General features: G+C 67.0%; 413 protein-coding genes, 15 tRNA genes, 2 pseudogenes and 2 riboswitches (1 of these 432 running past the window's edge). Of the genes and pseudogenes, 274 read left to right on the forward strand and 156 right to left on the reverse strand.

The window, feature by feature from the left end; all coding sequences use genetic code 11:
* The 3 genes from ACWIDZ_RS11300 to ACWIDZ_RS11310 all read left to right on the forward strand — a co-directional run.
* A protein-coding gene (locus tag ACWIDZ_RS11300) for a flagellar biosynthetic protein FliO (RefSeq protein ID WP_453989199.1) crosses the window boundary here: on the forward strand, positions 1 to 291 show its 3' portion. 108 nt of this gene lie to the left of the window's left edge; the window shows 291 of its 399 coding nt (coding positions 109-399); its start codon lies off the left edge, out of view; its stop codon occupies positions 289 to 291.
* 88 nt (positions 292 to 379) lie between these two features.
* Positions 380 to 1,042: a hypothetical protein gene (locus ACWIDZ_RS11305; protein ID WP_200166505.1), complete on the forward strand. Its 663-nt coding sequence runs from the start codon at positions 380 to 382 to the stop codon at positions 1,040 to 1,042.
* 97 nt (positions 1,043 to 1,139) lie between these two features.
* The gene (locus ACWIDZ_RS11310; protein ID WP_343831435.1) at positions 1,140 to 1,898 is read left to right on the forward strand and encodes a DUF6683 family protein; all 759 of its coding nucleotides are present in this window, start codon (positions 1,140 to 1,142) and stop codon (positions 1,896 to 1,898) included.
* Positions 1,899 to 2,087: 189 nt separating this feature from the next.
* On the opposite strand, the gene ACWIDZ_RS11315 is transcribed toward ACWIDZ_RS11310, so the two are convergent.
* A complete protein-coding gene (locus tag ACWIDZ_RS11315; RefSeq protein WP_343831437.1) occupies positions 2,088 to 2,609 on the reverse strand; it encodes a hypothetical protein in 522 nt (173 codons plus the stop codon).
* A 165-nt stretch (positions 2,610 to 2,774) separates the two neighbouring features.
* On the opposite strand from ACWIDZ_RS11315, the gene ACWIDZ_RS11320 reads away from it, so the two are divergent.
* From ACWIDZ_RS11320 to ACWIDZ_RS11360, 9 genes are all read left to right on the forward strand, one after another.
* On the forward strand, positions 2,775 to 3,515 hold the full coding sequence (locus ACWIDZ_RS11320) for a FadR/GntR family transcriptional regulator (protein ID WP_343831439.1): 741 nt from the start codon (positions 2,775 to 2,777) through the stop codon (positions 3,513 to 3,515).
* 135 nt (positions 3,516 to 3,650) lie between these two features.
* The gene (locus ACWIDZ_RS11325) at positions 3,651 to 5,816 is read left to right on the forward strand and encodes a polysaccharide lyase 6 family protein (protein WP_453989202.1); all 2,166 of its coding nucleotides are present in this window, start codon (positions 3,651 to 3,653) and stop codon (positions 5,814 to 5,816) included.
* Positions 5,816 to 8,029 carry an alginate lyase family protein gene (locus tag ACWIDZ_RS11330; RefSeq protein WP_453989203.1) on the forward strand — a complete coding sequence of 738 codons (2,214 nt, stop codon included), beginning with the start codon at positions 5,816 to 5,818 and terminating at the stop codon, positions 8,027 to 8,029. The genes ACWIDZ_RS11325 and ACWIDZ_RS11330 overlap by 1 nt, the downstream gene beginning before the upstream one ends.
* A gap of 46 nt (positions 8,030 to 8,075) precedes the next feature.
* Positions 8,076 to 9,362, forward strand: a complete 1,287-nt coding sequence (locus tag ACWIDZ_RS11335; RefSeq protein WP_453989204.1) for an MFS transporter — start codon at positions 8,076 to 8,078, stop codon at positions 9,360 to 9,362.
* Between the two features lie 43 nt (positions 9,363 to 9,405).
* Complete coding sequence (locus ACWIDZ_RS11340; RefSeq protein WP_453989205.1) at positions 9,406 to 10,158, forward strand: SDR family NAD(P)-dependent oxidoreductase; 753 nt, start codon at positions 9,406 to 9,408, stop codon at positions 10,156 to 10,158.
* A 15-nt stretch (positions 10,159 to 10,173) separates the two neighbouring features.
* Entirely contained in the window at positions 10,174 to 11,418 is a 1,245-nt protein-coding gene (locus tag ACWIDZ_RS11345; protein WP_453989206.1) for a GDSL-type esterase/lipase family protein, read from the forward strand.
* Positions 11,419 to 11,440: 22 nt separating this feature from the next.
* Positions 11,441 to 12,634, forward strand: a complete 1,194-nt coding sequence (locus ACWIDZ_RS11350; RefSeq protein ID WP_454077659.1) for a GDSL-type esterase/lipase family protein — start codon at positions 11,441 to 11,443, stop codon at positions 12,632 to 12,634.
* Positions 12,631 to 13,740 carry a sugar kinase gene (locus ACWIDZ_RS11355; RefSeq protein WP_453989209.1) on the forward strand — a complete coding sequence of 370 codons (1,110 nt, stop codon included), beginning with the start codon at positions 12,631 to 12,633 and terminating at the stop codon, positions 13,738 to 13,740. Before ACWIDZ_RS11350 ends, ACWIDZ_RS11355 begins: the two co-directional genes overlap by 4 nt.
* Positions 13,741 to 13,955: 215 nt before the next feature.
* Positions 13,956 to 16,919 (forward strand): TonB-dependent receptor, encoded by a 2,964-nt coding sequence (locus ACWIDZ_RS11360; RefSeq protein WP_453989210.1) that lies wholly within the window; start codon positions 13,956 to 13,958, stop codon positions 16,917 to 16,919.
* A gap of 374 nt (positions 16,920 to 17,293) precedes the next feature.
* Here ACWIDZ_RS11360 and ACWIDZ_RS11365 read toward each other — a convergent pair whose 3' ends face one another.
* Both ACWIDZ_RS11365 and ACWIDZ_RS11370 read right to left on the reverse strand, forming a co-directional pair.
* The gene (locus ACWIDZ_RS11365) at positions 17,294 to 18,655 is read right to left on the reverse strand and encodes a sensor histidine kinase N-terminal domain-containing protein (protein ID WP_453989212.1); all 1,362 of its coding nucleotides are present in this window, start codon (positions 18,653 to 18,655) and stop codon (positions 17,294 to 17,296) included.
* Positions 18,655 to 19,374 carry a response regulator gene (locus tag ACWIDZ_RS11370; protein WP_453989213.1) on the reverse strand — a complete coding sequence of 240 codons (720 nt, stop codon included), beginning with the start codon at positions 19,372 to 19,374 and terminating at the stop codon, positions 18,655 to 18,657. The genes ACWIDZ_RS11365 and ACWIDZ_RS11370 overlap by 1 nt, the downstream gene beginning before the upstream one ends.
* Before the next feature lie 20 nt (positions 19,375 to 19,394).
* On the opposite strand from ACWIDZ_RS11370, the gene ACWIDZ_RS11375 reads away from it, so the two are divergent.
* The 5 genes from ACWIDZ_RS11375 (at position 19,395) to ACWIDZ_RS11395 (ending at position 30,638) form a co-directional block, all read left to right on the forward strand.
* Positions 19,395 to 20,468, forward strand: a complete 1,074-nt coding sequence (locus ACWIDZ_RS11375; protein ID WP_453989214.1) for an ABC transporter substrate-binding protein — start codon at positions 19,395 to 19,397, stop codon at positions 20,466 to 20,468.
* A gap of 219 nt (positions 20,469 to 20,687) precedes the next feature.
* Positions 20,688 to 20,772, forward strand: a riboswitch (glycine riboswitch).
* Between the two features lie 4 nt (positions 20,773 to 20,776).
* Positions 20,777 to 20,857: riboswitch (glycine riboswitch) on the forward strand.
* A gap of 151 nt (positions 20,858 to 21,008) precedes the next feature.
* Positions 21,009 to 23,639: a TonB-dependent receptor domain-containing protein gene (locus tag ACWIDZ_RS11380; RefSeq protein ID WP_453989215.1), complete on the forward strand. Its 2,631-nt coding sequence runs from the start codon at positions 21,009 to 21,011 to the stop codon at positions 23,637 to 23,639.
* Between the two features lie 87 nt (positions 23,640 to 23,726).
* The gene (locus ACWIDZ_RS11385) at positions 23,727 to 25,679 is read left to right on the forward strand and encodes a prolyl oligopeptidase family serine peptidase (protein WP_453989216.1); all 1,953 of its coding nucleotides are present in this window, start codon (positions 23,727 to 23,729) and stop codon (positions 25,677 to 25,679) included.
* A 59-nt stretch (positions 25,680 to 25,738) separates the two neighbouring features.
* Positions 25,739 to 26,782: an amidohydrolase family protein gene (locus ACWIDZ_RS11390; RefSeq protein WP_453989217.1), complete on the forward strand. Its 1,044-nt coding sequence runs from the start codon at positions 25,739 to 25,741 to the stop codon at positions 26,780 to 26,782.
* Between the two features lie 151 nt (positions 26,783 to 26,933).
* The gene (locus tag ACWIDZ_RS11395; RefSeq protein WP_453989218.1) at positions 26,934 to 30,638 is read left to right on the forward strand and encodes an autotransporter outer membrane beta-barrel domain-containing protein; all 3,705 of its coding nucleotides are present in this window, start codon (positions 26,934 to 26,936) and stop codon (positions 30,636 to 30,638) included.
* 17 nt (positions 30,639 to 30,655) lie between these two features.
* Here ACWIDZ_RS11395 and ACWIDZ_RS11400 read toward each other — a convergent pair whose 3' ends face one another.
* Positions 30,656 to 31,687 carry a DUF6607 family protein gene (locus ACWIDZ_RS11400; protein ID WP_453989219.1) on the reverse strand — a complete coding sequence of 344 codons (1,032 nt, stop codon included), beginning with the start codon at positions 31,685 to 31,687 and terminating at the stop codon, positions 30,656 to 30,658.
* A gap of 8 nt (positions 31,688 to 31,695) precedes the next feature.
* Positions 31,696 to 33,909 (reverse strand): TonB-dependent hemoglobin/transferrin/lactoferrin family receptor, encoded by a 2,214-nt coding sequence (locus ACWIDZ_RS11405; protein ID WP_453989220.1) that lies wholly within the window; start codon positions 33,907 to 33,909, stop codon positions 31,696 to 31,698.
* Positions 33,910 to 34,208: 299 nt separating this feature from the next.
* On the opposite strand from ACWIDZ_RS11405, the gene ACWIDZ_RS11410 reads away from it, so the two are divergent.
* Positions 34,209 to 36,767, forward strand: coding sequence for a TonB-dependent receptor (locus ACWIDZ_RS11410; protein ID WP_453989221.1), 2,559 nt, complete (start codon positions 34,209 to 34,211; stop codon positions 36,765 to 36,767).
* Between the two features lie 11 nt (positions 36,768 to 36,778).
* Positions 36,779 to 38,458 carry an alkaline phosphatase D family protein gene (locus ACWIDZ_RS11415; RefSeq protein ID WP_453989222.1) on the forward strand — a complete coding sequence of 560 codons (1,680 nt, stop codon included), beginning with the start codon at positions 36,779 to 36,781 and terminating at the stop codon, positions 38,456 to 38,458.
* 10 nt (positions 38,459 to 38,468) lie between these two features.
* Here the strand turns inward: ACWIDZ_RS11415 and ACWIDZ_RS11420 are convergent, their stop codons facing one another.
* The 6 genes from ACWIDZ_RS11420 to ACWIDZ_RS11445 form a co-directional block, all read right to left on the reverse strand.
* Positions 38,469 to 38,933: a MarR family winged helix-turn-helix transcriptional regulator gene (locus tag ACWIDZ_RS11420; protein ID WP_291783208.1), complete on the reverse strand. Its 465-nt coding sequence runs from the start codon at positions 38,931 to 38,933 to the stop codon at positions 38,469 to 38,471.
* A 19-nt stretch (positions 38,934 to 38,952) separates the two neighbouring features.
* Positions 38,953 to 39,099, reverse strand: coding sequence for a hypothetical protein (locus ACWIDZ_RS11425; RefSeq protein WP_343831467.1), 147 nt, complete (start codon positions 39,097 to 39,099; stop codon positions 38,953 to 38,955).
* A 29-nt stretch (positions 39,100 to 39,128) separates the two neighbouring features.
* Positions 39,129 to 39,410, reverse strand: coding sequence for a hypothetical protein (locus tag ACWIDZ_RS11430; protein WP_312218397.1), 282 nt, complete (start codon positions 39,408 to 39,410; stop codon positions 39,129 to 39,131).
* Between the two features lie 135 nt (positions 39,411 to 39,545).
* Positions 39,546 to 40,028, reverse strand: coding sequence for a hypothetical protein (locus ACWIDZ_RS11435; protein WP_453989223.1), 483 nt, complete (start codon positions 40,026 to 40,028; stop codon positions 39,546 to 39,548).
* A gap of 27 nt (positions 40,029 to 40,055) precedes the next feature.
* Positions 40,056 to 41,258 (reverse strand): NO-inducible flavohemoprotein, encoded by a 1,203-nt coding sequence (gene hmpA / locus ACWIDZ_RS11440; RefSeq protein WP_453989224.1) that lies wholly within the window; start codon positions 41,256 to 41,258, stop codon positions 40,056 to 40,058.
* A gap of 56 nt (positions 41,259 to 41,314) precedes the next feature.
* Entirely contained in the window at positions 41,315 to 41,644 is a 330-nt protein-coding gene (locus ACWIDZ_RS11445) for a DUF1971 domain-containing protein (protein ID WP_453989225.1), read from the reverse strand.
* 137 nt (positions 41,645 to 41,781) lie between these two features.
* Here ACWIDZ_RS11445 and ACWIDZ_RS11450 point away from each other — a divergent pair, with 137 nt between their 5' ends.
* Positions 41,782 to 42,207 carry an RrF2 family transcriptional regulator gene (locus ACWIDZ_RS11450; RefSeq protein ID WP_453989226.1) on the forward strand — a complete coding sequence of 142 codons (426 nt, stop codon included), beginning with the start codon at positions 41,782 to 41,784 and terminating at the stop codon, positions 42,205 to 42,207.
* A 175-nt stretch (positions 42,208 to 42,382) separates the two neighbouring features.
* On the opposite strand, the gene ACWIDZ_RS11455 is transcribed toward ACWIDZ_RS11450, so the two are convergent.
* The 7 genes from ACWIDZ_RS11455 to ACWIDZ_RS11485 all read right to left on the reverse strand — a co-directional run bounded on the left by ACWIDZ_RS11455 (position 42,383) and on the right by ACWIDZ_RS11485 (position 46,880).
* Positions 42,383 to 42,472, reverse strand: a tRNA-Ser gene (locus ACWIDZ_RS11455).
* Positions 42,473 to 42,570: 98 nt separating this feature from the next.
* Positions 42,571 to 43,563, reverse strand: a complete 993-nt coding sequence (locus ACWIDZ_RS11460) for an NUDIX hydrolase (RefSeq protein ID WP_453989228.1) — start codon at positions 43,561 to 43,563, stop codon at positions 42,571 to 42,573.
* 22 nt (positions 43,564 to 43,585) lie between these two features.
* Positions 43,586 to 44,179, reverse strand: a complete 594-nt coding sequence (locus ACWIDZ_RS11465) for an HD family hydrolase (RefSeq protein ID WP_312219911.1) — start codon at positions 44,177 to 44,179, stop codon at positions 43,586 to 43,588.
* Positions 44,180 to 44,332: 153 nt separating this feature from the next.
* Positions 44,333 to 45,214, reverse strand: coding sequence for a methyltransferase type 11 (locus tag ACWIDZ_RS11470; protein WP_343831480.1), 882 nt, complete (start codon positions 45,212 to 45,214; stop codon positions 44,333 to 44,335).
* Between the two features lie 94 nt (positions 45,215 to 45,308).
* Positions 45,309 to 46,169: an AAA family ATPase gene (locus ACWIDZ_RS11475; protein WP_291783137.1), complete on the reverse strand. Its 861-nt coding sequence runs from the start codon at positions 46,167 to 46,169 to the stop codon at positions 45,309 to 45,311.
* Between the two features lie 70 nt (positions 46,170 to 46,239).
* Positions 46,240 to 46,446, reverse strand: coding sequence for a hypothetical protein (locus ACWIDZ_RS11480; protein ID WP_291783135.1), 207 nt, complete (start codon positions 46,444 to 46,446; stop codon positions 46,240 to 46,242).
* Between the two features lie 8 nt (positions 46,447 to 46,454).
* The gene (locus tag ACWIDZ_RS11485; protein WP_346522622.1) at positions 46,455 to 46,880 is read right to left on the reverse strand and encodes a hypothetical protein; all 426 of its coding nucleotides are present in this window, start codon (positions 46,878 to 46,880) and stop codon (positions 46,455 to 46,457) included.
* 154 nt (positions 46,881 to 47,034) lie between these two features.
* Here ACWIDZ_RS11485 and flbT point away from each other — a divergent pair, with 154 nt between their 5' ends.
* Together flbT and flaF are read left to right on the forward strand one after the other, a co-directional pair.
* Positions 47,035 to 47,460 carry a flagellar biosynthesis repressor FlbT gene (gene flbT, locus ACWIDZ_RS11490; RefSeq protein ID WP_046653004.1) on the forward strand — a complete coding sequence of 142 codons (426 nt, stop codon included), beginning with the start codon at positions 47,035 to 47,037 and terminating at the stop codon, positions 47,458 to 47,460.
* Positions 47,420 to 47,782 (forward strand): flagellar biosynthesis regulator FlaF, encoded by a 363-nt coding sequence (flaF, locus tag ACWIDZ_RS11495; protein ID WP_453989230.1) that lies wholly within the window; start codon positions 47,420 to 47,422, stop codon positions 47,780 to 47,782. Before flbT ends, flaF begins: the two co-directional genes overlap by 41 nt.
* Before the next feature lie 16 nt (positions 47,783 to 47,798).
* Here the strand turns inward: flaF and ACWIDZ_RS11500 are convergent, their stop codons facing one another.
* From ACWIDZ_RS11500 to ACWIDZ_RS11530, 7 genes are all read right to left on the reverse strand, one after another.
* Positions 47,799 to 48,452: an exopolysaccharide biosynthesis protein gene (locus ACWIDZ_RS11500; protein WP_453989232.1), complete on the reverse strand. Its 654-nt coding sequence runs from the start codon at positions 48,450 to 48,452 to the stop codon at positions 47,799 to 47,801.
* A gap of 92 nt (positions 48,453 to 48,544) precedes the next feature.
* A complete protein-coding gene (locus ACWIDZ_RS11505) occupies positions 48,545 to 48,733 on the reverse strand; it encodes a DUF3008 family protein (RefSeq protein ID WP_024353207.1) in 189 nt (62 codons plus the stop codon).
* Between the two features lie 51 nt (positions 48,734 to 48,784).
* The gene (locus ACWIDZ_RS11510) at positions 48,785 to 49,948 is read right to left on the reverse strand and encodes an isovaleryl-CoA dehydrogenase (RefSeq protein ID WP_453989233.1); all 1,164 of its coding nucleotides are present in this window, start codon (positions 49,946 to 49,948) and stop codon (positions 48,785 to 48,787) included.
* Between the two features lie 44 nt (positions 49,949 to 49,992).
* Positions 49,993 to 50,865 carry a lysozyme gene (locus tag ACWIDZ_RS11515; RefSeq protein ID WP_453989234.1) on the reverse strand — a complete coding sequence of 291 codons (873 nt, stop codon included), beginning with the start codon at positions 50,863 to 50,865 and terminating at the stop codon, positions 49,993 to 49,995.
* Between the two features lie 39 nt (positions 50,866 to 50,904).
* Complete coding sequence (gene mgtE, locus ACWIDZ_RS11520) at positions 50,905 to 52,323, reverse strand: magnesium transporter (RefSeq protein WP_338576161.1); 1,419 nt, start codon at positions 52,321 to 52,323, stop codon at positions 50,905 to 50,907.
* A 65-nt stretch (positions 52,324 to 52,388) separates the two neighbouring features.
* Positions 52,389 to 52,473 (reverse strand) — tRNA-Leu (locus ACWIDZ_RS11525).
* 147 nt (positions 52,474 to 52,620) lie between these two features.
* Positions 52,621 to 52,872 carry a FliM/FliN family flagellar motor switch protein gene (locus ACWIDZ_RS11530; RefSeq protein ID WP_003164329.1) on the reverse strand — a complete coding sequence of 84 codons (252 nt, stop codon included), beginning with the start codon at positions 52,870 to 52,872 and terminating at the stop codon, positions 52,621 to 52,623.
* Between the two features lie 66 nt (positions 52,873 to 52,938).
* Between ACWIDZ_RS11530 and lipB the strand changes: the two genes are divergently transcribed.
* Positions 52,939 to 53,655 (forward strand): lipoyl(octanoyl) transferase LipB, encoded by a 717-nt coding sequence (lipB, locus tag ACWIDZ_RS11535; protein WP_453989235.1) that lies wholly within the window; start codon positions 52,939 to 52,941, stop codon positions 53,653 to 53,655.
* Here lipB and ACWIDZ_RS11540 read toward each other — a convergent pair.
* Positions 53,631 to 54,050, reverse strand: coding sequence for a DUF805 domain-containing protein (locus tag ACWIDZ_RS11540; RefSeq protein ID WP_453989236.1), 420 nt, complete (start codon positions 54,048 to 54,050; stop codon positions 53,631 to 53,633). The genes lipB and ACWIDZ_RS11540 overlap by 25 nt on opposite strands.
* Positions 54,051 to 54,234: 184 nt before the next feature.
* Here ACWIDZ_RS11540 and ACWIDZ_RS11545 point away from each other — a divergent pair, with 184 nt between their 5' ends.
* From ACWIDZ_RS11545 to ACWIDZ_RS11560, 4 genes are all read left to right on the forward strand, one after another.
* Complete coding sequence (locus ACWIDZ_RS11545; RefSeq protein WP_453989237.1) at positions 54,235 to 55,719, forward strand: hypothetical protein; 1,485 nt, start codon at positions 54,235 to 54,237, stop codon at positions 55,717 to 55,719.
* A 72-nt stretch (positions 55,720 to 55,791) separates the two neighbouring features.
* The gene (gene msrB / locus ACWIDZ_RS11550) at positions 55,792 to 56,298 is read left to right on the forward strand and encodes a peptide-methionine (R)-S-oxide reductase MsrB (RefSeq protein ID WP_291783096.1); all 507 of its coding nucleotides are present in this window, start codon (positions 55,792 to 55,794) and stop codon (positions 56,296 to 56,298) included.
* A gap of 43 nt (positions 56,299 to 56,341) precedes the next feature.
* Entirely contained in the window at positions 56,342 to 56,971 is a 630-nt protein-coding gene (locus ACWIDZ_RS11555; RefSeq protein WP_453989239.1) for a hypothetical protein, read from the forward strand.
* 121 nt (positions 56,972 to 57,092) lie between these two features.
* Positions 57,093 to 57,761 carry a DedA family protein gene (locus ACWIDZ_RS11560; RefSeq protein ID WP_291783090.1) on the forward strand — a complete coding sequence of 223 codons (669 nt, stop codon included), beginning with the start codon at positions 57,093 to 57,095 and terminating at the stop codon, positions 57,759 to 57,761.
* A gap of 236 nt (positions 57,762 to 57,997) precedes the next feature.
* On the opposite strand, the gene ACWIDZ_RS11565 is transcribed toward ACWIDZ_RS11560, so the two are convergent.
* Positions 57,998 to 61,264, reverse strand: a complete 3,267-nt coding sequence (locus ACWIDZ_RS11565; protein WP_453989240.1) for an amidohydrolase family protein — start codon at positions 61,262 to 61,264, stop codon at positions 57,998 to 58,000.
* Between the two features lie 249 nt (positions 61,265 to 61,513).
* Positions 61,514 to 61,588, reverse strand: a tRNA-Thr gene (locus tag ACWIDZ_RS11570).
* Between the two features lie 98 nt (positions 61,589 to 61,686).
* Here ACWIDZ_RS11570 and ACWIDZ_RS11575 point away from each other — a divergent pair.
* The 15 genes and pseudogenes from ACWIDZ_RS11575 to ACWIDZ_RS11645 all read left to right on the forward strand — a co-directional run.
* A complete protein-coding gene (locus ACWIDZ_RS11575; RefSeq protein WP_291783083.1) occupies positions 61,687 to 61,884 on the forward strand; it encodes a hypothetical protein in 198 nt (65 codons plus the stop codon).
* 109 nt (positions 61,885 to 61,993) lie between these two features.
* Positions 61,994 to 63,283, forward strand: coding sequence for a UDP-N-acetylglucosamine 1-carboxyvinyltransferase (murA, locus tag ACWIDZ_RS11580; protein WP_453989241.1), 1,290 nt, complete (start codon positions 61,994 to 61,996; stop codon positions 63,281 to 63,283).
* Complete coding sequence (locus ACWIDZ_RS11585; RefSeq protein ID WP_346522582.1) at positions 63,273 to 63,773, forward strand: DUF2948 family protein; 501 nt, start codon at positions 63,273 to 63,275, stop codon at positions 63,771 to 63,773. Before murA ends, ACWIDZ_RS11585 begins: the two co-directional genes overlap by 11 nt.
* Positions 63,770 to 64,237 carry a UPF0262 family protein gene (locus ACWIDZ_RS11590; RefSeq protein ID WP_312219579.1) on the forward strand — a complete coding sequence of 156 codons (468 nt, stop codon included), beginning with the start codon at positions 63,770 to 63,772 and terminating at the stop codon, positions 64,235 to 64,237. The genes ACWIDZ_RS11585 and ACWIDZ_RS11590 overlap by 4 nt, the downstream gene beginning before the upstream one ends.
* 107 nt (positions 64,238 to 64,344) lie before the next feature.
* Positions 64,345 to 64,563, forward strand: coding sequence for a translation initiation factor IF-1 (gene infA, locus ACWIDZ_RS11595; protein ID WP_003164348.1), 219 nt, complete (start codon positions 64,345 to 64,347; stop codon positions 64,561 to 64,563).
* Between the two features lie 8 nt (positions 64,564 to 64,571).
* Positions 64,572 to 65,171 (forward strand): Maf family protein, encoded by a 600-nt coding sequence (locus ACWIDZ_RS11600; protein WP_312219580.1) that lies wholly within the window; start codon positions 64,572 to 64,574, stop codon positions 65,169 to 65,171.
* Complete coding sequence (locus ACWIDZ_RS11605) at positions 65,171 to 66,181, forward strand: ribonuclease E/G (RefSeq protein WP_453989242.1); 1,011 nt, start codon at positions 65,171 to 65,173, stop codon at positions 66,179 to 66,181. The genes ACWIDZ_RS11600 and ACWIDZ_RS11605 overlap by 1 nt, the downstream gene beginning before the upstream one ends.
* 3 nt (positions 66,182 to 66,184) lie before the next feature.
* A complete protein-coding gene (locus ACWIDZ_RS11610; protein WP_291783050.1) occupies positions 66,185 to 66,349 on the forward strand; it encodes a DNA gyrase inhibitor YacG in 165 nt (54 codons plus the stop codon).
* Between the two features lie 63 nt (positions 66,350 to 66,412).
* A tRNA-Phe gene (locus ACWIDZ_RS11615) sits at positions 66,413 to 66,488 on the forward strand.
* A 430-nt stretch (positions 66,489 to 66,918) separates the two neighbouring features.
* Complete coding sequence (locus ACWIDZ_RS11620; protein ID WP_291783047.1) at positions 66,919 to 67,836, forward strand: MotA/TolQ/ExbB proton channel family protein; 918 nt, start codon at positions 66,919 to 66,921, stop codon at positions 67,834 to 67,836.
* Between the two features lie 5 nt (positions 67,837 to 67,841).
* Entirely contained in the window at positions 67,842 to 68,273 is a 432-nt protein-coding gene (locus ACWIDZ_RS11625; protein WP_291783045.1) for an ExbD/TolR family protein, read from the forward strand.
* A gap of 19 nt (positions 68,274 to 68,292) precedes the next feature.
* Entirely contained in the window at positions 68,293 to 69,006 is a 714-nt protein-coding gene (locus tag ACWIDZ_RS11630) for an energy transducer TonB (RefSeq protein ID WP_312219321.1), read from the forward strand.
* A gap of 240 nt (positions 69,007 to 69,246) precedes the next feature.
* Complete coding sequence (locus ACWIDZ_RS11635; protein WP_453989244.1) at positions 69,247 to 70,005, forward strand: M48 family metallopeptidase; 759 nt, start codon at positions 69,247 to 69,249, stop codon at positions 70,003 to 70,005.
* A 93-nt stretch (positions 70,006 to 70,098) separates the two neighbouring features.
* Positions 70,099 to 70,175: transfer RNA gene (locus ACWIDZ_RS11640), tRNA-His, on the forward strand.
* A 46-nt stretch (positions 70,176 to 70,221) separates the two neighbouring features.
* A pseudogene (locus tag ACWIDZ_RS11645) lies at positions 70,222 to 70,620 on the forward strand (methyltransferase domain-containing protein); the annotation flags it as partial.
* Between the two features lie 229 nt (positions 70,621 to 70,849).
* On the opposite strand, the gene ACWIDZ_RS11650 reads toward ACWIDZ_RS11645, so the two are convergent.
* On the reverse strand, positions 70,850 to 72,721 hold the full coding sequence (locus ACWIDZ_RS11650) for a patatin-like phospholipase family protein (RefSeq protein WP_453989245.1): 1,872 nt from the start codon (positions 72,719 to 72,721) through the stop codon (positions 70,850 to 70,852).
* Between the two features lie 80 nt (positions 72,722 to 72,801).
* On the opposite strand from ACWIDZ_RS11650, the gene ACWIDZ_RS11655 reads away from it, so the two are divergent.
* The 3 genes from ACWIDZ_RS11655 to ACWIDZ_RS11665 all read left to right on the forward strand — a co-directional run bounded on the left by ACWIDZ_RS11655 (position 72,802) and on the right by ACWIDZ_RS11665 (position 77,505).
* Entirely contained in the window at positions 72,802 to 74,394 is a 1,593-nt protein-coding gene (locus ACWIDZ_RS11655; protein WP_453989246.1) for a carboxyl transferase domain-containing protein, read from the forward strand.
* Between the two features lie 198 nt (positions 74,395 to 74,592).
* Complete coding sequence (locus tag ACWIDZ_RS11660) at positions 74,593 to 75,495, forward strand: enoyl-CoA hydratase-related protein (RefSeq protein WP_453989247.1); 903 nt, start codon at positions 74,593 to 74,595, stop codon at positions 75,493 to 75,495.
* Positions 75,496 to 75,504: 9 nt separating this feature from the next.
* Positions 75,505 to 77,505 (forward strand): acetyl/propionyl/methylcrotonyl-CoA carboxylase subunit alpha, encoded by a 2,001-nt coding sequence (locus tag ACWIDZ_RS11665; protein WP_453989248.1) that lies wholly within the window; start codon positions 75,505 to 75,507, stop codon positions 77,503 to 77,505.
* A gap of 36 nt (positions 77,506 to 77,541) precedes the next feature.
* Here the strand turns inward: ACWIDZ_RS11665 and ACWIDZ_RS11670 are convergent, their stop codons facing one another.
* Positions 77,542 to 77,838, reverse strand: coding sequence for a putative quinol monooxygenase (locus tag ACWIDZ_RS11670; protein WP_453989249.1), 297 nt, complete (start codon positions 77,836 to 77,838; stop codon positions 77,542 to 77,544).
* Positions 77,839 to 77,999: 161 nt separating this feature from the next.
* Between ACWIDZ_RS11670 and ACWIDZ_RS11675 the strand changes: the two genes are divergently transcribed.
* The 3 genes from ACWIDZ_RS11675 (at position 78,000) to metG (ending at position 81,614) form a co-directional block, all read left to right on the forward strand.
* Positions 78,000 to 78,395: a DUF1489 family protein gene (locus tag ACWIDZ_RS11675; RefSeq protein ID WP_312219314.1), complete on the forward strand. Its 396-nt coding sequence runs from the start codon at positions 78,000 to 78,002 to the stop codon at positions 78,393 to 78,395.
* A gap of 63 nt (positions 78,396 to 78,458) precedes the next feature.
* Positions 78,459 to 79,826: an MATE family efflux transporter gene (locus ACWIDZ_RS11680; RefSeq protein ID WP_453989250.1), complete on the forward strand. Its 1,368-nt coding sequence runs from the start codon at positions 78,459 to 78,461 to the stop codon at positions 79,824 to 79,826.
* 78 nt (positions 79,827 to 79,904) lie between these two features.
* Positions 79,905 to 81,614: a methionine--tRNA ligase gene (gene metG / locus ACWIDZ_RS11685; RefSeq protein ID WP_453989251.1), complete on the forward strand. Its 1,710-nt coding sequence runs from the start codon at positions 79,905 to 79,907 to the stop codon at positions 81,612 to 81,614.
* 57 nt (positions 81,615 to 81,671) lie between these two features.
* Here the strand turns inward: metG and ACWIDZ_RS11690 are convergent, their stop codons facing one another.
* Together ACWIDZ_RS11690 and rlmB are read right to left on the reverse strand one after the other, a co-directional pair.
* Entirely contained in the window at positions 81,672 to 82,526 is an 855-nt protein-coding gene (locus tag ACWIDZ_RS11690) for a TerC family protein (protein WP_453989252.1), read from the reverse strand.
* Positions 82,527 to 82,597: 71 nt separating this feature from the next.
* On the reverse strand, positions 82,598 to 83,476 hold the full coding sequence (gene rlmB, locus ACWIDZ_RS11695; protein WP_291783005.1) for a 23S rRNA (guanosine(2251)-2'-O)-methyltransferase RlmB: 879 nt from the start codon (positions 83,474 to 83,476) through the stop codon (positions 82,598 to 82,600).
* Between the two features lie 147 nt (positions 83,477 to 83,623).
* On the opposite strand from rlmB, the gene ACWIDZ_RS11700 reads away from it, so the two are divergent.
* The 3 genes from ACWIDZ_RS11700 to tuf all read left to right on the forward strand — a co-directional run bounded on the left by ACWIDZ_RS11700 (position 83,624) and on the right by tuf (position 85,128).
* Positions 83,624 to 83,707 (forward strand) — tRNA-Tyr (locus ACWIDZ_RS11700).
* Between the two features lie 96 nt (positions 83,708 to 83,803).
* Positions 83,804 to 83,877: transfer RNA gene (locus tag ACWIDZ_RS11705), tRNA-Gly, on the forward strand.
* A gap of 60 nt (positions 83,878 to 83,937) precedes the next feature.
* Positions 83,938 to 85,128, forward strand: a complete 1,191-nt coding sequence (gene tuf, locus ACWIDZ_RS11710) for an elongation factor Tu (protein ID WP_338578415.1) — start codon at positions 83,938 to 83,940, stop codon at positions 85,126 to 85,128.
* A gap of 86 nt (positions 85,129 to 85,214) precedes the next feature.
* On the opposite strand, the gene ACWIDZ_RS11715 is transcribed toward tuf, so the two are convergent.
* Entirely contained in the window at positions 85,215 to 85,379 is a 165-nt protein-coding gene (locus ACWIDZ_RS11715) for a hypothetical protein (protein ID WP_453989253.1), read from the reverse strand.
* A gap of 147 nt (positions 85,380 to 85,526) precedes the next feature.
* Between ACWIDZ_RS11715 and ACWIDZ_RS11720 the strand changes: the two genes are divergently transcribed.
* The 3 genes from ACWIDZ_RS11720 (at position 85,527) to ACWIDZ_RS11730 (ending at position 88,624) form a co-directional block, all read left to right on the forward strand.
* Entirely contained in the window at positions 85,527 to 86,684 is a 1,158-nt protein-coding gene (locus ACWIDZ_RS11720; RefSeq protein ID WP_453989254.1) for a GNAT family N-acetyltransferase, read from the forward strand.
* 13 nt (positions 86,685 to 86,697) lie between these two features.
* Positions 86,698 to 87,624 (forward strand): transcriptional regulator, encoded by a 927-nt coding sequence (locus tag ACWIDZ_RS11725; protein ID WP_453989255.1) that lies wholly within the window; start codon positions 86,698 to 86,700, stop codon positions 87,622 to 87,624.
* A gap of 103 nt (positions 87,625 to 87,727) precedes the next feature.
* Positions 87,728 to 88,624: a GIN domain-containing protein gene (locus ACWIDZ_RS11730; protein ID WP_453989256.1), complete on the forward strand. Its 897-nt coding sequence runs from the start codon at positions 87,728 to 87,730 to the stop codon at positions 88,622 to 88,624.
* 157 nt (positions 88,625 to 88,781) lie between these two features.
* On the opposite strand, the gene ACWIDZ_RS11735 is transcribed toward ACWIDZ_RS11730, so the two are convergent.
* The gene (locus ACWIDZ_RS11735) at positions 88,782 to 89,531 is read right to left on the reverse strand and encodes a hypothetical protein (RefSeq protein ID WP_453989257.1); all 750 of its coding nucleotides are present in this window, start codon (positions 89,529 to 89,531) and stop codon (positions 88,782 to 88,784) included.
* A gap of 586 nt (positions 89,532 to 90,117) precedes the next feature.
* Here ACWIDZ_RS11735 and rpsJ point away from each other — a divergent pair.
* The 30 genes from rpsJ to ACWIDZ_RS11885 all read left to right on the forward strand — a co-directional run bounded on the left by rpsJ (position 90,118) and on the right by ACWIDZ_RS11885 (position 106,136).
* Complete coding sequence (rpsJ, locus tag ACWIDZ_RS11740) at positions 90,118 to 90,423, forward strand: 30S ribosomal protein S10 (protein WP_003164367.1); 306 nt, start codon at positions 90,118 to 90,120, stop codon at positions 90,421 to 90,423.
* Between the two features lie 23 nt (positions 90,424 to 90,446).
* Complete coding sequence (rplC, locus tag ACWIDZ_RS11745) at positions 90,447 to 91,193, forward strand: 50S ribosomal protein L3 (protein ID WP_453989259.1); 747 nt, start codon at positions 90,447 to 90,449, stop codon at positions 91,191 to 91,193.
* Complete coding sequence (gene rplD / locus ACWIDZ_RS11750) at positions 91,193 to 91,831, forward strand: 50S ribosomal protein L4 (protein WP_338576111.1); 639 nt, start codon at positions 91,193 to 91,195, stop codon at positions 91,829 to 91,831. Before rplC ends, rplD begins: the two co-directional genes overlap by 1 nt.
* Positions 91,831 to 92,136 (forward strand): 50S ribosomal protein L23, encoded by a 306-nt coding sequence (locus tag ACWIDZ_RS11755; RefSeq protein WP_003170030.1) that lies wholly within the window; start codon positions 91,831 to 91,833, stop codon positions 92,134 to 92,136. The genes rplD and ACWIDZ_RS11755 overlap by 1 nt, the downstream gene beginning before the upstream one ends.
* Before the next feature lie 4 nt (positions 92,137 to 92,140).
* Positions 92,141 to 92,977, forward strand: coding sequence for a 50S ribosomal protein L2 (gene rplB, locus ACWIDZ_RS11760; protein WP_291781273.1), 837 nt, complete (start codon positions 92,141 to 92,143; stop codon positions 92,975 to 92,977).
* Positions 92,978 to 92,979: 2 nt separating this feature from the next.
* On the forward strand, positions 92,980 to 93,258 hold the full coding sequence (rpsS, locus tag ACWIDZ_RS11765) for a 30S ribosomal protein S19 (protein ID WP_003164372.1): 279 nt from the start codon (positions 92,980 to 92,982) through the stop codon (positions 93,256 to 93,258).
* Between the two features lie 3 nt (positions 93,259 to 93,261).
* The gene (gene rplV, locus ACWIDZ_RS11770; protein ID WP_291781280.1) at positions 93,262 to 93,642 is read left to right on the forward strand and encodes a 50S ribosomal protein L22; all 381 of its coding nucleotides are present in this window, start codon (positions 93,262 to 93,264) and stop codon (positions 93,640 to 93,642) included.
* Positions 93,642 to 94,388 (forward strand): 30S ribosomal protein S3, encoded by a 747-nt coding sequence (gene rpsC, locus ACWIDZ_RS11775; RefSeq protein WP_003164374.1) that lies wholly within the window; start codon positions 93,642 to 93,644, stop codon positions 94,386 to 94,388. The genes rplV and rpsC overlap by 1 nt, the downstream gene beginning before the upstream one ends.
* A 6-nt stretch (positions 94,389 to 94,394) precedes the next feature.
* On the forward strand, positions 94,395 to 94,832 hold the full coding sequence (rplP, locus tag ACWIDZ_RS11780) for a 50S ribosomal protein L16 (RefSeq protein ID WP_003164375.1): 438 nt from the start codon (positions 94,395 to 94,397) through the stop codon (positions 94,830 to 94,832).
* Positions 94,832 to 95,029, forward strand: a complete 198-nt coding sequence (rpmC, locus tag ACWIDZ_RS11785) for a 50S ribosomal protein L29 (RefSeq protein WP_003164376.1) — start codon at positions 94,832 to 94,834, stop codon at positions 95,027 to 95,029. Before rplP ends, rpmC begins: the two co-directional genes overlap by 1 nt.
* Before the next feature lie 10 nt (positions 95,030 to 95,039).
* Positions 95,040 to 95,282, forward strand: a complete 243-nt coding sequence (gene rpsQ, locus ACWIDZ_RS11790) for a 30S ribosomal protein S17 (RefSeq protein ID WP_003164377.1) — start codon at positions 95,040 to 95,042, stop codon at positions 95,280 to 95,282.
* Between the two features lie 18 nt (positions 95,283 to 95,300).
* Entirely contained in the window at positions 95,301 to 95,669 is a 369-nt protein-coding gene (rplN, locus tag ACWIDZ_RS11795; RefSeq protein ID WP_003164378.1) for a 50S ribosomal protein L14, read from the forward strand.
* Positions 95,670 to 95,671: 2 nt separating this feature from the next.
* On the forward strand, positions 95,672 to 95,980 hold the full coding sequence (gene rplX, locus ACWIDZ_RS11800; protein ID WP_291781289.1) for a 50S ribosomal protein L24: 309 nt from the start codon (positions 95,672 to 95,674) through the stop codon (positions 95,978 to 95,980).
* Positions 95,980 to 96,537 (forward strand): 50S ribosomal protein L5, encoded by a 558-nt coding sequence (gene rplE, locus ACWIDZ_RS11805; protein ID WP_453989260.1) that lies wholly within the window; start codon positions 95,980 to 95,982, stop codon positions 96,535 to 96,537. Before rplX ends, rplE begins: the two co-directional genes overlap by 1 nt.
* A 19-nt stretch (positions 96,538 to 96,556) precedes the next feature.
* Positions 96,557 to 96,862 carry a 30S ribosomal protein S14 gene (gene rpsN, locus ACWIDZ_RS11810; protein ID WP_003170022.1) on the forward strand — a complete coding sequence of 102 codons (306 nt, stop codon included), beginning with the start codon at positions 96,557 to 96,559 and terminating at the stop codon, positions 96,860 to 96,862.
* Positions 96,863 to 96,877: 15 nt separating this feature from the next.
* A complete protein-coding gene (gene rpsH / locus ACWIDZ_RS11815; RefSeq protein WP_003170021.1) occupies positions 96,878 to 97,276 on the forward strand; it encodes a 30S ribosomal protein S8 in 399 nt (132 codons plus the stop codon).
* 1 nt (position 97,277) lies between these two features.
* Positions 97,278 to 97,811 carry a 50S ribosomal protein L6 gene (gene rplF, locus ACWIDZ_RS11820; RefSeq protein WP_291781295.1) on the forward strand — a complete coding sequence of 178 codons (534 nt, stop codon included), beginning with the start codon at positions 97,278 to 97,280 and terminating at the stop codon, positions 97,809 to 97,811.
* A 3-nt stretch (positions 97,812 to 97,814) separates the two neighbouring features.
* Positions 97,815 to 98,171 carry a 50S ribosomal protein L18 gene (gene rplR, locus ACWIDZ_RS11825; RefSeq protein ID WP_291781298.1) on the forward strand — a complete coding sequence of 119 codons (357 nt, stop codon included), beginning with the start codon at positions 97,815 to 97,817 and terminating at the stop codon, positions 98,169 to 98,171.
* A 13-nt stretch (positions 98,172 to 98,184) separates the two neighbouring features.
* Positions 98,185 to 98,784, forward strand: a complete 600-nt coding sequence (rpsE, locus tag ACWIDZ_RS11830; protein WP_343828948.1) for a 30S ribosomal protein S5 — start codon at positions 98,185 to 98,187, stop codon at positions 98,782 to 98,784.
* 3 nt (positions 98,785 to 98,787) lie between these two features.
* Positions 98,788 to 98,982, forward strand: coding sequence for a 50S ribosomal protein L30 (gene rpmD, locus ACWIDZ_RS11835; protein WP_291781306.1), 195 nt, complete (start codon positions 98,788 to 98,790; stop codon positions 98,980 to 98,982).
* A 162-nt stretch (positions 98,983 to 99,144) separates the two neighbouring features.
* The gene (gene rplO / locus ACWIDZ_RS11840; RefSeq protein WP_452111130.1) at positions 99,145 to 99,738 is read left to right on the forward strand and encodes a 50S ribosomal protein L15; all 594 of its coding nucleotides are present in this window, start codon (positions 99,145 to 99,147) and stop codon (positions 99,736 to 99,738) included.
* A gap of 159 nt (positions 99,739 to 99,897) precedes the next feature.
* Positions 99,898 to 101,274 carry a preprotein translocase subunit SecY gene (gene secY / locus ACWIDZ_RS11845; RefSeq protein WP_291781310.1) on the forward strand — a complete coding sequence of 459 codons (1,377 nt, stop codon included), beginning with the start codon at positions 99,898 to 99,900 and terminating at the stop codon, positions 101,272 to 101,274.
* A 24-nt stretch (positions 101,275 to 101,298) separates the two neighbouring features.
* Positions 101,299 to 101,862 carry an adenylate kinase gene (locus ACWIDZ_RS11850; protein WP_312219354.1) on the forward strand — a complete coding sequence of 188 codons (564 nt, stop codon included), beginning with the start codon at positions 101,299 to 101,301 and terminating at the stop codon, positions 101,860 to 101,862.
* A gap of 69 nt (positions 101,863 to 101,931) precedes the next feature.
* Positions 101,932 to 102,639: an energy transducer TonB gene (locus tag ACWIDZ_RS11855; RefSeq protein WP_453989262.1), complete on the forward strand. Its 708-nt coding sequence runs from the start codon at positions 101,932 to 101,934 to the stop codon at positions 102,637 to 102,639.
* 141 nt (positions 102,640 to 102,780) lie between these two features.
* Positions 102,781 to 103,149 (forward strand): 30S ribosomal protein S13, encoded by a 369-nt coding sequence (rpsM, locus tag ACWIDZ_RS11860; RefSeq protein WP_003164389.1) that lies wholly within the window; start codon positions 102,781 to 102,783, stop codon positions 103,147 to 103,149.
* A gap of 16 nt (positions 103,150 to 103,165) precedes the next feature.
* The gene (gene rpsK / locus ACWIDZ_RS11865) at positions 103,166 to 103,555 is read left to right on the forward strand and encodes a 30S ribosomal protein S11 (RefSeq protein WP_003164390.1); all 390 of its coding nucleotides are present in this window, start codon (positions 103,166 to 103,168) and stop codon (positions 103,553 to 103,555) included.
* Positions 103,556 to 103,643: 88 nt separating this feature from the next.
* Positions 103,644 to 104,663, forward strand: a complete 1,020-nt coding sequence (locus ACWIDZ_RS11870) for a DNA-directed RNA polymerase subunit alpha (protein ID WP_291781324.1) — start codon at positions 103,644 to 103,646, stop codon at positions 104,661 to 104,663.
* A 117-nt stretch (positions 104,664 to 104,780) separates the two neighbouring features.
* Positions 104,781 to 105,200: a 50S ribosomal protein L17 gene (rplQ, locus tag ACWIDZ_RS11875; protein WP_003164392.1), complete on the forward strand. Its 420-nt coding sequence runs from the start codon at positions 104,781 to 104,783 to the stop codon at positions 105,198 to 105,200.
* A gap of 85 nt (positions 105,201 to 105,285) precedes the next feature.
* Positions 105,286 to 105,663: a DUF4180 domain-containing protein gene (locus ACWIDZ_RS11880; RefSeq protein WP_453989263.1), complete on the forward strand. Its 378-nt coding sequence runs from the start codon at positions 105,286 to 105,288 to the stop codon at positions 105,661 to 105,663.
* Positions 105,660 to 106,136 carry a GNAT family N-acetyltransferase gene (locus ACWIDZ_RS11885; RefSeq protein ID WP_346487465.1) on the forward strand — a complete coding sequence of 159 codons (477 nt, stop codon included), beginning with the start codon at positions 105,660 to 105,662 and terminating at the stop codon, positions 106,134 to 106,136. Before ACWIDZ_RS11880 ends, ACWIDZ_RS11885 begins: the two co-directional genes overlap by 4 nt.
* Before the next feature lie 6 nt (positions 106,137 to 106,142).
* Here the strand turns inward: ACWIDZ_RS11885 and ACWIDZ_RS11890 are convergent, their stop codons facing one another.
* Together ACWIDZ_RS11890 and ACWIDZ_RS11895 are read right to left on the reverse strand one after the other, a co-directional pair.
* Positions 106,143 to 107,006 carry a hypothetical protein gene (locus ACWIDZ_RS11890; RefSeq protein ID WP_453989264.1) on the reverse strand — a complete coding sequence of 288 codons (864 nt, stop codon included), beginning with the start codon at positions 107,004 to 107,006 and terminating at the stop codon, positions 106,143 to 106,145.
* On the reverse strand, positions 107,003 to 107,902 hold the full coding sequence (locus ACWIDZ_RS11895) for an ABC transporter ATP-binding protein (RefSeq protein WP_453989266.1): 900 nt from the start codon (positions 107,900 to 107,902) through the stop codon (positions 107,003 to 107,005). The genes ACWIDZ_RS11890 and ACWIDZ_RS11895 overlap by 4 nt, the downstream gene beginning before the upstream one ends.
* Positions 107,903 to 108,005: 103 nt before the next feature.
* On the opposite strand from ACWIDZ_RS11895, the gene ACWIDZ_RS11900 reads away from it, so the two are divergent.
* A complete protein-coding gene (locus tag ACWIDZ_RS11900) occupies positions 108,006 to 109,241 on the forward strand; it encodes an alkaline phosphatase family protein (protein ID WP_453989267.1) in 1,236 nt (411 codons plus the stop codon).
* Positions 109,242 to 109,305: 64 nt separating this feature from the next.
* Here the strand turns inward: ACWIDZ_RS11900 and ACWIDZ_RS11905 are convergent, their stop codons facing one another.
* Positions 109,306 to 109,632: a GIY-YIG nuclease family protein gene (locus tag ACWIDZ_RS11905; protein WP_453989268.1), complete on the reverse strand. Its 327-nt coding sequence runs from the start codon at positions 109,630 to 109,632 to the stop codon at positions 109,306 to 109,308.
* A gap of 120 nt (positions 109,633 to 109,752) precedes the next feature.
* Between ACWIDZ_RS11905 and ACWIDZ_RS11910 the strand changes: the two genes are divergently transcribed.
* Together ACWIDZ_RS11910 and ACWIDZ_RS11915 are read left to right on the forward strand one after the other, a co-directional pair.
* Positions 109,753 to 111,057, forward strand: a complete 1,305-nt coding sequence (locus ACWIDZ_RS11910; protein ID WP_453989269.1) for a TCR/Tet family MFS transporter — start codon at positions 109,753 to 109,755, stop codon at positions 111,055 to 111,057.
* Between the two features lie 95 nt (positions 111,058 to 111,152).
* Positions 111,153 to 112,541, forward strand: a complete 1,389-nt coding sequence (locus ACWIDZ_RS11915) for a Do family serine endopeptidase (protein ID WP_291781348.1) — start codon at positions 111,153 to 111,155, stop codon at positions 112,539 to 112,541.
* A 228-nt stretch (positions 112,542 to 112,769) separates the two neighbouring features.
* Here ACWIDZ_RS11915 and ACWIDZ_RS11920 read toward each other — a convergent pair whose 3' ends face one another.
* Complete coding sequence (locus ACWIDZ_RS11920; protein ID WP_343828957.1) at positions 112,770 to 113,189, reverse strand: VOC family protein; 420 nt, start codon at positions 113,187 to 113,189, stop codon at positions 112,770 to 112,772.
* Positions 113,190 to 113,256: 67 nt separating this feature from the next.
* On the opposite strand from ACWIDZ_RS11920, the gene ACWIDZ_RS11925 reads away from it, so the two are divergent.
* From ACWIDZ_RS11925 to ACWIDZ_RS11950, 6 genes are all read left to right on the forward strand, one after another.
* The gene (locus ACWIDZ_RS11925) at positions 113,257 to 114,567 is read left to right on the forward strand and encodes a replication-associated recombination protein A (protein ID WP_312218867.1); all 1,311 of its coding nucleotides are present in this window, start codon (positions 113,257 to 113,259) and stop codon (positions 114,565 to 114,567) included.
* 238 nt (positions 114,568 to 114,805) lie between these two features.
* A complete protein-coding gene (locus ACWIDZ_RS11930) occupies positions 114,806 to 115,246 on the forward strand; it encodes a hypothetical protein (protein WP_453989270.1) in 441 nt (146 codons plus the stop codon).
* 75 nt (positions 115,247 to 115,321) lie between these two features.
* On the forward strand, positions 115,322 to 115,762 hold the full coding sequence (locus tag ACWIDZ_RS11935; RefSeq protein ID WP_453989272.1) for a hypothetical protein: 441 nt from the start codon (positions 115,322 to 115,324) through the stop codon (positions 115,760 to 115,762).
* A gap of 91 nt (positions 115,763 to 115,853) precedes the next feature.
* Positions 115,854 to 116,306: a hypothetical protein gene (locus ACWIDZ_RS11940; protein WP_453989274.1), complete on the forward strand. Its 453-nt coding sequence runs from the start codon at positions 115,854 to 115,856 to the stop codon at positions 116,304 to 116,306.
* 11 nt (positions 116,307 to 116,317) lie between these two features.
* Entirely contained in the window at positions 116,318 to 117,043 is a 726-nt protein-coding gene (locus ACWIDZ_RS11945) for an RluA family pseudouridine synthase (protein WP_453989276.1), read from the forward strand.
* Between the two features lie 78 nt (positions 117,044 to 117,121).
* Positions 117,122 to 117,616, forward strand: coding sequence for a CC0125/CC1285 family lipoprotein (locus ACWIDZ_RS11950; protein WP_291781367.1), 495 nt, complete (start codon positions 117,122 to 117,124; stop codon positions 117,614 to 117,616).
* A gap of 3 nt (positions 117,617 to 117,619) precedes the next feature.
* On the opposite strand, the gene ACWIDZ_RS11955 is transcribed toward ACWIDZ_RS11950, so the two are convergent.
* Positions 117,620 to 118,057 carry a DUF2214 family protein gene (locus ACWIDZ_RS11955; protein ID WP_291781370.1) on the reverse strand — a complete coding sequence of 146 codons (438 nt, stop codon included), beginning with the start codon at positions 118,055 to 118,057 and terminating at the stop codon, positions 117,620 to 117,622.
* Positions 118,058 to 118,100: 43 nt separating this feature from the next.
* On the opposite strand from ACWIDZ_RS11955, the gene crcB reads away from it, so the two are divergent.
* The 7 genes from crcB (at position 118,101) to ACWIDZ_RS11990 (ending at position 123,269) form a co-directional block, all read left to right on the forward strand.
* The gene (crcB, locus tag ACWIDZ_RS11960) at positions 118,101 to 118,487 is read left to right on the forward strand and encodes a fluoride efflux transporter CrcB (RefSeq protein ID WP_291781374.1); all 387 of its coding nucleotides are present in this window, start codon (positions 118,101 to 118,103) and stop codon (positions 118,485 to 118,487) included.
* Positions 118,484 to 119,479 carry an RluA family pseudouridine synthase gene (locus ACWIDZ_RS11965; RefSeq protein ID WP_453989277.1) on the forward strand — a complete coding sequence of 332 codons (996 nt, stop codon included), beginning with the start codon at positions 118,484 to 118,486 and terminating at the stop codon, positions 119,477 to 119,479. Before crcB ends, ACWIDZ_RS11965 begins: the two co-directional genes overlap by 4 nt.
* 20 nt (positions 119,480 to 119,499) lie before the next feature.
* Positions 119,500 to 120,981: a putative 2OG-Fe(II) oxygenase gene (locus ACWIDZ_RS11970; RefSeq protein ID WP_454071137.1), complete on the forward strand. Its 1,482-nt coding sequence runs from the start codon at positions 119,500 to 119,502 to the stop codon at positions 120,979 to 120,981.
* 2 nt (positions 120,982 to 120,983) lie between these two features.
* Positions 120,984 to 121,670, forward strand: a complete 687-nt coding sequence (locus ACWIDZ_RS11975; RefSeq protein WP_453989279.1) for an HAD-IA family hydrolase — start codon at positions 120,984 to 120,986, stop codon at positions 121,668 to 121,670.
* Positions 121,671 to 121,679: 9 nt separating this feature from the next.
* Positions 121,680 to 122,441 carry an ATP12 family chaperone protein gene (locus tag ACWIDZ_RS11980; RefSeq protein WP_453989281.1) on the forward strand — a complete coding sequence of 254 codons (762 nt, stop codon included), beginning with the start codon at positions 121,680 to 121,682 and terminating at the stop codon, positions 122,439 to 122,441.
* 79 nt (positions 122,442 to 122,520) lie between these two features.
* Positions 122,521 to 122,970 carry a hypothetical protein gene (locus ACWIDZ_RS11985; RefSeq protein ID WP_453989282.1) on the forward strand — a complete coding sequence of 150 codons (450 nt, stop codon included), beginning with the start codon at positions 122,521 to 122,523 and terminating at the stop codon, positions 122,968 to 122,970.
* Positions 122,967 to 123,269 carry a winged helix-turn-helix domain-containing protein gene (locus ACWIDZ_RS11990; protein WP_453989283.1) on the forward strand — a complete coding sequence of 101 codons (303 nt, stop codon included), beginning with the start codon at positions 122,967 to 122,969 and terminating at the stop codon, positions 123,267 to 123,269. The genes ACWIDZ_RS11985 and ACWIDZ_RS11990 overlap by 4 nt, the downstream gene beginning before the upstream one ends.
* Here the strand turns inward: ACWIDZ_RS11990 and ACWIDZ_RS11995 are convergent.
* Positions 123,259 to 124,017 carry a pseudouridine synthase gene (locus ACWIDZ_RS11995; protein WP_453989284.1) on the reverse strand — a complete coding sequence of 253 codons (759 nt, stop codon included), beginning with the start codon at positions 124,015 to 124,017 and terminating at the stop codon, positions 123,259 to 123,261. The two genes, ACWIDZ_RS11990 and ACWIDZ_RS11995, sit on opposite strands and share 11 nt — an antisense overlap.
* Positions 124,018 to 124,321: 304 nt before the next feature.
* Here ACWIDZ_RS11995 and ACWIDZ_RS12000 point away from each other — a divergent pair, with 304 nt between their 5' ends.
* The gene (locus tag ACWIDZ_RS12000) at positions 124,322 to 124,813 is read left to right on the forward strand and encodes a hypothetical protein (protein ID WP_312218855.1); all 492 of its coding nucleotides are present in this window, start codon (positions 124,322 to 124,324) and stop codon (positions 124,811 to 124,813) included.
* On the opposite strand, the gene ACWIDZ_RS12005 is transcribed toward ACWIDZ_RS12000, so the two are convergent.
* The gene (locus tag ACWIDZ_RS12005) at positions 124,810 to 125,457 is read right to left on the reverse strand and encodes a DUF938 domain-containing protein (protein ID WP_453989285.1); all 648 of its coding nucleotides are present in this window, start codon (positions 125,455 to 125,457) and stop codon (positions 124,810 to 124,812) included. The genes ACWIDZ_RS12000 and ACWIDZ_RS12005 overlap by 4 nt on opposite strands.
* A 209-nt stretch (positions 125,458 to 125,666) precedes the next feature.
* Between ACWIDZ_RS12005 and ACWIDZ_RS12010 the strand changes: the two genes are divergently transcribed.
* Both ACWIDZ_RS12010 and ACWIDZ_RS12015 read left to right on the forward strand, forming a co-directional pair.
* On the forward strand, positions 125,667 to 127,511 hold the full coding sequence (locus ACWIDZ_RS12010) for a phosphoenolpyruvate carboxykinase (GTP) (protein ID WP_453989287.1): 1,845 nt from the start codon (positions 125,667 to 125,669) through the stop codon (positions 127,509 to 127,511).
* Positions 127,512 to 127,563: 52 nt separating this feature from the next.
* Positions 127,564 to 128,586: an NAD(P)/FAD-dependent oxidoreductase gene (locus ACWIDZ_RS12015; RefSeq protein WP_453989289.1), complete on the forward strand. Its 1,023-nt coding sequence runs from the start codon at positions 127,564 to 127,566 to the stop codon at positions 128,584 to 128,586.
* Here the strand turns inward: ACWIDZ_RS12015 and ACWIDZ_RS12020 are convergent.
* Complete coding sequence (locus tag ACWIDZ_RS12020; protein ID WP_453989291.1) at positions 128,583 to 129,323, reverse strand: TonB family protein; 741 nt, start codon at positions 129,321 to 129,323, stop codon at positions 128,583 to 128,585. The two genes, ACWIDZ_RS12015 and ACWIDZ_RS12020, sit on opposite strands and share 4 nt — an antisense overlap.
* Before the next feature lie 149 nt (positions 129,324 to 129,472).
* Between ACWIDZ_RS12020 and ACWIDZ_RS12025 the strand changes: the two genes are divergently transcribed.
* A complete protein-coding gene (locus ACWIDZ_RS12025) occupies positions 129,473 to 130,270 on the forward strand; it encodes a transglycosylase SLT domain-containing protein (protein ID WP_453989292.1) in 798 nt (265 codons plus the stop codon).
* A gap of 89 nt (positions 130,271 to 130,359) precedes the next feature.
* Positions 130,360 to 131,502: a DUF2336 domain-containing protein gene (locus ACWIDZ_RS12030; RefSeq protein ID WP_343828976.1), complete on the forward strand. Its 1,143-nt coding sequence runs from the start codon at positions 130,360 to 130,362 to the stop codon at positions 131,500 to 131,502.
* A gap of 21 nt (positions 131,503 to 131,523) precedes the next feature.
* On the opposite strand, the gene ACWIDZ_RS12035 is transcribed toward ACWIDZ_RS12030, so the two are convergent.
* The 3 genes from ACWIDZ_RS12035 to ACWIDZ_RS12045 all read right to left on the reverse strand — a co-directional run bounded on the left by ACWIDZ_RS12035 (position 131,524) and on the right by ACWIDZ_RS12045 (position 133,977).
* Entirely contained in the window at positions 131,524 to 131,994 is a 471-nt protein-coding gene (locus tag ACWIDZ_RS12035) for an Hpt domain-containing protein (protein ID WP_453989293.1), read from the reverse strand.
* A gap of 77 nt (positions 131,995 to 132,071) precedes the next feature.
* Positions 132,072 to 132,851: an NAD kinase gene (locus ACWIDZ_RS12040; RefSeq protein ID WP_291781419.1), complete on the reverse strand. Its 780-nt coding sequence runs from the start codon at positions 132,849 to 132,851 to the stop codon at positions 132,072 to 132,074.
* Positions 132,852 to 132,882: 31 nt separating this feature from the next.
* Positions 132,883 to 133,977: a DUF2336 domain-containing protein gene (locus ACWIDZ_RS12045; protein WP_453989295.1), complete on the reverse strand. Its 1,095-nt coding sequence runs from the start codon at positions 133,975 to 133,977 to the stop codon at positions 132,883 to 132,885.
* A 187-nt stretch (positions 133,978 to 134,164) separates the two neighbouring features.
* Between ACWIDZ_RS12045 and ACWIDZ_RS12050 the strand changes: the two genes are divergently transcribed.
* The 4 genes from ACWIDZ_RS12050 (at position 134,165) to ACWIDZ_RS12065 (ending at position 140,189) form a co-directional block, all read left to right on the forward strand.
* Positions 134,165 to 134,923: a class II aldolase/adducin family protein gene (locus ACWIDZ_RS12050; RefSeq protein ID WP_453989296.1), complete on the forward strand. Its 759-nt coding sequence runs from the start codon at positions 134,165 to 134,167 to the stop codon at positions 134,921 to 134,923.
* A 12-nt stretch (positions 134,924 to 134,935) separates the two neighbouring features.
* Positions 134,936 to 135,697 (forward strand): hypothetical protein, encoded by a 762-nt coding sequence (locus ACWIDZ_RS12055; RefSeq protein ID WP_453989297.1) that lies wholly within the window; start codon positions 134,936 to 134,938, stop codon positions 135,695 to 135,697.
* Positions 135,698 to 135,807: 110 nt separating this feature from the next.
* Positions 135,808 to 136,953 (forward strand): efflux RND transporter periplasmic adaptor subunit, encoded by a 1,146-nt coding sequence (locus tag ACWIDZ_RS12060; RefSeq protein WP_291781432.1) that lies wholly within the window; start codon positions 135,808 to 135,810, stop codon positions 136,951 to 136,953.
* Positions 136,953 to 140,189, forward strand: a complete 3,237-nt coding sequence (locus ACWIDZ_RS12065) for an efflux RND transporter permease subunit (protein ID WP_343829463.1) — start codon at positions 136,953 to 136,955, stop codon at positions 140,187 to 140,189. The genes ACWIDZ_RS12060 and ACWIDZ_RS12065 overlap by 1 nt, the downstream gene beginning before the upstream one ends.
* Before the next feature lie 73 nt (positions 140,190 to 140,262).
* Here the strand turns inward: ACWIDZ_RS12065 and ACWIDZ_RS12070 are convergent, their stop codons facing one another.
* From ACWIDZ_RS12070 to ACWIDZ_RS12080, 3 genes are all read right to left on the reverse strand, one after another.
* Positions 140,263 to 140,790 carry a c-type cytochrome gene (locus ACWIDZ_RS12070; RefSeq protein WP_453989299.1) on the reverse strand — a complete coding sequence of 176 codons (528 nt, stop codon included), beginning with the start codon at positions 140,788 to 140,790 and terminating at the stop codon, positions 140,263 to 140,265.
* Between the two features lie 85 nt (positions 140,791 to 140,875).
* On the reverse strand, positions 140,876 to 141,502 hold the full coding sequence (locus ACWIDZ_RS12075) for a TetR/AcrR family transcriptional regulator (protein ID WP_312220255.1): 627 nt from the start codon (positions 141,500 to 141,502) through the stop codon (positions 140,876 to 140,878).
* A gap of 20 nt (positions 141,503 to 141,522) precedes the next feature.
* Positions 141,523 to 141,598 (reverse strand) — tRNA-Thr (locus ACWIDZ_RS12080).
* A 51-nt stretch (positions 141,599 to 141,649) separates the two neighbouring features.
* Between ACWIDZ_RS12080 and ACWIDZ_RS12085 the strand changes: the two genes are divergently transcribed.
* Positions 141,650 to 142,000, forward strand: coding sequence for a DMT family protein (locus ACWIDZ_RS12085; protein WP_453989300.1), 351 nt, complete (start codon positions 141,650 to 141,652; stop codon positions 141,998 to 142,000).
* Positions 142,001 to 142,004: 4 nt separating this feature from the next.
* On the opposite strand, the gene ACWIDZ_RS12090 is transcribed toward ACWIDZ_RS12085, so the two are convergent.
* Positions 142,005 to 142,442 carry an HIT family protein gene (locus ACWIDZ_RS12090; RefSeq protein ID WP_291781445.1) on the reverse strand — a complete coding sequence of 146 codons (438 nt, stop codon included), beginning with the start codon at positions 142,440 to 142,442 and terminating at the stop codon, positions 142,005 to 142,007.
* A gap of 113 nt (positions 142,443 to 142,555) precedes the next feature.
* Here ACWIDZ_RS12090 and ACWIDZ_RS12095 point away from each other — a divergent pair, with 113 nt between their 5' ends.
* Positions 142,556 to 142,912, forward strand: a complete 357-nt coding sequence (locus ACWIDZ_RS12095; protein WP_338576031.1) for a phage holin family protein — start codon at positions 142,556 to 142,558, stop codon at positions 142,910 to 142,912.
* 72 nt (positions 142,913 to 142,984) lie between these two features.
* On the forward strand, positions 142,985 to 143,557 hold the full coding sequence (locus ACWIDZ_RS12100; RefSeq protein ID WP_453989473.1) for a DUF2239 family protein: 573 nt from the start codon (positions 142,985 to 142,987) through the stop codon (positions 143,555 to 143,557).
* 19 nt (positions 143,558 to 143,576) lie between these two features.
* On the opposite strand, the gene ACWIDZ_RS12105 is transcribed toward ACWIDZ_RS12100, so the two are convergent.
* Positions 143,577 to 144,983, reverse strand: a complete 1,407-nt coding sequence (locus ACWIDZ_RS12105) for a D-alanyl-D-alanine carboxypeptidase (protein ID WP_453989301.1) — start codon at positions 144,981 to 144,983, stop codon at positions 143,577 to 143,579.
* A gap of 264 nt (positions 144,984 to 145,247) precedes the next feature.
* On the opposite strand from ACWIDZ_RS12105, the gene ACWIDZ_RS12110 reads away from it, so the two are divergent.
* Entirely contained in the window at positions 145,248 to 145,718 is a 471-nt protein-coding gene (locus tag ACWIDZ_RS12110; protein ID WP_291781458.1) for a phasin family protein, read from the forward strand.
* Between the two features lie 56 nt (positions 145,719 to 145,774).
* Here the strand turns inward: ACWIDZ_RS12110 and ACWIDZ_RS12115 are convergent, their stop codons facing one another.
* Positions 145,775 to 146,314, reverse strand: a complete 540-nt coding sequence (locus tag ACWIDZ_RS12115) for a nuclear transport factor 2 family protein (RefSeq protein ID WP_453989302.1) — start codon at positions 146,312 to 146,314, stop codon at positions 145,775 to 145,777.
* Between the two features lie 139 nt (positions 146,315 to 146,453).
* Between ACWIDZ_RS12115 and clpS the strand changes: the two genes are divergently transcribed.
* Positions 146,454 to 146,783 (forward strand): ATP-dependent Clp protease adapter ClpS, encoded by a 330-nt coding sequence (gene clpS / locus ACWIDZ_RS12120; protein ID WP_003164443.1) that lies wholly within the window; start codon positions 146,454 to 146,456, stop codon positions 146,781 to 146,783.
* Positions 146,784 to 146,795: 12 nt separating this feature from the next.
* Positions 146,796 to 149,099, forward strand: coding sequence for an ATP-dependent Clp protease ATP-binding subunit ClpA (gene clpA, locus ACWIDZ_RS12125; RefSeq protein WP_343828992.1), 2,304 nt, complete (start codon positions 146,796 to 146,798; stop codon positions 149,097 to 149,099).
* A 79-nt stretch (positions 149,100 to 149,178) separates the two neighbouring features.
* Here clpA and ACWIDZ_RS12130 read toward each other — a convergent pair whose 3' ends face one another.
* From ACWIDZ_RS12130 to ACWIDZ_RS12145, 4 genes are all read right to left on the reverse strand, one after another.
* Entirely contained in the window at positions 149,179 to 149,484 is a 306-nt protein-coding gene (locus tag ACWIDZ_RS12130; RefSeq protein ID WP_343828993.1) for a CsbD family protein, read from the reverse strand.
* A 101-nt stretch (positions 149,485 to 149,585) separates the two neighbouring features.
* A complete protein-coding gene (locus tag ACWIDZ_RS12135; protein WP_453989303.1) occupies positions 149,586 to 150,734 on the reverse strand; it encodes a GNAT family N-acetyltransferase in 1,149 nt (382 codons plus the stop codon).
* Between the two features lie 172 nt (positions 150,735 to 150,906).
* Positions 150,907 to 151,365, reverse strand: a complete 459-nt coding sequence (locus ACWIDZ_RS12140) for a RidA family protein (protein WP_191742395.1) — start codon at positions 151,363 to 151,365, stop codon at positions 150,907 to 150,909.
* 54 nt (positions 151,366 to 151,419) lie between these two features.
* On the reverse strand, positions 151,420 to 152,694 hold the full coding sequence (locus tag ACWIDZ_RS12145) for a DNA polymerase IV (protein ID WP_453989304.1): 1,275 nt from the start codon (positions 152,692 to 152,694) through the stop codon (positions 151,420 to 151,422).
* A gap of 123 nt (positions 152,695 to 152,817) precedes the next feature.
* Here ACWIDZ_RS12145 and ACWIDZ_RS12150 point away from each other — a divergent pair, with 123 nt between their 5' ends.
* Positions 152,818 to 153,195 (forward strand): response regulator, encoded by a 378-nt coding sequence (locus tag ACWIDZ_RS12150; protein ID WP_003164449.1) that lies wholly within the window; start codon positions 152,818 to 152,820, stop codon positions 153,193 to 153,195.
* On the forward strand, positions 153,192 to 154,553 hold the full coding sequence (locus ACWIDZ_RS12155; protein ID WP_346487499.1) for a PleD family two-component system response regulator: 1,362 nt from the start codon (positions 153,192 to 153,194) through the stop codon (positions 154,551 to 154,553). Before ACWIDZ_RS12150 ends, ACWIDZ_RS12155 begins: the two co-directional genes overlap by 4 nt.
* A gap of 92 nt (positions 154,554 to 154,645) precedes the next feature.
* Here the strand turns inward: ACWIDZ_RS12155 and rpmG are convergent, their stop codons facing one another.
* Positions 154,646 to 154,813, reverse strand: a complete 168-nt coding sequence (gene rpmG / locus ACWIDZ_RS12160; protein WP_003164451.1) for a 50S ribosomal protein L33 — start codon at positions 154,811 to 154,813, stop codon at positions 154,646 to 154,648.
* A 126-nt stretch (positions 154,814 to 154,939) separates the two neighbouring features.
* Between rpmG and ACWIDZ_RS12165 the strand changes: the two genes are divergently transcribed.
* Positions 154,940 to 155,554: a hypothetical protein gene (locus tag ACWIDZ_RS12165; RefSeq protein ID WP_453989305.1), complete on the forward strand. Its 615-nt coding sequence runs from the start codon at positions 154,940 to 154,942 to the stop codon at positions 155,552 to 155,554.
* Positions 155,555 to 155,572: 18 nt separating this feature from the next.
* Here ACWIDZ_RS12165 and ACWIDZ_RS12170 read toward each other — a convergent pair whose 3' ends face one another.
* Both ACWIDZ_RS12170 and rnr read right to left on the reverse strand, forming a co-directional pair.
* The gene (locus tag ACWIDZ_RS12170) at positions 155,573 to 156,280 is read right to left on the reverse strand and encodes an NUDIX hydrolase (RefSeq protein WP_453989306.1); all 708 of its coding nucleotides are present in this window, start codon (positions 156,278 to 156,280) and stop codon (positions 155,573 to 155,575) included.
* Between the two features lie 178 nt (positions 156,281 to 156,458).
* The gene (gene rnr / locus ACWIDZ_RS12175) at positions 156,459 to 158,774 is read right to left on the reverse strand and encodes a ribonuclease R (RefSeq protein WP_453989307.1); all 2,316 of its coding nucleotides are present in this window, start codon (positions 158,772 to 158,774) and stop codon (positions 156,459 to 156,461) included.
* A 110-nt stretch (positions 158,775 to 158,884) separates the two neighbouring features.
* On the opposite strand from rnr, the gene ACWIDZ_RS12180 reads away from it, so the two are divergent.
* Genes ACWIDZ_RS12180 through ACWIDZ_RS12190 form a run of 3 tightly spaced genes read left to right on the forward strand, consistent with a single transcriptional unit; the run spans position 158,885 to position 162,756 of the window.
* Complete coding sequence (locus ACWIDZ_RS12180) at positions 158,885 to 160,288, forward strand: pyridoxal-phosphate dependent enzyme (protein WP_453989308.1); 1,404 nt, start codon at positions 158,885 to 158,887, stop codon at positions 160,286 to 160,288.
* 4 nt (positions 160,289 to 160,292) lie between these two features.
* Entirely contained in the window at positions 160,293 to 161,456 is a 1,164-nt protein-coding gene (locus ACWIDZ_RS12185) for a cystathionine gamma-synthase (protein WP_453989309.1), read from the forward strand.
* 55 nt (positions 161,457 to 161,511) lie between these two features.
* The gene (locus ACWIDZ_RS12190) at positions 161,512 to 162,756 is read left to right on the forward strand and encodes a mechanosensitive ion channel family protein (RefSeq protein WP_453989310.1); all 1,245 of its coding nucleotides are present in this window, start codon (positions 161,512 to 161,514) and stop codon (positions 162,754 to 162,756) included.
* A gap of 84 nt (positions 162,757 to 162,840) precedes the next feature.
* On the opposite strand, the gene ACWIDZ_RS12195 is transcribed toward ACWIDZ_RS12190, so the two are convergent.
* From ACWIDZ_RS12195 to ACWIDZ_RS12215, 5 genes are all read right to left on the reverse strand, one after another.
* The gene (locus ACWIDZ_RS12195) at positions 162,841 to 163,053 is read right to left on the reverse strand and encodes a cold-shock protein (protein WP_003167329.1); all 213 of its coding nucleotides are present in this window, start codon (positions 163,051 to 163,053) and stop codon (positions 162,841 to 162,843) included.
* A gap of 175 nt (positions 163,054 to 163,228) precedes the next feature.
* On the reverse strand, positions 163,229 to 163,435 hold the full coding sequence (locus tag ACWIDZ_RS12200) for a hypothetical protein (protein ID WP_291781507.1): 207 nt from the start codon (positions 163,433 to 163,435) through the stop codon (positions 163,229 to 163,231).
* A 54-nt stretch (positions 163,436 to 163,489) separates the two neighbouring features.
* Complete coding sequence (locus ACWIDZ_RS12205) at positions 163,490 to 164,182, reverse strand: TorF family putative porin (protein WP_453989311.1); 693 nt, start codon at positions 164,180 to 164,182, stop codon at positions 163,490 to 163,492.
* 38 nt (positions 164,183 to 164,220) lie between these two features.
* On the reverse strand, positions 164,221 to 165,147 hold the full coding sequence (locus ACWIDZ_RS12210; protein ID WP_453989312.1) for an NAD(P)H-dependent flavin oxidoreductase: 927 nt from the start codon (positions 165,145 to 165,147) through the stop codon (positions 164,221 to 164,223).
* Positions 165,148 to 165,426: 279 nt separating this feature from the next.
* On the reverse strand, positions 165,427 to 166,026 hold the full coding sequence (locus ACWIDZ_RS12215; RefSeq protein WP_453989313.1) for a TonB family protein: 600 nt from the start codon (positions 166,024 to 166,026) through the stop codon (positions 165,427 to 165,429).
* Positions 166,027 to 166,317: 291 nt separating this feature from the next.
* Here ACWIDZ_RS12215 and queF point away from each other — a divergent pair, with 291 nt between their 5' ends.
* A complete protein-coding gene (queF, locus tag ACWIDZ_RS12220; RefSeq protein ID WP_453989314.1) occupies positions 166,318 to 166,779 on the forward strand; it encodes a preQ(1) synthase in 462 nt (153 codons plus the stop codon).
* 47 nt (positions 166,780 to 166,826) lie between these two features.
* On the opposite strand, the gene ACWIDZ_RS12225 is transcribed toward queF, so the two are convergent.
* Positions 166,827 to 167,612, reverse strand: coding sequence for a hypothetical protein (locus ACWIDZ_RS12225; protein ID WP_453989315.1), 786 nt, complete (start codon positions 167,610 to 167,612; stop codon positions 166,827 to 166,829).
* A 210-nt stretch (positions 167,613 to 167,822) separates the two neighbouring features.
* On the opposite strand from ACWIDZ_RS12225, the gene ACWIDZ_RS12230 reads away from it, so the two are divergent.
* Positions 167,823 to 168,632 carry a DUF817 domain-containing protein gene (locus ACWIDZ_RS12230; RefSeq protein WP_453989316.1) on the forward strand — a complete coding sequence of 270 codons (810 nt, stop codon included), beginning with the start codon at positions 167,823 to 167,825 and terminating at the stop codon, positions 168,630 to 168,632.
* Between the two features lie 150 nt (positions 168,633 to 168,782).
* On the opposite strand, the gene ACWIDZ_RS12235 is transcribed toward ACWIDZ_RS12230, so the two are convergent.
* Complete coding sequence (locus tag ACWIDZ_RS12235; RefSeq protein WP_453989317.1) at positions 168,783 to 169,385, reverse strand: nitroreductase family protein; 603 nt, start codon at positions 169,383 to 169,385, stop codon at positions 168,783 to 168,785.
* Between the two features lie 45 nt (positions 169,386 to 169,430).
* On the opposite strand from ACWIDZ_RS12235, the gene ACWIDZ_RS12240 reads away from it, so the two are divergent.
* The 3 genes from ACWIDZ_RS12240 (at position 169,431) to ACWIDZ_RS12250 (ending at position 171,225) form a co-directional block, all read left to right on the forward strand.
* Positions 169,431 to 170,060 (forward strand): NUDIX domain-containing protein, encoded by a 630-nt coding sequence (locus tag ACWIDZ_RS12240; protein WP_453989318.1) that lies wholly within the window; start codon positions 169,431 to 169,433, stop codon positions 170,058 to 170,060.
* A gap of 27 nt (positions 170,061 to 170,087) precedes the next feature.
* Positions 170,088 to 170,909, forward strand: a complete 822-nt coding sequence (cysE, locus tag ACWIDZ_RS12245) for a serine O-acetyltransferase (RefSeq protein WP_088411443.1) — start codon at positions 170,088 to 170,090, stop codon at positions 170,907 to 170,909.
* 109 nt (positions 170,910 to 171,018) lie between these two features.
* Positions 171,019 to 171,225: a DUF3126 family protein gene (locus tag ACWIDZ_RS12250; RefSeq protein WP_291781529.1), complete on the forward strand. Its 207-nt coding sequence runs from the start codon at positions 171,019 to 171,021 to the stop codon at positions 171,223 to 171,225.
* 80 nt (positions 171,226 to 171,305) lie between these two features.
* Here ACWIDZ_RS12250 and ACWIDZ_RS12255 read toward each other — a convergent pair whose 3' ends face one another.
* Complete coding sequence (locus tag ACWIDZ_RS12255) at positions 171,306 to 171,923, reverse strand: hypothetical protein (protein ID WP_453989319.1); 618 nt, start codon at positions 171,921 to 171,923, stop codon at positions 171,306 to 171,308.
* 81 nt (positions 171,924 to 172,004) lie between these two features.
* On the opposite strand from ACWIDZ_RS12255, the gene ACWIDZ_RS12260 reads away from it, so the two are divergent.
* The 3 genes from ACWIDZ_RS12260 (at position 172,005) to ACWIDZ_RS12270 (ending at position 175,922) form a co-directional block, all read left to right on the forward strand.
* The gene (locus tag ACWIDZ_RS12260; RefSeq protein ID WP_343829020.1) at positions 172,005 to 172,871 is read left to right on the forward strand and encodes a 50S ribosomal protein L11 methyltransferase; all 867 of its coding nucleotides are present in this window, start codon (positions 172,005 to 172,007) and stop codon (positions 172,869 to 172,871) included.
* A gap of 167 nt (positions 172,872 to 173,038) precedes the next feature.
* Complete coding sequence (locus ACWIDZ_RS12265; RefSeq protein ID WP_453989320.1) at positions 173,039 to 174,865, forward strand: aminopeptidase P family protein; 1,827 nt, start codon at positions 173,039 to 173,041, stop codon at positions 174,863 to 174,865.
* A 73-nt stretch (positions 174,866 to 174,938) separates the two neighbouring features.
* Positions 174,939 to 175,922, forward strand: coding sequence for an aldo/keto reductase (locus ACWIDZ_RS12270; protein WP_453989321.1), 984 nt, complete (start codon positions 174,939 to 174,941; stop codon positions 175,920 to 175,922).
* 63 nt (positions 175,923 to 175,985) lie between these two features.
* On the opposite strand, the gene ACWIDZ_RS12275 is transcribed toward ACWIDZ_RS12270, so the two are convergent.
* The 3 genes from ACWIDZ_RS12275 to ligA form a co-directional block, all read right to left on the reverse strand.
* The gene (locus ACWIDZ_RS12275; protein WP_453989322.1) at positions 175,986 to 176,408 is read right to left on the reverse strand and encodes a DUF2147 domain-containing protein; all 423 of its coding nucleotides are present in this window, start codon (positions 176,406 to 176,408) and stop codon (positions 175,986 to 175,988) included.
* A 180-nt stretch (positions 176,409 to 176,588) separates the two neighbouring features.
* Positions 176,589 to 177,203: a 3'-5' exonuclease gene (locus ACWIDZ_RS12280; RefSeq protein ID WP_453989323.1), complete on the reverse strand. Its 615-nt coding sequence runs from the start codon at positions 177,201 to 177,203 to the stop codon at positions 176,589 to 176,591.
* A 14-nt stretch (positions 177,204 to 177,217) separates the two neighbouring features.
* Positions 177,218 to 179,542 carry an NAD-dependent DNA ligase LigA gene (gene ligA / locus ACWIDZ_RS12285; RefSeq protein ID WP_453989324.1) on the reverse strand — a complete coding sequence of 775 codons (2,325 nt, stop codon included), beginning with the start codon at positions 179,540 to 179,542 and terminating at the stop codon, positions 177,218 to 177,220.
* Positions 179,543 to 179,689: 147 nt separating this feature from the next.
* Here ligA and ACWIDZ_RS12290 point away from each other — a divergent pair, with 147 nt between their 5' ends.
* The 3 genes from ACWIDZ_RS12290 to ACWIDZ_RS12300 all read left to right on the forward strand — a co-directional run bounded on the left by ACWIDZ_RS12290 (position 179,690) and on the right by ACWIDZ_RS12300 (position 181,881).
* Positions 179,690 to 180,655, forward strand: a complete 966-nt coding sequence (locus ACWIDZ_RS12290; RefSeq protein WP_453989325.1) for a M28 family peptidase — start codon at positions 179,690 to 179,692, stop codon at positions 180,653 to 180,655.
* A 90-nt stretch (positions 180,656 to 180,745) separates the two neighbouring features.
* Positions 180,746 to 181,369, forward strand: a complete 624-nt coding sequence (locus ACWIDZ_RS12295; protein ID WP_453989327.1) for a methyltransferase family protein — start codon at positions 180,746 to 180,748, stop codon at positions 181,367 to 181,369.
* Positions 181,366 to 181,881: a hypothetical protein gene (locus ACWIDZ_RS12300; protein WP_453989329.1), complete on the forward strand. Its 516-nt coding sequence runs from the start codon at positions 181,366 to 181,368 to the stop codon at positions 181,879 to 181,881. The genes ACWIDZ_RS12295 and ACWIDZ_RS12300 overlap by 4 nt, the downstream gene beginning before the upstream one ends.
* A 24-nt stretch (positions 181,882 to 181,905) precedes the next feature.
* Here ACWIDZ_RS12300 and ACWIDZ_RS12305 read toward each other — a convergent pair whose 3' ends face one another.
* Entirely contained in the window at positions 181,906 to 182,370 is a 465-nt protein-coding gene (locus ACWIDZ_RS12305) for a peptidylprolyl isomerase (protein ID WP_291781567.1), read from the reverse strand.
* An 80-nt stretch (positions 182,371 to 182,450) separates the two neighbouring features.
* On the opposite strand from ACWIDZ_RS12305, the gene ACWIDZ_RS12310 reads away from it, so the two are divergent.
* Entirely contained in the window at positions 182,451 to 183,173 is a 723-nt protein-coding gene (locus ACWIDZ_RS12310; RefSeq protein WP_291781570.1) for an RlmE family RNA methyltransferase, read from the forward strand.
* A 185-nt stretch (positions 183,174 to 183,358) separates the two neighbouring features.
* Here ACWIDZ_RS12310 and ACWIDZ_RS12315 read toward each other — a convergent pair whose 3' ends face one another.
* Entirely contained in the window at positions 183,359 to 183,919 is a 561-nt protein-coding gene (locus ACWIDZ_RS12315; RefSeq protein ID WP_338575954.1) for a DUF2061 domain-containing protein, read from the reverse strand.
* A gap of 128 nt (positions 183,920 to 184,047) precedes the next feature.
* Between ACWIDZ_RS12315 and guaB the strand changes: the two genes are divergently transcribed.
* From guaB to ACWIDZ_RS12345, 6 genes are all read left to right on the forward strand, one after another.
* On the forward strand, positions 184,048 to 185,508 hold the full coding sequence (guaB, locus tag ACWIDZ_RS12320) for an IMP dehydrogenase (protein WP_003164492.1): 1,461 nt from the start codon (positions 184,048 to 184,050) through the stop codon (positions 185,506 to 185,508).
* A gap of 65 nt (positions 185,509 to 185,573) precedes the next feature.
* The gene (locus tag ACWIDZ_RS12325; protein ID WP_453989330.1) at positions 185,574 to 185,972 is read left to right on the forward strand and encodes an MAPEG family protein; all 399 of its coding nucleotides are present in this window, start codon (positions 185,574 to 185,576) and stop codon (positions 185,970 to 185,972) included.
* Position 185,973: 1 nt separating this feature from the next.
* Complete coding sequence (locus ACWIDZ_RS12330; protein WP_453989331.1) at positions 185,974 to 187,269, forward strand: RsmB/NOP family class I SAM-dependent RNA methyltransferase; 1,296 nt, start codon at positions 185,974 to 185,976, stop codon at positions 187,267 to 187,269.
* On the forward strand, positions 187,266 to 187,961 hold the full coding sequence (locus tag ACWIDZ_RS12335; protein WP_453989332.1) for a 5'-methylthioadenosine/S-adenosylhomocysteine nucleosidase: 696 nt from the start codon (positions 187,266 to 187,268) through the stop codon (positions 187,959 to 187,961). Before ACWIDZ_RS12330 ends, ACWIDZ_RS12335 begins: the two co-directional genes overlap by 4 nt.
* Positions 187,958 to 189,520, forward strand: coding sequence for a glutamine-hydrolyzing GMP synthase (gene guaA / locus ACWIDZ_RS12340; protein ID WP_453989333.1), 1,563 nt, complete (start codon positions 187,958 to 187,960; stop codon positions 189,518 to 189,520). Before ACWIDZ_RS12335 ends, guaA begins: the two co-directional genes overlap by 4 nt.
* 290 nt (positions 189,521 to 189,810) lie before the next feature.
* Entirely contained in the window at positions 189,811 to 191,076 is a 1,266-nt protein-coding gene (locus ACWIDZ_RS12345; protein ID WP_453989334.1) for a tyrosine-type recombinase/integrase, read from the forward strand.
* Here ACWIDZ_RS12345 and ACWIDZ_RS12350 read toward each other — a convergent pair.
* Positions 191,048 to 191,455, reverse strand: a complete 408-nt coding sequence (locus ACWIDZ_RS12350; protein ID WP_453989335.1) for a TonB-dependent receptor plug domain-containing protein — start codon at positions 191,453 to 191,455, stop codon at positions 191,048 to 191,050. The genes ACWIDZ_RS12345 and ACWIDZ_RS12350 overlap by 29 nt on opposite strands.
* A gap of 188 nt (positions 191,456 to 191,643) precedes the next feature.
* Between ACWIDZ_RS12350 and ACWIDZ_RS12355 the strand changes: the two genes are divergently transcribed.
* Positions 191,644 to 192,288 (forward strand): TetR/AcrR family transcriptional regulator, encoded by a 645-nt coding sequence (locus tag ACWIDZ_RS12355; protein ID WP_269300236.1) that lies wholly within the window; start codon positions 191,644 to 191,646, stop codon positions 192,286 to 192,288.
* Between the two features lie 15 nt (positions 192,289 to 192,303).
* Here the strand turns inward: ACWIDZ_RS12355 and ACWIDZ_RS12360 are convergent, their stop codons facing one another.
* The 3 genes from ACWIDZ_RS12360 to ACWIDZ_RS12370 are packed head-to-tail and all read right to left on the reverse strand — an operon-like array spanning position 192,304 to position 196,084.
* Positions 192,304 to 193,701 carry an aldehyde dehydrogenase family protein gene (locus ACWIDZ_RS12360; protein WP_453989336.1) on the reverse strand — a complete coding sequence of 466 codons (1,398 nt, stop codon included), beginning with the start codon at positions 193,699 to 193,701 and terminating at the stop codon, positions 192,304 to 192,306.
* Complete coding sequence (locus ACWIDZ_RS12365) at positions 193,692 to 194,837, reverse strand: SO2930 family diheme c-type cytochrome (RefSeq protein WP_453989337.1); 1,146 nt, start codon at positions 194,835 to 194,837, stop codon at positions 193,692 to 193,694. The genes ACWIDZ_RS12360 and ACWIDZ_RS12365 overlap by 10 nt, the downstream gene beginning before the upstream one ends.
* 8 nt (positions 194,838 to 194,845) lie before the next feature.
* A complete protein-coding gene (locus ACWIDZ_RS12370) occupies positions 194,846 to 196,084 on the reverse strand; it encodes a parallel beta-helix domain-containing protein (RefSeq protein WP_338575886.1) in 1,239 nt (412 codons plus the stop codon).
* Positions 196,085 to 196,413: 329 nt separating this feature from the next.
* On the opposite strand from ACWIDZ_RS12370, the gene ACWIDZ_RS12375 reads away from it, so the two are divergent.
* From ACWIDZ_RS12375 to ACWIDZ_RS12405, 7 genes are all read left to right on the forward strand, one after another.
* The gene (locus tag ACWIDZ_RS12375; RefSeq protein WP_453989338.1) at positions 196,414 to 197,637 is read left to right on the forward strand and encodes a hypothetical protein; all 1,224 of its coding nucleotides are present in this window, start codon (positions 196,414 to 196,416) and stop codon (positions 197,635 to 197,637) included.
* A gap of 100 nt (positions 197,638 to 197,737) precedes the next feature.
* Entirely contained in the window at positions 197,738 to 200,791 is a 3,054-nt protein-coding gene (locus tag ACWIDZ_RS12380; RefSeq protein WP_453989339.1) for a TonB-dependent receptor, read from the forward strand.
* Between the two features lie 84 nt (positions 200,792 to 200,875).
* The gene (locus ACWIDZ_RS12385; RefSeq protein ID WP_453989340.1) at positions 200,876 to 202,510 is read left to right on the forward strand and encodes an alkaline phosphatase D family protein; all 1,635 of its coding nucleotides are present in this window, start codon (positions 200,876 to 200,878) and stop codon (positions 202,508 to 202,510) included.
* A gap of 69 nt (positions 202,511 to 202,579) precedes the next feature.
* Positions 202,580 to 203,608 carry an Ldh family oxidoreductase gene (locus ACWIDZ_RS12390; RefSeq protein WP_453989341.1) on the forward strand — a complete coding sequence of 343 codons (1,029 nt, stop codon included), beginning with the start codon at positions 202,580 to 202,582 and terminating at the stop codon, positions 203,606 to 203,608.
* 102 nt (positions 203,609 to 203,710) lie between these two features.
* The gene (locus ACWIDZ_RS12395; protein WP_453989342.1) at positions 203,711 to 204,640 is read left to right on the forward strand and encodes a dihydrodipicolinate synthase family protein; all 930 of its coding nucleotides are present in this window, start codon (positions 203,711 to 203,713) and stop codon (positions 204,638 to 204,640) included.
* Positions 204,641 to 204,652: 12 nt separating this feature from the next.
* Positions 204,653 to 205,651, forward strand: a complete 999-nt coding sequence (locus ACWIDZ_RS12400; protein WP_346487563.1) for a 4-hydroxyproline epimerase — start codon at positions 204,653 to 204,655, stop codon at positions 205,649 to 205,651.
* 87 nt (positions 205,652 to 205,738) lie between these two features.
* Positions 205,739 to 206,407 carry a GntR family transcriptional regulator gene (locus ACWIDZ_RS12405; protein ID WP_312218784.1) on the forward strand — a complete coding sequence of 223 codons (669 nt, stop codon included), beginning with the start codon at positions 205,739 to 205,741 and terminating at the stop codon, positions 206,405 to 206,407.
* A gap of 9 nt (positions 206,408 to 206,416) precedes the next feature.
* Here the strand turns inward: ACWIDZ_RS12405 and ACWIDZ_RS12410 are convergent, their stop codons facing one another.
* Positions 206,417 to 207,295: a TSUP family transporter gene (locus ACWIDZ_RS12410; RefSeq protein WP_453989343.1), complete on the reverse strand. Its 879-nt coding sequence runs from the start codon at positions 207,293 to 207,295 to the stop codon at positions 206,417 to 206,419.
* 100 nt (positions 207,296 to 207,395) lie between these two features.
* Positions 207,396 to 208,205 (reverse strand): AraC family transcriptional regulator, encoded by an 810-nt coding sequence (locus ACWIDZ_RS12415; RefSeq protein WP_453989344.1) that lies wholly within the window; start codon positions 208,203 to 208,205, stop codon positions 207,396 to 207,398.
* 114 nt (positions 208,206 to 208,319) lie between these two features.
* Here ACWIDZ_RS12415 and ACWIDZ_RS12420 point away from each other — a divergent pair, with 114 nt between their 5' ends.
* Entirely contained in the window at positions 208,320 to 209,489 is a 1,170-nt protein-coding gene (locus tag ACWIDZ_RS12420) for an MFS transporter (protein WP_453989345.1), read from the forward strand.
* Between the two features lie 6 nt (positions 209,490 to 209,495).
* Here ACWIDZ_RS12420 and ACWIDZ_RS12425 read toward each other — a convergent pair whose 3' ends face one another.
* Positions 209,496 to 210,134: an HAD-IB family hydrolase gene (locus tag ACWIDZ_RS12425; RefSeq protein WP_338575870.1), complete on the reverse strand. Its 639-nt coding sequence runs from the start codon at positions 210,132 to 210,134 to the stop codon at positions 209,496 to 209,498.
* 205 nt (positions 210,135 to 210,339) lie between these two features.
* On the opposite strand from ACWIDZ_RS12425, the gene clpX reads away from it, so the two are divergent.
* From clpX to ACWIDZ_RS12445, 4 genes are all read left to right on the forward strand, one after another.
* Positions 210,340 to 211,608 carry an ATP-dependent Clp protease ATP-binding subunit ClpX gene (clpX, locus tag ACWIDZ_RS12430; RefSeq protein WP_291781745.1) on the forward strand — a complete coding sequence of 423 codons (1,269 nt, stop codon included), beginning with the start codon at positions 210,340 to 210,342 and terminating at the stop codon, positions 211,606 to 211,608.
* Positions 211,609 to 211,882: 274 nt separating this feature from the next.
* Positions 211,883 to 214,282, forward strand: a complete 2,400-nt coding sequence (gene lon / locus ACWIDZ_RS12435; protein WP_453989346.1) for an endopeptidase La — start codon at positions 211,883 to 211,885, stop codon at positions 214,280 to 214,282.
* Positions 214,283 to 214,401: 119 nt separating this feature from the next.
* Positions 214,402 to 214,677: an HU family DNA-binding protein gene (locus ACWIDZ_RS12440; protein ID WP_291781749.1), complete on the forward strand. Its 276-nt coding sequence runs from the start codon at positions 214,402 to 214,404 to the stop codon at positions 214,675 to 214,677.
* A gap of 47 nt (positions 214,678 to 214,724) precedes the next feature.
* Positions 214,725 to 214,801, forward strand: a tRNA-Val gene (locus ACWIDZ_RS12445).
* 22 nt (positions 214,802 to 214,823) lie between these two features.
* Here ACWIDZ_RS12445 and ACWIDZ_RS12450 read toward each other — a convergent pair.
* From ACWIDZ_RS12450 to ACWIDZ_RS12485, 8 genes and pseudogenes are all read right to left on the reverse strand, one after another.
* A complete protein-coding gene (locus tag ACWIDZ_RS12450; RefSeq protein WP_453989347.1) occupies positions 214,824 to 215,834 on the reverse strand; it encodes a DUF2891 domain-containing protein in 1,011 nt (336 codons plus the stop codon).
* Positions 215,831 to 216,802 (reverse strand): DUF979 domain-containing protein, encoded by a 972-nt coding sequence (locus ACWIDZ_RS12455; RefSeq protein WP_453989348.1) that lies wholly within the window; start codon positions 216,800 to 216,802, stop codon positions 215,831 to 215,833. The genes ACWIDZ_RS12450 and ACWIDZ_RS12455 overlap by 4 nt, the downstream gene beginning before the upstream one ends.
* Positions 216,799 to 217,533: a DUF969 domain-containing protein gene (locus ACWIDZ_RS12460; RefSeq protein ID WP_453989349.1), complete on the reverse strand. Its 735-nt coding sequence runs from the start codon at positions 217,531 to 217,533 to the stop codon at positions 216,799 to 216,801. The genes ACWIDZ_RS12455 and ACWIDZ_RS12460 overlap by 4 nt, the downstream gene beginning before the upstream one ends.
* A 56-nt stretch (positions 217,534 to 217,589) precedes the next feature.
* Complete coding sequence (locus ACWIDZ_RS12465; RefSeq protein ID WP_453989350.1) at positions 217,590 to 221,222, reverse strand: hydantoinase B/oxoprolinase family protein; 3,633 nt, start codon at positions 221,220 to 221,222, stop codon at positions 217,590 to 217,592.
* A gap of 33 nt (positions 221,223 to 221,255) precedes the next feature.
* Positions 221,256 to 221,705, reverse strand: a complete 450-nt coding sequence (locus ACWIDZ_RS12470) for a hypothetical protein (RefSeq protein WP_453989351.1) — start codon at positions 221,703 to 221,705, stop codon at positions 221,256 to 221,258.
* Positions 221,706 to 221,720: 15 nt separating this feature from the next.
* A complete protein-coding gene (locus ACWIDZ_RS12475; RefSeq protein ID WP_291781796.1) occupies positions 221,721 to 222,077 on the reverse strand; it encodes a hypothetical protein in 357 nt (118 codons plus the stop codon).
* A 93-nt stretch (positions 222,078 to 222,170) separates the two neighbouring features.
* A complete protein-coding gene (locus ACWIDZ_RS12480; RefSeq protein WP_291781798.1) occupies positions 222,171 to 222,455 on the reverse strand; it encodes a hypothetical protein in 285 nt (94 codons plus the stop codon).
* Between the two features lie 124 nt (positions 222,456 to 222,579).
* Positions 222,580 to 222,747: pseudogene (locus tag ACWIDZ_RS12485) on the reverse strand (LuxR C-terminal-related transcriptional regulator); the annotation flags it as partial.
* Between the two features lie 125 nt (positions 222,748 to 222,872).
* Here ACWIDZ_RS12485 and ACWIDZ_RS12490 point away from each other — a divergent pair.
* The gene (locus tag ACWIDZ_RS12490; RefSeq protein WP_453989352.1) at positions 222,873 to 223,328 is read left to right on the forward strand and encodes a nuclear transport factor 2 family protein; all 456 of its coding nucleotides are present in this window, start codon (positions 222,873 to 222,875) and stop codon (positions 223,326 to 223,328) included.
* Positions 223,328 to 224,059, forward strand: coding sequence for a DNA repair protein RecO (gene recO / locus ACWIDZ_RS12495; RefSeq protein WP_453989353.1), 732 nt, complete (start codon positions 223,328 to 223,330; stop codon positions 224,057 to 224,059). Before ACWIDZ_RS12490 ends, recO begins: the two co-directional genes overlap by 1 nt.
* A 31-nt stretch (positions 224,060 to 224,090) precedes the next feature.
* Here recO and ACWIDZ_RS12500 read toward each other — a convergent pair whose 3' ends face one another.
* Positions 224,091 to 225,164 (reverse strand): NAD(P)H-dependent flavin oxidoreductase, encoded by a 1,074-nt coding sequence (locus ACWIDZ_RS12500; protein ID WP_453989354.1) that lies wholly within the window; start codon positions 225,162 to 225,164, stop codon positions 224,091 to 224,093.
* Between the two features lie 103 nt (positions 225,165 to 225,267).
* Between ACWIDZ_RS12500 and parC the strand changes: the two genes are divergently transcribed.
* The 3 genes from parC to ACWIDZ_RS12515 all read left to right on the forward strand — a co-directional run bounded on the left by parC (position 225,268) and on the right by ACWIDZ_RS12515 (position 229,385).
* The gene (gene parC, locus ACWIDZ_RS12505; RefSeq protein WP_453989355.1) at positions 225,268 to 227,481 is read left to right on the forward strand and encodes a DNA topoisomerase IV subunit A; all 2,214 of its coding nucleotides are present in this window, start codon (positions 225,268 to 225,270) and stop codon (positions 227,479 to 227,481) included.
* A 299-nt stretch (positions 227,482 to 227,780) separates the two neighbouring features.
* Complete coding sequence (locus ACWIDZ_RS12510) at positions 227,781 to 228,350, forward strand: LemA family protein (RefSeq protein ID WP_453989357.1); 570 nt, start codon at positions 227,781 to 227,783, stop codon at positions 228,348 to 228,350.
* 6 nt (positions 228,351 to 228,356) lie between these two features.
* On the forward strand, positions 228,357 to 229,385 hold the full coding sequence (locus ACWIDZ_RS12515) for a M48 family metallopeptidase (protein ID WP_453989358.1): 1,029 nt from the start codon (positions 228,357 to 228,359) through the stop codon (positions 229,383 to 229,385).
* 148 nt (positions 229,386 to 229,533) lie between these two features.
* On the opposite strand, the gene ACWIDZ_RS12520 is transcribed toward ACWIDZ_RS12515, so the two are convergent.
* The gene (locus ACWIDZ_RS12520; protein ID WP_453989360.1) at positions 229,534 to 230,040 is read right to left on the reverse strand and encodes a flavin reductase family protein; all 507 of its coding nucleotides are present in this window, start codon (positions 230,038 to 230,040) and stop codon (positions 229,534 to 229,536) included.
* Between the two features lie 128 nt (positions 230,041 to 230,168).
* Here ACWIDZ_RS12520 and ACWIDZ_RS12525 point away from each other — a divergent pair, with 128 nt between their 5' ends.
* Both ACWIDZ_RS12525 and ACWIDZ_RS12530 read left to right on the forward strand, forming a co-directional pair.
* Entirely contained in the window at positions 230,169 to 231,071 is a 903-nt protein-coding gene (locus tag ACWIDZ_RS12525; RefSeq protein ID WP_291781821.1) for a flagellar motor protein MotB, read from the forward strand.
* Between the two features lie 133 nt (positions 231,072 to 231,204).
* The gene (locus ACWIDZ_RS12530; RefSeq protein WP_453989362.1) at positions 231,205 to 231,936 is read left to right on the forward strand and encodes an arginyltransferase; all 732 of its coding nucleotides are present in this window, start codon (positions 231,205 to 231,207) and stop codon (positions 231,934 to 231,936) included.
* A 163-nt stretch (positions 231,937 to 232,099) separates the two neighbouring features.
* On the opposite strand, the gene hemB is transcribed toward ACWIDZ_RS12530, so the two are convergent.
* Positions 232,100 to 233,101: a porphobilinogen synthase gene (hemB, locus tag ACWIDZ_RS12535; protein ID WP_453989363.1), complete on the reverse strand. Its 1,002-nt coding sequence runs from the start codon at positions 233,099 to 233,101 to the stop codon at positions 232,100 to 232,102.
* A gap of 311 nt (positions 233,102 to 233,412) precedes the next feature.
* Here hemB and ACWIDZ_RS12540 point away from each other — a divergent pair, with 311 nt between their 5' ends.
* Positions 233,413 to 234,549, forward strand: coding sequence for an isobutyryl-CoA dehydrogenase (locus tag ACWIDZ_RS12540; RefSeq protein ID WP_453989364.1), 1,137 nt, complete (start codon positions 233,413 to 233,415; stop codon positions 234,547 to 234,549).
* 3 nt (positions 234,550 to 234,552) lie between these two features.
* Here ACWIDZ_RS12540 and ACWIDZ_RS12545 read toward each other — a convergent pair whose 3' ends face one another.
* Complete coding sequence (locus tag ACWIDZ_RS12545) at positions 234,553 to 234,984, reverse strand: hypothetical protein (RefSeq protein ID WP_453989365.1); 432 nt, start codon at positions 234,982 to 234,984, stop codon at positions 234,553 to 234,555.
* 108 nt (positions 234,985 to 235,092) lie between these two features.
* Between ACWIDZ_RS12545 and ACWIDZ_RS12550 the strand changes: the two genes are divergently transcribed.
* The 10 genes from ACWIDZ_RS12550 to argC all read left to right on the forward strand — a co-directional run bounded on the left by ACWIDZ_RS12550 (position 235,093) and on the right by argC (position 243,474).
* A complete protein-coding gene (locus tag ACWIDZ_RS12550) occupies positions 235,093 to 236,148 on the forward strand; it encodes an enoyl-CoA hydratase/isomerase family protein (RefSeq protein WP_453989367.1) in 1,056 nt (351 codons plus the stop codon).
* Positions 236,149 to 236,199: 51 nt separating this feature from the next.
* Positions 236,200 to 237,570: a class II 3-deoxy-7-phosphoheptulonate synthase gene (locus ACWIDZ_RS12555; RefSeq protein WP_312218684.1), complete on the forward strand. Its 1,371-nt coding sequence runs from the start codon at positions 236,200 to 236,202 to the stop codon at positions 237,568 to 237,570.
* The gene (locus ACWIDZ_RS12560; RefSeq protein ID WP_453989368.1) at positions 237,567 to 238,133 is read left to right on the forward strand and encodes a prephenate dehydratase domain-containing protein; all 567 of its coding nucleotides are present in this window, start codon (positions 237,567 to 237,569) and stop codon (positions 238,131 to 238,133) included. The genes ACWIDZ_RS12555 and ACWIDZ_RS12560 overlap by 4 nt, the downstream gene beginning before the upstream one ends.
* A 312-nt stretch (positions 238,134 to 238,445) precedes the next feature.
* Positions 238,446 to 239,207, forward strand: coding sequence for a chorismate mutase (locus ACWIDZ_RS12565; RefSeq protein ID WP_453989369.1), 762 nt, complete (start codon positions 238,446 to 238,448; stop codon positions 239,205 to 239,207).
* 49 nt (positions 239,208 to 239,256) lie between these two features.
* A complete protein-coding gene (locus tag ACWIDZ_RS12570) occupies positions 239,257 to 239,868 on the forward strand; it encodes an SPOR domain-containing protein (RefSeq protein WP_453989370.1) in 612 nt (203 codons plus the stop codon).
* Positions 239,869 to 239,988: 120 nt separating this feature from the next.
* Positions 239,989 to 240,822, forward strand: a complete 834-nt coding sequence (locus ACWIDZ_RS12575) for a division plane positioning ATPase MipZ (RefSeq protein WP_346487588.1) — start codon at positions 239,989 to 239,991, stop codon at positions 240,820 to 240,822.
* Positions 240,823 to 240,829: 7 nt separating this feature from the next.
* Entirely contained in the window at positions 240,830 to 241,261 is a 432-nt protein-coding gene (locus ACWIDZ_RS12580; RefSeq protein WP_453989371.1) for a molecular chaperone DnaJ, read from the forward strand.
* A gap of 207 nt (positions 241,262 to 241,468) precedes the next feature.
* Complete coding sequence (gene rplM, locus ACWIDZ_RS12585; RefSeq protein ID WP_172575532.1) at positions 241,469 to 241,942, forward strand: 50S ribosomal protein L13; 474 nt, start codon at positions 241,469 to 241,471, stop codon at positions 241,940 to 241,942.
* Positions 241,943 to 241,944: 2 nt separating this feature from the next.
* Positions 241,945 to 242,433, forward strand: coding sequence for a 30S ribosomal protein S9 (gene rpsI, locus ACWIDZ_RS12590; protein ID WP_003165345.1), 489 nt, complete (start codon positions 241,945 to 241,947; stop codon positions 242,431 to 242,433).
* A 105-nt stretch (positions 242,434 to 242,538) separates the two neighbouring features.
* Entirely contained in the window at positions 242,539 to 243,474 is a 936-nt protein-coding gene (gene argC / locus ACWIDZ_RS12595; protein WP_453989372.1) for an N-acetyl-gamma-glutamyl-phosphate reductase, read from the forward strand.
* A 6-nt stretch (positions 243,475 to 243,480) separates the two neighbouring features.
* Here argC and ACWIDZ_RS12600 read toward each other — a convergent pair whose 3' ends face one another.
* Genes ACWIDZ_RS12600 through phaC form a run of 3 tightly spaced genes read right to left on the reverse strand, consistent with a single transcriptional unit; the run spans position 243,481 to position 246,631 of the window.
* Positions 243,481 to 244,293 carry a rhamnogalacturonan acetylesterase gene (locus ACWIDZ_RS12600; protein ID WP_453989374.1) on the reverse strand — a complete coding sequence of 271 codons (813 nt, stop codon included), beginning with the start codon at positions 244,291 to 244,293 and terminating at the stop codon, positions 243,481 to 243,483.
* Positions 244,293 to 244,667, reverse strand: coding sequence for a hypothetical protein (locus ACWIDZ_RS12605; protein ID WP_452111235.1), 375 nt, complete (start codon positions 244,665 to 244,667; stop codon positions 244,293 to 244,295). Before ACWIDZ_RS12605 ends, ACWIDZ_RS12600 begins: the two co-directional genes overlap by 1 nt.
* Positions 244,664 to 246,631: a class I poly(R)-hydroxyalkanoic acid synthase gene (gene phaC, locus ACWIDZ_RS12610; protein WP_453989375.1), complete on the reverse strand. Its 1,968-nt coding sequence runs from the start codon at positions 246,629 to 246,631 to the stop codon at positions 244,664 to 244,666. Before phaC ends, ACWIDZ_RS12605 begins: the two co-directional genes overlap by 4 nt.
* A 124-nt stretch (positions 246,632 to 246,755) precedes the next feature.
* Between phaC and ACWIDZ_RS12615 the strand changes: the two genes are divergently transcribed.
* The 7 genes from ACWIDZ_RS12615 (at position 246,756) to ACWIDZ_RS12645 (ending at position 250,965) form a co-directional block, all read left to right on the forward strand.
* On the forward strand, positions 246,756 to 247,169 hold the full coding sequence (locus ACWIDZ_RS12615) for a hypothetical protein (protein WP_454077660.1): 414 nt from the start codon (positions 246,756 to 246,758) through the stop codon (positions 247,167 to 247,169).
* Positions 247,170 to 247,348: 179 nt separating this feature from the next.
* Entirely contained in the window at positions 247,349 to 249,151 is a 1,803-nt protein-coding gene (gene recJ, locus ACWIDZ_RS12620) for a single-stranded-DNA-specific exonuclease RecJ (RefSeq protein ID WP_453989377.1), read from the forward strand.
* A gap of 116 nt (positions 249,152 to 249,267) precedes the next feature.
* Positions 249,268 to 249,342, forward strand: a tRNA-Glu gene (locus ACWIDZ_RS12625).
* 182 nt (positions 249,343 to 249,524) lie between these two features.
* Positions 249,525 to 249,599, forward strand: a tRNA-Glu gene (locus ACWIDZ_RS12630).
* Positions 249,600 to 249,800: 201 nt separating this feature from the next.
* Positions 249,801 to 250,322, forward strand: coding sequence for a cold-shock protein (locus tag ACWIDZ_RS12635; protein ID WP_343829464.1), 522 nt, complete (start codon positions 249,801 to 249,803; stop codon positions 250,320 to 250,322).
* A gap of 25 nt (positions 250,323 to 250,347) precedes the next feature.
* Positions 250,348 to 250,821: a DUF192 domain-containing protein gene (locus ACWIDZ_RS12640; protein WP_312218670.1), complete on the forward strand. Its 474-nt coding sequence runs from the start codon at positions 250,348 to 250,350 to the stop codon at positions 250,819 to 250,821.
* A 67-nt stretch (positions 250,822 to 250,888) separates the two neighbouring features.
* Positions 250,889 to 250,965: transfer RNA gene (locus ACWIDZ_RS12645), tRNA-Pro, on the forward strand.
* A 1,121-nt stretch (positions 250,966 to 252,086) separates the two neighbouring features.
* Here the strand turns inward: ACWIDZ_RS12645 and ACWIDZ_RS12650 are convergent.
* On the reverse strand, positions 252,087 to 252,809 hold the full coding sequence (locus ACWIDZ_RS12650) for a polysaccharide biosynthesis/export family protein (RefSeq protein ID WP_291781880.1): 723 nt from the start codon (positions 252,807 to 252,809) through the stop codon (positions 252,087 to 252,089).
* 126 nt (positions 252,810 to 252,935) lie between these two features.
* Between ACWIDZ_RS12650 and ACWIDZ_RS12655 the strand changes: the two genes are divergently transcribed.
* Positions 252,936 to 254,378, forward strand: coding sequence for a GumC family protein (locus ACWIDZ_RS12655; RefSeq protein WP_453989378.1), 1,443 nt, complete (start codon positions 252,936 to 252,938; stop codon positions 254,376 to 254,378).
* Between the two features lie 47 nt (positions 254,379 to 254,425).
* The gene (locus ACWIDZ_RS12660) at positions 254,426 to 255,127 is read left to right on the forward strand and encodes a P-loop NTPase family protein (RefSeq protein ID WP_346487600.1); all 702 of its coding nucleotides are present in this window, start codon (positions 254,426 to 254,428) and stop codon (positions 255,125 to 255,127) included.
* 6 nt (positions 255,128 to 255,133) lie between these two features.
* On the opposite strand, the gene ACWIDZ_RS12665 is transcribed toward ACWIDZ_RS12660, so the two are convergent.
* Genes ACWIDZ_RS12665 through ACWIDZ_RS12680 form a run of 4 tightly spaced genes read right to left on the reverse strand, consistent with a single transcriptional unit; the run spans position 255,134 to position 259,960 of the window.
* The gene (locus ACWIDZ_RS12665) at positions 255,134 to 256,087 is read right to left on the reverse strand and encodes a glycosyltransferase family 2 protein (RefSeq protein ID WP_453989379.1); all 954 of its coding nucleotides are present in this window, start codon (positions 256,085 to 256,087) and stop codon (positions 255,134 to 255,136) included.
* A complete protein-coding gene (locus tag ACWIDZ_RS12670; RefSeq protein WP_291781890.1) occupies positions 256,084 to 257,019 on the reverse strand; it encodes a glycosyltransferase family 2 protein in 936 nt (311 codons plus the stop codon). Before ACWIDZ_RS12670 ends, ACWIDZ_RS12665 begins: the two co-directional genes overlap by 4 nt.
* Positions 257,016 to 258,467: a lipopolysaccharide biosynthesis protein gene (locus ACWIDZ_RS12675; protein WP_453989381.1), complete on the reverse strand. Its 1,452-nt coding sequence runs from the start codon at positions 258,465 to 258,467 to the stop codon at positions 257,016 to 257,018. Before ACWIDZ_RS12675 ends, ACWIDZ_RS12670 begins: the two co-directional genes overlap by 4 nt.
* Positions 258,467 to 259,960: an exopolysaccharide biosynthesis polyprenyl glycosylphosphotransferase gene (locus ACWIDZ_RS12680; protein WP_453989383.1), complete on the reverse strand. Its 1,494-nt coding sequence runs from the start codon at positions 259,958 to 259,960 to the stop codon at positions 258,467 to 258,469. The genes ACWIDZ_RS12675 and ACWIDZ_RS12680 overlap by 1 nt, the downstream gene beginning before the upstream one ends.
* Positions 259,961 to 260,158: 198 nt before the next feature.
* Between ACWIDZ_RS12680 and ACWIDZ_RS12685 the strand changes: the two genes are divergently transcribed.
* Positions 260,159 to 260,250, forward strand: a tRNA-Ser gene (locus ACWIDZ_RS12685).
* Positions 260,251 to 260,277: 27 nt separating this feature from the next.
* Here ACWIDZ_RS12685 and ACWIDZ_RS12690 read toward each other — a convergent pair.
* Entirely contained in the window at positions 260,278 to 260,460 is a 183-nt protein-coding gene (locus ACWIDZ_RS12690; RefSeq protein WP_291781900.1) for a hypothetical protein, read from the reverse strand.
* Between the two features lie 200 nt (positions 260,461 to 260,660).
* On the opposite strand from ACWIDZ_RS12690, the gene ACWIDZ_RS12695 reads away from it, so the two are divergent.
* Together ACWIDZ_RS12695 and ACWIDZ_RS12700 are read left to right on the forward strand one after the other, a co-directional pair.
* Entirely contained in the window at positions 260,661 to 260,966 is a 306-nt protein-coding gene (locus ACWIDZ_RS12695; RefSeq protein WP_024354161.1) for an SCP2 sterol-binding domain-containing protein, read from the forward strand.
* A 75-nt stretch (positions 260,967 to 261,041) separates the two neighbouring features.
* Positions 261,042 to 262,244, forward strand: coding sequence for an acyl-CoA dehydrogenase family protein (locus tag ACWIDZ_RS12700; RefSeq protein ID WP_453989384.1), 1,203 nt, complete (start codon positions 261,042 to 261,044; stop codon positions 262,242 to 262,244).
* Between the two features lie 13 nt (positions 262,245 to 262,257).
* Here ACWIDZ_RS12700 and ACWIDZ_RS12705 read toward each other — a convergent pair whose 3' ends face one another.
* Positions 262,258 to 262,458, reverse strand: a complete 201-nt coding sequence (locus tag ACWIDZ_RS12705) for a hypothetical protein (protein WP_291781908.1) — start codon at positions 262,456 to 262,458, stop codon at positions 262,258 to 262,260.
* 58 nt (positions 262,459 to 262,516) lie between these two features.
* The gene (locus tag ACWIDZ_RS12710; protein ID WP_312217780.1) at positions 262,517 to 263,128 is read right to left on the reverse strand and encodes a sigma-70 family RNA polymerase sigma factor; all 612 of its coding nucleotides are present in this window, start codon (positions 263,126 to 263,128) and stop codon (positions 262,517 to 262,519) included.
* Positions 263,129 to 263,333: 205 nt separating this feature from the next.
* Here ACWIDZ_RS12710 and egtB point away from each other — a divergent pair, with 205 nt between their 5' ends.
* Positions 263,334 to 265,490, forward strand: a complete 2,157-nt coding sequence (egtB, locus tag ACWIDZ_RS12715; protein WP_453989385.1) for an ergothioneine biosynthesis protein EgtB — start codon at positions 263,334 to 263,336, stop codon at positions 265,488 to 265,490.
* 79 nt (positions 265,491 to 265,569) lie between these two features.
* On the opposite strand, the gene ACWIDZ_RS12720 is transcribed toward egtB, so the two are convergent.
* Entirely contained in the window at positions 265,570 to 265,803 is a 234-nt protein-coding gene (locus ACWIDZ_RS12720) for a con-10 family general stress protein (RefSeq protein WP_291781918.1), read from the reverse strand.
* Between the two features lie 185 nt (positions 265,804 to 265,988).
* On the opposite strand from ACWIDZ_RS12720, the gene ACWIDZ_RS12725 reads away from it, so the two are divergent.
* Entirely contained in the window at positions 265,989 to 266,285 is a 297-nt protein-coding gene (locus ACWIDZ_RS12725; protein ID WP_291781921.1) for a hypothetical protein, read from the forward strand.
* Positions 266,286 to 266,346: 61 nt separating this feature from the next.
* On the opposite strand, the gene ACWIDZ_RS12730 is transcribed toward ACWIDZ_RS12725, so the two are convergent.
* Positions 266,347 to 267,048, reverse strand: coding sequence for an MBL fold metallo-hydrolase (locus ACWIDZ_RS12730; protein ID WP_312217776.1), 702 nt, complete (start codon positions 267,046 to 267,048; stop codon positions 266,347 to 266,349).
* Positions 267,049 to 267,220: 172 nt separating this feature from the next.
* Between ACWIDZ_RS12730 and tig the strand changes: the two genes are divergently transcribed.
* The 4 genes from tig (at position 267,221) to ACWIDZ_RS12750 (ending at position 270,990) form a co-directional block, all read left to right on the forward strand.
* Positions 267,221 to 268,564 (forward strand): trigger factor, encoded by a 1,344-nt coding sequence (gene tig, locus ACWIDZ_RS12735; RefSeq protein ID WP_453989386.1) that lies wholly within the window; start codon positions 267,221 to 267,223, stop codon positions 268,562 to 268,564.
* Between the two features lie 101 nt (positions 268,565 to 268,665).
* Positions 268,666 to 269,595: a hypothetical protein gene (locus ACWIDZ_RS12740; RefSeq protein ID WP_453989387.1), complete on the forward strand. Its 930-nt coding sequence runs from the start codon at positions 268,666 to 268,668 to the stop codon at positions 269,593 to 269,595.
* Positions 269,596 to 269,702: 107 nt separating this feature from the next.
* Positions 269,703 to 270,344 (forward strand): ATP-dependent Clp protease proteolytic subunit, encoded by a 642-nt coding sequence (locus ACWIDZ_RS12745; protein WP_003165321.1) that lies wholly within the window; start codon positions 269,703 to 269,705, stop codon positions 270,342 to 270,344.
* Positions 270,345 to 270,411: 67 nt separating this feature from the next.
* Complete coding sequence (locus ACWIDZ_RS12750) at positions 270,412 to 270,990, forward strand: cytochrome b (protein WP_346522007.1); 579 nt, start codon at positions 270,412 to 270,414, stop codon at positions 270,988 to 270,990.
* Positions 270,991 to 271,037: 47 nt separating this feature from the next.
* Here ACWIDZ_RS12750 and ACWIDZ_RS12755 read toward each other — a convergent pair whose 3' ends face one another.
* The 3 genes from ACWIDZ_RS12755 to ACWIDZ_RS12765 form a co-directional block, all read right to left on the reverse strand.
* Complete coding sequence (locus ACWIDZ_RS12755; protein WP_453989388.1) at positions 271,038 to 273,134, reverse strand: DNA topoisomerase IV subunit B; 2,097 nt, start codon at positions 273,132 to 273,134, stop codon at positions 271,038 to 271,040.
* 68 nt (positions 273,135 to 273,202) lie between these two features.
* Positions 273,203 to 274,450: an O-antigen ligase family protein gene (locus ACWIDZ_RS12760; RefSeq protein WP_453989389.1), complete on the reverse strand. Its 1,248-nt coding sequence runs from the start codon at positions 274,448 to 274,450 to the stop codon at positions 273,203 to 273,205.
* Positions 274,447 to 276,795 (reverse strand): ATP-dependent helicase, encoded by a 2,349-nt coding sequence (locus tag ACWIDZ_RS12765; RefSeq protein WP_453989390.1) that lies wholly within the window; start codon positions 276,793 to 276,795, stop codon positions 274,447 to 274,449. The genes ACWIDZ_RS12760 and ACWIDZ_RS12765 overlap by 4 nt, the downstream gene beginning before the upstream one ends.
* 160 nt (positions 276,796 to 276,955) lie before the next feature.
* Between ACWIDZ_RS12765 and ACWIDZ_RS12770 the strand changes: the two genes are divergently transcribed.
* From ACWIDZ_RS12770 to ACWIDZ_RS12780, 3 genes are read left to right on the forward strand one after another with little or no spacing between them, the layout of a single operon-like run.
* Positions 276,956 to 277,141, forward strand: a complete 186-nt coding sequence (locus ACWIDZ_RS12770; protein ID WP_291781946.1) for a hypothetical protein — start codon at positions 276,956 to 276,958, stop codon at positions 277,139 to 277,141.
* Positions 277,142 to 277,150: 9 nt separating this feature from the next.
* Positions 277,151 to 277,462: a hypothetical protein gene (locus tag ACWIDZ_RS12775; protein WP_346522003.1), complete on the forward strand. Its 312-nt coding sequence runs from the start codon at positions 277,151 to 277,153 to the stop codon at positions 277,460 to 277,462.
* Positions 277,463 to 277,466: 4 nt separating this feature from the next.
* On the forward strand, positions 277,467 to 277,814 hold the full coding sequence (locus tag ACWIDZ_RS12780; protein ID WP_453989391.1) for a DUF488 domain-containing protein: 348 nt from the start codon (positions 277,467 to 277,469) through the stop codon (positions 277,812 to 277,814).
* A gap of 24 nt (positions 277,815 to 277,838) precedes the next feature.
* On the opposite strand, the gene ACWIDZ_RS12785 is transcribed toward ACWIDZ_RS12780, so the two are convergent.
* Genes ACWIDZ_RS12785 through ACWIDZ_RS12795 form a run of 3 tightly spaced genes read right to left on the reverse strand, consistent with a single transcriptional unit; the run spans position 277,839 to position 279,223 of the window.
* Complete coding sequence (locus ACWIDZ_RS12785; RefSeq protein WP_291781955.1) at positions 277,839 to 278,567, reverse strand: SIMPL domain-containing protein; 729 nt, start codon at positions 278,565 to 278,567, stop codon at positions 277,839 to 277,841.
* Positions 278,564 to 278,803: a ribbon-helix-helix domain-containing protein gene (locus ACWIDZ_RS12790; RefSeq protein ID WP_312217769.1), complete on the reverse strand. Its 240-nt coding sequence runs from the start codon at positions 278,801 to 278,803 to the stop codon at positions 278,564 to 278,566. Before ACWIDZ_RS12790 ends, ACWIDZ_RS12785 begins: the two co-directional genes overlap by 4 nt.
* Before the next feature lie 3 nt (positions 278,804 to 278,806).
* Positions 278,807 to 279,223, reverse strand: a complete 417-nt coding sequence (locus ACWIDZ_RS12795; protein ID WP_291781961.1) for a YbaY family lipoprotein — start codon at positions 279,221 to 279,223, stop codon at positions 278,807 to 278,809.
* Positions 279,224 to 279,352: 129 nt separating this feature from the next.
* On the opposite strand from ACWIDZ_RS12795, the gene ACWIDZ_RS12800 reads away from it, so the two are divergent.
* Positions 279,353 to 280,297: a DMT family transporter gene (locus ACWIDZ_RS12800; RefSeq protein ID WP_452111259.1), complete on the forward strand. Its 945-nt coding sequence runs from the start codon at positions 279,353 to 279,355 to the stop codon at positions 280,295 to 280,297.
* Here ACWIDZ_RS12800 and sseA read toward each other — a convergent pair whose 3' ends face one another.
* Complete coding sequence (gene sseA / locus ACWIDZ_RS12805; protein WP_453989392.1) at positions 280,298 to 281,143, reverse strand: 3-mercaptopyruvate sulfurtransferase; 846 nt, start codon at positions 281,141 to 281,143, stop codon at positions 280,298 to 280,300.
* A gap of 124 nt (positions 281,144 to 281,267) precedes the next feature.
* Here sseA and kdsA point away from each other — a divergent pair, with 124 nt between their 5' ends.
* The 4 genes from kdsA to ACWIDZ_RS12825 are packed head-to-tail and all read left to right on the forward strand — an operon-like array spanning position 281,268 to position 285,744.
* Entirely contained in the window at positions 281,268 to 282,170 is a 903-nt protein-coding gene (kdsA, locus tag ACWIDZ_RS12810) for a 3-deoxy-8-phosphooctulonate synthase (RefSeq protein WP_409450005.1), read from the forward strand.
* 18 nt (positions 282,171 to 282,188) lie between these two features.
* On the forward strand, positions 282,189 to 283,649 hold the full coding sequence (gene rfaE2, locus ACWIDZ_RS12815) for a D-glycero-beta-D-manno-heptose 1-phosphate adenylyltransferase (RefSeq protein ID WP_453989393.1): 1,461 nt from the start codon (positions 282,189 to 282,191) through the stop codon (positions 283,647 to 283,649).
* A complete protein-coding gene (gene rfaD, locus ACWIDZ_RS12820; RefSeq protein ID WP_343829230.1) occupies positions 283,646 to 284,647 on the forward strand; it encodes an ADP-glyceromanno-heptose 6-epimerase in 1,002 nt (333 codons plus the stop codon). The genes rfaE2 and rfaD overlap by 4 nt, the downstream gene beginning before the upstream one ends.
* Positions 284,647 to 285,744: a DUF3089 domain-containing protein gene (locus ACWIDZ_RS12825; RefSeq protein ID WP_453989394.1), complete on the forward strand. Its 1,098-nt coding sequence runs from the start codon at positions 284,647 to 284,649 to the stop codon at positions 285,742 to 285,744. The genes rfaD and ACWIDZ_RS12825 overlap by 1 nt, the downstream gene beginning before the upstream one ends.
* 12 nt (positions 285,745 to 285,756) lie before the next feature.
* Here the strand turns inward: ACWIDZ_RS12825 and ACWIDZ_RS12830 are convergent, their stop codons facing one another.
* From ACWIDZ_RS12830 to ACWIDZ_RS12875, 10 genes are all read right to left on the reverse strand, one after another.
* On the reverse strand, positions 285,757 to 286,134 hold the full coding sequence (locus ACWIDZ_RS12830; RefSeq protein WP_291781981.1) for a response regulator: 378 nt from the start codon (positions 286,132 to 286,134) through the stop codon (positions 285,757 to 285,759).
* Positions 286,131 to 287,633, reverse strand: coding sequence for a sensor histidine kinase (locus tag ACWIDZ_RS12835; protein WP_453989395.1), 1,503 nt, complete (start codon positions 287,631 to 287,633; stop codon positions 286,131 to 286,133). The genes ACWIDZ_RS12830 and ACWIDZ_RS12835 overlap by 4 nt, the downstream gene beginning before the upstream one ends.
* 94 nt (positions 287,634 to 287,727) lie before the next feature.
* Positions 287,728 to 288,855: an endo-1,4-beta-xylanase gene (locus ACWIDZ_RS12840; RefSeq protein WP_453989396.1), complete on the reverse strand. Its 1,128-nt coding sequence runs from the start codon at positions 288,853 to 288,855 to the stop codon at positions 287,728 to 287,730.
* Positions 288,856 to 289,014: 159 nt separating this feature from the next.
* A complete protein-coding gene (gene bcsS / locus ACWIDZ_RS12845; protein WP_453989397.1) occupies positions 289,015 to 289,740 on the reverse strand; it encodes a cellulose biosynthesis protein BcsS in 726 nt (241 codons plus the stop codon).
* A 92-nt stretch (positions 289,741 to 289,832) separates the two neighbouring features.
* On the reverse strand, positions 289,833 to 290,969 hold the full coding sequence (locus tag ACWIDZ_RS12850; protein WP_453989398.1) for an NAD-dependent epimerase/dehydratase family protein: 1,137 nt from the start codon (positions 290,967 to 290,969) through the stop codon (positions 289,833 to 289,835).
* Positions 290,970 to 290,979: 10 nt separating this feature from the next.
* Positions 290,980 to 292,425, reverse strand: a complete 1,446-nt coding sequence (locus tag ACWIDZ_RS12855; RefSeq protein WP_453989474.1) for a glycosyltransferase family 2 protein — start codon at positions 292,423 to 292,425, stop codon at positions 290,980 to 290,982.
* 78 nt (positions 292,426 to 292,503) lie between these two features.
* Positions 292,504 to 293,532, reverse strand: coding sequence for a UDP-glucuronic acid decarboxylase family protein (locus tag ACWIDZ_RS12860; RefSeq protein ID WP_453989399.1), 1,029 nt, complete (start codon positions 293,530 to 293,532; stop codon positions 292,504 to 292,506).
* Positions 293,533 to 294,089: 557 nt separating this feature from the next.
* Positions 294,090 to 294,164 (reverse strand) — tRNA-Val (locus ACWIDZ_RS12865).
* A 104-nt stretch (positions 294,165 to 294,268) separates the two neighbouring features.
* Positions 294,269 to 295,558 (reverse strand): dicarboxylate/amino acid:cation symporter, encoded by a 1,290-nt coding sequence (locus tag ACWIDZ_RS12870; protein WP_453989400.1) that lies wholly within the window; start codon positions 295,556 to 295,558, stop codon positions 294,269 to 294,271.
* 256 nt (positions 295,559 to 295,814) lie between these two features.
* Positions 295,815 to 296,501 (reverse strand): HAD-IA family hydrolase, encoded by a 687-nt coding sequence (locus tag ACWIDZ_RS12875; RefSeq protein ID WP_119411973.1) that lies wholly within the window; start codon positions 296,499 to 296,501, stop codon positions 295,815 to 295,817.
* A 75-nt stretch (positions 296,502 to 296,576) separates the two neighbouring features.
* On the opposite strand from ACWIDZ_RS12875, the gene glmU reads away from it, so the two are divergent.
* The 18 genes from glmU to ACWIDZ_RS12965 all read left to right on the forward strand — a co-directional run bounded on the left by glmU (position 296,577) and on the right by ACWIDZ_RS12965 (position 314,058).
* Entirely contained in the window at positions 296,577 to 297,929 is a 1,353-nt protein-coding gene (glmU, locus tag ACWIDZ_RS12880) for a bifunctional UDP-N-acetylglucosamine diphosphorylase/glucosamine-1-phosphate N-acetyltransferase GlmU (protein WP_453989402.1), read from the forward strand.
* The gene (rpiA, locus tag ACWIDZ_RS12885; protein WP_312217751.1) at positions 297,926 to 298,609 is read left to right on the forward strand and encodes a ribose-5-phosphate isomerase RpiA; all 684 of its coding nucleotides are present in this window, start codon (positions 297,926 to 297,928) and stop codon (positions 298,607 to 298,609) included. The genes glmU and rpiA overlap by 4 nt, the downstream gene beginning before the upstream one ends.
* A gap of 323 nt (positions 298,610 to 298,932) precedes the next feature.
* Positions 298,933 to 300,321 carry a glutathione-disulfide reductase gene (gene gor / locus ACWIDZ_RS12890; RefSeq protein WP_312217750.1) on the forward strand — a complete coding sequence of 463 codons (1,389 nt, stop codon included), beginning with the start codon at positions 298,933 to 298,935 and terminating at the stop codon, positions 300,319 to 300,321.
* A 92-nt stretch (positions 300,322 to 300,413) separates the two neighbouring features.
* Positions 300,414 to 301,160 carry a class I SAM-dependent methyltransferase gene (locus ACWIDZ_RS12895; protein WP_453989403.1) on the forward strand — a complete coding sequence of 249 codons (747 nt, stop codon included), beginning with the start codon at positions 300,414 to 300,416 and terminating at the stop codon, positions 301,158 to 301,160.
* Positions 301,161 to 301,243: 83 nt separating this feature from the next.
* Positions 301,244 to 302,143, forward strand: coding sequence for a 3-hydroxyisobutyrate dehydrogenase (gene mmsB, locus ACWIDZ_RS12900; RefSeq protein WP_338575633.1), 900 nt, complete (start codon positions 301,244 to 301,246; stop codon positions 302,141 to 302,143).
* Positions 302,144 to 302,172: 29 nt separating this feature from the next.
* Positions 302,173 to 303,363, forward strand: coding sequence for a sialidase family protein (locus ACWIDZ_RS12905; protein ID WP_453989405.1), 1,191 nt, complete (start codon positions 302,173 to 302,175; stop codon positions 303,361 to 303,363).
* 122 nt (positions 303,364 to 303,485) lie between these two features.
* A complete protein-coding gene (gene hemA, locus ACWIDZ_RS12910) occupies positions 303,486 to 304,712 on the forward strand; it encodes a 5-aminolevulinate synthase (RefSeq protein ID WP_452111270.1) in 1,227 nt (408 codons plus the stop codon).
* Positions 304,709 to 304,894 (forward strand): DUF6898 family protein, encoded by a 186-nt coding sequence (locus tag ACWIDZ_RS12915; RefSeq protein WP_312217745.1) that lies wholly within the window; start codon positions 304,709 to 304,711, stop codon positions 304,892 to 304,894. The genes hemA and ACWIDZ_RS12915 overlap by 4 nt, the downstream gene beginning before the upstream one ends.
* Positions 304,895 to 304,974: 80 nt before the next feature.
* On the forward strand, positions 304,975 to 306,258 hold the full coding sequence (glyA, locus tag ACWIDZ_RS12920) for a serine hydroxymethyltransferase (protein WP_046653460.1): 1,284 nt from the start codon (positions 304,975 to 304,977) through the stop codon (positions 306,256 to 306,258).
* A 12-nt stretch (positions 306,259 to 306,270) separates the two neighbouring features.
* Positions 306,271 to 306,744: a transcriptional regulator NrdR gene (nrdR, locus tag ACWIDZ_RS12925; protein WP_024352817.1), complete on the forward strand. Its 474-nt coding sequence runs from the start codon at positions 306,271 to 306,273 to the stop codon at positions 306,742 to 306,744.
* Positions 306,744 to 307,502: a RibD family protein gene (locus ACWIDZ_RS12930; RefSeq protein WP_453989407.1), complete on the forward strand. Its 759-nt coding sequence runs from the start codon at positions 306,744 to 306,746 to the stop codon at positions 307,500 to 307,502. The genes nrdR and ACWIDZ_RS12930 overlap by 1 nt, the downstream gene beginning before the upstream one ends.
* Before the next feature lie 77 nt (positions 307,503 to 307,579).
* Entirely contained in the window at positions 307,580 to 308,170 is a 591-nt protein-coding gene (locus ACWIDZ_RS12935) for a riboflavin synthase (RefSeq protein ID WP_453989408.1), read from the forward strand.
* On the forward strand, positions 308,167 to 309,303 hold the full coding sequence (gene ribB / locus ACWIDZ_RS12940) for a 3,4-dihydroxy-2-butanone-4-phosphate synthase (RefSeq protein ID WP_291782345.1): 1,137 nt from the start codon (positions 308,167 to 308,169) through the stop codon (positions 309,301 to 309,303). The genes ACWIDZ_RS12935 and ribB overlap by 4 nt, the downstream gene beginning before the upstream one ends.
* A complete protein-coding gene (gene ribH, locus ACWIDZ_RS12945) occupies positions 309,300 to 309,761 on the forward strand; it encodes a 6,7-dimethyl-8-ribityllumazine synthase (protein WP_003169442.1) in 462 nt (153 codons plus the stop codon). Before ribB ends, ribH begins: the two co-directional genes overlap by 4 nt.
* Entirely contained in the window at positions 309,758 to 310,294 is a 537-nt protein-coding gene (gene nusB, locus ACWIDZ_RS12950; RefSeq protein ID WP_422388293.1) for a transcription antitermination factor NusB, read from the forward strand. The genes ribH and nusB overlap by 4 nt, the downstream gene beginning before the upstream one ends.
* On the forward strand, positions 310,281 to 311,270 hold the full coding sequence (gene thiL / locus ACWIDZ_RS12955; RefSeq protein WP_346521975.1) for a thiamine-phosphate kinase: 990 nt from the start codon (positions 310,281 to 310,283) through the stop codon (positions 311,268 to 311,270). The genes nusB and thiL overlap by 14 nt, the downstream gene beginning before the upstream one ends.
* A gap of 40 nt (positions 311,271 to 311,310) precedes the next feature.
* Entirely contained in the window at positions 311,311 to 311,733 is a 423-nt protein-coding gene (locus ACWIDZ_RS12960; RefSeq protein WP_453989409.1) for a hypothetical protein, read from the forward strand.
* A gap of 174 nt (positions 311,734 to 311,907) precedes the next feature.
* On the forward strand, positions 311,908 to 314,058 hold the full coding sequence (locus tag ACWIDZ_RS12965; RefSeq protein ID WP_453989410.1) for a sodium-translocating pyrophosphatase: 2,151 nt from the start codon (positions 311,908 to 311,910) through the stop codon (positions 314,056 to 314,058).
* Positions 314,059 to 314,175: 117 nt separating this feature from the next.
* Here ACWIDZ_RS12965 and ACWIDZ_RS12970 read toward each other — a convergent pair whose 3' ends face one another.
* Positions 314,176 to 314,655, reverse strand: coding sequence for an outer membrane protein assembly factor BamE (locus ACWIDZ_RS12970; RefSeq protein ID WP_291782332.1), 480 nt, complete (start codon positions 314,653 to 314,655; stop codon positions 314,176 to 314,178).
* Positions 314,656 to 314,745: 90 nt separating this feature from the next.
* On the opposite strand from ACWIDZ_RS12970, the gene ACWIDZ_RS12975 reads away from it, so the two are divergent.
* The 7 genes from ACWIDZ_RS12975 to ACWIDZ_RS13005 all read left to right on the forward strand — a co-directional run bounded on the left by ACWIDZ_RS12975 (position 314,746) and on the right by ACWIDZ_RS13005 (position 318,896).
* Positions 314,746 to 315,273, forward strand: coding sequence for a ubiquinol-cytochrome C chaperone family protein (locus ACWIDZ_RS12975; protein ID WP_453989411.1), 528 nt, complete (start codon positions 314,746 to 314,748; stop codon positions 315,271 to 315,273).
* Complete coding sequence (locus tag ACWIDZ_RS12980) at positions 315,270 to 315,797, forward strand: YceD family protein (protein WP_453989412.1); 528 nt, start codon at positions 315,270 to 315,272, stop codon at positions 315,795 to 315,797. Before ACWIDZ_RS12975 ends, ACWIDZ_RS12980 begins: the two co-directional genes overlap by 4 nt.
* 100 nt (positions 315,798 to 315,897) lie before the next feature.
* Complete coding sequence (plsX, locus tag ACWIDZ_RS12985; protein ID WP_343829255.1) at positions 315,898 to 316,968, forward strand: phosphate acyltransferase PlsX; 1,071 nt, start codon at positions 315,898 to 315,900, stop codon at positions 316,966 to 316,968.
* Positions 316,965 to 317,942 (forward strand): beta-ketoacyl-ACP synthase III, encoded by a 978-nt coding sequence (locus ACWIDZ_RS12990; RefSeq protein ID WP_291782320.1) that lies wholly within the window; start codon positions 316,965 to 316,967, stop codon positions 317,940 to 317,942. Before plsX ends, ACWIDZ_RS12990 begins: the two co-directional genes overlap by 4 nt.
* Positions 317,943 to 318,016: 74 nt before the next feature.
* Positions 318,017 to 318,325 (forward strand): integration host factor subunit alpha, encoded by a 309-nt coding sequence (locus tag ACWIDZ_RS12995; RefSeq protein WP_409450003.1) that lies wholly within the window; start codon positions 318,017 to 318,019, stop codon positions 318,323 to 318,325.
* Between the two features lie 5 nt (positions 318,326 to 318,330).
* Positions 318,331 to 318,747 carry a MerR family transcriptional regulator gene (locus tag ACWIDZ_RS13000; RefSeq protein WP_291782314.1) on the forward strand — a complete coding sequence of 139 codons (417 nt, stop codon included), beginning with the start codon at positions 318,331 to 318,333 and terminating at the stop codon, positions 318,745 to 318,747.
* 72 nt (positions 318,748 to 318,819) lie between these two features.
* Positions 318,820 to 318,896: transfer RNA gene (locus ACWIDZ_RS13005), tRNA-Pro, on the forward strand.
* 65 nt (positions 318,897 to 318,961) lie between these two features.
* Here the strand turns inward: ACWIDZ_RS13005 and ACWIDZ_RS13010 are convergent.
* Both ACWIDZ_RS13010 and ACWIDZ_RS13015 read right to left on the reverse strand, forming a co-directional pair.
* Positions 318,962 to 319,177 carry a DUF2842 domain-containing protein gene (locus tag ACWIDZ_RS13010; protein ID WP_312218349.1) on the reverse strand — a complete coding sequence of 72 codons (216 nt, stop codon included), beginning with the start codon at positions 319,175 to 319,177 and terminating at the stop codon, positions 318,962 to 318,964.
* Positions 319,177 to 319,428, reverse strand: coding sequence for a transglycosylase (locus ACWIDZ_RS13015; RefSeq protein ID WP_312218347.1), 252 nt, complete (start codon positions 319,426 to 319,428; stop codon positions 319,177 to 319,179). Before ACWIDZ_RS13015 ends, ACWIDZ_RS13010 begins: the two co-directional genes overlap by 1 nt.
* 140 nt (positions 319,429 to 319,568) lie before the next feature.
* On the opposite strand from ACWIDZ_RS13015, the gene ACWIDZ_RS13020 reads away from it, so the two are divergent.
* Positions 319,569 to 320,624 (forward strand): COX15/CtaA family protein, encoded by a 1,056-nt coding sequence (locus ACWIDZ_RS13020; RefSeq protein WP_453989413.1) that lies wholly within the window; start codon positions 319,569 to 319,571, stop codon positions 320,622 to 320,624.
* Between the two features lie 60 nt (positions 320,625 to 320,684).
* Here ACWIDZ_RS13020 and cobS read toward each other — a convergent pair whose 3' ends face one another.
* Positions 320,685 to 321,695 carry a cobaltochelatase subunit CobS gene (gene cobS, locus ACWIDZ_RS13025; protein ID WP_453989414.1) on the reverse strand — a complete coding sequence of 337 codons (1,011 nt, stop codon included), beginning with the start codon at positions 321,693 to 321,695 and terminating at the stop codon, positions 320,685 to 320,687.
* Positions 321,696 to 321,769: 74 nt separating this feature from the next.
* Positions 321,770 to 322,198, reverse strand: coding sequence for an organic hydroperoxide resistance protein (locus ACWIDZ_RS13030; RefSeq protein ID WP_291782299.1), 429 nt, complete (start codon positions 322,196 to 322,198; stop codon positions 321,770 to 321,772).
* A 203-nt stretch (positions 322,199 to 322,401) separates the two neighbouring features.
* On the opposite strand from ACWIDZ_RS13030, the gene ACWIDZ_RS13035 reads away from it, so the two are divergent.
* On the forward strand, positions 322,402 to 322,614 hold the full coding sequence (locus tag ACWIDZ_RS13035; RefSeq protein ID WP_291782296.1) for a hypothetical protein: 213 nt from the start codon (positions 322,402 to 322,404) through the stop codon (positions 322,612 to 322,614).
* Here ACWIDZ_RS13035 and ACWIDZ_RS13040 read toward each other — a convergent pair.
* Entirely contained in the window at positions 322,574 to 323,248 is a 675-nt protein-coding gene (locus tag ACWIDZ_RS13040; protein WP_291782292.1) for a J domain-containing protein, read from the reverse strand. The genes ACWIDZ_RS13035 and ACWIDZ_RS13040 overlap by 41 nt on opposite strands.
* A gap of 44 nt (positions 323,249 to 323,292) precedes the next feature.
* On the opposite strand from ACWIDZ_RS13040, the gene ACWIDZ_RS13045 reads away from it, so the two are divergent.
* From ACWIDZ_RS13045 to ACWIDZ_RS13070, 6 genes are all read left to right on the forward strand, one after another.
* On the forward strand, positions 323,293 to 323,592 hold the full coding sequence (locus tag ACWIDZ_RS13045; RefSeq protein ID WP_338575616.1) for a BolA family protein: 300 nt from the start codon (positions 323,293 to 323,295) through the stop codon (positions 323,590 to 323,592).
* Between the two features lie 117 nt (positions 323,593 to 323,709).
* Positions 323,710 to 325,521 (forward strand): ATP-binding protein, encoded by a 1,812-nt coding sequence (locus ACWIDZ_RS13050; protein ID WP_338575614.1) that lies wholly within the window; start codon positions 323,710 to 323,712, stop codon positions 325,519 to 325,521.
* An 87-nt stretch (positions 325,522 to 325,608) separates the two neighbouring features.
* Positions 325,609 to 327,306 (forward strand): cisplatin damage response ATP-dependent DNA ligase, encoded by a 1,698-nt coding sequence (locus ACWIDZ_RS13055; protein WP_453989415.1) that lies wholly within the window; start codon positions 325,609 to 325,611, stop codon positions 327,304 to 327,306.
* A 44-nt stretch (positions 327,307 to 327,350) separates the two neighbouring features.
* Positions 327,351 to 328,331, forward strand: coding sequence for a mechanosensitive ion channel family protein (locus ACWIDZ_RS13060; protein WP_343829263.1), 981 nt, complete (start codon positions 327,351 to 327,353; stop codon positions 328,329 to 328,331).
* A gap of 3 nt (positions 328,332 to 328,334) precedes the next feature.
* Positions 328,335 to 329,351 carry a threonine aldolase family protein gene (locus tag ACWIDZ_RS13065; protein ID WP_312218341.1) on the forward strand — a complete coding sequence of 339 codons (1,017 nt, stop codon included), beginning with the start codon at positions 328,335 to 328,337 and terminating at the stop codon, positions 329,349 to 329,351.
* A 50-nt stretch (positions 329,352 to 329,401) separates the two neighbouring features.
* Positions 329,402 to 331,282 carry an ABCB family ABC transporter ATP-binding protein/permease gene (locus ACWIDZ_RS13070; RefSeq protein ID WP_453989475.1) on the forward strand — a complete coding sequence of 627 codons (1,881 nt, stop codon included), beginning with the start codon at positions 329,402 to 329,404 and terminating at the stop codon, positions 331,280 to 331,282.
* On the opposite strand, the gene ACWIDZ_RS13075 is transcribed toward ACWIDZ_RS13070, so the two are convergent.
* The 4 genes from ACWIDZ_RS13075 to ACWIDZ_RS13090 all read right to left on the reverse strand — a co-directional run bounded on the left by ACWIDZ_RS13075 (position 331,279) and on the right by ACWIDZ_RS13090 (position 334,366).
* Entirely contained in the window at positions 331,279 to 331,758 is a 480-nt protein-coding gene (locus ACWIDZ_RS13075; RefSeq protein WP_452111286.1) for a chemotaxis protein CheE, read from the reverse strand. The two genes, ACWIDZ_RS13070 and ACWIDZ_RS13075, sit on opposite strands and share 4 nt — an antisense overlap.
* Entirely contained in the window at positions 331,755 to 332,330 is a 576-nt protein-coding gene (locus ACWIDZ_RS13080) for a response regulator (RefSeq protein WP_291782271.1), read from the reverse strand. Before ACWIDZ_RS13080 ends, ACWIDZ_RS13075 begins: the two co-directional genes overlap by 4 nt.
* 96 nt (positions 332,331 to 332,426) lie before the next feature.
* Complete coding sequence (locus ACWIDZ_RS13085; protein WP_312218340.1) at positions 332,427 to 333,377, reverse strand: acetyl-CoA carboxylase carboxyltransferase subunit alpha; 951 nt, start codon at positions 333,375 to 333,377, stop codon at positions 332,427 to 332,429.
* A gap of 86 nt (positions 333,378 to 333,463) precedes the next feature.
* A complete protein-coding gene (locus ACWIDZ_RS13090) occupies positions 333,464 to 334,366 on the reverse strand; it encodes a site-specific tyrosine recombinase XerD (RefSeq protein ID WP_453989416.1) in 903 nt (300 codons plus the stop codon).
* An 84-nt stretch (positions 334,367 to 334,450) separates the two neighbouring features.
* Between ACWIDZ_RS13090 and ACWIDZ_RS13095 the strand changes: the two genes are divergently transcribed.
* Genes ACWIDZ_RS13095 through ACWIDZ_RS13105 form a run of 3 tightly spaced genes read left to right on the forward strand, consistent with a single transcriptional unit; the run spans position 334,451 to position 336,707 of the window.
* Positions 334,451 to 335,020, forward strand: a complete 570-nt coding sequence (locus ACWIDZ_RS13095) for a shikimate kinase (protein ID WP_291782263.1) — start codon at positions 334,451 to 334,453, stop codon at positions 335,018 to 335,020.
* Positions 335,017 to 336,123: a 3-dehydroquinate synthase gene (aroB, locus tag ACWIDZ_RS13100; protein WP_453989417.1), complete on the forward strand. Its 1,107-nt coding sequence runs from the start codon at positions 335,017 to 335,019 to the stop codon at positions 336,121 to 336,123. The genes ACWIDZ_RS13095 and aroB overlap by 4 nt, the downstream gene beginning before the upstream one ends.
* On the forward strand, positions 336,120 to 336,707 hold the full coding sequence (locus ACWIDZ_RS13105; protein WP_453989418.1) for a GNAT family N-acetyltransferase: 588 nt from the start codon (positions 336,120 to 336,122) through the stop codon (positions 336,705 to 336,707). The genes aroB and ACWIDZ_RS13105 overlap by 4 nt, the downstream gene beginning before the upstream one ends.
* Here the strand turns inward: ACWIDZ_RS13105 and ACWIDZ_RS13110 are convergent.
* Positions 336,704 to 337,114 carry an MliC family protein gene (locus ACWIDZ_RS13110; protein ID WP_291782254.1) on the reverse strand — a complete coding sequence of 137 codons (411 nt, stop codon included), beginning with the start codon at positions 337,112 to 337,114 and terminating at the stop codon, positions 336,704 to 336,706. The genes ACWIDZ_RS13105 and ACWIDZ_RS13110 overlap by 4 nt on opposite strands.
* A 32-nt stretch (positions 337,115 to 337,146) precedes the next feature.
* Positions 337,147 to 337,641, reverse strand: a complete 495-nt coding sequence (gene tadA / locus ACWIDZ_RS13115) for a tRNA adenosine(34) deaminase TadA (RefSeq protein ID WP_346487656.1) — start codon at positions 337,639 to 337,641, stop codon at positions 337,147 to 337,149.
* On the opposite strand from tadA, the gene ACWIDZ_RS13120 reads away from it, so the two are divergent.
* Together ACWIDZ_RS13120 and rsmD are read left to right on the forward strand one after the other, a co-directional pair.
* On the forward strand, positions 337,630 to 339,138 hold the full coding sequence (locus tag ACWIDZ_RS13120; RefSeq protein ID WP_453989419.1) for a pseudouridine synthase: 1,509 nt from the start codon (positions 337,630 to 337,632) through the stop codon (positions 339,136 to 339,138). The two genes, tadA and ACWIDZ_RS13120, sit on opposite strands and share 12 nt — an antisense overlap.
* A 3-nt stretch (positions 339,139 to 339,141) precedes the next feature.
* Positions 339,142 to 339,717, forward strand: a complete 576-nt coding sequence (gene rsmD / locus ACWIDZ_RS13125; protein WP_453989420.1) for a 16S rRNA (guanine(966)-N(2))-methyltransferase RsmD — start codon at positions 339,142 to 339,144, stop codon at positions 339,715 to 339,717.
* Here rsmD and ACWIDZ_RS13130 read toward each other — a convergent pair.
* On the reverse strand, positions 339,700 to 339,975 hold the full coding sequence (locus ACWIDZ_RS13130; protein WP_291782242.1) for a YjhX family toxin: 276 nt from the start codon (positions 339,973 to 339,975) through the stop codon (positions 339,700 to 339,702). The two genes, rsmD and ACWIDZ_RS13130, sit on opposite strands and share 18 nt — an antisense overlap.
* A gap of 189 nt (positions 339,976 to 340,164) precedes the next feature.
* On the opposite strand from ACWIDZ_RS13130, the gene ACWIDZ_RS13135 reads away from it, so the two are divergent.
* A complete protein-coding gene (locus ACWIDZ_RS13135; RefSeq protein WP_453989421.1) occupies positions 340,165 to 341,181 on the forward strand; it encodes a Kelch repeat-containing protein in 1,017 nt (338 codons plus the stop codon).
* Here the strand turns inward: ACWIDZ_RS13135 and ACWIDZ_RS13140 are convergent.
* Complete coding sequence (locus ACWIDZ_RS13140) at positions 341,171 to 341,641, reverse strand: low molecular weight protein-tyrosine-phosphatase (RefSeq protein WP_453989423.1); 471 nt, start codon at positions 341,639 to 341,641, stop codon at positions 341,171 to 341,173. The two genes, ACWIDZ_RS13135 and ACWIDZ_RS13140, sit on opposite strands and share 11 nt — an antisense overlap.
* Before the next feature lie 36 nt (positions 341,642 to 341,677).
* Entirely contained in the window at positions 341,678 to 343,600 is a 1,923-nt protein-coding gene (mutL, locus tag ACWIDZ_RS13145) for a DNA mismatch repair endonuclease MutL (protein WP_453989424.1), read from the reverse strand.
* Positions 343,601 to 343,811: 211 nt separating this feature from the next.
* Between mutL and ACWIDZ_RS13150 the strand changes: the two genes are divergently transcribed.
* The 10 genes from ACWIDZ_RS13150 to ACWIDZ_RS13195 all read left to right on the forward strand — a co-directional run bounded on the left by ACWIDZ_RS13150 (position 343,812) and on the right by ACWIDZ_RS13195 (position 353,922).
* A complete protein-coding gene (locus ACWIDZ_RS13150) occupies positions 343,812 to 344,516 on the forward strand; it encodes a YceI family protein (RefSeq protein ID WP_346487661.1) in 705 nt (234 codons plus the stop codon).
* Between the two features lie 68 nt (positions 344,517 to 344,584).
* A complete protein-coding gene (locus ACWIDZ_RS13155; RefSeq protein WP_453989426.1) occupies positions 344,585 to 345,889 on the forward strand; it encodes a YceI family protein in 1,305 nt (434 codons plus the stop codon).
* A gap of 85 nt (positions 345,890 to 345,974) precedes the next feature.
* The gene (gene serS, locus ACWIDZ_RS13160) at positions 345,975 to 347,258 is read left to right on the forward strand and encodes a serine--tRNA ligase (RefSeq protein WP_453989427.1); all 1,284 of its coding nucleotides are present in this window, start codon (positions 345,975 to 345,977) and stop codon (positions 347,256 to 347,258) included.
* A gap of 171 nt (positions 347,259 to 347,429) precedes the next feature.
* A complete protein-coding gene (surE, locus tag ACWIDZ_RS13165) occupies positions 347,430 to 348,221 on the forward strand; it encodes a 5'/3'-nucleotidase SurE (RefSeq protein ID WP_291782223.1) in 792 nt (263 codons plus the stop codon).
* Entirely contained in the window at positions 348,218 to 348,862 is a 645-nt protein-coding gene (locus ACWIDZ_RS13170; RefSeq protein ID WP_128115360.1) for a protein-L-isoaspartate(D-aspartate) O-methyltransferase, read from the forward strand. Before surE ends, ACWIDZ_RS13170 begins: the two co-directional genes overlap by 4 nt.
* Positions 348,863 to 348,989: 127 nt before the next feature.
* Positions 348,990 to 350,078 carry a peptidoglycan DD-metalloendopeptidase family protein gene (locus ACWIDZ_RS13175; RefSeq protein WP_453989428.1) on the forward strand — a complete coding sequence of 363 codons (1,089 nt, stop codon included), beginning with the start codon at positions 348,990 to 348,992 and terminating at the stop codon, positions 350,076 to 350,078.
* 158 nt (positions 350,079 to 350,236) lie between these two features.
* Complete coding sequence (gene yajC, locus ACWIDZ_RS13180) at positions 350,237 to 350,551, forward strand: preprotein translocase subunit YajC (protein ID WP_003165259.1); 315 nt, start codon at positions 350,237 to 350,239, stop codon at positions 350,549 to 350,551.
* A gap of 48 nt (positions 350,552 to 350,599) precedes the next feature.
* On the forward strand, positions 350,600 to 352,198 hold the full coding sequence (secD, locus tag ACWIDZ_RS13185; RefSeq protein ID WP_343829279.1) for a protein translocase subunit SecD: 1,599 nt from the start codon (positions 350,600 to 350,602) through the stop codon (positions 352,196 to 352,198).
* On the forward strand, positions 352,198 to 353,190 hold the full coding sequence (gene secF / locus ACWIDZ_RS13190) for a protein translocase subunit SecF (RefSeq protein ID WP_291782212.1): 993 nt from the start codon (positions 352,198 to 352,200) through the stop codon (positions 353,188 to 353,190). The genes secD and secF overlap by 1 nt, the downstream gene beginning before the upstream one ends.
* A gap of 105 nt (positions 353,191 to 353,295) precedes the next feature.
* Complete coding sequence (locus ACWIDZ_RS13195) at positions 353,296 to 353,922, forward strand: squalene/phytoene synthase family protein (RefSeq protein WP_452111300.1); 627 nt, start codon at positions 353,296 to 353,298, stop codon at positions 353,920 to 353,922.
* On the opposite strand, the gene ACWIDZ_RS13200 is transcribed toward ACWIDZ_RS13195, so the two are convergent.
* On the reverse strand, positions 353,919 to 354,794 hold the full coding sequence (locus ACWIDZ_RS13200; RefSeq protein ID WP_453989430.1) for an MBL fold metallo-hydrolase: 876 nt from the start codon (positions 354,792 to 354,794) through the stop codon (positions 353,919 to 353,921). The genes ACWIDZ_RS13195 and ACWIDZ_RS13200 overlap by 4 nt on opposite strands.
* 68 nt (positions 354,795 to 354,862) lie before the next feature.
* On the opposite strand from ACWIDZ_RS13200, the gene ACWIDZ_RS13205 reads away from it, so the two are divergent.
* Genes ACWIDZ_RS13205 through ACWIDZ_RS13215 form a run of 3 tightly spaced genes read left to right on the forward strand, consistent with a single transcriptional unit; the run spans position 354,863 to position 356,522 of the window.
* Positions 354,863 to 355,180, forward strand: a complete 318-nt coding sequence (locus tag ACWIDZ_RS13205) for an ArsR/SmtB family transcription factor (RefSeq protein ID WP_312220165.1) — start codon at positions 354,863 to 354,865, stop codon at positions 355,178 to 355,180.
* 27 nt (positions 355,181 to 355,207) lie between these two features.
* The gene (locus ACWIDZ_RS13210; RefSeq protein WP_453989431.1) at positions 355,208 to 355,741 is read left to right on the forward strand and encodes a rhodanese family protein; all 534 of its coding nucleotides are present in this window, start codon (positions 355,208 to 355,210) and stop codon (positions 355,739 to 355,741) included.
* A 4-nt stretch (positions 355,742 to 355,745) separates the two neighbouring features.
* A complete protein-coding gene (locus ACWIDZ_RS13215; protein ID WP_346487668.1) occupies positions 355,746 to 356,522 on the forward strand; it encodes a sulfite exporter TauE/SafE family protein in 777 nt (258 codons plus the stop codon).
* Positions 356,523 to 356,525: 3 nt separating this feature from the next.
* Here ACWIDZ_RS13215 and ACWIDZ_RS13220 read toward each other — a convergent pair whose 3' ends face one another.
* A complete protein-coding gene (locus ACWIDZ_RS13220; protein ID WP_453989432.1) occupies positions 356,526 to 357,017 on the reverse strand; it encodes a MarR family winged helix-turn-helix transcriptional regulator in 492 nt (163 codons plus the stop codon).
* Positions 357,018 to 357,081: 64 nt separating this feature from the next.
* Here ACWIDZ_RS13220 and ACWIDZ_RS13225 point away from each other — a divergent pair, with 64 nt between their 5' ends.
* Positions 357,082 to 358,287 carry an MFS transporter gene (locus ACWIDZ_RS13225; RefSeq protein ID WP_453989433.1) on the forward strand — a complete coding sequence of 402 codons (1,206 nt, stop codon included), beginning with the start codon at positions 357,082 to 357,084 and terminating at the stop codon, positions 358,285 to 358,287.
* On the opposite strand, the gene trmFO is transcribed toward ACWIDZ_RS13225, so the two are convergent.
* Positions 358,284 to 359,690 carry a methylenetetrahydrofolate--tRNA-(uracil(54)-C(5))-methyltransferase (FADH(2)-oxidizing) TrmFO gene (trmFO, locus tag ACWIDZ_RS13230; protein ID WP_453989435.1) on the reverse strand — a complete coding sequence of 469 codons (1,407 nt, stop codon included), beginning with the start codon at positions 359,688 to 359,690 and terminating at the stop codon, positions 358,284 to 358,286. The genes ACWIDZ_RS13225 and trmFO overlap by 4 nt on opposite strands.
* A gap of 102 nt (positions 359,691 to 359,792) precedes the next feature.
* Here trmFO and ACWIDZ_RS13235 point away from each other — a divergent pair, with 102 nt between their 5' ends.
* A complete protein-coding gene (locus ACWIDZ_RS13235; RefSeq protein WP_453989437.1) occupies positions 359,793 to 360,731 on the forward strand; it encodes a hypothetical protein in 939 nt (312 codons plus the stop codon).
* A 20-nt stretch (positions 360,732 to 360,751) separates the two neighbouring features.
* Positions 360,752 to 361,642 carry a hypothetical protein gene (locus ACWIDZ_RS13240; protein ID WP_453989438.1) on the forward strand — a complete coding sequence of 297 codons (891 nt, stop codon included), beginning with the start codon at positions 360,752 to 360,754 and terminating at the stop codon, positions 361,640 to 361,642.
* Between the two features lie 199 nt (positions 361,643 to 361,841).
* Here ACWIDZ_RS13240 and uvrA read toward each other — a convergent pair whose 3' ends face one another.
* Positions 361,842 to 364,781 (reverse strand): excinuclease ABC subunit UvrA, encoded by a 2,940-nt coding sequence (gene uvrA, locus ACWIDZ_RS13245; RefSeq protein WP_453989439.1) that lies wholly within the window; start codon positions 364,779 to 364,781, stop codon positions 361,842 to 361,844.
* Between the two features lie 161 nt (positions 364,782 to 364,942).
* Between uvrA and ACWIDZ_RS13250 the strand changes: the two genes are divergently transcribed.
* On the forward strand, positions 364,943 to 365,395 hold the full coding sequence (locus ACWIDZ_RS13250; RefSeq protein ID WP_338575559.1) for a hypothetical protein: 453 nt from the start codon (positions 364,943 to 364,945) through the stop codon (positions 365,393 to 365,395).
* Here ACWIDZ_RS13250 and ACWIDZ_RS13255 read toward each other — a convergent pair.
* Positions 365,392 to 365,916 carry a group III truncated hemoglobin gene (locus ACWIDZ_RS13255; protein WP_453989440.1) on the reverse strand — a complete coding sequence of 175 codons (525 nt, stop codon included), beginning with the start codon at positions 365,914 to 365,916 and terminating at the stop codon, positions 365,392 to 365,394. The two genes, ACWIDZ_RS13250 and ACWIDZ_RS13255, sit on opposite strands and share 4 nt — an antisense overlap.
* A 166-nt stretch (positions 365,917 to 366,082) precedes the next feature.
* On the opposite strand from ACWIDZ_RS13255, the gene ACWIDZ_RS13260 reads away from it, so the two are divergent.
* On the forward strand, positions 366,083 to 366,220 hold the full coding sequence (locus tag ACWIDZ_RS13260; protein WP_453989442.1) for a hypothetical protein: 138 nt from the start codon (positions 366,083 to 366,085) through the stop codon (positions 366,218 to 366,220).
* The gene (locus ACWIDZ_RS13265; RefSeq protein WP_453989443.1) at positions 366,186 to 367,787 is read left to right on the forward strand and encodes an ABC-F family ATP-binding cassette domain-containing protein; all 1,602 of its coding nucleotides are present in this window, start codon (positions 366,186 to 366,188) and stop codon (positions 367,785 to 367,787) included. Before ACWIDZ_RS13260 ends, ACWIDZ_RS13265 begins: the two co-directional genes overlap by 35 nt.
* Here ACWIDZ_RS13265 and ACWIDZ_RS13270 read toward each other — a convergent pair.
* From ACWIDZ_RS13270 to ACWIDZ_RS13285, 4 genes are read right to left on the reverse strand one after another with little or no spacing between them, the layout of a single operon-like run.
* On the reverse strand, positions 367,760 to 369,361 hold the full coding sequence (locus ACWIDZ_RS13270) for an EAL domain-containing protein (protein WP_453989444.1): 1,602 nt from the start codon (positions 369,359 to 369,361) through the stop codon (positions 367,760 to 367,762). The genes ACWIDZ_RS13265 and ACWIDZ_RS13270 overlap by 28 nt on opposite strands.
* A 53-nt stretch (positions 369,362 to 369,414) precedes the next feature.
* Positions 369,415 to 369,855: a flagellar basal-body protein FlbY gene (locus ACWIDZ_RS13275; RefSeq protein ID WP_453989445.1), complete on the reverse strand. Its 441-nt coding sequence runs from the start codon at positions 369,853 to 369,855 to the stop codon at positions 369,415 to 369,417.
* Entirely contained in the window at positions 369,852 to 370,160 is a 309-nt protein-coding gene (locus tag ACWIDZ_RS13280; RefSeq protein ID WP_453989446.1) for a rod-binding protein, read from the reverse strand. The genes ACWIDZ_RS13275 and ACWIDZ_RS13280 overlap by 4 nt, the downstream gene beginning before the upstream one ends.
* Positions 370,160 to 371,278, reverse strand: coding sequence for a flagellar basal body P-ring protein FlgI (locus tag ACWIDZ_RS13285; protein WP_338575548.1), 1,119 nt, complete (start codon positions 371,276 to 371,278; stop codon positions 370,160 to 370,162). Before ACWIDZ_RS13285 ends, ACWIDZ_RS13280 begins: the two co-directional genes overlap by 1 nt.
* 184 nt (positions 371,279 to 371,462) lie before the next feature.
* Here ACWIDZ_RS13285 and ACWIDZ_RS13290 point away from each other — a divergent pair, with 184 nt between their 5' ends.
* From ACWIDZ_RS13290 to gltX, 3 genes are all read left to right on the forward strand, one after another.
* Positions 371,463 to 371,891 (forward strand): flagellar assembly protein FliX, encoded by a 429-nt coding sequence (locus tag ACWIDZ_RS13290; protein ID WP_453989447.1) that lies wholly within the window; start codon positions 371,463 to 371,465, stop codon positions 371,889 to 371,891.
* 207 nt (positions 371,892 to 372,098) lie between these two features.
* A complete protein-coding gene (dksA, locus tag ACWIDZ_RS13295) occupies positions 372,099 to 372,512 on the forward strand; it encodes an RNA polymerase-binding protein DksA (RefSeq protein WP_291782169.1) in 414 nt (137 codons plus the stop codon).
* A gap of 93 nt (positions 372,513 to 372,605) precedes the next feature.
* Entirely contained in the window at positions 372,606 to 373,940 is a 1,335-nt protein-coding gene (gltX, locus tag ACWIDZ_RS13300; protein ID WP_453989448.1) for a glutamate--tRNA ligase, read from the forward strand.
* Positions 373,941 to 374,017: 77 nt separating this feature from the next.
* Here the strand turns inward: gltX and ACWIDZ_RS13305 are convergent, their stop codons facing one another.
* Both ACWIDZ_RS13305 and ACWIDZ_RS13310 read right to left on the reverse strand, forming a co-directional pair.
* Positions 374,018 to 374,311 (reverse strand): CC_3452 family protein, encoded by a 294-nt coding sequence (locus ACWIDZ_RS13305; protein WP_291782163.1) that lies wholly within the window; start codon positions 374,309 to 374,311, stop codon positions 374,018 to 374,020.
* 115 nt (positions 374,312 to 374,426) lie between these two features.
* Complete coding sequence (locus tag ACWIDZ_RS13310; RefSeq protein ID WP_453989449.1) at positions 374,427 to 375,032, reverse strand: LOG family protein; 606 nt, start codon at positions 375,030 to 375,032, stop codon at positions 374,427 to 374,429.
* Between the two features lie 132 nt (positions 375,033 to 375,164).
* On the opposite strand from ACWIDZ_RS13310, the gene ACWIDZ_RS13315 reads away from it, so the two are divergent.
* Complete coding sequence (locus ACWIDZ_RS13315; protein ID WP_453989450.1) at positions 375,165 to 375,908, forward strand: hypothetical protein; 744 nt, start codon at positions 375,165 to 375,167, stop codon at positions 375,906 to 375,908.
* Between the two features lie 127 nt (positions 375,909 to 376,035).
* On the opposite strand, the gene ACWIDZ_RS13320 is transcribed toward ACWIDZ_RS13315, so the two are convergent.
* Positions 376,036 to 376,656: a TetR family transcriptional regulator gene (locus ACWIDZ_RS13320; protein ID WP_453989451.1), complete on the reverse strand. Its 621-nt coding sequence runs from the start codon at positions 376,654 to 376,656 to the stop codon at positions 376,036 to 376,038.
* Positions 376,657 to 376,718: 62 nt separating this feature from the next.
* Here ACWIDZ_RS13320 and ACWIDZ_RS13325 point away from each other — a divergent pair, with 62 nt between their 5' ends.
* The 6 genes from ACWIDZ_RS13325 to ACWIDZ_RS13350 all read left to right on the forward strand — a co-directional run bounded on the left by ACWIDZ_RS13325 (position 376,719) and on the right by ACWIDZ_RS13350 (position 385,165).
* Positions 376,719 to 377,504: a Coq4 family protein gene (locus tag ACWIDZ_RS13325; RefSeq protein WP_338575540.1), complete on the forward strand. Its 786-nt coding sequence runs from the start codon at positions 376,719 to 376,721 to the stop codon at positions 377,502 to 377,504.
* Positions 377,505 to 377,611: 107 nt separating this feature from the next.
* Positions 377,612 to 379,969, forward strand: a complete 2,358-nt coding sequence (locus ACWIDZ_RS13330) for an acyl-CoA dehydrogenase (protein ID WP_453989452.1) — start codon at positions 377,612 to 377,614, stop codon at positions 379,967 to 379,969.
* Positions 379,969 to 381,276, forward strand: a complete 1,308-nt coding sequence (locus ACWIDZ_RS13335) for a 3-oxoacyl-ACP reductase (protein ID WP_453989453.1) — start codon at positions 379,969 to 379,971, stop codon at positions 381,274 to 381,276. Before ACWIDZ_RS13330 ends, ACWIDZ_RS13335 begins: the two co-directional genes overlap by 1 nt.
* Before the next feature lie 3 nt (positions 381,277 to 381,279).
* Complete coding sequence (locus ACWIDZ_RS13340; RefSeq protein ID WP_453989454.1) at positions 381,280 to 382,152, forward strand: MaoC family dehydratase; 873 nt, start codon at positions 381,280 to 381,282, stop codon at positions 382,150 to 382,152.
* The gene (locus ACWIDZ_RS13345) at positions 382,152 to 383,438 is read left to right on the forward strand and encodes an acetyl-CoA C-acetyltransferase (RefSeq protein WP_453989455.1); all 1,287 of its coding nucleotides are present in this window, start codon (positions 382,152 to 382,154) and stop codon (positions 383,436 to 383,438) included. Before ACWIDZ_RS13340 ends, ACWIDZ_RS13345 begins: the two co-directional genes overlap by 1 nt.
* On the forward strand, positions 383,435 to 385,165 hold the full coding sequence (locus ACWIDZ_RS13350) for an AMP-binding protein (RefSeq protein WP_453989456.1): 1,731 nt from the start codon (positions 383,435 to 383,437) through the stop codon (positions 385,163 to 385,165). The genes ACWIDZ_RS13345 and ACWIDZ_RS13350 overlap by 4 nt, the downstream gene beginning before the upstream one ends.
* On the opposite strand, the gene ACWIDZ_RS13355 is transcribed toward ACWIDZ_RS13350, so the two are convergent.
* Positions 385,162 to 386,025, reverse strand: coding sequence for a bile acid:sodium symporter family protein (locus ACWIDZ_RS13355; RefSeq protein ID WP_453989457.1), 864 nt, complete (start codon positions 386,023 to 386,025; stop codon positions 385,162 to 385,164). The genes ACWIDZ_RS13350 and ACWIDZ_RS13355 overlap by 4 nt on opposite strands.
* A gap of 45 nt (positions 386,026 to 386,070) precedes the next feature.
* Positions 386,071 to 387,750, reverse strand: coding sequence for an FAD-binding dehydrogenase (locus tag ACWIDZ_RS13360; RefSeq protein WP_453989458.1), 1,680 nt, complete (start codon positions 387,748 to 387,750; stop codon positions 386,071 to 386,073).
* A gap of 318 nt (positions 387,751 to 388,068) precedes the next feature.
* On the opposite strand from ACWIDZ_RS13360, the gene ACWIDZ_RS13365 reads away from it, so the two are divergent.
* The 6 genes from ACWIDZ_RS13365 to ACWIDZ_RS13390 all read left to right on the forward strand — a co-directional run bounded on the left by ACWIDZ_RS13365 (position 388,069) and on the right by ACWIDZ_RS13390 (position 396,435).
* Positions 388,069 to 391,035: a TonB-dependent receptor gene (locus ACWIDZ_RS13365; RefSeq protein WP_453989459.1), complete on the forward strand. Its 2,967-nt coding sequence runs from the start codon at positions 388,069 to 388,071 to the stop codon at positions 391,033 to 391,035.
* Between the two features lie 165 nt (positions 391,036 to 391,200).
* A complete protein-coding gene (locus ACWIDZ_RS13370) occupies positions 391,201 to 391,695 on the forward strand; it encodes a hypothetical protein (protein WP_343829306.1) in 495 nt (164 codons plus the stop codon).
* A 187-nt stretch (positions 391,696 to 391,882) separates the two neighbouring features.
* A complete protein-coding gene (locus ACWIDZ_RS13375; RefSeq protein WP_453989460.1) occupies positions 391,883 to 392,551 on the forward strand; it encodes an ABC transporter ATP-binding protein in 669 nt (222 codons plus the stop codon).
* 41 nt (positions 392,552 to 392,592) lie between these two features.
* A complete protein-coding gene (locus tag ACWIDZ_RS13380; protein WP_453989461.1) occupies positions 392,593 to 393,723 on the forward strand; it encodes an ABC transporter permease in 1,131 nt (376 codons plus the stop codon).
* A gap of 136 nt (positions 393,724 to 393,859) precedes the next feature.
* On the forward strand, positions 393,860 to 395,179 hold the full coding sequence (locus ACWIDZ_RS13385) for a TolC family protein (RefSeq protein ID WP_454071132.1): 1,320 nt from the start codon (positions 393,860 to 393,862) through the stop codon (positions 395,177 to 395,179).
* Positions 395,155 to 396,435 (forward strand): efflux RND transporter periplasmic adaptor subunit, encoded by a 1,281-nt coding sequence (locus ACWIDZ_RS13390; RefSeq protein ID WP_453989462.1) that lies wholly within the window; start codon positions 395,155 to 395,157, stop codon positions 396,433 to 396,435. Before ACWIDZ_RS13385 ends, ACWIDZ_RS13390 begins: the two co-directional genes overlap by 25 nt.
* Here ACWIDZ_RS13390 and ACWIDZ_RS13395 read toward each other — a convergent pair.
* From ACWIDZ_RS13395 to dsbD, 3 genes are read right to left on the reverse strand one after another with little or no spacing between them, the layout of a single operon-like run.
* On the reverse strand, positions 396,432 to 397,094 hold the full coding sequence (locus ACWIDZ_RS13395; RefSeq protein WP_453989463.1) for a DsbA family protein: 663 nt from the start codon (positions 397,092 to 397,094) through the stop codon (positions 396,432 to 396,434). The genes ACWIDZ_RS13390 and ACWIDZ_RS13395 overlap by 4 nt on opposite strands.
* Positions 397,095 to 397,117: 23 nt before the next feature.
* Positions 397,118 to 397,912, reverse strand: a complete 795-nt coding sequence (locus ACWIDZ_RS13400) for a prolipoprotein diacylglyceryl transferase family protein (RefSeq protein WP_453989464.1) — start codon at positions 397,910 to 397,912, stop codon at positions 397,118 to 397,120.
* Positions 397,909 to 399,801, reverse strand: coding sequence for a protein-disulfide reductase DsbD (dsbD, locus tag ACWIDZ_RS13405; RefSeq protein ID WP_453989465.1), 1,893 nt, complete (start codon positions 399,799 to 399,801; stop codon positions 397,909 to 397,911). The genes ACWIDZ_RS13400 and dsbD overlap by 4 nt, the downstream gene beginning before the upstream one ends.
* Before the next feature lie 63 nt (positions 399,802 to 399,864).
* Between dsbD and ACWIDZ_RS13410 the strand changes: the two genes are divergently transcribed.
* From ACWIDZ_RS13410 to ACWIDZ_RS13420, 3 genes are read left to right on the forward strand one after another with little or no spacing between them, the layout of a single operon-like run.
* Positions 399,865 to 400,518 carry a response regulator transcription factor gene (locus ACWIDZ_RS13410; protein WP_343829313.1) on the forward strand — a complete coding sequence of 218 codons (654 nt, stop codon included), beginning with the start codon at positions 399,865 to 399,867 and terminating at the stop codon, positions 400,516 to 400,518.
* On the forward strand, positions 400,515 to 401,858 hold the full coding sequence (locus tag ACWIDZ_RS13415) for an ATP-binding protein (RefSeq protein WP_453989466.1): 1,344 nt from the start codon (positions 400,515 to 400,517) through the stop codon (positions 401,856 to 401,858). The genes ACWIDZ_RS13410 and ACWIDZ_RS13415 overlap by 4 nt, the downstream gene beginning before the upstream one ends.
* Positions 401,859 to 401,863: 5 nt before the next feature.
* Positions 401,864 to 402,379, forward strand: coding sequence for a disulfide bond formation protein B (locus tag ACWIDZ_RS13420; RefSeq protein ID WP_453989467.1), 516 nt, complete (start codon positions 401,864 to 401,866; stop codon positions 402,377 to 402,379).
* Positions 402,380 to 403,112: 733 nt separating this feature from the next.
* Here the strand turns inward: ACWIDZ_RS13420 and ACWIDZ_RS13425 are convergent.
* The 4 genes from ACWIDZ_RS13425 to ACWIDZ_RS13440 all read right to left on the reverse strand — a co-directional run bounded on the left by ACWIDZ_RS13425 (position 403,113) and on the right by ACWIDZ_RS13440 (position 407,591).
* Positions 403,113 to 403,949 (reverse strand): alpha/beta fold hydrolase, encoded by an 837-nt coding sequence (locus ACWIDZ_RS13425; RefSeq protein WP_453989468.1) that lies wholly within the window; start codon positions 403,947 to 403,949, stop codon positions 403,113 to 403,115.
* Positions 403,950 to 404,102: 153 nt separating this feature from the next.
* Positions 404,103 to 404,606, reverse strand: coding sequence for a hypothetical protein (locus ACWIDZ_RS13430; RefSeq protein WP_453989469.1), 504 nt, complete (start codon positions 404,604 to 404,606; stop codon positions 404,103 to 404,105).
* 87 nt (positions 404,607 to 404,693) lie between these two features.
* Positions 404,694 to 406,019 (reverse strand): ammonium transporter, encoded by a 1,326-nt coding sequence (locus ACWIDZ_RS13435; RefSeq protein WP_453989470.1) that lies wholly within the window; start codon positions 406,017 to 406,019, stop codon positions 404,694 to 404,696.
* 537 nt (positions 406,020 to 406,556) lie between these two features.
* Positions 406,557 to 407,591, reverse strand: a complete 1,035-nt coding sequence (locus ACWIDZ_RS13440; protein ID WP_453989471.1) for a S41 family peptidase — start codon at positions 407,589 to 407,591, stop codon at positions 406,557 to 406,559.
* A 417-nt stretch (positions 407,592 to 408,008) separates the two neighbouring features.
* Between ACWIDZ_RS13440 and ACWIDZ_RS13445 the strand changes: the two genes are divergently transcribed.
* Positions 408,009 to 408,136 (forward strand): DUF2391 family protein (locus ACWIDZ_RS13445; RefSeq protein WP_453989477.1); only part of this gene is annotated, 128 nt, incomplete at its 3' end.

Consider the following 408,136-nt stretch of genomic DNA (forward strand, 5'->3'; position numbering starts at 1 on the left):
GGGGCCCCCAGCGGCGATGAGATCCGCTTCATCCGTTCCCTGCCGTTGGGCACGCGCGAACGGGCGACCGTGGTGATCTGGCGCGACGAGGTGCTGTTGCTGGGCGTGACGGCGGGCGGGATCACCGTTCTGGACCGCCGCGCCCGCACAGTCGAAGAGACCGCCGAGGATGCGGCCCGCGCCGAGGCCGCGAGCGTCCAGACAGCGGCGGTCGCCGCCCGCGTCCCGTCGCGTCTGCGTCGTTGGCTAGGGAAGTCCCTAGCTGGGGAACGGCCTGACTACCGACGATAAGGGACGGGTGGTTTCGTGAGGTCGTCGGGTTTCCGGGCGAGGCGCCTGGCCGGCGAACCGGAAACGCACACCATTCGGAGAAAAGATCATGTTCGGCATCGGCGGCGGCGGCTTCAATATCGGCAGCCTTATCAGCCAGGCGGCCCTGGCGGTCGCGACGGGCGGCACCTCGGCTCTGGTTCAGGCGGCTCTGACCCAGGTCGTGTCGTCGATCGGCCAGCAGGTCCTGCAACAGGTCGGTCAGGCTCTGGGCCTTCCGCAGTCGGTGATCGATCTGTCGATCGGCGCTTTCGCAGCCGCGACGGGCAATACGGGCGGCGCCTTCCAGAGCATCGGTGAATCCGCGGCGGGCCTGGCGCAGGCTACCGGAGGCGGCGCCTTCGAAGCCGGCGGCATCGAACGTCAGATGAACGACATCGTTCAGGATCTGGTCGACAAGACCCTGGAGAAGGCCCGCACCGGCGGCCGCGATGAAGAAGGCAACGCCATCCCCGGCGGACTGAACGGCAAGAGCTTCATGCTGCGCCTGGCGCTGGCGCTGGGCAGCGTCCTGGACGCCAAGATGGAGCGCATGGCCGAGATCGGCGAGAAGATCGACGCCGAAAGCCAGAAGAAGAAGCCGAAGATGGGCAGCCTGTCCGCCGAGATGACGGCCGTCGGCAAGGAGTTGGATTTCGTGTCCCAAGCGCTGAACAACGCCCTGAAGTCGATCGGCGAATCCGCTTCGACCCTGGCTCGCAAGCAGGGATAAGGCCGAAAAGGCCGATTTGTGGAACGGCGGGCGAAACCTTCGCCCGCCGTTGTGCTTTTGAGGAATGAGCGTTTTTCAGAGTGATGGAGAGGCGGAGATGAGCGGCAAGCAGGTGTTTCTGGCGGGAGCGGTCGCAGCGGTTCTGCTCTGCGCGTCCCAGACTCAGGCTCAGGACTACGCCTTCCAGGGCTTCGCGACGGCGGACGCGATGAACCAGATGCACGCCGCCATGCGCGACAACATGATGGAGCCGTCCTCTCAGGCGCGTGCTCCCGCGCGAGGCGGAGTGGCGGCTGGAGCGGCGGCGTCGGGCCGTCGCGCCGCCGCCTCTGCCCGCACCACATATCAGTCGTCGCCGGCCATCACGCAGCGCGTCAAACGCCAATTCGCGGACTTTGTCCGCTCGACAGGCGGCGACGGGGCGGGAATCGCGGCGGCGATGGATCAGCAGGACTTCTTCGCCCGCTGGGGACAGCACGTTTCACAATACGGCTTGCGTCGCGGCGATGTGGCGGACGCCATGACGGCCTACTGGATGCTGAACTGGCAGATCGCCAACGATGTGAGATCCGTCAGCAGGGCTCAGGTCCAGAGCGTTCAGTCGCAAGTTCGCGCCATGATGGGCGACAATCGTTCCTTTACAGGCCTGAATGACGCGCAGAAGCAGGAGATGGCGGAGGTTCTCATCCTCAACTTCATCGCCCAGAGCGTCGCCTATGAAGACGCCATGCGGGACAATGACGCGACGATGCAGCGTCGCCTGCAGAACGCGGCGACGACACGGTTCCAGAATGAGATGAACGTCGACCTGCGCCAATTGCGACTGACCGGAAACGGGTTCGTAGCCGCTTCTTGAAAGGGGCAGGGCGGGAGCCCGGAGGCCAAACCCTCGTCTGAGAATATGCGGAGCGGTCTCTCTCCGGGCCTTATGGTCTATGGGGCGGCTGGATTGGCGACCGTAGCCCTCGCCGTTGCGGCGATTGGCGCGGCCTTGCTTCGGCGACGGTAGGGTGAGGCGGGGACGCCCGGAGGACGGGCCCGGCGCTCACTCGGGAGATCCGGTCCTGCGGTAGAAGCCGTCGATATCGGATCCCATGCCGCAGAAACGGGCTGCGGCTCCGCCATCCTGAACGAACGCGCCCTCCGGCCCCATGCGGACTTGAATAACCGGTGCGTCCGCCCCGATGTCGGCGGCGGTGATCACGTTCAGTTCGCCCTCGAACGGAACCACGCGCGCAGCGATGACGTCCTCTCGGTTCTGCAGCCCGACCGCCTGAAGTTCACAGTCGGCGGCGGTCGCGGGGCCATTCGGCACGCCTCCGGCCCGGAAGGCGACGCGCCAGCCGGCGCTCTCGCGATTCAGGGTCATGGTCGCGTCCGCCGGTTCGTCGCGCTTAAACAAGGCGTCGTCGGCGGCGACGCCAGCCGGTGCTGTATCCGTCATGACTCGAGGCGCGGCTTGCGAAGCTTCAACTACAGGCTTCTCGTTGGGAGCGCTGTCGGGCGACGGGCTGCAGGCCGTCAAACCGAGGAGACCGATGGCGGCGGCGGCGGACAGGATGTGCATGAAATCCTCGCAAAATCGACGCGTTAGGCAAGGAAGCATATCCAGATATGAGCAACGGACAACATATGGACGAACAGTATCCCGGCCTTCTTCCGCTCTCACGGCTGGCGAACTCGGGCACCAGACCGATTGGCCTGACGCTTCGGTTCCTCTAGACTGGCCATCATGAGCCAAAAACGTCTCTTCCACGCGGTCGCCGACCAGATTCTCCAGCTCATCGCCGATGGAGGCTACGGACCTGGCGCTAAACTACCCGGTGAGCGGGAGTTGGCCGAACGCTTCGGTGTCAGTCGCGTCACTGTGCGTGAGGCGGAGGTGGCGCTGCAAGCTCAAGGCAAGCTGGCGATCAAGACAGGGTCGGGCGTCTTTGTCTGTTCGGCGCCGCAACCGGCCGGCGCCCTGCCGGCGGTCAGTCCTTTCGAAGTCACCGAGGCGCGCTCTCTTTTCGAGTCGGAGGCCGCGGCCTTGGCCGCGTCGGTCATTACGGATGAGGCGCTGACGCGGCTGGACGAACTTGTCACGGCCATGGGCGGGACTAACCCCGATCTGGACCCTGACGCGGCCGATCGTGAGTTTCATCGCGTGATTGCGGCTTCGGCCAATAACGCCGCTGTGCTGCACACCATTGAGACGCTGTGGCGGATGCGGACGGAGGTTCCGGAGGTTAGCGCTGCGCATCAGGCGGTGTGCGAGATCGACGATTCGTCGCGTGTGGATGAGCATGCGGCCATCCTCAACGCCTTGAAGGCGCGTGATCCGGCGGGAGCGCGGCGCGCCATGCGGACCCACTTCAACCGCCTGCTGGCGGCTATGCTGGACGCCAGCGCCGCCTCGGCGCTCGAGGCGCTGGAGCGCCAGATGGCGGCCAGCCGAGAGCGTTTCCTGATTAGCACGCATTCGGTTTAGACCAATTGGTCTAGTTTTTAGTTCATTTTCTTATGACCAAGAGGTTGCCTTTGGTGGCCTGACTGATAGCTTTCTCCAGCGGATGCGAAACCGCGAACAGGTCCGTACCAAAGCGGGCCGGAGGGGGAGGCGATCATGTTGTCGAGATTGGCGCTTGCGGCCGCCTTGCTGTGGGCTGGGGCGGCGACCGGCCAGACCACGACCTTGGTGGCGACGCCGGCGGAGTATCAGCGGGTTCTGCGCGACGTTAAGCCTGGCGACGTCATTGTCCTGAAGGACGGGGTGTGGCGCGACTTCCAGATCCTGTTCGAGGCTGAGGGCCGGGCTGGCCAACCGATCACCCTGACGGCCCAGACCCCGGGCGGAGTGGTGCTGTCGGGCCAGTCCAACCTCAGGCTGGCGGGACGTCAACTGGTGGTGTCCAACCTGATCTTCCGCGACGGCTGGTCGCCGACGGGGGAGGTTGTGTCCTTCCGCCGCTCCAAGGAGCATCGGGCCGTGGATAGCCGCGTCACGGGCCTGGTGATTGATGGCTACAACAAGCCCGACCGGGCCACGTCCGACAATTGGGTGGCGCTGTACGGCCACGACAACCGGTTCGATCACAACCATCTGACCGGCAAGAACAACGTCGGGACCACGCTGGTCGTCGTTCGCGACGAACAGCAGGGGCTCGATAACCGCCACCTTATCGACCACAACTACTTCGGCCCGCGCCCCAACCTCGGTTCCAATGGCGGCGAGACCTTGCGCGTGGGAACCAGCGCCGACTCCCTATCGGCGTCTAACACCGTGGTTGAGAACAACTGGTTCGAGGGCGCCGACGGCGAGGTCGAGATCGTCTCGAACAAGTCGGGCGGCAACACCTATCGCGGCAACGTCTTCTTCCATTCGCGCGGGTCCATGGTCCTGCGCCACGGCGACGGAAACCTGGTCGAGAACAATGTGTTTCTCGGCGGCGGCAAGCCTCACACCGGGGGCATCCGCGTCATCAACCGCCACCAGACTGTGCGGAACAACTATATGGAGGGGATCACCGGCGATGGGTTCACCGCTGCGCTGAGCGTGATGCACGGCGTGCCCGATTCCCCTATCAACCGCTACCACCAGGTCGTCGGCGCGGTGATCGAGAACAACACCATCATCGACGCGCGTAGTCTTTTCCTGGGGGCGGGCATGGACGCCGAGCGTTCGGCGCCGCCCATCGACAGCCGGTTCGCGCGCAACCTGATCGTCAGTTCGGACGGCCACGATCCGATGCGGAGGCTGGGCGACCTGTCGGGCGTCATTTTTGCGGACAATGTCCAGACGGCGCAGCGGGATATCGCCTTGGTGCGCGGCGCGAACGGGTTGCTGGTTCCAGAAACGTTGCAAGGCGCAGGCGTCTCGCCCGATCTGACCATGATCCCGCGCGAGGCGACGGGAGTGGCCTGGTATCCCAAGGATGTTCAGGTCGTTCGCCTGGATCAGGGCGTCGGGATCGCCGTCGGGCCGTCCGAGGGTGCGCTCGAGGCCGCTGTCGCTGCCGCCCGTCCGGGCGACGTGCTGGTGCTGGCGCCAGGCCGGTATTTAGTCGACCGGACCCTGACCGTCGGCGCGCCGCTGACGGTGCGGGGCTCGGACCAGGGTGGGGTCGAGATCGTCTTCTCGCGACCTTCTCTGTTCGAGGTGGCCAAGGGCGGCTCGCTGAAGCTGGCGAGCCTGTTGGTGACGGGCGTTGACGCCCCTGACGAGACCGGCAACGCCGTGATCCGGGTGGCGCCCGGTTCCAGCGCGGCGAACTTCGACCTGGTGCTGGAAAGCGTCGAGGTCCGCGACCTGACGGTCAATCGCGGCTTCGGCGTGATCGCCCTGGGCAAGGGCGTCATGGCCGACCGGGTGCTGCTGCGCGACGTGCGGGTGGACAACATCACCGGCTCGGTGATCTCGGCCGCCGCCGAGACGGACAACCGGGGCACCTACAACGCCGAACTGGTTCAGATCGAGGGCGGCGCCTTCAGCCGCATCGGCGGGGCGGTCGTCGACCTCTATCGCGGCGGCACGGACGAGAGCACCTTCGGACCGCGCCTGGTGGTCAAGGGGGCGAGCTTCGAGCGTGTCGGCTCGGCCGAGCGGCCGTCGATCCTGATGCGCGGCGTCCAGCACGCCGAACTAGTCGGCAACACCCTGACCGACAGCGGCGCGATCAGCTTCTCCCACCGCGTCGGCGAGCCCGTGCTGGCGGTGGCCGGGAACCGCCTGGTCCGCACGCCCGAGATGCAAACCGACATCGCGCCCGTCGCGGCGACGGAGGATTTCTGATGCTGCGCGCCCTGCCCCTGACGGCTCTTCTTCTCGCCAGCAGCGCGCTGAGCGCCCAGACGGCGACCGCCCTCGTCGCGCAGGCCTCCGCCCCGGCCACGGCCGAGACCGCGTCCGTTCTGACCACGCCCCAGGAGTGGCGGCGGATGGCAGAGGCGGGCTCCGCCTATCCTCTGTTCGCCGTCGAGCGCGAGCGGGTCGAGGCGCTGGTCCGCGCGGCCATGGCGGATGGCGTCAATGTCCCGATCCCGCGCGATCCTGGCGGCGGTTACACCCACGAGCAGCACAAGCGGAATTATCAGGCCATCTACAACGCCGGGGCCCTGTATCGCCTGACCGGCGACAAGGCCTACGCCGACTTCGCTCGCGATCTGCTTCTGGAATACGCCAAGCTCTATCCGACGCTGGGCGCGCATCCGGCAGGCCGTGGGCAGATCCCGGGCCGCCTGTTCTGGCAGACGCTGAACGACTCGGTCTGGCTCGTCTATTCGATCCAGGGTTATGACGCGATCCGCGAGACCCTGACCGCCGAGGAGCGTCGCCGCATCGACGGTGACGTCTTCCGTCGCATGGCCAGCTTCCTGTCGGCGGAGACGCCTGAGAATTTCGAGCGCATCCATAACCACGCCACCTGGGCCGTCGCCGGCGTCGGCATGACCGGCTATGTGCTGCGCGACCGCGACCTGTCCGACAAGGCCCTGACCGGGCTGAAAAAGGACGGCTCGGCCGGCTTCCTGACCCAGATCGATCAGCTCTTCTCGCCCGACGGCTATTACGAAGAGGGGCCCTATTATCAGCGCTACGCCTTGGCGCCCTTCATCATCTTCGCGGGGGCCATCGATCGGAACGAGCCGGGACGCGGCATCTTCCAGCGTCGCGACGGGGTGCTGCTCAAGGCCGTGGATACGCTGATCCAGTCCAGCTACGGCGGCTATTTCATCCCGATCAATGACGCCATCCTCGACAAGGGACTGGACACCGAGGAACTGGTGACGGGAGTCGCCTCCGTCTACGCGCGCACCCAGGACGCGGGGCTGCTGTCCATCGCGCAACGGCAGGGGCGGACCCTCCTGTCGCCGGAGGGTCTGAAGGTGGCCGAGGCGGCGGCTTCGGGCGCGGCGCAACCCTACGCCTTCCGTTCGGTGTTGCTGAGCGACGGTCCGGACGGGACGCGAGGCGCGTTGGCGATTTTGCGTGCGGGCGGCGAGGACGGTCAGGCCCTGGTCCAGAAGGCGACCGCCATGGGCATGGGGCATGGCCATTTCGACAAGCTGAACTGGCTCTTCTACGACAACGGCCAGACGGTGGTGACCGACTACGGCGCCGCGCGCTTCCTCAACATCGAGGCCAAGGCCGGCGGCATCTACCTGCCCGAGAACACCAGCTGGGCCAAGGCGACGGTCGCCCATAACACCCTGGTGGTGAACGAACGCAACCAGTTCGGCGGCCACTGGCAGACGGGCGAGGATCACCCGCCTCAGGTGCTCTTCTTCGACACGCCCGAGGGAACGCAGATCGTCTCGGCGCGCCAGGCGGGAGCCTATGACGGGGTGACGTTCACGCGCACCCAGGCTCTGGTCGAACACCCCGAACTGGAGCAGCCGGTTGTCATCGACCTGCTGCGCGTCACCGGCGAGCGCCCGGCGCGCTATGATCTGCCGCTGCACTACAACGGCCACATCATGAAGTTGGGCTTCGAGGCCGAGCGCATGGTGACGGACCGCCCGGTCCTCGGCGCAGCCGACGGCTATCAGCACCTGTGGGTCGATGCCGTCTCCCAGCCGTCGCAGGACAGCCGCAGCCTGACCTGGCTGCTGGATGGCCGCTTTTATACCTGGCGTTTCGCCTCGAGCGTTCCCGCCCAGGCCATCCTGGCCGAGAGCGGCGCCAACGACCCGGACTTCAACCTGCGCCGCGAGCCGGCTCTGATCCTGCGGGCGGACGGCCAGAAGGACGCGACCTTCGTCGGCGTGCTGGAGCCGCACGGCCGCTACGACGGCCGGGCCGAAACCGTGGTCGGGGCCGACAGCGGCATTCGCGACTTGCACAGCGTGCGGGGCGCCGACGCCGAGGTGGTCGTCGTGACGCTCGCTTCCGGCAAGACGGTGGTCCTGGGCGTCGCCGACGATCCGTCGCCTCGCGCCGCTCACGCCGTCACGGCGAACGGCCGAACCTGGCGTTGGACCGGACCCTGGGCGCGACTGGATCAATAGAGAGGCCGGCGCCGCGCGCAACCGGCCCGACAAGGGAGGACCAGACATGCAAAAGAGATCCGCCGTCCGGTGGGCCATCATCGCCATGATCGCCGTGGCCACGGTGATCAACTACATCGACCGCAACGCCCTGGCGGTGATGTGGCCGGAGATCGCCGGCGAGATCGGCGCGACCAAGGAAGATTACGCTCTTCTGGTCACCATCTTCATGCTCTTCTACGCGGCGGGCCAGTTCGTTTTCGGACGGCTGTTTGACCGTATCGGCACGCGCCTGGGCTTCGCCTGGTCGATCGGCCTGTGGTCGATCTCGATCGCCCTGCACGCCACGGCCAGCAGCATCGCCTCCTTCGGCATCTTCCGCGCCATGCTGGGCGTCAGCGAGGCGGGCGCCTGGCCGGGCGCGGTCAAGGCTAACGCCGAGTGGTTCCCGCCCAAGGAGCGCGCCTTCGCCCAGGGCATCTTCAACGCCGGGGCCTCGATCGGGGCCATCGTCTCGGCTCCCTTGATCGCCTTGCTCTTCCTGTCGCTGGGCTGGAAGGGCACCTTCCTGCTGGTCGGCGCCCTGGGCTTCATCTGGGTGCTGCCGTGGCTGGTGATCTATCGCGCCGGGCCGGACAAGCACCCTTGGGTCAACGCCGCCGAGCGCGCGCTGATCCTGGACGCCCCGGCCGAGACGACCGTCGCGACCGAGGCCGAACCGGCCAAGGCGCCCAGCCTGAAGCAGATGATGTCGCACCGGCAGAGCTGGGGCATCGTCCTGGCTCGCTTCTTCCTCGACCCGATCTGGTGGCTGTTCGTCTCCTGGCTGCCCATCTACCTGGCCGAGACCTTCTCCTTCGACATCAAGCAGATCGGCATATTCGCCTGGGTGCCCTTCGTCGGGGCCATGCTGGGCAGCCTGTTCGGGGGCTGGCTGTCGGGACGTCTGATCGCCTCGGGTCGCTCGGTCGACCGGGCCCGCAAATGGGTTATCACCCTGGGCTGCCTGATCATGGCGCCCGCCCTGCTGGGCGCGGTGCTGGCTAATGATCCCACCGTGGCCGTGCTGACCATCGCCGCCGTCCTGTTCGGCTTCCAAGTCGCCATCGGCAACATCCAGACGCTGCCTGGCGACGTCTTCCACGGCAAATCGGTGGGCTCCCTGGCGGGCGTCGGCGGCATGGCCGCCGTAGCCGGAACCTTGATCACGACTTGGCTTGTGCCGGTCATGACCAAGGCCTCCTACGCCCCGATCTTCATCCTCGTGGCCGCGCTCGTGCCGCTCTGTCTGGTCGCGATCTGGGTCGTGACCGGTCGCATCGAAAAGGTCGATGTTCCGTCGGCGCGCGGTTGATCCCTTCCCAATCATCACTTTGCTTTCAAGGACTAAGAGCGAAATGAAACTCAACAACAAGGTGGCCATCGTCACGGGTGGCGGACGCGACATCGGACGCCAAGTGTCGCTGAAGCTGGCCGCCGAAGGCGCTAAGGTCGTGGTCAACTACGCCAACGACGCCGCCAGCGCCGAAGAGACGCTGCGCCTGATCGAGGCGGCGGGCGGGACTGCCGTGCTGCATCGCGCCGACGTCACCACGCCCGAAGGCGTCGATGGCCTGGTGTTGGCCGCTCATGCGGCGTTCGGCCCCGGCGTCGATATCCTGGTCAACACAGCCGGGGGCATGGTGGCTCGCAAGCCGCTGCTGGAGATCGACGACGCCTTCTACGACAGCGTCATGGACTTGAACTTCCGTTCGACCTTCCTGACGACGCGAGCGGTCGTGCCGCACATGTCTTCGGGCGCGGCCATCGTGAACTTCGCCTCCCAGGCGGGGCGTGACGGCGGCGGCCCCGGCGCCTCCCTCTATGCGGTGTCCAAGGCGGCGGTGATGACCTTCACCCGCGCCATGGCCAAGGAACTCGGTCCCAAGGGGATCCGCGTCAACGCCCTGTGCTGCGGCATGATCTCGACCCGTTTCCACGACGATTTCACCAAACCCGAGGTGCGCCAGGCCGTGGCCAACGGCACGCCGCTGCGTCGGGAAGGTCGTCCCGAAGAGGCCGCTGATGTCGCGGTCTTCCTGGCGTCGGACGCCGCCGGCTTCATGACCGGCGCCAACGTCGACGTGAACGGCGGCACCTACTTCTCCTAAGGCATAAGGCGAGCGATGGCGGGCGAACCCATTTCACAACGCAGAGCGGCGAGGCGGACCCTGGCGGGCCTGGCTGCCGGTCTGTGCGTGACGCTGGCGGCGCCCGCCATCGCAAGCGCCCAGGTCTGGGTTCCGGCGTGGCTCGCCTCGCCCATGCCGTGGCGGAACGAGTCCGCCGCCAACGGCGCGCCGCCGCTGCTGCAAAACGTCACCCTGCGGCAGGACTTGCTGATGGCTTCGGCGGCGACGGCGGTGCGCGTCCGTTTCAGCAATGAACTGGGCGAAGGGCCGCTGGTCATCGGCCGGGCCGAGGCGGGGGTGAAGGGCGAGGCGGCGCAGCCCCTACGGTTCGACGGCGCGACCCATGTGATCATTCCTCTGGGCGGCTTTGCGCTCAGCGATCCACTGGTTGTGGCCGTTCCTGCCTATGGGGAACTGACGGTCAGCGCCTACCTGCCCGGAGAGACCCGACCCGCTGTTCGGCTCGGCCCGGTGAGGATCGCCTCGGGCGACGCAACGCCCGGTGACGCGGCCCCGCTTCTGCGCGGCCAGGGTGTCGTCTCGGCCGTGCTGGCCGAGCGGCCGACGGCGCCCGTCGCGGTCATCGTCGCCATCGGCGATTCCATCACCGAAGGCGGATCGACGACCCTCGGCGCCCACCGCGCCTGGCCGCACCAGTTGGGGCGCCGTCTGGAGGGCGCCTGCCCGGGCGCCTTCGTGGTGGTGAATGCTGGGATCGGCGGCAATATGGTGGCCTCGGACGGACGCTCTCCCTCTCTCGTTTCGCGGCTGGAGCGTGACGTTCTGACCATGCCCGGTATTACTCATGTGGTGCTGATGGCCGGCCTCAACGACGTGCGCCAGAAAGGCCCTGCGCGCGATCGTCCGGGCGCGGGGGTGGACGATGTCGCAACCGGATACCGGCAGGCCGTTGGGGCGCTTCAGGCCCAGCGCATCAAGGTCATCGGCGGGGTGCTGACGCCTATCCTGGCCTCGCCTGTGGCAGAGCCTGCCATTCCCGGTCCGACCACCGACGACAAACGCCGTGCGCTCAACACCCTGATCCGCCAGGGCGCGATTTTCGACGGCGTCATCGATTTCGAGGCCGCACTCGATGATGTCGCCCGTCCCGGTCGCATCCGTCCCGGCGCGCATCGTGAAGACGGCTACCACCCCAATGACGAAGGCCATCTTCTGATGGCCGAGGCGATTGACCCCGACATCTTCGCTCTCAGTCCCTGTTCACCGCCGAGGCCCTGACATGATCCGTCCGTTTTCTGTCTTGCCTTGCAAAGCCGGTCGCCGTCGCACGGCCCTCCTGGCCCTGACCCTGGCCGGCGTCGCCTGGGGCGCGGCGGGCGCGGCCTCGGCTCAGGTGTGGAGCCCGGTCTGGACCGCCTCGCCCGCGCCTGATCGCAAGGACGGCACGCCTGAGGCGCCCGTGCAGTTTGCGGGACAGACGGTCCGCCAGGATATGCGTCTGGGCGCGTCGGTGCGTGCGCTTCGGTTGCGCGTCAGCAACGAACTGGGCGATGCGCCGCTGCGCGTGGCCGACATGCGCCTGGGCCTGGCGGGCGAGGGCGGTACGGCGCCGGTTCTCTTCGACGGGCGCAGCGAGGTGACGATCCCGGTCGGTTCCGTCCTGATCAGCGATCCTGTGGCCCTAGATGCGCCGGCCTTCGCACAGGTTTCGGTCAGCCTGCGCTTTCCCGACCCGACCCGTCCTGCCGTGCGCCGCACCGTCGTCCGGATAGGGCAGGGAGAGGCGACGCCCGGCGATGACGTCGCCCTGGACTACCGCCAGAACGTGATCTCCGCCGTCTATGGCGAGCGTGAGACGGCGCCGATCGTGGTGGCGGCCTTTGGAGACTCCATCACTGAGGGCGCGACGGCCACTCTGGGCGCCGAGCGCGACTGGCCCAGCATGCTGGCGCGTCGTTTCGAGGCGACCTGTCCTGGCCGATTCGTGGTGCTGAATCAGGGCATCAGCGGGAACAAGCTGCTGGACCACGGCCGGTCCCATTCGGGCTTGGCGCGGCTGGATCGGGACATCCTGGCCCTGCCGCAGATCGACTACGTCATCCTGCTGGAAGGCATCAACGACATCCGCCACGGGGGCGACCCCGCCAAGCCGGGCCGCAATGCAGCGGACATGGTTCAGGGCTATCGCCAGTTGGTCGCCCGCCTGCGCGACCACGGGGTGAAGGCGGTCGCCGGAACCCTGACGCCGTTCAAGGGATCGGAGCGCTATGACGCTCCGTCGTCAGAGGCGCGTCGGGTCCTTAACGCCTTCATCCGCGACGAAGGCGCGTTTGACGGCGTCGTGGACTTCGATGCGGCCGTGCGGAATCCGGCGGATCCAGAAAGCTTCCGCGCGGGCGCGGCTCGTCCCGATATGCTTCACCCCAATGATGAGGGGTATCGATTGATGGCTGAGGCGGTCGATCTGTCGCTGTTCGGGTGCGACGCGCGATGAGCGAGGCGAAGCATTCGTGGGCGCTGTCCGACGGCGGCTCCAGACGGTGGGATCTGGCCGCCCTCGGCGAGGTGATGCTGCGCCTGGATCCGGGCGAAGGACGGATTCGCAGCGCCCGCGCTTTCAACGTTTGGGAGGGCGGCGGCGAGTACAATGTCGCGCGGGGGCTCAGCCGGACCTTCCGGCGGCCGACGGCGGTGCTGACGGCCCTGCCGCGCAACCCCCTGGGCGCCCTGGCCGAAAGCTTGATCGCCGAGGCGCGGGTGGACGTCGACGCCATCGTCTGGCGCGACTACGACGGCGTCGGGCGCGAGGCGCGAATGGGCCTCAACTTCACCGAGCGCGGCTTCGGCGTCCGGCCGCCGCAGGGGGTGTCCGACCGAGCGTACTCGGCAGCGTCGGCGCTCGACCCGCAGGCGTTCGACTGGGACGATGTTCTGGGCGCGCGCGGCGCGCATTGGCTGCATACCGGCGGGGTCTTCGCGGCATTGTCGGCTGAAACGGCGCAGACCGCCCTGGCGGCTGTGCGTGCGGCGAGGCGCCTCGGCGTCACCGTGTCCTACGATCTCAATTATCGCGAGAGCTTATGGCGCAGTCATCCGGACCCCGAGGCCCTGCGCGCGATTAACCGGGCTATCGTGGCTGAGTGCGATCTGGTTTTTGCGGATGATCGGGGACTGGCCGCCTGCCTGGGTCTGGTCAGCGAAGAGGTCGGGCGGCGCGCCTGGCCGACCGATCCGGGGCCGCCGTCCAACGCCGCGCAGATGGCTTTCGACGCCTTCCCTCAGCTTCGGGGCGTAGCCTACACCCTGCGTGACTCGAAGAGCGCCACGGTCAACGGCTGGCAGGGCGTGTTCCATGAGCGGGACGAGCGATACGTCTCCATGGCTCGACCGGATCTGGAGATTCTGGACCGCGTCGGCGGGGGCGACGCCTTCGCCTCGGGCCTTATCCACGGGCTCATGGCGGGAGAGCGTCCCCAACAGGCGGTGGAACTGGCGGCCGCCCACGGAGCCTTGGCGATGACAACGCCCGGCGACAACGCCGAGACGGATCTGACTGAAATCGAGGCGCTTATTCGGGGCGAGCGCGGCGGCAGCCGCTGAGGAAACGAGTGTTCGACCCAAGAATAGACCAATTGGTCTATTAAATTAATCCATTGTGGTCCGAAAAGAGGTTGACAGACAGGTAAGGCCAATCCAGCGTTCGGATAATAAAAAAACGCACTGGGAGGCACGCGATGAGGCAAATGGGGGATGCTGGCGTTCGAGCGAATTCCGGCAAACGATTTACGGCGATACTGCTGACGACGACGGCGCTGATGGCGGCCGCTCCGGCGTTCGCCCAAAGCGTTGAGCCGGATCAGGACGAGGCGGGGAACGTCGACGTCACTCAGGTCGATGAGATCGTCGTCACCGGCATTCGCGCGTCGTTGCAGAACGCCCTGTCGCAGAAGCGCAACGCCGCCAACCTGGTCGAGGTCATCGAGGCCGAGGACATCGGCAAGCTGCCGGACCAGAATCTCGCCGAAGTGCTTGAGAACGTCACCGGCATCCAGATCACCCGCGAGGCGGGCGTCGGGCGCGGCGTGCAGATTCGCGGCACGGACGCCAACCGGGTCGAAATCAACGGCGTCTCGACGGTGGGGTCGGGCTCGGGCCGGTCGGGCATCAGCTTCGACGATCTGGCGGCCTCGATGATCAGCTCCGTGCAGGTCATCAAGGTGCCGGAAGCCAAGACGATCGAAGGTTCGGTGGGCGGCACCATCAATCTGCGGACCATCCGCCCGCTGGACTTGAAGGATCCCCTGTTCGCCTTCCGCGCCCAGACTGAATACAGCGACCTGTCGGATACCCTGACGCCGCGCTATTCGGGCACGATTGGCAAGCGCTGGGACACGGACTTCGGTCAGTTCGGCCTGGTCGGCAGCTTCAGCTACGCCGAGCAGGACGTCGCCGCCTTCCGCCCGCGCGTCGACCGCGATGCGGTCGTCACTCCGGACTCGGGCCGTCTGAGCGCCGAGGCCTTCCCCTTCATGCGCATCCAGTTCTTCAATCAGGATCTGGATAATTTCGAGTATGAGACCAAGAATTTCTCGGGTTCGGCGGAGTGGAAGCCGAAAGACAATCTGAAATTCTACTTCGACATGACGCTGAACGATCAGCAGCGCGCCGAACAGAGCTCGACCGTCCAGATCTCGACCATTTCGGACAACGGCGTGGTCGACAACACGACGAACACCGCCTTCGAAACCGTCAACCTGGGCAAGGTGCAGGGTCCGAACGGGACGATGGATCTAGGCTCCGTCCAGGCGGCGCTGAAGGGGCTCATCCTGCCTCGGACGGACGGCAATCTTGCGCCCTATCTGCGCACGACCAGCGATACGGGCTCGCGCGTAACCGAAAGCCGCGTGTTCGCCTTGGGCGGCGAGTGGGATCTGGAGCGTTTGTCGCTCAGCGCCCAGGCGTCCTTGTCGACCTCGGACTCGGTCTTGCCCAGCTTCAATACGACGCTCGAATTCGTCAATCCCAACGGTCCCCAGCCGGTCCGGGGCGTGTCGCTGGCCAACGGCGTGCCGATCGAGTTCGACCTGAGCGGCGGCACGCTGCAATTCGGCATCGCCCAGGGGCAGCTCTCGACGCCCAGCACGGCCCAGTTGCTGGACCCCGCCAACTATCGCCTGCATCAGGTGTCGCAGGGTCGTAGCGTTCGCGAGAATGAAGAGAAGGCGTTCCGCCTCGACGCCTCCTACGCCATGGACGGCATTGTGCCCTTCATCAGCTCGATCGACGCGGGGCTGCGCTGGAACGAGACCAGCGCGCTCAATGACAACGTCACGGGCAGCACCAACTTCACCAACATCGACTCGTCCTTCTTCCGTCCCAGTGGCGACCGCTTCTCCAACCTGCTGATCGCCGGCCCGAACAACTTCAACGCGGCCGATGATCGTCGTCTGTATTTCTCGGACTTTCTGATCCTGGACGGCGCCAAGGCCTTCGGCGATCCGGCCGGAACTCTGGCCGACATCAACGCCGCCATCGCGGCCAGCAACGCCGCCAACGGCTCCAATATTCCGCTGATCGGTCAGCCGACGTCGCAAGCGAGCGCCTTCTTCGAGATCACCGAAAAGACCAGTACAGCCTATCTGCAGGCCAATTTCGACACTGAAGCGTTCGGCATGCCTGTGCGCGGCAACGCCGGCGTCCGTTATGTCAGCACCGACCTCAGCTCGGTCGGCAATACGGTCGCCAGCGGCACGGACGCGAGCCGGTCGGTGCACAACACCTCCTATGAATTCTGGCTGCCGCGCTTCAACCTCGTGGCCGAGCCGCGGGAGGACGTGATCATCCGCGCCGGCGTCGCCCGTGATATTCGCCGACCGGACTTCAACCGGCTGTCGTCCTCGGTGACCTTCGCCACCAGCGAGAACACGGCGGTAAACCGCGGCAATCCGAACCTGGAGCCGGAAACCGTCCTGTCGTTCGACCTGTCGGCCGAATACTATTTCGCTCCTTCCAGCCTGATCAGCCTCGGCGTCTTCCACAAGGTGCGCGACAATCTATTCGCCAGCGTCACCGAAAGCCCGCCGGACAACGCCGTGAACGGCGTGGTGAACCGAAGCCGTGATCCGTCCTGCCCCGGCGGCGGCATCTACAACCCGATCGCCGTCATCAACGTCAATCACCCGGACAAGGGGCAGACCGGCATCTGCGTTCCGCTGACGTCGATGTTCAACGTGGATGGCGAGACGACCCAGACGGGAGTCGAAGCGGCCTTCCAGTACGACCTGTCGCAATGGGAGGATCGCCTCGGCTGGATGTCCGGCTTCGGCTTTATCGGCAACTTCACCTATCAGAAGACCGGCGGAAACGTTGACAGCTACCGGACCATCGGCCTGACGCGGAACACGACCCGCGACCTGGGCTTCGATCCTCTGCCGCAGGATCGCGTCGAGCTGGAGAACCTCTCGAAGTACTCCTACAATGCGACGCTGTTCTACGAGCGGGGCGGGCTGAGCGCCCGGATGCGCTACACGTGGCGTTCCGACTTCATCAACACGGAAGCCTTCACCTCAGCCTTTGACGTTCCGCGTGTCAGCGACGACCGCGGACAACTGAACGCCAGCGTCAACTATGAGATCAACAGCTGGGCCACCGTGGGTCTGGAGGCGATCAATCTGACGCGTGAAGACGCCAATGAATACTGCATCAACGACGATGCTCTGCTGTGCTACAACGGTCTGACGGACCGCCGCATTGTCGCGGGGCTGAGCTTGCGCTTCTGAGGGACGCTAGGCCTTCCGCTCCGTAACGAGATGGAGCGGAAGTCTCGCGCCAATCTAAGTATGCGTCGAGCCATGGCTTTCAGCCGACTGTTAGGGGCAAGGGCGGGGCTGAGAACCGCAGGTGCTGATCGAGTCGGCTATAGCTGCCTTGCTCTGACGCCATGGTTTGCTTGCTCCGGCGGCTTTCGAAGCAGCCGAAGCCAGAGGCTGATGTCGACGTCTCGGTTCATCCACACTGCAGGCTGGCCAAGAAAGCTGGCCGGGACAAACATGTCGTGGATGTAACCGTGCCAAGGGCGACGCACCTTAACCGAGGAAGCGTCAGCATTCTCGACACAACCGACGCAGCGGCAGCTCTCAGCGAGGCTGTTAGATCACGAAATGTCGAAGCTTAGCGTGACGATCAAGCCCTTCTTTGTCGATCGGTTTCGGATGGAGAAGCCGCCGCCTTGGGCTTGCGCAAGGGATTCGACAATGGACAAGCCCGGACCCGCCCCACAGGGTTTTCGCGTTGCGCTAGGCCGATAGAAGCGCTGTGACAGGCGCTGCAGATCCTGAGGGGCTACTCCAGGGCCATGGTCCCATAGAGTCAACTGGGCGATATCGCCCTGGACATTGACCTGAAGCATGATCGGCGGGAGGCCGTAACGGCGGGCGTTATCGAGCAGATTGGTCAATTGCTCGACGATCAGATCCTCGTTTCCGCGAACCAAAACCGTTTCCAGGGGAAGTCGAAGCCGAAGGTCGTCGCCAGAATGGCTGCGGCAGGCGGTGCGGACGGCGCGGCCGAGATCGGCTTCGCCCGCGAAACGCACGCCGTCGGCGCGAGCGACGGCCAGCAACTGATGAACGAGGCGGGTCATGTAGCCCGCGCTCTGCCGCGAGTCCTCCAACAGGCGCAGCTCCGTTGCGCTCCAACTGCGGTCCGAGTTCGCCAACAAGTCCAGATTGGCGGCGATCACTGTCAGCGGGGTGCGAATCTGATGCGAGGCGTCGGCTGCAAAGCGCTGGATCCCGGATGTGGAGCGTTCCAGTCGCGCCAGAAGATCGTTGTAGGCTGAGATCACGGCCAGCAGTTCACGCGGCGCCAAGTCGGTCGGCGTTGGAGCGAAATCATGAGGCGTCGCCGTGGGGCGCGCGGCGAGATGATCGGCCAGACGTCGCAAGGCGCTTAGCCCCCAAGTGAGACTCGGCCAGATGAGCAGGGCGGCAAGCCCGACGAGCATGGCGAGAAACAACAAGAGGTTGCGGTGCAGTTCCGCCATGTCCGCCCGACGTGAATCCAGACTTTGAGCGACCGAGACGGAGACGACGCCCTCGCGCCCCGGAATGGCGACAGATTGCTGAGCCATACGCAACGGAACATTGTGCGCGGTCAGATAGGCGAAGCGCGGATGGTCGGTCGACAGCCCTGACAATAGGGGCAGCTCTTCATAGCCGGTGATCAGCTTGCCGCTGTCCCGCACGTTGTAGAAGACCGCGTCCCGTTCGGGGTTGTCCAGCAAGGCCAACGACCACGGCTCGACTTCCGCGATCACCTCGCCGTTCTCAAGCGTGACGCTTTCGAGGATGGTCTGCATGGCGCCTGCGAGCAGGCGGTCCGCAGTTCGTTCGACCACGCGATGGGTCGTCCACATGCCAATGGCGAGAAATAGAACCGCAAAGGCCGTCAGGGGGGCGATCTGCGCCAGGAACAGACGACTGATCAGGCTGTGATGCTTGAGAGATCTGGCCATCAGAGATCGAGGCGATACCCGCGACCGCGGATATTGACCACGGCGGGTCCGTCGGGCTGCAATTTGCGGCGCAGACGTCCGATATGCACTTCTAAAGCATTGGGCGAGGGCGCCTCGTCCTGGGGAAAGACCTCCGCCGCAAGCATGTCCCTGTCCACGACCTGGCCGACGCGGGAAGCCAATACCCGCAACGCCGCCCATTCGCGGGGACGCAAGGCCAGGTCGCGGTCGCCGACCATGACGCGTCCGGCTTCCCAGTCACAGGTCATGGCGCCGATCATGACGGTCTCTGCGGTTCGTCCTTGGCGACGGCGTGCGATGGCCCGCAGCCGCGCCGCCAATTCGGCGGGGGCGAAGGGTTTCACCAGATAGTCGTCAGCCCCCAGATCCAATCCCGCCACCCTCTCGGTCAGCCCGTCGCGCGCCGTTAACATCAGCACGGGCGTGGTCGAGCCCCGGCGTCGGAGCGCGCTCAAGACCTCGAAGCCGTCGATATCGGGCAGGCCGATGTCCAGAACGGCCGCGTCGAAACCCCCGTTCGCCTCCAGGGTCAGGGCTTCAGCGCCATACTCGGTGCAGCAGGCGGTGAAGCCGGCGGCTTCCAGACTGGCCTTGAGAGAATGCCTGAGCGCCTTGTCATCTTCGACGACCAGTATTTTCATGGCGACCGGCTGGGTGGGAGGGAGTGACTTTGCGGAACCTAAAGCGGCGCGCCGCAAAGTGGAACTGGCCGGCGAGCTTGATACGACTTCTCGTCGTGCTGGCGGTCGCGGCGACCGCGACCTGCGTTCGCGAACCGAACGGGCCTGCCACAGATCCGCTGACCCGCTGGAGGGCGCAGCGCGAAGGGTGCCTGGTCGTCTATACGAACACCAGCATGATGCAGCCGGTCATCGACGCTTTTCAGGACCGATGGCCGATGATCAAGGTGCAGGTCGTGGATCGCAACTCGTCCCTGATCGCTGAGGAGGTGAAGGCGACGGCGGATGCAGGGCGACCGGGGGTCGATCTCGTTTGGTCCTCGGCGATGGATCAGCAGATCAAGCTGGTCAATGACGGCTACGCCCAGACCTATCGCTCACCGCATCGTCGCAGTCTTCCCGACGGCGCCATATGGCGGAGTCAGGGCTTTGGCCTGACCGCCGACCCGATCGTTTTCGTCTACAACCGTCGATTGTTGCCTGCGGACGCGGCGCCACGTAGTCACGCGGAGCTTCTGCGTCTTCTGAGCACGAAGCCCGAGGTGTTCGCCGGGCGGACCACCCTATATGACGTCGAGCGCAGCGCTGTCGGCATGATGTTGTTGTCTGCGGATATCCAGGCCTATCCAGACGCTTGGCGGTTGATGGAGGCCTTGGGCCGTACGGCGCCTCGCCTTGATACATCGGGGCATAGAATGCTGGGCCAGATCGCCGACGGCCGGAAGGTGTTCGCTTATAACGTCAATCGCTCCTTCGCGGTCGGCTTTGCTGCGGATCATGACGAGGTGGCGGTGATCGTGCCGTCGGACTATCGACTGTCTGTGTCGCGCGTCGCCTTTATTCCGCGCAACGCCAGCCACCCGGCGGCGGCGCGGCTGTTTCTGGACTTCCTTCTGTCGCGTGAAGGCCAGGAACTCATCAGCCGGACCGGCGCGGGCCCCGTTCGTGTGGATATGGCGGATGTCGCCGCTTCTCACGGGCTGAGGTCCATCCGTGTCGGTCCTGGTCTTCTGGCCAACCTCGATCAGTTACGACGTCGGCGCTTGATCGCCCAGTGGCGGACAGCGATGGTCGGAGCGGAACAGGCGCCAGACGATCCCTTCGCGCCATGATGGGCGATCGCGCAATCCTGTGGATAACTCTCGCGCGCGGTTGCTGACATCTTCCTGTCACCTTTCTGACACCGCGCCGCTAGGCGGCCCGCGCCTCGCCGCACGATTAGGTCGAGCAAGGACAATCTTAGCGTATGCTTGCGTAGTATATGCAAACTAAGCAATAAAATTGCCAAAAATGTCGATTTGACAGGCTTTGTGAGGCGGTTTCCTACTGGTTTTTGCAGCGCGGGAGAGATCGAACTCCGACGCCGAAGGCGCAACCGCCCCGGAAACGCTCAGGCAAAAGGACCGTGCTGCGCGGGAAACGCTGGAGAGAAGGCGGCCTTCGGGTGCGCCTCGCCGAAGGAGCAAGGGGCGACCCGAAACTCTCAGGCCCGATGACAGCGGGGGCGGTCAAAAGGCGCGTCAGTCGCCGCTGGTCTCTTGTCCTTGGGAGGGGACGCCGTCGCCATGAGGAACTTCGACTTGTCCAAATTCAATACTCGTTTGACCGGATGCAGCAGCGTCCTGGCGCTTCTCGCGTGCGCCGGCGGCGCCATGGCCCAGGATGTCCCTGTGGACGAAGGGCCCTCGGCGGTCGATGAGATCGTCGTCACCGCCTCGCGGATTGATCGCGCCGGGTTCGAGGCGCCGACGCCGACCGTGCGTCTGACGGCCGAAGATCTGTCGGTCGGCGCACGTCCGAACATTGCAGCGGCCCTTAACGACATGCCGCAGTTTCGCGCGACTTCGTCGCCGCAGACCACCGGCACCAACACGGGCGCAGGCAACGCGCCGGTCGATCTGCGCGGCCTGGGCATCAGCCGCACCCTGGTGCTGATCGACGGCCGCCGTGTGTCGAGCGAGAATGACCTGAACAGCATTCCGTCGATTCTGGTGCGCAGCGCGGATGTGGTCACTGGCGGCGCTTCAGCGGCTTGGGGCTCGGGCGCCGTCGCGGGCGTGGTCAACATCGGTATCGATCGTCGGTTCACCGGCGCCAAGATCGGCGCGGAATACGGCATCTCCTCCTTCGACGACGCGGAGCAGAAGCGTTTTGAGGCGGCCTGGGGGACGGATTTCCTGGAGGGCCGGGGCCACTTCGTCATCGGCGCAGAATACCTCGACAATGAAGGCGTGGTGCCGAAGACCTCACGCCCGCGCATCGGTCGCTGGGGGCAGGTGTCGACCAATGACGGCACCGGTCGTTTCGTCACCGTGCCGGACGTCGGCTTCGCCAACGCCGCCTATGGGGGGCTGATCATGTCGGGCGTGCTGTCGGGCAAGGCCTTCAATCCTGACGGTTCGTTGCGCGACTTCGATTTCGGCCAGCAGGTCGGGACGTCGACCGTGGGCGGCGAAGGGCCGTCCAACGACGATCTCAGCCCTCTGGTCACGCCCCAGCAGCGCTTCGTCGCCATGGCCAGCGCCACCTATGACGTGACGGACACCCTGCGTTTCACCGCCGATATTCGTCACGCCAAGATGTGGAACGACTACATCTGGTTCGGCGACCATAACCGCGGCGATCTGCAGATCAGCATCGACAACGCCTTTCTGCCGACGGCGGTGCGTGACGCCATGACGGCGGCGGGTGAGACCAGCTTCACGATGGGCCGCTTCAACGCCGAGACCTATCCGCGGATCGACTTCGAACGCGTCACGACGCAGGCCACCCTGGCGCTGGATGGTGAACTGGGCGGCGGCGCCTGGCGCTGGGGCGCCTACTACAGCCATGGAGAGTTCGAGAACAACATCGACACTCCCGGCTTCCTGCTGAGGACGGAATACGCCCAGGCGGTGGACTCGGTGCTGGATCCGGCGACGGGGCAGGCGATCTGCCGCGTCTCCCTGACCAACGCCAACTCGGGCTGCGTGCCGATAAACCTGTTCGGTCTGGGCGCGCCCAGCCAGGCGGCCATGGACTATGTGACCGGCACGCCGCAGCAGCGTTCGACCACCAAGCTGGATGTCGGGGGGATCAGTCTGCGCGGCGAGCCCTTCACCCTGCCGGCCGGTGATGTCTCGGTCGCCTTCGGCGTCGAGGCGCGCAAGGAGTCGATCGACCAGACCGTCGGCGAACTGGACGCGGCCAAGGCTTTCCGGACCTTCAGCTTCTCGGCCATGTCGGGCGAGTTCTCGGTCAAGGAAGCCTTCGCCGAAGTTCTGGTCCCGGTCGTTCGTGACCTGCCCGTTCTGAACAATCTGGAGTTCAACGCGGCGGCGCGCATTTCCGATTACGACACGACCGGCTCGATCTGGTCCTGGAAGGTGGGGGCGACCAATGAGTTCTTCCCCGGTTTCCGAGGCCGCATCACCCAGTCGCGCGACATCCGTTCGGCGAATCTGTCGGAGCTCTACACCCAGACGACGACCGGCTATAACAACATCAACGATCCGGCCAAGAACCAGACCGTCTATGTGCTGAACAACGGCGGCGGCAATCCGGATCTGACGCCAGAGACGGCCGACACCCTGACGATCGGCGTCACCTATGCGCCGCCGTCGATCCCCGGCCTGAACATGTCGCTCGACTACTACAACATCAAGATCGACGACGTGATCACCACCATCGCGCCGCAGGACCTCGTGAACCGCTGCTTCAACGGCAACACCGCCCTGTGCAGCAAGATCGAACGCAACGCCCAGGGCGACCTGGTCCGCACCATGTCCACCTATGTGAACCTGGCCGAGTACCAGACCGACGGCGTGGACGCCGAGATCTCCTACGCGGCGCCGCTGGACCGCTTCTTCCCTGAAGCGTCGGGTCGGGTGACGGCGCGTCTGGTCGGAACCTGGGTGAACAGCCTGACCACCAACGACGGCGTCAGCGAGATCCAGTACGTCAAGTCTCAGGGCTACTCCTTCGGCCTGGGCGTGCCGGAATGGCGTCTGAACGGCTCGCTGGGCTGGAAGGGGGATGTGTTCGGGGCGAACCTGCGCGCCCGCTACATCTCGGCCGGCGACTACAACAGCACGATCAAGATCGTGAACAACCACATCGGCAGCTATACCTACTTCGACCTGGGCGCGACGGCGGACCTGACCCGCTTCGGGGCGCAGGGGGTGGAGCTCTACGCCAACGCCACCAACCTGTTCGATCGCCAGCCGCCGGTGGGGTCGCTGTTCTCTCCCTACTACGACGTCATTGGCCGTTACGTCACGATCGGCGCGCGGGCTCGCTTCTAGGTCTGAGCCTTCGTGTCCTTGTCGCCGGCTCCCCAACCCTGACCAGGGAGCCGGCGCCTCCTTCCCTTGCCGAGAGGGCCTGATTTCATGATTTCCCGACTTCCCCTGGTGTTGGCCGCCGCCGTGGCCGCCAGCGCCTTCGCCGCACCTGTGCTCGCCGAAGCGCCCAAGCCGGCCGCCATTGTCGCGGACGGGCTGCCGCCGGTGCCGGACGCCCTGGTTGCGGCGACTCAGCCCTATCTGGAGGCGCGCCGTGCGGCCTTCCTAGGATGGAGCGCTGTAGATCGCTCCATGCTGGTCAAGACGCGCTTCGGCGCCAGCGACCAGCTGCACCGTGTCGCCGCGCCCGGCGCGGCCCGCACCCAGATCAGCTTTGAGGCCGAACCGGTGATGTTCGGCGCGCCGTCGCCCGCCGATGGGACGCTGTTGGTCCAGAAGGACAACGGCGGCGACGAATTCTATCAGCTTTACACTCTCCATGACGGGCGGCTGAGCCTGCTGACCGACGGCCGCAGCCGTAACTGGTTCGGCGCCTGGAGCCCGGACGGCCGCAAGGTCGGCTACGCTTCGTCCCGTCGCAACGGCGCGGACATGGACCTCTATGTCGTCGAGCCGGGCGTCGCCGGATCGGATCGCCTGGTGGCTCAGGTCTCGGGCGGCGGGTGGAATATCGCCGACTTCTCCCATGACGGTCGCAAGGCCCTGGTCCTGAACCGCAAGTCCATCAATGACGCCGCAGTCTATGAACTGGACCTGGCGTCAGGCCAGATGACCGCTCTGACTGATCCGGAGGCGCAGGTCTCCTATGTCGATCCGCGCTACGGCGCTGACGGCGGCGTTTACGCCACCTCGAACCGCGACTCCGACTTCCTGCGCCTGGGCCGTATCCAGGGCGGCGCCTTCGTTCCGATCAGCCGTGAGGCGAAATGGGATGTGACCGACTACGCCCTGGCGCCGGACGGCTCCTTCGCAGCCTATGCGATCAATGAGGCCGGCGTCACCCGTCTGCGGGTGCTGGATCTGAAGAGCGGAGAGGCGAGGGCGGTCGACGGCCTGCCGGCCGGCGTGCTGCACTGGAGCTTCGGCGACACCATTCAGATCGCGCCCTGGGGCGAGATCGGTCTCAGCCTGTCTTCGGCTCAGGTGCCGGGCGACGCCTTCTCCATCGATCCCAAGACGCTGGCCGTGCGCCAGTGGACGTTCAGCGAGACGGGCGGGCTGGACCCCAAAGCCAATGTCGAACCGACGTTGGTGGAGATCCAGAGCTTCGACGGCGAGACGGTCTCGGGCTTCCTTTATCAGCCGGACGCGGCAAAATTTCCCGGCCAGCGGCCGCTGATCATCGACATCCACGGCGGCCCCGAGGGTCAGACGCGACCCGAGTTCCTGGGCCCGCAGAACTATCTGCTCAACGAACTGGGGGTGGCGCTGTTCTTCCCCAATGTGCGGGGGTCGAGCGGCTATGGCTCGCGCTTCGTCAACCTGGACAATGGGCCTTGGCGTCGTGAGGATTCGGTCAAGGACATCGGCGCCCTGCTGAGCGCCCTCCAGCAGAATCCGTCGCTCGACGCCTCGCGCTTTGCTGTGACCGGCATCTCCTATGGCGGCTACATGTGCTACGCCACGGCGGTTCACTACAGCGATCAGTTGAAGGGGGCGAACTGCTATGTCGCCATCTCCAACTTCGTCACCTTCCTGGAGAACACCCAGTCCTATCGCCGCGACCTGCGGCGGGTGGAGTATGGCGACGAGCGCGACCCGAAACAGCGCGCCCAGCTTCAGGCCATCTCGCCGCTGACCAACGTGGATCGGATCAGCATTCCCCTGCTGGTGTCGACGGGCGGCAACGATCCGCGCGTGCCGGCTTCCGAAGCCGATCAGATCGTCAAGGCGGTCCGCAGCAACGGCGGCACGGCCTGGCATCTGCTGGCCGAGAACGAAGGCCACGGATTCCACAAGAAGGAGAACGTGGACTACTACTTCTGGACCAGTCTGCAGTTCTGGCAGGAAACCCTGCTCAGCGGCGCGGCTTCGCGCTGAGTATTCCGCGATGGGGCGCCGGTAATGGCGTCTCATCGCGCCCTCTTTCCGAGTCCTTCATGTTTCTGAAAAAGGTCGCTCTGGCGACGGCTTTGTCATGCCTGTTCGCCGGTTCGGCGGCTGCGTCCCCGATCGCTGTGGATCATCATGTCCATGTCCACTCGCCGGCGATCCTCTCCTTCCTGCCGGGCTATTGCCGCAGCCCTGGGCGGATCGGCGCTTGCCCGGATATCTTCGTCCAGCCGCTGACGGCTGATGATCTGCTGGCGACAATGGACCGGGCCGCGGTGAGGCAGGCCTGGCTGATGTCCACCGCCTATCTGGCGGAAAGCCCCATGATGGTTCCGCCTGCGCCGGACGCGGCTGAGCTCGTGCGGTCGGCAAACGCCTTCACCGTCGGCCTGGCGCGAGAACGCCCGGACCGCTTCGTCGCATTCATCGGGATCAATCCGCTGACCTCGACGGCCTTGCCCGAGCTGGCGTTCTGGGCCGACGAGCCGGCGGCGGCGGGCGTGAAGCTGCACCTTACCAACTCAGGCCTCGACCTCAGGGACAAGGTACATGTCGCCCGCCTGGCGCGGGTGTTCGAGGCGGCGGGGCGTCACCGCAAGACGATCATGATCCACATGCGCACCCGCGCCGAGGACTATGGCGCGCAGGACGTGGAGATCTTCCTGAAGGAGGTGCTGCCGCACGCTGGCGGAAGTCCTGTCTTCATCGCGCATTCGGGTGGGTGGGGCGGCCTGGACGCCAACACCTGGTCGGCCATCGACGCCTTCGCGGAGGCGTTGGAGCGTGAGCCGGGCCTGGGCGCCTCGCTTCATTTCGACCTGGCCCAGACTTTCGACGCCGAGACGCCCGATGAAGATTTGGCTCGCCTTGCGGCTGTGATGCGGCGGATCGGTCTGGAGCGTTTTGCGCTTGGTTCGGATTGGCCGTTCTCTGGCGAGTTGGCAGGCTATTTCGGCTCTGCGTTCGAGCGCTTGCCGCTCACTTCCGCTGAGCGCGGCCAACTGACCCCAGCTCACGCAGGCGGGAGCGTGCGGGGGCATGATCACCAGGGAATTCGCCTTGTTTCGACGTGGTCTGCACCCACGCCCTGACTCGGAACACCCTTTTGTCCGAACCCCGGCCAGGGCCAGGAATAGGCCTACCCAAGTTGCGCTGAAGCTTAACTAATTACTCTCGTCGTATCTTAACTCTTTCCGCAGCACGTATCGGCCTCAGTTTAGATATCGTCTGCGGAGTTCGCGATTGCCTGTAGCCCGTGTGGAGACGCCGGTTTCGATTGTCGGCCTTGGTTTCGGCGATTCGCGGAAGAAGGCGCTTTTGAACTCAGCCTGTCGCCATCGCGCCATCTGGGCGGCGGCGGCGGCGGTGTTGCTGCCCTCCACGCACGCGTTCGCTCAATGCGCCGCTGCGCCGGCGGCGCTCAATCTCTCCTCCGGCAGCTGCGCCGATCCGGCGTTCACCGCGAGGCAAAGCGCAGACGCCGCGCCCGTGGTCGATGTCTCTGGATCGGGAAGCTATAGCGGCGTTTCTGTCGATCTTTCCGCGTTCGGCAGCGGCCACGGCGTGCGCGCCAGCGATGACGGTACGATTTCGTTGACCGGCACGCCGTCGGACGGGGCCATGGTCACCACCTATGGCGACGACGGCCACGGCCTCTACGCCGATGGCGGGGGGCAGATCACCGGCAGCTATACCTCGGTCTATACGAACGGCGCCGGCGCTCACGGCGTCGAGGCGATCGGGACAGGCAGCAGCGTCACGCTGACCGACAGCGGGGTGAACACGGCGCTCGACAACGCGCACGGCGCCTATGCGTCGGGGGGCGGGACGATCACCCTGACCCGCACCAACGTCACGACTAGCGGCGCGGGGGCCTCTGCTGTTTTTGCGGACGCGGGCGGATCGATCGCCCTCAACGACCTGAGTACGTACAGCGATGGCCATAACGTCGCCGGCGCGGTCGCGGCGGGCGCTGACAGCAGCCTGACCCTCAACAACGCCTACGTAAACGTCTCCGGAAACGGCGGCGCCGGGCTGCTCGCGGCCGATGGCGGACTGATCACCATGAGCGGCGGCGCGATCGCGACCGGCGACTACTACGGCGGCGCCGTCACCACCGGCTCTCCGGGCATGCTGGCCCGTGGCGTCGGCAGCCGGATTCTTGTCGTCAATGGCGCGACGTCCGCCACCTACGGCGCCGACAGTCAGGGCCTGTGGGCCGACGCCGGCGGCAGGATCGACTTCGTCGGCTACGGCGTCTTCACCTATCAGCCCAATTCCTCAGGCGCAGCGGCGAGCGGGTCGGGCAGCACGGTCACCCTGACCGATACCATAGTCCGCACTTCCGGCCCTTCCAGCGCCGGCCTGCTCGTCATCGCCGGGGGCGCCGTCACCGCGAGCAACACGGAGATCACGACCGGTTATGGAAGAGGCGGGAGCAACCTTCCGGTCCTTCAGTTTCCGAGCGCCGACATAGGCCTGGAGGCCCATGGCGCGGATGTGCTCGGGGTCGGCAGCAGGCTGCAGACGCAGAACGCCCGCATCACCACGCACGGCGACGGCGCCGTCGGCGTCAGGGTCAGCCAGGGCGCCTCGGCCTCGATCGTCGGCGGCTCTATCACGACCAACGGAGCCGACACAGCCGCGATCGGCGGCGCCGACGCCGTCCGGGCGACCGACGACGACAGCAGCATCACCCTGTCCGGAACCTCGGTCAAAACGACGAACATCAACGCCGCGGGCCTGCATGCGATGGCAGGCGGCGCGATCGCCGCCACCGACGCCACGGTCGCTACGCAGGGAGCGAACGCCTTCGGCGTATCCGCGCGGGACGCTGACAGCAGCATCACCCTGACCAACACGAACGTCGCCACCTCAGGCGACGCCGCGTTCGGAGTCCGGGCCGGCGATGCAGGGACGGTGCAGATCGCGGGCGGTTCGGTCGAAACCGCCGGCGCCGCTGCGCACGGCGTCGCCGCCGTCAACGGCGGGGACCTCACGATTTCGGGCGCGGCCGTCGCGGCGAACGGAGCCGGATCGTCGGCGATCTACCTCGCGGGCAGCGCGGCGAACACCGTGTCGATCACCGGCGGCAGCCTGAGCGCCGCTGACGGCGCGATCGTCCTTTCCGAAGGCGGGACGGGCGTGGTCTCGATCGGCGGCGGCGCCGTGCTCAACCCCGCCGTCGTCAACGGCCGGCCCCTGCTGGCGCAGGTGAGCGACGACGCCACAGGTGTGGCCAGCGACCTGACGCTGAACATCGCCGACATGCCGTCCCTGACGGGCGACATCGTCGTCGACGCATCGACCCTCGCCTATAATCTGAGCAACAGCAGCTGGACGGGCGATCACCGTCTGATCGGCTCCGGAAGCGCGACCAGCGCCAGCCTGACCGCTTCGCAATGGACGGGCGACCTGCTCGCCGACCCCGGCAACACCGCCGACGTGTCCCTGGCGCAGGGCAGTCTCTGGACCGGCTTGGCGCGAAATGCGGCCGATATCACGATCGACGCCGACAGCGCCTGGAACCTGACCGGTGTTTCCAGCGCGACCGGCGCATTGACCAACGCCGGCGTGATCCAGTTCCTGGCGAGACAGGACGGCTACAGTACGCTGACGGTCGGCGGCTATACGGGCGGCGCAGGGAGCCGCATCGGCTTCAACACCTATCTCGGCGGCGACGCCTCGCCCACCAACCTGCTGGTGATCAATGGCGGTCAGGCCGGCGGCACGACCACCATCCTGGTCAACAATACCGGCGGCCCCGGCGCGCTGACCGTGGACGACGGCATTCGGCTGGTCCAGGTGACCGGCGGCGGCGCGACGACGGCCGAGGCCTTCACGCTGGGCCAGCGCGTCGTGGCGGGCGCCTATGAGTATCAGCTCTTCCGGGGCGGCGACTCCGATCCGGGCGACTGGTTCCTTCGGTCTCATCTCAAGAGCGAGGATCCGAACGGGCCCGACATTCCGATCTATCGTCCCGAGACGTCGCTCTACGCGCCTATTCCTGCGATCGCGCGGCAGATGGCCCTTTCAACCCTGGGGACGTTGCACCAGCGCGTCGGCGATCAGGAAAACCTGCGAGGCTCGGGGGAGCGGCGAACCTATGTGAACGGCGCCTGGGGGCGACTGTTCGGGGCGCGGCTGGACAACCGATGGGGCGGACCGGCCGAGGCTCGGGCCGAAGGCGATCTGGTCGGGTTCCAGACCGGGCTCGACCTCTTCCGGCGGACGACGGACAGCGGCCGTCGCGATCACGTCGGCCTGTATGTGGCCTATACCGACCACGACGCGTCGATGAGCGGCCTTGCACGCGGGATGCGGGATCTGGAGGTGGGTCGCCTGCAAACGGACGGCTCGTCTGTCGGGGCTTACTGGACGCATTTCGGCCCGACGGGCTGGTATGTCGATACGGTCCTGCAGCAGAGCTGGTACGACATGGAGGCGACGTCCCTTTACGGCTCCGAAGCCTCGACCGAGACGACCGGATACACGGCGTCGCTCGAGACCGGCTATCCCATCACCCTGCGAGAGAACTGGCTGGTCGAGCCGCAGGCGCAGATCGTCTACCAGGATGTGCGGGTGGACGGGACGCAGGACCAGTATTCGAGCGTCGACTGGGATGAAGGGTCGGCCTGGACCGGGCGGATCGGGGCGCGTTTGCAATACACCCGCCGCGACGCGCGCGGGACGCTTTGGCAGCCGTATGGACGGATCAATCTCTGGCGCGCCTTCTCCGGCCAGGACGGCGTGATCCTGGGGCAATCCTCCCCCGCGATCGAGAACCGGTTCGGCCACACGGCGCTGGAAGTCGGCGGCGGCCTCACCGCTCGCGTGAGCACGAACGTGAGCCTCTACGGTCAGGCCAGCCATCGGTGGACGATCGACGGCGACCAGAGCCGCCAGACCGCCACCGAGGCCGCCTTGGGTCTTCGTATAAACTGGTAGGGCGGAGGGAACCGCCCTCAGGGGCGGGTCGCCTCGTTGATCAGGGCGCGAGCCCGTTCCGCCGCCGCCTCGGTGGTCAGTTCGCCGGCGTTGATCTTGTCCGCCATCTCCATCAGAGCGGCGCTGGTGACGGCGCCGGTGTCGGCGACTTCCTGCACATGGACGCCGCCGTCGCGGGTGATGACGGCGTCCCAGGCGGCGCGGACCTCGGCCCAATAGGCCTTCGTCGCGGCCCAATAGTCGTCGCCGGGCTTGGGTTCGAAGGCGGCGGACGCGTCATAGGTGTTGACCACGTCCTCCTGCACCATGGCGCGAGGCTCGCCGCCGTCGCGGCCGGTCATCTTGACGTTGTCCTGGATATGGACCCAGCCGCCGGGACGGATGACGTGGCGATTGGTCCCGAGATAGCGATCGTAGACCGGGTTCCGCACGGCGTCGCGGCGAGCCAGGGGGCGCCAGGTCGGGCCCGAGGTCCAGACCGTCATGCCGTTGTCGTAGCTCCAGCGCCCCACGCCGCCGTAACGGGGCGAATCGTCTGTCTGCCAGACCGTCTGGGACCAGGCGCCCCGACGGTCCTCTGCGGACACAGGCGTCAGGGTCCACTGGTCGGGGCCGGCGTAGATCAGGACGGTCTCGGGCTGATAGGTCCAATCCTGGCGCCAGTGCTTGACGAGGATGGTCTGACCCTCGTGATACATGACCAGGATGTGCTGCAGGCTGATGCGGTCGCCCGTGTCATGGACGACGCGCACGATCTCCGTTCCGCCGGACGTCTTGGGTTCAAGCGGCTGATAGTCGGCTTGCAGGCCGACGGTTTCACGCATGTTGAAACGCACGCGATAGTCGCCGACCTGGGCCAGGATGGCCTGGCGGTCGCGTTCAAAGGCGCTGGTCGGCGCCGGTGACGACGCCTGGGCCTGGGGCGAGGTCGAGGCGAGGGGCAGGGCCTGGGCGGCGGAGGCGCCGGTCAGCAGGGCCGCAGCGATCAGGATGGCGCGCATCGGTTGTCCGTTCTTGTGCAGGAGAAGAGCTTCGCGTTTGTGGGTCATGAGGTGGTTCACAGGCGGATGTTCAGCGAGACGCCGACGTTGCGGCCCGGCTGGGTGAAGGCGTCGAGCGTGGCCGGACGGGCGCCGACGGCGGGGCGGTTCAGGCCGCGCACGTCGCTCCACCAGGCGTATTTCTCGTCGAAGACATTGAAGACGCCGGCGCGCAGGGTGGCCCGCTCTGTCACGTTCCAGAAGGCGGTGACGTCCAGCAGGGTGAAGCGCTCGCCCGGCCAGCACAGGCCGCCGCCGCATTCGTGGTTGGACTTGCGGTCCGACCAGGTGACGGTGGCGCTTCCGCCCCAGACGCCTGAGGGGGCGGCGTAGTTCAGCCCGCCGACCAGCTTGATCGGATCGACGCTGGTCAGGGCGCCGCGTTCGCCGTCCGTCTCCTGCTCGCCGTCTGCGAAGGAGGCGGTGACGATGGCCGAGAGGCCGTTGTCCCAGTGGATGTCGCCGCGCGCTTCCAGGCCCCAGATCTCGACCTTGGTCAGGTTGACGTACTGATAGATCAGCGGATCGACGCCCGGCACGCCGGTTCCGCGCACCACCACCTGATTGATGAAGTCGTCGTATTCCGTGCGGAAAGCCGTGGCCTGCAGCGAAAGGACGCCGCCGAAGACATCCAGATTGCGGAAGCGGAAGCCGCCCTCGATGCTCTCGCTGGTCTCGGGCTTCAGGTCTGGATTGGGGATGGACTCATAGCCGAACACCGGGTTGGCGAAGAAGTTGTTCACCTGCATGGGCGAGGGCGCCTTGAAGCCCTGGGCGTAGTTGGCGAAGACGCCGAAGTGATCGTCCGCCCAGTAGATGGCGCCGATCTTGGGCGACAGATGGCTGTCGCTCTGCCCCTCGGCCGGGGCCGGGAACAGGGCGTCGGCCTTGGGCGTCAGCTCATACCAGTCGTAGCGCAGGGCCGGAATGATGCTGAGGCGGCCGCCCAGCAGATCGATCTCGTCCTGTATGAACAGGCCGGCCAGGTCATACTCGGTCTTGGGGAAAGGACGGGCGGGGAAGGGTTCGCCCATCGGGGGAAGCGTGCCGTCGCGGACGCCTTCCTGGGTCGTCCGCGACCCGTCGACGCCGAAGGTGACCCGGTGGCGAACAGCCTCGCCGCCGAAGCTCTTGGAACCCTGCGCCGCCAGGCCCCAGACGGCGTTGTCGAAGGTCACGTCGCGGGTGCGATCGCCCAGCGTCGGACGCTGCTCAAAGGTGAACTGACGCGTCGTCGCATCCTGCCAGAAGACGGCGGCGGAGCCGGACTCGAGGCCCAGGAAGTCGTCGAAACGCCAGTCAAGGCTGACGCGGTCCCGCTGCGTCTCGTCCTGGGCGCTCAGGCCGGTGACGGAGGCGGAATAGCTGCTGAGCGCCTCGCCCTCCATGTCCTGGTCAAAGTGGTCGTAGGTCAGGCGCAGAGTGTGATTGGGCGCTGCGTCCCAGACCAGCTTGGCCAGCACGGCGTTGGAGGCGAAGTCCTGAGGGTTGGGCTGGGTGCGGGCCGCGCCGACGCCGCCCGTTTCGGCCATGTTCTCGGTCTCCTGGGAGTCGCGACGGGTGTAGGCCAGCAGGCCTGACAGGGGCCCGCTGCGCCCGGCCAAAGCCAGGCCTTCGGTCCAGCCCTCGTCGGCGGAGTTGTAGCCGACCCGCGCACGGGCGCCGAAGCTGCGGCCCGCCTCGATGAAGTCGGTCGGGTCCTTCGAGGTGAAGCTGACCGCCCCGGCGATGCCGTCCGAGCCGTAGAGGGCCGAGGCCGGACCGCGCAAAATCTCGACCGACTTGACCAGATCCAGATCGTTGTAGCCGCCGCGCCCCACAGCTTGCGCCCCGAAGGCGAAGCCGTCCGGCACCCGCACCCCGTCCTGCACGATCAGCACCCGGTTGCCGCCCATGCCGCGGATGGTGAAGCCCGAATTGCCGTCGCGTCCGGCGCCCGACAGGGCGGCCGAGAAGCGGGCGGGGCTGGTCGGAACGCTGACGCCCGGTTCGAACCGGATCAGGTCCTTGATGTCGGTGACCAGATTGGTCTCGATCGCCTCGGCGGTGATGACGCTGACGCTGGCCGGAACTTCATCGACGCGGCGTTCGGTGCGGGTGCCGACGACGGTGACGGGCGCCACCCGCACCGGCTGGTTCAGATCGATCGCGGAGGCAGCCTCCTCGGCGATGGCCGGGAAGGCGGCGGCGAGGGCTGAGAGCCCGGCGGAAATCATCAATAGCGAACGCATCGGCGGCACCCCGTTGGAAACAGGCTCTGCCTTTAATGCGAACGATTATCAGAATCAATCTAAGTTTGGTTCGAGACCCGGATTCATCACTTGCCGTTCGATCATCTGCGCGTTGGCGATGCCGAACTTGCGGCCAGGCGCCCTTGCTTCAAGGATGAGGCTGCGGCCGGAAAAATAGGGTGTGGTGCGAGGAAGTTTCGCCTGTTCGCCGCCGCAGCTTCATTCGGCTGTGGCCGGCTCGTCGCGCACGCGACATTCAGCATCTCTAGGTCTGTCCTGCTTTCTCAGGGGGTAAGACCATGAAGCCGATCAGCCTCAAGCGTGGATTTCTGGCGGGCACCGCTGTTGCGGGCCTGATGGCGGCGGGCACCGCCCATGCCCAGAGCGTTTCGCCGGGCGAGGCGACGACCGCCGTGGACGACATCGTGGTGACGGCCCAGCTGCGCGCTCAGGACCCGATCGAGGTGCCGTTCGCCCTGACGGCCTACAGCGGCGACTTTCTGGAAAACCTGGGCGTGCAGGAGTTCGACCAGCTGTCGGCCTTCGTGCCGGGCTTCCTGGTGCAGAACCAGTCGCCGAACAATCCGGGCTTCGTGATGCGCGGCATCACCTCGGACTCCGGCGCCGCCACCGCCGAGCCGCGCGTGTCGGTGTTTCAGGATGGGGTGTCGATCTCCAAGTCGCGCGGCTCCTATGTCGAATTGTTCGACATGGAGCGGGTCGAGGTGGCCAAGGGGCCGCAGTCGACCCTCTATGGCCGCGGCGCCCTGATCGGCGCGGTCAACCTGGTGCAGAATCGCGCCCGTCCGGGCCGGTTCGACGCCGGCGCCCGTATCGAGGCGGGCGATCTGGACTATCGCGCGGTCGAGGGCTTCGTGAATGCGCCGGTAGGCGAAACCGGCGCCTTGCGCCTGGCGGCGCGGATGAAGACGCGCGGCGGCACGGTCGAGAACCTGCTGGGCGGCGAGGACTATAATTCGATCGAGACCAAGGCGCTGCGCCTGTCGGGCGCCTGGGCGCCGACCGACAATCTGCGCGCCGATCTGATCGCCAACTATCAGAAGGACTCGGCCAGCGGCACCTCGTTCAAGTCGATCGCCTATGACCCCTTCGACCCGACGACGGGCGCGTCCCTGGGCGGTCGTGCGCCGTGGGACGGCGCGGCCCTGACGCCGGGCGCGGACTTCGACGGCGGCGTCGGCCTGGGCCTGGATCGCGAGGTCTGGGGCGTGACGGGCCTTGTGAAGTGGGACCTGTCGCCGTCGCTGACGCTGAACTCGACCACGGCCTATCGCCAGTTTGACTCGACCGAGGTGTTCGACCCGGACGGCACGTCGCTGCCGCTGCTGACGGCGGCCGAGCACGCTTATGGCGAGCAGTGGAGCCAGGAGTTCCGCCTGAACTTCGACAACGGCGGCCGCTTCTCTGGCTTCGTCGGCGCAGGCTATTTCAACGAGGAAGGCTTCCAGCGGATGCCGACCCAGTTCGACGAGCGGCTGGCCCTGCTGCAACTGGCGACGCCGCTGGGTGACCAGCGGTTGAAGATGGTCTACGCCGCGCCGACGCCGTTGCTGATGGGCGGCATTCTCCAGTCCATGCTGCCCGCCGCAGCGCATCCGCTGATCCCAGGCATCGTCGGCAATCTGAAGCCCGCCCATATCGAGACGGCGACGAACCGGGCTGATCTGACCTCCTATGATCTGTTCGGCGATCTGACCTTCAAGGCGACCGATCGGTTGGAGTTCTCGGGCGGGGTGCGCTGGACGCGCGACGACAAGACTACGGGCTATTCGGCGGCGGTGCTGAACGGCCGTTCCATCGCCGGCGGCCTGGTGGCGGTGCAGACCCTCGGCGTTCAGGCCCAGCAACTGGCACAGGCCGGAGACTTGGCCGGCGCTCAGCGGCTGCAACAGCAGATCACGGCCATCCTGACGGGGCTGGCGACGCCGGGAGCGGCCGACCTGCCGCTGGCCTCGGGCTTGCCTCTGTTCGCGCTGACGGCTCAGCCGACCGCCAATAACGGCGACCTGATCCAGGCGGATCACGAGGACGACGGCTTCACCTGGCGTCTGACGGCGCGCTACGCCGTGTCGGACGACGCCAGCCTCTACGCCAACTATGCGCGCGGCCGTCGCCCCGAGGTGCTGGAGGTGCGCGGCCCGTCCGTGCCGCTGGGCGCCCCGACCTTTGAAGTCATCCCCGCCGAGACCGTCGACAGCTTCGAGGTCGGCTACAAGGCGGCGCTGATGGATCGCCGCCTGCGCCTGGACGGGGCGGTGTTCCACTACGCCTACGACAACTTCCAGACGACCGAGCAGGACGGCACCCGCTTCGTCACCGTCAATGCGGGCAAGGCCAACGCCTATGGGTTTGAAGGCCAGGTCGCCTTTGCTGCGACGCCGACCTTCGATCTGTTCGGCACCTACGGCTACAACCACTCGCGCTTCGACGGCGGCGCGCGCGACGGCAATCGCTTCCGCCTGTCGCCGGATCACATGGCCTCGATCGGCGCGACCTGGCGCCTGCCGGTCGAGACCGGGACCATCGAGATCCAGCCGACCTACACCTGGCAGTCCAAGGTCTTCTTCGATGACGACAACGACCGCCCGGAGCTACAGACCGGCAACTTCGTCGCCGACACCGCGCAGGACGAATACCAGGACGGCTACGGCCTGCTGAACCTGCGGGTGCGCTACGCCCCGTTGTCGGGGAACTGGGGCGTCGAGGCCTTCGGCGACAACATCCTGGACGAGGAATACATCAAGGACGCGGGCAACACCGGCGATGCGCTGGGCCTGCCGACCTTCATCGCCGGACGGGGCGCCAGCTACGGCGTCGCCTTCACCCTGCGCTACTGAGGACCAGAGCCATGACCATGAACCGTCGCGGCCTTCTGGGCCTGTTCGGCGCGGGCGCGGCGGCGGGCTGCGCCACGGTCCCGACGGGCGAAGGCGTCGCTGTCGCCTTCGTCCACGGCGTGGCCTCGGGCGATCCGGCGACCGACCGGGTGATCCTGTGGACGCGCGTGACTCCGGCGGACGACCAGGCCGGGCCGGTCTCGGTCGTCTGGCGCGTGCTGGACCGGGAGGGCGACCGCGTCGTCGCCTCGGGCCGGTTCGAGACGGGGCCTGAGCGCGACTATACGGTCAAGGTCGACGCGGCGGGCCTGCGCCCCGGCCGCGACTATCGCTACGACTTCGCTGTGGGCGACACACGCTCGCCTGTGGGCCGCACCCGCACCCTGGCGGCGGAGGGCGTCACGCCGGTCAATCTGGCGGTGGTGTCGTGCCAACTGCACCCCGGCGGTCTGTTCAACGCCTATGAGGCGATCGCCGCCCTGCCGACCCTCGACGTCGTGGTTCATCTGGGCGACTACATCTACGAATACGGGGCGGATTCCGACGCCTACGGCATGGCGACCGGGCCGACGCTGGGCCGCGTGCCCGAGCCGGCGCACGAGATCGTCTCCCTGGCCGACTATCGGCTGCGCCACGCCCAGTACAAGCGCGACGCCGACCTCCAGGCCGCCCACGCCCGCGCGCCCTTCATCTGCGTCTGGGACGACCATGAGACGGCCAACGACGCCTGGCTGCACGGCGCTGAGAACCACCAGCCCGAGACCGAAGGCGACTTCGCCCAGCGCAAGGCGGCGGCGCTGAAGGCCTATTATGAGTGGATGCCGATCCGCGAAGCCGCGCCCGGCGCGTTGAAGGAGGCGATCCATCGCAGCTTCCACTTCGGCGACCTGGCCAGTCTGATGATGGTCGAGACCCGCCTGACCGGCCGCACCGAACCGTTGGCCTATGACAGGGATCTGACCGCCAAGGAGGGACCGGACGGCGAGGCGGTGCTGGACCTGGACGCCTTCCGCGCCAAGTTGAACGACCCGGCTCGCGACCTGATGGGGGCGCAGCAGCGCGACTGGCTGAAGCGCGAACTGACCGCCTCCAAGGCCAAGGGCCGTCCGTGGCAGGTGCTGGGCAATCAGGTCGTCATGGCGCGCGTGGCCGGTCCCGACGTGTCTCGCACCCTGACCGAGGCTCAGGTTCAGGGCCTGATGGCCCAGATCCCCGAGGCCTATCGCGACCAGTTCGAACAGGCCCTGTTCCTGTTCAAGATGGGCCTGCCGTTCAACCTCGACGCTTGGGACGGCTATCCGGCCGGGCGCGAACGGCTCTACGCCGCCTTCGCCGAGGCGGGGGTGCAGCCCATCGTCCTGGCCGGCGACAGCCACGCCTTCTGGGTCAACGAGCTGAAGGACGCGAACGGCGCGCGCCGGGCGGTCGAATTCGGGACCAGCGCGGTCTCCAGCCCCTCGATCGGCGACGCCATCGGCGGCTTCCCTCTCGGTGCGGCGCTGATGCAGGCCAATGACGAGGTGCGCTTCTGCGACCAGTCGGCCAAGGGCTTCATCCTGCTGACCCTGACCGAAGACCGGGCCGAGGCGGCCCTGATGCAGGTCTCGACCATCTTCGCCAAGCCGTTCGAGGTGACGACGTTGAAGCGCGTCGGCGTCAGCCGCGCCGATGGGGCGATCACCGGCGTCTGAGCCGAGCCGTCTAGGCGCCGGTGTCGCAATCGTTTGGGCCGACAAAGTCCTCCACCAGGTCGGACAACTGCAGGAGCAGCGCCTCGAACGCCGGTGTCACGGTTTGGAGTTCACGCAGGTTGCGCGCCGAAAGCGTCGCCAGAACGGCCTCGCCCCTGGCCGTCAGGCGCACATGAACCTTGCGCCGGTCATGGACGGCGATGTCGCGTGTGATCAGGTCTGCCGCGACCAGGCGGTTGACCAGTTCGGCCGTGCTGTGGGGGCGTAGCAGCAAGCGGTTGGCCAGGTCACCGACCGTCATCTCACTGGTGAAACTCTGCGCCTTGATCGCCAGCAAGGCCTGATGTTGCTGGGATGTCAGGCCTGCCGCCTTGGCTCCCTGTTCGGCGAAGGCCAGGTACCGCCTGATGGTGAAACGGAACCGGGCTAGGGATTCGAAATCCGCCTGGGTCAGTTCGGTGGAGGGATGCGACATCAGGCGACGACCATACAGGCTACAGGTTCTTGTTTCTCTTGATGACGGACCAGCCGATCGCCGACAGGCCGGACAGGATGAAGGCCACGCCAATGAGGGCCTTGACCATATTCGCCGTCAGACTGCCGCTTACCATCAGAAAGATGCCGATCAGCAGCGCCAGCATGCCTGACGCCGCGAACACGAGCACGGATCTCATAACAGACCTCCTCGAGCGGTCGGCGCGGCGTTCAGGGTGTCGGGGACCGGTAAGGGGAAGAAGGTGGTGGTCCCCAGAATGGCGTGACCTTGATCCTCTACGGCCATCTGAACCCCGAGGCCGGACAGGGCGAAGCGTGCAGCGATCGAACGCGCCGCAGCCTCGGCCGCCCGCCCGGAACGGAACATCTGAGCCTCGAAGCGGGGGCGACATTCCAGACGCCAGCCGGCGCCTTCATTGATCACTCGGATGGTTACGTCGTCAGGCGGTGCGGACATCGTCGTTCTCCTATGGGATCAAATATGTCGTAATACGATATAATTGCAAGCGAGCAGCCCCTGGCGGTTCCGTCGCGCCTCGAACGGCGACGTCTTACAGGCCGAGCACTCGCTGTTCGGCGGGAACCTGGACGATCAGGCCATGGCGCGCACGGGTGACGCGCGCCATTGCATTGAGCCCACCCCTACAAGGATCAGAAGCTTGCCTGTCTCCAACGCCACGTAGAGCCAGTGGTGCTCAGAGGGCGGCGGTGTTTCGCCGGCGGTGATGAAGGCGATCCGAGCGTCGAGTATCGGCAGAAGCCATAGAGACTGCGCTGCAAGGACAAGCGCCAGCACGCCCACGCAGATCCAGAGGCCAAGCGGGACGCTCGTTCGCCCGACCCATGCGACAGCCAGGGCCAGCAGAACGACCAGGCCCCATTCCACACGTGTGAACAGGGCGAAGGTCGCCTGGCCGACCTCCAGCGCCGTCGCCAGGGTCAGCGACGGCGCCTGGAACTTCACCGGCGTGGCCAGGAATGAAACGCCGATCAGCAGGCCCAGCCACAAGGTCGCAACGAAGGCGACGCTGGCGTAACGTGCTGTTGCATCTGTCGACGATCTGTAGCGGGCCATGCCGGCTCCATTCAGGTTCTGCGACGGCTAGGCCGCGAGGATTTCGTCCGCAGGGCCGAAGAATTCATAGTGGATGCGATCTGCCGGAACGCCGGCCTCCCGAAGGTCCGACACCAGGGCGCGCAGGAAGGGGCGGGGGCCGCACAGATAGTAGTCGGCCTCTTGAATCGGTGTTTGCTGGCTCAGCCAGGCCCCGGAGATGCGCCCTGCATGGTCATGGCCGTCGGCGTCATTGGCGGGCGCCTCATAGAAGACGGTGCTGCGCGCGCGCGGATGGGCCGCCGTCAGGGCGCGGATGTGCGGCCCCATGGCGTGGACCCCGGCGTCATAGGCGCCGTGGACATAGTGGACCTCCGTATCCGGCTTCTCGGCGACCAGGGTCTCCAGCATCGACACCATGGGCGTCAGGCCGACCCCGCCGGACAGCAGCACGACCGGGCGCTGCGGCGTCTCGGGCAGGAAGAAGTCGCCCGCCGGAGCCCCGACCTTCAGCACCATGCCGACGCGGGCGTTGTCGTGCAGCCAACCCGAGGCCAGGCCCTTGTCCTCGCGCTTGACCGAGATGCGATAGGTCTCGTCGTTGGGGGCGCAGGAGATGGAGTAGTTGCGCTTGATCGGCGCATGACCGGGGATGTCGAACCAGAAGGTCAGATACTGGCCCGGTCGGTGACGCAGGATCGGGCCGCCGTCCTTGGGCTTCAGCACGAAGGAGGTGATGACCGAGCTTTCGGGGCGCACCTCGACCACCTCGAAGGCGCGCCAGCCGTTCCAGCCGCCCTTGGCCGCCGCCAGGTCCTCGTAGATGGCCGCTTCGCGGGTGATCAGGATGTTGGCCAGGAACCAGTAGGCCTCGCCCCAGGCGGTCATGATCTCTTCTGTCGCGGCTTCGCCCAGAACATGGGCGATGGCGCCCAGCAGGGCCGCGCCGACGTGAGGGTAGTGATCGGGCAGGATCTGCAGGCCGACGTGCTTCTGTGCGATGCGCTCGACCGCCGCGGCCAGGGCGCCCAGGTTATCGATGTTGGCGGCGTAGGCCAGGATGGCCCCGGTCAGGGCGCGCGGTTGGGAACCGGCGTCGCCGTGGTGCGAATGGTTGAACAGGTCGCGGATCTCGGGGTTCTGGAACATCCGCGAATACATTTCGTGGACGATGTCGAGACCATGCGCCTCAAGCGCGGGAACAGTGGCTTTGACAAGCGCAATCGTGCGCTCGCTGAGGGCTTGAGCCATCAGGAAACTCCTAGGCGATACTAAGTGGGGGAAGGAAAGGGGGGGGCTGCCGGCGTCTAATCGCCGGGCGGCTCGTTGTAGAAATCGACGCGCATCCTCATCGGCCCCAGCGGTTCGACGAAATGGACCTGTTGCGGTTCGATACGGCCCGGCGTTCCCGGACGGAGCACAGTGGTCATGTGCGGGTCGCGATAGGTCAGGCTGACCTCGCCCTCCAGCACCTGGATCAGACCCCAGGTTCCCGCCTTGAGGCTGTGATCGGCCCGCAGGGCGGCGGGCAGGGACGAGGCGTCAAACACCGACGTCGAGCGATAGGGGATCGGCGCTGAAGCGGCTCGGGCGGCCGGGGCCGGCGGTTGTTCCAGACTATGCGAGCGGCCGTTCATCGCCCTTGCTCCATTGATGCATTGCTAATGCATCTATAGCGCGCATTTGAAACATGCAATGAGGATGCATATAATTTGCTGCGGCGCGATGACGCGCTTATCGAGAGCCTCGCCGTAAGCGGCTCCAGAGAGGTTGAATGCGCCTGACGCGCTATACGGATTACGCCATGCGGGTGCTGCTCTACCTGGGCGCACGCGAGGATCGGCTGTGCTCGATCGCCGAGATCGCCCAGGCCTACGACATCTCCCAGAACCACCTGATGAAGGTGGTCAGCGACCTGGTGAACGGGGGCTATCTGGTCAGCGTGCGCGGTCGATTCGGCGGAGTGAGGCTGGCGCGCCCGCCGGCCGAGATCAACGTCGGGGCCGTGGTACGCCACACCGAGGACGGCTTCGATCTGGTCGATTGCGGAAACTGCATCATCGCGCCCGCCTGCGGCCTGACAGGCGCGCTGCATCAGGCCCTGGCCGCCTTCATGAAGGTGCTGGACGGCTATACGTTGGAAAACCTGCTGGCTCGCCGGGTCGACCTGGCGCGTTTGTTCGAACCGTCGGACGCTTAGTCTGTAGCCGCCTGAAGCTATCGCTCGCGCCAGATGGCGACGGGGCGCTGCTGCGGCCCAGTTTGCAGTGAGCGGCGTCGCGGCGGCGCCAAAGGTCTGCCGAAGGGCGCCGGCGCAGCGTGCCGCCAATTATCCCCAGGGTGTTGAGGTAAGTCGTTGATTTATAGGTAATTAATGGCGGAGAGGGGGGGATTCGAACCCCCGGTACGCTTCCACGTACGCCGCATTTCGAGTGCGGTACATTCAACCACTCTGCCACCTCTCCGCGGGTCGGTAGTCCCTAATGGGGCTGAGCGAGCGGCTTCTCTAATCAAAGGCTGCGATGGCTGCAAGCCATGACGGCGAAGAAATTTGAACGGCGGTTCAACGCTGTCCGGGAAGCGACAGGCCGAAGGCGCCGCCATCGCCGGGTTCGGGTCGGACATGGCGGAACAGTTCGGCGGGACGGCCGCCGGTGTCGCTGGTGAAGACGCCCGTGGGCTGGACCAGGCCGGTGCGCTCGACGCCGCGGCGGAAGTTCTGCTTGTGCAGCGACAGGCCCGCCACGGCCTCGGCCGCCGCCTGCAACGCGGACAGGGTGAAGGTCGCGGGCGTGAGGTCGAACAGGACGGGCCGGTATTTCAGCTTGCTGCGCAGGCGGGCGACGCCGGTCGCCAGGATGCGGCGGTGGTCGGACGTCATGGACAGGTCGCCGAGCGGAGCGGGGGCTGGGCGACCGTTGTCGCGAGCGGATTCCTCGACCAGATCCGCCTCATAGAGGAGTTCATAGCGATCCAGCACGCGCTCCTCGTTCCAGCGGGCACCGGGCGTGAGGGCGAACAGGGCGTCGATGCGGCCCTTGCGCGCGGCGTCGTCGACGGCCCAGGCGCTCAGGGCGGGGATCAGGCGTTCCATGACGGGCGGGCGGCCCCGACGCCAGTCCTCCCACGGGAAGACGTGGAAGATGGGCGTCCATGCCGCGTCGCGGCCCGAAGCGTCGAAGCTGGCGGAAGCGCCGAAACTGGCGCCCTCGGCGGCGTCGGCGGTCAGGGCCAGGTAGCCGACCGAGATCTCGCGCGCGCGATCCGGGCCGGGCGTGGCGCGCGGGGCGTCGCGGCCCAGGTCGCCGAAGGTGTAGAGCTGTTCGACGAAGCCCAGGGGGAAGCCTGTCTGAGCCGCCACGAAGTCGCGGAGCGCCAACTCGAAGGTCCGGTCGCGCGCCGGATCGAAGGGGCCGAAGGGCAGGGCGGGGGCGCCGTCGGGAGCGTGGGTGGTCAGGACGACGGCCTCGCGGTCCCGCAGGGCGATGATCACCGCCGACAGGCCGATCCTTATGCCGGTGTGGGAGGATGACGCCTCCGTCCGCCCCTGGTCCATGCGTCTCCCTTGCGCCCGCTTTCTATTCCGTGTGCCAGGCGTCGGCGCCGGGCAGGATGCCGACAGCTTCGGCCAGAACGCGATAGCGGTCCAGATAGCGCTCCTGGGCCACGGCGGCGGGCAGGGGTTCGATCACCAGATCATAGCCGGGGGGCGGAGCGCCGAAGATCTGCAGGGATTCGCGGCGGGTGAATCCGGCCAGTTGCGTCGCCTCATAGAAGGCGCAGGCCTTGTCGGCCTTCTTGATCAGCGATTTGATCGTCTGCGGGGTCTTGGGCGGCAATTGGAAGCGGACGTGGATCGCCGCCTCCAGCCGGGCCTCGAAGTCCTTGTAGCTGGCGCCCAGGGCCGATTTGAACGGCGAGATCATGTCGCCGATGACGTATTCCGAGGCGTCGTGAAGCAGGGCGGCCAGGCGCCATTTCGGCTCAAGCCCCGGACGAATGTGGGCGGCGATCTCCTCGACCACCAGCGAGTGCTGGGCCACCGAGAAGGCGTGCTCGCCGATCGTCTGGCCGTTCCAGCGGGCGACGCGGGCCAGGCCGTGGGCGATGTCCTCGATCTCGATGTCGAACGGCGAGGGGTCCAGCAGATCCAGGCGGCGGCCGGACAACATGCGTTGCCAGGCGCGCGGCGGCTTGGGTTTGCGGACTCGAGGCGCGGGGCCGGCGTCTTCGATTTCTTCGGCCAAGGTCTTGATGCTGCGCATGCTCAGCTGGTGACTCAGACCGAACGCGCGATCAAGGGCGGCCGTTGCGATAGATGGGGGTTAATCGCCGACGTTGAGCGTCACCAGGGCCTTGGCGGCGTCGAACAGGCGGTCCGGGTCGCGGTCCTTGCTGCGGACGGTGGCGACGACGATGGGGCCGCCGACCGGGCCGCGCGCTTCATAGCCCACGGTGCGCCAGCCGCTGGCGGACGGCTCGTTCGCGGCCATCAGGAAGGTCGAACGCACGGATTCGCCCGAGGCGGCGCTGGTGCGGATGCGTGCGGCGCTGTCGGTCGCGTCGATGTTCACGGCGTCGTCTCCGGACGAGACGTTGACGCGGCTGCTCTTGTCGTCGGCGCGGATGGTCAGGCCGCCGATGCGGATATTGGCGCGGTCGCCGTCAGCCTCGATCTTCATGCCGGGCAGGCGGACGGTGGCCTTGTCGCCCTGGGCGTCGACGCGCAGGCCCGGCATTCTGACCTGGGCGGAATCGCCTGCGACCTCATCGGCGACCCTGGACGCCTCGGCGGCGGCTCGGTCGGCGTCAGCCTCGGCGCGGGCGGCGTCCGCTTCGGCCTTGGCGGCGGCGGCCTCCGCTCGAGCGTTCTCGGCCTCCACCTGGGCCATGGCTTCGGGCAGGTCGGCGGTCAGACGGGTCTCGAAGGGTTTCAGCGCCGTCTGGGCCGAGCGGCCGTCCAACTGGACCAGTTGCAGGATGACTTCCGAACCCCGCGGGCCGCCGTAGACGCAGGACCCGTCGGCCCGGGCCGACCCCTTGCGTGTCAGCACGCCCTGGGTCTGGGGGCATTGCAGGGCGTCGACCACCTTCAGCACGCCGGACGAATCCGAGGTCGTGGAGGTGGTGATGCGCACCGAGCCGCCGTTGTCGCAGGCGGCGGTCATCAGCGCCAGGGCGATAACGGGCCAGGTGATGTGTTGCATGGTCGGCTCCACTCCAGGCCCCGATTGTGCGCCATAAGCGCGGCAGGGCCAGTGAAATCGCGGTAATCGAAAGACGACGGGAAAGCGGCTGAAATCAGCCGCCGGGGCGGGCGCCTTCGCGACGGCTCATGAAGGCCAGGCGCTCGAACAGATGCACGTCCTGCTCGTTCTTCAGCAGGGCGCCGTGCAGCGGCGGGATCAGCTTGCCCGGCGTCTTTTCGCGCAAGGTCTCCGGCGAGACGTCGTCGACCAGCAGCAGCTTCAGCCAGTCCAGAAGCTCCGAGGTCGAAGGCTTCTTCTTCAGGCCCGGCGTGTCGCGGATTTCATAGAAGGTCTTCAGCGCCTCGGCGACCAGGCGCGGCTTGATGCCGGGGAAGTGGACCTCGACGATGTCCTGCATCGTCTCGGCGTCCGGGAAACGGATGTAGTGGAAGAAGCAGCGGCGCAGGAAGGCGTCCGGCAGTTCCTTCTCATTGTTCGAGGTGATGACGACCACGGGGCGGACCTCGGCGCGGATCGTCTCGTCCGTCTCCTGGACGTAGAACTCCATGCGGTCGAGTTCCTGCAGCAGGTCGTTGGGGAACTCGATGTCGGCCTTGTCGATCTCGTCGATCAGAAGGACGGGGCGGGCCGGGGCGGTGAAGGCCTCCCACAGCTTGCCCTTCTTGAGGTAGTTGCGGACGTCGTGGACGCGTTCGTCGCCCAGCTGGCTGTCGCGCAGGCGGCTGACGGCGTCGTATTCATACAGGCCGTTGTGCGCCTTGGTCGTCGATTTGACGTGCCAGGTGATCAGCGGCGCGTTCAGCGCCCGCGCCAGTTCATAGGCCAGGACCGTCTTGCCGGTGCCCGGCTCGCCCTTGATCAGCAGCGGCCGTTCCAGCGCCACGGCGGCGTTGACGGCGACCTTCAGGTCGTCGGTGGCGATGTAGTTGGACGTGCCTTCGAACCGGCTCATGCGAAACCTGCTCCATTCCGGGGGAAGGGAGCAGGTAGCTTAAAGAAATCCGTGTGAACAGGCGGCAGGGTCAGGTGATGCGCTTGGCGGACACCGGGTCGCTGGCGGGGAAGGTCTCCTCGACGCCCTCGTCGATCAGGGCTTCCTGACGGTTCTCGGCGTCCTTCTCCTTGTCCTTCAGCTGGTCGGGCTTGCCGCTTTCGTGCGGTGCGCGCTTGGCCGGAGGGGTGTTCGGGTCGGCGTCTTCCTGGGCCTTGGTCGGATGATGGTCGGTCATGAATTCCCTCACTGTTCAGGGCCGTAGCCCAGGTCCTCTATGTCGTCGTCGGAGAGGCGCCTGGCCTCCCAGTGGGCGGCGCTGGCCTGGGCGCCGCGCTGATTGCGCATCAAGCCGGCATAGACCAGCTCGACCTCGTCGGCCCCCGACGCCGGGGCGCCGTCGCCGTCGGTTTCGCTCAGGCGCACGCTGTCGACGCCCAGCAGGGCGTCAGCCTCGGCCTCCATCCCGTCCAGGGCCAGGTCGCCGTCCAGATCGGCGTCGTCTTCATCAAAGGGTTCGGGGTCGGCGTCGCCGTCCAATTGGGTGACGTCCAGAACGTCGTCGGCTTCGTCGAACGACAGGTCGCCGTCGCCTTCATCGTCCAGATGGGTCTCGTCATAGACCTCGGCCTGGTCCTGGCCGTCGGCGTCAAAGTCGGGGGCTGGCATCATCGTCTCCCTTCGAAAAGCTCAACGGCTCGGCTCGTCAGGGCGTTCCCATCAGCCGGAACGCGACGCGCCAAATGAAGAGATGGTTAACCACGTCGCTTTACAGTTCCTCAGCGGCCGGCCGTCACGGTGAGGGCGGCGCCACGGAGACCTTCCCTTGCCTCTGAAACTGTCGCTGAAGCCCGGCGAAAAATTCGTGCTGAACGGGGCCGTCGTGCAGAACGGCGACCGTCGCGGCGTCCTGGTCCTGCAGAACAAGGCCAGCGTCCTGCGCGAGAAGGACATCATGCAGCCCGAGGACGTGACCACGCCCGCGCGCCGCATCTACTTCCCCGTCATGATGATGTATCTGGACGAGGCGGAGGCGCCGAAATTCTATGATGAATTCGCCCTGCGCCTGACCGAATTCATGGGGGCGGTCCGCAATCCGGACGTCCTGACGGAATGCGTCGCCTGCTCCAAGCATGTGCTGGCGCGTCAGTATTACAAGGCCCTGATGGGCGCTCGCAAAATCGTCGATTACGAAGACCAAAGGCTCGGCAATGTCGCTTCAGGCGTACAAGACGGCGGCGACGCGGGCTGAATCACCGCGTGAGATGGAGTACCGGCTGTTCGGCCAGGTGACGCGCGCCCTGATGCACGCCGCCACCCTGGACAAGTCGGATGTCGCCGGGCGGATGGACGCCCTGGACTGGAACCGCCGCCTGTGGTCCACGCTGGCGACCGCCTGCTCGGATTCGAGCAACGCCATGCCTCAGGCGATGCGGGCGCAGTTCATCTCGCTGAGCCTGTTCGTCAACCGCAACACGTCCGAGGTCATGCGGGGCGAGGACGACTTCTCGACCCTGATCGACATCAACCGCATGATCATGCAGGGACTCAGCGGCCAGACCGACGCGGGCTGACGCGGCTCCGGATTTCCTAGAAGAGGTTTGCGGCCCAGCTGGCGATGTTGCCGACGACCGCGACCACTGTGGTCCAAACCAGGGCCAGATAGACGCCGCACACGGCCGTGCCGAAGAAACCGGCCAGGATGAAGGCGCCGTCCCGCTGGATGATGCCCAGGCCGAACAGGGCCAGGGTCAGGCCGGGCAGGGCGTCGCCGAACGGCACCGGCAGGGCCATCATCATGGCCAGCAGGATGCAGATCACGCCGATCGCCACATCCGCGGCTTCGCCGGTCAGAACGGGCCAGCGCGGCTTGGTCAGCCGCTCGACCCGGCGCAGGCGGGGCAGAATCTTCTCCGCCGCCGTCCGATAGGAGGCGCGGCTTACCGACAGATCCAGCAGCCAGCGCGGCAACCACACCTTCTCGCGCTGCAGCGCCAGCTCGGCGGCGATCAGGATGATCGGCACGGAAAAGACCGCCTTGCCGCCCGGCGGCCAGGGGAAGAGCGCCATCAGGGCCAGCATCAGGATGACGGCGCCGAAGCCGCGCTCGCCGAAGGCCTCGACCATTTCGCGAAGGGACAGTTTGTCGGACTCGCCCTGATCCGGCCGGTCCTGGCCCAGGCGCTCCAGCACGTCGGAGAAGGTCCGCCCCTCATCGGGCGGCGGCGTGGAAACGAGCGTCATCAAGCGAGACTCAGAGCGATATCATGCACGACGTTAGGGGCGCGCCGCGACTTGCGCCATCCCCGCCGCGAGGGTTGTGACGAAATAGGCGTCTAGTGCTTTGAGACGTGTTCGGGTTTGCCCTTGCGCTTGGTGTGGGCGAACTCTTCAAGCTGCTTCTCGCTCATCGATTCCATCATGGATTTCGACGCGCCCTTCAGCTTGGATTTGGGCGTGTCGCCGCGCTTGGCCGACAGGGCGGCTCCGGCGGCTTTCTGCTGGGCGGCGGACTTGGCGGGCATGACGATCTCCTTCCGAGTGAAAGGCAACCGCCCGCCCGCCTTAGGGTTCCGTCAGCTTCCCAGAAGCTCGCGGCCGATGAGGAAGCGGCGGATTTCGTTGGTGCCGGCCCCGATGTCGTAGAGCTTGGCGTCGCGGACCAGGCGTTCGACCGGCCATTCCTTGGTGTAGCCGGCTCCGCCCAGGGCCTGGACGGCTTCCAGCGTGACCTTCACCGCGTTCTCCGAGGCCAGCAGGATGGCGCCCGCCGCATCGTAGCGGGTGGTCTTGCCCTGATCGCACGCGCGGGCGACCGAATAGACATAGGCGCGGGCGCTGTTCAGGGCGACGTACATGTCGGCCACCTTGCCCTGCATCAGCTGGAAGGAGCCGATGGCCTTGCCGAACTGCTTGCGGTCGCGGACGTAGGGCAGGACCACGTCCAGCGCGGCCTGCATGATGCCCAGGGGACCGGCGGACAGCACGGCGCGCTCATAATCGAGGCCGCTCATCAGCACGGCCGCGCCGCGCCCTTCGCCGCCCATGATGTTCTCTTCGGGGACTTCGCAGTCCTCGAACACCAGTTCGGCCGTGTCCGAGCCGCGCATGCCCATCTTGTCCAGCTTCTTGGAGACGCTGAAGCCCTTCATGCCCTTTTCGATCAGGAAGGCGGTGACGCCGCCGTTGCCGTCGCCGGTACGGGCATAGACCACCAGGGTCTCGGCCTGGGGGGCGTTGGTGATCCAGAACTTGGTCCCGTTCAGGACGTAGCGGTCGCCCTTCTTCTCGGCGCGGGTGCGCATGGACATGACGTCCGAACCCGAGCCGGCCTCGGACATGGCCAGGGAGCCGACATGTTCGCCCGAGATCAGCTTGGGCAGGTATTTCGCCTTCTGCTCGGGCGTGCCCCAGCGGCGGATCTGGTTGACGCACAGGTTGGAGTGGGCGCCGTAGCTGAGGCCGATCGAGGCCGAGGCGCGCGACACCTCCTCCATCGCCACCACGTGTTCGAGGTAGCCGAGGCCGAGGCCGCCGAACTCTTCCTCGACCGTAATGCCGTGCAAGCCCAACTCGCCCATTTCGGGCCACAGGTCGCGGGCGAACTCATTCTTCTCGTCGATTTCGGCGGCGCGGGGGGCCAGCCGTTCGGCGGCCCAGCGGGCGGTCGTGTCGCGGATGGCGTCAGCGGTCTCGCCGAGGCCGAATTCCATGGATTGGGGCGCGAAGGGTATGCTCATGCCCAAAGGCGTAGCATTGCGCGCGGGCTTCGCAAAGACGCCTGTTAGCGGGACTGTTTGTGCTGTGGGTCGGTCGCCGTCGGCGCCTTGGCGCGCAGGGCGCTCCAGGCGGCCATGCCGATGAAGACGAGGCCGGCGATCGCCAGGCCGGCGCCGATCAGGACGGTCGCGTCGCTCGTGTCCGGGGCGCGCCAGGCGCGCTGGAAGGCGGCGATTCCGGCGAGGAAGGCGAGGACGCCGACGCCGCCGATGAACAGGACGGCGCCCTTGTCGCCCGGCGTCGCGTCGGGGGCCGTGCGCGCTTCGTGGCGCAGGACGGGCGCCGTGGGCGGCGGGGCGTCGGCCGGCGGCTCGGCGGCGCCCGGACCGCGCACCGGGGCGGTCAGCAAGGCGTCCAGCGAGGCAGGCTGATCGGGGGCCGTGTCGAACAGGGCGCGTTCGGCCGAGCGGCGGCGATAAAGGGCGTCGACCGGCGGCGAGGCGCGCTCGGGCCAGGCGGACAGGGCGACGGCGGCTTCGGACGGGGCGCCGGCGTCCAGACTGGCTTGGACGTCCGATCCCTGGAACCGCTCCAGGCCGATGGAGAAGATGAAGCTGGCCAGGGCGTCGAACTGATGCTGGTTCAGGGGCAGGCGCACCCGGTCGTTCAACAGGGCGACGATGGGCATCAGGTCGTACTGCAGCAGCAGTTCGGCCTCGGTCTCGCTGACCGCGGCGCCGGGGCGGGCCGAGCGGGCGTGGCCGTAGCCGATGACAGGCGTCCCGTCGCGGCGCAGCACGGTGCGCGGGCGGAAGCCCTCGAAGCTCTTGATCAGCAGAAGGCCTTCTCGAGAGACCTTGCGGCGTTGCGGCGCGGCTGCGGACACGGATTGACCCAATTCGAAACGGGCGTTCTCGCCCCGACGGGGGCGGAGCAAGCCTCATTCCGAAACAGGCGAGGCCGTTTCAGGTCAGGTTCAGAGCAGGACGATGGTCGCCAGGCCGAGGAAGATCAGGAAACCGAAGAAGTCGGTCGTCGCCGTCACGAACACGGCCGAGGACACAGCCGGGTCGAATTTGAGCTTGGACAGGGTCAGCGGGGTCAGCACGCCCACGCTGGCCGCCACAAGCAGGTTCAGGATCATCGCGGCGGCGATGACCGCGCCGATGCGCCAGTCGTGGAACCAGAAGCCCGCCGCCAGGCCGATCAGCGGCGCGAGGACAAAGCCGTTGGCCAGGCCGACCGCCATCTCGCGCCAGAAGGTCCGCAGGGCGTTGGAGGCGTTCAGTTCGCGCGTCGCCAGGGCCCGCACGGTGACGGTCAGGGCCTGCGTCCCCGCATTGCCGCCGATGGCCGAGACGATGGGCATCAGCACGGCAAGCGCCACGATCTGCTGGATGGTGCCCTCGAACAAGGCGATCACGCTGGCGCCCAGGACGGCGGTGAACAGGTTGATGCCCAGCCAGGGCACGCGGCCGCGCACGATCTCCATCACGCTGGACGAGCGGTCCTCGTCGGCGACCCCGGCCAGACGCAGGATGTCCTCGCGGTTCTCTTCCTGGATGATGTTGACCACGTCGTCGACGGTCAGCTGGCCGACCAGTCGCCCGCCGACGTCGACCACAGGGGCCGAGATCAGGTGGTATTTCTCGAAGATGTAGGCGACCTCTTCCTGGTCGACGTCCACCTCGATGGGGTTCACCGGCTCCATCAGCTCGGTCAGGGGCGTGCCGCGCGGACTGCGCAGCATCCGGCTGATGGCCACCCCGCCGACCGGCCGGTTCATGGGATCGACCACATAGATGTCGAAGAAGAGCTCGGGCAGATGATCGCCCTGGGCGCGGACATGGTCGATGGTGTCGCCGACGTTCCAGAACTGCGGCGCGGCCATGAATTCGCGCTGCATCAGGCGGCCGGCCGAATCCTCTTCATAGCCGAGCGAGGATTCGATGGCGGCGCGTTCGACCTCGGGCATGGCGGCCAGGACGCGTTCGCGCTGGTCCTCCTCCAGGTCTTCAACGACCGAGGCGGCGTCGTCCGAATCCAGTTCCTGAAGCGCTTCGGCCAGGGTGGCGGAGGGGACGCGCTCCAGCACCTTTTCACGGATGCCGTCGTCCATTTCCGGCAGGGCTTCGGCCAGCAGGTCCGGCGGCAGCCACTGGACCACGACCGAGCGGTGCTCGGCGGTCAGGAAGCCCATCAGGTCGGCGACGTCGGCGGGGTGCAGGTCTTCCAGCAGGCCGCGCAGCCGCATGCCGTCGCCGTCATCGGCCGCGTCCACCACCTTTTCGACGAAGGCCGCCGTCAGGGCGTAGTCTTCGCCGAGGGCGGCGTGATCATCGTTCTCGAGAGGGGAGTCTTCGGGGCGCAGAGGGGCAAAGTCCGTGTGGGTCACGTATCTGCCTCCTCTGGAGATTGATGTCAGCCGTATCTAGCCGAGATTCGCCCTGTCAGATCAGATGGTGCGGTCGAGAAGACTCGAACTTCCACGGGTTGCCCCACAGCGACCTCAACGCTGCGCGTCTACCAATTCCGCCACGACCGCTCGCATCGGAGGGCGGGCAATAGCGGAGAGCCGCCGGAAAGAAAAGAGCGTTTTGCGAAATCCGTCGCCGCCGAGCGATTTTCCTTCAAACCGATCTTCAGGCCGCGTCGGGTCGAGTAGGCGGGGCCTTCTGACCGCGGCCCAGCATCAAGCCGCGCCCGCCATGAAATCATACACATCCGCCGGCCGAGTCACCGTGATGGCGATGCGGTCGTCGCGAATCTCGATCTCGCCGCGCGCGACCGGGTGGTTGTTGGCCAGAATCCAGACCTCGTCCTTTTCCGAGGCGTCCAGCGGGATCACCGCGCCGCGGCCCATGCGCAGCAGTTGCTGCATCGGCAGGACCGAACGGCCCAGCACGACCGAAATCTCGACATCGACGGCTTCGATCTGGCTCAAAGAGGATACTCGCAAATCAACGGGCGGCCCTTGCGCCGCCGCGTTCGGCCCCACATTGAGGGCATCATGCTTGCCGACCCGTTAAACTCTTCCCAACGCAGCCTGCTTCGCGAGGACGGCCGTCCGGTCGAATGGGCCCTGTCGTCCGGCTATGTCGACTACCCCGCCGCCGAGGCCGCCATGGAGGCGCGCGTCGCCGCCATCGCCGCCGGCGAGGCCGAGGAGCTGGTCTGGCTGCTGGAACACCCGCCGCTCTATACCGCCGGGGTCTCGGCCAAGGACGACGACCTGCTGGCGCCCGACCGCTTTCCGGTTCACCGGACGGGGCGGGGCGGGCAGTTCACGTATCACGGGCCGGGCCAGCGCGTGGCCTATGTGATGCTGGACCTGAACCGGCGCGGCAAGGACGTGCGCGGCTTTGTTCACGGGCTGGAGGACTGGATCATCGGCGCCCTGGACCGTTTCGGCGTCGAAGCCGGAATGCGCGAGGGCCGCGTCGGCGTCTGGGTCGAGCGCAAGGGCGCCGGCTGGAGCCGCGAGGACAAGATCGCCGCCATCGGCGTCAAGGTCCGCAAATGGGTCAGCTTCCACGGCATCAGCCTGAACGTGGAGCCGGACCTGGATCATTTCGGCGGCATCGTGCCCTGCGGCATCACCGAACACGGGGTGACCAGCCTGGTCGATCTGGGCGTGCTGGCGACGATGGACGAGGCGGACGACGCGCTGAGGTCGTCCTTCCAGCGGGTGTTCGGCCCGGTTCAGCCGGGTCTCGCGCCGCTCTGACGCCGGACGCCCGGCGCGGCCCCATAGCGATTGAAGGCTTTCTGGCCGGGCAGGACGGCCAGGTCGAACGCGATGAGCGCAAGGGCGGCGGTCGCGGCCCCCGCCAGCGGCGTCAACGGCAGGGGCGTCAGCAACGGGGGCCATGCCAGGACGAAGGCGGCCAGGATCAGCCCGCTCCACCAGCCTGAACGTCCCCGATCATGCAGACGCTGCGACAGGACGCAGAACCCGCAGTAGACTAGGGCGGCGGCGACGAGGGCGTGAATCCAGGCGGGGATCGGCAGAAGAAGATCAGTCACGGCCCAGGCGCCGATCAGGCACGCTGCGCCCAGTACAAAGCGGAACCGGCCGACGCGCCCCGTGGAGTTCAGAAAAAGATCAACCAGGGCGGTCATTTCGCAAGCACGCAGCGTTTCGGCGCATTTTACGCCTGCAGAACCCACGGCCTAGTCGGGAAACAGGCGCGCGTAAACGTCGCGACCGGGAAAGCGGTGCAATTTCGTCACAGGGGTGGCGACGGCGCCGTTATTGAGTCTAAAACACGCCCAACCCGCACTCTGACGGACTGGGAGAACCCCCATGAAAAGCCTGCTTTCCGCTTCGGCGGCCGTACTGGCCCTGACTTTCGCCGCCTCGGCCGCCTCGGCCCAGAACTTCAGCGATCTGGCCCGTCAGGACCTTCAGGCCATGCACGCGGCGCTGCGCGACAACCACCCGGCCGCTGTGGTGCCCGGCGAGGCCAGCGCACCGTTCCGCGCCTGGCTGGACTCGGGTCTGGAGCAGGCCCAGGCCAAGGCCGGTCAGGTCAACAGCGGCGACAGCCACGCCTATCTGCTGCGCTGGTACGCCAACGGTTTCCGCGACTCCAACATTGCCGCCCGCCCGACCTACGAGGGTCTGGGTCCGTTCTTCGCCACCAGCTGGCCGGGCGTGGCCACAGCCTGGCGCAACGGCCAGTATGTCGTCTCCTATGTTCAGGAAGGCGTGCGCGGCGCGCCGCCGCTGGGCGCTGTCCTCAAGAGCTGCAACGCCGAGCCGATCGAGGACCTGGCCAAGGCCAAGCTGGATCAGTTCGAAGGCGATCTGACGACCGAGGCCGGGCGTGTCCGCAGCGCCCCCTATCTGCTGTGGAACCGCAACAACCCCATGACCACGGGCGTGCCGGGAACCTGTGAGTTCCAGGTCGGTCGCCGCACCCGCGACTACACCTTGTCGCCGCAGCCGGCGACGGCCCAGAACCTGGAAGCCGCCTATCGCGCCTCGGTCTATGTCCCGTCGGGCGCGCCCCTGTCGGTCGAGACGGTGAACGGCCGCCCGTGGGTCAACGTCCACTCCCTGGCGGACAATGCGGGGTGGGACGCCTTCTTCGCCCAGATCGAAGCCCAGTCCGCCGCGATCCGCGGACCGCAGGGCTTCGTGCTCGACCTGCGCGGCGCCAATGGGTCGTCGATCAACGCCACCACGCGCGGCTATGGCCTGGCCAACCGCATCTGGTCGCCGGAATTCACCGTCAGTCGCCAGCCTGAAGCCGGCCAGATCACCTATCGCGCCACTGCGGCCAACCGCCAGTGGTTCGCCGACACCCTGAACCGGATGGTGTCCGACCCGCGCTTCGTCCAGGAATCAGGCGCGGTGATCGAACAGACCCAGGCCATCGTCGCGGCCTTCGACAGCGCCATCGCCGCCGGTCAGCCGACCTTCGTCATGCCCGGCCGTCCGGCGACCCCGGACACCGGCGCCGCCAACCCGGTGCAGGGCCAGGTGGTCGTCCTGGTCGACGCCGGCTGCTCGGGCGGCTGCCTGGACACCCTGGATCTGCTGAGCCGCCTGCCGAACGTGCGCATCGCCGGGTCGACCACGGCCGAGGACACCATCTTCATCGAGCAGACCGTCCTTCGCCTGCCGTCCAACTACGCCGACCTGAGCTATGGCCATAAGGCCTGGACGACGCGCCAGCGCGGCAATAATGCGCCCTACGCCCCCTCGGGCGCGCTGGCCTACACCGGCGACGCGACGGACGAAGCGGCCGTGCGGACGTGGGTGAACGGGCTGTTCGGAGCCTGATCCCAACGATCATCTCGGGCTATTGAGGGCCGGACGGTGGAACGACCGTCCGGCCCTTCCTATTTGAGAACCATGACCCAGACCGAATCTCCCGCCGCCATGCGTTCCGCCTCCGGCTATGACCTGACGCCGCCGACCGACAGCCAGCGTGCGGTGCTGGAGGCTGACCTGTCGCCGGAGGAGAAGCGCGTGCTTCTGGCCCACGGCACCGAGGCGCCCTTCTGCGGGACCCTGCTGGGAGAAAAGCGGGCAGGGGTCTTCTGCTGCCGCGAGTGCGGCCTGCCGCTGTTCCGGTCGGTGACCAAGTTCGAGAGCGGCACGGGCTGGCCCAGCTTCACCGAGCCCGTCGACCCGGCTCACGTCCGCGCCGTGCGCGACGACAGCCATGGCATGGTGCGGGTCGAGACGCGCTGCGCCCGTTGCGACAGCCATCAGGGCCACGTCTTCCCCGACGGCCCGCCGCCGACGGGCCTGCGTTACTGCATCAACTCGGTCGCGCTCAGTTTCGTGGCCGACGGCGAACCCTTGCCTGACCCCCTGGGACGCGGGGATGGAGGGCGCGACGAAGGGACGGCCTGACCTTGGCCGCATTTGAGGGTAGGGTGATCGTGAACGGGAGTAGATGCGTATGCTGATCGAACTCATGGCCGCCTCCCTCTTGCTGGCGAGCAGCGACCCCGAGGGCGTGGTTTCGACCGCGCCGCGCGCGGGTTCGGGCGCCGTGCCGACGGCGAGCGCCGCCGCCCTGGCCGAGACGGTCAGCGACGCCTCGCCTGCCGTGACCCTTCAGACTGCGGCGCCCCACGGCCTGACGACCGAAGAGCAGATTTCCCGCTGGATCGGCGAGCGCAAGGCGGATGCGCCGCCCGTGGAAACCTGGGCTGACGCCTGGGAGGAGGCCGCTCCCCGCAAGATGCACGGCATGGTCAGCGCAGGAATCGGCACGGGCGGCTACAAGGACTTCGGCGCGGCGGTGTCCCTGCCCCTGGGCGAGAACGGCACGCTGAACCTCAGCTTCAGTCAGACCAAGAACGCGCCCTGGAGCTACGGCTACGGTTACGGCCCTTACGGGTTCGATCCCTATGGCTTCGGGGCGGGCCGATATGGACTGGGCGGCTATGGCTGGCGTGACGCCTACGGCGCCGTGCCGGGCCCCTTGGGCGTGCGTAGTCCGCGCGAGCGTTCCAGTCGGATCCGTCCGTTTGATCTCGACGATGAGCGCCGCGACACGCCCGACGACGCCTCGCGGTAGGATATAGAGCCGCCGAAGTGCGGCCTGAGGGTCACGCCGTGCGCTTTTTCCCTCCAGGCGTCGCATCGCCGCATTCCCTTTCCATGGTCTGATCCCATATGCCCTCGGGCAAAGGATCAGTATGGACAGTTTGCTTACCTCGGCCGCCGACTTCATCGCCCGCAACGCCATGTGGGCCGGCGTGATCCTCGGCGTCGTGACCTTTTTCGAGTCCCTGGTCGTCATCGGCGCCTTCGTGCCGGCGACGGGGCTTCTGGTCGCGGCGGGCGGTCTGGTGGCGGCAGGCGTACTGGATCCCTTCACCGTCATCGGCGGATGCGTCATCGGCGCCGTGATGGGCGACGCCATCTCCTACTGGATCGGACGCCGTCTGGGCACGCGGGTGCTGCGCCACCATATGCTGGTCCCGCATCGTCGCAAGCTGGCGTGGACGCGGCTCTACTGCCGCCGTTACGGCGTGGCCTCCATCTTCATCGGCCGTTTCTTCGGCCCCTTGCGCGCCTTCGTGCCGGTGATGGTCGGGGTGCTGCAGATGCGACAGCGCGTCTTCCAGATCGCCAACGTCAGCTCGGCCTTCGTCTGGGTTCTGGCCATGTTGGCGCCGGGCTATCTGGCGGCCAAGGGCCTGGCCAGGCTGGAGATGATGAGCGAGGCCCACAATCCGACCCTGTGGCTGCTGGCCTTCGGCGCGGTGGTGGTGGCGCTGGTCGTCGCCATGCGTTGGCTCAAGGGTCGCGCGGCGCGGCGGAACGCCCTGCTGGAAGCCTCGGTGCGCGGGCTGGGAGAGTAACCTCCTCACCCCCGTTCGCGTTTCAAGGCGCAAGCGGGAGATGCTCAACCTCCGTCACTCTCGGGCTTGTACTGAGCAATTCCCCTCAAGTGCTGATCGTGCCTTTTCATCCCCGCTCATCCCGGCGGACGCCGGGACGAGCGGAGGCAGGCAGTGACCAACGCTCAAACTGAACTGCTCACGAAAAAGGGCCCGGCGGATGCCGGGCCCTTTCGCGTTCCTGCCTTGCGGCGGGATCAGTTGTGCGTGTGGCTGTGCGACTCGGCGGTCGTGACCGTGCCCGAGGCGCTCCAAGCCTGACCGTCTTCGCTCTCGAACCAGAACGGCTTGCGCTCAGGCCCGCCGACCTCGTTCATGTGGTTATCGAACAGGCGGCCGTTGATCATGGTGTAGCCGATCTTGGTCGAGTCCCGCAGGTTCTCGAGCGGATTGGCGTCCAGCACGACCAGATCGGCTAGCTTGCCGACTTCCAGCGAGCCGATGTCCTTGTCCATGCCCAGGGCGCGGGCGCCGTTGATGGTGCCGACGCGCAGGGATTCGTGGGCGCTCATGCCGCCCTGTTCGAACATCCACAGCTCCCAGTGGGCGCCGAGGCCTTCACGCTGGCCGTGGGCGCCGATCTGGACCGAGACGCCCTGATCCATCAGCCGCTTCGATTCGCGGGCGATGGAGATGTGGTTCAGCTCCTCCGGCGGGGTCTTCACCGGACGGCGCGAGCGCGAATCGAGGATGCGGCGCGGGACGTACTGGCTCAGGATCGGGTCCTTCCAGACATCCGTGACCTCGTACCAGTGATTCTCGCCCCAGGCGCCGCCGAAGCCGACGATCAGGGTCGGCGTATAGGCCGTGCCCGTCTGCGACCACAGTTGCACCGCATCGTCGTACATGCGCTCCACCGGCACCGAGTGTTCGATGGTGGTGTGGCCGTCGACCAGCATGCTCATGTTCTGGTGGTAGAGCGAGCCGCCTTCTGGGACGACCATCATGCCCAGTTCGCGGGCGGCCTGCATGATCTGCTGACGCTGCTCGCGGCGGGGCTGGTTGTAGCTCTTCACGCTCCAGGCGCCAATCGCCTGCATGCGGCGCAGGTGGGAACGGGCGTCATCCAGGTCGTTGATGACCGCCGTGGTCGGCGTGGCCGCGCCATACAAGACCGTGCCGGTCGAGAAGATGCGCGGCGCGACGACGCGTCCGGCCTTGGCCAGTTCGCTGTGGGCGAAGATCTCGCTGTTGTCGTTGGACGGATCGTGCAGCGTCGTCACCCCGAAGGCCAGGGCGGCGTAGTTCATCCAGCTCTGCTGCGGGATGATTTCGTCCGAGCCCATGCGGCCGTGCCAGTGGGCGTCCACCAGGCCGGGGATGATGGTCTTGCCGGCCATGTCCATGACGCGGGCGCCGGTCGGAATCGTGACCGAGCCGCGCGGGCCGATGGCCTCGATGCGGTTGCCGTTGACGACCACCACGCCGTCCTCGATGACTTCCTCGCCCTTCATGGTGATCAGGCGGGCGCCGGACAGGACCGTCACGCCGCTGGGGCGGGCGTAGTCGGCGGTGAAGCCGATCTTGATCCCATGCTCGGCCGGCCTGGGCAGGTCGGCGGGGGCGCCGTCCATGAAGGCGAAGCTTTCGCTCAGCGGACGCGAGAACAGCTCCGGACCCATCGACCACTGCAGGCGGCTGGAATCGCCTGACCAGTGCAGCCATTCGCCCGCGTCACGGGTGACGCGCGTCTGCGGCAGGGCCTTGCTGTCGGCGCCGACCGTGATGGCGCGGCCCGTCGAGGCGAAGGGCGCGATATAGGCGTTGAAGCGCTCGGTCCAGGCGATCCACTGCTCATCAGGGGAGACCGAGAACTCGGCCGCCCATTCGCTGCTGATGTGGTCGCGGACATCCTCGCCCGACAGGTTCATCGAGCGCAGAACGCGCTTGTCGCCGTCACGGGCGCTGACGAAGATGCGGTCATTGCGCGCGCCGAACTGCGGGTTGGCGCCGGAATCGGTGATCTTCACCGGCTCGCCGCCGCGCGCGGAGATGCGGTAGACGCCCGGCTCGCGGCTCCAAAGGGCCGAGCGCAGATAGCCGTCGCTGGAGGTGCGGTAGACGATCGTCTGGCCGTCCGGCGAGAAGCGCGGCTCCAGATAGTGGCCGGGGTTGGTCGTGATGGTCCGGCCTTCGCCGCCCGCGACCGGAACGACGCGGATGGAGCCCAGCTTGTCGTCGCTCCAGGTCGTGTAGACGATGGACCGGCCGTCGCGCGACCAGGACGGATAGAGTTCGAAATGGTCGCTCTGGCGCGTCAGGCGGCGGGGCGCGCCGGCGGCGCCGTCGCGCAGGTCGCGGATCCACAGATTGCCCAGGGCCTCGAACACCACCTTGGAGCCGTCGGGCGAGGTCTGGGCCCAGCGGACCATCTTCACTTCGAACTGGTCCGGCGCCACTTCGACGGGGAAGCGGGCGGTCTCCTGCACTCGGCGGGTGTCGGTAACGCGGAAGGGGATGTCGCTGACGGCCTTGGACGCCACGTCGATGCGGCGGATCTTGCCGCCGGCCCAGATGACGATGGAGCCGTTGTCCGGGGTCCAGCTGAAGCCCGGATAGACGCCGTGAATGGCCCAGGTCTCCTGCATGTCGCGGTCCAGGGCGTCGTAGATCGGCGTCTCACGCCCGGACTCCAGGTCCATGACGTAGAGCGTCGACTGGTAGCGATCGCGGCGCACGAAGGCCAGGGACTTGCCGTCCGGCGAGGGGGTGGGGCGCACCGAGCCGCCCGGACCGGTGACGAAGGGCTTGATCTCGCCCGTCTCGCGATCCAGGCGACGGATCACATAGAGCTGGGTGTTGGGGTCCTTGGAGTAGTCGAAGACGCCGCCCGGCGTGGCGTCGTCGCTGAAGTACATATAGCGGCCGTCGGGCGAGAAGGCGGGCTCGCCCGTGTCCTTCTGCTGGGTGCGGCGCTCGGTCAGTTGCACGCCGCTGCCGCCGCCTGCGCGGTGGTACATCCACATTTCGCCTGCGCCCAGCGAGCGCGAGGAGGTGAAGTGCTTGCGGCCGACGACGAACTGGCTGTCGGGCGTCCAGGTCGGGGAGTTCAGCAGGCGGAAGGTCTCGTTCGACACCTGACGCGGGTTGGAGCCGTCGCGGTCCATGACCCACAGGTTGTCGCCGCCCGCGCGGTCCGAGGTGAAGGCGATGAAGCGGCCGTCCGGCGAATAGCGCGGCTGCATGTCCCAGGCGACGCCCGAGGCGATGGGGCGCGCCTCGCCGCCGGTGATCGGCATCACATAGATGTCGCCCAACAGGTCGAAGACGATCTCGCGGCCGTCAGGGCTGACGTCCACCGCCATCCAGGTGCCTTCGTCGACGTTGATGTTCACGTCGCGCTGGGCGCCGCCCGTCGGGTTCTGCACATCCCATTTCGGCGTGGCGGCCGAGGTCGTGTCCTGGGCGAACGCCGGAAAGGCTACGGTCAGAACCGCAGCCGTAGTCAATAGAACGCGCTTCATGGAAGCCCCCTCGGCTCTCAAACGTATACAGATACGTCGAAGCTAGCGGTGGGGGCTGGGGCTTGGCTAGTCGGTATAAGGCGCTGCGGCCCGAATAATCTTCGGCGAACCGGCGGGCATTCCTGAGGTTGTACGCGGATAGGCCGATCGGCCGTGCTGTCGCCTTCGCCCAAGGCGATGAAGACGCATTGTTCTGTCGGGAGGGGCCTGAAATGGTCGAGGCCCAAACCGTTCAGGTTTGGGCCTCGATGGTGCCGCCGGGCAGGATTGAACTGCCGACCTCAGCCTTACCAAGGATGCGCTCTACCACTGAGCTACGGCGGCGGGTCACTGAGGAAGCGGCCGTATAGCCAAAGGCTTCGGCCGGGCCAAGCCCAAAATGCATGCTTGATCAAAATCTTTGGGCGCGGTCTGCTGTGTTCATGAACAAGCCGACCAAAGACGCAGACGAGACGCGCCTCGACGCCGACTCGTCTCCTTCCGCCAGCGTAAACGCCGCTCCGGCCGCCTCGGCCAAGGCCGAACGCGCGGCGCGTCTGGCCGCCGCCTTGAGGGCCAATCTGCGCCGTCGCAAGGCGCCGGGCGCGGGCGGGGCGAGGTCGCCCAAGGAAAGCAACTGAAAGTCATCCGTCCTGCGACGTTCCGGCCTTTCGCGGCCGCCGTCAGCCTTGCTAGATAACCGGTTTGCCGGGCCGTAGGGGTCCGAGCCCCAGGATCATCCCGATACCCATGGACAGCATCGTCATCCACGGCGGCCATCGCCTCAACGGCTCCATTCCGGTCAGCGGAGCCAAGAACTCGGCGATCAAGCTGATGGCGGCGTCGATCCTGACCGATCAGCCCCTGCTGCTGACCAACATGCCGCGTCTGGCGGACACGCGCTTCCTCGGCCAACTGCTGCGTCAGTTTGGCGTGGAGGTGACCGAACGCGAGGGGGCGGACGGGCAGGAGACGCTGTTCCACGCGCCCGAGTTGACCTCGACCTTCGCCCCCTATGATCTGGTGCGTCAGATGCGGGCTTCGTTCAACGTTCTGGGGCCGTTGCTGGCGCGCACGGGAAACGCCAAGGTCTCCTTGCCGGGCGGCTGCACCATCGGCGCGCGGCCGGTCGATCTGCACCTTCAGGCCCTGACGGCCATGGGCGCGGCGATCGAACTGGAAGAGGGTTATGTCACCGCCACGGCGCCCGGAGGGCTGCGGGGGGCCGAGATCGAGTTTCCCTTTGTCTCCGTAGGCGCGACCGAACACGCCCTTCTGGCCGCCGTGCTGGCGAACGGGACGACGGTGCTGAAGCGCGCCGCGCGCGAGCCGGAGATCGGCGACCTGGCCCGCTGCCTGATCGCCATGGGCGCGAAGATCGAAGGCCTGGACACGGATGTGCTGACCATCACCGGCGTCTCGTCCCTGTCGGGCGCGACCTGGTCGGTGATTCCCGATCGAATCGAGATGGGCTCCTATGCACTGGCTGCGGCGATGGCCGGTGGCGAGGTGCGCCTGACCAAGGGGCGCGCCGATCTGATCACCGCCCTGACCGACAAGATGATCGAGGCCGGCGTCGAGATCGAACCGACCGAGGACGGGCTGATCGTCCGCCGCGACCCGACCCAGCGGCTGAAGGCGGTGGACGTCACGACCGAAATCTATCCGGGCTTCGCCACCGACCTGCAGGCGCAGTTCATGGCCCTGATGACGACGGCCGAGGGCGAAAGCGTCATCCGCGAGAACATTTTCGAGAACCGCTTCATGCATGCGCCGGAACTGGCGCGTCTGGGCGCCGATATCACGGTTCATGCGGGCGAGGCCGTGGTGCGGGGCGTCGACGGGCTGAAGGGGGCGCCGGTCATGGCGACGGATCTTCGCGCCTCCATGTCTCTGGTCATCGCCGGACTTGTGGCCGAAGGTGAGACGACGGTCGGCCGCGTCTATCACCTGGATCGCGGCTTCGAGCGGATGGAAGAGAAGCTGGGCGCCTGCGGCGCCGACGTCCGCAGGATAAAGGGGGAGGGCGATGAGCACTGACGGCGAACCGATCTCGGCCCCCGAACAGGCGGCCCTGAACGAGGCTGAGGGCGAAAGCCTGGCGCCGATCGCGCCCCTGCGCCTGCTGGCCGAGGATGCGGACGATCTGCAGATCATCTCGGCCGCGCTTCAGGACGCCATCATGCGCCCGGTCGACATCCGCTGGGAGAAGGAGGCGCGTCGCTTGACGGTCGTCCTGTCGCGATTCTGCTGGGAATGCGGCGGTACGCGCGTCATGGCCGCCATGCAGTTCGGCGACGTTCAGGCGGTCAAGAGCCGTCGTCTGCCACGCCTGCCGGATCAGGCGCTGGAGCTTCTGGCGATGGACTTCCATCCGACCGAGGCGCCGGGCGGCAAGGTGCTGATGATGTTCGCCGGCGGCGGAGACCTGCGGATCGACGTGGAGTGTCTGGACGCGGTGCTGACCGATCTGTCGGAACGATGGCCTGCGCGCATCGCCCCGACCCATCTGGACGAGACGAGCGCATGAGCGGCCCTCATCAACTGAAGGCGATCGAGATCGACAACGCCTCCCTGCCGGCGGCCACGGCCGAGATCGAGCATCAGCGCCGGGTGGCCGTCTTCGACCTGGTCGAGCAGAACAGCTTCATCCCGGACGGGGCCGAAGGCGGACCCTACACCCTGACGCTGTCGTCGCAGGACAATCGCCTGGCCTTCGATATCGCCGGACCGGATTTCAGCCGCACCCACGTCCTGTCGCTGACGCCGATGAAGACGGTGATCCGCGACTACGGCCTGATCTGCGAAAGCTATTATGAGGCCCTGCGCGGCTCCTCGCCCAGTCAGATCGAGTCGGTCGATATGGGGCGCAGGGGCCTTCACAATGAAGGCGCCGCCCTGCTGAAAGCCAGGCTGGAAGGCAAGGTGGAGGTGGACCAGGAAACGGCCCGTCGCCTCTTTACGCTGGTATGCGCCCTCTACCGTCGGGGCTGAACTCGACTATCTAAGCGTTTTGGTGCATTAGGCGCCCTCACTTTCACGGCTCGCGCTCACGCCCGGCGCGGGCCCGCAGTCGTATTCACACGGGCGAGAGAGGCCGCATGGCTAAGGAAGAACTGCTGGAGTTCCCCGGCGTGGTCAGCGAATTGCTGCCGAACGCGACGTTTCGCGTGACGCTGGAAAACGATCACGAGATCATCGCCCACACTGCGGGTAAGATGCGCAAGAACCGCATCCGGGTGCTGGCCGGCGACAAGGTGCTGGTCGAGATGACGCCCTATGACCTGACCAAGGGTCGCATCACCTATCGCTTCAAGTAAGGACGCGCGTGTCGCGTCCTGACGCTTCGGCTCCGAGGCTGATTCTGGCCTCGTCGAGCCCGCGCCGCATCGAATTGCTGGCGCAGATCGGCATCGCGCCCGATCTGGTGGATCCCGCCGATATCGACGAAACGCCGCTGAAGGCCGAGGCGCCCGCGCGCCTGGCCCAGCGCCTGGCCTGTTCCAAGGCTGCGGTCGTGGCCGAGCGCCATCCCGATGATGTCGTCTTGGCCGCCGATACGGTGGTGGCCGTGGGCCGTCGCCTGCTGGAGAAGCCGGCCGATGAGGCCGAGGCGATCCGCTTTCTGGAACTGCTGTCCGGGCGCAATCATCGCGTCTTCACCGGCGTGGCCGTGATCCGCAGCGGACGCGTCTCCTGGCGCGTGGTCGAGACCCGCGTCAGCTTCAAGCCCCTCTCCCGGGACGAGATCGCCGCCTATGTCGCCTCGGGCGAATGGCGGGGCAAGGCCGGAGGCTATGGCATCCAGGGGCGGGCCGCCGCCTTTGTCAGCCGAATCGTCGGCAGCCATCCCGCGGTCATGGGCCTGCCGCTCTATGAGGCGGCGAATCTTCTGCGCGGCTCCGGCTGGCGGGCCGAGGCGGCCTGATGGCCGATGTCGAGGTCTTCCTGGACGCGGCTCCGGGCGAGACTCGGGGCATGGTCTTCCGCGATGGGCGCGCCTGCGCCCTCATTATACATAGAGACGACGACCGGCCCGAACATCGCCTGGGCGCGCGCGTCGTCGGCCGGGCGGCGCGTCTGGCGCCGGGGCTGCGCGGCGCCTTCATCGACCTGGGCGGCGGCGAGCCGCTCGGCTTCCTGCCGCTGGGCAAGGCGGATCGCCTGTCCGAAGGCGCCAAGCTCGAGCTTGAGGTCACGGCCGAGCCGCGCGAGCGCAAGGGGCCGGTTCTGCGCCGCCTGGGCGAGGCGAGCGGCGAGCCGCGCCTGCTGGAGGCTGGTCCCGACGTCGCCGCCGTCCTCAACATGCTGGCGCCGGGCGTGACGCCCGTGACGGGCGCCGAGGCCATCCGGGCGGCGCTGCAGGCCGAAGAAGAGGCTCTGGCCGCCGGAATGACCGTGCCCGAACTCGGCCTGGACCTGGCGGTGGAGCGGACCCGCGCCCTGATCGCGGTCGACATCGATTACGCCCCGGTCGCCGGCCGTGACTCCCGCAAGGGGCGAGAGGCGGTCAATCGCGAGGGGCTGCGTCAGGCGGCGCGGCTGCTGGCGCTGAAAGGGTGGGGCGGCTTGATCGCGATCGATCTGGTCGGCGTCGGCCTGCACCCGGAGACCACCTTGTCCATGGCGCGTCAGGCGTTCGCGCACCGTCACGGCGCGGCGATCGGGCCTCTCAGCCGGTTCGGCCTGCTGCAGCTGTCCTTGCCGTGGGAGCATACGCCCGCGGATGAACGACTCGCTGCGTCGGGAGCGCGGGAAATCGGCGCCCTGCGTCGCCTGCGTCTCGCCCTGCTGACGGATCGGGCGACGCCGCGTCTGGCCTTGCGTTGCAGTCCGGTGTCAGCGGCGATCCTGTCGCCGTGGGTGGCGGACCTGGGTCCGCGCGCCCACATCATCCCCGACGCCGCGCCGGGCGTGTTTGAGATCGAGGAGGGCTGACGCATGGCCCAGTGCCCCATTTGCCGTCGCGCCGAAGCGGTCGCCGCCTACAAGCCCTTCTGCTCCAAGCGTTGCGCCGACGTTGATCTGCAGCGCTGGTTCAGCGGCGGCTACGCCATTCCGGCTGAAGAGGCGCACGATGATGAAAAAGATCGTGGAATTGAGTGAATTGGCGTCTGGACAGCCCGTCCGGGCTCGCCTATAGAGCCGCCTCTCGCGACGCAAAGCGACGCCTGGATAGCTCAGTTGGTAGAGCAGCGGATTGAAAATCCGCGTGTCGGTGGTTCGAATCCGCCTCCAGGCACCACTTTCCCCTTGAATGATGATTATTCGCCTCGGCCTTGAAAAAGCCGAAAAATCGTCATGGGCCTAAACTTTCCTTAACATTCTGGCGCGCGGCACTGATGTTGCCGTTTTATGGCATACTCATGCAATATTTGTGCGCGCATGACGTCGAGGCGCGAGTCCGGGGGTGAAAAGCTATTTTCCGCCCTTGACGCTCCGATAGGCGTTCGTCAAAGGGACTTAACCGCATTCTTGCTTGCAGGCTGTGGACGGGGGGGTATGGTTCCATCGCTCCAGTCTGCAAGGCATCCCCGGATGTTTCGCAAGAATGAGGCGCCGACCGGCGGGGGAGAAATTCCGGCGGGAGGAAAATTTCACGGTAAAGGCCCAGCCGACTGACGCGGTTGGGACTTGGGTTCCACGAGTCAGACCAAAGCAGGAACTGGCGAAACATGCTCGATAGCAAGAAGACGAATATCCTCCTCGCAATGGCCGGCGCCGCCGTCCTGATGGCGAGCTCGCCGGTTCTGGCGCAGGACGCGGCCGCACCGGCCGCCCCGGCCGCCGCTTCGGCCCCCGCTGCTGACGCCGCCGCTCCGGCCGCCGACGCTGCTGCACCGGCGGCTGACGCCGCTGCTGAAGAAGCCGCTCCCGCTGAAGAGGCCGCTGCCGGCCACGGCGGCGCGGGCCTCACCCCGATCGCCATGTTTATGATGGCGCACCCGGTGGTTAAGGTCGTGATGGCCGGTCTGGTCCTCGCCTCGATCTTCTCCTGGACGCTGCTGCTCATCAAACTGGTTGAGTTCAGCTCGCTGAACAAGAAGACCAACCGCTTCCTGGAAGAGTACCGCGGCGCTCGCAACCTGGCTGACATCCGTCGCCTGGCCACCTCGGAAGAGTTCGACGGCAACCCGCTGGCCGACATGGCTGCTGCGGCGACCGGCGAAATCGAACTGTCGCGTCAAGCCGGCCTGGACGTCACCGGCGTTCACCGCGACTCCACCGTCGCCCGCGCGGGCAACGCCATCGGCGCCGTCCAAGGCGGCCTGGGCATCCGCCTCTCGGGCGGTCAGCAGTTCCTGGCTTCGGTCGGTTCGTCGGGTCCGTTCATCGGTCTGTTCGGCACCGTGTACGGCATCATGAACTCGTTCATCGGCATCGCCGAGTCGAACACCACCAACCTGGCCGTCGTGGCTCCGGGTATCGCTGAAGCCCTGCTGGCTACCGGCATCGGTCTGTTCGCGGCTATCCCGGCGGTTATCTTCTATAACTACTTCAACACCCGCATCGCTTCGTACGGCGCTCGCGCTGACGGCTTCAACGCCGAGCTGATGAACTCGATCTCGCGTCAACTCGACAAGGGAGCGTAAGACGGATGGCCGCCAAACTTTCCGGTTCCGGCGGCGGCAAGTACACCGTCGAGGCGAACAGCGATATCAATGTCACGCCTTTCGTGGACATTATGCTTGTTCTCCTCATCATCTTCATGGTGGCGGCTCCGCTCGCCACCGTGTCGGTGCCGGTGACACTTCCACGCGCCGTCGCTCCGCCGGCTCCTAATCCGCCCAAGCCTGTCTTCATCTCCATCCAGAATGGCGGCGAAGTTTGGATTGGCGACTTCAGGAGCTCTGTGGGCTCGTTAGGCGATGATCTGAAGATCCAGATCGGAACGCGTGACCCTGAGCAGGAGCGGATCTTCATCCGCGCTGACCAGCAGACGCGTTACGGGGACTTCATGCAGGTCATGAACGCCTTGCAGGATAATGGTTTCTACAGTGTCGCCCTGGTTGGCGAAGATCATTCGTAAGGGGGCGTGACTCAAAAGCATGACTGCTGAACCTCACGAGCACCGCGACCCTCTGCTCGATGCGCCCAGAAAGAAGAAACTTTCTACGGGTGCAATGGTCGGGATCGCCATCTCGGTGATCGTCCACGTCCTGGCGGGTGTCTACCTGTACAAGAGCAAGTTTGAGCTCCAAGAGTTCGACTATGTGGATGAGGCCGTGGATGTGGAGCTGATGGCTCCGCCTCCGCCTCCGCCTCCTCCGCCGCCTCCGCCACCTCCGCCGGACACGCCTCCGCCGCCGAAGCTTCAGGTGCGCGAGCCGGTCGTCAACACCCAGGCGCCTCCGCCTCCGGTGACCTTGCCGATCGAGCCGACGAAGAAGGAAGACCGCGTCGAATACACGGGCCCGCCCGTGATCGTCCCGGGTCCTCCGCCTCCGCCGGCGCCGCCCGCGCCGCCGCGTCCTTCGGTGATCACCAACCCGCAGTGGGCTCGCCCGCCGCGCCCGACCGAACGGGACTTCCCGCAACGCGCTCTTGATCGCGGCGTGGGCGGATCCGCCACCATCGAGTGCACGGTGACCCCGAATGGTCGTCCTGAAGGTTGCCGCGTCGTCTCGGAAGAGCCGTCCGGCATGGGCTTCGGCGCCGCAGCCATCCGTATCGTCCAGCGTGGGCAGCTTTCGCCCCGTACGGTCGACGGCGCTGCAACGAACGCCAAGTTCGTGGTCCGGGTGCCGTTCAACCTGGACTAAGCGAGCGATCGCACTGAACGAAAAGAAGCGCCTCGAGGTTTCACCTCGGGGCGCTTTTTTCATGGGCTATAGGTTCAAGCGTGCGCGGTCTCGGACGCGCAGCCGGGCGCACGATTTACGGTGAGGGTTCCCTTCGTGCGGGATCCGACCAGGGACCAGGCGCAGCCCTTTGCTCACTGAGGCATGGAGCCAGTCGAGCCAGCCGTGCATTATGGCGGTGAAGTCATTTCCGGAGGTCCGATGTCTCGTAAACCGCTCTTGCTCGCCCTCGCGATCACCACCACCGTTCTTGGCGCGGGCGTCGGGGCCTGCGCCTATAATGAGGCCCTGGGCCGAAGCCAGTTCGTCTTCGTTGACGACAATGCGCTGATCCAGCAATCGCAGGCCGCCTGGGCCGAGACGCTGCGGACGCAGAAGGTGTCGAACAACGCGACGCAGAACGCGCGAGTGCGCCGCGTCGGCGACCGCATCGTTCAGGCGGCCAATCTGACCAATCGCCCCTGGGATTATGCGGTGTTCGAGGATTCGACGCCCAACGCCTTCGTTCTGCCGTCGGGCCACATCGGGGTGACGACGGGCCTGCTGGGCATGGCCAGTAACGATGACCAACTGGCCGCCGTGATCGGCCATGAGGTCGGTCACGTCGTCGCAAGGCACGCGGCCGAGCGCGCATCGACGACGCAGACGGCGGGCCTCGTGCTGGGCGCGGTGCAGAGCCAGGCGGGCGACTACGGCCAGGCCGTGCAGGCGTTCGGCGGCCTCGGCGCGCAACTGGGCGTGCTGCTGCCCTTCTCGCGCAGCCATGAGCTCGAGGCGGATCGGCTGGGCGTCGATTACATGGCGGCGGCCGGCTACAAGCCGTCCGAGTCGCTGGCCCTGTGGCGCGCCATGGCGGCGGGTCGACAGTCGGGAACGCCGGAGTTCGCCTCGACCCACCCCTCGGATCAGACCCGGATCGCCCAGTTGCAGCAGTACATCGCCAGCCGCGGCTGGAACTGACGGGGATAAAACGCAAAATCCTGCGCGAGGGCGAAAAGGCCGCTTGCCCCCGGCGGCGAGGCCCGCTAGAGAACCGCCCTCGCGCAGAGATGTGCAGCCTTAGCTCAGCTGGTTAGAGCGCCGGTTTGTGGAGCCGGAGGTCCTCAGTTCGATCCTGAGAGGCTGTACCATTCTCCCTCGAATCGCTTCGGCGATCAGACAGGGAGAATATCGACGATGACGTCGCCGGCGTGGGACCCCCAGCAATACAATCGCTTCGAACGCCAGCGCGATCGCGCGGCCATCGACCTGCTGTCGCATCTGCCGGATGACCTGACGCCGCGAGAGGTCTGGGACATCGGTTGCGGCGCGGGACAGCATGCGGCTCTGCTGAAGCGGCGCTGGCCTGAGGCGCGGGTCCATGGGCTGGATTCCAGCGCGGCCATGCTGGAGCAGGCGCGCGGCCTGCCGGATGACGTGGATTGGGTGCTGGGCGATCTCAAGACCTGGGCGCCGGACGCGCCCGTCGATCTGATCCTGGCCAACGCCTCCCTGCAGTGGGCGCCCGACCATGAGAAGCTGTTCCGACGGCTGGCTGAGGCCCTGGCGCCGGGCGGCGTGCTGGCGGTGCAGATGCCCATGGCCTGGGAGACGCGGCATCATACCCTGATGCGCCAGACGGCGGCGGACGGGCCGTGGAGCGCGAGGTTGAAGGGCGTCGACACCATTCAACCGCTGCTGGCGGCGGAGGCCTATTATGACGCGGTGGCGGATCGGTGCGAGGAGGTCGACATCTGGTCGACGACCTATCTGCATGTTCTGGATGGCGAGAACGCCGTGCTGGAATGGATGAAGGGCACAGCCCTCAGGCCTTATCTGACCGCGCTTTCCGAAGACCCAGCCAACCGCGACGCCTTCCTGGCGCGCCTGGGCCAGGGTCTTGAAGAGGCGTTTCCACGACGTCCTGAGGGAAGGACTCTTCTGCCATTTCCTCGACTATTTCTCCTGGCGCGCCGGAGCGGCGCCGCCGGTGCAGGGTCTCGACCGGGCCGTTGAGGCTGTCCAGAGCCGCCTGGGCGGCCTCGTAGCCGGCGGCGACGGCGGGCGCATAGGCCTTCCAGTCGCGGATATCGACGCCGTCGGGCGTGGGCAGGATCAGCAGGTCCGTCTCGGCGCGAGCCTGCATCCGCTCGGCCTCGCTGGACAGGGTGGCAGAGCGCATCAGGATGGAGACGATCGGCGGGCCGTGCTTCCAGGCTCCGGACAGAATCCAGCGCCACCAGGAGGGAGGATTCTCCAGCGTCTCGGGATCGACCCCGCGCGTCGTGGACACGTCGACGCCGACGACCGGACCGCTGTTCAGCCGCCGCATGACGTCGCTGGGGAAGTTGCGCAGCACGGCGCCGTCGACCAGCACCTGGCCGTTCATCACCACGGGCGGCATGACGCCGGGAATGGAGATGGAGGCGCGCAGGGCGTGACGCAGCGTGCCCTCGCGATGCACCTCCAGCTTGCCCGAGGTCAGATTGGTCGAGACGGCGAAGAAGGGCAGCAGCATGTCCTCCATCTGCACGTCGCCGAAGGCCTCCTTCATCAGCGCCTTGACCTTGCGGGCGTGGGTCATGGCGATGATGGGCGGAGCGATGTCGGCCAAGGGATCGGACAGGACGAAGGCCTGGCGGATGTGGTGCTCCAGCTCCTCGTCGGACCAGCCTAGCGCCGGGCCCGCGCCGATGACGGCCCCCATGGAGGCGCCGCCGATGAAGTCTATGGGCGTGCCCGCTTCGCGCAGGGCCTTCAGCGCGCCGATGTGGGCGTAGGCGCGCGCACCGCCGCCCGACAGCACCACCCCGACGGAGGAGCCGGTGATCAGGCGGGCGATCCGCGCCGTATCGTCGAACAGGCCCTCAACCGCGTGGAACCAGCGACCGGGCTTCAGCACATCCAGCCAGGCGCGGGTGTTGCTGGGCCGCGGCATCCTTGGATCGCGCAGCAGGATAAGGTCGGTGCGTTGCCCGGCGTCGTCCCAGTCGTCGGCAACGGGCGGGGCAGGGGGCGGCGAATGGTCGGCGGCGCCGACCAGGAACAACCGATCCACCTGGCGCGCGCACAGGGCGGCCCAGTTCGGCTCATCCGCCTCGGCGACATAGAGGACGTAGTCGTGGGCGTCCTCGACGCGCGAGAACCATTCGGCGGCGGACGCCAGGGCCGAACTGTCGATGACGTGGCAGGTGGCGCCCTGGGCCTCGACCGCGCGCGCGACGCGTTCGACGAAGGCGCGGATGGGCTTTTCGCGCGCGGAAACGAAGCCGAAGACGTTTGGTTCGGTCCCGCCGCCGCGCTCGCGGGCGCGGGTCAGCATGATCTGGCCCAGTTCGGACATCAGTAGGGGATCATTGCGTGCGGCGTCGAAGAAGGCGTCGCGCGGCAGCGCCAACACGTCGCTGTCGCGCAGGGCGACGACGTCCGACATGTGCGAGGTGCCCGCCAGCATGGCCAGTTCGCCGACCGGCTCGCCCGGCTTGATGACGGCCGTCATCTGGGGAACGCGGCCGTCGTCTCGACGGAAGACGCCCAGACGCCCGGCGCGCAGCAGATACAGGGTGTCGGCCCGGTCGCCGGCCGAGAACAGCCGCTCGCCTCGCGTCAGGGCGAACCAACTGGCGCGGCTGTCGCGCGCGTCCTCGAAGGCGCGGGACAGGGCGACGGCGAGCGTGTCCGGTCGAAGCGGGGCCATGACAGGCAGATATAGCCGATTTCGTCGCGGGGGAACCGAACCGGCTTCCCCCCGGCGCGGAAGCCTCCTAAACCTTGGGCATGCCCAAGCTGATTTCCGCCGTCGATCGCAACAGTCCTGCTTTCAAAACGCTGGATGCGCACAATCGCGCCCTGCGGGACGCGCTTTATGAAAAGGTCGCCAAGGCGGCGCGGGGCGGCTCGGACGCCAGCCGCGAGCGCCATGTGGCGCGCGGAAAGCTGTTGCCGCGCGAGCGGGTCGAGCGCCTGCTGGACCCCGGTTCGCCCTTCCTGGAGGTCGGCCAACTGGCCGCTAACGGCATGTATCGGGACGAGGCGCCGGGCGCGGGCATGATCTGCGGCGTCGGCCGAGTGTCGGGCCGCGAGGTCATGATCGTCGCCAACGACCCGACGGTGAAGGGCGGCGCCTACTTCCCGATGACGGTGAAGAAGCACCTGCGGGCGCAGGAGATCGCCGAGCAGAACAATCTGCCGTGCGTCTATCTGGTCGATTCCGGCGGGGCCAACCTGCCGCACCAGGCCGAGGTCTTTCCGGATCGCGACCATTTCGGCCGCATCTTCTTCAACCAGGCGCGGATGAGCGCCAAGGCCATCCCGCAGATCGCCTGCGTCATGGGCAGTTGCACGGCGGGCGGCGCCTATGTGCCGGCCATGTCGGACGAGACGGTGATCGTGCGCAATCAGGGCACCATCTTCCTGGCCGGGCCGCCGCTGGTGAAGGCTGCAACCGGCGAGGTCATCTCGGCCGAGGAGCTGGGCGGGGCCGAGACCCACGGCCGCAAGTCCGGCGTCGTCGACCATGTGGCTGAGAACGACGAGCACGCGCTGGAGATCGTTCGGTCCATCGTCGCCCATCTGAACACCACCAAGCCCCAGCCGCTGGACGTGCGCGAGCCGCGCGCCCCGGCCTACGATCCGGCCGAGCTGTACGGCATCATCCCCGAGGACGTCCGCGCTCCCTATGACGTGCGCGAGGTCATCGCCCGCATTGTCGACGGCTCGGAGATGGACGAGTTCAAGGCGCTGTACGGCACGTCGCTGGTCTGCGGCTTCGCCCGCATCTGGGGCATGCCGGTCGCCATCCTGGCCAACAACGGCGTGCTGTTCTCCGAGAGCGCCCAGAAGGGCGCGCACTTCGTCGAACTGGCCTGCAAGCGCAAGATCCCGCTGCTGTTCCTGCAGAACATCTCGGGCTTCATGGTCGGCGGCAAATACGAAGCCGAGGGCATCGCCAAGCACGGCGCCAAGCTGGTCACGGCGGTCGCCTCGGCTGAGGTTCCCAAGTTCACCGTCCTGATCGGCGGGTCGTTCGGGGCCGGCAACTACGGCATGTGCGGACGCGCCTACAGCCCGCGCTTCCTGTTCACCTGGCCGAACAGCCGCATCAGCGTGATGGGCGGCGAGCAGGCCGCAAGCGTCCTGGCCACCGTCCACCGCGACGCGGATACGTGGACGCCGGAAGAGGCCGAGGCCTTCAAGGCGCCGATCCGTCAGAAGTACGAGGACGAGGGCAACCCCTATTACGCCACGGCCCGTCTGTGGGACGACGGCGTCATCGACCCGGCCCAGACCCGCGACGTGCTGGGCCTGGCCATCAGCGCCAGCCTGAACGCTCCGATCCCCGAAACGACTTTCGGCGTGTTCAGGATGTAGTTTTTCCTTCTCCCCTTGTGGGAGAAGGTGTCATGCGGAGCATGACGGATGAGGGGTTGAACGCCCTGTCCGTCACGCTCCTGGAGCTCGCGATTTCAGTGTTGCGAGACCCCTCATCCGACCCGCTGCGCGGGCCACCTTCTCCCACAGGGGGAGAAGGAAGACGTTTCAGGCGTTCAAAGCTTGAAGGAGCCCCTCATGACTGACCAGAAGCCGACCGAAGAAGAGCTGAACGCTCTGGACATCACTGACGCAGAGGCGGCGGAGATGAACGCCATCGCCCATCCCTTCGTCGCCGATCCGGCGCCGGATGCGAACGACGACCTGGTGCAGATCGACGCCACGGCCGACGGGGTGGTCTTCGTCACCATCAATCGGCCGCAGAAGAAGAACGCCTTCGACGCGGCCACCATCGCCGCCCTGTATGAGGCGTTCGAGACCCTGCACGGCGCCGACAAGGTGCGCGTGGTCTTCATTCGCGGCGCGGGCGGGACGTTCAGCGCGGGCGCCGACCTGAACTGGATGCGTGACGCCGCCGACTGGTCCGAAAGCGACAACCGCGACGACGCCATGGGGCTGGCGAAGATGCTGAAGGCCCTGCACGACGTGCCGGCGCTGACGGTGGCTCTGGTCGAGGGCGCCGCCATGGGCGGCGGGGCGGGCATCGTCGCCGCCTGCGACATGGCCGTGGCTGTCGAGGGGGCGCGCTTCGCCTTTTCCGAGGTCAAGCTGGGCCTGATCCCGGCGACCATCGCACCCTATGTCATCGAGGCGGTCGGCGCGCGGCGCGCGCGCCAGCTGTTCCTGACGGCCAACATCTTCGACGCCGACTACGCCGCCCATGCGGGGCTGATCGACATGGTCCTGCCCGAAGGCTCGGTGGACGAGTTCATCTCCATGCTGACGGACAGCCTGTCGGCCAATGCGCCGGGCGCCATGGGCGACGCCAAGCGTCTGGTGAACGATGTGGCGGGAGAGGAGATCGACAATCGCCTGCTGGAGGAGACCGCCAAGCGCATTGCCCGTGCTCGCGTCTCGGCCGAGGGCCAGGAAGGCGTCCGGGCGTTTCTGGACAAGCGCGCGCCGAGCTGGGCGCAATAAGGTAGTCTGATGTTCAAGTCCGTCCTGGTCGCCAATCGCGGCGAGATCGCCTGCCGCGTCTTCCGCACCGCCCGCCGCATGGGCCTGCGCACCATCGCCGTCTATTCCGAGGCCGATGCCAACGCCCTGCACGTGCGCGAGGCGGACGAGGCGGTGCTGATCGGTCCGGCGGCGGCGCGCGACTCCTATCTGGATGCGGCCAAGGTGCTGGCGGCGGCCAAGGCGACGGGGGCGGAGGCTATCCACCCTGGCTATGGCTTCCTGTCCGAGAACGCCGACTTCGCCGAGGCCGTGGCGGCGGCGGGCATCGTCTGGATCGGCCCCAAGCCGTCCTCGATCCGCGCCATGGGTCTGAAGGACGCGGCGAAGAAGCTGATGATCGAGGCGGGCGTGCCCGTCACCCCCGGCTATCAGGGCGAGGACCAGTCGCTGGAGACGCTGAGCGCCGAAGCGAACCGCATCGGCTTCCCGGTCCTGATCAAGGCGGTCGCGGGCGGCGGCGGCAAGGGGATGCGCAAGGTCGACCGCGCCGAGGACTTCGCTGAAAATCTGGCCTCGGCGCAGCGCGAGGGGCAGTCGTCCTTCGGCGACCCGCGCGTCCTGATCGAGAGCTACATCACCCGCCCGCGCCACATCGAGGTGCAGGTCTTCGGCGACAGTCACGGCGAGGTCGTCCACCTGCATGAACGCGACTGCTCGCTGCAACGCCGCCACCAGAAGGTGATCGAAGAGGCCCCGGCGCCGGGCATGGATCAGGCCACGCGCGACGCCGTCACCGCCGCCGCCGTGCGCGCCGCCAGGGCCGTCAACTATCAGGGCGCAGGCACCATCGAGTTCATCGCCGACGCCTCCGACGGGCTGAAGGCTGACCGCATCTGGTTCATGGAAATGAACACCCGACTGCAGGTTGAACATCCGGTGACCGAGGCCATCACCGGCGTCGATCTGGTTGAATGGCAACTGCGCGTCGCGGCGGGGCAGCCGATCCCGCTGGCGCAGGAAGACATCCCGATGAAGGGCTGGGCGATGGAGGCCCGCCTCTACGCCGAAGACCCGGCCAACGGCTTCCTGCCGTCCATCGGGCGGCTGGATCACCTCGTCATGCCCGACGACATCCGCGTCGACACCGGCGTGATGCAGGGCGGCGAGGTCAGCCAGTTCTACGACCCGATGATCGCCAAGCTGATCGTTCACGAAGACAGCCGCGAAGCCGCCGCCGCCCGCCTGGCCGACGCCTGCCGCGAGGTCGAGGTCTGGCCGGTCCGCACCAACGCGGGCTTCATGGCGCGCTGTCTGGATCACCCGCGCTTTGTCGAAGGCGACGTGGACACGGGCTTCATCGCGGCCGAAGAGGGGACGCTGATCGCCTCGGCTCAGGTTTCCGCCCGCGCCCTGGCCGCTGCGGCCGGACAAATCGGGCTGGAAGCGGACGCCGCCGCCTTCGACGCGCCGGACAATGTGCTGGCCCCGGCCCGCGCGGGGCTGTTCGGTTTCCGCCTGAACGCGGCGCCCCAGGCGCATACGGCGGTTCATCATGACGGCGCGGCCCACGCCCTGACCCTGACCGGCGAGCCGGGCTGGTACGGCCGTTCGTCCAGCTTCACCGTGAGCGGCGAACTCGGCTCGGCCCAGATCTATGGCGAGCCGGGCGTGGTTGTGGTCGACGGCGAGGTGGTCAGCACCCTGTCGCCTGACGCCGGGCGGGTTCTGGTGTTCGACGACGGCGACGTGGTCGAGTTCCACCGCCGCAAATCCAGCGGACCGGCGGGCGGCGCCGCCTCCGACGGAGCCTTGCGCGCGCCCATGCCCGGCAAGATCGTCGCCGCGCCCGCCAAGGCCGGGGACAAGGTAGCCAAGGGCCAGCCGGTCGTGGTGCTGGAGGCCATGAAGATGGAGCACGCCCTGACCGCGCCCTTCGACGGCGTGGTGGCTGAGTTCAACGTCGCCGTCGGCGATCAGGTCACGGACGGCGCGGTTCTGGCCGTGGTCAAGGCGGCGGAGGCTGCCTGAACGCGCTCATCCGTGGAGCTGAGCGGGCTGCACGGGTCAGCGAGGGAGGCCCGCTCCGCCCAGCGGCTCTGTTTCGGTCCGGCTGCCGAAACCGGCGATCAGCGGGCGGCCCTTGGCGATGGCGGCCTGCACCGCGGGCAGTTGCAACGAGGCGCTGTGGCTGTCTCGACTGTCCCACACTTCGGTGATCCACAGGGTGTCGGCGTCCGTCGAATCGCGCGCCACCACATAGTTTAAGCAGCCCGGCATTTCGGCGGTCCCTTCCAGAAGAATGGCGGCCAGGGCGTCGCGCTGGCCGGGCTGGGCCTTTATCTGGCCGATGAGTCCGTACATTGGGGGGTCTCCAAATGTTGGCTGGGCTGCCGTCATGGCGGCGAGGCCCAGGCCTGCGGCGATGATTTGACGGCGGTCGAGGCTCATGAAGCGCAGCATGGCGCCGTTCGAGCGGAATGTCCGCCATGACGTCGCCGGTCATCTGATGCTAGAGGCCCCTCATGTCCCTGCACATGATCAAGCTCTGCGTCGGCGTGTCGGAAGTCGAGACGCTGGAGGCGAACGCCGCCCGGTCCGACTGGCGCATCGTCCACACCCGCATGACGCCCAAACGCGCGGCCGAGATCGAGGACGGCGGTTCGCTGTACTGGGTGATGAAGGGCGTGGTGACTTGCCGTCAGCGCATCCTCGACATCACCACCATCGGCGAGGGCAAGGCCAGTCGCTGCGAGATCAAGCTGGACAGCCAGGTCATCCGCACGGCGCCTCTGGCCCGGCGCCCCTTCCAGGGCTGGCGTTATTTCGAGAAGGACGTGCCGCCCGACCTGTCGATCGCCGAGCCGACGGATCTGCCGCCGGACCTGGCGCGCGAACTGCGCGAGCTGGGCGCCTGGTAGGCGCCTGAAACGGCCGGAAAATCATTTGACCCGCGCCCGCGCGCGTGGCTGTTGCGGCCTCCGATGGTCCAGTCCCTGTTCAGCTTCCATAATCGCGCCACCCTGTCCGAGCTGCTGAAGCTGGCATGGCCGGTCGTGCTGGCGCGTCTGGGCATCATGACCATGGGGCTGACCGACGCCATCGTCGTCGGCCACTACGCCAGCCGCGAGCTGGCCTATCACTCCCTGGCCTGGGCGCCGTCTTCGGTCATGCTGACGACTGCGGTCGGTCTGATGATGGGGGTGCAGGTCATGACCGCCCGGCTGCTGGGCGAGGGACGAGGCGACGAGGTGGGGGCGGTGCTGCGGCGCGGCATGACCTACGCCCTGCAGATCGGCTTCATCGCCATGATCGGCCTGTTGTTGCTGGGGCCCTTCGGCCTGGTGCACATGGGGCTGGAGGACGGCCTGGGCGAGGGCGCGACGCCCGCCCTGATGGTCTTCGCCCTGTCGATGCCGGCCTATCTGATCTCGGTGTGCGCCCAGTTCTTCCTTGAAGGCCTGCACCGGCCCAAGGCGGGCATGGTCGCCATGTGGGTGGCCAATGCGGTCAATCTGGCGCTGAACCTCCTGCTGGTGCCGGACCTGCTGGGCATCGGTCTGCACGGCGCCGTGGCCTCGGCCTGGGCGACGTTCGGCGCGCGCACGGCGCTGGCGCTCTTTCTGGTGATCTTCATCCTGCGCCTGCCCGAGGCGCGGGCCTGGGGCGTGTTCAACAAGCCCAGGCGCGACAAGGCGGTCGAGAGGCAGCAGATGCGCGTCGGTCTGGGCGCGGGCGCGTCCAACTTCATCGAGGTGGGCGCCTTCGCGGCCATGACCCTGTTCGCCGGTCAGCTGGGCGCGGCGGAAACCGCCAGTTGGGCCGTGGTCATCAACGTTTCCGCCATCGTCTTCATGGTGCCCATGGGCCTGTCGTCCGCGACGGCGGTCCTGGTCGGCCGCAGCTATGGCGGCGGCGACAAGGCGGGGGTCATGCGAGGCGGGCTGGCGGGCGTCGGCGTGGTGACGGTGCTGGCCTTCATCATCGCCGTCGGTCTGTGGCTGACCGCGCCGATGGTGGTCAGCGCCTATACGACCGACCCAGCGATTCTGGCCATCGCGGCGCCGGCGCTGGTGCTGGCGACCCTGTTCTTCGTCGCGGACGCCCAGCAGGTGGTCGCAGCTCAGGCCAATCGCGCGGCGGGAGACGTGGTGTGGCCGACGCTGATGCACCTGCTGTCCTATGGCCTGATCATGATCCCGCTGGGCTGGTTCCTGGCGCACAGGATCGGCGTGGACGGCCTGGTCTGGGCCGTGATCGTCGCCAGCCTGATCTCGGGCGCTCTTCTGACCGGGCGGTTTGTGCGGATCGCGCGGCGATTGCCCCCGGCAAAGGCGACGTCTGTCTTATAAGACACTTGGCCCATAAAAGGTGACGTTCGGGTCTGCGCCCTCTATATCCGACGCCTCCCTGTCAGACGTTGGAAGACCATGGCCCGCATCCTCATCACCTCGGCGCTGCCCTATATCAACGGCATCAAGCACCTTGGGAATCTGGCCGGGTCGATGCTGCCCGCCGATGTGTGGGCGCGCTTCATGCGGGCGAGAGGCCATGACGTCCTCTATGTGTGCGCCACCGACGAGCACGGCACCCCAGCCGAACTGGCCGCCGCCGCCGCCGGTCAGGACGTCCGCACCTATTGCGACGAACAGCATGAGGTTCAGAAGAAGGCCGCTGACGCCTTCAGCCTGTCGTTCGACATATTCGGCCGCAGTTCCAACGCCCCGAACACCCGCCTGACCCAGCACTTCGCCAAGGTTCTGGAGGAGCGCGGCCTGATCGAGGAGCGCGTCGACCGGATGATCTATTCGATCGACGACGCCCGCTTCCTGCCCGACCGCTACGTCGAGGGCACCTGCCCGCACTGCGGCTATGAGAAGGCGCGGGGCGACCAGTGCGACAACTGCGGCCGCCTGCTGGATCCGACCGATCTGATCAATCCCTATTCGGCGGTGTCGGGCAGCCGCAACCTGGAGGTCCGCGACACGCGCCACCTCTATCTGCTGCAGACCAAGATCGCCGATGAAGTGCGGGGTTGGGTCGACGCCCGCTCGCCCCAGTGGCAGCCGCTGGCCCGCTCCATCGCCTACAAGCATCTTGACGAGGGCCTGATCGATCGCGGCATCACCCGCGACCTGAAATGGGGCGTGCCGGTCGTCGGTCCCGACGGCGGTCCGCGTCCGGGCATGGAGGGCAAGGTCTTCTACGTCTGGTTCGACGCCCCCATCGAATACATCGGCGCGACCGAGGAATGGGCCGAGAAGACGGGCGGGAACTGGCGTTCCTGGTGGCGTCTGGACGAGGGGGCGGACGATGTTCGCTACGTCCAGTTCATGGGCAAGGATAACGTCGCCTTCCACACGGTCAGCTTCCCTTCGACCCTCCTGGGCTCGGGCGAACCGTGGAAGACGGTCGATCAGCTGAAAGCCTTCAACTGGCTGAACTGGTACGGCGGCAAGTTCTCAACCAGCATGGGCCGAGGCGTCTTCATGGACCAGGCGCTGGAGTTGCTGCCCGCTGACTACTGGCGCTGGCACCTGACGGCCTATGGTCCGGAACATTCCGACGCGGCCTTCACCTGGGAGCAGTTCCAGTCGACGACGAACAAGGATCTGGCCGACGTGCTGGGCAACTTCGTCAACCGCATCGTCAAGTTCACGGAATCCAAGTTCGACGGCGTCGTGCCCGAGGGCGGCGAACCGGGCGCGCTGGAAGAAAAACTGGCGGCCGACGTCAAGGCCGCGCTGGCGACCCTGACCTATGAGTTCGAGGCCATGGAGTTCCGCAAGGCGGCTCAGGCGGCCCGCGCCCTGTGGGTGCTGGGCAATGAGTATCTGCAGGAAGCCGCTCCCTGGACGGCGCTGAAGACGGACCGCGAGCGCGCCGCCGTCGTGGTGCGCACGGCCCTCGGCCTGGTGGCTCTGTTCGCCCGCGTCACGGCGCCCTTTATGCCTGAAGCGGCCGGACGTATCGCGGCCACGGTCGGCGCGACGGATCTGTCCTGGCCGGACGTGGAAGGCGATCTGCTGAACACGCTGCCGGTCGGCCAGGCCGTGGCTTCGGCCCATGTGCTGTTCGCCAAGATCGAGGACGCCCAGGTCGCCGAATGGACCGAGCGCTTCGGCGGCGCCGAAAGCTAGGGTCGCGCCAGGCGTAGAAGTGGAGAAGGCCCGGAGTGATCCGGGCCTTTCGTGTTGCTAGGAGGCGGGTGTCGAAGGTTCGACCGTTTGCGGCGGCGGATCGCGTCGCTCGCGACCGCCGGGCAAGGCGTGGGGCGTGTGGGAATCGGCGCCCTTGCCGGTATGCTTCATATGCTTGGCCTGTTCTTCGGCGCTGATGGCGAGGAAGGCGGGGGCCGAGGCGTTGAAGGCGTCGGCATGGCCGGTGCGCACGATGACCGAGCGCCCGCCGTCCCAGATCATGTGCAGGGCGACGTACAGGACGATGGCCAGACCCACATAGGCGATCCAGCGGTAGCGGTTCAGCAGCTTGGCGATGAAGGTGGCGGCCAGGCCCATCAGGGCGATGGACAGGATCAGGCCAAACACCATGATCCACGGGTGTTCGTGACTGGCGCCGGCCACGGCCAGGACATTGTCCAGGCTCATGGTCAGGTCGGCGATCATGATCTGTATCAGGGCGGCGCCGAAGGTCTTGCGCTTCAGGCCCAGCTCTTCGGGAGAGGGGCCGCCGCCATTCTCCATGGCCATGGCGCGCTCGATTTCGGCTTCGGCTTCGGCCTGGTCGTGCGTGGCCTGCTCACGCAGTTCGCGCCACATCTTCCAGCACACCCACAGAAGCAGGAAGCCGCCCGCCAGAAGCAAGCCGACGATGGCCAGAAGCTGAACGGTGATCAGCGCCAGGCCGATGCGCAGGACCACGGCGACGGCCAGGCCGACCAGGATGGCCTTGCGGCGTTGCTCCTGGGGCAGTGCGGCGGCGGCCAGGCCCACGGCCACGGCGTTGTCGCCCGCCAGGACGAGGTCGATCATCAGCACCTTGCCGAGGGCGGAGGCCTGACTGATCAGTTCGGGATTGGAGAGGAAGTCCATGCCGGACTCATAAGGCCCGACCGGACCCGCGCCAAGTCGCCGCAGGGCGAGTTGACGCGGGGGCCCGATTCCTAGGCTGCGCGTCCCTGGGCGCGGGCCGCTTCATACAGGGCGATGGCGGCGGCGTTGGAGACGTTCAGGCTCTCGAAGCCGCCGGGCATGGGGATACGGGCCATCGCTTCGCAGTGCTCGGCCACCAGGCGACGCACCCCGTCGCCTTCGGAGCCCATGACGATGACGGTCGGGCGGGCGTCCAGCGCCTGCTCCAGCGTCAGGTCCGAACCGCCGTCCATGCCGATGGCGCGCCAGCCGTGGTCGGCCAGCTTCTCAAGGGCGCGGCTGAGATTCGTCACGCGGGCGCACGGCAGGCGCTCGGTCGCGCCGGCGGAGGCCTTGGCCAGGGCGCCGGCCAGGGCGGGGGAGTGACGGTCCTGCACGACGATGCCGCGCGCGCCGAAGGCCAGGGCCGACCGGAAGATGGCGCCGACGTTCTGAGGGTCGGTCAGCTGATCCAGCATGACGATGACGCCTTGCGCCGGTTCGGCCAGGTCTTCCAGAGCGACGCCTTCCAGCGGCTGGACCTTGAAGGCCATGCCCTGGTGCACGGCACCGGCCGGCAGCATCCGGCCCAGGGCGAGCGAATCGACAACCTCGATTCGGTGCCCGTTGGCCAGATTCTCGCGCTGGATCTCCTCGGCCCGGTCTTCCGTGACCATCAGACGGCCGGTTCCACGGCGCGCGGGATTCGCCAAAGCGGCCAGAACCGGATGGCGTCCCCAAAGAAAATTATCGGCGTCCGGGCGCGAACGGGCCGGCCGTCGCTCTGCATCGCCTGCGCCGCGTCCTTGCGGGGCGGGTGTTTGAGCCCGATTTGGGCGTGCTTCGTCCCTCTTGTGGAAAGATTGTTTTTTACCGGTTTTCCGGTCGTTGCGTTCTCGAAATGACGACACTATAAGACGGCCTCCGATTTGGGCCCCAGGGCTTTCGGTTCAGGCGCTTCCTCTACTGCAGGCGTCGCCCGACAGCGAAGGCTTTCGTCGCGAATGATCGAAAGATTGTTCACGGCGTTTCCAGACCGGCATTGACATAGGCGCGCTGGGGGAATGTCCCGAGCGGCAAAGGGGGCGGACTGTAAATCCGCTGCGTAAGCTTCGCAGGTTCGAGTCCTGCTTCCCCCACCACGCGCCTCCAATGCCCGACGGGCCGGGAGTCCAGATAGGAATCGGGTGCGGAACCGTCGCTCTTCATTTGAAGGGCGGTGCAACCGCATTCTTCGTGCGGGTATAGCACAATGGTAGTGCAGCAGCCTTCCAAGCTGAATACGCGGGTTCGATTCCCGCTACCCGCTCCAGGTTTTATGAACTGAGCACAGCGCCCCTCCGTTCCGGACCCGGGCCACAGGAGTTTGGCCATGGCCAAGGAAAAGTTCGAACGCACGAAGCCGCACGTGAACATCGGCACGATCGGTCACGTTGACCACGGCAAGACGACGCTGACGGCGGCGATCTCGATGACGCTGTCGAAGGCCGGCGGCGGCAAGGCGATGAACTACGCCGACATCGACAACGCGCCGGAAGAGAAGGCGCGCGGGATCACGATCAACACGTCGCACGTGGAATATGAGACGGCGAACCGTCACTACGCGCACGTGGACTGCCCGGGCCACGCCGACTACGTGAAGAACATGATCACGGGCGCGGCTCAGATGGACGGCGCGATCCTGGTTTGCTCGGCCGCCGACGGCCCGATGCCGCAGACGCGCGAGCACATCCTGCTGTCGCGTCAGGTCGGCGTTCCGGCGCTGGTGGTGTTCCTGAACAAGGTCGACATGGTCGACGACGAGGAACTGCTGGAGCTGGTCGAGATGGAAGTGCGCGAGCTGCTGAGCTCGTACCAGTTCCCGGGCGACGACATTCCGGTGATCAAGGGCTCGGCCCTGGCCGCGGTGGAAGACCGCGACCCGCAGATCGGCGCCGAGCGCGTTCTGGAGCTGATGGCGGCGGTCGACAGCTACATCCCGCAGCCGGAACGTCCGATCGACATGCCGTTCCTGATGCCGGTGGAAGACGTGTTCTCGATCTCGGGCCGCGGCACCGTGGTGACGGGTCGTGTCGAGCGCGGCATCGTCAAGGTCGGTGAGGAAGTCGAAATCGTCGGCATCCGTCCGGTCCAGAAGACGACCTGCACGGGCGTGGAAATGTTCCGCAAGCTGCTGGACCAGGGCCAGGCCGGCGACAACGTGGGCGTGCTGCTGCGCGGCACCAAGCGTGAAGACGTCGAGCGCGGCCAGGTGCTGTGCAAGCCGGGTTCGATCACCCCGCACACGAAGTTCGTGGCCGAGGCCTACATCCTGAACAAGGAAGAAGGCGGCCGTCACACGCCGTTCTTCACGAACTACCGCCCGCAGTTCTACTTCCGCACGACGGACGTGACCGGCATCGTGCGCCTGAAGGAAGGCGTCGAGATGATCATGCCGGGCGACAACGCCGAGCTGGACGTCGAGCTGATCACGCCGATCGCGATGGAAGAGAAGCTGCGCTTCGCCATCCGTGAAGGCGGCCGCACCGTCGGCGCCGGCGTCGTGGCCAAGATCGTCGAGTAATCGATGAGCGGCCCCTGAGGCCGCACAGTAAGAGTAGCGTAAGCGTACAGAGCGGCCCTCGGAGCGATCCGGGGGCCGTTTTGCATTCAGTCGTTCGGCGCGCCGGTCGCGGGATCGGTGTCGGTGCGGCCTGAGTTGCTGCTGCCCTTGGCGTCCTTGGGCTCGGTGGCGGGGCGCGGCGGACTGCCGGGCTTGTCGGGGCGCTGGTTCTCGTTCTCGGTTTCGCGGGATTTGGGGCGTGGCGTCGTCATGGGGACCTCCTGAGGAAGACAATGCGGCGGGCGCCGTGAGGCTCCGATCTTTCGCAAAGAGGCCGGACGCTAACCCGGCCTCAAGGGCTTGGCTCTATCAGGCCCGACTGGAACGGGACTTGCTGTGATCGTTCTGAAGGGAGCGTCATGTCGGGACCATTATCAGTTGAAATCCGCAGCCTGGCCGACCTGTCGGCTGAGGAGGGCGCGCAATGGAACGATTGGGCGCGGGCAGATGCTGATCTGAGCAGCCCCTATTTCCGCTGGGAGTTCTCGCGCACGGCCGGGGCGATCTGTCCCGGCGCCGCGCTGGCTGTCTTCAAACGGGACGGTCGGGTGGTCGGCTACTATCCGCATCAGCGCCGGGGCGGGACGGTCCAGCCCCTGGCCGCGCCGATGAACGACTATCACGGGGTCATCGGCCCGCGCGACGACAAGCCTTCGATGCAGGAAGCGGCCGTCCTGATCGGCGCTCCGCGTTTCGCCGCCGCCGCGTGGATCGGCGAGGCTCCGCAAGCGATGCCGCGCAACCACAGCGTGGTCTCCATCGTGCCTGACGAAGGCGGCTTCGACGCCTGGTACGCTCGGCGACGGAAGGCCTTTCCGAAATACTTCAAGGACAAGGAGCGGTCGCGGCGAGGGCTGAACGGCGCCTTCAAGACGGTTGAGATCGAAATCGGCCTGCATGATCACGCCCTGCTGGAACGCCTGATCATCGAAAAGAGCGAACAGTATCGCCGCACCGGCCATCACGACATCTTCGCCTGCGGCTGGACGGGCCAGGTGCTGCACGCCCTGATGGACAGCGAGGGCGAAGACGGCTTCGGCGCCTCGATGGCGGTGCTGCGTGTCGATGGACGGGTCGTGGCGATGGAGTATTCCATGCACGCGGGGCGTCATTTCCACCTGTGGTTCCCAGTCTACAACCAGGAGGTCGCGCGCTGGTCGCCGGGCATCGTGCTGACCCAGGAGACGATCCGGCTGGGCGCCGAGCGCGGCTACCGAGTCTTCGACTACGGCGTGGGCGTGGGCGGCAACTACAAGAAATACTATGATGACGGCGGCCTGGCGACCGTCGAGGGCGTTGTGGCGCGGCCGGGGCCAGGCAGGGCGCTGTGCGCGACGACGAGCGCCGCCCTGGGCGTGCTGGGCTCCGCGCGGGCGGAGCGTTTGCGCACGAGTACGCGGCGTCGCTGGTCCGTGGTCGAGGCCTGTGAGACGAGCTTGGCCGGTCGGGCCTCGGGCGCGCTGCGCGCCGCCGCCGACATGGTGCGGAAACAGAAGGCGGCCGGCGGGGCCGATTGAGGAGGAAAGCGGAATGACGGCTTCCATGACGCGCTATGCGGGCCCGATCACCCAGGCGGAGGTGCATCCTCACGCCCTGGTCGCCGACGGTTTCGCCGAGGATCAGGCTCTGGCCGAGGTGCTGGACCGCTATCCGGCCGACCTGTTCGACATCAACCTGTACGACTACGACGACGAGGGACAGGTCAGCCTGCGCACCGGCGCGCGGGGCCGGTTGAACGGGGCCGAACTGCTGGAGGCGATCCAGCAGGGCCGCCTGTGGGTCAACATGCGCAAGGTCGAGCAGGGCTGGCCCGAACTGTGGCGCGCGGCCATGGTCGACTTCGAGCGCATCCTGGGCGGCTATGGGTTGAAGGCGGCCAGCGCCAGCGGTCAGCTCATCCTGTCCTCGCCCAAGGCGCGGGTGCCCTATCACTTCGACGCGGGCGGCGTGGTGCTGTTGCACATGCGCGGTCGCAAGCGCCTGTTCGTCTATCCGGGCGACGAGGCCCACCTGCCCGAGCGCAGCATGGAGCAGGTCGTCACCCGCCAGACCACCGAGGAGATTCCCTATCGCCGCGCCTTCGAGGACGACGCCCGCATCGTCGATCTGGAGCCGGGGCAGGCGCTGACCTGGCCCTTCTACGCCCCGCACCGGGTGGAGAACCTGGACCGTTTCTGCGTCTCCCTGTCGGTGGAGTTCCAGAGCTGGCCTTCGCGCATCCGCAACGGGGCGCTCTACACCAACGCCTTCCTGCGCAGCCGGGGAGGGGAGCCGCGCACGACGGACCGCATGAGCCAGCCGGAATTGGCCGCGCGCTGGGCGGCTTCGGTGGCGCTGAAGCGGGCCGGGCTGATGAAGAGCCGCATCGCCGCCTTTGAGCGAGATTTCGAGCCCGCCGTCGGGGCGACGGACGGGGCGGCGGCCCTGCCGAACCGCGTCGACACCCCTGCAGGCTGAACCGGGCCTTAGGTTAAAAGGGGTTCATGACCTCGATTTAAACTGACTTTGCGGCGGGCGGCCCTCAGTCTTCCCTGGACACAGAGACAGGGAGAGCTCGCTGATGAAACCCGCTGCAATCGCCGCCGCCATGGGATCCGCATTGGCCGCGTCCGCCGTTCTGGCGGCGCCGGCCCTGGCCGACGAAGTGACCATCCGCAACGCCGTGGCGCGCGTCATCGTCATTCCGGAAGACCGTGCAGACGTCGGCGTCGAGATCACGCCGGGCTCGGCCGGCCTGCCGGAGCTGCGCCTCGAGCGTCGGGGCGGCCAGGTCCGCATCGACGGCGGTCTGGGACGCGGTCGGGGCATGAGCTTCGGCGGCGGCCAGATCGGTTCCTGCAACAGCGGTCCGGCGGACGCCCGTCAGCCGGGCGACGGGGCCACGGTCGAGGTGCGCGGCAAGGGCCGCATCCGGATGGAGGACGCGCCGCTGATCGTCCTGCGCACGCCGCGAGACGTCGACGTCAATGGGGGCGGGGCGGTGTTCGGCGCCGTCGGACGCGGCGCACGCTCGGTCGATCTGGGCACAGGCGGCTGCGGCTCCTGGACGGTCGCCAATGTCGATGGAGATGTGGAGTTGTCGGTCGGCGGCTCGGGCAGCATCCGGGCCGGCATGTCCCGCAACCTGGAAGCGGCCGTCGGCGGCTCGGGCTCCATCTACGCGGGGGCGACCGGCGCGCTGGAGGCCAATGTGGGCGGCTCGGGCAGCATTGATGTGGCCCGTGTGGACGGCGAGACCGAAATCGCCATCGGCGGGTCCGGCGGCGTGAAGGTGCGCGGCGGCAGCGCCTCGAATCTGAAGGTCTCCATCGGCGGCTCGGGCGATGTGCGCTTCGATGGGACGGCGGGCGACGTCTCGGCGGCCATCGCCGGGTCGGGCGACGTGCGCGTGGCCGAGGCGACCGGTCGGGTGTCGCGCTCGATCGTGGGATCGGGGGACCTTCGTATCGGTCGCTGACGCCGCGAAGCCCCTGAAGAAGAAGGCCCGGGAGCGTGGAACCCCCCGGGCCTTTTTCGTGCCCGGAATCCGGCAGGCCGCGCTCAAACAAAAACCCCGGCGGATCGCTCCGCCGGGGTTTCGTTGATCCGTGCGGTCCGAAGACCGCGAAGATCGCTTAGTTGCCGAACAGGGCGGCGACGCCGTTGGCCGTGCGGCCCAGGTTGGCGCCGGCTTGGTCGCGGGCTTGCAGACCGCCGCCGAAGCTGTAGCGCATGCCGATCTTGAAGACGTTGGCGTCGACGTCCAGGTCCGAGGACTTGGCGTAGTCGTAGCCGCCGAAGACCGAGTACGGCGTGTCGGCGAACTGGTACTCGGCGCCGACGCCGACCGACCAGCCGTCGACCGAGCCGCCGACGAACAGGTTGTCAGCGTTGGCGTAGGCGGCGCCGGCGTTCAGGCGCAGTTGCGGCGTGGCGTAGAAGGCGGCGTCGGCGGCCACGTTCCAGATGTCGGCGTCGTGCAGGTTGCTGTACGAAGCCACGCCCGTCAGGGTGGCGCGGTCCAGGTACTTCTGACCTTCCAGGCCGAAGGTGGTCATGGTGCCGCCCAGGGCTTCCGAAGCGCCGTAGAAGCCGCCGAAGCGCATGTCTTCGATCTTCTTCGACAGGTGCACGGCGCCGGCCAGGGTGGTTTCGTCGCCAGCGTGCTGGACGTCCGTGTAGGCGGCTTCAGCATTGAAGGTGACGGTCCAGTCGCCGAACACCGGCGAAGCGACGGTGCCGTCGATGACGCCGCGGTTCACGTCGGTGCCTTCGACGTCAGCGTAGTTGTAGGCGACGCCGACCGAGCCGATGGCGTCTTGAGCGAAGGCGGGAGCGGCGATCAGGGTCGCGGCGGCGACCGAAGCGAGAAAGACGGTTTTCATTTTCTTGTCCTTATGTACTGCCGCCGAACAAGCTCAGCCGGTCCGGCGATGGGCGAGACATAGGTCGCTGTTTGGCGCTTTGCCGTAACAAACATGTCATGTGGCAGTCACATCCGGGGCGATGTTGCCCAAAAGAGACGCATTGCGGCATAACTGCGTCAGTATGGGGCGGGTATTGCGGCGGCGCCTTTCCGTGGCGTTCATCTGGCCGCTTTCCTGCCTCAGTTCCTAACGATCAGCCCGTGTTATGCTGCGGCGAAGCGTCCGAGAGACGGCGAGAGGGCGATGAGTCGCAAACCCCGACGGGGCGGGGATTTCCGCGCTTGACGGAAACGGAATCGGAGGGCATAAGCGCCCCTCTTGTTGGACCGGCTGTGCACTTTCGGGTGCAGACGCGGTCCGCAGGAACGACCTAAGTTACTGTTCTTTGCAGCTTCTTGGGAACTTACGGCCTTCGCGGGGGACTGCGTGGGCCGCTCGTTTTTGCGGATTTGCGTTTCCTGGGGGTGAGTTTTCGTCCCGAGGCTTCGGTCTTTGAAATGGTTCACAGGGACGCGGCTCCGGCCGCATGGGAATAACAACCGATATGGATCAAAGCATCCGCATCAGGCTCAAGGCCTTCGATCATCGCGTCCTCGACTTTTCGACGCGCGAAATCGTCAACACCGCCAAGCGCACGGGCGCGACCGTTCGCGGTCCGATCCCGCTGCCGACCCTGATCGAAAAGTTCACCGTGAACCGCTCGCCGCACGTCGACAAGAAGTCGCGCGAGCAGTTTGAAATCCGCACGCACAAGCGCGTGCTCGACATTGTCGACCCCACTCCGCAGACCGTGGACGCGCTCATGAAGCTCGACCTGTCCGCCGGCGTGGACGTCGAGATCAAGATCTAAGAAAGAAAGAGGCGGGATCCGACATGCGCACGGGCGTGATCGCCAAGAAGCTGGGGATGACCCGCGTGTTCGCCGATGACGGCGCACACGTTCCGGTCACTGTGCTCCAGCTCGACGGCTGCCAAGTCGTCGGCCAACGTACCAAGGAGCGCGACGGCTACGTCGCCCTTCAGCTGGGCGCTGGCGTTAAGAAGGCCAAGAACACGGCCAAGGCTCAACGCGAAGCTTTCGCGAAGGCCGAGGTCGAGCCGAAGGCCTATGTGACCGAGTTCCGCGTGGGCGAAGACGCCCTGCTGGACGTGGGCGCCGAACTGACGGCCGACCACTTCCTCGCGGGTCAGAAGGTCGACATCCAGGGCCATACCATCGGTAAGGGCTTTGCGGGCGCCATGAAGCGCTGGAACTTTGGCGGTCTGCGCGCGTCGCACGGCGTGTCGATCTCGCACCGTTCGCACGGTTCGACCGGCCAGCGTCAGGACCCGGGCAAGGTCTTCAAGGGCAAGAAGATGGCCGGCCATCTGGGCCAGGAAGTCGTCACGACCCAGAACCTGACCGTCGTCCGCGTCGACGCCGAGCGTGGCCTGATCCTGATCAAGGGCGCTGTCCCGGGTCACGACGGCGCCTACGTCAAGATCAGCGACGCCATCAAGAAGGCCCGTCCTTCGGACGCCCCGTTCCCGGGCGCCGTGAAGTCGGTCGCTGCTCAACCCGCTTCCACGCCGGCTGAAGAAGCTCCGGCCGTTGAAGCGACCGAAGGCGGTGAAGCGTAATGAAACTCTCGGTCATCAAACTCGACGGCAAGGCTGCTGGCGACGTTGAGCTGTCGGACGCCGTCTTCGGCATCTCCGACATCCGCGGCGACCTGCTGGCCCGTTACGTCAACTGGCAGCTGGCCAAGCGCCGCGCCGGCACCCACAAGGTTCAAACCCGCAACGAGAACTCTCGTACGGGCAAGAAGATGTACAAGCAGAAGGGCACGGGCGGCGCCCGTCACGGCTCGCGTCGTGCGCCCCAGTTCGTCGGCGGTTCGCCGGCGTTCGGCCCGGTCGTTCGCGACCACGGCTTCTCGCTGCCGAAAAAGGTCCGCGCCCTGGCGCTGAAGCACGCCCTGTCGTCCAAGGTTAAGGCCGGCGACCTGGTCGTCGTCGACAGCGTCTCGGTCAAGGAAGCCAAGACGGCCTCGCTGCGCGAGACCTTCGGCAAGCTGGGCTGGACCAAGGCTCTGATCATCGCGGGTCCGGAAGTCGAAGCCAACTTCGGCCTGGCCGCGCGCAACATCCCGCACATCGACGTGCTGCCGAACGCCGGCCTGAACGTCTATGACATCCTGCGGGCGGACAAACTGGTGCTGACCAAGGCCGCCGTCGAGGCGATCGAGGCGCGCTTCGCTGAGAAGGAAGCCGCATAATGGCCGCCGCTCAACCCACCGCCAAGCACTACGACACCATCCTGGCTCCGGTGATCACCGAGAAGGCCACGATCCTGTCGGAGCAGAACAAGGTCGTCTTCCGCGTCGCCGGCACGGCGACCAAGGACGAGATCGCCGCGGCGGTCGAAAGCCTGTTCAAAGTCAACGTCCTCAAGGTCAACACCCTGGTTCAAAAGGGCAAGACCAAGCGCTTCCGGGGCATCCTCGGTCGCCGCGTGGACATCAAGAAAGCGATCGTGACGCTGGCCGACGGCCAGTCGATCGACGTCACGACGGGGCTCTAAGACCATGGCTCTGAAGCATTACAATCCGACGTCGCCGGGCCGCCGCGCCCTGGTGCTGGTCGACCGCTCCGAGCTGCACAAGGGCCGCCCGGAGAAGTCGCTGACCCAAGGCCTGACCAAGTCGGGCGGTCGTGGTCAGGGCGGTCGCATCGCTGTCCGCTTCCGCGGCGGCGGCGCCAAGACCCTGTACCGCAAGATCGACTTCAAGCGTCGCAAGTTCGACGTGGTCGGCACGGTCGAGCGTCTGGAGTACGACCCGAACCGCACCGCCTTCATCGCCCTGGTGACCTACGCCGACGGCGAGAAGACCTACATCATCGCGCCTCAGCGCCTGCACGCCGGCGACACCATCGTCGCCGGTGAAAAGGTCGACGTGAAGCCGGGCAACGCCATGCCGCTGCGCTCCATGCCGGTCGGCACCATCATCCACAACGTGGAGATGAAGCCGGGCAAGGGCGCTCAGCTGGCCCGTTCGGCCGGCGCTTACGCTCAACTGGTCGGTCGCGACCAGGGCTATGCTCAGATCCGTCTGGGCTCGGGCGAGCTTCGCATGGTTCTGGACGGCTGCATGGCCGTTGTCGGCGCCGTGTCGAACCCCGAGCACATGAACCAGAACCTGGGCAAGGCCGGCCGCAAGCGTCACATGGGCTGGCGTCCGCACGTCCGCGGCGTCGCCATGAACCCGATCGACCACCCGCACGGTGGTGGTGAAGGCCGGACCTCGGGCGGTCGTACCCCGGTTACGCCGTGGGGTAAGGACACCAAGGGTTCTCGTACCCGCAAGAACAAGGCCACGGACAAGTTCATCATCCGTAGCCGTCACGTGAAGAAGGCTCGCTAAGAATGGCCCGCTCCTCCTGGAAAGGCCCGTTTGTCGACGGGTATCTGCTCAAGAAGGCCGACGCCGCTCAATCGTCGGGCCGCAAGGACGTGATCAAGACCTGGTCGCGCCGCTCCACCATCCTGCCGCAGTTCGTCGGTCTGACGTTCGGCGTCCACAACGGCCAGAAGCATGTGCCGGTGTCGGTCTCCGAAGAAATGGTCGGCATGAAGTTCGGCGAGTTCGCCCCGACCCGGAACTTCCCGGGCCACGCGGCGGACAAGAAGGCCAAGAGGAAGTAATCCATGGCCCAGACCAAGAACCCCCGTCGCGTTGCGGCGACCGAGGCCCGCGCCAAGCTGGTCAACGTCCGCATCAGCCCGCAGAAGCTGAACCTGGTGGCCGCCTCGATCCGCGGCCTGCCGGTCCAGAAGGCTCTCAACGAGCTGGAATTCAGCCGCAAGCGCATCGCCGGCGACGTCCGCAAGGTCCTGTACTCGGCCGTCTCGAACGCCGAGAACAACCACAACCTCGACATCGACAACCTGGTCGTCGCCGAGGCCTTCGTGGGCAAGAACCTGGTGATGAAGCGTTTCGCGAGCCGTGCTCGCGGTCGTTCGTCGCGCATCCTGAAACCGTTCAGCGAAATCACCATCGTGGTTCGCGAAGCAGGTGAGGCCGCCTGATGGGTCAGAAAATCAATCCGATCGGTCTGCGTCTCGGCGTGAACCGCACGTGGGACAGCCGCTGGTTCGCTGGCGGCGCTGACTACGCCAAACTGCTCCACCAGGACCTGAAGCTGCGCACGTGGCTGAAGGAACGTCTGTCGGCTGCCGGCGTGTCGCGCATCATCATCGAGCGCCCCCACAAGAAGTGCCGCGTGACGATCTACGCCGCCCGTCCGGGTGTCGTGATCGGCAAGAAGGGCGCTGACATCGAGAAGCTCCGCAAGGACATCTCGGCCCGCACCGAAGGCGAAGTTCACCTGAACATCGTCGAGGTCCGTAAGCCGGAGACCGACGCTCAGCTGATCGCCGAGAACATCGCTCAGCAACTGGAGCGCCGTATCGCGTTCCGTCGCGCCATGAAGCGTTCGATGCAGTCGGCCATGCGCCTGGGCGCCAAGGGCGTCCGCATCAACGTCTCGGGCCGTCTGGGCGGCGCCGAAATCGCTCGTATGGAGTGGTACCGCGAAGGTCGCGTGCCGCTGCACACCCTGCGCGCCGACATCGACTACGGCTTCTACGAAGCCAAGACGACCTACGGCATCATTGGCGTGAAGGTCTGGGTGTTTAAGGGTGAAGTGCTCGAGCACGACCCGATGGCTCAGGACAAGCGCTGGGCCCAGGAAGCCTCGGGTCCGTCGTCCAACGAAGGCCGTGAGCGCGGCCCCCGCGGTGATCGCGGTCCGCGCCGTGGTCGTGAGGGCTGATAGGCCATGTTGCAACCGAAAAAGACCAAGTACCGTAAGGCCTTCAAGGGCCGCATCCACGGCTCGTCCAAGGGTGGTTTCTCGCTGAACTTCGGCTCCTACGGTCTGAAGGCCGTCGAGCCGGAGCGCATCACGGCGCGTCAGATCGAGGCGGCTCGCCGCGCGATCACCCGTCAGATGAAGCGTCAGGGCCGCGTCTGGATCCGTATCTTCCCCGACGTGCCGGTTTCCGGCAAGCCGGCCGAAGTGCGGATGGGTAAGGGCAAGGGCGCGGTGGACCATTGGGCCGCTCGCGTGGCCCCGGGCCGCATCATGTTCGAAATCGACGGCGTGCCGGACGACGTGGCTCGTGAAGCGCTGCGCCTCGGCGCCGCCAAGCTGCCGATCCGCACCAAGGTGGTCACCCGCCTGGACGCCGGCATCGTTACGGAGCAAGCCGCCTAATGACCAAGATCGCCGATCTCCGGTCGCAAACCGTCGACCAACTGTCCGACGAGCTGCTGAAGCTCAAGAAGGAACAGTTCAACCTGCGCTTCCAGGCCGCCACCGGCCAGATGGAAAAGACCCACCGGGTCTCGGAAGTGCGCAAGGACATCGCTCGCATCTCGACGCTTCTGCGCGAGAAGCGTGCGGCCTCGTAAGGAAACACCGATGCCCAAACGCATTCTTGAAGGCGTGGTCGTCTCCGACAAGGGCGACAAGACCGTCGTCGTGAAGGTCGAGCGCACCCTGCTGCACCCGCTGCTCCGCAAGACGGTTCGTAAGTCCAAGAACTACCACGCTCACGATGAGGCCAACGCCCTCAAAGTCGGCGACATCGCGCGCATCATCGAATGCGCCCCCAAGTCCAAGCTGAAGCGCTGGGAAATCATTTCCCCGTCTTCGGCTTCGTAAGAAGAAGGATCGGATCCCATGATCCAGATGCAAACTAACCTGGAGGTCGCCGATAACTCGGGCGCTCGCCGGGTCATGTGCATCAAGGTGTTGGGCGGCTCCAAGCGCCGCTACGCCTCGATCGGCGACACCATCGTCGCCTCGGTGAAGGAAGCGATTCCGCGCGGCCGCGTGAAGAAGGGCGACGTCGTTCGCGCCATCGTCGTGCGCACCGCCAAGGACATCCAGCGCAAGGACGGCTCTGTCATCCGTTTCGACAAGTCGGCCGCCGTCATCGTCAACAAGCAGAACGAGCCTGTCGGCACCCGTATCTTCGGCCCGGTTCCGCGCGAGCTGCGCGCCAAGAACCACATGAAGATCATCTCGCTGGCTCCGGAGGTTCTGTAACCATGGCCGCCAAGATCAAGAAGGGCGACAACGTCGTCGTCCTGACCGGCAAGGACAAGGGCCGCACCGGCCAGGTGCTGCAGGTCCTGCCGACCGAGAACCGCGTCGTCGTGCAAGGCGTCAACATGGTCCAGCGCCACACGCGCCCGACCCAGGCTGACCCGCAAGGCGGCATCAAGCACAAGGAAGCCTCGCTTCACCTGTCGAACGTCGCCATCGTCGACGCCAACGGCAAGGCGACCCGCGTGGGCTTCAAGGTCGAGGGGGACAAGAAGGTCCGCTTCGCCAAGTCGACGGGAGACGTCATCTGATGGCCGACACCAAGTATACGCCGCGTCTCAAGACCGACTATCAGGACCGCATCCGTAGCGTCCTGAAGGAAAAGTTCGGCTACACGAACGAGATGCAGATCCCCAAGCTGGACAAGATCGTCCTGAACATGGGCATCGGCGAAGCTGTGGCGGACTCCAAGAAGGCCAACGCGGCCCTCAAGGACCTGACGGCCATCGCCGGCCAGAAGGCCGTGCCGACCAAGGCTCGTAACTCCATCGCCGGCTTCAAGCTGCGCGAAGGCATGGTCATCGGCGGCAAGGTCACGCTGCGCGGCGCCCAGATGTACGAGTTCCTGGACCGTTTCATCACGATCGCTCTGCCGCGCGTGAAGGACTTCCGGGGCCTGAAGGGCACTTCGTTCGACGGTCGCGGCAACTACGCCACGGGTCTGAAGGAGCACATCGTGTTCCCGGAGATCAACTACGACCAGATCGACCAGATGTGGGGCATGGACATCGTTGTCTGCACCACGGCCAAGACCGATGAGGAAGCCAAGGCTCTCCTCACCGAGTTCAAGTTCCCGTTCGTGAACTGAGCGGGAAGGGAAGAGAACAATGGCTAAGAAAAGCGCCGTAAACCGCAACGAAGCCGTCAAGGCCCTGGTTGCGAAGTATGCCGCGAAGCGGGACGCCCTGAAGGCTATCGCCAACGACGAGAGCCTGCCGCTTGAGGAGCGCTTCGATGCGCGCCTGAAGCTGGCGGCCCTGCCGCGCAACTCGGCTCCGAGCCGTATTCGCAACCGTTGCGAAGTGACGGGTCGTCCGCGGGCTTATTACCGCAAGCTCAAGATGAGCCGTGTCGCCCTGCGCGAGCTGGGCAACATGGGTCAGATCCCCGGCCTGACGAAGTCGAGCTGGTAAGGGGAGCGAACAGACATGATGATCAACGATCCCCTGAGCGACATGATCGCTCGCATCAAGAACGCGGCCACCCGCAAGCGTTCTTCGGTGCTCACCCCGGCTTCCCGCCTGCGTCAGCGCGTCCTGGACGTGCTGCAGGACGAGGGCTACATCCGCGGCTACTCGCTGGTTCAAAACCCCGGTGAGTTCCCGCAGTTCGAGATCGAGCTGAAGTACTTCGACGGCCAGCCGGTGATCGCCGAGATCGCCCGCGTGTCGAAGCCCGGCCGCCGCGTCTATTCGGCCATCGGCGATCTGAAGCCGGTCAAGAACGGCCTCGGCATCTCGATCCTTTCGACTTCGAAGGGCGTCATGTCCGACGCCGCCGCCCGCGACGCTAACGTCGGCGGCGAAGTCCTCTGCAGGGTCTACTGATATGTCTCGTATCGGCAAGAAAACCATCGCCGTGCCGAAAGGCGTGACTGTCACGCTCAACGGCCAGGCCATCACCGTGAAGGGTCCGAAGGGCGAACGCTCCTGGACCGTCGCCGACGAGATCGAAGTCACGCAGGAAGGCGACGAACTGTCGCTGACCCCGCGTTCGGACTCGCAGCGCGCCAAGGCCATGTGGGGCCTGTCGCGCACCCTGGTCGCCAACATGGTGACCGGCGTGACCGAAGGCTTCGAGAAGACCCTGGAACTGGTCGGCGTCGGCTACCGCGCCGCCCTGAAGGGCAAGGATCTCTCGCTGCAGCTCGGCTTCTCGCACGACGTGGACATCGTTCCGCCCGAAGGCATCACCTTCGCCGTGCCGAAGCAGACCGAGATCAAGATCTCGGGCAACGACAAGCAGGTTGTGGGCGAAATCGCCGCCGTCATCCGCAAGATGCGTCCGCCGGAACCCTATAAGGGCAAGGGCGTGCGCTATCAGGGCGAATTCGTCCGGCGCAAGGAAGGCAAGAAGAAGTAAGTCATGGCTCTCTCTCTTCAACAACAAGCCAAGCGCCGCGCCGAGCGCACTCGCCGTCGCCTGAAGGCTGTCGCCAACGGTCGTCTGCGTCTGTCGGTCTTCCGTTCGGACAAGAACATCTCGGCTCAGATCATCGACGATGCCCAGGGCATCACGGTGGCCGCCGCCTCGTCGCTGGAAGGCGGCAAGGGTTCCAAGGGTTCGGACGTCGCAGCCGCCGCCAAGATCGGCAAGCTGATCGCCGAGCGCGCCATCGAGAAGGGCGTCACCGACGTCGTCTTCGACCGTGGCGGCTACATCTATCACGGCCGGGTCAAGGCGCTGGCGGAAGCCGCGCGCGAAGCCGGCCTGAACTTCTAAGGGAACGGCAAGCATGGCTCGTGAACCCCAACGCGGCGGCGGCGACCGCAACCGTCGCGACAACCGCAACGCTCCCGTTGAAGGTCCGGATTCGGACATCATCGAGAAGCTGGTGCACATCAACCGCGTCGCCGCCACCGTCAAAGGCGGCCGCCGGTTCTCGTTCGCGGCCCTGATGGTCGTCGGCGACGGCAAGGGCCGCGTCGGCTTCGGTCATGGCAAGGCGCGCGAAGTGCCGGAAGCCATCCGCAAGGCGACCGAAGAAGCCAAGAAGACCATGATCAAGGTTCCGCTGCGCGAGAACCGCACCCTGCATCACGACGGCGCCGGCCGTTGGGGCGCCGGCAAGATCATGATGCGTGCGGCGCCTCCGGGCACCGGCGTCATCGCGGGCGGTCCGATGCGTGCGGTCCTCGAAACCCTCGGCGTCCAGGACGTCGTGGGCAAGTCGACCGGCTCGTCGAACCCCTACAACATGATCCGCGCCACCTTCGAAGCTCTGAAGGTCCAGTCGTCGCCGCGCCAGATCGCCTCCAAGCGGGGCAAGAAGGTGTCCGACCTGATGGGCCGCCGCAATGACGGCGCTTCGGCGCCGGAAGCCGTGGAGGGCTGATAGATGGCCAAGACCGAAAAGAAGACCGTGACCGTCCGTCAGACGGCGAGCCCGATCCGCCGCAAGTCGGATCAGCGCGCCACCCTGGTGGGCCTGGGTCTCAACCAGATCGGCCGTGAGTCGACCCTGGAAGACACCCCCTCCGTCCGTGGGATGATCGCCAAGGTCGCCCACATGGTGGAAGTGGTCGAGAAGTAAGACGGTTCGCCCTCTCCCGTTCGCGGGGGAGGGCGTTTCGCTTTATGAAGAAGCATCTTGCGATGCTGACGCGGGTCGCTTAATCAGCGGCCCTTCAATTTTTCCAACGCCGAGTCAGGTCCGCCTGTCGAACCTGGCGCTAGAACCCGAAAGGATCAGGCAATGAAGCTGAACGAAATCCGTGACAACGAAGGCGCCTCCAAGAAGCGTATGCGCGTCGGCCGCGGCCCAGGCTCGGGCAAGGGCAAGACCGCCGGTCGCGGCGTCAAGGGTCAGAAGTCGCGTTCGGGCGTCGCCATCGGCGGCTTCGAAGGCGGCCAGATGCCGCTGTACATGCGTATGCCGAAGCGCGGCTTCAACGTGCCGAACGCGCCGAAGCTGGCTGAAGTCAACCTGTGGCGCCTGCAAGAGGCCATCGACGCCGGCAAGCTGGACGCCAAGGCCGAGATCAACGGCGCGGCCCTGGTCGCCGCCGGCGTGATCCGTCGCGTCAAGGACGGCGTGCGCGTCCTGGGCGAAGGCGAACTGAAGGCCAAGCTGAACCTGGTCGTGTGGTCGGCCTCGTCGGGCGCCATCAAGGCGGTCGAAGCCGCCGGCGGTTCGGTGACGCAACAGCGCATCGAAGCCGAAGCCAAGGCTGCGGCTCGCCTCGAGAAGCGCAACGCCGCTCGCGGCAAGGCGCCGGCTCCGAAGGCTCCGCTGGGCGACGCCAACAAGATCTCGGCTCGCGCCAAGCGCACCGCCGCCAAGGCCTAAAATCCGATATCGTCATCCCGTCGGGGGCGTGGTTTCACGTCTCCGCCGGGATCGTCCGGACCGGGATGACGATTTTCCGAAAGCGGCCCTCGCAAGAGCGCCGCTTTCCGCCTATCTGACGACGGGCATGAAAATGGTGACCGTCTGGGGGACCGCCTGATGGCTTCGGCCGCTGAACAACTTGCTGCCAATATGAACATAGGCTCGTTCGCCAAGGCGACCGAGCTGCACAAACGCCTGCTGTTCACGCTCGGCGCGCTGCTGGTCTACCGGATCGGCACCTATGTTCCGATCCCCGGGATCAACGGCGAGGCCTTCCTGGCCTTCTTCCAGAATCCGGACGGCCAACGCGGCATCCTGGACATGTTCAACATGTTCTCGGGCGGCGCCGTCGAGCGCATGGCCGTGTTCGCGCTGAACGTCATGCCCTACATCTCGGCCTCGATCATCGTCCAGCTGATGGGCGCGGTGTATCCGCCGTGGGAGAAACTGAAGAAGGAAGGCGGCGAGTCGGGCCGCAAGCAGCTGAACCAGTACACCCGCTATCTGACGGTGTTCCTGGCCCTGGCGCAGTCCTTCGGCATCGCGGTGGGCCTGAACGCCCAGCCGGGTCTGATCGACCAGCCCGGTCTGTTCTTCATCATTTCGACGGTCACCGTCCTGACCGGCGGCACCATGTTCCTGATGTGGCTGGGCGAGCAGGTGACGGCGCGCGGTGTCGGCAACGGCATCTCCCTGATCATCTTCGCGGGCATCGTGGCGGTCCTGCCGTCGACGGTGGCGCGTATGCTGGGCCTGGCCCAGCAGGGTCAGATGTCGGCCTTCACCCTGTTCGGCATCGCCATCATGGCGGTGGCGGTCATCGTCTTCATCGTCTTCATGGAGCGCGCCCAGCGCCGCCTTCTGATCCAGTATCCGAAGCGCCAGGAAGGCAACCGCATGACCGGCGGCGAGCGCAGCTTCCTGCCGCTGAAGGTCAACACCGCGGGCGTGATCCCGGCCATCTTCGCCTCGTCGCTGCTAATGCTGCCGACGACGGTGGCCCAGTTCACCGCCAATGCGAACCTGCCGGACTGGATGAGCTGGCTGCCCTTGGTGACTGCTCAGCTGACCCACGGCCAGCCGGTGTTCATGATCTTGTACGCCGTCCTGATCGTCTTCTTCTGCTTCTTCTACACCTCGATCACCTTCAACCCCGAGGATACGGCCGAGAACCTGCGCAAATACGGCGGCTTCCTGCCGGGCATCCGCCCGGGCAAGCGGACGGCCGAGTATCTGGACTATGTCCTGACGCGCCTGACGGTGATCGGCGCCGCCTACATCACCGCCGTCTGCCTGCTGCCGGAGTTCCTGGTCAGCAGCCTGGGCAACAGCCTGTACTTTGGCGGAACGTCTATCTTGATCGTGGTCTCGGTGACGATGGACACTGTCGCCCAGATCCAGTCGCACCTGCTGGCGCACCAGTACGAGGGGCTGATCAAGAAGGCCAAGTTGCGCGGTCGTGGCCGGGGCGGTTCCGCTCCTGTCCGTCGCTGATCGGGTAGGGGGCCCGAAGACATAATGAACCTGATCCTGTTCGGGCCGCCTGCGGCCGGCAAGGGCACCCAGGCCAAGCGGCTGGTCGAGGAGCGGGGCATGGTCCAGCTCTCGACCGGCGACATGCTGCGCGCGGCGATCGCTTCGGGCTCCGAGCTGGGGCTGAAGGTCAAGGACGTGCTGGCGCGCGGCGACCTCGTCACCGACGAGATCGTCATCGCCCTGATCGAAGCTCGTCTGCCGGAGGCCGAGGCCGCCGGCGGGGCCATCTTCGACGGCTTCCCCCGCACGGTGGCCCAGGCCGAGGCCCTGGACGCCATGCTGGCCAAGCGCGGCGCCAAGATCGACAGTGTCATCCGCCTGAAGGTGGACGACGCGGCCCTGACCGATCGGATCGGCAAGCGCTTCGCCGAGCAGGGGCGGCCTGACGACAACCCCGAGACCTTCAAGGACCGGCTGGCCGTCTACAATCGCCAGACCGCGCCGCTGCTTCCCTATTATGAAGGGCAGGGCAAGCTGACCGAGGTCGACGGCATGGGCGATATCGCCGCCGTGGCCGCCGCGATCGACACGGCGCTGGACGCCTGATCCGGCGCGCGGTCTGATCCCCTCGCCTTCTGAAGCGTTAGCGTTCGGGAGCCTGTGCGGGAGAGACGGTTGCGGCCGACACGTATGAAGCAATGGCGCTGGGGCGCGGGGGGGCTGGTGGTCCTTCTGCACCTCGGCGCCTTTGTGCTTTTGGGCGTGGGTCGTCCGGAGCCGCCCCTGGTCACGGCTCTGCCGCCGATACTGGTCGATCTGGTTCCCCCGCCGCCGATCCCGCCGCCGCCCCCGCCGCCCAGCGCGCCGGCGGCGTCGCAGGGCGGGGGGGCGCCCGCCGCGCCGTCCGTCGTTCGGCCGCCACCCCCGCGTCCGGCGCCGCCGAGGCCGGAAATCGTCGCGCCCGCGCGGCCCGCGCCCGAACAGCCCCTGATCATCGGCGTCGCGCCGGAGCCTGGTCCGACGCCAGGCCCTGGTCAGGGCGGGCAGGGGACGGGCAGCGGCGGGGGCAGCGGTTCCGGCGTCGGTCCTGGCGTCGGCGACGGCCCTCCGCGCATCATCCGGGGGCCTACGGTCGGCGAACTGCGGACCCTGCACCCGCGCGAGGCCTTCCGTCGGCGCATGGGCGGGCGGGCGACCCTGGCCTGCCGCGTGCGGCTGGACACCACTCTGAGCGATTGCCGCCTGGTGGACGAAACGCCGCCCGGGATGGGATTCGGCGAGGCGGCTCTTGCGGCCGCTCGATATTTCCGCTTTCGTCCTCCGACGCAGAACGGAGCGCCGATTGATGGTCGAGAGGTCCGGGTGGGGGTCGAATGGCCCTGAGCCAGCCTGCTCACGGCGCTTGCCCGTTGACGCATCGGGAATCCCCTGTATAAGGGCGGCCTTCCGCGAAGGGCGTACACGCTCCTGGTCTGTTGACCGGAGCGATTTCTGCGTCTGATTAACGCGTACTTGGAGAATTTCGTGGCCCGTATCGCAGGCGTCAACATTCCGACCAACAAGCGCGTTGAAATCGCGCTTCAGTACATCCACGGCATTGGCGCGCACAACGCCAAGGAGATCACGGCCAAGATCGGCATCGAGCCGGCTCGCCGCGTGAACCAGCTGACCGACGCGGAGATCCTGCAGATCCGCGAAACCATCGACCGCGACTACACCGTCGAAGGCGACCTGCGCCGCGAGACGTCGATGAACATCAAGCGTCTGATGGACCTGGCCTGCTACCGCGGCCTGCGTCACCGCAAGGGCCTGCCGGTCCGCGGCCAGCGCACCCACACCAACGCTCGCACCCGCAAGGGTCCGGCCAAGCCGATCGCCGGCAAGAAGAAGTAAGAGAGAGGCCTGACCGATGGCTAAGGAACCGGGTCGCGTTAAGCGCCGCGAACGCAAGAACATCACCTCGGGCGTGGCCCACGTGAATGCTTCGTTCAACAACACCATGGTGACCATCACCGACGCTCAAGGGAACGCGATTTCCTGGTCGTCGGCCGGCCACATGGGCTTCAAGGGCTCGCGCAAGTCGACGCCGTACGCCGCTCAGATGGCTGCGGAAGACGCCGGCAAGAAGGCCGCCGAGCACGGCGTCAAGACGCTGGAAGTGAACGTCTCGGGTCCGGGTTCGGGCCGTGAGTCGGCCCTGCGCGCCCTGCAGGCTGTCGGCATGACGATCACGACCATCCGCGACGTGACGCCGATGCCGCACAACGGCTGCCGTCCGCCGAAGCGCCGTCGCGTCTAAGGTTCACGCCGCCTACCCCTTCTCCCGACGGCTCCTGTTGTTCTGAACGTGAGAACACGGAGTCGTCGAAACCCGTTCGAGGGACTTTATGATCGAAAGAAACTGGCAAGAGCTGATCCGTCCCGAGAAACCGCAAGTCGAGGGCGGGTCTGACCCGCAGCACAAGGCGCGTCTGATCGCCGAGCCTCTCGAGCGCGGTTTCGGTGTGACGCTCGGCAACGCGCTTCGTCGCGTTCTGCTGTCTTCGCTTCAAGGCGCGGCGGTCACGGCCATTCAGATCGACGGCGTGGTGCACGAGTTCTCGTCGCTGGAAGGCGTTCGCGAGGACGTCGTCGACATCGTTCTGAACATCAAGCAACTGGCCCTGCGCATGCACGCGGAAGGTCCGAAGCGGATGACCCTGCGCGCCACGGGCCCCGGCCCGGTGACCGCAGCCCAGATCGACCTGCCGGCCGACATCGAGGTGCTGAATCCGGATCACGTGATCTGCACCCTGGATGACGGCGCTTCGGTTCGCATGGAGCTGACGGTGCAGAACGGCAAGGGCTACGTCGCCGCCGAACTGAACCGCCCGGAAGACGCCCCGATCGGCCTGATCGCCGTCGACGCCCTGTATTCGCCGGTGAAGCGCGTCGCCTATCGCGTCGAGCCGACCCGTCAGGGCCAGTCGCTGGACTACGACAAGCTGATCCTGGAAGTCGAAACCAACGGCGCGGTCTCGCCGGTTGACGCCGTGGCCTACGCCGCGCGCATCCTGCAAGACCAGCTGCAGATCTTCATCACCTTCGATGAGCCGACCAAGGCTGTCGAGCAGTCGGACGGCAAGCCCGAACTGCCCTTCAACCCGGCCCTGCTGAAGAAGGTGGACGAGCTGGAGCTGTCGGTCCGTTCGGCCAACTGCCTGAAGAACGACAACATCGTCTACATCGGCGACCTGATCCAGAAGACCGAGGGCGAAATGCTTCGCACCCCGAACTTCGGCCGCAAGTCGCTGAACGAAATCAAGGAAGTTCTGGCGTCCATGGGACTGAGCCTCGGCATGGATGTGCCGAACTGGCCGCCGGAGAACATCGAAGATCTGGCCAAGAAGTTCGACGACCAGATCTGATCATCAACCCCTCCGCCCAGGTCCCGCGTGGATCGGTTGGGGCGGTAAGAATGAGAGGCCCCAGGTCTCGTCCGCCAAGTAGGGACGAGAAACCAGGGTCGAGTAGGAGAGACCCCGATGCGCCACGGCGCCGCCTATCGTAAGCTCGGCCGTACGGTCAGCCACCGCCAGGCCATGTTCGCCAACATGGCCGCCTCGCTGATCAAGCACGAGCAGATCACGACCACCCTGCCGAAGGCGAAGGAACTGCGTCCCTTCGTCGAGAAGCTGGTCACCCTCGCCAAGAAGGGCGACCTGCACGCTCGTCGTCAGGCCATCAGCGCCGTTCGCGACGTGCCGCAAGTCGGCAAGCTGTTCGACACGCTGGCTCCGCGTTACGCCGAGCGTAACGGCGGCTACATCCGCATCATGAAGGCGGGCTTCCGTCACGGCGACAACGCCGCGATGGCCGTCATCGAGTTCGTCGATCGCGACGTGGCCGCCAAGGGCCAGGACTCCGGTCCGGTCTTCGCCATCGAGGGCGACGACGAAGCCTGATTTCGGCTTCACCGACTGTATTGAGAGGGCGGCTGGAGCAATCCCGCCGCCCTTTTTCTTCGCAAGCCGCTGAAGGGAGGGCTCGATGACCCGCGTGGAGACCTGGAACGGGCTCGTCGTGGCCGTGTGTGAGCCGGACGGCGCCCTGCTGGCGGGCCTGGCCGACATCAATGACTTCCTGTCGCTGGCTTTCGAAGCGAACGCCGATTGGCTGGCCATGCCGGTAACGCGTCTGGGCGAGGACTTCCTGCGTCTTCGCAGCCGGTTGGCGGGCGAGACCACGCAGAAGTTTGTCAACTACCGGGTCGGCCTGGCGATTATCGGCGATATCAGCGCCGAGGCGGCCGGATCCGAGGCGCTGACGGACTATGTGAGGGAGTGCAACCGAGGCCGATCCGTATGGTTTCTGCCCGATCTGACGGCCTTGAAGTTGAAGCTCGAAACGGGACGGAGCGAGGCATGAGCACCCACGGGATACGGGCTTTCGATCCGTCGGCGGCGGCGGACAGCGCAGCCTGGCGGTCGCTTAACGAAGCCTGGCTGGCCGAGGGCGGCTTCGCTATCGAGGCCAAGGACCGCAAGGTGCTGGACGACCCGCAGGGGCAGATCCTGGCGCAGGGCGGCCGCATCTTCTTCATTCAGCGCGGCGACGATGTCGTGGGCTGTTGCGCCCTGATGGCCATGGACGACGGCGGCTTCGAGGTCGCCAAGATGACGATTGCGCCGACTGCGCGCGGCCAAGGGCTGTCGCGGCGGCTGCTGGAGGTCTGTGAGGCCGCCGCGCGCGAGGCGGGCGCGCCGCGTCTCTATCTGGAGACCAGTTCGACGCTAGGGCCGGCGCTGGCGCTTTATGACAGCTTCGGCTTCGTGCGCCTGCCGCCGCGCGAGACGCCCTATGTCCGGGCCGATGTCTTCATGGAGAAGGCGCTGGTCTGATCCGGCCTATTCCTTCGACAGGTCCTGCCGTCGAAACCACCACAGGGCCAGGAAGAAGGGCGCGAAGCTCCACAGCGCCAGTCCCGCCACGGCGCGCCAGCCGGCGCCGTCGGGCAGGACAGCGGCCATCATCCCGCCCTGGATCAAGGCCTTGAGCACCTCATAGGCGTCGCCGGGGAACAGCAGCATGGTGGGCCAGTCGCCCATCCGCCAGCCGAGGAGGGGGGCGCCCTTGGCGAGGAAGGCCTGCGCCACGCCGATGACCAGCGGAACGAAGAGGGCGGCCAGCATGGACCGCGTAACCGTCGCCGCCAGCAGGGCCAGCAGCAGGAATTGTACGACGCGAACAAAGGCCAGCAGGAACATCAGGCCGAAGCTCTGCGCCGTCTCCGCGCCGAAGTGGAAGACGAAGCTGTTGCCAAAGATCAGGCCCTTGGCGACGGCGCCGATCACGGCGGCGGCCAGCATCAGCAGCAGCCCGGCCAGAACCATCAGCTTCACCGCGCCGGCCTTGCCCATGATGAGGTTCGGGCGGCTGTTGCGCGCCGTGATCAATCGCCAGGTCTCCCAGCGATAGTCGCCTGCGAAGACGCTCGCCGCGCCGATCAGCAGGAAGGCCAGGAGCGCCGGGTTGGCCAGATTGCCGGCCGCCTCGAGCAGGGCCTGGCCCAGATCGAGGGTTCCTCGCTCCAGGCGCAGCTGGGACGGCAGGCGATCGCGGACGGCGGAGATCTTGTCGTCGATGAACAGATTGCCCGCGATGCTCGCCGCCAGCCCGACCGCAGGCACGAAGACGATGCTCCACAACAGGGCCGTGCGATTCTGCAGCAGGCGCCAGGTTTCTGCGCGGATGGCGTCGGCCAGCATCATGGGCGGTCTCCCTCGACGGAAGAGGTTTCGGTCATGAAGACGCTTTCCAGATCGGCGCCGACCCAGCGGGCCTCGTCGATGTCCACGCCCTGTCCGATCAGGGCGCGCAGCAGGGCGGGGGCCTCGGCGCGCGGAATGGAGGCCATGACGGCGTCGTCCTGAACGCTGCCGCGCTCGCCCAGCACGGCCATGACTTTGGCCAGAGGCGTGGCCGACAGGCGCAGGCGTTCGCCCGAGGCGGTCAGGTCGCTGACCTTGCCCTCGGCCGCCAGCTTGCCTCGGTTCAGGATGGCGACGCGGTCGCAGACGCGCTGGACCTCCAGAAGCTGGTGGCTGGCCAGCACGACGGTCACGCCGTCGTCGTCGGCCAGGCTGCGGATCAGGCTGCGCATCTCCTGGATGCCGGGCGGGTCCATGCCGCTGGTCGGTTCATCAAGGATGACGAGGTCGGGCCGGGTCATCAGGGCGGCGGCGACGCCCAGCCGCTGCATCATGCCGACCGAAAAGCCGCGCACCTTGCGGTCCGCCGCCTCGGTCAGGCCCACCCGCGCCAGCCAGCGGTCGGTTTCGGCCTCTGCGCCCATGCCGTGCGCCAGCGCCAGCCAGCGCAGCGCCTGACGCGCGGTCAGATAGGGCGGGTAGCGCGGCGTCTCGATCATCGAGCCCATGCGCCGGGTGACGGCTGGATCGCCGGCGGGCTGGCCCATCACCCGCACCTCGCCCGCGGTGGGTCGGATCAGGCCCAGAAGGATGCGGAACAGCGTCGACTTGCCCGCGCCGTTCGGCCCCAGCACCCCATAGACCCCGCCGCGCGGGATGCTGAGGCTGAGGCCGTCCAGGGCGCGCACCGCGCCATAGGTCTTGGTCAGGCCGCTTGTCTCGATAACGCTGGTCATGAGTCGCAGCGTGACCCGACAGTGGAAAACCGGCAAGCCGTCTTCTGTCTGTCGCGGATTGGGCTTAGGCAGCGTCCCCGAAAGCCGCTTTCGGGAGCACCTCATGTTTGATCGTCTGTTCGGGCTGGCGCGCGCCGCCGTCCTGACCCTGGCTGTCGCCGCCTGCGCCACCACGCCGCCCGCGCCGCCGGTCGAGACGGCCCAGGCGCCGAACGTCATCCTGATCTCCATCGACGGCTTCCGCGCGGACTATCTGCAACGCGGGGCGACGCCGGTGCTGGCGCAATTGGCGGCCGAGGGGGCGTCGGGCCCGATGAAGCCGTCCTTCCCCAGCGTGACCTTCCCCAACCACTACACCCTGGTCACGGGGCTGCATCCCGATCACCACGGCATCGTCGGCAACAACATGGTCGACGCCGAACTGGGCCGCTTCTCGCTCGGCAACAAGCAGGCCGTCACCGATCGCCGCTGGTGGGACCAGGGCGAGCCGATCTGGGTCTCGGCCGAGCGGCAGGGCGTGAAGACCGCCACCATGTTCTGGCCGGGGTCCGAGGCCGACATCCGCGGCGTGCGGCCCAGCTACTGGGCGCCCTTCGATCAGTCGATGCCGGGCGATGCCCGCGTGGATCAGGTGCTGACCTGGCTGGACCTGCCCGCCGCCCAGCGCCCGGCCCTGACCACCCTCTATTTCGATATCGTCGACACCATGGGCCACCACCACGGGCCAGACGCACCCCAGACGCTGGAGGCCACGCGATCGGTCGACGCTTCCATCGGCCGCCTGGTCGAGGGGCTGAAGGCGCGGGGCCTGTATGAGAACACCATCCTGGTCGTGGTGTCCGATCACGGCATGGCGGCGACCTCGCCCGACCGCGTGACGGTGCTGGACGACATCGTGGACCCCGAGGCGGTCCAGATCGTCTATGGCGGCGCCGTCACCTTCCTGAACCCCGTTGCGGGGCGCGAGGCCGAGGTGGAGCAGGCCCTGTTGGGCTCGCGACCGCACCTGGACTGCTGGCGCAAGAGCGAGATCCCGGCGCGCTTCATCCTGGGCTCCAACCCGCGCGTGCCGGCCATCGTCTGCGCTTCGGAGCCCGGCTGGCTGTTGGCGACCAGGGCGCGCCCGGTGACCAAACCCGGCGGGGCCCACGGCTATGACAACGCCGCGCCCGAGATGCAGGCGATCTTCATCGCCCACGGACCCGGCGTCATCGCCGGACGGCGGCTGGAGAACCTGGACAGCGTCGACGTCCAGCCTTTCTTGGCTCGCCTTCTGGGCGTCTCCGCACCGCACGGCGACGGTGACCCGAACGACACGCTTCCGGTGACGCAGCGCTGAGCAGCCCTAATTTCGTCACCCTCGGGCTTGTCCCGAGGGCCCATCGGGGCTTCACACGCGCCGCTTAAGGGTCATGCCGCCAGGTTGACGGCGCGAACCACGCTTTCGCCAGGTCTTCCCAGTGCGGGTTCTCCCGCTTGATCAGATTGATCTTCCAGTCGCGCAAATAGCGTTTCAACGCCTTCTCCCGGCGGATCGCGTCCGTGATCGCTTCGAAGGGTTCATACCAGACGAGTCGCTTCAGTCCGTGTTCTCTGGTGAAGCCAGGGAAGCTCCCGTCTCGATGTTGCTGCACGCGTTGAACCAGATTGCTGGTTACGCCGACATACAATGTCTCCTGGGGCCGGTTGGCCATCATGTAGGCGGCGATGAAGGGTCGCTCGTTCGACATTAAGGCAGAGCTTGCAGAAAGATGGGCCCTCGGGACAAGCCCGAGGGTGACGAGTTAAGGAAAATTATCGCGTGGGCGGCCGGCGGCGTCTAGAACGTCGCTCCACCTCCGCGAGCCCTCATGTCCCTGCACCAGCCCAAGGTCCGCCGCTCGGCGATCGCCTTCATCCTCGTGACTGCGGTGTTGGACATCGTGGCCATGGGGATCGTCATTCCGGTCCTGCCCCATCTGATCGAGGAGTTCGTCGGGTCGAACGCGCGCGCGGGCCTGCTGAACGGGGTGTTCGTGGCCCTTTGGGCGGGGATGCAGTTCCTGGCCTCGCCGGTGATCGGCTCGCTGTCGGACCAGTACGGGCGCCGCCCCGTCATCCTGCTGAGCTGCGCCGGGCTGGCGGCCGACTATGTGCTGATGGCGCTGGCGCCGAACCTGTGGTGGCTGGCGGTCGGGCGGCTGGTGGCGGGCGTCACCTCGTCCAGCTTCACAACCATCTACGCCTATATGGCCGACATCACCGAGCCGGAGAAACGCGCTCGCGCCTATGGTCTGATCGGCGCGGCCTTCTCGGGCGGATTCGTGCTGGGGCCGGTTCTGGGCGGCTTCCTGGGCGAGTTCGGACCGCGCGTGCCCTTCTGGGTGGCGGGCGCCCTGTCCGGCGTGGCCTTCCTGTACGGCCTGTTCATCCTGCCGGAGAGCCTGCCGCTGGAGAAGCGGATGCCCTTCAGCTGGCGTCGCGCCAACCCGGTCGGCGCCATGATCCTGCTGAAGCGTCACGCCGAGCTGGCGGGCCTCGCGGTCGTGAACTTCCTGCTCTACTTCGCCCACCACGTCTTTTCAGCGGTCTTCGTCCTCTACGCCGGGCTCCGTTACGGCTGGGGGCCGTGGCAGGTCGGGGCCTTGCTGGCCATGGTCGGGGTGCTGGACATGATCGTTCAGGGCGTGCTGGTCGGCCCGGCGTCCAAACGGTTCGGGGACCGAGCGACCATGATCTTCGGCCTGTGCGGCGGGGCTGTGGGCATCGCACTGATGGGCTGGGCGCCGACGGGCGTCGCCTTCATCGTCGCCATGTTCCCCAACGCCCTGTGGGGTCTGGCCATGCCGACGCTTCAGTCCCTGATGACCCGCCGCGTCGGCGAGAGCGAGCAGGGCCAGCTTCAGGGCGCGAACATGAGCGTCGCCTCCATCGCCGGGGTGGCCTCGCCCCTGTTCTTCGGCTGGATCTACTCGGTTTCGGTGGGTGAGGGCGGCGGGCGGCCTGCGGCCTGGTTGTCGGAGCGGGGGCTGCCCGCGGTGTCCGCGGCGGCCGACGCCTTGCTGTCCGAGCCGGGGCTGGCCTTCTATCTGGCCTCCGCCGTGCTGGCTCTGGGCGCCCTGATCGGATTCCTGACCGCGCGCCGGGCGGAACGGGACGAGGTCACATCCGTTTGATCGCCGCCGCGCCTTGGACTGAAAGACGGCCTTGATCCTGTCGAAAAGCCGAGGCGGAATGGATGCAACGCCCAAGCTTGTAGAACCGGGACGAGATGAAGACTTCCAGACTGGCCATCGCCGCCGCCCTGATCCTGTCCGCCTGCGGCCAGCCGCAGCCCTCCAAGGCGCAGGAAGGCGTCTTCGCCGAACAGCCCCGCGTCGCCCCGCGCGACGCCGGTTCGCTGAAGACCAGCTTTGCTCCCGTGGTGCGCGAAGCCGCGCCCGCCGTGGTGAACATCTCCGCGCGCGGCGTCCAGCGCGTGCGCGACCCCTTCTTCGAACTGTTCGGCGGCGGACCGCAGTCGCGCGTGACCGGCTCCATCGGTTCGGGCGTGATCGTGCGTCCGGACGGGATCGTCGTGACCAACAACCACGTCATCCAGAACATGCAGGAGATCCGCGTCACTCTGAACGACCGGCGCGAGTATCCGGCCAAGGTGCTGCTGGCGGACGAGCGGTCCGACATCGCGGTGCTGCAACTCGAAAACCTGGACGGCGACCTGCCGGTCCTGCGCATCGACGATCAGGAGCAGCAGCAGGTCGGTGATCTGGTCCTGGCCATCGGCAATCCGTTCGGCGTCGGTCAGACCGTGACCAACGGCATCATCTCGGCCCTGAACCGGACCGAGACGGGCATCAGCGATTCCGGTTCCTTCATTCAGACCGACGCGCCGATCAATCCCGGCAACTCCGGCGGCGCCCTGGTCGACATGGACGGCGATCTGATCGGCATCAACACGGCCATCTTCTCGCGCACAGGATCCTCGACGGGCGTCGGCTTCGCCGTGCCGGCCACCATGGTCAAGCGGGTCGTGGATTCCGCTGTCGGCGGCGCCAAGTCGGTCGAGCGCGCCTGGCTGGGCGTCAAGGGCGACTCGGTCAGCTCCGACATGGCCCGCAGTCTGGGGCTTGAGCGGCCGCAAGGCCTGATGGTGACCGACGTCTACGCCGGCGGCCCGGCCGCGCGCGCAGGCATCGAGCAGGGCGACGTCATCACCGCCATCGACGGCGCCGAGGTCAACGACCAGGGAGGGCTGAACTTCCGCGTCGGCACCCGTTCGCCGAACGACACGGTCGCCGTCAGCGTCCTGCGCGACGGCCGGACCCAGACCTTGAACGCTCGCGTCTCGACCCTGCCGGGCGACGCCGATCCGGGGCAGGGCACGGTCGTGGGGCAGGGCGCCCTGGCCGGGCTTCAGGGCGTGGCGCTGAACCCGGCGCTGGCGGACCGCCTGGGCGGCGATCCCTTCACCAGCGGCGTGGTGGTCACGGGACTGCAGCGCAACAGCGTCCCGGCCCGCATCGGACTGCGTCCCAACGACCTGGTGGTGCAGATCGACGGCCGCGCCGTCACGACGGTCGCCGCCCTGGGACGTGCGCAACGCGGCTCGGAGTTGACCATCGTCCGCAACGGCCGTCGTCTGACCGGCCGCTTGCCGTAGAGCTTTCCGGCCCGGTAGGAAGTCAAAGGGAAGCAGGCGCTGTGTTTCTCCCTCCCCTTCATGGGGAGGGTGGTCGCGAAGCGACCGGGTGGGGAGGGCTAGGTGATCCGAGCGCGGCGATTGTTTGGCTTGCCGTCCCCACCCGTCTTCGGTCTTCGGCCTCAGCCAACCTCCCCATGAAGGGGAGGGAGAGGGTTGCGCTTTTCTATGGCTTACGGCGGCGGGGTCTTACCCCTTCTGCGGTCCGCCGATGCTCCACAGGTGGCCGAACGGATCGCGCACCTGGCCGTAGCGGTCGCCCCAGAACTGGTCCTCCAGCGGCATGACCGGAATCGCGCCGTTGACCAGGGCGCGGCCCCACCATTCGTCGGCGTCGTCGACCTGAAGATGCAGGCTGACCCCGACCGGCTTGATGTCGGCTTCGCCGGTCCATTCGGGGAATTCATCGGCCAGCATGATGCTGCCGCCGTTGATGCGCAGATGGGCGTGCATCAGGCGCTCGCCGTCCTCGGCGGGCATCCGCATGACTTCCTCGGCCCCGAAGGCGCGGGCGTAGAATTCGATCGCCGCGGCCGCGCCGCGCGAGGGAATGGTCAGATGGGGCGTCACCCCGCCGCTCGGTCCCTGTTCAGGCTTGGGTTTAGTCATGCGATTCCTCCTTGGAGGCGTTGTAGCGGGTGCAGTCGCCCGAACGAACGCCTATCTAGAGCGTTCCATGACTGATTTGTTCGAAGCCTCCGGCATCCATCCTCCCGACGCACCTCTGGCCGACCGTCTGCGCCCGCAGGCGCTGGACCAGGTGGTGGGCCAGGACCACCTGCTGGGCGAAGGCGGGCCGATCCGCCGCATGATCGAGGCCGGGCGCCTCGGCTCCATGATCCTGTGGGGGCCGCCGGGCACGGGCAAGACGACGATAGCCCGCCTGTTGGCGAAGGCGGCGGGCTATGAATACCAGTCGATCAGCGCCGTCTTCTCGGGCGTCGCGGACCTGAAAAAGGCGTTCGAGGCCGCGCGGATGCGCCGGGCGGCGGGTCAGCAGACCCTGCTGTTCGTCGACGAGATTCACCGCTTCAACCGCGCCCAGCAGGACGGTTTCCTGCCCTTCGTGGAGGAGGGGATCGTCACCCTGGTCGGCGCGACCACGGAGAACCCCAGTTTCGAGCTGAACGGCGCCCTGCTGTCGCGATCGCAGGTCTATGTGCTGAAACGGCTGGACGACGCCTCGCTGGATCTGCTGCTGGACCGGGCCGAGGCGCTGATGGACATGCGCCTGCCGCTGACGCCTGAGGCGCGCCAGGCCATGCTGGCCCTGGCGGACGGCGACGGTCGCTATCTGCTGACCATGTCCGAGGTGCTGTTCGACCTGCAGGATGTCGAACCGCTGGACGTGCAGGCCCTGGCGGGCGTGCTGCAGAAGCGAGCGCCCGCCTACGACAAGTCGCGCGAGGAGCACTACAACCTCATCTCGGCCCTGCATAAGTCGGTGCGCGGATCGGACCCGGACGCGGCGCTCTACTGGCTGGCGCGGATGCTGAACGGGGGCGAAGACCCCCTCTATCTGGCGCGCCGCATCGTGCGCATGGCGGTCGAGGACATCGGTCAGGCCGACCCCCTGTCCATCCTGGTCGCCAATGCGGCCAAGGACACCTACGACTTCCTCGGCTCGCCTGAGGGGGAGCTGGCGCTGGCCCAGGCCGTGGTCCATCTGGCCACAGCGCCCAAATCGGTCGGGGTCTACGAAGCCTTCAAGGCGGCGAAGAAGGCGGCGCACGAGACCGGCTCCCTGATGCCGCCCGCCCATATCCGCAACGCCCCCACCAAGCTGATGAAGTCGTTGGGCTACGGCAAGGGCTATCAATATGACCCCGACACGCCCGAGGGTTTCTCCGGCGCCGACTTCTTCCCCGACGAAATGGAGCGCCGCACCTTCTACAAGCCCAAGGGCGAGGGCCATGAGGAGAAGGTCAAGGCGCGCCTGGAACGGTGGGCGGCGATGCGGGCGCGGATGCAGGCGGATAAGGCGTAGCGCGTACCGCTCGCACACTGCCTTCTAGCCATCATCCTCACCCTCTAGCCGTCATCCTCGGGCTTGACCCGAGGATCCAGTCGTCCGCCTGCGCGACGTTAATGTGCCTAGCGCGGGCTGAACTCGATCCTCGGGTCAAGCCCGAGGATGACGGAGGAAAGAAATGGTCGGTGAACGATGTTCATTGTGGCGCGCGTCCTAGAAGGGTAGGCTGAACCTTCCAACTGCGGAGGCGGCTATGGTCGATGTTCTGCGGCGTATGTCGACGCCCTGGCATGTGTGGCTGGTCGGCGTGCTGTCCTTCCTGTGGAATGCGCTTTTCGTCTGGCAGTGGATGCTGCAGGTGACGGGAGATCCTGCTTACTGGAACAGCCTGACGCCGGCCGAAGCCGCCTACCTTCGCGCCGTGCCGTTATGGACCGATGTTGCGGTCGGGGTCGCCTTCTGGGGCGGGCTGCTGGCGGCGGTGCTGCTGCTGTTCCGGCGACGCCAGGCGACTATGCTGTTCGCCATCGCCCTGATCGCCATGCTGGCGGACACAGCCTACATCCACTTCATGAGCAATGGGCGCGAGATCATGGGGCCCGTCGGCTTGGCGTTCGGCCTGGTCATCATCGCCGTCCTGATTGCCCAGACCGCCTATTGCGCCTGGATGGACCGACGCGGCGTGATCGTCTGAAGCAAGGCCGAAGCCCTTGTTGCGGCGGCCTATTTCGGCGTAGTTTTCGACGCTCAAGGCTCTGGGGGAAGAATGATGGTCGATATTTCGAAGCGCCCGGCGACGCCGTGGCATCTGTGGGCCATCGGTGCGGCGTCAGTGCTCTGGAACGGCGTCGGCGTCTGGCAGTGGTATCAGAAGGTGACGGGCGCGCAGGCCTATTGGAGCGCGCTGACGATGGAGCAGGTCTTCTACCTGCGCTCGGCGCCGTTGTGGACCGACGTGGCCTACGGCGTGGCGGTGTGGTGCGGCCTGCTGGGGGCGTTGATGCTGTTGCTGCGACGGAAGCTGGCGTTCAACGCCTTCGTCGCGGGCCTGATCGCCATGCTGGCGCACGCCGTCTATGTGCTGGCGCTGAGCAACGGGCGCGAGGTGTTGGGCGCGGGCGGGACGGCCTTCACCCTGGTCGTCGCCCTGATCTTCGCGGTGCAGATCGCCTATTCGCACTGGGCGCGACGCAAGGGCCTGATCCGCTAGGCGGGCGCTTCAGGCGGGGTTGTAGCGAATATTGTTAACGCCTCGATTTCAGGCGTAATCTCCTCTCCATCGACAACCTGGGGAGGGAACAATGGTCGATATTTCAAGGCGTGCTTCGACGCCGTGGCATCTGTGGCTGGTCGGCGTTCTGTCGCTGCTGTGGAACGGCTTCGGCGGCTATGACTTCGTGCAGACCACCACGCGCGGCGAAGCCTATATGCGCGAGTCCGGCTTCGGCGAGGAGATGATCGCCTATTACAACGCCATGCCCGCCTGGATGTATGGTCCATGGGCGCTGGGCGTCTGGGGCGCGGTGATCGGGTCGCTGCTGCTGCTGACGCGCAGCCGCTGGGCCGTTCATGCCTACGCCCTGTCGCTGCTTGGGGCGGTGGTCAGTCTGATCTACTCCAAATTCATCAACCCGCCGCCCGCGCTGCCGCCGGAATTGGCGATGATGGAGTGGATGCCCTACGTCATCGTCGTCATCGCCGCCTTCCTGGCCTGGTACGCCTGGGCCATGGCGAAGAAGGGCGTGCTCCGCTAAAGGCTCGGCGGGTGAAAACCCGCCAGCCTGTTTCCCTGACCGAAGAAGAGATCGCCGCCGTCCGTTCGTGGGTGGTGCATGAAGACGCGCATCTGATCGCCTTCAACAAGCCGTCGGGCCTGTCCAGCCAGGGCGGCCGCATCCAGGCGCATACGCTGGACGACCTGTTGTGGGCCTTCGCCCGCTCGAACGGCAAGCGGCCGGAACTGGTGCATCGACTGGATCGCGACACCTCTGGCGTCATCCTGGCCGCCAAGACCAAGCCCGCCGCCGGCTTCTTCGGCAAGGCGCTGCAGGCCCGCAAATTCCACAAGACCTATCGCGCCCTGATCGCCGCTGCGCCCGAGCCGCGCGCGGGTCAGATCGACGCCCCCCTGCGCCGTCAAGAGATCGGCCGGGAATCCTATATGCGCGTGGTCGAGGTCGGAGCCGAGGGGGCTCAGGCCTCGCAGAGCCGCTATCGCACCCTGGCCGCCAACGAAGAGGGGGCGGTGGTCGAGCTGGAGCCGTTGACCGGGCGGATGCACCAGCTGCGCGTCCACATGGCCCACATCGGTCGGCCCCTGGTCGGCGATGTGCGCTACGGCGGCGTCCTGACCTTCGCCGGGCGCCCGGCGTCGCGCCTGATGCTGCACGCGGCGAAGCTGAGCTTTCCCCACCCGGACGGCGGCCGCCTGACGGTTGAGGCGACCGAGCCTCCGGATTTCCAGGCGCTGCGTGAGGCGGCGGGGCTTTAGGCGCTTCATCCCCTGTTCAGCTTCACAGCGGAACAATCCGGCTCGCCCGTACGCTGTTCGGGCGTGGGAGACACGCGCATGAAACGCCTCGCCATCGTCACGATCGCAGCCTCGGCCCTGGCTCTGACGGCCTGCGCCAGCCTTGCGCCCTATGGCCGGCAGATGGGGCCGAACGGGCAGGGTTATTCCGAACAACAGATCGAACGCGACCGTTTCCGCGTGACCTATAAGGGCGTCGGCGCGCCCGGTCCGGTGGCGGATATGGCGCTGTTCCGCGCGGCCCAGCTGACAACCGAGCAGGGCTACGACTGGTTCGAGGTGACGCAGCGCTGGATCGATGGCCGTCCCGACAGCGCGGGCGGCGTGCGGCCCAGCGTGTCGGTCGGCGCCGGCACGGGCCGTTACGGCGGCTGGTCCACTTCGGGCGTCGGCGTCGGCCTGGGCTTCGACCTCAGCGGGCCGCAGCCGACCTCGACCACGCTGGAGATCGTCATGGGCCGCGGCCAGCGCCCAGATCGCCCGGAAGCCTATGACGCGCGCGGCGTGCAGGACGCCATCCGTCCGCGCCTTTAAGTTCTAGAACGGCCAGCGCGCCATGGCGGCGGCGAAGGCCAGCAACGGGATCAACAGCAGAATCTCCAGCCCGATCGCGCGTCTCGCGGCGGTCAGTTCGGCCTGTGGCGGGACGTAGTCGGGCGCCGTCCGCGCCGCCTTGCGCCATCTCAGGATCGCCAGCGTCGGCCGGATCGAGATCAGGCCGATCAGGGCGAAGGTTGCGATCTTGGCCCAGAAGAAGGGATTGGCTTCATAGAAGGCCCAGCCCTTGCCGCCCATCACCCGTCCGACCCCGACCAGCACGATCAGCAGGGCCGTGACGCCATAGCCTGCATCCAGCCCGGCCAGACGTTTCACCGGCGGTTCCGGCGTCCGCAGCAGCGCCAGCTCCGACGCCAGCATGACGATCAGGCCCAGGAACAGCAGGTGGTGCAGGATGGCGAGGACAAGGTCGTGCATGGCGGCCTTCGCAAATGACGTCGGAACAGTATATGCCGCCAGCATGACACGTTTTCTGCTGGTTGCGAGCGGCGGCGCTCTGGGGGCGATGGCGCGCTACGCCCTGGGCCTGACGGTCGGCCGTCTGGCGCCGGGCGCGGCTTGGCCTTGGGGCACCTTCGGCGCCAATCTGATCGGCGGCCTGTTGATGGGCTTGCTGGCCGGGTGGCTGGCGCTGAAGGCGGGCGCGCACCAGGAGAGCATCCGCCTCTTCGCTGCGGTCGGCGTTCTGGGCGGCTTCACCACCTTCTCGGCCTTCTCGCTGGAGACGGCGCTGATGATCGAACGCCGCGAGATGGCCACGGCCGCCCTCTATGTCGCCGCCTCGGTCGTCCTGGCCGTCGCTGCCCTGTTCCTGGGGCTTCTTATCGCCCGAAAGGCTTTTGCATGACCCGCGAGGTCAAGACTCTCTTTGTCGCCGAGGCCGAGGACGGCATCCGTCTGGACCGCTGGTTCAAGCGTCGCTGGCCGCACCTGTCGCACATTCAGGTGCAGAAGATGGCCCGCAGCGGCCAGATCCGCGTCGACGGCTCGCGCGTGAAGCCCGAGGACCGCCTGACCGCCGGCGCCGCCGTGCGCGTGCCGCCGATTCCCGATCCGGTCGAGCGCGTCCCCGGCGAGAAGCCCAAGATCAGCGACCGCGACGCCGCCTACGCCAAATCACTCGTCCTGTATGAAGACGACATGGTCCTCGCCCTGAACAAGCCGCACGGGCTGGCGGTGCAGGGCGGCACCAAGACGACCAAGCACGTCGACCGCCTGCTGTCGGCCTGGGGCGAGGGGATGGAGCGCCCGCGCCTGGTCCACCGTCTGGACCGCGACACCTCGGGCGTGCTGCTGCTGGGCAAGGGGCCGGAGGCGGCCAAGCGACTGGCCGGGGCCTTCGCCCGTCGTCAGGCCAAGAAGACCTACTGGGCCATCGTCATCGGCAATCCCAAACCCTCGGCGGGCCAGATCGACCTGGCGCTGAAGAAGTCAGGCATCAACGACTTCGAGATTATGCGCCCCGCCGATCCCAAGGAGCACGGCGCCGAAACGGCCGAGACGGCCTACGCCACCGTCAGCCGCGCCGCACACCGCGCCGCCTGGATGGCCCTGCGCCCCTTCACCGGACGAACGCACCAACTGCGCGCTCACATGAGCGCCATCGGCCACCCCATCCTGGGCGACCCAAAATACGGCAACGACCAGTCGAACGAACTGTCCGGCCCGCTGAAGCTGCAGCTTCACGCCCGCCGCATCGAACTGGACCATCCCGGCGGCGGCAAGCTGATCGTCGAAGCTCCCCTCAGTCCCGAGATGAAGGCCGGCTTCAACCACTTCGGCTTCTCCGAGGACGAGGCCGACGAAGACCCCTTCGCGGGCGTGCGGCGGATGCGATGAATACGGGGCCGGCCGTCCAGATGCGTCTTCAGCGCGCCGAGGCGCTGGCTCATCAAGGCGACTTGACGGGCGCGCTGGCGGTGTTGGAACAGGCGCCGCCAAACGAACGGATCGCCGTTCAGACCTTGCAGGTCGATCTTCTAAAGGCGCTGGACCGCAAGGAAGAGGCCCTGGCGATTCGTCGCGAGCAAGCCGCGCTCGCGCCCCGCAGCGTCGTCGCCCAGCACAATCTGGCGAGCTTGCTCGGCGACACCGGCCGCAACGCCGAGGCTGTCGAGGCGGCGCGCCGGGCCATGGGCAATGGCGGAGACGCGCCGGAAACATGGTTGGTCCTGGCCCGCGCCCTGTCCGCCTGCTCCCGACATGACGAGGCGGTCGACGCCTATGGTCAGGCCATCAAGCGGCGCCCGGCCTACAGCGATGCGGTGCGGGAACTGGCGCAACTGATCTGGATGCGCGGCGGGACGCGTGAAGCGGCGACGGCTCCGGTGCTGAAGGCGCTGAAAGACGCCCCAGGCGATGCCGAACTGCTGACCTGTCTGGCGGTGGTCCTGTTATACGGCGGGGCCGATCCGCGCGAGGCTTGGGACGAACTGACCCGCCGAGCCAGGGAGGGGGGCGTGCGGGCGGCGACGGTCGAGGTGGCGGCGAGCAAATTTGCGTTGAAGTTCGATATGGGTCTGGCCCTGGATCACGCGCGCGCCGCAACGCAGCTGGAGCCGGGCGTGATCGAATCCTGGGCCAATCTGGCGGAAGTCTTGATCGCATCGGGCGCTGCCGATGAAGCCCTGGAGATTCTACGCCAGCTGCTGGCGGCTCCGGGCGCGGATCAGAAGGTTCTGGCCCTCCACGCGACGGCGAGCCGGGTGAAGGGAGGGGGCGACCCTCTGGGCCTCGATGACATCAGCGGCTTGGTGGGCGCCCTGACCATTGATGCGCCGCCGGGATGGAAGAATCTGCCTGCCTATCTGGCCGACCTGAAGACGGCTCTTTTGGCGCAGCACGCCTATGAGAATCACCCGCTCGGTCAGAGCCTGCGGCACGGGACGCAGACGCCCGTGGACCTGACCTTGGTCGACGATCCGGTCATCCGCGCCTTCTTCGTCGCCATTGACGGGCCGATCCGTCGCCATCTGGCACAGTTGGGGCAGGGGGCGGACCCTGTCCGCAGCCGCAATACAGGAGACTACAGGCTGAACGGCTGCTGGTCCGTGCGGTTGGCGCCGGGCGGGTTCCACGAGCATCACATCCATCCCAAGGGGTGGTATTCCTCGGCCTGCTATATCGAGACACCGCCGGTGGTTGACGCGGGCGGGCGCGAGGGTTGGCTGGCCCTGGCCCAGCCGCCGTTCCCGACTTCGCCGTCGCTGGAGCCGCTACGCTATGAAAAACCTGAGCCGGGCAAGCTGGTGCTGTTCCCGTCCTGCCTGTGGCACGGCACCGTGCCCTTCGGCGGCGACCAGCCGCGCCTGACCGTGGCCTTCGACATCGTGCCGGTCTGAATATGATCGCTTCCGATGCTCCGCTCGCCGTCTTCGACATCGACGGCACCCTGGTCGACAGCCGCGCCTCGATCCATCGCGCGGCCTGCGAGGCGGCGCAGGTTCTGGGCCTGCCTGAACCGGAATACGATCGGGTGCGCCAGATCGTGGGGTTGAGCCTGCATCACGCTTTGCACGTGCTGGAGCCGTCCTTGACCGACGCCGAACTGGCCGATTTCGTCGCCGCCTTCCAGGCCAGCTTCCGCGCCATGTATGAGGCCGGGCATGAGGAGCCACTCTATCCCGGCGTGATGGACACCCTGCGGCGCCTGAAGCGCGACGGCTGGCGGCTGTCGCTGGCGACGGGCCAGAATCGGCGCGGCGTGGCCCGCAATCTGGCGCGGCCCGAGTGGGCCGATCTCTTCCTGTCCAGCCATTGCGCCGAGGACGGGCCGGGCAAGCCGGATCCGGCCATGCTGCGCGCCGCCATGAGGACCTGCGGAGCCGACGCCGCCTCGACCGCCATGATCGGCGACACCAGCCACGACATCGCTATGGCGCTGGCGGCGGGCGTGCATCCGCTGGGCGTCGGCTGGGGCTTTCATACGGTGGAGGAGCAGGCGGCTGCGGGCGCGCTTCACATCGCCGCCGATTTTCCCGATCTGGAGGCGGCGCTTGATCGGTTCGCCTCGACCAAGCTGTTCGCCTAGAAGTCCGTCATGACCCATATTCCCCCGCTGGACCCCAACGTCGCCGCCCAGAAGGGCTTTCGTGAATCCGAGGAGCGCATCAAGCGCTTCTGGAAGAGCGCTGGGGTCGAGGCCCGCGACGGAGGCTGGATCGTCCTGCTGGACGGCCGCGCGCCCAAGACGCCGGCCGGAAACGCCATCGTCCTGCCGACCGAGGTGGCGGCTCGCCTCGTGGCCGACGAGTGGGACGCTCAGGGCGAGCATCTGACGCCCGCGACCATGCCCGCCACCCGCCTGGCCTCGACCGCCATCGACCGGGTCAGCCAGACGCGTGGTCCCGTGGCCGAGGAAATCGCCCGCTACGCCGGGTCGGACGTGCTCTGCTATCTGGCCGAGACGCCGTCGGGCCTGATCCAACGTCAGCAGGCGGAATGGGGGCCATGGCGCGACTGGGCCGCGCGCGAGCTGGGCGTCGAACTGCATCCGGTCGAGGGGATCATCCATCGGCCCCAGGCGCCCGAGGCTCTGGCGCGGGTCGAGGCGCTGGCGCTGGAGATGGACGACTTCGCCCTGACCGGGCTGGCGACGGCGGTTCCGCTGTTCGGCTCGGCGGTGCTGGGGCTGGCGGTGCAACGCGGGGCGCTGGCGGGCGAGGCGGCGCTGGACCTGTCGCGTCTGGACGAAGCCTTCACTGACGAGCGCTGGGGCGTGGACGAGGAAGCCGCCGCCCGCACCAATGCGCACCGCGCCGAAGCGACCCTGCTGCAACGGTGGTTCAAGGCGCTCAAATAACTTTCTGTTCTGGAAAGTCATGACTTGAAGAAGTGGAAAGTCATCGTCATTTTCCTTTCTGGAAAGTGAGGGATGTCTCATGTCAGATACGCATGACGCGAAGGCCGCTCTTGAGCAGATACGCCAGACCCGCGAGCAGGCCTTCTCGAAGATGAACTACTGGCCCTGGTGGTACGACGCCGGTTACGCCTTGGCGTGCGCTCTTCTGGTTGCGGGGCAGGGCTTCTCGACCGCTATCGGCATGGCCTGCGTGGCTGTGGCCATCGCCATCCTGGTGACGATCATGCGGGTCTGGCAGGATCGTACGGGGGTCTGGGTGAACGGCTACAGCCCGCGTCGCGCTCGCTGGGCCGCCATCGTTCTCGCGGCGCTCCTGATAGGATTGATGGGTGTCAGCATCTGGCTCGGGCGGGTGCAGGGCGTGGTCTGGGTTCCCTTCGCCAACGGTTTGGCGGCGGCGGTTCTGGGCGTCATCGGGATGAGGGTCTGGATGCGTCTGTATCGTATCGACGTGCGGAGCGTCTCGTGAAGCCGCCGGTCTTCGATACCGTGATCCATGCGCCGGGAAGGCTGCAGATATGCGCCATCCTGTCGGCTGCAGAAGCCGAGTTCGCAATAGTGCGCGACGCGATTCAAGTCTCCGACTCGGTTCTGTCGAAACACGTCAAGACCTTGGAGGAGGCGGGCTACGTCGCTGTCCGCAAGGCGGCGCAAGGCGGGCGGCAGCGCACCTGGCTCAGCCTTACGTCAGCAGGAAGGACGGCCTTCGCATCCCACGTCGCCGAACTGAATCGTCTGGCGGCCATGACGACGTTGGTCAGCCCTTGATCAGAGCCGCGCGTTCGTCCGCCGTCAGCATCCGCCATTTACCTTGCGGCAGGTCGCCCAGCTTCACCGGACCGATGCGGATGCGGTAGAGGTCGACCACCTCCAGCCCGACCAGTTCGCACATGCGGCGGATCTGGCGGTTGCGGCCCTCGCGCAGGATAAAGCGCAGGCGTTGCGGCTCCATCTGGGTGACGCGGGCGGGCTTCAACTGGCGGCCGTCCAACTCCAGCCCGTGACGAAGTTTCGTCAGTTTGGCCTCGGTCACGGCGCCGGCGACGCGGACCAGATACTCCTTGTCCAGGTCCGACTGGGGGCCGATCACGGCCTTGGCCACCACGCCGTCCGACGATAGCAGCAGCAGGCCCCGTGAATCCTCGTCCAGCCGCCCGACCGGGGGCAGGGAGGCGTCGCGCGCCGGGGCTTCGCCTTCGCCGACCTTGTTCGCGGCGGTCAGCAGGCGCACCGCCGGGACCTTGCCCGGCTCGGGCTGGCCCGAGACATAGCCGACCGGCTTGTGCAGCAAGATGGCGACCCCCGCCGCCAGCGCCGCCTCGCCCTTGTCGTTCAGGGACAGGGTCTGGCCCGGTTCGATCTTGCGGCCCGCGTCGCGCACGACCTCCCCGTCGATGCTGACCAGGCCATCGGCGATCAGCCCCTCGGCTTCGCGGCGCGAGCAGACGCCGGTCTGGCCCAGCCACTTGTTGATGCGGACGGGCTCTGCGCCCTCATAGGTGCGGGTGAAGGCCATGGCCTGACTGACTCTCCGATGCGATGGGCTGTGTAGGGCGGCGTTGCGGGCGGAGGCAAGGCTGCGGTCGTGGCGACGCGATTCAGATTTTCCGTCTCGGCGATGAGTTCACGTTTTCGTCGCCAAGTTGACCTTGAGCATCATAAGCCTATATCAGCAGTCACCCTGATGACTTTGCCGCGTTCGCTTCCGCCCGTTTCGGATTGCGACGTTTGCCGTGTTTGATCCGGTTGCGGCGTACGGGGCGCGACGTTTTCTCAAGATCGTCCGCGAATATTGATCGATAACCTTCGAAGGAGACATTTTGTACGCTCAACGCAAGACCGCGACCGCCCCTCGTTCCCGCCAATACGGCAACCGCCCCGCGCCCGCTCGCCTGCGCTTCGGCCTGATCATGCGCAAGGGCATGGATTTCGGCGAACTCGGCGACATCGAGACCGCCCTTCGCTTTGAAGGCGTGTCTCTGGCTCCGATCTCGACCGGCGAGGGCAGTCTGGTTTCGGGCGGACTGACGGTTCTGGCCACGGCGACGGCTGACGACATCAGCGGCGGTCGGGTTCAAGGCGTGGTGATTCCCGGCGGCATGGCGGACGAGGCCGGTCTGGCCCAGGTCAAGGCGCTGGTGAACCTCGCCAAGACGCAAGGCTTGCCGGTTCTCGCTTTCGCCGACGGGGTGGCCCTGGCGGCCGACGCCTTTGGTCAGGCCGCCGACGCGCCGGGCGCCGTGTTCCGCGACGGCAAGGTCGCCCTGCTGAACGATCGCGCCGAACTGACGGCGGTGGTCGCCGCCATCTAAACGCGGCGGAAGATCAGGCTCAGGTTGTTGGCGGGCATGGCCCGCCGCAGCGTCAGGGCCAGACCATGCGACCGGGCGAGCGTCTCGACCTCGCCCCGGTCGCGCAGGCCCCAGGCCGGATCACGCGCCTTCAGACTGTCGTCGAAGGCGGCGTTGGATGGGGCCAGCGGGGCCTCGGCCTCGCGATAGGGGCCGTACAGATACAAAACGCCGCCGGGGCGCGTCAGCGACCGTTCCGCCAGCCGCATCAGGCCCTCGGTCGCCGCCCACGGGCTGATGTGGATCATGTTGATGCAGACGATGGCGTCCAAGGGGGCGTTCAACGCCTCGCCCGACCAACTCGCCTCATCCAGCATGTCGATCGTCTGTGCGGGCCGCAGGTCCCCTGCGTCTGCCGTCGACCGCCAGGCTTCGATGCTGGCGCGGGCCTCCGGACTGGGGTCGCTGGGCGTCCAACTCAGGCCGGGCAGGGCGGCGGCGAAGGCGGCTGCGTGCTGTCCCGATCCGGCGGCGATCTCCAGCACCCGCCCCTGATTGGGCAGATGGGCGCGCAGCACCTCCAGTATGGCCGCGCGGTTGCGCTCGGCCGCGGGCGAGGTCAGGGCGCCGGAAGAACCGCCCGGCGTCGACTTTACAGAATCCATGGTCTTCACGCCGAAGGAGATAACTGTCTGCGACCCTTCTGGCGATTTAAATGTGCTCGTCGGCGGCCTTCCCCGGATAACGGGAGAATGAAACGTGCAGCGGTTGACCTTACGTCCCGTCGGGTTCATTGCCCCCGTAACACAGCGTGATCAGCTTATTGCGTGACGGCGACGACAGATCGCCGCGCGCAGGTTCAGGAGAGCAAGACGTGACTCAATCGATTCTCGGACTCCATCCGGCGCCGACCGAACACAAGGGCCTTGTCGCCTGGGTGGAGCAGATCGCCGCCCTGACCAAGCCGGACCGTGTTCACTGGTGCGACGGATCGGACGCCGAGAAGTCGGCCATCGTCGCCGATCTGATCGCCAAGGGCACGCTGAAGGAACTGGATCAGACCAAGCGCCCCGGCTGCTACTACGCCGCCTCGGACCCCAAGGACGTGGCCCGCGTCGAGAGCCGCACCTTCATCTGCTCGCAGGACCAGGCTGACGCCGGCCCGACCAACAACTGGTCCGATCCGGTCGAGATGCGCGCCCGCCTGAACGGCCTGTTCGACGGCTGCATGAAGGGCCGCACCATGTATGTGGTGCCGTTCTGCATGGGGCCGCTCGGCTCCAAGATCTCCGCCCTGGGCGTCGAGATCACCGACAGCGGCTATGTCGCCGTGTCGATGGGCGTCATGACCCGCATGGGCAAGGCGGCGCTGGACCTGATGGGCGCTGACGGCGAGTTCGTCCCGGCGGTCCACACCGTGGGCGCCCCGCTGGCGGAAGGCCAGGCCGACGTTCCGTGGCCCTGCAACGACGACAAGTGGATCGTCCAGTTCCCGGAAACGCGCGAAATCTGGTCCTATGGCTCGGGCTATGGCGGCAACGCCCTGCTGGGCAAGAAGTGCTACGCCCTGCGCATCGCCTCGGTCATGGCCCGCGACGAAGGATGGCTGGCCGAGCACATGCTGATCCTCAAGCTGACCAGCCCCGAAGGCGTGGTGAAATATGTCGCCGCCGCCTTCCCGAGCGCCTGCGGCAAGACCAACCTGGCCATGCTGCAACCGGCGCTGGACGGCTGGAAGGCCGAGACGGTCGGCGACGACATCGCCTGGATGCGTTTCGGCGAAGACGGCCGCCTGTACGCCGTGAACCCGGAAGCGGGCTTCTTCGGCGTGGCTCCGGGCACCAGCCGCAACACCAACAAGAACGCGCTCGAGACCCTGACGCGCGACACCATCTTCACCAACGTCGCCCTGACCGCCGACGGCGACGTCTGGTGGGAAGGCCTGACCAAGGACGCGCCGGAAGGCCTGACCAACTGGAAGGGTCAGCCGCACGATCCAGCCTCGGGCGAGCCTGCCGCGCACCCGAACTCGCGCTTCGCCGTGTGGGCCGGTCAGTGCCCGTCGATCGCGCCTGAGTGGGAAGACCCGGCGGGCGTGCCGATCGACGCCATCCTGTTCGGCGGTCGCCGCGCCTCGGCCGTGCCGCTGGTGACGGAAGCCTATGACTGGGAGCACGGCGTCTTCATGGGCTCGACCGTGGCCTCCGAAGGCACCGCCGCCGCCGAGAACAAGGTCGGCGAACTGCGCCGCGATCCCTTCGCCATGCTGCCGTTCTGCGGCTACAACATGGGCGACTATTTCGGCCACTGGCTGAAGATGGGCGAGAAGGCCGACGCGTCCAAGCTGCCGCGCCTGTTCTTCGTCAACTGGTTCCGCAAGAACGAGGACGGCAAGTTCGTCTGGCCGGGCTTCGGCGACAACGCCCGCGTGCTGAAGTGGATCGTCGAGCGTCTGGAAGGTCAGGCCGAGGCTGTCGACACCCCGGTCGGCCGCGTGCCGTCAAAGGCTGCGCTGGACCTGTCGGGCCTGACTCTGACCGACGCCGATCTGCAGATCCTGCTGGACGTCGACGCCGACGTCTGGACCGAGGAAGCCGCCCTGATCCCCGCCTTCTACGAGAAGTTCGGCGATCGCCTGCCCAAGGCCCTGTGGAACCAGCACGCCGCCCTGACCAAGCGTCTGGAAGAGGCGCGGGCGGCCAAGCTGGCGGCTGAATAAAAGACCGTCCTCAACGGTTGAAATCGGGGCGCGGGAGGTCGAAGGACATCCCGTGCCCCTTTTCAATTCTCCCGAACCTTTCTTCGACGCCGTGGTCATCGGCGCGGGCGCTCTGGGCCTGTGCGCTGCGGCGGAGCTGAGGCGGCGCGGACGCCGCGTGGCGGCGGTCGATCCCGGCGGCGTCAACGCCTCGGCCGTGGCGGCGGGCATGGTCGCGCCCGCCATGGAGTGCGCCATCGACGATCTGTCGCTCGAAGCGGCGCAGGCGTTGCGTCGCGCGCGCGACCTGTGGCCCGCCTTCGCAGAGGCGACGGGCGTGCGCCTGTATGGCGATCTGGCTGAATGGCGCGGCGGAAACGTCGCCGAACTGGCGGCGCGGATGGCGGCTCTGGGCTTTCAGCATCAGTATGACGCCGCCTCCGCGCGCCTGACGACGCCTGAGGACGCCAAGGTCGATCCGCCTCAGGCGCTGGCGGCGCTGGCGCAGGGACTGACGGTGATCGAAGCGCGGGCGCAGAGCGTGTCACGCGATGGGCAGGGCTGGCGGGTCGAGACGACGGCGGGCGCCGTGCGTGCGGAGCATCTGATTCTGGCTACCGGCGCTGATCCGGCGCTGGAGGGCCTGCCGCCTGAAGCGCGCGCGGCGGTCGCCTGCATCACGCCCATTCGCGGCCAGATCGGTCTGGTGAAGGAGAGGCTGGTCGATCACGTGGTGCGCGGACCGGGCGCCTATGTCGCGCCGATGGGCGAGGGCAGCGTGATCGGGGCGACGATGGAGCCGGGCGAGCGCTCCCTGATCCCCGACGCTGCGCGTTGCGCGGCCATGCTGGCCGCTGCATGGACGGTGCTGGACCAGTCGCCGCGTTCTCTGACGATCGACTGGCGGGCTGGGGTGCGAGGAACGACGCCGGACGGCCTTCCCATGGCGGGGCAGGTCGCGCCGGGTCTCTATGTCGCGCTGGGCCCGCGCCGCAACGGCTGGCTTTTGGGGCCGCTGATCGGCGCTGGCGTCGCCGATGCGACAGAGGGCCGACCCGTCCCCGAGCCGACCCTCCATCCCTCGCGGTTCCTTTAATCCTTGGGCAGGTCGAAGCGGATGGCCATGGTGACGCGGGCGCCGTCGACCGCCTGACCGTCCACCGTGCGCGGCCTGAGACGGAAGTAGCGGCTCAGGCTCACCGCCGCTCGGCCGAAGCCCTGATTGCCCGGCGTCTCGGACGTGACCGAGCAACCCGTCAGGCTGCCGTCCATACGCACCAGACAGGACAGTTCAGCCACGCCGCCGATGCCGCGCGCTTCGGCGGCGGACGGATAGGCCCGCATCAGTTGAGCCGCCGTCGGCTTCCGAACCCAGTCGGGCTGGGTGATGACGGGGACGGGCTTGGGCGGTTCCGGCGTGACCGCTGTTCCTGTCGAAGGCTCGGCTGCCGGTTCGGTCAGATTGATGACCGGTCCGGCGTCATGGCTGACCACGGGAGCCAGCGGAACCTCCAGCGGGGCGACGTTGCTGGGCATGACCTGTGTCGGCCGGTGGATCGGCGGCGTCGGCGCGGGCGAAGCCTTTGGCGGCGTCTCAGGCTTCGGCGGCAGCGGCGGACGGATCAGCTCGATGACGGTAGGCGGCGGCTCGCTGACCGAGGGCGGGACATCCGCCAGCTCGAACCGCTGCTGATACAGCCAGACGCCGGCGCCGACGTGGACCAGGGCCGAAGCGGTGATCATCGCCCACACCCACCGGGGCAGGGGCTTCTTGCGTTGTTGGAAGTCGAGGGGGGTGACCACGCCGTGGCCCCCGGCGATACGCATCATCATGACTTACGCGCCTCCTGTCGCAGGCCCTCCCCAGCGCCCACATGACGATGTTCGCGCTTTGCTTGCGGCCTTATTGTGGCGCTTCGAATTGTTAACGGCGAAGCTGCGATGTTAAGGTTTGGTTTACCTAGGTTAGCGACCGTTCACACATGACCGTGAAAGCGATTCCATCATCCGGCGGCGTGGAGGCGGCCATTCGGCGCGCCTCGACCTCGACCGGCGTGGATTTCGACTTTCTGATGAAGACCGCGCGCCGCGAAAGCGCGATGAACCCCAATGCGCGCGCGCCGACCTCCTCGGCCTCGGGCCTGTTCCAGTTCATCGAACAGACCTGGCTGGGCACGGTGAAGCGGCATGGCGCCAAGCACGGCTACGGCCAGTATGCGGACCTGATCTACCAGGGCGGGGACGGACGCTGGCAGGTGCGGGGCTCGGCGCGCAATGTGGTGCTGGACCTGCGTTTCGACCCCCATGCGGCCTCGACCATGGCGGCCGAGCTGACGGCCTCCAACGCCGCCTATCTGCGCGGCCGCACGGGGCGCGAGCCGGGGGCGGGCGACCTTTACGCCGCCCACTTCCTGGGCCCGGCGGGCGCGGCCAAGCTGCTGGAGGCGGTGCAGTCGCGACCCCATTCAAGCGCGGCGGCTCTATTCCCCGAAGCGGCCTCGGCTAACCGATCCATTTTCTACCGCAACGGTCGACCGGCGACGGCGGCCGAGGTTCACGCCAACCTGCAGCGCACGGCGGGCGAGGCCTTCCCGGCGTCCGGCGTCGGGGCGGGCAAGGCGGTTCCGGAATTCAGCGAGAAGGATCGGATGCTGGCCGCGCGTCTGGACCGGCTGAAGCAGGATCAGAGTCTTCTGGCGCTTCTGCTGGGCCAGGACGGGCAGGGGGCGGGCGGCGGATTCGGCGGGGCCTTCGCTCCGCCTGCGGACAAGGTGGCGTAACCACGCTTCCGCCTTATTCCTAAGAGAGCGTTAACTATGTAACGCTAGGGGTGACGATTGATTCCTCGCTGACCCTGAGCCTCCGAGCCATGACCGCCTACCGCGCCAGACTGACGGAAAGCGACATCCGGCGCCTGATCAAGTCTGATCTGGAGGACGAGCGTGCGGCCGCCGCTCACAAGCTGTGCCGCAGCATCGACCGGATGCCGCTGGACGATGCGGGGCGCGAGGCGGCGCAGAAGATCCTGGGCGTGCTGACGGCGGATGCGGCGGAACTGGTGCGTCGGGCCGTGGCGGTGACGCTCAAGGCTTCGGACATCATGCCGCGCGAGGCGGCGCGCCGGCTGGCGGGCGACGTGGACAGCGTGGCCCTGCCCATCATCAACAGCTGCCCGGCCTTCACGGACGACGACCTGATCGAGATCGTGCGCGCCGGGACGGCGCTGCGCCAGGTGGCGGTGGCGTCCCGCCCGCGCGTGCCGCGTGACGTGGCGACGGTCCTGGCTGCGGAAGGCAAGCAGGAGGCGGTCGCCGCCCTGGCCGCCAATGACAACGCCGACCTGTCCGAAGCCGCTCTGGGTGTCGCCCTGGATCGATTCAGTGACGCCCCCGAGGTGATATCGGCCCTGGCCTATCGTCAGGTCCTGCCGCTGTCGGTGACCGAGCGGCTGGTGGTCCTGGCCAGCGAGGCGGTGCGCGAGCATCTGATCACCCGCCACGCCCTGGCGCCCGAGACCGCCATACAGTTCGCCGATTTCGCGCGGGAGCGGGCGACGATCGACCTGGTGGATCAGGCGCGGACGACCGAGGATCTGCCCGCCTTCGTGGCCGGGCTGAACAGTCGTCGGGTGTTGACGCCGTCGCTGCTGCTGCGGGCGCTGGCGCGCGGCCAGATCGGTCTGTTCGAACACGCCCTGGCCGAACTGGCGGGCACGCCGCACCATCGCGCCTGGCTGATGGTGCACGACGCCGGGCCTCTGGGGCTGAAGGCCATCTATGACCGCGCGGGAATGCCGCCGCGCCTGTTCCAGGCGTTTCGCGCCGGGGTCGACACCTGGCGGACGCTGCAGGCCGAGGGCGGCGACACCGGCAGCGCCGCCTTCCGCCAGCGGATGCTGGAGCGCTTCCTCAGCCAGCGTCCGGACGCGGCGCGCGAAGACTTGGCCTATCTGCTGGAACGGCTGGACCGCCCGGCCGGCGACGATTGGCGTGGTGCCGTCAGCGCGGCCTGAGCCGCGCCCCCAGCCATCATCTTAGCCCAGGTGTTCCGCCGCGCGGGCTTCCAGGGTCTCGGCCAGGTCGCGGCCGACCGGATGGTCGTCGGTCTGGATCTTGTCGCGCACCACGGCCTTGATGGCGTCGATATGGGCGTCGACCACGGCCAGCGGGGCCTGCATCCGCTTGTCGGCGTCGTCGAGCATCCGGCACAGGGAGGCGGCGATGCGCGTGACCAGCGGATATTCGTAGGTGGTTCCCAGCCCCTTGAGATCATGAGCGCGGAAATACAGGGCCTCGGCCGTTTCGGGGCTGTAGCCCTGGCTGCGGATGTCGGCCTGGGCCTTGTCGAGCTTGGCCACCTCATCGTTCAGCCACTGGCCGAACTGGGCCGACATGGCCTTCAGGGCCTCTTCGGCCCTGGCGATCGCGCTGGCGTCAATGCCGCCGAATCCGCCGCCGACCTTGGCGCGCAGGGGGTTGGGCGGGCGGATGACTTGGTTGGTCACGAGATGACTCCTCAACAGCAAACGCCAGTCTGTCGCACAGAGGCTTAAAATCCGGTGACAACGCTCATCGGCGCGGCTCAGGCCGCGAACTGTTCGGCCATGACCCGTTCTTCATAGGAGCGGCCCGCATCGAACAGCATGGTCAGGGTGATGTCGCGCCGCTCGCGCACTTCCACGCGCGAGACGCGGCGCACCTCGAAATTGTCGGCGGTGGCGCTGACCGGCCGCTTGTCCGGCTCCAGCACGTCGAACCGCACCCGCGCCGTGTGCGACAGCAGGGCGCCGCGCCAGCGCCGGGGCCGGAAGGCGCTGATCGGCGTCAGCGCCAGGCTGGGCGCGTCCAGGGGAATGATCGGCCCGTGCGCCGACAGGTTGTAGGCGGTCGAACCCGCCGGCGTCGCCACCAGGCAGCCGTCGCAGGTCAGTTCCTCCAGCCGCACCTTGTCATTGATGCTGATGCGCAGCTTTGCGCTCTGGCGCGTCTGGCGCAGCAGGGAGACCTCATTGATCGCCAGGCCGCTGTGGACCTGGCCGCTCTCGACCCAGGCGTCCATCTGCAGGGGGTGCAGCACGGTGCGATCGGCCTGGGCCAGCCGATCCAGCAGGTCGTCTTCCTCATAGTCGTTCATCAGGAAACCGACCGAGCCGCGATTCATCCCATAGACGGGGGTGCGCAGCTGCAGGTTGTTGTGCAGCGTCTCCAGCATGAAGCCGTCGCCGCCCAGGGCGACGATCACCTCAGCCTCGGCGGCTGGAACAGAACCATAGCGTTCGCTCAACCGTTTGCGGGCGGCCTCGGCCTCGGGCCGGTCGCTGGCGACAAAGGTGATGGCGGTGGGCTGGAAGGACTGAGTCACGGCGCTACGCAAGCGGAGCGGAGGCCCGCTGTCAAACCGACGGCCCGTCTTCGGGCGCGGTCAGCAGGCGAAATTCATAGGCGGCCTGGGTCGCCGAGCGTTCGGCCGGACGCCAGGCTTCGCCGTCGGGGTCATGCGGCAGGCCATGGTTCAGCTGGCGAACCTCGCGCAGCAGGGCGGGGAAGGCGGCGCGGTCCAGGCCCGCCGCGGCGCAGGCCAGGAACAGGGGGCGGGCGCTGTCGCCGCGCAGGGCGCGCCGCAGGGCCTCTGTTTCCAGGCGGCTCAGCCGGGCCAGGGCGTGGATGAACAGGTCCAGCTTCTCCTCCCTCAGCGCCCGCATCAGGGTGGAGGGACGCAACTGTCCCGCCGCATGCAGCTTGGCGGCCAAACGGGCGGCCGCCTCGTCCGGGGTGATCCCGGCCGCTTCCTGGGCGGCGGCGGCGACCGCCGTCGCGAGAGCCGAGGCGTCCAGGCTGAAGCGTTGGGATATGGCCTGTCTCAAGGCGTCGCCGACCCAGGCGTAGAGCCGCAGGGCCTGATCCTCGCTCAACTGAGGATGGCGCGTCAGCGGCGCGCGCAGGGCGGCGATGGAGCGCGCCTTGTCCACCAGGCGGGTCATGTCCCGCGCCTCCAGCCGCGCGGTCCGGTTGACGGCAAGAGCGGTCATGACGGCGGGTTCGCCGCGATCCAGGATGACGCGCGCCGGTCCGGGCCCCAGGTCCGGCCGCAAAGCCACCTGAACCTGATGCTCCAGCGAGGCGTCCTGCAGCAAGGTCAGAAGATCCGCGTCCAGCAGCAGGGGGCTGGCGGCGATCACCGGGCGGGCGATTTCGATTGCGTCGGCGGCGAGCAGGCGCATCAGATCCGCCGGCGCCCAGGCGGCGTCGGCCAGCCTCTCGGCCAGGACGCGCCGAATGTCCTGTTCAGCTGCGCGGACCATGGCGATGAACACCTCGGTCAGGGCTGGCGGCGCGTCCGCCTGGCCGCCGACCGAATGATAGAGATCAGCCACGCCCAGCAGCAGGCGCTGTCGCTCCTGTGGCGGGCGTCCGGCGGCCAGGTCGATCAGTTGATGAAGGCTGGCCAGCGGCAGAGGATCGCCGGATCGGGACGATGCGAACGCCACGATTGAGTCCACGGAACATCCCCCGATGATGCGGCCGCGCCGCGCAGCAGCGCAGTGTTCGCTCGCGTCGATGAAAACAGGGTTAACCAAGTCTTCCGTTTTCGGTCCCCTCACGGCGTTCGGCGACTTGACGCGGGGCGGAGGCGGAGAGAGGTTTCACCTGAACGCTGATAAGGGGAGAAGGCCGATGACGGACGCAACCTCGCTGAAGTCCCAGGTGTCCGAGGCGGAGTGGAAGGCGCGGGTCGAACTGGCGGCTCTCTATCGTCTGGTGGCGCTCCACGGGTGGGACGACATGATCTTCACCCATGTCTCGGCCCGCGTGCCGGGACCGGAGCATCACTTTCTGATTAATCCCTACGGCTGGTATTTCGATGAAATTACAGCATCTTCCCTGGTAAAGGTCGATCTGGACGGCAATGTCGTTCAGGACACGACCAGCTTCATCAATCCGGCGGGTTTCACCATCCATTCGGCGGTCCATGCGGCCCGCGAAGAGGCGCATTTCGTCATCCATCTGCACACGGTGAACGGCGTCGGCGTCGCGGCCCAGAAGGAGGGCCTTCTGCCGATCAGCCAGAACGCCTGCCTGTTGCAGCACCAGGTCGCTTATCACGGCTATGAGGGGCTGGCGCTGAATCATGACGAGCGCGAGCGCCTGGTGGCGGATCTGGGCGACAAGCCGTTGATGCTGCTGCGCAATCACGGAACGCTGGCGGTCGGAAGCACGGCGGCCGAGGCCTGGATCGGCATCTTCTTCCTGGAGCGCGCCTGCGCCCAGCAGGTCGCGGCCCTGTCTGCGGGGCGCGACAATGTCCTGATCGCGCCCGACCCGGCGCAGGCCGAGACCAGGGAGCAGGGCAGGGGCATCGGCTTCGTCTCGTCCCTGGCATGGCCCGGCGCCCTTCGCCAGTTGCAGCGAAGATCGCCCGGCTACGACGTCTAGGAAGGACGGGCCGTGCGGGGGAGAGGAAGCATCGGCCTTCTGGCCGGCCTGGCGGCGCTGGCCTCGACTCACGCGGCGCAGGCCGGCGCCTGGAACCCGCCGAAGGGGCAGGGCGAGGTCATCGTCAAATACGAGAACATCCGCGCGGAAGAGTTCTACGCCGCCGACGGGGGCCGGGTCGACCTGCCCGGCGGCCGCCGGGATATCGTGGCCAGCGTGTTTGTCGAATATGGACTGACGGATCGTCTCACCCTGCAGGCCAAGGGCGAATGGCAGGACGGTCGCGATGAGTTCCTCGATTATCAGGGGCTGGGTCCGATCGAACTGGGCGTGCGCTGGCAGGCTTACCGTGATGATCGCAACGTCGCCGCCGTCTATGTGGGCTATGCGGAGGGCGGAGCGGGACGCAACGCCGGCTACGCCCCGCCCGGCGCGGGCGACAGCGATTGGGAGGTCCGGTTGCTGGCGGGGCGGTCCTTCGAGCGCGCCTTCGTCGACCTCCAGGCGGCGCGCCGCTGGCGCGACGGCTTGCCGGACGAGGTTCGCGCGGACGCGACGGCCGGGGTGCACATCAATCGCGACTGGATGGTGATGGTCCAGGCCTTCGGCGGGGCGGCGGACGGCGACGACGGGGCGCGCTGGCTGTCGCTGGAGGGCTCGGTGGTGCGCCAATTCGGGGACTGGCGGCTGCAGGCGGGATGGCGCCACGCGGCGGCCGGGCGTGAAATTCCTGCGGGCAGAGGGCCCGTCATCGGAATCTGGCGTCGATTTTAATCCGGAATTCCGCGACGGAATCCGAGGTTCCTCACGTTACAGATACGTTATTTGCGTAATGGCGGTGAGCCGTTAAGCGGGGGCGCTTGTTGTCGGGGAGACTGCGTCGCGTGTTCAAACGCCATTTTTTCATTATCGGCGCGGCCTGCTTATTGGGGCTGATGGTCGTGGCGGCGGTCGTCAGGATCGCTTTCAGCGGCGGCGACGCAGCCCATCAGCGCGGTCCGGGGGGACCCGGCGCCGGGCGCGGCCAGTTGGTGGCCGAGGTCGTGGCGCAGCGGCGAGAGTTCGCTGATCAGATTCGCGTGCTGGGCGTCGCCCGCAGCCGTCGTTCGGTCAACATCACCTCCAACACGACCGAACTGGTGACCCAGGTCATGTTCACCGACGGTCAGTCGGTGGCGGCGGGGGCGCCCCTGGTCGAACTGCAGGCGCGCGAGGAAGACGCCGACCTGATCCGGGCGCGCGCCCAGCTGGAGAACGCTCAGCGCGAGTACGACCGTTATCGCATCCTGGCCGAGCGCGGCGTGGCGCCGCGCGTCATGGCCGAGACGGCCGAGACGGCGCTGAAGACCGCCCAGGCCGCCCTGGCGGCGTCGGAGGCCCGTCGCGGCGACCGCATCTTGCGCGCGCCCTTCGCCGGCGTTCTGGGCCTGACCTCGGTCACGCCGGGGACGCTGATCTCGCCGGGTTCGGTCATCACCACCCTGGACGACATGAGCGGCGTGCGCGTCGATTTCCCGCTGCCTGAGCGTTATCTCGGGGTCCTGCCGGTCGGCGCGCCGCTCACGGCGACCACGGACGCCTTCCCCGGTGAAGAGGTCAACGGCCGCATCTCCCTGTTGGATACGCGGGTCAACGAACAGACCCGCGCCGTCATCGCCCGCGCCGAGTTTCCAAACCCCGGCAATCGCATCCGCCCCGGCATGATGATGCGCGTCGCCGTGCACCAGGGCCGTCGCCAGAGCCTGGCCGTGCCCGAAGCGGCCGTTCAGTATGAAGGCCAGGGCGCCTTCGTCTATCGCATCGCGCGCGGCGAGACGGGCGCGACCGCCCAGCGGGTCGAGGTTCAGACGGGCGCCGTTGAAAGCGGCTATGTCGAGATCGTCTCGGGCCTGGCCAACAACGATCGGATCGTCGCTTCGGGTCTGAACCGCATCCAGCCCGGCGCGCCCATCAGCGTCGAGGGTGAAAACGCCCAAGGCCGTGCTCAAACGAAGGGCGGCGCCCGCGCGACGCAGGCGGCCCGCCCATGATGCTGTCTGATGTTTCGGTCCGGCGCCCCGTCTTCGCGGCGGTGGCGGCGATCGTCCTGTGCGTCATCGGCCTGGCGGCCTTCTTCTTCCTGCCCGTGCGCGAATTGCCGGACGTGGATCCGCCGATCGTCTCGGTCAGCACCAGCTACGCGGGCGCCTCCGCCGAGGTGATCGAGAGCCGGATCACCGAGCCGATCGAGCAGCAGATCGCCGGCATCCAGGGTGTCCAGCGCATCAACTCGACCAGCCGCGACGGCCGGTCCAACGTCAACATCGAGTTCTCGCTGGACCGCAACATCGACGATGCGGCCAACGACGTGCGCGACCGCATCTCGCGCGTGCTGGGCCGCCTGCCGGATCAGGCCGATCCGCCGGAAGTGGCCAAGGCTGATTCCGACAGCCAGCCCATCCTCATCATGTTCCTGCGCTCCACCACCATGGACCGGCTGGAGCTGACCGATTACGCCCGTCGGTATCTGGTCGACCGCTTCGCCACCGTGCCGGGCGTGGCCCAGGTCAACATCTTCGGCGAGCAACGCTACGCCATGCGGATCTGGCTGGACGCCGGCGCCATGGCGGCGCGGGGCCTGACCGTCACGGACGTCGAGAGCGCCCTCAACAACCAGAACGTCGAACTGCCCGCCGGCTCGCTGGAGTCGGCCCAGAAGGACTATACGGTCCGGGTCGCCCGAAACTACGCCGATCCGGCGGACTTCGCCCAACTGCCGATCGGCACGCGCGGTTCGGCCTCGACGGCCACGGGAGCCCAGGCGTCGGGCACCCTGGGCGCGGCGTCGGCGGCCATGACCAACGGGGTCACCGGCGCCCTGATCGGCAACGCCGCCTATGTCACCCGGCTGGGCGACATCGCCCGGATCGAGGAGGCGCCCGCTGAGGCGCGTCGCCTGTTCCGCGGCAACGGCATCGACCAGATCGGCCTGGCCATCACCCGCCAGGCCCAGTCGAACGACCTGCAGATATCCGAAGGCGCGCGCGCCCTGATCGAAGAGGTCCGCCACAGCCTGCCGCCCGGCACGACGCTGGAAGTCGGCTCGGACAACTCTGTCTTCACCTCTCACGCCATCGATGAGGTGTGGATCACCATCGGCATCTCGATGGCGCTGGTGGCCCTGGTCAACTTCATCTTCCTGGGCAGCCTGAGGGCGGCGATCATCCCCTCGGTGGTGGCGCCCATCTGCCTGCTGGCGACCTTCATCGTTCTGGCTCCGCTGGGTTTCTCGCTGAACCTGCTGACCCTGTTGGCCCTGGTTCTGGCCATCGGCCTGGTCGTCGATGACGCCATCGTCGTCGTCGAGAACATCCAGCGCCGTCTGGACCACGGAGAGCCGCCGCTGGTGGCGGCCGAGCGTGGGGCGCGCCAGGTCTTCTTCGCCGTTGTGGCCACGACCATCGTCCTGCTGTCGGTGTTCGCGCCCCTGCTGTTCCTGCCGGGCTACGTCGGCCGTCTGTTCGTCGAACTGGCGGCGGCCATTGCGGCGGCCGTGGCCTTCTCCGCCTTCCTGGCGCTGAGCCTGTCGCCCATGCTGGCGTCCAAGATCCTGAAGCCGGCCCAGACCGGCGGCTGGCTGGCCCGTCGCGTCGATGCGGCCATGGAGACGCTGAAGCGGTCCTACGCCGCATCGCTGGACGCCCTGCTGGGACGGCGCATCGCCATTGTCGGCGTCGGCGCCCTGATCGTGCTGGTGGCGGCCGGGGCCGGGGGGATCTTCCTGCACCTGCCCAATGAACTGGTGCCGAGCGAGGACCGGGGCCGTGTCGGCATCCGGGTCAGCGGGCCTGAGGGCACGGGCTTCGACTACACGCGTCAGATCATGTTGGGCCTGGAGCCGATCCTGGCGGAGTACCGCGAAAACGGCGAGGTCGATTCCTTCCTGATCTCGGCGCCGGGTTTCGGCGGCGGCAGCTTCAACTCGGGCAACGCCAGCCTGACCCTGGTCGACTGGTCCAAGCGCGAACGCTCGGCCGATCAGATCGCCCAGGAGATCAACGTCAAGCTGCGCAATCAGACCGGCGCTCAGGTCAACGCCTCGACACCCGGCGCCTTCCAGCGCGGCGGCGGCAACTCCAACTCGATCGACATGATCGTCACGGGGTCGGAGTACGCCGCCATCTACAACTGGCTGCAGCCGATCCTGGCGGCGGCGCAGGAGAATCCAGGCTTCTCGCGTCCGCGCCTGAACTATGAACCGAACGCCCCGCGCCTGCTGGTCGACGTCGATCCGCAGAAGGCGGCGGCCCTGGGCGTCTCGACCCAACAGATCGGTCGTACGCTGGAGACCATGTTCGGCTCGCGCCGCGCCACGACCTACATCAAGGGCGGCCAGGAGTATGACGTCATCCTGCAGACCGACCGCGACAACCGGCGCGAGGTCACCGACCTGGAGGCGCTCTACGTCTCGACCGGCACGGCCCAACTGGTGCCGCTGTCGGCGGTGGTCACGACCAAGACCTCGGGCGACACGCCCGACCGTCGCCGTCTGGATCGCCAGCGGGCCATCACCCTTCAGGCCGACCTGAACCCCGGCACCACCATCGACGACGCCGTTCAGTTTCTGATGGCCGAGGTCGCCAAACAGCCCCAGGGCGTGACCAACATCCGCTGGGGCGGCGCCGCCCGCGATCAGCAGGAGGCGGGCAGCGCCGTGGGCTGGGCCTTCGCCTTGGCCCTGCTGCTGGTCTTCCTGGTGCTGGCGGCCCAGTTCGAGAGCTGGATCACGCCGGCGGTCATCATGCTGACCGTGCCTCTGGCGGCGGCGGGGGGGCTGTTCGGCCTGCTGATGGCGGGCTCCAGCCTGAACATCTACAGCCAGATCGGCCTGATCATCCTGATCGGGGTCGCGGCCAAGAACGGCATCCTGATCGTGGAGTTCGCCAACCAGCTGCGCGACCAGGGGCGGACCATCCGCGAGGCCATCATCGAGTCCTCGTCGCTGCGTCTACGCCCGATCATCATGACCTCGATCGCCACCGCCTTCGGCGCCCTGCCGCTGGTGCTGTGGCAAGGCGCGGGCGCGGGCAGCCGTCAGACCATCGGCGTGGTGATCTTCACCGGCGCCATGTTCGCGACGGTGCTGACCCTGTTCGTGGTGCCGGTGATCTACGGCGTGCTGGCGCGCTTCACCAAGTCGCCCGAATACACCGCCCGCAAGATCGAGGAGTGGGAGGCCCAGGAGAAACGCGACGGCCTGGAGCCGGATATGAGCCCGGCGGAGTAGACTTCTGGCGGACGTTGAAATGCGAAGGGCGGCGGATCCTGATCCGCCGCCCTTTTGCTTTGTTCTTCGTGCGTTATTCGCCCGTCGGCTTGAACCCCGTCTCGACCTTCAGGAAGGCGATGACGTCGCGGCGGTCCGTGGCGTCGGGCAGGCCGGCGAAGCTCATCTTGTTGCCGGGCAGGAAGGTACGCGGGTTCTGCAGCCAGTGATCCAGGGTTTCGGCGTCCCAGGTGAAGTCCGCCGTCCGCATGGCGTGGGAATAGCTGTATTTCTCCCGCGCTCCGGCCTTGCTGCCGAAGACGCCATAGAGGTTCGGTCCCGTCATGTTCGGCCCGCCGGGCGTGATCGTGTGGCATGAGCGGCAGCGAGCGAAGGCGCGGCGGCCGTTCTCAAGGTCGCCTTCATTATAGGGGGCGGGCAGGGCGGCCAGCATGGCGAGCTTCTCGGCCTCGGTGGGCGCCGGGGCATTGGGCGCTTCCGGCGCGCTGTCGCCTGCGGGACTGGCGCTCTGGCCGCAGGCGGCCAGGCCAAGGGCGCCGGCCATCACGATAGCCGGGCCGGCGGCGCGGCGGGTCGAGGGGAAGGACGAAAGACGGGACATGACGCACTCCTTGGCCGAGGGGCATGCTTTAGCCCATGGGGGCGTCGCCGCAATGGACAGCTTGTCCAAGCGCAGGCGGGCGGCCTCAGCGGCCGGTGGTGAGCTTCACCACGATATGGGCGGTGGTGTCGATGATGGCCTCGGGCGTGTCGGCGCGTCGCATCAGTTCGAAGCCGGCGGCCACGGATTCCACCAGGTTCGCCGTTTCATAGGACGCCAGGCGGGGATTGAGGCCCTCGGGGTGCAGGCCGCTGGCGTGGGCCTGGGCGATGCGGCGTTCCAGCGCCAGGTGTAGGCGGCGCAGGCGGCGGATGCGGCTCTCTGCGAAGGCGGGTTCGCCCATGTCGGCCAGCATGTGCTCGATCCGCAGCACCGGCCCGTGGTCGCTCCACAGACCCAGCACCTCCAGCACATAGGCGCGCGCCGATTCGAAGGCGCGTTCGCCCGACCAGTCGGCGTGGATGTGAGCGCCCAGTCGCTGGAAGTCCTCCCCGGCCTCCTCGCACAGCAGCAGCAGGCCTTCCTCGACCGAGGCGAAGTAGGTGTAGAAGGTCGGCGCCGAAACCCCGGCCGTCATCGCCACGTCCGCCGGGCGGATTTCGCCCAGATGCTTGGTGTTCAGCAGGGCGCGCAGGGCGTCCAGCAGGGCGCGGCGGGTGCGGGCTCCCCGCGTTCGGATCCTGTGACCCAGCTTGTTGGTCGTCTCGGACATGAAGGAGGCGGCCGCGAGAGTGGTGCCGGTTGCAGGAATCGAACCCGCGACCTTCGGTTTACAAAACCGCTGCTCTACCAGCTGAGCTAAACCGGCGTGGCCCGCCTTATGCTGGCGGAATCTGTTTGACGCAAGCACACTGATCGAATGCCGTCGCTGCCTTACCTCGCGCCCATCGTCATGCTGGCGCTGTCCAACGTCTTCATGACCTTCGCCTGGTACGGCCACCTGAAATTCGGGGCCAAGCCGCTGTGGATCGTGGTCCTGATCAGCTGGGGCGTCGCCTTCTTCGAATACTGGCTGGCCGTGCCCGCAAACCGCATCGGCTATCAGGTCTATTCGGCGGCCGAACTGAAGACCATGCAGGAGGTGATCACCCTGCTGGTCTTCGCGATCTTCTCGGTGATGTACCTGGGCGAGAAGCTGACGGTGAACCACCTGATCGGCTTCGCCCTGATCGCCGGCGGCGCCTTCTTCATCTTCAGGGGGCCGCTGTAGGCCGTTAGTCCAGCTCGGCTGCGATCCGCTGGGCCAGGACTTTCAGTTGTTCGGCGTCGGCCATGGGGGCGTGGCCGTGGCCCTTCATCGGACGGTCGGCCCAGCGCGGCACGATGTGGAAATGCAGGTGGAAGACCGTCTGGCCGCCTGCATCGCCGTTGAACTGCATCAGGCTGAGGCCCTCGGGCTTCAGCGCCTTCTCGACCGCGCGGGCGGTGCGCTGGACGGCGGCGGTCAGCCTGGCCAGGGCCTCGGGCTCGATCTCCAGGATGTTGCGAGCGGTCGAGGTCTTGGACACGACCAGGACGTGACCCTCCGACTGGGGAAACACGTCCATGAAGGCCAGGACGTCGTCGTCCTCCCACACCTTCACGCTGGGCATGTCGCCACGCAGAATCTTGGCGAAGATGTTGTCCGGATCGTAGGCGCCGTGAAGGCTCATGGGGGTCTCCTTCGGGGTAGGGCGGCCAGCCTAGCAGGCGATCTCGCCCGGCGCACGGAGCGGAACGCCGCCCCATGCGCTTATATGGTCAAGGTTCTACACACGGAGGCGTCATGTTGGGTTTCATCGTTCAGGCCGTGGTCACGGCGATCGGCCTTTGGGCCTCGGCCAAACTGGTGCCGGGGGTGGAGTTCACCTCGACCGGCTCGCTGATCGCGGCGGCGGTCATCCTGGGCGTGGTCAACGCCTTCGTGCGGCCGCTGATGGTGATCCTGACGCTGCCTCTGACCATCGTCACCTTCGGCCTGTTCCTGCTGGTGGTGAACGCCGCCATGATCGGGCTGACGGCCATGTTCCTGGGCGGCTTCGTCGTCGACGGCCTGTGGGCCGGGATCGGCGCGGCCATCGTCACCGGCGTCGTCAGCTGGATCGCCGGCGCCCTGTTCGGGGGCGTGGACGAGCGGGGCTAATAAATTACCCGGGTAATATTGACGCGATAATATCATCCGGGTAATTCCGTCTTCAACAAGCGAGGACGGATGATGACCCTATGCACGGCCTTCGACGGCCACACGATGATCGCGGCCGGACCGCTGGTTCAGGTCGCCGCAGCGACGAAAGCCGCGCACGACGCCGGACGAGCGGTCCTGGTCTTTCGCGACGAGGATGCGCGACCGATCGATCTGGATCTGCGCGGCGATCTGGAGGCGGTGCTGGCGTGCCTGCCGCAGGAGCAGCCGCAGCCTGAGCCGGAGAAGCGCGGACCGGGGCGGCCGAAGCTGGGCGTGACCGCGCGGGAGGTGACCCTGCTGCCGCGTCACTGGGACTGGCTGGCGTCACAGCCGGGCGGGGCCTCGGTGGCTCTGCGCAAGCTGGTCGAAGCCGCCCTGCGCGAGGCGGAGGGGCCGGACCGGATGCGTCGCAGCCGCGAGGCGGCCTATCGCTTCATGACGGCCGTGGCGGGCGACCTGCCGGACTATGAAGAGGCCGTGCGGATGCTGTTCGCGGGCGACTGGACGGCGTTTGACGCCCGCACGGAGGCCTGGCCGGCGGACGTGCGTGATTACGCCCGTCGCCTGGCCGAGCCGGGATGGCGTAACGGCCAGGGACGCTGAGAAATCAGGGACGCTGAGATCAGCTGGGGCGGATCACCATGCAGGTGACGCGACGCTCGGACAGGGCCTCACATGCCGCCTCGGCGGACTGCTGGGTCATGCCGGTGAAGCGCGAGCGATACCAGCCGTTCGCCGTCTGCACGTCGCGCTGGGCGCTGGAGAACTGGGTGCGGAAGCGGCGGCTGACGTCGTTCAGCCAGTCGCGAGCCACGGCCTCCTCGCGGAAGGCGCCGACCTGGACCGTCCAGCGACCGGCCGGGGCAGGGGCGGCGGCGCGCGCAGGCGGGTTGCGGGTCGCGCGGGCCGGCGCCGCCGGCGCGGCGGCCGAACCGCCGTTCAGGGCGGCGGTCAGGTTTTCGGGCGGACGGTTCTCGGCGCGGCGCGCCGACGGCGGCGGCGTCACTTCGGTCGGCAGGTTGCGCGGCGGCGGACCGGCCACATAGGCCACCTCGGTCGAGGAGCCGACGCCTTCGCCGTCCTCGTCGGACAGGGAGGCGTAGGCGATGGGCGGCGAGGGATCGGCGCTGATCCCGTAGCCGCGCTGTTCGAAGAAGGCCTGGGCCACCTGGATCCGCTCGCCCTGGCCGCGGCGTCGCTGGACCTCGAAGCCGGTATCCATCAGTTCGGCGACGTGGTCGTTGCGGCTCTTGGTCGAGCGGCCGCCCATGACGATGGTGATGATCCGCTTGCCGTCGCGCACCGAGGAGGCTGCGAGATTGTAGCCCGAGGCGTTGGTGAAGCCGGTCTTGATGCCGTCATAGCCGCGTCCGGTGGCCAGCAGGCCGTTGGTGTTGCGGTAGTCGCGGCCCTTGTAGAACCAGTCGTGCAGGCCGAGGTAGCGATAGTATTGCGGATAGTCGCGCATGACCGCGCGGCTCAGGATCGACAGATCGCGCGCCGTGGTCGCCTGTCGCGTGTCGGGCAGGCCGTTGGCGGTGGTGAAGCGGGTATGCTCCATCCCCAGCTCGCGCGCCTTTTCCGTCATCATCTGGGTGAAGCGGCCTTCGGAGCCGCCGATGTGTTCGGCGATGACCACGGCCATGTCGTTGGCGCTGCGGACGGCCGTGGCGCGCATGGCGTCGTCCAGGCTGATCGTCTGACCGGCCGCCAGACCCAGCTTGGACGGCGGCTGCGACGCGGCGCGCGGGGAGACGGTCAGGTTGTCGTCCAGCTTGACCTTGCCGGACTCCAGCGCCTCGAACGTCAGGTACAGGGTCATGACCTTGGTGATGGAGGCCGGATAGCGCCGGGCGTCGGCGAAGCGCGAGAACAGCACCTCGCCCGAGGCGGCGTCGACCACGATGGCGGCGTAGCGAGCGTTGTCTGACGACTGGGCTTCCGGCGGCGCGACGCCGATCGTCGGCGTCAGGACGATGCCTCCCAGGACCAGGGCGGCTAGGAAACGACGGCGAAACAGGGCGTTCATGGGCAAGCTACTAGCCTCGTCACTGTGGCGCGAAGACGGCTGCGATCACGCACGTTACAAAGGCTAACATCGGCCCTGCCGGTTTCGAGAGGGTTAACGGGCCGTCAACGGAGTTGTGATCGCCCCAGACGGTCGCTTGGTTATCAGCGATCATATTGTGCGTCGCACAAATTTCACTTGAAGTCTCTTCGCAGGTGCACCATATCGCCGTTGTCGCGGTGGGTTCGCCCGTCGCAAGAACCCTTTCGCTTCAGGAGACTCCCCATGGCTGACGCCGCTGAGACCGTGAAGAAGACCGTCGAACAGACCACCGCCAAGGCCAAGGCCCAGGCTGAATCGATCCAGGCGGCCGGCGCCAAGGCGTTCCGCGAAGGCGTCGACAAGTCCGTCGCCTCGCTGAGCGAGTTGAACGCCCACGGCAAGAAGAACCTGGAAGCCGTGGTCGAATCCGCCGCCGCCGCCCAGAAGGGCGCCGAGGCCCTGTCGCAACAGGCCGTGGCCTACGGCAAGAAGTCCTGGGAAGACGGCGTCGCCGCCGCCCAGTCCTTCTCGCAGGCTCGCTCGGTGCAGGAACTGTTCGAACTGCAGACCAACTGGGCCAAGTCGGCCGCCGAGGCCTATCTGGCCGAGTTCGGCAAGGCGACCGAGACCATGACCGCCTCGGTCAAGGACAGCTTCAAGCCGATCAACGAGCGCGTTTCGGCCGCTGTCGAGCAGTTCCAGGCCGCCCGCTAAGGCGCGACTGCACGCTCAATGTGAATAGGGCCCTGGCGGAAACGCCGGGGCCTTTTTCATGGTGTCGGTTCGGCGCTCATGGGAGCGTGGTCGATGCTGAAGGCGCGCGCCAGCCGCCAGCGCCCGTCCGGCTCCAACCGCCACAGGATGGAAAAGCGGGCGCGCCCGACCAGGGTTTCCGGCCCCTCGCCCTGCCGTTCGTAGAACAGATGGCTGCCCTCCTCGACGGCGCCGACGCCGGGGATGGCGTAGACCCGCATCGTGCCGGGCATGAGTTCGCGCCGTGAGCGCCAGGCGTCGGGGGCGGCCCGCGCCGTGCAGCCCTGGCGATAATCGTCGATGAAGCGCGTCCGCGTCGCCGTCAGTCCGCCCCGGTCGTGATAGAATTCCAGGTCGTCCGTCACCAGATCGGCCAGGGCCTCGGGATCGCACCGGTCGAACATGACCGAGAACAGGGCCGCGTCCCGTTCGGCGATTATGGGGGCGAGGACGGCGTCATCGTGAGGGGCGGCGGGCGTCTGGGCCAGCATCAGGGCGGCGAACAGTCCGGCGATCAGGGGCATGGCGGCGATCCGGGGCAGGGAACGGAAGCGCATTGGTGCGGTTCCTGAGCCGAGATGTCCCGTGAATCTTTGGTCAGGCGACGGGGTCACGCAGGCTGTGACTGGACGCATCTACAAATCAGGCCATCATTCCCTATCTGATCTTTTGACACTCCCCGATTACGGACCACGAATGCCTAACAGACGGCCAGGTGAACAGGGCGGAGGCGCAGGCGCCGCCGTCGTCACCGAGACAAAGCCGAAACTTCAGCGGCCCTCGCTCTATCGGGTGCTGATCCTGAATGACGACTACACCCCCATGGAGTTCGTCATCTACGTGCTGGAGCGGTTCTTCCAGAAGAGCCGCGAGGACGCGACCCGCATCATGCTGCACGTGCACCAGCATGGCGTCGGGGTCTGCGGCGTCTTCACCTACGAAGTGGCCGAAACCAAGGTCGCCCAGGTGGTCGAGACGGCGCGACGCCACCAGCACCCCCTGCAATGCACGATGGAAAAGGACTGAGAGGAACCTGCCATGCCTTCGTTTTCCCGTCCTCTCGAAGAGACCCTGCACCGCGCGGTCCACTACGCCAATGAGCGCCGGCATGAATACGCCACGCTCGAACACCTGCTGCTGGCCCTGATCGACGATCCGGACGCCTCGGCCGTGATGACGGCCTGCAACGTCGATCTGGGCGCGCTGAAGGCGGCGCTCGGCTCCTATGTCGACACGGACCTGGCCGCCCTGGCCACGGCCGACGGCGACGACGCCAAGCCGACGGCGGGCTTCCAGCGCGTGATCCAGCGTGCGGTCATCCATGTCCAGTCGTCCGGCCGCGAGGAAGTGACCGGCGCCAACGTCCTGGTCGCCATCTTCTCCGAACGCGAAAGCCACGCCGCCTATTTCCTGCAGGAGCAGGACATGACGCGCTATGACGCGGTCAACTTCATCGCCCACGGCATCGCCAAGAAGGCCGGGGCCAACGAAGCCCGCTCGGTGCGCGGCGCCAGCCCCGAAGAGGCCGAGGACGGCTCGGTCGTCAAACAGGGCGGCGAGGCGCTGGAGGCCTATTGCATCGATCTGAACGAGAAGGCCCGCAACGGCAAGATCGACCCCCTGATCGGGCGTCAGGCCGAGGTCGAGCGCTCGATCCAGATCTTGTGCCGCCGCACCAAGAACAACCCGCTGCTGGTCGGCGACCCCGGGGTCGGCAAGACCGCCATCGCCGAGGGTCTGGCGCGCAAGATCGTCAACGGCGAGGTGCCGGAAGTCCTGAAGGACGCGACCATCTATTCGCTCGACATGGGCGCGCTTCTGGCGGGCACCCGCTATCGCGGCGACTTCGAGGAGCGGCTCAAGCAGGTCGTCAAGGAACTGGAGAGCCACGACAACGCGGTCCTGTTCATCGACGAGATCCACACGGTGATCGGCGCCGGCGCGACCAGCGGCGGGGCGATGGATGCGTCGAACCTGCTGAAGCCTGCGCTGGCGTCCGGCAGCCTGCGCTGCATGGGCTCGACCACCTACAAGGAATACCGCCAGCACTTCGAGAAGGACCGCGCCCTGGTCCGCCGCTTCCAGAAGATCGACGTCAATGAGCCGACGATCGAGGACACGGTGAAGATCCTCAAGGGTCTGAAGACGACCTATGAGACGCACCACAAGCTGCGTTTCACCGACTCGGCTATCCGCACGGCGGTCGATCTGTCGGCGCGCTACATCACCGACCGCAAGCTGCCGGACAAGGCCATCGACGTGATCGACGAGGCGGGGGCGTCGCAGATGCTGCTGCCGGAATCGAAGCGCAAGAAGGTCATCGGCCAGAAGGAGGTCGAGGCCGTCATCGCCAAGATGGCCCGCATCCCGCCCAAGTCGGTGTCGAAGTCGGACACGGAATCCCTGCGCGAGCTGGAGACCGATCTCAAGCGCGTCGTCTTCGGCCAGGAACAGGCGATCGATCAGGTGTCGGCGGCGATGAAGCTGGCGCGGGCGGGTCTGCGCGACCCGAACAAGCCGATCGGCGCCTTCCTGTTCAGCGGTCCGACCGGCGTCGGCAAGACCGAGGTGGCCAAGCAACTGGCCGCCACCCTCGGCATCGAGATGCAGCGCTTCGACATGTCCGAATACATGGAGCGCCACACGGTCAGCCGCCTGATCGGCGCGCCTCCGGGCTATGTCGGCCATGATCAGGGCGGCTTGCTGACCGACGCCGTGGACCAGCACCCGCACTCCGTCGTGCTGTTGGACGAGATCGAGAAGGCGCACCCCGACGTCTACAACATCCTGCTGCAGGTGATGGACAACGGGACGCTGACCGACGCCGTGGGCAAGAAGGTCGATTTCAGGAACGTCATCCTGATCATGACCACCAACGCCGGGGCCGCCGACAATGCGCGCGCGGCCATCGGCTTCGGTCGGGGCAAGGTCGAGGGCGAGGACGAAAAGGCCATCCAGCGCCTGTTCGCGCCCGAGTTCCGCAACCGTCTGGACGCCATCGTGGCCTTCAAGCCGCTGGGCGCCGAGACGATCCGCTCGGTGGTGACCAAGTTCGTGCTGCAGCTGGAAGCCCAGCTGGCGGACCGCAACATCACCATCGAACTGACGGATGAAGCGACCGACTGGCTGGCCAAGAACGGCTTTGATGAACTGTATGGCGCCCGGCCTCTGGCCCGCGTCATTCAGGAGCACATCAAGAAGCCGCTGGCCGACGACATCCTGTTCGGCCGCCTGACCCGCGGCGGACACGTCAAGGTCGAGCTGAAGGACGGCAAGATCGCCTTCGACATCACCCCGGCCAAGGGCGCGGCGGTGAAGGAAGAGGAAGAAGAGACGGCCTGATCATTCATCAGGCTCAAAGAGAAAGGCCCGGACGTCGCCGTCCGGGCCTTTTTTCTCCCTCGAGGGGATAAGGGCTTTGTCAGCGCTTGCGGCCCAGGGCGCCGAGCAGCACCGCCGCGCCAGCGATGATGCCTGTGGTCAGCAGTGGCTTGCGGCGAGCGAAATCCAGCCCCTTTCGAGCCGGATCGCGCAGGTCGGCGGGGGCCTTGTCCACCATGCCGTCCAGGCCGTCGATAACGCGGCCATAGGCGTCCAGCGCCTTGCCCTTCACTTCGTTCAGCTTGCCGTCGACCTGAAGCTTGCTGTCGCCGGTCAACCGGCCCAGGCCGTTCTGGGCCTTGCCCTTCAGCTCAGTCGCGACGCCTTCGATACGTTGGTCAGTCATGATGATCCCTGTGTTGAGGAGGAGACTTCCACCCCAAGCGCATCCGGCCGCCGACGGTTCCTGGCTCGGTGCGCCTCGCGACGAATTGTCAGCCCTGAAGATCAGCCCTTGCGGTAGGGCGACAGCTCCGCCGTCATGGCGTGCATCTCGGCCTCCACCGCCGGGCGCTCCTGCTCGAGGTAGCGGGCGACCGGATCGCGCAGGGCGGGATCGGCGATGAAATGGGCCGAATAGACGGGGGAGGGCAGGTAGCCGCGCGCGATCTTGTGATCCCCCTGTGCCCCCGCCTCGACCCGCGACAGGCCGCGCGCGATGGCGAACTCGATGGCCTGGTAGTAGCACAGCTCGAAATGCAGGAAGGGCCGGTCGACCAGCGTCCCCCACTGGCGGCCATACAGCGCCTCGCGGCCGATGAAGTTCAGGGCGCCGGCCACCGGCGTATCACCCTCGAACGCCATGACCAGGGCGATGCGGTCGGCCATGGTCGCGCCGACGCGGGCGAAGAAGTCGCGCGTCAGATAGGGCCGCCCCCATTTGCGATCCCCGGTGTCCATGTAGAAGGCGAAGAAGGCGTCCCAATGCGCCTGCGTGATCTCCGCGCCGGTCAGGATGCGGATGTCGAGGCCGGCCTGCGCTTCGCGTCGCTCGCGCCGGATGGTCTTGCGCCGATTGGATGACAGGGCGCCCAGGAAGTCGTCGAAGCTCTGATAGTCGTCGTTGCGCCAGATGAACTGGATGTCCCGACGCGGCAGCAGGCCCGCCTCGGCCATGGCGCGCCACTCGTCCTCAAGCGGGAAGTTGACGTGAAGGGACGACACGCCCAGCCGCTCGGTCAGCGTCAACGCGCCTTGCAGCAGGGCCTCGCGCACCGTGGCGGCGTCCGTTCCCGGCGCGTTCAGGAAGCGCGGGCCCGTCGCGGGGGTGAAAGGCACAGCCCCCAGCAGCTTGGGGTAATAGCGCCCGCCCGCGCGCTGATAGGCGTCGGCCCAGCTGTGGTCGAAGACGTATTCGCCCTGGCTGTGGCCCTTCAGATAGAGAGGCATGACGCCGATCACGACGCCGTCTTCATCGTGCAGGGACAGGTGGCGCGCCGCCCAGCCCTCGGACGGGACGGCGCTGCCGGACGCCTCGCAGGCGTCGAGGAAGTCGTAGGAAACGAAAGGGTCGCCGCTTGGGACCGCACAGGCGTCCCATGCGGCCCGGCCGATAGCGGCGATGCTGTCGTGCACCTGAAGCGTGAAACCCGACACCTCTATCCTTCTCCCCTCGGGGGAGAAGGTGGGCGCCGGAGGCGCTCGGATGAGGGGGCTGTGTCCACGTGCGAGACGGCTGGCGACGAGGAGACGGCAGGCGTCCCCCTCATCCGTCTCGCTGCGCGAGCCACCTTCTCCCCCGAGGGGAGAAGGCAGGTTTTGAGAGGTGTCACTTCACCTCGATGACAGCGTCGATCTCGACGGCGAAGCCGAGCGGCAGCTTGTAGACGCCGACGGCCGAGCGCGAGTGCTTGCCCGCGTCGCCGAAGACCTGGACCATCAGGTCCGAGCAGCCGTTGATGACAGCGGGAATGGCCTCGAAGTCAGGCCCGGCCTGGACGAAGCCGCCCAGCTTGACGATGCGGACCACGCGATCCAGATCGCCGTCGACGGCGGCGTTGATCTGGGCCAGCAGGTTGACGCCGCACAGGCGGGCGGCCTCGGCGGCCTGCTCCGGCGTCACGTCCACGCCGACGGTGCCCTTGATGCCGCCGCTGGCGTCGTTCGACAACTGGCCCGAGATGAAGATCTGCTCGCCCGAGCGGACGTAGGAGACATAGCTGGCGACCGGCTTGGCGGGCTCGGGCAGGGTGATGCCGAGTTCAGCGATGCGGGCGTGGATGCTCATGGGGCGACTCCGTATGAAAGGGTTGAGGGGGTTTAGCGCGGCGCGGCGGCCGCGTCATCCGGGGCGTTCACCGGGGCGCTTCAGCGCGCGCCCGGCGACGACGGCGGCGGCCCCGAACTTGTCGCGCAGGGCGTCGATGGCCGTCTCGGTCTTCAGGGCGCGGGTTTCGGTCGTGGCGAACAGGCCGGCCGGGGCGTCCTGGGCGTCGGCGATATCGGCCATGCCGATGCCGATCAGCCTGTAGGGCACGCCGATTTCGGGTTTCAGCAGGTCGCGACCGGCGGCGAACAGGGCGCGCGCCGTCTGCACCGGCTCGGCCAGGGTGACGCGGCGGGTGACGATCTTGAAGTCGGTCTTGCGCAGCTTCAGCACCACGACGCGGCTGGCGACGCCGTCGCGCCGCGCCTTGGACGCCAGCTTTTCGCACAGGGGCCACAGCTCGGCCTCCAGCGCTTCGGCCGTGGTCAGGTCGTCGTTGAAGGTGTTCTCGGCGCTCATGCCGCGCCGGTCGTGGTCCGGGTTCACCGGGCGGCTGTCGCGGGCGTGGCTGAGGTCATGCAAGCGCAGGCCCGTCTCGCCATAGCGCCGGATCAGGTCCTTGACCTCTGCCGCAGCCAGATCGCCGATGGTGGCGAAGCCGTCCGAGCGCAGGGTGCGGCCGAACACCGGCCCGACGCCGGGCAGGGCGGTCACGGGGCGCGGCGCCAGCAGGCTTTGGGCTTCTGTCGCGCCGATGACAGAAAAGCCGCGCGGCTTGTCCAGTTCGGAGGCGATCTTGGCCAGGAAGCGATTGGGCGCCAGGCCGATGGAGACGGTCAGCCCGGTCTCGTCCTCGATCCATTTCTGCAGGCGCGCCAGTTGGAAGGCGGGCGGCCCGCCGTTCAGCCTCTCGGTGCCCTTCAGGTCGATCCAGGCCTCGTCCAGCGACAGGGTCTGAACCAGCGGCGTCAGCTGTTCCAGCGCGCCGAAGATACGACGGCTCTCGGCTCTGTATTTGCTGAAGTCCGGCTTGATGACGACCGCGTCGGGGCAGGCCTTCAGCGCCTTGAACATCGGCATGGCCGAGCCGACGCCGTACAGCCGCGCCACATAGCAGGCGGTGGAGACGACGCCGCGCTTGCCGCCGCCGACGATCACGGGCTTGTCGCGCAGTTCGGGTCGGTCGCGCTTCTCGACCGAGGCGTAGAAGGCGTCGCAGTCCAGGTGGGCGATGTGCAGGTCGCTCAGTTCGTCATGGACGATCACCCGGCGCGAGGCGCACGACGGGCACCGCGCGACCATGCGGTCGCCGGTCCACAGGCAGTCGCGACAGAGGGCCGTAAGGGCCACGCAGGAACTCCGTTTCCTCAGCTTCACGTCAACTTAAGACTGACGCGGCCACAGTGCACCCAAGAAGGCGTAACAGCCCGACGCGAAAGCGGATGAACAAGAGGCGCAACGGCCGGGTGGCGGATGTCCAAGAAGGTCCTCATCGTCGAGGATAACGAGCTGAACATGAAGCTTTTTCATGATCTGCTCGATTCCCAGGGGTATGAAGTGCTGCAGACCCGCGAAGGGCTGCAGGCGCTGGCGATTGCGCGCGAACACCGCCCCGACCTGATCCTGATGGATATCCAGTTGCCGGAGATCTCGGGCCTTGAAGTCACCAAATGGCTCAAGGACGACGAAGAGCTGAACCATATCCCCGTCATCGCCGTTACAGCCTTCGCCATGAAGGGTGATGAGGAGCGGATTCGCCAGGGGGGCTGCGAAGCCTACATCTCCAAGCCGATCTCGGTCATCTCCTTCCTGGAGACGGTGCGCAGGCACCTTGGTCAGGGGGCGGCATGAGTGCGCGGATCCTGGTGGTCGATGACGTCGAGGCGAACGTCCGACTGCTCGAAGCCAAGCTGACTCTCGAATACTACGACGTCCTGACCTGCCATGACGGCGCGACGGCCATCACCCTGGCGGGCGCCGAACAGCCGGACCTGATCCTGCTGGACGTGATGATGCCCGGCATGGACGGCTTCGAGGCCTGTCGTCGGATCAAGGCCGAAGCGGAGACGCGCCACATTCCGGTGGTGCTGGTGACGGCGCTGGACGGCCGGCATGATCGCATCAAGGGGCTGGACGCCGGCGCCGACGACTTCCTGTCAAAACCGCTGGACGATGTGATCCTCATGGCGCGGGTCCGCAGCCTGACCCGCCTGAAGATGGTCATGGACGAACTGCGCGAGCGCGAGGAAAGCGGTCGCCGGGTCGGCGTCGACACCGGCGGCGTGGCGCGGCTCAAGGGGTCGGGCGGGCGCGTTCTGATCGTCGATGACAATACGCTTCAGGCTCAGGTGATGGCGCAGGAGCTGTCGCTGGAGCATCGCCCCATGATCGAGCCGTCGCTCGAGGCGGCGCTGGAGACGGCGCGGGGCCCGGTCGATCTGGTGATCGTCAATGTGACGTCCGAACGGTTCGACGGCCTGCGGCTGATCGCCCAGCTTCGGTCCAAAGAGCCGACGCGCCGACTGCCCATCCTGGCCTTGGTGGACACCCAGGACCGGGCGCGTCTGCTCAAGGCGCTGGAGCTGGGCGCGCATGACATCCTGACCCGCCCCGTCGATCCCGAGGAATTGGCCGCGAGAGTGCGCACCCAGGTGCGGCGCAAACGCTATGGCGACTTTCTGCGCCAGAAGCTGGACCACAGCCTGGAGATGGCGGTCACCGACCCTCTGACGGGCCTGCACAACCGACGCTACATGAACGGTCAGCTGGACGCCCTGGTGGCGCGCGCCAATCGCGGCGGCGATCCGGTGGCTGTCCTTGTGCTGGACATCGATCACTTCAAGGCGGTCAACGACAGCCTGGGCCACGACGCGGGCGACGAGGTGCTGCGCGAATTCTCGGTGCGGCTGGCGACCAATGTGCGGGCTGTGGACCTGCCGTGCCGGTTCGGCGGCGAGGAGTTCGTCGTGGTCATGCCCGGCACGACGCTGGAGGACGCCCATCGCATCGCCGAGCGAATCCGTCGCGACGTGGGCGCCTCGCCCTTCCGAATCCTGGGCGGCGAGCCGTTGAGCATCACCGTTTCGGTCGGCGTGGCGGCGACCAGGGGCGCGGACGACACGCCGGCCTCCCTGCTGAAGCGCGCCGACGAGGGGGTCTATGAGGCCAAGAAGGCCGGCCGCAATCGGGTGGTGGCGCGCGCGGCCTGACGGCCTCGGCCTTATATGGCGGACAACGAAAAACGCCCGGTCCTGCGACCGGGCGTTTCGAGTCTTGCAGATTCAAGCGGGGGGCTGAGCCCTTACTTGATCTTGCCTTCCTTGAACTCGACGTGCTTGCGGACGACCGGGTCGTACTTCTTGACGACCATCTTTTCGGTCATCGTACGGGCGTTCTTCTTGGTGACGTAGAAGAAGCCGGTGTCGGCGGTGGAGTTCAGGCGGATCTTGATGGAAGCCGGTTTGGCCATCGGAATTACCTCTGCGACGGCGAAAGCCGCTTGAAATAAGAGGCGCGGAACATACTCAGGACAGGCTCAAAGTCAACGGTTTCGATGTCGCGTTGAGCGAGGCCCCGAGAGCGGTAGTATTTCGCCATGAAAACGCCCCACTTCAAGCCCGCCCACGCCCTGTCCGCCGCTATCATCGCCGCCGGACTGGCGCTTTCCGCCTGCTCCTCCGAGCCCGCCGCGCCGGCTGCGGCGCCGGCCGAAGCTCCCGCCACGGCCCAGGACGCCTTCTTCGCCAATCTGACCGAACTGTGCGGCCAGCGATTCGAGGGCAAGGTCGTCACGACCGAGGCCGCCGACTCGGATTTCGCCGGCAAGCGCCTGCTGATGCATGTCCGTGACTGCTCGGCGGACGAGATTCGCATTCCCTTCTGGGTCGGCGAGGACCGTTCGCGCACCTGGGTCGTGACCCGCACCGAGTCGGGCCTGCGCCTGAAGCACGATCACCGCCAGCCGGACGGCAAGACGGACCCGCTGCACTGGTACGGCGGCGATACGGCGAACGAAGGCACGGCCGAGCGTCAGGCATTCCCGGTCGATCAGGAATCCATCGACCTGTTCAACGCCAACGACGCCTCGGTCTCGACGACCAACGTCTGGGCCATGGAGATCCATCCCCAAAAGACCTTCAGCTATGAGCTGCGTCGGCCGAACCGCCATTTCCAGGTCGATTTCGATCTGACCAAGCCGGTCGCCGAATAAGACGGCGAGGCCGCCGCGTCAGTCCTGATGGTCGATGACGTGGCGGCCGCGTACCATGTGCACGAAGGGCAGGGGGCGCTGGGGCGTCTCCAGCCGCTCGGCGACCTCGCCCAGCACGAAGCGGGTGATGGCGGGCAGATCCAGCCCTTGCGCCTCTTCCAGCGGAATCCAGGCGATCTCGTCCAGTTCGCCTGAGCCTTCGATTCGGTCGGGATCGCGCAGGGCCTCGACCGGAGCCATGAAGAAGCGGGCGTCGAAACGGCGCGTGCGGCCCGGGGGCGTGATGGCGCGCGCCACATAGGACAGGACCGACAGATCGGGCAGGGCGCCCGCCTGACGATATTCCCGCCACGGTCCGGCGACCGAGGCGGTCGGCGCGGCGCGGCCCAGGATCAGCCCGGTCTCCTCAAAGGTCTCGCGTACGGCGGCCAGGGCCAGGGCGCGGGCGCGGCGGGCGGGCATCTCCGCCTCCAGCCGCCGCGCGACGTCAGGCGACAGGGCGCCGTTCGAGGCGGCGGTGAAGTCGCTGCGTTCGATACGGCCGCCGGGGAACACCCATTTCGAGGCCATGAAGACATGGCCGGGCGCGCGGCGGCCCATCAGCACCTCGGGACGTTTTTCGCCGCGGGTCAGGATCAGGGTGGCGGCGTCCTTGGGGCGCTGGGCTCCGCCTACACGCGGCGCGTCGGCCAGATCCTGGGCGGCGTCGAAGGGGCGGGGGTTCATCGCAAAAACTCCTGCCTTCTCCCCACCGGGGGAGAAGGTGGCTCGCGGAGCGAGACGGATGAGGGGGACGCTTGCTGCGTCCTCAACGTCTGTCGTCCCGCCTGCGGATACAGCCCCCTCATCCGAGCGCCTCCGGCGCCCACCTTCTCCCTCGAGGGGAGAAGGGACGTGATATTCCTCACCGTCGCTTGCCCTTTCTGACGCCCTTCAGGCCGCCGGAAGGCTTGGCGCCGTTGCGGGGCTTGGGACCGCCGGGGCGGCCTTTTCCACGCTTGGGCGGGCCGTCGCCGCCACGTCCGCGCATGCCATAGCGCGGAGCCGGGGCGTTCGGATCGCGCGGGTCCGGCTCGGACAGCATTTCCAGCACCAGACCGCCGGTGACGGGCGTGGCCTCCATCAGGCGGACCTCGACCCGGCGGCCCAGCGGGAAGCGCTTGCCGGTGCGCTCCCCCACTAGGGCGTGGGCGCGGTCGTCGTGGGTGAAATATTCGTCGCCCAGGGTCGAGACGGGGACCAGGCCGTCGGCGCCCGTCTCGTCCAGCCGGATGAACAGGCCGAAGCGGGTGACGCCGGTGATCCGTCCGCTGAAGGTCGCCCCGACGTGCTCCTCAAGGAAGGCGGCGATGTAGCGGTCCATCGCGTCGCGCTCGGCGGCCATGGAACGGCGCTCGGTCTCGGTGACGTGTTCGGCGATGCCGCCCAGCTCGGCGATCTCGCGGTCGGTCAGGCCGTCCGATCCCAGCTTTAGGCCCCGGATCAGCCCGCGGTGGACGATCAGGTCCGAATAGCGCCGGATCGGCGAGGTGAAGTGGGCGTAGCGGTCCAGGTGCAGACCGAAGTGGCCGACGTTCTCAGGAGAGTAGAAGGCCTGCATCTGGGTGCGCAGGACGACTTCGTTGACCACCTCGGCGTGCGGGGTGTCGCGGGTCTCTTCCAGCAGCTTGTTGAAGCGTTTGGTGTTCGGCGCCTCGCCCTTGTTCCAGGGCTTGCCGATGGTGTGCAGGAAGTCGGCCAGGTTGAAGATCTTCTCCTGGCTGGGCGTGTCGTGAACGCGATAGATCAGCGGCGTGTGCGTCTTCTCCAGCGTCTCGGCGGCGCAGACGTTGGCCTGGATCATCATCTCTTCGATCAGGCGGTGGGCCTCCAACGACTTGCGCGGCTCGATGCCGGCGATGCCGCCGTCGGGCGACATGATGATGCGGCGCTCGGGGCTTTCGATGGCCAGCGGGCTGCGGCGCTCGCGGCCCTTCAGCATGGTGCGATAGGCGTTCCACAGCGGATAGAGGATGGCCTCCATGATCGGCCCGGTGGCGTCGTCCAGCAGGCCGTCGATGGCGGACTGCGCCTGTTCATAGGACAGCTTGGCGTGGCTGCGCATCAGGCCGCGCGTGAACTTGTGCCCGGTCTTCCTGCCGTCCTTGTCGAAGACCATGCGCACGGCCATGCAGGCGCGGTTCTCGCCCTGCTTCAGGCTGCACAGGCCGTTGGACAGCACCTCGGGCAGCATCGGCTCGACCCGGTCGGGGAAGTAGGTCGAGTTGCCCTTGGCTCGCGCCTCGCGGTCCAGCGCCGTGTTCGGGCGCACATAGGCGGCGACGTCGGCGATGGCGACCCAGACGATCCAGCCGCCCGCATTGGCCGGGTCTTCGTCGCGCTCGGCATAGACGGCGTCGTCATGGTCGCGCGCGTCGGCCGGGTCGATGGTGATGAAGGGGACGTGGCGCAGGTCTTCGCGCCCCTTCAGCGTCGGGATGTCCTGTTCTTCGGCCTCGCGCTCCACGGCCTCGGAGAAGCCGGTCGGCACGCCGTGGGCGTGGATGGCGATGATGGAGGCCGCGCGCGGGTCGTCCTCGCGCCCGATGTTCTCGAGAATCTTGCCGCGCTTGGGCCCGTAGCGATGCTCGCCCTTCTCGACGGCGGCCAGCACCAGGTCGCCGTCGCGCAGGTCCGTCGCCTGGGCGGCGGGCACCAGCAGCACATCCTTGGAGCGTTTGTCGACCGGCTCAACCCGCGTCTCGCGCCCGCCCTTGCGGATGACGCCCAGCACGCGGTTGGTTCCGACGTCCAGCCGCTTGACCAGGCGCGCCTCCCAGCCGTTGACGCCCCGGCTGAACTTGACCAGCAGGCGGTCGCCCATGCCGGGCGCCGGGCCGCGACCCTCGCGATCGGGCATCAGGACCGCGCGCGGCGCATCCTCGCTGCTCTTGACCAACTCGACGTAGAGCTCGCCGTCGGCGTCGCGATCCACGACATCGACCACCCCGACCGGGGGCAGGGCGCCGGCTTCGGAAAAGCCCTTGCGGCCGCGCTTGCCCAGGCGGCCCTCGGCCTCCAGCTCCTTCAGCATGTCGCGCAAGTGCCGACGCTCGGCGCCTTTCAGGCCGAAGGCGCGGGCGATGTCGGCCTTTTCGGCTTCTCCGGCCTCGCGCAGGAAGGCCATCAGGGATTCTTTGTCGGGCAGGCCCGCAGCGGGGCGTTTCGGTGTCTTGACCATTGCGCCCTTTCTAACGCGCTTCGCGGCGAAAGGGTGAAAACTTGCATGAGTTGACCGCGACGGTGCGGACGCCCAGCTTCATTCGAAACCGTGCAACGGAGCCTGCCTTCATGTCGATGACCGACGCCCCTGTTCTCAGCCGTCCGGCGAAGAGCCTGCTGGACCTGATCGGCAAGACGCCGATGGTCGAGGTGACGCGGATCGACACCGGCCCCTGCCGCCTGTTCCTGAAACTGGAGAGCCAGAATCCGGGCGGCTCCATCAAGGACCGCATCGCCCTGTCGATGATCGAGGCGGCCGAGAAGGCGGGCTGGCTGAAGCCGGGCGGCACCATCGTGGAAGCTACAGCGGGCAACACCGGTCTGGCCCTGACCCTGGTCGGCAAGCAGAAGGGCTACAACGTCCTGCTGGTCATCCCCGACAAGATGTCGAAGGAGAAAATCCAGCACCTGCGGGCCATGGGCGCCGACGTGCGCCTGACCCGCTCGGACGTGCCGCACGGCCACCCCGAATACTACACCGACATGGCCGAGCGCCTGGCCCAGCAGATTCCGGGCGGCTATTTCGTCAACCAGTTCGCCAACGACGCCAACTCCGAGGCCCACTTCAGGACGACCGGTCCCGAGGTCTTCGAGCAGATGGACGGCGACATCGACGCCTTCGTCGCCGGCATCGGCTCGGGCGGGACGATCACGGGCAACGCCCGCTATTTCAAATCGCAGGGCTCCAAGGCCACGATCATCCTCGCCGACCCGGTCGGCTCGGCGCTGGCGGGCCTGATCAACGAGGGCGTGCCGGGGCCGGACGGCAGCTATACGGTCGAAGGCATCGGCCAGAACTTCATGCCTGAAACGACCGATCCCGACCTGATCGACGTCGCCTATTCCATCCCCGACGCCGAGGCGATCGCCACGGTACGCGAGCTGCTGCTGAAGGAAGGCATTCTGGCGGGATCGTCGTCGGGCACCCTGATCGCTACGGCCCTGCGCTGGTGCCGCGAGCAGACCGAGCCGAAGCGGGTCGTGACCTTCGTCTGCGACACCGGCGCCAAATACCTGTCCAAGGTCTACAACGACGCCTGGCTGGCCGATCAGGGCCTGGCCGAGCGCGAGCTGCACGGCGACCTGTCGGATCTGATCAACCGCAAATACGCCGCCGGCGATGTGGTGGTGATCGGGCCGGAAGATACCCTGGATACCGCCTTCAAGCGGATGCGCGGCGACGGCCTGTCGCAACTGCCGGTCATTCAGGACGGCCGTCTGGTCGGCATTCTGGACGAGAGCGACATCGTCCACATCATGAACACCGACGACATCACCCGTCAGGAGCGCTTCGCCAAGCCGGTCGCCTCGGCCATGACGCGCGATCTGGACACGCTTCAGGTGACGGAGTCGCTGGACGCCCTGATCCCGGTCTTCGACCGCGACCGCGTCGCTATCGTGCTGGACGGCGAGATCTTCGTCGGCCTGATCACCCGCACCGACCTGATCAACCACCTCAGCCTGAACCGGTAAGAGCATGGCAGACCTGAAGAACAGCCAGGGTTTCTCGACCCGCGCCATCCATGCGGGCCAGCAGCCGGACCCGACGACGGGTGCGGTGATGACGCCGATCTACGCCACCTCGACCTACGCTCAGGAAAGCCCGGGCGTGAACAAGGGCTATGAATACGCGCGCGGCAAGAACCCGACGCGCGAGGCGTTCGAGGGCTGCATCGCTGATCTGGAGGGCGGGGTTCAGGCCTTCGGCTTCGGCTCGGGCATGGCGGCGACTTCGACGGCGCTGGAACTGCTGGACGCCGGGTCGCACATCATCACCGGCGACGACCTCTATGGCGGATCGTGGCGGCTGTTCGAGCGGGTGCGCCGTCGCTCGATGGGGCTGGACTTCAGCTACATCGACCTGACCGACCTCGCGGCTGTCGAGGCGGCCATCACTGAAAAGACGCGGATGCTTTGGGTCGAGACCCCGACCAATCCGCTGATGAAGCTGGCCGACATCGAGGCCCTGTCCAAGATCGCCAAGGCGCACAAGCTGATCCTGGTGGTCGACAACACCTTCGCCACGCCGTGGAGCCAGCAGCCGCTGGCCCTGGGCGCCGACGTGGTCATGCATTCGGCGACCAAATATCTGAACGGCCACTCCGACATCGTCGGCGGGGTGCTGGTCGCCAAGGACGCCGAGATGGCGGCCCAGCTGAAGTTCCTGCAGAACTCCATCGGCGGCGTCATGGGGCCGTTCGACGCCTTCCTGGCCAATCGGGGTCTGAAGACGCTGGGCCTGCGCATGAAGGCGCACAATGAGAACGCCCTGGCCGTGGCGCGCTGGCTGGAAGATCGAAAGGGCGTCGCCAAGGTGCTCTATCCGGGTCTGGTCAGCCACCCGCAGCACGAACTGGCCGCGCGGCAGATGAACGGCCGCTTCGGCGGCATGGTCACCCTGCTGATCGACGGCGATCTGGAGCGCACGAAACGGGTGCTGGAGCGGGTGCAGGTCTTCACCCTGGCGGAATCGCTGGGCGGCGTGGAAAGCCTGGTCAATCACCCGGCCATCATGACCCACGCCAGCGTGCCCAAGGAGGTCCGCGAGGCCGGCGGCGTCACCGACAACCTGATCCGCCTGTCGGTCGGGGTCGAGGACATCGACGACCTGATCGCCGACCTGGACCAGGCCATCGCCTGACGCCGATTGACGCGCCGGGGTTCAAAACCCCGGCCGTCCTGCCTAGGCTGGGCCCATGTTTGATTTCATCGCCATGCGTGATCGCCTGGCGGAGTTCCCGACAGCGGAGATGCTGATCGGGCTCTGTCTCCTCGTTCTTCTTGCCTTCGTCGCGGACTTTGTGGTCCGCCGCATCCTGACCCGGCTGATCCTGCGCATCGTCGGGCGCGCGGTGCATGATCTCGACGCCCTGTTGCAGCCGGTGGTGCGCAGCTTCACACGCGTCGTCCCGGCCATCATCATCCATCAGGGCATAGGCGGCGTGCCGCACCTGTCGACGGGCGCCGTCACCCTGATCCAGAACGTGGCCGGGGCCTTCATGATCGTGGCCGTGGCCATCGGCATCGGCGCGGGTCTGGATATGGCCAACGCCCTCTACGTTCGCTCGCCGCGCGCCCACCGCCGCAGCATCAAGGGCTATCTGCAGGTCCTGAAGATCGTCATCTACGCCATCGCCACCATCCTGGTGATCGCAGCCCTGATCGACCGTTCGCCGCTGCTGCTGCTGTCGGGTCTGGGCGCGCTGGCCGCGGTGCTGATGCTGGTGTTCAAGGACACGATCCTGTCGCTGGTGGCGTCGGTTCAGCTGAACTCCAACGACATGCTGCGCGTCGGCGACTGGATCGAGATGCCCCAGTTGAACGCCGACGGCGACGTCATCGACATCGCCCTGCATACGGTGAAGGTGCAGAACTGGGACAAGACCATCACCACCATCCCCACCTGGCGGATGATCAACGAGTCCTACAAGAACTGGCGCGGGATGCAGGAGAGCGGCGGGCGCCGCATCAAGCGCGCCCTGCTGATCGACCAGACCAGCGCGCGCTTCCTGACCGAGGCCGAACGCGACCGGATGCGGCGCTTCCTCCTGATCGACGACTATCTGGCCGACAAGGCCGCCGAGATGGCCGACTGGAACGCCAAGCTGGTCGAGGCCGGGCGCGATCCGGTCAATATGCGGCGCTCGACCAACATCGGCGCCTTCCGCGCCTATGTGCAGAACTATCTCGAGAACCATCCGCGCATCCGTCAGGACATGACCCTGCTGGTGCGTCAGTTGCAGCCGACGGAGACGGGACTGCCGCTGGAGATCTACGCCTTCACCGCCACGGTGGCCTGGGCGGAGTATGAGGCGATCCAGGGCGATATCTTCGACCACCTGCTGGCGATCCTGCCCGAGTTCGGCCTGCGCCTGTTCCAGTCGCCCAGCGGGGCGGACTTCGGCCAACTGCGCTCGCCGCCGGCCATGGAGCGGGCATAGAAAAAGCGCGCAGGGTCGCCCCTGCGCGCTCTGTCCTTTTCCTGGCCGCCCGTCATCGCTGACAGGGGCGGCGAGGGGGCTGGATCAGCCTTCGGTCTTCAGTTGACCGGCCGATTCCTTGCCCGAGCGACGGTCGCGCTCGATTTCGTAGGAAACCTTTTGGTTTTCATCCAGGCCGCGCAGGCCAGCCGCTTCCACGGCCGAGATGTGGACGAAGACGTCCTTGCCGCCGTCATCCGGCTGGATGAAGCCGTAGCCCTTGGTGGAGTTGAACCATTTCACAGTGCCGGTAGCCATTTTCAGGACCTCCGCTAGAAGTTGGCCTCAGAGAACGTCCCTGAAGACCTGTCGGGTCTGTATGGATCGGCTTAGACCTCGGTGCGCGGGGCAGAAGGCAGAGCGTTACGCAGAGAGATCGACCGTCACAGGGTGAACGGTCCCGGCGGCTAAAGCAAGGCGTACGAAAAGATCGTCAGCTTTCAACGGCCTGCGTCGGCGCGGACCAGTTTTCCTGGCACAGTTTGCGCAGGGCGTTGGTGATGGTGGAGCCGTACAGGGCGTCCTGAATGCGGTCGTAGCCTTCGCTCTTCAGGGCCTGCTTGACCTCTCCCACCGTGCGGCAGGCGCCGCTTTCAGCCAGCTGGTACGCACGTTCGAGGGTCGTCGGGCGGAATGTCATGCGCCAAGCTTAGGCCCATTGGTCGGAAAAGGCCAAAGCCTCTGTCCGCCTCGGTCAGAAGTAGACGCTGATCCCGGCGACCAGGGCGTCGGCGTACTGCTCGCCCGGCGCCTTGGCGTTGGTGCCGTGCCAGCGCAGTTCGGCTTCCAGGTTGGAGGTGAGGGCGTAGGTCGCCCCGATGTTGTAGCCGGTGTAGTCGACGCTATTGTCCTGCTCGCGACGTCCGACCTCGGCCGAGACGTTCAGCTTGTCCGTGAAGTCCCAGCCGCCGCGCAGGGCGACCCAGGTCCAAGCCTTCACCGAACCGGCGCCGTCGGGCGAGTGCTGCAGCCGCAGGCGCGCGCTGGCCGGGCCGATCGAGCGCTTCATGTCGGCCGTGAACTCCCAGGCGTTGGCGTCATAGCCGGGGTCGGCGTCCACCCGCCACTTGTGCGCGACGTTCAGGTCGAAATCGAAGCCGCCCCACTGCGGACGCACGCCGCCGGTCAGCTCCAGCTCCAGGTCCGAGCCGCCGCTCTTGATCGTTTCGGCGGCGGGGCTGACGTAGAAGAGGCCGCTTTCGCTTTCCCATTCCGCCGCGCCCCAGACGAAGGGATCGCCGTCCGACTTGGAGGCGTCCTTGGAGCGGTTGTCGCTGCCGGCGCCGGCGCTGAAGCTCCAGCGGCCGGGCATGTCCTGCGCCTGGGCCGTCGAGGCCAGGATCAGGAGCGGGGCGGTCGCCAGAAGGGCGGTCGTCAGGATGCGCATGAATCGGCCTCGAAAGGGGTGAGCTTCGAGGCCGCTTCCTAGAGACGCTTCTTGTCGAATTTATCACAGGCTTGCGAAAACTCGTCCGTCAGCCGAGCGACAAGCTGGGCCGTTGTGGGCACGTCGTGGATGGCGCCCGAACCCTGGCCCGCCGACCAGACGGTCTTCCACGCCTTGGCCTCCTCGCCCATGTCCAGCTTGTGCTCGGGCAGGGACTTGGGGTCGATCCTGTTCTCAAGAAGCGACGGGGTCAGGAAGTTGGCCGGAATGCCGGACACCGCCGGGGTGTAGGTGATGTCCGCCGAACCCGACTGGACGATCAGCTCCTTGTAGTGCGGCTGGGCCGCGCTTTCGGTCGTGGCGATGAAGCGGGTGCCCATATAGGCGAAGTCGGCGCCCATCATCAGCGCCGCCGCCACGTCCTGACCGGTCGACAGGGCGCCGGCCAGGATGATGGTCCCGTCATAGAAGCCGCGCACCTCGTTGATCAGGGCGAAGGGGTTCACCACGCCCGCGTGTCCGCCTGCGCCGTTGGCGACCAGGATCAGGCCGTCGACGCCCGCCTCGGCCGCCTTGCGCGCATGACGCACATTGGCGATGTCGTGGAAGACCACGCCGCCGTAACCGTGCACCGCGTCCACCATGTCGCGCACGGCGCCCAGGGAGGTGATGATCAGCGGCACCTTCTCCTCGACCGAGACCATCATGTCGGCCATCAGGCGCGGGTTGGTCGGGTGAACGATGTGGTTGACGCCGAAGGGGGCGGCGTCGGGCGTCAGGCGCGACTTGATCTCGTGCAGCCACTCCCGATAGCCCTCGGTCGTGCGCTGGTTCAGCGAGGGGAAGGTCCCGATCACGCCCGCATTGCAGGCCTCGACCACCAGATCCGGCCCGGACACCAGGAACATGGGCGAGGCGATCACCGGCAGCTTGAGGCCGGACTGCAGGGAAGCGGGAATGGCCACGGGTCGTCTCTCCTGAGTTGCTTTTGGCTACGCTAACCGGCTGTCGTCAGGGAAGGCAATGCATTCGGCTCCCTTCTCCCCTTGTGGGAGAAGGTGGCAGGCGAAGCCTGACGGATGAGGGGTGTGAGCGCCTCCGCATCCGATGATCGCACGGTTGAGGCGCAGAACAGCGAAACTTGCGCCGACACCCCTCATCCGAGCGCCTCCGGCGCCCACCTTCTCCCACAGGGGGAGAAGGAAAAAACAGAGTCCAATTCGCCTGAATCGTCTGAAATCGCATCAGTGGATGCTGAAGGGCACGGTGACGACGAAGGCGGACCCGACCTCTTCCGGCCGGATCGTCGCGGGGTTCAGCCGTCCCCGACGGACGATTTTGACGGCCGCTTCTCCGAACCCGCTGCCGGGAGGAACCTCGGCGACAACGGCGCAGTTGGTCGGCTTGCCTGACAGCGTCACTTCACAACGAACGGCGGCGCCGCCCGAGAGGCCGCGATCGACCGCCCTTTGCGGATAATCAGACGCTGTGGGGCGAGGCGGCGTCAGCCACCGGGCTTCCACATTGGCGAACGTCGCCGCCAGGTCCGTCGGAGGCGGCTCGGGGCCGAGATTGAACGGCACGCGAACGGCGAAGCGGCGAGGGGCCGCGACAGCGCCGTCATCGCTGGCGATCACGCGTCCGCGTTGCACGATGCCGAGGGCGGCCTGACCGAAACCCATGCCCGGAGGCGTTTCAGAACGGACTTCGCAGTTGACGGGGCTGCCGTCCGGCGTGGCGTCGCAGGCGATCACGGCGGCTCCGCTGGCGTCTGCCTGCAGGGCCGCTTCAGGGAAGTCATCGACAGAGGCCTGCGGCGGCACGCTCCAGCGCGGGGGCGGCAAGGCTTGATCGGCGTCTTGGGCTAGAGTCGCTGAGGGCAGGGCGACACCCCTGAAACGATCATGAGGGCGCCCAAGGCAAAGCTAAACCTGGCAGATAGGATCATGGATGCTCCTGAAACAGGCGACTGAAGAAGGCTCGGAAAAAGAGAGTCCAATTCGTCTGAATCGTCTGAAATCGCCCTTCGCCGTCCCCCTCGGCCGGGCGCAGTCTAGCACAGGCGAAACGGGGGGATGGCCGATTGCGGAGGGGGCGGCGTTTTCTTTGGCGGGGCGAACGCCTAAATGGCGGGCATGACCCACTATACCGACAGCCTCAGCCAGCTCGGCGTCCAGACCGCCGCCCCGACCAACCCGGAAGAGGCGGTTCTGGAGCGCGTGCCCAATCCGCACGCCGACACGCTCTATGTGGCGCGCTTCACCGCGCCGGAGTTCACCAGCCTGTGTCCGGTGACGGGCCAGCCCGACTTCGCCCACATCGTCATCGACTATGTGCCGGGCGACTGGCTGGTCGAGAGCAAGAGCCTGAAGCTGTACCTGACCAGCTTCCGCAACCACGGCGCCTTCCACGAGGACTGCACCGTCGCCATCGGCAAGCGCCTGGCCGAGCTGCTGCAACCGAAATGGCTGCGCATCGGCGGCTATTGGTATCCGCGCGGCGGCATCCCCATCGACGTCTTCTGGCAGACGGGCGCGCTGCTGGAGGGCGTGTGGCTGCCGGATCAGGGCGTGGCGGGGTATCGCGGGCGGGGGTGAGGGGGCGGCGAGGCCGCCTCGTGCGCAGTTAGGTTCCTAGTAACGTTTCAGTACATTCTCTGATCTGTAATCTGTTGCTCGGTTGGTATTCCTGCAGCTTCTAGGAAGTCCTTTAAATCCTGATATTTGGATCGATATCCTGAAACCCGAATTATCTTTGGGCTAAAGATAAGGCCAAGTTCCGATACGGCACCTCCTGCATTGTTTCTTACGAAAAGAGGAGATATCGCTTGAAGAATGTTGTTTGCAGATTGGCGATGCTGCTGAACATTCCGGCAATGTGCGTTGATGGCGAAGCGAAATGAACCAACGATCACATCAATGAGAGAGGTGAAGTGCGATTGACCGATTGCTGAATAATGGTAGCCGACGATGCGCCGCATCGGAACCTCAGCCGCATACGGTATGCCTACCAATCCGATGCTGAATTTTTCGGCTAAGTGAGCTTCAATCTGGTTTCCAGCATCATTAAATCTATCAATCAACACTAAGCCAGTCTCATTCAATCGATTGAGCAGGCAGTCGAAGTGAAAACAAACCGTATTGATGCCGTTACGGCGGGCTTCATCAGGATTGGTCGCGATGTCGTGTAGAACTAAGTAGCCTAGCAATTTAACTCCATGTCTTACTGTTGCATCAATGACTTGGCGTTTTAGTTCGATAAATTGTTCGTGTGAAAATCCCTCTGGGCCAGGGTTAAACTTAAGTCTGTATTCACGGGGGACGTTTAGGTTGGCGCGAATAGCGTCGATTTCACGTGAAAGATCCATTGCGCGCGTGCCGTCAATGGCGATGCCTGCGTAGATTAGAAAGTCGCCGGGGCGATCTTCCATATTCGATTCGTCGCAATACAGAAGGTGCATTGCCATGCCTTTCCTCGGATGCTTGCAGGTTGAAAAGCGCTATTACGATGATAGAGGCAGATTTCCGATAAATGGCAATCGCTTCGGCAATCCAATGTGTCCTCACCTCTAGCTATCGCTGAATCTCCGCCCATGACCCCATCCCCCCGTCTCCCGCTCGAAGCTTGGGGCCGTCGGCTGATGACCCGCGCGGAGGCGTGGGCCGACCGCTCGCGGCTTCGCCGTTACGCCTATGAGTTCCTGTGGTTCGGGCTGAAGCAGGGGTGGGCGTGTCTGTTCGGCGGGGCGATGCTGGCGCTGATCCTGGGGACGTTCCTGTTCTGGCCCGATCAGGCGCCGCTGGCGCGTTATGACTTTCTGGTGCTGGGGGCGCTGGGGATACAGGCGCTGATGCTGGCCTTTCGGCTGGAGAGCTGGGAGGAGGCGCGGGTCATCTTCCTGTTCCATGTCGCCGGGACGGTCATGGAGCTGTTCAAGACCTATCACGGGTCGTGGATCTATCCGGAAGAGTCGGTGCTGAGGATCGGCGCCGTGCCGCTGTTCTCGGGCTTCATGTATGCGGCGGTGGGCAGCTACATCGCGCGGGTGCAGCGCATCTTCCATATCCGGGTGAGGCGCTATCCGCCGCTGTGGACCACGTGGGTGCTGGCGGCGGCGATCTACGTCAACTTCTTTGCGCACCACTGGCTGCCGGACGTGCGGCTGGCGCTGTTCGCGGCGACGGGGCTGCTGTTCGCGCGGGGGTGGTTCTACTTCACCGCCGACCGGACGCGGCGGTCGATGCCTCTGCTGCTGGGCTATGGGCTGGTGGCGCTGTTCATCTGGTTCGCGGAGAACCTGGGGACGTTCGCGCGGGCCTGGGTCTATCCGGGGCAGGAGGGCGGATGGGAGATGGTCAGCCTGAACAAGCTGGGGGCGTGGTTCCTGCTGATGATCATCTCGGTGGTGCTGGTGTCGATCGTGCACCGGCCGGAGGAGGAGGGGCGCTGATGCGTCCTTCTCCCCTTGTGGGAGAAGGTGGCCGAGCACAGCGAGGTCGGATGAGGGGGCTCTCCGTCGTTGCAAAACCCCTCATCCGTCAGCCCTCGGGGCAAGCCCGAGGACTGCCACCTTCTCCCACAAGGGGAGAAGGGAAAGGCGCTACGGCCGGGCCGTCACCTTGTGCTCCAGGTTCGGGCGGGGGCGCTCCAGCGGGGGCTCGGACAGGGAGCCGACGTGGATGAAGCCGGCGATGCTCTCGCCGTCCTCGACGCCGAACAGGGCGACGGCGGCCGGGTCGTAGGCGTACCAGTCGGTGATCCAACTGGCCGAATAGCCCAGGGCGTTCGCCGCGTGCTCAAGGTTCATGCAGGCGGCGCCGGCGGACAACTGCTGCTCCCACACCGGAACCTTGTGGCCTTGAATGGGGGTCGAGACGACCAGGATGGTCCGCGGCGGGTTGGCCAGCTTGGCCAGGGAGGCGATCTCCTTGCCGGTGCGGTTCTGGGTTTCGCCCAGGGCGGCGAGGGCCTCGGACAGGTCGGCGCGGCTTTGCGGGCCCAGCACGACGAAGCGCCAGGGGAAGAGCTTGCCGTGGTCCGGCGTGCGGGCGCCCAGCAGAAGAATCTGCTCGATCTCGGCGTCCGAGGGGCCGGGCAGGGTCAGCGACTGGGCCGGGGCCGAGCGGCGCACGGCCAGGCGCGACAGCAGTTCTTCCGAACGGACGGGCAGGGGCAGGGGGGAAGCGAGGTCTGACGGGCTCATGGCGGATAGCTAGGCTTTCGGGACGGGCTGCGCCATAGCAGGGGCATGAGTCAGATTCGCGACATCAAGCCTCGCTGGGCCGAGGGCCTGCCTGATACGCCGCCGTGGCGCAGCCTGGGCGACAGCGTTCTGGTCGACACGCCCTGGATGCGGGTGACGCGCCACCCGGCCGTCGCGCCGACGGGGGCCGACGCCGACTATGTGGTCGTGCGGCCCCGGAACGTGGGGACGGGCGTGCTGCCGCTGCATGACGACGGGACGGTCAGCCTGGTGGGCCAGCACCGCTTCGCCCTGATGCGCTATTCCTGGGAGATGCCCGAGGGCGGGGCGCCGGAGGGGGAAGACCCCTTTGAAGCGGTGAAGCGCGAACTGGCCGAGGAGGCGGGGCTGACGGCGCAGCACTGGCGCGCGGCGCTGGACGTGGACCTGTCCAACTCCATCACCGACGAGCGGGCGATGACCTGGGTGGCCTGGGGGCTGGAGGCGACCGGGACGGCGCCGGACGAGACGGAGGTCTTCCTGTCCGCGCGCGTCCCCTTTGGCGAACTGATGGCCGAGATCGCGCGTGGGGCGGTGCGCGACGGGCTGACGGTAGCGACGGCCTATCGCGCCTACCATATGGCGCGGGAGGGCGAACTGCCCGCCGCGCTGGCGCGTTCCATGCTGGGCGCGTAGGGTCGAGCTGAAGTTTAAGGAAGCCTGATGGCCAAGCTGGAAGTCGTGCCGAAGCAGCCGGACCTGTGGGCGCAGTTGCGCGCCGCCGCCGAGGACGCCGCGCGCGAGGAGCCGCGTCTGGCGTCGCAGCTGAACGCCGTGGTGCTGGCGCACGATGATTTCGCCGGGGCGCTGAGCTTCCAGATCGCGCGCAAGCTGGGCGATGCGGAGCTGGGGGCCATGACGGTGCGCGAGGTGGCCCTGTCGGCCTTCGCCGCCGATCCGGGCATCGTCGCCGCCGCCGAGGCGGACCTGAAGGCGGTGCAGGAGCGTGATCCGGCGATCCGCTCGCTGTTGCAGCCCTTCATGTATTTCAAGGGGTTCCAGGCGTTGCAGGCCTGGCGCGTGGCGCACTGGCTGTGGGAGCAGGACCGCGACACCCTGGCCTTCCATTTCCAGAGCCGGATTTCGGAGCTGTTCCAGCTGGACATCCATCCGGCGGCGCGGATCGGCTCGGGCGTCTTTCTGGATCACGGCACGGGCATCGTCATCGGCGAGACGGCGGTGGTGGGCGACGAGGTGTCCATGCTGCACGCCGTGACCCTGGGCGGGACCGGGGCCGAGCGCGGCGACCGTCACCCGAAGATCGGTCGCGGCGTCCTGCTGGGCGCCGGGGCCAAGGTGCTGGGCAACATCACGGTCGGCGACTACGCCAAGGTGGCGTCCGGCTCGGTGGTGCTGAAGCCGGTGCCGGCGGGCTGCACCGTGGCGGGGGTGCCTGCAAGGCTGGTCAACTGTCCGACCGACGCCACGCCCGCGCGGACCATGGACCATACGCTGTCCGACATCGTCTATGACTTCGTGATCTGAGAGGGCGCGTCTGTGGACGCCTGACGCGCGGGCTTCCCAAGGCGGGGCGGCTTCTCTAGGGTCCGCGGCCAACGACATGCGCCCCCGGCGCCAAAGCGAGGCTACCCCCGTGAAAGAATCCGATCTGAAGCGCGTCGAGACGCACCTGAAGCGCACCTTCAACCACGGCGGCGTCAAGGTGAAGGCCCGCAAGGTCGCCGACTCCGCCGAAGTCTATGTCGACGACGAGTTCATCGGCGTGGTGTTCGAAGATGAGGACGAGGCCGGCTCCTTCATGTTCGAAATGGCCATCCTGGCGGAAGACCTGCCGGAATAGGCCCTACGACAGTCGAGAATTGAAGAAGGCCGGAGAGGGCGTCCTCTCCGGCCTTCCTTGCATTTGCGATCAGTCTTCGATCACCAGCCGAACAGACGGGCGAAGAAGCCCTTCTTCTTTTCGGGGGCGGGCGTGTCGACGGGCTTCACCGGCTCGACCGCCGCAGCGGCGGCGGCGGGCGCCGTGGCCTGAACGGGCGGCTCGACCGGCTCGGGCTTCGGCGCGGGCTTGGTCTCGACGGGCGCCGGAGCCAGGGAGGCGGCGACCGGCGTCTCGGCCGGGGCCGGAGCGGCTGCCTTGGAAGCGGCGGGTTTCTTGGGCGCCGCAGCCTTCTTGGGCGCAGCGGCCTTGGCCGTTGCCGCCTTGGCTGTCGTCGTCCTGGCGGCGGCCGGCTTCTTGGCCGGGGCGGCCTTTGCGGCGGCCGGAGCCTTTGCGGCTGCAGGCTTCTTGGCGGCGGTCGCCTTGGCCGGAGCCTTCGTCGCGGCGGTCTTGGCGGTCGTGGCCTTGGCCGTAGCGGGCTTGGCGGCCTTGGGCGCAGCCGCCTTGGCGGGGGCCTTCGCCGCAGCGGCGGCCTTTACGGTCTTGGGCTTGGCGTCAGCTTTTGTCGCTGTCGCGCTCGACTTTGCCGCCGGTTTCGGCTTGGAAGCGGCGGAGGCCGCTTTCGCGGCAGGTTTCGTTTCAGACGGTGCTTTGGCCATAAAATCCCCGACCCCTCGTTGGACGCGGACGTGAGAACCAAGCCCGCACTGGCGATTCGTTATTATAACGGTGTTTAAGAAATGTCCGAATCCGCAGTTCAGGTGATCGCGCGCGGCGATCGCGCCCCCGCCGAGGCCGCCGCCGCCGCCATCGACGCCAATCCCCTGTTGGAAGGCGCCACCTATTCCATCCTGGAAGAGGACGAGGACCGCAATATCTGGCGCATCGACGCCTTCCCCACGACGGATGAAGAGGCCGAGGGGATCGCCGAAATCCTGCGCGCCACGCCGGGGCTGGAGGTGATCGTCGAGAAGCTGGCTGACGCCGACTGGCTGGCCATGAGCCTGTCGGGCCTGCCGCCGGTCGAGGCCGGGCGCTTCTTCGTCTACGGCGCGCACGATCAGGGCAAGGTGCCTGAGGGCCGGGTCAACCTGAAGATCGACGCGGGCGCCGCCTTCGGCACCGGCCACCACGGCACGACGGTCGGCTGCCTGGAGGCGTTCGACAATCTGCTGAAGACCGAGACGTTCGAGAAGGTTCTGGACGTGGGCTGCGGCACAGGCGTGCTGGCGATTGCGGCGGCGAAGACGGGTTCGCCCATCGCGGTCGGCACGGATATCGACGAACCCTCGGCTCGCATCGCCAATGAGAATGCGGCGATCAACGACGCCAAGTGCGACTTCTACTTCGCCGATGGTCTGAGCGATGCGCGGATTGCGCAGCACGCCCCGTATGATCTGGTGTTCGCCAACATCCTGGCGGCGCCGCTGGTGTTCCTGGCGCCCGAGATCGGCGCGGCGCTGAAGACGGGCGGGGTCGCGATCCTGTCGGGCCTGCTGCGGACGCAGGAGGAGCGGGTGCTGGAGGCTTACCTGCCGCTGGGCTTCGTGGTGGAGCAGACGATCCATCATGATGCGTGGAGCGCGCTGCAGTTGCGGAAGAAATAGGGCGCTATTTTCCTTCTCCCCTTGTGGGAGAAGGTGGCTCGCGAAGCGAGACGGATGAGGGGTTTCTCGCCGTTTGCCGAGCCCCTTCATCCGCAGTCGCGAGACCCCTCATCCGGCCCTACCGGGCCACCTTCTCCCGCAAGGGGAGAAGGGTGTAAGGACCCCTCATGCGCCAGACATTCGACGAAACCACCGATCCGTCCTTCGGGGCCAAGCACCTGCCTCTGCTCCGCGCCGAGATGGCGAAGCAGGGGCTCGACGGCCTGCTGGTCCCGCACGAGGACGAGCATCAGAACGAATACCTGCCCGACGCCAATGAGCGGCTGGCGTGGGTCAGCGGCTTCACCGGCTCGGCCGGGGCGGGCGTGGTGCTGAAGGACCGGGCGGCGGTCTTCGTCGACGGCCGCTATACGGTGCAGGCCAAGGCCCAGACGGACGAGACCCTGTTCGAGCGCCAGCCGCTGAACACGCTGGCCGACTGGCTGGCGGCCGTGCCGTCGGGTTCGGTGCTCGGCTATGATCCGCGCCTGCATAGCCCCGATGCGCTGGCGACCCTGCGCGCGGCGGTCGAGAAGGCCGGGGCGACGCTGAAGGCGGTCGAGGCCAATCCGATCGATCTGGCCTGGGGCGACGCTCGCCCGGCCCAGCCGCAGGCGTCGGTGGTCCCGCACGAAGACCGCTATTCCGGCGAGGGCGCCGCATCCAAGCGCGCCCGCATCGGCAAGGCCATCGCTGAGGCCGGAGCCGAGGCCGCCGTGCTGACGGCGCCGTCGTCGCTGGCCTGGCTGTTCAACATTCGCGGCGGCGATGTGATCCGCACGCCGCTGCCGCTGGGACAGGCGGTGGTGAAGGCCGACGGGACGGCCAGCGTCTTCCTCGACCCGGCCAAGGTGACGAACGAACTGCCCGGCTGGCTGGGCGATGCCGTGACGCTGGAGGCGCCCGAAGCGCTTCCGGGCGCGCTCGACGCCCTGTCGGGGCGCAAGGTGATGATCGACCCGGCCGTGTCCTCGGCCTGGTATTTCGACCGGCTGGAAGCGGCGGGCGCGACCATCGTGCGCGGCATGGACCCCTGCGCCCTGCCGCGCGCCCAGAAGAACGCCGTCGAGATCGAGGGCAGCCGTCAGGCCCATATCCGCGACGGCGCGGCCCTGACGCGGTTCCTGCACTGGGTCGATACGGTCGCGCAGAAGACGCTGCCGGACGAGCGGGCGGTGGTCGAGGCGCTGGAAGGCTTCCGCGAGGCGACCGGGATGCTGAAGGATCTGTCCTTCGACACCATCGCCGGGGTCGGGCCGAACGGCGCCCTGCCGCACTACAAGCCGGTGGGGGCCAAGATCCGCCAGATGGAGGCGGGTAGCCTGCTGCTGGTCGACGGCGGCGGTCAGTATCTGGACGGGACCACGGACGTGACCCGCACCATGGCCATCGGCGAGGGCACGGCCGATCAGCGCAGGATGTTCACCCTGGTCCTGAAGGGTCACATCGCCATGGCGGTGATCCGCTTCCCGGCCGGGACCAGCGGGCGCCAGCTGGACGCCATCGCGCGCCAGCCGCTGTGGAACGCAGGCTTCGACTTTGACCACGGCACGGGCCACGGCGTGGGGTCGTATCTGGGCGTGCACGAGGGGCCGCAGCGCATCGCCGGTTGGGGCACGGACCAGCCGCTGCTGACCGGCATGATCCTGTCGAACGAGCCGGGCTATTACCGCGAAGGCGAGTGGGGCATCCGCATCGAGACGCTGCAGGTCGTCACGGCCCCGGCCCAGGTTCCGGGCGGCGAGCGGCCGATGCACGGGTTTGAGCAACTGACGCTGGCGCCGCTGGACCGCCGCCTGATCGACACGGCCCTGCTGACGGCGGACGAGCGGGCCTATGTCGACGCCTACCACGCCGAGGTTCTGGCCAAGGTCGGGCCTCTGCTGGCCGACGGCGTTCAGAAGGACGAGGCGGCGCTGGACTGGCTGAAGGCGCAGACGGCCCCCTTGAAATAAGGCCATACGGCGCCCATCTGAAGAGGGTCGGCGGATGCGCCGCCGACCCCCTCACATCAGAAGGAATGCGCGGATGAAGATGCGCAAGCTGGGCCGTAACGGCCCTGAGGTCTCGGCCGTCGGTCTGGGCTGCATGGGCATGAGCGCCTTTTACGGCGGCGCCGACGAGGCCCAATCCATCGCGGTGATCCACCGCGCGCTCGACCTGGGCGTCACCCTGTTCGACACGGCCGAGATGTACGGCCCCCACACCAATGAAGTCCTGGTAGGCAAAGCGCTGAAGGGGCGCCGGGACGAAGCCTTCATCGCCACCAAGTTCGGCATCAATCGCCAGCCGGACGGTTCGGCCATTACCGACGGCTCGCCCGCAAACGTGCGCCGCGCGGTCGAGGGCAGCCTGAGCCGCCTCGGCGTCGATCACATCGACCTCTATTACCAGCACCGCATCGACCCCAATACGCCGATCGAGGAGACGGTCGGGGCCATGGCCGAGCTGGTGAAGGAGGGCAAGGTCCGCTTCATCGGCCTGTCCGAGGCGGCGCCGGCCACCCTGCGCCGCGCCCACGCCGAGCATCCGATCACGGCGCTTCAGACCGAATATTCGCTGTGGAGCCGCGATCCGGAGGACGAGCTTCTGGGCGTGGTGCGCGAACTGGGCATCGGCTTCGTGCCCTACAGTCCGCTCGGCCGGGGCTTCCTGTCGGGCGAGATCAAGTCGATCGACGACCTGGCGCCCGACGACTTCCGCCGGACCAATCCGCGCTTTGCGGGCGACAACTTCCAGAAGAACCTCGATCTGGTCGATGCGGTCGGGGCCATCGCGGCGGACAAGGGGGTGACGGCGGCGCAACTGGCCCTGGCCTGGGTGCTGGCGCAGGGAGAGGATCTGGTCCCCATCCCCGGCACGCGCCGCATCGCCACGCTGGAGCAGAACGCGGCGGCGGCGGACATCGTGCTGACGTCCGATGATCTGGCGCGGATCGAGGCCGTCTTCCCGCGCGGGGCGGCGGCGGGCGAGCGCTATGCGCCCGGCGGCATGAGCTCGCTGAACCGCTGATATGAAAACGCCTCCCTCGCGATCGCGGGGGAGGCGTTTTTCGTTTGGGCTTGTGAGGAGGGACTACTGGACGCGGGTCCAGGTCTGAGTCTTGCACAGGGGGGCGACGATGCAGCCGCGCAGGCGCAGCGTATTGTTGTTGGTCAGGGTGATGGTGCCGCGATAGGTGCCGCCGTCCTCGGGGTTGTAGACCGAGCCGCCGCGCCATTCGGTCGGGCCGCCGGTGAAGCCCGACAGCATCCGCAGGCCGCGCAGGGGACGGTCGCGCAGGGACTCGTCCTTGTTGCGCTGATCCTTCACCTCGGGGTTGGCGCGGATGTGGCTGGAGGTGACGAGGACGCCGCACAGGGCCTGGCCGCAGCGTTCGATGCGGACCTGGCCGCCGTTGGTCGGGGTCTGCCACAGACCGGTGGGGTCGCTGGCGAGGGCCGGAGAAGCGAGGGCGGCGGCTGCGACGGCGAGCGCCGTCAGGACGGAGGTCTTCATCGGCGTTTTCCTTCTGACGGATCGTCGAGGCGATCCCTTGGTCGAAGGGTGGGCCGGGTTTCGGTCTGAAACAAGGCCGAAATTGTGAACTTCACTCAATGATTACATGACCTTAGGTCAAGTTGGACGCGCTGCGAACGCCTAAGGCGATGGATTCGGGCGGCTTTTGCCGAGGGCCCGTCAGCCGCCGCGCGGGCGGCGTGGACGGGTTCCGGCGTTGGAGCAGGGCGAATAGCCGTCGCGCCAGACGCGGCCCATGGTCAGGCGGCTGGCGTCGGCCAGGGCGCGGCAGTCGGCGGCCTGATGCATCTGAGCCGCCGCCAAGGCCACGGAGGCGCAGGCGAAGGCGTCTTCAGCAGCGTCGTGGTGGCGGAAGGCGACGCCCAGTTCGGCGCAGACGTTGTTCAGCTTGTGCGAGGTGAAGTCCGGCCAGCTGATCTGGGCCAGCTTGACCGTGCAGAGGTAGTCGAATTCGGGATAGGTCAGGCCATAGTGGTCACAGGTGTTGCGGATGACGCTGACGTCGAAGGCGGCGTTGTGGGCCAGCACCGTGCGGCCTTCGAGGCGCGGGGCGATGGCGGCCAGGACAGCGGGAAACTCCTCGGCGTCCTCGACCTGTTTGGGGCCGATGCCGTGGAAGGCGATGTTGAACCCGGCGAACCGCATCCCCGGCGGGCGGATGTAGTGGTGCTCGACGGATTCGATGACGCCGTCGTTGATCCAGGCCAGGCCGATGGAGCAGGGGCTGGCCCGCTGCTCATTGGCGGTTTCGAAGTCGATGGCGACGGCGTGCATCAGGCGATCATATTTCAGGCGATGAGGGCCAGCCACTCGTCCTCGGTCAGGACGGTCACGCCGTGTTTTTCGGCGTCCTTCAGCTTGGACCCGGCGCCGGGGCCGGCGACGACATAGTCGGTCTTTTTCGACACGGAGCCGCTGACCTTGGCGCCCAGGCTTTCGGCGCGGGCCTTGGCTTCGTCGCGGGTGAAGCGTTCCAGCGAGCCGGTGAAGACCACGGTCTTGCCCGCCACGGGGCTGTCGGTCACGGGGGCGGCCACGTCCTCGACGCGCTCCAACTCGGCCAGCAGGGCGTCGACGACCTGAAGGTTGTGCGGTTCGTGGAAGAAGTGGGCCAGCGCTTCGGCGGCGACCGGGCCGACGCCGGAGACGCCCGCGATCTGGTTCAGGATGTCGGAGGGGCCCTCATCACGCGCGACGGCGGCCCAGCGGGTCAGGTCGCTCCAGCCCTCGGAGATTTCCGCCAGCGAGCGGCGGGCGGGCGCGGCCATGCCGGGGAAGGCGAGGGCGATCTTCTGATCCATGGGCGCTTCCGGCCAGGGATCGTCGGCGGGCGGGTGAGCCTCGGCCATCAGGCCCAGTACGCGGGTGGAGATGGCGTGGGTCGCGGCCAGCGTCTTCCAGTCGTCGCTGGCGAGGCCGTTCGCGGCGGCCATGCAGGCGTCGCGGAAGGCGGTCCAGCTGCCGAAGGCGCGCGACAGGACCAGAGAGGTCTGCTCGCCGATTTCCCGCACGCCCAGACCGAAGATCAGGCGGTCGAGGCTGATGAGGCGGCGGGCGTCGATCCCGGCGATCAGGTTGCGGACGCTGGTCTCGCCATAGCCGTCCTCGGCGCGCAGCAGGGCCAGCTTCTCCTCGTCCCGGGCGAGGCGGAAGATGTCGGCGGGCTCCTTGATCCAGCCGCGCGCGTGGAAGGCGATCAGCTGCTTTTCGCCAAGCCCTTCAATGTCGAAGGCGCGGCGGCTGACGAAATGCTTGAGGCGTTCGACGATCTGGGCGTCGCAGATCAGGCCGCCGGTGCAGCGGCGCTTGACCTCGTCTCCCTCGCGCACGGCTTCGGAGCCGCAGACGGGGCAGACGGTGGGGAAGACGTAGGGGACGGCGTCGTCGGGACGCAGGGTTTCGACCACGCCGACGATCTGGGGGATGACGTCGCCGGCGCGTTGCAGGACGACGGTGTCGCCGATGCGGACGTCCTTGCGGGCGATCTCGTCCTCGTTGTGCAGGGTGGCGTTGCGGACCACGACGCCGCCGACGGTGACGGGATGCAGGCGGGCGACGGGGGTCAGGGAGCCGGTGCGGCCGACCTGAATGTCGATGCCTTCCAGCACGGTCGTCGCCTGTTGCGCCGGGAATTTGTGGGCGATGGCCCAGCGGGGGCTTCTGGCGATGAAGCCGAGACGCTGCTGCCAGTCCAGCCGGTCGACCTTATAGACCACGCCGTCGATGTCGTAGCCGAGGCGGCTGCGGTCGGCCTCAAGCGCCTGATAGACGCCGATCAGGCCGTCGGCGCCCTCGACGCGGGCCGAGCGGTCGTTGACCTGAAAGCCCCAGCTGCGGAAGGCCTCCAGCGCGCCTGCCTGCGTCTCGGCGAAGGGGGCGGAGGTCTCGCCCCAGGCGTAGGCGAAGAAGGTCAGGGGGCGCAGGGCCGTGATCTTCGGGTCTTTCTGGCGCAGCGACCCGGCGGCGAAGTTGCGCGGGTTGGCGTAGGTGCGCTTGCCTTCGGCCTCGGCCGCCGCATTGAAGGCGTCGAAGGCGGCATTGGGGGCGTAGACCTCGCCCCGGATCTCGATGACGTCTGGCCAGCCCGAACCCGCCAACGTCTGGGGGATGCTGTCCAGCGTGCGCAGGTTGGCGGTCACGTCCTCGCCCGTCTTGCCGTCGCCGCGCGTGGCGCCCTGAACCAGGACGCCCTTCTCGTAGCGCAGGCTGGCCGAGAGGCCGTCGATCTTGGGCTCGGCGACGAAGGCGATCGGCTCATCGCCCGGCAGCTTCAGGAAGCGGGCGATGCGGGCCACGAAGTCGCGCACCTCGCCGTCGTCGAAGGCGTTGTCCAGCGACAGCATGGGTACGCCGTGGCGGACCTCGGCGAACTGGGTCGAGACGGGGGCGCCGACGCGCTGGGACGGGGAGACGGGGCTGGAGAGCGCCGGGAAGGCGGCTTCGATAGCCAGGGCGCGGCGTTTCAGGTCGTCGTAGTCGGCGTCGGAAATCTCGGGCGCGGCGTCGGCGTAGTAGAGGGCGTCGTGACGCGTCAGTTCGGCCGACAGGCGCTCCAGCTCTTCGCGCGCCTGGGCTTCGGTCAGGGTTTCGACAGGCGTGAAGAGATCGGACATGAGAATCGCAGGAAGTCGGCAAAGGCGGAACGGTTCCTTATCATCCCCCGACCTTGATGGCAGACGCGCCATGACAGAAACGTAATCTGACGCGGCGGCCGGGGGCCGCTAGCGTCGCGCCTCAAAGATTCCTGCCGGAGCCCCTCCATGCGTCCTGTCCTCGTCAGCCTGTCCGTGATCGCCGCCGCCCTGACGCTGGCCGCCTGTGAGACGACGACCGCGCCTGTGGTCGAGACGCCCGCTGTCGAGGCGCCGCCGTCGGGCGATTACGCCCAGTTGATGGACGACCTGCGCATCCTGTCGGCGGACGACATGCAGGGGCGCGACACCGGCTCGGAGGGCGGAGCCAAGGCTCGCGACTACATCGTCGGGCGGCTGGAGGCGTTGGGCGTGCAGCCTTCGCCCATGGGGCGTCTTCAGCCGTGGGAGATGCTGGGCCGCACGCGCGAGGGGACAAAGACCTATAACGGGACCAACATCATCGGCGTGATCCCCGGCACGCGCGTCGCCGACAAATACATCGTGGTGACGGCCCACTATGACCACGTCGGGGTCAACGACGGCCAGGTCTTCAACGGCGCGGACGACAACGCCTCGGGCGTGGCGACCATGCTGGAGCTGGCCAGGCGGCTGAAGGCCAACCCGCCCGAGCACAGCGTGCTGATCGTGGCGCTGGACGGCGAGGAGCGCGGCCTGCTGGGCGCCAAGCATTTCGTCGAGGCGCCGCCGGTGCCGCTGCACGCGATTTCGATGAACCTGAACTTCGACATGACGGCGCGCGCCGACAGCGACGGCAAGCTGTGGGTGACGGGGACGTATCAGCATCCCTATTTCCGCCCGGTGCTGGATCAGGTTCCGGCGCGCCGGAACGTCGCCTTCGCCTTCGGCAAGGACACGCCCGAGGACAAGGGCGCCGACAACTGGGTCGAGGCGTCGGACCACGCCGCCTTCCACCGCGCGGGCCTGCCGTTCCTCTATTTCGGGGTGAATTATCACCCGGACTATCACCGCCCCAGCGACGACTTCGAGAAGGTCAATCCGGCGGTGTTCCAGGACTCGACGGAATTGGCGATCGGCGGCTTCCGGGCGCTGGACCGGTGGCTGGACCAGTGACGACTGTCGCAAAACGCTTGCAAAGATAGGCCTTGAAAGCGCCGTCAGAGCGGCGTTCTGTCGCACCCCTCACCAGTCGAGGAAATTTAGATGTCGGCGACGCAAGGGTTTGACCTCCAACGGGTGCAGAAGCTGCGCAAGGCGGCGCTGCTGGTCGGATTGATCGGCGTGGTCGGACTGGCCTTCGTCAGCCGATCGATCGGCGGCGAAACGGTGCTGCACGAAGGACTGGAGGCGTTCGGCCTGGGCCTGATCGTCGTCTGCATCGTCGGGCGGGCCTGGTGCTCCCTCTATATCGGCGGGCGCAAGAAGGCCGAGATCGTGGATCGCGGACCCTATTCGATCAGCCGTAACCCGCTGTATATCTTCAGCTTCATGGGGGCGTTCGGCGTGGGGGCGCAGACGGGCAGCGTGACTCTGGCGACCATCTTCCTGTTGCTGACGGTGGCGGTCTTCTACGCTACGGTGAAGCGCGAGGAGGTCTGGCTGGCGGGCGCCTTCGGCCAGACCTATGCGGACTATTGCGCGCGGACGCCGCGCTTCGGGCCGGACTTCTCCAAATGGCGCGACGCCGACAGCCTGGAGGTGCGTCCGCAGTTCTTCCTGACGACGCTGCGCGACGGCCTGGTCTTCCTGCTGGCCGTGCCGCTGTTCGAGTCGGTCGAGCGGTTGCAGGATTTGGGTTGGCTGTCGGCCCTGGTGCGCCTGCCTTGAGGGCATTGCCGATCCTGCTGGCGGGGGCGCTGGCCCTGACGGCCGCTTCCTGCGAACGCGGCGCGGCACCCGACAAGGCCACGCAGGCGGCCGTCTTCAAGCACGACCTGCCGGAGGACGTGTCCGGCTATTACATCCCCACGACGGCGGTGCAGGTCGGCGACTGGCGGCTGCATCACCTGTTCATGGGCCAGGTGCCCGACTTCATGGCCTGGCGCGACGGGCAGCGGGCGGCGGGCTTTGCGCCGATCATGATGGAGTTCGAGGCTGGCGATAAGACGCGGCGCACGCGGCTGATTCCGACGGCCTATGACGTCACCGAGACGCGTGTGCGCTTCCAGGCGACGTCGCGGGAGCTGGGGGCGGTGTCGTTCGAGGGAAGGCTCGACCAGGATGCGCTGGCGAAGGCGCGGCGCAATCTGGGAGATCAGGGCGTGGTCCTGAAAGGGAGGCTGAAGGTCGGGGGCCGGACCTTCGACGGGGTGTCGATGCGGTGGTGGGCGGGGGACTGATCCCCCGCCGCTGATACCTGATCCTTAGGCGACGGTCGCCTTGACGATCTTGCCCGGAGCGCGGGGCGGTTCGCCCTTCGGCAGGGCGTCGACGTGATCCATGCCTTCGATCACTTCGCCCCAGACGGTGTACTGGCCGTCCAGGAAGCGGGCATCGTCGAAGCAGATGAAGAACTGCGAGTTGGCGCTGTCCGGGTTGGCGGTGCGGGCCATGGAGCAGACGCCGCGGACGTGCGGCTCCTTCGAGAATTCCTGCTTCAGGTTCGGCTTGGACGAGCCCGAGGTGCCGGTGCCCGTCGGGTCGCCGCCCTGGGCCATGAAGCCCGGAATCACGCGGTGGAAGACCACGCCGTCGTAGAAGCCTTCCTTGGCCAGGTCGGTGATCTGCTTGACGTGGTTGGGCGCCAGGTCGTCGCGCAGCTTGATCACGACGTTGCGTTCGGCGCCGTCGCCGGTGTCCAGGGTGAAGGTCAGGGTTTGGTCGGCCATCGTGCGCTCCTTGAGGTTATGCGAGCCGGAATTGTGCGCGGGTCATAGCGGCTCAACGCCGTCAGGGCTATGTGGGAAGCATGAGTGAAGACGAAAAGCCCGCCGACAAGCCTCAGGAACGCCGCCGCATGGTGCGTCTGCCCTCGGGCGGCACGGCGGCCGGGCGCAAGGTCGGCCAGAAGATCAAGACGGCCGACAAGAAGACCCTGTCCAGCCAGGCCTGGATCAAGCGTCAGCTGTCGGACGAATGGTCCGACCGTGCGCGGGCCGAGGGCTGGCGCAGCCGCGCGGCTTTCAAGCTGATGGAGATCGACGACAAGTTCCGCCTGATCAAGCGCGGCTCGCGGGTCATCGACCTGGGCGCGGCGCCGGGCGGTTGGGTGCAGGTGGCGCTGGATCGCGGCGCGGCGGCGGTGGCGGGCGTGGACCTGCTGATGATCGAGCCGATTCCGGGCGCGACGCTGATTCAGGCGGACTTCACCGATCCGGGCGTGGATCAGCAGATGCTGGACGCCATCGGCGGACCGCCGGACCTGGTGCTGTCGGACATGGCGCACAACACCATCGGCCATCGCCAAACCGACCACTTGAAGATCATCGCCCTGATCGAGATCGCGGCCGACTTCGCCATCCGCACCCTGAGGCCAGGGGGGAATTTCGTGTCGAAGAACTTCCAGGGCGGCGACGCCGGCGGCGTGCTGAAACGCCTGCGCGAGGAGTTCGAGACGGTGAAGTATGTGAAGCCCGAATCGAGCCGCAAGGGCAGCGCCGAGGTCTTCCTGGTGGCGCTGAACAAGCGTTAGGCCTTTCCCTTTTCCGCTCCCGTTTCCGTCTTCATCCTCAATATCCGCCGTCATCCTCGGGCTTGACCCGAGGATCCAGCCAGCCGCCTGCGTGACGTCGGCAAGGATGAGCGCGCCGCCGCACTGGATCCTCGGGTCAAGCCCGAGGATGACGGCGTGATTGTGGAACGCGACAGAGTATGCCGTTACGCCGACGCGCGCTCGGGTGCATTCGCCGCGCGGCGGGCGGCTTTCCTGGCCTCGATCCGCGTCCAGATGCGGTCGTGCAGGGTGAAGAAGATCGTCTGCACCAGCGGCTCGATGGTGCCGATGGCCAGGGCGATGCGGATGTCGCGCGTCAGGGCGAAGGCCACCAGAACCGCCACGGTGAAGTGCATGACGCCGTAGGTGACGGTCTTCAGCGCGATCTGCTTCAGGTTGCGGGGCAGGGCGTGGCTGTGGCCATGGTGGTTGTGGGCGCGGTTCTGCTCATGCGCGTCCATGACCTCCAGACGGGCGGTGAAGGCCTCGGCCGTCTCCTCGACGCCGGACAGCATCTTGCGGCGCTCGACCCGGTGCCAGACACGGTCGTGGACGGAATAGGCGATGGTCTGGAAGATCGGCTCGACCACCCCGACCGCCAGGGCCAGCCGCCAGTCGCGGGTCAGGGCGAAGGCCACCAGGATCGCCACGATCAGGTGCATGGCGCCGTAGCTCGCGATCTTGAGCGCCAGCCGTCTCGCCGTGTTGATCAAGATGCGAACCATTATCGGGAAATGCGGCCTCTCGCCGTCCGTTTCAAGGCAATTTCTCTTATATGCACGATAGCGCGGGCTTGGGGTTGCGGTTCCCCGCAAACGGGGGCTATACGCGGCCCGCAAAATGGAGGCTCCAAATGGAGATACGCGAAGGCCTAACCTTCGATGACGTTTTGCTCGAACCCGGTCCGTCCGAGGTCATGCCGGCTGATGTTGATGTCTCGACCCAGCTGACACGCGAAATCAAACTGAACATCCCGCTGCTGTCGTCCGCCATGGACACGGTGACGGAAAGTCGCCTGGCCATCGCCATGGCGCAGGCGGGCGGCATGGGCGTGCTGCACCGGAACATGACCATCGACGAGCAGGCCGAAGAGGTCCGCGCCGTCAAACGCTATGAAAGCGGCATGGTGGTGAACCCGGTCACGGTCGCCCCCGACACGACGCTGGGCGAAGTCCTCCAGATCGTCGAGCGCAAGAAGATCACCGGCTTCCCCGTGGTCGATCCCAAGAGCGGCAAGCTGGTCGGCATGCTGACCAACCGCGACATGCGCTTCGAGACGGACCTGAACCTCAAGGCCGCCGATCTGATGACGACCGGCGAGCTGATCACCCTGCGCGAAGGTTCGGCCGGGCGCGAGGCGGCGCGCGAACTGCTGCGCACCCGCAAGATCGAGCGGGTCATCGTGGTGGACGACGCCTATCGCGCCGTCGGCCTGATCACCATGAAGGACATCCAGAAGGCCCAGGCCTTCCCCAACGCCTGCAAGGACGAGCAGGGCCGTCTGCGCGTCGGCGCCGCCTCGACCGTCGGCGACGCCGGGTTCGAGCGGGCGATGGCGCTGGCCGATGCGGGCGCGGACGTGGTGGTGATCGACACCGCCCACGGCCACTCGGCCTCGGTCGCCCAGGTGGTCGAGCGCATCAAGCGCGAGAACAACCGCGTCCAGATCATCGCCGGCAACGTCGCCACCTATGACGCCACCCGCGCCCTGATCGACGCGGGCGCCGATGCGGTGAAGGTCGGCATCGGACCGGGCTCCATCTGCACCACCCGCATCGTCGCGGGCGTGGGCGTGCCGCAACTGACGGCCATCGTCGACGCCGCCCGCGCGGCGGAAGGCACGGGCGCCTCGGTCATCGCCGACGGCGGCATCAAGTTCTCGGGCGATCTGGCCAAGGCCATCGCGGCGGGCGCCAACGTCGCCATGATGGGCTCGATGTTCGCGGGCACGGACGAAAGCCCCGGCGAGGTCTTCCTGTATCAAGGCCGGTCCTACAAGTCGTATCGCGGCATGGGCTCGGTGGGCGCCATGGCGCGCGGCTCGGCCGACCGCTACTTCCAGAAGGAAGTCTCGTCCGAGAAGCTGGTCCCCGAAGGCATCGAGGGCCAGACGGCCTACAAGGGGCCGATCGCCCCGGTGGTGCATCAGCTGGTCGGGGGGCTGCGCGCCTCGATGGGCTATGTCGGCGGTGCCACCATCCCGGACTTCCAGGAACGCGCGCGCTTCGTCCGCATCACCAATGCGGGCCTTCGTGAGAGCCACGTCCACGACGTGATGATCACGCGCGAGGCGCCCAACTATCGTCAGGGCTGACCTGATCCGCTCCCGGCCCCGGTCGGGAGCGGTTTTGTTTTGGGCTAGCGGAACAGGAGACGGGCGTGACGACTGAACTCACCTATCTGGCGGCGACGCTGGCGCTCGCCCTGATCCAGATTCTGCTGCCCGCCTTCGCCCGGACGCGCGAGTTCGGCCTGTCGTGGAACGCCGGGGCGCGGGACACGACGCCCGAGGCGCACAGCCCCGTCGTCGGTCGTCTGGAGCGGGCGCAGGCCAATCTGTTCGAGACCCTGCCGCTGTTCATCGGCGCCGTGCTGATCGCCCAGGTCGCCGATCGGACCGGCGCGCTGACGGCGTGGGGCGCAGGCCTCTACTTCTGGGCGCGCGTCGCCTATATCCCGCTCTACGCCCTGGGCGTTCCCTATATCCGGTCGCTGGTTTGGCTGGTCTCGCTCGCGGGACTGGCGCTGTGCCTTCTGGCCCTTTTCATCCGAGTCTGATTTGACCCCAGCCGCCCGTCTGGCCGCCGCCGCCGCCATCCTCGACAGCATCGCCCAGGGCCGCCAGCCCGCCGACGCCGTGCTCAAGGCCTGGAGCCAGCAGAACCGCTACGCCGGATCGCGCGACCGCCGCGCCATCGCCGAGCGCGTCTATCAGGTGCTGCGCGCACGCGGCCGCCTGTCGGCCTTCATGGGCGGACGTCAGGACGGGCGCGCCCTGGTGATCGGCGCCCTGTCGCTGCTGGACGGCGAGACGCTGGAGGAGATCGACGGCCTCTATAACGGCGAAGGCTATGGCCCGCGCCCCCTGTCCAAGCATGAGCGTGGCCGCATCGCGGCGCATGAGGACGCAGCCGATCTGGCCGAGGTCGCCCTGCCGGACTTCGTGACGGCGGACCTGAAGACGGTTCACGGCGACCGTTGGCGCGAAGAGGTCGAGGCCCTGAGCGGTCGCGCGCCGGTCGACCTGCGGGTCAATGGCTTGCGCGCCACGATGGAAGAGGTCGAGGCCGAACTGCGCGATGCCGGCCTGTCGCCCCAGCGCACGGAGTTGTCCGCCTGGGGCCTGCGTCTGGACGCCGAGCTCGCGCCGAACGTGCAGCCGCTGGACGGCTTCCAGAACGGTCATTTCGAGATTCAGGACGAGGCCAGTCAGGTCGTCGGCTGGCTGTCGGGCGCCTTCCCCGGCGCGACGGTGGTGGACTACTGCGCGGGCGGCGGCGGCAAGACGCTGGGTCTGGTGCAGGCCATGCAGGGGCAGGGGGCGCTGATCGCCTGCGACGTCTCGGCCAAGCGTCTGGACAATGTGAAGCCGCGCCTGGCGCGCGCGGGCGTGGAGGCCGACCTGCGCCTGCTGGGCACGAACGGCGGCGGCGTCGAGGATTTGAACGGCCAGGCCGATATGGTGTTGGTCGACGCGCCGTGCTCGGGCTCGGGCGCCTGGCGGCGTCGGCCGGAGGACATCTGGCGCCTGACGCCCGAAGAGGTCGCGCGCCTGCACGCGTTGCAGGTCCGTATTCTGGGGCAGGCGACCAAGCTGGTGCGGCCGGGCGGCCGTCTGGCCTATGTCACCTGCTCGGTGCTGGGCGCGGAGAATGAGGCCACGGCCGCTGCCTTCGAAGCCGCGCACGCGGACTTCAAGCCCGTCCCCGTCGGCGATGCGGCGCACAGCGCGGACCTGACCGAGGCGGGGCGCGAGCGCCTGACTGCGCTGGCGCAAGGAAATCGCCTGCGCCTGTCGCCCGCCGCCACCGGCACGGACGGCTTCTTCATCGCCCTGTATGAGCGCATCTCATGAGGCTGGAGCGCTACGGCGCCGTCACGGTCCTGCCGGTGATGGCGGCGCCGGCCGAGTATGGCGAATACCTGCGCGCCCGCATCGACCCGTTGATGACCGGCATCGGGCCGGTCGAGGGAGCGGTGGCGCTGACGACGGCCCTGGCGCGGCTGGAGGCGAGGGGAGAGGCGCCGGATCTGATCCTGTCGCTGGGCTCGTGCGGGTCGCGCGTGCTGGATCATGCGGCGGTCTATCAGGCGTCGTCCGTGGCCTATCGCGACATGGACGCCAGCGCCCTGGGGTTCGAGAAGGGGGTGACGCCGCTGCTGGACATGCCCGCCGTCCTGCCGCTGCCGTGCCCCACCCCTGACGTGCCGACCGCGCGCCTGTCGACCGGCGGAAACGTCGTCTCGGGCGCCGCCTATGACGCCATCGACGCCGAGATGGTGGACATGGAGACCTGGGCGCTGGTGCGGGCCGCCCAGACCTTCGGCCTGCCGCTGGTCGCGCTGCGCGGGGTGTCCGACGGCAAGGCCGAGCTGACGGGCCTGCACGACTGGACCTCGACCCTGCATCTGGTGGACGAGAACCTGGCGCGCGCCGTCGACGGCCTGATCGCGGTGCTGACGGATCACGGCCTCTCCGCCCTTGAAATTCCGGCCCTTCAGGGCCAAACCCTCGCCCAATCGCTCGCCCCGGATTCGACCTCATGACCCAGCCGACCCAACACCAGAAGGTGCTCATCGTCGATTTCGGCAGCCAGGTGACGCAGTTGATCGCGCGCCGTCTGCGGGAAGCCGGCGTCTATTGCGAAATCCACCCGTTCAACAAGGCGGGTGAAGCCCTGAAGGCGATGCAGCCGCAGGCCATCATCCTGTCGGGCGGCCCGAACTCGACGACCGAGGCGGACAGCCCGCGCGTCGACCGTTCCGTCTTCGACTATGGCGCGCCGATCCTCGGCATCTGCTACGGCGAGCAACTGATCTGCGCCGAGTTGGGCGGCAAGGTCGAGAGCGGCCACCACGCCGAGTTCGGCCGCGCCGAGATCGTCATCACCAAGGACAGCCCCCTGTTCGCGGGCATCGGCGCCCTCGACCATCGCGAGCCGGTGTGGATGAGCCACGGCGACCGCGTGACCGCCCTGCCGGAAGGCTTCCACGTCATCGCCACCTCGGAAGGCGCGCCCTTCGCCGCCATCGCCGATGAGACGCGCAAGATCTACGGCGTGCAGTTCCACCCCGAGGTGGTGCACACGCCGCGCGGCGCCCAACTGCTGAAGAACTTCACCCACGGCGTCGCGGGCCTGACCGGCGACTGGACCATGGCCGCCTATCGCGACGAGCAGATCGCCAAGATCCGCGAACAGGTCGGCGACGCCAAGGTCATCTGCGGCCTGTCGGGCGGGGTCGACTCATCGGTCGCCGCCGTGCTGATCCACGAAGCGATCGGCGACCAGCTGACCTGCGTCTTCGTCGACACCGGCCTGATGCGCAAGGGCGAGGCCGATCAGGTCACGACCCTGTTCCGCGAGCACTACAATATCCCGCTGGTGCACGTTGATGCGTCTAAGGAATTTCTCGGCGAGCTGGCCGGGATTTCCGACCCGGAAACCAAGCGCAAGACCATCGGCCGCGTCTTCATCGAGGTGTTCGACCGCGAGGCGAACAAGATCGAAGGCGCCGCCTTCCTGGCCCAGGGCACCCTCTATCCCGACGTGATCGAGAGCGTGTCCCCGACCGGCGGCCCCTCGCACGTGATCAAGAGCCACCACAACGTCGGCGGCCTGCCGGACTTCATGAAGCTGAAGCTGGTCGAACCCCTGCGTGAACTGTTCAAGGACGAAGTCCGCGCCCTGGGTCGCGAACTGGGCCTGACCGACGCCTTCGTCGGCCGCCACCCCTTCCCCGGACCGGGCCTGGCCATCCGCATCCCCGGCGAGATCACGCCCGACGCCGTCGCCACGCTGCAGGACGCGGACGCCATCTATCTGGACGAGATCCGCAAGGCGGGCCTGTACGACGACATCTGGCAGGCCTTCGCCGTGCTGCTGCCGGTCAAGACGGTCGGCGTCCAGGGCGACGCCCGCACCTATGAGAAGGTGCTGGCCCTGCGCGCCGTCACCTCGACCGACGGCATGACGGCCGACTTCTACCAGTTCCCCTGGGACGTCCTGGCCAAGACCGCCACGCGCATCATCAACGAAGTCCGCGGCGTCAACCGCGTCGTCTATGACGTGACGTCCAAGCCGCCCGGCACGATCGAGTGGGAATAATTCAGGCCTTTTGGGAGCTTTCGATATCGCTTCCGAAATGGCAGGTAAGTCGCTGACTAAAAAGTGAATTTTAACGAGACCCTTCGAAGCCTTTCGGAGGGTCTCGCTTTTGTGATGCCGACCCTTTTGACGGTATCACACGCCGTTGCCCGCGCGGCTTTGGGCTCATACCGTCAGGTCCCTGGCGACCTGCTGACGGTATTTTTCTCGACCAAGATACGGAAAGACAAGGAAAATACTCGCTCGAAAGCGCCCGATTTCAGCTCGCTCCAGCGTGAGGGGATTTTACCGTGCTTACCGATGCCGCGCTCAAGAATTTGAAGCCAAAATCAAAAGCTTACAAGAGTACCGACAGGGACGGTTTGTACGCCTATGTTTCGCCCGGCGGGGCGATCTCGTTCCGGTACGACTACCGCTTCAACGGCCGGCGCGAGACGCTCACCCTTGGACGTTACGGACGCGGCGGGTTGAGCCTCGCCCAGGCCCGCGAACGACTGTTCGAGATCAAGCGGACGATCGCGGACGGCGTCTCGCCGGCGCTGGAGAAGCAGCGGGCCAAACGTCGCCTGAAGGAGGCTCACAGCTTCGAGCATGTCGCCCAGCGCTGGATGGACACTGCACCCATGGCGGACAGCACCCGAAATATGCGCCGGTCGATTTTCAATCGGGAAGTCCTGCCGCAATGGCGGACCCGGCTGCTCAGCGAGATCACGCCCGACGATCTCAGGGCGCATTGCAAGTCGATCGTCGATCGCGGGGCGCCCGCCACCGCCATCCACGTGCGGGACATCGTCAAGCAAATCTACGGCTGGGCCATCTTACATGGCGAGAAGATCGACAATCCGGCGGACGGCGTCGGCCCCGCGTCCATCGCCACCTTCCGGCCCCGGGATCGTAGTCTTTCGCCCAGCGAGATCCGGATCATGCTCAGCTTGCTGGGCGACATCGCCACCTTGCCGACCATCCGGCTCGGCCTGAAGTTCATCCTGCTCAGCATGGTGCGCAAGAGCGAGCTGCAGGACGGGACCTGGGACGAGGTGGATTTTGAGAACGCCGTCTGGTCCATTCCCAAGGCGCGCATGAAGCGGTCGCGACCCCACAACGTCTACCTCTCGGCTCAGATGGTGGACATCCTGATTGCCCTGAAGACCTGCGCCGGGAATTCGAAATACCTCCTGCCGTCGCGCTACGACGCCGATGCGCCCATGTCGCGGGCGACGTTCAACCGGGTGACGACCGCCATAGCGGACCGCGCCAAGGCGCAGGGACTGCCGCTGGAGCCCTTCACCGTCCATGACCTGCGGCGGACGGCTTCAACCCTGCTGCACGAGATGGGCTTCAACTCGGATTGGATCGAGAAATGCCTCGCCCACGAGGAGCGCTCGTCGCGCGGGGTCTACAACAAGGCGGAGTTCGAGATGCAGCGCCGTCACATGGCGCAGCAGTGGTCGGACGCCGTCGAGGCGTGGGAGCAGGGGCGTTCGTTCTCGCCTGTCCTGGCGCCGCCGGAGACGGGCGCTCCACGCTTCAGCCCGGCCTTCTCGGCGTTAACTTGAAGGTGTCAGAAAATGAACTATGTTTCTGACAGGAACAAACCGATGCAGACCCTCGCCGAACAGCCGGGTCGGTGCCGACGCCGAAGTCCGACGTCGAGACCCCGCGAATGCTGTAGTTCGCCTGCGTCGGGCTGGTGTTCGATACGGACAGGCCGGGCACGAAGGCCGAGATGTCGCCCATATCGTCCGCCGCCAGCGACTCCAGGGTCCTGGCCGTGACCACGCTGACGGTGATCGGGACTTCCTGCAGGCTTTGTTCGCGCCGTTGTGCGGTGACGACGACGTCATCGAGCGTCGTGGCCTCCTGCGCCCCGACCTCCTGCGCTCTGGCCTCCTGCGCTCTGGCCAGACCCGACGTCGCCAGGGCGGCGAGCGCCACGCTCCCCGCAAGCGTCGCCTTCAGACAGTGCTCCATCCTGATCATCGCAGCCCCTCCCAAAGCCCCGTTTTCTCAAACTTTACGAAACAGAATAATATTCCGTTTGACAAGGGGCTGCGCGCCGATGTGGCTTACAGAAAGGCGTCCAGTCGTGTTAGACGGCCTGCGGATTGGAATGGAGGGCGGCAGTGACCTCGCGCGCGTCGCAAGAAATCATCACCACGCTGGAACGGCGCACCGCGCCGATGCAGCAACGTGCGCGCGATCGGATCACTCGCGTGTTGGCGGCGACCGAGAAGCTCCTGGCCTCGACCTCCGTCGATACGATCACCACCAGCGCCATTGCGGCTGAAGCCAATGTGCCGGTCAGTTCGATCTATCGCTATTTCCCGAACGTCTTCGCCATCTACAAGGAGTTGTTCGAGACTCTGGTGGCGCAACTGCACGCTCGCATCGCCGAGATCATGGAGAACCCTCGGTTCACGTCGTGGCGCGAGCGCCATCTGCAGGTCATGCTGGCCCTGCGCAAGACGTTGGACGAGGACCCCGCCTATCGCCCCCTGTTCCATCTGATGCTGACGACGCGCGAACTGCGCATCGTCAAGGAACAGGCCAACGCCCAGATCGCGGCCTATCTGGCGGCGCGGTGGGAGCAGGGGCTGGACGGCTTCCATGACGGCGCGCCCCTGGCCGTCGCCCGCATGGCCACCGAGATTTTCACCTCATTCGAAACCCTGACCAGCGGCGAGGCCCAGTCGGAATGGACCGACCGTCTGTTCGCGGAGGCGACCGTGGCGCTGGAGCGTTATCTCTCGGCCTATCTGCAGGACTGATCCGGCGCAGACGGCTCAGGCCATGCGCCGGAAAAGCGCCAGCTTGCCCTTGGTGAAGGGCGGATAGCGGATGCTGGCGTCCAGGGCGAAGCCGCGCTTCAGCACGGCGCGCCGGTGGCTGAAGGCCTCGAAGCTGTAGCGTCCGTGGTAGGCGCCCATGCCGCTGGCCCCCACGCCTCCGAACGGCAGGTTCGGATTGGCCATGAAGATCACGGCGTCGTTGATGGTCGCCGAGCCGGATCGCGTCGAGGCGATGATCCGGTCCGCCGTCGTCTTGTTCCGGGTGAAAGCGTAGAGCGCCAGCGCGGGCGCGCGGGCGTTGATGGCCGCCAGGGGTTCGTCCAGCGTCTGATAGGGCAGGACCGGCAGGATCGGGCCGAAGATCTCCTCGGCCATCACCGGCGCATCGGCCGCGACATCCGTCAGGATGGTGGGCGCGACATAGCAGCCGTCGACATCGGCCTGGCCGCCCGTGACGGCGCGGCCGTCGGCCAGCAGCTTTTGCAGGCGCGCGGCGTGGCGCGCATTGATGATGCGGCCGTAGTCGGGGCTTTGCCGAGGGTCGGCGCCGAACATGGTCGTGACGGCGCGCTTCAACTCGTCCAGGAGCCGAGCCTCGACCGAGGCGGCGACATAGACGTGATCCGGCGCCACGCAGATCTGGCCCGCGTTCAGGAAGCGGCCCCAGACGATGCGCCGGGCGGCTACCGTCAGGTCGGCGGTCTCATCGACGATGCAGGGGTTCTGACCGCCCAGCTCCAGCACGACCGGGGTCAGGTGACGAGCCGCCGCCGCCATGACGATCCGGCCGACCCGTTCGCCGCCGGTGTAGAAGATCAGGTCGAACTGCTGATCCAGCAGGGCCTTGGAGACGGCGGCGTCCCCTTCGACCACGGCGAAGGCGCGCGGGTCCAGATAGCGTTCGACCAGTCGTTTCAGCAGGGCCGAGGACTGGACCGCCATCTCCGAAGGCTTGATGATGGCGCAATTGCCCGCCGCGATGGCGCCGACCAGGGGGGCCAGAACCAGCTGGAAGGGATAGTTCCACGCCCCGATGATCAGGGTCACGCCGTAGGGCGCCGCCTCGATGAAGCTCTTTCCGGGCTGGATCGCCAGGGGGGTGCCGGTCCGCTGGGGGCGGCTCCAGCGGGCGACCTGTTTGCGCGCGAGCGCCGCCTCGCTGGAGACCAGATCGATCTCGGCGGTGCAGGCCTCGGCGAACGGCTTGCCCAGATCAGCTTTCAGCGCAGCGGCGATCTCCGCCTCGTTCTCGACCATCATCCGTTCGAGAGCGGCGAGCTGGGCGCGACGCCAGGCCAGGTCGCGCGTCAGGCCGCTGTCGAAGGCGGCGCGCTGGCGCTCCATGATCGCGGCGATCTGAGGGTCAGGGGTCTGGGCCGCGTCTAACGACATGATCCCTCCAATGAATCGATCCAGGACCGGATCAGGGCCACGCCTTCGTCATGGCGGGTCGAGCGGCCGATCTCGGGCATCATGACGGCCGGATGGGTCGAGCCCATGCGGTAGGCGATGATGGATTCGTCCGCCTTGCCCGGCACGATGTCGAAGCGCAGGTTCCCCGTGCCCGCGCCCGCCGCGACGGGCAGTTTGCACAGGCCGGCGGACCCTGACAGCGGCGAGGCCGCGTCCAGGTAGAGCCCTGAGGTGGCGGCGGCCCCCTTGGGGTTGTGGCAATGGCCGCAGTTGACGTCGAGATAGGCCCTGGCGCGCGCCTCGGTCGGCGCGGCGGCGTCCGTCCAGGACACCTGAAGCGGCGCCTGACCCGGATCGGCGACGCCCTTCAGATAGCCCATGGCGGTGAGACGGCTCAGCTGGTTCTCCGACCCGTCCGAATAGGCGAAATCGCGGTTCAGCAGACGCGCCTTGGGGCCGATCGGCTGGATTTCGCGGGTGGCGACGTTGGTCGCATGGCAGGCGGAGCACTGGGTGGCGTTGGGAACGATGTAGGAGAAGGCTTCGTCCTTGCCGTCCTGACGGACCATCGTCAGGGGCACGACGGCGCCGATGCGATGCAGCACGGCGTCGGTCTGGGCGTCGTTCCACAGATAGGTCAGGGCGGTCCAACCCTCGGCCCTGCGGATCAGCAGGCGGGTCTCGATCATGCGGACCTGATTGAGCTTCAGGCCGTCGCCGGCATGGAATTGCGCCGGGTCGGCCTGTTGCAGCACCCGGCCCTTGGCGCCGGTCTGGTAGAAGAAGGTCTTGGTGATGACCGTGCCGACCGGGAAGGCCAGAGGGCCGTCCGCCGTATAGTCGGCCGCGACGCCGGGCGGCATCCAGATGGTCCGCAGCTTCTGCGCATAGTCGGTGAACAGCGGCGTGGTCAGGTCATAGGGCGTCACGCGCGCGCCCAGGATCAGAGCGCCGTCCGATACCTGGACCATGCCCCATTCCCGGAGCGACTTGGGGTTTTCGCTGTCGAAGTAGGTCGGTTCGGCCAGAGGCTGGGCCGGGGCGGAAGGCTTGGAGCAGCCTGCCGCTCCGATCAGGAGCAGCAGGCCGAGCGCGAGCAGACGAAGCGGGGTCATGGGCCGTGTCAGGCTGCGGGCAGGACGACGGGCGAGAGGCGGGGCAGGGTGCACCGGTGCGGCGTCATGTCGGTGTTCGGATTGGCGTATTTGTTCGGCCCGTCGACGTTCAGGATTCCGGCGTCGCCGTTGTCGATGCAGATGCGCAGCTCCGCCGGCAACTGGCCGTTCACCAGCCGCTTGGGATTGACGTAGCCGTCCCACAGGATGTCGGGGAAACGGCCGGTCGGACCGAATTTGGCGATGCGCAGGGCCTGGAATTCCATGCCGTCGGGCGCATTGCCGCCGCCGCTGAAGCGGTTGTCCTTGATCAGGATGGCCTCGGGATAGGGGTCGAAGTCGCCGCTCATGGCGCTGTCGGAATAGCCGGCGGAGAACAGGGCCGAGATGATGATGTTGGCCGTCTTGTTGTCGGCGATGTCGTTGTCGAAGATCTCGACCTGATCGTTGGAGTTGACGATCACGCCCGTGCCCGCAGGCACGCTGGCGACCGGGGTGCCCGCGTGGCCGAAGTTGCGCGTGTTGTTGGCGACGGCGCGGTTGTTGTAGACGCGCGTCCGATAGCCGGCCTGCTGAAGCTGGGGCATGTTGAAGACAAGGATGCCGCCGGTGTTGTTGGTGGCCAGGTTTTCATAGACGTCGGCGTCGATGCAGTTCTCGATCTCGATGCCGGCGACGTTGAACTCGGCCCGGTTGCGGCGGACCACCACATTCTGCGACTGGCCGACATAGATGCCGGCGTCGGAGGCGCCGATCGCCACGCTGTCTTCGATCAGGACGTTCTTGGTCTGGACGGGGTAGATGCCGTAGGCGCCGTTTTCCGTCTTGGGTCCCTGGGTCCATTCCGTGCGGACCTTGCGGACGATGATGTTCTCGCCCTTGTTGATCTTGATGGCGTCGCCCTTGGTGTCCTCGATCGCCAGGTTTTCAATGGTGAAATTACTGGCGGTGACCAGCAGGCCCTGAGCGCCGGCCGCCTGGTTGCGGAAGTTCAGGATGGTCTTGTCCATCCCCTGGCCGCGAATGGTCACCCCGTCGACCACCAGGCTCAACTCGGTGTCGATGGCGAAGACGCCGGCGGGGATTTCGATCACCGCGCCCGGCTTGGCGTCCATCAACAGCTCCATCAGTTCGTTCTGATAGGTTGTGTTCGCCTTCGCGAGGTCCGTGCCCTTCTCGGTCGGTTTCGACCCGCAGGCGCTCAGAAACAGTATCGCCGCGACCGGCAGCCAGATGCGCATTTTCATGATGTCCCCTCCAGAACGCTCGTGAGTGTTCACCCAGCCGGAGGTTTTCATAAGGTTCCTCTTGCCGCAAGAAGAAAATGAAACTGTTTCCGTTTTGAGCCCGTCAAACGAGTCATCGGGGTGATGTCGACCGCCTTCGACGCAAGGACCTTCACTCGCGCGTCGTGTGGATACGCGCCGGTCGCCGCCGCCGTCGTTGAATGTTCCGCATGGAGAGGGATGGGCGCCGGATCGTCGCCTAAGCTTGGCATGGCTGTAGTCGAAGCGTGAGCCGAACATCATGAATTCGCCCTAGAGCCCCTCTCCGTCGGAGGCGGGGATTCAAAGGCATGAAGTTCAGTGTTTCGCCGCGCGCCATAGCGCCTGTGACCATTGCAGCGTTGGCCTTGGCCACGGCCATGCTGGTCGCTATCGCGCCGGGTTGGGCGCAGGCCGCCGATACGTCCCCGACCGACCGCCGCGCCGTGGAGCGCCTGCCGTTGAACCAGAACGGCGGGACCTGGGATGCCGGCCATGTGCAGGGGGTCGCCGTCGATGTCGAAGGCGGCTTCATCTATTATTCCTTCACCAACCTGCTGGCCAAGTATGACCTGGAGGGGCGGCTGGTCGGGACGCTGGTCGGCTGGACCGGCCATCTGGGCGATTTGGCGCTCAACCCGGTCGACGGCAGGCTGTACGGCTCGCTGGAGTACAAGACGGACGAGGCCTTCTACATCGCGGTGATCGATGTCGCGGGCCTGAATGAGGTCGGGGTCGAGGCCAGTCGCAGCGATCTGTTCAGGACGGTCCATCTGGCCGAGGTCGGACGCGATTACGCCGCCGACATGGATGGCGACGGGCGGTTTGACGGCGATACGGCGGACACGCGCGATCATCGCTACGGCGCCTCGGGCATCGACGGCGTGGCGTTCGGCCCGCGCTTCGGGCGCAGGGACGGACCGGTGCTGCTGACCGTCGCCTATGGCGTCTATGGCGATGTGACGCGGGCCGACAACGATCATCAGGTCCTGCTGCAATACGACATCGCCGCCTGGGACCGTTACGCCCGGCCGTTGTCAGAGGCCGCGCCGCACCGCGAAGGCCCCGCCGCCCTCGACGGCAAGTATTTCGTCCGCACCGGCAATACGACCTATGGGGTGCAGAACCTCGCCTATGACGCCGACGCGGGCCGCTGGTTCATGGGCGTCTATCAGGGGCGCAAGCCCGCGTTTCCCAACTATCTGCTGTTTGCGGTCGAGGCCGAGGCCCGGCCAGCGCGCGGCGATTTGATCGGCGTGCCCGCCGCGTCGGGCCAGGGCTGGGAGCAGGGGCTGCTGCTGCCTCTGGCGCCGGACGGTCTGGAAGACCCGGCCACCGGCCTGCGTGGCTGGCGTTGGAAAGCGGATGTCGGGTTCCAGCCGCTAGGGCGCGGCCTCTTCTATGTGGCGGCGAACTCCGGCGGCAAGGGCGCCCAGACGGCCGACATCGCCCTGATGCGTTGGACCGGCGACCCGCAGGCGCCGTTCGCCCCTGTCGACGCTGAAGAGCGCCTGCGACGACTCTCCGCCCCCTGAGCCGCGCCTGACGGCTGCGTCCGTTCCATCGGGCCGCTGTCACGGCGGCCTGCATCCTTTCGCTTTTTCCCCTCCTCCCCAATCCTCCGAGTAGATTTCCATGAGAGTTCGTTCACGCCATCTCGCCAGCGCCAGCCCGCGAGCCCTGTTGCTGTATCCGCTGATGGCGGCGGCCTTTGCAGCCGTCGCGCCGCAGGCCGCAGTCGCGCAGACTGCAGGCGAGGCGGCGGCCCAGTCGCAGGCGGCGTCCGGCGCACTGCGCGGGCGAGTGTTCGACACCGCCAGCGGCGAGTTTATCCGCAATGCCGAGGTGCGCATCGAGGGGACCAGTCTGGTCGCCTATTCCGGCGACGGCGGCGTCTTCCGCCTGAGCGGGGTGCCGAGCGGCGAGGTCGTGGTGATCGTGCGTTATGCGGGTCTGCAGGACGCGCGCGTGGTCGCCAGCGTCAGCGCGGGCCAGACGGCGGCGGTCGATGTCGAGCTGCAGGCGCCGTCCTATGGCGTCGCGGCCGATGTGGCCTCGGTCTCGGACATCGTGGTCACCGCCGCGCGCGGCGGTCAGGCCAAGGCGCTGATGGAGCGCCGCGTGGCGATGAACGCCAAGAACGTGGTCCCGGCCGACAACTTCGGCGCCCTGACCATGGGCGACGTCGGCGAGTTCATGAAGTCCATGCCGGGCCTGTCGATCGACTATACGGAAGTCGATGCGACGGCGGTGCGGATCGGCGGCCTGCCGCCCAAATACTCGACCTTCACCATGGACGGGGCCCGCATGGCCACGGCCACCTCGAACAACAATTCGGGCCGTCAGAACTCGTTCGAGCAGATGTCGATCACCGGCATTGAGACGATCGAGCTGAACCACACCCTGCTGGCCAGCATGGACGCCGACTCGCCGGGCGGCAGCATCAACCTGCGCAGCAAATACGCCTTCCAGCTGCCTGAGCGTCAGCTGCGCTTCCAGTTGGGCGGGGTGGCGACCTCGGACTCGGCCCTGTCGCGCCACTACATGCCCGACGACAAGAAGCACGCCAGCCTCTACCCCTCGGCCCAGTTCTCCTACGCCGACGTCTTCATGGACGGCCGTCTGGGCGTGGCCTTCAGCGCCAGCCACAACGCCAACTATGTGCAGCAGGATCGCATCCAGACCGACTGGTCCTATCTGGCCGACGGTCGGGTGCTGCCCTATCAGGTCATGTGGCGTCCGGGTCCGAAGCTGACCAGCCGCACGGCCGCCAACCTGGCGCTGGACTACAAGTTCACCGAAGACCTGATCTTCTCGCTGCGCAGCAACTACTCCTTCTATGACGTGGAGTATTTCAACCAGTACACCTACCTGACCTTCGGCACGACGACGACGTCCTACGCCACGCCGGAGTCGACGGGCACGCACATCGTGGTCAATCCGGATGGCCGGAACACTCGTCTGCACACCGGCTATTCGCACCGCTACGCCGGGACGCCGACCTATCTGATCGCGCCCAAGCTGGAATATAAGGGCGAGACCTGGGAAGCGGCGCTGCGCGCCAGCTATTCCTCGGCGGAGTTCAACTTCCGCGACACCAGCAAGGGCTTCTTCCAGCGCACCGACAACCACCTGACGGGGATCGGTTTCGAGATGGAGCGCGACTCCACGGAGTCCAACGCCTGGTATCTGCGCCAGACGGCGGGCCGTTCGTGGAGCGACCCGATGAACTTCAACCGCGACATCTCCATCGGCAACAACATCCGCACGGCGGAGTCGGACGCCATCAACGACATGTATTCGTTGAACCTGGACGTGAAGAAGCGGCTGAGCCTGGGGGACGTCCACTTCACCCTGATGGGCGGGCTGGGCGCGCGCAGCAATGACTGGCGCACCGATGAGGGCTCGTTCCAGCAGTTCAAATATGTCGGCTCGACCGGCGACCTGACGCAGACGTCGGCTGAGGCGGTCATCCCCTGGACCCAGAAGTACCGCTTCGAGATGATCGGCTTCGATGCGGGGAACATGAACGCACAGGGCTGGCGCGCCGACAGCCACTACGGGATGTACGACATCTATCGCGAGCACCCCGAGTATTTCGTGGCGGACGAGGTCGGCAACCTGAAGCGCCGTCTCGACAACAACAAGCGCGTCAAGGAAGACATCACCTCCGCCTATGTCGAGGCGCAGGCCGACGCCGGTCGCGCCCGCTTCGACCTGGGTCTGCGCTATGAGAAGACCGAGACGGCCTCGCGCGTGGCGATGATCCGCCCGCTCAAGGAGGTCACTGACGCCGGCTATTCGGTGAACACCATCGAAGGCCTGCTCTATCAGTACAACGACGGGACCTATCAGGACCGCAAGGGCGACTACGACGACTGGTTCTGGAGCGGCGGGGTCAAATACGACTTCACCGACAAGCTGGTCGGCCAGCTGTCCTTCAGCCAGGCGATCCTGCGTCCCGACTACGGCAATCTGGGCGGCGTGGTGTCGATCAACGACGACACCATGATCGTGACCGTTCCGAACCCGGAACTGAAGCCGGAGCGTTCGACCAAGTATTACGCCAGCCTGCAGTATTATCTGGCGCCGGCGGGCATCATCGGCCTGTCCGCCTATCAGCTGGACATGAACGACATGCAGGTCACCGGCATGACGGTGAACCCTGAGGATGTCGGCTTCGATCCGGCCGAATATGCGGGCTACACCTTCCGCAGCGCCCAGAACCTGGACGGAACCAGCACCAATCGCGGCGTGGTGCTGGAGTACAACCAGCAGCTGACCTTCCTGCCGGGCGCCTGGCGCGGTCTGGGTCTGCACGGCTCGGTGACCTATCTGGACCCGGATGGCGAGCGTCAGGGCACGCCGAAACTGGCGGCCAACTGGGGTGTCCGCTACAATATCGGCCGCTTCGACTTCCAGCTGAACGGTAACTGGCAGTCGAAATACCGGATCAGCGGTCTGAACAACACGTCGACCACACCGAATAACGGCATCCTGTACCACTCGCCGCGCGAGCTGTGGAACGTCAGCGTCAACTACAAGATCAACGACCGCTTCGATCTGATGCTGGCAGGGCGCAACATCTTCAACGCGCCGGACATCATCTATTCCAACGAGCGTGATCGGGTGCAGCAGTACACGGTCTACGGCTCAATGTGGAACATCGGCATCAAGGGCGTCTTCTGATCCGCCTGAACGCATGAAGACCCGGCGGCCGCGTCGTCCTGCGACGGCGGGGCCGCTCGGACCTTTCTCTTCAAAGGACATCCCATGGCCTTGAGGCTTGATCGACGGCGGCTGGTGATGGGCGGCGGCCTGGGCCTGGCGGCCCTGGCGCTGCCGGGCGGCGCGGCGCTGGCGAAGACCCTGTTGAGCGCGTCGGGCTTCACCCACGGCGTGGCCAGCGGCGAACCGGGGCCGGACTCCTTGCTGTTGTGGAGCCGCTACGTCCCCGCCGGGGAAGCGGGTGAAACGCGGCTCGACGCCGAGATCGCGCTGGACCCCGACTTCCGCCAGGTGGCGGCGCGCGGAGTCGCGCGCACGGGCGCCTATCGCGACTGGACCGTCAAGATCACTCTGGACGGGCTGGAGCCCGGCCAGACCTATTGGTACCGCTTCATCGGCCCGGATGGATCGCGCTCGCAGACGGGCAGGGCGCGGACCCTGCCGGTCGGCCGGGCCGAGCGGTTCCGCATCGGCCTGTTCTCCTGCTCGAACCTGCCCATGGGATGGTTCAACGCCTATGCCCATGCGGCGGCGCGCGACGATGTCGACCTGTGGCTGCACGTCGGCGACTATGTCTATGAATACGGCATCGGCTCCTACGCCGCAGACGATCGCATCGCCGAACGCGTGGTCCTGCCGGCCCATGATCATGAGATGGTGGCGCTGGCCGATTATCGTCTGCGCTTCGCCTGCTACCGCGCTGATCCCGACCTGCAGGCCCTGCATGCGGCGGCGCCGATGGTCTGCGTCTGGGACGATCATGAATCGACCAACGACAGTTGGGAGGGCGGCGCCCAGAACCACCAACCGGCGACCGAAGGCGACTGGAGCACGCGCCGCGCCGCCGCCGTCCAGGCCTATCTGGAATGGATGCCGATTTCCGAAGAGCCGTGGAAATCCTATCCGATCGGCGATCTGGCGACCCTCTACCGCACGGAATCGCGTCTGATCGGCCGCACGCGTCAGGCCGATATCGGCGCCGCCTATCGCGAGGGGACCGAAGCCGCCCTGACCGCCTTCCGCGACGGCGTGTGGCAGGACGTCTCGGCCACCATGCTGGGCTCGACCCAGGAGGCCTGGCTGGCGCGCGAACTGCGCGCCAACGCCCGCACCACGGCCTGGCAGGTGGTGGGCATGGGCACCATCATGGGCCGCACCGTCATGCCTGGGGATGCGCTGGACTTGCTGCGGCCGGATCTGAGCGAGGGGGCCGTTCGGTCCTTCGCCAACGCCGCGCGGGCAGGGCGGATCGGCTTGCCCATGTGGATGGACCGCTGGGACGGCTATCCGGCGGCGCGCTCGCGCTTCCTCAAGGCGGCGCAGGCCGCCGACGCCGATCTGGTCATGCTGTCCGGCGACAGCCACAACGCCTGGGCCTTTTCTCTGTCGGAAGACGGTCGTCCGGCGGGCGTGGAGTTCGCAGGTCAGGCCGTGACCTCCAACGGGATGGAGAAGCAGTTGGGCGTCGCGCCGTCGGTCGCCGCTCGATCCTTCGTCGCCGCCAATCCGGAAATGGCCTGGGCCCAGCCCAGCGGGCGCGGATACATGATGATCGACATCACGCCAGAGCGCGTCGGCGGCGAGTGGATCTTCATGGAGACCGTCAAGGCGCGCACTTCGGCCGTCGCAGGCGCGCATCGGATGACGGTCGAGAAGGGCCGACGACGCTTCACGGCCTGAGCCCGTCGGACTTGATGTTTCCGGCGCGTCCCAGCAGTATCGTATACGATTCAGGCGCGGGAGAGCGATGTGAGCGTGTTCGAGGCCCAGGAGACGGTCGCCCTGTCGATCGAAGAGGTGTTCGCCCTGTCGCGGCGGGTGCTGACGGGGGCCGGTCTGTCGGCCCCGCACGCCGAGGCGGTGGCCCGCGTCATCACGGCCGGCGAGCGGGACGAGTGTGCGTCCCACGGACTCTATCGCCTGCCGGGCTGCGTCATGACGATCCGTTCGGGCAAGCTGTCGCTGGATGCGGAGCCCGTCATCACGGACGCCTCGCCGGCCCTGGTGCGGGCCGATGCGGGCCATGGCTATTCCTTGCTGGCGTTCGAGCGGGCCGCGCCTCTGCTGGCGGAAAAGGCCAGGGCGGTCGGGGTGGCGGCCTTGGTCATTAACAACTGCTTCCATTTTTCGGCCCTGTGGCCCGAAATCGAGCAGTTGACGGGCATGGGCGTGGCGGCCCTGGCCATGACGCCCAGCCATTCCTGGGTGGCGCCCGCCGGAGGAAGGCGCGGCCTTCTGGGCACCAATCCGATCGCCTTCGGCTGGCCGCGTCCGGGGCCGCACCCCTATGTCTTCGACTTCGCCACGAGCGCTATCGCACGCGGGGATATGGCGCTGCACGACATCGCCGGGAAGCCGATCCCCGAGGGCTGGGGCGTTGACGCCGAAGGACGTTCGACCACGAACGCCCGCGAGGCCCTGGACGGCGCCATGCTGACCTTCGGCGGACACAAGGGCTCGGCCCTGTCGACCATGATCGAGCTGATGGCCGGGCCGCTGATCGGGGATCTGACCAGCCGGGAGTCCATGGCTTTCGACGACGGCGCCAAGGCGGCGCCGATGCACGGCGAACTGATCCTGGCGTTTGATCCCGCCGTCATGGGCGGCGGAGACGCCGAGGCGAACGCCGCCCGCGCCGAGGCCCTGTTCGCCGCCTTCGCCGATCAGGGCGCGCGCCTGCCGTCGCAGCGCCGCTATGAGGCCCGCGCCCGCAGCCTGGCGCGCGGCGTGCGCACGCCCAAGGTGCTCTACGACCAGATCCTGGCTCTCGGGTTCTGATCCCGGTCGGAAGCGATCGACCGCGCCGCAGAGGCTGTAGGTCGCTTGACTTAATCTGCAATCAGATATCGTATACGATCGTTGTTTGAGGAGGAGTTGTTCATGGCTGGGGCGAAGTTGGACTGGACCGGGGTGATCCCGGCGGCGACCACGCAATTTGACGAAGGACTGGGGGTCGATCTGGACGCCACCCAGACGGTGCTGGACGGTCTGATCAAGGACGGCGTCGACGGCATCATCGTCATGGGCACGGTCGGCGAGAACAACTCGCTGGAGCCGGAAGAGAAGCGCGCCGTCCTGAAGGCGGCGGTCGAGGTCGCCGCAGGACGCGTGCCGATCATCACCGGGGTCAGCGAACTGACCACGGCGCGGGCCGAACGTTACGCCAGGGACGCCGAGGATATCGGCGTGGACGCCCTGATGGTGCTGCCGGCCATGGTCTATGTGCCGACCCAGGCGGAGTTGGAGGCGCACTTCCGCGCCGTGGCGGCGGCCAGCGGCCTGCCCAACATGCTCTACAACAACCCGCTGATGTATCGGCAGACGCTGAACAACGACGACCTGCGTCGTCTGTCGGACGTGCCCAACATCGTGGCCCTGAAGGAAAGCGCTCCGGACTCGCGGCGCATCACCGACATCGTCAACGAGTTGGGCGACCGCTATGCGCTGATGGTCGGTCTGGACGATGTGGCGCTGGAGGGTCTGATTCTGGGCGCCAAGGGCTGGGTCTCGGGTCTGACCAACGCCTTCCCCGAAGAGTCGGTGGCCCTGGTCAAGGCGGTTAAGGACGGCGACATCGCCCGCGCGCTGGAGATCTATCGCTGGTTCATGCCGCTGTTGCACCTGGATTCGGTGTCGGACCTGGTGCAGTCGATCAAGCTGTCCGAGACCATCATGGGTCGGGGGACCGAGCGGGTCCGCATGCCGCGCATGCCGCTGGCGGGCGCGCGCCGGGCCGAGGTCATCGCCATGGTCGAGAAGGCGGCGGAGACTCGCCCCATCGGTTCGGGCAAGGCTGTGAAGATCGTCTGATCCGGAGTCCCGATGCGCGACGTCTTCTTCTGCATTGACGGTCATACCGCCGGCAACCCGGTCCGCCTGGTCGCCGGCGGCGCGCCCCTGCTGTCAGGGGCCAGCATGGCCGAGCGGCGGCTCGACTTCCTTAGCCGCTATGACTGGATCCGCACCTCGCTGTGCTTCGAGCCGCGCGGCCACGACATGATGAGCGGCGGCTTCCTGTATCCGCCGACCCTGCCGGACGCGGACGCGGGCATATTGTTCATCGAGACCAGCGGCTGCCTGCCCATGTGCGGCCACGGGACCATCGGCATGATCACCTTCGGTCTGGAGCACGGTCTGATCCGGCCGCGCACGCCGGGGCGGCTGAAGGTCGAGGTTCCGGCGGGCCTGCTCGACATCGCCTATGAGACCGAGGGCGATCGCGTGACCTCGGTGCGCATCCGCAACGTCCCGGCCTATCTGGCGGCGGAGGGGATCGAGATCGAGGTCCCGGGCCTGGGTCCGCTGACGGTCGATGTCTCCTACGGCGGCAACTACTACGCCATTGTCGAGCCGCAGGGCGCCTACGCCGGGCTGGATGATCTGGGCGCCAGCCGCATCATCGAACTGAGCGGTCTGGTGCGTGAGCGGGTGCGGGCGGCCTTCCATCCGGTGCATCCGGACGAGCCCTCGATCAACGGCGTCAGCCATGTCCTGTGGGCCGACAGGCCCAAGAGGGAGGGCGCCGACGGCCGCAACGCCGTCTTCTATGGCGACAAGGCCATCGACCGCAGTCCGTGCGGCACCGGCACCTCGGCGCGACTGGCGCATCTGCACGCCACGGGGCGGCTGAAGGTCGGCGACGCCTTCGTCCATGAAAGCTATATCGGCAGCCGTTTCATCGGCCGCGTCGAGGCCGAAACGACGGTGGGCGACCACAAGGCGATCGTGCCTTCGATCGAGGGCTCGGCCGTCGCCACGGGTTTCAACACCATCTGGGTGGATCGTCGCGATCCCTTCTGGGCGGGCTTCCAGGTCGTCTGAGGGAGTTCCGCATCGTAATTACGGCCGTCGCGCGGTATGGCTGGGCCGGGCGACCAGCCCAGCCTTTTCGACTCGATGAACTCCCGCATGGCCGCATCCCCGCTTGAAGTCCGCACCCTGTCCGATCGCCTGATGGAGGTGGTGCGCGACATGATCGTGTCCGGGGCGATCGCGCCCGACGTGCCCATTCGCCAGGATGGTCTGGCGGCCGATCTGAACGTCTCCAAGATTCCCCTGCGCGAAGCGCTGGTGCGGCTGGAGCAGGACGGTCTGGTGGTGTCGCACCCCAACCGCGGCTTCTTCGTGCGCGGCATGAGCGCCGCCGAGGCTGAGGAAATCTATGAGCTGCGCCTGAAGCTGGAGCCCGAAGCGGCGGCTGAGGCCTGCCTCAGCGCCGACGAGACCCGGCAGGAGACCGCCCGGCGGGTGCTGGCCGAACTCAACGCGGCGGCGGCGGCCGGTCTGCCGACGGTCGGAGCGCTGAATCGCGCCTTCCACATGGCCCTGGTGCAGCCGGGCCGACGCGCCCTGACCACGGAAATCACCGCCCGCCTTCACGTCATGGCCGACCGCTATGTCCGCAAGCACCTGGAGCACAAGGGCCGTCACCTGACGGCCGAGGCGGAACATCATGAGATCCTGCAGGCGTGGCTGAACCGGGACGCCGCAGCGGTCCGCCGCCTGGTGGCCGAGCACCTGCAACATACTCTGTCCGACCTTCGCCAGGAGTTCGGACAGGAAGATCGGCAAGACTGATCGAAGGCCTCACCCCTGTTCGGCGGCGGCAGCCTCCGGGCGAGCCTTCAGGGCGGTCGTCAACAGGCTGACAGCCGCATAGAGGACCACGGCCACCACGCCCCAGCGCAGCACGGTCAGCGGCAGGGAGGTGATGACGAAGGCGGCCAGCAGCACCGCCGGTATGCCCCCGATCGCCATGCCCAGCACCAGACGCAGGTCGATGCGCTCGCTCCTGATGAATCGCAGGCTCGACACCGGCATCAGGAAGGCGCAGGCGCCCATCATGATGGGGAAGGCCGCCGTGGGGTTCATCCCCATCAGGCTGAGCATGATCAGGGACGGCGCATAAAGGCCGATCCCGAAGCTCATCAGCGCGCCCATGATCAGGTGGGCGACGACGGCGACGACGAACAGGCCGCCGCCCAGCGATACGGCCTCGCCGCCCGCCGGCATCAGGTTCAGATTGGTCATGGCGTACAGGGCGGCGGCGATCAGCAAGGCCGCGCCCACCACCATCTGCACCGCCCGCACCGGCAGACGCAGCACGATCGGCGCGCCGATGACCGCGCCGAGGATGGAGGCGCCGATACAGGCGATCAGCAGCACCGGGTCGACCTGGATCAGCTTCATGAAGACCAGCCCCTGCATCACTGTCGGCAGACAGTGGCCGGCGTTCAGCACGGCGGGCAGGAAGCTGTCGGGGACCAGTTTGCGGAACCGCAGCCAGGCCGTCGTCGGCGCGAAGGACCCGATGCCCAGGGCGTCGAAGAAGTTGGCGACAGCGCTGATGGCCACGCCCTCGGCCCTGGGTCTCAAGGCGCCGCGCGCCTTGGCCGTGCGCACCAGTTGGACGGCGTAGCACGCGGCCAGCAGCGCCAGCGCCGTCAATAGAACGGCTACGATCATGTTTCCCTCCCCCGAGGTTTCGCCGCCCTTGCCGGGCGGTTCGAGCCGAAGGAAAACATGAGCTTAAATCAGATACAATATACGTTGGGTGCTTTGGCGTTCAGGCTTGTTCGAGGGCGCGGGGGGCGGCCCCCGCGATGTACTTGGCGGGGGGCTTGCCCAGGGCGGCCTTGAACATGGTGATGAAGGCGCTGGCGGACTCATAGCCCAGGTCATAGGCGACGCTCTGGACCGAGGCGCCGGACGACAGGCGTTGCAAGGCCAGGACGATCTGCAGCTGCTGGCGCCAGCGGCTGAAATTCATGGCTGTTTCACGCACGACCAGCCGAGTCAGAGTGCGTTCGCTCATGGCGACGCGGCGCGCCCACTCGCCCACGGTGGATCGGTCGCCGGGGTTGTCGATCAAGGCCTCGGCGATGCGGCGCAGGGCGGGGGAGGCCGGGATCGGCAGGTGCAGGGCCGCGATCTCGGTCCGCCGCAGTTCTTCCAGGATGACCTGGGCGATCCGGTCCAGATGGCCGCCGGACGCATAGTCGGGCGTGGGCTGGCGGGCCAGATGGCGGATCATCTCGATCAGCATGGGGCTGAGCGACAGGGTGCAGCAGCGGTCGGGCAGGCCGGGCACGTCCGGCTCGACGAACAGCATGCAGACGCGGCCGTTTGCGGTGACGCGGTTGCTGTGCGGCGTGCCGCCGGGCGCCCAGACGCCGCCGCCGAGGGGCGCCATCCACAGGCCGTCCTGCGTCCGGCACATGACCCCGCCCTGCAGCGCGACGACCAGTTGGGCCTTGCGATGGGTGTGCAGGGGCAATTCGACGTCATGCGCCGATCCGCCCAGGCTGACGGCGATGGCGGCCTGCGGAAAGGCGTCGGGGTCGAAGCTCTGGAAGCAGGCGTGCAGGGAGGTCATGGCGATGTGACCGATTATCGAAACTTCATGCCTGAATAGCCGAAGTTCGCCGATTGCTCCATCGCTAGTGTGGGCGGGCCTTCCTCCTGAGGCGTCTCTCCCCGGCGGCTTGTCATGACTTCGCGTGCTTCCCTGCATCCATTCTGGATCATCGCCGGCGTTCTGCTGGTGGCCAGCACCCTGCGCGGGACGTTCACGGGGGCGGGGCCGCTGCTCGGCGACATCGGCCAGGCGTTCGGCCTGGGAGCGGGCCAGGCGGGCTTCCTAATCACCCTGCCGCTGCTGGCCTTCTTCGTCGTCTCGCCGTTCGCGGCGCGACTGGCCAGGGCGGCGGGCCTGGAGCGGGCGATCTTCCTGGCGCTGATCGCCATGATCGGGGGCGTAGCGATCCGGTCCGCCGGGCCGTTGTGGGCGCTTTATCTGGGGTCGACGGTGCTCGGCGCCGGCATCGCCATCGGCAACACCCTGCTGCCCAGTCTGTTGAAGCGGGATTTTCCCGATCAGATCACCAAGCTGACCACCCTTTACGCCGTCACCATGGGCGTGGCCTCGGCCGGGGCGTCGGCGGTGATGGTTCCCCTGGCGCAGGCGTTCGACTGGCGGTGGGCGCTGGCGGCGCTGATCGTATTGCCGCTGACGGCGGCTCTGGTCTGGGCGCCGCAGTTGCGACGCCGTTCCACGCCGGGGGCCGAGGCGACGACGGGCCTGAGCGGAATCTCTGTGTGGCGGTCGGGCCTGGCGTGGCAGGTGACGCTCTTCTTCGGGGTGAACTCCTTCGTCTACTACGCGGTGGCGGCTTGGCTGCCGTCGATCCTGACGAGCGCCGGCATGTCGCCGGAGGTCGCAGGCGGCCTGCACGGCGTGATGCAACTGGCCACGGCGGCGCCGGGTCTGGTTCTGGTTCCTCTGCTGCGCCGGATGAAGGATCAGCGGGCGTTGGCGACGGGCTTCGCCCTGCTGGGCCTCGTATCGTTGGCGGGTCTGTACGCCGCGCCGGGACTGGCGATGATCTGGGTCGCCCTGTTCGGATTCGCCATCGGCGGGGCCTTCATCCTGGCCCTGGCTTTCATCGGCCTGCGAAGCCGTTCGGCCGAACAGACCGCGCAACTTTCAGGGATGACCCAATCGGTAGGCTATCTGATGTCCGCCTGCGGCCCGATTGCGATTGGCGCCCTGCACGACGCCGTCGACGCATGGGCGCCGGCCTTGGCGGCGTGTGGCGCCTTGTGCATCCTGTTGGTCGTGCTGGGGCTGGGCGCGGGGCGTGACCGCCAGGTCGCCTAGGCGTGCTTACGGACGAGCGGTGAACACGCGATAGCCCTTCTCCTCGGCCGCCGCGATCATCTGGGCGTCGCCGGAGGTGTCGCCATAGGCGGCCGTCAGCACCATGTCGTCGCCATAGACGGCGCGCAGGCGGTGCATCTTCTCCTCGCCCCGGCAGTTGCCGCCGACGAAGGCGCCCAGCACCTGATCCTGGTCGTCGAAGGCCAGGCGGGTGCCGATCAGGTTCTCGGCGCCCAGCCTGCGGGCGAAGGGGGCGACGGTGGTTTCGGGCGAGGCGGTGACGATGACGCGATGGGCGCCGCGACGGCCCCAGTCCTCCCAGGTCGCCAGGGCGTCGGGACGCATGAAGCGCGGCCAGATGATCTGGGCGAAGCGTTCGGCCTCGGCCTCCAGCGCCGTGCGGTCGACGCCGGTCAGGAATTCGCGCACCGAGGCGACCTTGATCCGGCCGCGATCCTTGTCGCTCAGATAGGCGAAGACGGCCGGGATCAGGCGCGCCAGGCCCTGAAGCCAGCGCAGGGGGCCCGCCCGCCACTTCAGGAAGGTGGTGAAGCTGTCGCGAATCGTCAGGGTGCCGTCGAAATCGAAGGCGACGATGGCCTGGCCGGGGGCGGGGGACTGGTGAAAGGCTTTTTCGCTTCCCATGTCAGACATTAGCCGTGATCCCCATATTATCTGTCCTGTCCGTTCCCCGAAGCGCGTTGCAGCGCCGCAACGGGGTTGTGGCGGAACGTGTGATGGGTGATTGTCATTTTTTGAAGACCTTCGATGATAGATTCCCTGGATCGATCGTGAAGGAAGCGCCTTTCGTCCCAATGTCGGGGCGGATTGCGGATAGTGAGAAGGGTCTATGACCAAAGCCGCCGGCACAGACGCCAAAAGCACGCTCTACTGCTCGTTCTGCGGCAAGAGCCAGCACGAAGTCCGCAAGCTGATCGCCGGACCGACCGTCTTCATCTGCGATGAATGCGTCGAACTGTGCATGGACATCATCCGCGAAGAGCACAAGATCGCGTTCAAGACCTCCAAGGACGGCGTGCCTACGCCCAAGGAGATCCGCGACGTCCTCGACGATTATGTGATCGGCCAGGCCCACGCCAAGAAGGTGCTGAGCGTCGCCGTCCACAACCACTACAAGCGCCTGAACCACGCGACGAAGAACAACGACGTCGAACTGGCCAAGTCGAACATCATGCTGATCGGGCCGACCGGCTCGGGCAAGACGCTGCTGGCCCAGACGCTGGCGCGCATCATCGACGTGCCGTTCACCATGGCCGACGCCACCACCCTGACCGAAGCCGGTTATGTGGGCGAGGACGTCGAGAACATCATCCTGAAGCTGCTCCAGGCGTCGGACTACAACGTCGAGCGGGCCCAGCGCGGCATCGTCTACATCGACGAAATCGACAAGATCTCGCGCAAGTCGGACAACCCGTCGATCACCCGCGACGTGTCGGGCGAGGGCGTGCAGCAGGCCCTGCTGAAGATCATGGAAGGCACCGTCGCCTCCGTGCCGCCGCAGGGCGGCCGCAAGCATCCGCAGCAGGAGTTCCTGCAGGTCGACACCGCCAACATCCTGTTCATCGTCGGCGGCGCCTTCGCCGGCCTGGAGAAGGTGATCTCGGCGCGGGGCGAGGGGGCCTCGATCGGCTTCGGCGCCAAGGTCAAGGAGATCGACGAGCGTCGCACCGGCGAAATCCTCAAGCAGGTCGAGCCTGACGACCTGATGCGCTTCGGCCTGATCCCCGAGTTCATCGGCCGTCTGCCGGTTCTAGCGACGCTGGAGGATCTGGACGAGACGGCGCTGATCAAGATCCTGACCGAGCCGAAGAACGCTCTGGTCAAGCAGTACAAGCGCCTGTTCGAGATGGAGAACGTGACGCTGACCTTCACCGACGACGCTCTGTCGGCGGTGGCCAAGAAGGCGATCACCCGCAAGACGGGCGCGCGCGGCCTGCGCTCCATCCTGGAGGGCGTGCTGCTGGAGACCATGTTCGAACTGCCCACCTACGAGGGCGTCGAGGAAGTCGTGGTCAACGCCGAGGTGATCGAGGGCAAGGCCCAGCCGTTGCTGATCTATTCGGAAACCAAGAAGAAGACGGCCGACGGCGCCGCCTGACGCTGCGGTCCGATCCAAGAGACAAGGGGCGGCTCGCCACGGGCCGCCCCTTCATCGTTTCAGGGACTATTCAGGCGGTCGGCTGAAATCACACGCTTTTTCACGCTTCTGTGGGCCGCGCGCCCGCCACGCTTGAACCGCGTCCAGACAGAACCACATACTCACACGAAAGCCGCTGAAAACAGCGGGTCGAGTCGAGACGAGGCGGCAGTCGCGCCAAGTCGGATCGGATCGGCGGGCCGGAGATTCACGAAGGCCCCGGAAAGTACGCATCATGACCGAGAGCAAAATCCTCCCTGTCCTGCCGCTGAGAGACATCGTCGTCTTTCCGCACATGGTCGTGCCCCTGTTCGTCGGGCGCGAGAAGTCTGTGCGCGCCCTCGACGAGATCATGAAGGGCGAGAAGCAGATCCTGCTCGCCACCCAGAAGAACTCTGTCGACGACGATCCGGCGACGGACGCCATCTATCCGACCGGCGTGCTGGCGACGGTGCTGCAACTGCTGAAGCTGCCCGACGGCACCGTGAAGGTGCTGGTCGAGGGCAAGTCGCGCGCGCGCCTGACCCGCTTCACCGACCGTGAGGACTACTACGAAGCCGAAGCCGTCGAGATCGAGGACGAGGCCGGCGACCCGTCGCAGAGCGAAGCCCTGCTGCGCGCCGTGATCGAGCAGTTCGAAAACTATGTGAAGCTGAACAAGAAGGTCCCGCCCGAGGCCCTCAGCGCCATCCCCCAGATCACCGATCCGTCCAAGCTGGCGGACTCGGTCGCCGCCCATCTGTCGGTCAAGATCGCCGACAAGCAGGCCCTGCTCGAAACCGTCGTCATCCCGACGCGGCTGGAGAAGGTCTATGGCCTGATGGAAGGCGAGATCAGCGTCCTGCAGGTCGAGAAGAAGATCCGAAGCCGCGTGAAGCGGCAGATGGAGAAGACCCAGCGCGAATATTATCTGAACGAGCAGATGAAGGCGATCCAGAGAGAGCTGGGCGAGACCGACGACGCGCGTGACGAACTGCTGGAGCTGGAAAAGCGCATCAAGAAGACGCGCCTGTCCAAGGAGGCCCGCATCAAGGCCGAGGCGGAGCTGAAGAAGCTGCGCAACATGTCGCCGATGTCGGCGGAATCGACCGTGGTGCGCAACTATCTCGACTGGCTGCTGTCGATCCCGTGGTCCAAGACCCGGCCCAAGCCCATCGACCTGCAGAAGGCCGAGGACATCCTCGAAGAGGATCACTACGGCCTGGAGAAGGTCAAGGAACGGATCATCGAGTATCTGGCCGTTCAGGCGCGCACTGGCAGCCTGAAGGGGCCGATCCTGTGCCTGGTCGGTCCTCCGGGCGTCGGCAAGACCTCGCTGGCCCAGTCCATCGCCAAGGCGACGGGGCGTGAATACGTCCGCATGTCGCTGGGCGGCGTGCGCGACGAGGCCGAGATCCGGGGCCACCGCCGGACCTACATCGGCTCCATGCCCGGCAAGATCATCCAGTCGATGAAGAAGGCCAAGACCACCAACGCCTTCGTCCTGCTGGACGAGATCGACAAGCTGGGCGCCGACTGGCGCGGCGACCCGTCCTCGGCCCTGCTGGAGGTGCTGGACCCGGCCCAGAACTCGACCTTTGGCGACCACTATCTGGAGGTCGACTACGACCTGTCGCCGGTGATGTTCGTCACCACGGCCAACAGCCTGAACATGCCCCAGCCCCTGCTGGACCGCATGGAGATCATTCGCGTCTCGGGTTACACCGAGGACGAGAAGGTCGAGATCGCCAAGCGCCACGTCCTGCCCAAGCAACTCAAGGACCACGGCCTGAAGGACGGCGAACTGATCGTCCCCGATGAGACGATCCGCGACCTGATCCGCTACTACACGCGTGAAGCGGGTGTGCGTTCGCTGGAACGCGCCCTGGGCGGTCTGGCCCGCAAGGCGGTGCGCGAGATGGCCAAGACCAAGGCCGCCTCGATCACCGTGGATGCGGCCAAGCTGGCCGAATACGCGGGCGTGCGGAAATTCCGCTATGGCGAGACGGATGCGGAAGATCAGGTCGGCATCGTCACCGGCCTGGCCTGGACCGAGTTCGGCGGCGACATCCTGACCATCGAGGCCCTGAAGATGCCGGGCCGCGGCCGCATGACCGTGACCGGCAACCTGAAGGACGTCATGAAGGAGTCGATCTCGGCGGCGGCGTCCTACGTCCGCAGCCGCGCCCTCAGCATCGGCGTCAAGCCGCCGGTGTTCGAGAAGACCGACATCCACGTCCACGTTCCCGACGGCGCCACGCCCAAGGACGGCCCCTCGGCCGGCGTGGCCATGACGGTGGCCATGGTCTCGGTCCTGACCGGCATCCCGATCCGCAAGGACATCGCCATGACCGGCGAGATCACCCTGCGCGGCCGGGTGACGGCCATCGGCGGCCTGAAGGAGAAGCTGCTGGCGGCCCTGCGCTCGGGCGTGAAGACCGTCCTGATCCCGCAGGAGAACGAGAAGGACCTCGAGGAGGTGCCGGAAAACGTGAAGGCAGCCCTCGAGATCGTGCCGATCTCCACGGCTGACGAGGCGCTGAAGTGGGCCCTGACCGGCACGCCGACTCCCGTCGAATGGGACGAGGCGGCCGAGCCCATGACCCCGACGCCGCCGGCGCCGACGGCGGGCGAGGGGGCCAGCGTCAGCCACTGACGCCGGGTCTCTGATCCGATGAAGGAAGGCGGTTCGGGGCGACCCGGACCGCCTCTTTTTTGACCTGCGCGCCGACAGCCGTTTAAGTGCGCCCTTCGTTCGAGAGGGGAGCCGCAGACATGACCAAGACGGAACTGATCGGCCGCATGGCCGAGGCGGCGGGCATCAGCCGCGACCAGGCCAAGCTGGCCCTGGAAGCCTTCACCGATCAGGTGACCGGTTCGCTGGTTCAGGGGCGCGACGTGCGGCTGGTCGGCTTCGGCAGTTTCGTCGCCGTTGATCGCAAGGCGGGCGTGGCTCGCAACCCGCAGACCGGCCAGGAAATCGCCCGCCCCGCCTCGCGCACCGCGCGCTTTCGCCCCGGCGAGGGCTTGAAAAGCGCCTTGAACGGCTGACCGCCGCAGGGCATGAAGCCTGTCCCCGACATTGAGTCGGGTGATGTGGGCGGCTAGCTCAGCTGGTCAGAGCATCTCGTTTACACCGAGAGGGTCGGCGGTTCGAACCCGTCGCCGCCTACCATTCCCCTTTTCGTGGAAGCCTTTCAGTCCGCCAGCAGGGCCAATAGGGCGAAGCTCGCCAGCCAGTGCTCGCCCATGTAGTCGCCCGTGACATGGGGCAGGGCGGCGTCCAGGTGAACCGCCGTCGCTGCGGCTCCGATGGCGCGGCGCGGGTCTTCGGCGGGTAGCCCGGCGACGATCTCGCGCCAGCACCAGCCCCGGCTCAAATTCAGCCCGTCCAGATGGGCGATCTTGCCGTCGGTGCGGTCGCTGACGCGGGCGGGGTTCAGCAAGGTCGCGGGCTGGCCGTCGCCAAGGCGGGGCAGGAAGGCGTCGAACCAGGCGCGGAAGGCCTCAGGCGACAGGACGCGCCGCATCAGGGCGGCCTCCATCAGGGCGGGCGACAGGAACTCGTCCTGCGACGGCTCCCACGCCTGACAGTCGCGGTCCTCGCCGTGCCAGCGCAGGGCGGCGGCGCGGCACAGGGCGGCCAGGTCGGCGTCGTGGGCGTCCGCATAGTCCAGCGTCAGCCGCAGGGCGAAGGCGGTGTTGTAGTGGGTTCCGGTCCGCACCGGGTAGTCGGCCAGCGGCAGGAAGGCCCTGAAGCGCTCGGCGAAGACCTGGGCCAGCGGGCGCAGGGTCTTGGCCCAGCGGCGGGCTTCGTCCGTCTCGTGCCGCTCCAGCTCCGCCGCCAGCATCAGCAGCCAGGCCCAGCCGTAGGGGCGTTCGAAGCCGCGCGCTTCGGGCCGGGCCAGATAGGCGGCTTCTCCGGCGACGTTCTGCGGCGTGAACAGCTCGTCGGCCAGGGCGTGGATGGCGGGCGCTTCGGCCATGTCGGGGTGCAGGCGAAAGAGGGTGAACAGGGTCCACCAGCCATGCACGCAGGAGTGCCAGTCGAAGCTGCCGAAGAAGATCGGGTGCATGTCGCGCGGCGTGCGGGCGTCCTGAGGCCCGGTCAGCACATGCATGATGTGGTTGGGATACTCGCGCGTCACATGGCCCAGGGCCGTGGCGGCGAAGCGGGAGGCGAGCGCGGGGTCGAGGCTTTGCGTCATGATCCGAACCGGAAAGCGAGGAAATACATCAGCAGCATGTTGGCGAACAGCATGACGACCGCCGTTGGAAGCTGGGCGCGGATCACCCCGTTCAGGGGCGAGTTGCGGTCCGGCAGCTCCAGCAGATTGGCGGGCACCACGTTGAAGTTGGCGGCCATGGGCGTCATCAACGTTCCGCAGAATCCGGCCAGCATGCCGATGGCGCAGACGATGGCGGGATCGCCGCCGAACTGATGCACGACGATGGGCAGGCCGATGGCGGCGGTCATGACTGGGAAGGCGGCGAAGGCGTTGCCCATGATGATGGTGAACAGGGCCATCCCTGCGCAGTAGGCGAATACCGCCATGAAGGCCGAGGTCATGGGGATGACCCGCGCGATCAGGTCGCCGACCACCTGACCCACATCGGCGGCCAGGAACACCGCGCCCAGAGACGCCAGCATCTGCGGCAGCAGCGCCGCCCAGCCGATGGAGTCCATCAGGCGCCGGCCTTCCTGCACCGGGGCCATGACCGGCGGCCGGAACCAGGCCATGGCGGCGACCAGGGCGATGACGCAGCCCAGCCCCAGCGAGATCAGCGTGGTCTGCACCGGCGAGATCAGCCAGGCGCCGGCCGCCGTGTGCTTGGCCATCAGGGTGCCGCCGACGGCGACCAGCGGCACCATCAGGGCGGGCGCGAACAGGGCGTTCTTCCAGCGGGCGGCGCTGGCCTGGCGTTGCTCCGGCGTCGTGGTGGCGGGCTTGCCGACGCCCAGCTTGCCCGAGGCGCCGATGACGACCAGGGCGATGACCAGGAATCCGTTGCCCAGACCGCCCAGCCAGGAGCCGAACAGCATGGACAGGGCGATCAGCCCCCAGAACAGGGCGCTGCGGAAGCGCGTCGGATTGTGCGGATCGCGAAGGCTCAGGATGGAGAAGGCCGCGAACGTCAGCCCGGTCGCGACATAGGCGTGCTCCAGCGTGATCATCGGCCGCCCTCCGCGTCTGCGGATGCGCCGGGCGCGGCCATGTCCTTCTTCACCTGACGATCGAACATCAGCAGGCGCGCGCCGTGGACCAGGAAGGCGACGATGGCCGTGGGGATGGCCCACAGGGAGACGTGCAGAGCCTCGACCCGGATGCCGGCCTGCTCCAGAAAGCCGACGATCAGGACGATGGAGCCGATGGCGATGAAGATGTCCTCGCCGAAGAACAGGCCGATGTTGTCCGTGCCCGCCGCCATGCCGCGAATGCGGAAGCGCGCCTTGTCGGTCAGGGCGCCGTGGGCGCTCTCGGCCGCGCCTTCGGCCATCGGCGCGATCAGCGGGCGCACCATCTGGGGGTGGCCGCCGAGTGAGGTCAGGCCCAACGCCGAGGTCGCCTGACGCACCAGCAGATAGATCAGCATCAGCCGTCCGGCCGTGGCCGCCTTGACCTTGGTCACCAGATCGCGCGCCCGTTCCTGCAGGCCTGCGCGTTCCAGCAGGCCGATCACCGGCAGCACCAGCCAGGTGATGTGGAAATAGCGGTTGTCGTTAAAGGCCTGACCAAAGCGCGCAATGGTGTCGATCCCGGCCTGCAGGAGCGCGCGTGCGTCCACGCCCGGCCCGACCGCCGCCAGCACCCCGGTGGCGATGGCCGCGACCAGAATGACGATCAGCGGATTGATCCGGGCGACGAAGCCCGCGACCACGATCAGTATCCCTAGCAGCACCAGCATCGGATCACGCCCTCCCCAGACGGACTTCTAGCGAATGGTTACGCGGTTCGGGCGTCTCAGGAAGCGTCTTTCGCGCCGAAGCCGCCGCCGCCGGGCGTCTCGATGACGAAGACGTCGCCGGGGGCCATGGCGACCTCGGCCGTAGCGCCCAGCGGCTCGACCCGACCGTCGGCCCGCTCGACCCGATTGATCCCGACTGCGCCGGGTTCGCCGCCGTCCGCGCCGAAGGGCGGCACGCGGCGATGGTTGGACAGGATGGCCGCCGTCATCGGCTCCAGGAAACGCATCCGCCGCACGGCCCCGTCGCCGCCGCGATGCAGGCCCTCGCCGCCCGAGCCGCGCCGGATGGAGAATGCCTCCAGCAGCACGGGGAAGCGCGTCTCCAGCACCTCGGGGTCGGTCAGGCGGCTGTTGGTCATATGGGTCTGGACGGCGGCGGTTCCATCGAAGTCAGGCCCGGCGCCCGATCCCCCGGCGATGGTCTCGTAATACTGTCGCGTGTCGTCGCCGAAGGTGAAGTTGTTCATCGTCCCCTGGCTGGAGGCCAGAACGCCCAGCGCGCCGTAAAGCGCATCGACCACGGCCTGGCTGGTCTCGACGTTGCCCGCCACCACGGCGGCGGGATAGCGCGGGTTCAGCATCGAGCCTTCCGGCACGATCAGTTCGATCGGCTTCAGACAGCCCTCGTTCAGCGGAATGGCGTCGTCCACCAGGGTGCGGAAGACATAGAGGGTCGCCGCCCGCGCGATCGACAGCGGGGCGTTGAAGTTGGTCGGCAACTGGTCGCTGGTCCCGGTGAAGTCGACGACCGCGCTGCGGGCCTCGGCGTCTACGTCGATGCGGACGCGGATGACGGCGCCGTCGTCCATCTCATAGGCGAAGACGCCGGGCTTCAGGGCGGCGACGGCACGGCGAACGGCCTCTTCGGCGTTGTCCTGGACGTGGCCCATATAGGCGGTGACGACCTCGCGGCCGAACTCGCCGGTCATGCGGATCAGCTCCTGGGCGCCGCGCGTGCAGGCGGCGACCTGGGCCTTCAGGTCCGACAGGTTCTGATCGACATTGCGCGACGGCCAGGGACCGGAGGCGAACAGGACCCGCGTCTCGGCCTCGCAGAGCTTTCCGGCGTCGACCAGCAGGAAGTCGTCGATCAGTACGCCCTCGTCGTCCACGGCGCGCGAGTTGGCGGGCATGGAGCCGGGCGTGATCCCGCCGACATCGGCGTGGTGGCCGCGCGCCGCGACGAAGAAGGCCGGGGCGTCATCGCTGTCCAGAAACACCGGCATGATGACCGTGATGTCGGGCAGGTGGGTGCCGCCGTTGTAAGGCGCGTTCAGCATGTAGACGTCGCCCGCCTTCATGCCTCGACTGTCTCGCTGATCGCCGCGCGAGGCGATGACGGTGCGGATGCTTTCGCCCATCGAGCCCAGATGCACCGGGATGTGCGGGGCGTTGGCGATCAGCGACCCGCCCGCATCGAAGACGGCGCAGGAGAAGTCCAGACGCTCCTTGATGTTCACCGAATAGGCGGTGGCGCGCAGGGCTTCGCCCATCTGTTCGGCGCAGGCCATGAAGCGGCTGTTGAACACCTCCAGCATGATCGGATCGACGTCTGTGCCGATGGCGGTGCGGGCGGGCAGGGCGACGACGCGCTTCAGCAGCAGGTTGGACGCGGCATCGACCGAGGCGCGCCAACCGGGTTCGACGACGGTGGTGCCGGTGTCTTCCAGAAGGATGGCGGGGCCGTCGACATGGGCGCCGGGCTTCAGCGCCTCACGACGGTAGACGGGCGTCTGGCGATCCTCTCCCGCCATGCGGACGGCCAGGGCGGCGACCGGTTCGGGCGCCGAGGCCCCGCCATCAGGCGCCGGGGGCGCGTCCGGCGTCTGGTCCGAGCGGCCGACGGCTTCGACCTCCAGAGTCTCGACCACCAGGGCCTTGTCCTCGGCGAAGAAGCCGAAGCGGCGACGGTGCGTCTGCTCGAAGGCGGCGGCCATGTCGGCGGCCGGACCGAATGGCACGGTCAAGGGGGTGTCGGACCCGGCGAACTTGATCTCGGCGCGGGCGATGGTCGAGACGGCTGCTTCGTCGAAGTCCTGGGCCGTCAGATCGCCGCGCGCGGCTTTTGTCAGCGTTTCGACCTGCTCGGCCAGGGCGGCGTCGGCGTTGGGCGAGAGGGGCAGGGCCACGGTGGTCTGACGGATGGCCCGCACCTCGGCCAGGCCCATGCCGTAGGCCGACAGGACGCCCGCGAATGGGTGCAGCAGCACCTGGGTCATGCCCAGGGCGTCGGCCACCAGGCAGGCGTGCTGGCCCCCTGCGCCGCCGAAGCAGTTCAGCACATATTTGGTGACGTCATAGCCGCGCTGGATCGAGATGGAGCGGATCGCCTCGGCCATGTTCTGCACGGCGATGGTGACGAAGCCCTCGGCCAGTTCGCCGGGCGTGACGGGGCGGCCGGTCGCGGCCTCGACCTCGGCCGCCATGGCCTCGAACTTCGCGCGCACCGCCTCGGCGTCCAGCGGCTGGTCGGCGGTCGGGCCGAAGACGGCGGGGAAGAAGTCGGCGCTGAGCTTGCCCATCATGACGTTGCAGTCGGTCACCGTCAGCGGCCCGCCGCGCCGATAGGCCGCCGGTCCCGGCGAGGCGCCCGCCGATTCCGGACCGACTCGCAATCGCCCGCCGTCGAAGCGGCAGATCGAGCCGCCGCCCGCCGCCACGGTGTGGATGCTCAGCATCGGCGCCCGCAGGCGCACCCCGGCCACCACGGCGTCGGAGGTCCGCTCATAGTCCCCGGCGAAATGGGACACGTCGGTCGAGGTGCCGCCCATGTCGAAGCCGATGACGCGGTCGAAGCCGGCGGCCCTGGCCGTCTCGGCCATCGCCACCACGCCGCCTCCGGGCCCCGACAGGATGGCGTCCTTGCCCCGGAAGGCGTCGGCCGCCGTCAGCCCGCCTGAGGACTGCATGAACTGCAGCGGCGTCGCCGCGCCCAGATCGGCGCCGACCCGCTCCACATAGGCGCGCAGGATCGGCGACAGATAGGCGTCCGCCACCGTGGTGTCGCCGCGTCCGATCAGCTTGATCAGCGCCCCGACCTCATGGCTGACCGAGATCTGGCTGAAGCCGACCTCGCGCGCGATCTCGGCCAGGCGTCGCTCGTGATCGATGAAGCGCCAGCCGTGGACCAGGACGATGGCCACGGCGCGGAAGCCCGCCGCATGGGCCGCTTTCAGATCCGCCCGCGCCTTCGCTTCATCCAGAGGACGATCGACGGCGCCGTCGGCGGTCAGGCGCTCGTCGATCTCGACCACGCGGTCGTAAAGCTGATCGTTCAGGCGGATGTGGCGCGCGAAAAGGTCGGGCCGGGCCTGCCAGCCGATCCGCAGGGCGTCGCCGAAACCGGCGGTGATCGCCAGCACGGTCGGCTCGCCCTTGCGCTCGAGCAGGGCGTTGGTGGCGACGGTGGTGCCCATGCGCACCTCGTCGACCAGACCCGCCGCCAGCGGGCCGGGCGCGGCGCCCAGCATCCGCCGGACGCCCTCGACGGCGGCGTCGGCGTACTGCTCGGGATTGACCGACAGCAGCTTGCCGGTCCTGAGCGCGCCGTCGGGCGCGCGGGCGACGATGTCGGTGAAGGTGCCGCCGCGATCGATCCAGAAACGCCAATTCGCATTCATCTTGCTCATGGGTCTGGTTTACGGCCCGGAAGCGGGATCGCGCTAGTCGGCTTGCGTTTTTCCGTGGCCTGCAGGATGCGGCGCCCGCGCTTTGCGCCGGTACAGCAGGCAGGAGACGAACAGCGTCGCGATCAGTCCGATGTTCCAGACGTAGTAGGCCGAGACATAGGCCCATTGCTCCAGCCTGATGTCGGTGATGAAGACATAGTGGGTGGCGAGCACCAGGAACTGGAAGGCCGCGGCAATCGGCATCCACCAGGTTCCGCTTCGCGCAGAGCCGTAAAGCAGGAGCAGGAAGACCAGGCCGTCGGCCGACACGGCCGCCCACGGGGGCGTGCGGTAGTCAAACGGAACGATCTGGGAAATCAGCCAGGCGACCCCCAGGGCGATGGAGAGGACGCGTTGCCATGGCCCGCCGCGCCACAGGGCGAGGAGCGCGGTCAGAACCAGAAAGACGAGGGTGAAGAGGTAGATGGGTGACATGGCCGCCATGTCACCCTCATCGATTCAGGCCGCCCGATCAACCAGGGCCAGACGAGTTTCGCGCGGCACCGGGTCGTCCGCCTTGTCCAGACCGCCCAGACGTATGCTGCGGAAACGCGTCTGGCCTTTCACCTCGGCGAGCGCGCCGTGAAGTTCGACCATGGCCTTCTGGGCCTCGACCTGGGCCGCCATGGCGCGCGCCAGGGCGTCGAAGGCCGGCTGGCCGACGGTGGTCGAGAGGCCGGCGGCGCGACGCCCGCGCGTCAGGGCCTGGGCCAGTTGGCCCAATCGGTCGATGGACTGGTCCTGCCCCTGTTCGGCGCGGCACAGGGCGCGTTGGATTCTCGTGGCGATGAGCGTCGCCTCTTCGCTTCTTTTCATATCACTCGTTCCGTATTGAACGGGCGCCGGGTCAACCCCCATACCGCAGGTGCTGCAGCACGAAGGCGAACCTCTGAGCGCCGGCTGCAGCTGTCAGGATCCAGGCCGCTGCGGCGGCGACGCCGAAGACGACCAGAAGGCTTCCGAGGCGCCCGCTTCCTGCTCCGAGGGACAGAAGTTGGAGTCCAGCATCGCTGCGGCGATGTAGGCCAGCTCCGTCATCACGGCCGTCGGCGTAAGGAACGCCGCTTGTTTGCGGGTCCCCTCGATCAGATGACGGACCATCCGCTTCTTCGTTTCGGTCGGAGCCAGTTGGTGAAACACGGCTTCCAACTCGCGCCATTTCAGCGGCGGCATCATGTCTTCGGGATCGGTCATCGGGCGCCCTTTCAGCGACCCGATCCAGCGCAAAATCGACCGTCTCGAACATTGGCGCCGATCCGTCTTGGGAAGCGTTCCCAATGCGCGACCGGCTTTCCGAAGCCAGCGCCAGGGCGGCGGCCACGCGGCTGTCGACCTGCAGCTTTCTCACGGCGTTTTCGCAGTGGCGGTCGACCGTTCCGGGCTTGATGCCGAGCTGGCGTGCGATCTGCTTGGAATTGAAGTGGGCATGGACGAGCTGCAGGCATTGCCGTTCCCGCTCCGTCAGCCGCTCCACCAGACTCGTCACTGGTCAGATTCCTTAACCCAACACGCGATGTTACCTTTCGCCCAGTCGGAGGGCAGGGGCAAGGGCTGGCCTGACTCCGGACGGATGCGCTTCCCCCAGCGTTGGAACAGGACTAGAACATCTCCATGATCGCCGCCGCTCTGATGATGCTCCAGCTATCCGCCGCTCCGGCCGAGACCGCCTCGGTCGAACGCACCCTGGACGCCATGCACGCCGCCGCCTCGGTCGCGGACGGCGAGGCCTATTTCGCGACCTTTACCCCGGACGCCCGCTTCATCGGCACCGATGCGGGCGAGCGGTGGAGCCTGCCGGAGTTCCGCGCCTACGCCACGCCATACTTCTCGCAAGGCAAGGGCTGGACCTATCGGCCGACGGCGCGGACCGTGACCGTCGCCCCGATCGACTGCCGCTGCATCGCCTGGTTCGACGAGGTGCTGGACAATGACGCCTATGGAACGACGCGCGGCTCGGGCGTGCTGCGCCTGACCGACGACGGCTGGAAGATCGAGCAATACGTCCTCAGCTTCGTCGTGCCGAATGACAAGGCGCGCGCTGTCGTTGACGCCATCAAGGCCGACTGATGGAGGTTCAGGACGACGCCTTCGTGCTGTCGGCGCGGGCGCATGGCGATACGGGGGCGGTGGTCGATCTGTTGACCGAGCATCACGGCCGTCGCGCCGCCTATGTCGCGGGCGGGGCGTCGCGCCGGATGCGGCCTTTCCTTCAGCCCGGTGCGCGGGTCGTGGCCGATCTGCGGTCGCGGACGTCGGATCAGCTGGGATCGGCGCGGCTGGAGCCGGTGGGCGAAGGCCCAGCCGCCCTGTTCGACGACCCGCTGGCCCTGACCGGACTGAGCGCCGCCGCTGCGGTGGCGCAGGGCGCCCTGCCGGAGCGCGAGCCGCACCCCGGCGCCTTCTACGCCTTCGAAGCGCTGATGGGCGCGTTCGCCGTGCCTGATGTCTGGCCCGCCATCTTCGTGCGGTTCGAGGCGGGACTGCTGGAGGATCTGGGTTTCGGTCTCGACCTGTCGCGCTGCGCCTCAACAGGGTCGATGGATGATCTGGTCTGGGTCAGCCCCCGCACCGGCCGCGCCGTCAGTCGCGAGGCGGGCGCCCCCTATGCCGATAAGCTGCTGGCCCTGCCGCCCTTCATGCTGGGCGCGCAGGCAGGCCTGGGGGAGGGCGACGTGAAGGCGGGGCTGGAGCTGACCGGGCATTTCCTTGAGCAGTTCGTCTTCCACGCCCTGAACCGGCCCCTGCCGCCCGCGCGCGTCTGGATGATCGACAAGCTGGGCGAGGCGGGGCGGCTGTAGTTCCGGGGAGACGGGATTTGAGCGTGTGAGCTTACCGGCTCAGCGCCGACAACCCCGCAATCGCCTCACGCATTTCCCTTTGCAGCGTCGCGACCAGTTCGGCGGCGGGCAGGGCGCGGCCCAGCGGTGCGCCTTGCCCGGCCCAGTGCGGCGCGTAGCCGTTGTCGCCCTTCGCCCTGGCCGCCGCGTTCAGCGCCTTGCCGAGATCGTAGGCGTAGGGATAGGCGGCGATCTTCATCTCATCGGAGCGGCGCATGAAGGCGTTCTCGACCCCGCGCGCCGGGCGGCCGGAGATGGCCGCGCTGACCCGCGTGCGCCCAGCCTCCGCCCCCGACAAGGCCGTCCGATAGGCCGCATCCGCCGCCGATTCCGGGCAGGCGGCGAAGGCTGTGCCCATCTGCGCCCCGGCCGCGCCCAGCGCCAGCGCCGCCGCGATCCCTGCGCCGTCCATGACGCCGCCCGCCGCGATGACCGGAACCGGCAGGTCGCGCGCCAGCAGGCGCGTCAGCGGCAGGGTGGCGAAGCGCGGATCGTCGGCCGGGTCGAAGACGCCGCGATGGCCGCCCGCCTCGACCCCCTGGGCGATCACCATGTCGAACCCGGCGACGACGGCGGCGCGGCCTTCGTCGGGCGTGGTGGCGGTGGCGATCAGGATGCAGCCCGCCGCCTTCAGCGCCGCGATCTGATCGGCGCGCGGCAGACCGAAATGGACGCTGACCACGGCGGGTCTTTCCTCCACCAGCACGGCCAGCTTGGCGTCGTCGGTCAGGAAGCTCTGGTAGATGTCGTTGAGGCGTTCGGGCGGGGCCGCGCCGAACTCACTGAAGATCGGGCGCAGGCTGTCGATCCAGACGGCGTCCCGCGCCGGATCAGCCGCAACCGGCGCATGGCAGAACAGATTGACGTTGAACGGCCGCTCGGTCAGCGCCCTGGCCGCGCGGATGGCCTTGCGGCTCGCCTCGGCGTCGATGGCGCCCAGGGCGATGGAGCCCAGCGCCCCCGCGTTCGACACGGCGGCGGCCAGTTCGGCGGTCGAGGTTCCGGCCATCGGCGCCTGGATCAGGGGGAAGGACAGGCCGAGGCGGTCGGTCAAGGCGGTCTTCATCGGGGCTCCTTCGCGCGTTTCTGCACAGATAGGCGCTGACAATCCCGGCGTCAGGCCCCGGCTGCGCTAGACTTTCCTCGTCCGATCATTGATTCGAAGCCGTATGACCATCCACACCCCGACGCCGGACGGCGGCCGCATCGTTGAAGAGCCGATGGGCGAGGCGCTGTCGCGCCGCTATCTGGCCTACGCCCTGTCGACCATCACCAACCGCGCGCTGCCCGACGTGCGTGACGGCTTCAAGCCCGTGCACCGGCGCATCATGTACGCCATGCATCAGATGCGGCTGAACCCGCAGGCGGCCGCGCGCAAATGCGCCAAGGTCGTCGGCGAGGTCATGGGCGGCTATCACCCGCACGGCGACGCCTCGATTTACGAGGCGTTGGTCCGTCTGGCGCAGGATTTCGCCCAGCGCTATCCGCTGGTGGACGGCCAGGGGAACTTCGGCAACATCGACGGCGATAGCGCGGCGGCCATGCGCTACACCGAGTGCAAGCTGACGCCCGCCGCCGTCCTGCTGCTGGACGGCATCGATCAGGACGCGGTCGACTTCCGCCCGACCTACGACGATCAGGACGAAGAGCCGGTGGTGCTGCCGGCGGGCTTCCCCAACCTGCTGGCCAACGGATCGTCGGGCATCGCCGTTGGCATGGCGACCTCGATCCCGCCGCATAACGTGGGCGAGCTGATCGACGCCTGCCATCTGTTGCTGGAGCGGCCGGACGCCACGACCGAGGACCTTGTCAAGATCGTGCCGGGGCCGGACTTCCCCACCGGCGGCGTCTCGGTCGAGGGCCACGCGTCCATGTTGGACGCCTATGAGACGGGCCGGGGCGGTGTGCGCCTGCGCGCCGCCTGGGACACCGAGGATCTGGGCCGAGGCGTGTGGCGCATCGTCGTCACCGAAATCCCCTATCAGGTGCAGAAGTCCAAGCTGATCGAACAGCTGGCCGACCTGATCGAGAACAAGAAGGCGCCGCTGCTGGCCGACGTCCGCGATGAGTCGGCCGAGGACATCCGCCTGATCCTGGAGCCCAAGTCCCGGACGGTAGAGCCTGAAGTCCTTATGGAAAGCCTGTTCAAGCTTTCCGATCTGGAGACGCGCTTCCCCATCAACATGAACGTGCTGGACGCCACCGGCACGCCGCGCGTCATGGGGCTGAAGGACTGTCTGCGGGCCTTCCTGGATCACCGCCGCGTGGTGCTGAACCGCCGCAGCCAGTGGCGCATCGCCCGCGTCGAAAAGCGCCTGCACCTATTGGAAGGCCTGCGCATCGTCTTCCTGAACCTGGACGAGGTCATCCGCATCGTTCGCGAGGAAGAGCAGCCCAAGGCGGCCCTGATCGCGACCTTCGGACTGAGCGAACTTCAGGCCGACTTCATTCTCGACACCCGCCTGCGCCAGCTGGCCCGTCTCGAAGAGATGACGATCGAGAAGGAATTCAAGGAGCTGTCGGAAGAACTTGCAGCGCTGCAGGCGCTGACGTCCTCCGAGGCCAAGCAATGGAAGGCCATCGGCAAGGAGCTGGAGGCGGTCCGCAAGGCGCTGATCTCGCCGCGCCGCACTGTGATCGGCGAGGCGGTCGACGCCTCAGCCTTCGTCGCGCCGGAGGCCTTCATCCCGCGCGAGGCGATCACCGTCATCCTGTCGGATCGCGGCTGGATCCGCGCCGCCAAGGGCAAGGTCGACGACCCCTCCGAGCTGAAGTTCAAGGAAGGCGACAAGCTGGGCTTCCTGGTCCCCGCCTATACGACGGACAAGCTGCTGATCGGCGCCTCGGACGGCCGCATCTTCACCATCGGCGCCGACAAGCTGGCCTCCGGGCGCGGGCATGGCGAGCCGTTGCGCCTGATGATCGATCTGGACGAGAAGGCTGAGATCATCAATGTCGTGGCGCACGAACCCGATGCGAAGCTGCTGATCGCGTCCAAGGCCGGTTACGGCTTCGTGGCGCCGGAGAACGACCTTCTGGCCCAGAAGCGCGGCGGCAAGCAGGTGCTGAACGGCAAGATGCTGGCCATGCTGCGGGTCCCCCAAACGCCTGTCGGCGATCACGTCGCGACCATCGGCGAGAACATCAAGACCCTGATCTTCCCCCTGGCCGAACTGCCCGAAATGGGCCGTGGCAAGGGCGTGAAGCTGCAGAACTACAAGCAGGGCGGCCTGGCCGACGTGGCGGTGTTCAACGCCGAACAGGGGCCGGAATGGGTCGACGGCGGCGGTCGCCGCCGCAACTGGGTCGACTGGAAGGACTGGCTGGGCAAGCGCGCCGGGGCCGGCCGCCAGGGCCCGCGCGGCCTGAGGAAGTTCCGCTGATCGTCAGCTCCTCTCCAAGGCGTGGGGAGGAGCGCGACGCCTCAGGCGGCGAAGAACGACACGTAGATGCTGAACAGGAAGGCGGCCAGGAAAGCCATGAAAGCGATCCCCGCGGCCACCGCTCCGATGCCCAGGAGTACGGTGAGGGTCTGATCTCTCATCTTCATGCAGCACAGGTAGTACGCCGTTCTTTCACCGCACAAGCCGGGTGCGTCAGAAGACCGCGTATGTCGGGATTTTCATTAGGCGCGACGCAGGTTGCCCCCCATATTCACGCTTGATCTTTCGGAGGAGGCTCAATGATCACCTGGATCATCATCGGCGTCATCGTCGTCATTCTGCTGTTCGTCGTGGTCGGCGCCTACAACCGGCTGGTGAAGCTGGACCAGGCGGCGAACCAGTCGTTCGCGGACATCGACGTGCAGCTGAAGCAGCGTCAGGACCTGATCCCCAATCTGGTCGAGACGGTGAAGGGCTACGCCACGCACGAGCGCGGCACCCTGGACGCCGTGACCCAGGCGCGCGCCGCCGCTGCGGGGGCTCGCACCGTCGATGAGAAGGTGCAGGCCGAGAACATGCTGACGGCGACGCTCGGCCGTCTGTTCGCCGTGTCCGAGGCCTATCCGGACCTGAAGGCCAACGCCAACTTCCAGCAGTTGCAGATGGACTTGTCGGACATCGAGAACAAGCTGGCCGCCGCGCGTCGCTTCTTCAACAATGCGGTCAGCGAGTTCAACGCCGTGCGCCGCCAGTTTCCGACCGTTCTGTTCGCCGGGATGTTCGGCTTCGGCGCCGACAAGCCCTTCTTCGACGTGGGCGAAAGCGAGCGCGCCGGCCTGAACGCCGCGCCGCCGACGGTGAAGTTCTAAGCCCCAATGGCGGTTTTCGGTCAGGCCGTCGGCCTCAAGACCCACATCTGGCGCAACAACGCCCGGTCAGCGATCCTGCTGGCCGGGTTCCCGGTGCTGCTGGTCGGCATCCTGTTCGGCGTTCAGGTGCTGATGATGGGGTTCGGCCTGCTGCCCAACTCGGGCGGCGATCTGGGCCAGGACCTGGCGCTGGCGGCGTCCATGCTGGGCTGGACCGTGCCCTTCGCCGCCATCGCTGCGGCGATCTGGTTCGTCATCGCCTATTTCGGCAACCAGATGATGATTGACGTCATGACCGGCGCGCGAAAGGTCGAGCGCCGGGTCGAACCGGAACTCTATAATCTGCTGGAGAACCTGGCGATCTCGCGCGGGATGAAGACGCCGACCCTGCGCATCATCGAAAGTCCGTCGCTGAACGCCTATGCGTCCGGCCTGCACGAGGGCAACTACAGCGTCACCGTCACGCGCGGCCTGATGCAGACCCTGAACCGCGACGAGATGGAGTGCGTTCTGGCGCACGAGCTGACCCACGTCATCAACAAGGACGTGCGGACCATGGTGATCGCCTCGATCTTCGCAGGGATCATCAGCGTGGTGGCCGAACTGGTGTTCCGCAGCCTGTTCTATGTGCGCGGCGGCCGCGGCGGGAACAACAAGAACGCCATGCCCCTGATCTTGATCGGTCTGGCGATCGGAGTGATCGGTTTCGGCCTGGCCGCCGTCATCCGCATGACCCTGTCGCGGACGCGCGAGTATGTGGCCGACGCCGGGGCGGTGGAGCTGACCAAGAATCCGGACGCGATGATCTCGGCGCTGAGGAAGGTGTCGGGCCAGTCGAAGGTCGAGGCGCCGGACGAACTGCGCGGCATGTTCCTGGACAATACGGCCGACAAGGCGGGATTTTCGGGCCTGTTCGCGACGCACCCGCCGATCGAGAAACGCATCGCGGCGCTGGTGCAGTTCGCCGGCGGTCGGGACGACGGGCCGTGGGGCGGAACGCCTCAAGCTTCAGGTACGGCGGTGCCGACGACGTAGGTTTTCCTTCTCCCCTTGCGGGAGAAGGTGGCTGGCGAAGCCAGACGGATGAGGGGTTGCAGGACCTTCAACTCGCCGCCCCATCTCGCGTTGAGAGACCCCTCATCCGACCCTGACGGGCCACCTTCTCCCGCAAGGGGAGAAGGGATCAGGCCGTCGGATCGACCGCTTTGCCGTACTTCCCGCGGAAATAGGTCAGGGCGTCGCCCGGCCGCGTGTCGAACGCCTCGACCCGGCCGACGATGACCAGGTGATCGCCCATGACGATGCGGTCGTGCGTCTGGCAGGTCAGCCGCGTCACCGCGTTGAGCAGGCGCGGCGGCTCGGGGTCGTCCACCGCGAACTCATCGTCCGACAGGCGGCAGACGCCCCAGGCGAAACGGTCGGACATGGCCTTGTCCTCGACCGGCAGCATATGCACCGCGAACCGATCCGCCCCGGCGAAGGCGTCATGACGGTCGGACTTGATGTCCATGCACCACAGCACCAGCGGCGGGTCCAGCGAGACGGAGGTGAAGCTGTTCACCGTGATCCCCAGCGGGCCGTCGACCGTATGGGCCGTGACCACGCACACCCCCGTCGCGAACCCGCCCAGCGCCCGGCGATAGGCGCGAGGATCGAAATCGGCGGCAGGAGAAGCGGACGCGTCGGACATGGCCCTCAGCTAGGCCGTGAAGCCCGTATCGGCAAGGGCGCGGCGGGCCGTCGCATGGCGCCGCAACCGCTTCTTAAGCCCCTCATGGGATTTAGGGCGAACGAACACGGTTAAGACGGACCCGCCCCATGGCGCTGAACGATCGCCCGATCCTGATCAAGAAGGTGAAGAAGGTATCCGGACACGGCCACCACGGCGGCGCGTGGAAGGTGGCCTACGCCGACTTCGTCACCGCCATGATGGCCTTCTTCCTGTTGATGTGGCTGATCAACACGACTGATCCGGAGCAGAAGCGCGGCATCGCCGAATATTTCGCCCCGGCCAATGTCTCGGCCTCGACCTCGGGCTCCGGCGGCATCCTGGGCGGCACCTCGCTGGGCGATTCCGAAGGGGCCAAGGGCGCCGGCTCCAACGCCGTCATCGAACAGTTGGCCCCCGAAGCCCCCGACGCGCCGCAGGAAGCGGGCCAGAACTCGAACCTGGCCTCGGCCAGCGAGGCCGCTCTGCGCGCCGAGATCGCCCGTCGCGAGGCCGCCGACTTCGCCAGCGCCGCCGAATCCCTGCGCCAGGCCATGCAGTCCATGCCGGAACTGGCCGAACTGTCGAAACAGCTGATCATCGACCAGACGCCCGAGGGCCTGCGCATCCAGCTGGTGGATCAGGAAGGCCGCTCGATGTTCGAGAACGGCTCCTCGCGCCCCAATCCGCGCGCCCAGTTGCTGCTGCGCGCCGTGGCCAAGGTCATCAACCAACTGCCCAACCGCATCTCCATCACCGGCCACACCAACGCCGTCGCCGGCTCCAGCCGGGCCAGCAGCCCCGGCGACTGGCCCCTGTCCTCTGCCCGCGCCGACGCCTCGCGTCTGGTGCTGCAAGGCTCAGGCGTGAACACCGACCGGGTCTATTCCGTCGCAGGCAAGGCGGGGTCCGATCCCCTCTATCCCGACGACCCGTCGCTGGCGGGCAACCGCCGCATCGCCATCGTTCTGCTGCGCGAAGCGCCGGTCCTGCCCACGGACACCAGCCTGTGAGGCCGTGCGGCGACGCCCTCGCCGCACGAAGAAGGCTTGCGAAAACGGCTGGTTGCGCGCCAAATCAGAATATGAGCCGCGCGTACCCATCCAGCCCCTGTGCGGGCGCTGATTTCGTCACGGAGCGACAACCGTGACCCAGCACTTCTTCTCGCGCCAGCTCCGCTTCTTCATGACCGCCAGCGCGCCCTGCCCCTATCTGCCGGGGCAGTTCGAACGCAAGGTCTTCGCCAACCTGCCCTTCAGCGACGGGGCCGACGTCAACGACGCCCTGACCCAGGCCGGGTTCCGTCGCAGCCAGAACATCGCCTATCGCCCGGCGTGCGAGGCCTGCATCGCCTGCGTCTCGGTACGCATTCCGGTAGCGGATTTCGAACTCTCACGCTCACGTCGCCGCATCCTGGCGCGCAACGCCGACCTGTCGCGCAACCTGGTCGAGGCCGAGGCGACGATGGAGCAGTTCGACCTGTTACGCCGCTATCTGACCGCCCGCCACCCCGGCGGCGGCATGAGCGACATGGGCTGGCTGGACTATGTGTCGATGGTCGAGGACACCGCCGTCCGCACCCATCTGATCGAATACCGCCTGCCCAGCGAGGATGACGGCCCCGGCCGTCTGGTCGGCGTCTGCCTGACCGACCTGCTGCATGACGGCCTGTCGATGGTCTACAGCTTCTTCGACCCGGACCTGGGGCGCCGCAGCCTGGGCCGCTTCGCCATCCTGGACCACCTGCATCAGGCCGAGACCGTCGGGCTGCTCTATGTCTACCTCGGCTACTGGGTCCAGGGTTCACCCAAGATGGACTACAAGGCCGAGTTCCGCCCGCTGGAGGCCCTGCGTCCCTGGGGTTGGGAGCGGCTGTAAACCTTTCTCCTTCTCCCCTTGCGGGGAGAAGGTGGACGGCGGAGCCGGACGGATGAGGGGTGCGAAGACACGCGCTCTCAGCCCTCATATTCGGACAGCCCGCCGACACCCCTCATCCGAGCCCTTCGGGCCCACCTTCTCGCACAAGGGGAGAAGGAAAAGATCAGCCCATCATCCGCGCGGCTTGCGGCGCGAAGTAGCTGATGACGCCGGACGCCCCCGCGCGCTTGAAGGCGTGCAGGCTTTCCAGGATGGCGCGGTCCGGCTCCAGCCAGCCGTTGGCGAAGGCGGCCTGCATCATCGCGTACTCGCCGGACACCTGATAGGCGAAGGTCGGCACCTTGAACGTCTGCGACACCAGCCGGACGATATCCAGATAGGGCAGGCCCGGCTTGACGATCAGGGCGTCGGCGCCCTCCGACAGATCCATCGCCACCTCGCGCAGGGCCTCCTCGGCGTTGGCGAAGTCCATCTGATAGGTCTTCTTGTCGCCGGTCAGCGACTTGGACGAACCGACCGCGTCGCGATAGGGGCCATAGAAGGCCGAGGCGTATTTGGCCGCATAGCTGATGATCAGGGTGTCGCTCAGCCCGTTGGCTTCCAGCGCCTCGCGGATGGCCTGGACGCGGCCGTCCATCATGTCGGACGGGGCCACGGCGTCGGCGCCCGCGTGGGCGTGGATGAAGGCCTGTTCGGCCAGCCGCTCCAGCGTCGGATCGTTGACGATGCGGCCGTCTTCCAGAACGCCGTCGTGGCCGTGGTCGGTGTAGCAGTCCAGCGCCACGTCGGTCATGACGCCGATCTCGGGCGCGGCGTCCTTGATGGCGCGGATGCAGTCGGGGATCAGGCCGTCCGGGTCGGCGGCGGCGGTGGCCACATTGTCCTTCAGCCCATCGTTCACGTTCGGGAACAGGGCGACCATCGGAATGCCCAGATCGCGCGCCTCGACGGCGGCCTTGGCGGCTTCCTTGGGCGACAGGCGAAAGACGCCCGGCATGGAGGCGACCGGCTGGCGGTCCTCGTCGCCGTCATGGACGATCAGCGGCCAGATCAGATCGGCCGGCGTCAGAGTCGTCTCGGCGACCAGACGGCGCACCCACGGCTGCGAACGCAGGCGACGCGGGCGGGCGTAGGGGAAGGCGGCGGGCTGGAAGGGCATGGTCATGCGCGCGGCTTAAAACAAAGCGCGGGGAGAGGCAAAAGACGAACTGTCCAAGCGAGCGCGTACCCTTTCTCCCCGCTCATCCCGGCGGACGCCGGGACCCAGTGCTTTGGCCTCAGAATGATCATTTGAGATTCGCGCTGTCGTGCCCCGAACATCAACGCTGCGCTCGTCGCTCTTACTGGGTCCCGGCGTCCGCCGGAATGAGCGGAAATCTGATAGGGGCGCCGACAGCAAGGTGACGCGCGCGCCGCCAGCCGTTAGAAGCGCCCCGAACGCCCCGTCAGAGGGCAGGCTGTAATGCGGGAGCTTTCATGGACTTCGCCCTCACCGACGATCAACGCGCCATTCAGGACGCGGCCCGCGCCTTCGCCGAGGCCGAACTGGCCCCGCACTCGGCCCGCTGGGACGAGGACAAGCATTTCCCGGTCGACGTGCTGAAGGCCGCCGCCGAGATGGGCTTCGCCGGCATCTATACGGGCGAGGAACATGGAGGCATGGGCTTGGGCCGGGTCGAGGCGGCGGTGATCTTTGAGGAGCTGTCGCGCGGCGACGTGGCGACGGCGGCCTTCATCTCGATCCACAACATGGCGACGTGGATGATCGACAGCTTCGGTTCCGATGAACTGCGGGCGCGCTTCGTGCCGTCGCTGGTCGGGATGGAGAAGATCGCCAGCTACTGCCTGACCGAGCCGGGCTCGGGCTCGGACGCGGCGGCGCTGCGGACGACGGCGGTGCGCGACGGCGACCACTATGTGCTGAACGGCGCCAAGGCTTTCATCTCGGGCGCCGGGACGTCGGACGTCTATGTCGTCATGGTCCGCACGGGCGGCGAGGGGCCCAAGGGCATCTCGACCCTCGTGGTCGAGGCGGGGACGCCGGGCCTGTCATTCGGCGCCAATGAGAAGAAGATGGGCTGGAACGCCCAGCCGACCGCCGTGGTCAGCTTCGACGACTGCCGCGTGCCGGCCGCCAACCTGGTGGGCGAGGAAGGCGCGGGCTTCAAATACGCCATGGCCGGTCTGGACGGCGGGCGCCTGAACATCGCCGCCTGCTCGCTGGGCGGGGCGCGTCTGGCGCTGGAGACGGCGCAGGAGTACGTCGCCGGCCGCAAGCAGTTCGGCCAGGCCATCGGCCAGTTCCAGAACACCCAGTTCGAGCTGGCGGACATGGCCACGGATCTCGAGGCCGCCCGTCTGATGGTGCTGCGCGGCGCCTGGGCCATCGACACCGGCCACCCGGAAAAGACCAAATGGTGCGCCATGGCCAAACGCCTGACGACCGACGCCTGCTTCCAGATCGCCGATCAGGCGCTGCAGCTGCACGGCGGCTACGGCTATCTGAAGGACTATCCGCTGGAGCGGATCGTGCGCGACCTGCGCGTTCACCGCATCCTGGAAGGCACCAATGAGATCATGCGCGTGATCGTGGCGCGCGAGCTGGCGCGCTAGGCGTCAGCCGCAGCGCCTCGCCAGGTTCACCAGCGCGGCGGACCGGCCCAGGTACCACGGCTCGTCCGCCTCGTTCGGGGCGTCGAGATCGACGTTGCGCGCCTGTCTCAGCGCGGCCTTGCCTTCGGGTGACAGGGTGTAGACCTGCCGGTCCATCTCATCGACCGAGGGCGTCAGGGCATAGTCCGTGTTGTCGATCGTCACGGCCAGGACGCGCTCGCCGGGGCCGGGCGATCCCGGAAAATCATAGAAATACTGGAACGTGATCTGTCCGCCCGCGCAGTGCGCGCGGGTGATGACCGAGGTGTAGTTCCAGTTCAGGAAGCTGGCCACCGGCCCTTCGCCCGATACGTCGTGCGTCACCCACTGCGCGCTCCTTTCATCGACGGGAGCGGTCGTCAGGATCAGGGCGGCTGTCATCGCGGCGAGGAGCATGGGGGAGGTCTCTCGTGAGCTATGCGGAGGCCATACCAGCGTTGCTGCGGCGTGAATGCAAGACGGCTTCGGCTTTACCCGCACCGACGCCGGCTCTAGACCCACCGCATGAGCACTGAATCCGAAGTCATCACCCGCATCGAGAACGGTGTCGGCCGCATCACCCTGAACCGGCCCAAGGCGATCCACGCCCTGAACCGGGCCATGTGCGAGACGATGATCGAGGCGCTGCTAGCCTGGCGCGCGGACGACGCGGTTCAGTCGGTGCTGATCGACCACGCGGGCGAGCGCGGCTTCTGCGCGGGCGGCGACATCCGCATGATCGCCGAGAGCGGGGCAGGGGACGCCTCGGAGGCCAAGGCCTTCTTCAAGGCCGAGTATCAGCTGAACCATCTGATGTTCGTCTATCCCAAGCTGATCACGGCGGTGGTGGACGGCATCGTCATGGGCGGCGGCGTGGGCATCAGCGAACCCGCCGACGTCCGCATCGCCACCGAGCGCACCACCTACGCCATGCCCGAGACCGGCATCGGCCTGTTCCCCGACGTGGGCGGCGGCTGGTTCCTGCCGCGCTTGCCGGGTCAGACGGGCGTCTGGCTGGCCCTGACCGGCGCGCGGCTGAAGGCGGCGGATACGGTGGCGCTGGGCATCCATACGCACTTCGTCGCGTCGGAGGCCGTTGAGGCGTTGAAGACCGAGCTGCGGGCCGCGCCCGCCGATCCGAAGGCGGTCGCCGATCGCGCCGCCGGAGACGCCGGGCCGTCGCCGCTGGCGCCGCACCGCGAGGCCATCGACCGCCTGTTCGCCTTCGATACGGTGGAAGAGATCGTCGCCGCCCTTCAGGCCGAGAGTTCGGAGTGGGCGCAGAAGCAGCTCGACATCCTGAAGACCAAGTCGCCGCAGTCGCTGAAGGTCTCGCTGCGCCAGATCCGCACGGGCGCGACGCTGACCGATTTCGCCGACAACATGGCGATGGAATACGCCCTGGGCGGTCGTGTCGTGCAGACGCACGATTTCCAGGAAGGCGTGCGCGCCGTCATCATCGACAAGGATAATGCGCCCCAGTGGTCGCCGGCCGAGCTTTCTTCGGTTTCAGAGGCCCAGATTGAGGCCCTGTTCGCGCCCCTGCCTGCGGGTGAGGCATGGAAACCGCTGATCAGCTGATTTCGCGCAAGCTTCATTGTTCCGGGCGGGGGAAAAGCCTATCTTGGCGGCATGACTAGTCGCTGGACCCCCGAATCCTGGAGAAACAAGCCCGTTCTGCATATGCCGACGGACTATCCGGACGCCGCCGAGCTGGCGCGCGTCGAAGACGAGCTGCGCGCGATGCCGCCCCTCGTCTTTGCGGGCGAGGCGCGCAAGCTTACCGATCACCTGGCCCAGGTCGAGGCGGGCGACGCCTTCCTGCTGCAGGGCGGCGACTGTGCCGAGAGCTTCAAGGAGTTCTCGACCGACAACATCCGCGACACCTTCCGCCTGATCCTGCAGATGGCGGTGGTGCTGACCTTCGCCGGCCGCAAGCCGGTGGTGAAGGTCGGCCGCATCGCCGGTCAGTTCGCCAAGCCGCGCTCGTCCCCGATCGAGGAGATCGGCGGGGTCGAACTGCCGTCCTATCGCGGCGACATCATCAACGGCATGGGCTTCACGCCGGAAGAGCGCACGCCCGATCCGCAGCGCCTGATCCGCGCCTATAACCAGTCGGCCTCGACGCTGAACCTGCTGCGCGCCTTTGCGGGCGGGGGTTATGCCGACCTCTACAACATCCACCGCTGGACGCTGGGCTTCGCCGACGACGGCGCGGGCGCGGCCTATCGTGAGTTGGCCGACAAGATCACCGAGGCCCTGGCCTTCATGGAGGCGGTCGGCGTCACGCCCGAAACGCATCCCGACCTGTCGCGCGTCGAGGTCTTCACCAGCCACGAAGCCCTGCTGCTGAATGTCGAGAGCGCCCTGACGCGCCTGGACGGTTCGACCGGCGAATGGTTCGACACCTCGGCCCACATGCTGTGGATCGGCGAGCGCACGCGTCAACTGGACGGCGCCCACATCGAGTTCATGCGCGGCATCTCCAACCCCATCGGGGTCAAGTGCGGGCCGACCATGACGGCGGACGACCTGCTGCCGCTGATCGACGCCCTGAACCCGAACAACATTCCGGGTCGCCTGACCCTGATCGGCCGCTTCGGCCATGACAAGGTGGGCGACCGCCTGCCGGGCCTGATGCGGGCGGTGAAGGCGGCGGGCAAGCGCGTCATCTGGTCGATCGACCCGATGCACGGCAATACGCTGAAGGCCGGCAACGGCTACAAGACCCGGCCGTTCGACCGCGTGATGGGCGAGGTCCGCACATTTATTGATGTTGCGGAGGCCGAGGGCGTCCACCCCGGCGGCGTCCACCTGGAGATGACCGGCCAGAACGTCACCGAGTGCATCGGCGGCGCCCAGGCGGTGACCGAGGACGACCTGTCGAGCCGTTACCACACCCACTGCGACCCGCGTCTGAACGCGGATCAGGCGCTGGAGATGGCCTTCCTGGTCGCCGAGCGTCTCAAGGCCGGGCGGCAGGCCCGGTCCGAGGCCGCATGACGGCAGAAGACGAAACGCCCGGCCGCGTCGCCTATCAGGGCGCGCCGGGCGCCTTCAGCCACGAAGCCTGCCTGGACCTGCGTCCGTGGGACGAGGCGGTCGGCTTTGAGACCTTCCAGGACGCGATCGACGCCGTCCTGAGCGGCGACTGCCACTGCGCCCTGATCCCCGTCGAGAACTCGACCGTGGGCGTGGTCGAGCCCGCCGCTACGCTTGTGAAAGAGGCGGGCCTTGTGGCGGTCAGCGACGCCTGGCGGCCGATCCGGCTGGCCCTGTTGGGCGCGCCCGAGGCGCGGCTGTCGGACGTGAAGACGGCCGAGAGCCACCCGGTGGCCCTGCAGCAGTGCTCCAAGGCCCTGAAAGAGATGGCGATCACGGCCGTCGAGGTGTTCGACACCGGGGGCGCGGCCGCTGCGGTGGCCGAGGCGGGCGACGTCTCGCGCGCCGCCGTTGCGCCCGCTCGCGCGGCTGAGGTCTATGGGCTGTCGGTTCTGCGCAACGATCTGCAGGATTTCAGCGACAACCGCACACGGTTTGTCCTCTTCACAGCTCCTGAGGCTTGACCGCGCATAAAATTTGCTGTTGTAAGGCCCAGTCGGATCAACCCTGATCCAGAAACTGGACCGGATTCATGTCCTCGCTGCGCGCACAAATGACCCTTGAAACCACCTCGCGCGCGGTGGCCGGCTTTTATTTTGGCTACGGCTATTACGGCTTTCGATACGCCGGCTGAGGCGTCGGGCTTCTAACCAGACCCTGACTGTCTCGCTGGCGACCGCTTCTCCCTAAGCGGCCAGTACGCGCGTTCACGCCTGACCTTCTGTCGGCGGGACGCGACCTCCCCATCGAAAAACCCATGCCGAAAGCCATCTCCCATGTCGCAATCCGCCATCCAGCAAGTCTGGCCCGCCGAAACCGTTGAAATGAGCGCCGAACAGAAGGCGCTGGCCGCCTTGCGCGCCGAGATCGACAGCCTGGACGATCAGATCCTCGAACTGTTCGAGCGCCGCCTGTCCGTCGCCGCTCAGGTGGGCAAGGCCAAGGACGCCCCGACCGGCCCCCACACCAAGCTGCGTCCCGACCGCGAACAGGCCGTCCAGGCCCGCATCCTGAAGCAGTGCGAACCCGAGAACCGCGAGGCGGTCGAGCATCTGTGGCGCGAGATCGTCGGTTGGGGTCTGGCCCGTCAGGGCCGCCTGCAGGTCCAGGTCTGGGCCCCGATCGATCCGTCCAAGGCCGTCGACGGCGCCCGCCTGCGCTTCGGCGCCGCCGCCGACATCAAGCTGGTCCTCGATCCGCAGGCCGCCCTGGCCCATGCGGCCGAGGGCAAGGGCGTGGCCGTCCTGTCCATCAGCGGCGACGATCCCTGGTGGATCGGCCTGCGCCGCGAATGGTCGATGCTCAGCGTCTTCGACGGCTACGGGGGCGAGACGCCGACGTCTCTGGCTGTCGGCAAGATCGATCCGCCGGCCCTGCCCAAGGGCCGCCGCGTCGTCGTCACCGCGGGCGGTGATGCGGGCGACGGTTCGGGCGCGCGTCGCTGGGGCCTGAACACTCACCACGGCTGGAGCCTGGCCCTGACCGACGCTGATGTGGCGCCGGGCGATGTCGAAGGCTGCGTCGGCGCCATCGGCTGACCGCAGGCCGTTAACTCCGTCTCAAAGCAGGGTGGGCGAGGGTGGCTGCATGGCCCAGCCCGCCCTGCATCGAACGCGCCGCGTCGTCGCCCTTGCGGCGGCTGCGCTGACGCTTGCGGGCTGCGGCGTGAACGAAGCCGATCCCCATCGCTTCGAGACCCTGGCGCAGTCGGTGGCCTCCATTCCAGTGTCGGCTGAAGACGAGGGCGAGGCGCGGCCGACCGTCACGCCGGATCAGCCGCGCGAGCGAGCCGAGCCGTTGAAGGTCGAACTGATGACCCCGCACGAACTGTGGGACGCCCGCGAGGGCGTGACAGCCAGGGTTCGTCTCGCTTCTGCGTCAACGCCGACGAACGACCCTGATCCCGAGGCGCCGCCTGCGGCCGTTGCGACGCCGCAGCCCGCGACCCCCGTCCGCCAGGTGCAACTCGGCGCCTATTCCAGCGAAGACGGCGCCCGCGCGGCCTGGGCGCGGCTGAGCCGAGGGCCGGGCGGGGCGGCGCTGTCCGGGCTTCAACCTGCCTATGAGGCGGTGGAGGTCGGCGGGCGTCGTCTGATCCGGCTGAAGGTCGCCGCCTCCGTCGAACAGGCTCAGGCCCTATGCCGCGACCTGGCGGCGTCGGACCCGTGGTGCGCGCGATCCGGCGTCGCTGCGGCCTGATCGTCCACAGGCTCAGCTTAAGGTTTCGTTGACGATTGGCCCGCGGAGGCTGATCTTGCGGCCCATGGGCGGGCGGCGGACGAAGATGAGTCGCGCCTGCTGATCACAGTGGGATTTCACATGGCGCAGCCTCAGGTCATCGTCATCGGCAATGAAAAGGGCGGGGCGGGCAAGTCCACCCTGGCCATTCACATCGTCACCGGCCTTCTGCACGCCGGACGCAAGGTCGCCATCATCGATCTGGACCTGCGTCAGCGCTCGCTGGAGCGGTTCTTCGCCAACCGCGTCGCCTGGACCAAGGCCAACGGCCATGATCTGCCGCTGCCCTTCGTGCCCGACATGGGCGACGGCAAGGCCCTGCATAAGGCCGATGAGACGGAGCAGTTGGCGCGTTTCGAGGCGGCCTACGCCGAGGCGAGGGGCGTCGCCGACGTCATCGTCATCGACACGCCGGGCGGGGACACGGCTCTGTCGCGCGCCGCGCACGGCCGCGCAGACCAGATCGTCACCCCCATGAACGACAGCTTCGTCGACTTCGACCTGCTGGGCGAGGTGGACCCGGTGACGCTGGATCTGATCCGTCCCTCCATCTATTCGGAAAGCGTCTGGGAGGCGCGCAAGCACCGCGCCGTCACCGAGGGTCGTCAGGTGACGATCGACTGGATCGTCGTCACCAACCGTCTGGCCGTGGCCGAGGCCCGCAACCGGCGCCGTCTGGCTTCACGCATGGCCAAGTTGGCCAAGCGGGTCGGTTTCCGCGTCGGGCCGGGCCTGCGCGACCGGGTCATCTATCGCGAGCTCTTCCCCTTCGGCCTGACGGTGGCGGACCTGTCGAACGACATCCGTCCGGTGTCGGTGTCCCTGGCCCACGTCGCCGCGCGTCAGGAGATGCGCAACCTGATGCAGGCCCTGGGTCTGGACGACGCCATCGCCGCCATGGACGCGGCGGCCTGATCGCTTCATGGGCCTGATCTGGTTGGGTCTGGCCGCTGTGGCCCTGTGGGCCATGGTGCGACTGGGCCGCCAGACCGAGCGCGCCCGGCGCGGCCACTGGCGCATCTCGGCCACTATATTAAGCGCCGCCCTGCTGGCCGGGGCGGTGTTCGCCGCCGCGCGCGGAGCGTGGCTGATCGCGAGCGGCATGGCGTCTGCGGGCGTCTGGCTGGCGGTGCAGTCGCGCATACGGCCTGTGGCGGGCAGGGCGGCCCAACCCAATGAGCCCATGAGCAAGGCCGAGGCGCGGTCCATTCTGGGCGTCGCCGCCGATGCGGACGCCCAGACGATCCACGCCGCCTGGCGTCGCCTGATGGCGCGCGCCCACCCGGACCAGGGCGGCACCGAGGGCCTGGCCGCCCGCGTCAACGCCGCACGGGATCGGCTGCTGAAGGGGTAGGGCGCTTTTCTTCTCCCCTTGAGGGAGAAGGAAGTGGATTAGGTATTTTAATACCGTATTTGGAATATTGAATAAAATCAGATAGTTGTGTAGAAATCGCGGCCACAACTGACATTGACCTTCGGCGCGGGACCCTCTATCACCCCGGCCTCCGCCCGATCTATCTGGTTCGGGCTGCGTTTTTCGTCTTCCAGGACCCTCATCATGCTGAAGAGCACCACGGCTTCGCTGAAGCCGGCCGAGGTCGAGAAGAAGTGGATCCACATCGACGCCGAAGGCGTCGTGGTGGGCCGCCTCGCGACCTTCATCGCCAACCGCCTGCGCGGCAAGCACCTGCCGACCTACACCCCGCACGTCGACTGCGGCGACTACGTCGTCGTCACCAACGTCGACAAGGTGGTGTTCACCGGCAAGAAGACCACCGACAAGGTCTACTATCGCCACACCGGCCACCCCGGCGGCATCAAGGAAACCACCCCGGAGAAGGTTCTGGGCGGTCGTTTCCCCGAGCGCGTGCTCGAGAAGGCCGTTGAGCGGATGCTGCCCAAGGAGTCGCCGCTGGCTCGCAAGCAGATGACCCACCTGCGCCTGTTCGCCGGCGCGGCTCACGAACACGAAGCCCAACAGCCCACGACCATCGACTTCAAGTCGATGTCGTCCAAGAACACCCGGAGCGCCTGAGCATGACCGACGTGACTCAAGACACCGCCGCCGGCTTTGACGCCCTGAAGGGCCTGGGCACCGCTGCTGCCGAGGAAATCGTCCGCGAGCCGAAGATCGACGCCCTGGGCCGTTCGTACTCGACCGGCAAGCGCAAGAACGCCATCGCCCGCGTGTGGGTGAAGCGCGGTACCGGCAAGATCACCGTCAACGGCAAGGACGTGGCGGCTTACTTCGCTCGTCCCGTGCTGCAGATGATGGTCGCCCAGCCGCTGACCGTCTCGGACCGCGCCACGCAGTACGACGTGATCTGCACCGTCGAAGGTTCGGGCCTGTCGGGCCAGGCCGGCGCCATCCGCCACGGCCTATCGCACGCCCTGACCCACTACGAACCGGAACTGCGCAAGGTTCTGAAGCCGCACGGCTTCCTGACCCGCGACAGCCGCGTCGTCGAGCGTAAGAAGTACGGCCGCGCCAAGGCTCGCCGCAGCTTCCAGTTCTCGAAGCGCTAAGTCGCGAACCCGCGACTGGGAATACAAGGGCGCTTCGGGGAAACCCGAGGCGCCTTTTTCTTTTGCCCATTTTCCGCAAAGGAAGGGGCATTTGGGGAGCATGAGATGACCCACACCATCTTCATTGACGGCGAGGCCGGAACCACGGGGCTGGAGATTCGCGAGCGTCTGGAGGCGCGCGGCGATCTGGAGCTGATGCTGCTGGGCGACCGTCGCCGCGATGTCGAGGCGCGGCGCGAGGCGCTGAACAGCGCCGACGCGGTCATCCTGTGCCTGCCTGACGATGCGGCCCGCGAGGCCGTGTCGATGATCGAGAATCCGGCGGTGCGGGTCATCGACGCCTCGACCGCCTACCGGGTGGCGGACGGCTGGATCTATGGCTTCGCCGAGATGGATGCGGACCAGCGCGCGGCCATCGCCGCCTCGACGCGGGTATCGAACCCCGGCTGCTATCCGACCGGCTTCATCGGCCTGATGCGGCCGCTGGTGAAGGCGGGGCTGGTCCCGGCCGACTGGCCCGTCACGATCAATGCGGTTTCGGGCTACTCCGGCGGCGGCAAGGCCATGATCGCCGAGTTCGAGGCCGAGGGCGCCGCGACGGCGTTCCGCGCCTATGGCCTGACGCTGAAGCACAAGCATGTGCCGGAAATGACGAAGCACGCAGGGCTGTCGCGTCCGGTGCTGTTCTCACCCGCCGTGGGGAATTATCGCCAGGGGATGCTGGTCGAAGTTCCGCTGCACCTGTCGGCCCTGCCGGAAACGCCCTCGGTCGAGCGGCTGCACGGCGCCTTGGTCGAGGCCTATGAGGGGCAGCGCTTCGTCGAGGTCGCCGAGATCGACGAAACCGAAGCCATGACCGGTATCGAGCCCGAGGGTCTGAACGGCACCAACCGGATGCGTCTGCATGTCTTCGGCGATCGCGGCGGAGAGCAGGCGCGTCTGGTCGCCCTGCTGGACAATCTGGGCAAGGGCGCCTCGGGCGCGGCGGTTCAGAACCTCAACATCATGCTGGGCCTGGACGAGGCGACGGGCCTCAGCTGACGGGGTTCAGGGCGCCAGGCGGGGCGCCAGCTCGGGGGCTGCGGCGATCAGGTCGCGCGCGACCAGGGCGGCGATGAGCTGCGCGCCCTCGGGGCCCAGATGGGTGTAGTCGAAGTCCTCGGCGTGACGGCCGTAGGGGCCTGCCGTCGTCGCCACGGCGGGCGGCGCGGCGGGCGAGTTTCCGGCCTGAAGCTCGGACAGGAAGTCGGGCGGAGGCGCGCCGGGCGCCATGCGAGCGGCTTCAAGCGCGCCCATGCTCTGGACCAGGTCGCCGCTGGCGGCGTGCAGGTCGATCAAGGGCGCGCCGGTCTCGCGCGCCACGCGGCGCACGGCCTCGGCCCAGGGCTCAAGCGTGTCCTGCAGGCGGCCGTTGCTGAAGGATCGGCGCGTCAGGGGCGTCACCAGCACGGGCCGCGCGCCGCGCGCCCTGGCTTCGGCGACATAGGCCCTGAGGTTGGCGGGAAACTCGGTCGCCAGCTTGGTGGAGCTGCGCTTGCCCGGCTGATCGTTATGGCCGAACTGGATCAGCACCCAGACCGCGCCATAGCCGGGCGTCGCCATTTCGTTTAGGGCCAGATCCCATGAACCTTCCGCGCGATAGGTCGAGGTGCTGCGGCCCTGACGCCCCAGGTTGACGCAGGCCAGGGACGACAGGACGTGCCGGTCACAGAAGGCGCCGCCCCAGCCGCTGCCGACCGAGGTCGTCGAGTCCCCGACCAGTATGATCTTGTCGGCGTCGATCGGCCGCTCCTGGGCCCTGACCGCGCCGACGCAGACCAGGGTCGCCGCGATAGCGGCCGGCAGGGCGCATCGAATCATCAGACTCGGCGGGCCTTGATCGCGGACTCCACCGTCAGGGCGAAGAAGATGGCGGCGATGATGATCAGCAGGCCGTAGTCGTGGCCGGGGAAGACCAAGGGAACGCCCGCCGCCAGGATGATCAGCGCGGGAAACAGGCTGGCCCAGACGGCGGTGGAGGCGGCGTCAGGATGGATCATCGGCGGCCGCTGCAGGCTCATTCGCCGGGCCATCACGCCGTTCAGCGGCACGAAGACGGCCGGAACGATCACGGCGATGACCACATACTTCAGCAACTGACCCGGTGCGCCGAACAGGGTCGCCGTGGCGATCAGCAGGATCAGCGGAATGGCCGTGGTCAGGGCCAGCAGCAGGTTGGGCTCGATACGCTTCAAGACTTCACTTTCACATAGGCGCCGGGCGCCGGTTCGATAGGCTTCAGCGGCCCGACCTTGGGATCACGCGCCGGCATCTGCGCGCCGGACCGGGCGTGTAGCCAGTCGGCCCAGTGCGGCCACCAGCTGCCGGGATGCTGTTCCGCCCCCGCTTGCCACTCCTGAAGCGTTTCGGGAAGGGCGGCGTTGATCCAGTGCTGATACTTCTCGGCCGAGGGCGGGTTGATGACCCCGGCGATATGGCCCGATCCGGCCAGCGTATAGGTCACCGGCCCGCCGAACAGTCGCGCCGAACGATAGACGGAGTTCATCGGCGCGATGTGGTCCTCGCGGCTGGCCTGGAAATAGAGGGGGATGCGGACCTTCGACAGATCGATACGCTCGCCGTCGATCTCCAGCTCGCCCCCGGCCAGGGCGTTCCGGCCATACATCAGGCGCAGGTATTGCAGGTGCAGCCGCTTGGGCATCCGCGTCTGATCAGCGTTCCACGCCAGCAGGTCGAAGGCGGGCGGCGCCTTGCCCATCAGATAGTTGGACACGAAAAAGGACCAGATCAGGTCATTGGCGCGAAGGGCGTTGAAGGTGTCGGCCATGGCCGTGCCGGGCAGGACGCCGCCCGCCTCGTCCATCAGCCGCTCGATCTCGGCCAGCCAGTGCTCGTCGGTGAACAGCAGCAGGTCGCCCGCCTCGGCGAAGTCGTGCTGGGCGGCGAAGAAGGTGGCCGAGGCGACGCGGTCGTCCCCCTTGGCCGCCATGTGTGCCAGGGTGGCGCCCAGCATGGTGCCGCCGATGCAGTAGCCGACGGCGTTCAGATGTTTCTGGCCGGTCTGCTCCAGCGTCTTCTCGACGGCGCGATAGACGCCCTTCTTCATATAGTCGTCGAGGCCGAACTCCGCCTTGTCGCGGTCCGGGTTGACCCATGAGCAGACGAAGACGGTGAAGCCCTGGGCGCTCAGCCAGCGGATCAGGGAGTTCGCCGGCTGCAGGTCCATGATGTAGAATTTGTTGATCCACGGCGGGAAGATCAGCAGCGGGACGGCGTGCTGCTGATCCGTTGCGGCGTCGTACTGGATCAGCTCGAACAGCTCGTCGCGCCAGACGACCTGACCCGGCGCCGTGGCGACGTTCTCGCCCAGGACGAAGCGGCCGTAGTCGGCCTGGCTGATCTTCAGCGACCCGGCGCCGCGCTCCAGATCGGCGGCGAAGTTCTGCATCCCGCGCACCAGGGATTCGCCGCTGGTCTCGGCCAGGGCCTTCAGCGCCACGGGGTTCGACGCCAAGAAGTTGGCGGGCGAAAAGGCGTCGGTCAGCAGGCGGGTGAAGAACTCGGCCCGGCGTTTCACGCGCGGGTCCACGTCCTCGACGCTTGAGACCAGGCTGTTCATCCAGTCCGAGGTGGCCAGATAGGACTGGCGCATCATGTCGAACATGGGGTTTTCGGACCAGGCGGGGTCGCGGAACCGCTTGTCGGCCGGGGCGGGGTTGTCGACCGTCTCGCCCATGGCGCGGCGCGTGGTGGTCGACCACAGCTCCATATAGCGGCCGAACAGGTCGGCCTGAGCCTGAAACAGCTTTTCGGGCCGGGCGGCCAGGCTGGTCATGATCGAGGACATGGCCGGGGCCACGTTGAACGGATCGGGCGACAGGGCGGCGGGGCGGTCTGCCTGCGACAGGGCCGCCTCGGCCACCGCCGTCTGGGCCATCATCGCCGCCTTGGCCAGGTTCAGCGACAAGGTCTCCAGCTGCTGACGCTGGTCGGCGCTGAAGGCCATGAAGTCGGGCGCGGAGGAAGGGGCTTCGGCGGTCGCCGCCGGTTCCGCGGCGGAGGCCGGTTGCGGCTTTTCCGCCGGGGCGGCCTTTTTTACGCGGGGCTTGGCCGAGGTCGGGCGCCCGGCCTTGCGCGGCGCGGGCGCGTCGGCCGGCGTCGTCTTCTGGGACGGGGCCTTGGTCGGGCGCTTGGCCATGGCGAACCTCCGATGGGGACGCGCGAGTTCGCACGCCTTCCTCCCGACGCGATGATGGCATATGTCAGTGACGGAAATGAACGCGCTTCTGCTGAAAAAGACGGGATGGACGGCGGCTTGGGGCATGGCCTTGAGTTCTGCCGTTGCGCTGGGCGGCTGCGTCAGCGCCTTCGAGCCCAAAACCGACCCGACGTCGCCTCTGGCGCCCCGCATCCAGAAGCTGGTGGACGAGAATCGCCAGTATCCGCGCTGGGCCGATTTTCCGCGCACCAGCACGCCCTTGCCGGCTCCGGCCGAGATCGCCGCCGAGGTCGGGCGTCTGGAAAGCCGCAACACCGCCCTGACCGCCGAGATGGCGCGCATCGACTGGACGTTGGACAGCGACCCGGCCGCCTTCGTGGAATCGATCAACCGTCGTATCGACGCCAGCCAGATGTCGCCCCAGACCCTGCGCACCGCCGAAGAGGTCGAGGCCTACGCCGAGGAATTGCGCCGGCGCGCCAAGGCGCCGCCGCCGATCGACCGCCCGCGGCCTTGAGGCCCATGACCGCGACAGGCGTAGCCCACCCCTAGGGTGCGAGCCGCGCGAACGTCGCGTCGTGGTGCGAATCTCGCGATCCTGCACGGCGGCGAAAGTCGTCGCCCGAACTGTCCAAAAAGGTCCGTCATGGCCCGTCACGCCTGCATCGCCCTTCCTTTCGCCCGTCGAGCGTCCTGATGGCGGACGGCGCCGCTTCGCCCGCCTTCCTGGGCGTCAGCCGCTCGCTGTCCGGGCGGGCCTGGCGACAGCGGCCGGCCGAGGCGACGACGATCCGCGCCCATATGCAGACGCTGGGGCTGGACGAACCGCTGGCGCGGGCGCTGGCGGCGCGCAAGGTGGCGGGCGAGCAGGGCGCCGACTTCCTGAAGCCGACGCTGAAGGCGCTGTTCCCCGATCCGTCCAGCTTCATGGACATGGACGCCGCCGCCGCCGCCATCGTCGACGCCTTGCAGGCGCAGGCCAGCGTTCACGTCTTCGCCGACTACGACGTGGATGGAGCCTCCAGCGCGGCCCTGCTGGTGCGCTGGTTCCGGGCGCTGGGGGCGGACCTTCCCATCTATGTCCCCGACCGCCTGACCGAAGGCTACGGCCCCAGCGCGCGCGCCTTCGATACGCTGAAGGCGCGCGGCGCCGATCTGGTCATCACCGTCGACTGCGGGGCGGCCGCCAATGAGGCGGTGGCCCATGCGGCGGCCATCGGCCTGAAGGTCGTGGTCATCGACCACCACATGATGCGAGAGGAGCCGCCCGCCTGCCTCGCCGTGGTCAATCCGAACCGGCCGGGCTGCGGCTCGGGTCAGGGCAATCTGGCGGCGGCGGGCGTGGTCTTCGTCCTGCTGGCCGCCCTGAACCGCGAGGCGCGCGGGCGCGGCCTGTTCGAGGGCAAGGCCGAGCCCGACATCCGTCAGTGGCTGGACCTGGCCGCCATGGGCGCCATCTGCGACGTGACGGGCCTGACGGGCTTCAACCGCGCCCTGACCAGTCTGGGGCTGGGGGTGATGTCGCACTGGCGCAATCCGGGCCTGCGCGCCCTGCTGGCGGCGGCGGGCGCCGAGCCGGGACCGGCCAAGACCAACCATGCGGGCTTCATCCTCGGCCCGCGCATCAATGCGGGAGGGCGGATCGGCAAGTCGGATCTGGGCGCGCGCCTGCTGTCCACCGATGACGCCGACGAGGCGAGGTTGCTGGCCCAGGAGCTGGACGCCCTGAACCTCGCCCGGCGCGAGGTCGAGGCAGAGGTGACCGAACAGGCCGTCCGCCGCGTCGAGGCGACCGGCGCCCACGCCGACGACAGCGCCGCCGTGGTCGTCTCGGGCGAGGACTGGCACCCCGGCGTCGTCGGCATCGTCGCCGGGCGCCTGCGCGAACGCTGGAGAAAGCCGGTCATCGTCATCGGCGTCGACGCCGTCAACGGCGTGGGCAAGGGCTCGGGCCGCTCGCAGCCGGGCATGAACCTGGGACGGGCGGTGCAGGCGGCCTGGAACGAGGGCCTGCTGATCGCGGGCGGCGGCCACGCCATGGCGGCGGGGCTGACGGTGGCGGCCGACCGCATCGACGAGCTGCGCGCCTTCCTCAACGACCGCCTGTCGGCCGAGCGCGTCGAGGCCGTGGCCCAGGACTGGGTCGAGGTCGACGCCCTGATCGACCCGCGCGCCGCCACCCGCGACCTCTTCGAGGCTTTCGAGCAACTGGCGCCCTACGGCCCCGCCAACCCCGAGCCTCTGTTTGCGCTGGAAGGGGTGCAGGCGCGCGAGCCGGTCGCCATGAACGGCGGCCATGTGCGGTGCCGTCTGGTCGGTCCGGACGGCGCTTCGGTGCGGGCCATCGCCTGGCGCTGCGCCGACCTGCCGACGGGCAAGGCGCTGCTGGCGGGACAGGGCGGTCTGAACCTGGTCGGGCGCCTGAAGGCCGATGACTGGAACGGCCGTCGCGGCGTCCAGTTCGAGATCGAGGATGTCGCCGATCCGCGTATGGCCTGAGGGCTGTCAGGCTTGGCTGCGAAACGACGCAGGTCTTTGAAAAAGTCGCACAAATCCGCGTCGGCGCGCTTGCCATAAGCGGAATCGGCGGCTATCTACACGGTCCTCCGCGCAGCGGTCCCTTCGTCTATCGGTTAGGACGCCAGGTTTTCAACCTGGAAAGAGGGGTTCGATTCCCCTAGGGACTGCCACGCGGAGTTTTCCTCCCAGAAAATTCGAATGCATTTGCGGCGGCGATAGCCTGCGCGGATCGGCCGTGCTGCATTCTCGATCCACGCTTGAAGGCAGGCATTCGTCGTTTTTTTGAAAAAGCGCGAGACGCCCTCTTGCATCGCCGAAAAGGGACGGCTATCAGGCCGCTCCTCCGCGCAGCGGTCCCTTCGTCTATCGGTTAGGACGTCAGGTTTTCAACCTGAAAAGAGGGGTTCGACTCCCCTAGGGACTGCCACGCGGGGCGAATAACGTCTTCTCCCGTCATCGTTATTTCTTTCACCGAGCGACTTCGCGCGGTCTTTTCGCGTGCGCGACATTTGGTTGTCGACAATGTGGCGTAAAAGGGGCAACTTGTATGTTCGAGTTCAAAGAACCGTGTTAGTGTAGCTGACCCGATTGTTGCGGGCGGGGGTTCAAGGTGGCGAGTTGTGACGTGATGGAGCCTATCGAGACCGTAAAGGTCGTCGGAAAGGTCAAATGGTTCGATGCCGGCAAGGGGTATGGCTTCATCGTGCCGGACCAGCCGGAATTGACCGAGGAACGCGACGTGCTGCTGCACGTCACCAGCCTGCGGGATGCGGGCCATGAGTTGGCGGGCGAGGGCGCGGCCATCGTCTGCGAATGCGCCAAACGCTCCAAGGGCTGGCAGGTCGTCAACATTCTCGAACTGGAGGCGACCGCAGCGCCGGTTCGTCGCGATCCCGTCCGCAGTTCGGCTCACGCCCGTCCGGAAGGCCTGCCTGACGGCCCGCTGGAAGCGGCGGTCGTCAAATGGTTCAATCGCACCAAGGGCTATGGATTCGTGGTGCGCGAGGGTGAGGCGGGCGATATCTTCGTCCACGTCGAGACGCTGCGACGCTGCGGCCTTGACGATCTCCTGCCGGGCGATCCGGTGAACGTGCGCTTCGCCCAGGGGCCCAAGGGCCTGGTCGTGGCGGATATCAGAGCGGGCGGATGACTTTCGTCCGCTAGAGGACGAAGACATGGTGAACCGGCGCATCCTTTTGGCCTTGGCCCTCTCTGCGGCCGCCGCGACGGCGGCCTGCGCCCAGAAGGCGCCTCTGGATGCGACCGGCCGCCCGCTGGAGCCGCTGACGATCGTCACGACCTCGGGCGAGCACGAATTCATGGTCGAGATCGCCGACGACGACGCGAAGCGCCAGCGCGGCCTGATGTTCCGACCGCCTCTGCCCGACGACCGAGGGATGCTGTTCCAGTTCCCCGTGGCGGCGGAGCAGAGCTTCTGGATGCGCAACACGCCCAGTTCGCTGGACATCCTCTACATCGACCCGCGCGGGCGAATCGTCTCGATCGCCAGGCACGCGACGCCCAACTCCGACACGCCGATTCCCTCGAACGGGGCGGCCAATGGGGTGCTGGAATTGCGGGCTGGCCGCGCCGACGAGATCGGCGCCAGGCCCGGCGATCAGGTTAAACACCCCTTCTTTCATCCCTGAGCGACAATAGGCCGTCTCATCCGTTGCGGAGGCGGCTCCGTCGTGTCATGAGGACGCTCCGTCGGTCCGGGGTGTGGCGCAGCCTGGTAGCGCATCTGGTTTGGGACCAGAGGGTCGGAGGTTCGAATCCTCTCGCCCCGACCACGCTCTAAGCCCCCGGGGCCTGGATGAGTTCTATACTTAATCCGCCGAGGCGCGGCCTTTCGACTAGCATTACCAAGAGCAGACGCCCGCGAGTATCCGCCAAGGGTGGAAGTGATCATCGGGTGGCGAGCAAACGGCGCTGGGCTAACTGCTGGTAAATGCAGTCTTCTTTGATTTTATGTTCCGAAATGCTCTCGGGAACATGGGCAGCCCATGCATTTCCGACCGGCTGGGGCTGAAACTGCAGAAGCCCACACCTCTCGGCTGCCTCAACCACCTGAGCACGAGTGGCCCACTCGTCATCAGGGCCGATGAAACAGCCCGAGACTGATAGGGTGCTCGCGCCGAAAAGTGCGAGGGCAAAGATTCGCTCTAGGTCTGGACGCTTCATCAACGGGACACTGTCGCTAGCCGTGCGACCGCAATAGGTCGTCAACCGAAGTTCGCTTAGGGTATGGAGAGCGGACATTGGCATATGGGGCCAAACAATGTCATTTGGGCCGATCAATCGAATGTGCCGACAGGCATGAGGGAGCGTGAAGATGAGGATGGTGCCGTTAGCCGTCCTTCTAGTCCTACTGACAGCATGCTCTTCCGCAGAACCACATCGCGAGGGCGGTTGGCGAAAGACCTTTGAAGGTGAGGTTGTCGCAGTGAACGACCTCCCAGTTCGACCATCGTTTCGCATGACGTTTTATTCGACTGATGGGGACGAGACGCCTGATAGGTATCGCATCGACAGTGAGTGTTTCGACGCGGGCTATTTTGACAAGGATCGCCAAGCCCTCCTCAGCGGCGGGTCGCCAAACGGTCAAGGTGCGGACCAGATGACCGAAAAGAGTCTCCAGGATAACGCAGAGGGGCACCGGCGTAGGTGCCCAAGCGATCACCCCGTCACCTACAATCGTCTGCTCGATGTTATGTATGAGGGGGCCGTGCTCACCATTGACGGTAGGGAAGGGCGGCTCGTTTCCCAAAGCGGTGGGTCGATCAGTCTTGTCGAAGTTCCGATGGCTCTGCTTCTCGATTAACGGAGCCTTCCCGTCTCAGCCCCTTTGGGTCGAAAGCCGCCCTTAGCCCTCACCGCAACCCGCCCATCGCACCGGCGTTTCTGACGCGCGTCAGGTCGAGGCGTAGCCGCCGTTGATGGCGTAGGAGAAGCCGATCGGCAGGGCGGCGCGGACCTGGGTGAAGAAGGCGGCCAGTTCGCCTAGGGTCGAGCGCGGCACGAAGATGATGTCGCCGCGTCGCAGCGGCAGGATCTCGGCGCGCGGCGCGCTCAGGTCGATCGCCTTCATCATGCGGACATCGCCCGGTCCGCGGCGGATCAGGGCGCAGCGCGAGGCTCTGGACGACGGCAGGACGCCGCCGGCCATGATGACGGCCTGATAGGCGTCGATGTCGCCCGGCATGTCGAACACGCCCGGATTGCGCACCTCGCCGTCGACCCAGACCTTCAGCGGACCGGCCTGGCGCAGGGTCACCTCGACCTCGGGCCGCAGCAGGTGAGGGGCGTAGGCCATGGAGATGTCGGCCTCCAGTTCGGACAGGCTGCGATCCGCCGCCGTGACGTGGCCCAGCAGGGGCAGGGACACCCGGCCATCCGGGCCGATCTTCAACTGGCGGGTCAGCTCCGACGCGGTCGGCAGGGCGACCTCGATGTCATCGCCAGGATAGAGGCGGTATTCGGGTTCGACCTCGGTCCAGTCGGCGAAGGGCAGGCCGGGCGGGAAATCGTCGACCGCCGTCGGACGCGGCCGTCCGCCGCCCGACCCGGCGCCGCCGGCGCAGCCGGCCAGGCCGGCGGCCAGCGCCATGAGGATGAGGCGGCGATCGAAATTCATGGTCGGGGACGGTCCAGGCGGAGAAATGTCGTCTTCTGTCAAGCTGACGGCTTATAGGTAACGCGTGGTTAACGCGTGGCCCTCAGTGTGGCGTACAACAGTCATCGACCGAGAAATTCGCCTTTTATGCGTTCCTCCCTCGCAGCAGCCCGTCCCCGTTACGGCGTCGTCGACGTCGTGGCCCTGCTGTTCCGCGAGCTGGTGCTGATGATCGTGATCTTCCTAGTGATCGCCGCTCTCGGCGCGGCGTTCGTCATGACGATGAAGAAGACCTACACGGCCGGCGCCAGCCTGTTCGTCGGGGTGGGACAGGAATACGTCTATCAGCCGCGCGTGGGCATGGGCGAGCGCGCCATGCCGCCTTCGGCCAGCGAAGTGGCCCAGTCCGAGGCCGCCATCCTCAACAGTCTGGAGGTCAAGCGCCGCGTGGTGCGCGCCCTGGGCGTCGAGAGCTTTCAGGGCGGGGTCCCTTCGACCGAGAGCCCGGCGCGTCAGGAAGCGGCGGCCATCCGTTCGGTGGCTGCGGGGCTCGGCGTCGAGGTCACGCCGCTCAGCCCGGTCGTGGGCCTGAGCTACAAGAGCGGTGATCCGGCCAAGTCGGCGCGGGTGCTGAACACGGTGATCGACCAGTATCTGACCTATCGACGCGAGGTCTTCCAGGATCGCGCGACCTCGGCCATCCGCACCCAGCGCCAGACGTTCGAGCAGGAGCTGGCCGACGCGGATCGCGCCTATGAAGAGTTCCTGCGCACCAACGCCATCGGCGATTTCGCCACGGCCAAGTCCACGGTCGCCAACAGCTATCAGTCCGTCTTCACCGAGCGGATGAGCGTTCAGGCCCAGTTGCAGCAGGCCTCGCAGCGTCTGGCGACCCTTGCAGCCCAGTTGGCGCGCACGCCGGCCGAGGTGGCCCTGTACCAGGACCTGAACGTTTCGGCCCAGGACCTGATCCTGCAGCTGCGCACCGAGCGCGAGAGCCTGCTGGCCCGCTATCAGCCCGACGCCCAGCCGGTGCGCGAGATCGAGTCCAAGATCGCCCAGCTTCAGGCCTATGTCGGCTCCGGCACGGCTGTCGGGGCCAAGGAGGTCCGCACCGGCCCCAACCCCGTCTGGGTCGAGCTGGAGACCACCCGCATCAACGCCCAGGCCGAACGGGACTCCCTGGCCGCCCGCCTGGCGGTTCTGGACCGCCAGCTGGGCGATCTGCGCGCGCGTCAGACGCGACTGACCGAGCTGGAGTCGCGCAACTCGACCCTGGCCGGAAACCGGGAGGTGCTGACCGCCTCGATCCGCGAGTTCCAGCAGCGCGAGACCCAGAGCCGCGCCGACAACGAACTGGTCAAGGCGGGCGCCGACAACGTCACCGTCATCGAACGCGCCCAGCCGCCGTCGAAGGGCAAGAGCCTGCGTTTCCCCCTGATGATCGCAGTCCTGGCTTTCGCCGGGTTCACGGCCCTGTGCGTGGGCCTGCTGCGGGTCTTCCTGCGCCGGGGCTTCGTCATGCCGGCCACGCTCAGCCGCACGCTGCAGGCGCCGGTCCTGGCCGTGGCGCCCGCCAAGAGCGCCTGAGCCCTGCGCGTGCTAGGCTGGGACGAAGGGCGCACGTAACGATTCGCATGGTCGATCTGACGACGGAAATGGCGGGACTGTGGGCGGCGCTGGGGCCAGCGCCGGCTCATCGCGGCCGCGTGATCCTGTTCGCCGCCGCCCAGACGGGCGAGGGCGTCTCGACCGTGGCGCGCGAATTCGCCCGCATGGCGGCCGTGCGCGGCCGTCGCCCGGCCTGGCTGGTGGACGGCGATCTGACGCAACAGGCGCAGATGGAGCAGGTGGAGGCGCAGCCCGATCGCTTCGGGCGGCTGGGACCTGCGGTCCAGGCCTCTCCGGACGGCTCGGCCTTCTTCACGGTGGCGCCGCCGATGCGCGGTCGCGACGGGCGCGCCGTGGCGCCGGGGCGGCTGATGACGGCCAAGGCCTGCCTGGGCGGCCGTCTCTACGTCACGCGTTTTCACAATGAGGTCCTGCGCGCGGGCCAGCGGGCCGAGGCGGTCAATGATCCGCGCTACTGGACGCGCCTGCGCGCCCACGCCGACACCATCGTCATCGACGCCCCGGCGGCCGACCGCAGCGACATGATCCTGACCCTGGCGCCGCTGGCCGACGCCACCGTCCTGGTGGTCGCGGCGGAGACGACCGACGCCGCCGGACCCGTCGCCCTGCGCGACGAGATCGACGCCCAGGGCGGCCGCATCGCCGGGGTGGTGATGAACCGGGCCAAGTGGAAGCCGCCCGCCTTGCTCAAGCGGTTCATCGGCTAGGGCGCGTTAGGTCCGTCCCGCCGCGCGTTGCAGTCGGTCCAGCTCGCGTTGACCGTAGAACTGCGGTTCGAAGCCCTTCATCCAGAACAGCTTGCCCAGCCCCCGCGCCGTGCGGTCGGCCATGTCGGCGCGCCTGGGGTGGCGGATCAGGCTGAGGGCCAGCGTCGCCGCGCCCCAGACCGCCGTCTGCGCCGCGCCGACGACCATCCAGCGCGCCACGCCGGACCAGTTCTTCGCCTCGGCGGCGGTCTGGCTCGGTCCCTGACCATAGGCGAAGGCGCGCGTCAGGGCGTAGCGCAGGGTGGCGCGATGCGGCGGGGCGAACTCGTCCACCCAGGCGTCGGCGGCCCAGCCGAAGCGGCCGCCGCGCGCCTCAAGGGCGGCGAACAGCACGTCGTCCTCGCCGCCGATCTGATCCGATCCGACGTGGAAAGGCTGGTCGCCGGGCAGGGCTGTGGCCCGCACCAGCAGGGAGTTGCCGCAACCGTGGGGGTGGTTCAGCACGCCGTCGCGATCCGGTCCCTGACGGCCGAAGAAGCGTTCCAGATAGGGCGTGGTCCAGCCGGTCTCTTCGGGCACGCGTCCGCGGATGGGGCCGAAGACGGCGTCAGCGCCGGTCGCCGCTTGGGCGCTCAACAGGGCGGCCAGCCAGTCGGTCGAGGCGGCCTCGTCATCATCGAGGAAGGCGATCAGGGGCGCCGATGTGGCGGCCAGTCCCGTGTTGCGCGCGGTGGCGACGCCGGGACGCGGCGCATGGATCCAGATGAGCGGGGCGGACGCTTCAGGCCGCAGGGCCTCGACCGTTTCACGCGAACTGGCTTCGGGGTCGTTGTCGACGACGACGATCTCGCGCAGGCGCGTCGCCACGTCTTGCTGGGCGAAGATCGAGCGCAGGGCGCGCGTCAGGCTGTCCAGGCGGCGCATGGTGGGGATGACGACGGCGACGTCAGGCGCGCTCATATCGCCTCCGCATAGAGGGCCGCGCGATACAGCCGCAGGGCGAACGCCCGCAAGCCGGTCGGCAGGACAGGCGCGCAAGCGGCGGCCTTGATCAGCGGACGCAGCAGCTTCAGCCCCGGCACGGCCTTCAACGCCTTGGCGACGCGATAGCTGGGATAGACGGACACGAAGTCGGGGTGGCGGGCCACGACGCGTGCGAAGTTCGGGGCCGACTGTTCGTATTTGGCGGCCAGGGCCTCGACCGTGTCCAGACCCATGTGGGTGGCGGGATTGTCCAGATGCACCACCTCGAACCGACGCGAGACGCGCATGGCCCACTCGACGTCCTCCCAGCCCCAGCCGCTGAAGCCGGAATCGAAGGTCTCCGTATCGAAGACGTCGCGGCGCACCAGCAGGTTGGAGGTGAAGACGTATTTCTCGGGTTGTTCGGCGCGCTGGGCGGCGGGGATGCAGTCCGACCGGGCCGCCATGTGGCGATGGACGGCGAAACGCGCATCCTGCGGCGCCTGCAACAGGGAGAAGCCGCCGAAGGCCACAGCCGGACGCACGTCGCGCGCCAGATCGACCCACGTCTTCAGGAAGCCCGGATGGTCGGGCCTCATGTCGCTGTCCAGAAACAGGAAGGTCTGGCCCCGCGCGGCCTGCGCCAGACGGTTGCGGCCTTCCGAACGGCCCTGATTGGCGTCGAGCGAGATCAGGCGCACGGGCAGGGCCATGTGGTCGATCAGGGCGCTCAGGCGGGCGGTCAGTGCGGCGTCCTTGGTGCCGTCGTCCAGCACGACCAGTTCGGCCTGTCCCGCCAGCGTCGTCGTCTCGGCGTCGAGCCGTTGCAACAGGTCGGTCGGATCGTCGCGCAGGAAGGGGATCAGCACCGACAGGATGGGCTGAGCCTCACGCCACGCAGGACTGTCGTGGTGAAGAGCCTCACTCATGCCGCCTGCCTCCGTGCGCGCAGGAAGGCTTTCAGCCGCACGCTCAGGTCGCGCACCCCGGCCGCGTTCAGGGCGTAGGCGACCACGCCGTAGACGATCACGCCCACGCCGGCGTCCAGCATCAGTTCGGCGAACCCGCCGATGGCCGGCAGCATCATCACGACGCCCGCCATGACGGCGGCGGCCAAACCGCAGCGCGCCAGCGCGTTCCACGGCACGGGCAGGGGCAGGATGCGCCGCCCGATGGTCATGGAGGCGGCCAGACCCAGCGCAAAGCTGATCGCCGTCGCCCAGGCTGCGCCCATGACGCCGAAGCGCGGGATCAGCAGGACGTTCAGGACGATGTTGCTGCCCGCCGGAATGCTCATGGCCAGCAACAGCCAGCCCGTGCGGCGGCCCAGGGTGAAGGCCTGCCCGAAATAATAGGTCGTCATGCCCGACAGGAAGGCGCCCAGCGCCACCCACGGCGTGACCGAGGCGGCGACCGTGCGCAGGTCTTCGCCGATCATGAACTCGGCCAGCGGCCGCGCCACCAGAGCCACGCCCACGGCGGCGGGCAGGCCGATCAGCACCAGGGTCGAGGCCTGCTCGCGCGCGGCGGTTTGCAGATCCTCACGTCCGCCGCGTTCCAGCGCCATGACCAGAGCCGGAGCGCCCGCCGCGCCCAGCCAGACGAACATGACGTCCAGCGTCCGATTGGCGATGCTGTAGGCCGCGTGATAGGCGCCGACCGCCGCCTCGTTCATGAACAGGGCCAGCAGGAATCGATCGGTCGAGGCCAGCACCACGGTCAGGCCCAGGCCCACGGCGATGGGATAGCCGTAGACGGCGTAGGCCTTCAAACGCTCGCGATCCAGCCGCCCGCGCCGGGCCTCGCGCAGTTCGGCGGGCAGGACGAAGGGCAGGGCGGCCAGCGGCGCCAGCAGCATCCCCGCCAGCGGCGCCTCGGCCCCCAGGCCCAGCAGGGCCAGACCGACGCCGAAGGCCAGGCCCGCGACCGCGCTCCAGATGTCGATGGCGGCGGCGGGACTCACTTCGCCCGCGGCACGGAACCGCTCCTGCGCCAGCTTCAGGAAGCAGCGCACGGGAATCCCCGCCAGCGCCACGGCCAGCGGCAGGCGGAAGTTCTCCGGCATGGGCCACAGCCAGACGGCCAACCCGGCGACAGGCGTGAAGACGGCGGTGATCAGGAAGGCGGCGCGGTACAGGCTGGCGAAATGCCCGGCCATCTGGGCTTCATCGGACTGGGCCGCCCAGAAACGCGCCATGGAGGCTTCCAGCCAGCTGAACGTCGCCACATGGGCCAGCGTCAGCACCGAATAGGCCAGGGCGTAGCGCCCGAAATCCTCGGGCGACAGCAGGCGCGTGAAGATGATGATGGTCAGAAACCCGACCACGCCCTGCACGATATTGGCCGGCAGGTAGCCGAACACCCCCCGCCAGAACATCAGCGCACGGCCATCCGGTCGCCCAGCAGCACGGGAACGGTCACGGCGATGATCCAAAGGTCCAGCCAGAAGGACTGGCGCTCGATATATTCGATGTCGAGCTGAACCCGGCGACGCACTTCATCCGCCGTATGCAGCGGCCCGCGCGAGCCCTTGATGGCGGCCCAGCCGGTCATGCCGGGCTTGATGCGGTGGCGGTGGGCGTATTCGGCGACCAGACGCGCCGACTCGGCGTCGCCGGTCTTCATGCCGATGGCGTGCGGGCGCGGCCCGACCAGGGACATCTCGCCGCGCAGCACGTTCACCAGTTGGGGCAGTTCGTCCAGGCTGGTGGCGCGCAGGAACTTGCCCAGACGCGTCACCCGGTCGTCGCCCGCCGTGACCTGACGGCTGGCGGTGGCGTCGGAGACTTCCTGACGCATGGTGCGGAACTTCCACACCACGATCTCTTCCTGGTTGAAGCCGTGGCGGCGCTGGCGGAACAGGGCCGGACCCTTGCTGTCCATCCGCACGGCCAGACCGATCAGGAACAGCGCGGGGCTGAGCACGACCAGGGCCAGGGCCGACAGGATGATGTCGAGGATGCGCTTGTTGAAGGCGCGACGTTCGCCGTCCACCGCGCCGCCCAGCAGGGGGAGGGAGGCCGAGGCCAGCTTCTCCAGCGCCTCGTTCCGCTGGGCCGCGCCCCTGGGGTCGACCAGCATGGTCAGGGGGATGGGCAGGGCCTCCAGCCGATGCGTCAGGGCGCGGACCCGCGCTTCGGCCTTGGGATCGATGGCCAGGATGACGCGGTCGATATAGGGCGTCAGCCGGTGCTCCATCAGGGCGTCGGTCCCGCCCAGCACCGGAACCCCCGCCAGGGCGTCGGGCGTGCGGGCCAGGCGATCATCGAAGACGCCCAGGATATTCAGGTCGCGACGATCCAGCGCCTCGCGGATCAGGGCCTCTGCGTGACGCGTGGCGCCGACCACGACGACATTGGGGGTCAGGTCGCCGCGGCTTCTCCACTGGGCCACCAGCATGCGCCAGATGGTGTGCAGACCGGTCAGCAGCACCGCCGAGGCGATCGCCCACCAGCCGTACTCCGCCAGCGGCGCTTCACCGCCCAGCAGGGCGAGGCCCAGGAGGCCGGCGGCCGCGCCGCCGACGCCCGCGACGGTCGCGACGCCGGCCAAGTGGCGCGCCGGGGCTCGCGTGCGGTCAAATCGATACAGTCCCAGCGAGCGCGCTAGGCCCAGGGTCAGCAGGCAGCCGACCAGAATGGGCAGGGCCTCGATCAAGGTGACCTGCATCAGGCCGCCGGGGTTCATGCGGCCAATGGCCACAAGGCACAGGAAGGAGGAGGCGACGATGTCGACGCCGCGGAAATAGAACACGCGCCGCCGCGCCGCTGCGCGCTGGCGGGTGTTCAGCCATACGTCCGGACGCAGCGGCCCCCGCCGAGCCCGGCCGGCGCGCCCGGTCTCCGCCGCCGGCGCACGCGCTTCGACCAAGGCTGCGCGATTCGCGCGCGCGCCTTCGGCTGCGGAGCCCAGTGTGTCAGCAGGGGTGATAGCCAAGTCTTTTTCCCGAAATCGACCAGAATGGGGTGCGAACCCCGTGTCACATGCCACTCTTATGCCGGGTTAACACAAAGGGTGTCAGTTCCGCATTGCGAAGCGCCGCGCGACTCGCTATCCACGCGGCCTGCCGGAGACGTGGCCGAGTGGCTGAAGGCAACGGTTTGCTAAATCGTCGTACCCTGTAAGGGGTACCGAGGGTTCGAATCCCTCCGTCTCCGCCAGAATTCCCATCCAAAAAGATGATGTTGTCAGCCTTGGCCTTGCTGGGGCCCGCCGGCCTTGGCTTCGCTGGGACGGCGTACGGCGACGCCGTGTTGGCGCAGGATGCGGCGGGCGACCTCGGGCGCGCCGATCATGGGCAGGGGCTGGCCGAAATGCTCGCGCCACAGTTGGTCCAGGCGAACTTCCTCCGGAGTGAGCAGGCGGGTCATTGGCGAGTCCTTGTTACGCAAGCCTGCCGCTTTTAGGCCTTCCTGACCGAGACAAACGCAAACTCATGTAAGCTGGACCATATGTGATGGAACCCGCAGGATATTGGATATCCGGGTCAGGGCTTCCCTTGGGTGATCTTGGCGCCGCCCGGCGCGCGGGTTAGGCGTGGGGCTCAACCTTCTCAACGGGAGAGACGCACATGGCCGATCTGGCCCTCGCCACCGACAAGATCCGCGCCGCCGTCGGCGAAAACTCGGGTCTGGGCAAGACCGTGAAGCTGGACTTCGGCGATGACGGCAAGATCTTCATCGACGGCGCTTCGGCTCCGAACACCGTCAGCAACGACGACAAGCCGGCCGACGCCACCGTCTCGATCAAGTGGGACGACTTCGTCGCCCTGGCCGAGGGCCGTCTGGACCCGATGATGGCCTTCATGCAGGGCAAGCTGAAGATCGCGGGCGACATGATGATCGCCCAGAAGCTGGCCCCGCTGCTCAAGGGCTGAGCGCGGGCTGAGGCTTGATGTTCGACGGCGCGGCTCCGACGGGGCCGCGCCGTTTTCATGTAGGGAGAGGCGTAGATGGATTTCCGGCTGAGCGAGCGGGGCGAGCACTGGCGCGAGCGGGTGCGCCGTTTCATGGAGGCGGAGGTCCTGCCGCGCGAGGCGGAGTATCGCGCCCAGGTCCGCGCCGATCCGAAGCGCCAGCCGCCGGTGATGGAAGACCTCAAGGCCAGGGCCAAGGCCGATGGCCTCTGGAACATGTTCCTGCCGGGCGAGCACGGGGCGGGGCTGTCGAACCTGGAGTACGCCCCCATCGCCGAGCTGATGGGGCGGGCGCTGTGGTCGGCCGAGGCGTTCAACTGCAACGCGCCCGACACCGGCAATATGGAAGTCCTGCACATGTACGGCGACGCCGCCCAGCAGGAGCGGTGGCTCAAGCCCCTGATGGCGGGAGAAATCCGCTCTGCCTTCCTGATGACCGAGCCTGAGGTCGCCTCGTCCGACGCCACCAACATCCAGACCCGGATCGAGCGCGACGGCGACCATTACGTCATCAACGGCCGCAAATGGTGGTCGACCAACATGGCGCACCCGAACGTCGCCGTGACTATCGTCATGGGCAAGACCGATCCCGACGCCGCCGTCCACCAGCAGCAGAGCCAGATCATCGTCCCGGTCGACACGCCCGGCTTCCGCGTCGAGCGGATGCTGTCGGTGTTCGGATACGACGAGGCGCCGATCGGCCACGCCGAGGTGGTGCTGGACAGCGTCCGCGTGCCCGCCTCGAACCTGATCGCGGGCGAGGGGCGCGGCTTCGAGATCGCCCAGGGCCGCCTGGGGCCAGGCCGCATCCACCACTGCATGCGGACCATCGGCGCGGCCGAAAAGGCGCTGGAGCTGATGGTTGATCGCCTGCTCAGCCGCACCGCCTTCCGCAAGACCATCGCCGAGCATTCGGTGTGGGAGCAGCGGGTGGCCGAGGCGCGCACCAATATCGAGATGTGCCGTCTGCTGGTGCTGAAGGCCGCCTGGATGATGGACGAGGTCGGGGCCAAGGGCGCCAAGTCCGAGATCGCCCAGATCAAGGTCGCCGCGCCGCGCATGGCGCTGAAGGTCATCGACGACGCCATTCAGGCGTTCGGCGGGGCCGGGGTGTCGGGCGACACGCCGCTGGCCGAACTCTACGCCATGGTGCGGACCCTGCGCATCGCCGACGGCCCGGACGAGGTGCACAACCGCACCATCGCCCGACTGGAGTACGCCGCGCGAACGCGCGTCTAGGCTGTCGCTCGCCTCACAGTTCGTCGCTGGGCGGCCGCTGGTGGTGATGGTGCGCCGAGGGCGAGCTGAAGTCGCCGTCCACGATGTCGCCCAGATAAAGGTTCGAACTGGCCTTGTCGGGCGGCGGCGGCGTGCGCCCGAACAGCCAGTCCATGAAACCGCGCTTGCCCGTGCGCGGGGTCTCGGGGGCGGGGGGATGTCGCGGAGTCATCATGACGGACTCTCCTGAAGGCTGGAATTTAACCCCTCGGCGGGGCCTGTGTTCCTTCGGTCTAGCTGTCGTCGTCCTCATTATTTTCTTCGCCGTCGAGCGGCGTCTCGTGCGCCAGCAGCAGGGCCAGACGGCGACGCGCGCGGTTGACCCGGCTCTTGACCGTCCCCACGGCGCAGCCGGCGATATCGGCCGCCTCCTGATAGGAAAGCCCGGCGGCGCCGACCATGATGATCGCCTCGCGATGCTCGGGCGGCAGGGCGTTGAGCGCCGTTCGGAGCGCCGTCAGCTCCGCCGTCCATTCCTGGCTGGGCTCGGCGGTCAGGCCGGCGGCGTGGCGGCCTTCTTCATCGGCCACTTCGCGGCGTCGGCGGGCGGCGCCGGTGTACCAGCTGTTTCTCAGAATCGTGAACAGCCAGGCCCTGAGATTGGTCCCGGCCTCGAACCGCGTCCGATGCGTCCACGCCTTGACCAGCGTCTCCTGCACCAGGTCATCCGCATCGGCCCGGTTGCGCGCCAGGGAGAAGGCGAAGGCCCGCAACGCCGGAATCTGGCAGGCCAGCATGGCGCGCCAATTGGCCGGGTTCGTCAGGTCTGGCGACCGGCCGGGATCGGGCGTCGATGGCGGGGGCTCGATGGCGTTCGGCCCCTCGGGCATGCGCATCTGGGGCATGCTGCGGGATCCTGAATGACCTGCGCCCTGTCGGCGCCGGAACCCCATCAGAACGTCGGTTGACGACGCCTGTTCCGTTGCGCCGCCCCTCTCAACCGACCGGCTGGCGGCCGTCGCGCCGGCGGAACCGCCTTTGCGCAGGCTGCATTTCAGGAAGGTGGCGACAGACGACATTCATCCAGGGGGACACGGCGTCATGATCGGAATGCTGCGCAGACCGGCGGAGGCCGCCGGGGATCTCGAGCGTTATCGGCAGGTGCGCGCCGTGCTGCCTGCCCTGGCGGCGTCCCTCTCGGCCGAGGACCTGCAAGCCCAGTCCATGGCCGAGGCCAGTCCGGGCAAGTGGCACCTGGGCCATGTGAGCTGGTTCTTCGAAACCATGCTGCTCGATCAGCCGGGCTATGAGTCGATCGACCCCCGGCTGCGGCGGGTGTTCAACTCCTATTATGAGGCCCTGGGCGATCGGATCGGTCGGGACGAGCGGGGGCTGATGACGCGGCCTTCGCTGGCCGACGTCATGGCCTATCGCGCCGAGGTCGACCGTCGGATGGAGGCGCGCCTGGCCGATGCGTCCGCGCCGTTCGACGCCCTGCGCCGCTATCTGTTTGAACTGGGCCTGAACCACGAGCAGCAGCATCAGGAGCTTTTCCTGATGGACCTCCTGCATCTGATGTCGCGTTCGCCGCTGGACCCGGCGGCCTATGAGGAGGAGCCTCGCCATGCGCCGCTCCAGCCGCCGCGCGGAGGCTGGCAGGCGTTCGAGGGCGGCCTTGTCGAGACCGGCGCGGGGGAGGAGGGGTTCGCCTTCGACAACGAACGGCCTGCGCACCGAGTCTGGCTTGAGCCGTTCGCTCTGGCCGCCGACCTGACGACCAATGGCGACTGGCTGGCCTTCATGAATGACGGCGGCTACGCCCGGCCCGAACTGTGGCTTAGCGACGGCTGGGCGACGGTCCAGGCGTGCGGCTGGACCGCGCCGCTCTATTGGCGGCGAGAGGAAGGGGCGGGCTGGACGGTCATGACCCTGGCGGGGCGGCGGCCGGTGGATCCTGCCGCGCCGGTGCGCCATGTCAGCTTCTATGAGGCCGACGCCTTCGCGCGGTGGTCGGGCCGGCGTCTGCCCACCGAGGCGGAATGGGAGCACGCCGCCCGCAGCCGTCCCGACGCCTTCTCCAACCTGGACAATGAGGCGTGGCAGTGGACCGCCGGCGCCTACGGCCCTTACCCCGGCTTTCGACCGACCGAGGGCACGGCGGCCGAGTACAACGGCAAGTTCATGGCCAATCAGATGGTGCTGCGCGGCGGCGCCTTCGCCACGGCGCCGGGGCACGCGCGGCCGACCTATCGCAACTTCTTCTACCCTGATCAGCGCTGGGCCTTCGCGGGCGTCCGCCTGGCGTCCGATCCCGGCGACGCGGCCCGAGGCGACGAGACCGATGACGAGCATGAGGCCTTCCGCCGCGACCTGGTCGCGGGCCTGGCGTCGTCGCCCAAGAGCCTGCCGCCCAAATGGTTCTATGACGCGCGCGGGTCGGAGCTGTTCGAGGCCATCACCCGCCTGCCGGAATACTATCCGACCCGGCAGGAGGCGGCGCTGCTGCGGCGGGTCGCCCCGCGCTGGGCCGAACGCTTCGGCGCCGACGCCGTGCTGGTCGAACTCGGCTCGGGCGCCAGCGAGAAGACGCGCATCGTGCTGGACGCGGCCCCCGATCTGGCGGCCTACGTCCCCATCGACATCAGCCCCACGGCGCTGGAAGAGGCGGCCGCCCGCCTGAGGCAGGCCTATCCCGATCTGAAGGTCCTGCCCATCGTCGGCGACTTCGAGCATCTGGGCGTCCTGCCGGCCGAGGCGGGGCAGGGGCGGCGGGTCGGCTTCTTTCCCGGTTCGACCATCGGCAATCTCTCGCCGACGACGGCCGAGGCGCTCCTGCGCGGCGCGCGCGACATGCTGGGACCGGACGCCCTGTTCATTCTGGGCGTCGACCTGATCAAGGACGCCCCGACCTTGATCGCCGCCTATGACGACGCCGAAGGCGTGACGGCGCGCTTCAACCTGAATGTCCTGACCCGCGCCAATCGCGACCTGGGCGCGGACTTCGACCTGGACGCCTTCGCCCACCGGGCTGTCTGGAACGAGGCCGAGGCGCGGATGGAGATGCATCTGGAGGCCCTGCGCCCCATGACGGTGCGGCTGGGCAAGCTGGTCTTCCGTCTGGCGCAGGGCGAGACGATCCACACCGAGAACTCGCGCAAGTTCGACGAGGCCCGCGTGCGCGCCCTGGCCGAAGCCGCCGGCTGGCGCGTCGAGGCCTTCGAGGTCAGCGACGTCCCGCGCGTGGCCCTGGCCCTTCTGGCCTGCTGACCGCCGACCGGCTGTCAGCCAAAGAAAAACGGCGAGGTTTCCCACGCCGTCGGAAGGTTATGAAATCGATCGCGGGGGATCAGCGCTTCGGCGGCGCCGGGTCCTGACCGGTCTTGTTTCGCGCGCCGTGGGAGGCTTCGCCGCCCTTGCGTCCGGCCTGGGCCGCGAGCGTGCGGTCCTGGGAGAAGCTGCGCTTCTCGCTGGGGACGCTGGCGCCGCCCTTGCGAGCGATTTCGCGCTGACGTTCCGGGTCCATGGAGGCGAAGCCTCGCTTGGAAACACCGGAGCCGCGGGTGGGCTGACCTTCGGCCATTTCAGATGTTCCTTTCGTAGACGGTGGCGCTTGCGCAAGAGAACCCGGCCCCGGCGCGGAGGTTCCGACAAAGGATTAAAACCCTGTTCGACAAACGGGGGCCGCGCGTGTGCTCGGCGGGGGAACCGCGCGGATTCCGGCGGGTTCATCGAAGCTCGGAATGCAGATTTCAGGAGCTTAGCCCCATGCCGGTTTCCAAGAACCCCATCGCCGACGCCGACGGCGCTCCGTCGCCCGAAGACATCACCGAAGGTCGTTCCACCCTGGGCGACCGCCTGGAAGGCGCGGCTGATGACATCCTGGCGGCTGGCGCCCGGCCGCGTCCTCTTCGCCGAGCCGTGCGCGAGGATGCGGCGGAAATGCGCGACTGGGCCCGCCATCGCGGCTCTCAGGCCTGCGAGGCGATTCGCGACGAACCGATCCGCATGACGCTCTATGCGCTCGGCATCGGCGTCCTGATCGGCTTGTTGGCCGCGCGCTAGACCAGGATCGGTTCGGATTGGTTCAATCCGAAATCAGCTCAATGGTCCGGCATCAAGGAGGTCAGGCCGGGCCGGAGGCCGGGCGCGCGATCGGAGCCGCCTGCATGGCCCGGTCCGAGACGAAGGGATTGCTGCGCCGTTCGGCTCCGAACGTCGAATGCGGCCCGTGGCCTGGCACGAAGGTCACATCATCGCCCAGCGGCCACAGCTTGGTGGTGATCGCGCTCAGCAGGGCCTGATGGTCGCTGCGCGGGAAGTCGGTCCGGCCGACCGAGCCCTGGAACAGCACGTCGCCGACCTGGGCGAAGCGGGCCTCGCGGTTGAAGAAGATCACATGGCCGGGCGTGTGGCCGGGACAGTGGAACACCTCCCACGTCGTCTCGCCCAGCGTCAGAACGTCGCCGTCGTCCAGCCAACGCGTGGGGGTGAAGGTGCGGGCCTCGGGCAGGCCGTATTTCTGGCCCTGCGTGGGAATCAGGTCGATCCAGAACTGGTCCTCAGGGTGCGGGCCGACGATGTCGAGGCCGGTCTTTTCCTGCATCTCGGCGGCGGCGCCCGCGTGATCCAGATGCCCGTGGGTGATCCAGATGGCGTCCAGCGTCAGTCCGCGCCGCGCGACCTCGCCCAGAATGGCGTCGACCGAGCCGCCGGGGTCGATGACGGCGGCCTTCTTCGTCTTCGTGCACCAGACCGTCGTGCAGTTCTGCTGAAGCGGCGTAACGGGCGTGACGAAGACGCCGATGGGGGCTGAAGGCTGGCTCATGCGTCATGAGATAGCGGCCCGATGACCACAAAGGAACCGCGTTGCGTTGACGTTTCGGCCCCTTCTCGACATAAGGGCGGGCTCCGAGGCGCCGCTCCCGAAAGGGGCGGCCCTGTTGCTTTATCCACCGCGCGCCTTTGCGGCGTCGCCACAGAGCGTCAGATACCCGACCATGCAAGTCGTCGAAAAGTCGAACGAAGGCCTCAGCCGCGTGATCGCGGTGACCATTCCCGTCGCAGAGCTGAACGAAAAGCTCGAAGCCCGCATCAAGGAAGTGGCTCCCCAGATGAAGCTGAAGGGCTTCCGTCCGGGCAAGGTGCCGGCCTCGTACGTCAAGAAGACCTTCGGCCGTGACTTCATGGGCGAAATCATCAACGCCTCGCTGAACGAGACCAGCCAGGGCGCTCTGGACGAGCTGAAGCTGCGTCCCGCCGCTCCGGCCGAGATGAACCTGACCTCCGACATGGACAAGGTCATCGCCGGTCAGGAAGACCTGGCCTATGAGATGTCGCTGGAAGTCATGCCGGAATTCACCCCGGTCGACCCCAAGACCCTGAAGCTGACCCGCCCGACCTATGAGGCCTCGGAAGAGGATCTGGACGAGGCGCTGAAGGAACTGGCCTCGCAGGCCAAGTCCTACGAGGACAAGAAGGGCAAGACGGTCAAGGCCGCCGACGGCGACCAGCTGACCATCGACTTTCTGGGCAAGATCGACGGCGAGGCCTTCGACGGCGGCGCCGCCACCGACGCCGACCTGGTGATCGGCTCGGGCCGCTTCATTCCCGGCTTCGAAGAGCAGCTCAAGGGCGCCAAGGTCGGTGAAGAAAAGACCATCGAAGTGACCTTCCCGGAAGAGTACCAGGCCAAGCACCTGGCCGGTAAGGCCGCGACCTTCGACGTCACCGTCAAGGCCATCAAGGCCGAGGTCGAATCCAAGATCGACGACGAGTTCGCCAAGCGCATCGGACTGGAGTCGCTGGACCAGCTGAAGGAACTGCTGAAGTCCAACCTGAACCAGCAATACGCCGGCGCCACCCGCTTCAAGCTGAAGCGCGCCCTGCTGGACGTGCTGGACGAGGGTCACGACTTCGCCTTGCCGCCGAAGATGGTGGACGCCGAGTTTGAAGGCATCTGGGCCCAGGTTTCGGCCGACAAGGACGCCGGCCAGCTGCCGGAAGAAGACGCCAAGAAGTCGGAAGACGAACTGAAGGCCGAGTACAAGAAGATCGCCGAGCGCCGCGTGCGCCTGGGTCTGGTCCTGGCCGAGATCGGCCGCGCCAACAACGTCGGCGTCTCGGATCAGGAACTGTCGAACGCCATCATGGCCGAAGCCCGCAACTATCCGGGTCAGGAAAAGATGGTCCTGGACTTCTATCGCCAGAACCCCAACGCCGCCGCCCAGCTGCGCGCGCCAATCTATGAAGAGAAGGTCGTCGACCTGATCGTCTCGGTCGCCGAGGTGAAGGACGAAGCCATCTCCAAGGAAGAGCTGCTGAAGGAAGAAGACGAGGCCTGATCTCGTCGTCTTACGGATCGGTAACTGTCGTTCCGTCAGCCATTCAGGCAAATGAAAAGGGTTCGCTTCGGCGGGCCCTTTTTGATTCTGGAGTCGACCTCATGGCCTTTTGGACGATGATCGCCCTGGCGGCCGGGCTGACCTCGATGGAGCCTCTTCAAGCCCAAGCCCCGGCCCAGTCTTCGGCTCAATCTCAGACCACGCCCGACCCCGACTCCGTTCAGGTCGAGGACGTCACGGTGGCCGCCACCCTGCGCGACGCCCAACTGCGGGCGCGGGTCGACACCTTTATCGAAAGCAACATGGCCCCTCCGGCTGGGCGTCCTCTGGCGCGTTGGAACAAGCCGGTTTGCGTGGCGACGGCCCATCTGACGCCGCAGTACGCCCAGGCCGTCATCGACCGCGTGGCTCAGCGCATCATCGAGGCCGGCGGCGACGTCGCTGGGCCGGGCTGCAAGGTCGACGTGATGATCGTCGGGACGGACGACGGCGCCCAGATGGCCAAGGCCCTGGTGAAGGACGATCCGCGCGGCTATCGGCCCGCGCGCGGCGCGACCGATCGGGGCCGGGCGGCCCTGCAGCGTTTCCAGGAGGGCGAGGCCCCCGTGCGCTGGTGGCATGTCAGCCTGCCGGTCAACATCGACACCGGCGAGATCGCCATCCGCCTGGACGGCGAGGAGTATCCGACCAATACGGTGCGCGAATCCTCGCGCCTGCGCAGCAATGTGCGCGATGACCTGGCGCGCGTCGTCATCATCGTGGACTTCACCCGGACGACCCAGGTTCGGATGAGCGCCGTGGTCGACTATGTGGCCTTCATCGCCCTGGCGCAGGTCAATCCCGAGGGTGATCTGGCGGGGCAGGACACCATCCTCAACCTGTTCACCCGGCCGGACGAGATCACGGAGATGACCCGTTGGGACCGCGACTATCTGGCGGCCCTGTATCGCGCCACGCCCAATCGCTTCACCCTGCAGGCCCAGACACGCGGCATCGCAGACGAAGTGGTGCACGGTCGTCGCGATCGATAGGCGATAAGTGCGCTCCCCCGGCGGATGCGCCTTGCGCAGGCCCGAGGCGAACGCGATATGCTGAAGCGAGGGCGCGACTCAAGCGCGCCATGAATCCGAGAGACCCCATGCGCGATCCGATCGACTACATCTCCAACAACCTGGTGCCGATGGTGGTGGAGCAATCCAGCCGCGGCGAACGGTCGTTCGACATCTTCTCGCGCCTGCTGCGCGAGCGGATCATCTTCCTGACCGGCCCGTTCGAGGACGGCATGGCCTCGCTGATCTGCGCCCAGCTGCTGTTCCTGGAATCGGAGAACCCGAAGAAGGAAATCAGCATGTACATCAACAGCCCCGGCGGTCAGGTGACCTCGGCGCTCGCGATCTATGACACCATGCAGTACATCAAGTCGCCGGTCTCGACCGTGGTCATGGGCATGGCCGCCTCGGCCGGGTCGCTGATCCTGACGGCCGGCGAGGCGGGCCAGCGCATCGCCCTGCCGAACGCGCGGGTCATGGTGCACCAGCCCTCGGGCGGCTTCCGCGGCACGGCCTCGGACATCGAGCGCCACGCCGAGGACATCATCGCCACCAAGCGCCGCCTGAACGAAATCTACGTCCAGCACACCGGCCGCACCTATGAAGAGGTCGAGCGCACCCTGGACCGCGACCACTTCATGACCGCCGAGGAAGCCAAGGCCTGGGGCATCGTCGACCACGTCTATGACAAGCGCACCCAGGCCGACGACGACGGCGTCAAGGCTCCCTGAGCCTAGCCCGGATTCAGGCTGCGACAATTTGCGAGGCGGAATCCGGCGACGGATTCCGCCTCGAATCATGTTTGAGACTCGTTATCAGCAGAAGGGGGCGCTCATGGCGACGCAGTGGAGAGACGACGGCTTTCGATATGGCGCCGTCACGCGCGCGCTGCACTGGGCGATCGCCCTGCTGCTGACGTGGCAGTTCACCGGCATGGCGGTGAAGCTGATCGTCGGCAAGGCGCCGATCACCGCCTTCTGGGTCGGCACGCACAAGGGGATCGGCGTGGTCCTGCTGACCCTGATCGTGCTGCGCGCCTTGTGGGGCCTCTACAACATGAAGACGCGGCCGGCGCACGGCGGCGGCTTCTGGGGGCGGGCCGCCAAGGTCGGGCATCTGGCGCTCTACGCCCTGATGCTGATCGTGCCGTCGCTGGCGCTGCTGCGGCAGTATGGATCGGGCAAGCCGCTGGACGTGTTCGGCGTACGCCTGATCGACGGCGGCTGGGCCGAAGTTCCGTGGATGACCGCCCCGGCCAACGCCGTGCACGGCCTGCTGGCCTGGGTGCTGCTGGCCGCCATCGCGGGCCACATCCTGATGGTGCTGGTCCACCGTTTCATCTGGAAGGACGACACCGTCGGCCGGATGATCGGCTAGGCTGGTTCAGCCCGCCGTCACCGTGGGGGCGACGGCGGATCGCGACGTCAGACGTCCAGGTCGGCCTGGGCGAAGCGGGCGTTTTCCTGGATGAACTGATAGCGGGCCTCGGCCTTGCGGCCCATCAGGCGCTCGACCAGATCCTCGATCTCTTCCTCGCTGGCGGGCAGGGCGATGCGGGCCAGAGTCCGCTTTTTCGGGTCCATGGTGGTCTCTTTCAGCTGAGAGGCCATCATCTCGCCCAGACCCTTGAACCGGCCGATCTCGGTCTTCTTGCCCTTGAACACGCTGGCCAGAAGCTCGTCGCGGTGGGCGTCGTCGCGGGCGTATTCCGAAAGCGGGCCTGCCGAAATCCGATAGAGCGGCGGCAGGGCCATGTAGAGCCGCCCCTGACGGATCAGGTCCGGCATGGAGCGGTAGAAGAAGGTGATCAGCAGGGCCGCGATGTGGGCGCCGTCGACGTCGGCGTCGGTCATGATGACCACGCGCTCATAGCGCAGGTCGTCGACGCTGAAGCGGCTGCCCGCCTGAACGCCCAGCGCCAGCATCAGGTCGGTCAGCTCGACGTTGGCGCGCAGCTTGTCCGCCGTGGCCGAGGCGACGTTCAGGATCTTGCCGCGCAGGGGCAGGATGGCCTGGGTCGTGCGGTCGCGCGCCTGCTTGGCCGAGCCGCCGGCCGAGTCGCCCTCGACGATGAACAGTTCGGTGCCCTCGGCGGCCTGACGCGAACAGTCCGACAGCTTGCCGGGCAGGCGCAGCTTGCGCGTGGCGGCGGCGCGCTGGACTTCCTTGTCCTTGCGGCGGCGCAGGCGATCCTCGGCGCGGTCGATGACGAATCCGAGCAGGGCGTTGGCCTGTTTCGGGCTCTCGGTCAGCCAGTGGTCGAAGGGGTCGCGCAGCAGCTGTTCGGCCAGGCGCGCGCCCTCGGGCGAGGACAGGCGGTCCTTGGTCTGGCCCTGAAACTCGGGGTTGCGGATGAAGATGGAGATCATCGCCCCCGCATTGGCGATGACGTCTTCCGCCGTGATCTGGGCGGCGCGCTTCTCATTGGTCAGCTCGCCATAGGCCTTCAGCCCCTTGACCAGGGCGGCGCGGAAACCCGCTTCATGGGTGCCGCCGTCGGGGGTCGAGACGGTGTTGCAGTAGGAGGCGACGAAGCTGTCGGCGTCGCCGAAGCCGATGGGGGACCAGGTCACAGCCCATTCCAGGGCGCCCGCCTCGCCCTTGCGTTCGACGCGCCCGGCGAAGACGGGGGTGACGGTCTCGATCTCGCCTACGCGCTCGGCCAGGGCGTCGGCCAGGCCGCCGGGGAAGTGCAGCGTCGCCTGGGCGGGCGTCTGGTCGGTGATGCGTTCCGGCGCGCAGGTCCAGCGGATTTCGACGCCGCGGAACAGATAGGCCTTGGCCCGCGTCATGCGGAACAGGCGGGCGGGCTTGAAGGCGGCGCCGACGCCGAAGATCTGTTCGTCCGGCTTGAACCGGATCAGGGTGCCCTTCTTCTTCGAGGCGCCGATCTGCTGGATCGGTCCCTGCGACAGGCCGCGGCTGAAGGACTGCCGCCATTCGAAGCCGTCGCGCCAGACGGTGACATCCAGGCTTTCCGACAGGGCGTTGACGACCGAGACGCCGACGCCGTGCAGGCCGCCCGAGGTCTCATAGGCCTTGCCCGAGAACTTGCCGCCCGAGTGCAGCACCGTCATGACGACTTCCAGCGCCGACTTGCCGGGGTGCTTGGGATGAGGGTCGACCGGGATGCCGCGTCCGTCGTCGCGCACCGACAGATAGCCTTCGGCGTCCAGATCGACGGTAATCAGCTTGGCGTGCTTGGCGACGGCTTCGTCCATCGCATTGTCCAGCACCTCGGCGAACAGGTGGTGCAGGGCGCGCTCGTCGGTGCCGCCGATATACATGCCGGGGCGCTTGCGGACGGGCTCCAGGCCTTCCAGCACCTCGATCGAGGACGCGGAATAGCCGGTGGCGGCCGCCGTCGCGGCGCTGGCGTGGGACGTCAGCTCGACCTTCGGCTCATGCACGGGCTGAGGCGCAACCGGAGGCGCCGCCTGGGGAGCGGGCGTCGCAGCGGGCGCGGGGGCGGCGGGCTTGGCCGGTTCGGCATCGTCGAGCTTGGAAAACAGGTCGTCCATCAGGGCATTTTGCGGCGATTCGGGGCAGGGTCTGGTAGGCTTCGAAGACGGCGGGGGCAAGGCCCGCGTCAGGGCGCCCGGTCCGGGATCAGATTACGCGCCATCAGCGCCATGAACAGGGTCCACGGCAGATCCTGATGCCGCATCAGCACGCTTTCCGATAGGCTCAGCAGCAGGAAGGCCGCTAGCCAGGCCAGACTCCAGTAGCCCTCGCGTCGCCCCAGGCTGGACAGGCGCATGAGCACGGCGGCCGCTGTCACGGCCACGACGACGCCGATCAGGCTGACGCCGACCCAGCCCAGCTCTGCGCGCAGGTCCAGCCAGCCCTGGTGGGCGGACGGGACGCGCCAGCCCGTCTCATGGCGGATCCACTCCATCGGTTCCGAGTGCGGCAGCCAGAAGGCGCTGTAGCCGTAACCCAGCCAGGGCCTGCGCTCGGCCATGCGGCCGATGGCGTCCCAGATTTCCGTACGGCCCGTCAGGCTGGGGTCCTTGCCGAACAAGGCCAGAATCTCGACGGAGAACTCGCTCCAGGCCCAAAGGCCGCCGACCAGGGCGACGCCCATGCACCAGACGGCGATGACGCCGAACACCGGCCCCAGACGCCGCACCAGCCGGCAAAGCAACACCAGACCGCCGCCTAGCACCGCCATGACGAGGGCGGTCTTGGACTGAGAGCCCAGCAAGGCCAGGGTGCAGACCGCCAGGGCGGCCAGAGCCAGGCGACGATCCTTCACGTCGGTTTGCGCCGCCAGCAGGGCGGAGGCGCCGATCAGGCCGACCGCCATGACCATGCCCAGCTGGTTCTTCTCGTACCAGACGCCCCGCCACATGCCGGCGTTGGCCTCATGGTGGATGCCGAACCCCGGAAAGATGAAGACGGCGATCAGGCTGCCGATCCCCAGGGCCAGGAAGGTCGCGGTCAGCAGCCGGGGCAGGGCGATCCCGCGAAAGACCGCGCCCAGATAGACGGCGAAGATCCCGGTCAGTCCCAGGGCGAGCACGCGCCGCTCGGTCACATCCGGGGCCTGGGACCACAGGCTGGACGCCAGCGCCATGACGACCATCAGCAACAGGGGGATGAAAGCAGGCCAGGCCGCCGCCATCCGGCGTGCGCGAAATCCGATCAGACCCAGGATCACCAGATAGATCGGCGGCCAGATCAGCCGCAGCACCGGCGTTTCCTGCTGCTGCGGCGCGAAGATCGGACCCAGAAGGGCGCCGGACAGCAGGGTCAGGATCAATCCCGCCGCCGCCTGCTCCCACAAGGTGGGGGCGTCGGGATCGCGTCGTGAAAGGGCGGCCGCCCCCGTCACGCCTTCTCCACGAAGGTGTCGATGACCTTCTTCTCGCCCGCCTTGTCGAAGGCGACGACCAGCTTGTTGCCCTCGACCGCGCGGACGTGGCCGTAGCCGAACTTCTGGTGGAACACCCGGTCGCCGCGCGACCAGCCGGACGCCGCCTTGGGATCGGCCGTGGCGATCAGGCGGCCTTCGCCCTCGATCACCGCGCGGCGGGCATAGGCGGGCTTGGGCGTCTGGTTCGCGGTATAGGTCTGGGCGCGCTTCCAACCGGGACTGGAATAGCTGCCGCCGAAGGAGGGGGCGTCGTCCCAGCGGCTCTTGGCCTCCTTCATGCCGGACGAGGCGCCGTAATAGCCGGTGTCCGACTGCGGCTCGACGTGGTCGATCGGCAGTTCATCGACGAAGCGGCTGGGCAACTGAGAGGTCCAGCGGCCATAGACCATGCGGTTGGCGGCGAAACTGATGCGCGCGTCCTGCTTGGCGCGGGTGACGCCGACGTAGGCCAGGCGGCGTTCTTCCTCAAGGCCCTTCACGCCCTTCTCGTCGATGCTGCGCTGGCTGGGGAAGACGCCTTCCTCCCAGCCCGGCAGGAAGACCAGCGGGAACTCCAGCCCCTTGGCGCCGTGCAGGGTCATGATCTGCACCGAGCCCGAACCGTCGGCGTTCTCGTCGCGGCGCTCCAGGTCCATGACCAGAGAGACGTGCTCCAGATAGGCCTGCAGCGTTTCGAATTGCTGCATCGACTGGGTCAGTTCCTTGAGGTTGTCCAACCGCGTCTGGCCGCTGGTGCGGTCGGCCTTCTGCATGGCGGTGTATCCGCTCTCGTCCAGCAGGGTCTCCGTCACCTGCCAGTGGGGCGTGCCCATGGCCATCAGGTCGCGCCAGCGGTCCAGGTCGCGCACGAAGTTGGCTAGAGGCGTCCGGGTGCGCGCCTGAAGCTCGTCCGTGGTGATCAGGTGGCGCACCGCGCGCATGGCCGAGACGCCGTTCTCGCGCGCGATGTGCAGGACCTTCTGGACCGAGGTGTCGCCTATGCCGCGCTTGGGGACGTTGACGATGCGCTCGAACGCCAGATCGTCGTCCTCGGACTGGATCAGCCGCAAGTAAGCGTGGGCGTCGCGGATTTCCGCCCGCTCGAAGAAGCGCGGCCCGCCGATGACGACATAGGGAATGGCCAGCATCAGAAAGCGTTCTTCAAACGCCCGCATCTGGAATGACGCGCGAACAAGAACGGCCATGTCCTTGTAATTCATGCCCTGCTTGCGCGCGGTCTCGATCTCGTCGGCGATCAGGCGGGCCTCGGCCTCGCCGTCCCAGACGCCACGCACGCGCACCTTGTCGCCGCTGTCGTCCTCGGTCCACAGGGTCTTGCCCAATCGGTCCTGATTGGCTGCGATCAGGGCCGAGGCCGCGCCCAGGATGTGCTTGGTCGAACGGTAGTTGCGCTCCAGCCGGATGACCTTGGCGCCGGGGAAGTCACGCTCGAACCGCAGGATGTTGTCCACCTCGGCGCCGCGCCAGCCATAGATCGACTGATCGTCGTCGCCGACGCAGCAGACATTGCCGGTCGAGGAGGTCAGCAGCCGCAGCCACAGATACTGGGCGACGTTGGTGTCCTGATACTCGTCGACCAGGATGTAGCGGAATCGGCGACGATATTCTTCCGCTAGATCAGCATGTTTCGACAGGATAGTGATGTTGTGCAGCAATAGGTCGCCGAAGTCGCAGGCGTTCAGCGTCGCCAGCCGCGCCTGATAGGCGGCGTAGAGCGCCGGGCCCTTGCCGTTGGCGAAGTCCTCGCCCGGCGGCAGCTTGTCGGGCGTCCAGCCGCGGTTCTTCCAGTGGTCGATCATATGGGCCAGCGACTTGGGCGTGAACCGCTTGGTGTCGATGTTGGCGGCTTCCAGAAGCTGCTTCAGCAGCCGTTCCTGATCGTCGGTGTCGAGGATGGTGAAGCTGGACTTCAGCCCGACCAGTTCCGCATGGCGACGCAGGATCTGCGCCGCGACCGAGTGGAAGGTGCCCAGCCAGCGTAAGCCTTCGGACGACGGGCCGATCAGATGGCCGATCCGCTCGCGCATCTCGCGCGCGGCCTTGTTGGTGAAGGTGACGACCAGCAGCTCCCACGGCTTGGCCCGGCCCGTCGCCAGGATGTGCGCCAGTCGTGTGGTCAGGACGCGCGTCTTGCCCGTGCCCGCGCCCGCCAGCACCAGCACCGGCCCCTCGGTCGTCTCCACCGCCTCGCGCTGTTCGGGGTTCAGGCCCGCCAGATAGTCGTTCGCCGCGCCTTGGGGGGCCTGGGCGCGGGCGAGGTCGGAAATGCGGGGGGCGGGCAGGTCGGTCACAGGGGCAAGCACTCGGGCGGCGTCTGGGGCGGTCGCCCCGTCGGAATCTGAAGGGAGAACATAAGCAGCACAGCGGCCAAAGTCAGGCCTAATCGCACGGGCTGTTTCCGGAACCGTGCAGCCAGAGCGCCGTTGTCCCAGATGACAGGCCAACAAAGGGAAGGGATGCCTTATGGCGGAAAACTCCAGCGGCGGCGGGAACGCCGGTCTCGCCTTCATCGTCGGCGGTCTGGTCGTGGTGGTGGCCATCCTGGCCTGGTTTCTGCTGGGACGAGGCGGGGCGCCGGACACCAAGAACGTCGATGTCGAGGTCAAGCTGCCTGAGGTCTCGGCGCCGGCCGCGCCGGGCGGGAACTGAGGCGAGGCCATGACCGATCCGAACCTTCCTCCCGAGCGGGTGGTGCATCAGACCACGATCAATACCTCTTCGCCTCCGCCGCGAAAGAGCGGTGGCGTCGGCCTGGCCTTCGTCGTCGGCGGCCTGGTGGTGCTGGTGGCGATCATCGCCTGGTTCGTTTTCGGGAGCGGCCGTGTTCCGGAGCCGGAGCGACCTAACCTGGATGTCGACATCACCGTGCCGACGCCGCGCCTTCCCGAGGTGCCGGACCGCCCGGCTCCGCCCGAACTGCCCCGCCCGAGCGAACCGCCGCAGGTGGCGGCCCCGCCTTCTCAGGACTGAGCCGATGAAGCCGGCGCTGAAGAGGGTCTATGAGCCGCCGTCGAAATCGGACGGAACGCGCATTCTGATCGATCGCCTGTGGCCGCGGGGGCTGAGCAAGGACAAGGCCCATGTCGACCTGTGGCTCAAGGCGATCGCGCCCAGCACCGAACTGCGCCGCTGGTTCGGCCATGACCCCGAGAAATGGACCGAGTTCCAGCATCGTTATCGCGCGGAGCTCAAGGCCAACGGCGACGCCGTGTTCGAGTTGAAGGCCGCGCTCGCCGACGGTCCGGCGACGCTGGTCTATGGGGCGAGGGACGAAGCGCACAACGACGCCGTGGTGCTGGCGGATTATCTCGCCAACCTCTAACCGCTCATCCCGGCCTTCGCAGACCTATTTCAGCCGATAGCTGATGGTCGTGACGACCCGAACCTTCTTGTTCGGCGTGCTGGCCTCGTCGCCGGCGCCGTCGCGCGACAGGATCTCGAACGATCCTTGCCCCGCCGTCTTGATCGGCCCGAGAGGCGCGCCGGAATCCTTGGCGAACTGTTCGGCGCCGGTGCGGGCGGCGGCGGTGGCCTCGGCGATCATGGCGGGCCGCACGTCGTTGAGCTTGGTGAAGAGGTAGGACGGACCCTGGAAGTCCTGCAGCACCACGCCCTGGCGCACCAGATCGTTCAGATTGCGCGTGGTGGTCTGGACCCGGTCCACATCCGTGGTGCGGACGATGACGGTCTGGGTCAGGATGAAGCGCGGCCCGCCGGTCTGGCTGGCGTACTCGCGAGAGCGGGTGTCAGCCACGCCCAACTGGCCCAGATCCACCGCGTCGTCGGGATAGCCTTGGGCCTTCAGGAACTGCCGCACGATGGCCAGGTCGCCGTCGATCCGCGCCTGCACCTCCGACAGCACGTCGCCCGAGGCGGTGAAGCGGATCGGCAGGACGGCTAGGTCGGCCTTCACGTCCTTTTCCGCCAGACCGCGCACGGTGACGGAGCGGTCCCCCGCGCGGGCGTTGACCACGCCCTGGCCGATCAGGGCGCCGCCGCCGATCAGTCCGATGGCCACCAGTCCGCCGAAGACGGCGGCGGGGATGAGGCGGTTCCTATCGATGTCAGCGCTCATGAGGTCTTCTCTTCTGCGAAGCTGCGGTCGCCGCCGACCCATTGCAGGGCCAGGATGCGGCAGGCGGAGGCCAGGGGGCGGCGGCCCCGCCAGGCGTCGATGCGGATCAGCAGGCTGGACCGACTGAGCGCCAGTTCGCCCGCGATGATATCCAGCACGGCCCAGAACTCAGGCTCCAGCGCCACCGAGGTGGCGTGGCCGGACAGCAGCACCGATCGCTTGACGAGACTGCTCAAGGTCTAGCGTACGCCCACCATCACGATCTCGACGCTGTTCGGCGCGCCGCGCGTCAGGACCGAATGGCGCGTGTCGGTGGTGAAGCGCAGGGCGCCCGACGGATCGCGGATTTCGGCGCGGGCGGCGTACTCCATGCGGCTGTCGATCCTGTCGTTCGGCACCGAAAGGGTGACGGCGTAGGGCGGGCCGCGGCCGTCCAGGCGCTGGGTCGTCTCGGCCAGGACGCGGGCGGGGGCGTCGGCGCGGCTGACGTCCTCGACCTTGACGGTCAGAACATGGCCCGGCGGCAGCATGATGCGCTCGCGATAGGTCGCCGTGACCTGCACCTGGGTGGAGGCTGCGGGGCTCTCGGGCATGGATGAGCAGGCGGCGGCCAGAAGGGCCGGGGCCAGGACGAGAGGGGCGAGGAACAGGCGCATCGGCGTCTCCTTTGAGGGGCAGCTTAACAGAACGCGCCAGCGCCGCATAAGGCTGCAACAGTTTGAGAGACGCGGGATAGGAAGCGGTGCTATCGGAAGTTCCCGTTTCGTTTCGATCGAGTCGCCGGCGTGTCCCAGTCTGAAGCTCCCCATTCCGAAACTCCGCCTTCACGCCTGCCGTCGCCGGCCCTGCTGGCCTTCGGCGGGGTCGGGGTCTGCGCCCTGATCTGGGGCACGACCTGGTACGCCATCACCTTCCAACTGGGGGCCGTCGATCCGGTGGTGTCGGTGGTGCTGCGCTTCGGCATCGCCTCGACCTTGCTGGCCTTGATCGTCAAGGCGACGGGCGGGCGGCTGGCGTTGACCCGGGGGCAGCATCTGGCGGCGCTGGGACAGGGGCTGTTCTCCTTCGCCATCAGTTACGCCTTCGTCTACGCCTCGGAGGAGAAGATCGCCTCGGCCGTGGTGGCGGTGATCTTCGCCGCCCTGGCCTTCCTCAACCTGATCCTGTTTCGCGTGGCGTCGAAGCAGAAGGCGGCGCCGGCCGCCTGGCTGGGCGCGGGGCTGGGCGTGGTCGGCGTCGGCGTCCTGTCGGCGGGCGAGGTGATGGGGGCGGGGCTGGGCGTCCACGCCGTGGCCGGCGTCAGCTTCGCCGTGATCGCCGTCGTCGCCTCTGCGTTCGGCAACTGGTTCGCCTGGAGGGGACAGCAGGCCGGCTCGGGCGTCCTGCCGTCCACCGCCTGGGCCATGGCCTACGGCACGGGAACGCTGGCGCTCTACGCTCTGGTCACGGGCGTATCCTGGTCGGTGGCGTGGAGCCCGGCCTATGTGATTTCCCTGCTGTATCTGGCGGTGTTCGGCTCGGTCGTCGCCTTCGGCCTGTATTTCACCATCGCGCGGGCGAGGGGGTATGCGACCGCCAGCTACATCTCGGCCCTGACGCCGCCGATCGCCATGCTGGTGTCGGTGATGTTCGAAGGGGCGCGCTTCGGCCTGCTGGCCTTGCTCGGCCTGGCGCTGGTTCTGGCCGGACAGGTGTTCCTGATCCGCGCGCCCAAGCGTTCGGCCGCCTGATCAGGCGGCGCCGGTCGCGATCGGCGCATCCGGCCGAGCGCCCCATTCAGCCCACGACCCGTCATAGAGGCGCGACGGCCGCCCCAGCACGGCCAGCCCCAGCGTCAGGATCGCCGCCGTCACGCCTGATCCGCAACTGGTGATGACGGGCCGCTCCAGATCGACGCCCGCCGCGCGAAAGGCCTCTTCCAGCGCCGCGCCCCGCTTCAATGTCCCGTCCGTGTTCAGCAGGTTGGAGAAGGGCAGGTTCAGCGCCCCCGGCATATGGCCTGCGCGCACGCCGGGACGCGGCTCGGCCGCTTCGCCCCGGAAACGCGCGGCGCCACGAGCATCGACCACCTGAAGTCCGTCCGATAGCGCCGCGCCGACCTGATCGAAATCGGCCACGGCCTCGGCGTCGAATTGCGTCTCGAAGCGAGCGGCGCCTGGCGCGGCGGGAACTCCGCCCTCCAGAGGCCGCCCCTCGGCCTTCCACTTCGGCAGACCGCCGTCCAGCACGCGCACGCGCCGGGCGCCCATCGTCCGCAGCGTCCACCAGACTCGCGCTGCGGAGAACAGCCCCTGCGCGTCATAGACGACGATGTCGTCTGTCGCCTCGACGCCCAGCGCGCCCATCGCCTCGGCGAAGGCGTCCGGCGTGGGCAGCATGTGCGGATAGGGGCTCTCCCGATACGACACGGCGTCCAGGTCGAAGAAGACGGCGCCGGGCAGCCGCTCGCGTTCGAAATCCGACCGCGCGTCGCGGCCGTCCAGCCACCAGCTGGCGTCGATGATCCGCAGGTCGGACACGTCCAGCCGCGCGGCCAGGGCCTCGGTCGAGATCAAGGGCGTGTCGGTCGTGCTCATGTGATCAGACTATCATGATCGCGCGGCCGGTGGTCAGGGCCTGAGTCGCCCGATAAGTTGCGAAAACGCATCCGCGACGCCACCTGTCCGACTTAAAGTCGCGGCATAGGCTCGCGAAACCACGTTGAAACCAGTCGAAAGCGCCGCCGTGACCTCTCCGAACGCCGTCATCACCCTGTCCGAAGGCCTCAAGAAACCCGTCGTCATCGGCGGCGGCGCCCGCATCGTCTTCATCGCCGGCCCGTGCCAGATGGAAAGCCGCCAGCATGCGCTGGAGACCGCCCATGCGCTGAAGGAGATCGGCGAGCGGCTGAACCTCGGCATCATCTACAAGACCAGCTTCGACAAGGCGAACCGCACCAGCGCCAGCGCCGCGCGCGGTATCGGCCTGAAGGACGCCCTGCCGATCTTCGCCGAGATCCGTGAAGTCACCGGCCTGCCGACCCTGACCGACGTCCACTCCGAGGCCCAGTGCGGTCCGGTCGGCGAGGTCGTGGACGTGCTGCAGATCCCGGCCTTCCTGTCGCGCCAGACCGACCTGCTGCTGGCGGCCGCCGCCACGGGCAAGGCGATCAACATCAAGAAGGGTCAGTTCCTGGCCCCCTGGGACATGAAGAACGTCATCGCCAAGGTCACGGGCGCGGGCAATCCCAACGTCATGGCCTGCGAGCGCGGCGCCAGCTTCGGCTACAACACCCTGGTCAGCGACATGCGCGCCCTGCCGATCCTGCGCGAGATCGGCTGCCCGGTGGTGTTCGACGCGACCCACAGCGTCCAGCAGCCGGGCGGGCAGGGCACGTCTTCGGGCGGCCAGCGCGAGTTCGTGCCGGTGCTGGCTCGCGCCGCCGTCTCGGTCGGCGTCGACGCCGTCTTCATGGAGACGCACGAAGACCCGGACAACGCCCCGTCGGACGGCCCGAACATGGTGCCGCTGAGCCAGTTCGAGGCCTTGGCCGCCGAACTGATCGCCTTCGACGACCTGGCCATCAAGCTGGGTCACAAGGGGCCGATGGCGAAGACGGCGTGAATCCGCTAGTTCGGCGTCATGGCTGAACGTTCTCTCGATCTCGGCGCCCTGCAGTCCCTGCTGGAGCGCGTGCGCGACCTGAAGGTCGCCTGCGTCGGCGATCTGATGCTGGATCGCTATGTCTATGGCGAAGTCAGCCGCATCTCGCCCGAGGCGCCGATCCCCGTCCTGCGCGCGCGCCGCACCGTGGCCATGCCCGGCGGCGTGGGCAACGTCGCCCGCAACGTCGCGGCTCTGGGCGGTCAGGCCCGTCTGGGCGCCGTGGCGGGCGATGACGCGGCGGGCGCCGAACTGGCCGATCTGATCGCCGCCGAGGACCGGATCGAGGACGCCCTGATCCGGCCCGAAGGCGCCGCCACCATCGTCAAGACGCGCTTCGTCGCCGCCGGCCAGCAACTGCTGCGTCTGGACGACGAGACCGCGACCCATTCCGGCTATGCCGACAAGGCGGTGTTCCGGGGCGCGGGCGCCATCCTGCTGTCCGACTACGCCAAGGGCGTGGTCGACGACGGCGCCATTCAGGCGGCGCTGTGGGCCGGAGCCGAATACGGCGCGCCGGTCATCGTCGATCCCAAGGGCCGTGACTTCGCCCGCTATGGCGCGGTCGACGTCATCAAGCCGAACGCCAGCGAACTGGCGGGCGCCACGGGTTTGCCGACTGAAACTGACGAACAGGTTGAGGCGGCGCTGGCCGCCCTGCTGGCCGCCACCACGGCCAAAGCCGTCATCGTCACCCGCGCGGGCAAGGGCATGACCCTGGCGAAACGGGGCGGCGGCGTCACCCACTTCCCCGGCCGAGCGCGCGAAGTGTTCGACGTGTCAGGCGCCGGCGACACCTGCCTCGCCGCCCTCGGGTTGGCGCTGGGCGCGGGCGCGACGCTGGAGCAGGCGGTGCAGTTCGCCATCCTCGCCTCGGGCGTGGTGGTGGGCAAGAGCGGCACCGCCGTCGTCACCCCCGCCGAACTGATCGAGGCCGAGATGAGCCAGCATGCGGCCCTGGCCCAGTCCAAGGTCACGCCGCTGGACGAACTGGCCGATCAGGTCGAGGCGTGGAAGCGTCAGGGCCTGAAGGTCGGTTTCACCAACGGCTGCTTCGACATCCTTCACCGCGGCCACGTCGCCTATCTCAGCCAGGCGCGCGGCTGGTGCGACCGGTTGGTGGTGGCGCTGAACACCGACGCCTCGGTGCGCCGCCTGAAGGGCGAGGGCCGCCCGGTCAATGATCTGGACAGCCGCGCCGCCGTCATCGGCGGTCTGGCCAGCGTCGATCGCGTCACCGCCTTCGACGATCCGACCCCCATCGCCCTGATCGAGCGGCTGAAGCCGGACGTGCTGATCAAGGGCTCGGACTACACCAAGGACAAGGTCGTCGGCGCCGCTGAGGTCGAAAGCTGGGGCGGGGTGGTCCGTCTGGCCGACTTCGCCGACGGCTATTCCACGACCAAGACCATCGAGAAGATGACTGGAGAGCAAGCATGACCCCGCGAATGATCGTCGTCACGGGCGGCGCGGGCTTCATCGGCTCCAACATCGTCGCCCGCCTGTGCGAGAGCGGCGCCTGGGACGTGGTCGTCTGCGACCGGCTGGAGACGGCCGATCTCGCCAAGTGGAAGAACATCGCCAAACACCCCATCGCCGACCTGTGGGCGCCCGAAGAGCTGTTCGACCAACTGGAGCGTCACGCCGACCGCATCGAGGCGGTGATCCACATGGGCGCCATCTCCTCGACGACGGAGCCGGACGCCGACCTGATCCTGCGCACCAACTTCAGCCTGTCGCGCGACATCTGGGACTGGTGCGCGGTGCGTAACGTGCGGATGATCTACGCTTCGTCGGCCGCCACCTACGGCGACGGCGAGGCGGGCTTCGAGGATCGCGATGATCCTGAGGGCCTGAATGCGCTGCGCCCGCTAAACGCCTATGGCTATTCGAAATATCTGTTCGACCAGTACGCCGTGCGTCAGGCCGATCGCGACGAGGCGCCGCCTCAATGGGCCGGGCTGAAGTTCTTCAACGTCTATGGCCCGAACGAGGGCCACAAGGGCGGCATGAAGTCGGTCGTCGCCCAGATCTGGCCCAAGGTGCAGGCGGGCGAGACGGTCAGCCTGTTCCGCTCGCACAACCCGAACTACCCCGACGGCGGCCAGCTGCGCGACTTCGTCTTCGTCGATGACGTGGTCAACATCATCCTGTGGCTGCTGGAGCGCGAGGACATCTCGGGCGTGTTCAACGCCGGATCGGGGCAGGCGCGCTCCTTCGCCGATCTGGCGCGGGCCACTTTCGCGGCGGCGGGCAAGGAGCCGTCCATCGCCTATATCGACATGCCCGAGGCGATCCGCGACCGCTATCAGTACTTCACCGAGGCCAGCATGGATCGCATCCGCGCCCTCGGCTACGGCGGTCAATCGACGCCGCTGGAAGAAGGCGTGCGCCGCTACGTCCAGGACTTCCTGGCCCAGCCGGACCCGTATCGCTGATGTGGCCGAAGCTGACCTTTCGACAATGGGTCGGCTATGCGGGCTTCGCGCTCGTCCTGCTGCTGACGGCGGCGGTGGCTGTCTGGCGCGGGGACATCCTGCGCGCCGGGCTGGACCCGCAGATCCCGTTCCAGACCTATAAGCCGCCGGCGGCGCCGGACTACGCCTCCGAAGACGCCTGGGCCCTGCTGAACGCGCGCGCGCCGGGCGCGGGCCCCGCCCACGTCTTCTTCATCCATTCCACCACCTACGACGGCGGCAGCGACTGGAACGGGGCCATCGACGACCGCCGCGCCCTGGACAAGCTGCGCAGCGTCGTCCTGCCCAACTACGCCGGACCGTTCGCCTCGGCGGGCGACGTCAGCGCGCCCCTGTATCGCCAGGCCAGCCTCTACAGCCGCCTGACCCTGCGTGAGGATGCGCGCGAGGCACGGGCCTTCGCCTACGGCGACGTCCAGGCTGCCTTCGATCGTTGGCTGGCGGCGCGGCCGGAGGGGCCGATCGTCCTCGTCGGAGTGGAGCAGGGCGCCGACATTCTGGATCGTCTGCTGCACGACCGCGTGGCCAGGACGCCTTCGCTCAAGGCGCGTCTCGTCGCCGCCTATCTGATCGAGGGCCTGACCCCGGTCGCTCGCTTCACGCAGACGCCCCTGTGCCGCACGCCGGACCAGACCGGCTGCGCCCTGTCGTGGCGTTCGGTCGAGGAGAATGCGGAGGGCGAGGCCAGACGCCTCATTCGTCGCGCCCTGACCTGGAACGACCGCGGCGCCTTGATCGAGGCGGCGGAGACGCCCATCGCCTGCGTCAATCCGGTGACGGGTTCAGTCGACGCCCCGATCTCGCAGGCGCGCGAGAGCCGCGGCGCCACCAATGCCACCAACCTGGAATGGGGAGCGCGTCCCGCCCTTCAGCGCCGTCTGGTGGAGGCGGAGTGCCGGAACGGCATCCTGTGGCGGTCGCGCCTGACGTCAGAGTCCTTCCGCACGCCCGCGTCCTGGGCCGATCAGCGCAAGATCCCCGCCTATAATCTCTTCTACGCCGATATAGAGGCCGATGTGATGCGTCGCCTCAAGGCCTGGGAGGCCGCCGAAGACTGAGCTCGCCGGTCGTCAGACCATGCCCATGTTCATCGCGGCCATCAGGGCGTCGCGGATGGCGGCGTCGGTGAAAGGCTTCTGCACCGTGGGATTGCCCCGCCAGTGCTCGGGCAGGCCGCTTTCACCGTAGCCGGTCGAGAAGACGAAGGGGACCCCCCGCGCCTTCAGCGCCTCTGCGATGGGAAACACCTCCTGGCCGGCCACATTGACGTCCAGCAGGGCGGCGTCGAGATCGATCTCGCTGGCCACGACGCGCAGGCCGTCGCCGACGTTCGATTCCGGACCCACGACGGCGCAGCCCATGTCGCTGAGGATGGTCTCCAGCAGCATGGCGACCAGGGACTCGTCCTCGACGATCAGCACGCGGCGGCCGGACAGCGCTTCAGTCATGCGATTTCCATTTCCAGAGGCAGGCTGATCTCGGCGCAGAAGCCTTGGGACGGGTAGGAGAGCTGGACCGTGCCGTGCAGATCGTGGCGCACGTTGCGCTCGATCAGGCGGGTGCCGAAGCCGCGTCGTTCGGGTTCAGGGATGGGCGCGCCGCCCAATTCGCGCCAGGTAATCTCCAGGCGCGGCGATTTCTGGTCGGCCAGGCGCCAGTCGACGATGACGCGCCCGTCGCCACAGGCCAGGGCCCCGTATTTGGCGGCGTTGGTGGCCAGCTCATGGAAGACCATGCCCAGCGACAAGGCGCGCGCGGGCGACAAGGCCACGTGCGGTCCGTTCAGGGTCAGCCGCCCCAGGCCGTGCGCCTGGGTCTCATGCTCCAGAACCGCGCGCAGATCAGCGCCTTCCCAGTGGCTGCGGGTCAGCAGGTCATGAGTGTGGGACAGGGCCAGGATGCGGGACTGGAAGGCGGCGGCGAAGGAACCGGGGTCCTCATGGGTGCGCGCCGTCTGCATGGCGATCGACTGGACGGTGGCCAGGGTGTTCTTCACCCGATGGTTCAGTTCGTCGATCATCAGCTTCTGGCGTTCGGCGGCCAGAACCACATCGGTGACGTCGTGGCCCTGGACGAAGATGCCGACGATCTGGCCTGCGTCGTCGCGAATGGGCTGATAGGCGAAGTCGATGTAGCGGTAGTCCAGCGGTCCGTCCTGCGCGTGCCGAAGGGCGAAGGCGCGCTGGCGGCCATAGACCGGCTCGCCGGTCTCGAACACGTCGTTGAGGAAGTCGAGGTGGCCCTGATCGCTCAGTTCGGGCAGGGCGTCGCGGACGGGCTGGCCCAGGATGTCCCGGTGGCTGACCAGGCGGTAGCAGGCGTCGTTGCAGAACTGGATGATGTGGTCCGGACCGTTCAGCACCGCGACGAAGCCCGGCGCGTTCATCAACATGTCGGTCAGCTGTTTGCGTTCGGCTTCGAGGCGCTGGTTGTTGGCCTCGATCTTGGCGGCCCGCTGAAACACCTCGCCGCCGACCATGGCGTCCAGGGCGGAGGTCGGCTCTGCTTCTCCGATCTTGTAACGCAGGCGCAGCAGGTCGGTCACATCGCTGGTGTGCTGCAGGATATGGGTGACCTCGCCGGCCTCATTCTTGATCGGCGTGTGGGTGCAGCTCCAGAACCGGTCGTCGAAGACGGGCGTGCCGTCGGGACCGGGGATCAGGACGGGATAGTGCAGGATGGCCAGGTGGTCCGGCTGCCCGGTGCTCAGCACCTTGTCGAAGGAGGCGCGCAGGCGGCGGCCTTCCTCTTCGCTGTCCGGGGCGTCGCCCGGCGCGAAAATCTCCATGACGTGGTAGCCGATCAACGCTTCGCGCGTGCGTTGCGTGATGTCCAGATAGGCCTGGTTCATTCCGGCGAACCGAAGGTCGCGATCCAGCAACATGTAGGGATTGGGAGAGGAGTCGAACGCCGCCACCAGATCGATTGTTTTGGCGAGCTTGCGCAAACTCCACCCCCCTCTCACTGACTCCTTAACGCAGGATCAGCGGAAAGGGTGCCAGTTTCTGGGACGAAAATGCAGCAAAAGTAAAGGTTGCCGTCTAGGCGTTCAGGCGCAGCGCTTCGGATAGGGCCTGGTGCATCGCCTTGGGCCGGTAATCGATGTCATAGGGCAGGCCGCGGTTGGGCGGAGCGTCCGCGTACTGACGTTGCGGCGGTTCGGACAGCCAGGAATGGCGGTCGCTCAGACCCCAGGTGACGACGCCTCGCACCTGGGGGAAGACCAGCATGGTCTCCAGATAGCGGCGCGTCTCATCGGCCACCTTCTGATCCCGCGCGGCCGCCGCGTCGTGGAAGCCGGCTTCCTTGACGTCCAGTTCGGTGATGGTGATCTCCAGCCCCAGGTCGACCAATTGCCGGGTCATGTCGCGCAGACCTTCGACCGCCAGCGGTCCCTTGGACAGATCCAGATGCGCCTGCACGCCGATGCCGTCCAGCGGCGTCCCCGAGGCGCGCAGCCGTCGCGCCAGGGCGACGATGGCCTTGCGCCGGGCCTGATCCACCGGATTGTCGTATTCAAAGCCGTAGTCGTTGACGACCAGATGGGCCTGGGGCGCAAGGGCGCGGGCCTCTTCCAGGGTGCGCTCGATATAGGTCGGGCCGAAGGCGCGGTGGAAGACGTTGCGCCTCAGGCCGCCGGCGCCGCCCTGGGTGTCGATCGGTTCATTGATGACGTCCCACTCGGTGATGCGCTCGCCGTATCGTTTGAGGACGCGCTCCAGATGGCCTGACATCAGCGACCAGTCGCGACGACGCAGCATCTCCTGCCTGGCCCAGTCGGGCGTGCCCTGCTCCCACAGCAGGGTGTGGCCGCGAACCTGCATCCCGTGGCGCTGGGAGAAGTCGAGCAGATCGTCGACGGGGGCGAAGTTGAACTCGCCCTTGCGCCACTCCAGCGCGTTCCACTTCAGGTGGATTTCAGGCGTCAGCACCTGGCAGTCGCGCAGGACCGCACCGCGCAGTTCGGCGCTTTGGCGAAGCTGTTCGGCGCGGACGGCGGCGCCGAAATAGCGGCCCTGGGTCCTGGCGGCGTCGGCGAGGGCGGGGAGCTTCACGGGCGGAGGGTCCAGCGGCGCGCCTTCGCGCACCGGACGCCAGGCGGCCAGACCAAGGGCGGGCGCCAGCGCGGCGGCGCCGATGAAGGCGCGTCTGGTGGGTCGCGGCAGCATCCGGCTGCACCTCCTCAGGAACGCGAGAAGGTTGCCTGACTACGCTTAACTTCTCGTTAAGGCGCAATCTTAAGAGGCGTCATGGACAATAAGTTGGGCGTGAAAACGGTGTTTCCATGAGCTGAGCGGCCCAATCCGCCCGCCGGACTGCGACCGGCTCTAGAAGCTTCGATAGAAACCGACCCGTAGATAGGCCTGGGAATCTCGTTCATCGCCGTCGCTGAGGCCTGCAGAAACTTGGATTTCTGAGCGTTCGTTCAGTTTGAAGCCGGCGACGGGCCCCACATGATAGGCGTTGTAGTTGGTGTCGCCTTCGGCCGCGACCTCCATGCCCAGGCGCACCCGGCCGGACGATCCGACCTGATGGGTCAGGCTGACCAGGGCGTTGTAGTCGTCCACCTCGAAGCCGTAGGAGCCGTACCAGTCGACTCGCCAGGGGCCGGAGACATGGCCGCCGTCCAGGGAGACGATGACCCCGCCCTGGCCGCCGTCGCGCCGGTTGCCGGGATCGGCGGGGCTCAGGTCCGTATCGACATAGCGATAGCCCACGCCGACGCTGCCCCAGGTCGGCCCGCTGCCGAAGCGATAGATCAACTCCGCCTGGGCGCCGGTGAAGTCGGCGTCGATCTCGTTCGGGCCCGAGTTGTAGTCATAGCTGCCGGTGTAGACGGAGCCCCGCACCGCAAAGCCTCTGGAGTCGACCGAGCCCGGCAGGCCGATCGTCGTCCCGGCATAGGCGCTGTCGGCGACGTCCAACTGACCGCCGGCGAAGATGGTCACGTCGCTTTGCGCCGAGGCGGGGCCGACCCAGGCGACGGCCGCGCAGGCGAAGGCCGCGGCCGTCAGGGCGGCCAGCGAAGTCATCGGGCGTCGACGATGGGGCATGGGTCAGTTCCTTGCGAAGTATCGAACGCGCCAGATGCTGGCGACGCCTGCGACGGGCGCTTCACGCATACAGAACAGGGGGGCGAATGCCGTCATACGACCAATCTTCCCCTGGAGAGTTGTTCCAGACTTTCAGCGCTGCGGTCAATGGGCGCGCGCGCGCGCGACACCCAGGCGATCAGCTCCTCCATGCCCTGGTCCATGGAGCGCCGAGGGGTGAAGCCGAAGGTGCGCTCGATCTTGGAGATATCGCCGAAGCAGTGGCGGATATCCCCGACCCGATAGCGGTTCAGCACCTCCGGGGCGATGTTCTTGCCCAGCAATCGGGCCAGGACGTCGGCGATCTCATTGATCGAGACGGGCGCGCCGCTGCCGACGTTGAACACGTCCCAGATCTCGCGGTCGTCGTCCAGCACGGTGGCGAAGGCTTCGGCCACGTCCTGCACGTGGACGAAGTCGCGCATCTGCCGCCCGTCCTCGAAGACCAGCGGCGGCTGGTCGTTCATCAGCCGCGAGATGAAGATGGCGGCCACGCCCGTATAGGGATTGCTCAGCGCCTGGCGCGAACCATAGGCGTTGAACAGCCGCAGGGCCACGGTGGGGATGCGCAGGGCGCGGCCGACCGACAGGAACATCTCCTCATGGTCGCGCTTGTTCACCGCATAGATGGAGTTGGGCTGCAGCAGCTTCTCCTCCGGCGTGGGGCAGGGCTCCAGCGACTCTCCGTCGACCATCAGGTCCCAGTGACGCGCCTCCAACTGAGCGTGCGGACGCACGTCGGCGGTCACATGGGCGCCGGTCGAGGGGCGGACGTAATCACCCTCGCCATAGATCGACATGGACGAGGCGACGGCGATCCGTTCCACCGTGTGCGGTCGCTGGGACAGGGTCTCCAGCATGACGGCCGCCGTCATGACGTTGTTGCGGGTGTAGTCGACGATGTTGGTCATGCTCTGACCCACGCCGACCGAGGCGGCGAGGTGGGCGAGGTGGGTCACGCCGTTCAGGGCGGCCTCGAACACGCCGTCTTCCAGCAGGTCGCCCCTGATGCGGCGGGCCCGCGCGTCGAGGTAGACGGGCCACCCGTCCGCATCCAGTTCGGCGTCGCCGTGGACCTGAGGCGACAGACTGTCCAGGACCGTCACCCGATAGCCCCGCGCCAGCATGGCGTCGACCAGGTGCGAGCCGATGAAGCCCGCCCCGCCCGTGATGAGAATGTGCCTGTCCATGATCGTCTGCTTAGTGCTGGTGATGACGAAGGGCGCCGAACTCATCCAGCTTGGTGCGGACGAGGGTGTTGTTGGCGTCGATCTTCTCGGTCCGCTGCCAGGCCAGGCCGCTGTCCCGCAGATACATGACGAAGCCCAGCGTCAGCGGGATGATCCAGACGCACCACCAGACCATGATGAAGATGGGATTGACCATCAGCATGTAGCCGAGGCGCGCGCCCGCGCCGTCCAGCACCAGGTCGGTCCGCCGCCACGTCTTGATGTAGAGGCCGATCATCAGGATCGAGAAGGCGGCGATGTTGAAGATCGACAGGATCACCAGCCACAGCGGCAGGAAGTCCGCGCCCTGGAAGAACCGCCAGGCCGCCCAGACGCCCAGGGGGATGCCCAGGGTGTTCACCCACATGGACATGCAGGGCAGGAAGTTCATCCAGACGCGGACCCGTTCGCCGAAGCTGAAGTCCATCTCCTTCAGCGGCGTCGTCAGGCTCTGGAAGAAGCCGGCGACCCAGCGCTTTCTCTGCGTGATCCCCTCGCTGAAGGTCTCGGGCACCTCTTCGATCAGGGAACCCTCGATGATGCCCAGCGTCCGGCCGTTCTTCCAGAACCGCTGGCCCACCTCCGGGTCCTCGATGGCGATCCAGGGGTGGAAGCTTCCCAGTTCGATCAGGTCGTCCACCTTGAAGAACAGTCCCTTGCCCAGCACCCAGTAGGGCTGCTTCGGATCGGACAGGTGGCCGTATTTGGCCCCGTCCCAGGTCATGTGGTCGAAGGCGTGGAAGGCGGCGGCCAGACTGGCGTTCAGATTGCCCGCCACATTGCGCGCCTGCAGCACGTCGAACCGGCGCAGGCCGATGGCCGCGGCCTTGAAGTGATCGGCCGGGGGGCAGCTGTCGGCGTCGATGTAGTCGATCGTCAGCCCGCTCTTGTCCCTGTAGGTCTCTGCCACGTGATAGGTGGCGTAGATCAGCTGCCGCGTCTTCTTGGGCGGCAGATCCTTGACACCAGCGCGCTTGCCGCTGTGCCACCAGTAGGCCTTGGGATTCCGGTCCCAGGCGTTCCACACCATGTCCCAGCTGGGGTCTGTGGTCGGCGGCACCGCCAGAATCTCGACGAAGGGGTAGGCGCCGGTCAGCCGTCTCAGGCTGGCGATGGTCTCAGCGTCGTTGCTGTTGGGAATGGCCAGGACGCGATATCGATCGGTCGGATAGTCCAGCTTGGCCAGCGCCGTGAACGTCGTCTCCATGGTGCTCTCCAGCTCCCGCAGCACGGGGTAGAGAAGGACGATGAAGGGATAATCGGCCTCGCGGGCCGGCAGAGGCTCGTCCATGTCCACCCGCTCGACGCGCAGCGAGCGGAAATACATCTCCAGCAGGAAGCTGCCGAAATACAGGACCTGGGAAATGGCGAACAGCCAGACCAGCAGGGTCGCCCAGTTCGGATCTTGAGTGTTCATCACGCCGCTCGCCCAGTTATTTGCCCAATCAGTCGGTGGTGGTTGCTCGGTCCGTTGGTGGATTATCCAGCTGTCGTCTCAGGATGCGCTCGCGCCGCTTGGGGCCAGACGCTGGCCCTCCAGCTCGCCGGCGAAATAGGCGATGGTCTGCTCCAGCCCTTCCTCCAGCGGCACCAGAGGCGACCAGCGCAGATGGGCCAGAGCCCTGGAGATGTCCGGCTTGCGGCGGCGCGGATCGTCGATCGGCAGCGGGTGATAGACCAGCCGCGAGCCTGAACCGGACAGGGCGATGACCCGCCGAGCCAGGTCGTTGACGGTGATTTCGTTCGGATTGCCGATGTTGACCGGTCCGTCGATCTCCTCGTCCGTCTCCATCAGGCGGATGAAGCCCTCGATCAGGTCATCGACGAAGCAGAAGGACCGGGTCTGCTCGCCTGTGCCGTAGATGGTGATGTCGCGCCCCGCCAGGGCCTGAACGATGAAGTTCGACACCACCCGCCCGTCGTCCGGATGCATCCGTGGCCCGTAGGTGTTGAAGATGCGCACGATCCGCGTGGTCAGGCCGTGCTGCTGCCCGAAGTCCGTCACCAGGGTCTCGGCGAACCGCTTGCCCTCGTCGTAGCAGGCGCGCGGTCCCACCGTGTTGACGTTGCCACGATAGCTCTCCACCTGCGGGTGGATTTCCGGATCGCCGTAGATTTCCGAAGTCGAGGCCTGAAAAAACCGCGCCCCGTCCGCCGCCGCCCGCTTCAGCAGGTTCAGCGTGCCGATCGAGCAGGTCATGGCCGTCTTCACCCGATCATATTGATAATGAACCGGGGAGGCGGGGCAGGCCAGGTTGTAGATCTGATCGAAGCGGCCCAGCGCCTCGTCCAGCGGCTCATTGATGTCCTGCGCCACCAGATGGAAGCGATCCGAACTCATCAGATGAGCGACGTTCGCGTGTCGGCCCGTATGAAAATTATCGATGCAGGTCACATGGTGGCCGGCGTCGATCAGCCGCCCGCACAGGTGAGATCCCAGGAAACCGGCGCCGCCGGATACTGCGATCCGTTTTGCAGTTTGGGCGTCGCGAGGCGTCGCATAAGAAAAGCGATCATCTGTCATCGCCTTCAGCCTTGATGGTTGTTTACAATTGGCGAAACAACGCTACGTGCTTACTGTATTCGCGTGACAGGGGAGATCGTATGACCCCCGACGCCGTCGACAATCGCGTTAACCTTTTATTAAGAATTGGGTTCCATTTGATCGCCTCATATGCGTCAAATTTCTGCCCGAATCGGCCAAAAAGGGCGCAAGGGCGGCGCTCAACGAGGGTGACAGGCCCGACGAACGCTGGATAGCGGTTGGGATCGCCGGGCCGGGGACTTCACGCCTCTCGCCTGAGGCGGCTTATGTAATCATCCGCCAGGGCGCCGCGTCATCTTGTCGGAAATACTAGGCCCTTCCCGCATCTCACTTCCGCAGATGAAAGCGGGTTCGCCAGGTCGTTCGACGCCGAGGGCGACGCCATCGTCTCTTGGCGGTTCGAATTCAAGGAAGAGAATGGTGGAGGTGAAAGGCTGCGCCTTGAACCATCCACGCAGCGCTCGACTGGGCGCCGGCGATCGTTCGCCGCCCCCTACGGAGCGATGAGCAAAGCGAATTGAGCGTGAGTGAGAAAGTGGTGGACGCGACAGGGATTGAACCTGTGACCCCCTCGGTGTGAACGAGGTGCTCTCCCGCTGAGCTACGCGTCCGCCTGGAACGGGGCGGTTAGTGACTGCGCCGTCGGGAGGCGCGGACATAGCCCGCGATTCCGACGACGGCAAGCCTCAAATCATCAAATACCAGCGCTGCTTGTTCAGATTCCCGCCGCCTGCGCGCCTTCCGGGGTTTCGTCCTCCGGATCGCCGGGCAGCCAGGCGACATGGCCGTTGTAGATGTCCTGGTTCAGGATGCCTTCTTCCCTGGCGACCAGGACCGGCACGACCATCTGGCCGGTGACGTTGGTGGCGGTACGCATCATGTCGATGATGCGGTCGATGGCGATGATATAGCCGACGCCTTCCAGCGGCAGCCCCGCCGTCGACAGCGTCAGGGTCAGCATGACGATGCTGGTCCCTGGCACGCCCGCCGTACCCAGCGATCCCAGCACCGCCGTCAGGCCGATCAGCACATATTGCGTCAGCGTCAGGTCGATCTGGAAATACTGGGCGATGAAGATGGAGGCGATGGCCGGATAGATGGCGCCGCACCCGTCCATCTTCACATTGGCGCCCAGAGGCACGGCGAAGGACGCATAGGCCTGCGGCACGCCCAGCCGTTCGACCGTCTGACGCAGGGTGACGGGCAGGGTGCCCAGCGATGAGGAAGTGGCGAAGGCCGTCTGCATGGCCGCAGCGCCGCCGCGGAAGAAGCTGACGACCTTCAGCCCATGCAGCTTCAGCAGGCCCGAATAGACGACGAAGATGTGGAACAGGCAGGCCGCATAGATGGCGAAGATGAACTTGCCCAGCGGCAGCAGCGCCTCCCAGCCGTAGCCGCCGACGACCGAACCGATCAGGCCGAACACCCCGAACGGCGTCAGCTGGATCACCCAGCGGGTGATGCGGAAGATCAGGGCCGCGCCTTCGTCCACCAGCCTGCGCGCGTTCTGCGCCCGGTCGCCCAGCGCCACCAGAGCCCCGCCCAGCAGCGCCGAGAAGAAGATGATCTGCAGCACCTTGCCCTCGGCCAGCGAGGCGAAGGGATTGGTCGGCACGACGCCCAGCAGCACCTGCAGGGGCGAGGGGATCTCGCGCGCCTTCACCTCGCCCAGCGGCAGGTCGGACAGGCCGACGCCCGGATTGATGATATGGCCGAAGGCGAAGCCGACCAACACGGCCAGCAGGGAGGTGATGGCGAACCAGACGATGGTCCGCACCCCTAGCCGCACGGCGCCGACCCCTTCGCCCAGCTTGGCGATCGAACTGGCGATGGTGAACAGCACCAGCGGCGCCACCACCATGCGGATCAGGTTCAGATAGACGTCGCCGATCGGCTGCAGCCAGATCGTCGCCTGCTCGCGCAGGATCAGACCGGCGATGATGCCCAGGGCGAACCCGGCGGCGGTGCGCTGCCACAGGGGAATGGCGAAGAAGCGACGAAACATGACGACCCAGGGAGGAGGAACAGGTCGATCTATGTGTTTCGCAGGCGCGAAGACCGCAACAGCCGCAGGGGCGGTTGAGGGGGAGAAGTTCTAATGTAACCTTTAGTTTTCCTTCTCACCTTGTGGGAGAAGGTGGCCCGGCAGGGCCGGATGAGGGGTCTCTCGCCATAGACCGACGAGCGATGATTTGCGGGTCGGCGCAACCCCTCATCCGTCAGGCTCCGCCTGCCACCTTCTCCCGCAAGGGGAGAAGGATTCAGCCCATCACCCCCGCGAGCGCCTCATCGAACCCGTCGTAGTGGTCGATCATCACGTCGCCGCCCAACTCCGCATGCGGCACGTCGTTGTAGCCGAAGCTCACGGTGATGCAGGGCACGCCCGCGTCCCTGGCCGCCTTGGTGTCGGTCGTGCTGTCGCCGACCATGACGCAGCGCGCCGGATCGCCGCCCGCCTTGCGCACCGCTTCGATGATGTGGGCGCCGCTGGGCTTGCGAGCCGACACCACGTCCGGGCCAGCGATGAAGGCGAAATGGCGCGTCAGCCCCAGCGCCTCGATCAGCGCGACCGACAGGTCGGTGCGCTTGTTGGTCGCCACGCACAGGATCGCTCCGCGCGCGCTCAACCGGTCCAGCGCCGCGACGCAGCCGTCGAACGGGCGGCTCTCATCGGCGATGTGAGCGAGGTAGACCTCGATGAAGCGCTCGAATAGGCCGGGTGCGTGGGCCTCGTCCCAGACGGCGCCCGCTTCCATGAAGCCGTGACGCAGCATGGCCATCGCGCCGTGCCCGACCAGATGCCGGGTCGAGGACATGGGCACGGGCGGCAACTCATACTCCGCCAGCATCCGGTTCAGCGTGCCGATCAGGTCCGGCGCCGAATCCACCAGAGTCCCGTCCAGATCGAAGGCGATGGTCCAGCCTTCCAGGTCGCGCTCAATGCTCACTCATCTGTCTCCCGGCTCGCGAAGACCTCGGCAATGGGCTAGATCGCAGGCAACGACAAGCCGCCGGATCGATTCATGACCGCACCTCACCCTCGCGCCGCCATCATCCTCGCCGCCGGCCAGGGCACGCGAATGAAGTCGCCTCTGCCCAAGGTGCTGCACCCGGTCGGCGCGCGCGCCATGCTGGATCACGCCATCGACGCGGCCGAGGCCCTGGGGTGCGAGCGCATCGTGGTCGTAGTCGGCGCCCACTCGCCGGAAGTCCGCGCTCACGTTGAAAAGCGCCTCGGCGCCGACAGCATCGCCGTTCAGGACCCGCCGCTGGGCACCGGCCACGCCGTGCGCGCCGCCGAGGCTGTGCTGGGCGATTTCGTCGGCCATGTGGTCGTCACCTATGGCGACGTGCCCCTGCTGAAGGCCGCCGACATCGAGCCGGTCTTCGCCGCCCATGAAGGCGTCACCGTCATCGGTTTCGAGGCCCGCGACCCCGGCGCATACGGCCGTCTGATCCTTGAGGGCGACAGCCTGCTGGCCATCACCGAGGCCAAGGAAGCCTCCGCCGAGGTTCTGGCCGTCACCGCTTGCAATTCCGGCGTGATGGCCGCGCCGGTCGGCCTGCTGTTCGATCTGCTGGCTGAGGTCCGCAACGACAACGCCAAGGGCGAGTATTATCTGACCGACGTGGTCGAGCTGGCCCGCAAGCGCGGCGCCCCGACCCGCGCCGTCTTCGCCGCCGAGGACTCCGTCATGGGCGTCAACGCGCAAGGCGAACTGGCTCAGGCCGAGGCCCTGTTCCAGAAGACCCAACGCGAGCATTTCCTGGCGCAGGGCGTGACCATGAGCGCGCCCGACACCGTCCACTTCGCCTGGGACACGGACATCGGCGCAGGCACGACCATCGAACCCTTCGTGGTCTTCGGCCCCGGCGCCAAGGTGGCCGAGGGCGCGCGTATCCGCAGCTTCAGCCACATCGAGGGAGCCAAGGTCGCGACCGGCGCCGAGGTCGGACCCTACGCCCGCCTGCGCCCCGGCGCGGATCTGGGGCAGGGCGTCAAGGTCGGCAACTTCGTCGAGGTCAAGAACGTCCGCATGGACGCCGGCGCCAAGGCCAACCACCTAGCCTATCTCGGCGACGGCGTGGTGGGCGCGAAGGCCAACATCGGCGCGGGCACGATCTTCTGCAACTACGACGGCTTCTTCAAGCACCGCACCACGGTGGGCGAGGGGGCCTTCATCGGCTCGAACAGTTCGCTGGTCGCCCCCGTGACCATCGGCGCAGGCGCCATGGTCGGCTCCGGCTCGGTGGTGACGAAGGACGTGGCGCCCGGCGACCTGGCGCTGGCGCGCGGTCAGCAGACGACGAAGCCGGGCTGGGCCGCCCGCTTCATGGAAACCATGCGCGCGAAGAAGGCGGCGAAATCCCAATGAGCGACCTGCAGAAGAAGAACGCCGGCGAAGCCGCCGCCCAATACGTCGAGGCCGGGATGGTGGTCGGCCTAGGCACCGGCTCCACCGCCGCCTGGTTCGTCAAGGCGCTGGCCGCCCGCAACCTGCCGGATCTGCGCTGCGTCCCGACGTCCGAACGCACCGCCGATCTGGCGCGCGAACTGGGCCTGACCCTGTCGACGCTGGAAGACACGCCGAAGATCGACCTGACGGTCGACGGCGCCGACGAGATCGGCCCCGGCCTGGCCCTTATCAAGGGCGGCGGCGCGGCCCTACTGCGCGAGAAACTGGTGTGGGAGGCGTCGGCCCGCTGCATCTGCATCGCCGACGCGGCCAAGGTGGTGCCTGCGCTGGGAACCTTCCCCCTGCCGATCGAGGTGGTCGCCTTCGGTCACAAGACGACCGCCAACCGCATCGCCGATGTTCTGGCCGACCACGACATCGCCTCGCCCGCTCGCGTGCGCGAGGCCGAGCGCGGCCTGATCCGCACCGACGGCGGCAACCTGATCTACGACGCAGCCTGCAAGCTGATCGCCGACCCGGCCCGCCTCGCCGCCGACCTGAAAAGCCTGACCGGCGTGGTCGAACACGGCCTGTTCCTCGACCTCACCGACCTGGCCGTCATCGGCACGGACGCGGGCGTCGAGACGATTAATCCCTGATCCTTACCCATTCTTCGTCATCCTCCGGCAAGCCGCGCAGCGGCGCAGACCTGGGGATCCAGCGGCGCCCGTCAGGGCGAAAGCTCCACCCGTCACGCTTGCAGTAAAGATCGCCTTCGGCGCCGCTGGGTCCCCCGGTCTCGCTCCGCTCGCCGGAGGATGACGGAAGGGGGGATGCGGCAAACGGGCGTGCTTGATCCTCACGCCTTGCCCGCTCGCGCCCCGGCGCCTAAGTCGGGTCAGCGCTGCGGCTCAGCCGGGCGGATTTCAGACGATTCAGACGAATTGGACTCTAGTTTTCGAGTCTGATGCCGGAGCCCCCGATGACCACGACCTACGACTACGACCTCTTTGTCATCGGCGCCGGTTCGGGCGGGGTGCGGGCGGCGCGGCTGACGGCGCTGGGCGGCAAGAAGGTCGCCATCGCCGAGGAGTACCGTGTCGGCGGCACCTGCGTCGTGCGCGGCTGCGTGCCCAAGAAGTTCATGGTCATGGCCTCCGAAGTCAGCCACGCCCTGGAAATCGCCGAGGGCTACGGCTGGTCCTTCGACAATGCGAAATTCGACTGGCCGACCTTTCTGCAGGCCAAGGATGTCGAGATCGCCCGCCTGTCGGGCATCTACGCCGCCAACCTGGCCAAGGCGGGCGTCGACCTGGTCCACGGTCGCGCTGTCCTGAAGGACGCCCACACCGTCGAGATCGTCGGAAAAGACCAGACCATCACCGCCGAGAAGATCCTGATCGCCACCGGCGGCCGCCCGTGGAAGCCGGAAAGCCTGACCGGCATCGAACACGCCATCACGTCGGAAGAGGCCTTCCACCTGCCCGAACTGCCCAAGCGCATTCTGATCGCGGGCGGCGGCTACATCGCGGTGGAGTTCGCGGGCATCTTTGCGGGGTTGGGTGTCGAGACGACCCTGATCTATCGCGGCCCGAACATCCTGCGCGGCTTCGACGACGACGTGCGCGCCCATCTGGCGGGCGAGATCGAGAAGCGCGGCGTCAAGGTCATCCTGGGCTGCCAGCACGCCTCGATCGAGAAGACCGAGACCGGCCTGGTGAACCACCTCGAGAACGGCATGACGATCGAGACCGACGTGGTCATGTTCGCCACCGGCCGCACGCCGCACGTCAAGGGCCTGGGCCTTGAGACCGCCGGGGTCGAGCTGAACGAGAACGACGCCATCAAGGTCGATCGGTATTCGAAGACCACGGCCGACAACATCTGGGCCATCGGCGACGTCACCGACCGGATGAACCTGACCCCCGTCGCCATCCGCGAGGGCGTGGCCTTCCACGAGACGGTCTACCGGAACAATCCGCAGAGCTTCGATTATGAAGCCGTCGCCACCGCCGTCTTCAGCCAGCCGCCGGTCGGCACGGTCGGCCTGACCGAGGCGGAGGCCCGCCACGCCTGTCCGGGCGAGGTGGACGTCTACGTCACCCGTTTCCGCCCGATGAAGTACGCCTTCACCGGCTCGGACGAGCGGGTGCTGATGAAGCTGGTGGTCGATGCGGAGAGCCAGCGTGTCGTCGGCTGCCACATCGTCGGCCCCGACAGCCCCGAGATGATCCAGCTGGCCGCCATCGCCGTGAAGGCGGGCCTGACCAAGGCTCAGTGGGACGCCACCTGCGCCGTCCATCCGACCATGGCCGAGGAGCTGGTCACCCTGAAGGAGAAGCAGACGCCGGCCTCCATGTCCGCCGGTTGATCCTGACACGGGGCGGCTTGCCAGCCGCCTTATCCGCGCGCCTTATGCCGACCGGGCCCCGACCGGGGCAGCAAGAGATCAAGGAGTTCGCCGTGAAACCGTATCTGCTCGCCGCCGCCGCCGTCGCCGCCGTTCTTCTGAGCGGCGCTCCGGCGCTCGCCCAGGACGCTTCGACGCCCGCCTATCAGGCCGCCGTCGCCGACGCCCTGCGTCCAGCTGATGAGGTCGAGCGCGACGCCCTGCGTCATCCGGCCGAGATGCTGGCCTTCGCCCAGGTGAAGCCGGGCTGGCGGATCGCCGACATCCGCCCCGGCGCGGGCTACTTCACCCGACTGTTCGCGCGGGTCGTGGGCGAGGGCGGTCATGTCTACGCCTTCGTGCCGAACCGCACGGCCGAGCGCGAGAACCCGCGCGCCGACGCCCTAGTCGCCGCCTATCCCAACGTCAGCCGCGTCAACGGCGACCTGGACGCCATGAGCTTCGATCAGCCGCTGGACCTGGTCATCATGAGCCAGGAGTATCACGACTTCCACATCCCCCGTTTCGACGTGGACGTGGCCAAGATGAACGCCGACATCTTCAAGGCGCTGAAGCCCGGCGGCCTCTATGTCGTCATCGACCACCAGGCCGCGCCCGGCGCCGCCAACTCCGTGGTCGAGACCCTGCACCGCATCGAGGGCGCCCAGCTTCGCAAGGAGGTCGAGGCCGCCGGCTTCGTGTTTGACGGCGAAAGCACGGCCGTCGCCAACACGGCCGACGACCACAGCCTGAACGTCTTTGATGAGGCGATCCGGGGCAAGACCGATCAGTTCGTCTATCGCTTCCGCAAGCCGAACTGAGGCGTCCCGTCTCGAATTGGTGACTGGCGAAGCGGGACGGGCGGCGCTAACCCTCGGCCAAAATCCATAAGGGAAACGCACAGATGACTCGCATCGCCTTCATCGGCCTGGGCAACATGGGCGGCGGCATGGCCGCCAATCAGGCCAAGGCCGGGCATGACGTGGCCGCCTTCGACCTGTCGCCCGCCGCGCTGGAACGCGCCGCCGAGGCCGGCTGCCGTACCGTCAGTTCGGTCGCTGAAGCCGTGAAGGACGCCGAGGTGGTCATCACCATGCTGCCCGCCGGGCCGCACGTCCTCAGCGTCTATTCCGAGCAGATCATCGGCGCGGCGCCTTCCAGCGCGCTTCTGCTGGACTGCTCGACCATCGACGTGGAGACGGCGCGCAAGGTGGCGGCTCTGGCCAAGGAGGCGGGCTACGCCTTCGCCGACGCCCCCGTCTCGGGCGGCACTGCGGCCGCCGACGCAGGCACCCTGGCCTTCATGGTCGGCTGCGACGAGGCCGACTTCGCCCGTGTCGAACCGGCGCTGGACCCGATGAGCCGCATCACCATCCGCGCGGGCGACCATGGCGCGGGGCAGGCCGCCAAGATCTGCAACAACATGCTGCTGGGCATTTCGATGATCGGCACCTGTGAAGCCATCGCCCTGGCCGAGAAGCTGGGTCTGGAGCCTGAACGCTTCTTCGAAATCGCCTCCAAGTCGTCCGGCCAGTGCTGGAGCGTGACCAGCTACTACCCCTGGGCCGGTCCGGTGCCGACCGCCCCGTCGAACCGCGACTATGAAGGCGGCTTCGCCACCGCCATGATGCTGAAGGATCTGAAGCTGGCGCAGGACGCGGCCGCCAAGGCGGGCGCCACGACCCCGCTGGGGGCGCAGGCCGAGGCCCTCTACGCCCTGTTCAACGGCCTCGGCTACGGCGGCAAGGACTTCTCCGCCATGGTTCAGATGCTGCGCGGCCGTATCGACACCCTGGCCCAGTGAACTTTGGCCCAGCGAAATTTGACCCAGTGATGCGTCAGGGCGGGCTTCGCCTTCTGGCTGCTCTGGCGGCGGTGGGTCTGATGGCCGCCGCTCCAGCCGATCCGCTTTACCGGGTCGCGCCGGGCCTGTTCCAGGCAGGGAATCCCGACCTGGGGTTGAAGCCGGCGCCGGGCGCCCAGACGTTCACGGTCTTCGCCCCAGGCGAGAACACCGACCGGTTCAGCAACGGCGTGGTGCTGACGCCCTTCAAGGGGCGGCTGTACGCCCAGTGGCAAAGCTCGGCGCGGGACGAGGATGCGCCCGATACCTGGGTCGCCTGGAGCGTCAGCGAGGACGGCGAAACCTGGCGTGCGCCCGCCGTCCTGGCCGAGGCGGGCGAGGGCGGGGTGATGCGCTCCAGCGGCGGATGGTGGACGGACGGCGAAACCCTGGTCGCCTATGTCAACGTCTGGCCCGACGGCTTTCAATCCGGGGCGGGCGGCTATGCCGAATATCGCCTGAGCCGCGACGGCGAGACCTGGAGCGAGCCGCGCCGCGTCATGGGCGTCGAGGGGCCGGTTGAGGGCGTGATCGAGCAGGACCCGCACCTGATCGGCGGCCGTCTGATGACCGGCTTCCACAGGCGTCCGGGCATGATCGCCACGCCCTTCTACACTGATGACGCTCTGGGCGTGTCGGGCTGGACCGCCGGACGGATGCAGAACCTGCCTCGCGACGTCAGCGGCGCGGCCGCCGAACACGAAAAGCAGCTCAGCCGCGAGATCGAACCCAGCCTGTTCCAGCGCGGCGATTGCGCCGTCATGGTCTTCCGCGACGAGGAGCTGAGCTTTCGCCAATTGGCGTCGGAAAGCTGTGATCGCGGCGTGACCTGGACCACGCCCGCCTTGACCGACATGCCGGATTCGCGGGCCAAGCAGAGCGCGGGCAACCTGCCGGACGGGACGGCCTATCTGGTCAATGCGCCGAACGCGGACCGCCCGCGCATCCCTCTGGCCGTGACGTTGAGCTCCGACGGGCGGCTGTTCGACCGCAGCTTTCTCCTGCGCGGGGCGAGCGATCTCCAGCCGCTGCGTTACGAGGGACAATACAAGCGGCCCGGCTATCACTACCCCAAGAGCGTCATCTGGAATGGATGGCTCTATGTCGGCTATGCGACCAACAAGGAGGATGTCCAGGTGACGCGTATTCCGATCGAGACCTTGGCCGAAACCTCTCGCTGAAGGTTCTGAGAACCGTTATCAATTAAGGGGTTGGGACGTTTTGTCCGGCTCCTGACATGGACAAGACAGGGCGGCGCGCGCAATTAGGCTCCAAAAGCTGCATAAGCGAAAGAAGCGCCGCCTTGTTCGACTATAAGTCCGCCTTTCAGAACTCTGTGGAGCAGGTCCGCAGCGAGGGTCGTTACCGCGTCTTCGCCGATCTGAAGCGGGTACGCGGCCAGTTTCCCCGGGCGGTGCGCCGCCGCGAGGACGGCACGCAGCAGGACGTCGTCGTCTGGTGCTCCAACGACTACCTGGGCATGGGCCAGCATCCGGCGGTGATCGAGGCCATGCAGGCCGAGGTCGAGAAGACCGGCGCCGGGGCAGGGGGCACGCGCAACATCTCGGGCACCACGCGCTCGGCGGTCGATCTGGAAGCCGAACTGGCCAGTTGGCACCAGAAGGAAGCGGCCCTGTTGTTCACCTCGGGCTATGTGGCCAATGAGGCGACGCTGTCGACCCTGCAGAAGATACTGCCGGGCCTGATCACCTTCTCGGACGCCCTGAACCACGCCTCCATGATCGCGGGCATCCGCAACGGCGGCGGCGAACGTCACATCTTCCGTCACAACGACCTCGAACACCTTGAAGAACTGCTGGCCGCCGCGCCCGCCGATGCGCCCAAGCTGGTCGCCTTCGAGAGCGTCTATTCGATGGACGGCGACATCGCCGACATCGCCGGCACCATCGCCCTCGCCAAGAAATACGGCGCCCTGACCTATCTGGACGAGGTTCACGCGGTCGGCCTGTACGGCGCGACCGGTGCGGGCGTGGCCGAGCGCGACGGCGTTCTGGACGGCATCGACATCGTCGAATGCACCCTGGGCAAGGCCATCGGCGTCATGGGAGGCTACATCGCCGCCGACGCCGTGATCGTGGACGCGGTGCGCAGCTGGGCCTCGGGCTTCATCTTCACCACCAGCCTGCCGCCGGCCCTGACCGCCGGCGCCCTGGCTTCGGTCCGCCACCTGAAGGCGCATCCCGAGCTGCGCGACGCCCATCAGGAGCGCGCCGCGACCCTGAAGCGCCGCCTGACCGAGGCGGGCATTCCCGTCCTGCCCAGCGTCAGCCACATCGTGCCGGTTCATGTCGGCAATCCGGTGCACTGCAAGCTGATCTCTGACATGCTGCTGGAAGAGCACGGCATCTACGTCCAGCCGATCAATTATCCGACCGTGCCCAAGGGGACCGAGCGTCTGCGCTTCACCCCCTCTCCGGACCACGACGACGCCATGATCGACAAGCTGGTCGAGGCGATGGACAAGCTCTGGTCGCACTGCAACGTGGCGCGTCGTCCGGTCGCCGCATGACGGCTGACCCCGAACTCGGCGAAGTCATCGTCGAGTTCGTCCGTAACGGCCCCTATGTGAAATGCTCGGCGGTCCACACGGCCACCGGCGTCGAGGTCTCGGCCATGGGGCCCGTCGCCGAGCCGCGTGCGGTTGAGCGCGTGGCGATCGCCAAACTGAAACGAGCGTTGTCACAGCGCTGACCCCCTAGATGTTGTGGTGTTCGGCGGCGCGGCCTAGAAGAGAGCGCCGTTTCCGCCCTCAGCCTTCGGGATGCCTGCCTGTGACCGCCTTCACCCACGACTCCTACTTCTCCAAGAGCCTCGCCGACGCCGATCCGGCGATCTTCAAGGGCATTCAGGGCGAGCTTGGCCGCCAGAAGGAGCAGATCGAGCTGATCGCTTCCGAGAACATCGTCTCTCAGGCGGTGCTGGACGCGCAGGGCTCGGTCCTAACCAACAAATACGCCGAGGGCTATCCGGGGCGTCGCTACTACGGCGGCTGCGAGTTCGTCGACATCACCGAGGACCTGGCCCGCGAGCGCGCCAAGGAGTTGTTCGGCGCCGCCTTCGTCAACGTCCAGCCGCACTCGGGCGCCCAGGCCAACCAGGCGGTCTTCTTCTCCCTGCTGCAGCCGGGCGACACCTTCCTGGGCATGGATCTGGCCTGCGGCGGCCACCTGACGCACGGGTCGCCCGCTAACCAGTCGGGCAAGTGGTTCCGCCCCGTCACCTACAAGGTGAACGAGGACGACCATCTGATTGATTACGATCACGTCGCCGAAATGGCCCAGAAGGAGAAGCCCAAGCTGATCCTGGCCGGCGCCTCGGCCTACAGCCGTCACATCGACTTCAAGCGCTTCCGCGAGATCGCGGATTCGGTCGGCGCCTATCTGATGGTCGACATGGCCCACTATGCCGGCCTGATCGCGGGCGGCGCCTATCCCGACCCGATCCCGCACGCCCACGTCGTCACCACCACGACCCACAAGACCCTGCGCGGCCCGCGCGGCGGCATGATCCTGTCCAACGACCTGGATCTGGGCAAGAAGATCAACTCGGCCGTCTTCCCCGGCCTGCAGGGCGGCCCGCTGGAGCACGTTATCGCCGCCAAGGCCGTGGCCTTCGGCGAGGCGCTGAAACCCGAGTTCAAGCTCTACGCCCAGCAGGTCGTGAAGAACGCCCAGGCCCTGGCGGCCGTTCTGGTCGAACGTGGCCTGGCCATCGTCTCGGGCGGCACCGACAGCCACCTGATGCTGGTTGACCTGCGTCCCAAGGGCGTGACCGGCAAGGCCACCGAGCATGAGCTCGAGAAGGCGCTGATGACCTGCAACAAGAACGGCGTGCCGTTCGACACCGCGCCCTTCACCGTCACCTCGGGCGTCCGTCTGGGCACCCCGGCGGGCACCACGCGCGGCTTCGGCGAGGAAGAGTTCAAGCAGATCGGTCACTGGATCGCCGATGTCGTCTCGTCGATGAACGGCGGCGACGAAGCCGATCCGGCCGTCGTCGCGGGCGTGGCGGCTCAGGTGCGCGAACTGACTGCGCGCTTCCCGATCTATCGCTAAGGGACCCATCGGATGAAGTGCCCCTTCTGCGGAAACGCCGACACCCAGGTGAAGGACAGCCGCCCGTCTGACGACGGCGCGGCCATCCGGCGCCGTCGGTCCTGCCCGCAGTGCAACGGGCGCTTCACCACCTTCGAGCGGGTGCAGCTGCGCGAACTGGTCATCCTGAAACGGAACGGCCGCCGCACCCCCTTCGACCGCGACAAGCTGGAGCGCTCGCTGGGCATCGCCCTGCGCAAGCGTCCCGTCCAACCCGATCAGGTCGAGCTTCTGGTCAGCCGCATCGTGCGCCAGCTGGAAAGCCTGGGCGAGACGGAGATCCCGTCCAGCATCGTCGGCGACTTCATCATGAAGGCGCTGAAGTCGGTCGATGAGGTCGCCTACGTCCGCTACGCCTCGGTCTACAAGGACTTCCGCCACACCAGCGACTTCGCCAAATTCCTCGGCGACGAGGGTTTCGACGAGACCAAGTCCGGCCAGGACTGATGCGCCCTCGCGTCACTCTCAAGCTGGCCACCTCGCTGGACGGCCGCATCGCCACGGCCACGGGCGAAAGCCAGTGGATCACCGGGCCGGAGGCGCGCCTTCAGGGCCACCGCCTGCGCGCAACCCATGACGCCATCCTGGTCGGCGTCGAGACGGTGCTGGCGGATGACCCCGAACTGACCGTCCGTCTTCCTTCTCCCCTCGGGGGAGAAGGTGGCTCGCGGAGCGAGACGGATGAGGGGGCTGTGTCCGCAAGCGAAACGGCCGAAGTCGAGGGCGTATCCGGCGTCCCCCTCATCCGAGCGGCTTCGCCGCCCACCTTCTCCCCCGAGGGGAGAAGGAATCCGCTGCGTGTGGTGCTCGACAGCCGCCTCCGCACGCCCGCGACGGCCAAGGTCGCCAGCGGAAACACCCTGATCCTGACAACCGCTACGCCCCACGCCATCGGTCAAGCCGAAGTCCTCGCCGTCGCCGCCGTCGACGGCCGCCCCGCCATTTCCGCCGTCCTCGACGCCCTGACCGTCCGCAGCGTCACGTCGCTGCTGATCGAGGGCGGGGGCCGCGTCGCCGCCTCCTTTATCCAGGCGGGGGCGGTGGACGCGATCGAGTGGTTCCGTGCACCGATCCTGCTGGGCGGGGAGGGGCGGCCCTGCGTCGCCTCCCTGGCGCTTGCAAAGCTGGCCGACGCCCCCAAGTTCCGTCGTCTGGGCGTCGAGCCTGTCGGAGACGATCTGTGGGAGCGTTACGCCCGCGCCTGACGCCTCCTCAGGCGCGATTTCAGACGAATTAGACTAATTAGACTCTGTTTTTTGGGTCCGAAGGGACCGGAGCTTTCATGTTCACCGGCATCGTCACCGACATCGGCCGCGTCCGCAGCGTCCGTGAAACCAACCGCGACCGTCGCTATGAGGTCGAGACCGTGTGGGACACGGCGGGCATCGACCTGGGCGCCTCCATCAGCCATGCGGGCTGCTGCCTGACTGTCACGGAAAAGGGCGATGGGTGGTTCGCCGTCGAGGTTTCGGGCGAGACCCTGGCCAAGACCAAGCTGGGCGACTGGAGCGAGGGCAGCCGGATCAATCTGGAGCGCGCCGCGAAACTGGGCGACGAACTGGGCGGCCACATCGTTTCCGGCCACGTCGACGGTCTGGGCGAGGTCGTGTCCATCACGCCCGAGGGCGGATCGCGCCGCATCTTGATCGAGGCGCCGGCGCCCCTGCACAGATTCATCGCCCCAAAGGGCTCAATCACGGTCGATGGGGTTTCCCTGACGGTGAATGGGGTGCATGAGCGCCGCTTCGACGTGAACATCATCCCGCACACGTGGGATGCGACCACCCTCGGCGGCCTGAAGGTCGGCGAAAAGGTCAATCTGGAGATCGACATGCTGGCGCGTTACCTCGCGCGGTGGCAGGAGACCGCATGATGAAACTGGCCGTCTACAACACCGACAGCCCGATCAGCTCGATCGAGGACATTATCGAGGACGCCCGCAACGGCCGCCCCTACATCCTGGTGGACGCCGAGGACCGCGAGAACGAGGGCGACATCGTCATTCCGGCCCAGTTCGCCACGCCGGACCAGATCAACTTCATGATCCGCTATGCGCGGGGCCTGGTCTGCCTGGCCCTGACGTCCGAGCGCGCCAAGCAGCTGCGCCTGCCGCCGATGGCCGCCGAGAACCGCGAGAGTATGGGCACGGCCTTCACCATCTCGATCGAGGCCAAGGAAGGCGTCACGACCGGCATCTCGGCCGCCGATCGCGCCCATACGGTCCAGGTGGCGGCCGATCCGTCGCGCACCGCGGACGACATCGTCTCGCCGGGCCACATCTTCCCGCTGGTCGCGCGCGACGGCGGCGTCCTGGTCCGCACCGGCCACACCGAGGCGGCGGTGGACATCAGCCGCATGGCGGGCCTGATTCCCGCCGGGGTGATCTGCGAGATCATCAAGGACGACGGGACGATGGCGCGGATGCCCGACCTGATCGCCTTCGCCCAGCTGCATGGGCTGAAGATCGGCACCATCGCCGACCTGATCGCCTATCGCCGCCGCACCGAGCGCTTCGTCGAGCGCGTGATGGAGACGCCGTTCGAGAGCGTCCACGGCGGCGCGTTCAAGCTGATCCTCTATCGCAACACCATCGAGGGCGCCGAGCACATCGCCCTGGTGCGCGGCGACATCGACCCGGCGAAGCCGACCGTCGTGCGCATGCACCAGATCGACTTCGCCGCCGACCTGCTGGGCCATGTCGAGGCCCGTCAGGACTATATTCCGAGGGCGATGCGCGCGCTGGCGGCCCAGGACGGGCCGGGCGTCGTCGTCTTCCTGCGCGATCCCGGCCTGCATGGCCTGGCCGAGCGGCTGGGCGCCACCAGCAAGCCCGCCGCCGTGGATCGTTCGCTGAAGGCCTATGGCGTCGGGGCGCAGATTCTGCTCGACCTCGGCGTCAAGGATATGATCGTGATGAGTTCGACACGACCCAATCCGACGGCGCTGGAAGGCTACGGCCTGCGCATCGCCGGTTGGCGCGACATGGACGGAGAAGACCAATCTTGAACGACCCCACTCGCGTCCTCATCGTCGAGGCGCGCTTCTACGACGAACTGGCCGACGCCCTTCTGGAAGGTGCGAAGGACGCCCTGCGCGCGCAAGGCGTCCAGTATGACGTCGTGACCGTGCCCGGCGCGCTGGAAGTGCCGACCGTGATCGCCATGGCCGAAGAGGCCGGACGCTATCCGACCGCCCCGCGCTATGACGGCTATGTGGCCCTGGGCTGCGTGATCCGCGGCGAGACCTACCATTTCGAGATCGTCTCGGATCAGTCGGCCGCCGGCATCCGCAATCTGGGCCTGAAGGGCGTGGCCATCGGCAACGGCATCCTGACGACCGAGGACGAGGAGCAGGCCTGGACCCGCGCCCGTCTCAGCGAGGGCGACAAGGGCGGCTTCGCGGCCCGCGCCTGCCTGGACCTGATCGCTATCCGCAAGCGCCTGCGCGGGGGGCTGGCCTCGTGACCGAACCGACCAGCGCCCCGGCGACCGTCGCCGAAGTCATGGCCCAGCTGGCCGAGGCCGAGAAGGCCCGCGCCGAACCGCAACTGACCAGCCGTCAACGCCGCGCCCGCACGGTCGCCCGCCTGGCCGCCGTCCAGGCCCTGTATCAGATGGAGCTGGCGGGCGAGGGCGTCGAAAGCGTCGTGCGCGAGTTCCGCAATCACCGCTTCGACGCCGACATCGACGGCGCCCCCCTGGCCGAGGCGGACGAGGACTGGTTCTCCGACATCGTCCACGGCGTAGTCGAGGATCAGCGGGCCATCGACGAGGCGGTCAAGGCGCGTCTGGCCTCCAATTGGCGTATGGAGCGTCTGGACGCCACCCTGCGCGCCCTGCTGCGCTGCGGCGCATGGGAGCTGAAGCACAAGCCCGACGTCCCGCGTGAGATCGTGATCGACGAATATGTCGAACTGGCCAAGGCCTTCTTCGACGATGCGGAGGCGAAGTTCGTGAACGCGGCGCTGGACGGCGTGGCGCGCGATGCCCGCGATTGACGTCGCGGGTGAATTCGAGACCATCCAGCGGCTGCTGAAGCCGCTGGCGCACCCGGAATGGGCGAGGGGGCTGGCCGACGACGTGGCCGCGCTGCCCTCGCGTCCGGGACACGACCTCATCCTTACCAAGGATGCGATCGTCGAGGGCGTCCACTTCCTGCCCGACGACCCGCTGGATACGGTGGCGCAGAAGCTGCTTCGCGTGAACCTGTCCGATCTGGCGGCCAAGGGGGCCGAGCCGTTCGGCTATCTGCTGGCCTGCCACTGGTCCGAACGCTGCGGCTGGCCGGAACGCGAGGCCTTCGTCGCCGGACTGCGGCGCGATCAGGCTATTTTCGACATTTCCCTGCTGGGCGGCGACACGGTGAAGACGCCGGGACCGGCCAGCTTTTCGGCCACACTGCTGGGCTGGGCGCCGTCGGGGGCGGCGGTCAGCCGGGCGGGCGCGCGGCCGGGCGATCTGGTCTTCGTCACCGGCACGATCGGCGACGGCTGGCTGGGCCTTCAGGCCGCCCAGGCGACCCTGAGCCTGGAGCCCGAACGCATGGACGCGCTGGAGGCCGCCTATCGCACCCCCATGCCGCGCGTGGAGTTCGCACCCGTCGTCCTGGGCCTGGCGACCGCCAGCGCCGACGTGTCCGACGGCCTGCTGGCCGACGCCGCCCATATCGCCGAGGCCAGCGGCGTCAGCCTCGAGCTTGATCTGGAGGTTCTGCCCCTGTCGGCGGCGGCCCAGGCCTGGTTCGAGGGACGGGTCGACCCGCAGGCGGCGCTGGAGCTGCTGGCCAGCGGCGGCGACGACTATGAGATCCTGCTGACCGTCCCGGCGGGCGCCGAGAACGCCCTGCGCCGCGAGGCTGAGCGCCGCCATCTGCGCCTGACCTGCGTCGGTCGCGTGGCCGAGGGCAGGGGGCTGTCGCCGCGCTATCTGGGCCAGGTCATCACCCCGACCCGCACCGGCTGGACCCACGGCTGAGGGCAACGGAATCCTAACGGGACCAGGCCAGACTGCCGCCATGAACCGCCGCGCCCTGATCCTCGCCGTCGCCGGCGCCGCCCTGTCGGGGCCGGCGCTCGCCTCGCCGTCGGCGGAAACGCCCGCCCAGCCGGTGAGCTTCAACCTGACCGGGGTGGGCCTGCCGATCATCGTGGGCGGTCGCGTCCGAAACTACATCTTCGTGGTGCTGAAGCTGCATCTGGGCCAGGGCCACGCCCTGGATGCGGTGAGGGCCAAGGAGCCCTATCTGCGCGACGCCCTGGTCCGCGCCGGGCACCGCACGCCCTTCGTCCTGACCGACGACTGGAACCAGGTGGACCCCGAGGCCCTGAGCGCCAGCCTGATCCGCTCCGCCGACGCCCTGATCGGCAAGGGCGCGATCACCCGCGTCGAGGTTGTCAGCCAGGCCGCGCGCCGCCGCACGACCGTTCGCGCCGTCTAGAAGAGCGCTGTTGCGCCACGGCTCTGCTTTTGGCACGATTTAGCCGCAATTCCCGAGGGGCGTGAATTTGCGTCCGTAAGCGCACGGGGGGACCGGAAGGCGGCCGAGAGGCGACAACGCCCGTAGCGCAGCCCATGGATCCGCGCGTCTAGTTGCATAGGGCTTGGAAACGCCATGACGTCATATCTTTGGCTGGTCATCGCGGCCGGCGCTCTGGGGGTGCTTTACGGCGCCGTCCAGACCGCCGTCCTGATGAAGGCCGACAGTGGTAATGAACGGATGCGTGAGATCGCCGCGGCGATCCAGGAAGGGGCATCCGCCTATCTGAAGCGCCAGTACACAACGATTGGCATTGTAGGGGTCGTGATCTTGGTCGCGGCCTTTTTTCTTATCGGAACCTGGGCGGCGCTGGGCTTCCTGATCGGCGCGGTCCTGTCGGGCGCGGCGGGCTATGCGGGGATGCTGATCTCCGTGCGCGCCAACGTCCGCACGGCGCAGGCTGCGTCGCAGAGCCTGTCCAAGGGCCTGGACCTGGCCTTCCGCTCGGGCGCCATCACCGGCATGTTCGTGGCGGGCGGCGCGCTTCTGGGCGTGTCCGGCTACTACGCCTTCATGACCCAGGGGCTGGGCCACGTCTCGACCAGCCGCGAGGTCATCGACGGCCTGGTGGCGCTGGGCTTCGGGGCCTCGCTGATCTCCATCTTCGCGCGACTGGGCGGCGGCATCTTCACCAAGGGGGCCGACGTCGGCGGCGACATGGTGGGCAAGGTCGAGGCCGGCATCCCTGAGGACGACCCCCGTAACGCCGCCACCATCGCGGACAATGTGGGCGACAACGTCGGCGACTGCGCCGGCATGGCCGCCGACCTGTTCGAGACCTATGCCGTCACCACGGTGGCGACCATGGTGCTGGCGGCCATCTTCTTCCGCAACCAGCCCTATGTGGACGTGCTGATGCTGCTGCCGCTGGCGATCTGCGGCGTCTGCATCGTGACCTCGATCATCGGCACCTTCTTCGTCCGTCTGGGCAAGAGCGGCAACATCATGGGGGCCCTGTACCAGGGGCTGATCGTCACCGGCGTCCTGTCGTTGGGCGCGGTCTGGTGGGTGATCAACCAGCTTCTGCCGGGGGCGGTCGAAACCTCGGGCGGGCTGCTGATCCAGCCGATGAACCTATTCTGGGCGGGCGTCGTCGGCCTGCTGGTCACGGCGGCCATCGTGGTCATCACCGAATACTACACCGGCACGGGCTTCCGTCCGGTGAAGTCGGTGGCCAACGCCTCGGTCTCGGGACACGGCACCAACGTGATCCAGGGGTTGGCCATGTCGCTGGAGGCCACGGCGCTGCCGGCTCTGACCATCATCGTGGGCATCGTCGCAGCCTTCCAGCTGGCGGGTCTGTTCGGCATCGCCATCGCCACCACCACAATGCTGGGCGTGGCCGGGATGATCGTGGCGCTGGACGCCTTTGGTCCCGTCACCGACAACGCAGGCGGCATCGCCGAGATGGCGGGTCTGCCGCCTGAGGTTCGCGTTTCGACCGACGCCCTGGACGCCGTGGGCAACACTACCAAGGCCGTGACCAAGGGCTACGCCATCGGTTCGGCGGGTCTGGGGGCGCTGGTCCTGTTCGCCGCCTATGTGGAGGACCTCAAGTTCTTCGCGGCCGAGGCGCAGCCGGGCAGCTTCTTCCACGGACTGGGCGCGGTCGCCTTCGACCTGTCCAACCCCTATGTCGTGGTCGGCCTGCTGTTCGGGGGGCTGCTGCCTTTCCTGTTCGGCGGCCTGTCGATGACGGCTGTGGGGCGCGCCGCCGAGGCCGTGGTGGCTGAGGTTCGGCGTCAGTTCCGCGAGAACCCCGGCATCATGACCTTCCAGACCAAGCCCGAATACGGCCGGGCGGTCGACATTCTGACCAGCGCGGCCATTCGCGAGATGATCGTGCCGTCGCTGCTGCCGGTGCTGTCGCCGATCGTCCTGTTCGTCGTCATCCTGTTCATCCAGCCGGACAAGGCCAACGCCTTCGCCGCCCTGGGGGCCATGCTGATGGGGGTGATCGTGACGGGTCTGTTCGTCGCCATCTCGATGACCTCGGGCGGCGGCGCCTGGGACAACGCCAAGAAGGTGATCGAGGAAGGCTTCACCGACAAGAACGGCGTCGTTCACGGCAAGGGCTCGGAAGCGCACAAGGCCGCAGTCACCGGCGACACCGTGGGCGATCCCTACAAGGACACCTCAGGCCCGGCGGTGAACCCGATGATCAAGATCACCAACATCGTGGCGCTTCTGCTGCTGGCGGTGCTGGCGAGCGGCAAGATCGTCTGACGGCGTTTCGCTGAAACTGAAAACGCCCCGGAGATCGCTCTCCGGGGCGTTGTCTTTGCGCCCTATGCTCGCGACGCGGTCGCTCGCGGCTTGAGGGCGCCTGTTTGTAGGGGCCGCTTAGTCCGGGCGGCGTTGGCCGGGGACGTCGTCCTCCGTACGCGGCAGTTGGCCGCGGCCGACGTTGCCGAGCAACTGTTCGAGGATGGTCAGCTGGCGGCCGCGGGTCGGGGTTTCGCGACGCTCCATGGCGATCTGGCGGCCGTCTTCCAGCCCCAGGGTGCGCACGTTGGCGACCTTTTCGTCGCCCTCGGCGAAGGTGATTTCCGTGACGGTCCGCTGCGACACCTGAGGCTTGTTGTAGGTGTAGCGCTGCGTCGTCTGGGTCAGGTAATACCAGACGTTGTCGCTCTCGAAGGTCGAGGTCGTGGAGGGCGTGCCCAGCTTGGCCAAAACGGTCTCGCGGGTGTCGACGCCCACTTCGACGTCCTGAGGCTTGGCGTCCACGGCCTGGAAGCCCTGAGTGGCGACGACGGGGGCGCAGGCGCCCGCAGCGGCGGCGAGCGAGGCGGCGATGATGAGCGACGTAAAACGGGGCATCGGCGATGGGCCTCTAGGAACAAGGTCTTTGACCTAACCGTCGCTGCGTCCTAGTGCAACGGCGCGGCGGAAAAGGGGCCGTGAAATCCTATGTTCAAGACACTCTTCAGACGACAGACGCAAGAGCGCCAGGCGCAGGGCCTTTACGCCCTGGCCGTGGAACAGGCGCGCCAGCCCGATTTTTACGCCCGCCTGGGGGTGGCGGATCGAATCGACGCGCGGTTCGAACTCTACACCCTGCATGTTCTGCTGCTGTTCGTGCGGATGAAGGGCGAGGGCGAGCGTGGGGCCGATCTGGCTCAGAAAATGTTCGATACCTACGTCTCGGCCTTGGACAATGTGCTGCGCGAGTTGGGCGTCGGCGATGTGTCGGTCGGCAAGAAGATGCGCAAGCTGGGCGAAGCTCTTTATGGCCGGATGAGCGCCTATGAGAAGGCGCTGCGCGATGGCGACCGTGAAGGCTTCCAGGCCTCGATCGCACGCAATGTGTTCGAGAGCGACGATCCCGCAGCCGGCGCCGAACTGACCCGATATGCGCTGGAATCGCACGAACGCCTGGCGCGTCAGCCGATTTCCGCCGTGGAAAAGGCGCCGGACTGGGCCATGATCGTCGCATGACGATTCCCGCCCTGCCTTACAGCGACCCCGTCCGCCTGCATCAGATCGGCGCGGGTCTGTCCCGGCGACTGGAGCCGGACGCTGAAGCGCGTCAGCGCATCGCGCGCGCGCTGAACCTGAAGTCGCTGGACCGCTTCGAGGCGGATCTGGAGGTGACGGCCACGGTGTCGGGCTGGCGCCTGGCGGGACGAGTCGTGGCTGACGCCGTTCAATCCTGCGTGCTGACGCTGGAGCCCCTGCCGGTCCACATCGACGAGCGGTTCGAGATCAATCTGGTAGAGGCCCTGGATACGCCGCCTTCGGAAGAGGGCGAGATCGATCTGGAGCTGGACGACAATTCTCCCGACGTGGTCGAGAACGGCCAGATCGACCTGGGCCAGTACGCCGTCGAGCAGTTGGCCCTGCATCTGGACCCTTATCCGCGCAAGGAAGGCGCCGTCTTCGAGCAGCCGCCGGAGCCGGGCGAGATTTCCCCTTTCGGCGTGCTGAGGACCTTGAAGCCGGGCGGTTCCGACAAGAGTTGACCTAAGGGCGCCCCGGTTGCATCCACAGGGTGCGACATTTGCGTCTATACGCCCTAACATTGAAGCGCCGCGACAAGACGGCGACGGAGTCGATTTCCACTTGGCATCATCCACACTGATTTCGCTCGACGCCATGGGGGGCGACCACGGTCCCGCCGTCGTGGTCGGCGGCGTGAAGGCCTATTATTCCCTGTATGGGGGCGACGGCGTGCGCTTCCTGCTGCATGGCGACGAGGCGGCGATCCGCGCCGAGATGGCGCGCCTGCACGTCTCGGACGACCTTTGCCAGGTCCGGCACACCGACAAGGTCGTCGCCATGGACGAAAAGCCGGCCCAGGCCATGCGGCGGGGCAAGGGCTCGAGCCTGTGGAACGCGATCGAGGCGGTCAAGACGGGCGAGGCCCAGGGGGCTGTTTCCGCCGGCAACACCGGCGCCCTGATGGCGATCTCCAAGCTGATCCTGCGCATGGCGGTCGACGGGCTGGAGCGCCCCGCCATCGTCGCCAGCTGGCCGACCAAGCGCGGCGTCACCGCCGTTCTGGATGTGGGCGCCAACATCGCCAGCGATGCGCGCCAACTGGTCGAGTTCGCCATCATGGGGGAGGCGTTTCAGGCAGCCGTGCATGGGGTGGAACGGCCGACGGTCGGCCTTCTGAACGTCGGCTCCGAAGAAATGAAGGGCCATGAAGAGGTGCGCGAGGCTCACGCCGTCCTGCGCACCGACGCCGTGCCGGTGAACTACACCGGCTTCGTCGAGGGGCATGACATCGCCGCCGGAACGGTCGATGTCGTCGTTACCGACGGCTTCACCGGCAATGTCGCCCTGAAAACCGCCGAGGGCACGGCCCGCTTCATCTCAGGCCTGCTGAAAGAGGCGCTGACCTCGGGCCCTCTGGCCAAGCTGGGCGCTCTGATCGCCATGCCGGCCCTGAAGAAGATGGCGCGCCGAATCGATCCCAGCAGCGTCAACGGCGGCCCCTTGCTGGGCCTGAACGGCATCGTCGTGAAAAGCCACGGCGGCGCCACGGCCGAGGGCTATGCAAACGCCATCCGCGTGGCTGTCGAACTGGCCCGCAGCGACTATCTGACCAAGGTCAGCGCCAATTTCGCGCGTCTGGCGGCGGCTATGGACGAGACGGCGCCCGCCGTCATGGGAGAGACCGAACAGTGAGCGTCATCCGCAGCGTCGTTACCGGGGTTGGCTCCTTCCTGCCCGAGCAGGTCGTCACCAACGCCGACCTGACCAAGATCGTCGACACCTCCGACGAATGGATCATCGAGCGCACCGGCATCCGCCAGCGCCACAAGGCCCGCGACGATGAGCCGACCAGCGACCTGGCGCTCAAGGCCGCCGAGCGCGCCCTGGCCGACGCCGGCAAGACGGCGGCGGACGTCGATCTGATCATCGTCGCCACCACGACGCCGGACCAGACCTTCCCGGCCACGGCCGCCATCGTCCAGCGCAAGCTGGGCGCGCCGGTGGGCATCGCCTTCGACATTCAGGCGGTCTGCTCGGGCTTCGTCTACGCCTTGAGCGTGGCCGACGGATTCGTCGCGCGCGGTCAGGCCAAGTGCGCCCTGGTCATCGGCGCCGAGGAAATGACCAAGCTGATGGACTGGACGGACCGCACCACCTGCGTCCTGTTCGGCGACGGCGCCGGGGCCTTCGTGCTGGAGCCGGGCGAGGGGCAGGGGACCAAGGACGATCGCGGCGTGCTGGGCTTCGCCCTGCGCTGCGAGGGCGCCAAGTCGGACATGCTCTATGTCGACGGCGGCCCGGCCACGACCGGAACGGTCGGCCACCTGCGGATGCTGGGCAACCAGGTCTTCCGTCACGCCGTGGTCAACATCGCCGAAGCCATCACCGCCGCCGCCCAGGTCGCGGGCGTCGACATCCCCGAGATCGACTGGTTCGTGCCGCACCAGGCCAACCAGCGCATCATCAAGGGCGTGGGCGACCGTCTGGGCCTGGACGAGGGCAAGGTGATCTCGACCGTGGCCATGCACGCCAACACCTCGGCCGCCTCCATCCCCCTGGCGATGGACGTCGCCATCAAGGATGGGCGAATCAAGAAGGGCGATCTGGTCCTGGTCGAGGCCATGGGCGGCGGCCTGACGTGGGGCGCATGCGCCTTCCGGTTCTAGATTCGCATTGAGGACTTTGATTTCCGGCCGTTTTGCCCTTCAATGCCCCGCCGATTGATTGCGGGGAGATGCAAGTGGCCGGACATCACACCCTTACCCGGGCGGATTTGTGCGAAGCGGTCCACGAGGAAGTCGGGCTGTCCCGACAGGAATGCTCTGGACTGGTCGAGCGCACGCTGGATCTGATCGTCGACTCGCTTGAACAGGGCGAGACGGTCAAGCTGTCGGGGTTCGGCGTCTTCCAGGTCCGTGAAAAACGCGCCCGCATGGGCCGCAACCCCAAGACCGGCGAACCGGCCGCTATCAACCCCCGCCGCGTCATCAGCTTCCGCGCCTCCCAGATCATGAAGAGCCGGGTGCACGACGCCGTCGTCGAGACCTGAGATCCTTGGCCAAAAGCCCCAAAGCCTTCCGCACCATTTCTGAAGCGGCCGATGAAGTCGGCGCCCCCCAGCATGTGCTGAGGTTCTGGGAGACCAAGTTCGACTTCGTCGTCCCGGTGAAGCGGGCGGGCGGGCGCCGTTTCTATCGGCCCGACGACGTCATGGTGCTGAAGGCCGTCCGACGCCTGCTGCATGACGAGGGGCTGACGATTCGCGGCGTCCAGCGTCTGGTGCAGGATCAGGGCCTGGCGCGGCTGACGGCCTATGCCGATCCCGCCGCCACGCTGGAGATCGATTCGGGCGATCGAGCTGAAACGGCGTCGGAAGCTGCGGTGACGCCGGCGGCTTCGGCGCGCCTCGAGGCCGTGTTGAGCGACCTTGAGGGGGCCAGAGCCCGGTTGGAGGCCGTTCTGCGCCGATAAGGCGGAAGTTGTTGTCGATAGAGCGTTTTAGGGTTTGCGGAGCACCGAACCGCCGTCTATAGGGAGCGCCTTCGGAGCGTGGCGCAGCCTGGTAGCGCACTTGACTGGGGGTCAAGGGGTCGCAGGTTCGAATCCTGTCGCTCCGACCATTTGCTGAGGGTTATCAGCAGGCTGAAACGGCCGGTGAGGGAAACCTCGCCGGCCGTTCTGCTGTTCAGGCTTTCGTTCTGTCGTCCGGCGCGCGCTCGGCCCAGCGAAGCAGGGGGATGAGCGGCACGCCCCAGCCGATCCCCGCCACGGCGAAGAAGATCAGGTCGATCCACCAGGCGTCCGGCAGATGGTCGTGCAGGGTCACCGCGCCCCACACCCAGAAGGCCAGGAAGCCGATGACGCCGAGGGTGGCGATGAAGCGGCGGGCGCGAGGCGGCATCAGCGTTTGCTCCGGAACAGGAAGAAGGCGACCAGACCTATGACGACAGCCGCGAAGGCCCAGGGAAGCCATTCCCAGTCGGCCAGGGTGGCGACGGCGAAGACGCGGATCGCCAGGAAGGCCCCGCAGGCGGCGCTGACCAGGGCGACCAGAATCGTCCCGCCCAGGCCGCGACGGCCCGTCAGCAGATCGGCGATCCAGGCCAGGCCCAGGGCCCCGGCCAGGGCGATGGCGATCTCGATATATTGCACCGGTCGGCGCTCCCTAGAATGTTGTGCGACGCTTTGGCGTAGAAACCGACTCGATCTTGCCTCGCGGGAGGGGCATATCCCTCGGTTCCGCCGCCCGCGAAAGAGGCGGCAAGCATATCGGGGCGAACGGCAGGCGTCGAATGAAGCGTATTGGTGAACTGGACCGCAGCCGCGCGGTGGCGCTGTGGCTGTTTTTCTGCGCGACCCTGGTGTTCGCCATGGTGGTGGTCGGGGGCGCGACGCGGCTGACCGGCTCGGGCCTGTCGATCACGGAGTGGAAGCCGATCATGGGCGCTCTGCCGCCGATGAACCACGCCGACTGGGTCGAGGCGTTCGACAAGTACAAGGCCATCCCCCAGTACGTTGAAGTCAACGCCGGCATGAGCATGGCGGAGTTCCAGTACATCTTCTGGTGGGAGTGGGCGCACCGGCTGCTGGGGCGTTTGATCGGCGTGGTCTTCGCCGTGCCTTTCGTCCTGTTCCTGGCCTTCCGCGTCCTTCCGCGCCGTCTGATCGTGCGCTGTGCGATCCTGCTGGCCCTGGGCGGCCTGCAGGGGCTGATCGGCTGGTGGATGGTGTCCAGCGGCCTGGCCGAGCGCGTCGACGTGGCGCCGGAGCGGCTGGCGACCCATCTGGGTCTGGCCTTCCTGATCTTCGCCGGCCTGATCTGGACGGGGCTTGAGGCCTGGTCCGGCTCTGACTTCACGCGCGCGCCGCGCGGATGGAGCTGGGGCGCGGGTCTGTTGCTGGGCGGGGTCTTCTTCCAGTGCCTGCTCGGCGGTCTGGTGGCCGGGGCCAAGGCGGGCATGATCTATACGGACTGGCCGATGATGAACGGCGCCCTGTTTCCGCCGGTCGCTTGGGGGCAGGGGGCGCTGACCTTCCTGCACGATCAGGGGCTGGTGCAGTTGAACCACCGGATCGGCGCCTATGTGCTGTTGTTCGCAGGCACCTTCTATGCCGTCCAGGCCCTGCGCGGGCGCCTGGGCGAAGGGCTGGGCGCTTCGGCCCTGGTGCTGGCGAGCGCGCTTTGGCTGCAGGCGGGGCTGGGCGTTCTGACGCTCATCCACGCGGTGCCGGTGACCCTGGGCGTGCTGCACCAGGCTGCGGCGGCGCTGGTGCTGGCGGCGGCCACGGTCAATCTGTGGCTGGTGCGGCGTTCACGTCCGAGGATGTTCGTCTCGGGGCTGCGTTAAGAAAAAGGCCGCCTTCCTCGATCAGGAAGGCGGCCTTTTCAATTGTGCGAGGGAAGCCCTCTAGCCGATCTTCACCCGCGTGGCGGATTCCGGCAGGTCCTCGCCGAAGGCGCGCTGATAGAATTCGGCGATGGTCGGCCGCTCCAGTTCGTCGCACTTGTTCAGGAAGGTCAGACGGAAGCTCAGGGCCACGTCGCCGTCGAAGATGATGGCGTTCTGGGCCCAGGTGATGACCGTGCGCGGCGACATGACGGTCGAGATGTCGCCGTTCATGAAGGCGTTGCGGGTCATGTCGGCGACGCGGACCATGGCGGCGATGCGACGCTTGCCCTCGGCGTCGTTCCACTCGGGCACCTTGGCGGCGACGATCTCGGCTTCGACGTCGTGGTCGAGATAGTTCAGCGTGGTGACGATGTTCCAGCGGTCCAGCTGCGCCTGATTGATCTGCTGGGCGCCGTGATACAGGCCTGTGGTGTCGCCCAGGCCGACGGTGTTCGAGGTGGCGAACAGGCGGAACCATTTGTTCGGACGAAGGACGCGGTTCTGGTCCAGCAGGGTCAGGCGCCCTTGCGCCTCCAGCACGCGCTGGATCACGAACATGACGTCGGGGCGGCCTGCGTCATATTCGTCGAACACCAGGGCCACCGGGCGTTGCAGCGCCCAGGGCAGGATGCCTTCGCGGAACTCGGTGATCTGCTTGCCGTCCTTGAGGACGATGGCGTCCTTGCCGATCAGGTCGATGCGGCTGACGTGGCTGTCCAGATTGACGCGAACCAGGGGCCAGTTCAGGCGGGCGGCCACCTGCTCGATGTGGGTCGACTTGCCGGTGCCGTGGTAGCCTTGGACCATCACGCGGCGGTCATAGGCGAAGCCTGCGCAGATCGCGATCGTGGTCTGGGGATCGAAGCGATAAGACCCGTCGATCTCCGGCACATGGCTGTCGCGCGTCTCGAAGGCGGGCACGAGCATGTCGGAATCGACGCCGAACGCCTCTCTGAGCGTGACCTTGCGGTGCGGTTCCAGGGTGACGAGCGGATCGGGGGAGGCGTCGAGCGGAGAGGTCATGGCCATCCACCTAGCGCCCTCGCGCGCGCGGCTCAACACGCGCGAGGGGCCGGATGGATTATTCGCCCTGGGCCGGTCGCCTATTCCGCCGACAGGTCTACGTCGACGTTGCCGCGCGTGGCGTTGGAATAGGGGCAGACCTGGTGCGCCTTCTGGATCAGGTCGTCGATCACCGCGCGATCCAGTCCATGGTCCGACACCCGCAAGGCGACATCGAGATTGAAGCCCTCGCCTCGGGTGTTCTTGCCGAAGCCGATCCCCGCCGAAACCTTGGTGTCAGGACCGACGGGCGTACCGGCCTTGCCCGAGACCAGCCGCAGGGCGCCCAGGTAGCAGGCCGCATAGCCCGTGGCGAAGAGCTGCTCGGGGTTGGTCCCGTCGCCGCCCTTGCCGCCCATTTCGGTCGGAACGGACAGGCGAACATCGATCTTGCCGTCGTCGGTGGCCGATCGGCCTTCATCGCGGCCTCCGCCGGAGGCGGTTGCGTGCGCGCGATACAGAACTTCCATCTGTGGACTCCTTATCCCCAGCCTGGGGATGAACAGGGGGATGACGAAGAGGCAACGTCTTTCAGAAACAACGGTTCTGTGATTCGGGAATTCGGCAGGACGGTGTTAACAATTGGGCATCGCTCCCGTCGGGGGAGAGGGACATGGAAACGCACACGCAATATTTTTGCTATGTCTATGACGCGCCCGGAAGGACGCCTCAGATGTTTCCCCTGGAAGCCGACAGCTTCACGGAGGCGGTCCAGGAAACGCAGCGCATGATGCTGGACGAGACCGGGGCCGAGGTCTTTGCCGAAATCTGGGATTCCTCGGCCGTCGATCAGTCCATGACCCGCGTCGACGCCTTGCCGGGCGAGGGCGGCCTGTTGAGAACGCTCAGGCGTGACCGGCCTTCTTCAAGGTTTTCCAAGCCTTGATGACGCTCTGAAGCTTGGCTTCCGCGCCGCGATCGCCGCCGTTGGTGTCCGGGTGGAAGCGCTTGAGCATCTCATGATAGCGCGCCTTGATCGCGGCCTTGTCGGCGCCGGGCTCGAGACCCAGGTCGGCCAGGGCGGCGCGCTCCAGCTTGCCCAGTCGATGACTGGGATCGTCCTGCACCGGGCCTTCGGCGTGAACCCGCCGACCGAACAGGCCGAAGCTGTCGCGCCATGAACCGGCTCCGGAATTATTGGCCGTGCCGAATTTGGCGGCGAAGGCGGCGGCCTCGCGCGTCTGCGGTCCGGCCTTCATCTGCCAGGTGGGGCGGCCGCCGGTCATGGCCTCGTTTTCCTGGGCGGCGCGAATCTGGCCTTCGTTCATGCCGGCGTAGAAATTCCAGCTCTTGTTGTACTGGGCCGCATGCGCCTGACAAAAGTCATAGAATTCGTTCAGCTGCTCGCGCGACTTGGGCGCGCGGGCCGTGGCCGGCCGGGTGCACTCCGCCCATTCGCAGGCCTTCTCGCCAGGCTTGAGGCGCAGGACATCCTCCGCCGCTTCCTGTTCATCGTCGGAACGCGGCGGCTTGACCCGAATGTCGGTGAAGCGAGGCTTGTATTGAAAAGACGCAGACATCGCCCGAAGTGTAGGGCCGAATTGGTCAGCTTCAAGGAGTCCCTATGTCTGACGGCCCGATCGCGACGGTTATGCGCGGAAAACTGACGGCGGCCTTCGCGCCGGTGCGTCTGGAACTGGAGGATGACAGCTGGAAGCACGCGGGCCACCATCATGAAGGCGGCATTGACGCGAAGGACGGCGGGGAAAGTCATTTTCAGCTGACCATCGTATCCGACGCCTTCGCCGGCCAGACGCGCGTGGCCCGACAGCGCGCCGTCAACGCCGTGCTGAAGGAGGAGCTGGCCGGTCCGGTGCACGCCCTTTCGATCCGGGCGCAGACGCCGCAGGAAGCTCAGGCCTGACGTCGGTCGCCGCCGTTGATAATTCGGATTACGTAGTTATCCGCATTCATATCGTCTTAGAACCTTTCATTCTAGCGTCCGCACCCGAAGCATTTTGGAGCGAGCGGGGGCGTCGCGATGGTTGGATCTGACGGGTTTGCGAAGGGGATGGATGGGGCGCAGGCGCCGGGCGAAGCGGCCCAGGCCCTGACCGCCATCCTGCAAACCCACTATCTGCGCTATCTCATTATCGTCAGCTGGGCGTTGGGACTGATTGCGACGGTCGGTCTGGCGCACGGCCTGCTCTGGTTCGTCGCGACCCTGGCCGCAGGCGCCTTGCGCGGCGAGGTCGAGAAACGCGTCAGCCAGAGCGCGGGCGCCGGCTGGGGGCTGGTGTTCCCGGCGGTGGCGACCGCCACCACGGCGGTCTGGGCCGTGGCGCCCCTGCTGGCGTGGTTCTCGCCGTCGCTGTTTGGGCGTGAACTGGCCATCGCCCTTCTGATATCGGGCTATGTTCTGGTGTTCGCCCAGCTGAGGAACTCGCCCCGGCAGGCTATTCTCATCTCCTCTCCCTATGGCGCGGCGGCGGCGATCATCGGCGCCAGCCTGATCGGCGACCCCGTCTTCTGGCCCTTTGTCGCCCTGGCGCCGTTCACGGCCGCCAGCCTCTTCGTCCTTGTGACGATGACCATGCTGCGCGAGGAGCGGATACGCGCCTTCCAGGAGCATCAGGCGCATCTCATCGAGGAGTTGGAGGCTGCGCGCGACAAGGCCGATGCGGCCAATGAGGCCAAGTCCAACTTCCTGGGCGTCATCTCCCATGAACTTCGCACGCCGATGAACGGGGTGCTGGGCGCGGCGCAACTGTTGAGCGCGACGCGGCTGGAAGGGGCGCAGCGCGAGTATCTGGCGATCATCCGCAACTCGGGCGACAACCTGCTGAGCCTGCTGAACGACATCCTCGACATGACCAAGATCGAGGCCGGGCGCATGAATTTCGAGACGGTGGACATCAACCTGGAGGATCTGCACCGTCGCATCATCGGCCCGTTCGAGGCCCAGGCCGAGGCCAAGGGGCTCGACTTCGTGACCGCCTTCGAAGGCGACATTCCCGCCGTGGTGCGCGGCGATCCTTTGAGGGTCTGCCAGGTGGTGCAGAACCTCCTGTCCAACGCGGTCAAGTTTACGGATCAGGGCGCCGTTCGTTTCGTCACCCGAGGGCGACGCGTTTCAGAACGCCGCGTGACTTTTGAATTCGCCGTCATCGACAGCGGCGCCGGCATCTCCCAAGCCGACATGGAACAGTTGTTCCAGCCCTTCACCCAGTTGGACGCGTCCTCGACACGGCGGTTCGGCGGCACCGGGCTGGGGCTGACGATCTCGCGCCGTCTGGCCAACATCATGGGGGGCGACATTTCCGTGACCTCCAGCCCGGGCGAAGGCTCCACCTTCACCTTCGTCGTCGAGGGCGAGGTGGTCGCCTGGCGCGCGGCCGAAGCCGCGACGCCAGCCGAGGGCGACGTCGTCATGAGCGACGGCATGGAGGTGCTGGTGGTGGAGGATCACCCCGTCAACCGCATGATCCTGGAAGCCTGGATGGCTTCCACCGGGCGGCGCAGCAGCATCGCCGAAAACGGTCAGGAAGCCGTCGACGCCGCTCGGGATCAGCGGTTCGATCTGATCGTCATGGACGTCAACATGCCGGTCATGGACGGCTTGGCGGCGACGCGCCTGATCCGTGAAGGGGGAGGGGCCAACGCCGAGACGCCCATCGTGGTTCTGTCGGCCTCGGCGCGGAACGAGGACCATGAAGCCGGGCTGGCGGCGGGCGCTGACGCCTATCTGAACAAGCCGATCGATTTCCGCAGCCTGTCGGCCCTCATGGCGCACGCCAAGGGCGGACGGACGGCGCTTCGCCGCTTGATGGACCAAGAAGCGGAGGCCGCCTGATCACGCGGCGCATGGGCCGGGAGCGGTCGAGGGAGCCAGGCGCTCTCTTCGTCGTTGTGCAGGAGAGCCTTGAGAGCTGGAGCCCGATTGCGTCCTTTCGCCGAATTGCTGGACCGCCTGTCGCTGACGACCTCGCGCAACGCCAAGCTGGTGCTGCTGCGCGATTACTTGAAGGCGACGCCCGACCCTGATCGCGGCTGGGCCTTGGCGGCCCTGACCGGCGAGTTGAGCTTCACGGCGGCCAAGCCGGCCATGATTCGCAAGGCCGTCGAGGCCCGGGTCGATCCCATCCTGTTCGGCTGGTCCTATGACTATGTGGGCGATCTGGCCGAGACGACCGCGCTGATCTGGCCGCGTGACCCCTCGCATCGCGCCAATCGGGAGCCAGATCTGGGCGAGGTGGTCGATGCCCTGCTTCGCGCCAACCGCGCCGACGCGCCCGTCCTGATCGAGGGCTGGCTGGATGCGCTGGAGCCCAAGGGGCGGTGGGCGTTGCTGAAGCTGGTGACGGGAGGGCTCCGGGTCGGCCTGTCCGCGCGTCTGGCCCGCACCGCCGTGGCGATGATGCGGCCGGCCGCCCTGACGGACCCGCCGAGCCCTGATGGGCATGAGGCGGTCGGGCGCCTGCCGCCGATCACTGTCAGCGATGTCGAGGAGATATGGCACGCGCTGCAGCCCCCCTATCAGGATCTGTTCGCCTGGGTCGAAGGGCGGGCGGAGCAGCCCAGCGCGAACGCGCCCGGCCGGTTTCGTCCTGTCATGCTGGCTACGGCCCTCGACGAAGGGCTGGATCTGCCGTGCTTGGACCCGGCGGACTTCCTCGCCGAATGGAAGTGGGACGGCATTCGGGTGCAGGCCGTACGCGAAGGCGGGCAGACACGCCTCTATTCCCGCACGGGCGATGAGATATCGTCCGCCTTTCCGGATGTAACGGCGGATCTGGCCTTCGAGGGGGCTGTCGATGGCGAGCTTCTGGTCATACGCGACGGGGGGGTGGCGCCGTTCGGGGATCTGCAGCAGAGGCTGAATCGCAAGACGGCGAGCGCGAGGCTGATGCAGGACTATCCCGCGTCGATCCTGGCCTATGATCTTCTGTCCGATGGAGAAGAAGACCTGCGCGGCCTGCCCCTGATCGAGCGGAGGGCGCGACTGGAACGCCTGGCGGGGGAGCATGGCGGGCAGCGCCTGGGGCTGTCGCCGTTGTTGGCGCATGAGACCTGGGACGATCTTGCCGCTCTGCGCGCTGATCCGCCGGTCGGGGCCGCCGCGGAGGGGCTGATGCTCAAGCGCCGCGACAGCCTGTATGTTGCAGGGCGTCCCAAGGGGCCCTGGTTCAAGTGGAAGCGCGACCCGCACGTCATCGACGCCGTGCTGATGTACGCCCAGCGCGGGCACGGAAAACGCTCGGGATTCTATTCCGACTACACCTTCGGCGTCTGGACCGATGAGGGCGCGCTGACGCCGGTCGGCAAGGCCTACTTCGGCTTCACCGATGAGGAGCTTAAGCAGTTGGACAAGTTCGTGCGTGATCATACGACGGACCGGTTCGGGCCGGTCCGCGCGGTCCGCGCCGAGCGCGATTTCGGTCTGGTGCTGGAGATCGCTTTCGAGGGACTGCAGCGTTCGACGCGTCACAAGTCGGGCGTCGCCATGCGTTTTCCGCGCGTCAGCCGCATCCGCTGGGACAAGCCCGCGCGTGAGGCCGACAGCCTCGATTCCGTGCTTGACCTGCTGGATGTGATCGAGCGAGGCGGCGGGCGCGTCAGCGCCGGCGAAAAAGCTTGAGCGGCGGGGCTTCCAATCGGCTGTACGTGCGTTAGACCCGGTTCATGCTCACGAAGTTTCAGCATAGTCCTGCCGCGTTCGCCGAGCCTCTGGCTCAGGCTGTGGCCGCCGGCGAGCAGAGGTTGAGCATCGACGCCGCCATCCTGGCCAAGGCCATGGATATGCTGGGCGATTTCGCTATCAACCTGACGGTGGCGGCCATCATTTTCGTCCTGACTCTCATCGCCGCGCGATGGGCCTCGGGCGCGGCGCGCAAGATTCTGGGGCGGACGCGGGTGGTGCGGCGCGATCCCACCGTGCTGGCTTTCATGGTGCAGATCGTCCGGGTGGTGGTCATCATCATCGGCATGATCGCCGTGTTGCAGCGGCTGGGCGTGCAGACGACCTCCATCATCGCCGTGCTGGGCGCCGCCTCCCTGGCCGTCGGTCTGGCGCTGCAGGGGACGTTGTCGAATGTGGCGGCGGGCGTGATGCTTCTGATTCTGCGCCCCTATCGCGTCGGCGAAGCCATCGACGTAGGCGGCGCCTCCGGCACGGTGCAGAAGCTGGACCTGTTCACCACCCAGCTGACGAACGCCAACAACCACAAGATCGTCATTCCGAACTCCAAGGTGCTGAGCGACGTGATCGTCAATCTGACGGGACAACGCACGCGCCGCATCGAGATCAAGTTCACCGTCGGCTACGGCGACAATCTGAAGGACGCCTGCGCGGTGCTGGCCTCGGTCGCGCGGGTCAACGACAGGGTGTTGCAGGAGCCTGCGCCATGGACGGGCGTGACAGGGCTGTTGGACAGCGCGGTCCAGATCACCCTGCATGCCTGGGTGAACAACGACGACTGGTGGCAGACGCAGGCGGATTTGATGCAGACGGGCAAGGAAGCCCTGGACGAGGCCGGCATCGAGATTCCTTTCCCGCACCAGGTCGAGGTGCCGGCAAGGGACGCCAAGTTCGCGCGGGTCGTCATGGCCCCTGTTCAGAGTGATGTGGCGCCCGACGGAACGTCGGCCCAAGGGGGAGAATGAGCCGTGCGTTTTGATTTCGGTTCCGACAATACGGCGGGCATGGCGCCCTCGGCGCTTCAGGCCCTGGTCGCCGCCAACGCGGGGTTCGCGCGGGCCTACGGGGCTGATGATACATCGGCGCGCGCCGCCGATCTGATCCGTCAGACCCTGGATGCGGACGCCGAGGTGCGCTTCGTCTTCAGCGGTACGGCGGCGAACGCCATCGGCCTGTCGATGCTGGCGCGCCCCTATGAGGCGGTTCTGGCGCATCATGCGGCCCACGTCTGCACGGACGAGACGGGCGCGCCCGGCTTCTTCGGCCAGGGCGTCGGCCTGATCGGTCTGCCGGGCTATTCGGGCAAGATCGACGTAGCCGCCCTGTACGCTGCTCTGGAAGAGCCGGTCGTGGGCCATCGTCAGCCGGCGGCCGCGCTCAGCCTGACCCAGGCGACGGAATACGGCGCCGTCTATTCCGAGGAAGAGTTGCGCCACCTGATCGAGCCGTCCAAACGGGCGGGCTTGGGCGTGCACATGGACGGAGCGCGGCTGGCCAACGCCGTGGCCGCGGGCTTCGATCCCAAGGACATTCCGCGCCTGGGCGTCGATGTGCTGTCGTTCGGCGGAGCCAAGGCCGGAGCGCATTGCGTGGAGGCTCTGGTGATCTTCGACAAGGCGATGACGCGGCGGATCGACAACCGGCTGAAGCAGGCGGGCCAGACGGCGTCCAAGGGGCGGTTGCTGGCCGCGCCCCTGCTGGGGCTGCTGGAGTCGGGCGACTGGCTGGCGGGCGCCGCTCACGCCAATCTGATGGCTCAGCGCCTGGCGGACGGCATCGAGGCGAAGACGCCCTTCGTGCTGGCTCATCCGGTGGAGTCCAACACCGTGTTCGTGCGGATGCACGATGAAGCCCATGAGCAGCTGAATGCGGCGGGCTGGGCCTGCTATCAGTTCGATGACGGTTCGGTGCGGTTCGTCTGTTCCTGGGCGACGGACGAGGCGTCGGTCGACGCCCTGATCGACGCCGTGGCGAGCCTGAACTGACGTGGCGAGCGCGTTTCGCCTCGGAGGCGTGATGGCGGCGAGGCGTGGCGATGCGTGGTGAGCGCTCGGGAAGACGCGGCGACGTCGCGGCCAAGGCGATGAACGCCGGCGTCGACGCCTCTCAGCAAGAGGCGCCGCCTACATTCGAGGCGCTGAAAAACCTGATCGGCGTCGTGGCGCGTTCGGGCGCGCCGCAACTGCCCTGGCGGGTGGCTGGGGCGATCCTGCTGACCCTGGCGGGCAAGGGGCTGGGGGTCCTGGCTCCGCTGGTTCTGGGGGCGGCGGTCAACCATCTGGCGGCGGACCAGGGACCGGCGGCGTCCGTAGGCCTGGGATTCGCCGCCTTCGCCGTGGGTTGGGCGCTGGTCCGCTTCCTGTCGGCGGCGACGCCGCAACTGTCGGATGTGGTGTTCGCTCCCGTGCGGGCGGCCGCCCAGCGCAAGGCGGCGGCCGAGACCTTCGCCCACGCGCTCAGCCTGTCGCTGGACTTCCACCAGACCAAGCGGTCCGGCGCCTTGTCTCGGGTGATGGACCGGGGCTCGCGGGCGGTGGACTTCCTGCTGCGCATCCTGATGTTCAACCTGGGGCCGACGGTGCTGGAACTGGTGCTGGCGGCGGCGGTTCTGGGCGGCAAGTACGACTGGCGTTTCGGCGCGGTCGCCGTGGCCGTGGTGCTGGTCTATGCGGCCACGACCTTCGCCATGGCCAACTGGCGGCTGGAGCACCGGCGCGCCATGAACGCCGCCGACAGCGAGGCGGCCGGCCTGTCGGTCGACGCCCTGCTGAACTACGAAACCGTCAAATCGTTCGGGGCCGAGGGCCGTGCGGCCGAGGCCTACGACCAGTCGTTGGCGACCTATGTTCAGGCGTCGTTGAAGGCCAACACCTCCCTGGCCGCCTTGAACCTGATCCAGGGCCTGATCATGAACCTGGGCCTGGGCGTCATGGCGGTCATGGCCGGGTTCGAAGCGGCGGCCGGGCGCATGGGGCCGGGCGATGTGACGGCGGCGGTGCTGATCATGATCTCCCTCTATGCGCCGCTGAACATCCTGGGCTTCGCTTATCGGGAAATCCGACAGTCCTTCATCGACATGGAGGAGATGCTCAAGGTCACGCGTCAAGCGCCGCAGGTGGCGGATGCGCCCGACGCCATCGATCTGCCGCGACCTGAAAGCGGCTGCGGGGCGGAGATCGTTTTCGACCATGTCGGTTTCCGGCATGACGCACGGGCGGCGGGGCTGGACGATGTCAGCTTCGTCACGCCGGCGGGCACCACCACGGCTCTGGTGGGACCGTCCGGGGCGGGCAAATCGACGATCGTCAAACTGGCCCTACGGTTGCTGGACCCGCAGGACGGGCGCGTGCTGATCGATGGGCGGGACGCGCGCAGTCTGACACAGGCGTCGCTACGGGCCGCCGTGGCTCTGGTGCCGCAGGACGTGGCCCTTTTCAACGACACCATCGCCGCCAACATCGCCTTCGCCCGCCCTGATGCGGACGAGGCGGCGATCTGGGCGGCCGCCGAAGCAGCGGAACTAGCGGACTTCATCCGCAACCTGCCCGAGGGCATGGACACGCGCGTCGGCGAGCGGGGGCTGAAGCTGTCGGGCGGCGAGCGGCAGCGCGTCGGAATCGCCCGCGCCCTGCTGGCGGACCCCTGCATCCTGATCCTGGACGAAGCGACCAGCGCGCTCGACAGCCGCACCGAGGCCGCCATCCAGAAGACGTTGCGCCGCGCCCGCACGGGCCGCACCACCCTGGTGGTGGCGCACCGGCTGTCCACGGTGGCCGACGCTGATCAGATCCTGGTGCTGAAGGCGGGCCGGATCGTCGAGCGCGGCGCCCATCATGAACTGGTGGCGCGTCAGGGCGGGGAATATGCGGCTCTGTGGCGCAAGCAGACGCGCGGGGCGAAGACCCAGGCGAGCTAGGCCTCAGGCTCTCCGGCGCCCGGAACCTTGGCCTTCAGCATGTCCTTGAGGCTGTCCAGCACCTTGGCGCGGGCGTCGACGGCTTCGGGCGGCAGGGTCAGCAGCAGGCGCAGCGCCTGGGCGTGGACGGTGACGACGCGCCAGTCGAATGGGCGGTCTTCGGGCGCGGCGTCGATCAGATCGCACAGATTGGCCGCCGCCGCGCACAGGTCGTTGAGCTCGAACGGCCCGGCCGCGTCGATCACGGCGCTGGCGTGGGCGTAGGCCTGGTCCAGCGCGCCTTCGTCGACGCCGGTCGGAACGGGCAGGGCGGCCAGGGCCGTGACCTGCTGCTCGATGATCTCGCGGCTGCGGCTCTCATACCGCGCCAGATTGGCGCGAGCCTCGGTCAAGGCGACGCCGACGCTGACGCCGCCAGGCTGATCGACCAGGGTCGACAGGCGGCTGCGGCGCCGATTGTGCGTGATGACCGTCATAGCTCTACCGCCGCGCGGCGTTCTTTTTCAAAGGCGGTTCTTCGACGTTCCTCGGCGCGACGTTCGGGACCTGGCCAGGGCTCGTTTCGGAAGCGGCGGTCGGGGCCGAAATAGTCGCCCACCTCCAGGAAGGGACGATTGTCTCTCGACACCCAGACGATGCGTTCCAGCAGAACGCCGGCGCTGAACGGCTTGGTGATCAGGAAGTTGGCGCCGCAGTCGCGGGCGTCCGACACCTTGGAGCGGCGCACGTGGGCGGCGGTCATGATGACCGGGCTGTAGGCGTTCGGATCCAGCCCCGAGCGGCGCAGCCAGCGCACGAACTCATACCCGCTCATGCCCGGCATCTCGCAGTCGACCAGGATGAGGTCGACCGGATGGTTCTGCAGGATGGCGATGGCCCCGGCCGCGCTTTCGCAGGCGTGACGGACCTTCATGCCGAAACCGAGCAGGGCCTGGGCGGTCAGCTCCAGCGAAAACGGCGAATCGTCGATGACCATGGTCACCGCGCCGTCGAAGTTGAACACCGCGCTTTCGCGCAGGGATTCGCCGACCCCGTTCATGCCGCGCATGGAGGCCTGCCGAGTGTTGAGGAAGGAAACAGACCGAATCGCATGGCGTCAGTTTCGGCGGCGCTGCGACGCCGCGCAATCGCGATCAGCCCTCGATCAACCCAGGCGGCCGATGGCGTAGAAGCGGTCGGCGCGCTGCTTCTTCAGCTGTTCAGCCGACAGGCCGGACATGGCCTTCAGTTCTTCTTCCAGAACCTGACCGACGTTCTGGATGGCCTTTTCACGATCGGCATGAGCGCCGCCCAAGGGCTCGGGGATCACGCGATCGACGATCTTCAGCTCGATCAGGTCGGGCGCGGTGATCTTCATGGCGTTGGCGGCGTCCTTGGCCCGCGTGCCGTCGCGCCACAGGATGCCGGCCGCGCCTTCCGGCGAGATGACCGAATAGATGGAATGCTCCAGCATCAGCACGCGGCTGGCCGCCGCGATGGCGATGGCGCCGCCCGAACCGCCTTCGCCGGTCACCGTGGCGATGGAGGGCACGCCGAGGGTCAGGCCGCGCTCGGTCGAGCGGGCGATGGCCTCGGCCTGGCCGCGCTCCTCGGCGCCCAGGCCCGGATAGGCGCCGGCGGTGTCGACGAAGGTCAGAACTGGCAGGCCGAACTGCTCGGCCATGTCCATCAGGCGGACGGCCTTGCGATAGCCCTCGGGGCGAGCCATGCCGAAGTTGTGGGTGATGCGGGTCTGGGTGTCGTGGCCCTTTTCATGGCCCATGATCACGACCGGCTGGCCGCGGAAGCGCGCCAGACCGCCCAGGATGGCCTGGTCGTCGCCGAACTGACGATCGCCGTGCAGCTCCACGAAGTCGGTGAACAGGCCGTCGACGTAGTCCACGAAGTGCGGACGCTGCGGGTGACGCGCGACCTGGGTGCGCATCCACGGGTCCAGGTTGGCGTAGGCCTTGGTGCGCATGGCGTCGGCCTTCTTGCGCAGGGCGGCGATCTCGGTCTCGAACGATCCGCTGGTCGGCGCCAGCAGCGACAGCTCGGCGATCTTGGCGTCCAGCTCGGCGATCGGCTTTTCGAATTCGAGATAGTGCGTGGCCATAAGGCGTCCGTAGAGGAGGAAGCGCCAATGGCGCTACGGAAAGCGGCGGAACCTAGAGCGGGGAACGTTCCGGAGCAAGCGCGGGTTCAGTCGTCCTTCGCCAAGGGGTGGTTGGCGTGGACCACCTGGGACAGGCGATCCGTGGCGACGTGGGTGTAGATCTGGGTGGTCGAGATGTCGGCGTGGCCCAACAGGGTCTGCACCACGCGCAGGTCGGCGCCGCCTTCCAGCAGATGGGTGGCGAAAGCGTGACGCAGGACGTGGGGGCTGACGCGGGCCGGGTCGATTCCCGCTGTGACGGCCGCCTGATCCAGAAGCTGGGCGAACCGCCGCGGCGTCAGATGGCCGCTCTTTCCGTGCGAAGGAAACAGCCAGACGCTGTCCGGCGCATGCGGCTTTCGCGCGGCGTCGCGGGCGTCGAGCCAGACTTTGATCGCCTCGCGTGCAGCGGAGTTCAGCGGGGCCAACCGCTCCTTGCCGCCCTTGCCGCGCACGATCAGATAGGCGGGATCTCGGCGCACGGCCTCGACCCTGAGCGCTAGCAGTTCCGACACCCGCAGACCCGAGGCGTAGGCCATCTCGACCAGGGCGATCAGGCGCAGCCCCGCTGTGCTGTCGGCCGCGCCCGCGGCGGTCAGCAGGGCCTCGATCTCGTCGCGGCTGAGGGTCTTGGGCAGGCTGCGGCCCTGTTTGGGCGCATCCAGGCGGCGGGAGGGATCGTCGGCGCGCCAACCCTCGCCCAGGGCGAAACGATAGAACTGGCGTACGGAGGCGCGGCGTCGCGCGGCCGTGGCGGCGGACAGTCCGCGTCGCGACAGATCGGCGAACCAGGCCTCAAGAGCTTCCTGCGGCGCGCTCATTAGGCCGCCGGCGTCGTCCAGCCAGGTCTCTGCGTCCGCCAGATCGCGACCATAGGCGGCCAGCGTATGGGGCGAGGCGTCGCGCTCCACCGCCATCATCTCCAGGAAGGCTTCGATCTGCGGGGTCATGCGGCGTCAGGTCGTCTCTTCTGGCCAATCGTTGCTTGTGGGATGTGGAGCAGGGCGGCGTCTGGTGTAGAGGGTATACGGACCATGCCTTCCGACGCCTCGCCTGATTCCTTCCCGCTGTCTTCGGTCCGCACCATAGCTCTGGTGGGGCTGATGGGCGTCGGGAAATCGACTGTGGGGCGCCGTCTGGCCGCGCGGCTGGGCTTGCCGTTCGCCGACGGCGACCAGGTGATCGAGGAAGCGGCGGGCATGACTGTCAGCGAAATTTTCGCCACGCGGGGCGAGGCGGAGTTCCGTGCGGGCGAGGCGCGGGTCATGAAACGCCTGCTGGAAGGGCCGCCGATCGTGCTGGCGACCGGGGGCGGGGCTGTGCTCAACGCCGACACCCGCGCCCTGATGAAGCAGCACGCCGTCAGCGTCTGGATGCGAGCCGATCTGAAAGTGATCGCCGAGCGGGTGGGGCGGCGCGATACGCGGCCGCTGCTGCGCAATCGCGATCCTTTGACGGCCCTGAACGACTTGGCCAAGGCGCGCTATCCCATCTACGGCGAGGCCGATCTGACCGTCGATGTGGGCGGCGGATCGCACGCTCAGGCTGTCGAGGCCATCCTGAAACAGTTGCGCCGGTTCGGACGGCAGGAGACCCAGTCATGACCACGACGATCCAGGTCGCGGGCGGCGCCTTCGCCCCCTATGAGGTGGTCGTCGGGCGCGGCCTGCTGAAGACAGCGGGGGCGGAGGTCGCGGCGCTGAAGCCGACGCGCGCCTTTATCGTCAGCGACGAGACGGTGGCGGCGATTCACGGCGAGACGGTGCGCGCCTCTCTGGCGGCGGCGGGCCTGGCGACGGGGATCGTCACCGTTCCTGCGGGAGAGGCGTCCAAGTCGTTCGAACAGCTTGAGGCCGTGCTGGACCGGCTGCTGGCCGAGGGGCTGGACCGCAAGAGCATGGTCGTCGCCCTGGGCGGCGGCGTGGTGGGCGACCTGGCGGGTCTGGCGGCGGCCCTGTTCATGCGCGGGGTCGACTTCGTGCAGATTCCGACCACTCTTCTGGCTCAAGTGGATTCCTCGGTCGGCGGCAAGACGGCGATCGACACCCCACGCGGCAAGAACCTGATCGGCGCCTTCCACCAACCGCGCCGGGTGCTGGCGGACATCGAGGCCCTGGCCACCCTGCCGGTGCGGCAGGTGCGTTCGGGCTGGGCCGAGGTGCTGAAACACGGGCTGATCTGCGACGCGGCCTTCTTCGACTGGCTGGGCGGCGAGGGTGCTTCGGGGGCTCAGGGCGATCCGGATGCGCTGGAACGGGCCGTGATCCGCTCGGTCGAGATCAAGGCCCAGATCGTCGGCGAGGATGAGAAGGAGGCGGGCCGTCGCGCCCTGCTGAACCTCGGCCACACCTTCGGCCATGCGCTGGAAGCAGAGCTGGCGTTCGACGAGACCCTGACCCACGGCGAGGCGGTGGCGCTGGGCTGCGCCATGGCCTTCCGCTATTCGGCGCGCCAGGGGCTGTGTCCGGCGGCCGAGGCCGAGCGGACCGAGGCGGGAATTCGCGCGGCGGGCCTGCCGACGCGATTGTCGGACGTGGAGCACGGTTTCGCCGCTGACGCCCTGATCACCCGCATGGCGGGGGACAAGAAGGCCGAGGGCGGGCGCCTGACCCTGATCCTGGCGCGGGCGGTGGGCGACGCCTTCACAGACAAGAACGTCGACACCGAGACGGTGCGCGCCTTCCTGATCGAAGAAGGCGCGGCGTGAAGCTGTCGCCGATCGTCCTGGAAGACGCCTTCGTGCGGCTGGAGCCGTTCAGCGAAGCGCTGAAGGAAGAGGTGAGGGCGGCGCTGGACTGTGACCCGGACGCCTGGAACGGCATGGTCGCCGCCGCCTATGGCGCGCATTTCGACGGCTGGTGGGACGCGGCTCTGAGGGTGATGACGGCGGGTTCGCGCATCGCCTATGCGGTCAGACGGCGCAGCGACGGGGCGGTCGTCGGCACGACCAGCCTCTATGAGATCAGGCCCGAGCATCGGCGCTGCGAGGTCGGTTCGACCTTCTATCGGCCTGAGGCGCGGGGCGGGTCGATCAATCCGGCGTGCAAGCGTCTGTTGCTGGACTACGCCTTCTCGAACGGGGCGATCCGGGTTGAGATCATCACCGACGCCCTGAACGCGGCCAGCCAGGCCGCCATCCGCAAGCTGGGCGCGACCTTTGAAGGCGTGCTGCGCAAGCATAAGATCACCTGGACGGGCCGGGCGCGGGATACGGCTCAGTTCGCCATACTGGACGAAGATTGGCTCGAGGTACGGCGACGACTGGACGAACGGCTGGGGAGCCTCGCCTAGTCCACCGCCCGGCACTCGGTCGGTTCGCGGTCGGCGGCGGTCCAGGTGGCCATGACGCCCTTGCCGCGCAGTTCATAGCCCGAGGCGCGATACCAGATGCCGTCGGCGGCGCGCTCCTGGTACAGGTCGACCGCCTCGCCGCTGGAGTTGCGCACAGTCGCCATCTGGCGCGGATTGTCGAAGTCGACCGACAGACGTTCGGAATTGTTGCACAGGTAGACGGCGTGGACGACGCGGTTCAGGGCTCGGTCCTGAAGTTCGGCGCCGGTGCGTCGGCGCGCGGTTTGGGCCTCGACAGCGCGCTCGCGCACCTCTTCGCCATCTGTAGGGGCCTTGCGCGGTTCAGGGCCGCAGCCGGACAATAGAACCAGGGCGGCGATGGCGGGCCAGAGGATACGAGTCGGCAAGGGAGGCCCCTCTCAAGGTCAAGCTTGAAGGCTCAACGCCCTGCGTCGCCCGTCGTTCCTGTGCGGGATTTCCTGCGTGAGCGGAAGAAGCCGCGCAGCATGTCGGCCGCCGGATCGGCCAGGACGCCGCCCTCGACCTGTGGTCGCCAGTGGCAGGTCGGCTGGTCGAAGAAACGCCCGCCGTTGATGACGGCGCCGCCCTTGGGATCATCAGCCCCCCAGACCACGCGGCCGATGCGAGCGTGGCTGATGGCGCCCGCGCACATGGCGCACGGCTCCAGCGTGACATAGAGGGTCAGGTCCGTAAGGCGATAATTCTGCAACTTCGCCGCTGCATCGCGCAGGGCGATGATCTCGGCATGTGCGGTCGGATCATGGGCCGTAATGGGGCCGTTTTGCCCACGCCCAAGGACTTCGCCGGTCGTTTCATCGACAATTACCGCGCCGACCGGCACCTCGCCGGCTTCAGCCGCCGCTTGCGCCAGATCGAGCGCCATGCTCATGAACCGCTCATCATGGATCGCCATCCCAAAGACAACGACAAGAAGCCCCGCTCCCGTCAAGACGACGGCGCGCGCGGTCCCCGCAATTTCGCCGACAAGGGCCCGCGAAAGCCCTTTGACAAGGACGGCAAGCCGGGCGGGAAGTCCCGCGACCGGGCCGAGGGTCGATCGGGCGGCAAGCCTGGGCCTGAAGCCAAGGCGCCGGAACGCACCGAACGAATCGCCAAGGCCATGGCCCGCGCGGGCATCGCCTCGCGTCGCGAGGTCGAGCGGCTGATCGGTCTGGGCAAGGTGGCGGTGAACGGCCGCATCCTGGACACGCCCGCCGTACTGGTGAAACGCGACGACAAGATCACCGTCGACGGCAAGCCGATCGGGGCCGCACAGGCGACGCGCGTCTGGCGCTATCACAAGCCTGCGGGCCTGATCACCAGCCACAACGACCCGGCGGGCCGCCCGACCGTGTTCGACGCCCTGCCCAGCGGCCTGCCGCGCGTGATCTCCGTCGGCCGTCTGGATCTGGCGACCGAGGGCCTGCTGCTGCTGACCAACGACGGCGAACTCAGCCGGGCGCTGGAACTGCCGGACACGGCCCTGGTGCGCCAGTATCGCGCCCGGGCGCGCGGCCGCATCACCCAGGCGCAGTTGGACAAGCTGAAGGACGGCGTCGTCGTCGACGGCGTGCGCTACGGCCCGGTGGAAGCCACCATCGACAAGGCCAAGGAAAAGGCCGAGGGCGAGAAGTCCTCGGCGAACCTGTGGCTCAGCGTCCAGATCACCGAGGGCAAGAACCGCGAGGTTCGCAAGGTGCTGGAGAGCGTCGGCCTGACGGTCAACCGCCTGATCCGCCTGGCCTATGGTCCGTTCCAGCTCGGCACTCTGCCGGTCGGCGCGGTTGAGGAAGTCGGCCCGCGCGTAATCCGCGAGATGCTGGCTGATCATATCCGCCCCGAGAACCTGCCGACCGGCAACACGGTCGAGACGCCCGCGCCGGTTCCCGGCCGCCGCACCGGCACGCCGATCGTGCGCGGCAAGTCCGGCTCGGCCATGTCAGACCCCTCGCGCAAGCCCAGCCGTGTCCGCGCCGCCGAGACGGCTGCGGAAGAAGGCGCCGAGTTCGGCAAGCCCGCCCGCAAGGAAGGCTGGGCCAAGGCCAAGCCGAAATTCGAGCATTCCAAGACCTTCAAACCGCGCACTCGTCCGGGCGAGGGTGAAGGAACGGAAGGCGGCGAGCGTCCGCGCCGCCCGTTCAAGCCGCGCGAACCGCGCGCGGACCAGTTCATCGACGACCGTCGCGGCCCGGCCAAGGGCGGCCGTCCGGGCGGGAAGCCTGGCAATAAGCCTTTCGGCCGCCCGAGCGGCGCCGGCGGGCGTTCCGATGCGCGTCCCAATGATCGCTTTGGCGAGCGCTCGGGCGACCGGCCCGGCGGTCCGCGCGGCGGCAAACCGTTTGGGGGCAAACCCTTCGGGGGCAAGCCTTCGGGCGGCGGCGGTCGCGGCGGCCCGCGTGGGCGCGGTTGATCCATGCGCATCGTAGCCGGCAGCCTGAAGGGACGCGCCATCGTCACGCCCGAAGGGCAGAACACGCGCCCGACCTCGGATCGGGCGCGTCAGGCGATCTTCAACGTGCTGGAGCACGCCCCCTGGGCTGATGGTCTGCATGAGGCGCGGGTGATCGACCTGTACGCCGGCTCTGGCGCGCTGGGGTTCGAAGCCCTGTCGCGCGGGGCGGCCTTCTGCCTGTTCGTGGACACGGACGACGGCGCGCGCGGCGCGATCCGCGAGAACATGGACGCCTATGGCCTGTTCGGCCGGTGCCGGGTGCATCGGCGCAGCGCGACCGATCTAGGGCCGCGTCCCGGCTCGGCGGGGGAAGCCTTCACACTGGCCTTTCTGGACCCGCCCTATGCCAAAGGTCTGGGCGAGCAGACGCTGGCGCGGTTGCTGGAGGGGGGCTGGCTGGCGCCGGGCGCCATTGTGGTGTTCGAGCGCGGCTCGGACGAGCCCGAGATCGACACGCCCGGCTATGAGCGGTTGGACGCGCGCGACTACGGCGCCGCGCGCGTCCTGTTCCTCAGGGCGTCAGAAGCCTCGGCCTGAGGTCCGGTTGTCGGCCCGGCTGCGCAGGCGGCCGAGGCCCTCACGGTTGACGACATAAGGGCCGCCGTTGCGGGACTTGATGACGCCCTTGCGCTTCAGGCTGCGCCATTGATCGAGGTTGCAGCCGTCCAGCACCCAGCCTTCGCGGGTGAAGCAGCGGGCGGCCAGGATGCGGCCCTGTTCGTCGCGTTCCAGCAGGATGCGACCGCCCTGGGCGAGGGCGTGGAGCGTGCGTTGCTCCGCACGTGACAGGTTCATGGGATTGAGATTTCCAAGGCATGAAAAGACACACGCCCGGCGCAAGGCGGCGCGGGGCGGGTTCAGGAGGCCTGGGACGATCAGCGTCCGGGCCTATGCCGTGGCTACAATCTCAAACATGGTTCGATCCCGTTGGGGGAAGAGGCGGGTTTCTAGCGCAGGACGAGGCGAACGGCTAGGTTTGTCGGCATGACCCTGCACCGCCGCACCTTCCTCGCCGTCGGCGCCGCCGTCGCCGCAGCGCCCGTCGTATCCCGCGCCGAGACAGGCTGGACGCCCCGCGCCTCCATGCCCTGGCCGACGCAGGAGATATATTGCGCCGCCCAGGACGGTTCGATCACGGTCGCGGGCGGCCTGGTGCGGTCGGCGGCGGGCGGGCTGCACATCAATGACCGGACGGCGATCTATGACGTGAAGGCGGATCGCTGGAGCGAAGGGCCGCGACTGCCGCAGCCGCGCCATCACCCGATGCTGGCGTCGGCGGCCGGGCGAATCTGGGCCTTCGGCGGCTACGACCGGCGCGACGGCGGCGAATGGACGGCCATGACGGACATCTGGGCCATCGACCGGGGCGTCTGGGCCCAGGTCGGCCAGATGCCGCAGCGTCTGTGCGAAACGGTCGGCCTGTCCGTGGGCGATCGGGTGCATTTGGTCACCGGCCGCTCGCCCAAGGGCGAGGCGAACGGTCAGTGGAACGATCAGGCCGATGTGGCGACCCATCTGGTCTTCGACGCCGCCGCCAATCGCTGGGAAACGGCGCGTCCGGCACCGATGGCTCGCAACAGTGCGGCCGGGGCGGTGCTCGACGGCAAGCTGTTCGTGGCGGGCGGCCGCACGGTGGACGGCGGCGGAACAGGGCGGCTGGACCGCTATGATCCCGCCCGCGACCGCTGGGACACGCTGGCGCCGATTCCGGCCTCGCCCGCCACGGGGCGGCAGGTCGGAGGCGGCCTGGCCATGGCCGAGGCGGGCGGCAGCCTGATCGCTTTCGGCGGCGAATGGTTCGAGGGGCGCGGGGGCGGGGTCTTCGCCGAGACCTGGCTCTATGATCCGATGCGCGACGCCTGGACGGCCGGCCCGGCCATGCGAACGCCGCGCCATGGCCTGGCGGCGGCCAGCGTGGACGGCGTGATCTACGCCATCGGCGGCGGAGAGGCGGCGTCGGGCGGCAAGGCCAGCGGCCTGGTCGAGACGCTCAGCCTCTAAGACGCTGGAGCTCGGCGGCCAGGGCGCGGGCGCCGGCCGTGACGTCGGCCCAGGTGACATCGAAGCCGTCGTCCTCGCCGAAATAGGGGTCGGCCACGGCCTGACCGGCGCGGCCCTCGACGTGGTCCAGCAGCAGGCTCAGTTCCGCCGTGGCGTCGGGCGGGGCGAGGCGGCGCAGGTTCGCCAGGTTCTCGTGATCCATCGCCACCAGATGGGTGAAGCGGCGGAAGTCGGCGGGCTTCACCTGACGACCGCGCAGGGCCGAGATATCGACGCCGTTCTTCAGGGCGACCGCTTGGGCGCGCGGGTCGGGCGGAGCGCCGATGTGCCAGCCGCCGGTGCCTGCGGAATCCGCGATGGCGTCCAGTTTCAGGCGGTGCGCCTCTTCGCGGAAGGCCGCCTCGGCCAGCGGCGAGCGACAGATGTTGCCGAGACAGACGAAGAGGACGGAAGGAGACATGCCCTCAAGTAGCGAAGCGGTCGGGCGACGAAAAGATCAGCGCCGCCCGAACAGCTTCTCGAGGTCGTGCAGTTTCAGCTCCACATAGGTCGGGCGGCCGTGGTTGCATTGACCGGAGTGGGGCGTGGCCTCCATCTGGCGCAGCAGGGCGTTCATCTCGGGCGCCGACAGGACGCGGCCGGAACGGACCGAGCCGTGGCAGGCCATGGTGCCGCAGACCTCGGCCATCCGTTCCTTCAGCGACAGGGCGGCGCCGTGTTCGGACAGGTCGTCGGCGATGTCGCGGATCAGGCCCTGAACGTCGGTGTCGCCCAGCAGGGCAGGCGTTTCGCGCACCAGAACCGCGCCCGCGCCGAACGCTTCGACGATCAGACCCATTTCGGCCAGTTCCTCGGCCTTGCCGGCGACGCGCTCGGCCTCGGCGGGGTCCAGTTCGACAACTTCGGGCGTCAGCAAGGCCTGGCGAGTGACGGCGCCGTCGGCCATCTGGGCCTTCATCCGCTCATAGACCAGCCGTTCGTGAGCGGCGTGCTGATCGACGATGACGAGGCCGTCGCGGGTCTGGGCCACGATGTAGTTGGCGTGAAGCTGCGCCCGCGCGGCGCCCAGCGGATAGTCGATCAGGTCGACCGGGGCCGGGGCGCCCGGCGTGATCTGTCCGGCGTGGTCGGCCTGAATCTCGCCCAGCGTGCGGTAGCTGGGAGCGCTGGCTTCACCGCTCCACGTATGTTCGACGCGGGCTGAGCGTTCGTTCAGACCGGGCAGGTTCTGGGCGGCGGCGGCCGGTTGCGACCAGCCCTGCCAGCCGCTCCAGCCCGGCGCGGCGTTGTTGAACGTCTGCGGCGCGGCGGGGTTGTAGAGCGCCTCGCCCGTATGCGGTCTGAAACCCGACAGGGCGTCAGCAGCGACCGTGGTCGAGGCGCGGTGCCCCGCGGCGTGCAGGGCGTGGCGCAGGGCGCCGACGATCAGGCCGCGCACCAGCGCCGGATCGCGGAAGCGCACCTCGGCCTTGGCCGGGTGGACGTTCACATCGACATAAAGCGGGTCGATGTCGATGAAGAGGGCCGCCGCCGGATGCCGGTCGCGCGCCAGGAAGTCGGCGTAGGCCCCCCGCAGGGCGCCCTGCAGCAGGCGATCGCGCACTGGGCGGCCGTTGACGAACAGGAACTGGTGCGCCGCATTGCCGCGCGAATAGGTCGGCAGGCCCGCATAGCCGGACAGACGCACGCCGTCGCGCTCCTGATCGATCAGGAGGGCGTTGGCCTCGAAATCGCGGCCCAGCAGGGCGCCGAGGCGTTTCAGCCGCCCTTCGTCGCCGGGATGTTCGGCAGGCAGGCGCAGGGTCGTCTTGCCGTCCAGCGTCAGGGTGAAGGCGACGGCCTCGTGCGCCATGGCCTGACGCTTTATCTCTTCGGAGATGGCCATGGCCTCGGCCCGCTCGGACTTCATGAACTTCAGCCGAGCAGGGGTGGCGTAGAACAGGTCGCGCACCTCGACCCGCGCGCCGTGCGGGCCGGGGAAGGCCGCGGGCGACAGGGGCCGCTGGGCGCCGCCCTCGACCGAAACGGCCCAGGCGTCGTTCTGCGACTCGCCCGCCTCGGCCCTGGCGCGGGTGGTGATGTTCAGCCGGGCGACCGAGCCGATGGAGGGCAGGGCCTCGCCCCGGAAGCCGAGGGTGAAGATGCGCAGCAGGTCCACGTCGCCTGCATCGTCCGGCTCCAGCTTCGAGGTGGCGTGGCGCTCGATGGCGACGGGCAGTTCGTCGCGCGGGATGCCCTTGCCGTCGTCGGCGATGAGGATGCGGGTCAGGCCGCCGCCGTCCGCCTGGATCTCGATGCTGCGGGCGTCGGCGTCGATGGCGTTCTCGACCAGTTCCTTGATGGCGCTGGCCGGGCGTTCGACCACTTCGCCGGCGGCGATGCGGTTGACGGTCTCGGGGGGGAGGCGGCGGATGGTCATGTGAGTCGCGAGGATAGGCGCCGTCGCCGCCCGGCGCACCTCAATCCTTTTTTCGTGAGGCTCGAGGCGAATTTCGTGATCGAGGGCTTGAAGCGCGCGAATGGCAACATATACTGTTGCAGTCCGACGGCGAGGCCGGACGGACAATCGACCTGTTTCCGGACTGTCTGTCCAGTTTTCGTTTCACCCGTCTGACCGAGGTTTCCTTCCCATGAAGATCAAAGCCGCCCTGATCGCTGTTTCGGCCGCCGCCCTGCTGGCCGCCTGCAGCCAGCCCGCCGACACCGCCGGCGCTCCGACGACCGACGCCGCCTCGACCGCTCCGGTCGCGCTGAAGGCGACCTCGGGCGTCTATGTGATGGACCCGACCCACGCCTCGCTGCAATGGTCGCTGCCACATAACTCGATCTCGAACTACACGGCGCGCTTCAACAAGTTCGACGCCAAGATCACGCTCGATACGGCCAACCTGGCTAACAGCACGGTCGAGGCGACGATCGACCCGGCCTCGGTCGACACCAATTATCCGGGCGACTACCTCGGCACTCACGCCGCCACAGGGTTCAAGAGCTTCAGCGAGGACATCGCCAAGAACAAGGCCTTCCTGAACGCCACGGCCTTCCCGCAGATCACCTTCAAGTCGACCAAGGTGGAGCTGACCGGCGCGCGCACCGCCAAGGTGACGGGCGACCTGACCTTCCTGGGCGTCACCAAGCCGGTGACCCTGGATGCGACCTTCAACGGCGATTTGGAACAACACCCCTTCGTGCCGGCGCCGGCCATCGGCTTCGCGGCTGAAGGCAAGATCAAGCGGACCGATTTCGGCATGCCGCTGGGCCCGGTCGGCGATGAGGTGACGATCCGCTTCGACGCCGAGTTCATCAAGGAAGTCGCCCCGGCCGCTCCGGCCGCCTGATCGGCGAAAGCACGACGAAGGGGCGGCGCCGTCGGTCCCGCCTTCTTCAGACTGACGCGAGAGCTCTCATGACCCGCCGCCCCAGCCACTACAGCGCCATCGCCATCGCCCTGCACTGGCTGATCGCGGTCGCCATCCTGTCGATGATCCCGATGGGCTGGTGGATGAGCGACGCCATCGTCGAGCCGGACAGCCAGGCGCTGGCCTATCGCGTCTTCCAGATTCACAAGTCGATCGGCTTCCTGATCCTGGCGCTGACGGCGCTGCGGATCGTGTGGCGGCTGACGCACCCGGTTCCGGCTTTGCCGGGGGCCATGAAGGGGTGGGAGCAGTTCGCCGCGCGAGCGACGCACGCCGCCTTCTACGCCCTGATGCTGGCTCTGCCGCTGACGGGGTGGATCTATGTCTCGACCGGCTGGGCCGTGGTCACGGACACGCCGCTGGCCGTGGCGACCAGCTGGTTCGGCCTGTTCACCATTCCACACCTGCCCTTGATCGAGCACGCCTCCGAAGCCGCCCGCCGCACGACGGCCTGGATGGCCATGGGCGCGCACAGCAAGTTGGCCTGGGGCGCGATCGTCCTGGTCGCCCTGCACGTCGGGGCGGCGCTGAAGCACCAGTTCTTCGACCGCGACGGCGTGCTGTCGCACATGATCCCCGTCCTGCCGCATGGCGATGACGCGCATGGCGTCGCGCCTGAACCGACCCCGGCCCTGCGCTGGGCTGAGCGGCTGGCGGGCGTGGCCTTCGTGGTCGTGATCGGCGCCGCCTTCGGACTGGCGGCCAAGCCCGCGCCCAAGACGGAAGGGCAGGCGGTCGCCTCGGCCCCTGCCGCCGCGTCTGCGGCTGACGCGGCGGTGACGCCGGGCACGGCCGCCGCCTGGACCGTGGACAAGGCCGCCTCGACGATCCAGTTCACGGGAACCCACACCGGCAAGGCTTTCACCGGCCGGTTCGAACAGTGGGACGCGCAAGTCTGGTTCGACCCGGCCGATCTGGCGGGATCGAAAGCCGTGGTGACGGTCCAGACCGGCACGGCCAGGACCGGCGACGCCACGCAGGAAGGCAGCCTGCCGGGCGCCGAATGGTTCGACACGTCGACCTATCCGACCGCCCGCTTCGAGGCGACGGCGTTCAAGGCGCTGGGCGGCAACCGCTATGAGGCTACGGGAACCCTGCGCATCAAGACGACGACGGTCCCGGTCGTCCTGCCCTTCACCTTCGACGAGGCGAACGGGACGGCCACGGTCGCGGGCAAGCTGGAACTGGATCGCACGGCGCTGAACATGGGCATGGCGTCGGACGCGGGCGGCGACTGGGTGTCCAAGGCCATCGGCGTCGAGATCAAGGTCAAGGCGGCGCGTCAGGGTTAAGAAATCGGGCGCGGGGTTTGCCCGACTCCGCGCGGGGCGCTACAGCCTTCGGCTCTCCTTCCCTGAGCGCCGAAAGAGCGACGCCATGCACGATATCCGAGCCATTCGCGACAATCCCGAAGCCTTCGTCGCAGGTTGGTCGTCGCGCGGCGTGGATGACGCCGCCGATGTCGTCGCGCGCATTCTGGCGCTGGATGTCGATCTGCGCGCCGCCCAGACGCGCGGTCAGGACGCCCTGGCCAAGCGCAACGCCGCCTCCAAGGCCATCGGCGCCGCCATGGGCAAGAAGGACATGGCCGAGGCCGACCGCCTGAAGGCCGAGGTCGAGGCCCTGAAGGCCGAGATCGCCGAGGCGGGCGACGCCGAAACCGCCAAGGGCGCCGAACTGCGCGACGTGCTGGCCGGGCTGAAGAACCTGGCCGCCGCCGATGTGCCGAACGGCGAGGACGAGAATGACAACGTCGAGATCCTGAAATGGGGCGAGCCCCGCACGACCGGCCCGGCCAAGGATCACGCCGATCTGGGCGAGGCTCTGGGCCTGCTGGACTTTGAAGCCGCCGCCAAGATGTCCGGCTCGCGCTTCGCCGTGCTGAAAGGCCAGCTGGCGCGTCTGGAACGCGCCATCGGCCAATTCATGCTCGACATGCAGACGGATAAGCACGGGTATCAAGAAGTCGCGCCGCCCTACATGGTCAAAGACGACGCCATGTTCGGGACAGGCCAGTTGCCGAAGTTCGAGGAAGACCTGTTCCGCTCGGGCGAGCATCTGTTGATCCCGACCGCCGAAGTTTCCCTGACCAACCTCGTGCGCGAGCAGATCCTGTCTGAGGACGAGGTCGCCCAGCCCATGCGCATGACCGCGCTGACGCCCTGTTTCCGGGCCGAGGCTGGGTCGGCGGGGCGCGATACGCGTGGCCTGATCCGCCAGCACCAGTTCTCCAAGGTCGAGATGGTCTCCATCTGCCGCCCGGAGGATTCCGAGGCCGAGCATGAGCGCATGACCGGCTGCGCCGAGGCTGTGCTGCAGGCGCTGGAGTTGCCCTATCGCAAGGTGCTGCTGTGCAAGGGCGACATGGGCTTCTCGGCGCAGAAGACCTATGACCTCGAGGTCTGGCTGCCTTCGCAGAACACCTATCGCGAGATCAGTTCCTGCTCGAACTGCGGCGACTTCCAGGCTCGGCGCATGGACGCCCGGTTCAAGCGCGCGGGCGAGAAGAAGACCGAGTTCCTGCACACCCTGAACGGCTCGGGTCTGGCGGTCGGCCGCACCCTGGTCGCGGTGATGGAAAACTATCAGCAGGAGGACGGGACCATCGCGGTTCCGGCCGCTCTGCAGCCCTATATGGGCGGATTGAAACAGGTGGGCTGATCCTTCTCCCCTTGTGGGAGAAGGTGGGCCGCGCAGCGGCTCGGATGAGGGGTTGCTCAGACAGAAGATGCGAGTGGCGAGTGCAGACGACATGATTACCGACCGGGGCGCGACCCCTCATCCGTCTGGCTTCGCCAGCCACCTTCTCCCACAAGGGGAGAAGGAAGCCTGATGCGTATCCTTCTGACCAACGACGACGGCATCGAGGCCGAGGGCCTGGCGTGCCTGGAGAAGATCGCCCGCGCCCTGTCGGACGACGTCTGGGTCGTCGCGCCTCAGACCGAGCAGTCGGCCAAGGGGCGGGGCATCACCCTGACTGAGCCGCTGCGCGTCAATCAACTGGGCGACAAGCGGTTCGCCGTGACCGGCACCCCGACAGACTGCGTCATCCTGGCCGTCAATGACATCATGCCCGAGAAACCCGATCTGGTGCTGTCGGGCGTCAATCGCGGCCATAACGTGGGCGAGGACGTCAGCTATTCCGGCACGGTGGCGGGCGCTCTTCAGGGCATGGCTTTCGGCATCCGCTCCATCGCCCTGTCGCAGTCGCTGGAGCGTTTCCACGACGAGGCGGTCGCCCATTGGGAAACGGCCGAGGCCTTCGGTCCCGGCATCGTCGCCCGCCTGCTGGAGCAGAAGTGGGGGGAGGGCGTGGTCATGAACGTCAACTTCCCGCGCCTGCCGCCCGAACTGGTCAAGACGGTCGAGGTGACGCGTCAGGGCTTCCGCGACATCGGCGAGATGCACGCCATCCGCCGCACCGACCTGCGCGGCCGCGACTACTACTGGATGGCCTTCCGCGGCGCGCCGCAGGAGCACGCCGACGGCACCGACCTGCGGGCGATGGACGAGGGCCGCATCTCGGTCACGCCGCTGCACATCGACCTGACGCACATGCAGTCGGTCAATGACCTGAAGAAGGTGCTGGGCGGGGCGCCGCCCAAGGGGCCGCAGGAAAAATGAGTCTCAAGGACGACCGCGCGGGCCGATTGATCCTGTCGCTGCGGCGTCAGGGGGTGACGGACGCGCGGGTTCTGAAGGCGATGGAGTCCATCGACCGCGCCGTCTTCGTCCATGAGAAATTCCTCGATCAGGCGTGGGAGGATCAGGCCCTGCCGATCGACTGCGCCCAGACGATCAGCCAGCCCTTCATCGTCGGCCTGATGACCCAGGCGCTGGACGTCCAGCCGCGCCACCGCGTGCTCGAGATCGGCACCGGCAGCGGCTATCAGTGCGCGGTGCTGAGCCGCATGGCGCGCTTCGTCTATTCGGTCGAGCGTTACAAGAGCCTCTTAACCGAGGCCGAGAACCGGTTGAAAATCCTGGGAATCGATAACGTCTTCACCCGCCACGGCGACGGCGGGCAGGGCTGGCCGGAACAGGCGCCGTTCGACCGCATCATGGTCACGGCCGCTTCACCGCATGAGCCGACGGAACTGCTGAAACAGCTCAAGCCGGGCGGCGTCCTGGTCGCGCCGGTCGGCCGCACTTCGGTGCAGATGCTGAACCGTTACACCGGCCAGCCGGACGGCAGCTTCCAGCGCGAAAGCCTGTGCGAGGTCCGCTTCGTTCCCCTGGTCGAAGGGACGGCGAAAGAGGGGTGAAGGGCAAAATCTCACCGCTCCATTAACCTTTCCGCCCCACTTTTGCGCGGGTTGCCGGGTTGGCTTCGGCGGCGGACCGGGGCAAACCGGCTTCGAGATGCTGAACAAGGTTAATACGGAGAGACGCATGAGCGGCTTCATAGGCTGGATCAGGGCGGCGACGGTCGTCGGCGGAGCGCTGGCGGTCACGGCGTGTTCGACCTATCCGAGCGAGCCGCGCTATTCGACCCGGCCGATGGGGGCGGGCGGCTATCCGCAGCCGGGGCAGGGCCAACAGCAGGGGCAGCAGCCCGGCGCCTATCCGAACAATCCCTACTATCAAGGCCAGGCGACGCAGCCGCAGCAGCCTGCACAGCCGCCGGTGCAGGAAGGGCCTCGCGCCCCGGCCGGCGACATCCAGGGCGGCGGCCTGCCGCCGGCGGGCGGCCCAGCCTATCCCTCGACCGGCGCGCCGATCACGGTGACGCCGCCGCCTGCCGCCGGCAATCCGGCCATGCCTGGCGCGACCTATGTGATTCAGCCGGGCGACACCATTTCGGGCGTGGGACGACGTTTCCGCACCCCGGTCCAGATTCTGATCGACCTGAACGGACTGGGGCCGCGAGGCGCCATCAGCTCCGGTCAGCGCATCATCCTGCCGGATAGCGCGGTGGACGGCGGCGCCGATCCCTACGCCACGGGGCCGTCGCCGGTGGGCGTGCGGACGCCGAACAACGGGGTGGCCCCGCCGCCTCCGCCGCCGCCCAGCGGCAACACGCCCTTGCCGCCGCCGACTCGGGCGCCGGCTGCAGATACGTCTGCCGCGCCGCTGGCCGAGATTGGGCGTCCGCTGGCTCTCCAATGGCCTGTGCGAGGCGACATCCTGCGTCGTTTCGGCCCCGTGGGCATGGGCGAGCGCAACAACGGCGTCAACATCGGCGCTTCGGCCGGAACCGAGGTGAAGGCTTCGGCCGACGGCACGGTGGCCTATGTCGGGGACGACATCGTTGGGCAGGGGCTGACGGTCCTGGTGGTTCACCGCGACGGATGGCGCACGGTCTACGGTCATCTGGGCTCGGCCACCGTGCGCGACGGAGCCCAGGTGCGGGCGGGTCAGGTCATCGGTACGGTGGGTCTGACCGCCGGAGACGGCCGCCCGTCGATCCATTATGAAGTGCGTCAGATGCGCGGCGACGATCCGGTCGCTCTGGACCCGCTGACGGTCCTGCCGCGCTGATCCGGTGAAGCGGCGTGTCCGGGCGGCGACGCCCGGACGCTCTTGTCCCGGACTTGTCATCGCGTCGCGTTGCAAATCGGCCCGGCGCGCCCTAGGTTCCGCGCCTTGTTTTTCGAAGGGCCCCCGATGAAGGCGCGGCCCGCCTCGGGGAGTTTTTCATGACTGCAACCCAAGACGGCGGCCTGATGGCCCTTGTCATCCAGATCGCGCCGATCGTCGCGATCTTCATCCTGTTCTACTTCCTGATGATCCGTCCGCAGCAGAAGCGGATGAAGGCGCACCAGGCCCTGATCGCCGGCGTCAAGCGCGGCGACGAGGTCGTCCTGTCCAACGGCATGGTCGGCAAGGTCACCCGCGTCGAGGACGCCGAGGCCATGGTCGAGATCTCGCAGGGCGTGAACGTCCGCGTGGTCAAGGCGATGATCGCCGAGGTGCGTAACCGCACCGCCATCGCCGCCAACGACAAGGGCTGATAGCCTCGCCTCGGCGCGGCGCGCGCCGGCCCTGAAGAGAACCGAGACATGATTCAGCTTTCACGCTGGAAAATCACCCTGGTCGCGCTGTCGCTCGTCCTCGGGTTGTTCCTGGCCTACCCGAGCGTGCTGTCGCCGGCGCAGCGCGAGGCTCTGCCGAGCTGGCTGCCGAGCAACGGCCTGAACCTGGGCCTGGACCTGCAGGGGGGCTCCTACCTCCTGCTTGAGGTCGACGTGCCGGAAATGCGCGAGAAGCGCATTTCGAACCTGATGGAAGACGTCCGGGTTTCCCTGCGGGAAGACCAGGTCAACATCACGGGCATGCAGCGCGAGGCAGGCGGCGTCGTCGTGACGGTCGCCGAAGGCGCGGCCTATGACACGGCCTTCAACACCCTGCGCACCATGGCCCAGCAGGGCGTCGGCCCGACCGGCCAGCCGGACCGGGTGGCGACCAAGCTGGGCGGCGGCCGTATCCGTTACGCCTTCACCGACGCGGCTCTGGCCAGCATGGGCGCAACCGCCGTCGATCAGTCGATCGAGGTGGTCCGTCGCCGTCTGGACAGTTCGGGCACCAAGGAAATCGCCATCACCCGTCAGGGCGCCGACCGGATCGTCATCCAGGCGCCGGGGCAGAGCGATCCGGCCGAGCTGGAGCGTCTGGTGGGTCGTACGGCTCAGCTGACCTTCCAGATGGTCGATACGTCGCCGACCGGCCTGAACGATGCCCTGGCCGGTCGTGTGCCGCCGGACGCCGAGCTGCTGGTCGATGACGCCGGCACGCCCTACCTCGTCAAGCGTCGCATTCTGGTCTCGGGCGAGAACCTGACCCGCGCCAGCGTCGGCGCCGACCAGAACAACCGTCCGGCCATCGACTTCCAGTTCGACAGTCAGGGCTCGCGTCGCTTCGGCGAGGCGACGGCCCAGAACATCGGCAAGCCCTTCGCCATCATCCTGGACGGCAAGGTCATTTCGGCGCCGACCATTCAGTCGCCGATTACCGGCGGCCGTGGTCAGATCACCGGCAGCTTCACCATCGCCTCGGCGTCCGAACTGGTGAACCTGCTGAACGGCGGCGCCCTGCCGGCGCCGCTGAAGGTCGAGGAACGCCGCGTCGTCACCGCCGAACTGGGCGCCGACGCCGTGGCCGCAGGCGCCCTGTCGACCGCCCTGGGATTCGTGGTCATCGTGGTCTTCATGATCCTGGCCTACGGCTTCCTGTTCGGGGGCATTTCGGTGATCGGCCTGGTGCTGAACGGCATCCTGATCGTCGCGGCCATGTCGCTGACCCAGGCTACGCTGACCCTGCCGGGCATCGCCGGTCTGATCCTGACCTTCGCCGTGGCCGTCGACGCCAACGTGCTGATCTATGAGCGGATGCGCGACGAGGCGCGTCAGGGGCGTTCCGTGGTGGCGTCGATGGACGCGGGCTTCAACCGCGCCATGGGCACCATCATCGACGCCAACCTGACCACCCTGGTGGCGGCCATCATCATGTTCATGTTCGGCGCCGGCCCCGTGCGCGGCTTCGCCTGGACCCTGACCATCGGCGTCTTCACCTCCGTCTTCTCTTCGGTGCTGACGGCCCAAGTCCTGCTCGGCTACTGGCTCAAGATCGCCAAGCCGAAGAAACTGCCGATCGCGGAGTGATGTCGATGAACGGTTGGCCCATTATCAAACTGCTGCCGCACAAGACGAATTTCCACTTCGTCAAATACGCCAAGGGTTTCGCCGTTCTGTCGGCGATCCTGACGGTGGCGGCGATCATCGGCTGCTTCTATCCCGGCCTGAACCTGGGCATCGACTTCCGGGGCGGCGCCTCGATGGAAGTCGCCAAGCCCGCCGGTCAGGTGCTGGAGCTGGACAAGCTGCGCGGCGCGGTCAGCGGGCTGGATCTGGGCGACGTCCAGGTTCAGGGCATCGCCCGACGCGACACCAACCTGGATGACGGCTCGACCGCCATCGTGCGCTTCCAGGTGCCGGAGAATGAGGATCAGACCGCTGTCGTCCAGAAGGTCGAAGGCGCCATCAGCCAGGCTGTGGGCGAAGTCGGCTATTCCGGCGTCAGCGTCGTGGGCTCCAAGGTCTCGGGCGAACTGCTGACCAACGGCGTCCTGGCCCTGGTCGTGGCTGTGGTGCTGATGTTCCTCTACATCGCCTTCCGCTTCCCCTGGCAGTTCGGCATCGGCGCCGTGGCGGGCCTGCTGCATGACGTGGCGCTGACCTTCGGTCTCATCGTCGCCCTGCGCATGGAGTTCAGCCTCAATCTTGTCGCGGCCCTGCTGACGGTCATCGGCTATTCGATGAACGACACCGTCGTCGTGTTCGACCGCCTGCGTGAGAACCTTCGCAAGTACAAGGTCATGCCTCTGCGCGAGGTGATCGACCTGTCGATCAACGAGACCCTGTCGCGGACCATCATCACCGGCCTGACCACCGTGATCGTGCTGATCGTCCTGGCCGTCTTCGGCGGCGAGGCCCTGCGCGGTTTCTCGATCACCCTGGCCTTCGGCGTCGTGATCGGCACCTTCTCGTCCATCTATGTGGGCGCGCCGATCATTCTTCTGTGGGGCGTGGACCGTAGCGGCGGCGGCAAGGCCGACGCTACGCCGGTCAAGCTGGGCATGGCCAGCCGTCCGTAAGGACGACGTCCGTCTCCAAATCGCGGCCCGCCCTCCGAAAGGAAGGCGGGCCGTTTGCTTTCCGGACTTGATGCCATCGCTTCAATGGTCGAAGGGCCTGTCGCCATGACTGTTGATCTTGATGCTCAGGTTCGCGCCGCCGATCTCGACCGCTGGCTGGCCAGCCGTTTCGTGGCGGACGAAGCGGCGCGGGCGGATCTGATCGCCCTTTACGCCTTCGAGGCGGAGCTGGTGGCCATTCCCACGCGGGTCACGCAGCCCCTGCTGGCCGAGATGCGATACACTTGGTGGGCCGAACAGATGGATGGGGTGTTCAGCGACGCGCCGCGCGTCGGCCACCCGATTCTGGAGGCGCTGACCGCCGCCGTGACGCGGCATGGTCTGTCGCGCGAGCCTTTCGACGCCCTGATCCAGGCGCATATCGGCCGGGTGCATGGCGAGGCGCACGACCTGGACGCCTTCTATGTCGGGCCGATGCAGGTCGCGGCGCGCATCCTGGCGGGGGAAGGGCATGATGCGGCGGTCGCCGGGGCGGGCCGTGTGCGCGGCCTGGCTCAGACGGGGCGGACCGATGAAGCGACGGCGGTCCGTCGGACGGCGAACGCCGCCCTCAAGCGCTTGCCGACGGCCGCTTTTCCGGCCGTGGCGCCTGCGGCGCTGACCCGGGCCGACGAGGCGGAGCCGTTCAAACGGCTGCGGCTGTTCTGGTCCGTTCTGCGCGGGCGTCTTTAGAGCGCGTTCAACGGCAGCTTGATGAACCGCTTGCCCGAGGCTTCGGCTGGAGGCAGGGCGCCGGCGCGGATGTTCACCTGAAGCGCGGGAAGGATAAGCTGCGGCGCCTTCAGCGTGGCGTCGCGCGCCTCGCGCAGGGCCACGAAAGCGGCTTCGGAGCGGCCGCCTCCGATATGAATGTTGTCCGCCTTCTGGGCGGCGACAGTCGTTTCCCAGCGGAACTCCGTGCGGCCTTCGGGCAGATAGTCGTGTCCGACGAAGACGCGCGTGTCCTCCGGCAGCGCCAGGACCCGCTGAATCGAGCGGTAAAGGACGCCGGCGTCGCCGCCGGGGAAATCGCAGCGCGCCGTGCCGAAGTCAGGCATGAAGAGGGTGTCGCCGACGAAGACTGCATCGCCGATCCGATAGCTGACGCAGGCTGGGGTATGGCCGGGGGTGTGCAGCACCTCGACCGGGATAGCGCCCAGCATGAAGCGCGCGCCGTCGGCGTAGACCTCGTCGAACACCACGGCGTCGGGCGTCACGTCGGCGGCGTCGAACAGATCGCCAAACGTCTTCTGGACGCGAGTGATCTTCTCGCCGATGCCGATAGGGACGCCGGTGCGGGTGCGGATTTCGTCTGCGCCGGTCAAGTGGTCAGCGTGGGCGTGCGTCTCGAGCACACGCTCAAGCTTCAGGTCATGCGCGGCCAGGGCCTCCAGCACTCGGTCGATGGAGCCGGTCGATGTCCGCGCGGCAGCCGGGTCATAGTCCAGCACCGGATCGATGATGACCGCCGCCCCGGTCGCGGGGTCCGAGACCAGATAGGTCACGGTGTGGGTGACGGGATCGAAGAAGCCGAGGACATCAGGCTGGAGCGGATGATGGGTCATGATGGGTCTCCGTTTCGTCTCTAAATATTAGGTATTGCTAATTTAGCAAGATCGAATATATGGACTGCATGATCGATCTCGAAGCCATGGGACTGGAACGCTTTCAAGCCAGCGCGGGCGACGCCGCCCGGCTGCTGAAGGCGCTGTCCAATGAAAACCGTCTGATGATCCTGTGCCAGATCGGCGAGGGCGAGCGTCAGGTGTCCGACCTTCAGGTGGGCCTGTCGCAGTCGGCGCTGTCCCAGCATCTGGCGCGCCTGCGCGAGGACGGTCTGGTCAGCGCGCGCAGGAGCGGCACGGCCGTCTTCTATCGCATCGCCGATCCGGCCGCCCTGAAGGTGATCGGGATCCTGGCGGAGATCTTCTGTCCGCCTGAGGCGCTCTGAGCGCCGCTTCCCTGGAAGGAATTTTCAATGAACCCGCTGATCTCTCTTTCGCCCGCCGATGTCGCCGCCCGCCTCAAGACGGGCCAGGCCGTGCTGATCGACGTGCGCGAGCCGGACGAGCATGCGCGCGAGCATATTGCGGGCGCCGTGACCGCCCCCCTGTCCGTGTTCGAAGGCGCCGAGCTGAGCCTCAAGCCCGGAAAGGATGCGATCTTCATGTGCCGGAGCGGCAATCGCACGGCCGGAAACTGCGACCGGTTGGCCGCGCGCATCGACGGTCCGGCGCACGTTCTCGAAGGCGGGCTGGACGCCTGGAAGAAGGCGGGGCTGCCTGTACGCGCCGACAGCAAGCAGCCGCTGGAGCTGATGCGTCAGGTGCAGATGGCGGCAGGGGGACTGATCCTGCTGGGCGGGGCGCTGGGCGTCATGGTCCATCCTGGATTCTGGGGGATCAGCGCCTTTGTCGGCGCCGGTCTGTTCGTGGCGGGGGCGACCGGCTTCTGCGGCATGGCGCGTTTGCTGGCGGTCATGCCCTGGAACCGAAACATGAAGAGGGCCTGAGACCATGGGCCTGACTCCGTTGCTTCTGGCGGGAATGAGCGGGGGCGTGGTCGCCTTGCTGCTGACCGTTTTCGGCGGCGGCGGATCGGTTCTGGCCGTGCCGCTTCTGCTCTATGTCGTCGGGGTGCGTGATCCCCATGTGGCGATCGGGGTTTCTGCTGCGGGAGTGTCGCTGAACGCCCTGACGGCGCTGGCGGGCCAGGCGAGGGCCGGTCGGGTTCGCTGGCCCTGCGCGACGGTGTTCGCCGTCACGGGCGCGGCTGCGGCCTGGGTCGGCTCATCCGTGGCCAAGGCTATCGACGGCCGCCATCTGCTGCTGGCCTTCGCCGTGGCCATGGCGATGGTGGGCTTGGCGATGCTGTCTTCCAGGAAGGGCGACGGCGATCCCGGCGTGCGCCTGAATCGCGACATGGCGCCGCGTGTCGCGGCGTCGGGCGCGGGCGTCGGCGTGGCGGCCGGATTCTTCGGGATCGGCGGCGGCTTTCTCATCGTGCCGGGGTTGATGTGGGCCACGGGGATGACCCTGGCGGCGGCGCAGGCGACCTCGTTGTTGAGCGTGGCGGCGTTCGGAGCCAGCACGGCCGTCAACTACAGCCTGTCGGGGCTGGTTGACTGGACCCTGGTCGGGGCCATGACGGTCGGCGGCGCGGCGGGCACAGTGGCGGGTCTGCCGCTGGCGAGCCGATTGGGAGCCAACGCCGCCTTGGGTCGGCGCCTGTTCGCCGGGCTGATCCTGGTCGTTGCGGCCTATGTGGCCGTGAAGGCGATCATGGGGAGCTGACGCTCAACGCTCCAGCCCGGCGATCAGCCGGGCGAGCAGAGCCCCCAGCGCAGCCTGCTCCTCGCGCGACAGGCCGGCCAGCATGGCCTGGCTCTCAGCCATGTGCAGCGGCATCAGGCCGTCGATCAGGTCGAACCCCTTGGGCGTCAGCCTGACCAGTGAGGCGCGGCGGTCGCTGGGGTGGGGCGTGCGCTCGATCAGGCCGGATTTCTGCAGCCGATCCAGCCGGGCCGTCATGCCGCCGGACGACATCATCGTCGCCTCATAGAGGGCCGTGGGCGTCAGGCCGTCGGGCGAGGGCGCGCGGCGCAGGGTGGCCAGAACGTCGAACTCCCCATGTTGCAGGCCGTAGCGAGCATAGAGCGGCGCCTGCCGCTCGCGCGTCACCACGATGGAGGCTTCATGCAGACGGCCCAGCGTCTCCATGGCCAGCAGGTCGAGGTCGGGACGCGCGACAGCCCACTGGGCGGCGGCGCGGGCAGCGCGATCGGTCATTGTCTTGACATCAAGATACTTGATGGCGAGACATTATCGCCTTTCGTCGCCGGAGTCACCTCGGATGGATCAGTCGAACGCCTCGCAACCGTCGCGCGGCGCCAGCCTGTTGTTGGTCGCCGCCATCTTCGCCCTGGCGCTGAACCTGCGCCCGGCGATGGCGGCGGTCGGGCCGCTGCTGGATCTGATCGAAGCGGCGACCGGCATGGATTCGACCACGGCCAGCCTGCTGACCACCTTGCCGGTGGCGATGATCGGCGTCGGCGCCCTGTCGATCCGGCCGCTGCGGCGACGGCTGGGCGAGCGCAAGGGCATCCTGCTGGGCGCTGTTCTGATCGGCCTGTCCTGTCTGGCGCGAGCGATCTTCGACGGGACGGCCGGTCTGATCGCCAGCGCCGTGGTGGCGGGTATCGGCGTCGCCCTGATCCAGGCCCTGGCGCCGGTCGTGATCAAGCGGGCGTTCCCCACACGCTTCGGCACGGTGATGGGCGTCTATACGACCGGAATCATGGGCGGGGCGGCCGTGGCGGCGGCGACGGCCGCCGGGTGGGCCGAGGCGGTCGGCTGGGCCGGGGCGCTGGCCCTATGGGCGGTTCCCGCCTTCCTGGCGGCGGTCGTCTGGATGATCGCCGCGCGTGATCCTGCGGCCGAGGAGCCGAACCGCGTCGCCGTGGCCGAAGGAACCCACCCCGAGCTTCCGTTCTGGAAGCAGCCGAGGGCGTGGGCGCTGGTCCCGATTCTGGGGCTGGGCACCTCGGCCTATACGCTCGTGCTGGCCTGGCTGCCGCCGTACTACGTCGACATGGGGCAGGCGCGGACGACGGCGGGCTTCCTGCTCAGCGGCATGACGGGCGCCGAGGTGTTGGCGGGCGTGCTGGTGTCCCTGTTCATCGCCCGCTTTCCCGACCGGCGCGGGCCGATGCTGGCGGCCGTGGCCCTGGCGCTGATCGGTCTGGCGGGACTGGTGCTGGCGCCGGTCAGTCTGGCGATTCCGGTCATGCTTCTGCTGGGGCTGGGGATCGGCGCGGTGTTTCCGCTGACCCTGATCCTGGCCATGGACCAGATCGACGATCCGGTGCGCTCAGGCGACCTGCTCGCCTTCGTTCAGGGCGGCGGCTACATCATCGCCAGCCTGTCGCCGCTGGCGGCCGGGCTGCTGCGCGACCGCCTGTCGGACCTGAGTCAGGCCTGGATGCTGATGGGGCTGGGCCTCGTCGCCATGGCGGCGATGACCCTGGCCTTCAAACCCGGCGGCGCGAAGCTGCGCTAGGCTGCGGCGTCGCGCCAGGCCTTGAGGGCATCCATGGCGCGGAGGCTCTGCAGGCGCTTCTTGGCGCGGCCGCGCTCCTTGGGATGGATGCGCTTGCCGTCTTCATCGACCTTGGGCGCTTCCAGCGGGGGCAGCAGTCCGTAGTTGATGTTCATCGGCTGGAACTTTGAACCTTCCAGGTGGCCGCCGGTGATGTGCTCGACCAGGGCGCCCATGGCGGTTTCCGGCGGGGGCGGAGACAGGTCGCGTCCCAATGCCTGCGCCGCAGCCAGACGGCCGGTCAGCAGGCCCATGGCCGCGCTTTCGACATAACCCTCGACCCCGGTCACCTGACCGGCGAAGCGCAGGCGCGGAATGGCCTTCAGCCGCATCTGCTTGTCCAGCAGCCTGGGGCTGTTCAGGAAGGTGTTGCGGTGCAGGCCGCCCAGACGCGCGAACTGGGCGTTCTCCAGACCGGGGATCATGCGGAAGACGTCGGTCTGGGCGCCGTATTTCAGCTTGGTCTGGAAGCCGACCATGTTGAACAGGGTGCCCAGCGCATTGTCCTGACGCAGTTGGACGATGGCGTAGGGCTTGACCGTCGGATTGTGCTGATTGGTCAGGCCGACCGGCTTCATCGGGCCGTGGCGCAGGGTCTCGCGGCCGCGCTCGGCCATGACCTCGATCGGCAGGCAGCCGTCGAAATAGGGGACGTTCTCCCACTCCTTGAAGTCGGCCTTGGGACCGTCCAGCAGGGCGTCGATGAAGGCTTCGTACTGGGCCTTGTCCATCGGGCAGTTGACGTAGGCCGCCTTGTCGCCACCGGGACCTTCCTTGTCATAGCGCGACTGGCGCCAGGCCACGTCGAAGTCGATGCTGTCGGCGTGCAGGATCGGCGCGATGGCGTCGAAGAAGCTGAGGCTTTCCTCGCCCGTCGCCTTCAGGATGGCGTCGGCCAGGGCGGGCGAGGTCAATGGGCCGGTGGCGACGATGACGTTGTCCCAGTCTTCCGGCGGAATGCCCGCGATCTCTTCGCGCACGATGGTCACCAGGGGGTGGGCTTCCAGTTTGGCCGTCACGGCGTCCGAGAAGCCGATGCGGTCGACCGCAAGGGCGCCGCCCGCCGGCACCTGATTGGCGTCGCCGGACGCCATGATCAGGCTGTCCAGCGCGCGCATCTCGGCGTGCAGCAGGCCGACGGCGTTGAACTCCCAGTCGTCCGACCGGAAGGAGTTGGAACAGACCAGTTCGGCCAGGCCCGTGGTGTGGTGGGCGTCGGTGCGGACCTGCTCCGGCTCGTCCCGACGCATTTCGTGCAGGATGACGGGCACGCCCGCCTGGGCGATCTGCCAGGTCGCTTCGGATCCGGCGAGGCCGCCGCCGATGACGTGGACGGGGCGGGGAGTGGGGGACGCATTCGACATGGCGGCCTAATAGCCGCGTGGCGCGCGCCTGTCATGCGGGGCGTGCGGTCAAGGCTGTCGGAGGACGACGTTCGTCCTTATAAGCGACGGCGGAGGCTGTTCATGACCCATGGATTCCAGATCGATGAAGCGCTGGCGGATAGTTTTCGTCTGATCCGGCGTCGGCCCGGCAGCGTCTTCGCCTGGGGCGTCGTTCTGGCCCTGCCTGTATTGCTGTCCGCCATCGTCATGATCGATCTCTTGATGACGATCGGCCTTGAGGCCATGGCCGAGAATGCAGACGCCAGCCCGCAGGCGCTCGCCGCCATGATGCGGATGCAGGCTTGGTCCATGTTGATCAATGTGGTGCAGTTGATCGGTTACGTACTGATCATAGCCGCCATCTGCCGCGCGGTGCTGTGGCCCGAGCGCGCGCCGGGTCGCTTTTTCGATCTTCGAGTCGGCATGGATGAGGCGAGGGTGGCCGTGGCCGGCCTGGCCGTCATGGCGGGCTGCTATGGCGTGATGCTGGTCGTCCTTCTACTGGCCTTCGCTTTTGGGGCGGCCTTCTGGATGGTGTTCGAAACAGCGGCTGTGGTGCTGGGCGTGGCGGTGGGGCTGGCGGGAATCGTCGGCATCGTCTGGGCGGGGTTGCGGACCTCCATGATCATGCCGCTCAGCATCGCGTCTCAGGATTTCGCCTTCGTGGAGGGGTGGAAGATGACGAAGGGCCGCGTCGGGATGCTGTTGGGCCTGTTCGCCGCGACGCTTGCCATCACGTTTTTGGTCCATGTGCTGTTTCTGATCGTGGCGGGACTGATCGCCCTGGGCGTCAGCATTCCCTTCTGGCCTCAACTGGCGGCCTGGGCCCAGAGCGCGTCGAGCGAGCTTCCGGCCTTCAACCCGCTCGTTGTCGCAGTGGCGGGCGTTGCGGCCTTTATCGCCATTGCGGCTTATTACGGCGTCATTGTCGCCATCTGGATCGCGCCCGGCGTTTCGGCCTGTCGCCAGATACTGGCGATGCAGAAACAGGACGAAACCGGCGCGGCTGCGTTAAGCTGAGCGAGAATCGAGGAGCCAGCATGAGTTTCAACGCCACCGAATCCGCCTTTGAGGGCTTCCGCCTGGCCCGTCGGGCGCCGATGGCCATTCTGGCCTGGGCCGCCGCCTATATCGTGTTCTTCGCGGTCTTCTTCGCCGTGGCCGGCGGCAGCCTGATCAACATCATCAACCTGGCCGAGCAGATCGAACAGAGCGCCGAGCCGTCGATGGAAGAGTTGATGCTTGTGTGCCGGGCCTATGGCTCGATGATGATGCTGGCTTTGCCGTTGTCGCTGCTGTTCAGCGCCGTGCTGACGGCGGCGGTGGCGCGCTCCGTCATTCGTCCGGAGGAGAAGCGGTTCGGCTATCTGCGCCTGGGACGCGATGAACTGCGTATCTTGGGGGCCACGCTGGTTGTGGCGCTGCTGATGTTCGGCGTGATGATGGGCGGCACGGTGCTGGTCAGCGTCTTTGTGGGGCTGGCGGCGAGCATGGCCGCGCCCTTCCTGATCCTGCCGGCGGTTCTTGTGGGACTTGGGGTTGCTGCGGTCGCCGTCTGGCTGGCCGTGCGCCTCTGCCTGGTCGCGCCGACGACCTTCGTAGAGCAGAAGATCGCCATCAAGGAAAGCTGGGCCATGACCAGGGGCCGTTTCTGGCCGTTGCTGGGCATGGCGGTTCTGGCGGGCGTCATGTCCATGCTGGTGGGGCTGTTGGGCTCCATCGTCATCGCGCCGCTGAACTTGATCTTCGGCGGCCTGGAAAGCCTGGTGGGAGCAGAGACGACCAATGTCGCCACGCTTCTCGTGAAGTTCTGGCCGGCCCTGCTGGTGTGGGGCGTGGTCAACGCCCTGCTGTCGGCGGCGCAGGCGGCCGTCATCTATGCGCCGTTCTCGGCGGCCTATCTGGGCATCAGGGGCGTGCCGCGCGTCTGATCCGACGACCTCGCTGGAAATGAAACGCCGCGCTCCGACAGGGGCGCGGCGTTTCATTCCAGTTGTTATCCCCCGCTCATCCCGGCGGACGCCGGGATCCAGTGCTTTGGCTTCAGGGCGCGGCGCCTGACTCACAGATTGCCGACGGGCGCTCTCACTGGGCCCCGGCGTCCGCCGGGGTGAGCGGATTGGAATCGGTTCAGGCGCTCTTGCGGGCCTTGGCGCGTTTGGCGGGCGCAGGTTCGGCGGTCAGGGCGGCGACGCGGCCCTTGCGGCGTTCCTCGTGCCGGTCCAGCACCTCTTTGAGGTAGCGGCCGGTCCAGCTGGCGGGGTTCTCGGCGACCTGTTCCGGCGTGCCGACGGCGACGATTTCGCCCCCGCCGTCGCCGCCTTCGGGGCCGAAGTCCAGCAAGTGGTCGGCCACCTTGATGACGTCGAGGTTGTGCTCGATCACCACGATGGTGTTGCCGTTCTCGACCAGCTCCTGAAGCACCTCCAGCAGCTTGCGCGTGTCCTCGAAGTGCAGGCCGGTCGTCGGCTCGTCCAGAATGTAGAGCGTCTTGCCGGTGGCGCGTTTGGACAGCTCCTTCGACAGCTTGACCCGCTGCGCCTCGCCGCCGGACAGGGTGGTGGCGGGCTGGCCGACCTTGACGTAGCCCAGCCCCACGCGCTCCAGCGTCAGCATCTTGTCGCGGATCGACGGCACGGCGGTGAAGAATCGCGCCGCTTCTTCAACCGTCATATCCAGAACGTCGGATATACTCTTGCCCTTGAAGACAATTTCCAGCGTCTCGCGGTTGTAGCGCTTGCCCTTGCAGACGTCGCAGGTGACGTAGACGTCGGGCAGGAAGTGCATCTCGATCTTGATGACGCCGTCGCCCTGGCAGGCCTCGCAGCGGCCGCCCTTGACGTTGAAGCTGAAGCGGCCGGGGCCGTAGCCGCGCGCCTTGGCCTCGGGCAGGCCCGCATACCAGTCGCGGATAGGACCGAAGGCGCCGGTATAGGTCGCCGGGTTCGAGCGCGGGGTGCGGCCGATCGGCGACTGGTCGATGTCGATGACCTTGTCGAAATGCTCCAGCCCCTCGATGCGGTCGAAGGGTGCGGGGGCGTCGGACGCATTGTTCAGACGCCGCGCGGCGGCCTTGTAGAGCGTCTCGATGGTGAAGGTCGACTTCCCGCCGCCCGACACGCCGGTGATGCAGGTGAAGACGCCCACCGGAATCTCGCCCGTGACGTTCTTCAGGTTGTTGCCCGTCGCGCCTGAGACTTTCAGCATCCGCTTGCGGTTGATGGGGCGGCGGCCTTCGGGCGGCAGTTCGATCTCGCGCGCACCGGTCAGATACTGGCCGGTCAGGGAGTTGGGGTTGGCCATGACCTCGGCGGGCGTGCCCTCGGCGCAGACCGTGCCGCCATGGACCCCGGCGGCCGGGCCCATATCGATGACGTAGTCGGCCGTTAGGATGGCTTCTTCATCGTGCTCGACCACCAGCACGGAGTTCCCCAGGTCGCGCAGGCCCTTCAGGCTGTCCAGCAGGCGGGTGTTGTCGCGCTGGTGAAGGCCGATCGACGGCTCGTCCAGCACATAAAGCACGCCAGTCAGGCCCGAGCCGATCTGCGACGCCAGCCGGATGCGCTGGCTCTCGCCGCCCGACAGGGTGCCGGAACTGCGAGACAGGTTCAGATAATCCAGGCCGACGTTGTTGAGGAAGCGTAAGCGGTCGGTGATCTCCTTCAGGATGCGCCGGGCGATCTCGATCTGCTTCTCGGTCAGGCCGTCTTCCAGGGTCGAGAACCACAGGAAGGCCTTGGAGATCGACAGGTTGGAGATGTCGGCGATGTCCTCGCCCCCGACCTTGACCGCGAGGGCTTCGGGCTTCAGGCGCTTGCCGCCGCAGACCTCGCACGGGGTTTCGGACTGATAGCGGCCCAGTTCCTCGCGCACCCATGCGCTGTCGGTCTCGCGCCAGCGGCGCTCCAGGTTCGGCAGCACGCCCTCGAACGGCTTGGAGACCTCGTATTTGCGGGCGTTGTCGTCATAGACGAACTTGATCTTGTCGCCGCCCGAGCCGCGCAGGATGACGGCCTGCGCCTTTTCCGGCAGGTCGCGCCACGCCTTGTCCATCGAGAAGCCGTAGTGCAGGGCCAGCGATTGCAGCGTCTGCGTATAGAGCGGCGAGGGGCCGCGCGCCCACGGCGCCACCGCGCCCTTGTGCAGGGTCTTGTCGCGGTCGGGGATCACCAGATCGGCGTCGAAGGCCAGCTTGACCCCCAGGCCGTCACAGGCCGGGCAGGCGCCGAAGGGGTTGTTGAACGAGAACAGCCTGGGCTCGATCTCGCTGATGGTGAAGCCTGAGACAGGACAGGCGAACTTCTCGGAAAAGACGATCCGGCGCGGCTCTTCGCCTTCGGGCGCATTCGCCCATTCCGCCGTGGCGATGCCGTCGGCCAGACCCAGCGCGGTCTGAATGCTGTCGGCGTAACGGCCCTCAAGACCCTCTTTGGTTACAATGCGATCGACGACGATATCGATGTCGTGCTTGAACTTCTTGTCGAGCGCGGGGGCGTCCTCGATGGCGTAGAACTCGCCGTCGATCTTCAGCCGCTGGAAGCCCTGACGCTGCCACTCGGCCATTTCCTTCTTGTACTCGCCCTTGCGGCCGCGAACGACCGGCGCCAGCAGCAGGATGCGTTCGCCGTCGGGCAGGGCGGTCAGCTTGTCGACCATCTGGCTAACGGTCTGGCTTTCGATCGGCAGGCCGGTGGCGGGCGAATAGGGAATGCCCACGCGCGCCCAGAGCAGGCGCATGTAGTCGTGGATTTCGGTGACGGTGCCGACGGTCGACCGCGGGTTCTTCGACGTGGTCTTCTGTTCGATGGAGATCGCCGGGGACAGGCCCTCGATCAGATCCACATCCGGTTTGCCCATCAGTTCCAGGAACTGGCGCGCATAGGCCGACAGGCTTTCGACATAGCGGCGCTGACCCTCGGCATAGATGGTGTCGAACGCCAGCGAGGATTTGCCCGACCCGGACAGGCCGGTCACGACCACCAGCTGTTCACGCGGAATGTCGAGATCGACGCCCTTGAGGTTGTGCTCGCGGGCGCCGCGAACGCGGATGAAGTTGTGCTTTTCGACCATGAGATCCGAGGAACGCGGGAGACCCCGAAAACGGTCCGGGGCGACGACGCTATATGGGGATCAATTCGCCGCAAACAGCAAGAACAATATAAGAACTCTTGGGCTCGTCGTTGTGGCCGCAGGGATTCCGCATATGCTGCCGGTCAGAAGCGGAGGGATGTATGAAAATCGGTTTTCAGGCTGTGATGCTGGCTCTGGCGGCCTCGGTGCTCGCCGCCTGTAATTTTCACGCGACGCTGCCTACATCCGATCCGGTGCTGAACGCTGAGGCTGAGGCCTTTTACGGCGATATGGTCGCTGGCCGTGATGACGCTGTCGTTGCGCGGATGCTGTCGGAAAACGATCCGGCAGAGGTCAAGGCCCAGCTTCCCATGCTTCGCGACATGATCGGCGACGCGGCTCCGCCTGAGCCCAAGCTGGTGCAGTCCCGCAAGACCACCGGATCTCAGGGCGAAACCTATGAACTGGAGCAGGACTACGTTTACGCGGATCGCACGGTTCGGGTCTATTCCGCCATGATGCGCGAGAAGGGCGAGTGGAAGGTTCATACCTTCAACATCAATGTTCGTATGGCTGGCGAGCCGAAGGCGGCGGAAGACGATAAAGCCGCCTAGTTTTCCGGCGCCCACGGCGTTGCCGGCCGCTGATAGCGTTCGCCGGGGCCGACCATCACCCCGTTGGCGTTGGCGACGCCCAGTTCGAGGCTTTCGGCGATGCGGCGGGCGCGGACGATGAAGTGTTCGGCCGCCAAGGGCGGACACAGATCGCGGGCGGTCGCCTCGAACAGGCTCAGCCAATGGTCAAAGTGGCGCGCATCGATGGGCAAGGGCAGGTGTTTGGGCATGGGCCGCCCTTGATACACGCCGGTGGACAGGGCGACGGACGACCAGAACAGCTTCATCTGCTCCAGATGCGGACCCCAGTCGTCGATGCGGGCGTCGAAGATCGGGCCGATGAAATCGTCGTCGCGCACCTTGGCGTAGAAGCCCTCGACTAGGGAGTCGATCATGGCTTCGTCGATGCCGGTCTCGGCGCGGATGCGGGCCACGGCGGCTTCTCTACGTGCGGCGGCTTCGGCTCGATCCGGCGCAGGACGGTCGATACGGAAGGCGACGGGACGATCAGGCGTGCTCATGACGCTCAAGATAGGAGCCGGGAGGCCGAAAGACCATGACGCCGATTGTCCAAGGGGGCGTGGCGGCCGCATTGCGAAAGCTGAGCCGCAGTTTTGGGGTTGCGTTACGAAACTTCCGTCCCCATCCTTCCATCAGCCAACGCATCAGTGAGGAGGCAAGACGATCATGATCAGCACCCTGGAAATCGGTTTCGCCTTTTCCATGCCGCTGCTCGCGTTCGCCTATGTCCTTACTCAACCCAAGCCCAAGCCGGTCCGCATCCGCGCTCGTGACGCTCAACGGCGTCGCGGCCCGCACGCCTGACGGCCGAAGCCTCTTCGACAATCTGACGCTCGCCTTCGGGCGCGAACGCACGGCCGTCGTGGGTCGCAACGGCGTGGGCAAGACCACGCTGCTGCGCCTTGTCGCTGGTCTGGCCGAACCGGCCGAGGGCGCGATCGCGCGCGCCGGAACGGTCGGCTGGCTGGCGCAGGCCCAGACGCCGGGCGATGATGAGACGGTCGCCGAGACGCTGGGTGTCGCTGCGCCTCTGGCTGTCCTGCATCGCGTGTTGGCGGGTGAAGGTTCGCTGGACGACATGGCCGAGGCGGACTGGACGCTGGAGGAGCGGATGCAGGCGGCTCTGGTCGAGGTCGGTCTGGCCGATCTGGCGTTGGATCGCTGTACGGCGGAGTTGAGCGGCGGCGAACAGACGCGTCTGCGGCTGGCGGGGCTGAAGCTGGCGACGCCGGACCTGCTGGTGCTGGACGAGCCGACCAATCATCTGGACGCCGAGGCCCGCGCCATGATCGCCGATGTCGTGACCGACTGGCCGGGCGGGGTGGTGCTGGTCAGCCACGATCGCGCCCTGCTGCGTCGCGTGGACCGCATCGTCGAGCTTTCCAGTCTGGGCGCGCGGGTGCATGGCGGCGGCTGGGATCTGTATGTCGAGCGCCGCGACGCCGAACGGGCCGCCGCCGAACGCGATCTGGAACAGGCGGAACGCGCTATCGGTCGGGTCCAGCGTGAGACGCAGATGGCGCAGGAGCGTCAGGCGCGCCGTGATCGCACGGCCAAGGCGGCGCGCGCCAACAGCTCCGATCCCAAGATCCTGCTCGACGCCCAGGCCCAGCGGGCCGAGGAAACCGGCGCGCGTGGTCAGCGGCTGGCGGAACGCAAACGCCAGGCGGCCGAGAGCGATCTGGTGGAGGCGCGCGAGCGCGTCGAACGCGTGCGCCAGATGGCGCTGGCCATGCCGCCGACCGGGCTGCCTACGGGACGTACGGTGTTGAACCTGAACGAGGCGGTCGTGAGGGTCGATGACGGCCGCCTTCTGCTGGGGCCGATCTCCCTGCGTCTGACTGGGCCGGAACGGGTCGCCGTGACCGGTCCCAACGGGGCGGGCAAGACGACCCTGTTAAAGCTGATCGCGGGGCTGACCGAACCATCGGCGGGCTCGGTTGAGCGGCCGGTTCGCGCGGCCTTGCTGGATCAGCAGGCGGCCATGCTGAATCCGGACGAGACTCTGGTCGACGCCTGGCTGAGGCTGAACCCGCAGGGCACGCCCAATGCGGCGCGGGCGGCTCTGGCGCGCTTTCTGTTCCGCAATGTGCAGGCCGACCGCAAGACTGGAGACCTGTCTGGCGGCGAGCGGCTGCGCGCGGCCCTGGCCTGCGTCATGACCGGGACGCAGCCGCCGCAACTGCTGGTGCTGGACGAGCCGACCAACCATCTGGACATCGATTCCGTCGAGGCGGTGGAGGCGGCGCTGTCAGGCTATGACGGCGCTCTGGTGGTGGTCAGCCACGACGCTGATTTTCTAGCGAATCTGGGTGTCGAACGAACGGTTGTGCTGAAGGACGGTCAGCTCCAGCCTTCGACCACGCCCTGACGGCGGCCACGGATCGCGAGGGTGCTCAGAATGGTGCGCGGCTCAGGCTCGGCCCGGCCGAACAACCAGCCCTGACCGTGGGTGACGCCCAGGTCGCGCAGGGCGTCGGCGATCTGATCCGTCTCGATCATCTCGGCTATGGTTTCGAGCTCCAGCGACCCGCATAGTTCGACCAGGTGGGCGATCAGGGTGCGCGTACGGGCGTCGGTATGGATATCGCGCACCAGTGCGCCGTCGATCTTCACCGCGTCGACCGACAGGCCGCGCAGATAATCGAAGGAGGCCGAACCGGCCCCGAAGTCGTCGATGCAGACCTTGATCCCCGCATGGCGCAGGGCGCCCAGGCGCCGGTCGGCGGCGGCCAGATCGGCCAGGGCGGCGGTCTCCGTCACCTCGACCATCAGGCGCCGACGATCATCGGGCGCCGCAGCGGTCATCTTCAGCAGGGTCGCGACATAGGCGTCGTTGGCCAGGGAGGCGCCCGAGACGTTGACGGCGATCTTGAGCAGGCCGCCGCCCGGCTCGCGCAGGCGCCGCACCGCCTTTTCCGCTACGGCCAGGTCGAAGCCGTCGATCAGGGCCAATTCCTCGGCCATGCGGATGGCGGCGGCGGGGCCTGATCCCTGTCCGAAGCGGGCCAGGGCCTCGAAATGATGGACGGCCCGGGTCTTCAGATCGACGATGGGCTGGTAATAGAGGGCGAAATCCCGGTCGCGCACGATGCTGCGGAAACGGTCGGCGTCTTTCAGCGTGCGTTGCAGGGAATCGGCGAAGGACAGCTCCGGTTGACCCAGCCCGCCGTCCTTCAGGCAGCCCTCGATGGCGAAGCGCATGGCGCGCAGGGCCGAGGCGGCGTCGCCGCCCAGGGCGCTCTGCGTCGCGACGGCCGACAGAACAACGCCCTCGGCCTGACCGGCTTTCCGCATTTCCGCCGCCAGATCTCTCGTATCGTCCAGCTTGCGGATCAGGGCGTAGCGGTCGGACGTCAGCCGACCCGCGCTGGCGCCGTCGTGGGAGGCGGCGTTGAGCGCGCCGCCGATGCGATGGTGAACCCGCTCCAGCGTGGCGGGATCGACGTCATGCAGGCCGTTCACGTCGATGAAGGCCAGGGCCAGGCGTTGCAGGACGCCGGTCTCGCCGCTCGAAAGGCTGGCGTGCGCATGAGTCAGAAAGCCCTCGGCGTCTCTCGGCGGAGCGCCTGCGGCCGGAGGCGCGTGGTCGACCTCGAAGGGCTCGCCTTGATAGGACAGGGCGCAGGACCGGGCCGGGGCGATGTCGGGCAGGGCGAAGGCGCGTAAGGTTGCGGGGCGCATCCGGCCGTCGCCACAATCGACCAGAACCTCAGCGGCGGGACTTCTCTGTCCCGGCAGCAGCGCGTCCAGCAGATTCTGCAGCGTCGCGGCGCTCTGGACCGACAGGCGCTCGCCGAGAGGGCGGCCGATCCAGGCTGAGGTTTGCTGACCTGCGACGGGGCCGGAACCCAGGGCGAAGCGCACCACGCCATGCTGATCGACTTCGATCAGCGCGTCGGCGGCGGCGAACGCCAGGCCCAGGAGGCGGGGGGTCAGTGTCATGCCGAAGCCGTAGGCCGCACGCTGTTAAAGAATGGCGATGGCGATAAGGGGCCTCAGGCGGTGCGGTTCAGCGCCACGGCCCGTCCGTCGCCCTGCATCGCCTGACCCGCCGCGCCATAGCCCACGCCCTGAGCTCGGGCGCCCGCCACCTCGGCGGCGATGGTGCGGACCAGGCCTTCGGACACCCGGCGGGCCGCTTCGACGGTCACGGCGTGTTCCGCCAGGACGGCCTCGAAGGTTTCGGTGGCTTCGATCAAGGCCTGCCGGTCGGTTTCGGGCGCAGCGGCGATGGCGGCGGGGTTGGCCTTCACCTGGGCGGATTCGCGGCGATAGAGGTTGGCCATCTCCTGCGTCTCGGCCACGCCCTGGGCCAGATCCTGAGCGCGGTGGGCGCGCATGGCGTCCATTTCCAGCGATAGGCGATCGGTCAGGTCTCGGGTCAGGCGGGTCAGGTGCTGCACCCGCAGGGCGGCGGTCTCGACATCGGCGGTCATGCGCCTTGCTCCTGCATCTTGATCATCTGGGCCAGGACGCTGTCGGCCAGGCCGACGCCGCCCGCCTTCACCGTCTGCTGAGCCATGGCGTCGACCAGGAAGCCGCGCCAGGCGGCCTCGCCTGCGCCGCCGCCGAAGGGAGCCTCGGTGCTGAGGCCCTCGAACATGGGCTTCATCATCTGCGACAGAAAGCTGGCCTCGAAGGCTTCGGCCGTGCGGCGCATGGCTTTCTGGTTCTCAGACGGGGCCGGGCTGGCCGGGATATTGGCGCGCAGCAGGCCCGGAGAGACGGCGAGAGCGTCCATCAGATCACCTCGATTTCAGCCTGGAGGGCGCCGGCGGCCTTGATGGCCTGCAGGATGCTGATCATGTCGCGCGGGCTGACGCCCAGCGCATTCAGGCCGTTGACCAGGGTGGAGAGCGAGGTCGAGCCGCCGACGATCCGCATCTGGCGGCCGGTCTCCTCGGAGATGCTGATGTCCGACTGGGGCACGACCACGGTCTGACCGCCGCGGCTGAACGGCTCGGGCTGGCTGACCAGAGGCGTTTCCTGGACCGAGACGGTCAGATTGCCCTGGGCCACGGCGACGGTGGAGATGCGGACGGCCTCGCCCATGACGATGACGCCGTTGACCTCGTCGATGATGACCTTGGCCGGAGAATCGATCTGGACCGGCAGGTTCTCGACCCGACTCAGGAAGCCCGCCATGCCGAAGTTCTGGGGCGCGCGGATGGCGACCACGGTGCCGTTCTCGGCGAAGGCGGTCTGGGGGTAGGTTTCGTTGATGGCGGCGGCGATGCGTTGCGCCGTGGTGAAGTCGGGGTTGCGCAGGGTCAGGCGCACCGACGGCATGGAACCGAGATCGAAGCCCGTCTCGCGCTCGACCACGCCGCCCGAGGCGATGCGGCCCGCCGTCGGCACGCCGCGCGTGATCGAGGAGCCTGACGCGCCCGAGGCCGAGACCGCGCCCGTCTGCACCGACCCTTGCGCCACCGCGTAGATTTCGGCGTCCGCGCCCTGCAGCGCCGTAACCAGCAGCGTTCCTCCCAGCAGGCTCTTGGCGTCGCCCATGGCCGAGACGCTGACGTCCAGCCGCGAGCCCGGCGTGGCGAAGGGGGGGAGTTCGGCCGTGACCATGACGGCCGCGACGTTCTTGGTGTTCAGGTTGGCGCCGCGGATGTTGACGCCCTGGCGCTCCATCATCCCCTCCAGCGACTGGCGGGTGAAGGGCGAGTTGCGGACGCTGTCGCCGGTGCCGTTGAGGCCGACGACCAGGCCGTAGCCGACGAGCTGGTTGGAGCGGACCCCCTCGATCGAGACGATGTCCTTGATGCGCGACTGGGCCTCGGCGACGCCCGGCTGGACGGCGAGCGCCACGGCGGCGACAGCCGGGGCGATGAGGGCGGTAAGCAACTTCTGCATGCGACAGAGGTCCCTGCGTGAGCGTTCGTCATTAACCATGCGAGGATCGTGCCGGAAGAAAACTTCATTAATTTCAATGATTGACCGGGATTTGGTCGGCGCCTGGCGGCAGGTTTTGCCGGGCCGTTAACCAAGACTTCAATCCCTGGCGGCATGGTGCGACGCGTAGAAGGAGACGTCTTGCATGAAGGTCACCGGACCCTTGGGCGCCGCTTCGACGCCGACCGCGCGACCGGCCGCACGTGCGGCGGGCGGCTTCGCCTTGCCGGCGACGGCCAGCGCGACGTCCGCCGCCCAGGCGGGGGCGACCTCGGGCGCTTCGGGCGTGGCCGGTGCGGCGGCCCTGATGGCCTTGCAGGGGGTGGAGGATCCGACCGAGCGTCGACGCCGGGCCATTCGGCGGGGATCGGGCCTGCTGGATCGGCTGGACGAATTGAAGCTGGCCCTGCTGGGCGGTCAGGACGGCGCCGCCGCCCTGGGCCGTTTGGCCCGTGACCTGCGCGAAGAGCGCGAGGAAGGAGCAGAGCCGGGCTTGAAAGCTGTGCTGGATCAGATCGACCTGCGCGCTTCGGTGGAACTGGCGAAAGCTGAAATGAGCCGCGTTCGCGTCTGAAGGCGTTGAAACTTCGGCTGAACCCCGGATCTCTGGCGGTTTGTGAGGATAATTCGCCACACTTCCCCTGGGTCAATGCACCTTAGCCATATCACGGACACGCGAACGCCATTGCCGCGACTCTTGCGCTTGCCTATACGGCCCTTGCGCCGCAGGGGGGCGCGATAGAGAACGAGTGTGAGTGCGATGACCGCATTGGCCTCTGTAATGTCCGGGGACTCGGCTGTGTATCGGCCGACCGACGACGAACCGTTCATGAACGAGCGGCAGGTCGCCTATTTCAAGAGCAAGCTTCTGAGCTGGAAGGACGACATTCTTCGCGAGTCGAAGGGCACCGTCACCAATCTGAAGGCCGAGACTGAGAACCACCCTGACCTGGTGGATCGGGCCTCTTCCGAGTCCGACCGTGCGCTTGAGCTTCGGACCCGTGATCGTCAGCGCAAGCTGATTTCCAAGATCGACGAAGCCCTGCGCCGGATCGAGGACGGTTCCTACGGTTACTGCGAAGACACCGGCGAGCCGATCGGCCTGGGTCGTCTTGAAGCCCGCCCGACGGCGACGCTGTCGGTGGAAGCTCAGGAACGGCACGAACGCCGCGAGCGCGTTCACCGCGACGACTGACGCTTCCCTCGCGTCGATTAAGGGCGGTTCGGCTTGACTTGAGAGGGCGGCGGCGCGACCAAGCCGCCTTCCTATCGAGGTCGTTGATCCCCCATGTCCGTCAAGGTTCGTTTCGCTCCGTCTCCCACGGGTAAGCTGCACGTCGGCAATGTCCGCACGGCTCTGGTGAACTGGCTGTTCGCCAAGGGGCAGGGCGGTTCGTTCGTGCTGCGGATCGACGACACCGACCTGGTCCGCTCGACTCAGGAGTCGGAAGACAACATCGAGATCGACCTGAAATGGCTCGGCCTGACCTGGGATGAACGCTACAATCAGTCCAAGCGGTTCGATCGCTATGAAGAGGCTGCCGCTCGGCTGAAGGCCGATGGTCGCCTCTACCCCTGCTACGAAACGGCCGACGAACTGGACCGCCGCCGCAAGGTGCAGCTGTCGCGCGGCCTGCCGCCCATTTATGACCGCGCCGCCCTGTCGCTGACCGAGGCCGAAAAGGCCGCTCTAGAGGCCGAGGGCCGCCGTCCGCACTGGCGCTTCAAGCTGGAAGGCAAGCGCGTCGCCTGGGAAGACCTGGCGCGCGGTCACGCCGAGGTGGACACCGCCTCCATGTCCGACCCGGTTCTGATCCGCGAGGACGGCCTGTTCCTCTATACGCTGCCGTCGGTCGTCGACGACATCGACATGGAGATCACCCACATCATCCGAGGCGAGGACCACGTCACCAACACCGGCGCCCAGATTGAGATCTTTGAGGCGCTGGGGGCCAAGGTTCCTGGCTTCGCCCATATGCCGCTGCTGGTCGGCGCCGACGGCACGGCCCTGTCCAAGCGCCTGGGCTCGCTGGCCATCATGGACATGCGCGCCGACGGCTATGAACCGATCGCCATCACCAGCCATCTGGGCAAGATCGGCACTTCGGACAATCTGGAGGTCGCCGCCTCGCTGCAGGAACTGGGTGACGCCTTCGCCTTCTCCAAGATGGGCCGTTCGCCGGCTCGCTACGACACGGCCGATCTGGACCGTCTGAATGCTCAGGCTGTGCACGCCATCGACTACGCCGGGGCCAGGCCGCGCCTGGAAGTTCTGGGCGTCGATCTGGGCGAAGCCTTCTGGAACACGGTGAAGGGCAATCTCAGCAAGTTCGGCGATGTCGTTGAAATGGCGAAGATCGTCACGGGGCCGGTGACGCCGGTGATCGAGGACGCCGCCTTCGCCGCCGTCGCCCTGGAGTTGCTGCCCGAAACCATCGACGCTGAGGCCTGGTCAGCCTGGACCTCGGCGGTGAAGGACAAGACCGGCGCCAAGGGCAAGGGTCTGTTCATGCCGCTGCGTCTGATCCTGACGGGGCAGGCGCATGGGCCGGACATGGCGGCCATGATCCCCCTGATCGGCCGCGAGCGCATGGTTCAGCGGCTGAAGGGCGAAACCGCCTGACGGTCGGGGCGCCGGATACAAGAAAGGCCGCCTTCGTCGTGAAGGCGGCCTTTTTCGTTGTGGACCGTGGATCGGGATCAGCCCGCGTTGCAGGCGGCGACCTCTTCTGCGCTCAGAGCCTGGCCCTTGTAGGAGAAGCTGGTCACCGGGCCGATCTTGGCGACCGTGCGACGGCAGGCGCGCGTCGCGGGCTGATTGGAGCCGCCGGTGGCGGTGCAGGCGTCGCCTTCGCAGCGCCAGGTGGCGCCGTCGACGATCACGCGGCCGGTCGGGGCCTTGGCGGCGTCAGCCAGGGTGGCGCTGGTGGCCGGAGCCTGGGCGAAGGCGGGGGCGGCCGCGAACAGGGCGACGGCGGCGAGAAGAGCACGCATGAACAGTCTCCGATAAGGGTAGGGCGCACGCCCAGCATCGCCATAGTCCGTTTTTTAATGAAACTGTCAATCCAGCTTCCTGCTCGACGGACCGGCGTTACTGACGCACGTTTACTTACCGATGATCATGTTGCAAGTGCGGCGTGTCCTGAGCTGATTCCATGGCCTCGATCGCGGCCTCGACAGAATCGACGCTGACATAGGCCTCCAGGAAGCCCGCCGGGGTCATGCCCTTCTCGACGGTGTGTTCGATCAGGGTGAAGAAGCCGTCCCAGAAGCCGTCCAGATTCAAGAAGATGACGGGCTTGGCATGCAGGTCCAGCCGCTTCCAAGACAGCAATTCCACGACTTCTTCCAGCGTGCCGACGCCGCCGGGCGCGACCACGAAGACGTCGGACTCGTCATACATGAGCTGCTTGCGCTCATGCATGGAGGTGACGACGATCGTCTCCACGTCGTCGAACAGCCGTTCGCGGCTGCGCAGGAAGGCTGGCATGATGCCCACCACGCGGCCGCCCGCTTCATGGGCCGCCCGGGCGGACGCGCCCATCAGACCCACGCCGCCGCCGCCATAGACGAAGCGCCAACCCGCCTCGGCTACGGCCTTCCCGAACGCCGCCGCCGCCTGGATGTAGCGGGGATCAGTTCCATCGGACGAGCCGCAGAACAGGCAGACGGACCGGCCCTCGAATGGGGCGATATTGACGGAGGGCAGGGACATGGGACCTTTGACGACCTCTGGCGGCAGGTGGAAGGACAGACGGACAAACCGGGCAGGCCGGGCCGAAGGGGCTGGGCCGGGCGGACGTAGCCGTCTATCTGGACTGACAGCCTTATAGCGATGCGGGACAGGATGGAACGAAGGATCGGCCTGCTGGCGAGTTTGAGCCTTGTGCTGGCGACGGCGCTGTCGGCCTGCGGTTCGCCCAAACCTGAAGCGGAGGCGGACCCGGCCGAAGCGCAGGAAGACGACTGGATGACGACGCCGCGCATCTTCAGCGTTTCCACTCAAGGAGACGGCGGCGTCCTGGTGCGCGGCGTGGCGGCGCCGCGCGCGCGCGTCATTCTCAGCGGGACGGACGGACCGGCCGTGGCGGCGGGCGCGGACGCCCAGGGCCGGTTCGAGCTCCATGTCGGCGCCGCAGCGACAGGCCAGGTTCTGACCCCGGAGATTCAGATCGGCCAGACGGCGACGCCTGGGCCTCAGCGCCTGCTCGTGGTGGGGGAGGGAAGGCAGGCGGCCGCGCTGCTGACGGATGGCGGCCCCAGCCTGCGCCTGACGCCGGGGCCGGCCTTGGACGCCCTGGATGGCGACGGTCGAGGTCTGATCGCCTCCGGTCGCGCAGATCCAGGCCAGAAGATCGTCGTGCGCGCCGGCGGGATGTCAGCCCAGGCGGTGGCGGATTCGCGCGGGCGCTGGGTCGCGCCTGTAGCGACGGCCAGCGATCGTGCAGGCGATATCGAGGTCGATGGAACGGTCTTTCACTACCCTGGGCCAGGCGCGCCCGCCGCCCACGCCGAACGGGCGGGCGAGGGCTGGCGAATTACGCGGGGGCTGTCTGGTTCCGCCTATCAGACGACCTGGTTGCCGGACTGAAAACAGCGTTAATGACCCGTTAACCAAACCGGTTGATCAAGGGCCTGTCTTCTTTCTTCGAGGACACCCACCATCACCAAATGACTTCAAAAGCCCGATGCCTCGCGTCGGGCTTTCTTTTCTCTGGTCAGGTGCGGGGGTGCATGGCGAGGAAGGCCGGCAGCAGGCTGGCCACGACCCTGCGGCTGGCGTCGTCCGATTGGCCCAGCATCCCGCGCAGAGGGGCGCCGATCAGCGCGTCCCCGAAGGCGCCGAGCGCAATGAAGAGGACGGCCGAGCCGATAGTCTCGTCGGTCTGATCCCCGCCCAGGCCGAGTTTCTCCTGAATGGCGACGACCAGATTCTGAACGGCCTCGCGCACGGGTTCGAGGTGCGACAGGTCGCCGGACAGGGCGATCCAGGCCGCCAGTCGCCCGGCGCCGCCGGTCGAGAAGGCGTCAAAGACGGCGTTGATCAATTCCAGCGGCGCGCCTTCGTCCGTCCTCAGACGGGCCACTGCGGCGTCCAGAGCGTCGCTGAGATCGGCCACCATCGATCCCATCAGCGCCGACTGCAGTCCTGCGGCCGAGCCGAAATGGTGGATCAGGTTCGCATGGGTGACGCCGATCTCGCCGGCCACGGCGGCCAGGGTGACGGCGTTGGGCCCCCCTGAGAGCAGGAGGTCGCGCGCCGAGGCCAGGGCCTCGCGACGGGCTTCTTCAGGCGAACGGCGCCGGCGGCGCGGCTTGTCGGCGATTTTAATTGACATCGGTGTAAATGACATCCATGTAGGTAATGTGTCTTACGAGCCGTCCAAGGAGACTGCAAGCCATGGCCGCGACCGCGCTGGATCATAGTGGGGCCATAACGGGATTTCGCGAAGCCTCGCGCACGCTGAGCCGTCGGGTTCAGCCGGTGCGGGCTGCGCGCGCCATGAGCAGGCTGGTTGCGGACAAGGACGACACCGAACAGGTGTTCGAGATCATGAACGCCTTGGCGGGGCGTTCCGTCGACTGGGGTTACGCCAAGTTGATGAGCAGTCCCGAAGGCGGGGTTCAGGCCTATCGCCGCCTGGAGCTGGCGGACCGGTTGCAGGATCGGGAGTGGCTGAAAACCATGCCGGAAGGCAGCGTCGGCGCGGCCTATCTGGACTTCATCGTCGCCCAGGACTTCTCCGCCTACGGACTGGCTGACGAAAGCCGCAAGGTGGCGGACAGCGAGATCGAGGCGGCGCATCCGCGCGCCTGGTATGCGCGCCGCCTGCGCGACGTGCATGATATCTGGCACGTGTTGACCGGCTATCATACCGACGCCTTGGGCGAAGCCTGCGTGGTGGCCTTCTCTCTGCCGCAGACGCGCAGTTCAGGGTTTGGCCTGATCGCGGCGGCGATTGCGGTGCAGTTCGCACGCGCGCGCACCGGCTATCCGTGTGCCAGAGCGGTGTTTCAGGCGTGGCGCGACGGTCGTCGGGCGGACTGGCTTCCGGGACAGGATTACGAGGCCTTGCTGGCGGAGCCTCTGGATCAGGCCCGGCGTCGTCTGCGCATTCCACGGCCCGAAATCTATGAGCGCGTGCCGGCGGAAGTCCGCAACGCCTATCGCGGCGGCAAGGGCTGAGGCAAGGGCTGAGGGAGCGCGGACGGGGGCGGCCGCGTTCCTTCTTTCATGAATGAACTGATGAGCGGCCGTGCGACTGCGCCCGTCGCCGGGGAGGAACAGCGTTGATGTGGGTTTGGATTGCGGCGGGGGCTGTTCTCGCCGTCCTGTTGGTCATGCTGACGGTCGCGCCGGTCCGTCGCGCCATGCTGTCACGCCCGGCGATGGACGCTTTCCGTCGCATCATGCCGCGTATGAGCGCCACCGAGCAGGCGGCGATCGAGTCCGGCAACGTCTGGTGGGACGCGGAAATCTTCTCCGGGCGGCCGGACTGGAAACGCCTGCTGGCGACACCCGCGCCGCGGTTGACGGACGAGGAGCAGGCCTTCCTCGACGTCGAGACGGAAAAGCTGTGCGACCTGTCCAATGACTGGGACAGCACGGCGGTGTGGCAGGACCTGCCGCCTGACGCCTGGGCCTATGCGCGGGACAAGGGCTTTCTGGGTATGATCATTCCCAAGGCCTACGGGGGCCTTGGCTTCTCGGCCTACGCGCACAGCCAGGTGATCCAGAAGCTGTCGACGCGTTGCTCGGCGGCGGCGGTGTCCGTGATGGTGCCCAACTCCCTGGGGCCGGCCGAACTGCTGCTGCACTACGGCACGGAAGAACAGAAGAACCACTATCTGCCGCGTTTGGCGCGCGGTGACGAGATTCCGTGCTTCGCCCTGACCAACCCGTTCGCAGGCTCCGACGCCGCGTCGATCACCGACACGGGCGTGGTCTGCAAGGCCATGTGGGAGGGACGCGAGACCCTGGGTTTCCGCATCACCTGGCGAAAACGCTACATCACCCTGGCCCCCATCGCGACGGTGATCGGCCTGGCCTTCCGCGCGGTTGACCCGGAGGGGCTGCTGGGCGAAGGCGACGAGCCGGGGATCACCTGCGTCCTGATCCCGCGCGAGCATCCGGGGGTGCGGATCGGGCGTCGGCACTGGCCGCTCAACGCCGTCTTCCAGAACGGGCCGATCGAGGGCGACGACGTCTTCGTGCCGATGGAGATGGTCATCGGCGGGCGCGAGCAGGTCGGAAACGGCTGGCGGATGCTGATGGAGTGTCTGGCGGCCGGTCGAGCCATCTCCCTGCCGTCCTCCAACGTGGGGATGTCCAAGCTGGCTGTCGGCATGGTCGGGGCCTATGTCGCCATCCGGCGTCAATTCAACCAGCCGATCGGCGCCTTCGAGGGCGTGCAGGAGGCTTTGGCCCGGATGGCGGGGCATCTCTACGCCACGGATTCTGTGCGGCGGCTGGCGGCTGCGGCGCTGGATCAGGGCGAGAAGCCTTCGGTCGTCTCGGCCATCGCCAAATACCATGTGACCGAACGCGCCCGCATCATCGTCAATGACGGCATGGACGTGATCGGCGGCAAGGGCGTCTGCATGGGCCCGGGCAACTTCCTGGCCCGCGCCTATCAGCAGATTCCGGTCGCCATCACGGTCGAGGGCGCCAACATCATGACGCGCACCCTGATCATCTATGGCCAGGGCGCGATCCGTTGCCATCCCTATGTCCTGCCGATGATGCGCACGGCCGAGGCGCAGGAGCTGAAAGCCTTCGATCGCGCCCTGTTCGGCTACGTCGGTTTCGTCCTGGGCAATATGGCGCGGGCGGTCGGCTTCGGCCTCACCGGCGGCGCGTTGATTTCGGCGCCACGCGACGCGGCGCCCGAACTGCGGCGCTACTACAAGCTGGCGACGCGGCTTTCGACCCTGTTGGCCCTGGCGTCGGATATTTCCATGGCCACGGTGGGCGGCGCCTTGAAGCGCAAGGGCGCCCTGACCGGGCGGCTGGGCGATATCCTGTCCCAGCTCTTCATCCTGTCAGCGACGCTGAAGCGGTTTGAGGACGAGGGGCGTCCGGCCGAAGACCTGCCCTTCGTGCATTGGGCGGCGCAGGATGCGCTGAACCGCGCGGCCACGGCGTGGCGGGACGTGCTGGCCAACCACCCCAGCCGGGGCGCGGCCCTTTTCCTGAAACTGACGGGGACGCCGTTCGGGCTCAAGGCGCCGACGCCCGGCGACGCCTGCGCCGGTCAGGTCGCCGGTCTGATCCAGCGTCACGGTCCGGCGCGGGATCGGCTGGTCGCCGGATCGTGGAGCGCCAGCCTGGACGTGGATCCCATCGCCGCCGTTCTGGTCGCGTTCGATCTGTATCCTCAGGTGGAAGCCGTCGAGGCGCGGCTGAAACCGGCGATCAAGGCCGGACGTCTGCCGCGTGCGCCGCAGGACCTGACCCAACTGACCGCCTGGGCGAGCGAGGCCGAGGCTCAGGGCCTGGTCGACGCCGAGGAGAGGGCTCTGATCGCGCGTTACGCCGAGGTCGCGATACAGGCGATCCTGGTGGACGACTTTCCGCAGGATTTCGGCCTGGCTGAGGGGTTGGCGCGGCGCCAGGCGGCGTCGGCGGGCAAGGGAAGCAAGGCGGCCTGATGTCGGACCGTTATCTGGACTTTGCCAACAGCGGCGTGGGCGGCTGGCTGACTGGAACGCTGGGTTTGCCGCGCCCATCGCCGTTGCGTCGTCGCGCCGAGGCGGGCGCGGCGCCGACGGGGCCGTTGCTGCTGGGCGGAAGCGCGCGCCTCTCGCCGCTGTTGCATGGCCTGGCCGAGCGTTGGGGCGTCGAGCTCCATTCGAAGGCGCAGGACGGCGCGCGTTACGGGGGGCTGATCTTCGACGCCTCTGACATCGCCGATGTCGCGAGCGCGACGGGCCTCTATCGCTACTTCCACGAGACGGTGCGTCGGCTTGATCCTCATGGGCGCATGCTGGTGATCGGCCGACCGCCAGAAGACACGGCGACCGTCGAGGGCGAGGCGCTGCAGCGCGGACTGGAAGGCTTCGTCCGCTCTCTGGCCAAGGAGGCGCGCGAGGGCGGAACGGCGCAACTGTTGCGGGTCGCGGCGGGCGCGGAAGAGGCGGCGGCGTCCAGCCTGGCCTTCTTCCTGTCGCCGCGCTCGGCCTATGTCTCGGGGCAGGTGGTGACGATCAGCGGAACGGCCGCGCCTGCCTCGACCGAGCCGAGGCGCGTCCTGATCACCGGCGCATCGCGCGGCATCGGCGAAGCGATGGCGCGGCTGTTCGCGGCCGAAGGCTATGCGGTGACGGCGCTCGATGCGCCGGGGGCGGAGACGGACCTGCGCGTGCTGGCCGACCAGATCGGCGCCGAAGCGCTGAGCCTCGACATCACTGCGGCTGATGCGGCGGGACGGCTGGTCAGCGCGGCGCGGGCGGCGGGCGGATACGATGCGGTGGTCCACAACGCCGGGATCACGCGCGACCGGACCATGGCCCGGATGTCGGCCACCGAGTGGGACAGCGTCATGGCGGTCAATCTGGGCGCGCCGCTGGCCCTGACGCGCGCGCTGCTGGAGGCGGGGCTGATCCGGTCGAACGGACGGATCGTCGCGGTGTCCTCGCTCAGCGGCATCGCGGGCAACAAGGGACAGGCCAACTACGCCCTGTCCAAGGCCGGCTGGATCGGGGCGGTGCGGCGATTGGCGGCCGAGGCGGGCGACGGGATCACGGTCAATGCGGTCGCGCCGGGCTTCATCGAGACGCGCATGACGGCCGCCATCCCCTTCGCCATCCGCGAGGCTGGACGGCGGATGAACAGTCTGGGGCAGGGCGGCCAGCCGATCGACGTGGCCGAGACCGCCCTGTGGCTGGCCGAGCTGGATAACGGCGGGGTGAACGGGGCCGTCGTGCGCGTTTGCGGCCAGAGCCTTCTGGGGGCGTGACGAATGCGAGGCGCTGAGGCGGCGACGCCGATCACAATGCTGCAACTGGCGGGCGGCGCGGCGCGGGGGCTGTTGCGTGGTGAAGCCAGGGCGCGGGAACTTCCGAGCGTGGTGCTCGAGGCCGACGCCGTTCGGTTGAAGGCCGAGGCGATCGCTGATTACAGCCGGTTGTGCGGTTTTCAGGCGGGACAGGGCGTGCCGTTGACCTGGCCGCATATCCTGGCCTTTCCGATGCATCTGCGTCTGATGATGAGGCCGGATTTCCCCTTTCCCCTGGCGGGCCTGGTTCATCTGCACAACCGCATCCGCCAGCACGCGCGCCTGACGCCGGGGGAGGCGCTGAGCCTTAGCACGCGCTTCGGGGATCTGATGATGCATGACCGAGGCCAGGCCTTCGGCATACTCACCGCCGCGCGCCGCGATGGCGTGATTGTGTGGGAGAGCGAGAGCGTCTATCTGAAACGCGGCGATCGCGGGCTTGGCCGCCTGGCTCCTGAGATGGAGCAGGCGCCCGGTATGACGCGCGACCAGGTCTGGTCGCTTTCTGCTGACCTCGGGCGCCGCTATGGCCGGGTGTCGGGCGACGCCAACCCCATCCACACCTCGGCCCTGGGCGCGCGGTTGTTCGGCTTTCCGCGCGCGATCGTCCACGGGATGTGGACCAAGGCGCGGGCGTTGGCCGTCCTGACGCCGTCGGGCGGGTGGGAGGCGGCCGAGATCGAGGTCTCCTTCCGCGCGCCTCTGTTTCTGCCCGGCGAGGCGGCGCTGTTCATGGCTCCGAAGCATCGCGATTTCGAGGTGCGCGATCCTGCGGGCGAACGCGTTCACTTGCGAGGACGTCTGAGCGTCCCCGCTCCATCGGAGATCATCGTCTGATGCTTACCCTGTCCGCGCCGCGTCGGGTCGCCATCGTCGGCGCCAACCGCATTCCCTTCGCCCGGTCGAACACGGCCTACGCCGAGGCGTCGAACCAGGACATGCTGACAGCCGCCCTGCAGGGGCTGATCGACCGCTTCGACCTGCATGGGCTGCGACTGGGGGAGGTGGCGGCGGGAGCCGTCCTGAAACTCTCGCGCGACATCGCCCTGACGCGCGAAAGCGTCCTGAGCACCACTCTGGGCCGGGATACGCCGGCTTATGACGTCCAGCAGGCTTGCGGCACGGGACTGGAGGCGGCCATTCTGGTCGCCAACAAGATCGCCCTGGGCCAGATCGAGGTCGGGATCGCCGGCGGGGTGGACACCACCTCGGATGCGCCGATCGCCCTGAATGAAGGTTTCCGCCGCGCCCTGCTGGCGGCCAATCGCCAGAAGTCGACGCTGGGGCGGCTCAAGGCCCTGTCGCGAGCGGGCCTGACCGCGCCCTTCCGGCCTGAACCGCCGCGCAACGCCGAGCCGCGCACGGGCCTGTCGATGGGCGAGCATTGCGAACTGATGGCCAAGCATTGGGCCATTCCGCGCGAGGAGCAGGACGCCCTGGCGATCCGCAGCCATCGCAATATGGCGGCGGCCTATGAGACGGGGCTGTTCGACAAGATGATCACCCCCTTCAACGGGTTGAAGCGCGACAACAATCTGCGGCCCGATATCGATCCGGCCAAGGTCGCGGCGATGAGGCCGGTGTTCGATCGCGAGAACGGCACGCTGACAGCGGCCAACTCCACTCCGCTGACGGACGGCGCCTCGACGGTGCTGTTGGCCAGCGAGGAATGGGCGAAGGCGCGGGGACTGCCGATCCTGGCCTGGATGAGGGCGGGCGAGACGGCGGCCGTGGACTTCGTCAGCGGCGAGGAAGGTCTGCTGATGGCGCCCGCCTACGCCGTGCCGCGAATGCTGGCCAAGCTGGGGCTGACGCTTCAGGACTTCGACTTCTACGAAATCCACGAGGCCTTCGCCGCCCAGGTGCTGTGTACGCTCAAGGCCTGGGCAAGCGACGACTATGCGCGCACCCGGCTGGGGCTGGATCGGGCGCCCGGCGCCATCGACCGGGAGCGGCTGAACATCCACGGCTCGTCCCTGGCGGCGGGGCATCCGTTCGCGGCGACGGGCGGGCGCATCCTGGGCAATCTGGCGCACATGCTGAACCGGGCGGGCAAGGGGCGCGGGCTGATCTCCATCTGCGCCGCCGGGGGGCAGGGCGTCGTCGCCGTGATCGAGAAATGAGCGCGACGCTGGATGTGACGAAGACCGAGGCCGATCACCTGTGGGCCGAGCGCTTCTGGACGCGCGCCTATCGTTCCGACGTGCCGGCGACGATCGACGACGAATTGGTGCAATGGGCTTCGGTTGGCGACCTGTTCGCGGCGGACGCCCACAAGTATGCGGAACGCGTGGGATTCGTCAGTATGGGCTCGGGCGTGACCTATGGTCGGGCGCTGTCGGAAGCGCGGGCGTTCGCCGCCTGGCTGCAGGCCCAAGGCGTGCGGCCGGGCGATCGCGTGGCGCTGATGATGCCGAACTGCCTGCAGTATCCGGTGGCGCTGTTCGGCGTGCTGTTCGCCGGGGCGGTGGTGGTCAACGTCAATCCGCTCTACACGCCGCGCGAGCTGCAGCACCAGCTCAAGGACAGCGGCGCGGTCGCCATTGTCGTGATGGAGATGTTCGCCGCTGCCCTGGAACAGGCGATCGAGGGCACGGATGTCCGCCATGTCGTCGTCACGGCCATGGGCGACATGATGGGGCCGGTGAAGGGGACGGCGATCACCGCCCTGCTGCGCCATGTCGAAAAGCTGGTGCCGAAGTGGCGCATTCCGCAGGCTGAACGCTGGCCCGCCGTGATGCGTCGGGCGCGGCGACTGTCGCTGAAGCCGGTCGAGACGAAGGCGGAAGACCTCGCCTTCCTGCAGTATACAGGCGGCACCTCCGGCGTGGCCAAGGGGGCCATGCTGACCCATCGGAACATCATCGCCAATGTGCTGCAGGGGCGCGCCTGGATCATGGCCCAGATCCCGCAGGATCAGGTGGTGGGCAACGTCACCATGCTGCCGCTCTACCATATCTTCTCCCTGACGGCGAACCTGCTGATGTTCGTGGGCGTGGGGGGGCGCAACATCCTGATCGCCAATCCGCGCGACGCGAAGCGGGTGGAGTGGGTGCTGAGAAAAGAGCGGTTCGCGGCCTTCACCGGGCTGAACACCCTGTTCGCCGGCCTGCTGAAGAATGAGGCCTTCCGCGATCGCGACTTCACCGATCTGCGCCTGACCGTGGCCGGGGGCATGGCGACCCAGGCGTCGGTGGCCGAGGCCTGGCAGACCGTGACCGGCGCACCGCTGATCGAAGGCTATGGCCTGACCGAAACCTCGCCGGTGGTCTGCATCGGCTATGTGGATATCGAGCGGCCCGAGACGATGGGCTTCGATGGTACAGTCGGGCTGCCGGTGCCCTCGACCGAGGTGCGGATGCGGCGCGATGACGGAAGCTGGTGCGGGATCGACGAGCCGGGCGAACTGTGCGTGCGCGGCCCCCAGGTCATGCGCGGCTATTGGAACCGACCGGAGGAAACGGCCAAGGTCCTGTCGTCCGACGGCTGGCTGGCGACGGGCGACGTGGGCGTCATGCAGGCGGACGGTCGGGTGAGGCTGGTCGACCGGATCAAGGACATGATCCTGGTCTCCGGCTTCAACGTCTATCCGAACGAGATCGAGGATGTGGTGGCGGCCCACCCCCTGGTGGACGAGGTAGCGGCTGTCGGCGTCCCCGACCCGGTGCAGGGCGAGCGGATCAAGGTGGTCATCGTGCCGCGCTCGTCCGAGCTGACTGAGGCGATGATCGTCGCCCACTGCCGTGAGCGGCTAACCGCCTACAAGGTGCCGCGCATCATCGTCTTCCGCGACGAACCCCTGCCCAAGACCAATGTGGGCAAGGTGCTGCGCCGCGACCTGCGTGACTAGGCCCGGCCGGGCTTTCTGCGCGTGATCAGGAAGCCGAAGCCCGCCGCCAGCGGGAACATCAGCACGCCATAGACGGCGCCGGGCAGGGTCATCTCGGGACTGTTCAACACCGACTGAGCGATGACGATGGCCAGGGTGGCGTTGTGCAGCCCGACCTCAAAGGCGCTGGCGACAGCCTGCGGGCGCTCGATCCTGAGCAGGCGCGGCACGCCGTAGCCGACGCCCAGGCTGAGCAGGCAGAAGGCCACGGTCACGCCGGCAAGTCCGCCGATCTGGCTCATCAGGACGTGGAAGCTGGAGGCGGCGGCGCCGAGGATCACCAGCACGAGGATCAGAATGGAGGCGATGCGCACCGGCTTGTCCATGGCAGCCGCGAAGGCGGGCCGCCATCCGCGCACCAGCATCCCCAGCGCCACCGGAGCCAGCACAATCATGAAGACCTCGATCGTCTTCCTGAACTGCAGGCCGACATGCAGGTCGCCCGGCTGAAAGAAGGCGATCGCCAGATTGACCACGACTGGCAAGGTCACGACGGCGATGACGGAGTTGATCGCCGTCAGGCTGATGTTCAGCGCCACATCACCCCGGAACAAGTGGCTATAGAGATTGGCCGTCGTCCCGCCGGGGGAGGCGGCCAGCAGCATCATGCCGACCGCCAGGACGGGCGGCAGGCGGAACAGCAGCACCAGCCCGAAGCAAATGGCCGGAAGCAACAGCAACTGGCAGGCCAGGGCCACGCCCGCCGCCTTGGGCCGCTGGGCCACGCGGGCGAAGTCTGCGGGCGTCAGTCCGAGGCCCAGGCCGAACATGATGATGCCCAGCGCGACGGGCAGGCCGATGGTGGCCATTGCGGAATCCATGCGTCGTTTCTCCCCGTGCGCCAGATGGCGGCGCGATTGTCCCTCTTAGGCCTGGCCCGCCAGCGCGCGCCCCGCCGCCCGTCCCGAGAAGATGCATCCGCCCAGGAAGGTGCCCTCCAGCGCATTGTAACCATGCAATCCGCCGCCGCCGAAGCCCGCAGCTTCGCCTGCGGCGTAGAGTCCCTCCAGCGGCGTTCCGTCCGGCGTCAGCACGCGGCTGGACAGATCCGTCTGCAGTCCGCCCAGAGACTTGCGCGTCAGGACGTGCAGCTTGACCCCGATCAGCGGCCCGGCCGTCGGGTCCAGCACCCTGTGCGGCGCTGAGGTGCGCGCCCAGCGGTCGCCGCGATAGCGCCGGCTGTTGTGAATGCCCTGAACTTGCGCGTCCTTGGCGTAGGGATTGGCCATCTGGGCGTCGCGATCCTCGATTTGGGCGCGGATCAGGGCGGCGTCCAGCAGCGGTCTGTCGGTCAGGCCGTTCATCTTCCCGACTAATGCCTCCAAGTCGTCGGCGACCACGAAGTCGGCGCCCTGGTCGCGGAAGGCGGCGACTTCTCGAGGCGCGGCCTTGCCCAGGCGCGAACGCAAGACGCCCAGAAGGTTGCGGTTGGTGATGTCCTGGTTCTGCTCCGAGCCCGACAGGGCGAACTCCTTGGCCAGCATGGTCTCGGTGACGATGAACCAGGAGTGGTCGTGCTCGATCAGGTCGGGCGTCGTGCGCAGATGTTTCAGCGTGGCGATGGTGTCGTAGCCGGGCAGGGCCGGGAATGGCAGGCGCCGCCCCAGGGCGTCAAACCACAGCGGCGACGGTCCCGGCAGAATGCGGATCGCATGGTCGGGCCAGATCGGCGCCCAGTTCTGCACGCCCTCCACATAGTGCCACATGCGGTCCCGGTTCACGAGGCGCGCGCCGGCCCCGGCGGCGATGTCCAGCATTCGTCCGTCCACATGGGCGGGCACGCCGGTGATCATGGTCTTCGGCGGCGCGCCCAGCCGTTCGGGCCAGTAGCGGCGGACCATCTCATGGTTGCCGCCGATGCCGCCGGTCGCCAGGATCACCGCGTCGGCCTTCAGGGTGAAGGCGCCGATGACCTGGCGATTGGAGGGGGCGCCTCGCGTCGCGTCATCGGGCGCCAGCACGGCGCCTGCAACGCCGGTCACCCGCCCGCCTTCGACCAGAATCTGATCGACCCTGTGCCGGTGGTGAAAGGTCAGCCGCCCGGTTCTCGTCGCTTCTCTGGCTCGGTGCGCAAACGGCTCCGACACGCCCGTTCCCGTGCCCCAGGCGACATGAAAGCGAGGAACCGAATTGCCGTGGCCGAACGCCTTGCCGGCGCCTCTCTCCGCCCAGCCGACCATGGGCGTCAGCTTGATGTCATGCTGACGCAGCCAGTCGCGTTTTTCACCGGCGGCGAACTCAACATAGGCGCGGCCCCAGCGCATCGCCCATTCGTCTTCGGCCAAGGGGCCGTCCAGCCGATCCCAGCCCGCGCTGCCCCGCCAATCCCGCCAGGCAAGGTCGAAACTGTCGTGCACGCCCAGGCGTCGTTGCTCGGGCGAGTTCACCAGGAACAGGCCCCCGAACGACCAGAACGCCTGGCCGCCAAGATTGCTCGCGTTTTCCTGGTCCACCAGCAGAACACGGCGGCCTGCCCTTGTCAGTTCGTGCGCCGCAACCAGGCCTGCGAGCCCGCCGCCAACGACAATGACGTCCCCGTCCATCATGTCCTCCTAAAAAAGCGAATGCAGCATGATTTCACTAACAATTATGTAAATACAAGTGCGGCGTTCGCATTCGTTCAAACAAATCCGGGACATGGAGCGGACGTGGAGAGAGGAGAACAATGAGTGCGCTGCGGGAGAAGATGAAAAGCTTCCGTAAGGTCACAAGACATCTATGTAAGTAAGCTGTTGACATGCGTATGAATAGGTGGATCGATAGCGTCAGCTTTCGGCGCATCCGCCTCGTCGTCAGCTCAACACAAAGGCGGGAGGAAGCATTCGGTCCAGCTGGGGAGCAGGGCCGTGCAGGGGAGGGTTTTCATGGCTTCAGCGGCCTGTAATCGCGCGCGTCTGGCTGTCACCGCGTCGGCTTTCGCTCTAGTTGTCGCGGCTGGCCCTGCGCTGGCTCAGGATGCAGCGCCTTCCCAGGACGCAACGTCGGTCGGCGACATCATCGTCACGGCCCAGAAGCGTGAACAATCTATTCAGGATGTGCCGATCGCCGTTACAGCGCTCTCAGCCGAGAACCTGGACGCCATGAAGATTGAGGGCGGTTCAGAGCTGATGCGGGCCATTCCCAACGTCAGCTTCTCCAAGAACAATTTCAGCATGTATAATTTCTCGATCCGCGGGATCGGGACCAAGGCCATCTCGGCGGCATCTGATCCTGCTGTGGCGGTCAGCTTCAATAACAGTCCGCTTATACGCAACCGCCTTTTTGAACAGGAATACCTGGACGTGAATCGGGTCGAGGTCCTGCGCGGACCTCAGGGCACCCTCTATGGCCGCAACGCTACCGCCGGCGTGGTCAACATGATTCCCAACCTGCCGGGGCCGATTTTCGAGGCCATGCTCAAGGCTGAGGCAGGCAACTACGGGTCTGCGCGGGGCCAGATGATGGTCAACATCCCTCTAACTGACACCTTCTGGGTGAGGGGGGCTGCGTCGCTAACCAAGCGGGATGGGTTTGATCATAACACCTTCCTTAATACAGATATCAATAATCGAGATCTTTACTCCACGAGGCTTTCTGCAGCGTGGGAGCCAAGCGACCGGTTCAACGCCAATCTGATCTGGGAGCACTTTAACGAGGACGACAACCGCTCCCGTACTGGAAAGCAACTCTGTACCCGTGATCCGGGGCCCAGTCAGGTGGGCGCTGCGCCGATTGCGAATATCGCGGATCGCGGAAGGATGAGCCAAGGGTGTCTCCCTGTATCTCTGTATAGCGACAGCGCCTACGGTGCTCCCAATGGTTCCGGGCTCTCGCAGCTCTACATCTTGTCGGGCGTGGGTCTGGGCTATGACAGCCCCGACCTTTTTGCACGGAATCCAGTATATGCGATCAATGCTGGTGTGGATCCCTATGAAGGCGTGACTCAATCACGGAATCTTCGTGAAGTTGCGACGAGCTATGATCCAAAATTTCGCGCGAGCAATGATGTGTTCCAGCTGAATTTGGAATACAAGATACTTGAAAATGTTACATTTCATTCTCAAACGGCTTATACGGAGGATAGTTTTTATTCTACCCAAGACTATGCCCGTTACATGTCTAATCCGATTTTTAATGACAGCGACGGTCGATATGGCGTGCAAGGACAGCCTTGGGATACCGCTACAGCTCCCGGTGGGCGTTTCATAGATCCCCAATTGGGGGCCTCAAATCGCATGGAAGCCGCAGACCTGAGCCTATCTGACAATCGGCAATGGTCACAGGAATTCAGAGTTCAATCCCATGGTGGCGGACGGTTTAATTTTAACCTTGGCGCCAACTATATAGATTTCAAGACTGAGGATAATTATTACGTATTCAATAATACGTTTACTTATTTAGCTAAGTATTTTTACGATGCGACAACTGATCTTTTCTCTCCGATCAGTTACAATGAATGCGTGGACGGGTCGGAGGGGGAATGCATTTATGTTGACCAGACTCCGATAAGTAACCTTGCTGGAGACGGGCATAATTACTTCAGAAGCAAGAATGTCGTCTCCACTAGATCGTGGGCAGTGTTTGGGGAGGGGTATTTTGATATCAACTCTGATCTCCGTCTAACGGCCGGGTTGCGTTATACGGATGACACTAAAAAGACGATCCCGTATCCGAGCCAGCTCCTGCTTGGGTCTTGGGATGCGCTCGGCTTTGGCCCTACCTCTGGCGGTAGCGTTGTTCGCGGCTATGTCCCCATGGAGGAAGTCAAACAAAACTGGAGCGCGGTCACAGGCCGTCTCGTCCTGGATTGGAAACCGAGTGATGATATCCTCGTCTATGGGTCATACAGTCGAGGATACAAGGGGGGGGGCACCAATCCTCCTAGGGCGGACATAAATCCGGCTGTGGTTCAGTACCAGGCTCTATCATCAACGTTTGAGCCGGAATATGTGAACGCATTTGAAATCGGCATTAAATCAGATCTGGATGAAGGACGTCTGCGCTTGAACGCATCGGCCTTCTATTATGATTATAAGGATTATCAGGTCTCTCAGATCGTCGATCGCATTTCTTTGAATGAAAATTTCGACGCGACTTCCATGGGGCTGGAATTGGAGGCCATTTGGAGACCTACGCCTGATTTCCGTATCGACGCTAACCTGGGCTTCTTGAAGACAAGGATTGCGGACGGCGAGGGTTCGATTGATGTCATGAATAGAACTCAAGGCAATAAGGATTGGATGACCATCCGTCCATGGGTTCAGGTACCTTCGAACTGCATTGCTCCGACCGACCTTGTAGAGCAGGTGATGAGCCATCCGTTAGGGCAAATGCTTTCTGGGCCGGCTTTGGCGGTATTCTGCGGCGGATCGCAGAGACTTGGGTCGTATGATCCGGATTTCCAGTCGTTGTATCCATTTTGGGCCATTTTCGGGTTTAACTATAATCCTTTAACGGACGCCCCGAATGGTGGTCGTGGATTTGACGCGGATCTTGGCGGGAATGAGCTGCCGAATGCGCCTAGAGTCACTGCAAATATAGGAGCTCAGTATACATGGCATTTGTCCAATTGGGGCGTAACTCTTCGTGGTGATTATTATAGACAGTCATCAAGTTATTTCCGTATTTTCAACACGGACTACGATCGTTTGAAGGGTTGGGACAATGCTAACATAACGTTCACAATGGAAAATTCAGAAGATAATATTATTGTTCAAGCATATGTTAAGAATGCCTTTGACAAATCTCCTATAGTTGATGCTTTCACCAACAGTGATGACTCTATGCTTACGACAAACGTATTTACGCTTGATCCCAGGGTGTTTGGATTCAGCGTGGCTAAGAGGTTTTAACCTAATTTCGCGATGAGTTGGTTGTTCGGTTTGTGGATGATGTCGGGATTAATGGAGGCACGGATGTTGAGGTTGGTGTAAATATAATTTGACACTATCCATAAGTATGAAAGAGTGATCTCGACAGCTTTAAGTTGTCGATTTAAATAAATCGGAGAGATTGGCATGTTTAAGAAAATTGCTATTATTGCATCTACAAGTGTGCTGTTTGTCGCCGGCCAAGCTTATGCTGGAATTACTCCTTCTGGAGCCATCAAGGTAAATGTTTCTGGGACTGTTTCTCAGTCTGTTACCTTGACGTGCGCTCAAACTTTTGACGCCACCGTTTCTGGAAATGTCATCACCGTTCATGCTAACGGCAAAAATTTGGGGACAGGGTCGAACTGTAACCTTGTTACCTTTACCAATGACTGGACGGTTACCGCGACGCCGAATGCCAGCGGAGCGAATTTTGTCGTCACGGGTATTAAAGCTAATACTTTAACTGGAAATTGTAACCAGACGTCGGCGAATGTCGTCGGCGGCGCTTGGACCAATGGTTCTCCAGGTTCAGGCTCGATCACCGGTTCGACCGACGGTACGTCCTTCTTCCTGCCGAAGGCTTGCAATATTAATCTTGCGATCACCACGAACCCGAATATCACGGTCACTAATCCTTGATACACGGGGAGCCGCCGTTAGGCGGCTCCCTTTTCAGGGTTTATATAGGGATTCTTCCTCTGGTCTCTTGAGTGTTAGATTATTTGACAGTATCGTGGTGGTATTATTTCAATAATTGATCTGTATATCTTATTATTCGAGTTTCGTGTAACGAGCGCTTTACTTGTAAAATGGGGTTCGTGTATTCTTGTTAATAGTTAATTCGGTCACGAAATACTATGATCAGAATGCTGTCCTGCAGAATGCTTCACTGTCCCTGCTAGATGGAACTTTTGCCGCTCTGGTCGGGTCGTCGGGCTCAGGTAAGAGCACCCTCTTGAATCTTATCGGTCTTCTGGATCGACCCGATAGCGGCGATGTGGTCATCGATGGTCGGTCGGTCGCCGTTCTGTCCTCGATCGAGGCTGCGCGTTTTCGCAATGAGCTGATCGGCTTTGTCTTCCAATCCTTCCATCTACTCTCGCGCCTGACCGCATGGGAAAACGTGGCTTTGCCGCTGTTTCATCGCGGGGTGGGACGGGCTGAGCGTAGAACGGCGGCCTTGGCCATGTTGGACCGGGTGGGGTTGTCTGATCGTATTGGGCATCGCCCTGAACAATTATCTGGCGGACAGCGTCAGCGCGTAGCCATCGCACGTGCCCTGGTGACTGAGCCGCGTCTGATCCTCGCAGACGAGCCTACCGGCAATCTGGACAGCGCGACGGGCTTGCAGGTCATGGACCTGTTGCGTCAGCTGAACCGCGACCTCGGCGTCACCATACTGATGGTCACCCATGATCGTGACATGGCGAAGCTTTGCGATAGGGTGATCGAAATCCGCGATGGCCGGGTTCTGCCGCAAGAGGAACAGGGGTGAGGGGAAGGGGCGTCGGTCTGGGAGAACTGGCGCTGGAAGCCTTGGCCAATCTGCGCGGCCAGGGGAGGCGTTCAGTCCTGGCGCTGCTAGGCGTGGTCATTGGCTCAGCCGCCATCGTCGCCCTGATGAACATCGCTCACATTGCTCAGTTGGAGGCCTTGAAGAGCTTTCGTCAGACAGGCGTGGATGTTCTGTCTGTGCAAAGCGAGGGGCTCGGCAGCATGGATCCTGCCTTGATCGAGAGACTGGTGCGGCAGGACCCCGCCGCCGTCTTGGCGGCGCCATTGACCACGACGAGTCTGGGCGTCGTCGCAGACCAGAAGTCTAGCAACTTCACTGTGGCGGGGGTGACCTCTGCTATTGGCGTCATGGCCGGTTTGTCGACGACGAAAGGACGGATGCTGCGCCAGGTGGATGATTGCAGCTTCGTGGCGGTTGTGGGCCAGAAGGCGGCAGCGGATCTGTCGGCGCCGGGCGCTGAGGTCGGGCCGGGCAGTATGCTCCGTATCGGCGGTTACGGGTTTACTGTCGTGGGCGCTCTGGCGCCTGTGCCGCATCAGGTGATGAGCCCTGTTCAGTTCGACAGCGCAATTCTGATTCCTCTGGCCTGCGCCCGCCGAGTCATGCCGAACGACGGTGCGACGGGGGCGATGATCCGGTTGCGCCCTGATGCGGACACGGCCGCCGCCGTGACGCGCTACACGGCCGCATTATCGACGCCTCAGGCGCCTGTGCGGGTTCAGGACGCCCGATCGATGATCCAGGCGATGAAGAAACAAATGGCCATGCTGGGCGGAGTCCTGGTGGCGATCGGCTCCATTTCTCTGCTGGTCGGCGGGGTTGGGGTCATGAACGTTATGTTGATGACCGTGATGGAGCGGCGCCGCGAAATCGGCCTGCGGGCCGCCATCGGCGCGACGCCCGGCGACATCCGCATGATGTTCTTGATCGAGGCGGTCGTCCTGGCTCTGGGAGGTGGCGTGCTGGGCGATGTGTTGGGCGTGGGGCTGACGTGGTTGGCGACGCTGTTCCTGCCTTTTGAATTTGCGGTGAACTGGGGCGTCATGATTCTGGGGGCGGGGGTCGCAGCGAGTGTGGGACTGGTGTTCGGTCTCTATCCCGCCATTGCGGCGTCGCGGATTCTGCCGATTGAGGCTCTGCGTGGGGACTAGAGTTTTCGTAAACCTGGGCGTGTCGAGCCTCTTGGCGATGATCGCGGTGGACGCGCGCGCCCAGGCGACGCCCGGTCCGATTTCACCCGTGGTCTTGCCGTCCGCCGCGCCTATTCCGGCGGGAGCGCCGCTGGAGTTGACGCTGGATGAAGCCGTCGCCCTGGCCCTGCGTTATAATCGCGGAATCCGCTCGGCCTACCTGCAGCGGGTGGTTCAGCGTTTCGACCTGCGCGTAGCCGAGCGCGCCTTCGTCCCTCAAGGCGGGATCGGCATCGAGGTCGTGCAGCGACGTCAGGATGGCGAGACCGACGGCGACATCGTCATCAGCCCCTCAGCATCCTGGCGTACGCCGTTGGGAGGGACGGTGAACTTCGTATGGGCTCGGGCAGACCCTTTGATCGGCGAGGGGGCTGAGTATGAAACGGCGGGAGTAAGTCTGAGTCAGCCCTTGCTGCGCGGCGCTGGTTTGGCGGTCAACATGGCCCCGGTCCGCATTGCTCGTCTTCAGGAAGAGATCAACCGGCTGCAGTTGGAGGCGACGGTCGCCGGGACGGTCAGCGCCGTCATCACATCCTATCGCGCCTTGATCCAGGCTCAGGAGCAGGTGCGCCTGGCCGAAGAAGCTCTGGCGCGGACCCGGATACTGCTCGAAACGAACCAGGCGCTTATCGCGGCAGGGCGTATGGCGGCTTCCGACATCGTTCAGACAGAGTCCGGCGTAGCCAATCAGGAAGTGGCCGTGTTGCAGGCGCGCCAGCAGGTGGTTTCGGCCCAACTGGGACTTCTGCAATTGCTGGCCCTGGCCTCCCGCACCAATGTCGTGGCGGTCGATCCCGTTGCGGCGGCCCGTGTTGAGGTGGATCTGGATAGCGCGATGGCGACGGCCTTTTCGTCGCGCATTGATCTTCTGGCCCAGCGCACGTCTCTGGAACAGATGCGTCAGTCGCTCATTGTCGCGCGTAATCAGCGGCTTTGGGACGTGTCGCTGGAAGCCTCGGCCACGCGTGATGACGGCCCCAGGTTCCTTGATCGCTTTAATGAAACCGACACGAGGGTCGGACTGCGGCTGAATATTCCGATCGGTGATCTATCAAGGCGCCAAAGCTGGCTGGCGGCGGACACCAATATGCAGACGGCTGAACTGGCCTTCGAGGAAATGAAGCAGTCGGTGGAAAGCCAGGTGCTGGACGCGGTTCAGTCGGTTGAGGCCAGTTGGCTTCAGGTGGAGGCGGCGCGGCGGGCTCGCGCCTTGTCGGAGCAGGCTCTAGAGATCGGACAGGAACGCCTGCGTTTCGGCAGGGCCTCGAACTTTGAAGTCCTGTCTCTGCAGGCCGACCTGCGCGCCGCCGATGCTCAGCAGTTGTCGGCCAACATCGCGTACCTCAATGCGCTGACAGCGCTGGATCAGCAAATCGGGAGCACGCTTGAGACATGGCGCATTTCCTTGAACGACTGAAATCTCGCAAAGTGCAGGGCGCCCTGGCTGTTGTGGCGGTTCTGACCGCTGGAGCCGCGTTCGGCTTGACGCGCGGCGGGGCGGACCAGGGCGCGATGGAGGAGCAGCGCGCCACGATGACACGCGCGCCTTTTATTGTTTCCGTCAACTTTTCAGGCCGGGTGACGCCTGGCGAGCGTATTGATCTGAGCGCTCCGTTCGACGCCCGGGTGACCCGCGTCCTGTTTGAATACGGCGATCAGATCGATGTCGGGCAGCGCTTGCTGGAACTTGACGCCGCGGATGTCCTGCGGAGTCGGGCGGAAGCGGAATCCGCCTGGCTGAAGGCGGACGCCGAGGCTGACCGAATGGCCGGTTGGGAAGGAGGCGTAGAAGTGCGTCGCGCGACCCGGACGATCGCCGCCGCCGAAGCTGACCTGAGCGACCTTGAGGCGAAAATCGCGGAGACCCAGGCGTTGCTCGAGCGAGGGCTTGTGCCCCGAAGCGAGCATGAGGGGCTTCTACAGCAACGGCGCCAGCGCGAAGCCGCGCTTGTTTCCGCGCGCGAAGATCTCGCTGAAACGCTCAGGCGAGCCGGCGCTGGAGAAAAGCGTCTTGCATCGCTGCAACGCGCTGTCGCTGCGGCGCAGTATGATGCAGTGCGAGACGGGGGCGACGGCGTCATCATCGCGCCGCAGGGCGGCGTGATCGTCCGGCCGGAGTCGCAAGGCGAAAGCGCCGACAAGGTCGTGCGGACCGGAGGGCGTGTCGCCAAAGGGCAATCCTTAGCGGTGATCGCCAGCACAGCTGCGCTTGACGTGGTTTTCACGCTCGATGAGCTGGACCTCAACGCCATTCAACCCGGACAGAAGGCCGTCGTCACCGGGCCTGGCTTCGGCGGACAGACCTTGACGGGAGTCGTCACAGGCGTCGCGGGCGAGGCCAGTATGGAAGCTGGCGCGAACAAGGCCGTGTTTGAGGCGCGCGTGAGGCTGGATCCCCTGTCGCCCGAAGCCGCGCGGGCTGTGCGGATCGGCATGACCGCCAACATCTCGATCGTGGCCTATGAAAATCCGAGCGCCCTGGTTGCGCCCCCTGAGGCGGTCCAGGGGGCTGCGCCCAACGCCTTCGTCATGGTTCGGGCGCGCGGCGCCGAGCCCGTCCGGCGCGATATTGTCGTGGGCCAGGTCGGTCCGATGGGTGTCGAGGTGTTGTCGGGGCTCAAGGCGGGCGACGTCGTCGTTTGGACGCCGCCGCCGCAGTCCTTGCAGCCTTAACGCAGAGGTTGGCCTGTGCGCAGGCGGGCGATGATGGCTTCGAGCTGGGCTCGCGGCATTCCGCCCGGGATCAGATAGCCGTTGATGATGAAGGCGGGGGTGCCTTGCAGACCCATGGCCATGGCTTCCTGCATATTGAGCATCAGCACGTCGTCGATCTCGGCGCGGTGCGTCGCCAGATCCTGGTCTAACCGCGCCAGATCAACCCCGGCGCCTTGAAGCAGGCGGCGTATCTCATCGTCGGTGACCCGCGAGGGATGCTTCATGAACGCGGCGTGGACCGCGTGATACTTGCCTTGATAACCGGCGGCCAGGGCGGATCGGGCGGCGTTCTCCGATACGGCGCCGAAGATGGCCCAGTCCTTATAGAGAACCCGGAGCTTGGGGTCCGTCTTTAGAACCTCGTCGATTTCGACGTACATCTTCTTGCAGTAGGGGCAGTTGTAGTCGACGTACCCGATGATGGTGACGTCAGCGTTCTCGGCGCCCAGGAACGGCGTGGCCGGATTGTGCAACAGATCGTCGAAGCCTGTCCTGGCGATGGGCGGCATGTCCTGAACGACCGCTGTCCCGGCGGCGCCGTTGTCGGCATCGGCGGGGCTGCAGGCGGCCAGCGCCGCCGCGGCTGCAGCGAGGGCGGGGACGAATTTGCGGATCATGGGACTTCCTTTGAGCATGCGGGCTAGTTCAGACGCGCGATTTCGGTCGCGATCTGCTCGGGGGCGATTTCACCCAGATGAGCCTTGGCCAGACGGCCGTCGGCGTGAAGAAACAGGGTCACGGGAATGCCGACTGTTCGATAGTGGCGCGGAACCTCCATCGCCGTGTCGAACAGGACGGATTGAAGGTTCAGATCTTCATTCGTCAGGAAGCGACGCACGACGACATCGCCTTCGCCCTGATTGATGAAAAGGAAGCGTACGTCCGGGTGTTCGATCTGGGCCTGCGCCAGGGCGGGCATTTCCCGACGGCAGGGCGGGCACCAGGTCGCCCACAGGTTGATCACGACGGGACGACCGTCGACAGCCGACAGGTCGACAGGCGGCCCCTCAAGCGCGCTCAGGGTGAGATGGGGCGGAGGCAGGGGCTCGGTGGCGGAGACCAGTTGATAGGCTGTCGTCCAAACGAGCGCGCCGACCGCCAACGGCGCCAGGGCCCAGGCGCGTTCTTGCCTGGTCCGCAGCAGCACGACCATCGCGGCGATGATGACCGGCACGGCCCATATCCAGCTGAAGCCGCCTTGCCAGACCGCCAGGGCGCGCCACGGATCGTCCTGGAAATACTCCCAATGGGTCAGGACATGACCGAGGCGAGCGGCTGCGATACCGCCGAAGGCGACGACGCTACTCCAGAGATTGAAGCGAGGGCTGACGCGAGTGGCGAGAAGGCCCGTTCCAACGATGAAGACGAAGACGCCGGCCAGGATGGCGAAACGTTCGCCTGACAGGACCAGCGGGCCCAGGGAGACGGCGTTCATGACCTCGCCCCGGCGTGTTCCAACGCCGTCTGGACCTGTTGGGCCGTCATATCGCCGATCAGGCGGGCTCCGGTCGCCTCGGTGGATGAAGCGGTCAGGAAGATCATGGTCGGCGGCCCGGCCACCCTGTAGCGCTTCATCAGGTCGCGTGTCTCAGCCGTATTTCGGGTAACGTCGACCTTGATCAGGTCTGCAGCGGCGAACGCAGCGATCGTCGCTGGATCGGCCAGAACGCGACGATCAACGGCCTTGCAGATCGTGCACCATTCGGCGGTGAAGTAGAGGACGGCCGGACGGCGGACATCGGCGGCGCGAGCCAGGGCCTGCTCCAGCGTCGCCTGATCCTCGACGATAGCGGTCGGGACGACAGATGGCGTCGCGGCCGCGCCTGAATTGGCCGACATCAGAGGCGCAAGCGGCCGCCAGGGGTCGACCGCGCCGAGACCGAGGCCGATCAGGATGAGGGCACCCCATAGGCTCGCCGCCAGTCCGGCGCTTCGGGCGAGGTTCGAGATCAGATTGTTCGTCGCGGGGCTGAAGAGCCCGAGCACAGCGGCGGCGGCGAAGCTGAGCGCCGCCCCCGTCGCCAGGGTGACGGCCGGCGGCAGGATACGTCCGGCCAACCACCAGGCCATGCCCAGGAACGCGAAGCCGAAAGCCATCTTGACCCGGTCCATCCAGGGACCCGCCTTCGGCAGGAAGCGAGCTCCGGCGGTGCCGAACACGATCAGGGGCACGCCCTTGCCCAGCCCCAGGAAAAACAAGGCCGCCGCGCCCAGAACCACGTCTCCCGTCTGGGCGATATAGAGCAGAGCTCCGGCCAGCGGTGCGGTGACGCAAGGGCCGACGATCAGGGCTGAAACGAAACCCATGGCGGCGGCGGACGGCGCTGAACGCCGCCCCTGTCCTTCTTCGCGCGAGAAGCGACTGGTCCATGCCGAAGGCAGTTGCAGTTCGAACCCGCCGAACATGGAGATCGCCAGGGCCAGGAAGATGAGGCTGAGGCCGCCGACGGCCCAGGCCGATTGCAGGGCGACCTGCAGGTTCTGACCCGACCAGGCGGCCGCGACGCCCAGCAAGGCGAAGGCGGCGGCCAGACCCAGAACATAGGCTATCGACAGGATCAGGCCTCGCCTTGTTCCTCGGCCGTCCACGCCGCGACCGATGACGCCCGCGAGGATCGGGTACATGGGAAAAACGCACGGGGTGAAGGCCAGCAGAAGGCCGAAGCCGAAGAAGGCGGCCAGCACCCACACAGCGCCGCCTTTCAGCGCCAGGCTGTCGAGGCCGTCCGAGGTCGGAACCGCCTTAGACGGTGCGAGAGGCGACGGCTCAGGGGCTGCCGGTGCGACCAATGGCCCGGTCGGCTCGGTCGAGACGTCCTTCGGCGGTTGAACGACGGAGACGACAGGCGTGGCCGGCGCGGGCGTCGTCGGTGCCGATGCCGGCAATTTCGGTTTCGCGGGCGTTTCGACGGTCCGCGTCGTCGGAGGATAGCAGATGGCGTCCTCAAGACAGCCCTGGAAGGTGATGTCGATCGAACGGGGCGCGCCCGCCGCAGCCAGGGTCTCGGCCGACAGGACCGCGCGGCCCTTGCCGTACCAGACGTCCACGACGCCGAAACCTGGATCATCCTTGCGCTCGCCAGGAGCCAGTCTCAGCGGCAGGGCGTCCGTGGCGCCTGACGCCATTGCGGCTGTATGATCCCGATAGAGGTAGTGTCCCGGCGCGATGGTCCAGTCGAACGCCACATCGCCGTCGGCTTGGCGCGACACCTTGAGCACGAAGGCCTGGTCGAGAGGCAAGGGCGCTTGCGCCAATGCTGATCCGCCCAAACCGATGATGAGCAGAAGCAGCATGACGCTGACGAAGCGTTGGAGAGACATCATGGCGGGGACAGGTCGTAGAATGAACTTAAGTCAGGCTTAAGCCGCGACCCGCAAATCGAAATCATGAGAATTCTCGCCATTGAAGACGATCCGGTTCTGGCCGACGGGCTGAGCGTCGGCCTGAGCGCTTGCGGCTGGACCGTCGAACAGGTCGCCACGGTCGAGGAGGCGAGGGCGGCGCTGGAGGCGTCGGGCTTCGACGCGGTCGTGCTGGATCTCGGCCTTCCGGACGGCGACGGTCTGTCGGTGCTGCGATATGCGCGCGAGCGAGACATGGATGTCGGCGTCGTGGTGTTGTCCGCGCGCGACGACAGTCGCGACCGCATACAGGCGCTTGACGCCGGCGCGGACGATTATGTGGGCAAACCCTTCGACCTTGACGAACTCGCCGCCCGACTGAGGGCGGTTCGGCGGCGGTTGCTGGGACGGTCATCGCCCGCCTTGCGTCACGGGGATCTGACCCTTGATCCAAAGGCCCGACTGGCCTGGCGTGGGGATGGCGACCTGTCGTTGTCGCGTCGCGAGTTCGCCGTTCTCGAAGCTCTGATGGAGCGGCCGAGCCAGGTGCTTTCGCGCGCGCAACTCGAAGAGCGGCTCTATGGCTGGCAGGAGGATATCGGCTCGAACGCCGTCGAGGTTCATATTCATCATCTACGCGCCAAGCTGGGCGCCGGCTTCATCCGCACGGTTCGCGGCGTCGGCTATACGCTGCAATGAAATCGATCCGCTTCAGGCTGTTCGCCACACTGGCTCTCGTCACCGCCCTGGTATGGGGCGGGGCGGTTCTGTGGGCCGAGGTGCATACCCGCGCCGAGGTGCAGCAGGTTCTGGACAGCCGTCTGATGGAATCCGCCCGCATGGTGTCCTCGATGATGCGGGCGGGCGATGTTCGTCCTGTCATCCAGGCCTCTGAAACGAAGGCCGGCCACGTCTATGATCGCCAGCTCTCCTGTCAGATCTGGTCGATGGACGGCCAGTTGCTGGGACGATCACAAAGCGCGCCCGTAGAGCAGTTGTCCGGCGGAGAGGACGGGTTCTCCGAGCGCGAGATTCTAGGGGAGCGATGGCGCGTCTATACCGTCAGCGATCCGCAGGCCGGATTTCGGGTGATGGTCGGCGACAATCTGGCGGTCCGCGAACATCTGGTCGGAAGCGTCGTGACGGGCCTGATCGGACCGGCGGTTCTGGGTCTGGCGGCGCTGGGCGCCCTGATTTGGTGGTCGGTCGGGCGAGGCTTGGCGCCGGTCCGCCAGATGACCGACGCTTTGAGCGCGCGCGATGCCGATGATCTGGCTCCCATCGACGTGTCCCACGGCGCCCGTGAGTTGCAGCCGTTCGTCCTGGCCTTGAACGAGTTGATCGGCCGCCTGGGCGCCGCACGGCGCCGAGAGGCCGAGTTCACTGCGGCGGCGGCGCATGAACTGCGAACGCCGCTGGCGGGTCTGCGGATACAGGCGCAGATCGCCGCCGCTACGGACGACCCGTCGATCCGGCGACATGCGCTTGAGCAGATCCAGACCTCGGTCGATCGCACGGCGCGGCTGGTGGCGGGGCTGCTGGCGCTGGCGCGCGAGGATGAGACCCCGATCCGGGACGAAAACCGCCGATTGATCACCCTGAGGCAGGCCTTTCCTGCGGCCGCCTCGGATGAAAGGGTTCAGTTCTTCGGGGAGGACGGCCTTCTGTATGTCGATCCTGTTCGCTTTGGCGCGGCCGCCGACAATCTGCTGGCGAACGCCCGGCGTCATGCGGACAAGCGGATACGCATCGGACTGGAAATGACGCTCCGGTCCTCGCGTCTGGTCGTCGAGGATGACGGGGCGGGGGTGGCTGCGGACGAGCTTTCACGACTTGGACAGCGCTTCTTTCGGGGAGCCGGCGGTCGTCATCAAGGGGCGGGGCTGGGACTGTCGATCGTTCTGGCGACGATCAAGGCCCATGGCGGCGAAGTTCGCTTTCTGAACTCGCCTCTGGGCGGCTTGCGCGTCGAGCTCTTGCTCGATCGGATCAACATCCGCAGCGACGGCTCCGGCGGGAAAGGGCGAAAGCCGGATTGACGCCCATGCTGTCGAGCGATCCGATCATTGCATTCACACGGCGACGCTGGCAGGCAAAGCTATATCGGGTGGGGCGCAGGTGCCCTGGGGTTGATGGGATTGGAGCTGGCGTGAACAAGATCATGAGTTTGCTGGGAAGCGCCCTTTTGAACCGGCGAATCGTGGGCGCCGCCATTCTTGCCGTGGTCCTGTTCACCCTGGCTGTCGATCTGGCTGGCCTGGTCTTCCCGTGCCCCTACTGTCGGGTCCAGCGGTTCGCTCTTGGCGTCCTGGCGCTCATCTTGATGCTGAAATCATATGACGCCCTGTGGTCGCGCTATATCGCCGCCGTCGTCGGAATGATGGGCCTGGTCGTCGGGATCAGCCAGAATTTCAATCATATCAAGAAGATCAACAATGGCAGCTTTGACTGGTCCGCCCTTTGGATCGGTCACCCCTGGATATTGTCAGGTCTGGCGATCCTGGCTTTGACTTGGCAGCTCTTCCTGATTTTCGACGTCGATAGGCGCTCGGCTCGGTAAGACCCGCCCGGGTGGGTGCTCTGGGCGGCAGCAGTAGTGAGTAGGGCAAGACAGCCGCTCCAGCGGGGGTGAGCGCCCCAGTGTGCAGCAGTCGCCCCCTGAACGGATCGCAGGCGCCTAGCGATTGATGTCATCTCAGCGGAGATGCTCTTTTCGTGCGGCAAATCCGCATGGCCAATCCCGCCACCAGTGATGGTCTGGTTGTCATGGGCTAACAGGATTGGGGAGAGGATCGGCGCGCTTCCGGAAATAGCGAATATTTCCGAGGCCGTAACACCCCCGAGTGGCTCCGCTTCGCGGAAGCTTTTCGAACTATCTGCCTTCTGCCAAATCGAGAAGTAGGGGCTTTGTTTGAGATGGTACGATTCTTCTATGAGGAACGACGGGAGGCTCCTGATCTCCCACCAACTTGAATCGTGTGCCTCTTCATGCGGGACCGTGTTTGCCGAGGAGCACGCACCGACATTTCTCGCCGGGCAGGATCATCGGCCAATACCAACAAGGACAGCGCCCTCCCGCACTTACAACTTCCCTGGTTATACCAATCTAGGGAGCAATAAACCTGCAAGTTCAGTGGCTTGCAGGGTTTTTTGCGTTCTGTATCCGCGCAGTGCCTTTGGGCCGTTTTCAATCGGTCAGGGGAGAAGTGGGGCGCCGTCCCGAAGGAAGGCGCGCCTTTGCCGATCCAGTACGGCCACGTCCGCGTCCGGAGGGATCATGTGGACGTCGTCCCTCATCCCTTGATGAAGGCCAGGATGTCCGCGTTCACCACATCGGCGTTAACTGTCAGCATGCCGTGCGAGAATCCGGGATAGATGATCAGCTTGCTGTTCTGCAGCAGCTTGTCCTGCATCAGGGCGGCGGTCTTGTAGGGCACGACCTGATCATCATCGCCTTGCAATATCAGGGTCGGCACGGTGATCGCCTTCAGGTCTTCGGTCTGATCGGTTTCCGAGAAGGCCTTGATGCCTTCATAGTGGGCTTTGGTGCTGCCCATCATGCCCTGACGCCACCAGTTGTCGATCACGCCCTGTGAGACGTCTGCGCCGGGGCGGTTGTAGCCGTAGAAGGGGCCGGCGGGCACGTCGATGAAGAACTGCGCCCGATTGGCGGCCAGGGCGACACGGAAGCCATCAAACACCTCGATCGGCGTGCCGTCAGGATTACTGTCGGTCTTGACCATCAAGGGCGGCACGGCGCTGACCAGCACGGCGCTGGCGACGCGGCCCTGGGGCTGGCCGAACCGGGCGACGTAGCGCGCCACCTGTCCGCCGCCGGTCGAGTGACCGATATGGATGGCGTTCTTCAGGTCCAGATGCTCGGCAACAGCCGAGGCGTCGGCGGCGTAGTGATCCATGTCGTGCCCGTCGCCGACCTGTTCCGAACGCCCATGCCCGCGCCGGTCATGGGCGACGACGCGATAGCCCTGCTTGAGGAAGAAGAGCATCTGGTTGTCCCAGTCGTCTGCCGACAGCGGCCAGCCGTGGTGGAAATGGATTGGCTGAGCCTCTTTGGGGCCCCAGTCCTTGTAGAAGATGTCGACACCGTCGGAGGTGGTCACGAAGGGCATGGGTGTTCTCCTGAGGTTATCGGAATTGGCCGGCGGCCGTGATTGGAGTCGGCATGTGAGGGACAAGTTGGGCGTCTTGCGTGACATCCAACTGGACCAGGGTTGAAGCGCCGAGGCCGTCGAGCAGTTGCGTCAACGGCCCGCCTTCTCGCTTCAGTGTGATCCCTGAAGGCAGGACCTGCTGGGCGAAGCGCAGGGTGTTGGACTGCACGCAATCTGGCGCCGCTGGCCGTCGATGCGGTTCAACATGGTGTTGGTTCCCATGCGCGACTGCGAGGGAAGTGTTCGGAACTTCGGCGTCGGCAGACTGAGGCTGATGTCCGGCGTCCCGTCCGGCACGGCGACCGAGGCCGTAATCCGGGACCAGAAGGCGACATCGATCGGGGTCAGCCACTTGGGCGGTTGATCGCCCTCGACACCGCGCAGACGGGCAATGTCGGTGTTGACCGGGAGGGCAAGGAGGTGGGCGAAGAAGCTGCGGCGCTTCATCGACCGTACCAATTCCACCGCATGCGAGCCGCGTGCCTGGGGGCGTCGGACGGCCACGACGACCGAGGCCTCGTTGTAGGGATCGTTGTCGCAGACCCGATAGGCGAAGATCGTCAGCGCCACGAGTCCGTAGCCGGGCAGGGCGCGCAGCGGCTCCAGTATGTCCACGAGGCAGGCCTTGCTCCCGGCGCTCATTGTTCTGACTTTGCCTGCTATGCTTGTCGACGCGGAAAAAAAAGGCGGTTTGCGGCGGAGCTAGGGCAGGACCTCACCGTGCTCGCTGTAGTCGAGGCCCTCGATCTCGGCCTCCGTCTGGACCCTGAGGCCGACTGTATATTTGCAGATCATGAGCACCATGAAGGTGCCTGCTGCGCTCCAGATCATGGCGCCGCTCAGGCCGATGGCCTGTTTCAGGACGGTGGCCCCTTCGGCGGCCGGATTGATGGCGGCATTGGCGAAGACGCCGGTCAGCAAGGCTCCCGCAATTCCTGCGACGCCATGCACCCCGAAGGCGTCCAGGCTGTCGTCATATTTGAGCTTATGCTTGAGCCAGACTGCGCCGGCATAGGCGATCGGACCTGAGATAAGGCCGATCAGGAAGGCGCCCTTAGGGTCGACAAAGCCGGCGGCGGGGGTGATGGCGACCAAGCCGGCCACGACGCCGGTCAGCAGACCCAGAAGAGTTGGTTTCTTCTTCAATGTCCACTCCACCGCAATCCAGCCGACGGCGGCGGCTGCGGGAGCCAGCAGGGTGTTGAAGACGGCGACGGCGGCGATCTCATTGGCGCCCGCGGCCGAGCCCCCGTTGAAGCCCATCCAACCGACAAACAGCAGTCCGGTGCCGATGGCGGTGAAGGCCAGGTTATGCGGGGCCATGTTGTCCCGGCCCCAACCGTGTCGCGGGCCGAGTACGACGGCGCAGACCAAGCCGGCCACCCCGGCGTTGACGTGAACGACGGCGCCGCCCGCGAAATCGAGCACGCCCAGTTCTCCCATCCAGCCGCCACCCCAGACTTGATGGCAGATCGGCGCGTAGACGATCAGGTGCCACAGGGTGAAGAACAGCACGCTGGCCGAGAATTTGATGCGCTCGGCGAAGGCTCCCGCGATCAGGGCCGGAGTAATGATGGCGAAGGTCAGTTGATAGCCGATCCACAGAAACTCGGGCAGGCCCGGGGTCAGGGCGTGGGCGGTGTGGGTTCCGACCCCGTTGAGAAACAAGGCTTGAAGCCCTCCCACGAAGTTGTTGGCCGCGCCGTTGATCGTACCGAACGACAGGGCGTAGCCGGCGACGAACCATAGGACGGTGACGATCGCCATGGCCGCCGTGGAATGAGCGATGGTGGCGATCAGGTTCTTTTTCCGAACCATGCCGCCGTAGAAGAGGGCCAGGCCCGGCAGCGTCATCATGAGCACCAGGGCCGTCGATGTGAGAATCCAGGCTGTGCCCGAGCCGTCCAGCGCCAAGGGGACCTGGTGTTCCAGTAGGGGCGGCGCGGCCGCCAGGGCTGGCGCTGAAAGCGCAACGGCGAAAAGACCGCAACAGAATGCTGCGGCCTTGGAAATCGTCTGTGAGGTCATGAGGGTCTCGGGGAGAAGACGCGGGAAAAATGATGTCAGGCGGGCTGGGCGGGGCTGACGCAGGCTTGAGCGGCCTCGCCGGCGGTCGGTTCTGGCGTGATCTCCGCAAGGACGCGTGTGCGCTGCTCTCCCAGCCACGGTGGTTCGCTGCGGAACACAACTGGGTGGAATGATCCCGATTTTTGCATCTGCGTATTAAAGGGTGCGGCAGCTAACTTGGCAAAAGATTTTTTACCGGCCTCGGAGACGCGATATCATACGGGGAATAATTGCCTGATATTTTCTCGATCCTAAAACATATGATCAAATTTTAGGTTGCGATGCGATAATGAAATGCGCAGGTTCAGGGCCGCTCAATAACTGCTCGGCGCCCGCCGGGCGTCCCCATTTTCTGGCGTCTTCCTGGGTGAAATCCAGAAACGCTCCAGTGGACCACGCCCAATGGGCCTGGGCAGAAGGTGGACGTTTATCTGGCTGACGGTGAGCGGCGGTGTTGGACGCGAACGAAACTCCGGGTCTTGCCTCCAGGGCAGGAGCCTATTTGCAGGCGGGCTGGAGGGCGAGCCAGGCGCGGGCGGCGTTCACGGCATCTTCGCCACCATCGATGACCTGATCCGGCTCGATACCATCAGGATAGGCTCGGCCGTTTCGATCCACCATCATGGCCGTGGTCACGACCACATTGGCGCCGTCGACCAGAGGATACCCTTCGTTCGAGGAGGCGACGCCATAGGTTCGGGCGCCGAATCTGCGGGTGAGCGCCCGGCCGGCGAAGGCGATCGCAACGCCCTCGCCGGAACTGGCGGTCGCGTCATCCAGCAGAAGCGCGACGGGGGAGGCGGCGAGCGACGGGATCGGGCGCCACTCGTCGATCGACATCATTGTGAGGCCGCGCCCCTGTTCGGCGAGCACGACTGCGGAGCCTTCCTTCAGCGTGGCATAGTCCTCGATCCGCCCGTCGACGTCTTCGCTCCGACCCTGCGGACCGTCCCCGAGCAGACCCGAAAGTCCGATCAGCATCGGCCACACATTGCCGCCCGTATTGCCTCTCAGGTCCAGGACATAGCCGCAGCTGCGCGGGCCGGCGTTGGCGACCGCGCCGAACAGGCGAGAGGCGTAGGCGATGGCCTTTTCACCAAAACCAGAGACGGACGGCACGGTGATCAACTCGGCGTCATGATCGGGGCCGATAGCAAGCGTGTGGGCTTCTATCTCCGCCCGCTTCATGAACGGCGAACCTGGACGAGGCCGAGGCGGCGCGTCAGGCATGAGCGGGCGGTCGCCGTATCGCTCGCGCCAGGCGGCGATCGCGTCGGGGGTCGGTTGGACGAAGGAATGGCCGTCGCCCAATCCAGCCGCCAAGGCCGCCCAGGCCGGAAGCATGTCGATGTCGTCGCGGGCGCCTTCGGCGCGATGGCGCATATCCTCGGCCAGGGCGTCCCAGTCGACCTGCCGACTGCGATAGGCCACGGGGCGAACGACAGCGATGGCGTCTTTGATGCGCGTCTCGGCGTCGAAACGTTCGGAAGGCTGCTGGATCAGCGACACGGCGGCGAGAAGGGGAAGGAGCATGACGGACCAGAATGATGTTCAGGCTTGGTAGTCAGCGGCGCCGGCGCGCGGCCAGTTAAATCTCGGTCATGCGGGCAGATTAAAGGTCAGCAACGGGCTGGGCGCGGTTCAAGCGCTTGGCCGCTACCGGTGTCGGCTTTCGGCGCCGATGCCAATGATCGCTCAAGGCGCGTTGCTGACCTTGGTGGCTCGTCGCGCCGAACGTCCTCCAGCGGGGGAGTGGACCTCAACATCGTCGCAGAGTAATCAGGGCACGACGACCGACATCCCTGCTTTGACGCGATCCAGAGCCACAAGGGTTCGGTAGCTGGCCGCAAGGTCGTTCTCAGCGAACAACCGTCGGGTCAGGCTGAACTAAGGGGCACAGCCCTTGCGGGAGCCGAAACCGGACGGCGGCGTTGCTTGGGAATGACTTCGATGCAGGACGCCGCACGAGCGGAAGGCAGCGGTTTCGGCGGCGCGCTGCTGTTCAGCCTGCCCCTGCTGATGACGATGGAGATGTGGGCGCTCGGCTTCGCTGCGGAGCCGGAGCGGCGTCTCGTCTT

Source organism: Brevundimonas sp. NPDC055311 (assembly GCF_053645695.1).

Coding starts and splice junctions, on each gene's coding strand:
- ACWIDZ_RS13060 (WP_343829263.1), top strand. CDS start 327,351: ATGCTCACGAAGTTTCAGCATAGTCCTGCCGCGTTCGCCGAGCCTCTG.
- ACWIDZ_RS11325 (WP_453989202.1), top strand. CDS start 3,651: ATGTTGTCGAGATTGGCGCTTGCGGCCGCCTTGCTGTGGGCTGGGGCG.
- ACWIDZ_RS12540 (WP_453989364.1), top strand. CDS start 233,413: ATGGACTTCGCCCTCACCGACGATCAACGCGCCATTCAGGACGCGGCC.
- ACWIDZ_RS12580 (WP_453989371.1), top strand. CDS start 240,830: ATGGGCCTGATCTGGTTGGGTCTGGCCGCTGTGGCCCTGTGGGCCATG.
- ACWIDZ_RS12440 (WP_291781749.1), top strand. CDS start 214,402: ATGACCAAGACGGAACTGATCGGCCGCATGGCCGAGGCGGCGGGCATC.
- rplV (WP_291781280.1), top strand. CDS start 93,262: ATGGCCCAGACCAAGAACCCCCGTCGCGTTGCGGCGACCGAGGCCCGC.
- ACWIDZ_RS11605 (WP_453989242.1), top strand. CDS start 65,171: ATGGCCGATGTCGAGGTCTTCCTGGACGCGGCTCCGGGCGAGACTCGG.
- ACWIDZ_RS12555 (WP_312218684.1), top strand. CDS start 236,200: ATGACTAGTCGCTGGACCCCCGAATCCTGGAGAAACAAGCCCGTTCTG.
- ACWIDZ_RS12490 (WP_453989352.1), top strand. CDS start 222,873: ATGATCGCCGCCGCTCTGATGATGCTCCAGCTATCCGCCGCTCCGGCC.
- ACWIDZ_RS12750 (WP_346522007.1), top strand. CDS start 270,412: ATGTTTGAGACTCGTTATCAGCAGAAGGGGGCGCTCATGGCGACGCAG.
- ACWIDZ_RS12730 (WP_312217776.1), bottom strand. CDS start 267,048: ATGAGCCAGCCTTCAGCCCCCATCGGCGTCTTCGTCACGCCCGTTACG.
- ACWIDZ_RS12930 (WP_453989407.1), top strand. CDS start 306,744: ATGCGCCCTCGCGTCACTCTCAAGCTGGCCACCTCGCTGGACGGCCGC.
- ACWIDZ_RS12975 (WP_453989411.1), top strand. CDS start 314,746: ATGTTCAAGACACTCTTCAGACGACAGACGCAAGAGCGCCAGGCGCAG.
- ACWIDZ_RS12070 (WP_453989299.1), bottom strand. CDS start 140,790: ATGTCCCGTCTTTCGTCCTTCCCCTCGACCCGCCGCGCCGCCGGCCCG.
- ACWIDZ_RS13440 (WP_453989471.1), bottom strand. CDS start 407,591: ATGCTCCTTCCCCTTCTCGCCGCCGTGTCGCTGATCCAGCAGCCTTCC.
- murA (WP_453989241.1), top strand. CDS start 61,994: ATGGACAGCATCGTCATCCACGGCGGCCATCGCCTCAACGGCTCCATT.
- ACWIDZ_RS13090 (WP_453989416.1), bottom strand. CDS start 334,366: ATGACCCCGCAGATCGAAGCCTTCCTGGAGATGATGGCGGTGGAGCGC.
- ACWIDZ_RS11385 (WP_453989216.1), top strand. CDS start 23,727: ATGATTTCCCGACTTCCCCTGGTGTTGGCCGCCGCCGTGGCCGCCAGC.
- rpsI (WP_003165345.1), top strand. CDS start 241,945: ATGACCGACGTGACTCAAGACACCGCCGCCGGCTTTGACGCCCTGAAG.
- crcB (WP_291781374.1), top strand. CDS start 118,101: ATGACACGTTTTCTGCTGGTTGCGAGCGGCGGCGCTCTGGGGGCGATG.
- ACWIDZ_RS12915 (WP_312217745.1), top strand. CDS start 304,709: ATGACGGCTGACCCCGAACTCGGCGAAGTCATCGTCGAGTTCGTCCGT.
- surE (WP_291782223.1), top strand. CDS start 347,430: ATGCGTATCCTTCTGACCAACGACGACGGCATCGAGGCCGAGGGCCTG.
- ACWIDZ_RS13325 (WP_338575540.1), top strand. CDS start 376,719: ATGGCCGCGACCGCGCTGGATCATAGTGGGGCCATAACGGGATTTCGC.
- ACWIDZ_RS13020 (WP_453989413.1), top strand. CDS start 319,569: ATGAAGCGTATTGGTGAACTGGACCGCAGCCGCGCGGTGGCGCTGTGG.
- ACWIDZ_RS13205 (WP_312220165.1), top strand. CDS start 354,863: ATGATCGATCTCGAAGCCATGGGACTGGAACGCTTTCAAGCCAGCGCG.
- ACWIDZ_RS13010 (WP_312218349.1), bottom strand. CDS start 319,177: ATGCCGCCTCGCGCCCGCCGCTTCATCGCCACCCTCGGCGTCATCGGC.
- recJ (WP_453989377.1), top strand. CDS start 247,349: ATGGCGGACGGCGCCGCTTCGCCCGCCTTCCTGGGCGTCAGCCGCTCG.
- egtB (WP_453989385.1), top strand. CDS start 263,334: ATGCTGCGCAGACCGGCGGAGGCCGCCGGGGATCTCGAGCGTTATCGG.
- ACWIDZ_RS11540 (WP_453989236.1), bottom strand. CDS start 54,050: ATGACCGCCCTGGTTGATCTTTTTCTGAACTCCACGGGGCGCGTCGGC.
- ACWIDZ_RS11665 (WP_453989248.1), top strand. CDS start 75,505: ATGTTCAAGTCCGTCCTGGTCGCCAATCGCGGCGAGATCGCCTGCCGC.
- ACWIDZ_RS13260 (WP_453989442.1), top strand. CDS start 366,083: ATGATCAGCACCCTGGAAATCGGTTTCGCCTTTTCCATGCCGCTGCTC.
- ACWIDZ_RS11585 (WP_346522582.1), top strand. CDS start 63,273: ATGAGCACTGACGGCGAACCGATCTCGGCCCCCGAACAGGCGGCCCTG.
- ACWIDZ_RS12370 (WP_338575886.1), bottom strand. CDS start 196,084: ATGAAAATGCGCATCTGGCTGCCGGTCGCGGCGATACTGTTTCTGAGC.
- ACWIDZ_RS12840 (WP_453989396.1), bottom strand. CDS start 288,855: ATGCTGCCGCGACCCACCAGACGCGCCTTCATCGGCGCCGCCGCGCTG.
- ACWIDZ_RS11690 (WP_453989252.1), bottom strand. CDS start 82,526: ATGGACTTCCTCTCCAATCCCGAACTGATCAGTCAGGCCTCCGCCCTC.
- ACWIDZ_RS13155 (WP_453989426.1), top strand. CDS start 344,585: ATGACCCGCCGCCCCAGCCACTACAGCGCCATCGCCATCGCCCTGCAC.
- ACWIDZ_RS13220 (WP_453989432.1), bottom strand. CDS start 357,017: ATGACCGATCGCGCTGCCCGCGCCGCCGCCCAGTGGGCTGTCGCGCGT.
- ACWIDZ_RS11420 (WP_291783208.1), bottom strand. CDS start 38,933: ATGTCGCATCCCTCCACCGAACTGACCCAGGCGGATTTCGAATCCCTA.
- ACWIDZ_RS13400 (WP_453989464.1), bottom strand. CDS start 397,912: ATGAACGCCGTCTCCCTGGGCCCGCTGGTCCTGTCAGGCGAACGTTTC.
- ACWIDZ_RS11315 (WP_343831437.1), bottom strand. CDS start 2,609: ATGCACATCCTGTCCGCCGCCGCCGCCATCGGTCTCCTCGGTTTGACG.
- ACWIDZ_RS12025 (WP_453989292.1), top strand. CDS start 129,473: ATGACCGTGAAAGCGATTCCATCATCCGGCGGCGTGGAGGCGGCCATT.
- rplO (WP_452111130.1), top strand. CDS start 99,145: ATGAAGCTGAACGAAATCCGTGACAACGAAGGCGCCTCCAAGAAGCGT.
- guaB (WP_003164492.1), top strand. CDS start 184,048: ATGGAGATACGCGAAGGCCTAACCTTCGATGACGTTTTGCTCGAACCC.
- ACWIDZ_RS12165 (WP_453989305.1), top strand. CDS start 154,940: ATGAAAACGCCCCACTTCAAGCCCGCCCACGCCCTGTCCGCCGCTATC.
- ACWIDZ_RS13370 (WP_343829306.1), top strand. CDS start 391,201: ATGTTTAAGAAAATTGCTATTATTGCATCTACAAGTGTGCTGTTTGTC.
- ACWIDZ_RS11970 (WP_454071137.1), top strand. CDS start 119,500: ATGCGTCTTCAGCGCGCCGAGGCGCTGGCTCATCAAGGCGACTTGACG.
- lon (WP_453989346.1), top strand. CDS start 211,883: ATGACCGAGAGCAAAATCCTCCCTGTCCTGCCGCTGAGAGACATCGTC.
- ACWIDZ_RS11355 (WP_453989209.1), top strand. CDS start 12,631: ATGAGCGAGGCGAAGCATTCGTGGGCGCTGTCCGACGGCGGCTCCAGA.
- ACWIDZ_RS11980 (WP_453989281.1), top strand. CDS start 121,680: ATGACCCATATTCCCCCGCTGGACCCCAACGTCGCCGCCCAGAAGGGC.
- ACWIDZ_RS13320 (WP_453989451.1), bottom strand. CDS start 376,656: ATGTCAATTAAAATCGCCGACAAGCCGCGCCGCCGGCGCCGTTCGCCT.
- ACWIDZ_RS13035 (WP_291782296.1), top strand. CDS start 322,402: ATGTTTCCCCTGGAAGCCGACAGCTTCACGGAGGCGGTCCAGGAAACG.
- ACWIDZ_RS12075 (WP_312220255.1), bottom strand. CDS start 141,502: ATGTCCGAGACGACCAACAAGCTGGGTCACAGGATCCGAACGCGGGGA.
- ACWIDZ_RS12155 (WP_346487499.1), top strand. CDS start 153,192: ATGAGTGCGCGGATCCTGGTGGTCGATGACGTCGAGGCGAACGTCCGA.
- rpsK (WP_003164390.1), top strand. CDS start 103,166: ATGGCTAAGGAACCGGGTCGCGTTAAGCGCCGCGAACGCAAGAACATC.
- ACWIDZ_RS12825 (WP_453989394.1), top strand. CDS start 284,647: ATGTGGCCGAAGCTGACCTTTCGACAATGGGTCGGCTATGCGGGCTTC.
- ACWIDZ_RS12105 (WP_453989301.1), bottom strand. CDS start 144,983: ATGAACGCCCTGTTTCGCCGTCGTTTCCTAGCCGCCCTGGTCCTGGGA.
- tadA (WP_346487656.1), bottom strand. CDS start 337,641: ATGGCGATCCATGATGAGCGGTTCATGAGCATGGCGCTCGATCTGGCG.
- recO (WP_453989353.1), top strand. CDS start 223,328: ATGGAGGTTCAGGACGACGCCTTCGTGCTGTCGGCGCGGGCGCATGGC.
- ACWIDZ_RS11890 (WP_453989264.1), bottom strand. CDS start 107,006: ATGATGCTGGCCGACGCCATCCGCGCAGAAACCTGGCGCCTGCTGCAG.
- ACWIDZ_RS11390 (WP_453989217.1), top strand. CDS start 25,739: ATGTTTCTGAAAAAGGTCGCTCTGGCGACGGCTTTGTCATGCCTGTTC.
- ACWIDZ_RS12520 (WP_453989360.1), bottom strand. CDS start 230,040: ATGTCCGACGCGTCCGCTTCTCCTGCCGCCGATTTCGATCCTCGCGCC.
- ACWIDZ_RS12295 (WP_453989327.1), top strand. CDS start 180,746: ATGTCGGCGACGCAAGGGTTTGACCTCCAACGGGTGCAGAAGCTGCGC.
- ACWIDZ_RS12315 (WP_338575954.1), bottom strand. CDS start 183,919: ATGGTTCGCATCTTGATCAACACGGCGAGACGGCTGGCGCTCAAGATC.
- mutL (WP_453989424.1), bottom strand. CDS start 343,600: ATGACCATCCGCCGCCTCCCCCCCGAGACCGTCAACCGCATCGCCGCC.
- ACWIDZ_RS13050 (WP_338575614.1), top strand. CDS start 323,710: ATGGTTGGATCTGACGGGTTTGCGAAGGGGATGGATGGGGCGCAGGCG.
- rpsJ (WP_003164367.1), top strand. CDS start 90,118: ATGGATCAAAGCATCCGCATCAGGCTCAAGGCCTTCGATCATCGCGTC.
- glmU (WP_453989402.1), top strand. CDS start 296,577: ATGACCGCACCTCACCCTCGCGCCGCCATCATCCTCGCCGCCGGCCAG.
- secF (WP_291782212.1), top strand. CDS start 352,198: ATGTCGATGAACGGTTGGCCCATTATCAAACTGCTGCCGCACAAGACG.
- ACWIDZ_RS13420 (WP_453989467.1), top strand. CDS start 401,864: ATGCTGTCGAGCGATCCGATCATTGCATTCACACGGCGACGCTGGCAG.
- ACWIDZ_RS12600 (WP_453989374.1), bottom strand. CDS start 244,293: ATGATTCGATGCGCCCTGCCGGCCGCTATCGCGGCGACCCTGGTCTGC.
- ACWIDZ_RS11965 (WP_453989277.1), top strand. CDS start 118,484: ATGACCCGCGAGGTCAAGACTCTCTTTGTCGCCGAGGCCGAGGACGGC.
- clpX (WP_291781745.1), top strand. CDS start 210,340: ATGACCAAAGCCGCCGGCACAGACGCCAAAAGCACGCTCTACTGCTCG.
- ACWIDZ_RS12065 (WP_343829463.1), top strand. CDS start 136,953: ATGCTGTCTGATGTTTCGGTCCGGCGCCCCGTCTTCGCGGCGGTGGCG.
- metG (WP_453989251.1), top strand. CDS start 79,905: ATGGCCCGCATCCTCATCACCTCGGCGCTGCCCTATATCAACGGCATC.
- cysE (WP_088411443.1), top strand. CDS start 170,088: ATGGCCAAGCTGGAAGTCGTGCCGAAGCAGCCGGACCTGTGGGCGCAG.
- ACWIDZ_RS11405 (WP_453989220.1), bottom strand. CDS start 33,909: ATGCGTTCGCTATTGATGATTTCCGCCGGGCTCTCAGCCCTCGCCGCC.
- ACWIDZ_RS12700 (WP_453989384.1), top strand. CDS start 261,042: ATGGATTTCCGGCTGAGCGAGCGGGGCGAGCACTGGCGCGAGCGGGTG.
- nrdR (WP_024352817.1), top strand. CDS start 306,271: ATGAAGTGCCCCTTCTGCGGAAACGCCGACACCCAGGTGAAGGACAGC.
- ACWIDZ_RS11735 (WP_453989257.1), bottom strand. CDS start 89,531: ATGAAAACCGTCTTTCTCGCTTCGGTCGCCGCCGCGACCCTGATCGCC.
- ACWIDZ_RS11930 (WP_453989270.1), top strand. CDS start 114,806: ATGGTCGATGTTCTGCGGCGTATGTCGACGCCCTGGCATGTGTGGCTG.
- ACWIDZ_RS12720 (WP_291781918.1), bottom strand. CDS start 265,803: ATGGCCGAAGGTCAGCCCACCCGCGGCTCCGGTGTTTCCAAGCGAGGC.
- ACWIDZ_RS13080 (WP_291782271.1), bottom strand. CDS start 332,330: ATGCGCGGCATGAACGGGGTCGGCGAATCCCTGCGCGAAAGCGCGGTG.
- ACWIDZ_RS11575 (WP_291783083.1), top strand. CDS start 61,687: ATGAACAAGCCGACCAAAGACGCAGACGAGACGCGCCTCGACGCCGAC.
- ACWIDZ_RS11900 (WP_453989267.1), top strand. CDS start 108,006: ATGTTTGATCGTCTGTTCGGGCTGGCGCGCGCCGCCGTCCTGACCCTG.
- ACWIDZ_RS13120 (WP_453989419.1), top strand. CDS start 337,630: ATGGATCGCCATCCCAAAGACAACGACAAGAAGCCCCGCTCCCGTCAA.
- ACWIDZ_RS12360 (WP_453989336.1), bottom strand. CDS start 193,701: ATGTCGTTAGACGCGGCCCAGACCCCTGACCCTCAGATCGCCGCGATC.
- ACWIDZ_RS13150 (WP_346487661.1), top strand. CDS start 343,812: ATGAAGATCAAAGCCGCCCTGATCGCTGTTTCGGCCGCCGCCCTGCTG.
- ribB (WP_291782345.1), top strand. CDS start 308,167: ATGATGAAACTGGCCGTCTACAACACCGACAGCCCGATCAGCTCGATC.
- serS (WP_453989427.1), top strand. CDS start 345,975: ATGCACGATATCCGAGCCATTCGCGACAATCCCGAAGCCTTCGTCGCA.
- ACWIDZ_RS12690 (WP_291781900.1), bottom strand. CDS start 260,460: ATGACCCGCCTGCTCACTCCGGAGGAAGTTCGCCTGGACCAACTGTGG.
- clpS (WP_003164443.1), top strand. CDS start 146,454: ATGCCTAACAGACGGCCAGGTGAACAGGGCGGAGGCGCAGGCGCCGCC.
- gor (WP_312217750.1), top strand. CDS start 298,933: ATGACCACGACCTACGACTACGACCTCTTTGTCATCGGCGCCGGTTCG.
- ACWIDZ_RS13270 (WP_453989444.1), bottom strand. CDS start 369,361: ATGACACTGACCCCCCGCCTCCTGGGCCTGGCGTTCGCCGCCGCCGAC.
- rplQ (WP_003164392.1), top strand. CDS start 104,781: ATGCGCCACGGCGCCGCCTATCGTAAGCTCGGCCGTACGGTCAGCCAC.
- aroB (WP_453989417.1), top strand. CDS start 335,017: ATGACCACGACGATCCAGGTCGCGGGCGGCGCCTTCGCCCCCTATGAG.
- ACWIDZ_RS12100 (WP_453989473.1), top strand. CDS start 142,985: ATGACCCTATGCACGGCCTTCGACGGCCACACGATGATCGCGGCCGGA.
- ACWIDZ_RS11435 (WP_453989223.1), bottom strand. CDS start 40,028: ATGGCCCGCTACAGATCGTCGACAGATGCAACAGCACGTTACGCCAGC.
- ACWIDZ_RS12185 (WP_453989309.1), top strand. CDS start 160,293: ATGGCAGACCTGAAGAACAGCCAGGGTTTCTCGACCCGCGCCATCCAT.
- ACWIDZ_RS11910 (WP_453989269.1), top strand. CDS start 109,753: ATGTCCCTGCACCAGCCCAAGGTCCGCCGCTCGGCGATCGCCTTCATC.
- ACWIDZ_RS12470 (WP_453989351.1), bottom strand. CDS start 221,705: ATGGCGGCCATGTCACCCATCTACCTCTTCACCCTCGTCTTTCTGGTT.
- rplF (WP_291781295.1), top strand. CDS start 97,278: ATGTCTCGTATCGGCAAGAAAACCATCGCCGTGCCGAAAGGCGTGACT.
- ACWIDZ_RS12705 (WP_291781908.1), bottom strand. CDS start 262,458: ATGATGACTCCGCGACATCCCCCCGCCCCCGAGACCCCGCGCACGGGC.
- rplC (WP_453989259.1), top strand. CDS start 90,447: ATGCGCACGGGCGTGATCGCCAAGAAGCTGGGGATGACCCGCGTGTTC.
- ACWIDZ_RS13280 (WP_453989446.1), bottom strand. CDS start 370,160: ATGGACGCTCTCGCCGTCTCTCCGGGCCTGCTGCGCGCCAATATCCCG.
- ACWIDZ_RS12385 (WP_453989340.1), top strand. CDS start 200,876: ATGGCCTTGAGGCTTGATCGACGGCGGCTGGTGATGGGCGGCGGCCTG.
- ACWIDZ_RS12030 (WP_343828976.1), top strand. CDS start 130,360: ATGACCGCCTACCGCGCCAGACTGACGGAAAGCGACATCCGGCGCCTG.
- ACWIDZ_RS12205 (WP_453989311.1), bottom strand. CDS start 164,182: ATGCGCATCCTGACGACCGCCCTTCTGGCGACCGCCCCGCTCCTGATC.
- ACWIDZ_RS12660 (WP_346487600.1), top strand. CDS start 254,426: ATGGTCGATCTGACGACGGAAATGGCGGGACTGTGGGCGGCGCTGGGG.
- ACWIDZ_RS11505 (WP_024353207.1), bottom strand. CDS start 48,733: ATGCCCGCCAAGTCCGCCGCCCAGCAGAAAGCCGCCGGAGCCGCCCTG.
- ACWIDZ_RS11330 (WP_453989203.1), top strand. CDS start 5,816: ATGCTGCGCGCCCTGCCCCTGACGGCTCTTCTTCTCGCCAGCAGCGCG.
- ACWIDZ_RS12265 (WP_453989320.1), top strand. CDS start 173,039: ATGCGCCAGACATTCGACGAAACCACCGATCCGTCCTTCGGGGCCAAG.
- trmFO (WP_453989435.1), bottom strand. CDS start 359,690: ATGTCGAATGCGTCCCCCACTCCCCGCCCCGTCCACGTCATCGGCGGC.
- rpsS (WP_003164372.1), top strand. CDS start 92,980: ATGGCCCGCTCCTCCTGGAAAGGCCCGTTTGTCGACGGGTATCTGCTC.
- rsmD (WP_453989420.1), top strand. CDS start 339,142: ATGCGCATCGTAGCCGGCAGCCTGAAGGGACGCGCCATCGTCACGCCC.
- ACWIDZ_RS11730 (WP_453989256.1), top strand. CDS start 87,728: ATGAAACCCGCTGCAATCGCCGCCGCCATGGGATCCGCATTGGCCGCG.
- ACWIDZ_RS12830 (WP_291781981.1), bottom strand. CDS start 286,134: ATGACTGAAGCGCTGTCCGGCCGCCGCGTGCTGATCGTCGAGGACGAG.
- ACWIDZ_RS12335 (WP_453989332.1), top strand. CDS start 187,266: ATGAGGCTGGAGCGCTACGGCGCCGTCACGGTCCTGCCGGTGATGGCG.
- yajC (WP_003165259.1), top strand. CDS start 350,237: ATGACTGCAACCCAAGACGGCGGCCTGATGGCCCTTGTCATCCAGATC.
- ACWIDZ_RS11465 (WP_312219911.1), bottom strand. CDS start 44,179: ATGTTGTCCGGCCGCCGCCTGGATCTGCTGGACCCCTCGCCGTTCGAC.
- ACWIDZ_RS11620 (WP_291783047.1), top strand. CDS start 66,919: ATGCTCGATAGCAAGAAGACGAATATCCTCCTCGCAATGGCCGGCGCC.
- rpsC (WP_003164374.1), top strand. CDS start 93,642: ATGGGTCAGAAAATCAATCCGATCGGTCTGCGTCTCGGCGTGAACCGC.
- rpsE (WP_343828948.1), top strand. CDS start 98,185: ATGGCTCGTGAACCCCAACGCGGCGGCGGCGACCGCAACCGTCGCGAC.
- ACWIDZ_RS11885 (WP_346487465.1), top strand. CDS start 105,660: ATGAGCACCCACGGGATACGGGCTTTCGATCCGTCGGCGGCGGCGGAC.
- secD (WP_343829279.1), top strand. CDS start 350,600: ATGATTCAGCTTTCACGCTGGAAAATCACCCTGGTCGCGCTGTCGCTC.
- ACWIDZ_RS12235 (WP_453989317.1), bottom strand. CDS start 169,385: ATGAGCCCGTCAGACCTCGCTTCCCCCCTGCCCCTGCCCGTCCGTTCG.
- ACWIDZ_RS13045 (WP_338575616.1), top strand. CDS start 323,293: ATGTCTGACGGCCCGATCGCGACGGTTATGCGCGGAAAACTGACGGCG.
- ACWIDZ_RS12280 (WP_453989323.1), bottom strand. CDS start 177,203: ATGCACGCCGTCGCCATCGACTTCGAAACCGCCAATGAGCAGCGGGCC.
- ACWIDZ_RS12785 (WP_291781955.1), bottom strand. CDS start 278,567: ATGAGCGCTGACATCGATAGGAACCGCCTCATCCCCGCCGCCGTCTTC.
- ACWIDZ_RS13395 (WP_453989463.1), bottom strand. CDS start 397,094: ATGATCCGCAAATTCGTCCCCGCCCTCGCTGCAGCCGCGGCGGCGCTG.
- ACWIDZ_RS13140 (WP_453989423.1), bottom strand. CDS start 341,641: ATGTCTCCTTCCGTCCTCTTCGTCTGTCTCGGCAACATCTGTCGCTCG.
- ACWIDZ_RS13210 (WP_453989431.1), top strand. CDS start 355,208: ATGAACCCGCTGATCTCTCTTTCGCCCGCCGATGTCGCCGCCCGCCTC.
- ACWIDZ_RS12305 (WP_291781567.1), bottom strand. CDS start 182,370: ATGGCCGACCAAACCCTGACCTTCACCCTGGACACCGGCGACGGCGCC.
- ACWIDZ_RS11650 (WP_453989245.1), bottom strand. CDS start 72,721: ATGGCCCCGCTTCGACCGGACACGCTCGCCGTCGCCCTGTCCCGCGCC.
- ACWIDZ_RS11635 (WP_453989244.1), top strand. CDS start 69,247: ATGTCTCGTAAACCGCTCTTGCTCGCCCTCGCGATCACCACCACCGTT.
- ACWIDZ_RS13365 (WP_453989459.1), top strand. CDS start 388,069: ATGGCTTCAGCGGCCTGTAATCGCGCGCGTCTGGCTGTCACCGCGTCG.
- ACWIDZ_RS12115 (WP_453989302.1), bottom strand. CDS start 146,314: ATGCGCTTCCGTTCCCTGCCCCGGATCGCCGCCATGCCCCTGATCGCC.
- ACWIDZ_RS13250 (WP_338575559.1), top strand. CDS start 364,943: ATGAAAATCGGTTTTCAGGCTGTGATGCTGGCTCTGGCGGCCTCGGTG.
- ACWIDZ_RS13075 (WP_452111286.1), bottom strand. CDS start 331,758: ATGACGGTCATCACGCACAATCGGCGCCGCAGCCGCCTGTCGACCCTG.
- rpsN (WP_003170022.1), top strand. CDS start 96,557: ATGGCTAAGAAAAGCGCCGTAAACCGCAACGAAGCCGTCAAGGCCCTG.
- ACWIDZ_RS13390 (WP_453989462.1), top strand. CDS start 395,155: ATGGCGCATTTCCTTGAACGACTGAAATCTCGCAAAGTGCAGGGCGCC.
- rpsH (WP_003170021.1), top strand. CDS start 96,878: ATGATGATCAACGATCCCCTGAGCGACATGATCGCTCGCATCAAGAAC.
- flaF (WP_453989230.1), top strand. CDS start 47,420: ATGTCGCTTCAGGCGTACAAGACGGCGGCGACGCGGGCTGAATCACCG.
- ACWIDZ_RS12380 (WP_453989339.1), top strand. CDS start 197,738: ATGAGAGTTCGTTCACGCCATCTCGCCAGCGCCAGCCCGCGAGCCCTG.
- ACWIDZ_RS12450 (WP_453989347.1), bottom strand. CDS start 215,834: ATGACGCAAAGCCTCGACCCCGCGCTCGCCTCCCGCTTCGCCGCCACG.
- ACWIDZ_RS11935 (WP_453989272.1), top strand. CDS start 115,322: ATGGTCGATATTTCGAAGCGCCCGGCGACGCCGTGGCATCTGTGGGCC.
- phaC (WP_453989375.1), bottom strand. CDS start 246,631: ATGGCCAAGCGCCCGACCAAGGCCCCGTCCCAGAAGACGACGCCGGCC.
- ACWIDZ_RS11720 (WP_453989254.1), top strand. CDS start 85,527: ATGTCGGGACCATTATCAGTTGAAATCCGCAGCCTGGCCGACCTGTCG.
- ACWIDZ_RS12275 (WP_453989322.1), bottom strand. CDS start 176,408: ATGAAGACCTCCGTCCTGACGGCGCTCGCCGTCGCAGCCGCCGCCCTC.
- ACWIDZ_RS12420 (WP_453989345.1), top strand. CDS start 208,320: ATGACTTCGCGTGCTTCCCTGCATCCATTCTGGATCATCGCCGGCGTT.
- rplX (WP_291781289.1), top strand. CDS start 95,672: ATGGCCGCCAAGATCAAGAAGGGCGACAACGTCGTCGTCCTGACCGGC.
- ACWIDZ_RS12665 (WP_453989379.1), bottom strand. CDS start 256,087: ATGAGCGCGCCTGACGTCGCCGTCGTCATCCCCACCATGCGCCGCCTG.
- ACWIDZ_RS11320 (WP_343831439.1), top strand. CDS start 2,775: ATGAGCCAAAAACGTCTCTTCCACGCGGTCGCCGACCAGATTCTCCAG.
- ACWIDZ_RS12190 (WP_453989310.1), top strand. CDS start 161,512: ATGTTTGATTTCATCGCCATGCGTGATCGCCTGGCGGAGTTCCCGACA.
- ACWIDZ_RS11560 (WP_291783090.1), top strand. CDS start 57,093: ATGGACAGTTTGCTTACCTCGGCCGCCGACTTCATCGCCCGCAACGCC.
- ACWIDZ_RS12180 (WP_453989308.1), top strand. CDS start 158,885: ATGTCGATGACCGACGCCCCTGTTCTCAGCCGTCCGGCGAAGAGCCTG.
- ACWIDZ_RS13360 (WP_453989458.1), bottom strand. CDS start 387,750: ATGATGGACGGGGACGTCATTGTCGTTGGCGGCGGGCTCGCAGGCCTG.
- ACWIDZ_RS11950 (WP_291781367.1), top strand. CDS start 117,122: ATGAAACGCCTCGCCATCGTCACGATCGCAGCCTCGGCCCTGGCTCTG.
- rfaE2 (WP_453989393.1), top strand. CDS start 282,189: ATGGCTGAACGTTCTCTCGATCTCGGCGCCCTGCAGTCCCTGCTGGAG.
- infA (WP_003164348.1), top strand. CDS start 64,345: ATGGCTAAGGAAGAACTGCTGGAGTTCCCCGGCGTGGTCAGCGAATTG.
- ACWIDZ_RS12455 (WP_453989348.1), bottom strand. CDS start 216,802: ATGATCACGCTGGAGCACGCCTATGTCGCGACCGGGCTGACGTTCGCG.
- hemB (WP_453989363.1), bottom strand. CDS start 233,101: ATGACCATGCCCTTCCAGCCCGCCGCCTTCCCCTACGCCCGCCCGCGT.
- dksA (WP_291782169.1), top strand. CDS start 372,099: ATGTCCGGGGACTCGGCTGTGTATCGGCCGACCGACGACGAACCGTTC.
- ACWIDZ_RS13070 (WP_453989475.1), top strand. CDS start 329,402: ATGCGTGGTGAGCGCTCGGGAAGACGCGGCGACGTCGCGGCCAAGGCG.
- ACWIDZ_RS11380 (WP_453989215.1), top strand. CDS start 21,009: ATGGCCCAGGATGTCCCTGTGGACGAAGGGCCCTCGGCGGTCGATGAG.
- ACWIDZ_RS12770 (WP_291781946.1), top strand. CDS start 276,956: ATGGCGGAAAACTCCAGCGGCGGCGGGAACGCCGGTCTCGCCTTCATC.
- ACWIDZ_RS12710 (WP_312217780.1), bottom strand. CDS start 263,128: ATGCCCCAGATGCGCATGCCCGAGGGGCCGAACGCCATCGAGCCCCCG.
- ACWIDZ_RS13290 (WP_453989447.1), top strand. CDS start 371,463: ATGAAGGTCACCGGACCCTTGGGCGCCGCTTCGACGCCGACCGCGCGA.
- rplP (WP_003164375.1), top strand. CDS start 94,395: ATGTTGCAACCGAAAAAGACCAAGTACCGTAAGGCCTTCAAGGGCCGC.
- ACWIDZ_RS12855 (WP_453989474.1), bottom strand. CDS start 292,425: ATGAACACTCAAGATCCGAACTGGGCGACCCTGCTGGTCTGGCTGTTC.
- ACWIDZ_RS13350 (WP_453989456.1), top strand. CDS start 383,435: ATGAGCGCGACGCTGGATGTGACGAAGACCGAGGCCGATCACCTGTGG.
- ACWIDZ_RS13305 (WP_291782163.1), bottom strand. CDS start 374,311: ATGCGTGCTCTTCTCGCCGCCGTCGCCCTGTTCGCGGCCGCCCCCGCC.
- ligA (WP_453989324.1), bottom strand. CDS start 179,542: ATGTCCGATCTCTTCACGCCTGTCGAAACCCTGACCGAAGCCCAGGCG.
- ACWIDZ_RS11335 (WP_453989204.1), top strand. CDS start 8,076: ATGCAAAAGAGATCCGCCGTCCGGTGGGCCATCATCGCCATGATCGCC.
- msrB (WP_291783096.1), top strand. CDS start 55,792: ATGACCCAGACCGAATCTCCCGCCGCCATGCGTTCCGCCTCCGGCTAT.
- ACWIDZ_RS12860 (WP_453989399.1), bottom strand. CDS start 293,532: ATGACAGATGATCGCTTTTCTTATGCGACGCCTCGCGACGCCCAAACT.
- ACWIDZ_RS13235 (WP_453989437.1), top strand. CDS start 359,793: ATGACCCATGGATTCCAGATCGATGAAGCGCTGGCGGATAGTTTTCGT.
- ACWIDZ_RS12195 (WP_003167329.1), bottom strand. CDS start 163,053: ATGGCTACCGGCACTGTGAAATGGTTCAACTCCACCAAGGGCTACGGC.
- ACWIDZ_RS11625 (WP_291783045.1), top strand. CDS start 67,842: ATGGCCGCCAAACTTTCCGGTTCCGGCGGCGGCAAGTACACCGTCGAG.
- ACWIDZ_RS13425 (WP_453989468.1), bottom strand. CDS start 403,949: ATGCCCTTCGTGACCACCTCCGACGGTGTCGACATCTTCTACAAGGAC.
- ACWIDZ_RS12725 (WP_291781921.1), top strand. CDS start 265,989: ATGCCGGTTTCCAAGAACCCCATCGCCGACGCCGACGGCGCTCCGTCG.
- thiL (WP_346521975.1), top strand. CDS start 310,281: ATGCCCGCGATTGACGTCGCGGGTGAATTCGAGACCATCCAGCGGCTG.
- ACWIDZ_RS12400 (WP_346487563.1), top strand. CDS start 204,653: ATGCGCGACGTCTTCTTCTGCATTGACGGTCATACCGCCGGCAACCCG.
- ACWIDZ_RS12465 (WP_453989350.1), bottom strand. CDS start 221,222: ATGAGCAAGATGAATGCGAATTGGCGTTTCTGGATCGATCGCGGCGGC.
- ACWIDZ_RS11850 (WP_312219354.1), top strand. CDS start 101,299: ATGAACCTGATCCTGTTCGGGCCGCCTGCGGCCGGCAAGGGCACCCAG.
- ACWIDZ_RS13340 (WP_453989454.1), top strand. CDS start 381,280: ATGCGAGGCGCTGAGGCGGCGACGCCGATCACAATGCTGCAACTGGCG.
- ACWIDZ_RS12260 (WP_343829020.1), top strand. CDS start 172,005: ATGTCCGAATCCGCAGTTCAGGTGATCGCGCGCGGCGATCGCGCCCCC.
- ACWIDZ_RS12150 (WP_003164449.1), top strand. CDS start 152,818: ATGTCCAAGAAGGTCCTCATCGTCGAGGATAACGAGCTGAACATGAAG.
- ACWIDZ_RS12480 (WP_291781798.1), bottom strand. CDS start 222,455: ATGACCGATCCCGAAGACATGATGCCGCCGCTGAAATGGCGCGAGTTG.
- rpiA (WP_312217751.1), top strand. CDS start 297,926: ATGAGCGACCTGCAGAAGAAGAACGCCGGCGAAGCCGCCGCCCAATAC.
- ACWIDZ_RS11425 (WP_343831467.1), bottom strand. CDS start 39,099: ATGCTGGCGCTGCTGATCGGCATCTTTCTGATGGTAAGCGGCAGTCTG.
- ACWIDZ_RS12775 (WP_346522003.1), top strand. CDS start 277,151: ATGACCGATCCGAACCTTCCTCCCGAGCGGGTGGTGCATCAGACCACG.
- rfaD (WP_343829230.1), top strand. CDS start 283,646: ATGACCCCGCGAATGATCGTCGTCACGGGCGGCGCGGGCTTCATCGGC.
- ACWIDZ_RS11985 (WP_453989282.1), top strand. CDS start 122,521: ATGTCAGATACGCATGACGCGAAGGCCGCTCTTGAGCAGATACGCCAG.
- ACWIDZ_RS13175 (WP_453989428.1), top strand. CDS start 348,990: ATGAGCGGCTTCATAGGCTGGATCAGGGCGGCGACGGTCGTCGGCGGA.
- rnr (WP_453989307.1), bottom strand. CDS start 158,774: ATGGTCAAGACACCGAAACGCCCCGCTGCGGGCCTGCCCGACAAAGAA.
- ACWIDZ_RS12270 (WP_453989321.1), top strand. CDS start 174,939: ATGAAGATGCGCAAGCTGGGCCGTAACGGCCCTGAGGTCTCGGCCGTC.
- cobS (WP_453989414.1), bottom strand. CDS start 321,695: ATGGCCATGACCTCTCCGCTCGACGCCTCCCCCGATCCGCTCGTCACC.
- ACWIDZ_RS12545 (WP_453989365.1), bottom strand. CDS start 234,984: ATGCTCCTCGCCGCGATGACAGCCGCCCTGATCCTGACGACCGCTCCC.
- ACWIDZ_RS13170 (WP_128115360.1), top strand. CDS start 348,218: ATGAGTCTCAAGGACGACCGCGCGGGCCGATTGATCCTGTCGCTGCGG.
- clpA (WP_343828992.1), top strand. CDS start 146,796: ATGCCTTCGTTTTCCCGTCCTCTCGAAGAGACCCTGCACCGCGCGGTC.
- ACWIDZ_RS12960 (WP_453989409.1), top strand. CDS start 311,311: ATGAACCGCCGCGCCCTGATCCTCGCCGTCGCCGGCGCCGCCCTGTCG.
- ACWIDZ_RS12475 (WP_291781796.1), bottom strand. CDS start 222,077: ATGAAAAGAAGCGAAGAGGCGACGCTCATCGCCACGAGAATCCAACGC.
- ACWIDZ_RS11415 (WP_453989222.1), top strand. CDS start 36,779: ATGACCATGAACCGTCGCGGCCTTCTGGGCCTGTTCGGCGCGGGCGCG.
- ACWIDZ_RS11755 (WP_003170030.1), top strand. CDS start 91,831: ATGGCCGCCGCTCAACCCACCGCCAAGCACTACGACACCATCCTGGCT.
- ACWIDZ_RS13030 (WP_291782299.1), bottom strand. CDS start 322,198: ATGGAAGTTCTGTATCGCGCGCACGCAACCGCCTCCGGCGGAGGCCGC.
- ACWIDZ_RS12090 (WP_291781445.1), bottom strand. CDS start 142,442: ATGAGCCTTCACGGCGCCTACGATCCGGACAACATCTTCGCCAAGATT.
- ACWIDZ_RS12425 (WP_338575870.1), bottom strand. CDS start 210,134: ATGGGAAGCGAAAAAGCCTTTCACCAGTCCCCCGCCCCCGGCCAGGCC.
- ACWIDZ_RS12980 (WP_453989412.1), top strand. CDS start 315,270: ATGACGATTCCCGCCCTGCCTTACAGCGACCCCGTCCGCCTGCATCAG.
- ACWIDZ_RS11660 (WP_453989247.1), top strand. CDS start 74,593: ATGACTGACCAGAAGCCGACCGAAGAAGAGCTGAACGCTCTGGACATC.
- ACWIDZ_RS13315 (WP_453989450.1), top strand. CDS start 375,165: ATGGAACGAAGGATCGGCCTGCTGGCGAGTTTGAGCCTTGTGCTGGCG.
- ACWIDZ_RS12745 (WP_003165321.1), top strand. CDS start 269,703: ATGCGCGATCCGATCGACTACATCTCCAACAACCTGGTGCCGATGGTG.
- ACWIDZ_RS12970 (WP_291782332.1), bottom strand. CDS start 314,655: ATGCCCCGTTTTACGTCGCTCATCATCGCCGCCTCGCTCGCCGCCGCT.
- tuf (WP_338578415.1), top strand. CDS start 83,938: ATGGCCAAGGAAAAGTTCGAACGCACGAAGCCGCACGTGAACATCGGC.
- ACWIDZ_RS11905 (WP_453989268.1), bottom strand. CDS start 109,632: ATGTCGAACGAGCGACCCTTCATCGCCGCCTACATGATGGCCAACCGG.
- ACWIDZ_RS11630 (WP_312219321.1), top strand. CDS start 68,293: ATGACTGCTGAACCTCACGAGCACCGCGACCCTCTGCTCGATGCGCCC.
- ACWIDZ_RS13285 (WP_338575548.1), bottom strand. CDS start 371,278: ATGCAGAAGTTGCTTACCGCCCTCATCGCCCCGGCTGTCGCCGCCGTG.
- ACWIDZ_RS12200 (WP_291781507.1), bottom strand. CDS start 163,435: ATGACATTCCGCCCGACGACCCTCGAACGTGCGTACCAGCTGGCTGAA.
- ACWIDZ_RS12850 (WP_453989398.1), bottom strand. CDS start 290,969: ATGGACAGGCACATTCTCATCACGGGCGGGGCGGGCTTCATCGGCTCG.
- ACWIDZ_RS13415 (WP_453989466.1), top strand. CDS start 400,515: ATGAAATCGATCCGCTTCAGGCTGTTCGCCACACTGGCTCTCGTCACC.
- ACWIDZ_RS12110 (WP_291781458.1), top strand. CDS start 145,248: ATGGCTGACGCCGCTGAGACCGTGAAGAAGACCGTCGAACAGACCACC.
- ACWIDZ_RS11430 (WP_312218397.1), bottom strand. CDS start 39,410: ATGTCCGCACCGCCTGACGACGTAACCATCCGAGTGATCAATGAAGGC.
- ACWIDZ_RS11725 (WP_453989255.1), top strand. CDS start 86,698: ATGACGGCTTCCATGACGCGCTATGCGGGCCCGATCACCCAGGCGGAG.
- ACWIDZ_RS11475 (WP_291783137.1), bottom strand. CDS start 46,169: ATGAGCCGGTTCGAAGGCACGTCCAACTACATCGCCACCGACGACCTG.
- ACWIDZ_RS11590 (WP_312219579.1), top strand. CDS start 63,770: ATGAGCGGCCCTCATCAACTGAAGGCGATCGAGATCGACAACGCCTCC.
- rplE (WP_453989260.1), top strand. CDS start 95,980: ATGGCCGACACCAAGTATACGCCGCGTCTCAAGACCGACTATCAGGAC.
- ACWIDZ_RS11880 (WP_453989263.1), top strand. CDS start 105,286: ATGACCCGCGTGGAGACCTGGAACGGGCTCGTCGTGGCCGTGTGTGAG.
- ACWIDZ_RS12365 (WP_453989337.1), bottom strand. CDS start 194,837: ATGACCCCGCTTCGTCTGCTCGCGCTCGGCCTGCTGCTCCTGATCGGA.
- ACWIDZ_RS12525 (WP_291781821.1), top strand. CDS start 230,169: ATGGCGCTGAACGATCGCCCGATCCTGATCAAGAAGGTGAAGAAGGTA.
- secY (WP_291781310.1), top strand. CDS start 99,898: ATGGCTTCGGCCGCTGAACAACTTGCTGCCAATATGAACATAGGCTCG.
- ACWIDZ_RS13095 (WP_291782263.1), top strand. CDS start 334,451: ATGCCTTCCGACGCCTCGCCTGATTCCTTCCCGCTGTCTTCGGTCCGC.
- ACWIDZ_RS11915 (WP_291781348.1), top strand. CDS start 111,153: ATGAAGACTTCCAGACTGGCCATCGCCGCCGCCCTGATCCTGTCCGCC.
- ACWIDZ_RS12670 (WP_291781890.1), bottom strand. CDS start 257,019: ATGAGTGAGGCTCTTCACCACGACAGTCCTGCGTGGCGTGAGGCTCAG.
- ACWIDZ_RS13225 (WP_453989433.1), top strand. CDS start 357,082: ATGGATCAGTCGAACGCCTCGCAACCGTCGCGCGGCGCCAGCCTGTTG.
- ACWIDZ_RS12740 (WP_453989387.1), top strand. CDS start 268,666: ATGGCCTTTTGGACGATGATCGCCCTGGCGGCCGGGCTGACCTCGATG.
- ACWIDZ_RS11480 (WP_291783135.1), bottom strand. CDS start 46,446: ATGACCGACCATCATCCGACCAAGGCCCAGGAAGACGCCGACCCGAAC.
- rpsQ (WP_003164377.1), top strand. CDS start 95,040: ATGCCCAAACGCATTCTTGAAGGCGTGGTCGTCTCCGACAAGGGCGAC.
- ACWIDZ_RS11485 (WP_346522622.1), bottom strand. CDS start 46,880: ATGATGCCAGCCCCCGACTTTGACGCCGACGGCCAGGACCAGGCCGAG.
- ACWIDZ_RS11450 (WP_453989226.1), top strand. CDS start 41,782: ATGCGCCTGACGCGCTATACGGATTACGCCATGCGGGTGCTGCTCTAC.
- ACWIDZ_RS11655 (WP_453989246.1), top strand. CDS start 72,802: ATGCCCAAGCTGATTTCCGCCGTCGATCGCAACAGTCCTGCTTTCAAA.
- ACWIDZ_RS11670 (WP_453989249.1), bottom strand. CDS start 77,838: ATGTACGGACTCATCGGCCAGATAAAGGCCCAGCCCGGCCAGCGCGAC.
- ACWIDZ_RS11545 (WP_453989237.1), top strand. CDS start 54,235: ATGAAAAGCCTGCTTTCCGCTTCGGCGGCCGTACTGGCCCTGACTTTC.
- ACWIDZ_RS12230 (WP_453989316.1), top strand. CDS start 167,823: ATGACCCGCGCGGAGGCGTGGGCCGACCGCTCGCGGCTTCGCCGTTAC.
- ACWIDZ_RS12225 (WP_453989315.1), bottom strand. CDS start 167,612: ATGGAAGATCGCCCCGGCGACTTTCTAATCTACGCAGGCATCGCCATT.
- ACWIDZ_RS11680 (WP_453989250.1), top strand. CDS start 78,459: ATGGTCCAGTCCCTGTTCAGCTTCCATAATCGCGCCACCCTGTCCGAG.
- ACWIDZ_RS13410 (WP_343829313.1), top strand. CDS start 399,865: ATGAGAATTCTCGCCATTGAAGACGATCCGGTTCTGGCCGACGGGCTG.
- ACWIDZ_RS12550 (WP_453989367.1), top strand. CDS start 235,093: ATGAGCACTGAATCCGAAGTCATCACCCGCATCGAGAACGGTGTCGGC.
- ACWIDZ_RS11460 (WP_453989228.1), bottom strand. CDS start 43,563: ATGGACCAGGGGCGGACGGAGGCGTCATCCTCCCACACCGGCATAAGG.
- ACWIDZ_RS11445 (WP_453989225.1), bottom strand. CDS start 41,644: ATGAACGGCCGCTCGCATAGTCTGGAACAACCGCCGGCCCCGGCCGCC.
- ACWIDZ_RS12410 (WP_453989343.1), bottom strand. CDS start 207,295: ATGATCGTAGCCGTTCTATTGACGGCGCTGGCGCTGCTGGCCGCGTGC.
- ACWIDZ_RS12415 (WP_453989344.1), bottom strand. CDS start 208,205: ATGACCTCCCTGCACGCCTGCTTCCAGAGCTTCGACCCCGACGCCTTT.
- ACWIDZ_RS11940 (WP_453989274.1), top strand. CDS start 115,854: ATGGTCGATATTTCAAGGCGTGCTTCGACGCCGTGGCATCTGTGGCTG.
- ACWIDZ_RS12255 (WP_453989319.1), bottom strand. CDS start 171,923: ATGGCCAAAGCACCGTCTGAAACGAAACCTGCCGCGAAAGCGGCCTCC.
- rpmC (WP_003164376.1), top strand. CDS start 94,832: ATGACCAAGATCGCCGATCTCCGGTCGCAAACCGTCGACCAACTGTCC.
- ACWIDZ_RS12870 (WP_453989400.1), bottom strand. CDS start 295,558: ATGTTTCGTCGCTTCTTCGCCATTCCCCTGTGGCAGCGCACCGCCGCC.
- tig (WP_453989386.1), top strand. CDS start 267,221: ATGCAAGTCGTCGAAAAGTCGAACGAAGGCCTCAGCCGCGTGATCGCG.
- ACWIDZ_RS12375 (WP_453989338.1), top strand. CDS start 196,414: ATGAAGTTCAGTGTTTCGCCGCGCGCCATAGCGCCTGTGACCATTGCA.
- ACWIDZ_RS11715 (WP_453989253.1), bottom strand. CDS start 85,379: ATGACGACGCCACGCCCCAAATCCCGCGAAACCGAGAACGAGAACCAG.
- ACWIDZ_RS13330 (WP_453989452.1), top strand. CDS start 377,612: ATGTGGGTTTGGATTGCGGCGGGGGCTGTTCTCGCCGTCCTGTTGGTC.
- ACWIDZ_RS12935 (WP_453989408.1), top strand. CDS start 307,580: ATGTTCACCGGCATCGTCACCGACATCGGCCGCGTCCGCAGCGTCCGT.
- uvrA (WP_453989439.1), bottom strand. CDS start 364,781: ATGGTCGAAAAGCACAACTTCATCCGCGTTCGCGGCGCCCGCGAGCAC.
- ACWIDZ_RS11870 (WP_291781324.1), top strand. CDS start 103,644: ATGATCGAAAGAAACTGGCAAGAGCTGATCCGTCCCGAGAAACCGCAA.
- mmsB (WP_338575633.1), top strand. CDS start 301,244: ATGACTCGCATCGCCTTCATCGGCCTGGGCAACATGGGCGGCGGCATG.
- rplD (WP_338576111.1), top strand. CDS start 91,193: ATGAAACTCTCGGTCATCAAACTCGACGGCAAGGCTGCTGGCGACGTT.
- ACWIDZ_RS11510 (WP_453989233.1), bottom strand. CDS start 49,948: ATGAGCATACCCTTCGCGCCCCAATCCATGGAATTCGGCCTCGGCGAG.
- sseA (WP_453989392.1), bottom strand. CDS start 281,143: ATGAGCACGACCGACACGCCCTTGATCTCGACCGAGGCCCTGGCCGCG.
- ACWIDZ_RS12290 (WP_453989325.1), top strand. CDS start 179,690: ATGCGTCCTGTCCTCGTCAGCCTGTCCGTGATCGCCGCCGCCCTGACG.
- ACWIDZ_RS12020 (WP_453989291.1), bottom strand. CDS start 129,323: ATGATGATGCGTATCGCCGGGGGCCACGGCGTGGTCACCCCCCTCGAC.
- ACWIDZ_RS12635 (WP_343829464.1), top strand. CDS start 249,801: ATGGAGCCTATCGAGACCGTAAAGGTCGTCGGAAAGGTCAAATGGTTC.
- hmpA (WP_453989224.1), bottom strand. CDS start 41,258: ATGGCTCAAGCCCTCAGCGAGCGCACGATTGCGCTTGTCAAAGCCACT.
- ACWIDZ_RS11410 (WP_453989221.1), top strand. CDS start 34,209: ATGAAGCCGATCAGCCTCAAGCGTGGATTTCTGGCGGGCACCGCTGTT.
- ACWIDZ_RS12140 (WP_191742395.1), bottom strand. CDS start 151,365: ATGAGCATCCACGCCCGCATCGCTGAACTCGGCATCACCCTGCCCGAG.
- gltX (WP_453989448.1), top strand. CDS start 372,606: ATGTCCGTCAAGGTTCGTTTCGCTCCGTCTCCCACGGGTAAGCTGCAC.
- ACWIDZ_RS13195 (WP_452111300.1), top strand. CDS start 353,296: ATGACTGTTGATCTTGATGCTCAGGTTCGCGCCGCCGATCTCGACCGC.
- ACWIDZ_RS13135 (WP_453989421.1), top strand. CDS start 340,165: ATGACCCTGCACCGCCGCACCTTCCTCGCCGTCGGCGCCGCCGTCGCC.
- ACWIDZ_RS12085 (WP_453989300.1), top strand. CDS start 141,650: ATGCCGTCGCTGCCTTACCTCGCGCCCATCGTCATGCTGGCGCTGTCC.
- ACWIDZ_RS11995 (WP_453989284.1), bottom strand. CDS start 124,017: ATGGCCTTCACCCGCACCTATGAGGGCGCAGAGCCCGTCCGCATCAAC.
- ACWIDZ_RS13355 (WP_453989457.1), bottom strand. CDS start 386,025: ATGGATTCCGCAATGGCCACCATCGGCCTGCCCGTCGCGCTGGGCATC.
- queF (WP_453989314.1), top strand. CDS start 166,318: ATGACCCACTATACCGACAGCCTCAGCCAGCTCGGCGTCCAGACCGCC.
- ACWIDZ_RS13275 (WP_453989445.1), bottom strand. CDS start 369,855: ATGACCGCCGATGTCGAGACCGCCGCCCTGCGGGTGCAGCACCTGACC.
- ACWIDZ_RS13240 (WP_453989438.1), top strand. CDS start 360,752: ATGAGTTTCAACGCCACCGAATCCGCCTTTGAGGGCTTCCGCCTGGCC.
- ACWIDZ_RS12510 (WP_453989357.1), top strand. CDS start 227,781: ATGATCACCTGGATCATCATCGGCGTCATCGTCGTCATTCTGCTGTTC.
- ACWIDZ_RS11925 (WP_312218867.1), top strand. CDS start 113,257: ATGACTGATTTGTTCGAAGCCTCCGGCATCCATCCTCCCGACGCACCT.
- ACWIDZ_RS11305 (WP_200166505.1), top strand. CDS start 380: ATGTTCGGCATCGGCGGCGGCGGCTTCAATATCGGCAGCCTTATCAGC.
- ACWIDZ_RS12615 (WP_454077660.1), top strand. CDS start 246,756: ATGGCCTTGAGTTCTGCCGTTGCGCTGGGCGGCTGCGTCAGCGCCTTC.
- ACWIDZ_RS13130 (WP_291782242.1), bottom strand. CDS start 339,975: ATGAACCTGTCACGTGCGGAGCAACGCACGCTCCACGCCCTCGCCCAG.
- ACWIDZ_RS11610 (WP_291783050.1), top strand. CDS start 66,185: ATGGCCCAGTGCCCCATTTGCCGTCGCGCCGAAGCGGTCGCCGCCTAC.
- ACWIDZ_RS12570 (WP_453989370.1), top strand. CDS start 239,257: ATGGCCCAGCCCGCCCTGCATCGAACGCGCCGCGTCGTCGCCCTTGCG.
- lipB (WP_453989235.1), top strand. CDS start 52,939: ATGCTTGCCGACCCGTTAAACTCTTCCCAACGCAGCCTGCTTCGCGAG.
- rpmG (WP_003164451.1), bottom strand. CDS start 154,813: ATGGCCAAACCGGCTTCCATCAAGATCCGCCTGAACTCCACCGCCGAC.
- ACWIDZ_RS11470 (WP_343831480.1), bottom strand. CDS start 45,214: ATGCAACACATCACCTGGCCCGTTATCGCCCTGGCGCTGATGACCGCC.
- ACWIDZ_RS11555 (WP_453989239.1), top strand. CDS start 56,342: ATGCGTATGCTGATCGAACTCATGGCCGCCTCCCTCTTGCTGGCGAGC.
- ACWIDZ_RS12560 (WP_453989368.1), top strand. CDS start 237,567: ATGACGGCAGAAGACGAAACGCCCGGCCGCGTCGCCTATCAGGGCGCG.
- ACWIDZ_RS12515 (WP_453989358.1), top strand. CDS start 228,357: ATGGCGGTTTTCGGTCAGGCCGTCGGCCTCAAGACCCACATCTGGCGC.
- ACWIDZ_RS12095 (WP_338576031.1), top strand. CDS start 142,556: ATGTTGGGTTTCATCGTTCAGGCCGTGGTCACGGCGATCGGCCTTTGG.
- rplR (WP_291781298.1), top strand. CDS start 97,815: ATGGCTCTCTCTCTTCAACAACAAGCCAAGCGCCGCGCCGAGCGCACT.
- ACWIDZ_RS11895 (WP_453989266.1), bottom strand. CDS start 107,902: ATGACCAGCGTTATCGAGACAAGCGGCCTGACCAAGACCTATGGCGCG.
- ACWIDZ_RS12460 (WP_453989349.1), bottom strand. CDS start 217,533: ATGCTGGTGCTGCTAGGGATACTGATCGTGGTCGCGGGCTTCGTCGCC.
- ACWIDZ_RS11500 (WP_453989232.1), bottom strand. CDS start 48,452: ATGACGCTCGTTTCCACGCCGCCGCCCGATGAGGGGCGGACCTTCTCC.
- ACWIDZ_RS12395 (WP_453989342.1), top strand. CDS start 203,711: ATGGCTGGGGCGAAGTTGGACTGGACCGGGGTGATCCCGGCGGCGACC.
- ACWIDZ_RS13200 (WP_453989430.1), bottom strand. CDS start 354,794: ATGACCCATCATCCGCTCCAGCCTGATGTCCTCGGCTTCTTCGATCCC.
- ACWIDZ_RS12005 (WP_453989285.1), bottom strand. CDS start 125,457: ATGGATTCTGTAAAGTCGACGCCGGGCGGTTCTTCCGGCGCCCTGACC.
- ACWIDZ_RS13435 (WP_453989470.1), bottom strand. CDS start 406,019: ATGACCTCACAGACGATTTCCAAGGCCGCAGCATTCTGTTGCGGTCTT.
- ACWIDZ_RS12500 (WP_453989354.1), bottom strand. CDS start 225,164: ATGAAGACCGCCTTGACCGACCGCCTCGGCCTGTCCTTCCCCCTGATC.
- ACWIDZ_RS12575 (WP_346487588.1), top strand. CDS start 239,989: ATGGCGCAGCCTCAGGTCATCGTCATCGGCAATGAAAAGGGCGGGGCG.
- ACWIDZ_RS12050 (WP_453989296.1), top strand. CDS start 134,165: ATGACGGACGCAACCTCGCTGAAGTCCCAGGTGTCCGAGGCGGAGTGG.
- ACWIDZ_RS13255 (WP_453989440.1), bottom strand. CDS start 365,916: ATGAGCACGCCTGATCGTCCCGTCGCCTTCCGTATCGACCGTCCTGCG.
- ACWIDZ_RS11920 (WP_343828957.1), bottom strand. CDS start 113,189: ATGACTAAACCCAAGCCTGAACAGGGACCGAGCGGCGGGGTGACGCCC.
- ACWIDZ_RS12310 (WP_291781570.1), top strand. CDS start 182,451: ATGAGTGAAGACGAAAAGCCCGCCGACAAGCCTCAGGAACGCCGCCGC.
- ACWIDZ_RS11400 (WP_453989219.1), bottom strand. CDS start 31,687: ATGACCCACAAACGCGAAGCTCTTCTCCTGCACAAGAACGGACAACCG.
- rplN (WP_003164378.1), top strand. CDS start 95,301: ATGATCCAGATGCAAACTAACCTGGAGGTCGCCGATAACTCGGGCGCT.
- ACWIDZ_RS12240 (WP_453989318.1), top strand. CDS start 169,431: ATGAGTCAGATTCGCGACATCAAGCCTCGCTGGGCCGAGGGCCTGCCT.
- argC (WP_453989372.1), top strand. CDS start 242,539: ATGACCCACACCATCTTCATTGACGGCGAGGCCGGAACCACGGGGCTG.
- ACWIDZ_RS11360 (WP_453989210.1), top strand. CDS start 13,956: ATGGCGGCCGCTCCGGCGTTCGCCCAAAGCGTTGAGCCGGATCAGGAC.
- ACWIDZ_RS12695 (WP_024354161.1), top strand. CDS start 260,661: ATGGCCGATCTGGCCCTCGCCACCGACAAGATCCGCGCCGCCGTCGGC.
- guaA (WP_453989333.1), top strand. CDS start 187,958: ATGACCCAGCCGACCCAACACCAGAAGGTGCTCATCGTCGATTTCGGC.
- ACWIDZ_RS12565 (WP_453989369.1), top strand. CDS start 238,446: ATGTCGCAATCCGCCATCCAGCAAGTCTGGCCCGCCGAAACCGTTGAA.
- dsbD (WP_453989465.1), bottom strand. CDS start 399,801: ATGATGTCTCTCCAACGCTTCGTCAGCGTCATGCTGCTTCTGCTCATC.
- ACWIDZ_RS12675 (WP_453989381.1), bottom strand. CDS start 258,467: ATGTTCTGGCGGGGGGTGTTCGGCTACCTGCCGGCCAATATCGTGCAG.
- ACWIDZ_RS11975 (WP_453989279.1), top strand. CDS start 120,984: ATGATCGCTTCCGATGCTCCGCTCGCCGTCTTCGACATCGACGGCACC.
- ACWIDZ_RS11310 (WP_343831435.1), top strand. CDS start 1,140: ATGAGCGGCAAGCAGGTGTTTCTGGCGGGAGCGGTCGCAGCGGTTCTG.
- ACWIDZ_RS12965 (WP_453989410.1), top strand. CDS start 311,908: ATGACGTCATATCTTTGGCTGGTCATCGCGGCCGGCGCTCTGGGGGTG.
- ACWIDZ_RS12755 (WP_453989388.1), bottom strand. CDS start 273,134: ATGGACGACCTGTTTTCCAAGCTCGACGATGCCGAACCGGCCAAGCCC.
- ACWIDZ_RS12130 (WP_343828993.1), bottom strand. CDS start 149,484: ATGACTGACCAACGTATCGAAGGCGTCGCGACTGAGCTGAAGGGCAAG.
- ACWIDZ_RS12650 (WP_291781880.1), bottom strand. CDS start 252,809: ATGAATTTCGATCGCCGCCTCATCCTCATGGCGCTGGCCGCCGGCCTG.
- ACWIDZ_RS12170 (WP_453989306.1), bottom strand. CDS start 156,280: ATGAACCCCCGCCCCTTCGACGCCGCCCAGGATCTGGCCGACGCGCCG.
- ACWIDZ_RS12780 (WP_453989391.1), top strand. CDS start 277,467: ATGAAGCCGGCGCTGAAGAGGGTCTATGAGCCGCCGTCGAAATCGGAC.
- parC (WP_453989355.1), top strand. CDS start 225,268: ATGACCATCCACACCCCGACGCCGGACGGCGGCCGCATCGTTGAAGAG.
- ACWIDZ_RS13215 (WP_346487668.1), top strand. CDS start 355,746: ATGGGCCTGACTCCGTTGCTTCTGGCGGGAATGAGCGGGGGCGTGGTC.
- bcsS (WP_453989397.1), bottom strand. CDS start 289,740: ATGCCCCATCGTCGACGCCCGATGACTTCGCTGGCCGCCCTGACGGCC.
- ACWIDZ_RS11365 (WP_453989212.1), bottom strand. CDS start 18,655: ATGGCCAGATCTCTCAAGCATCACAGCCTGATCAGTCGTCTGTTCCTG.
- rplB (WP_291781273.1), top strand. CDS start 92,141: ATGGCTCTGAAGCATTACAATCCGACGTCGCCGGGCCGCCGCGCCCTG.
- ACWIDZ_RS11955 (WP_291781370.1), bottom strand. CDS start 118,057: ATGCACGACCTTGTCCTCGCCATCCTGCACCACCTGCTGTTCCTGGGC.
- ACWIDZ_RS11675 (WP_312219314.1), top strand. CDS start 78,000: ATGTCCCTGCACATGATCAAGCTCTGCGTCGGCGTGTCGGAAGTCGAG.
- ACWIDZ_RS12905 (WP_453989405.1), top strand. CDS start 302,173: ATGCGTCAGGGCGGGCTTCGCCTTCTGGCTGCTCTGGCGGCGGTGGGT.
- ACWIDZ_RS13040 (WP_291782292.1), bottom strand. CDS start 323,248: ATGTCTGCGTCTTTTCAATACAAGCCTCGCTTCACCGACATTCGGGTC.
- ACWIDZ_RS13345 (WP_453989455.1), top strand. CDS start 382,152: ATGCTTACCCTGTCCGCGCCGCGTCGGGTCGCCATCGTCGGCGCCAAC.
- ACWIDZ_RS12655 (WP_453989378.1), top strand. CDS start 252,936: ATGCGTTCCTCCCTCGCAGCAGCCCGTCCCCGTTACGGCGTCGTCGAC.
- ACWIDZ_RS12640 (WP_312218670.1), top strand. CDS start 250,348: ATGGTGAACCGGCGCATCCTTTTGGCCTTGGCCCTCTCTGCGGCCGCC.
- rpmD (WP_291781306.1), top strand. CDS start 98,788: ATGGCCAAGACCGAAAAGAAGACCGTGACCGTCCGTCAGACGGCGAGC.
- ACWIDZ_RS13335 (WP_453989453.1), top strand. CDS start 379,969: ATGTCGGACCGTTATCTGGACTTTGCCAACAGCGGCGTGGGCGGCTGG.
- ACWIDZ_RS11565 (WP_453989240.1), bottom strand. CDS start 61,264: ATGAAGCGCGTTCTATTGACTACGGCTGCGGTTCTGACCGTAGCCTTT.
- ACWIDZ_RS12405 (WP_312218784.1), top strand. CDS start 205,739: ATGGCCGCATCCCCGCTTGAAGTCCGCACCCTGTCCGATCGCCTGATG.
- ACWIDZ_RS11345 (WP_453989206.1), top strand. CDS start 10,174: ATGGCGGGCGAACCCATTTCACAACGCAGAGCGGCGAGGCGGACCCTG.
- ACWIDZ_RS13310 (WP_453989449.1), bottom strand. CDS start 375,032: ATGTCCCTGCCCTCCGTCAATATCGCCCCATTCGAGGGCCGGTCCGTC.
- ACWIDZ_RS12795 (WP_291781961.1), bottom strand. CDS start 279,223: ATGCGCCTGTTCCTCGCCCCTCTCGTCCTGGCCCCGGCCCTTCTGGCC.
- ACWIDZ_RS11340 (WP_453989205.1), top strand. CDS start 9,406: ATGAAACTCAACAACAAGGTGGCCATCGTCACGGGTGGCGGACGCGAC.
- ACWIDZ_RS13085 (WP_312218340.1), bottom strand. CDS start 333,377: ATGGCCACGCACTATCTCGAATTCGAAAAGCCGATCGCCGAGCTGGAC.